Below are 423,411 nucleotides of genomic sequence, written 5' to 3'. Positions count from 1 at the left end.
GGTAGTGTGGCTTAAGCCATGCAAGAGTAGGTCATCGCCAGGGCCTTACCCCAGAACCCCGTAGATCGAAAGATCTGCGGGGTTCTTCTTTGCGCCGAAGAAAAGTGAAAGGCTTAGCGGGAACGTGTTGCGGATCCTCACGAAAGCCAAAAGCGTGGAGTTAATCGACTTAATCGATGCCCGCGTCGCGGACTTCCCGGAAGACAATCGGCAGAGATTTCCCGGACGCCTCTCGCTCCAAGACCTCGCGCTCTGCGAGCTTCGTTTATCAAATGCACCTGCTGTCGCTCGCGACGGAATTCCGATCGAGCTGGCACGGAACGCTCGATCGATTAATGGCCTTGGAAGGCTCAACGCGACTACGCGTTGGTCTTGAATCCTTTGAGAACAGCCTATTCCGTGTTCACGCGCAGCTGATTTCGCGAGCCGCGTGCTGACGTTGCGTATGCATTCTTGGGCAGGCGTTGCGGAGTGTGGATAAGCCTGTATCAGGCGTAAGAAAAGCACAGCGTTGAAGCCATTTCTACAGCGCGAGCCTAGGGCCTCCGTCGGCCTGACGCTGTCGTGCTTTCCTCAGACTGCGGCAACGATGATGCTCACTGGGGCAACAGGAATGCCTGAGTCACGCGAGATCAGGCGGCAACACGCATTGAACGTGCTCGCATCAGCAAGGAATCAGTCAACGCGCGGTCGGCAATGTCACCGGACGCTCTCGCATCGAAGAGGCATCTGGCGCAGGCTCCGAGTTCACCGGCGGTTCGTTCTTTCCGAGCCAGTTGTACCAGTGGTAGCGGGCGATCCCGAGCCATTCGACCGTGGCGAGATCGCCGATCAGCAGGTTGTAGCTGTTGGGCAGCCAGGAGGAGAACGGCGCGGTGTAGTCGCTGCGCGCGGGCGCGGGCTGCAGGCCGAAATGGGCGAAGTAGAGCAGGCTGCGGCGCATGTGCAGGCCGGACGTGACCAGCACCAACGGGCCGTGCGGCTTGGTGGCGAGCAAGCGTGCGGTATAGCGGGCGTTCTCCCAGGTGTTGCGCGAGGCCGTTTCATGGAGCACGGCGCTGGCGGGAACGCCGGCTTCTTCCAGCAGTGAGCCGTAGAGCTCGGCCTCGGTCTTGCCCAGGCCGGCCGGGTCGCCGCCGGAGAGCAGGATCCTGCAGCCCGTCGTGGCCTGGGCGCAGCGGTCGTAGAGCTGCACCGCGCGCAGGATGCGGCTGTAGGCGAGGGATTGCGGCTCGATACCGCCTTCATGCGGCAGCTTCTGCATGCCCATGCCAAGCACGATGATCACCGAACCGGGCTGCCAGGCGATCGGCCGCGGCGCGGGGCTGCGCTGGGTGAAATCGACGATCCAGCCGGTCAGCACGCCGTTGCCCAGCAGCCAGAACGTGACGAGCCAGCACAGCCCCAGCACGCGCGCGGGCCAGCGGCTGCGCAGGCGATAGAGCAACGCGGTCAGCAGCACGCCGAGAGCGAGAAACAGCAAGGACATCGCAGACACCTGGGCAACAGATCCCTGCATGGTTGCAGATCCGCGTGTTGAACCGCCACGCCGGCGCACGCTCATATCGGATTACGACGAGTTCGGGCGCGGCGACACGGGCGAACACTTCCGCGACTAGCTCGAAGGACTGCTTCCATCAGACTGGTCTGAGTACGGCACCACGGTTCGCGCTGTATGACGCTGACGAAGCCGGGGAAGGAGATCCCGACCGGTTCGGCTAAGGGGTGCTGCAGTGCTCGTGCGTGCGCGATGACCCAGCGCGATCGCAGGCCTGCCGAAGGATGCATTGGCGCTGCTTCAGGACATCCTTAACCTGGAAGCGGCCAGCCCCGGCGCATGGCTTGTCCCGCACCGTGGATACGCAACCTACACGCGGGTGAAGCCGATCTGAGCCGGTAACGTTTACACGGCTGCGAGGCGTGGAGGGGTTGCGTACACTCGGGCTCCCCCATTCACCACAGGACTTGCCGAACGTGTCAATCAACCAGGAACAGCGGGACAAGATTGCTTCCGGCCAGGGTTTCATCGCGGCGCTCGACCAGAGCGGCGGCAGCACGCCCAAGGCACTCAAGCTCTACGGCGTGGACGAATCGGCGTACTCGGGCGATGCGGAAATGTTTGCTCAGGTGCACCAGATGCGCGAGCGCATCGTCAGCAGCCCGGCCTTTACCGGCGCGCGCGTGCTGGGCGCGATCCTGTTCGAGCGCACGCTGGATGACAGTTTCGTCGGCCAGGAAGCGGCCCATTACCTGTGGAACACCAAGCAGGTCGTGCCGTTCCTGAAGATCGACAAGGGCCTGGAAGATGAGGCCAATGGCGTGCAGCTGCTCAAGCCGATCCCGGGCCTGGATGCGCTGCTGGCCAAGGCCAAGGCCAAGGGCGTGTTCGGTACCAAGGAGCGCTCGGTCATCAAGGCCAACAACGCCGCCGGCATCGCCGCGGTGCTGAACCAGCAGTTTGAGTTGGGCCAACAGGTGCTGGCCGCCGGCCTGGTGCCGATCATCGAGCCGGAAGTGGACATCAATTCGGCCGACAAGGCCGAGATCGAAGCGACCATGAAGGCCGGCCTGCTTGCGCGCCTGGACAAGGTGGACGCGGCCACGCCGGTGATCCTCAAGCTCACGCTGCCGAGCGTCGATGGGTTCTTCAAGGAACTGGTCGACCACCCGAGCGTGCTCAAGGTGGTGGCGCTGTCCGGCGGCTACAGCCGCGAGGACGCCAATGCCAAGCTGGCCAAGAACCCCGGCATCATCGCCAGCTTCAGCCGCGCGTTGACCGAAGGGCTGAGCGCGCAGCAGAGCGATGCGCAGTTCAACGAGACGCTCGATGCCACGATCGAGTCGATCTACCGTGCGTCGATCGCCTGATCGTTTCAGCAGTCGCATGAAGAAGGCCCCGCTCGCGCGGGGCCTTTTGTTTTGGGCGTTGCGCGCCCCTGTTTTCGTGCAGTGATGAAGACGCAGGCAGCTTACGAAGACGCGCCCGCATCGCTGTACGCGCAAAGCATCGCTTGAGGCAGCGGAATGCAGTCGCTAGGCTCCCTGCTCATTCGTAGAGAGTTGCCCATGACTGTTGCTTCCGCCGATACCGCGCTGATCGTCATCGACCTGCAGCCGGACTTCATGCCCGGCGGTGCGCTGGCCTGTTTCGAAGGCGATGCGATCGTGCCGGGCATCGCCCAGCTACTGGCCGCGCGCCATTACGGCACGGTGGTGGCCACCCAGGACTGGCATCCAGCCACGCATGCGTCCTTCGCCGCGCAGCACACCGGCCACGCGCCGTTCGAAGTGATCGACCTGCACGGCCAGCCGCAGATGCTGTGGCCCGATCACTGCGTGCAGGGCACGCCGGGCGCCGAACTCGACCCGCGCGTGGACTGGGCGCCGGCCGACCTGATCCTGCGCAAGGGCAGCCACGCGCAGGTGGATTCCTACAGCGCCTTCCGCGAGAACCACGGCCCCGACGGCGCGCGGCCCAGCACCGGCCTGGCTGGCTGGCTGCGTGGGCGCGGCATCGCCGAGGTGCACGTTTGCGGGTTGGCGCGCGATGTCTGCGTGCTGTGGACCGCGCAGGACGCGCGCGAAGAGGGCTTTCGCGTGTCGTTCCTTTGGGACCTCACTCGGCCAGTCACGCCCGAGGGCGATGCGCCGACCCGCGCGGCACTGCAGGACGCCGGGATCGTGATCGTCTAAAGGCGTGGAGGCCGGCGGGCGTTGGCCGCGCGGGCGATACGCGATGTCGGTGGATGCCGGATTTGACAATCGGCGGGCAAGAGTGTGTATTTTGCGTTAATTGTGCTGCACGCCAGCATGCGCGAACCCCCATCTCAGTCCCCCCGGAGTCCTCCCATGTCCGCCACCCGGTCGTTGCGCACCACCGCGCTCGCCATCGCCATCAATGCCGTCGTCGTCACCGGCGCCTTTGCCCAGCAGGCCTCGGTGGCCCAGCTGGATTCGGTCCAGGTCACCGCCGATCGCCGTGCCGAGGACGCCAAGGACGTGCCGGTCTCGGCCACGGTGCTGCGCCCCGAATTCCTGGACGCGATCTCCACCAGCGCTTCGGACGTGCGCGTGCTGGCCGGCAAGACCCCCAGCCTGAACGTGGAATCGTCCAACGGCCGCGTGTTCCCGCGCTTCTACATCCGCGGCTACGGCAACACCGACTTCACCACCTACGCCTCGCAGCCGGTGTCCCTGGTGTATGACGACGTGGTCTACGAGAACGCCTTCATCAAGGGCTTCCCGATGTTCGACCTGGCCAGCGTCGAAGTGCTGCGCGGCCCGCAGGGCACCCAGTTCGGCCGGAACACGCCCGGCGGCGTGGTCAAGTTCAACTCGGCCAAGCCTGTCCTGGGCGAAACCAACGGCTACGCCAGCGTCTCCTACGGCACCCACGCCACCAGCTCGGTCGAAGGCGCGCTCAACCTGCCGATGGGCACCGACTGGGCCGCGCGCATCTCGCTGCTGCAGCAGCACCGCGACGACTGGGTGACCAGCCAGGTCACCGGCCAGAAACTGGAAGGCTATGACGACTCGGCGCTGCGCCTGCAGCTGCTGTTCCAGCCGGGCGATGACTTCAGCGCGCTGTTCAACGCGCACGCACGCAAGCTCAACGGCACCGCGCGCCTGTTCCGCGCCAACATCTTCAACACCGGCAGCAACCAGCTGATCGACGGCTTCGATGAAGACAAGGCCTACATCGACGGCCACAACGCGCAGGAGCTGACCACCTACGGCGGCAGCGCCAACCTGACCTTCAGCTCCGGCGACATCACCTTCCACTCGATCACCGGCTACGAAGGCATCTCCAAGTACTACAGCCGCGGCGACATCGACGGCGGCTACGGCGCCGGCGCGTTCGTCGACCCGACCCAGCCCTACGGCCCGGGCTTCATCCCGTTCTCGGTGGAAACCGCCGGCGGCATCAAGGGCCTGGACCAGTTCACCCAGGAGCTGCGTGCCGAGTCCAACTACGCAGGCCCGCTCAACTGGCAGGGTGGCCTGTACTACTTCTACGACAACATCGAAGGCGAGTCGTACGACTACGACACCATCGGTGGTGGTGGCCTGACCGGCTACGACCTGACCAAGCAGAAGACCACCTCGTGGGCGGCCTTCGCCTCGCTCAACTACCAGGCCACCGATGCGCTGAACCTGCGCGCCGGTATCCGCTACACGCATGACCGCAAGACCTTCGACATCATCGACTGGGATCGCACCACGACCCCGCCGATCGGTGGTGAAACCAGCGGCTCCAAGGTGACCGGCGACATCGCGGCAACCTACGCCGTCAGCGATACGGTCAACCTGTACGCGCGTGCGGCCCGCGGCTACCGCGGCGCCAGCTTCGGCCCGCCGTCGACCGGCGTGCCGGTGACCGTGGCCCGTCCGGAGACCGTGGATTCGTTCGAGCTGGGCATCAAGTCCGACCTGTGGGACCGCCGTGGCCGCCTGGCCTTCGACGTCTACAGCATGGACATCAAGGACCAGCAGCTCACCGCGGTGGGCGGCGTGTCCAATTCGGTGCAGCTGATCAACGCCAAGAAGAGCGAGGCCTACGGCGCCGAGCTGGACTTCGACGTGCTGCTGACCGAGAACCTGCGCTTCGGCCTCAACGGCAGCTACAACCACACCGAGATCAAGGACCCGGGCCTGTCCACCTCGACCTGCTCGGCGTGGGTGTGCACGGTGACCGATCCGGTCGACGCCAACGGCTTTGCCAACATCAACGGCAATCCGCTGCCGCAGGCCGCCAAGTGGATCGGCAACGTCAACCTGCGCTACGGGATCCCGATGGGCGACGACGGCGAGCTGTTCGTCTACACCGACTGGTCGTATCGCAGCGAAGTGAACTTCTTCCTGTACGAGTCCAAGGAGTTCGTCGGCCAGCCGCTCTTCGAAGGCGGCCTGAAGTTGGGCTACAGCTGGAACGCCGGCAAGTACGAGGCCTCGGTGTTCTGCCGTAACTGCACCAACCAGATCCGCGCCACCGGTGCGATCGACTTCGACAACCTCACCGGCTTCATCAACGATCCGCGCATCATCGGCGCCTCGTTCCGCGCCGGCTTCTAAGCTCAAAGCAGTACGTGTTGCACGCAGCGGCCGCCTTCGGGCGGCCGTTTGCGTTGCGGGGTTTCGCATCGCTGTACCCAGGTGCGCTGGCCGCGCAGCGGCATGACCTTGGGCACGGGCGTGGTGGTCACGGTCGCGGGCTAGACTCGGCTCACTTCTCCACACAGGTGTTGCCGCCATGAGCCAGTGGTATTTCCTCACCGGCACCGAGCAGACCCGCTCGGGCCCGTTCGACACGACCGCCGCGCAGGACTTTGCGCGCCGTAACGCTGGCGCGTTGGCCTGGCGCGAAGGCCAGGCCGGTTGGCAGCCAGCGGCCTCCATCGCCGAGCTTGGGGGCAGCGCTGCGCCGTCCTACATGCCGCCACCGCCGGGTGCAGGCATGCGCGCGGACGACATCGATTTCCGCATCGTCGGCCACGACATGCAGTTCGTCGAAGTGGAGCTGGATCCGGGCGAAAGCGCGGTGGCCGAGGCGGGCGCGCTGATGTTCAAGGACTCGAGCGTGCAGATGGACACGGTGTTCGGCGACGGCCGCACCAGTGGCGCCGGCGGCGGCTTCATGGACAAGCTGCTCTCGGCCGGCAAGCGCGTGGTCACCGGCGAAAGCCTGTTCACCACCGTCTACACGCACACCGGCAGCGGCAAGGCCAAGGTGGCGTTTGCCGCGCCGTATCCAGGCACAGTGATCGCGCTGAAACTGTCCGAACACGGCGGCCGCCTGATCTGCCAGAAGGACAGCTTCCTGGCGGGCGCGCGCGGCGTGCAGCTCGGCATCGCCTTCCAGCGCAAGATCCTGACCGGCCTGTTCGGCGGCGAGGGCTTCATCATGCAGAAGCTGGAAGGCGACGGCTGGGTGTTCGTGCATGCCGGCGGCACCGTGGTCGAGCGCGAGCTGGCCGCGGGCGAACGCATCGATGTCGATACCGGCTGCGTCGTGGCCTATCACGGTGGCGTGGACATGGACATCCGCCGCGTCGCCGGCATCAAGAGCATGTTCTTCGGTGGCGAAGGCGTGTTCCTGGCGACGCTGACCGGCCCGGGCAAGGTGTGGCTGCAGTCGCTGCCGTTCTCGCGCATGGCCGGGCGCATGCTGCAGGCCGCGCCGCAGAACGGCGGTTCGCGCGGCGAAGGCTCGGTGCTGGGCGGGCTGGGCCGGATCCTGGATGGCGACAACAATTTCTGACCCGGCCTCGCAGCCGATTCCACGACAAAGCCGCAGCGATGCGGCTTTGTCGTTTGCAGGCTTCAGCGCGTCGGCAGCGCCGTGCCGGGCAGTGGCGTGCCGCCGCGCCAGGCGCGCGCGATCAGATGATCGACACTCGCCCGGCCCGGGCCGGCGATCAACAGCCAGACGAACAGCGTCACGTACAGCACTTCGTCCAGCTCGACGAATTCGTCCAGCGTGGAGATGCCTGGCAGCACGACGACGATCAGCGCGACCAGCATGTTGATGAGCATCGGGATCATGGTCAGGCGCGTGGCCAGGCCGATCAGGATCAGCACGCCCCCGATGAACTCGGTGCCGGCGCATAGCGCGGCGCTGAAGGCGGGGAGGGGAATGCCCCACTCGACGAAGCGTGCAGTGAAGAAGTCCAGGTTATGCAGCTTGGCCCAGCCGGTTTCGGCCCAGAAATAGCCGAACACCAGCCGCACCAGCAGCGGGCCCAGCCAGTCGATGCGGGCCAGGAAAGACAGCGCAGAGGCGTGCAGACGCACGGATGTGGGTTGCATGGGAGAGCTCCTGTCGGGTGCAGCGTCAGTGTTCGGAAGTGGTTGGCGGTGCGGCCTGCAGCGCCGTCACCAGGCCGTCGTGGATCCAGCGCTTGAACAGGCCGACCGCGCGCAGCGGCGCGTCGGGGCCGTGTGCGGCTTCAAGCTGCGCGCAGAGCGCTTCGAAGTGGCCGCCGTCTCGCATGTGCTGGAGTGCGTGGGCTTCGTCCTCGGGCAGGCGGCGCCAGTGCACGTCGAAATCCTGCCGCCACAGCAGCCAGTGGGCGGGATCGGGAGCGAGGCGATCGGGCAAGGGCGCATCTGCCGCGTGGGCCATCACCAGGGCTGGCACCGCGGTGTGCAGATGTAGGGCGCGCAGTGCAGGCTGGAAGGACAGCTGCAGCGTCGGCCATGCCTCGACTGGCAGTGCGGCGACCTCGGCCAGGGCGATGGCCTGCGCATCGGCGGCGTCGAAGACCTCGCCCTGGGCCCATTCGAACCGCGCAAGCTCCCACACCTCGACCTCGCTGCCGTGCTGCTGCGATAGCCAATCGGCGAACGCGTGCCCCAGATGGCGCACCGATGGCTGCGTGGACGGATGGTCCTCCAGGTAATCGCCTGCCAGCGCATGGAAACGTTCCGCACCGAGTCGCTGCGCCAGCACCGGGAAATCATCGGCCAGCACCTCGATCAATCGCAGCCGATACCCATCGGCATAGATGCGCAGGCGCGTGGCGGCATCGGCCTGCACCTGGGGCGGCGTGGCCACGTGCGTGCGGACCGCTGCATCGCCGCTGCGCAACCAGGCCTGCAGCGCGGTCTGCCGGCGCGCGAGCACGGCGCTCATGCGGCCTGCTCCAGCCGTGCACCGGCGGCGACGGCGCGGGCGATGTCGAGTTCCTCCAACAGGTCCTGCAGCGGTGGGATGTGGTCGTCGCGTTCGATCATGGTCGGTACGCCGCCGAAGCGACGGACCGCATACGCATACAGCGACCACACGCCGTCGCAGACCGGTGCGTCGTGGGTATCGATCAGCAGGCCGCTGCCCAGCGCATCGGGTTCGTGGCCGGCGAGATGGATCTGGCGCACCGCGTGGGCCGGCAATGCATCCAGGAAGGCGCGCGCATCGAAGCCGTGGTTGTGCGCGTTGACGTAGACGTTGTTGACGTCCAGCAGCAAACCGCAGCCGGAGGCCTCGACAATCGCGGCGAGGAAGTGCGCTTCGTCCAGCGTGTCGTCGGAAAACTGCAGGTAGCTGGAGACGTTCTCCAGCACCAGCTGGGTATTCAAGGTGTCCTGCACCTGGCGCACGCGCGCGGCGACATGGCGCACCACGGCGGCGTCCTGCGGCAACGGCAGCAGGTCGTGCAGCTGGAGGCCTTCATGGCGGGTCCAGCACAGGTGATCGGAAATCAGCCGCGGGCGCACGCGGCGCGCCAGCATGCGCAGCTGCTTGAGGTAATCGCGATCCAGCGGATCGCTGCCGCCGATGTTCATCGACACGCCATGCATGGCCAGCGGCCAGCGTTCGGCGATGCGGTCGAGCATGTGCAGCGGGCGGCCGCCCTCGACGAAATAGTTCTCGCTGAGAAGCTCCAGCCAATCGACGTCCGGCGTGCCGTTCAACAGCGCGTCGTAGTGCTGCGGGCGCAGGCCCAGTCCGAATCCCTGCAAGGCGTGCATGGCGATGTCCTGCGGAAGAAGGGAAGAAGCCCCACCGCCCGCGCGGGCGGCGGGGCCGGCGTGGATCAGCTGTTGGCTTTCTCGGCCTTCTTGGCCGGGGCCGGCATTTCGAACTTGCCGCCGACGGTCTTGCAGGTGCTGGCGGTGGCTTCGGTGAAGCCCTGGCCCTTGCAGGCGTTCTGTCCTTTACAGGCGTTGGCCGCGCTCTTGCAGGCGCCCTGGCCTTTGCAGGCGTTTGCCCCGACGCAGTGGCCCATCTCGGTCTTGCCCTGGTCGGCGGCCTGGGCCATGGGCGCGCCCATGAACAGGGCAGCAGCGGCGATGGCCATCGACAGGCCGGAAGCGGTGACGGACTTGCTGTTCATGTGTGGATCCTTGTGGTGTTGGATGAAGTAGCCGGCGCGGTGTGGGCCGGTGCAGGCATTGGGCGCGCGACGCGGTGGGCGAACCATCCCCGTGCGTTCCACGGATATGCCCGAACGTCCGGGCGCGGCGAAGCGTTCAGCCTGGCCGGACGATCGGGCATGGCGCGGCCGTTATCCGGTCATGTCCACCTGCACGCCGGGCGCCGTACGATGCGCGGCATGGACCTGCCCCGGACCGCCGCCCTCGAAGACGCCCGCGATGCCGTGCTGGAAACGGTGCTGGGCGCCTATCGCATGCGCGTGGAGATCACGGCCGACGTGAAGTACTGCGGCACCTGGTTCGATCGTGAACCGGCCACGCGCTTCGGCCAGTTCCACCTGATGACCGAAGGCGAGTGCTGGGTCAGCGGCGAGGCGCTGGAGTGCGCGCTGCACCTGCGCCGCGGCGACCTGATCGTGTTCCCCGGCGGCGTGCGCCACCTGCTGTCCTCCTCGCCCGATCCGCACCAGCCGCCGGAAGAAGAGCCCGGCGACACCACCATGCTGTGCGGCGAGCTGGAGTTCGTCTCGGGCAACAACAACCCCATCTTCAACGCGCTGCCGGCGTGCTTCGTGGTGCGCTCGGAGCAGAGCAGCGAAGCGTTCCGCCAGCTGGCGCAGATGCTCACCGCCACCAGCCGCGACCGCCGCTGGGGCCGGCAGATGGTGCAGAACAAGCTGGCCGATTCGCTGTTCACCATGGCTGTGTGCGAGTACGTGCGCAGTGCCGAGCGTCCGCGCGGCCTGCTGGCGGCGATGACCGATGCGCGGCTGTCGCTGGCGCTGTCGGCCATGCACGCCCAGCCCGGCGAGGACTGGACCATCCAGTCGCTGGCGCAGGTGGCCGGCATGTCGCGCACTGCCTTCGCCGAACTGTTCACCGCCACCGTGGGCGCGCCGCCGATGCAGTACATGTCGCAGTGGCGCGCGACCGAAGCGCGCCGCCTGCTCGGCAATCGGCGCCTGTCCGTCGCCGCGGTGGCCGAGATGCTGGGGTACCGCAGCGAGGCCGCGTTCCGTCGGTTCTTCAAGCGGCTCGAAGGCATCGGCCCGGGCAAGGCGCGCAGCCGCAACGCCGACGAGTAAGGCGCGCTGTCGCCGGGTTGGACACGGTTTGGCATTGGCTGGCTAAGCTGCGCACTTTCCCACCGTCATCCATCGCCCCATGCCCGCTCCACGCCTGACCTGCCTGCTGCTGACCGCTTGCGTGACCCTGCTGATCGCCTGTGGCGGCGAAGCAGTGAAGACCCCGCCGCCGGCCACCACCGTGGTGCCGCCGCCGGTGCCGGTGGCCAATACGCGGCCGGTGGTGATCGGCATCGCGCTGGGCGGCGGTGCGGCCAAGGGTTTTGCCCACATCGGCGTGATCAAGATGCTGGAGGCCAACGGCATCAAGCCCGACGTGGTCGCCGGCACCAGCGCCGGCAGCGTGGTCGGTGCGCTCTACGCCAGCGGCATGGACGCGTTCCAGATGCAGAAGAACGCCGTCGCCCTGGACGAATCCTCGATCCGCGACGTGCGCCTGTTCTCCGGCGGCCTGGTCCAGGGCCGCGCGCTGCAGGATTACGTGGACGCGCAGGTGGGCAACACGCCGATGCAGAAGTTGAAGAAGCCCTTCGTCGCCGTGGCCACGCGCCTGGAAGACGGCGAGCGCACGCTGTTCAACAAGGGCGACACCGGCCAGGCCGTGCGCGCCTCGTCCAGCGTGCCCGGGGTGTTCGAGCCGGTGAGCATCGGCAAGTACCACTACGTCGATGGCGGCGTGGTCAGCCCCGTGCCGGTGGATGCCGCCAAGCAGCTGGGCGCGGATTTCGTGATCGCCGTGGACATCTCCAGCAAGGCCAGCGGCACCACGCCGGCGGGCATGCTGGGCATCGTCAACCAGTCGATCGCGATCATGGGCCAGCGTGCCGGCCAGCAGGAGCTGGCGCGCGCCGACGTGGTGGTGCGGCCCAAGGTCAACGACATCGGCGCGGCCGATTTCACCCAGCGCAACGCCGCGATCCTGGAAGGCGAGAAGGCCGCGCTGGCGGTGATGCCGCAGATCAAGGCGCGCCTGGCCCAGCTGCAGCACGAACGCGCCGCTGCGGCCGCCGCCGCGGCCAAGCCGAAGACGCCACCGTGCGTCGAGCCCACGCGCCTGCAGCGGCTGACCTTCCGCGGTGAGCCTTGCCCGACCAAATGAGTGTTGCCGCTGACCTCGCCCGGCGCATTGCCGATGCCGGTGCGGTGAGCGTGCTGACCGGCGCGGGCATGTCGGCCGAAAGCGGCATCCCGACCTTTCGCGGCACCCACGACAGCCTGTGGTCGACGTTCGATCCGATGGCGCTGGCGACCGAAACCGCGTGGCGCACCGATCGCGACCTGGTCTGGGGCTGGTATCGCTGGCGCATGGCGCTGGTGGCCCAAGCGCCGCCCAATGCGGGCCATCGCGCGCTGGCCGCGCTGGCGCAGCACGTCGATGTACGCATCGCCACGCAGAATGTCGACGACCTGCACGAACGCGCCGGCAGCGTGGTGGATGCACATGTGCACGGCAGCCTGTTCGCGCTGCGCTGTTTCGAATGTGGTCGCGCGCACGAAGCACCGCTGGACGCGATGGAACCGCAGGCCGCCCCGCTGCGCGCTGCGCCGCCGTTTTGCGCGTACTGCGATGGCGACGTGCGGCCGGGCGTGGTGTGGTTCGGCGAAGCGCTGCCGGAAGACGCCTGGCAACGCGCTGTCGCCACGACGCACTGCGCGGTGATGCTGGTGGTGGGCACGTCCGGGCTGGTGCAGCCGGCGGCGTCGCTGCCGCTGCTGGCCAGGCGACACGGCGCTTATGTGGTCGAACTCAATCCGGCGCGCAGTGCGTTGAGCGATGCAGTGGACCTGCATTGGCCGGTGACGGCGGCCGAGGGCTTGCCGTTGCTGCAGGCTGCGCTGACCACCTGAGTTGGACGTGCTTGGACGCGCATAAAGACGACGCGCCACCGCCGCATCCCTGGGGCGAGCGACGCATCGTAGCGAAAGAACTCAGAACCGCCAGCGCACGCTCGCCGAGACGAAGCGCGGCTCGCCGTAGTTCTGGTAATCCAGGTTGGCCCAGTAGGTCTTGTCCAGCGCGTTGCGCACCGACAGCGTGGCCGTCCACTGGTCGTTGATGCGGTAGTTCGCGTTGAAGTGCACCAGTGCGTACGCGCCCTGGGTCACGGTGACCGGCGTGGTGGTGCCATCGCCGTTCGGCCGCTCGATGTTGAAGCCCTGCACCTTGCTCTGCCAGCTCAGGCCGCCGCCGATGCTCAGGCGGTCCCAGGTGCCCGGCAGGCGCCACTGCGTAGACAGCTGCAGGTAGTCCTCGGGCAGGTTGGCGTAGATCGCATCGGTCGGCGCGCGCGTGACCTTGACGTGGGTGTAGCCGGCGTTGAGTGTCCAGCCCGGCAGCAGCTCGCCGTTGAAGTCCACTTCCCAACCGCGGCTCTTGGTGCCGTTGACGCCCACGTAGGCCGAGCTGCCGTCGGGCAGCGAGTTCGGCGCCTGGGTCGTGTCCAGCATCGCGTAGTTGTCCTGCTTGGCTTCGAACACCGCCGCGGTGGCCATCGCCTTGCCGTCGAACAGCTGCGCCTTCAGGCCGGCTTCCAGGTTGGAGCCTTCCACCGGCGCCAGCAGGTTGTTGTCCTTGTCCTTGTAGTTCTGCGGATTGAAGATCTCGGTGTAGCTGGCGTAGACCGACACGTCCGGGACGAGGTCGTAGACCAGGCCCACGTACGGCGTGACTTCATCGCTGACCTCATACCGGCCGCTGGTGGCGGTGTAGGTGCCAGCGGTGTTGTAAGCGCGGGTGCGCGTTTCCCACGAACTCAAGCGCGCGCCGGCGATCAGCGACAGCGGTTCGGCCAGGTGCAAACGGGCGGAGGCATACACGCCACGCTGGGTCGTGCGCGCCTGGCGCCAGGACCCGGTATGCGTATAGCTCACTGCGCCCGCGTTGCCGTCCCAGTCATACAGGTTGGGCACATTGAAGCCGGTGGCCGGACCGAAATCCGTGGCGATCGTGCCCCAGTCGGACGGATACACCAGCGCCGTACCCGGCGTGGTGGATTGCAGGTCCTGCCAGCTGCCGCCGACCACGACATCGTGGGTCTGGCCGAACAGCGAGAACTTGCCCGACAGGTACACATCGACCGCATCGCGCGCGTCGTTGGTCTCGCCCGCGCTGGCCTGCAGGTAGGTGCCCGCGCCGGTCACCGGATCGGGATAGCCGCTGCCGTACACGCGCAGGCTCTGCACGTCGCCCTTGGTGTGTGCGTAATTGACCTTCAGCAGCCAGTCCTCGCCGAAGCGCTGCTCCAGGTTGGCGAACGCGGTGCTGGTCTTGCGCTGCCAGCGGGTCCAGCTTGGTGAGAAATTGGTCGAGCGCGAGACGTTGGCGCTGCTGCCATCGGCGGCGAAGAACGGCACCGTGCCCCAGGTCGACCCGGTCGGGTTGTTGTCCTGGATCTGGTAGCCGACGGTGACCGTGGTGCTGTCGGTCAGGTCGCCTTCCAGCACGGCCATGCCGGCCTTTTTGTTCTCGTTGTAGCGGTCGTAGTAGTAGTCGCGATCGGTCCACGCGCCCACGAAGCGACTGCGGAATCGGCCATCGGCGGTCAGCGGCAGGTTGATGTCGGCCTGGGTGCGGCGGAAGTCCCAGCTGCCGAGGCTGGCGGTCACCGACGCATCGAAATCGCGGCCCGGACGCTTGCGCAGCAGGTTGACCGTGGCCGAGGGAATACCGGCGCCACTGAGCAGGCCGTTGGCACCGCGGATGACTTCGATGCGGTCGTAGAAGGCGGTGTCGTATTCCTGGTTGGTCGAGCCGCTGTAGGTCGGCAGGCTGTCCACCTGGAAATCGGTGATCTGGAAGCCGCGCGCGAAGTACAGCGGACGCTGGGTGTCGTAGAAGGACACGTTGACGCCGGTGACGTTGCGCATCACATCGTTGATGCTGAACATCGACTCGTCTTCGAGCCGCTGCAGGCCGATCACGCTGACCGACTGCGGCGTGTCCTGGATGCTGATCGGCAGGCGCGTGGTGGTGGCCGGCGGCGCCTGGGTGCCGGTGACCTGCACGTTGTCCAGGGTCTTGGGCGTGTTGCGCTTGGCTTCGGACTCGGCGTCCTCATCGGCCGCGTGTGCAAGCGGCGCGCACAGGCCCAGCACCAGCAGCAGCGCGCAGGACAGCGGGGAACGGGGCAGCGCGACAGACGCGCGCGAAACGGCAACGGTGGACATGGCATTCCTCAAAGGCGCAGGCAGGCACGACGCGCGCTGCGATGGCGAGCGCACGACGAGCAACGGGTTGGGAGGCTTGCCCTGGAGCGGGCTGGCGATGGTCGTCCGGTGACCATGAAGGCAGGCGTCAGCGGGGACGCCTGCGGCGCGCAAATGTAAATGATTCGCAAATGACGCACAAGGCACATGGCGCCACATGGCGCGATGGATGGGCTGGCGCGCGGTGGGGTTCGACCGCGTGCGGCGGGCGAAATCCGCGCGGCTTACTTCACCGCGTTGGCGATGAAGCGATCCACTGCACTGGTGTAGTCCGAAGCCTCGCCCAGCGTGCGATTGATCTGCATGTGCGACAGGTCTTCCGGCAGCACCTGGATCGCGACGCCAAAAGTCTGCGCGCGCTGGGCCAGGCCACGCGCCTGCGCGCAGCTGTCGTCGCGCCGCGAGGAACACACCGCCAGCATCGGCAGCGAGGCCCTGGACAGGTGATGCCACGGCGAGACGGCGACCCACGCGCTCGGATCGGCACCGAAGGCGCGGTCGTACAGCGGGAAGTGGCGCGCCTGCATGATCTGCTCGACGTTCATCGCCGCGCTGTCCAACGCGACCACGGCGCGCGGACGTGATGCACCGGCCTTGGTCAGCGCCTCGACATCGGCGCCGAGCAACGCCACCAGATGCGCGCCGGCCGAATGGCCCATCAGCATGGTGCGTGATGCGTCGCCGCCCCAGTCCTTGGCGTGCTGTTGCAGGTGCGCGATCGCGGCGGCGATATCGCGCGCCTGCTGCGCGGGATCGGCGTCGGGCAGCATCCGGTAGTTGATCGACACCAGCACGTAGCGGCGCGGCAGCCAGTACGCGGCCTTGGGCGTGGCCAGGCCGGGATTGTCCTTGTCGCCATTGCTCCAGCCGCCGCCGTGGACCATCGCGATGATCGGCAGGCCGTGCGCCTCGGCCGGCGCGTAGACGTCGTAGCGCTGCGCGGGATCTTGTCCATAGGCGATGTCGCGCAGCACACGCGTGCCGGCGGGCAGCGCCTGGGTTTCCGCTGCATCGGCCTGGCGCTGGCCGAGCAGGTGGCGCAGGCGTTCGCCGCGGGTCTGGGCCACAACCAGCAGCGGCAGGGACAGCATCAGCGCACAGCAGGCAAGGCGCAGGACACGCATGGCGAAGGTCTCGTTTAACTCACGCACCGCGTAGGCGCAGGACCGCACGCAGGCCGTGCGGGGTGTTGGGCAACAGCTGCAGCGTGCCGCCGTGCTGGCGCGCGACGCGTTCGATGATGGCCAGCCCCAGGCCGCTGCCGCCGGCGTTGGCGTCATGCACGAAGGGGCGCAACGCGCGCTGGGCCTGTTCCGGTGTCATGCCGCTGCCGTGGTCGCACACGGTGATCTGCCACGCGCCACCGGCATCGACCAGGCGCAGCGAGAACGGCGCGGCGCCATGGCGCTGCGCGTTGACCACCAGGTTCTCCACCGCGCGGCGCAAGGCGATCGGTCGGCCACGTACCGGTGCCGTGTCGGGGCATTGCACGTCCCAGTCGCCCGTCGCGGCATCGAGCACGCTGCGACAGACTTCGGCCAGGTCCATCGACTCGACCGCCTCGTCGCGCCCGTCGCGCGCATAGGCAATGAACTGCGACAGGATCGCGTCGATCTCGGCGATGTCGCGGCTGATGCCGGCGCGCAAGGCCGGATCGGTGTCGGGCAGCAGCTCGGTGGCGAACTGCACGCGGGTCAGTGGCGTGCGCAGGTCATGCGAGATGCCGGCCAGCATCAGCGCGCGTTCGTCCGCGGCGGCGCGGACGTCATGGCTGGCGCGTTCGAGCGCGCTGGCCAGTTCGCGCACTTCGCGCGGGCCGCCCACGTGCCGCAGCGGTGGCGCATCGCCCTGGACCAAGCCGGGCGCCGCGCGTGCCAGCGTGCGCAGTGGTGTCACCAATCGCCGCGCGAAGTACGCCGCCGCCAGCCAGGTCAGGCCGACGCAGCCCAGCAGCAGCGCGATCGAAAACCGCCGGCTGCCACGCATCGGATTGGCCCCGAACGAGATCCACAGCTTCGGCGTGGTGCGCAGCTGCATCCACAGCCGGTCGCCGCCGGCGTCACGCGCGAGCACCACGGCGCGCTCCGGCCCCAGTGCCTGCGCCGCGCGCTGGCGCAGCGTGCGCAGGAATGGCGCCAGCCCGGGCGCACGTGCGGCCGGCGCGTCGCTGCGCACGTCCAGGCCGGCGTCGCGCAGGTAGCGCAGCGTGGCGGCGTGTCCGCCGGTGCGATCCAGCCCCTCGGCGATGCCGGCGAACCCGCGCATCGCCCGCGCCAATTGATCGGTGGCCGGGCCGATGGCCAGTTCACGGCCCAGCGCCACGGCCAGCACGCCGGCGCCGGCCAGCACCAGCGTGATCACCAGCACCAGCTGGGCGAACATGCTGCGCGCCTGGGTCATGCCGGCGCGTCCGGCGGCACGAACACATAGCCCACGCCCCACACCGTCTGCACGATGGCCGGATTGCGCGGATCGTCTTCCAGCAACTTGCGCAGGCGCGCGATGGTCACGTCCATGCTGCGTTCGAAGGCGTCGTGCTCGCGCCCGCGCGCCAGGCTCATCAGCCGGTCGCGCGAGAGCGGCTGGCGCGGATGCCGCACCAGCACCGCCAGCACCGCGAACTCACCACTGGTCAGCTTCACCGGCACGCCCTCGCGGCTGAGCTGGCGCGTGCCCAGCTCCAGCCGCCACGGGCCGAAATCGACCGTGCCGCCCTCGGCCTGCGGCGCGCCGGGCATCGCCTGGGTGCGACGCAGGACCGAGCGGATCCGCGCCAGCAGCTCGCGCGGATTGACCGGCTTGGGCAGGTAATCGTCGGCGCCGATCTCCAGGCCGACGATGCGGTCGATCTCATCGCCCTTGGCGGTGAGCATCACCACGGGCGTGTTATCGCCCTGGCCGCGCAGGCGCCGGCACAGCTCCAGGCCGCTTTCACCGGGCAGCATCAGGTCCAGCACGATCAGATCAAAGTGGCCGCGATCCAGCGCCTGGCGCAGCTGCGCGCCGTCGCCCACGCCCTTGACCGCTAAGCCCTGGCCTTCCAGGTAGCGCTGCAGCAGGTCGCGCAGGCGCACGTCGTCGTCGACCAGCAGCAGCTTGGCGGTGATCTCGTTCATGGCCCGCATGATCGCGCCCCGCCGCGGGTGGCGACAACGCGCTTTGTAAGCAGATGTTTCGCGGGACCCGATTCGACACAGTTGCTGGCAAGGCCGAAACACCTCGCGCGCTGGCACGGTCCAGCATGGCCACACCGCGCTTCCCCCGGGGCGCGACTTCCCATACGAGGTGTCCTGCCATGTCTATGTCGCTTCGCAACACCGTGCTGGCCGCGATGGCCGCCGCCCTGGTCTGCGCCACCTGCGTCGATGACGCTGGTGCGCGCGAACGCAGCCGCACGCGTTCGACCAGCAACCTCGATGGCGCCCGCCAGGCGCATACCGCCGCTTCCGGCAGCGGCATCCGCGGCAGTTATGCGCGGGCCCGCGATGTCAGCGCCGATGGCGCGGGCAACGGCACGGCCAGCCGCTCCGGCAGCGCAAGCGGCGCCTACGGCCGCAGCGGTAACTACCAGGCCGACGTTTATCGCAACGCCGACGGCAGTGCCGGCGCCGCGCGCAGCGCCCAGGTGCAGGGCGCGTACGGCAACAGCGCCAGCCGCAGCGCGAGTGCCTCGCGCGATGGCCAGGGCAATGCGCAGGCCAGCCGCCAGGCATCGGTCACCGGCGCCAACGGCGGCACAGCCAACAGCAATGGTGGTTTCAGTAAAGACGCCAACGGCAGCTATTCGGGTGGCCGCGACACCACCGCGACCGGCGCCAACGGCAACAGTTACGTCGGCAGCACCGACTACAGCAATGGTCAGCTCACCCATAGCGGCACCTGCACCAATGCGGCCGGTGAGGTGATCGCCTGTCGCTGATCGCCGCTGCCGTCGCGTGCCCGCGCTTTGGCCAGCACGCGACGACGTCCTTTTGTTGTGCCTGATTGGAGTCACCGATGAAACCCAGATCCTTCCTCGCCCGCACCGCGCTCGCCGCGCTGCTCACCGCCGGCGCCGTGCTGGCCCAAGCCCAGGCGCAGACCGCGCCCAGCGCCGAGCAGGTGGCCCAGCGCCTGGCCCAGGCCGACGCCAACCACGACGGCTATCTGGATCGCAGCGAAGTAGCTGACATGCCGCGGCTCAAGCGTGGCTTTGATCGCATCGACACCGACAAGGACGGCCGTCTGTCCAGGGCCGAACTGCAGGCGGTCGGCCAGCAGCTCAAGCAGCGCCAGGCCGGCCAGTAAACGCTGCATCCGCGCAGGGACGCGCGCCCCTCATCCGTTTCCCGAGTCCGCGTCATGCTGAGCCTGGTTCCCCAGCCCTGGTTGCTGATCATCCCCCTGGTGTTGCCGCTGCTGGCCGCGATTGAAGCCTGGCTGCGCCTGCGTCGTGGACACGCCTATGACTGGAAGGCCTATTGGGCCTCGCTGGCCGATGCGCTGGTGCGTGGCGTGGTCAACCGCGTGCTGCAGGGCGGCCTGGTCGCGGTGCTGCTGTACGGCGTTGCCCAGTGGCGGATCACCACGCTGTCGATGGACGCGTGGTGGCAATGGATCGCGCTCTTCTTCGGCGTGGAGCTGTGCTACTACGTGATGCATCGCGCCGACCATCGCGTGCGCTGGTTCTGGTTGAACCATTCGGTGCATCACTCGCCCAATCAGTACACGCTGGCCTCGGCGTACCGCTTGGGCTGGACCGGGCAGATCACCGCGGCGGCGGTGTGCTTCGCGCCGCTGGTGTGGCTGGGCTTTCCGGTGCCGATGGTGGTCGGCGCGCTGGCGCTCAACCTGACCTACCAGTTCTGGCTGCACACCGAGCTGATCGGCACGCTGCCGCGCTGGTTCGAATGGACCTTCAACACGCCTGCGCACCATCGCGTGCACCACGGCAGCAATCCCGAGTATCTGGACTGCAACTACGGCGGCGTGCTGATCGTGTTTGATCGCCTGTTCGGCACCTTCCGCCATGAACTGCCCGGCGTGCCGATCCGCTACGGCCTGGTCGAACCGATCCGCAGCTACAACCCGGTGCGGATCGCCTTCCACGGCTGGATCGGGATGTGTGCTGACCTGCGCCGCGCGCGTTCGCCGAAGCAGGTGTGGCTGACCGTCTTCGGCCCGCCGGGTTACAGGCCCGGCTGACGCGCGGCCTTCAACCCAAACCGGTATCCATCACCATCATCAGGCAGAAGCCCAGGGTCAGACCGATGGTGGCCGAGGTCTCGTGGCCGTTGCGGTGCGACTCGGGGATGACCTCGTGGCTGACGGCGAACAGCATCGCCCCGGCGGCAAAGGCCAGGCCCCACGGCAGCAGGGTGGAGAACGCGCCGACGGCCAAGGCCGCGACCAGGGCGCCGACCGGTTCGACCAGGCCCGAGAGCACGCCGATCAGCACCGCGCGGCTGCGCTTCACGCCCGCTGTGGCCAGCGACAGGGCGATCACCAGCCCTTCGGGAATGTCCTGCAGTGCGATGGCCAGGCTGAAGGGCGTGGCATTGGCCATGCCCGAACCAGAGGCCACGCCCACGGCCATGCCTTCGGGGATGTTGTGCAGGGTGATGGCCAGGACGAACAGCATCACCTGCGGCGGCAGCCATTCGGCCAGCTGGCCGGGAACGCGCCGGGTGGTGTGGCCCTCCTGGTCCAGGTGCGCGTGCGGCACCGCGCGGTCCATCAGCAACATCATGCCCACGCCCAGGCAGATGCCCACGCTGATGACACAGCCGGCCTGCAGGCCGCCGAAGCCCTGGTCCTTGGCCGCCTGCAGCCCCGGCACGATCAGCGAGAAGGCCGTGGCCGCCAGCATCACGCCCGCGCCGAAGCCCATCAGGCAGTCGGCCAGGCGCTGCGGTAGCCGGCGCACGGCCAGCACCGGCAGCGCGCCCAGCGCAGTGGCGCCGGCGCAGATCAGCCCATCGCGCATCGCCTGGCGCAGCCCGGGCTGGGCGTGCCAGTGCACGGCCACGGCCTGCACCAGCCACGCACCAAGCAGCGCAGCGAGCGCCGCCAGCAGGAACGGCGCGGCGCGGCGCAAGGCGGAATGACCGGGGGAAAAGGTGTTGTCGTGCATGGGCAAGCTCTTCATGGGACGGGACGCGCGTGCGGCGCGATGGGTGCCGTCGCCGCCGGTGAAGCGGAAGGTGCCTGCCCACGATCGGACACCAGCCGGCTACAGCGCGTCAACAGGGCAGGGCGTGGCAACGCCTGCGGCCATGCTCCACGGGCCAAACCCGTGAAACGCCTGTCATCGCTGGGTTCCAAAAATCGCCCTACATTTAGCGTTGACGGGGCCAGGTGACCCCACTATCTTGGGGGTCGTCGGTTCCGCGGGCTTGCTCGTCGCGGATGAAAAGGGAAGTCGGTGCGGCCTGTGCAGGCCAACTCCGACGCTGCCCCGCAGCGGTAATTGGGAACGAATCCGTCACACCAGCACTGGGTCCCCACGGCCCGGGAAGCGGCGGAGGAGGAGAAGGCGCTGCCTTCGTGCCCATGAGCCCGAAGACCTGCCGACAACCGCGCGCAAGCACATCGCGCGGTGCCGGCCGCGGAATCTCCGAAGGGGGGATTGGCTGGTGAAGCATCGAGTCGCCGCCGGCCCGTCCGCGCGTCGCGACTGTTGCGACGCCGCCTTTCCACACTTCGAATCCAACGCCGTTCCACGCCTTCTTAGGGACAGGCGCGGGAGGTGCATCACGCATGGAGACCCAACACCGTGACCCAGACCGATACCGCCGTGGCAGCGCGCCCGGCCGACGCAGAATTCCTGCTGACTCCGCCGCCCACCGCCACCGCGATGCGCGTGAAGAAGCGCAACGGCGGCAGCGAGGCCGTGGACCTGAACAAGATCGTGCGCGCCATCCAGCGCTGCGCCGAGGGCCTGCACGCGGTCGATCCGATGCGCGTGGCCACCCGCACCATCTCTGGTCTGTATGACGGCGCCACCACCCAGGAACTGGACGAACTGTCCATCCGCACCGCCGCCCTGCTGATCGGCGAAGAACCCGAATACGGCCGCCTGGCCGCGCGCCTGCTGGCCAACTTCATCGCCAAGGAAGTCTCCGGCCAGGAGATCCACGCCTTCTCGCAGTCCATCGGCCGCGGCCACGAGGTCGGCCTGATCAACGACCGCCTGCTGAACTTCGTGCAGACCAATGCGCGCAAGCTCAACGATGCGATCGACATCAACCTGGACATGCAGTTCGAATACTTCGGCCTGCGCACCCTGTACGACCGCTACCTGCTGCGCCATCCGCACACCCGCAAGGTGATCGAGACCCCGCAGCAGTTCTTCCTGCGCATCGCCAGCGCGCTCTCCGAAGACGTGCCTGAAGCCCTGGCGCTGTACCAGCGCATGGGCAACCTGGACTACCTGCCGTCCTCGCCGACGCTGTTCAACTCCGGCACCACGCACGAGCAGCTGTCCAGCTGCTTCCTGCTGGACTCGCCGCAGGACTCGCTGGAGTCGATCTACTCCAAGTACGGCGACATCGCCCAGCTGTCCAAGTTCTCCGGCGGCATCGGCGTCAGCTACACCCGCGTGCGTGCGCGCGGCTCGCTGATCAAGTCGACCAACGGCCACTCCAACGGCATCGTGCCGTGGCTGAAGACGCTCGATTCCTCGGTCGCCGCGGTCAACCAGGGCGGCAAGCGCAAGGGCGCGGCCTGCGTGTACCTGGAAACCTGGCACGCCGACCTGGAAGACTTCCTTGAGCTGCGCGACAACGCCGGTGACGACGCGCGCCGCACCCACAACCTCAACCTGGCCAACTGGGTGCCGGACCTGTTCATGAAGCGGGTCGAGGCCGACGCCGAGTGGTCGATGTTCGACCCCAAGGCCACCCCGGAACTGACCGACCTGTACGGCGAGGCTTTCGAGCGCGCCTACACCCAAGCCGAAGCACAGGGCAAGGCGACCAAGACCATTCCGGCGCGCAAGCTCTACGCCCGCATGATGCGCACCCTGGCCGAGACCGGCAACGGCTGGATGACGTTCAAGGACAAGTGCAACGTCGCCAGCAACCAGACCCTGCGCGCCGGCAACGTGATCCACCTGTCCAACCTGTGCACCGAGATCCTGGAGGTCACCTCCAACGATGAAACCGCGGTGTGCAACCTGGGCTCGATCAACCTGGGCCGTCATTTCGACGCGCACGGCGATTTCGATTTCGACAAGCTGGCCGAGACCGTGCGCCTGGCCGTGCGCCAGCTGGACCGCGTGATCGACCTGAACTTCTACCCGATCGAAACCGCGCGTCGCGGCAACCTGCGCTGGCGTCCGGTCGGCCTGGGCTGCATGGGCCTGCAGGATGTGTTCTTCAAGAAGCGCCTGGCCTTCGACAGCGCCGAGGCGCGTGCGATCTCCAACAAGATCGCCGAGACCATCTACTTCCACGCGCTGGAAACCTCGTGCGAACTGGCCCAGGAACGTGGCAAGCATCCGTCCTTCGCCGACACCCGCGCGGCCAACGGCGAGCTGCAGTTCGATGCCTGGAACGTGGTGCCTGAAGACGCCGCGCGCTGGGACGCCCTGCGCGAGCGCATCAAGCAGCACGGCCTGCGCAACTCGCTGCTGATCGCCATCGCCCCGACCGCGACCATCGCTTCGATCGCCGGCTGCTATGAGTGCGTGGAGCCGCAGGTGTCCAACCTGTTCAAGCGCGAGACGCTGTCGGGTGACTTCCTGCAGATCAACCGCTACCTGGTGGACGAGCTGAAGAAGCTCGGCCAGTGGACGCCGGAAATGCGCGACGCCATCAAGATGGCCGAAGGCTCGATCCAGGGCATCGCCCAGATCCCCGAGACGCTGCGCCAGATCTATCGCACCACCTGGGAAATCCCGATGCGTTCGCTGATCGACATGGCCGCCGGCCGTGGCGCCTTCATCGACCAGTCGGCCTCGCTCAACCTGTTCATGGAAAGCCCGAACATCGGCGCGCTGTCATCCATGTACATGTACGCGTGGAAGCAGGGCATCAAGACCACCTACTACCTGCGTTCGCGTCCGGCCACCCGCATCGCCAAGGCCACCATCAGCCACGGCGCCAGCGAAGCCCCCGCCCCGAAGCCGGCGTTCACCCCGACCGAAGCGGTGAGCTGCTCGCTGGAAAACCCGGAAGCCTGCGAAGCCTGCCAGTAATGCGTAAAGCCCCTCTCCCAGTGGGAGAGGGGTTGGGGTGAGGGTGTGGCGGAGTCGTTGATGGCTCCGACAGCATTGCCTTCGCCGAACCTCCGCCGCAGGTATGCGGCTCCGATATCCGCCCTTCGGGCACCTTCTCCCGAAGAGAGAAGGACAGAATCAACAGCGAGAAACCCATGTCCGCCCAACCCCGCCAGATGCTGCTCGATCCCGGTTTTGAACTGACCCTGCGCCCGATGCGCTATCCGCAGTTCTATGACATGTACCGCGACGCCATCAAGAACAGCTGGACGGTGGACGAGATCAACTTCCAGATCGACATCACCGATCTGCACACCAAGATGTCGCCGGCCGACCGCCACCTGATCCACCGGCTGGTCGCCTTCTTCGCCACCGGCGATTCGATCGTGTCCAACAACCTGGTGCTCAACCTGTACCAGCACATCAACGCGCCCGAAGCGCGCATGTATTTGTCGCGCCAGCTCTACGAAGAAGCGCTGCACGTGCAGTTCTACCTGACCCTGCTGGACAACTATCTGCCGGACCCGGGCGAGCGCATCAAGGCGTTTGCCGCGGTGGAGAACATCCCGTCGATCAAGAAGAAGGCCGAGTTCTGCTTCAAGTGGATGGACACCATCCAGGACTTGAGCCGCCTGGAAACGCGCGCGCATCGCCGCCAGTTCCTGCTCAACCAGATCTGTTTCGCCGCGTGCATCGAAGGGCTGTTCTTCTTCGCAGCGTTTGCCTATGTGTACTACTTCCGCTCGCGTGGCCTGCTGCCGGGCCTGGCCTCGGGCACCAACTGGGTGTTCCGCGACGAAAGCTGCCACATGAATTTCGCCTTCGAAGGCGTGCGCGTGGTCCGCGAGGAAGAGCCGGACCTGTTCGACGATGAAATGAAGCAGCAGGTCTACGCGATGCTGGAAGAGGCGATCGAGTGCGAGCTGCAGTTCGCCGAGGACGTGCTGTCCGGCGGCGTGGCCGGCATCTCCACCCGCGACATGCGCCAGTACCTGCAGCACTGCGCCGACAACCACTTCGCCAAGCTGGGCATGGAGCGCAAGTACAACGTGCGCAATCCGCTGCCCTTCATGGAACTGCAGGACGTGCAGGAGCTGACCAACTTCTTCGAGCGCCGCGTGTCGTCTTACCAGGTCGGCGTGCAGGGCGAAGTGGGCTTCGACCACGCGTTCTGAGGTGCGCGCCCGGCATCGCGCCGGGCGCCTGGCCGGGTCGGCGCGCAACAACGGGCGGCACGGGGCCAGTTCAGGAAATTCCTGTTAACGACAACTTAAGTTTTGGGGCCATTTGCCGTTAGTCTTGGAGACGTCCGTCTCCGTTGACCCCGCCATGGCTCACAAGCGCGCGCTCCTTGCGCGTGTTCCCGCTCGAAGCCTGTCCCGCCGCGCGCGCTGCGTGGTGGCTGGACTGTTGCTGCTGATCGGCGCCCCGGCACTGGCCCAGGTGGCTTCGCTGCGGACCTACGGCACGGCCGATGGCCTGCGCAGCCTGGGCGCGGATTGCCTGGTCGAGGACGCCCAGACCAACCTGTGGGCCTGCACCTACGGCGGCCTGTACCGCTACGAGGGCGAGCGCTTCGAGCGCGTCGGCGCCAGCGCCGGCCTGTCCGATGCCTACGTCATGAACGTCTCGCCCACGGCCGATGGCCGCGGCCTGTGGGTCGCCACGGCGGGCAACCTGTATTTCTGGAACGGCGACACCGCCGCCCGCGTTCTCGATGGCCAGGGCGCCGGCATTCCGTTCACCGTGGGTCACAACGTCGCGGCGCTGGACGATGGCGCCATCGCGGTCAGCAAGGGCCACGCGCTGCGGGTCAGCGGTCGCAACGGGCAGTGGCAGGTCCAGCGCCTGTTCGACGCACCGACCGAGGCCACCCACCGCGAGCTGCAGGACCTGGGCGCGGTCTATCGCGACCAGTCGCTGCTGTGGTTCGGCTGCGGGCAGACCATCTGCCGGCGCCAGGCCGATGGCCAGGTGCGCGTCTACACCGAAGAGGACGGCGTTCCGGCCGATGCCTGGACCAGCTTCCTGCGCGACAGCCACGGCGTGCTGTGGGCGCGCAGCCCGCAGCACATCCTGGTGCTGACGCCGGGCGCGGTGCGCTTCGTCGAGCGCCCGGTGCCGCCGCCTTCGGTGCTGGCCACCACCACCCGCCACCTGGACCTGACCCAGGACACCCAGGGACGCGTGCTGACCCGCAGCGACGGCGGCATGCTGCGCTGGGATGGTGCGTGGGAACGCCTGGACACGCGCAATGGCCTGCCGGACGTGCCGCCCAACGCGATGATCGCCGACAGCAAGGGCGAGCTGTGGATGTCCTACGGCGGCGTCGGCGTGATGCGCTGGCGCGGCTATTCCAGCGTGCAGAACTGGGGCCCGGCCAACGGCCTGGCCGGCCTGCCGAACTGGGCACTGGCGCGCGATGCGCAGGGCGGGATGCTGTTCGGCAACGAGCGCGACGTGTTCCGCCTGGCGCCGGGCGGCGACAGGGTCGCGCGCATGACCTTCAACACCGATGCGCCGATCCGCGATGTGTTCGCGCTGACGCTCGGCCCGGACAAGGCGGTGTGGGTCGGCCTGTATCGCGGCGATCTGCTGCGCGTGGCCGACGGCCAGACCACGCTGGTGACTACGCTGCCGCACCGCCTGCGCCGGATCTATTTCGACCGGCGCGGCCGCCTGTGGCTGTGCACGACCGAAGGCGTCTACGTCATCGACGACCCGGCCCATCCGGTCGCGCACCGCTTCACCGCGCTGCCCAGCGTCAGCTTCGGCGACGTGGAAGAGGACGCGCAGGGCCGGCTGTGGTTCGCCGGCAAGGGGGCGATGATGCGGCTGGACGGCAGCACGGTCACCCCGATCAAGATCCAGGGCGACGTACCCAACCAGCTGTTCGACAAGCTCTCCATCGGCACCGACGGCACGGTCTGGGTGAGCGTGGACGACGCCGGCCTGTTCCGCGGCCCGGTCGAGGCGGGCGACACGCTGACGCTCAAGGCCGTGGACGATCCGCTGATCCGCGACTCGCTGCCGTACTTCATCCGCCACGACCGCCAAGGGCGGCTGTGGGTCGGCGGCAGCATGGGCGTGGACGTGCTGCAGGGCACCCAGTGGACGCGTCTCAACGAGACCAACGGCCTGATCAGCGAGGACATCTCCGAAGGCGCGTTCTTCGAAGATCCCGATGGCTCGGTGTGGGTCGGCAGCTCGCGTGGCATCAGCCACGTGCTGCACCCGGACCGGCTGCTGGCCAAGGCGCCGGTGGCGCTGCGGATCGAGCGGGTCGAGCGCGGCGGCAAGCGCATCGCGCCCGGCGCGATCCTGCCGTGGGAACAGCTGCCGGTGCGCGTGACCCTCAACACCCCGGGCAGCATCGCCGGGCCGGACATGCTGCGCTTCCGCTATCGCCTGCGCGGCCGCCAGGATGCGTGGATCGAAACCAGCTCGCGGGTGCTGGACTTCCCCGCGCTGGGCTCGGGCGAGCAGGTGGTGGAAGTGCAGGCCATCGACCTGGCGCGCCGCGCGCAGTCGGACGTGATGAGCTTCAGCTTCGAACTGCAGCCGCCGTGGTGGCGCAGCGTGCCCGCGCTGGTGCTGTGGACGCTGCTGGCGATGGCCGTGGTGACCGGCGTGTGGCGCTGGCGCGTGGGCGCGATCGTCGCGCGCAAGCGCGAGCTGGAGCGCCTGGTCGCCGCCCGCACCGCCGAGCTGGAAGCAGACAAGCGCGCGCTGGAACTGGCCCGCACCGCGCTGCAGGTGCAGGCCACCCACGACGGCCTGACCGGCCTGCGCAACCGCACCAGCATCATGGAACTGCTGGAAAAAGAGGCCCATCGCGCCCGCACCCAAGGCACCACGCTGGCGATCGCGCTGCTGGACCTGGATCACTTCAAGCAGGTCAACGACACCCACGGCCATCTGGTCGGCGATGCGGTGCTGTCCGGCGTGGCCGACCGCCTGGCGCACAACATGCGCGGCTCGGACACCATCGGCCGCTACGGTGGCGAGGAGCTGCTGGCGGTGATGCCCGGCCTGCTGCCGCCGGCGATGCAGCGCCTGCAGGCGCTGCACGATGCGGTCGGCGCGCGCCCGTTGAACGTGGACGGCCTGAGCCTGGTGGTGACCTGCTCGATCGGCGTGGCCTGGCTGCGCGACGACGAAACCCCGACCGACCTGCTGCGCCGCGCCGACGACGGCCTGTACCGGGCCAAGCGCGAAGGCCGCGACCGCGTGGTCGTCGATGGCGTCCACGACGCGGCCAGCGACGGCACGCCGGTCCTGGCGTGACCCCATCCGGATCGCCGGCAGGCGACAATGCCGGCCTGCACGCGCGCTGCGTGTCGTCCTTCCCCCTGGAGTGCCTGTGATGTCTGAAGTCCCCGCCGCCGAGCTGCGCCCGGTCGAAGCCCGCCTGCTGCACATGGTCTTTCCCGACCACACCAACCACCTGGGCACGCTGTTCGGCGGTCAGGCGCTGGCGTGGATGGACATGGCGGCCTTCATCGTCGCCTCGCGCTATGCCCGCACCACGGTGGTCACCGCACGCTCGGAGCAGGTCGATTTCAACCAGCCGATCCGCAAGGGCGACCTGGTCGAAGTCATCGCCACCATCGTCAAGGTCGGCCGCAGCTCGATGAATGTCGATGTCGAAGTGATCACCGAGGACCTGCTGACCGGCGAGCGCAAGCTGTGCACGCGTGGCCGCTTCGTGATGATCGCGCTGGATCCGCTGGGCCGACCGACCGCAGCCCCGGCGCTGCCGAAGGCCTGAGTCCCGGCGAGGTTCGGATGGCCTCCGAGTCCTGAACCCACGCTCGCGCAGCCGGATCTTGCGGCGTTCTGACGACCACCAACACGGCGCGCGTTGCCGGTTTTGACAATCTACCTACTAGTAGGTAGATTGCGCGACATGACAACGACCAGCCCGCTTTCGACCGCCGATGCGATTCTCGGCCAGGCCCGCGCCCTGATCATGGTGGGCGGCTACGGCGGCTTCAGCTATGCCGATATCGCCAGCCAGATCGGCATCCGCAAGCCCAGCATCCACCACCATTTCCCGACCAAGGCCGAGCTGGTCCAAGTGCTGATCGCGCGCTACCGCGCCGAGGCGCGCGAGGGCCTGGCCGCGCTTGCGCGCAACGTGCCCGATCCGCTCGCCCAGCTGCAGAGCTACGTGGGCTACTGGGAGCGCTGCATCGCCGATGCGAGCGCGCCGATCTGCGTGTGCGCGCTGCTGGCCAGTGAGCTGCCGCTGTTGCCCGAGCCAGTGGCCGAGGAAGTCAAAGGCCATTTCCGCGATCTGTCCGCGTGGCTGGCCGCGGTGTTCGAGCGCGGCGCGCAGCAGGGCAGCTTCCAGTTGCTCCATCCACCGCGCGTCGAAGCCGAGGCCTTCATGGCCACCGTCCACGGCGCGATGCTTTCCGCGCGCGCTTACGGCGAACCGGAAATCTTCGGCCTGATCCTGCAACGCGTCCTGGCGCGCTTTACGACCGCCGGGTAATCCCATCGCACTTCGACATCCCTGGCGGCCGCATGGCCCGCCAGCGGCCTTTTGCACCCTGAAAAAAAGTGAGGCTCACATGCACACCGATACCGCCCCTGGTTCCAGCCGCGATCCGCAGCGCTGGCTGACGCGTTACTACGCCCTGCGTGCCGCGTTCTCCTTTGCCTGGGTCGCCGCGGCCTTTCTGCTGGCGCCGCGCGCACCGGCGATCGCCAGCGTCCTGCTGATCGTCTACCCGGCCTGGGATGCCTTCGCCAACGGGCTCGATGCGCAGCGCAGCGGCGGACTGCGGCGCAACCGCGCGCAGGCGATCAATGGCGCGGTCAGTGTCGCCACGACGATCGCGGTGCTGATCGCCCTGTCGCGCAGCATGCACGGCGTGCTCGCGGTCTATGGCGCGTGGGCGATCCTGGCCGGCCTGCTGCAGTTTGGCGCCGCCGTGCAGCGGCGCAGGTTCGGCGCGCAGTGGGCGATGATGCTGAGCGGCGGACAGTCCGCGCTGGCGGGCGGTTTCTTCATCTTCCAGTCGCTGCAGCCGACGATGCCATCGATCGCCAACGTGGCCGGTTACGCCATGGTGGGCGCGGTCTACTTCCTGATTTCTGCGCTGTGGCTGGCGGTCAAGGGCCTGCGCACGCAACGCGCGTTGGGTTGAAGGACTCAATGCTTTGACGCGTTGGCGTGCAGCACACATCGGCGGCGCAGTTCCGCGATGCAGTGCGCCTGCTTGCGCCCTGACATCGCGGCGCCTTCAGACCTCTTCGATGCTGCGCGCGCCTGGTTCGGACAGGCTCAGTTCGCGCAGGTCCAGCTCCTCCTGAAGAATCTGGAAGGCGTCTTCGGGCAGGTCGCCGCGCGTATGCAGGGCGTTGAGCTCGCGGCGTTCGGCCTGGACCAGGGCGCGCTTGGCCTCGATCTCGCCGGGCGCGGGCTTGCTGCGATACCAGTCGCGCACGCGCTGCAGGGTTTCCGGATGCGCATGGTCGGCAAGCAGGCGATCAAGCTCGTCGCGGCCGGCGGCTTCGATCTGTTCGCGCGCACCGTCGATGGCTTTGGCGGTGGTGGTATCGCTGGGCAGGCGCAGCCAGCGGATCAGCACGCCCAGGGTCGCGCCCTGCAGCACGACGGTGCCAAGCACGACGGTGAGCGCGCACAGCACGATCAGGTCGCGCCCCGGGAAGTCAGCCGGTAGCGACAGCGCCGTGGCCAGGGTCAGCACGCCGCGCATGCCCGACCACGCCACCACCAGCCGCATCCGCGTCTTGCCGTGCACCTCGGGCGCATGGCCGGGCATCAGCAGCCGCAACAGCAGCGGATAGAGCATCACCCACACGATCCTGACCAGCACCACCGCGGCCAGCACCGTGACGGCAAAACCCAGCGCCTTCCACAGCTGCGGCCCGGGCAGGTTGGTGACGATGTCGCGCGCCTGCAGGCCGATCATCAGGAAGGCGATCACGTTGAGCACGAACACCGCCGAATCCCAGATCGAATACGCATGGATGCGGTCGCGCACGTGCTGGCGCTGCGGTGCCGAGCGTGCCAGCAGCATCGCGTAGGCCACCACCGCCAGCACCGGCGAAACATGCGCGCGTTCGGCCGCCATCCAGACCAGGAACGTGCCGGTGAACTCGAAGATCACCGCGCTCTGGCTGCCCGACCACAGCGCGCCGGCACGCGCATAGACCCAGCCCACCGCCAGTCCCAGCAGCACGCCGCCGGGCACTTCCAGCAACAGCAGGCTGCCGGACAGCAGGGGATGATCCTCACCGCCGGCCGCGGCCACTGCCGCGCCGAACAGCACCAGCGCGATGGCATCGTTGAACAGGCTCTCGCCCTGCAGGATCACCATGGTCCGCCGCGGCAGGTCCAGCCGGCTCAGGACCGCCTGCGCCGCCGCGGCATCAGGCGGTGCGACCACCGCCCCCAGCGCGATGGCCGCGGCGATCGGCAGCCCGCCCATCGTGACCCCCAGCCAGGCCACCGCGGCGGTGGTCAGCAGCACCGCGAACACCGCCAGCGCCAGCAGCGGCAGCCAGTTGTGCTTGAGTTCGTAGGGCGAGGTGTCGAACGCGGCCGACAGCAGCGCCGGCGCGATGAACAAGGCCATGGCCAGCTTGGGATCGATGCCCACCTGCGGCACCCACGGCAGCACCGCCGCGGCAGTGCCGGCGACGGCGACGACGGTGGGATAGGGCAGGCCGATGCGTCGCGCTAGCTGCGAGAGCAGCGCGGCGGCCAGCAGCAGCACGACCAGGGTCTCGAACAGCGCCAAGCGAGGCTTCCGATGGAGGGCAGGGGCGCCCCACCCTACGCAGCGCGCGCTCAGTGGCGCGTGAGGCTTAAGGCCCGGCGTCGATCGCCTCGCGCACCACGTCCAGCAGCGCCTCGCCATCGTCCTGGCGGTATTCCCAGTACATAACCCCGCCCAGGCCGTGTTCGCGTACGAAGCGCACCTTGGCCTGCAGCGCCTGCGGATCGTCGTAGCTGATCATCTGGCGGGTGGTCGGATTCCACAGCCACGCCGACTGCGCATCGGCATCCCAGTAGCGGGTGAAGCCATGCTGCAGCAGCCCGCCTTGCACGATCTCGCCGTAGGAAATGAAGCCGCCATCGCTGTCGAAGCGCTGGTACAGGCCGTGCTGCGCGTCGGTGACATCGCCGAAGCGGCGCCCGTAGAACGCCATGCCGAGGTTGATCTTCTTGGCTGGCACGCCGGCATCGAGGAAGTACTGGGCCGCGGCGATACCGTTGCGTGCGTGGTCGGGGTCCAGCTTCGATGCCCCCAGCCCGGCGGCGTGGCCCGTGGTCGGGGTCAGGCTGCCGTGGAAGTCGTAGGTCATCAGGTTGATCCAGTCCAGCAGCGGCGCGATCCGCGGCAGGTCCAGGCCGGAGGCGAAGCGGCCTTCGGCGGCGGCGATGCTCAGCAGGTACTGCCGATGGCTCGTGGTGCCTTCGGCGTCCAGCGCGGTGCGCAGTTGGCTGAGCAGTGCAGTGAAGTTGGCCTTGTCGTCCGGGCTGGCGCTGATGCCGGCGTCGTCCAGGGTCGGGTATTCCCAGTCGATGTCCAGGCCGTCCAGGTCATGCGCGCGCAGCAGCGCCATCGCGCTGTCGGTGAACGCGGTGCGTGCTTCAGGCGTGGCCGCGGCTTCGGAGAAATTGCCCGCGCTCCAGCCGCCGATGGACAGCACGATCTTCAGTTCCGGGTTGTCCTTGCGCAGCTTCACCAGGCCGTCGAGCGTGCGCGGGCCATCGGCGTCGGGCAGATAGACGCGGTGCTGCGGATTGACCACGGCAAAGGCGAAGTTGATGACGTCCAGCTTGCGCGCGCTGATCGGCGGCAGGCTGCTGCCGTTGGTGACGTAGCCGATCAGCTTCAAGGCCGGCGGCGGTGGCGGATCGGCCAGCGGTTGGCCCGCGCTCGCGCAGGCGCCCAGCGACAGCACCGCGGCGGACAGGATCAGGCGCAATACGTTCATCGGGCATCCTCGGGTTTGATGGGCAGCAGGGCGGCTTCGCTGGCGCAGTCGCGCGAGGTCACCGGATGCGGCTGGCGCTGGGCCTGCTGCAGTTCGAGCCGTGCGCCGGCCAGGTCATCGCGGAAGCCGGCATCGTCATGCAGGCGCGCGACCACGGCCGACGCCAGCACGCGGCCTTCGCTGACGTCGCTGTTCCAGTGCACGTTGCACACCAGCCGGCTCTCGCCATAGTTGCGCCCGCGCACGGCCAGCGCGTCGGCACGGGCCGGATCGAGTTCGCCCAGGATCAGCGCCCAGGCCCAGCCGATGGCGCTGTGGCCGGACGGATACGAACCGCTGCTGCGCAGGTGCTGGTCGTCTTCCGGCGTGCAGGTCGGCGCCTGGTTGGACAGGAATGGACGCGGCCGCTTGTAGGCGTCCTTGGCTGCGCGCGTGGCGGCGCTGACGTCGATCCGGCTGCGTTCGAGCAGGTGGTAAAGGTGCGGCGTGGCGGCCTGGGTGACGTCCAGCCCCAGCGCGCAGGCGAACTGGTTGGCGCCGACCGGAAAGCTCAGGTCCGCATCGGCATGGGCCTGGGCGAGGCGCGGGCTGTCGTGCAGGGCCAGCGCCTGCTGCATCACGGCCTGGTCCAGGGCGAAGGCAGCCGAGCCTGGCGCGGGCGGCGCCGGCAGCAGCTTCAGGCTGTCAGGCAAGGCGTCCTTGGCCAGATAGCCGACGGCCTTGGCTTGGCTGACCTCGGCGGTGGCCGTGGTGGGCGCGCGGGGGGCGGGAGTGGCGATACAGCCGGCGAGGGCCAGCAGCAGGCAGGACAGGGTCAGGCGACCAGCGACAACAGGCATGCGGCAACGAATGAGCGGGGGACGCGGTCAGTCTAGCCGCTGCGGTTTGTCATCCGGTTCGAGGATGGACGCCGGGCGCGTGGGGAAGGGCAGGACCACGCCGGGCGTCGCCGCGGGCCGGTCCCACAGTACCGGCACCTCGCGCGGCGAGGGCGGTTCGAGCGTGTCGGCCTCGTCGTCGAAGGCCGGCGCGGCCTGTTCTTCCTCCAGCTCCCAGCTGTAGCGCTTGCGCGGCAGTAGCGGATCGCTGCGCCGGAACCACCATGCCGCGATCAGTCCGGCGACTGCGCCGCCCAGGTGCGCCTGCCACGACACGCCGGGCTCGCGCGGCAGCACCGTCAGCAGCATGCCGCCGTAGAACAGGAAGGCGATGAAGCCGGTGGCGATCGCAGCGCGATCCCGCCGCAGCACGCCCAGCCCGATCACCAGGAACATCAAGCCGTGGCCGAGGCCGCTCGCCCCCAGATGGCGTGTGCCCACGTCGCCCAGCCACCACGCGCCCAGGCCCGAGCCGATCCACAGCACCGGCAACGCGCGCACGGTCGCCTTCGGATAGACGCTGCCGGCCAGCGTGCCCAGCATCAGCAAGGCGATGGCATTGGAGGCGATGTGCTCGATCGAGCCATGCAGCAGCGGCGCGGTGAGGATGCCGACCAGGCCTTCGGCCGCATGCGGTGCAATCGCGAAGGGGCGCCAGTCGAAACTGCCCTGCGCCGAGTACGCCAGCACCAGCAGCAGGATGAAGCCCAGCGACAGGTTGAACGCGCGCAGCAGCCGGCGTCGATCCGCCTGGCCTTGCGCGGTGGCATCGAAACGCGGGTCGTCGGGATGATGGGCGTCCATGCACGCTTCGATGGCGCCACCGTGGGGCAAAAACAAGCGCGCCGCGACGTTCCGTGTGTGGAACGCCGCGGCGCGCGGTCACTCAGCTTGAAACACGATCAGGCGTGCGTTTCCGGCTTCGGCGGGCGGGCCAGGCTCAGCCACACGGTGATGGCCAGGATGCCGAACACCACGCCCAGCGAGACCAGCACCGGGATCTTGATGAAGTCGATCACCAGCATCTTGGTACCGATGTAGACCAGGATCACCGCCAGGCCGTAGGGCAGCAGGTGGAAGCGGTCGGCCATGCCGGCCAGCAGGAAGAACATCGCGCGCAGGCCCAGCACCGCGAACACGTTCGAGGTCAGCACGACGAACGGGTCGGTGGTGATGGCGAAGATCGCCGGGATCGAGTCGACCGCGAAGATCACGTCGGTCACCGCGATCAGGATCAGCACCATGAACATCGGCGTGTACCAGCGCTTGCCGTCGCGCTTGACCGACAGCGCATTGCCTTCATAGCCGTCGGTCAGGCGCAGGTGCTTGCGCATGAACTTCAGCGCCGGATTGGATTCAAGGTCGGGCTCGGCGCCGGCCGAGAACCACATCTTGATGCCGGTGAACAGCAGGAACGCGCCGAACACGTACAGCAGCCAATGGAACTGGGTCAGCAGCGCTGCACCGGCGAAGATCATGATGGCGCGCAGGAAGATCGCGCCCAGCACGCCGATCACCAGCACGCGCTGGCGCTGTTCCTCGGGCACGGCGAAATAGGTCATCACCATCAGGAAGACGAAGATGTTGTCCACCGCCAGCGACTTCTCGACCAGGTAACCGGTCAGGAATTCCAGGCCGATGCGGTTGGCGCTGGCGATGTCCATCGTCTCGCGCAGGTACCACCACAGGCCGCCGTTGAAGGCCAGCGCCAGGGCAACCCAGCCGATCGACCACCACACCGCTTCCTTGAAGGTGACCTTGTGCGGGCCGCCGTGGCGCATCAACACCAGGTCGGCCAGCAGGGCGGCGATCACCACCACCACGAATCCACCCCACAACCAGGGGTTTGCAATTGTCTGCATCACGTTTCTCCACGCATAAGCCAAAGGACGGGAGCGACGGAGTCCAGTCTGCGCGGAAGGAATCTTCTTGGGGGAGATCCGGGGCACATACCTTCGCCGTTGCGGCGAAGGTCTCGCTCACAGCCGGCTGATGGATTCAGGCCGGTTGCCGCTGGACCGGGGCACAAGGCCCGTAGTGACGATCACAGCGCGTGGGAGCTACTCCCCTTCTGTGGGGGATTGTCGCGGCCGCAGCCGCGCTGGGTCAATGGAAAAGCCGGGCCAGGGGTTCAGAAACTCCCTGGAGTGACGGCATTGTCACTCCGCGGCGTCCTGCGACCAGCGCATGGACGCGCCGCCGGCGGTGCGCGGTCCCGGCCGGTCGTAGTAACCACCGTAGCCGCCGTACCCGTACGGGCCATAGCCGGGGCCATCGCTCTTGCTGACATGGATGTCCATGCTCATGACACTGGTGCGACCGGAGTCGCTGGTGAAGGCCTTGCTGATGTTGATGTCGGCCGCGTTGTAGGTGCTGCTGCCGTAGCCCTTGGAGTAGCCCATGCCGGTGGTGAAGCTGCCATGGAGGTGGGCCTTGCCGTCGTCCAGCTCCGAGCGCGGCGTGCTGGTGTCCTTCACCACCGGACCGCTGTGGTCACCGTAATAGGTGCCGGGCGGATCGCCGGAGGTGGTGGTGTTGTCCTTGAGCTTCAGGTCCAGCGGGCTGGTCTGGGCGAGTGCGGTGAGCGGGGTGGCCAGCAGCAACAGGGACAGGACGGTGGCGGCGTTCATGCGGGACGACCTTCGAAAGAGCGCAGCGGCTGCGCGTGGCGTGCCGGCGGGCGGCATCGCCCCAAGACACAGCGCCAAGCTACCAGCCGCGCGTTAAACCCACGCTGGCCGGGACGATGCCAGGGCATGACGGTCGCGTCATGCCCCGCCACGGCGGCGGTCTCAACGCGCGCCGGTAACCAGGCCGTCGGTTTCGATCTGGCTGACCAGCACGTCCAGCAGCATCAGTCCCTGGGCCGGATCGCGCGCATCGAAGGGCACCACCGGCAGCGCGTGACCGGCCCGGGCCAGCGTGGCCAGGGTCGCGGCCATGTCCCAGTCCGGATGCAGGTCCACCCGCGAGATCCCCAGCACCGCCGGCAGCGCCGCGGCCGGTCCGGCGAGCAGCGTCATGCAGATGGCAAGCTGGGCTTCGGCTTCGACGGCCGCCGCATCGACCAGGGCGATCAGGCCATCGACGCCTTCCAGCGCCGTGGCATCCGGGACGCTGGCCAGGCAGCGCACGTGCAGGCGATCGCCGCCGGCCAGCACGACTTCGGCCGTGTTGGCATCCAGCGCCGCGCCACCGGCCTGGCCGCACAAGCCGTCCAGCAGCGCCTGCTTGCCGCTGCCGCGTTCACCGACCACCACGATCCGGGTCTCAGTCATCGCCACGCCTCCGGCCACCGCCGCGCATGCCGCGCCACAGGCGGGCCAGGCGCGAACGCGGGCGGGCCTCAGCCGGTGCAGGCAATGGCGTCTCGATGGCTTCGACCGTGGCATAGCCGCTCAGGTAGGCGGCGTTGAAGAAGGCGCAGGCCGCGCCCGCATCGATCTCCAGCAGCGCGGCCGCGGCGGTGGCTGTGCAGGCCTGCTTGAGCAGCAGCGTGCACAGGCGGAAGTCGTCGTGCCGATGCGCCAGCACGCGGAAGTCCGGCCACTGGGTCATGCGCAGCGCGGTGGCCTCGGTCAGCGGCGCGATCGGCGTGGGCACCATGCGCATGCGCAGCGCGGTCTGCCACAGCAGTGGCGTCAGCGGCAGGCGCGGTGCATCGCCGCCGGGCGCGGCAGTGTCACCGACGCGCAGGACCAGACGTTCGAACCCCGGCCCCAGCAGTCCAGGCAGGTTGTCGGCCGCCGCGCGCGCGCTATGCAGCGGCTGCGCGGTGGACTGGGCGAAATCCAGCCGCAGCACGTCCACGCCATCGAGTGAGAGCACGGCCTGGCCCTCGTGCGCGGCCAGCAAAGCACGCAACTGGTCGGCGAACGGCGGCCGCGTGCGCAGCGAAGCCGCCGGCATCGCTTCGGCCGCATGCGGCGCGTACAGCGCCTGCAGCGCCTGCCGGATCGCGTCCTCGCTCAGTGGCGCCGGGCCTTGGGTCGGATCGGACAGGCGCCCGCCGAGCGCCATCAGCCACACCGGGCGCGCAGGCTTGGCTTGCCGCAAGCGTTGGCCGGAGGCACGCAAGGCCGGCGTGTCCTGCACGATCAGCAGGTCGCAGGCCTCCACCTCGTAACCCATGGACAGGCCTTCGGCCGGCAAGGCGGCAATGCGCTGCAGACGACGCATCAGCGCCACTTCGGTCTGGACATCAGACCCCATGATCGAAACCCGGATCACACACACCCCTCTCACGCCCCGCGTCCCTGCGCCGCGCGGGGCAGGGGACGTCTCAACCTGCAGCCTACCGCGCACACCATGACAGGCGACAGGGGCAACACGCAGGAGCGTGAAGTCACACGCGCTTCGCGCCGCGTTGCGTCAGGCGGGACGCGCCTGCGTGCCGACCGGCAGGGTGACGTTGGTGATCGAAGGATCGTCCGGATCGGGCTTCAGGGTGAAGCCCAGCTGTTGGCACATGGCCAGCATGGTGCGGTTCTCGCGCAGCACTTGGCCTTCGACCATGCGCAGGCCCTGCCAGTGCGCGTACTCGATCATGATCCGCATCAGCTGCCAGCCCAACCCCGCGCCCTTGAGGTCGGAGCGGATCAGGATGCCGTACTCGCCGCGGTCGTAATCGGCATCGGCCAGCAGCCGGACCGCGCCGAGCATCTCACCGCTGTTCGGTTCGATCGCCACCAGGGCGATCGAGCGCGCGTAATCCAGCTGGGTCAGGCGCGCGATGAACTCGTGGCTGAAATGCTTGACCGACTGGAAGAAGCGCAGCCGCAGGTCCTCGTCGGTGACGCGCGCGAAGAACGCACGGAACAGCGCATCGTCCTCCGGCCGCACCGGCCGCACGAATGCGCTGCTGCCATCGCCCAGCGCGATCCGGCGCTCCCATTCCTTCGGGTAGGGAAAGATCGACAGGCGCGGATGGCCGCGTCCCTTGTGCAGCTGGCGCGAGCGGGCCACGGCGATGCGCGCGTCCACTGCCACCACGCCATCGCGGTCGGCCAGCAGCGGGTTGATGTCCAGCTCGCGGATCTCCGGGATGTCGGCGGCCAGCTGCGCCAGCTTGACCAGCACCAGCGCCACCGCGCGCTCGTCAGCCGCGGGCACGTCGCGATAGGCCTTGAGGATGCGCGAGACGCGGGTGCGGCCGATCAGCTCATGGGCCAGGCGCAGGTCCAGCGGCGGCAAGGCGAGCGCGACATCGTCGATGACTTCGACCGCGGTGCCGCCGCGGCCAAACACGATCACCGGGCCGAACACCGCATCGTCGGCGATGCCGGCGATCAGCTCACGCGACTTGGGCCGCAGCACCGTCGGCTGCACCACCACGCCATCGATGCGTGCATCCGGACGCAAGCGGCGCGCGCGTTCGATCAGGGCCGAAGTGGCTGCGTGCACGGCCTCGGCCGAGACCAGGTTCAGGCGCACGCCATCGACATCGGATTTGTGGGTGATGTCGGCCGAGAGCACTTTCACCGCCACCGGCAGGCCTTCGTCCAGCAGCGGCTGGGCCAGCTTGACCGCCGCATCGGCATCGGCCGCCGCCCAGATGCGTGCGGTCGGAATGCCATAGGCGCGCAGCACATTCGTCGCCGCAATCGGATCCAGCCACTGGCGGCCGTCGGCCAATGCGGCTTCGACGATCGCACGCGCGGCGGCGGTGTCGACGACGAAATCTTCCGGCAGGCTGGGCGGCGTTTCCATCAGCGCCGCCTGCGCCTCGCGGTAGCGCACCAGATGCATGAAGCCGGCGATCGCATCGGACTCGGTCGCGTAGTTGGGGATGTGCGCGGCGTTGAGCGCCGACAGTGCGGCCTCGCCGCCGCCCAGCCAGACCGCGAACACCGGTTTGGCGCGGCTGTGGCGGGACCGCTCGCCGACGCTGCGGGTCAAGGCGCGCGCTGCATCGGCCGAGGAGGTGAAGGCGGTGGGCACGTTGACCACCAACACCGCGTCGTTCTCGGCATCGGCCAGCAGCGCCTCGATCGCTGCGGCGTAGCGCTCGCCGTCGGCGTCGACCACGATGTCCACCGGGTTGTCGCGCGACCAGTCGGGCAGGGCGCGGTCGAGCCGGTCCACGGTCGCGCCGGAAAGGTTGGCCAACGTGCCACCGAGTGTGCCGAGCTGGTCGCGTGCGAGCTGGCCCACGCCGCCACCGTTGGACAGGATCGCCAGCCGCCGGCCGGGGAAGGTGCCCAGCCGGCCCAGCGTCTGCGCGGCGGCGAACAGCTCGTCCAGCGCGCCGACGCGCAGCAGCCCGGCGCGGCGGAAGGCCGCGTCGTAGACCGCATCGGGGCGCGCCAGGGTCTGGGTGTGGGTGGCGCCGCCGGCGCTGCGACCGCGGCCGGACTTCACCACCACCACGGGCTTGGCGCGCGCGGCGGCGCGCGCGGCCGACATGAACTTGCGCGCGTCCTGGATCGACTCGACATAGAGCAGGATCGCGCGGGTGCGGTAGTCGGTCGCGAAGTGGTCGAGCAGGTCGCTGAAATCCACGTCCAGCGCATCGCCCAGCGAGACCACCGCCGAGAACCCGACCTGGTGCTGCACGCCCCATTCCACCAGCGCCGCGGCGATGGCCGAGGACTCGGAGATCAGTGCGAGATCGCCCGGCAGCGGCGTGTGCGCGGCGATGCTGGCATTGAGCTTGGCGTGCGGGGCGATCACGCCCAGGCAGTGCGGGCCGAGAATACGCAGGCCGTGCACGCGCGCGGCCCGTTCGGTGGCTTCGGCCAGCGAGCCGGGCCCTTCGCCCAGGCCGGCGGTGAGGATGATCGCTGCGGCCACGCCGCGCTGCGCGGCGGTGGCCACCACCTGCGGCACGATCGGCGCCGGCGCGGTGACGATCACCAGGTCCGGCACGTAATCCAGGTCGGCCAGCTCGCGCACCGTGGCCATGCCATCGATCTGCCCGTAGCGCGCATTGACCCAGGCGATCTTGCCCGGGAAGCCCGCCGCCCGCAGGTTGCGCACCACCGCCCGCCCCGCCGAACGCTCGCGCGGACTGCCGCCGATGATGGCGATCGACTGCGGGGCGAACACGGACTTGAGGCGATAGGTGCTCATGCGATGCGTACGACATGCCAACGTGGCGTCGCCCGACACGTTACACGGCCCGACGCGTGCACCGCATGACGCGCTGCATGAAGGCGGCCGCATTCCCGGAAGCAACAGGTCAAGCGCTTTTGCCTTTGCCTCAGCTTTTGCTCGCGCTCTTGCTTACAACCTCCATGAGGCACGGCGAAGGGACGAGGAAAGACCCGCAGGGCACCGTGCATGGATGCACGGTGTTTTTGGAAGGGACAAGGATGTCCCTTCCAAAAATCCCTCACCCCGCAGCGGACCCTCGCGAAGCGAGGGCGCGCCGCCTGGAGGCGTGTTCTTTGCCTATCTTTCTTGCACGAGCAAGAAAGTAGGTCGGGCGGCGAAGCCGCACGAAAGCTTTCGCTTCGAAAGCACCCAAGAACAAGCCAGTGCTACAACAACGTCCCCGACAAAATCGCCAACGCAATACTGAAATAAATCACCAACCCCGTGACATCCACCAGCGTCGCCACGAACGGCGCCGACGCACTGGCCGGATCGAACCGCAACCGCTGCAGCAGGAACGGCAGCAGCGACCCAGACAGCGAACCGAAGGTCACGATCCCGACCAGCGCCGCGCCCACGGTCAGCGCCACCAGCATCCAGTGCGGGCCGTAGTCGTAGATGCCCGCGGTCTGCCACACCGCCACGCGCACGATCGCGATCACGCCCAGGATCGCGCCCAGCAGCATGCCGGTCGGCAGCTCGCGCAGCCCCACCCGCCACCAATCGCGCAAAGTGAGTTCGCGCAGGGCCAGCGAGCGGATCAGCAGCGACGTCGCCTGCGAACCGGAGTTGCCGCCCGAGCTCATGATCAGCGGGATGAACAAGGTCAGCACCAGCGCCTTGTCCAGCTCGCCCTCGAAGTGCTGCATGGCCGAGGCGGTCAGCATCTCGCCGACGAACAGCGCGCACAGCCAGCCGGCGCGCTTGCGGATCATCTGCCAGAAGCCGATCTGCATGTACGGCGCGTCCAGTGCTTCCATGCCGCCGAACTTGTGCGCGTCCTCGGTGCCCTCGGCCATCATCGTGTCGATGATGTCGTCCACGGTGACGATGCCGAGCATCCGCTGCTGCTCGTCGACCACCGCGATCGAAAGCAGGTCGTGGCGGCGGATCAGGCGCGCGACCTCCTGCTGGTCAGTCAGTGGCGACACGGTCACCGGCGGATTGACCTGGGCCACGGTGAGCACGTTGTCGCCGGCCTGGCCGGTGATCAGCCGGCGCAGGGTGACCACCTGCTGCAGCACGTCGCTGCCGGGGCGCAGTACGTGGATGGCGTAGACGGTTTCGCGCTTGCGCTCGACTTCACGCACATGGTCCAGCACCTGGGCCACGCTCCAGTCGGCGGGCACGGCGACGTACTCGGTGGTCATCAGGCTGCCGGCGGTGCGCGGGCGATAGCGCATGAGCTTCTGCACCGCGTGCGCACTGGCCGGCGCCAGCGCCGCCAGGTCGGAGAGCACGATGGCCTGGGCCTGCGGTTCCAAGGCCTGGACCAGGTCGGCGGCGCGATCGTCGGCCATGCCTTCCAGTAGCGCTGCCTGGCGCGCGGGCGCCAGCGCCTGCAGCAGCTGCGGCGCGCGCTGCAGCTCCGGCTGCTCCAGGACGTTGATGGCACGGTCGTCGGCCAGGCCGGTGAATGCCGCGCCCGCCACGGCCGGCTTGAGCCGGTTGAGCCGCTCGACCACGTCTGCGGTGTTGAGGGAACGGAAGGCTTGCAAGTGCAGTGCCGCTTGGTCGGCAGCCTTGAAGGAGAAACGCGTCAGGTTCATCTGGAACGGCCTGTTGGGGCCTGCCGCAACGGCAGCCCCGCCGAACCAGCGAAGGCTCAGCGCACGGCCACCGTTGACGGCAGGCGAGATCGACTGGAAGGGTCGCTGGGCATGGAAGGAAAGTCCTGCGGTGAGAGGCCGACGCGTGAGCTGGCCGCGCGTCAGGTGCGCGCATTTTCTGCCCGCATCTGAAGACCGTCAATCAAGTTTTGGCGTCACGCACGCGTCGCGATGCGCGCAGTTCAGGCCACTCGCAGCGAAGGCAGATACGGCGGGGTGTCGGGGTAACGTCCTTGCGCCAGGTCGGCCTGCAGCGCCCGCCACCAGCCCGCGTCGAACAGCTGCCCGTGCACCGCCTGCACCGTCTTGGCCAGCGCTTGCGGCAGGCCCATGAATTGGGCGAAGCGCTCGGGGAAGACATCGCCCGGTGCGACATGGAACCAGGGCTCGGCCGACATCTGGTCCTCCTCGTTCTGCGCCTTTGGCCAGTCGCGAAAAGCGCAGTCGGTGATCAGCCGCACTTCGTCGTAGTCGTAGAACACCACGCGCCCATGCCGCGACACGCCGAAGTTCTTCAGCAGCATGTCGCCGGGGAAGATGTTGTTGCGCGCCATGTCGACGATGGCCTGGCCGTATTCCAGCGCGGCGGCGCGCGCGGCCTCGGCCGGCTGCTCGCGCAGGTAGAGATTGAGCGGGCGCAATCGACGCTGCACGTAGCACAGCGCGATGATCACATCGTCGCCTTCGAACACCAGGCTGTTGGCGCAGGTGCTGCGCAGTTCCTCCAGTAATCCCGGCGCGAACCGTGCCAGTGGAAACCGCAGCGAGCGATACGGCTGTGCGTCCAGCAGGCGGCCGACGCGGTCGCGGTTGAACACCAGCGCATAGCGCTCCAGCACGTCCTGGCGGGTCACCTGCTTGCTCTCGGCAAAGCGATCGCGGATCAGCTTGAACACCAGCGGATAGCTGGGCAGGGTGAACACCGCCATGACCATGCCGGGCGTGCCGTCGGCCTGGGTCAGCTGCTCGTTGGGCCGCTCGTTGAAGTGGCTGTAGAAGGTGCGGAAGCGCTCGGTCTTGCCCTGCTTGGCGCGGCCCAGCACGGTGTAGAGCTCATCGATCGGCTTGTGCGGCAGCAGCGTGCGCAGGAACACCACCGCATCGCCCACCGTCGGCAGGTCGGCCTGGAAATAGCTGCGCGAGATACCGAACAGCTGGGCCACATCCGCGCGCCGGGTCAGCACCGCGTCCACGCGCAGGCCGGCTTCGTCATGGATCAGCGCGATCACGCACGGCGAGAAGCGCGATTCGCCCAGCACGCGGCCGACCAGGTACGCGCGGCGTTCGCGATAGAACACCGTGTCCAGCAGCTCGATCGCCCGCACCGGGTCCTGGCCCCAGTGGGCAAGATCGTCCTGCAGGCGCACCGCCACGGCCGCCGCGCAGCGGGTGCGATGCGCGTAGGGCACGTCGAAGGCGTAGTTGCCCAGCACGCGCTCGAAGGTCTCGGTCGGCTGTTTCAGCGAGACCGCATAGCTGTGGCGCGCGACGGGATGGGTGATGGCATCGGTGGGCGCGATATCCAGCGCGACGAATTCGACCTGCGCATCCACGCCGTGGGTCTTGAAGAAGCGCCGGCTCAGCGTGTTGTAGAAGGTCTTGTAGAGCTCGCGGTCGATCTGCGCGTCGATCAGCTTGGCGTAGCGGTCACGGATGGCCTGCCACAGCGTGCGGTCGAAGGCGCGCTGTCCGAGGACGGCCTGCAGCCGCAGGCGGCACTCGTCCACGCAGGCGTCGTACAGGGCGATGCGCTCGACCGCATCGGCGCGGGCGGCGGGCCAGTCGCGCTGTTCGAAGCGGCGTCGCGCGCGCTGGGTGATCGCCGCGAACTGGGCGTGGTAGTCGGCGAAGGCCTCGCCGATCAGCGAGGCAAAGGCGGCAGCGTCATCCATGCAGGGATGGCCACCGGGGCCGGGGTTATTCCTGGTCTTCCGGCGGCGGGATCAGGCCGTCCGGGTCGACCGACAGGCGCCCGGCCATCAGCACGGCTTGGGTGCGGTTGGTGACGCCCAGCTTGCGCAGGATCGCGGTGACGTGGGCCTTGATGGTGGCTTCGGACACGCCCAGGTCGTAGGCGATCTGCTTGTTGAGGCGGCCGGCGCCGAGCATCTGCAGCACGCGGAACTGCTGCGGCGTCAAATCGCGCAGGCGCTGGGCGACCTCGTGCTCGTCACGGCCGATGGCCGGGGCGTTGTGGGCTTCTTCCGGCGCCCAGCGCTCGCCATCGAGCACCGAGCCGATGGCCTCGCCGATGGTGTCCGAATCGACCGACTTCGGAATGAAGCCCATCGCGCCGTGGTCCAGGGCACGACGCATCACCGCCGGCTCCTCGCGCGCGGACACCACGATCACCGGCAGCTGCGGATGCAGGGCGCGCAGGTGCACCAGCGCGTTGAAGCCGTGCGCGCCGGGCATGTTGAGGTCCAGCAGCAGCAGGTCCGCATCCGGATTGGCCTCGACCAGCGTGTACAGCGCATCGACGCTGTCGGCCTCATGCAGGTTCACCCCCGGCAGCACCCGCTGCACGGCGCCGCGCAGGGCCTCACGGAACAAGGGGTGATCGTCAGCGATGAGCAGTGTGGTCATGGATGCGGGGGCCGTGGGAGTGGGGTCGTGCGCAGGATCGCCATCGCGGTCATGCGACGACGATTCCAGGCTGGCACGGTTGGCATAGTGCCAGACCACGCGATCGGCTTTCGACGATTCGCTGCTCACAGCCGCATCACTCCCTTATTTGACCTTGCGCTCGGACACCAGCGAGTCCACCACGGACGGATCGGCCAGGGTCGAGGTGTCGCCCAGCTGGTCCGGGGCGTTCTCGGCGATCTTGCGCAGGATGCGGCGCATGATCTTGCCCGAGCGGGTCTTGGGCAGGCCTGGCGCCCACTGCAGATGATCGGGCGAAGCAATCGGGCCGATCTCCTTGCGCACGTGGGCCACCAGCTCCTTGAGCAACTCGTCGCTCTGCGCCTCGCCGGCCACCAGGGTGACGTAGGCATAGATGCCCTGGCCCTTGATGTCGTGCGGGAAGCCGACCACCGCCGCCTCGGCCACCTTGGGGTGCGAGACCAGCGCGCTTTCCACCTCGGCCGTGCCGATGCGATGGCCCGAGACGTTGATGACGTCATCGACGCGCCCGGTGATCCAGTAGTAGCCATCGGCATCGCGGCGGCAGCCGTCGCCGGTGAAGTAGCTGCCCGGATAGGTGCGGAAGTAGGTGTCGATGAAGCGCTGATGGTCGCCGTAGACGGTGCGCATCTGGCCCGGCCAGGAATCGGTGATGACCAGGTTGCCCTCGGCCTCGCCTTCCAGGATCGCGCCATTGGCATCGACCACCGCCGGCTGCACGCCGAAGAACGGCACCGTGGCCGAGCCCGGCTTGAGCGCGGTCGCGCCGGGGATCGGCGTGATCAGGTGGCCGCCGGTTTCGGTCTGCCACCAGGTGTCCACGATCGGGCAGCGGCTGTCGCCGATGACCTCGTAATACCAGCGCCAGGCTTCGGGGTTGATCGGCTCGCCGACCGTGCCCAGCAGGCGCAGCGACTTGCGCGAGGTCTTCTTCACCGGGGCGTCGCCATCGCGCATGAGCGCGCGGATCGCGGTGGGCGCGGTGTAGAACAGGGTGACCTGATGCTTGTCGACCACTTCCCAGAAGCGCGAGTTGGACGGGTAGTTGGGCACGCCTTCGAAAATCAGCGAGGTCGCGCCGTTGGCCAGCGGCCCGTACACGATGTAGCTGTGGCCGGTGACCCAGCCCACGTCGGCCGTGCACCAGTAGATGTCGTCTTCCTTCAGGTCGAACACCACCTCGTGCGTATACGCCGACCACAGCAGGTAGCCGGCGGTGGTGTGCAGCACGCCCTTGGGCTTACCGGTCGAACCGGAGGTGTAGAGGATGAAGAGCGGGTCTTCCGCATTCATGCGCTCGGGTTCGCAAGTCGACGGCTGCGCATCGACCACGTCATGGAACCAGCGGTCTCGCGGGGCCTGCATGTCGACGGCGCCACCGGTGTGGCGCACCACCAGCACGGTCTCCACCGAGTTGGTGCCCGGCAGTTTGAGCGCCGCATCGACGTTGGCCTTGAGCGGGATCTTCTTGGAGCCGCGCAGGCCTTCGTCGGCGGTGATGATCAGCTTGCTGCCGCAGTCGCTGACGCGGTCGGCGATCGAGTTGGGCGCAAAGCCGCCGAACACCACCGAGTGCACCGCGCCGATGCGCGCGCAGGCCAGCATCGCCACGGCGGCGTCGGGGATCATCGGCAGGTAGATGGTGACGCGGTCGCCCTTGACCACGCCCAGGCTGCGCAGCGCGTTGGCCAGCTTGCACACGCGTTCGTGCAGTTCGCGATAGGTGACGCCGTAGCTCTTGCTGTCGGGGCTGTCAGGCTCGAACAGCAGCGCGATCTTGTCGCCGCGCTTGTCCAGCTGACGATCGAGACAGTTGACGCTGACGTTGAGCTCGCCATCGTCGAACCACCTGATGCGGAAATCATCCACATCGAAGCTTACGTCCTTGATCCGGGTCGGCGCCTTCATCCAGTCCAGTCGCTGCGCCGCCTGCTTCCAGAACGCCTCGGGCTGTTCGATGGAGGCCTTGTAATCGCGGGCGTAAGCGTCGGCGTCGACCAGTGCCTGCTTGGCGAAGGCGGGATCGACGGGGTACAGATCGGACATGGAACCTCCTCGTTGGAACGTATTGCGAAGTAGAGGACCGGCCAAAAAAACCGGCTGCGACGCGGGGACTTGAAGTTTGACCGATCCACTGTTTGCGCAACGCAACAACCCCGTTAGACCTTGGTCTTAAAGCATTCGCGTTTCGACCAAAGGTGAATGGTGAGCACTGTCACGCACGCCCAATCTGCGGCGGTCGCGCTTCGTAAGGGGGAGGCGCAACGCGTGCATATCAGGGACTTCTTGGGAGAGGGGAATGACCACACGCATTGCATCGTTGTCGCGTCGCCCACTGGCCGTTGCCATGGTCTTCGCATTGCTGGCGCCGGGTGCGGCACTGGCCGACACGAAGAAGGAAAAGGAACTCGAAGCACGCGTCGCGCAGCTCGAAGCGCAGGTGCAGGCGCTACTCAGCTCGCAGCAGCAACAGGCCACGCAGATCACCCAGACGCAGGGCCAAGTGACCCAGGCGCAGACGCAGCTGGATGAAGTGCGCACCACCGTGGCCAAGGTGCCGGCCGGCAAGCAGCCGATCCAGGCGCAGTCGGTGATGGCCAACTCGATGCCCAACACCACCTTCACCTTCGGTGGCTTCATCAAGATGGACGGCATGTACACCGAGACCTCGGATGGCCGCATCGCCGACGGGTCCTCGGGCCGCCTGTTCTACGTGCCCAGCGCAACGCCGGTGGGCGGCGCGGGCGCCGATGGGGGCGATGGCTACACCGACTTCCACGCGCAGTTCTCGCGCTTCAACTTCTCGGCCGACACCGTCACCGAGAACGGCGACAAGATCAAAGCCTTCATCGAGGCCGACATGTTCGGCGGCGGCAGCAACGCCTTCGCTGGCAACGAGACGGCGACCAACACCTACGCGCTGTCGCTGCGCCACGCGTACGTGAGCTGGAACCACTGGCTGGCAGGCCAGACCTGGTCCAACTTCATGAATGCCGATGTGCTGCCTGACTCGGTGGATTTCCTTGGCCCGGTCGACGGCATCGCCTTCGTGCGCCAGGCGCAGTTGCGCTACACCAACGGCGGCTTCTCGGTGTCGGCGGAAAACCCGCAGACCACGATGAGCGCCTACCAGACCGGCGTGCGTTCCAACTCCGGCGACAACGCGTTGCCGGACATCACCGCCAAATGGCAGACCAAGGGCGACTGGGGCATCTTCAGCGCTTCGATGCTGCTGCGGCAGTTCAAGTACCTGGACGAAGACGAGACCGGCGCGGCCTTCAGCGTGGCCGGCAAGTTCAACTTGGGCAAGACCGACGACATCCGCTACCAGGTCAACGGCGGCAAGGGCATCGGCCGCTACATGGCGCTCGGGCTTGCGCCGGATACGGTGCTCGACGCCACCGGCGGCCTGCATGCAGAGAACGCCTACGGCGGCTGGGTGGCGTGGCGCCACCTGTTCTCGCCCAAGCTGCGCACCAACCTGTACTACGCGCTGGCCGTGCTGGACAACGACACCGAGTACACCGGCTTCGGCGTGACCGAGCGCTCGGAGTCGTGGCACGCCAACCTGATCTATTCCCCGTTCCCCAAGCTCGATCTGGGCGCCGAGCTGACCTGGGGACGTCGTGAACTGGAAGACGACCGGTCCGGCGATCTCAAGCGTATCCAGACATCCGTGAAGTACAGCTTCTAACCCCGGAGACCACCATGGCCACCACCGCTTCCTCGCAGCCCGCCTCGGGCACGCTGACCTCCGGACACAAGCGCGTGATCCTCGCGTCCAGTCTGGGCACCGTGTTCGAGTGGTACGACTTCTTCCTGTACGGCTCACTGGCGGCGATCATCGCCAAGCAGTTCTTCGCGGGCGTCAACGAAACCACGGCCTTCATCTTTGCGCTGCTGGCCTTCGCCGCCGGCTTCTTCGTGCGGCCCTTCGGCGCGGCCTTCTTCGGCAGCCTGGGCGATCGCATCGGCCGCAAGTACACCTTCCTGGTGACGATCCTGATCATGGGCCTGTCCACCTTCCTGGTGGGCGTGCTGCCGGGCTACGCGCAGATCGGCGTGGCCGCCCCGGTGATCCTGATCCTGCTGCGCCTGTTGCAGGGCCTGGCGATGGGCGGCGAATACGGCGGCGCGGCGACCTACGTGGCCGAACACGCACCGGCCCACCGCCGCGGGTTCTACACCAGCTTCATCCAGTGCACGGCCACCATCGGCCTGTTCCTGTCGCTGCTGATCATCTTGGCGTGCCGCAGCACGCTCGGTAACGAGGCGTTCGAAGCCTGGGGCTGGCGCATTCCGTTCCTGGTGTCGATCGTGCTGCTGGGTGTGTCGGTGTGGATCCGCATGCAGCTGAGCGAATCGCCGCTGTTCCAGCAGATGAAGGCGGAAGGTAAAGGCTCCAAGACCCCGTTCCGCGACAGCCTCAAGGGCGGCAACTTCAAGCTGATGCTGATGGTGCTGCTGGGCGCCACCGCCGGCCAGGCCGTGGTGTGGTACGGCGGCCAGTTCTACGCGCTGTTCTTCCTGACCCAGGCGCTCAAGGTCGATGCCACCACCGGCGCGCTGCTGATCGCCGGCGCGCTGGCCCTGGCCACGCCGTTCTTCCTGTTCTTCGGCTGGCTGTCGGACAAGATCGGTCGCAAGGGCATCGTGCTGGGCGGCTGCCTGCTGGCGGCGCTGTGCTACATCCCGCTGTTCAAGGCGCTGACCCACTACGCCAACCCGGCGATCGAAGAAGCCCGCACCAGTTCCCCGGTGGTGATCAACGCCGATCCGGACACCTGCAGCTTCCAGTTCGACCCGGTCGGCAAGAAGACCTTCACCAGCTCGTGCGACATCGTCGCCACCGCGCTGACCAAGGCCGGCGTGCCGTACTCGGTCAAGGCGGCCCCGGCCGGCGGCGTGGCCACGGTCAACGTGGGCGATGCGCAGATCAGCTCGTATGAAGGCGGCGGCCTGTCCAAGGAAGAAGGCAAGGCCAAGGGCGATGCCTTCGTCAAGGAACTCAAGGGCGCCCTGACCACCGCCGGCTATCCGGAAAAGGCCGACCCGGCCCGCATCAACAAGCCGATGGTGATCGCGGTGCTGTTCGTCCTGGCGATCTTCGTGACCATGGTGTACGCGCCGATCGCGGCCTGGCTGGTCGAGCTGTTCCCGACCCGCATCCGCTACACCTCCATGTCGCTGCCGTACCACATCGGCAACGGCTGGTTCGGTGGCTTCCTGCCGACCATCTCCTTTGGTCTAGTCGCCGCCACGGGCAACATGTATTACGGTCTGTGGTATCCGATCGGCATCGCGGTGATGACGCTGATCCTGGGTGCGATCTTCCTGCGCGAGACCAAGGGCGTGGACATCACCCAGTAAGACATCCCTGGGAGGGGCGCCACGGGCCGGGGCGAAGTATGCCGGCCCACACCGACGCCGGCCCTCCGTGGGCCGGCGTCGCTGTTTCCGGGCTTGGGCGCTCGCATGCAGGGCCGGAAACGAAGCGCCGGTTATCATGGCGCCATGCCCACGCCCGCCTTCCCCACCGAATCGACCACCTTCCTGCTGGACGGCCCGGCCGGCGCACTTGAAGTGGCCGTCGACCTGCCCGACGCCGAGGTGCCTGCCGTCCCGGCCATCGCCGTGGTTTGCCACCCGCTGTCCACCGATGGCGGCAGCCTGCACAACAAGGTCGTGACTATGGCCGCACGCGCGGTGCGCGAGCTGGGCGTGGCCACGGTGCGCTTCAACTTCCGCAGCGTCGGCCAGTCGCAGGGCGACTTCGACAACGGCGTGGGCGAAGGGGACGACCTGGCCGCCGTGGTGGCCTGGGTGCGCAGCCAGCAACCGGAGGCGGTGCTGTGGCTGGTGGGTTTCAGCTTCGGCGCGTATGTCTCGCTCAAGGCCAGTGAGGCGTTGCAGCCGCAGGTGCTAGTGTCGATCGCGCCGCCGACCGGGCGCGGCTGGGATTTCGACGGCGTGCAGCCGCCGCCGCGCTGGCTGGTGGTGCAGGGCGAAAGCGACGAGATCGTCGATCCGCAAAGCGTCTTTGACTGGCTTGAATCGATCGACGTGCCGCACACGCTGGTGCGGATGCCCGACACCAGTCACTTCTTCCATCGCAAGCTGATCGACCTGCGCGGCGCCATCCAGCATGCGGTCAAGGGCTGGCTGCCGGCGGCCAGCGCGTGAGCGCGCCCGCGCAGGCCGAGCTGCTGCCCTCGCAGCGCTACGCCCAGGGCGTGGCCGAGGGCAAGTGGAGCGACGATCGCGCCCAGCACGCCGCGCTGGCAGAACTGGACCGCATCCACGCCGCGCTGTGCGATGACGATCAGGATGGGTTCCTGGATCGCCTGTCGGCGTTCTGGAAGAAGCCGCAGCCGGTCAAGGGCCTGTACTTCTGGGGCGGCGTGGGCCGCGGCAAGACCTTCCTGGTGGACCTGTTCTACGACGGCCTGCCGGTCAAGCAGAAGCGCCGCACGCACTTCCACCGCTTCATGCGCGACATCCACGAGCAGCTGCGCGAGCACGCCGGCCAGAGCGATCCGCTGGCGCGCATCGCCCAGGAGTGGAAGGACTCGCTGCGCGTGCTGGTGCTGGATGAGTTCTTCGTCACCGATATCGGCGATGCGATGCTGTTGGGCCGCCTGACCGAGCGCCTGTTCGCCCAGGGCGTGACCCTGGTGACGACCTCCAACACCGCGCCGGAAAACCTCTACAAGGACGGCCTGCAGCGCGACCGCTTCCTGCCGGCGATCGCCGCGCTGATGAAGCACTGCACCGTGCTGTATGCCGAAGGCGAGCAGGATTACCGCCTGCGCGCGCTGACCCGTTCGCCGGTGTATCGCACGCCGCTGGACGACGGTGCCGACGCCTGGCTGGCGCAGCGCTGGGAGGAACTGGCCGGCATCCCGGCGCAGGCCGGCCAGATCGAGATCGAAGGCCGCAGCATCGACCTGCGCGGTCGCGGCAAGGATATTGCCTGGTTCGACTTCGCCCAGCTTTGCGAAGGCCCGCGCTCGGCCAACGACTACATCGAACTGTCGCGCGAGTTCCACACGCTGCTGCTGGGCGGCATCCCGCGCTTCGACCGCACCAACGAAGACGCCGCACGCCGCTTGGTCAACCTGATCGACGAGGTCTATGACCGCCACGTCAAGTTCGTCTGCAGCGCCGATGCATCGCCGGTGGAGTTGTATACCGGCACGCGGTTGGCTGGCGCGTTCGAGCGTACGGCGTCGCGGTTGATCGAGATGCAGAGCGCGGAATACCTGGGGACGCCGCATCGCGGGTGACGCGGCGCAAAGTGCGGCTTGCTGTTGCTTCGGCGCTCTTGCTCTGGCTGTTCGCTTTACCTGACCGAGCCGTCAAAGCGCGCCGAGCACCGGAGCCTGATCAGGCCGCAGAGGCGCGGGTGTCTGAGCGAAGCGAGTTCCCGCGCCGTGCCTGAGCAGGGGAGGAGCGCAGGGGACCGATGCGCAGCATCGGCGTGCGTCCGGCGAGAAGCGGTTTTGCTTCCTTTTGCCGCGACAAAAGGAAGTCGTGCCGCGAAGCGGCGCGAGAGCTCTGCAACTGATCTTGTCTTGGCCTTGCTTCGGGCCTCCTATCACCAAGCAGGTGCACAGGCAGGAGCGAAAGCAGAGCTTTCACGTCGCTTCGCGACGCGAGCCACTTTTGTCTTGGCAAAAGTAGCCAAAACCGCCAGCGCCTGACGCTCACCGGCGCGTTTCGCCGGTTCCCTCCGCTCCTCGCCGGAAACGGCACGGCGCGCAAACTCGCTGCGCTCAGACACGCGCGCCTCTTCGGCCGTTTCCGGCTGCGGTGCTCGGCTCGCTTTGAAGGCGCTGAAGATCAAGAGCCGGGCAGAAGCCACGGCCAGATCAAAGTTACGACAACGGCAACGGCAACCTCTGAGTTAAGCAAAAGCCAAAGGCTTAGCGCGCCACCGCCGCGGCGGCAACCTCCGCCGTCCGACACGGCGCAAACAGATCCCGAGATGTGTCATACACCGAGGTCTTCACGTCCAGCAGTCCCAGCACCGACGGGAACAGGTTGTCGTGGCTGGACGGCTGGGTGGCGCGCTGGCGCAGGCACTGCAGGTCCAGGCCTTCGTCGCGGGCGAAGCGGTCGCCGAACCACATGATCATCGGCACGTGGGTCTGCTCGCGCGGAGCGATCGCGTAGGGCACGCCGTGCAAGTACAGGCCCTTCTCGCCCAGCGATTCGCCGTGGTCGGACATGTACATCAGCGCGGTGTCCACGTCGGTGCGCGCGGCCAGCTTGCCAATCGCCGAGGCCAGCACGTGGTCGGTGTAGGACAGCGCGTTGTCGTAGGCGTTGACGATCTCCTCGCGCGAGCAGCTGCCCAGGTCGGGCACCTGGCAGGCGGGCGTGAAACGGGCGAACTGCGGTGGATAGCGGTCGAAGTAGCTCGGGCCGTGGTTGCCCAGCATGTGCAGGATCAGCACCTTGTCGCCGCCCTTGGTCTTGGCCATCGCCAGCGCGCCGTCCAGGTCCTTGAGCAGGATGCCGTCCCAGCAGCGCTCGCCGTTGCACAGCTCGGGGTCCTTCGAATCGGTGACCGACTGCAGCGGCAGGCCTTCGCACACGCCCTTGCAGCCGGCCTGGTTGTCGCGCCACACCACGCCGACGCCGGCATGGTCCAGCACGTGCAGCAGCGACTGGTGCGCGCGGATCTTCTTCTCGTCGTAATCGTGGCGGCCCCACGGCGAGAACATGCACGGCAGCGAGACTTCGGTGGCCGTGCCGCAGGAGCTGGTGTCGGTGAAGTTGATGACGCCGGCCTGGCGCAGCTCGGGCGTGGTGTCGCGGGCGTAGCCGTCCAGACCCCAGTTCTGCGCGCGCGCGGTTTCGCCCACCACGATCACCAGCAGGCGCGGGCGCGCGCCGGCCGGGCGCGAGGCGATCTGGACCGCGTCGGTGCCGATCGGCAGTTTGGGCTTCTTGGTGCCCGGCGGACTGGCGAAGGCGACATTGCCCAGCGAGATCATCCAGTTGCCCGGCGTGGCCAGGTAACGCAGGTCGTGCTGGTTGCGCATCAGCGCGGCCAGCGGCTGGTAGCCGGCCATCGCGGCGATGGCGCTGGCGGCGATCGCGCTGCCCAGCAGCAGGGCGCGCGCGCCGAGGGCCTTCTTCATCGGCCGGCGGATCAGCTCGACCCGCCACAGCAGCACGACCGGCACTGCGCCCAGCAGCAGCGGCATCAGCAGCGCCCAGGTCAGCAGTTCGGAAGACTCGCGCCGGTCGGTGGCCAGCACGTTGCGGATCATGTCCGCATCCAGGTACAGGCCGAAGGACACCATGAAGTGCGAAGCCGCCGCGGTGACCATGATGATCACGCTCAGCAGCGGCTTGGCCGTCCAGCGGTTGACGATCAGGCCCAGCAGCAGCACGTGCAGGGCGACCAGCAGCACGAACAGGGCGATGGCCATCGGCCACTGGCGGCCCGGATCGACGATCGCCGCGCCCCAGAAGCGCGCATTGCTGAAGATGGCGAAGTACAGGCTGACCAGCAGCACCAGCGCTTCGCTGGTGAGCTGCGGCCGGCGCTGGATCCAGGCCGGCAGGTGGATCCCGCTTTCGGTGGGCTGCTTGCGCGGCATTGGCACGTGGGCACTCATGCCCGATCCTCCCCCTGGCCCGACAACATCAAGCGCTGTACACACCACGCCGCACACCAGCACACCGCCACCGAGGCCACGTCATGGGACAGGAAGTGCGCCCCGCGCAGCTGCTGGCTGATGCCGAACACCAGGCCCACTGAAATCCCGGCGCCCAAGCCGATCCAGCCCCAGCGCGGCTTGATCGTGCCCAGTCCGAAGAACAGGGCGACCCAACCATACCCGGCGCTGGAATGCCCTGCTGGGAAGCACTGCCCAGGTCCGTAACCCGAGGGACGATGCTGGAACAGCTCCACATACGGATGCAGGCCGCCGTAACGGGTCAGGTCCCACGGGCAGTCGACATCGGTCCAGGACTTCATCCACGACACCAGCAGCGGCCCGGCCAGAGTGGCCACCAGCAGATAGTTCAGCGGCTTCCACCACGCGCGTGCGGCCGGATAACGCGACAGGACGATGCGGGCGATGGCCATCGCGACCCAGGCCACGATGTCCAAGTGCTTGCCCCACTGGTGGACCAGGGTCTCGGTGACCCAGTGGTGTTCCAGCGCCCAGCGGCCGCCTTCGGCTGCATACAGGCGATCGGCCAGCCACAGATCCCCGCCGGCGCCCTGCAGCAGCGCGATGGCCGCGGCCATCGCACACAGCGGGCCCCAAAGCAGAGGATCGAAGCGAAGGCGCGGCGCGGCAAGCGTGCGCGAACGGGCAAGGGCGGGAATCTGCATGGCAAGCGCACGGTGTCGCGGAAGGATCGGGGACGATGGTGTGTCCGCGTTTGTCGGAGCTTCGTCGGAAGCCCGTTGGCCGCGTTTAACCATTCAGCCGCCGGTGGCTATGGGAGAATCCCGGTGCGCGCCGGTTCCAACGCAATTCCGACATCGGCGTGCCAACCATGCGCGGCCGTGGTGTCGTACGCCGCGGTCATCGACGACTTGAGGAAGTGAAGGCAATGCGGCTGCTGGTGATCGAGGACAACCGCAATCTGGTGGCCAACCTGTTCGATTACTTCGAACCGCGCGGCCATGCGCTGGATGCCGCGCCCGACGGCGTCACCGGCCTGCACCTGGCCACCACCCAGACCTTCGACGCGGTGCTGCTGGACTGGATGCTGCCGCGCATGGACGGGCGCGAAGTGCTGCGTCGCCTGCGCACCGAGCACGCCAACGCGGTGCCGGTGATCATGCTGACCGCGCGCGACGAGCTGCCCGACAAGGTCGATGGCTTCCGCACCGGCGCCGACGATTACCTGACCAAGCCCTTCGCCATGCAGGAGCTGGAGGTCCGCCTCGAAGCGCTGCTGGCGCGCGCCAATGGCCGCAACCGCCGCCGCGTGCTGCAGGTGGCCGACCTCAGCCTGGACCTGTCCACCCTGGAAGCCAGCCGCGCCGGCCAGCCGCTGCACCTGTATCCGGCCTGCCGCAAACTGCTGGAAGTGCTGATGCAGGCCAGCCCGGCCGCGGTCACCCGCCAGCGGCTGGAATACGCGCTGTGGGGCGAGGAGCCGCCGGATGGCGACATGCTCCGCTCGCACATCTATGAGCTGCGCCGCAGCGTCGACGGGCCGTTCGAAACCAAGCTGATCCAGACCCTGCCGCGCGTGGGTTACCGCCTGCATGCCGGCGGCAGCGAAGAGAAGGCCGCCGATGGCGCGTAGGACCTCGCTGCGCACGCGCCTGCTGCGCTGGGCGCTGGTGTATCTGGTGGTGGTCACCGCCGCGGTGCTGATGGGTGGCGACGTGGTCAACGAGCACGCCGAGCGCCAGGTGTGGCGCTCGCTGATGCGCTCGGACCTGCAGCACTTCGTCGAACGCCGCCAGGCCGATCCGGGCTATAACTGGATCGACGACCCGGCCGAGCGCATGTATTTCCTGCAGACCGACCCGGGCCTGCCGGCCGACCTGGTCACGCTCAAGCCCGGCCTGCACGACAGTTTCCCCATCAACGGGGTCAAGCACGTGGTGCTGGTCGAGGACACGCGCTTTGGCCGGCTGGCGCTGGCGCTGGACCTGACCCAGTTCGAAGGCGTGGAAGGCTGGGTGACCGCCAGCACGATCGGCACCGCGGCGGTGGCCATTACCGTGTTCGGCCTGCTGATGGCTTGGGGCCTGGGCCTGGCGGTGCGGCCGTTGAGCCTGATGGCCGGCGAGATCGCGGGCTTGCGCCCGGACGTGCCCAACGCGCGCATCCACGTGGCTGACGATGCCAGCGAGGAGCTGCGCGTGATCGGCCAGGCGTTCAACGATTACCTGGAGCGCAACGCGCGCTTTGTCGAGCGCGAGCGCGTCTTCATCGACAGCGCCAGCCACGAACTGCGCACGCCGGTGGCGGTGATCGCCGGCGCCAACGAACTCGCCCTGGAGCAGCCCAACCTGCCGCCCGGTGCGCGCCAGCCGCTGCTGCGCGTGCGCCGCACCGCGCGCAACGTCGAGCAGCTGATCTCGCTGCTGCTGGTGCTGGCCAAGGATCCCTCGCGCCTGGCGCGAAGCGCCGACGTGGTCGCGCTGGAAGACCTGCTGCCGGAAGTGGTCAACGACCATCGCCACCTCACCGAAGGCCGCGACCTGGAGCTGGTGCTGGCGCCGATGCAGGAATGCGTGATCCGCGCGCCGCTGGCCATCGTCCAGGCCGCGATCGGCAACCTGCTGCGCAACGCGGTGGAAAACAGCGACCGCGGCCGGATCGAAGTCGGCCTGGAGCCCGATGCCACCGTGGTCATCCGCGACCCCGGCCACGGCATGTCGCCGGAGGAAATCAGCGCCGTCTACGGGCGCATGGCCCGCGGCGGCGGCGGCCGCGATGGCGGCGGCATCGGCCTGGACCTGATCGCTCGCCTGTGCGAACACCTGGGCTGGCGCCTGCAGATCGATTCCGACCCCGGCCGCGGCACCGTCGCCCGCCTGAGCTTCGCCCCGGCGCCGGCCACCGCCTGATCCCTCGGGCGGTACGCGGCCCCTGCGGTGTGACGCCGCTTACACTGTGCGCTTGGGCAAGACGCGGCCGGTTGCCGCGTTGCGCGGATCGTGCCGGGGACGTGGATGATTTCAGGTTGGGTGCTGCTGGGGATTTCGATCGGCTATGCCGCGGTGTTGTTCGGCGTGGCCTGGCTGGGCGATCGCTATCCGCTGTATCCCAATCGCCGCTGGCTGCGGCCGGTGATCTATTCGGCGGCGCTGGCGGTGTACTGCTCGTCGTGGACGTTCTACGGCGCGGTCGGCACTGCGGTGCGCCACGGCGTGAGCTACCTGCCGATCTACCTGGGACCGCTGCTGCTGATGCTGTTCGGCTGGCGGATCATCGAGCGCCTGGCGCTGGTGGCGCGCAGCCACAACATCGTCTCCATCGCCGACTTCATCTCCTCGCGCTATGGGCGCTCGCGCCGGCTGGCGGCGCTGGTGACGCTGATCGCGCTGTTCGGCGTGATCCCCTACCTCGCCCTGCAGTACAAGGCGGTGGCGATGAGCCTGGGCGTGCTGACCGGGCACAATCCGGAGGCCACCGGCTTCTTCCACGATCCGGCGCTGTACGTGGCGCTGCTGATGGCGCTGTTTGCCGCGTTGTTCGGCACGCGCCAGGTCGATGCGACCGAACACCACCACGGCATGATGGCGGCGTTGGCATTCGAGTCGGTGATCAAGCTGGTCGCACTGGTGGCCGTGGGCCTGGTGTCGTGGCAGTGGCTGGGCGCGCGCGAGCATCCGCTGGGCGAGGCCGCGCGCACGCTGTTCGAAAGCCAGCCGCCGGTGGGCTTCTTCACCCAGACGCTGCTGGGCTTCCTGGCGATCATCTGCCTGCCGCGCCAGTTCCAGGTGGCGGTGGTCGAATGCGGCGACGTTGGCGACGTGCGGCGCGCGCGCTGGATGTTCGGCGCCTACCTGCTGATCATTTCGCTGATGGTGGTGCCGATCGCCACCGCGGGCGTGGAGCTGTTCGGCGGGCATGGTGCGCAGGCCGGCGACACCTTCGTGTTGGCGCTGCCGCTGGCGATGGGCCAGGACACGCTGGCGATGGTGGCCTACATCGGCGGCTTCTCGGCCGCGACCGGCATGGTGATCGTGGCCAGCATCGCGCTGGCGACCATGATCAGCAACGACCTGGTGATGCCGATCCTGCTGCGCCGCGGCTGGGGCGAGCGCCACGACGCGGCCGACATGGCCACGCGCGTGCTGTGGATCCGCCGCTTCACCATCCTGCTGCTGGCGCTGTGCGCCTACGCCTACCACCGCGGCAGCAACGGCGACAGCACGCTGGCCAGCTACGGCCTGATCGCCTTCGCCGCGGTGGCGCAGTTCGCGCCGGCACTGATCGGCGGCCTGTACTGGCGCGGTGCCAGCAAGCGCGGCGTGGAGCTGGGCATGGCGGTGGGCTTTGCGGTGTGGGGTTACACGCTGCTGCTGCCGACGTTGTCGGCCTCGGGCTGGCTGGGACCGGCGTGGCTGCAGACCGGGCCGTTCGGCCTGTCGTGGCTGCGCCCGCAGCAGCTGTTCAACCTGAGCGGCTGGGACCCGCTGACCCACGGCACGTTCTGGTCGCTGCTGCTCAACGCCGGCACGATGATGATCGTCTCCGCGCGCTGGCGGCCCAACCTGGACGAGCGCCTGCGGATCGTGCCGTTCCTGGATCCGTATGCGCAGCGGCGCGCGCTGATCGCCAGCGAGTGGCCGGGCAACGTGCACGTGGCTGACCTGATGTCGCTGGCCCAGCGCGTGGTCGGCGAGCGCCACGCCTCGCGTGCCTTCACCGAACAAGCACGCGAACTCGGCCGCGAGCTCAAGCTCGACGCCAACGCCGACCGCGCCTGGGTGCAGTTCACCGAGCGTCTGCTGGCCTCGGCGATCGGCGCGGCCTCGGCGCGGCTGGTGTTGACCAGCGTGCTGCGTGGCTCGGGCATGGAGCTGGGCGAAGTGGTCGCGGTGTTGGATGAGGCCGGCCAGGAGCTGCGCTTCAACCGCGAGATCCTGTCCAGCACGCTGGAAAACATCAGCTCCGGGGTGAGCGTGGTCGATCCGGAGATGCGCCTGGTGGCGTGGAATCGCCGCTACCAGACCATGTTCGGTTATCCCGAAGGCATGCTCTATGTCGGCCGTCCGGTCGCCGACCTGATCCGCTACAACGCCGAAAAAGGCGAGCTGGGCGATGGCCAGGTCGAAGAACAGGTCAACAAGCGCATCAGCTACATGCGCGCCGGCTCGCCGCATGTGTTCGAGCGCGTGCGCAGCGACGGCCAGGTGATCGAGATGCGCGGCCAGCCGCTGCCCGGCGGCGGCTACGTGACGAGCTATAACGACGTCACCGAGTTCAAGCGCGTCGAACTGGCGCTGCTGGAAGTCAACGAACACCTGGAGCAGCGCGTGGCCGAGCGCAGCCAGGAAGCCGAGTCCGCGCAGCAGTCCAAGACGCGCTTCCTCGCGGCGATCAGCCACGACGTGCTGCAGCCGTTGAACGCCGCGCGGCTGTTCACCTCGGCCCTGCGCGAAAGCGGCGGCGATGCGGCCGAACAGGTGCGCCTGGCCGAGCGCGTCGATGCCTCGCTGCGTGCGGCCGAAGAACTGCTGGACGGCCTGCTGGATGTTTCGCGCATGGACGCCAATCGCCTGCGCGCGGAGCTGACTGATTTCGATGCGGCCGAGATCCTGCGCGAACTCGCCGCGCAGTACGCGCCGGTCGCTGGTGGCCGCGGCCTGCAGCTGCGCATCCATGCGCGTGGCACCGCGCCGGTGCGCAGCGATCGCCGCCTGCTGCGCCGGGTGCTGCAGAACTTCATCGCCAATGCGCTGCGCTACACGCGCTCGGGCCGGATCGTGCTGGGCATGCGCGGGCGCGGCGACCTGCTGGAGTTGCAGGTGTGGGACACCGGCCCGGGCATCCCGCCGCAGCACATGCGCCAGATCTTCGATGAGTTCCAGCGCTACCAGCAGCCCTTCGACTGGGGCGAGCAGGGCCTGGGCCTGGGCCTGTCGATCTGCCAGCGCATCTCGCGCGTGTTGAACGCGCCGCTGGATGCGCGCAGCAATGTTGGCAAGGGCAGCATGTTCTCGATCACCGTGCCGCGCGCGGCCGGGATCAGCGAGCCGGTGGTGCGCCCGCGTCGCGCACCGGCCAGCGATTCGCTCGCCGGCCTCAAGGTGCTGTGCGTGGACAACGATCAGGAAATCCTCGACGGCATGCGCGTGCTGCTCAGCCGCTGGGGCGTGGACGTGATCACCGCCAGCACCGTCGATGCCGCGCTCGAACGCGTGGCCGAGGGCCCGGCGGTGATGCTGGTGGATTACCACCTGCACGATCGCCTGGAAGGCCTGGACACGCTCGATGCGCTGCGCGAGGCCAGCCCCGGCCCGATCGCCGGCGCCCTGCTCACCGCTGACGGCCGCGATGAACTGAAGGTCGAGGCACGCGATCGTGGCTATCGCCTGCTGACCAAGCCGGTGAAGCCCGCCTCGCTGCGTTCGTTCCTGGCCGCGCACAGTGATCGCAGCCAAAGCGCGGGATGAATGCGGATGACGCACGCGGCTGTCGCGTGCGTCATCTGACAGCGCCGACATGCGTCACCGGGCTAGGCTCGCGCTTCCCCTGCATTTGCCGCGCTGCATGACGACGCTTGCCGAGACGCCCGCTTCGCTGGGCGACCAGTTGCAACAGGCCATCGACGGCCTGCCGCCCGATCACCTGAGCCTGGATGCGTTGCTGGAGCAATTCGGCCCGCAAGGCCTGTTGCTGCTCACCGCGCTGCTGACGCTGGTGTTCCTGATCCCGGTCTCGATCCCCGGCGTCAGCACGGTGTTCGGCGCAGGCATTTTGCTGGTCGGCATTAGTCGCCTGCTGCGACGTCCGTTGTGGCTGCCGTCGACGCTACGCGCGCGCCAGCTGCCCGCCGACAAACTGCGCGGCGCACTGGGCCGCGGCATGGTGTGGGTCGCGCGCCTGCAGAAGGTCAGCCGGCCGCATCGGCTGCCGGCGCTGGTGGATCGCCGCCTGGCCGAGACGCTCAACGATGCGGGCTTGGTGCTGGGCGCGCTGCTGCTGATGGCGCCGTTCGGCTTCGTGCCTTTCAGCAACACCTTGCCCGGGTTGGCATTGCTGCTGCTGGCGATCGGACTGATGCAGCGCGATGGCGTGGCGGTGTTGCTGGGGCATCTGATGAATGCCGTCAGCATCGTGTATTTCTCGGTGTTGATTGGTGGGGGTGGGTTGGCGGTGAGGGAGATGTGGCAGCGGGTGTTTGCTTGATGGGTGTCGGTTCGTTTTGGCGTGCTTCTCTCTTTGTAAGCAAGTGCAAAGCTTTCACGCCGCTTCGCGGCGCGAGCCACTTTTGTCTTGGCAAAAGTAGCCAAAACCGCCAGCGCCTGACGCTCACCGGCGCGTTGCGCCGGTCCCCTGCGCTCCTCGCCTGAAATGGCATGGCGCGGGAACTCGCTACGCTCAAACACCCGCGCCTCTTCGGCCATTTCAGCCTGCGGTGCTCGGCTCGCTTTGAAGGCGCTGAAGATCAACAGCTGAGCAACAGCAACAGCAGTGCACGACATCGCCCATTTCGTCATTCCCGCGAAAGCGGGAATCCAGGGACGTTTCTTTGCTTTGCTGCTCCAAAACCTCCGCGAGGCACGGCGAACGGACGAGGACAAACCCGCAGGGCGACGTGCATGGATGCATGTCGTTTTTGGAAGGGACAGGGATGCCCCTTCCAAACTCCCTCGCCCAGTAGCGAACCTGCGCAAAGCGCAGGCGTGCCGCCCGCAGTGTGTTGACCAGACATGCGTCTGTGGAAAAACGCTTCTTTGCCTAGCTTTCTTTGCACAAGCAAAGAAAGTAAGTCGAGTGGTGGAGCCGCACGAAAGCTATGCGCTTTAGCGCTACAGGCTCAGGATAAAACCCATTGAGTCAATGGCGAACAGCGCCTTCGCCAGACACCACCGCCATCGCGATCTCCTCCGCCTGCCCCCGCAACTCCGGGATCGCCAAGCTTTCCCACAGCGATCCAATCCGCAGGCTCCCCAACGCAAACACCGCCGCCTGCGCGACCCCGTCGGCATCCAGCACCCGGCCGCGTGAGCAAGTAGCCAGGCCAATGCCATGCGGACCCGGCTGGGCCAGGCCGCGGCCGGCCAGTTCGGTCAGCAGCGGATTGCGCATCGCCTGCACGCGCAGTTCCACGCCGGTGGCATTGACCACGCAGGCCGCTTCCAGCGACAGCGGCCGGCCGTGCAATCCGTGCGCCTGCAGTTGCACGCAGCGCTCGCCGGCCACGGCGGTGTCCAGGCGCGCGCGATGGCGCTTGAGTTGGCCGGCGTCGAGCGCCTGCTGCAGGCGTGCGTGCACGGCTGGAGCGATGCGGTGGCGATGCACGTCCCACAAGCGCACCACGTGGCGCAGGAAGCGGCGCTGGTCCGCGCACGACAACGTCGTCCACAGGTGCTGCACATGCGGGCGCAGCGCATCGACCACCGCCTGCCAGGCGATGCCGCGCGTGGCGGCGCTCGCCGCTTCAGCGCGCAAGGCATGCATGCGGCCACGCAAGGGCAGGGCGGCGAAGGCATCCACGTCCAGCGCGTAGGCCGGCTGCCCATCGGCATGCGGCAGTGGCATCAGGCCGTGGCGCGAGAGCACGTGCAGCGTGCCGCGATGGCCGGCGGTGAGCAGCGCCATTGCGGTGTCGACCATGCTGAGGCCCGAACCGATGATGCAGACCTCGGCATCGGCGGCGATGCTGTCCACCGCCACGGTGTCCCAGGCTTCGATCCGGCGGCCTGCGGGCAAGGCGGAGGCGCCGCGCGCCGGCAAGGGGCGCGGCGCATTGCCGGTGGCCAGCACCAGGTGCGCGGCTGACAGCGCGCTGCCGTCTTCCAACGCGAGCAGCAGCTTGGCGCCTTGGTGTTCGATCCCGATCGCGCGGGTCTGCACGTGGACCAGGCTGGCGCAGCTGGCGTCGCGCGCGTCCTGCAAGCGCTGGGCCAGGTAATCGGCGAACGCCCGGCGCGGCACGAAGCGCGCGGCCAGCTCTGCACGCGCGATGTCCGGTTCGCCAAGCTGCAGCCAATCGACGAAATCGCCCGGCGCGGCGTTGAAGGCACTCATGCCGCCGGCGCGCACGTTGAGCAGGTGTTCGGCATGGCGCGTGGCATGGGCGCCGCCGCGGCCCAGCTGGGCGCGCGGTTCCAGGATGGCGATGCGCAGCGGCGCGGTCGCGCTGCGCAGCAGGTGGATCGCCAGCAGCGTGCCGGCGGCACCGCCGCCGATGATGGCCAGGTCGTAGTGGGGCGTTGAAGCGAACATCACGGGATTCCTACGCGGCCGCCGTCAGGTCGGTGGCCGGCTTGGTGCGGGGACAGCCGTCGGCAAAGGCTTCCACCAGGAAATCGATGAAGCTGCGCACCTTCGGCGCCAGGTGGCTGCGGCTGGCGTACACCGCGAAGATCTTCACCGGCGGGATGCTGTAGGCGGGCAGCAGCTGGACCAGGCGACCATCGGCGATGGCTTCGCCGACGATGAAATCCGGCTGCAGGGTGATGCCCATGTCGGCGATGGCGGCCTCGCGCAGCACGTCGCCGTTGTTGGCGCGCAGGCGTTCGCGCACGCGCACCGATTCCTCGCCGTCCGGGCCTTCCAGGCGCCATTCGTCGCCGCCGGCCCAGTAGCGGTAGCCCAGCACGTCGTGTTCGGCCAGGGCGGCCAGCGACTGCGGCGTGCCGGCGCGCTTGAGGTAGCCGGGCGAAGCGCAAAGGGCCATCGCCGATTCGGCCAGCGGCCGGGCGATCAGCGAGCCGGCCGGCTGGCGGGTGATGCGGATGGCCACGTCGTAGCCTTCCTCTACCAGATCCACCAGGCGGTCGGACAGGTCCAGGTCCACGGTGACCTGCGGATGCAGCTGGCTGAAGCGGGCCATCAGGTCTCCCAGGCGGGCAATGCCGAAACTCACCGGGGCATTGACCCGCAGCGTGCCCGAGGGTTCCAGCGACTGTGCGGTGACGGCGGCCTCGGTGGCCGAAAACTCGGCCAGCAGCTTCAGGCAGCGCTCGTGGTAGGCCGCGCCGGCGCTGGTCAGGCTGACGTGGCGGGTGGTGCGATTGAGCAGGCGCGTGCCCAGGCGCTGCTCCAGCCAGGCCACATGGCGGGTGACGCTGGGCGTGGACATGTCCAGCGCGTCGGCGGCGGCGGAAAACCCGCTGCGCTCGACCACCGCGGCGAACACCCGCATGGCTTCGATCGTGTCCATTGTTTCTTGCCCCGTAACAAATTCTGGCTTGCCACGGAGTTTATCCGTTAAGCGTGACGCAATAGTCTGACCGCTGCGTTCTCTTCTGCCGCAAACAGGTCTTGCCATGAACACTGCCGCCCGCCTGCCTTCGCTCTACATCTCCCACGGCTCGCCGATGACCGCGCTGGATCCCAAGCTGGTCGGCGTGCGCCTGGCCGAGCTGGCGCGCGACCTGCCGCGGCCCAAGGCGATCGTGGTGGCCTCGGCGCATTGGCTGGCGCGTGCGCCGCTGGTGGGCGGCGCGGCGCAGCCGGAGACGATCCATGACTTCGGCGGCTTCCCGCAGGCCTTGTTCGACATCCAGTACCCGGCGCCGGGTGCGCCGGACGTCGCCCTGCGCGCGGCCCAGCTGCTGCACGCCGCCGGCCTGGACCCGCACATCGATCCGCAACGTGGCCTGGACCACGGCGTGTGGGTGCCGCTGCGCCTGCTGTATCCGGATGCGGACATCCCGGTCGTGCCGGTCTCGATCCAGCCCATGGCCGGCCCCGCCCACCAGCTGGCCGTGGGCCGTGCGCTGGCGCCGCTGCGCGACGAAGGCGTGCTGGTGATCGGCTCGGGCAGCATCACCCACAACCTGCACGACTGGCGCAGCTATAGCGAAGGCAAGCAGGCGCCGTACGTGCAGCCTTACATCGACTGGGTCGAGCACCAGCTCGCCGCCGGCGACGTGGCCGCGATGCTCGACTACCGCCGCCAGGCACCCGATGCCGAGCGCGCCCATCCCACCGACGAACACTGGCAGCCGATCTACGTCGCCATGGGCGCAGCCGGAGACAATTTCCGCGCCACCCGGATCGACGCGGGCATCGACATGGGCTTCCTGGCGATGGATATCTATCGCTTCGACGACGCCCTGCCGGCGCAGGCGGCGGCATGAGCACGCTGCATTTCATCGAGCGTCCCGCCACCGGCAACCCGCGCGGCCTGTTGGTGCTGCTGCACGGCGTGGGCGCCAACGAAGGCAGCCTGTGGCCGCTCTCGCTGGAACTGCCCGCCGACCTGCACGTGGTGCTGGCGCGCGCGCCGCTGGCAATGGGGCCGGGCATGCACGCCTGGTTCCCGGTGCGCTTCACCCCGCAAGGCCCGCAGATCGATCCGGCCCAGGCCGAAGCGAGCCGCCGTGCGTTGATCGAGTTCATCGCTGACCAGCAGGCGCGTCTGGGGATTGCCCCGGCGCGTACCCTGGTGGCCGGCTTCAGCCAGGGCGGGATCATGAGCGCCAGCGTGGCGTTGACCGCGCCTGCAACGGTGGCGGGGTTTGGCGTGTTGAGCGGGCGGATCCTGGCGGAGATCGCGCCGCTGATCCCAGTTGATATCGCTGCGCACGGCTTGCACGGATTGGTGCTGCATGGCGTGCGTGATTCGAAGCTGGGTTACTTCTTCGCCGAGCGTGCGCAGCAATTGCTGCAGCAGCTGGGCGTGGCGCATGCGCTGAAGGCGTACGACGCCGATCATGAGTTGACGCCGCAGATGCGGAAGGACTTTGGTGCGTGGGCCGCGCAGCGGCTGCCGGTTGCAAAAGCAGCCTGACCCGCGGCCTGCTGCGACGGACCGCGCGCCTCAGTACACCGCGAACGTCGCCCGGCAGCCGCGATCCACCCAGACCCGGTTGCCCTCCATGCCCCACGAATCGCCGTAGCGGCAGGCACTCTTGCTCTGCTGTCGGTAGACCTCCACGTGGCCGCGCACCCGGCCTGCGTCGCAGTAGGTGAAGCGGTTGTCGCTTGATCCGCAATCGAACGTCTGGCGGGGACGCCCCCCGTCGTAGCGGTCGTCTTCGCGATCACGGTCGCGATCCTTGTCGCGGTCGTGCTTGCTGGCCAGGATCGCCGCGCCGATCAGCCCGATCGCAACTGCGGCGCCAACGGCGGCATCCTTGTTGTCCGAACGGCTCGTGCTGCCGACGTCGAACTCGGCCCGGCAGCCATTGGTCACCCACACACGGTTGCGGTCGTGGCCCCAGGTATCGTTCTCCCAGCAGCCTTGCGAACTCAGTTGCCGGCTGAGCGTCACCCGGCCGCCGTTGCTGATCGGACAACTCACGTAGCTGCCGCTGCGGGACTCGCAGGTGACCGTTTCGGCCTGGGCGGGGAGCGCGATCAGTCCCGCTGCTGCAAGACAGGGCAGCGCCAGGGCGCGGAGGATGGCATTCATGGCATGGCCTCCAGGTGCATCGGGTGTGCGTTGGCGAATGCGGTCAACTCGTCGGTGTCCAGTTGGCCGTCGTGGTTGGTATCGAAGCTGTCGAAAGTGGGCCTGAGCGAATCGGCAAAGTCCTTCAGCGGCAACGCGCCATTCTTCAGGGTCAGCTGGCCGGTGGCGGTCCATTCCGGCGGAATCTCATCGGCCTGCAACGTCCCATCGTGGTTGACGTCGGCCAGCACGAAATGGCGCATCAGCGTATTGCGGCACTCCTCGAATGAGACGCTGCCATCAACGTTGCGATCCATTCGCTCGAGGATGCGCTGGACGGTGGTGGCGGGTGAATCGTCGGTGGCGGCGAAGGCCGGCCCACTACACAGCAGCAGCAACAGCACGGCGGTCCGGCACATGGTGCAATTCCTTGTGGGCGTCTGTGGCCGCAGGATGCGCCTGCACCGGAGGCGGTACAAGCGGCGCCGCGGGACGCTAGATGAAGGAGTCCGCCAGCCGCGCAATCCCCTCCCGACTTCGCTTCCAAGCCGGTCGCCGATTCCACTCCGCCAACGTCAACGCATCACTCTCGGCCAGATACTCGCCTTCGATCTGTCGCATCCGCGCGACCACGCCGGCGTCGTAGCAGATCATGCCGACCTCGGCATTGAGCGCGAACGAGCGGATGTCCAGATTCATCGAACCCACCAGCGCCATCGAATCATCCACGCTCAGATGCTTGGCGTGCAGGAAGTGCGGACGGTAGTGGGCGATCTTGACGCCGGACTGCAGCAGGTCGCTGTAGTACGACTCCTGCGCCCACGCGGTGAGCTGCTGGTTGTTGCTGCGCGAGAGGATCAGCTGCACGTCCACGCCCGAGAGTGCGGCGATGCGCAGCGCGCTCAAGGTGCCGTCGTCGGGGACGAAGTACGGCGTGGTCAGCACCAGCTTCTTCTGCGCCAGGTGGATCAGTGCGCAGACCACGTCGCGCGCGTTGGAGAACGGGTACGCCGGCCCACTGGGCAGTAGCTGCGCGGCGACGTTGGCGTCGTTGACCGGCGTGGTGGCGATCACTTCCAGCCGCTCGCCGGTTTCCAGGTACCAGTCGCTGGCGAACACCGCTTCCAGGTGCGACACCGCTGGGCCTTCGACACGTGCGACCAGCTCGCGGTTGGGATAGCCGCGCACGAAGGCGCCGGCATCGGCCAGGTTCTGCGAACCCACGTAGCCGGCGCGGTTGTCGATTACCGCGATCTTGCGGTGGTTGCGCAGGTCGATGCGGCCGCTGCGGCGCCAGCGCAATCCACCCGGCAGCAGCTCCTGCACCTGCACGCCACCGGCGCGCAGGCGCGCGGCATAGGCGCGCATGCCGGGCTTGGCGCCCACCGCATCCAGCATCAGCCGGCACTCCACGCCGCGCGCCGAGGCCTGCAGCAGCGCCTCGCACACCATGTCGCCCACCTGATCCTGGAACATCAGGTAATACAACAGGTGCACGCGATCGCGCGCGCCGGCGATGTCCTCCAGCAGCGCACGCAGCGAGGCGTCGTAATCGTCCAGCAGCGCCACTGCGTTGCCGTGGGTGGGCATGAAGTCGCCCAGCCGCTCGACCAGCGGCACCATTTCGGTATCCGCGCCATCACCTTCGGGCTGCCAGCGCAGTTCGCCCAAGGGTTTTTGCTCCTCGCGGATCAGCAGCGAGGCTTCGGCCTGGCGGCGCACGCGTTCGCGCGACAGCCACGGGTGGCCGAACAGCAGATACAGCGGCAGGCCGGCCAGCGGCACGAAGAACACCAGCAGCAGCCAGCTACGCGCCGCCGCCGGCGTGGTGCGAGAGGGAATCCACGCCAGCGCGGCCAGGCGGATCACCCAGTCCAGGATGAGCAGCCAGCTGCCGATGGAAGAGGGCTCGGTCATCGATGGCTCGGTGATCGGGTCATGGCCTGATGATGCCGCTCGCGCGGTGAACGCGATAGTGATGGCCCTGTCATCGATGCAGGCCGGTATCGCGGGGGAACGCGCCTTCGCCCGCATCGGGCCGGGCGCGTCTCAGGATGGGGTACGGGGTTCGCGCGCCGTCGGTGCCGGGCCCTGCAAAAGTGCTTCGAAGCGCGCCGTGTCGAGCGCTGCAGACACGTAGTAGCCCTGTGCGTGGTCGCAGCCGATCTGGGTGAGATAGACCAGCGCGGCGGCGTCCTCCACGCCCTCGGCGGTGACGCGATAGCCGAGCTGGTGGCCGAGTTCGACGATCGACCGCACGATGGTGCGGTCTTCCCGCACGTGGGCCAGGCTGGTGATGAAGCTGCGGTCGATCTTCAGCTCGCGCACCGGCAGCCGGCGCAGGTAGGACAACGAGGACTGGCCCACGCCGAAGTCATCAATGGCCAGGTCAATGCCCTGCGCGGCCAGCGCGCCGAGCACGTCCAGCGCGGTGTCCGGGCGATGCATGATCGCGCTCTCGGTGATCTCCAGCTGAAGCCGCTGTGCCGGTAAGCGGTGCAGCGCCAGCAGGTCGGCCACGCGGCGCGGCAGCTGGCGGTCTTCCAGGTCGCGCGCCGAGACGTTGATCGCCACGCGGATGTCGTGGCCGGCGGCCTCCCAGCGGCCGGCCTGGGCCACGCCGGCGGCCAGCGCCCAACGGGTCAGACGGCGGATGTTGCCGGTCTCCTCGGCCAGCGGGATGAAGGTGTCCGGCGTGATCGCCCCGCGCTGCGGATGCGACCAGCGCACCAGGCCTTCGGCGCCGTCGATGCGGCCGCTGGCCAGGGCCAGCTTGGGCTGGAAATGCAGGTGCAGCGCATCGTGGTCGATGGCCTGGCGCATTTCGCTCATCAGCGACAAGCGCTCGGGGCGATGTGGATCGGTGTCGGGCTGGTAGACGGCGACCGCATCCTCGCCCCGCACCGCAGCCATGCGCGCCACGCCGGCATGGCGCAGTAGGGTGCCGGCGTCTTCCCCGTGCGCCGGGGCCAAGGCGATGCCGACCACAGGCGCCAGGTCCAGTGTCAGGTCGTCCTCGTGGTAGGGCTCGACCAGCGTGTCGACCATGCGCATCGCCAGCGCGGCGGCCTCTGCGCGCGTGGCCTGGGCCAGCAGCACGCAGAATTCGTCATCGGCCACCCGCGCCAGCAGCGCCTTGCCGGCCGGCACCAGCAGGCGTCGTCCGGCCTCGCGCATGACGCGGTCGGACACTTCGTGGCCCAGCGTGCGTACGATCTCCGGCAGGTGCTTCAAGCCGATGATCAGCAGCGCGTGCTCCTGCAGCGGCCGGGTGTCCAGTACGCGCGCGATGGCGGTTTCGGCGGCCATGCGATTAGCCAAGCCTGTGATCGGGTCGTGGCCGGCTTGGTGCAGGATGCGTGCCTCGCGTTCGCGCAGCGCATTGGCCATGGTCGAGAACGCGCCGGCCAGCTGGCCGATCTCGTCGCGGCGGACGCTGGGCGGCGGCAGATCGTAATCGCCGCCGGCGATGCGCCGTGCTGCGGCCGCCAGGTCCTCGACCGGGCGAGACACGCTGCGTGCCACCAGCCATGCACCGGCCAGGCCTGCCGCCAGACCCAGCGCGAGCAGCGCGCCCCAGGCCAGCGCCACGCGTCGGTATGGGCTGAGCGCCTCGTCCACCGAATATCCCAGCACCGCCGCCACCGGCTTGCCGCTGCGGGCGCGATCCAGCCACACTGCGCGTGCCACGTATTCGCGCCCGCCGACGGTGAGCAGACGCGATTCCTTCGGCAGCGTGGGCGCCTGTTCCAGCAGGCGTTCGGCCAGCGCGGTCTGGTCCATGCCGCGGGCGACCACGATCCAGCGCCCGGCGTGGTCGGACACGGCCAGCTCGACGCTGCGGGGCAGGGCGGACTGGTGTTGAAGCTTGGCGAGCGTGGCGTCGTCGATGGGAATGGCTGCGGCGATGAAGCCCACCAGGTCAGGCGCCAGCATCGGCACCACCACCATCCAATAGGCGTGGCCGCGCATGGCCACCACCGCCGAGGCAGGCTTTTCGAGCGCGTCGGCCAGCAGGTCCGGATGCGGGAACATCGTGCCGGTAGTGGCGACGCCCAGCGTGTCCGCTTCGATCTTGCCATCGAGGTCCACCACCAGCATCTGCGATGCACCCACGCGCCGGCCGTGGTTGCGCAGCGCCGACAGCAACGTGTCCTCGTCGTGTTGGGCGATGGCCGCGCGCAGCGCGTAATCCAGCGACAGGATCTGCACGCTGCCCGCGACCCGCCCGGAAATGTCCTGCAGCTGCGCGGCAAAAGCCTGCGCGGCCGCGCCGAGCTGGCGCTGGCCTTCACCCACCAGCTCGCGCCGAGTGACCTGGTAGACCAGCAAAGCCGTCGCCAGCTGGGTCACCACCAGCGCGGCGATGAAGAACGAGGCCAGGCGGAATCGGAAGCTCATGTGCGCGTGCCTTGCCGATTTCGGCCGATCCGCGCCGCCGTGCGTGCGCTGCGGTGGAGGTCAGCCACGCCGAGCACGTTCACGATCGATGGCGCGAGGGCTTGGCCGGAGGCCGACATGTGCGCATAAGACGGCAACGGAATGAGGAAACGCATGATGACCGGTCTTTCGTGTCGACGGGAGGGCACCACGCCGCCCAGCGGTCGGCTTCAGGAGATGCCAGGCCGCAGCGGGTGCGGTCGATTCCGATCCACGACCGGCACCCACGAAAAAGCCCGCCTTGCGGCGGGCTTCTTGAGTAACGCGAGCCTGCGGGCAGGCCTTGCGATTACTTGATCTTGCCTTCCTTGTAAGGCACGTGCTTACGCACGACCGGGTCGTACTTGCTCATTTCCATCTTGCCCGGGGTGTTCTTCTTGTTCTTGTCGGTCGTATAGAAATGACCGGTACCGGCTGTCGAAATCAGACGGATCTTGTCGCGCTTGCCTGCCATGACTTATCTCCTCAGATCTTTTCGCCGCGCGCACGCAGCTCAGCCAGAACGGAGTCGATGCCGTTCTTGTCGATGGTGCGCAGGGAGTGCGCGGAAACCTTCAGCTTGACCCAGCGGTTCTCGCTGGCCACCCAGAAACGGCGCTCATGCAGGTTAGGCAGGAAACGACGACGGGTCTTGTTGTTGGCGTGGGAGACGTTGTTACCCGTCATCACGCGCTTGCCGGACACTTGGCATACACGGGACATCTGTGCACCTCGATATGATTTTTGATCGCCCATAGCCTGGGAGATGGCGGCCCCGGCCAACCCCGGAAAACCGGGCCAGGCCATGCGATGCGGGAGTTGAAACCACTACCGGCGGCCCGGGAATCGCGCTTCCCAACCCTGATCCGGCAGGTGCCGGACGCAGTGAGCCGCGCATTATGCGGAGCTTTCCCTGTCTGCGCAAGCACTCAGGTCGCCTTGCGACCATGCTCCGGCCGGTTTGCGGCCAGCAGGGTTGGGCCGGCCGCGTGCCTCAGCTTTTGGCAGCCTGCCCTGCCTCCGGGCTGCAGCGCGGCGCCGGGCCGTAGCAGCTCTCGGTCGACGCGCGCGGGCGTGGCGCGGAAAGGCCATCGGCTGATAGGGGCGCGGGATTCGCCGTCGCTGACGCGGCCTGCACCGGGCCGCCGACGGTCTCACCCATGCTGGTGTCTACGTCAGCGCTTGAAGCATGGCCCGCACCCAGATCGCTGATCACCGTACCGATGGCCAGTCCCAGCGAGAAATACAGCGTGGACGAAAGCAGTCGCATCACACACACCCAGCATCCCCGGGACCCCAGCCTCGCCCCGCCGCCGTGCGCAGTACGTGACGGCACGGATGAACAGGCAAAGATCGCCCGCGGCATCGGCAGGCAACGGCTGGAAAACGAGGGGAATTGGCGCGCCTGGAGGGATTCGAACCCCCGACCAATGGCTTCGGAAGCCACTACTCTATCCGGCTGAGCTACAGGCGCTTGGGACTGCGTGCTGCCGCGGCTGGGCCGGCGACAGCGCGGCATTATCACTGAAAGCGTTGCAAGACGCGAACCACGCGCTGTCTGCAGGGCTTCGATTGCGACCGGCCTGCTGCCAGGAAAGCATGACGCCGCCGCGTTCAGTGCGGCGATTGCATGCCCAATTCGATGTGGCAATGCCAGCCAGAGGGAGGTGCTGCCGTTTCGTCTCGGGGCTGCGGTCGCTTCCGTCGCTTATGAAATAGAAGCCGTTCGGCAGCCGCTGGACTTTCTACTTGATGCGTTTGCGGAGAGTGTGTTCTGCAGCGCTGCAACTGCGCAGTTCGCTGATATCGTGGTGACCAGTTCGATCCGAGTCCTGCATGCAGACCGTAACGTCGCCGCTTCTCCAGCTGCTCTGGCAATGGCTGACGCAGCTGGGCGGCATTCCCTTGGTGCTGCCGCTGATCTTCAGCGCGGCGGGGCTATTGGCTTGGGGCCAACGTGATGCACGTCGGCCAGTGCTGCATTGGTTGGCCGCGTTGGGACTGGGCATTGGCCTGGTGGCGGTCAGCAAGGTGGCGTTCTATGGCTGGGGCACTGGCATCGCTGCCTGGGACCTGACCTGCTTCAGCGGCCACACCATGCTGGCGATGTCGTGCTGGCCGATGCTCGCGGCCTTGATGTTCTTCCCTAGCCGCTGGCGCCCGGTGCGCGCGCTGGCGGCGATGCTGGGCGCGATCCTGGCGGTGCTGGTGGGCTGGGCGCGGGTCCGCACCGGCGCGCACCCGGCGTCGGAAGTGATCGCCGGAGCGCTGCTTGGGGGGATGGTGTCGGCTTACGCACTTTGGGCCTTACGTGACTGCACACTGGCGCCTGCCCGGCGCCTGGTCCTAGTGCCGATCTTCGCCGTGGCGCTGGCGGTGACGGCCTCGCCCTTTGCCCAGATGCCGAGCGAGCAGTGGATGGCGCGCTTTGGCGCCGCGCTGTCCGGTGCCGGGCAAGCCGTCTCACGGTTCGAGTGGCGCACTAAAAGCCGGCCGCCAGTGGATGCCTCACCCGGCAAGGCGAGTTTCCAGGCATTGCGCCCCCGTGGGGATCCCGTCTGATCGGCGCAGGTTTGCCGGCAGGCGCGCTACGGGCCTGGCCCTGGTGGATTTCAGGAGAGGATGAAGTCCGCCGCGGTCATGCGGCGTACGAAGCGCCACTTGCGAGCGATCTTGATCGGAAAGGCGATTCGGTAAAGACGCAGTCGGCGGTCGTTGGAGGCGCGGGCCTCCTGGTTCTGCGCTTCGGTCCAGGCGGGCGGCGCGAACGGTTTCAGCACCGGCCACTGGTCCACCAGCGCTGCGTACTGCGGCATGAAGACGCCGTTCCACGGCGCGCCTGCGTATTGCCAGGGCTTGCCGCCACCGGTGAAGTGGAGGATGGCCGGCTTGAAGCGCCCGGCCATGTCCAGCGGCGCGTAGTCGCTGATCCAGTTGTAGCGCGGTGACAGCACGTCCCGCCGCCCCTTGAAGACGGCGTTCAGCGCGCTCTGGTCGTGGTACCGGCACAGGGTGGAGTGCGCGAGGAAGAACGCCATCGCCTGCGGGAACAGGGTTTCCATCGTCACCCGGGAGATGGAGAACACGCCCGAGTTGAAGTAGTCGTCCTGGCTTTCCAGGCCCAGTCCATGCAGGTACGGGCCCAGGCTGCGGTCATGCAGGTGGTAGCCCAGCCAGGCCTTGTCCCCCGCTGCGGCGATGCGCCCATCGGGCACTTCCAGCACGGCCAGGGGCCTGATGTCGCCCACGATCTGGGTGTCGCCATCGATGTAAGTGATGTGCGTGTACTGCGCCGGCAGGTGCTCGGGAATCAAGAATCTGGCCAGCGCCGACCGGGGCACGTGAGTCTTGTTGAACGACACCGTGTCGGGCAGTTCGACAGCCGGCATCGCGATGCCGATCAGTCCCAGCCGCTGGATCTGGTCCAGTACCGCTTCGGCTTGGCCCGGTGTGAAGCCGTTGATCATGATGATCACGTCGGCAATCCCCTCCGGCATGACCTGCCTGGCGACCTGCTGGGCCGATACCAGCGTGGGGACCAGGAAGCCGGCGTCGGTGCAGTAGACGACGGCATGGTGGCATGGCGTGGGCGGGGCGACGTTCAAGGTGGCGGTCTCCGTGGGGGAATGCTGGAGCGGTGTTGCGCACTGTCGCGGTGGGCTTGCGGCAACCTCGGCCGGTCATGTTGGCAGGGCCGGGCAGCGCAGGCTCAATACGCCTGCGCCTGGTGCCAGCGCCAGGCGCTGTCGATGATGCTTTCCAGTTGGGTATGGACCGGGTTCCAGCCCAGCACCGAGCGTGCCTTGCTGCTGGAGGCCACCAGTACCGCGGGGTCGCCGTCGCGGCGGGCAGCCTGGACGTGGGGGATCTCGCGTCCACTGACCTGACGGCCGGCCTCGAGCACTTGGCGGACGCTGAAGCCTTGGCCGTTGCCGAGGTTGAAGGCATGCGCCCCGTCCACGTCTGACATCAGTCCCAGCGCACGCAGGTGGGCGTCGGCCAGGTCGAGCACATGCACGTAGTCGCGCACGCAGGTGCCATCGACGGTGTCGTAGTCGTCGCCGAAGATCCTCAGCTCTGGCCCCGTTCCCAAGGCCGCGCGCAGCACGTTGGGGATCAGGTGGGTCTCGGGTTGGTGCGATTCGCCGATGCCCTCCTCCGGGGCCGCGCCGGCGGCGTTGAAGTAGCGCAGGCAGGTCGAACGCAGTCCGTAGGCACTCGCCGCGTCGGCCAGGATGCGCTCCACCATCAGCTTGCTGGCGCCGTAGGGATTGATCGGCGCCTTTGGATGGTCTTCGTCGATCAGCGCGCTGACGGGGTTGCCAAAGATCGCAGCGGTCGAGGAGAACACCAGCTTGCCCACGTCATGCTGGCGCATGGCCTGGAGCAGGTTGAGCGTGCCCATGACGTTGTTCTCGTAATAGGCATACGGCTCTTGCACGGACTCGCCAACCAGCGAACGCGCGCAGAAATGCATGACCGCATCTACCGGCCGTTCAAAGGCCGCATCGAGTGTCTCCGGCTTGAGGATGTCCGCCTCCACCAGGCGTCCCCAGCGCACCGCGGGGCGGTGCCCGGTGCTGAAATTGTCCAGCACGGTAATGTCGTGGCCGGCGCGCGTGGCAGCCAGCGCGGCGTGTGCTCCGACATAACCTGCGCCGCCGCAAACGAGAATATGCATGTTGGATCCACGTCCTGTCGTATCGAAGTGATGCGGTACAGGCCCAGCCGTCTGGCCGGGCCACCTGTTTAAACCAGCGCCGGCTGTTCCAGCAGCTCCCGCGACAGCTCGGCGTGGCGGCGTGCGTACGCCACCGAACCGAGCCCTGCATCGCCCATGTGCGCCTGCGCCCGCTGCGCCATCTCCAGGCGGCGCTGCGCCTGCGCGCGGACCTGTGCGATGGTCTCGCGCAATGCGTTGGCGTCGCCGGTGCGGTAGTACCAGATGCAGTCATCGCCGAAATAGGCCTCCAGGCCACCGGCATCGGCTGTGATCACTGGGAGGCCCTTGAGTACGGCCTCCTGGATGACGGTGATACCCGAGGCATGCAGGTTGGCCTTCAGTGGCACCACCACCAGGTCGGCCCAGGCATAGGTTTCTTCCAGCGCTTGTTGGGTGCGGGCCGCGCCGATCTGGACGTTGGCCATGCCGCCGGCCGCCTTGGGCGGGAGCGAGCCGGACAAAATCCGCAGCTCTGCCCCAGGCGTATCAGCCACGGCCTGCAGCAGGGTCGGCCAGTCGCGATGCCTGTCGTTGCCCAGCGATAGCACCCGCAGTGACCCTGACCACGGCGTGGCTGAGGGCGCGACCGGGTTACTCGCGTTGATGCCGAAGCGGACCAGCTCGCAGCGCTGGCCGGGGAACAGCGTGCGTGCCTTGGCCAGGTTCATCTCGGAGTGGAAAGTGAGCAGGTCCGCGCGCCGCAAAAGCCGCTGGTACAGCCAGCGATGCAGTGGCGTCAGCCGCGGCCAACGGTCGATCAGCCAGACCTGCTGGAGCAGCAGCCTGGGCGGGCGCGCCGGCCGCAGCAGGGCCAGCAGCGCGCAGACGGCCAGGCTCTGCGATTCGGTGTGCGTCCAGATCACGTCCGCCGCCAGCAGCAGGGCGCGGTTGCGCCAGGCGTGGACCAGGTCGAAACCCAGGATCGCGCGCAGGCCCAGGCGAGCCAACTTGACAAGGGCGTTCTCGGGCGCATCGACCGAATAGTGGACGTCGATGCCGAACGCCTCGGCATGGAAATAGCCATAAGCCATACGCTCGTTGGTGCCGACCAGGGCACCAGACGCGTACTTCACATCCCAGCCGCCGATGCCGAAGCCGCGTGCCACCAGGACCGCGGCCCGCACCCGCGCGGGTGCCTGAACGGCAACGACCGTGTCTGAGTGGTTCATGCGTGGGCTGTCCATCGCGTGGCGTCCTTGGCTTGCGGAGCGCACGGACGGTCCTTTGCGGCCATCATGAGCAGGTGTTCGCGTTTGCAGAGTGCGGCCATGGGTCTCTCACGATCTGGAGCCTTGCGGATTGATGCCAATTCGTGGCGCATCGCGGTCAAACTATCGCTGCATGGTCCGCACGCCGGGGGGCTGAAAGGGCAGGGCCGGTAACTTCCTGGAGCATCAAGTTGTGGGTGGCGCGCCTCAGAACTTGGTGATGTTCATCGGCGAGATTCTGGAGGTCAGCAGGTCGCGCAGTGCTTGAAGGTTGCCTTGCAACCTGCCCTTGCGGTCAATCCAGGGTTCGGCCCGGAAGCTCTTGAGCGCGTTGGCAGCGATGTTGCGGCAGATCTGCGAGGTAGCGCGCTGCCATTCCATCGTGCCCTTACGGGCCAAGTAGACCGGGTTGGCGACCTGCGAGTAGCCGAGGCGTCGCCCCGAGCTGCGCCCAGAACGCTTCGTGCCCATGTGCACGCCGCGCAGCCGGTTGGTCTTCAGGATGGCGCCATGGGGTGCAAGCTGTCGGCAGAAGTCCACGTCTTCGAGCCAGGCATAGAACGGCAACATCTCGTCGAAGCGCAGGGCGTGCTCGCGCACTGGTGCCATGCGCAGCGCCATGTTGCACCCGTAGGCATTATAGGTGTCGTCCAAAACCTCGGTCGCGTCGAAATCCTTGTCGGCGCGGAGGATCGCGAGCGACTCGTCCAGGCTCAGGCCCGGGCCGAGGATGCCGTCGGCCAGAACATAGCCAGTAGCCACCACTGCGCGAGGATGGGCCTGGAAAAAGCGACGGGTCTCCTCGATAAAATCGGTTTTGGGCACATAGTCGTCGTCGAAGAACACGATGACATCGGCTTGGGTGGCCGCTAACAGCGTGTTGCGTTGTGCGGGAAGACCAGTCGGGCCGGGGACGACGCGGATCGGCTTGGGGTAATGGGCCAGGCCCTCTAAGTCCACGTCGGCTTCTGACGCCGGGCAGATCAGGAATTCGTCAGGCAGCGTGTCTTGCTTGCCAAGCCATTCGATGACTTCGGCCAGGACCTCGCGGCGGCCCGCGGTGGCGATGCCCACGGCGATGGTGAGGTGCGGTTGGGTCACGCGCGTGGTCCTTCGTTGTTCAAGAGGGAGGCCCGGTTCATTGCGGGGAAGTCGCTTGCGGATGAATCGCGCCGCCAACATGGGCGGCGTGGTCAGCTACACACAGGCGGGATTCGGGCAGGATGAGTTCAAGGAGTGCGTAGGCAGCCCGCCGCCAGCTGAAATCGCTGGCATGAGCCCGTCCCTTCGCACGCAGGCCATCAGCCAGAGCTGGGTCGGAGATTATGCTTGCGAGAGCGTCAACCCAGGCATCAGCACGGCCTGCATCGGCATAAACGGCGGCATCGCCACACGTTTCCGGCAGCGCCCCGCAGGGCGCTGCGACTACCGGGCAGCCCAAGGCCATGGCTTCCAACGGGGGCAATCCAAATCCTTCGGTCAGCGACGGGAAAGCGAAGGCGCCGGCGTTGGCGATCAGGCCCGTCATCTGCTCATCGGTCAGGCGACCTGGGAACACCGTGCTGGGCGGGACCGCATGGCCACTGCGCTCGAAATCGGTGCGCGAGATGGAGCCGAAGAGTACCAGTGTGATCTCTGCCAGACGAGGGTCGGCGAAAGCGCGCAGCAGCACCGGGATGTTCTTGTGAGCCTGCAACGTCGACAGGGCCACGACGTAGCGCCCTGGCTGTAGTGCGAGGCGCTGGAGGATGTCTGTATCTTGCTGGATTTCCAGCACGTGGTCGCAGCCGTTGTGGATTACCGAGATTCGGTCAGCGTCGGCGACCCGGTACTGGACCAGCTGCTTCTTCGAAAAGTGCGAGACAGTCAGGATGCGGCGGTTGGCACGGCCGAGCATCGGCTGAATCAGCCTATACCAAGTGGCGAACTTCCACGAATATGAAGCTGGCGAAGAGTGGACCTGCGCATCGTGCATCATCGTGTACGCATTGAATTTAGCGACTGGACCGAGGTTGCAGAGGTTGATGAGCGTCGAACCACGCGCTCGGATGGGCAGCACCAAGTGCTCCCACGGGATGCTCTTGAACCAACGGCTGAAACGGCTGGAGCCGGAGATTCGGATCGCGCCAAGCGTGATGGCGCGTGTTTCGTCGCCGGGAACGATGAGCTGCACATCGAGCTTGCTCGCAAGGTGTTGGTTTTCAACGAGTAGTTGATCCAAGGCTACGATCAGCTGCTGGGCGACACGCTGCACGCCCGTGGACGCATGCGTACTGGTTAGAAACTTACCGTTGAAGCTGATCCGTCGCGCCGATCCCTGTGTGGTGCCCTGCAGGTTCATGCGGTTCTCCCCGCCATGAGCTGGCGTCCAAAGCGGATAAAGTGTTCGATCATGCGTCCAAGCTGTTCGAAGAGGAAGGAAGAAGGTCCGAGAGGCTTACCGGCTCGCCACCAGATGAGATAGATGATGGTCAGGTAGATGCCGAGGTAGGCCAAGCCGAAGGTGGACATCAGGGCGATTGTTGCCACTTCGCTGTGCGTCTTTAGCGTTGCCGCGCCCAGAAACAGCGCCGATGACGCCAGCAGTACGGCGATCAGCGCGGGCAGGCAAGCACCCAGTTGAGCCAGCATGCCAGTGGACGCAAGCTTTCGAGCAAGCACCATGCAGACCAGCATGGCAGTCAGCAGCCCGCATGCATTGCCCAGCACGGCGCCCATGACGCCAAGATAGTGAATACCGATGAGCATCACGGGGAGCTTGACGGCCAACTCGGTGAAGGTCCTCAGTGCGACCAGCTTCGTACGGTCTCGAACCACGGCCAGGGCGGCCAGAGGAATGGTCGGGACAGACAGCAGCTGGATCACTGCCAGCCATCGAAGCAGTTCAGCAGCGTGTTGCCATTGGGGTCCCAGCACGATCCTGACGATCGGCTCCGCCCAGACGCTCATCATCACGAACACCGGTGCCATGACGAGCATCAATGCACTGATCGTGGTGAGGTAGGTCCGGGCGACCTGCTCCCCAGGTGCACTCTTGGAGAACGTCACCATCAATGGGCTCTGCAATGGGACAACCAGCGATTGTTGTGGCAGAGCGTTGAGGTTGACCGCCATGCTGTACTGGCCAAACTGCCGGGTATCCATGAAGCGCGGGAGCAGCAGCCTGTCGAGCTGCCAGCTGATCGCGCTACCAATCTGAGAGATGAAGTTCCACCCGATCAAGTTGGCGAAGTGGGACCAGGCCGCCAGGGACAGTCTTGGTCGCATGGGAACCAGCACGTAGGACAGCAAGGTGGTGACGGTGGGCGCGAGAATGGTGTTGAGGGCGATGGCCCAGTAGCTGTCGGCAGTCAGTGCGACGACGATCGCCACAATTGCAGCGATCAGTTTCCCACTGACTTCGATGACCGCATCGCGGCGGAAGTCGTAGTTGCGCGCGAACTCCACCATCCGCGGACTGGCAATGCCCCGCATCGTCGGTGCCAGTGCCAGCGCGCAGACCAACAGCGCCAACCTGGGTTCGCCGTAGAAGCTGGCCAACGGCCAGGCGACGCAGCACAGCAACGCAGTGATGGCCAAGCCGCGCACCAGCCCCAAGGTGAAGGCGGTGTTGAGCAATGTGCGATCGATCGCCTCTGATCGGATCAGGGCCGTGGAAAGTGGAAGTTCGAGGATCGCCTCGATGATGGAAATCAAGGCCATGGCCATGGCGACCAGGCCGAAATCGGCAGGACCGAGAAAGCGCGCAAGACAAAGCAGCGTCACCATGTCGATCAACTTTGCCGTCAGGCGAGATCCCACCGTCCATGCGCCAGCGCTGACGGTCCTGCCGTGGCTGCCTTGTCGCTCAGCGCCCATGAAGGGGTACCACTAATGCGGAATATTCCCGTCCATCAGGCGCAAGACGATTCAATGAGCTGCTGTTCGCGCGCGCAGCCGCGTACGCAAGACCGTAGATGAAGGCATTGGCCAGGCCGAAGTCAGCCGCGGTCCCGGCCAGGATCGCGCAGGCGAAGGCTGGTACATAAGACCAGCGTAGCCCGCGCAGGATCGCCCTGCCGGTCGGATCGTCGGCACGGCCGCGTCGGGCCAGGGTGGTGGCCACGAAGACCAGGTATAGCGCTGCACCAAGGAAGCCGGTATTGCTGGCCAGTGCGACCAGGAAGTTGGAGGCGCGGGTGCCACCCACGCCCACCCCGAGCCCGTGCGTGGTCAGCAGCGCCTCCCAGGACACGGCGGTCCACATGCTGCGTTCCTCGTAACTGCTGGAGGTGCTCTTCTGGAAGATGCTGGCGTCGATCAGCTGCCAGATCGAGGCCTGCACTGAGGGCATCAGTAGCAGCCCGCCGATGCAGGCCACCACCAGCAGCACGCACATCGCGAACTCGCGGCGAGTGGCGCGCGAGATGCGGTGGTTCCAGGCCTGGCCGAATGCACGCCAGGCCCATTCGGCGCCCGCTGCCACGGCCAGCACACCCAGGCCGACGTAAGCGGAGGACGAGGTCGACAGCCAGGTCATGGCCAGCAGGACCAGCAGCAGGGCCGGCGTCCACCGGCGCATCCTGCCGACCGGCAGCGTGCCGCGCAGGAAGTACAGCAGGCTCAGGAGCAGCACGCACAGCGCGCCGAAGGACGAGGCCTCCGGCATCAGGCCGACGATGCGCTTGCCGCCGCCAACGGTGGCCGCATCGGTCAGCAGCGAATAGCCGGCGGTGCGGAACAGCCCCAGCACCGGCTCCAGCGGCACGTAGGTGCCGGCCAGGTCCAGCAGCCCGGTCACGGCGGTGGCGGCCGCGCCGACCCAGACTCCGCGTACGGCCTGAACGCGGCGCTGTTCGGAGGACAGCAGGCGCGCGAAGCAGAACACCGTGATGATCGAGATCGACAGGTAGGCGAACTGCGAGACGTTCTGCATGTTGGCCATTAGCGGCTCGGTCTGCATGAACCCGGTGATGCGTACCGGCACGATCCGGGTGCCGGCGAACAAGGTCGGCATGAGCAGGGTGGCGAACCCGGCCACGATCCAGAACAGCGTCAGCAGCAGCATTCCGGCCGGGCGCGCGCCCATGACCAGTGCCGAGGCGATCTCCTTCTGGCCGGAAAACACCCGCGCGGTTAGCAGCAGCGCCACCAGCGGCGACGGGGTGAAGTTCATGCCGCCGCTCATCCCCGGCGGGATCGCCGCGAACGCGCCAAGCGGCATCGTCGCGAAGAACATGTACAGCAGGACAGGACGCCGGGAGACCAAGCCCCACGCCGCACACGCCCAGAAGATCAAGATGGGGAGCAGTTCCATCAGGCGGCCGGCCGCGCGGCGCCCTCTGGTTCTGGCGACAGGGTCGCCGCGCCGGGCCGGCCGATGCCGTCGAAAAACGCGGCCAGGCAGCGCAGGAACACCGAGGTGTCGAATTGCCGCGCATGGTCCTGTAGCGCCTGCGGTGAAAACGCGGCTTCGCCCTCGAAGCGCTCGATGGCGGCCATCAGCGAATCGGCGGTCTGGGCCTCGAACAGGATGCCGGTCTTGCCGTCGATGACCGTTTCAGTTGCCCCGCCACGCGCATAGGCGATGACCGGGCGGCCACTGGCCATGACTTCCAGCGGGATGATCCCGAAGTCCTCCACGCCGGGGAACAGCAGCGCCTTGCATTCGGAGAAATGCCGGGCCATCTCCGCATCGCTGACCCGTCCGACGAAGCTCACCGTCGGCCCGGCCATCCGCTTGAGCTGCTCGCTCGCGCCCGAGCCCAGCACCACCAGCTTGCGGCCCAGGCGGGTACAGGCCTCCACGGCGATCTCCACCCGTTTGTAGGGCGTGATCTGGCCGGCGCACAGGTAATAGTCGCCCAGCGTATCGCTGGCCTTGAATCTGGCAAGGTCCACCGGCGGGTGGATGACGCTGGCCTCGCGCCGGTAGTACTTGTTGATGCGCTGGGCAACGTAGCGCGAGTTGGCGATGAAATGGTCGACCCGGTGCGAGGTGGTGACATCCCACTGGCGCAGGATCGGCGCGGTGACCGACATGGCCGCGCGGGTCAGCGCACCGGAGGCGCGGCGGTATTCCGGGTAGAGGTCCCAGATGTAGCGCATCGGGGAATGGCAATAGCACACGTGGGTCGCGCCGGGCCCGGGCACGATGCCCTTGGCCGGACCGGCCTCGCTGGAAATGACCAGGTCGTAGCCGGTCAGGTCGAAGGACTCCAGCGCGAAGGGCATCAGCGGCAGCATCTTCTGGTAGTGCTTCACGCCGCCAAGCTTCTGCAGGAACGAGGTGGTGATGCGATGCCGGAGCAGCTTCTCCGACAAGGCCGAGCGATCAGCGACCAGTGTGAAAATGTCGGCCTGCGGGTAGAGATCGCAGAGGGCCTCGAGGACTTTCTCGCCCCCACGCATGCCGACCAGCCAGTAATGGACCAAGGCGACTTTCATCGGCTTGCCTGTGCGCGCACTGATGGCGCGAGCGAATCAATAGGCATTGCGGTGGACGAAGCCCTTGAACAGGGTCAGGAAGATGATCCGGATATCGAGAGCGAGCGACCAGTTCTCGATGTAATAGAGGTCGCACTCGATGCGACGCTGCAGGTCGGTCGAGCCACGCCAGCCATTGATTTGCGCCCATCCTGTGATGCCGGCTTTCACCATGTGCTTCTGCATGTATGCCGGGATTTCCTCGCGAAATTTCTCGACGAACATCGGCCGTTCCGGCCGGGGGCCGACGATGGACATGTCGCCTTTGAGCACGTTGATGAACTGTGGCAGCTCGTCCAGGCTGGTCTTGCGCAGGAACGCGCCAACAGCCGTTGCCCGGCTCTCGCCCGAGCGTGCCCATACCGCGCCCGTCGAGGACTCCGCATCCACAGGCATGGAACGGAACTTGAGCATCTTGAAGCTGCGCCCATTCCAGCTGACGCGCTCCTGCCGGTAGAACACCGGGCCTGGCGAAGACAGCTTCACCGCTGCTGCGATCATCAGCATCAGCGGAGAGATCATCAGCAGGATCGCGCCGGACAGTACTCGGTCTTCAACGTCCTTCAACAGGCGCGCGGCCCCTTGGTGAGGGGATTGCTGCAGGTTGATCACCGCGAGCCCAGCGACCTTCTCTACGGAGTGATTAAGCATCCGGACATCGAAGAAATCGGGGATGCACTTGATGTCGGCCGTGGAATGGCGCAGCTGATTCAGGACCGAGGTGATTTCGGCCTGCGCGGTCATGGGCAGCGCGATCCAGACCTGATCGATCTGATGGGCGTCGACATACTCCACCAAAGCCTCGACATCGCCTAGCTTCGGAACATCCTCCAAGTAGCGATATCCGCCCGGAGAGTCGAACCAGCCCAGGATGTCGATGCCCGCCCAGCGTTCACGCGAAAGCGCGCGGACCAGCCGCTCCGCGTCGCGACCCCCGCCCACAATCACGGCTGTCGTGCGATCGACGCCTTTGGCGCGCAGCCAAGTCCCGGTATGCCGGACCCAGACACGGGTGGTGCACGCAGTTCCCAGACTCAGGACGAACCAAGTGCACCACCAGCCGAAAGCCAGGTCATCAAGCTGTCCAAGTGCAAACCGATACAGGGCCATGCCGATGAACATCACCACCCACAGGATGACCACACGCGCAACGTCATTACGCAACGCGCGCCCCCGCCATTGGTGATACAGGGTCGAGCCATTGAGCAGGATCATGCCGAACAGCAGCGAGCACAGAATCGCAGGCCAGTAAAAGGGCTGGTCGAGATCGAAACTTCCAAACTGCCATCGGTACGCGATTACACCGCCCACTGACAAACAGACGAGGTCTGCCAGTCGAAGCAGAAACTCGAACATCGCTGTGGACGTGGTCACCGTCCTTCCGCCGAAGCTGGACTCTCGGCCAAATGGAATAAACAAAGCCCTTCCCCCTGTTCAGATATCCAAAAGGATGTCTGTCTTCCTTGTTTCACCGTTGCCCAGCCCCTGCCGAATTGATTCGGGGATGAGAGCTCAGTCGGCCTTACATCTCAATTGGATCGGCGCGCAACCAGAACACGGATGACGTCGATGCGGGATCGAGGGCCATGCCGCAGTGCAGCAAATCCTGATCGCAACACTAACCATAAAGTGTGACCGGTTCAACGGTGAGCCCCTATTAAGAAACTAACTTCCGCTGAATTTTTTATACCAAAGGATGCTAGGACCCGACGGATCGCTCGAGCGTAGTCCAGCTTCTGTAGCGGAATTCGGGCGGCTGCTCGCGATCTACTGCCCCACCTGATCCAGGTTGTCCCACAGGAGGTCCGTGTCCCGCTCGCTGGTGAGCTGATACAGCGAGTATTGACGGTTCAGTTTTGCACCGCCGTCGCGGGTCAATGGCGCCCACACCACCGTCGCTCGTCCACGCGTCGAGCGGGGTAGCAGAAGGTCCATCGGCACGGAAAAATAGATGCCCTTGTCGAAACTGCCTTCGCCGTACTCTGCCGAAGAAACATTGGTCTTGGTCGCGTAGGCACCCATCGTCACGCCGTTGGCGAACACCCGGCCGATGTTGAGCGTGGCGCCAAGATCGCCAGCCAGGTAGCGCCCGGCGCTGAGCGAGACGACCGTGCGCTGGGTATCGCCAAAGGCGTAGTAGCCGGAAAGATGTCCTGTGGCGATGTGATACCCGCGCATGTCAAAGCGCTGATCGAATCCGCGTTGCGTTACCTGGTTGAGCTCGGCACCGACGGCCCAACGTTCGCCGTATGGACGATAGAGCACTTCCCCGCCAACACCTGCGAACATCGATTCCAGCAGGCCGCCGTAGGCCATCCCGTACCAGCTATTGCTCAGCCGATGCGCCGCAGTCAGCTGCAGGTTGGGCAGGGTGATGTCCGAGGTGGTCAGATACTGCCGCATGTAGCTGCGCACTCGCGGCAGATTGCTTGGCGCGTCGTAAGTGAACCTGTCGAAGTTGTTCAGCAGGTTGGCGCTAACGGTGCCAGAGAGCCAGATGCTGCGTGTAAAGAAAAAAGTCGCGTCGTAGTCAGCGCTGATCTGATAGAGGAGGAAGCCATTGGGTCCGCCCAGTACCTGCTTGAATCCTGGTGACAGACTGTTCTGGAAGCGATTAATGGGAGCGCGATACAGCACGTCGCGTTGCTGGCTGCTTACGTCGGTCGCCTCGGTCGACAGCGCCAAGGTCTTCAAGTCAGCGTCGTGCTGCAGGTAGGACTGCAGCGCGTCGCGGCCGATGCTGAGCTCGCCCAAGGGTAAGCCGACGCGAGTGTTGACCACGGTGAACCAGTCGACCTGGCCATTGGACCGGCTGTCCAGTACGCGCGCAGCGCGCCCCAACCCGGTCGCTGGATAGAAGAAGCGGTTTTGTTCGCCAGTGACCACTAGTTCACGCCCACGCACCGCGATCTGCTGGACGTCGATTCCGGCGTTGTCATGCAGGCGTTGGGCGACCCCGCTCCAGTCAATGGCCGACATGGCTTCCAACGTCTGGGCGCGCTGGGCTTGGACTTGTTCGGCGGCGTCGCGATAACGGCCCGCCTGCACCTGCCCTCGCGCATCCGCTGCGCGTGGGGCGGCCATCGGCACGGGCGGCGGATCGAGTAGCTTGGGATAGGCGCGTGCAGTGCCTAGGTTGCTGTGGAAAGTGATGCTGGCCATCACTTCCTGACCGCGCTCCCAGCCTAGTCCGATCTGCACGCCGCGATTGAGTGAGTACACCAGGCCCGCATTGATCGGCGTGCTCTGGCGCTGGTTGTTGTCTTGCGGCTCATGCTGGTAATCGTTGCCGTCGACCTCGAGCTTCAGCTGCAGGGGCGCCCAGGGTGTCTGGTAGGCGATGCCGCCGAACAGGCCTACGCGTCCACGGAACATCGAGGACCCGCTGAAATTGCCCGTCGCCGTTCCTGAATCTGGTCGAGTCTTGAAGCGGTCGTCGAGTACGCCCAGTGGATTGCCGATGTCGCCGCGGTTGCCCATGTAGCCGGTGGCAGCGCCGACGGTCACGTCGAACGGCCCGATGCGCTTGCTGGCCACCAGGTATTCGCCTGCGAACAGTCCGGTGCCGCCGATATCGCGGATCCCGAGCGCGACTTCCGGCAGCCAGTGGCTTTCCTGCCACAGGCGCAGCTTCACATCGATCGATTTGTCCTTGTAGTGGTGGGTGCCACTGGTGTCGGCCGGGCCGTAGCCGCGGTTGGAGATCGAGGTGTAGCGGAAGGTTCCCTCCAGCCATGGAAACGGCTGCAGGGCGACGTTGTAACGGCTGTAGGGCGAGACGTGGCTGGCACTGAAGCTCAGCTCGCCCTGCTCGGCCATGTGTGCACCCGGCATCTGCAGCAGGCCGGTGCCGCCCCAGTCGCTCTGGGTCGGCGAGGGGGCCAACTGGGCGTGCGCCGCACCGCTGCCGGCCAGGCCGAGGGCCAGCAGCAGCTGGCGGTGCAGGCGGGTGGTGGCCAGTCGCCTCATGGCGTGCCGGCCCCGGGGGCGGGCAGCACTTGGGTGGCCAGGAACTGGGCAACCTGCGCGTTGAAGAGCGGATCGATCTTAGACACCCGTTGCTGCACCAGTGGCACGAAAAGGACCGCCCCGGGCGCCAGCGGTTGAGGATTGCTGCGGTTCCAGGCGGCCACGCCCAACGTCTGCACCACGCCGTCGGGTTGGATGGCGAAGACGGTGTCCGGATCCGCCCCGGCGCCGGCAGGGCAATCGCGCAGGTAGCGCGCGGCGTCCTGCTGCGGCACGTGGGGCAGGGCGCAGGGCTGGGCCACCGCGCCCACCACCTGGATGCTGTCCGGGCGGGTCGGATAGACGAACCGGTCACCGTCCTGGAGCTTCTGGTTGGCGCCTTCCACTAGTTCCACGCGGCGCGGCTCCAGTTGCACGCCGACGGCGCGGCCGGACACAGGCAGTCCGACCAGCCAGGCCTGCAGCGCGGTGGCGGCCATGGATAGCGCCGGGTCATCCAGCTGTGCGATGGCCTGCAGGTCGTAGAGGAGGCCGGCCTTGAGCCGGGTCTGTTCCAGTACGTTGCCGGTCTGCAACAGTGCTGCGCCGACCATGTAGGCATCGGGCCTGGGCGCAGCCTCCAAGAGCAACTCGGCGCGTCGGGTGTCTGCGGGCAGCACGCGCGCGCCGGGCGCGGCCACGGCGCCGTCCACCTGGACGTGCAGCACCTGCGCGCATGCCAAGGTCGGGGCGATTGCCAGCGTGGTCAGCAGCAATGCGCGCAAACCCCGGCTCAAGGCTGCACCAGCGGCCGATAGGCCTTGAGCATGGTGATCTGCAGGCTGATTCCGGGCGCCACCAGCTGCCGGCTGCGGACGATCTGCCCGGTACCAGGCTCGGCCCAGTAGGCGTTCACAGCATTGACCCCGTCACCACGCAGCGCTTCTTCGAAATAATCCAGGCTGAGTGCCTGGCCCAGGACCGTGATCTGCCGTGTCCCCATGCGACGCAGGGTGCCGGTCACCGGCACTCCGTAGCGATAGCCGGGCCGCCAGTCATAGCGGCGCTGCACCGTGGCCGGCCCTTTCAGGGTGGACAATTGACGGAACGGATTCGCGCCTTCGATGCGCATGTCCATCGCGTCCTGCGGCTGACCTTCTGTGCCGACCAGCAGTTCGTCGCGCAGAAAGATCGCGCGGCGGTCGTTGCTGTACCAGGAAGTGAGCCCGGCATCGTCGTTGCCCAGCACCATCAGTGCGTTTCCAAGCGGGCCTTCCACCAGGATCTGCGCATACGGCGTGCTGGCCACCTGCTCGGCTGTGGGCTGAAAGCGATGGGCTGGCAACAGCCCGCCCAAGCGCGGGCCGGGCGCCGAACTGCAGCCGGCCAGGGCCAGCAACAGGGCCGTCAGGCCAAGGCCGATGAGGGTCCCGGCGCGTCCCAGATTCGCGCACATGCTGGTCTTCCGCTGCCTGCCAGTTCCCGGATCAGTTGGAGTTGGACAGATCGCTGCGCGCACTGGCGGCGTTGCTGATGATGCCGGTGAAGGGCAGCAGCTGGTTCACGAAGCGGCTCCAGCGCGTGACCCCGGCGGCGCCCACGAAGACCACGTCGCCTGGCAGCAACTGGAACTGGCTGGCCAGCGCGAAGGCGGCGGGCGAATCGGCGTCAAGCTGGTAGACGGCCGAAGGCTTCTCCTGCAGGTCCTTGGCCCCGCGGATTACGTAGACCGCCTTGCCGTTGGAGGTGGTCTGGATCAGCCCGCGGGCGCGGCCCAAGGCTTGGCTCAACGTACTTGAGCCGATCTTGAAGCTCTGCGCGCCCGGCTCGTTGACCTCACCCATAACGAACAGCTCCTTGGTGTCCAGGAACGGCACGTACAGGCGGTCGTCGTTCTTCAGGTAGACCGTGCCCAGGCTGGGCTGGCTCAGATCGATGGTGTAGGTGACGCCATCGCGGGTCAGCTGAAGCCCGGACAGGTCGGCATTGACTGGATCGAATCCGGCCTGGCTGATGGCGTCGCTCAGGGTGAGTGGCACCACCGTCAGCGGCACCGCGGCCGAGGTGCGGACCGCGCCGGTGATCCAGACGCGCTGGCTGGCATAGGTCAGCACCGAGACGTCAACCTGCGGCGATTCGACGAAGCGCGCCAGCTTGCTGGTGATTACGTCACGCAGCTGGCCCAGGTTGAGGCCGGCGGCCTGCAGCTTGCCGATGTAGGGATAGAACAGGGTCCCATCCGACTGCACCAGACGCCCGGCGGCACCGAGCTGCTGCTGCGAGCCGGCCGGCACGGTCAGTTCCGGGTGGTCCCAGACGGTGATATAGAGCAGGTCGCCTGCGCCGACTTGGTAATCGCCGGGCCGGTAGTTGGCCAGCGCGGCGGGCATCACAGGGGCGCTGCGCGCGGCGGCGTCCATGGCCAGCAGCTTGGGCGTGATGGGCGTCAGCTCGATGTGGTCGTTGCCGACCACCGCGGTGCCGTCGGGACCCGCGTCCGGGCGGCTCATGTGCTGCCCGGGTGCCCAGACACAACCGCTCAAGCCGAAAGCGGTCACGCAAGTGACCACCCCAAGACGTGCCAACCCTGTTGCAAACGCCATGTCGCGCAGACCTATTGATTTGTTGATGCCACACACAAAGCCCGCCGGGGAGCCCCAACGGGCAGACTTATGCACTGAGGTGGTTCTGGAGGGTGCGGCTTACTGGGTGGTGCCGGTCGTGCCGCCGGTCCCATTGGTGCCGCCTGTCCCGCCGGTCCCGTTGCTGCCGCCGGCGTTGGCCGCCGCCGCAGCGACCACGGCCATGGAAGTGGCGACAGGCCCTAGCGTCGCCGCCGTGCCGATGCCAGTCCCCAGCGCGCTGGCGGTCCCGGCGGTGCTGCCACCGGCTGCTGCCGAACTGGCAACGCGTGCCGTCTGGGCGCCTGCGCGCGCAGCGGCAGTGCCCGCAGCCTGAGACTGCTGAGCAAGGGATTTCGAGGAAAAGCCCACCAAGGTCGCGATGGCGATTAATGGCAACGCAAGCTTTATTGGGCTTCTCCCAGTCATCGCTATTTCCTTAATAAAGTGTGAATTTATGTGGCGAAGGCACGGGTGTCAAGTGCTTTTGATCACAAAATACCCAAAGGCGAATTGCTTCGAAAGCGCTTTTGTCCTTGCAGGTCTGAAGTATGCTTGACATCGATGCCTGTCTTGCGATGTGCGACGGGTAGCAGGGGGAGTAAATCGGCACGTGTTCCGGAAGGTCTTGTTCGTGTGCGTCGGCAACATCTGCCGGAGCCCGACCGCTGAGGTGTTGCTGCGCCATGCCCGACCCGAGCTCAAGGTCGGGTCTGCGGGCCTGCACGCGCTGGTGGACCACCCACTGGACGCCAAGGCTGCCGAGCTGCTCGGCATGCATGGGCTGGACGGCAGCGCGCACCGTGCCCGCCAGCTGACCCCCGACCTGCTGGCCGCCGCCGACCTGATACTGGTGATGGAGCGCCACCACCACGAGCAGATCCTGCGCGAGGCGCCGCAATTCAGCGGCAAGACCTTTCTGGCCGGTAAGTGGCGCGGATCTTGCGAGATCCCCGACCCTTATCGCAAGTCGCGCGCCGCCTTCGAACATGTCTATAGCGAGCTCGACGCCAGCGTCGCCAGCTGGTTGCCTTACCTGCGCTGATGCGCGCCCCACGTTGACCGAACTGCCGAGAGACGCATCACATGAGCAATGACCCCACCGCCGGCATGTCCCGGGACGAGGACGAAATCGATCTGCGCCAGCTGCTGGGCGTATTGGTGGACCACAAGTGGTGGATCGTTGGCATTATCGCGATGTTCTTCTTGGCAAGCGTGGCCTATGCGGTGATCGCCACGCCGATCTTTCGGGCCCAGGCGATGGTCCAGGTCGAGTCCACCGCGCCCACCATCCCGGGCCTGTCGGACCTGTCCTCCCTGGGCGTGGAGACCAGCAGTTCGCAGGCCACCACCGAGATTGCGCTGATCACCTCGCGCGCGGTCGTGGGCACTGCGGTGGACAAGCTCAAGCTGGAGACCCAGGCCGATGCCAAGCGTTTTCCGGTCTTGGGCGACTTCCTGGCCCGCCGCTTCAAGCCGGCCACCGAGGGTGCGCTGGCCGCGCCGGTGTTCGGCCTGCGCCAGTACGGCTGGGGCGGCGAGCGGATCGAGATCGAGCGGCTCACCGTGCCTGATGCCATGCGCGATGCCAGGATGCGACTGGAGGTGGGTACCGCGCCCGGCAGTTTCATCTTGCAGGATGGCGTAGGGCGGCTGCTGCTGCGCGGCAAGGTCGGCGAACCCGCGTCGGGCCATGGCGTAAACCTGCTGGTGGCCGCGCTGGCCGCCAATCCGGGCACCCAGTTTAACGTGACCCAACGGCGCCGCCTGAATGTGGTCACCTCGATGCAGGGCCAGGTCAAGGTACTGGAGCAGGGCAAGGAGTCCGGAATCCTGCAGCTCACCTACGAGAACAGGGATCCTGCGTTTGCCGGCGCCTTCCTGCAGGACGTGGCCGAGGCCTACGTGCGCCAGAACGTGGACCGCAACTCGGCCGAGGCATCCTCGCAGCTGCAATTCGTGAGGGACCAGCTGCCTGAGGTGCGCAAGCAGGTCGAGGCCGCTCAGGCCAAGATGAATGCTTACCAGACCAAGGCCAATTCGGTCGACATCACCCTGCAGACCAAAGGCCTGCTGGAGCAGCAGGTGGCGGTGGAGACCAGCATCCAGCAGCTGCACATGCAGCAGGCCGAGATGGATCGCAGCTTTACCAAGGAACACCCGGCCTACCGGGCGTTGATGCGCCAGATCGGCGAGCTGGAGGGGCGCAAGGCCGGTTTCAACAAGCAGGTCGGCGAGCTGCCCGATACTCAGCAGGAACTGCTGCGCCTGACCCGCGACCTGCAGGTCAGCAACGAGCTGTACACCGCGCTGCTCAACCAGGCTCAGCAGTTGGACGTGGCCCGTGCGGGCACCGTGGGCAACGTGCGCATCATCGATGCCGCCGCCGTCGATTCGACCAGCCCGGTCAAGCCGCGGCGGTTGCTGATCGTGATGGCCGGGACACTGTTCGGCGGCCTGGTGGCCGTGGGCCTGGTGTTCCTGCGCCGGGTGCTGAATCCGGGCATCGAGGAACCTTCGCAGCTGGAGGATCTGGGCCTGCCGGTCTATGCGGCGATCCCGCTGAGCGATGTCAAGGAGGTGCAGGATTTCGCAAACAGCAAACGCCGGCGACGCACCGGCGGCGGTTCGCGCCACCACCTCTTGGCGGTCAATGCGCCGACAGATCTGGCGGTCGAAGCCATTCGCAGCCTGCGCACCAGCCTGCATTTCGCCATGCTGGAAGCGAAGAACAACATCCTGATGATCTCAGGACCGCGACCAGGTGTCGGCAAGACCTTCGTCTCCGCGAACCTTGCTGCGGTGGTGGCGCAGGCGGGCCAACGTGTGCTGGTAATCGACGCCGACATGCGCAAGGGCGCCCTGCACAAGGTGCTGGACGTCGTGCCGGGTGTCGGCTTGTCTGATGTGCTGGTGGGCAAAGCCCAGGCGATCGCGGTCATCCGGCCCCTGCAGAACGTTCCGAACATGTACTACATGACCCGCGGCGACATTCCTCCGAATCCGTCCGAGCTGCTCATGCATCCGCGTTTCACCGAGCTGATGAACTCGCTGTCCTCGCAGTACGATCTGGTGATCATCGACACCCCGCCGATCCTTGCGGTCACCGACGCGGGCATCGTGGGCCAGCACGCAGGTTCGTCGTTGTTGGTCACGCGCTTTGGCCTCAATCAGCCCAAGGAAGTGCTGCTGACCAAGAAGCGCTTCCAGCAGAGCGGCGTCTACCTGAAGGGGGCGATTTTCAACGCGGTCGAGAAACGGGCGACCGGCTTTTATAGCTATGGCTATTACGAGTACAAGCCTAGTGGCGCAAGCTGAGCCAGCCTGGCATTGCGTTACAAGGACGGCGCCCGAGGCGCCGTTCTTGTTCTCGGAGAAAATGCTGAACCGGCGTCGATGCTATCGACCCGACCCGGACTGCATCGTCGCCTTGGTGGAGGATTGGAAACTGAATCCTTACCGCAGCTGCAGGTGCCCCAACTCCATGCCATCAGGCGACATGCAATGGACCAATCAATCGGTGCATCGCGTCTGAGCACCAAATCTCAGTGGATCTCGAGCGGCGCGAAGCCCTTCACCAGATCGTCGATTGCCTTGATCTGCGTCAGGAACGGCTCCAACGCCGCCAGCGGCAACGCGCTCGGACCATCGCAACGTGCGTGGTCCGGATCCGGATGCGCCTCCAAGAACAAGCCGCCCAGGCCCACGGCCATGCCCGCACGAGCGAGTTCCAGCACCTGGCGACGACGGCCGCCCGATGCTTCGCTACCGGCATCGCGGCGTTGCAGGCTGTGGGTCACGTCGAAGATCACCGGCAAGCCGCCGGTGGATTCGGCCATCTCGCGGAAGCCCAGCATGTCCACCACCAGGTTGTCGTAGCCGAACTGCGCGCCACGCTCGCACAGGATGATGCGTTCGTTACCAGTCTCGCGCAGCTTGCTGACGATGTGCTTGATCTGCGTGGGGCTCATGAACTGCGGCTTCTTGATGTTCACCGCAGCGCCAGTGCGGCCGATCGCTGCCACCAGGTCAGTCTGCCGCGCCAGGAACGCCGGGATCTGCAGCACATCCACGACTTCGGCCACCGGCGCGGCCTGCGCGACCTCGTGCACGTCGGTGATCAGCGGCACGCCCAGCTGGCGCTTCACTTCCTCAAAGATGCGGATGCCTTCTTCCAGCCCGACACCGCGATAGGAATTGATCGACGACCGGTTGGCCTTGTCGAACGAGGCCTTGAACACATACGGAATGCCCAGCTTGTCGGTCACCCGCTTGTACGCCTCGGCGGCGAACAGCGTGGAATCCAGATCCTCCAGCACGTTGAGCCCACCGAACAGCACGAACGGCGCGTTGTTGCCGATGGAGACGGTGTCGTTGATCGCAATGGCGGCGGTCGTGGAAGGCAGGGTCATGGCGAAGACTCACTGGAAAAAGAGGGCGCGTCCCGAGGCCGGGCCTGCATGACATCGCGCATCCGTCATGCAGGCATCGCCCAAGGCACGGACCCATAGTCTAGAAGCATGGCCGAACGCCGCCTATCCAACGTGGCTCGCCGTGCTGTTCAGGCGCCAGCGCTGATGTCGACGCGCGGAAGCCAAGGCCCACACGCTGGAAAACGCTACTCGCACAGATCGGCTGATCTGTGCGAGGCAGACCAGCGCTCCAACAAAGGGCGACTTACGCCGACAGTTCGCCCATCACGTGCTGCAGCCCGGCTTCCCATTGCGGGAGTTTGAAGCCGAAATCATGCTGGAAGCGCGTATTGTCCAGGCAGGAATAGGCCGGACGCTTGGCGGGGGTCGGGTATTCTGCCGTGGTGATTGCGGCCACGTGTGGCGCGCGCTCCAGCAGCCCGCGCTGCACGGCATCGGCAAAGATCGCCTCGGCGAATCCGTGCCAGCTGGTGACACCGCTGGCGGTCAGATGCCAGGTGCCGGACTTGCCTCCCGTGTTGGCGATGGCCGCGGCCGTGGCATCGGCGATCAGCCATGCCGGTGTCGGCGTGCCGACCTGATCGGCTACCACGCCCAGCTGGTCACGCTGTGCGCCCACGCGCAGCATCGTGCGCAGGAAGTTGCCGCCACGCGCCGCATACACCCACGCGGTGCGGAAGATCATGTGGCGCGCGCCGGAAGCGCGGATCGCGTCCTCACCGGCCAGCTTGGTGGCGCCATACACGCCCAGCGGCGCGGTGGCATCGTCCTCGCGATACGGCACGCTGCCATCGCCCGGGAACACGTAGTCCGTCGAGTAGTGCACCAGCAGCGCACCGCGCGCGGCACAGGCCCGGGCCAACACAGCCGGTGCCTCGGCGTTGGCGCGGGCTGCAGCGGCCTGCTCGGTTTCGGCCTTGTCCACCGCAGTCCAGGCTGCGGCGTTGACCACCACGTCCGGTGCGATGCGATCGACCAGCGCGGCCAACGTCTGCGGCTGATCGAAGTCAGCGACCTCGCAGGGCGTGCCGTCTTCCAGCACGCCGGTGCGTGTGGTCGCGACGACCTCGCCCAGCGGCTTCAACGCACGCAGCAACTCAAAGCCGACCTGGCCGTTGCCTCCCAGGACCAGCAGCTTCATGCGGTGTAGACCGGCAGGCGTTCGGCAGCGACTTCCGCCAGCAGTGGCGCCTTTGCATCCTTTTCCGACAGGTTCGGGTTGCCGATCGGCCAATCGATGCCGATGGCCGGGTCATCCCAACGCACGCTGGCGTCGGCGGCCTTGTCGTAGACGTTCGTGCACATGTAGCTGAAAAGCGCGCGCTCGGAGAGCACCGCAAACCCGTGCGCGAACCCTTCAGGAATCCAGAACTGGCGCTTGTTCTCCGCGCTCAGCACCACTGCAGTCCACTGGCCGAAATGCGGTGAGTCACGACGGACGTCGACGGCCACATCGTAGACCTCGCCTTCCAGCACGCTGACCAGCTTGCCCTGCGGATTGGGCCACTGGTAATGCAGGCCACGCAGCACGCCCTTGGACGAGGACGAGACGTTGCTCTGCACGAAGCGATCCGGCAGGCCGAGCTCGCCAAAGCGCGCCGCGTTCCAGGTCTCCATGAAGAACCCGCGCTCGTCGCCGAACACCGCCGGCTCAAGGATGGTGCAGCCGGGCAGGGCGGTTTCAATGACTTTCACAGGATGACCTTTCGCTCGCGCAGGGACAGCAGGTACTCGCCATAGCCACTCTTGACCAGCGGCGCGGCCAGCGCTTCAAGCTGCGCGTCGTCGATCCAGCCGCTGACGTAGGCGATCTCCTCCGGGCAGCACACGCGCAGGCCCTGGCGGGCCTCGACCGTCTCGATAAAGGTGCAAGCCTCCAGCAGCGAACGGTGCGTGCCGGTGTCCAGCCACGCATAGCCGCGGCCCAGCGGCTCCAGATGCAGGTCGCCCTGGTCCAGATACAGCTTGTTGAGATCGGTGATCTCCAACTCACCACGCGGCGAGGGCTGCAGGCTGGCAGCGTAGTCGCAGACCTTCTCGTCGTAGAAGTACAGGCCGGTCACTGCGTAGTTGGAGCGCGGCTTCGCAGGCTTTTCTTCCAGGCCGATCACACGGTTCTGCGCATCGAATTCGGCCACGCCGTAGCGCTCCGGATCGCGCACGTAATAGCCGAACACCGTCGCACCGTGTTCGCGCGCATCGGCGCGCGCCAGCAGCTCGGTCAGGCCGTGGCCGTGGAAGATGTTGTCGCCCAGCACCAGGCAGCTCGGCGCCCCGTCGAGGAACTCACGCCCGATCAGGAACGCCTGCGCCAGCCCGTCCGGGCTCGGCTGCACGGCATATTCGATCTTCATGCCCCACTGCGAACCATCGCCCAGCAGCGCTTTGAACAGCGCCTGCTCGTGCGGCGTGTTGATGATCAACACCTCGCGGATGCCCGCCAGCATCAGCACGCTGAGCGGGTAGTAGATCATCGGCTTGTCGTAGACCGGCAGCAGCTGCTTGCTGATCGCCTGGGTCAATGGATACAGGCGCGTGCCCGAGCCGCCGGCCAGGATGATGCCCTTGCGTTGCTTCATGTGATTGCTCCCGTGCTCAGGCCGAGGTGCCGATACGTTCCATGCGATAGCTGCCGTCCAGCACGCGCTGCACCCAGGCCTGGTTGTCCAAGTACCAGTCGACGGTGGTGGCGATGCCTTCTTCGAAGGTGTGCTGCGGCTCCCAGCCCAGTTGTTCCTTCAGCTTGGTCGCATCGATCGCATAGCGGCGATCGTGACCCGGGCGATCGGTGACATAGGTGATCTGGTTGCTGCGCGGCTGGCCATCCTCGCGCGGACGACGCTGGTCCAGCAGCGCGCAGATGGCCTGCACGACTTCGATGTTCTGACGCTCGGCATTGCCACCGACGTTGTAGGTCTCGCCGACCTGGCCCTTGGCCAGCACCGTGCGGATCGCGCTGCAGTGGTCGCTAACGAACAGCCAGTCGCGCACGTTCTTGCCATCGCCGTACACCGGCAGCGGCTCGCCGGCCAGCGCCTTGGCGATCACCAGCGGGATGAGCTTTTCCGGGAAGTGGTACGGGCCGTAATTGTTCGAGCAGTTGGTGGTCAGCACCGGCAACCCGTAGGTGTGGTGGAACGCGCGCACCAGATGGTCAGAAGCCGCCTTGGACGCCGAATACGGCGAGTTGGGCGCATACGGCGTTTCTTCGGTGAACTTGCCGGTGTCGCCCAGCGAGCCGTAGACCTCATCGGTGGACACGTGCAGGAAGCGGAACGCGGACTTGGCCGGCTCGGGCAGCGCCTTCCAGTAGTCGCGTACCGCTTCCAGCAGGCCCAGCGTGCCGACGACATTGGTCTGGATGAACGCGCCGGGCCCGTCGATCGAGCGATCCACGTGGCTTTCGGCCGCAAAATTCAGGACTGCGTCCGGCCTGTACTTGGCCAGCAGCTCGCTGACCAGCGCGCTGTCGCCGATATCGCCCTGTGCGAACACGTGGTTCGGATTGCCCTCAAGCGAGGCCAGCGTGTCCAGGTTGCCCGCGTAGGTCAGCGCATCCAGCGTGATGACACGGACGCCCTGGCCGACGGCCTCAAGCACGAAATTCCCACCAATGAAACCGGCGCCGCCGGTGACGAGCCATGTTGGCATGTATCAACTTCCAGATATGAGGAGTCCGGCCGTGACCGAACATTGATCCATAAGTCTAACGGGTGAAATGTTGGGAAGCTAAGCCCTGTATCTACCAATTCCCGTGCAGCCGAAATCAGGTTTCCGAAAGACGCCCGTCAATGGCATAGGTCTCATTAACTAAGCATTCATCGCTTCGCTAAGGCTCCGAAAAGCTTCAAATACATGACGTGGTGGCGCGTTGCGCGATAGCGTCCCGCTGATAGAGTCGGCCTTCGGGAATTTGCCTCCTGGAGCGCTCGTTCTGTTGAAAGCGAGCTTCATTGTTATGATTGTCATGTAAGCATCCTGCTCGCGTCGCTTGTCGCCAATCCGGTAGTCGATCCAGCGCGAGCAAGCAGCGTTGGTTGAATGTGGTGGCACCTTTGCAAGGTTCGATCAAGTCTTCTAAAAAGGGCAAAGAGTCCAGCATACTGAAACTAATTTACGAAAGTAATAGCACGGAATTTTCTGGACAGTTTCTTTAGGATGTAGTGGAGGCTTATGGTCGCCGGAAGGTGGACCGCAACTCCGCCGAAGTGTCCTCGCAGCTGAAGTTCGTCAAGGACCAGCTGCTGGAAGTGCGCAAGCAGGTCGAGGCGGCACAGGCGGCGATGAACGCCTACCAGACCAAGGCCAAGTCGGTTGACATCACCATGCAGACCAAAGGCCTGCTGGAGCAGCAGGTCGCGGTGGAAACCAGCATCCAGCAGCTGCACATGCAGCAGGCCGAGATGGACCGCAGCTTCACCAGGGAGCACCCGGCCTACCGCGCGCTGATGAAGCAGATCGGTGAACTGGAATCGCGCAAGGCCGGCTTCAACAAGCAAGTGGGCGAGCTGCCGGACACCCAGCAGGAACTGCTGCGCCTGACCCGTGACCTGCAGGTCAGCAACGAGCTGTACACCGCGCTGCTCAACCAGGCCCAGCAGCTGGACGTGGCCCGTGCCGGCACGGTCGGCAACGTGCGCATCATCGATCCGGCCGCCGTGGACGTGACCAGCCCGGTCAAACCGCGCCGTCCGCTGATCGTGCTGGTGGGCACGCTGCTCGGTGGCTTCCTGGCCGTGGGCCTGGTGTTCCTGCGCCGGATCATGAATCCGGGCATCGAGGAGCCCTCGCAGATCGAAGAACTGGGCTTGCCGGTGTACGCGGCGATCCCGCTCAGCGATTCCAAGGATGTGCAGGACATCGCCAAGCGCAGCCGTCGTACGGGCGGCACCGGACGCCACCACCTGCTTGCAGTGAACGCACCGGCGGATCTTGCGGTCGAGGCCATGCGCAGCCTGCGTACCAGCCTGCATTTCGCGATGCTGGAAGCGAAGAACAATGTGCTGATGATTTCCGGACCGCGTCCGGGCGTCGGTAAGACCTTCGTTTCGGCCAACCTGGCGGCGGTGATCGCCCAGGCCGGGCAGAAGGTGCTGGTCATCGACGCGGACATGCGCAAGGGCACGCTGCACAAGGTACTGGGCGTGGTGCCGGGCAATGGCCTGTCCGACGTGCTGGTCGGCAAGGCCGACGCTGCCTCGGCGATCCACATCATGGATCGCGTGCCGAACATGCACTACATGACCCGCGGCGAGATCCCGCCGAATCCGTCCGAGCTGTTGATGCACCCGCGTTTCACCCAGCTGCTGGAATCGCTGGCCTCGCAGTACGACCTGGTCATCATCGATACGCCGCCGATCCTGGCAGTGACCGATGCGGCCATCGTCGGGCAGCAGGCAGGTTCGTCGCTGCTGGTGACGCGCTTCGGCCTGAACCAGCCCAAGGAGTTGATGCTGACCAAGAAGCGCTTCGAGCAGAACGGCGTGCACATCAAGGGTGCGATCTTCAACGCGGTCGAAAAGCGCGCCACCGGCTATTACAGCTACGGGTACTACGAGTACAAGTCGGGCGGCGCGAACGCCTGATCCTGTTGCTAGCAGGACACGCAGAAAACGGCGCCGGGAGGCGCCGTTTTTCTTTGAAGCTAGAGAAGTCTTGTGGGAGCCGCTTCAGCGGCGATGGGTCTTATCGGTAAAGCCTCATCGCCGCTGAAACGGCTCCCACAGGCATCTCGGACTGCGGTCCGCCTGCTACCCTTTCCTGCATGAGTTACGAACGATTCGACGCGCCGCTGGTGCAGCCGCCCGGGCGCCTGCAGCTGTACTGGAAGCTGGTCCGTGGTGACCGGCCGATCGGCGTGCTGCTGCTGCTGTGGCCGACCTGGTGGGCGCTGTGGCTGGCGGCCGGCGGCATGCCGCCTTGGTGGACGCTGGTGGTGTTCACGCTGGGCGTGTGGCTGACGCGTTCGGCGGGCTGCGTGATCAACGATTACGCCGACCGCTGGCTGGATCCGAAGGTGGAGCGCACCAAGGACCGGCCGTTGGCGTCCGGGCAGGTGACCGGGCGCGAAGCGCTGTGGGTGTTCGTGGTGCTGATGCTGGTCGCGCTGGCGCTGGTGGCGACGATGAATCGGCTGACCCTGGGCCTGAGCGTGATCGCGGCGTTCCTGGCGGCCAGCTATCCGTATCTGAAGCGCTATACCTACCTGCCGCAGGTCTATCTGGGCCTGGCGTTCGGCTTCGGGATTCCGATGGCCTTCGCGGCCGTGCAGGGCGAAGTGCCGCCGCTGGCCTGGCTGCTGTATGCGGCCAACATCCTGTGGGCCACGGCGTACGACACCTGGTATGCGATGGTCGATCGCGAGGACGACATCCGCGCCGGTTCCAAGTCCACCGCGATCCTGTTCGGCGATCTGGATCTGGTGATCCAGGGCGTGCTGTACGCGCTGGTGTTCGTCACGCTGTGGCTGGTCGGACGGCAGGCCGGATTGGGGCTGTATTACGACCTCGCGTTGGCGGTTGGCGTGCTGCTGGTGGTGTACGAATTCTGGCTGTGCCGCGGTCGCGAACGCGGGCCGTGTTTCCGCGCGTTCCTGCACAACAACTGGGTGGGCGCGGCGGTGTTCGTCGGCATCGTGGTTGATCAGCTGCTGAAGCCCTGATCGTCTGGATGTGTGAGTCTGCTTCAGCAGCGATGGCTTTCCTGATAAAGCCTCATCACTGCTGAAGCAGCTCCCACAAGCACAGCCGCGCAAGTTGCAGCTCCCACACCGGAATGGGGCCCCAACGGTTGCAGTTCCGGCCGGCATCGCTCGATTCCAGCCTAGACCAAGGTCCAGCAGACCCGCGTGGCCTGCGTTCCCACAATGCGGCTGAGACCGCACAGGGAGACGGGCCATGGCAGCGACGCAAGCGGGCAAGCAGGGGGTGATGGCGCGCGCGGCGTTGCGCAGCGCGGCCTGGGCAGAGAAGTGGTTCCCTGACGCGTATGTGTTCGCGGTGCTGGGCGTGGTCATCGTGGCGATCGCCGCGATGCTGGCCGGCGCCACGCCAAAGGCGACGGCTGAGGCCTTCGGCGGCGGCTTCTGGAGCCTGATTCCCTTCACCATGCAGATGGCCTTCGTGGTCATCGGCGGCTACGCGGTGGCGACCGCGCCGATCGTGGCGCGCTTCATCGACCAGCTGGCGAAAGTGCCGCGCAGCGGGCGCGGGGCGATCGTCTATGTCGGCTTGGTCAGCATGCTGGCCTCGCTGCTGAGCTGGGGCTTCTCGCTGGTGTTCGGCGGCCTGCTGGTGCGCGCGCTGGCGCGGCGCACCGATCTGAAGATGGACTATCGCGCTGCCGGTGCCGCAGCTTATCTGGGCCTGGGCGCGGTGTGGGCGATGGGCCTGAGTTCCTCGGCCGCGCAGCTGCAGGCCAACCCGGCCTCCATGCCGCCGGGCCTGCTGGAAATCACCGGCGTGCTGCCCTTCACCGAAACCATCTTCCTGTGGCAGTCGATCGTGCTGACCGCGGTGCTGATCGGGGTGTCGCTGCTGATCTGCTGGTTCACCGCGCCGACCGGCACGGCCGCGCGCACCGTGGCCGATTTCGACGAGGCCGTGGCCTCCGAGGCCAAGGCCGAGCTGCCGCCGCGTACCCGTCCGGGCGAGTGGCTGGAATACAGCCCGCTGCTGACCGTGCTGCTCTCGCTGCTGGCCTTCGGCTGGCTGGCGAGCGAGTTCGCGGCCAAGCCGGTGATCACCGCGATCGCCAACCTCAACACCTACAACTTCCTGTTCCTGGCGCTGGGCCTGCTGCTGCACTGGCGGCCGCGCAGCTTCCTCAACGCGGTGGCCAAGGCCGTGCCCAGTACCACCGGCGTGCTGATCCAGTTCCCGCTGTACGGTGGCATCGCGATGATCCTCACCGGCGCCAAGGGCGCCGATGGCGACACGCTGGCGCACCACCTTTCGCAGCTGTTCGTGCACGTGGCTACGCAGGACACGTTCCCGGCGGTGATGGGCGTGTACTCGGCGGTGCTGGGCTTCTTCGTGCCCTCCGGCGGCGGCAAATGGCTGATCGAAGCGCCGTACGTGATGCAGGCGGCGAACGAACTGCAGTCGCACCTGGGCTGGGCGGTGCAGGTCTACAACGCGGCCGAAGCGCTGCCCAACCTGATCAATCCGTTCTGGATGCTGCCGCTGCTGGGCGTGCTGGGGCTGAAGGCGCGCGACATCGTCGGCTTCACCTTCATCCAGCTGCTGGTGCACATCCCGCTGGTGATCGGCCTGCTGTGGCTGTTGGGCCTGACCCTGCCGTACGTGCCTCCGGTGATGCCGGCGCCTGCGGGCTGATCCAGTTCTTGCGAAGGTGGGAGCTGATTGGGCGTCGATGTGGACTCACGGCTGAAGCCGTCCGCTGATGAAGCCGCGCCCGCATCGATCCGCTTTCAAGGCGATCGCGCGCAGACCCAGGCATCCACGCGTTGCACGCCAGCGCGCAACAACACCTGTGCGGCCGCCTGGAGCGTCGCGCCGGTGGTCATGACATCGTCCACCAGTGCGACATGCGCCGGCAGCATGTCACGGGCTTGAACGGCGAATGCGCCGCGCAGGTTGCGGCGTCGCGCTGCGGCATCCAGTTCGGACTGCGGCGCGGTTTCGCGCTGGCGGATCAGGACGCGCTCCAGCAGCGGCAAGTCCAGCGCACGCCCCAGCGGTCGGGCGAGTTCCAGCGCCTGGTCGTAGCCGCGCTGGCGCAGACGGCTGGCGTGAAGCGGGATGGGGATCAGCGCGTCGGGGCGTTCGACCGTCGCCAGGCTGCGTGTCATCAGCTCGGCCAGCAAGCGGCCGCAGGCCAGGTCCTGATGGAACTTGAAGCGCGGCACCAGCCGATCCAGCGGCAGGCCGTAGACGCATGCGGCGTAAGTGGCGGTCATCGGCGTTGGCGCTTGCAGGCAGGCGCCGCAGCGGTCGCCGTGCGGGGTCGGCAGCGCGCAGCGCGGGCAGGCGGCGCGGTTCCAGGGCAGGGCCTCGGTGCAGGCGCGGCACAGGTCCAGTCCGTCCGCCCCGGGTTCGCCGCAGGCCAGGCAGCGCGGCGCCAGCAGCAGCTGGCCGGCCCGACGCAACCAGTGGTCCACCCGCTTCGCTTCCATGCGATCGATCGCCCTCGTCCATTCCCTTGGCCTGATCCAACTCTACCGCCTGCACGCCGCGTGGATGCGCTTGCGGCGCCGTGCCGCACCGCTGAACAGGCCGCCTCGGCAGAACTTCATTCGCGCCGTCGCTTCCGCGCGGACATGCGGCATGAAAAAGACGCCCAGCCGGTCGTCATCTGCCACGCGCGCTGAATTACGCTAGCGCGCTCGCCAATGCACAGGACGTTCCATGGCCCGCCCCGATCTCCACGACCGTATCGCGTCGCTGCGCAAGCTGCGGGTGGCGCAGGACCGCGTGCGCGTGCGCCGCACCGTCACCCGGCGCGACGGCGTGCGCGTGGAAGTGGACGGCCGCTGGCTGGTCGAGTGCTGCAGCAACGACTACCTGGGCCTGTCGCAGCAGTTCCAGGTGACCACCGCGTTGCAGGACGCCGCCGGACGCGATGGCGTCGGCGCCGGGGCCTCGGCGCTGGTCAGCGGCTACCACGCCGCGCACGTGGCGCTGGAGCACGAGTTGGCCGACTGGCTGCAGGCGCCGGCCGCGCTGCTGTTCGGCAATGGCTTCCTGGCCAATCTGGCCGTGCAGCAGGCGCTGCTGGGCGAGGAAGGCGATGCCTGCGTGCAGGACCGCTTCAACCACGCCAGCCTGCTCGATGCCTCGCGCCTGGCCGGCTGCCGCCTGCGCCGCTATCCGCACGGCGATGCCGAAGGCGCCATCCGCCAGTTGCGCAACGTGCCCGAAGGTGCGGCGATGCTGGCTACCGATGCGGTCTTCAGCATGGACGGCGACATCGCTCCGCTGCGCGCGCTGGCCCTGGTCGCGCGCGTGCAGAAGGCGCTGCTGTACGTGGACGACGCGCACGGCATCGGCGTGCGCGGGCCCAACGGGCGCGGCAGCGTGGCCGAGGCGCGGCTGGGCGTGGAGGAAGTGCCGCTGCAGGTCATCTCGCTGGGCAAGGCGCTGGGCGGTTACGGCGCCGCCGTGGTGGGCGATGCCGCGCTGATCCAGCACCTGGCCGAAACCGCGCGTCCCTACCTGCACAGCACCGCGCTGCCGCCGGCCCTGGCCGCGGCCAGCAGCGAGGCGATCCGCCAGGCGCGTCGCGACGACTGGCGCCGCGAAAAACTCGCCGGCCTGATCGAACGCTTCCGCACCCGCGCCAGCGCCGCCGGGCTGGACCTGATGGCCTCGGACACGCCGATCCAGCCGGTGCTGTGCGGCGCCGATGCGCAGGCGCTGGCCTGGTCGGCGGCGCTGGAGGAATCGGGCTACTGGGTGCCGGCGATCCGCCCGCCGACCGTGCCCGAAGGCAAGGCGCGCCTGCGCGTGACCCTGTCGGCGCTGCACTCGCCCGAGGAAATCGACGGCCTGGTCGACGCGCTGGTCCGTGCGCGCGAACCGCAGCTGCAGGCGGCCGACGTGGCTTGAACGGCACGCGCGCGGCCTTGCAGTGTTGTCGCATCCCGAGCGTCCCATGAGCCTGTCCATCGAACGGATCGGCCGCGGTCCGCCGCTGGTACTCGTCCACGGCTGGGCGCTGCATGGGGGTGTGTTCAGGCCATTGGTCGAACGCCTGTCCGACCGCTTCACCCTGCATGTAGTCGACCTGCCCGGGCATGGGCACAGCCGCGACAGCGCGGTGCCGCTCACGTTGCAGGCCTGCGTCGAGGCGATCTGCGAAGTCACGCCGCCGGCCGCGTGGCTGGGCTGGTCGCTGGGCGGGTTATTCGCGCTGAAAGCCGCGGCGGTGTCCGGCCAGGTGCGCGGGCTGGCGATGGTGTCATCGGTGCCGCGCTTCACCACCGCGCCGGACTGGCCGCATGCGGTGGCGCCGGCGGTGTTCGCCCAGTTCGGCCGCGACCTGGCACAGGACTATCGCGGCACGCTGGAGCGCTTCATCGCCCTGGATACGTTGGGCACGCCCGAAAGCCGCGAAGCCCTGCGCGCGCTGCGCAGCATGCTCTACGCCCGCGGCGAGCCGACCACGGCCGCGCTGCAGGCCGGGCTGGCGCTGCTGGAGCGCAGCGACCTGCGCTACACGCTGCCGGGCCTGGACCTGCCGTCGCTGTGGATCGCCGGCGCGCGCGATCGGCTGGTGCATCCGCGCGGGATGGAAGCGGCGGCCGCGCAGGTGCCACAGGCGCGGTTCGTCGAGATTGCTGGCGGCGGCCACGCGCCATTCCTGGCGCATCTGGATCAGGTCGAAGCGGCGCTGGTGCCATTCCTGGACACGGTGTTCCGCGCGGACTGAGCCCTGGCGGTCGCCGCGCCGGGCGCGCTGGCGGACAATAGCGTCATGCCGATGTTCGACTCCCGCCAGATTCGTCGCGCGTTTTCGCGTGCCGCCGACACCTACGCCAGCGCCGCCGTGCTCCAGCACGAGGTCGAGACCCGCCTGCTGGAATCGCTGGACTACCTGGAAGACCGCGTCCCGCAGGTCGTGCTCGACGTGGGCAGCGGCCCGGCCACCGCCGCCGCGGCGATGCGCAAGCGCTGGCCCAAAGCGCAGGTGATCGCGCTGGATGTGTCGTTGCCGATGCTGCGCGAGGCCAAGAAGCAGGCCGGCTGGTGGAAGCCCTTCGCCCGCGTCGGCGCCGATGCGCGCGCGCTGCCGCTGGCCGATAACGGTGCCGACGTGCTGTTCTGCAACCTGTGCCTGCCGTGGGTGGAAGATCTGCCGGCCGTGTTCGCGGGGTTTCGCCGCGTGCTCAAGCCCGGCGGCCTGCTGCTGTGTTCGACCTACGGGCCGCAGACGCTGGTGGAATTGCGCGAAGCGCTCGGTGCGGTGGATGACGCGCCGCACGTGAGCCCGTTCGCGCAGATCGCGCAGTTCGGCGATGCCTTGATGATGTCGGGTTTTCGCGATCCGGTGCTGGATCGCGACCAGTTCGTCCTGACCTACGCGGACCTGCCGGCGCTGATGCGCGACCTGCAGGCCACCGGCGCCACCAACGGCCTCAGCCAGCGCCGCGCGACGCTGACCGGCAAAGGCCGCTTCGCCGCCGCCGCGCAGGCCTACGCGGAGATGCGCAATGCCGAAGGAAAATTGCCCAGCACCTGGGAAGTCATCTATGCGCACGCCTGGGCACCGGAAGCCGGCACCCCGATCCGCCAGGGCGGCCACGACGTGGCCTCGGTGCCGCTGACCCGCATTCCGATCCGGCGCCGCGGCAGTTAGGGCTGCCGCGGCGCGGATACATCACGCGCCGGGATGGCCGATCACGATCTCGCTGATCTGCATCACCGGCTCAAGGTCGGTGTAGTTGGGGATGTCGCCCAGGATTTCCTGCGCATGCGGGCCGAAGCCGGCGCTGAAGCTGTCCACCGACTCGCAGAAGATGTGGCACATGCCCACGTAGGCCGGATCACTGCCGGGCATGCCGCCGGACAGGCCTTTGTCCACCGTGTAGTACAGGCAGGCATCTCCCATGCGCGCCTTGAGCAGCGGCATGTGTGTGTTGGCGTAGTACTCGTGGTTGAACCGCGCGCCGGCCTGGTACGGATACATCACGCTGACCTTGATCATCGAACACACTCCTGAAGGATGGGATGCCGCGCGGGGAGCGCGAGCATCGCATGCCGGTGCGTGAGGCCCGGGTGCAGTGCAGCAGGGCGCGATCAGCCGGCCGAGACCTGCGCGATCCAGTCCTGCAGGTTGTAGTAGTTGCTCACGCGCGCGATCTGGTCGCCGCGGATCTCGAAGAACGCCCCGCCGGGCAGCACGTAGGTCTGGCCGGTGGCTTCGGGCAGGCCCTCGTCGCTCTTCAGGTAGGTGCCATGCACCACGTACTCGGCGCTGGCGCGGGCGCCATCGGGCGAGACCATCACCACGATGTCGCGCAGCTGCTCGCGGTAGCTGCCATCCATGCGCTGCATGAAGGCCACGAACGCCTCGCGGCCGGTTTCGCGCGGGCCCTGGTTCAGATCGTGGGCCACGTCCTCGGTCAGCAACGACAGCATGGCGCTGCGGTCGCCGCGGTTGAACGCCGTGTAATAAGCCAGGACCAGTTCGGTGGCGCGATCCTGGCGCCGGGTACCGTCGATCTTCATGGGCACGTCTGGGAAAGGAGCGGAGGCGAGTCTGGATCATAGCGCCGCCGGCGTGATGCTTCCTGACCAGCGCTCAGGTCAGACCGCTTCCAGGAACAGGTCGCGATGGAAGAAGTACAGCTCCTGCAGGAAGAACCTCCAGCGCGTGCTGAAGGTGCGGAAGCGGCTGGTCGGCGTGGCCGAGGCCAGCGCATCGATGCCTTCCTCGCGCGCCAGACGCATGGCGCGGGCCATGTGCAGCGGGTCGCTGACGATGATCGCCCGGTGCAGGTCGTGGGCCTGCATCAGCAGGGCGGCCTGCTGCAGGTTCTGGCGGGTGGTGCGCGAGACGGTCTCGATCAGGATCGCGCGCTCGGGCACGCCTTCCTTGAGCGCGTAGCGCCGGCCGACCTGCGATTCGGAAAAGCGCGCACCGGCGCCGCCGAAGCCGCCGGTGAACAGCAGCCGCGTGGCCAGGCCTTGTTCGTACAGGTCGATGCCGTGGCGCAGGCGCTCTTCGAACACGGGTGAAGGGCGCGCGTCATAGGCCGCCGCGCCCAGCACGATGATCACGTCGGCCGGTGCGGCCTGGTCACGCGCGCCGATCCCGATGATGTAGGCCGAGACGCCGGCCAGCCACAGCAGCACCAGGGCGGCCAGTCGCCAGCACCAGCCCCATAGTCCCCAGCGACGGCGGCGTCGGCTCAGGCCGCCATCCAGGGCAGGGCGGCCAGGTCCACGTTGCCGCCCGACAGCACGATGCCTACGCGCTTGCCGGCGAAGTCCTGCGGCCGCGCCAGGACCAGCGCCAGGGCGATCGCCGAGGAGGGCTCGATGGTCTGCTTGGTGATCTGCCAGAACAGGCGCATGGCGGCCAGCGTGTCGGCATCGGACACGGTCGTCACCCGGACGTCGTTGTCGCGCAGCAGGTCGAAGTTGGGTTCGCCCAAGGTGCCACGCAGGCCGTCGCAGACCGTGTCCGGGGTGAAGTCCAGCTCCAGGCGGCCCGCAGCCAGCGAGCGCGCGGTATCGGGCGCGCCCTCGGGTTCGGCAAACCAGAGCTGGGCTTGCGGCGCCTTCGCGCGCACCGCCAGCGTGGTGCCCGAGGCCAGGCCACCGCCGCCGACTGGCGTGATCACCACGTCCAGCGGGCCGGTCTCGCCCAGCAGCTCCAGCGCAGCCGTGCCCTGGCCGGCGATGACGAAGGTGTTGGTGTAGGGATGGATCAGGTGTGCGCCGGTCTCGGCCTGGACCTGGGCGCAGACCGCCTCACGCGCGGCGATGGTCGGCGCACACAGGTGCACGACGGCGCCGTTGCGGCGGATGCCGGCGAGCTTGGTCTCGACCGCGTTCTCCGGCACCACCACGTGGCAGGGAATCCCACGGGTCCGCGCGGCTAGCGCCAGCGCGCCGCCGTGGTTGCCGGAGGAATGGGTGACCACGCCGCGCGCGGCGTCGGCTTCATCCAGGGCGAACACCGCGTTGCAGGCGCCGCGGAACTTGAAGGCGCCGCTGCGTTGCAGGTGTTCGGCCTTGAAGAACAGCTGCGCGCCGGTCAGCGCATCGAGCGAGCGGGAGGTCAGGACGGGCGTCACGCGCGCGTGCGGCGCGATCCGGGCGGCGGCGTCGAGGACGTCGTCGAAACAGGGCAGGGCAGGCATGGCCCAAGATTAACCGATGCCCTTCACGACGTGCATGGCATAAAGGCGACACACCAATGCAGCCCAGGGCAAGAATTAATCACGGGTTCAATGCCTTGGGCCCAGGCTGGTGCACTATCAGTCGGTGCAGACCGGGGGGTCCACCATGAAGCGTTTCTTGATTTCCGCCATCGCCCTGACCGGGCTGGGTGGCTGCGCGACGTACGACTACGCCGGCGGCAGTGCGCCGGGCGGCTATTACAGCGGCAGCCCTGCCTATGAATATTCCTATCCCGATGGCTACTACGGTGGCTACGGCGCGGGTTTTGGCGGCGGCTACGGGTATGGCTACTACGGCGGCTATGGCAGCTACGGCTATTCGCCGGGCTACTACGGCTACTACAACCGGCCTTATTACGTGATCCGGCCGCAGCCGCGTCCGCCGCGTGGCGATCACGATCACGGCCACGATGGCGACCATGGCCATCGTCCGCCGCCGGTGGCCGGTGGCGGTGGGAACCGTCCGTCGCCTGGTGGTCCGCGTCCCGGTCGTCCCGGCGATGGACGACCGCGTCCGCCGTTCGTGGGCGGCGAGAACGGTCAGCGTCCACAGCTGCCCGATCGTCTCCGTCCGCCAGGCGAACGTTCGACACCGACGGCGCGACCGATGTCGCCGCGCGTGCAGGGCAGTGGGCAACCGGTGCGTCCGGTCCAGCAGTCGCAGCCGCGCCAGCAGTCGGCACCTGCAGCAGTGCCAAGGGAGTCTCACTTTCGCAATCGGCCCATCCGCAACGAGCGTTGAACGCTTGCGCGCGCGGTGCGTGCCACGCAAGCTAGCGTTCGTTGACCGGTTGCGTCGTTTTATGACGTAACACGGGCATAGGCATTCAAAGCTCTATGCCGACGTCCGGTGGGGAAATCTGGATCCCCCCTGTTCCGGCCCTTGCCGGTCGTCGGCGCCCAAAAACAACAACGCCCGGCATTGCCGGGCGTTGTTGTTTGCGTCATGGATTTCGACAGGGGATCCCACCGGATCGTCCCGAAGAAAAAAGTGGGGCCGACAGTCCCCCGACTGCCGGCCCCGGCGTCCCCAACGTGCGCTAGCGGCTGGCCCCTGTTCCAATACCAGCCTTAGGCGCCCGAAGTCGCTTGCCACGATGGGTGCGAGAAGTACTAAGCAGAAGCCGTGCCAACTTTTACGCAGCCGCGCGCCCTCGCCGCCACGGCCGCGCCACCGCATGAGAAAATCCGCGTCATGAGCGCTTCCTTCCATTCCTACGACGTCATCGTGATCGGCGGCGGCCACGCCGGCACCGAGGCCGCGCTGGCGGCCGCCCGTGCCGGCGCGCGCACGCTGCTGTTGACCCACAACATCGAAACCGTGGGCGCAATGAGCTGCAACCCGGCCATCGGCGGGATCGGCAAGGGCCATCTGGTCAAGGAAATCGACGCACTGGGCGGGGCGATGGCCCATGCCGCCGACCTGGCCGGCATCCAGTGGCGCACGCTCAATGCCTCCAAGGGCCCGGCCGTGCGCGCCACCCGCTGCCAGGCCGACCGCGCGCTGTACCGCAGCGCGATCCGCCGGATCGTCGAATCCCAGCCCAACCTGACCCTGTTCCAGGCCGCCGTGGACGATCTTGTGATCGAAGGTGACGCGGTGCGCGGGGTTGTGACACAGACCGGCCTGCGTTTCGACGCCCCGGCCGTGGTCCTGACCGCCGGGACCTTCCTGGCCGGCAAGATCCACGTGGGCGAAACCCAGTACGCCGCCGGGCGCATGGGCGACCCGCCGGCGACCACGCTGGCTGCGCGCCTGCGCGAGCGGCCCTTCGCCATCGACCGACTGAAGACCGGCACGCCGCCGCGCATCGACGGCCGCACCCTGGACTACGGCGTCATGGACGAGCAGCCGGGCGACGATCCGCTGCCGGTGATGTCGTTCATGGGCCACGTGGCCGAGCACCCGGCCCAGGTCAGCTGCTGGATCACCCACACCACCGAGCGCACCCACGAGATCATCCGCGCCGCGCTGCACCGCTCGCCGCTGTACAGCGGCCAGATCGAGGGCATCGGCCCGCGCTACTGCCCGTCGATCGAGGACAAGGTGGTGCGCTTTGCCGAGAAGGCCAGCCACCAGATCTTCGTCGAACCCGAAGGCCTGGATGTCATCGAGATCTACCCGAACGGGATTTCCACCTCGCTGCCGTTCGACGTGCAGCTGGACCTGGTGCGTTCGATCCGTGGGTTTGAAAACGCGCACATCACCCGTCCTGGGTATGCGATCGAATACGACTTCTTCGATCCGCGCGGGCTGAAGACCTCGCTGGAGACCAAGCAGGTCGCCGGGTTGTTTTTCGCCGGTCAGATCAACGGCACCACCGGCTACGAGGAGGCGGCCGCGCAGGGCCTGCTGGCCGGCGTCAACGCCGCGCGCTTTACCCAGGAAAAGGACGCCTGGTCGCCGCGACGCGACGAGGCCTACCTGGGCGTGCTGGTCGACGACCTGATCACCCACGGCACCACCGAGCCGTACCGCATGTTCACCAGCCGCGCCGAGTACCGCCTGCAGCTGCGCGAAGACAACGCCGACGCGCGCCTGACGCCGGTCGGGCGCGAGCTGGGCCTGGTCGGTGACGCGCGCTGGTCGCGCTTCGAGACCAAGCGCGAGGCGGTCGAACAGGAGGTCACGCGCCTGCGTGCACTGTGGGCCTCGCCCGGCAACCACGTGGGCCGCGAACTGGACGCCACGCTCGGCGTGGCGCTGACCCGCGAGACCAATGCGCTGGACCTGATCAAGCGCCCCGAGCTGGACTACGCCAAGCTGATGCAGGTGCCGGCGCTAGGGCCGGGCGTGGACGATGCGCAGGTCGCCGAGCAGGTGGAGATCAGCGTCAAGTACGCCGGCTACCTGGATCGCCAGCGCACCGAGATCGAACGCCAGCAGCGCAACGAAGGCACGCCGATCCCGGCTGGCTTCGACTACGCCGGCGTGCGCGGCCTGTCGCTGGAAGTGGCGCAGAAGCTCGAACGCGTCCAGCCGCAGACCATCGGCCAGGCCCAGCGCATCCCCGGCATGACCCCGGCGGCGATCTCGCTGCTGCTGGTCCACCTGGAGCGCGCGCGCCGCGCGGCCGTGGCCTGACGTCTCCGTCATCGGATCGACCCTGAGGGCGCCGCAAGGCGCCCTTGTTTTTGCGCACTCGGCGCGCGCCGGGTGCCGTGGTTGCTGCGTCGCGGCATGGAATCTGAAGAGATCTCTTCATCGATTTGACGGCTTTGAGCGGTCCGTTCAGTCCGGCTGCCGTTTGTCCGACGCGGTGTGCGGAGCGCGCACGCGCGGCGCGATAATCGCGCCCATCGTTCGAATAGCGGACGTCCCGTTTGCCGGTGTGTGTTGGTCGCCGGTGGGCCGAGCGGACGTCCCGGATGCGCAGCGGCAGGAGGCCGCCCCCCTTTGCGCGTTCTTCGGACCGATTGGACCTGCGATGCGCCCGCGCCCTTCATCAAGCGCCCGCGCGTGCGGGATGACGGGATGGCCCGTGCGGCCCTCCCATGGCCTTGAATAACGAAGGACGATGTCGTGAAGACTCAAACTGGTGTTTCGGTGCTATGCCGAGGCGCGTTGGTGTTGCTGGGCGTGTTCCTGGTCCTGCTGGGCGGCGTGCTGCTGGCCGGCGGCGTGAAGCTGGCCACCCTGGGTGGCAGCCTGTATTTCGGATTGATGGGTGCGGCCACGCTGGTTGCCGGCGTGCTGGTGATCGCGCGCAAGCCGGCCGGTGCGCTGCTGTACCTGGCTGCGTTCGCACTGACCATCGTGTGGTCGCTGGTGGACGTGGGCCTGGCGTTCTGGCCGCTGATCTCGCGCCTGATGATGCCGGCCGGTTTCGCCGTGCTGGTGGCGCTGGCCTACCCGACCCTGAAGCGCCTGGCCGGCAAGACCGGTGGCCGTGGCGCCTACGCGTTGGCTGGCCTGGTGGCCGTGGCCTTCATCGCTGGCTTTGCCGGGATGTTCGCCCCGCACCCGACGGTGGCCGCGACGGCGGACGGTCCGGGTGTGACGCCGGTGGATCCGGCCCATGCACAGAAGGACTGGTCGGCCTACGGCAACACCGATGGCGGCAGCCGCTTCGCCGCGCTGGACCAGATCAACCGCAGCAACGTGAAGAACCTGCAGGTCGCCTGGACCTACCACACCGGCGAGATCGCCGAGAGCACCGGTAACGGTGCCGAAGACCAGCTGACCCCGCTGCAGGTGGGCGACAAGGTCTTCATCTGCACGCCGCACAACAACCTGATCGCGCTGGAAGCGGCCACCGGCAAGCAGCTGTGGAAGCGCGAGATCAACGCCAAGTCCTCGGTGTGGCAGCGTTGCCGCGGCCTGGCCTATTTCGATGCAACCAAGCCGCTGGTCCAGCCGACTGCCGCTGGCGCCGTGCCGGTCGCCCCGGTCGCGCTGGCCGATGGCGCCAACTGCCAGCGCCGCATCATCACCAATACGATCGATGCCCGCCTGATCGCGGTCGACGCCGACACGGGCGAGTTCTGCCAGGGCTTCGGCGACAACGGCCAGGTCAACCTGCTGCCGGGCCTGGGCGATGCGCCGGACCCGTTCTACCAGCTGACCTCGCCGCCGCTGCTGGCCGGCACCACCGTGGTGGTGGGCGGCCGCGTGGCCGACAACGTGCAGGCCGACATGCCCGGCGGCGTGATCCGCGGCTTCGACGTGGTCACCGGCGCGCAGCGTTGGGCCTTCGACCCGGGCAACCCGGAAGACAAGCAGGCCCCGGCCGACGGCAAGACCTACGTGCGCAGCACGCCCAACTCGTGGGCGCCGATGTCCTACGACGCGTCGATGAACACCGTGTTCCTGCCGATGGGCAGCCCGTCGACCGACCTGTACGGCGCCAAGCGCAACGCGCTGGATCACAAGTACGGCGCGTCGGTCCTGGCGCTGGATGCCAGCACCGGTAACGAGAAGTGGGTCTACCAGACCGTCCACAACGACCTGTGGGACTTCGACCTGCCGATGCAGCCGAGCCTGATCGACTTCCCGAACAAGGATGGCAGCAGCACCCCGGCCGTGGTGATCGGCACCAAGGCCGGCCAGATCTACGTGCTGGATCGCGCCACCGGCAAGCCGCTGACCGAAGTGAAGGACGTGCCGGTCAAGGGCTCGGATATCTCCGGCGAGCAGTATTCGTTCACCCAGCCGCGCTCGGTGGGCATGCCGCAGATCGGCAACCAGAAACTGACCGAGTCGAGCATGTGGGGCGCCACCCCGATCGACCAGATGCTGTGCCGCATCGCCTTCAAGTCCATGCGTTATGAAGGCCTGTACACCGCGCCGGGCACCGACAAGTCGCTGAGCTTCCCCGGTTCGCTGGGTGGCATGAACTGGGGCGGCCTGTCGACCGACCCGGTCAACGGCTACATCTTCGCCAACGACATGCGCCTGGGCCTGTGGGTGCAGATGATCCCGCAGAAGGCCGACACCGGGGCAGCCTCCAACGGCGGTGAAGCGGTCAACACCGGCATGGGCGCGGTCCCGCTGAAGGGCACGCCGTATGCGGTCAACAAGAACCGCTTCCTGTCGGCGCTGGGCATCCCCTGCCAGGAGCCGCCGTACGGCACCCTGACCGCGATCAACCTCAAGACCCAGCAGATCGCCTGGCAGGTGCCGGTCGGCACGGTGGAAGACACCGGCCCGATGGGCATCAAGATGCACATGGCCATGCCGATCGGCATGCCGACCCTGGGCGGCACGCTGGTCACGCAGGGCGGCCTGCTGTTCATCGCCGGCACCCAGGACTACTACCTGCGCGCCTTCGACACCGCCAACGGCAAGGAGATCTGGAAGGGTCGCCTGCCCGTGGGCAGCCAGGGTGGCCCGATGACCTATACGGCCAACGGCAAGCAGTACATCGTCATCACCGCCAGCGGCGCGCGCCAGTCGCCCGACCGCGGCGACGACGTGATCGCTTACGCGCTGCCCGACCAGAAGTAAGCGCCAGCGTCATCGCGCCTGACGACGGGCGGACCGCACTGCGGTCCGCCCGTTTTCTTTTTGGTGATCTTGTGGGAGCCGCTTCAGCGGCGATGCGGCTTTCCGATAAGGCCCCATCGCCGCTGAAGCAGCTCTCACAAGAGCGCCCGCCACATGATCGGCGGCATGCGCTTACCATGGCGGCCCGCCCGCTTCGTCCAGCACGCCCGCCCCGCAATGACCGAATCCCCCAAGGTTCCCCGCGCCCGGCGCCCCGCGGCAGCGGCATCCGCCCCCAGCGAGCGTGGCCTGGCGCGCGAGATCATGCGCCAGATCGACAGTGCCCAGGGCGATCCAGACTTTATGACCTCGCTGGCGCGCGGCATGGCGGTGCTGAGCGTGTTCGCCCAGCACGGGCGCGAGGTAACCATGTCGCAGATCAGCGCCGATACCGGCATCCCGCGCGCGGCCGTGCGGCGCGCGCTGTATACGCTGGCCAAGCTGGGCTACGTGGGCGAACACGGCCGCGGCTATGTGCTGCTGCCGCGCGTGCTGGGCATTGGCGGCGCGTACGTGGCTTCGGCCTCGATGGCGGTGGCGGCCCAGCCGGTGCTGGATGCGCTGCGCGATGCGGTGCACGAGTCGTGCTCGCTGGGCGTGCTCGATGGCGACGACCTGCTCTACATCGCGCGTGCCGAAACCGTACGGATCATGTCGATCGGCCTGCGCTCGGGCAGCCGCCTGCCGGCGTACTGCACCTCGATGGGCCGCGTGCTGCTGGCCGCCTTGCCCGAGGACACGCTGGAAGGCTACCTGGAGCGCAATCCGCTGCGCCCGCGCACCGAGCGCACGGTCACCAGTGCGACCGATCTGCTGGAGCTGCTGGCCAAGGTGCGCCGTGATGACATGTCGCTGACCGACCAGGAGCTGGAGATCGGCCTGCGTTCGATCGCGGTGCCGGTGCGCAACCGCACGGGCGAGACCGTGGCGGCGTTGAACATCGGCACGCAGGCCGGGCGCATCAGTTTGCAGACGATGCATACGCAGCTGTTGCCGCCACTGCGGGAGGCGGCGTTGCGGTTGGGGGCGGTGTTGAGTTGAGCTTTCTTGCTGCTGCTTTTTTACGCACCGTTGCGTTTGGGTTGAAGCAAGCAGTTTGAAGCAGAGCTTCCGCCCCGCTACGCGGCGCGTCTTCCTTTTGTCTTGGCAAAAGGAAGCAAAACCGCCAGCGCCTGTCCCCAAGAGGGGATTGAAAACACTCGCCGATGCTGCGCATCGGTGCCCTGTGCTCCTCGTCTGATCGGGCACGGCGCCCAAACTCGCTTCGCTCAAACAGGGCGCCTCTTCGGCCCGATCAGCCTGCGGTGCTCGGCTCGCTTTGAAGGCGCTGAAGATCAAAAGCTGAGCAACCGCAACCGCAACCGCAACCGCAACCGCAACCGCAACCGCAACCGCAACAGCGCTCAGCGCGGGCGCTGGAGGAAGTCGACGACGGCGCTGACCCAGGCGGCGTGGGTGTCTTCCACGTGGGCGACGTGGTCGGCGTGCGGAAGGGTGATCCAGCTGCGGTCTTCGCTGCCCAAACGCGCGTAGAGGTGGGCGTTTTCGGTCTGCGTGGCCAGCGGGTCGTTGACGCCGCGTAGCAGCAGGACGGGCACGCCGGTGACTTGCTCGGGGCGGAAATCGAATTGCGCGTTTGCGCGCCAGTCGGTGCGGACGGGATCGGCAGCGAGGGCCAGGGCAACGTAGGCGTCGCGCACGGCGTCGGGCATCGCGCCAGCGGTGATGAAGTCCGAAGCCGCGCCTTCGGCAGTGGTGCGTTCGCGTGGTGGCTTGCCGGTCGGCTCGGGAGCCGCGGGTTCGGGCGCATCGACATCGTTGGGGAAGCCGTATAGCACCAGGCCCGACAGCGCCTCGGGTTGTGCCTGCGCGACCAGCAGGGCGACGCGCGCGCCGTTGGAATAGCCGAGCAAGGCCGGCGGCGGCAGTTGCGGATGGCGTGCGGCAATCCAGGCCAGGATCTGCTGCACATCGGCAACCGCGCGCGTGGGCGTGTTCCAACCGTCGCGATCGCGCGGCGTGGCGCCGTAGCCGCGCAGGTCGAGCGCGTAGGCCGCGTAGCCGGCCTTGGCCAGCGCCGCCAGCACCGAGCGCGAATCGGCCGCTTCGCCCGGCACCTGCAGGTCGAAGTTCGGCAGCGAACTCCAAGTGCGCCCATGCACCAGCAGGATCGTGCCGCGCGGCTGCGCCGGCACGCGCGACCATACCGCGAGCTTCAGGCCGTCATCCGCCTTGACCTGCTCCTGCTTGGTGCCAGGCCCGGGCAGCGGACGCGCCTGCAGTGCGAAGGCGGGCAACAACAGCAACAGGGCCAGACAGGCGTTTCGAAGCTTCATCGCGCAGCGTCTCGTCAGTGAGGAAAGGCCCGGCATCGGCCGGGCTTCATCATCGCCTGATTCGCCGGACGGTTTTCATGACCTGCGATGATGCCTTCATGCCGGCGGCGCATGGCGCGGCGATCAGCCTTCGGCGGCCTGTTCTTCCAGGATCGGCTTGGCCAGGGCGAACGCGTGGTTGGCCGCCGGCACGCCGCAGTAGATCGCGGTCTGCAACAGCACTTCCTTGATCTCGTCCGCGGTCACGCCGTTGTTGCGCGCGGCGCGGATGTGCAGCTTGAACTCTTCGTCATGGCCCAGCGCGACCATCATCGAAATCGTCAGCAGCGAGCGCGTGTGGCGCGGCAGACCATCGCGCGTCCACACCTCGCCCCAGGCGGCGCGGGTGATGAAGTGCTGGAACTCAGTGGTGAAGTCGGTGCGGGCATCGAGCGAGCGCTGCACATGCGGCTCGCCCAGCACGGCCTTGCGCACGGTCAGGCCGGCCTCGTAACGGGCTTGTTCGTCCATTGTGGGATCTCTCGTCAGTGAAGGTCAGGCGGTGAGGAAATCGCGCAGCGCCGTGGTGAGCGCGGCCGGCGATTCCACGTTGCAGATATGGCGGCCGGCTACCTGTACGAAGCGGCCATCGGCCACGCTGTCGGCGATGTGCTGCAGGTCTGCGGGCGGGCACACCGGATCATCGTCACCGGCGATGGCCAGCAGCGGCACGGTGATCTTCGCCAGTGCATCGCGGAAATCCGCCTGCGCCACCGCGCTGCAGCAGCCGGCATAGCCTTCCGGCGTGGTCGCCAGGAACACGTCGATGATGTCCTTGACCTGTTCCTCGTGCGTGTCGGTGAAGTGCTCGGTGAACCAGCGCGTCACCGTGCCTTCGGCCAACGGCTTCATGCCGCTTTCCTGCACGCCGGCGATGCGCTGGGCCCAGCTTTCGGCGGTGCCGATCTTGGCGGCGGTGGCGCACACGATGAGCTTGTCCAGGCGTTCAGCAGCGTTGAGCCCGAGCCACTGGCCGGTGAGGCCGCCGATCGACAGGCCGCAGAAATGCGTGCGGTCGATCTGCAGCGCGTCCCACAGCGCGACGACATCGCCACCGAGCTGGTCGACGGTGTACAGGCCATCGGCGGCAGTGGACTGGCCGTGGCCGCGCCGGTCATAACGCAGGATGCGGAAGTCCTTGGCCAGTTCGGCTACCTGCAGATCCCACATGGTCAGGTCGGTGCCCAACGAATTGCAGAAGGTCAGCCAGGGCGCGCCTTCGGCGCCGTCGATGCGGTAGTGCAGGCGATGGGTGGGCAGGTCGAGGAAAGGCATGGTGCGTGGCTCCGTTGCTTTCTTGAAAGATCAGTCGGCCGCGAGTACGCGGTCGATCCAGGTATCGCTCATGCCGCGCCAGCTGTCCGCGGCGAACAAGGCATCGAGTTGCTGGCTGCCGAGCACCGCGCCGACCTGCGGGTCCTCACTCAACACCTCACGCAGGTGGCGGCCTTCGTTGACCGCGCGCGTGGCCGCGGCTTCGACCAGCGCGTGCGCGGCGGCCTTGCCCAGCGTGCCGGCGAGCGTGACCGACACGGCCTCGGCGTAGAGCAGCCCGCCGAAGCTGTCCAGGTGCGCGGCCATGCGCGCACGGTCGAGCTGCAGGCCATCGAGCACGATGGTCATCTGCGCCAGGCTGCCGCCGGTGAGGCGGATGATCTCGGGCAGCGTTTCCCATTCGGCATGCCACTGGCCGGGCGCGCGTTCGTGCGGCTGGTTCATCGCCGCGAACAGCGTGGACACCAACCCAGGCACGCGTGTGGCCGCCGCGATCGTGCCGACGCAGCCGACCGGATTGCGCTTGTGCGGCATCGCCGAGGAGCCGCCCTTGCCGGCGCCGGACGGCTCGAACGCTTCGGCCACTTCCGACTGCATCAGCAGCACGATGTCGCTGGCGATCTTGCCGAGCGAGCCGGCGAGCAGCGCGAATGCGGTGCCGACTTCGACGATGCGGTCGCGTGAGGTGTGCCACGGCACGGCAGGCAGCGGCAGCTTGAGCTCGTCGGCGAGTGCCTGCGCAACATCGAGCCCGCGATCCTGCAGCGACGCCAGCGTGCCGGCGGCACCGCCGAACTGCAGCACGAGTGCATCTTCGCGCAGCGCATGCAGGCGACGCTGCGCGCGCTGCAAGGCATCCAGCCAGCCGGCCGCCTTCAGCCCGAAGGTGACGGGCACGGCCTGCTGCAGCAGCGTGCGGCCCGGTAGCCCGGTGTCGCGCTCTGCATCGGCGAGTGCGCGTAGTGTCGTGCACACATGCGCCAGCTTCGGTTCGATCGCATCCAGTGCGTTGCGCAGTTGCAGCACGGTGCCGGTGTCGATCACGTCCTGGCTGGTCGCGCCCCAGTGCACCCAGCGCGAGGCGTCTTCGTCGTGCGCCTTGACCTTGGCGGTCAGCGCCTTGACCAGCGGGATCGCCGGATTGCCGGACAGTGCAGTGGCTGCACCCAGCGCAGCGATGTCGAACTGCGTGGCGTCGCAGGCGGCAATGATGGTCGCGATCGCTGTATCTGGAATCACCCCGGTGGCAGCTTCGGCACGTGCCAGCGCGGCTTCGAAATCCAGCATCCCTTGCAGGCGCGCGGTGTCGTCGAACAGGACATCCACGTCGGGATCGCCGAACAGCGGGGCAAGCAGGGAGGAGGTCATCGATCCGGATCTCGAAGGCGACGTTGGAGGTGGGGATTATGCTGCGCCGGTTGGTGCAAGGGTGGTGTCAGCATTCCGTTGTTGCTGTTGCTGTTGCTGTCGCTTAGCTCTTCTTTTGCTCTGTTTCTGCTTTTGATCTTGTCGAGCCGTAAAGCGAGCCGAGCACCGCAAGCTGAAATGGCCGAAGAGGCGCGGGTGTTTGAGCGTAGCGAGTTCCCGCGCCGTGCCATTTCGGCTGAGGAGCACAGGGAACCGCCGCAACGCGGCGGCGAGTGTCCGGCGAAGGCGGTTTTGCTTCCTTTTGCCGCGACAAAAGGAAGGCGTGCCGCGAAGCGGCGCGAAAGCTCTGCACTTGATCTTGCCTTCTGTCTTCTTCGAAGCAGGAGCGAAAGCAGAGCTTTCACGTCGCTTCGCGACGCGAGCCACTTTTGTCTTGGCAAAAGTAGCCAAAACCGCCAGCGCCGACGCAAGCCGGCCTTGCCGGTTCCCTGTGCTCCTCGCTGAAAACGGCACGGCGCCCAAACTCGCTTCGCTCAAACAAGGGCGCCTCTTCGGCCGCTTTCAGCTCCGGTGCTCGGCTTGCTTTAAGGCGCTGAAAATCAAGATCAAAATCCGAGCAACCGCAACCGCAACCGCAACCGCAACCGCAAAAACAAGACCGCCTTTCGGCGGCCCCTTGATTCAATATCTGAAGAACACCGTTTCGCCTTCGCCCTGCATCTTCACGTTCCAGGCGTACTGGCCGGGCGCGGTCTGCTGCGCGACCAGCGTGCCGCGGCGCTCGGCCGGGACCAGCGCCAGGATGCCGTCTTCGCCGTTGCTGGCTTCATCGGAGAAGTAGATGCGCGTCGGCGCAGCCTTGAGCAGGCCGCGCATGAACACCAACGCGACCAGATGCGGCGCCTGCGGCAAGTCCTTCAGGCCCGGCACGCGGCCCGGCTTGATTGTGGTGAAGGAGAAGCGGCCCGCATCGTCGGTGGGCACGCGGCCCCAGCCGTGGAAGGTCGGGTCGTGTGCGTCGTGGCGCGGGTCTTCCGCGTGGTCGTAGATGCCATCGGCGTCGGCCTGCCACAGCTCCAGCACGGCATCGCTGACCGGGTTGCCGATGCCGTCATACACGGTGCCGGTGATGGTGATGCGCTCACCCTTGGCGTCGGCCGGGGCGATATCGGTGTGGTACAGCGGCTCAAGGCCGAGGCGGTAGTACGGGCCCACGGTCTGCCACGGGGTTGCCTGGAAACTCATCTGCTTACTCCCACACGGTCTGCTTGCGACCGCGCAATACGATGTCGAAACGGTAGCCCAGTGCGTACTCGTTCTCGGTGGTTTCCCAGTCGAACGAAGACACCATGCGCTCGGCGGCCTTCGGGTCGGGCACGCAGTTGTAGATCGGGTCGAACGCCAGCAGCGGGTCGTTGGGGAAATACATCTGCGTCACCAGGCGTTGGCCGATGCCGCCGCCGTGCAGCGAGAAGTGGATGTGCGCCGGACGCCACGCGTTGTAGTGGTTGCGCCACGGATACGCGCCGGGCTTGACCGTCTTGAAGCGGTAGCGGCCGTGTTCGTCGGTCAGCACCTGGCCGGTGCCTTTGAAGTTGGGGTCCAGCGGCGCATCGTGCTGGTCGCCCTTGTGCAGGTAACGGCCGGCGGCGTTGCACTGCCAGACCTCGACCACGGTGTTGCGCACCGGCTTGCCGTTCTCGTCCAGCACGCGACCGGAGACGATGATGCGCTCGCCCAGCGGCTGGCCGGGAAAGCCGGCGGTCATGTCGGCGGCGTGTTCGCCCAGGGTCAGGCGGTCCAGCGTGGGGCCGGTGACTTCCGACAGCGTCACCGGGATCGCGATCGGCTCGCTGCCGACGCCACGCAGCACGGTGGAGGCGTACGAGGGATGGATGTACGGCGGCTGCGAGCCGGGGTAGGGCTTGCGGTAACCGGAAAGCGGCTTGGATTCGCGCATGGCGGGCTCCGTTGGCGAAGCGGCGCTTTAAGCGCCGCGGGCTTGCTGAAGTTAACTGTGGGACGGCGAGCGTGAGGTGGCGATCAGACGCGCTCGATCGCCAGCGCCACGCCCTGGCCGACGCCGATGCACATGGTCGCAAGACCACGCCGGCCACCGGTCGCTTCCAGTTGCCGCAACAGCGTCAAGGTGATGCGCGCGCCGCTCATGCCCAGCGGATGGCCGATGGCGATGGCGCCGCCGTTGGCATTCACGTGCGCGGCATCGTCGGCGATGCCCAGTTCGCGCATGCAGGCCAGGCCCTGCGCGGCGAAGGCTTCGTTGAGTTCGATCGCGTCGAAGTCGGTGATCGCAAGGCCCAGGCGCGCCATCAGCTTGCGCGTGGCCGGGATCGGACCAATGCCCATGTAGGCCGGCTCCACGCCGGCGCTGGCAAAGCCGAGCACGCGGGCGCGTGGCTTCAGGCCGAGGGCCTGCACCTGTTCGCCCGATGCAAGGAGCAGCGCGGCGGCGCCGTCGTTGATGCCCGAGGCATTGCCGGCGGTGACGGTGCCGGGCTGGCGGAAGATCGGCTTGAGCTTGGCGAGGCCCTCGAGCGTGGTATCGGCGCGTGGATGTTCATCGCGCGTCACCTCGATCGTCTCGCCGCGCTTCTTGCCCGGCGTGGTGACGGCGGTGATCTCGTCGTCGAAGAAACCGGCGGCCTGCGCGGCGGCGGCGCGCTGCTGGCTGCGCAGGGCGAAGGCGTCCTGGTCCTCGCGCGAGATGCCGTAGCGGGCGGCCACGTTTTCGGCAGTTTCGCCCATCAGGTCCACGCCGTAGTCGGCCTTCATCTTCGGGTTGATGAAGCGCCAGCCCATCGTGGTGTCTTCGATCTGCTGGTTGCGGGCGAAGGCGCTCTCGGCCTTGCCCATCACCCACGGCGCGCGCGACATCGATTCGACGCCGCCGGCGATGGCCAGGCCCAGCTCACCCGCACGAATGCCGCGTGCCACCGTGCCGATCGCATCCAGGCCCGAGCCACACAGACGATTGAGCGTGCTGCCCGGCACCGTGTACGGCAAGCCGGCCAGCAGCAGGCTCATGCGCGCGACGTTGCGGTTGTCTTCGCCGGCCTGGTTGGCGCAGCCCAGGTACACGTCCTCGATCAGAGCCGGATCGAGGTCGGGGTTGCGTGCTAGCAGCGCCTTGAGCGGCACTGCGCCCAGGTCGTCTGCGCGCACGCCGCTCAGCGCGCCGCCATAGCGGCCCACCGGCGTGCGGATGCCATCGATGATGAAAACGTCGCTCATTGCTTCACTCCGTTCAGTGCGCCAGCGTCAGGCCGGTCAGGCGCTGCAGTTCGTCGATCGAAAGACCCTCGACCAGCTCGACCACGCGCGCGCCCTCGGTGCCGAGATCGAACACGCCCAAGTCGCTGTACACGCGGCTGACGCAGCGCAAGCCGGTCAGCGGATACGTGCAGTCGGCCACAAGCTTGCTCTCGCCGGTCTTGGTCAGCAGGTCCATCATCACGTAGGTCTGCTTGGCGCCGATCGCCAGGTCCATCGCGCCGCCCACGGCGGGAATCGCGTCGGGCGCGCCGGTGCTCCAGTTGGCCAGGTCGCCATGCTGCGAGACCTGGAACGCGCCCAGCACGCAGATATCCAGATGGCCACCGCGCATCATCGCGAAGGAGTCGGCGTGGTGGAAATAGCAGCCGCCGGTGAGCAGCGTCACCGGCTGCTTGCCGGCGTTGATGAGGTCAGGATCTTCTTCGCCCTTCGCCGGCGCCGGCCCCATGCCGAGCAGGCCGTTCTCGCTCTGCAGGAAGATTTCCTTGTCCGCCGGCAAGTAGTTGGCCACCTGCGTGGGCAGGCCGATGCCCAGGTTCACGTACGCGCCTTCGGGGATGTCGCGCGCCACGCGCTCGGCCATCTGCTCGCGGGTCAGTCGCTGGTAGCCGCTCATGCGAGTGCCTCCTTGTGGCCGACCGCAATCACGCGCTGGACGAAGATGCCGGGCGTGACGACGGTTTCCGGATCGAGCGCGCCGAGCTCGACGATTTCATGCACCTGCGCGATCGTGCACTTGGCGGCCATCGCCATCAGCGGGCCGAAGTTGCGCGCGGTCTTGCGATACACCAGGTTGCCCCAGCGGTCGCCGCGATGCGCCTTGATCAGCGCCACATCGGCGTGGATCGGATATTCGAGGACGTAGTGCTTGCCGTCGATCTCGCGAGTCTCCTTGCCGGCGGCCAGTTCGGTGCCGTAGCCGGTCGGGGTGAAGATCGCGCCCAGGCCATTGCCGGCGGCGTGGATGCGCGCGGCGAGGTTGCCCTGCGGGACAAGCTCCAGCTCGACTTCACCAGCGCGATAGGCCGCATCGAAATGCTGCGAGTCGCTCTGGCGCGGAAACGAGCACACGATCTTGCGCACGCGCTTGTGCTTGATCAGCGCGGCCAGCCCGGTCTCGCCGTTGCCGGCGTTGTTGTTGACGATGGTGAGTTCGCGCGCGCCGTGTTCGATCAGCGCATCGATCAGCTGATCCGGCATGCCCGCGGTGCCGAAGCCACCGATCATCACCGTCGCGCCGTCGCGGATATCAGCCACGGCCGCGGCGCAGGAGGCAAGGGTCTTGTCGATCATGGCGCCACGCCCTGGCCGCGATCACGACGCGGCAAGGTGAGCGGGCGATGCGCGGCAACGCGCGGGGAACGGATCAGGGACATCGAAAGCACATCCTCGGCTTGGCCAACCAGCGCGCACCACGCGCGCGCGAGAGGCAACGGTGAACCTGGAGCAAAACAGCGTCAATCCGAATATCGGAGTTATGTGCGTTATTCGCACAAATTAGACCAAGGTCTAATCCGCTCGCATTGCCTTCAAATGCCGCGCCTCAGCGCTGCGCCAGCAGGCGCATCGACAGCACCGCCACCACCGCCACCAGCAGCGGCAGGGCCAGCACGTAATACAGGTTGGCCGGCTGCCAGCCCGCGTCGACCAGCACGCCGACGGTCATCGGCGAGAGGATCGCGCCGATGCGGCCGATGCCGATCGCCCAACCCAGGCCGGTGGTGCGCACCGAGGCGTCGAACACGATCGGCGCCACCGCATACAGGCCGGCCATCGAGCCGAACAATGCTGCGCCGATCACGAATGCGACCGGGAAGGCCAGGTTCAACTGCGTGCCCAGCGCGGCGAAGACCACCATGCCGACCGCGGCGATGACAAAGCTGCCCGCGGTCAGGCGCGTGATCAGAAAGCGCGACGCCAGCCAGCCGAACAGCGCGCCGCCGACGATGCCGCCCAGGTTGAGCAGCACGCCGCCGGTGATGCCCTGTTCGGCCGACATGCCGGCCTGGACCAGCAGCTTGGGCGTCCAGCTCAGCACGAAGTAGAACGCGAACATGTGCATGAAGAAGCCCAGCGCGATCAGCACCGAGTTGCGGCGCAGGCCCGGCGTGAACAACGCCGCGTAGCCGGCCTTGGGCGGCGTGGCCGGCGGCGCGGGCAGCGCAGCAAGCGCCGGCTGCTGCATGCGCGCCAGCAGGGCGTTGAGGCGCTCCAGCGCGCCTGCGGGACGACGGCTGACCAGGAAGTCGAGCGACTCCGGCAGCAGCACCAGCACCACCGGGATGCACAGCAGCGAGGCCGCCGCGCCGAACACGAACACCGAGTGCCAGCCCCAGTGTTCCAGCATGGCCGCGGCGATCAGGCCACCGATGGTCGCGCCGATCGGATAACCGGTGGCCTGCAGCGCCACCGCGGTGCTGCGCCACTTCGGGCTGGCGTATTCGGCGGTGATCACGCCCACGCCGGCCAGCATGCCGCCGATGCCGATGCCGGTGAGCACGCGCAGCGCGGCCAGCTGCCAGGCGTTCTGGGCGAACGCCGAGGCCAGCATGCCCACGGTCAGGATCACCAGGCACCACAGGATCATCGCGCGCCGGCCATGCTTGTCCGCCAGCGGCGCCAGCACCAGCGAGCCCAGCGCCATGCCCACCAGGCCGGCGCTGAGCATCAGGCCCAGTTCCTTGCCACTCAAGCCCCAGTCGGCCGACACGTGCGGCGCGGCGAAGGCCATGACCATCACGTCGAAGCCGTCGAGCATGTTGAGCAGCACGCAGATGGCGATGGCCAGCCACTGGAAGCGACTCATGCGGTTCAACGTGACAGCGGCGGATGTGGCGTTGGCGTGGGCCATGGCGTCTCCTTGGGTGTTGCGTGACGGGCTCAGGCCCGGTGGTCCGCTGGTGGGACCGATGCGCCTTGCGCAACGCGCATCACGCGCGTTGCAGACGACCGCGCCGCTGAAGATCAGCGGCGCGGATGCGGGCTTGCGCCGCGCGGGTTACTGCGGCTTCTTGGTGGCGTTGTCGAGCGTGGTCAGGATGCCGCGCAGGGTGCCGACCTCGATCTGGCCCGGCGCCGAGGCGGTGCCGATCATGCCGAAGGTCAACGCCTGGCCGAAGGTCTCGCCCGCCAGGCGCGAGACCACGCCGGTCGGGCCCATCGACATGGTCAGCAGCGGCCGGTCGCTGGTTTGGCGCAGCTGCCAGGTCGCATCCAGCAGCTTGAGCACATCGCCCGGGTTCTGCGGCATCACCGCGATCTTCAGCACGTCCGCGCCCAACGCCTGCTGCTTCTGCAGGCGCGACACGATCTCGGCCGTGTCCGGGGTGGCATGGAAGTCGTGGTTGGACATCACGATGTAGGCGCCGGCCTTGTGTGCGTTGGCCACGATCTGCTTGACCACCGCCTCGTCGCGGAACATCTCCACGTCGTACAGGTCCGCCGCCTTGGCCTTGATCAGCGCCGCGTAGAGCTTGCCGTAGTCGGCATCGCTGATCGCGGTGGCGCCGCCTTCGTTCTTGGTGCGGAAGGTCAGGATCACCGGCTTGCCGTTGACCGCGGTGGCGATCTGCGGGGCCAGCTTGATCAGCGCCTTGGCATCGCTGGCGATGTCCAGGTAATCGATGCGCCACTCGACCACGTCGGTATCGGCGTTGGCGCCGATCTTCTGCGCCTGGACCAGCTGCTCGGCCGCGGTCTTGGCGGTGATCGGCACGATGGTCTTGGGCGCGCCTTCGCCGATCACCACGCCTTTCACGGCGATGGTCTTGGTGGCGACGGCGGAAGCAGCGTTGTTGGTCATGTCGGCAGCAAAGGCAGCGGTGGTGATGCCGGCCGTCATCGAGACGGCCAGCAGCACGCGGGCGGCTAGGGTAGTACGGCGAAGCTTCATCTGAATCCCTCCCAGGTGGATGTTGTTGCGCCGAAGGGCGACTTAGAAGGTGACCTTGGCCTGCAGACCCACCGCCAGCGCGTTGTCGGTCTGGGTGTAGGCGAAGGTGCCGGGGTTGGTGATGTACTGCACGTCCGGGCGCAGCATCAGCCACGGGTTGACCTGGAAGCTGTAGGACAGCTCGTACAGCTCCTCGGCACCGGTGAGCGCATACAGCGGCGAATCGGTCGGCACGCCGGCATTGGCCAGGGTGGCGCGACGCGCATCGACCAGGCGGTTGTTGATGTCCGCGCCCACGTAGCCCAGCGCGATGCGGTCCTTCGTGCGATGGCCCACGCCCTGCCACACGCCGCCGATCGCGTACCAGCGCTTGAGCTGGGCGGTATCGGTGTCCGATTCCATGTACTGGGCGAAGGCGACCAGGCCGATGTCGGCATTGGTGCCCGGGGTGTAGGCCTTCTGTTCGACCAGCACGTAGGCGCCGTCGCGGCCGGTCACCGGGCTGGTGTCCAGGCCCTTCTTGGCCACGCGCGAGGTGTCGTAGTACGCGCCGAACTTGTACACGCCCGGATACAACGTGCCGGCGCCCGGCTTCCAGGTCAGCTCGACCGGGAACAGCGAGCCGGTGGTGCCCGACACGCCGGGACGGAACGCGTTGTGCACGTTGTTGCCGGCCAGGTTGGGGTTCACCTGGAACCAGCCGGCGCGCAGGTTCACTTCCTTGGTCAGCTGCTCGGCGAATTCACCGCCCCAGCGCGCCGTCGGATAGTTGTACCAGCCGCTGTTGCCGCTCATCGCCAGCGGATGCGCGCAGAAGGCGGCGTTGACGAAGTTGGTCAGCAGCGTGTGCGAACCGAACTGGTTGCCCATCGCGTAGAAGCCCAGCTTGAAGTACGACTTGCCCTCGTTGAATTTCTGGTCGTAGCTGAACTCGCTCAGGCGCGTGTACTGGCCGCCGTAGGCTTCCTGGATCGGGAAGCGGTTGCCCACCAGATCGGCCGAGGTGCTGCGGCCGCGACGGTCGTTGAGGGTGAAGCGGAAGGTGCCGCCGTCCCAGCCGGCCAGCTTGCCCATGTCCAGGTCGAAGCCTGCGCGGATCTGCTGCGTGTAGCGCGTGCCGGTGTCCAGGCCGCCGTCGACGATGCCCATCGTCTCGCTGACGTAGTCGCCGCGGAAGGTGATGCCCTGGTCCACCAGCGAGGCGCGGCCGCCGTTGAAGCCGCCCAGCAGCGTGCTGGTGTCATAGGTGTCCGCCGCGGCGGCCAGGCCCGGCAGGGCCAGCAGCGCGGCGGCCAGCGGCGCCAGGGCGAACGGAGTGCGGAACGAAGCGTGACGGTACGACATGAGCGTGGGTGCCTTGGAAGGAATGCGAAGAAATGCAGCGCGTCGCGACAGGCGCGCGGCAGGGAAGGTCAGCGTCCGACGGCGTGCGGGGCCGACAGGGGCGAGGTCGCACCATCCAGGGCGGTCACGGTGCTGGTGACGCCGCCGATGCCGGCCGCGTCGTCAGTGGTGAAGCGGAAAACGCCTTGGCCTTGCGCGTCGGTGGCGACCGAGACGCTGCCCAGGTACTGCGCCGCTTCGTCATCGCGGGCCTTGGCATTGCCGAAGACCTCGATGCGATGCACGGTGTTTGCGACACCGCGGAAATGACCGTCGATGGACAGGCTGTTGCCGCTGTGGCGTGCGCTGTCGATGACGGGCGCGACGATACCCCCGTTGGGCGCGGGCTGGCAGTTGTCGTTGACGCGATCGCTGCAGATTCCTGCCTTCTTCGCAGGATCCTGATCGACGCCGATGCCGCGCGAACCGACGAAGATCGCGTGCTCCAGGCCCGGCACGCCGAACACGATCGCACCGCGCTGCTGGCCGGGCACGCAGGCGCCGCCGGCCTGGCAACGCTCGATCTTCAGGCCGTTGCCGGTGATGGCATTGGCGCTGATGCGGTTGGGCAGCGAGGTCGGCTGCGGGCGCACCGCCACGCCGATCCCGTTGCCGGTGATGGTGTTGCCATCGACCACGTTGTCGCGGCCGGTGAGGCTTACGCCGATGGAGTTGCCGGTGAAGGTGTTGGCGCTGATGAAGTTGCGATTGCCCCAGTTGATCTGCAGACCGTCGGAGTAATTCTCGAAGCGGTTGCGCGCCACCGTGTTGTCGTTGCCCCACAGGATCTCGATGCCCTGCGAGGGCTCGGGATTGGCATCGGTGGAGCGGAACACGTTGTCGGCCACCAGGTTCCAGGCCGCGCCGCGGGTCAGCTCCAGGCCGTCGCCGTTGTCCAGGAATTCGTTGCGCACGATGCGGTTGTGGACCGTGGTGGTGGCGGTGGACTGGCCGGTGCCGTCGTCGCCGGTCAGCATCACGCCTGCGCCGCCCTTGTTGGCGACGATGCGGTTGTCATGGATCTCGCTGCCGCTGGTGCGGTTGACCAGCACGCCGATGCAGAAGTTGCGCACTTCCAGCCCGGCCAGTTCCACGCCCTGCGTATCGCGCAGGACCAGGCCGGGCAGGGTGGTGGTGCGCACATTGGTGCCGTACTGGCCTTCGACCGCGCCGGGACAGGCCTTGGTGCCTTCGCCGGTGACATAGGCCGAGCCGTCGATGGCCACGTGCTGGCCGGCCTGCTGCCAGGGCAGGCCAACGATGGCGACCGGGCCCTTGATCTCCGGCAGCGCCCGGGTGGGCTTGATCACGTACGGCGCGGCGCCGACCGCGGCAATCTCGATGCGGTACTTGCCCGGCGCCTGGTTGGCGGTGGTGATCGCCCAGCGCAGCGAACCCGGTGCTTCGTCATCGGCGTAGCGGTCGACCTTGAGCACCTCGCGCGGGGCCGGCACGGGCTCGGCCTGATGGGCACTTGCGGCGCCCGGCAGGCAGGCCAGCAGGACCAACAACAACGGGCTGGCCTTGAATTCGGGACGACGCATGAAGCTCTCCGGGTGCGATCAGGGTCAGGCCGCCAGCGGCGGCGCGAAGGTAGGGCAGACGTGTCGCGGACCTTCCGCGAAGACGGCTTCCAGCCGGCACCACTGCATGGGTGCACACGCTAGGTTCTCCGCAGTGCAGCATTCAAGTTCGAATATCGCTTGTAGGGGCGATATTCGGACAAAACATCTAAGACCTTCGTCCAATGCGCGTGGCGTGAGTCGAATGGCGCCGGCCCCGAGGCACGGACATTCGTGGGCGCATTGCCCGTAGAAGTCGGCGTGTTCGAAGCAAAAGAAAAGGGCCGCTATGCGCGGCCCTTCGGGTCCTCAGTTGCCGCGGGCCTTGGCAAAGGCGGCGGCGAGGGCGTTGTCGGCTGGGGGCGCGGTGGGCTTGGGCGGGCGGGCATTACTGCCGCCGGGACGACCGCCGCGGTCGTTGCGCGGGCCGTTGCCGCGTGGGCCGGCGTTGCGTTCGTCGCGGGCCGAAGGCGCGCCCGGCACGTCGTCCAGGCGACGGGTCAGGGCGATGCGTTTGCGCGCCACGTCCACTTCCAGCACCTTCACCTTGACGATGTCGCCGGCCTTGACCACGTCGCGCGGGTCTTTCACATACGTGTCCGACAGCGCCGAGATGTGGACCAAGCCGTCCTGGTGCACGCCGATGTCGACGAACGCACCGAACGCAGCCACGTTGCTCACCACGCCTTCCAGGATCATGCCTTCGCGCAGGTCCTTGATGTCTTCCACGCCGTCGGCAAAGCGCGCGGCCTTGAACTCGGGGCGCGGGTCGCGGCCCGGCTTTTCCAGTTCCTTGAGGATGTCGCGCACCGTGGGCACGCCGAACTTCTCGTCGGTCAGGCTTTCGGCCTTGAGGCTGCGCAGGAACGCGGTGTCGCCGATGATCTGCTTGACGCCCTTGCCCTGTGCCGTGGCGAGGATGCGCTCGACCACCGGATAGGCTTCCGGGTGTACCGAGGACGCGTCCAGCGGCTGCTCGCCATCGGCGATGCGCAGGAAGCCGGCGCACTGCTCGAAGGTCTTCTCACCAAGGCGCGGCACCTTAAGCAGCGATTTGCGCGAAGCAAACGGACCGTTCTGGTCGCGATACACCACGATGTTTTCCGCTACCGTCGAGGACAGGCCGGAGACGCGCGTCAGCAGTGCGGCCGAGGCGGTATTCACGTCTACGCCCACGGCATTCACGCAGTCCTCGACCTTCGCATCCAGGGCGCGTGCGAGGCGGAACTGGTCGACGTCATGCTGGTACTGGCCGACACCAATGGCCTTCGGCTCGATCTTCACCAGCTCAGCCAGCGGATCCTGCAGGCGGCGTGCAATCGACACCGCGCCGCGGATCGAGACGTCCAGGTTCGGGAATTCCTTGGCCGCCGTTTCCGAGGCCGAATACACCGACGCACCGGCTTCGCTGACCACGATCTTCTGCAGCTTCGGGTTGTTGCAGGCCTTGATGACTTCGCCGGCCAGCTTGTCGGTCTCGCGGCTGGCGGTGCCGTTGCCGATCGCGATCAACGCCACGTTGTGCTGTTCGCACAGGCGCTTGATCGTGTGCAGCGACTGGTCCCACTGACGCTTGGGTTCGTGCGGGTAGATCGTGTCGGTGGCGACCAGCTTGCCGGTGGCATCGACCACGGCGATCTTGCAGCCGGTGCGGATGCCCGGGTCCAGGCCCAGCACCGCGTGCGGGCCGGCCGGCGCCGCCAGCAGCAAGTCCTTGAGGTTGTCGCCGAACACGTCGATGGCCTCGCCTTCAGCCTTCTCGCGCGCCTGGTTGAACAGGTCGAGCATCAGGTGCAGGTGCAGCTTCGCGCGCCAGGTGAGGCGGCAAGCCTGCGACAACCATGCATCGGCCGCGCGGCCTTGCACGCGGATGCCGGCGGCCAGCGCGATGCGGCCTTCGGCATAGGCGTTGCCGGCGTCGAGATCGGCGCCCGGATCAAGTTCGAGCTGGATGAATTCCTCGCGGCGTGCGCGGAACAGCGCCAGCAGACGATGCGAGGGGATTTTCGCCAGCGCTTCGCTGTGGTCGAAGTAGTCGCGGTACTTGGCGCCGGCGTCTTCCTTGCCTTCGATCACCTTGGCGCGGATCACGCCCTCGCTGTCGAGCCAGCTGCGCAGCTCGCCCAGCAGCTTGGCGTCTTCGCCCCAGCGCTCCATCAGGATCGCGCGTGCGCCTTCCAGTGCGGCCTTGGCGTCGGCGACGCCCTTTTCGGCATCGACGAAGCCGGCGGCAAATTCTTCCGGCACGCGCGTGGGATCTTCCAGCAGGCCATCGGCCAGCGGCTCCAGGCCGGCTTCGCGCGCGATCTGCGCACGCGTGCGGCGCTTTGGCTTGTACGGCAGGTAAAGGTCTTCCAGCCGCGACTTGCTGTCGGCGCCCAGGATGTCGCTGCGCAGTTTGTCGGTGAGCTTGCCCTGCTCGTCGATGCTGGACAGGATCGCGGCGCGGCGGTCTTCCAGTTCGCGCAGGTAGACCAGGCGCGTTTCCAGGTTGCGCAGCTGGGTATCGTCCAGGCCACCGGTGACTTCCTTGCGGTAGCGCGCGATGAACGGCACGGTCGCGCCTTCATCCAGCAGCGCGATGGCGGCCAAGGCCTGTGCGGCCTGGGCGCCGATCTCGTCGGCGATGGTCTGGGCGATCTGGCGCGCAAGCGCCGCGGAGAGTTCTGCCATTGCGTTGGGTTCAACCGGACTACAGGGCCGGCGATTGTGGCCCCGTTGCCCGGGTGATCCAAGGCGTTGACATCCCCGCCCGCGCGGGGTTGGCGCCGCGTTTCAGGCGTGCCGGCGATTGGGCAGGAACGCCGCCACGATCCCCAGCAGCGGCAGGAACGAGATCACCTGGTACACCCAGAAGATGCTGGTGTGGTCGGCCAGCACGCCGAGTACCGCTGCGCCCAAGCCGCCCATGCCGAAGGCGAAGCCGAAGAACAACCCCGAAACCGTGCCGATGCGGCTGGGCATCAGTTCCTGCGCATAGACCAGGATGGCCGAGAACGCCGAGGACAGCACGAAGCCGATGATCATCGTCAGTACCGTGGTCCAGCCCAGGCTGGCATAGGGCAGCACCAGCGCGAACGGCGCCACGCCCAGGATCGAGGCCCAGATCACCGGCTTGCGGCCGATGCGATCGCCGACAGGGCCGCCGATCAGCGTGCCGGCGGCCGAGGCCAGCAGGAAGCCAAACAGATGCAGCTGCGCGCTCTGCACCGACAGCTGGAACTTCTGGATCAGGTAGAAGGTGTAGTAGCTGCTCAGGCCGGCGATGTAGAAATACTTGCTGAAGATCAGCACCAGCAGGATCGCGATCACCCAGGCCACGGTGCGGCGTGGCAGCGGCGCGACTTCGAGCACGGCCGCACGCTTGGGCGCGCTCGCGGCCAGCACCAGGTGCTGCTGGTACCAGCGGCCGACATAGCTCAGCAGGCCGATGCCGATCAGCGCCGCGCCGGCGAACCACGCCACGCTGGTGCGGCCGTTGGGCACGATCACCGCCGCGGCGATCAGCGGGCCGATCGCGGTACCGGTGTTGCCGCCGACCTGGAACACCGACTGCGACAAGCCATGCCGGCCGCCCGACGCCAGCCGCGCGATGCGCGAGGACTCGGGGTGGAAGATCGCCGAGCCGATGCCGACCAGCATCGCCGCGCCCAGCACCATCGCGAAGTTGGGTGCGTACGCCAGCAGCACCAGCCCGCACAGCGTCGAGCACATGCCCATCGGCAGCGAGTACGGCGCCGGCTTGCGGTCGGTGCGCAGGCCGATCAGCGGCTGGAACAGCGAGGCGGTCAGCTGGTAGGTCAGCGTGATCAGGCCGACCTGGGCGAAGCTGAGCTGGAACTGCCCCTTGAGGATCGGATACAGCGCCAGGATCAGCGACTGCATCATGTCGTTGACCAGGTGCGAGCTGGTGATCGCCGCGAGGATGCCGACGGCCACCGGGCGTCGGGTCGAGGCGGAAGCGGTCAAAGGCGGTGCGGTCGTGGACATGGCGATCGGGGCGGAAAGGCGCGATGCAGCGCGGAGTGGGCACATGGTAGGGTGCGGGCCGCCGCCCTTCCTGCGCGATCTGGTCATGACCCTTTCTGAAAAGGACATTCCAAAGCATGGCATCGAAGCCGCCGCCGGTCCCGGCCTGACCCTGCCAGCCGACCCGGGCGCCGCGGTGTACTGCAAGGCACGCGATTACGCGCCCGGCACGCTGATTCCATTGCACCACCATCCCGATCGCCACCAGCTGGTCTATGCCGAAGGCGGCGTGCTGGTCGTGCGCGCGGGCAGCGGGCGCTGGGTGGTGCCCAGCACGCGTGCGCTGTGGATGCCGGCCGGCATGGGCCACGAGGTCCACTGTATCGGCCTGGTGCGCATGCGCAGCCTGTACGTGCTGCCCGAGGCCATCGCCCAGCCACCGGCCGGGCCGTCGACCGTCTCGATCACGCCGCTGTTGGCTGCGCTGATCCACGCCGCGGTTGACGTGCCGCAGCCTTACGCCGCGGACTCGCGTGACGGCCGGTTGATGCGCCTGGTGCTGGACGAACTGCAGACCTTGCCGGTCCTTCCACTGCACCTGCCCGAGCCGGCCGACCCGCGCCTGCGGATCATCAGCCAGCAGCTGGAACGCGCGCCGGAAGATCCCTCCACGCTGCAGGACTGGGCCGCGCGCCTGCAGGTGGACGTCAAGACGATCCAGCGCCTGTGCGCGCGCGACCTCGGCATGACCTTCGGCCAGTGGCGGCAGCAGTCGCGCCTGCTGCGCGCGCTGGAACGCCTGGCCGTCGGCGAGAAGGTGATCGACGTGGCCCTGTCGCTGGGCTACGACAGCCCCAGCGCGTTCGCGACCATGTTCAAGCGCCGCTTCGGCCAGTCGCCGAGCCAGTTCTTCCGCTGATCTTTTGCCGGGGTGAGCGCGGCGTGCGGGCGTCGTCACTCCGCGCGCACCGGGCGCTGGCTAGGGTGCGCGCCATCTCAACGTCAAAGGACCCGACCCATGCTCAAGTGGGCATTGATCTTCGCCATCATCGGTGTGATTGCCGGCGTGCTTGGCTTCGGCGGCATCGCCGGCGGCGCGTTCGCCATCGCCAAGTTCCTGTTCTGGGCCTTCATCATCATCGCCTTGATCCTGCTGGTGCTGGGCGTGACGATCTTCAAGAAGGTCACCTGACGCTTTACTGCGTCAAGCGCACGAAAAAGGGCGACGGTGACGTCGCCCTTTTCTTTTACTCCGCCGGCAGGCCTATTTCCTTCAGCAGTTCCGGCGCCGGATACACCTTGGCCAGCAGCCAGCGGATGTAGCGCGTGTCGACGTGGATCGCCCGCTTGTAGCGCGGGTCGTACCACCAGCTGGCGCTGACCGCTTCCCAGTTGCTGTCGAAGTTCAGGCCCATCAGCTCGCCCTTGGCGTTGAGCACGGGCGAGCCGGAGTTGCCGCCGGTGGTGTCCAGGTTGGTCAGGAAATCCACCGTCTGGGTCTTCAGCACGGGATCGGCGGTGCTGCCGAAATCGCCCTTGGCGATCGCCTCCAACAGCGGCCGCGGCGCATCGAACGGCACCACGCCGGTGTTCTTCTCCACGATGCCGGCCACGGTGGTCACCGGCGCGTAGGCCACCGCATCGCGCGGCGCCAGCGGCGCCACCTTGCCGAAGCTCACGCGCAGCGTGCTGTTGGCATCGGGATAGCTGGCACGGTCCTGCTTGGTGCGCCATGCGGCCAGTGCCTGCATGTAGGCCGGGCGCAGGCGCAGCAGGTCGCCTTCGCGGGTCTTGCGCGCGTTCTCCAGCTGCAGCTGTGCCGGCACCAGCCTGGCCGCCAGCGCGATCAGCGCATCATCGGCCAGCGGCTTGCCTTCGCGTGCAGCGGCGAAGCGCGACAGGCGCTCGTCTTCGGTGCCCAGCGCGGTGGCGCCATACAGCGCATCCAGCGCCTTGGCCAGTTCCGCAGGCGTGCGGCCGAACGCGGCATCGAACGCCGGCACGCGCTGCGCATCGGGCAGCTGCTGGTAGCGGCCCAGCAGGATGGTCAGCAAGGCTTTTTCGGTGGCCGGGTCGTAGCGCCGCTGCACCTGCTTAAGCACGCCTTCGATCAGCGCCTGGTCGCGCTGCTGGTAACCGGTCTCGCGCTGCGCGTCGGGCTTGGCCGACTCGATCCGCAGGCGCTCCAGGGTCAGTGCCGAACGCATCAGCTGCGTCTGGGTGGCGATCAGGCCCAGCAGCAGTTCGCGGTCGCCCTGGGACTGGCCTTCGGCCAGCAGCGTTCGCAGCTCGGTGATGCGCTGGGACTGCGTGCCGCGCGTGGCGGCGAGCATGCCCTGCTCATCCTGGTCGCGCAGATGCGCGGCTTCGCTGCGCAGCAGGCCTTTCAGTTCGCCGGCGGCGCGCTTGCGGTTGTTCTTCAGCGACTGCAGCTGCGAGGCGTAGCGCGTGCGCGCCTCGGCATTGGCCTTGCCGGCCTGCTCGATGGTGTCGATCAACGCATCCAGCACCGTCACGCGTGCCGGCAACACATGGCCGACCTGCGCCTTGAACTCGGCCGCGGTGCGGTTGCGATACGTCGTGCCGGGATAGCCGGCGAGCATGGCGAAGTCGCCTTCCTTCGGCCCGTCGAGCGCGACCTTGAGGAACGCCGGCGCCTGATAAGGCACGTTGTCGGTGCTGTAATCGGCCGGCTTGCCGTCCTTGCCGACGTAGGCGCGCAGGAACGTGAAGTCGCCGGCGTGGCGCGGCCACATGAAGTTGTCGATCTCGTCGCCGTAATTGCCGATCGCGCGCGGCGGTGCATAGACCAGGCGGATGTCGCGCAGTTCCAGCTGGGTCATGCGGTAGAAGTCAGCGCCGTAGTTCATCGTCGCCACGCTGCAGCGCACGCCGCCCGGCGCTTCGCACGCCGCGACCAGGCGCTTGGTCGCATTGTCCACCGCGTCGTAATAGGCGCGGCCGGTCTTGCCCTTGGCGCCGGCCAGCACCTGCTCGGTGACGTTGTCGAAGGCGGTGGTCACCAGCACGCGGAAGTCCGGGTTGGCTGGCAATTCCTCGCCGCGCGCATGCGAGACGAAGCCATCGTCGATCAGGTTGGCGCCGGCCTTGGTGTTGTACTGGATCACGCCGTAGGCGACGTGGTGATTGGTAACCAGCAGACCATCGTGCGAGACGAACGAGCCGGTGCCACCGCCGATCTTCACCACCGCGCTCAGCGGCGCCTGCGTGACGTCGGCGAGGTCCTGCGGGTTGCCGCGGAAGCCGGCCTCGCGCAGTTGGTCGGCCAGGCCCGGCAACTGCGACGGCATCCACATGCCTTCGTCGGCACGGGCGGTGGAAGAGAGCAGCAGCGCCAGCGAGGCGGCCAGGGGCAGGGTGCGGGTCATGCGGGCCTACGATGCGATTCGAAACGTGGCGGCGACAGTAGCCCCGCGCCGCGCAGGCGGCAAATACCGGGTGCATGACGGTTCGGTCATGGGCGTGTTCGACAGCTGCGGGACCACCGGCGCCGCGCGTCGCACCAGCGTCCACCACGCCACGTGCAGCCGCAACCAGAGCGCGCGTCCCCGCCGCGCGCGGCGCAAGGTGTGCGAGCACCAGGCACGCGCCGTGCGACACATCGGCCAGCGCTTTGTGCCCGCGCCCAGCCATTGCAGCGACGGTGCGAGGACGGCGTAACGCAGGCCACGCAGCATCGGCAACAGCACATCGGCATAGGTCGACAGCACCTGCGCGCCGAACAGCATCAGCAGCAGGTCCAAGCCGATGGCATCCAGCACCGGCACCATCAGCCGCACCTCCGGATGCGAGGCGAACAGCAGCATGACCAGCAGCACCACGACCCAACGCACGTGGCGTCGCCAGCGAGGAGGGAGAAACGACAGCATGTCAGCGATCCTCGCGGCCAAGTCCAATGGCCTTCAGCGATGACATGTGGCCTGTGGTCTCGGAGACAAGCGCATCAAATGTTACTGCGCGTTGGGTCGCACATGGATCTTCAACGGCATCGGCAGTGTTCGGCCGGGCATTTGTCGCTTGTCGCGAAGAAGAGGCGAAAGATCGTCGCCGATGTCGGACAGCTACCGCTTGGCGGGTTTGACTGGTGCGTTCAACGCGCTTCTGCGAAGCAGACGTTCCGTCCGCATCACATGCAGGATCACGACCCGCGTGCCATCGACGCGATAGAACACGCGGCAAGGCGGCTCGATGATCTGTCGATAGCGCGACTTGCCAAGCTCTTTGGGGCGGCTGCCGCTATTGGGATGGTCTGCCAGCTGCTCGACATGGATAAAAACGCGCTGCACCAGGGCGGCGGCAGCGGCTGGGCTTTCAAGCGCGATGTAGTCCGCGATGGCGTCGAGGTCGGCCAGTGCAGGCTCGGACCAGATTATTTCAGCCATCGACCCATGCGCTGCTTGGCTTGCGCATGCGAGACCGAGCGGCCTTCCGCGAGCGCCTGCTCGCCGCGCGCAATGCCTTCCAGAATCCCCAGACGCTGCTGCAGTGCCTGATAGGTTTCGACATCGACCAGGTACGCGCTCGGCAGACCATGCTGAGTGATCAGGATCGGCTCGCGATCGCGCTCGATGTCCGAGAGCAACTCGGTGGCCTGGCGTTTGAGGGTGGTAACCAGTTCGGTGCGCATGGAGTGATACTAAAATGCCACTCTAGCGAGTGCAACCAACCCGGGAACTGGCCTACTTTTCCTTCCGCCAATTAATCGACCCGCGCGTTTCCACCGTGGACGACTCGACCTCGGCGTTGAAGCCCTTGCGCAGGAGGTACTTGAGCGTGACCACCGAGCCGGAGCCGATCATCGACACGCCGTAGCTGACGTAGAGCTTGGGCGAGAGGTACTTGCCGACGCCGAACACCGAGCCGCCCATCGTGCGCGATTCGAGCACGCCGGCATCGTCCAGGCCGATCTTGGCGCCCAGCTGCGAAGCGAGCAGGCCGGCGCCGGCGGAGAGCGCGGAAGAGGCCGCGCTGACCTGCTGGGTTTCCTCGCTGCTGGCCGTGCTCAAGCTGCGGCCCAGCACCAGGTACGCGAGCGCGTCGGACTCGGAGGTTTCCGGGTTGGACCAGACGCTGGCGCGCGGCGCGCTGGCGCGGCCGGTGACGTCGATGCCCGCGGTCACACCGGCGCTGATCACTTCGCGTTCGGCGCGGATGTTGATGTTGGGATCGGACACATCGTCGTTGCTCCAGCTCAGCTGGCCGCGCGAGATGGTGAGTTTTTGTCCATAGGCGGTGTAGCGGCCGTCCACGTCGAGCTGGCCTGTGGCCGACATCGCGCGGCCGGCGCGCGAGTGCACGCTCATCTCGCCCTGCAGTCCGCCTTCCAGGCCGAAGCCGTTGAGCTTGACCTGGTTGCCGAGGTTGATCGCCAGGTCCAGCTTGAGCAGCGAGCTGCCGCCTTTCTTCGGGTCGGCCGGGTCCAGCACCACCACGTCCTCCGACGTGGACACGCCCTCGCTGAGTTTTTCCAGATTGATATTGGCCGATGGCACCGTGACCTGGCCGCCCACGCCCAGCACGTTGCCCTGCAGGGCGATGGTCATGTCCGGCGCGATCACCGCGCGCAGCTCGGTGGTGTCCGAGGCCAGGAAGTTGTCGCCGCGCACCTTGAACAGCAGCGGCTCGTTCTGGCCCTGCCAGCCCAGCGCGCCATCGATGTTGAGCGTGCCGCCGGTGCCCCTACCGCCGGTGGCCGACTGCGACTTCATGCTGCCGGCGATCTTGGCGCTGCCGTCGGACAATGCGGTCAGCGAGGCCTTGCCCTCGATCAGGGTGATGCCCAGCGCTGGCAGGTCGCCGGTGAAGTCGGCCAGGTCGGCCTCGCCGCTGAGCAGCGGCGTACCGCGCGTGCCGGCGATGCCGATGTGGCCCTTCAGCTTGCCCTGCGGGCGCACCAAGTCCGGCGAGAACAGCTCCAGCCAGAACAGGCGATCGTTGTAGAGATACACATCGCCCTTGAGCGGAGCGAAGTCATCCCAGCCGGTGGTGAACTTGGCATCGATGAAGCCGTTGCCCGCAAAGCCGGTGCCCAGGCGCGCCTGGATCTGCTGCGGGGTCATGTCCACGTCGATGCTGAAGTGGTCGTAGTGGACGATCTCGCCGCGCGTGTTCTTGCCCATGCGCAGGCCGCCATCCATCGAGGCCAGGTGCACCTTGCCCTGCCAGGCGTTGCCCTGCGGCTTGAGGTTGGCGTCCAGGGTGAGGTCACCGCGCAGGGTCAGCGGGCGGCCGTCATCGGGCGGCAGCCACGGCTGGATCAGCGTCAGCGGCAGCTTGTCCGAATGCGCGCTGACGCCATTGCGCGGCCAGTCGGCCGACACGCACAGCGTGCCGCCATCGCCGCCGGCCAGGCAGCTGTCGGACAGGGTGAAGGCATTGCCGGACTGGGTGAAGCGCGCGGCCTGAGTCAACGCCCAGGCATCGCCCTTGGACGGCACGATGCGCAGCGTCTCCAGCGCGCCGGACCAGGCGTCGCCCTTCTGCTGGGCGGTGCCGGCCAGGGTGAGCGAGGCCATCGGGTTGTCGGCCTGCACGTTGAGCTGCAGGTTCTGCACGGCGCCGCGCGCGTCCACGCTGAGCTTGTCCAGCAGCAGCCCGGCCTGCACCGCAGTGCCGCGCACGGCCAGTTCGCCGCCGCTACCAGTCCACGGCAGGCGACCCTTGAGGCTGATCGCGTCGGCGCCGTAGGTGTCGTACTTGAGGCCGTTGCCGGACAGGTCCGCATCGATGGTGGGCGTGGCACGCGGGCCGGTCAGCTTGACCGTGCCGGACAGGCTGCCGGTGGCCTGCGGCAGCAGGTCGGCCAGCTGCAGCGGCGTCAGCTGCGCGTCGATGTCCAGCGTGTCGGCGACCTTGCCCTGCGCCTGTACGTGGCTGGCGCCCAGGGTGAGGTCGAGCTTGCCGTCGCCGTTGTCGCCGTGCAGGTTGAAGTTGCCGCTGCCGGCCAGCTTGCGTTCGCGCAGGCGGCCGCCGAGCTGCGGGATGTCCAGCGTGGCGTCGAAGCCGGTGCCGGCATTGGCTGCCGGATCGCGCTGCGCGCCCTTGCTGGCCAGCTTGCCGGTGACCGCGCCGTCCCAGCCGGCGGCGAAGTAGCCCGGGTCGAACTCCTTGAGGTTGGCTTCCACATCCCAGGCCAGCTGCGGCGCCCAGCCGACCTGGCCGGTGACATCCAGCGCACCGGCCGGCGTGGTCGCACGCAGGGTTTTCAGCAGGACTTTTTCGAGATCGCCGCGGCCGTCGAACTCGACCTTGGCCGTGTCCTTGCCGCGCGCTAGGTCGGCCTTCCCGATCGCGACCCAGCGCGCCTTGCGCCCGGCCACGCCCAGGTCGGCGTTGGCGTCGATGCGCTGGTCGGCCTCGCCCCAGGCCAGGTCGCGCGCGTTGACCGCGAACTTGAAGGTCGGATCTTCGGTGTCCTTGAAATCGGCGTGGCCGCGCAAGGTGATGCGGCCGCCCAGCAGCTGCACCGCCAGCGGCTGCACCGTGAGCGTGGTGCCATCGATGCGCACGTGCGAAGGCTCGATCACCACCAGGTTGTCGCCCTGCTTGGCTTCGCCGCTGATCGCCGCGCCGCCATCGGTGCCGCTGGCCTGCAGGTCGAACGCCAGCGGCGGCGCATCGGCCGCGCCCACGCCGAACAGGGCCAGGTCCAGCTGCTTGCTCACCGCATGCAGCGCCCAGTCCGGCTTGGTCGCGCCGCGCACGTCCAGGTGCACCTTCACCGGCGCCGGCGCGTTGCCGCCGACGGCGACCTCCATATGGCGCACGTCGCCACGCGCGACCAGGCCCAGGCGTGCCGGCGTCTTGCCGCGCGGGGCGGGGAAGCCGGCCGACACGGTCAGGTCGGTCTCGTAGTTGTCGCCCGGGCGGTAATGCCCATCCAGCGAAAAATTGCCCAGGTTGCTGCGCACCTTGACGCCGGTGACTTCGGTATAGCCGTCGCCCACGTCGATGCCGCCGCGCGCGCTGGACACATCCACCACCGTCTCGCCGGCCGAGGTGTAGCGGAAGCCATCGATCACCAGCGTGTCGGCCTGGATGTTGAGCGGCAGTTCGATCTGCGGCATCACGTCGGGCCAGCGCGGCAGCTTGAACGGCTCGTCCGGGCTGGGCGGCATGTCCAGCACCGCGTCCTCGATCTCCAGCGTATCCAGGCGCAGGCGCTTACCCAATAGCGGGCGCAGGTCCGGATCCAGCGTCACGCGCTTGGCGGTGAAGTCGATGGTGTCTAGGTGGAAGTGCACATCGCGCAGCGTCAATGGGCCGGCGACCGGGCCTTCGGCACTGCTGTAGGTGAAGGTGGAACCGGCCGGCAGGCGCGCGGTGATCTGCGCCAGCAGCACATCGCGCCCGGCCACGGTCTGCAGCAGCCAGTAGAGCGCCACCAGCAGGCCGACCACCAGCACGCCGATGCCGATGCCGCTGCGGATCGCCAGCTTGCGCACGCGCGCCTTGCGCCGCGCGCGCAGCTCGGCGATGCGCGCTTCGCGCTCCTCCGGCGTGATGTCTTCCGGCATGCGGCTCACAGGCTGGCCCCGATGCTCAGGTACAGCTGCACGACCGAGTCGGGATCATTCAGGCCATGGGCGATGTCCACGCGCACCGGCCCGATCGGCGACTTGTAGCGCACGCCAAAGCCCACGCCGGTCTTGAAGTCCGGCGAGTCGTTGTAGGCCGTGCCCGAATCGACGAACACCGCGCCGCCGAATGGCCCACCCTTGTAGTAGTGCTCGTACTCGACGCTGCCGGTGATCAGCTTGTTGCCGCCGACCGAATACTCGCCGCCATCGGTGCGCACGCGCGGACCGACTTCGCGGTACTGGTAGCCGCGGATGCTGTTGTCGCCACCGGCGTAGAAACGCAGGCTCGGCGGCAGCGCATCCTGCGAGGCAACCGAGGTCTGGCCGACTTCGCCGCGCACGATCAACCGGTCGTTGAGGCCGAAGCCCTTGTACCAGCGCCCGCCGATCAGCAGCTGGCCGAAGTTGGTGTCCGAGCCGGCGCCTTCCAGGCCGCCACGCAGCGTGGCGGTGGCGGTGATGCCGCTGCGCGGGAACAGGCGGTCGTCGACGTTGACGTACTTGGCTTCCAGCTGCGGATACACGTAGGTGGCGTAGCGATACGGCGCGACGGCCTCGGCACCGTCGCTATCGTCGTCGGCCAGCTGGAACAGCCAGCGCTCGCGCAATGCGTGGATCGAGGCGGTAATCGTCCAGTTCTCGTTGAGCTGGCCGCTGCGGCTGCCGATCAGTTCGATCCGGCGCGTGTCGATGTAGTCGGTCTGCTCGTCGTAGAGCTGTGCGGTGGCCGCGTACCAGCCGTCGAGCCACTTGAACGCGGGGATGCGATAGGTCGTGGTCAGCGCCTTGCGGTTCTGCGCGTAGTCCAGCAGCGTCTTGAGCTTGTGCCCGCGCGAGTTGACGTAGCGCCGCTCCACGCCGGCCAGGAAGCCCGCGCCGTACTCGGTGCCGTAGCTCAGGCCGTACTGGTAGATGGTGCGCGGCGCCAGCTTGAGGTTGACCTCGATCGGCACGCGTCCATCGACAGCGTTGTCCACGTCGGGCTGGATGTCGATGTTGCTGAAGTAATCCAGCGCCACCAGCGACTGGCGCAGGCGATCGAGCTTGCCCTGGTGGTAGTAGCTGCCTTCGTCCCAGTACACCAGCCGGTCCAGCAGGCCAGGGCGGAAATAGCTCTGGTTGAAGTGGGTCGGGCCCATGTCGTAGCGGATGCCGCTGACCCAGGACAGGTCGATGTCGGCCGCGTGCTGCGCGCGGGTCACTTCCACCTTGCGCGTCTCGAAGTCCGCATCCAGGTAACCGCGCTCGGCAAGGCGACGCACGATCTTGAGCTTGCTGGCTTCGTAGGTCTGGTGGTCGAACGCCGCGCCCTTGGCCGGCGCGAAGTCCTTCAGGTCCTGGGCCAGATAGCGGTCGCTGCCGCCTTCGCCATCGATGCGGATATCTGCATCGCGCACGCGCACCGGCTCGCCCGGGGTCACGGTGATGGTGACGCTCATATGGTCGGCCGGCGCGCGCTGGCGCGGCGTGGCGCTGGCGGTGCCGGATGACGTGCCATCTGTGGCCTGCTGGGCGACGGCGCCTTCGCCGCCCGCGGCATTGGCCGGCGCAGTGGAGGTGGTCACCTTGCCGTCTGCATCGCTGCTGTCGCGCTGGACATCGCCGGCCGGAGCACTGGCGTTATCGCCGGTGTCGTCGTCGTCCTGGTCGTCCTTGTCTTTTGCTTTGTCCTTGCCGCCCTTCTTTTCCTTCTCGATCCGGGCCGCATCGGCGGCACTGAGCCGCTCGGAGGTCACTTCGATCGTGGGCGAGTAATAGCCGAACGGTTCCAGCGCGCCGGCCGCTTCGTCCTTGGTCTGCTCCATCAGGTATTCCAGGCGCGCCTCGCCCAGGCGCGTGCCCAACGCATCGTTGAGCGTCAGCGCCACGCGGATGTTCTCGGCCATGGCGCGCTGGGTGTCGTCGTCTTCGTTGAGTCCCTTGATCTGGACTTTGTCGACGATGGCCGCGGCCATTGATACCGCGGGCATCAGGATCAGCACCACGGCGATGGCGAGCGGGGGAAGGACGCGCATGCCCGAAGCATACCCGGCGACCCCGCTGGATCGGGTTAAGGCGTCATGACGAGGGCGCGCGCAGGCGCCCGGCTTTGTCACGCCGACAGCTGCGCGATGTCGGCCACCGCGCCGAAACGGCCATGCAGGCGCTGCAGTAGCGCCAGGCGGTTGGCCCGCACGGCCGCGTCCTCGGCGTTGACCATCACCCCGTCGAAGAACATATCCACGGCCTCGCGCACCAGCGCCAGGCGCGAGAGCACCTGGACGTAATCGTGCTGGTGCAGGGCGGTGTCGGTGTCGCCGATGGCCGCTTCGACCGCTTCGGCCAGCGCGGCCTCGGCCGGATGCTCGATCAGGCCACGGTTGATGTGGTCGGGGATCTTGAAGCCCTCGGCCTCGGCCTTCTTGAGGATGTTGCCGATGCGCTTGTTGGCCGCGGCCAGCGTCGCGGCCTCGGGCAGTGCGGCAAAGTTGCCGATGGCCTCGATGCGACGGTCGAAGTCGTACAGCGACGCGGGCTTGAGTTCGGCCACGGCGTTGAACTGCACGGTGGTCACGCCCTTGTCGGCGTAGTAGCCGCGCAGGCGGTCAAGGATGAAGTCGTAGAGCGCGTCGCCGGATTCAGCAGCTTCGGCGCTGACTTGCTTATCTGCGAAGAGCTCGGTGATATCACGAGAGACAGCGACACCAGAAGCCTCAGCGCGTGCGGTCAAATTCTGGATGTCGCTGAGAAGCGCTTGCGACGCACCTGTCTTCATCGCGCTCTGAGCAAGCACTCCGGCAAGCCAAGCAAGCCACTTGATATCCAGATCAAACCCACTCTCAATGATCGTCCGCGCCAGCCCCAGCGCATTACGCCGCAGCGCAAACGGGTCCTTGTTGCCGGTCGGCTTCAGACCCGCGGCAAAGCCGCCGGCCAGCGTGTCCAGGCGTTCGGCAATGGCCAGCACCTTGCCCAGCGGCGACAGCGCGATGTCGTCACCAGCGAAGCGCGGCTGGTAGCTCTCGTCGATGGCCAGCGCAACCTCGGACGGTTCGCCCGCGGCAACCGCGTAGTGGCGACCGGCGATGCCCTGCAGTTCGGGGAACTCGCCGACCATGCGCGACTGCAGGTCGTTCTTGGCCAGCTGCGCGGCGCGGCGCGCGGCGCCTGCATCGGCGCCGACCTGCGTCGCGATCACCTCGGCCAGCGCCGCCACGCGCGCGACCTTGTCGGCGACGCTGCCCAGCTTGGCCTGGTAGGTGACCGTCTTGAGGCCATCGCCCATCGACACCAGGCCCTGCTTGAGGTCCTCGTCGAAGAAGAACTTGGCATCGGCAAAGCGCGGACGGATCACACGCTCGTAGCCAGCGCGCACCTGGGCCGGATCGCGCGATTCGATATTGGCGATGCCGATGAAATGCTCGGTCAGCTTGCCGTCGCGCAGCACCGGGAAGAACTTCTGGTTGATCTCCATCGTCTCGATCAGCGCTTCCTGCGGCACCGCCAGGAAGTCGGCCTCGAAGCTGCAGGCGATCGCGTTGGGCCACTCGGTCAGGCAGACGACCTGTTCCAGGTTGTCGTCGGTGACGCGGGCATCGCCGTCCACGCTGCGCGCGGCGGCCTGCACCTGTTCGACGATGCGCGCGCGGCGCGCCTGCGGATCGACCAGCACGCGCGCGGCGGCCAGTGCGTCGATGTAGTCGCCCGGCGTGCCGATCCACACCGGCTTGTCGTGTTCGAAGCGATGGCCGCGGCTCATGCGGTCGGAGGTGATGCCCATCAGCGGCATCTCGATCACCGCATCGCCCAGCAGTACCACCAGCCACTGCACCGGACGGGCGAAAGCGTAGTCGTGGTCGCCCCAGCGCATCGGCTTGGGGATCGGCATCGCGGCGATGGCTTCGGCGATCACCTCCGGCAGCAGGTCGGCGGTGCGCGCGCCTGGCTTGGTGGCGCGCAGCACGAAGCGCTCGCCCTTGGCATCGGTGGCGCGTTCAAGCTGCGTCCACTCCACGCCGGCCTTGGCGGCGAAACCGCTCAGCGCCTTGGTCGGCTGGCCATCGGCATCGAGCGCGATGTTGACGTAGGGGCCGAACACTTCGCTGGCCTGCTCGGGCTGCTCGGTCGACACGCCCGGCAGCAGCACCGCCAGGCGGCGCGGGGTGAACAGCGGCCGCGCGTCAGTGGCATCGACGGCCACGCCGCGCTTTTCCAGCCCGGCCTTGATGCCATCGAACAGCGCATCGGCCAGGCCCGGCAGCGCCTTGACCGGCAGCTCTTCGGTGCCCAGTTCGATCAGGAGGGGTTGCGTCTGTGAATCCATGAAGAAATCCGCGTTAGGTCGTGGGCGCGTCGAAGGCCACGTGGAATTGCTGGAACACCGGCAGGGCTTCGTAGCGCGCCACGCGCGCGGCCAGCGCCGGGTAGGGGGAAAGATCGAACGGCACCGCGTCGGCGGTGAAGGTGCAGCAGCAGGCCAGGGTGATATCGGCCTGCGTCATGCGATCGCCAAGCAGCCAGTCCTGGCCCTGGCGCGCGATGCAGTGCAGCTCCAGCGCGGTCAGCGCGCTGTCGATCTGCACGCGGCAGCGGTCCAGCCATGGGCCATGGCGCTTGTCTTCGGGGCGGTACACGCGCTCGTAGACCATCGCCACGGCCTTGTCGGCCGCACCGGTGGCCAGTGCGATCAGTTGCAATGCCTCGCGTCGCGCGGCACCGCTGGCGGGCAGCAGCGCGCGCTGCGCACCGACGGTTTCGTCCAGGTGGTCGAGCACCGCCGACGATTCGAACAGCACCGCGTCATCGTCCAGCACCAGGGTCGGCACGCGGCCCAGCGGGTTGTAGGCGCGGATCTGCTGCGCATCGCGGCCGGTGGACCAGTTGCGATGGTCGAACGGCAGGCCGAGCGCCGCCATGCTCACCGCAACGCGGCGCACGAACGGTGAATCGAACATGCCGATCAGGATCACGCTGCTTCCCCGGTCTTGTTGCGCTTGAGGCCCGGGAAGCCGAGCTTCTCGCGCTGGGCGTAATAGGCCTTGGCCACGGCCTGGGCCAGCGCCCGTACGCGCAGGATGTAGCGCTGGCGCTCGGTCACGCTGATCGCGCGGCGCGCGTCGAGCAGGTTGAAGCTGTGGCTGGCCTTGGTGACCTGCTCGTAGGCGGGCAGCGGCAGGCCGGCTTCGACCAGGGTCTGGGCTTCCTTCTCGCAGGCGTCGAAGCGGTGGAACAGCTCGGCCACGTCGGCGTATTCGAAGTTGTAGGTGCTCTGCTCGACTTCGTTCTGGTGGTAGACGTCGCCGTAGGTCACCGGCGTGCCGTCCGGGCCGTAGGTCCAGACCAGGTCATAGACGTTGTCGCAGTCCTGCAGGTACATGCACAGGCGTTCGAGGCCGTAGGTGATCTCGCCCAGCACCGGCTTGCACTCGATGCCGCCGGCCTGCTGGAAGTAGGTGAACTGGGTGACTTCCATGCCGTTCAACCAGACTTCCCAGCCCAGGCCCCAGGCGCCGAGCGTCGGCGATTCCCAGTTGTCCTCGACAAAGCGCAGATCGTGCACCAGCGGATCGATGCCAAGCGCCTTGAGCGAATCCAGGTACAGCTGCTGGATATTGTCCGGGTTGGGCTTCATCGCCACCTGGTACTGGTAGTAGCGCTGCAGGCGGTTGGGGTTGTCGCCGTAGCGGCCGTCGGTGGGACGGCGCGAGGGCTGCACGTAGGCCGCGTTCCACGGCTCCGGGCCCAGCGCGCGCAGGAAGGTCGCCGGGTGGAAGGTGCCGGCGCCGACTTCCAGGTCCAGCGGCTGGATCAGCACGCAGCCCTGGTCGGCCCAGTACTGGTTGAGCGTCTGGATCAAACCTTGGAAGGTCAGGCGCTGGAATGTGATGGGTGTGGCCGTCGTGGCAGTCATGCGGCGAAGGGCGGAAAAAGGGGTGGGCTAGTATACGGGCGTGCTGCGGCCACCTTGGCCGCACAAGCCGTTGCCAGGGGCCGGGATCTTTTGATGGAGCAGCAGCGCAAGGCCGATTTCTCTCCCGATTCCACCGTGCTGGGCTCGGGCCGGCTGGACTTCGCCCAGGTCACCCGCGCGTTGCTGGCCGATGGACTGGTGGCCGAGGCCGACAAGGGCCGCATCCAGATGTCGGCCGCTGGCGCGCGCAGCGCCAGCGAGGTCCATCCGCTGGTGCTGCTGGCCAACCTCAAACTGGCCGATGCCCGCGGCGGCGAACTCAGCCTGGAGCGCCTGACCGAATGGCTGGCCAAGCGCGTGGGCGTGCGCTACCTGCGCATCGACCCGACCCGGGTCGACGTGGCCGAGGTCACCGCGGTGGTCAGCCAGGCCTATGCGCGCCGGCACCGGATCCTGCCCATCGCCGTCGAGCCTGACCGGGTGCTGATCGCCACCAGCGAGCCGCTGGATACCGCCTGGAAGCCGGACCTGACCCATCTGACCCGGCGCAATATCGAGCTGGTCCTGATCAACCCGCTGGACCTGCATCGCTACACGATGGAGTTCTTCGGCGTGACGCGCTCGGTGCGCGGCGCCAAGGACATGCGCGACCGCGAGCAGAACACCGCCATGCCCAGCTTCGAGCAGCTGGTGGATTTGGGCAGCAGCGGTGAAGTGGGCGCAGACGATCACCACGTGGTGCAGATCGTAGACTGGATGCTGCAGTACGCCTACGAGCAGCGCGCCTCCGATATCCACCTGGAGCCGCGCCGCGAGCTGGGCCGCATCCGCTTCCGCATCGACGGTGTGCTGCACAAGGTGTTCGAACTGCCGCCGCCGGTGATGACCGCGGTGGTCAGCCGCATCAAGGTGCTCGGCCGCATGGACCTGGCCGAGCGCCGGCGCCCGCAGGACGGCCGCATCAAGACCCGTTCGCCGGGCGGGCGCGAGGTGGAAATGCGCCTGTCGACCATGCCGACCGCCTTCGGCGAGAAGTGCGTGATGCGCATCTTCGACCCGGATACGGCGTTCAAGCCGATCTCCGAGCTGGGCTTCAGCCCGACCGAAGCAGCCGGCTGGAACGGCCTGGTCGAGCAGCCGCACGGCATCGTGCTGGTCACCGGGCCGACTGGTTCGGGCAAGACCACCACGCTGTATTCGACCCTGCGCAAGCTGGCCACGGCCGATGTGAACGTGTGCAGCGTCGAGGACCCGATCGAGATGATCTCGCCGGAGTTCAACCAGATGCAGGTCCAGACCAACATCGACCTGGACTTCGCCTCCGGCGTGCGCACGCTGCTGCGCCAGGATCCGGACATCATCATGATCGGCGAGATCCGCGACCTGGAAACCGCGCAGATGGCAGTCCAGGCCTCGCTCACCGGCCACCTGGTGCTGTCCACGCTGCACACCAACGACGCGCCCTCGGCCATTACCCGCCTGCTGGACCTGGGCGTGGCCCATTACCTGGTCGCCTCGACCCTGACTGGCGTGCTGGCCCAGCGCTTGGTGCGCACCCTGTGCCCGCACTGCAAGGCGCCCACCGCGGTGCCGCCGCATGCCTGGGAGATCCTGCTGGAAACCGGCCGTCGCGTGCCCGAAGACGCCAACCCGCATGGCCCGGTCGGCTGCCTGGAATGCCGGCGCACCGGCTACATGGGCCGCGTCGGCCTTTACGAGCTGATGCCGATGACCCCGCAGCTGCGCGCGATGATCCGCGCCGACATGGATCTGGCCGCGTTCACCCGCGCGGCGCGCATTCAGGGCATGCGCACCCTGCGCGACGCGGGCCTTGACATGGTGGCGCGTGGTCTGACGACAATCGAGGAAGTTGTCTCGGTCCTGCCCCCACGGGAATGAACGCCCCATTTTTGATCGTTGAAACCGGCCAGCCACTGCGCTCGCTGAAGCGCCACGGCGGTTTTTCGCACTGGATCCGCGTCGCCGCCGGGCTTGAAGCCCACGAAACCGTCGTCGCCAACGTCGAGCGCGGCGATGCGCTGCCCGAGCGCGCCGGCTTTGCCGGGATCATCGTCTCCGGCTCCTCGGCCATGGTCACCGACCGCGCTGACTGGAGCGAACACGCCGCCGGCTGGCTACGCGAGGCCGCCCACGAAGGCGAGTCGTTGTTGGGCATCTGCTACGGCCACCAGCTGCTGGCCCATGCCCTGGGCGGCGAGGTGGCTTACAACCCGGCCGGGCGCGAATCGGGCACGGTGCGGATCGATTTGCACCCGCCGGCGTTCGAGGACCCGCTGTTTGCCCACCTGCCGGGCGATTTCGTGGCCCACACCAGCCACGTCCAGACCGTGCTGCGCGCGCCGGAAGGGGCGACCGTGCTGGCCCGCTCGCAGCGCGACGACTGCCAGGCCTTCCGCTGGGGCGAGCGTGCCTGGGGGATGCAGTTCCACCCGGAATTTGCCACCCACCACATGCGCGGCTACGTGGCCGCCCGGGCCGAGCATCTGCGCAGCACCGGCCAGTGCCCGGTTCAGATCAATCGCGAGGTGACGGCCGCCCCGCAGGCGCGCACACTGTTGCGCCGATTCGTGCGTCACGCCCGCCAGGCGCGTGCGCGCTGAACTGACCGCCCCGCGGTTGGTCCAAGAGCTTCCCCCGCAGGTTTTTTCCGGATTTCTTCGATGTCGATGATCAACAAGGTGCCGGCCAGCGCCGGCGCGCAATGGCTGCTGGACGGACTGGCCACGCTGCGCCAGGCGCCGCTGCAGCTGGGCATGCTGGGCGCGCTGTGGGCGCTGCTGTCGCTGCTGGCCACCCAGCTGATGCTGCTGGCCACCGTGCCGGGGCTGTTCCTGCAGCTGCTGCTGGGGCTGGCCTCGCCGGTGCTGTTCGCCGGTGTGCTGGGCGCGGTGCGCAAGGCCGCGGCCGCCCAGCCGGTGCGCCTGGGCGACCTGTTCGGCGGGTTCCGCACCGGCCACGTGCCGAGCCTGGTGGCGACCCTGCTGCCGCAGGTGATGCTGGCGCTGTTCGCCGGCCTGCTGCTGATGGCGCTGCTGGGCAGCGAAGGCGTGCAGCAGCTGCAGACCGTCATCGCCCACCTGGAAGAACAGGCCGCCAGCGGCGGCCAGCCCGATCCGGCGCTGGTCGCCCAGCTGCCGGCCGGACGCCTGCTGCTGTGGCTGCTGCTGCTGATCGTCGGTGCGCTGGTGGCCAGCCTGCTGGTGTTCGTGGCGGTGCCGGACGTGACCTTTGCCGGTCGCAAGGGCGGCGAAGCAATGTCCAACAGCCTGCGCGCCTGCCTGCACAACCTGCCGGCGGTGGTGGTGTTCTACCTGCTGCTGTTCATCGTGTTGGTGCCGCTGATGGTGATCGTGCAGCTGCTGGGCCTGGCCGTGTCGATGGTGGCCGGGCAGGGCCTGGGCGTGCTGCTGACCAACGTGCTGTTGATGGGCGTGATGCTGCCGCTGCTGGGCGGCTGCGTGACCAGCGCTTGGCGCCAGCTGCTGGGCCATGCGCAGGGTTCGGCGACCGGTGAATCCGCCGCCCCGCCGCCGCCGCCGAGCAGCCCGGGCACCTTCGCCGCCTGATTGGCAGAGGTTTGATCGCTCAATGCAGCAACGGCCCGCGCAAGCGGGCCGTTTTCGTTGGTGCTGGCATCGGCCGTGGCGCTGATTCCGACGTCCAGATTTGCGATGCCGCTGGACGCATCCATCCCACGCACTCGCGCTTGCTGCTGCGCTGTTGCGGGAGCTGCTTCAGCGGCGACGCTACTCTTCCGGTAAAGCCACATCGCCGCTGAAGCGGCGCCCACACACCAGCAAGGCGAGGCTCACGCCTCGGCGCGTTTGCGCGGGATGACCCAGCGGCAGGCAATGATGCCCAGCTCGTAGAGCAAGCACATCGGCAGGGCCAGCATCAGCTGCGAGACCACGTCCGGCGGGGTGATCACCGCAGCGATCACGAACACGCCGACGATGGCGTAGCCGCGCGATTCCTTGAGCTGCGCCGGCGTCACCAGGCCCAGCGCCACCACGATCACCATCGCCACCGGCAGCTCGAAGCTCACTCCGAACGCCAGGAAGATCACGGCCACAAAATCCAGGTACTTGGCCGGGTCCGGCGCCAGCGTCACCACGTCCGGGGTGAACACGGTCAGCGCATGGAACACCGCCGGCAGCACCGCAAAATACGCGAACGCACAGCCGGCGAAGAACAGCAGGATCGAGGACACCAGCAGCGGCACCGCCAGGCGCTTCTCGTGCTTGTACAGGCCCGGTGCGACGAACGACCACGCCTGGTAGATCAGCCAGGGCGAGGCCACAAACAGCGACAGGTAAAAGGCCAGCTTGATCGGCGCGAAGAAGCCTGAGGTCGGGTCGGCTGCGATCATCTTCTGCGCCTGGTCCGTTGGCAGCGCCGCCAGCAGCGGCATCGCGAGATGATCGAACAGGCGCTTGGCGAACGGCACCGCCACCACCAGCACGATCGCCACGCCCGCGATGCCCCGGATCAGCCGCGTGCGCAGCTCGATCAGGTGCTCCATCAGGCTGCTTTCGGCCTCGTGGTCAGGCGTGTGGTCGGTCATCGCCCGGCTCTTTGCGTGGGGCCGGCGCGGCTTCGGCCGATGCGGCGGCGTCGGCCTGCGGCGTCACGCCCGCGTCCGGCGCGGCGGCCGCGGCGACATCGGTGGCGGTGTCGTCGGCCTTCGTGCTGCGGACTTCGTCGCGCACCTCGTTGAACTCGCGCTGGGCCTCGTTGTGACTGCGGCGCATGGCTTCGTCAGTGCGGCGCAACGCTTCCTGCGCGTCGTGCAGGTTGCGCTTGAGCTCGTCGGCGGCCAGTTCGCGCTCCAGCTCGCTCTTGACCGAATCCCACTGGTTGCGCGCGCGGCGCACCCACAGGCCTGCGAAGCGTGCGGCCTTGGGCAGGCGCTCGGGACCGAGCACGACCAAAGCGACGATCGCAATGACGATCAGTTCGGGGAAGCCGACATCAAACATGGCAGCAGGCGCCCGTCAGGCGGGCGCAAAAGACGACGACACGACCTGCCTCGCGATCAGCGGGCGTCGCCGCTGCGTTCGCGCTCGCGTTCCTTGGCGGCCGCTTCCTCGGCGCCGCGCGCTTCGTCGGACAGCCGGGCAACCGGCTTGTCTTCGTCACGCATGCCCTTCTTGAATTCCTTCACCGCGCTGCCGAGGTCCTTGGCGCCGCTGGTCAGCCGCTTGGTGCCGAACACCAGCAGAACGATGGCCAGAACGATGATCCAGTGCCAGATGCTTAAGCCGCCCATGATGGACTCGATGGAAAAAGTGAGGGTTGAGGATACCGCAGCTGCACAGCAGTGGCGTCGGTCATCATGTGCTGCAGGCGCAGAAACACGACGACAAAGCCGTCAGTTCAGCTGTTCGGTGCGGACTTCACCTTCGCCCACCGGCTGGAAACCCTGCTGCGGCGCCGGCTGCGTGGTGGCCGGCTGGCCGCCGATCGGCGCGGTTTCGGCGCCCGGACGCGGGGCTTCGACCGGCGGCGGCGCGCTGGGCGTGCCGGTGGTGACGGTGCCGCGCGCGTCGGTGCCGCGGTTGGCGCGGGCATTGGCGGTGGCTTCTTCCAGCTCGTCGCGGAAAGAGACCACCTGCGCGGTCGGGCGGCCGGCGCGGCTTTCGAAGATCGCGCGCGGCGTGGCGGTCGCGCCGTAGGCGTTGGCGTTGGCGTCCTTGTCGATCGACAGGACCGCGCCGTCCAGCGCGATGCCCGCGAACAGGCCGCGCGCGCGCGACCACGACCAGATCTCGGCCTTCAGCTGGCCATCGGTGGCGGCCGAAGCGTTGCGGCCGACCGGACCAGCGGCCACGCCGGCATCGGCGCCGAGGGTGAACTTGCCGTTGACGATGTTGTTGAGCGAGCGGTCGTTGCGGAACACCAGGATGATGTCCGAGGACTGCACGCCGGCCTGGAAGCCGATGCTGCCGCCGGTGAGCTTGACGAACACCGGCTGCGACCAGGTGCCGTCGGGGTTCTTGACCGACATCAGGCCGTGGCCGCTGCGGCCGCCGAACACCAGGCCGACCTTGAGCGAGTCGGGGATGACGATGATCGCGCGGCCTTCGTCCAGCAGTTTCTCGGGGATGGACTCCTCGGGGATGCGCTGGATATCGGCCAGCACGCGCGTGGCATTGGCGGCGCGCTCGTCTTCCTCGGTCCCGGCGAAGGCCTGCGTGGCGGCCAGGCTGGCCAGCATCAGGATGCCCAGGCGGGCCAGACCGCGGCGCGGTGCGAAACGGGACAGGGACATGCAGGTCGACTCCGTGGAGGAATGAGGCGTTGTAACCGATGTGCGCGGCGATGACATCGCCCGCCATGCAACGGCGCGAGCCTAGTCATGGCAGGGTGAATCGGCCATGAGTTGGGCCCGCCGCGGCAAGGGCATCTGTCATCATGACGCACATGCCCCCCGTCCTTCCCGCTGCGCGCGATGTGTCCGCGCACGAACCGCCTTCCGCCGCCATCGCAGGCACCCTGGTGCTGGTCAACCTGGGCACGCCCGAGGCGCCGACCGCGCCGGCCGTGCGCCGCTACCTGGATGAATTCCTCAGCGATCCGCGCGTGGTCTCGATCCCCGGCTGGATTTGGAAGCCGCTGCTGCGCGGGGTGATCCTGCCGCTGCGCAGCCCGAAATCGGCGGAGAAATACGCCAAGGTCTGGCTGGACGGCGGCTCGCCGCTGGCGGTCTACACCACGGGTTTGGCCGCACAGCTGCAAACCTTGCTGCCGCAGTGGCGGGTGCTGCCGGCGATGCGCTACGGCCAGCCGGCGCTGCGCGCGCTGCTGCAGCGGCTCAAGGGCGAAGGCATGCCGGTGCGCGTGCTGCCGCTGTATCCGCAGTATTCGACCACTACCACCGCCTCGGTGCAGGACGTGGTGACTGCAGAACTGCCGCAGGCGGTTTCGGTCGAGGATTACGCCGAAGACCCGGACTGGATCGCCGCCGTCGCCGCCTCGATCGCGCAGTGGCGCCAGGCCAACGGCAGCGGCGAACACCTGCTGTTTTCCTTCCACGGCCTGCCGCAGCGCGTGGCCAACAACGGCGACCCGTATCCGCAGCGCTGCGAGCGCAGTGCCGCGCTGATCGCGCAGGCGCTGGGCCTGGGCGAAGGCGACTGGACGCTTACCTACCAGTCGCGCTTCGGCAAGGAGCGCTGGCTGGAGCCGGCCACCGATGTCGAACTCAAGGCGATGGCCGCGCGCGGCCTGCGCATGGTGGACGTGGTCTGTCCGGGGTTCGCGGTGGATTGCCTGGAAACGCTGGAGGAAGTGGGCATGCAATTCGCCGAGGGCTTCGCCCACGACGGCGGCACGCTGCGCTATATCCCCTGCCTCAACGACACCACCGATCACGCACGCGCCCTGGTCGCGATGCTGGAGCGTCAGCTGGGATCGATGCGCTGATGCAGCTGACCGAATGCGTCCTGCCCGCAGCGCTGGGCGAGTTGCACGCGCTGCGCGGTGGCGATCCGCAAGGCCCCAAGGTGATCGCGCTGCACGGCTGGCTGGACAACGCCGCCAGCTGGCTGCCGCTGCTGGGCCTGTTGCCGCAGCCGCTGGAGATCGTGGCGCTGGATCTGCCCGGCCACGGCCGCAGCGCGCACCTGGGTCCGGGTGCGGAGTATTCGCCGTACGTGGCGATCAACGCGGTGCTGGATGCCGCCGACGCGCTGGGCTGGGAGCGTTTTGCGCTGCTCGGGCATTCGATGGGCGCGGCGATTTCGAGTTTGACCGCCGCCGCCTGCCCGCAGCGCGTGCGTCGATTGGTGTGCATCGAAGCGCTGGGCGGCTTGGGCGAAGACCCGGCGCAGGCGCCCGAGCGCATGCGCGATGCGATGGGCGCCGCACGCGCCAAGTCGCGGCGCGGGCTGCGCGTGTTTCCGTCGTTGGCCGCGCCGATCCGCGCCCGCATGCAGGTCAACGGCCTGACCGAAGCCAGCGCCCGCCTGCTGGTCGAACGCGGCGTGCGCGGGCTGGACAACGGCTGGGTGTGGAGTACCGATCAGCGCCTGACGCTGCCCTCGCTGTATCGCGCCACGCATGCGCAGGTCGATGCGATCGTCGACGCCATCGATTGCCCGGCGCAGGTGATCCTGGCCGAACAGGCGCAGCCGTATTTCCCCGAGCCGCTGCGCAGCGAGCGCGCCGCACGCCTGCGCAATGGGCGGACCTTCATCCTGCCCGGCAGCCACCACCTGCACATGGACAACGCGGCCGCGGTGGCCGGCGTGATCGGCGGGTTCCTCGGCGAAGACTGAGCCGTTGCAGCTCGTGGCAGGAGTGAAAGCAATCAGCTTTGCAGAAGCGCCCGCAGCTGTGCCTTCAGCACGCGGCCTTCCTCGTGGAAGTACGCCCGCTCGGCGCGCCAGTCGGGGAAGCGCTGCTCCACCTCATGCCAGAACGCGGCCGAATGGTTCGGCTGGGCCAGATGGCACAGCTCGTGGACCAGCACGTATTTGAACGCGCTCGGCCGGGCCAGTACCAGCGACAGGTCCAGCGCCATCGAGCCATCCGGGCTCAGTGAGCCCCACTGCGAAGACATCAGCTTGAAACGGATCCGCCCCGGCGCGCGCGGCAGGCCGGCCAGGTGGCGCGGCATCCAGCGGCCGATGTCGGCGCGGCCCTGCGCTTCGTAGAACTCGCGCAGCGCACGCGACAGCATCGCTGCGCTCGCCCGCTCGGGCCATTGCAGGTGCAGGCCATCGTCTTCCAGCTGCAGGCGCGTGTAGCGCCCGGGCTGCCAGTGCAACGGCACGGCCTGGCCGCGCAGGGGCAGCGTCGCGGTGATGCCCGGCTGCAGCGGTTGCACCGAGTCGGGCACCGCGCTGCGCGCCAGCTGTTCGTGCAGCCAGTCGCGATGCAGTTCCAGGAAGCGGTCGCCGGCAATCAGGCTTGCGCGCAGTGGCAGGGTCAGGCGCGCGCCGCGCTCGTCCACGCTCAGGCGGATGCGACGCGCCCGCGGATCGCGTACGCGCTGCACCACGATCGGCGCACTGCCATCTTCGGCAGGCACCAGCACGGTGTCGCGTTCGACACTGCGGGTCGGTTTGGCGATGAGCCGGCGCAGCAACATGCCGGCATTGTACGGAAGCGCATGGGACTGTCGTTTGACAGCCCCGCACGCGGCGCGCGCTTACTCGACCTTGCTCAGCTTCAGCGCGCCTTCGAGGATCACGAACAGGCGGCGCACTTCGGCGCTCATCAGGACGAAGCGGGCGTCGAGTTCGGCGCGCAGGTCGTCGCCCTGGCTGTTTTCCAGTTCGTCCACGGCGCCTTCCAGGAACTTGAGCTTGCGCACGATCAGGTCGTCGCCCAGGACGAAGGAGATGTGGTCGTCCAGGATCAGTGCCAGCTTGGTGACCTGCTTGCCGGCTTCCAGGTGCTTGTCGATTTCCTCGCAGCGCAGTTCCTGGTGCTGGCACTTGACCACCGCGCCGCCGTCGATGGGGTCCTTCATCTCGCATTCTTCGCCCAGGCTGATGCCTTCGGGCAGGGGCTCGCCGGCGATCCAGCCGGTGAGGATGGAGCGCGGCGCGACCTCGGCGTTGATCGGCATCGCGGGGAAGCTGCCCATGACGCCGCGCAGCTCGGACACGACGTTCTCTGCGCTCTTGCGCGATGAGGCGTCCACGGCAATGAAGCCGCACTTGAGGTCCAGCAGCGCGTCGATGCGCGAGGGTTTGACGAAGGCGCGCGGCAGCAGCTCGTGCAGCAGGTCGTCCTTGAGCCGCTTGCGGGTCTTGCCGCCGGGGCGGCGCCCTTCCTTGGCTTCGATTTCGTCCAGTTTGCGGGTCAGCAGGTCGTTGACCACCGCACCGGGCAGGATCTTGTCCTCGCCGCCGACGCTCACCCAGATCGCGTCTTCCACCCGGTGGGTGGCCACGTCCTCGCTGCGGCTGAAGGGATTGATGAAGCCGCGCGAGTTCATCTCCAGCGGGCCGACCGGCTTGAGCGGGGCGGTCGCCACCTGAGCGTCGAGTTCGGAAAAATCCAGCGAAGTGGGGAAGCGGAACAGCGTCAGGTTGCGAAAGAACATGCGGGGGACCGTGTGGGAGGCGCGGCGCGGCTGAAAAGCAGCGCCCGACGCGGAAGATGGCCCCCGATTATCGCCGTTGGGGCCGTGCCGGACAGCCTTGACAGGCTGGTCCGGCGGCGGTCCCGGATTGCACGCTTACTGGCCGACCAGCTGGACCGCGTCGATCGACACCCGGTTGCTGATGGCATTGGTTGCCAGGGTCAGGCGCACGCCCTTGGCCTTGTAGGTGGTGGGATCGAAGCTGCGCTGGAACCAGTTGATCTCGCCGCCGTCGTAGGCGTCGTTGTCGGCGCCTTCCCAGACGGTGTGGCGCGCGCCGGCCTCGTCGACCAGCTCGACCTTGATGATGGCGCCAGGTCCGTAGGTCTGGCGCACGCGCACGGCGCTGGCCGAAACCGGCTTGTCGTAGGTCAGGTCCAGCCATTCGATGCCGGCGTTGGCTTTTTCAGGCGACCAGCCCTGTTTGTCGCCGCTGGTGTTCTCCGCATCGGGCGCGCCGGTGGCCTGGGTCGCGGCCCAGCTCTGCTCGCTGGTCGGGATCGCCGTGGCGTAGGTGCTGCTGGCGGTGGCGCCGGTGGCCCACTGGCCCTGGGGGTCGTCGAGGATCTTCTGGTTGTCCAGCGCGCGCTGGATCTTGGCCTGTTTCTGGGCCGCTTCGCGCTGTTCGGCGGTGGGTTCGGCCGGAGGCGTTTCAGCCGGTGCGCTGGCAGGTGGCGTGGTTGCCGCCGGCGCGGCCGCGGGCGTGGTCTCGCTGGGGGGCTCGGGCTTCTTGCAGGCCGACAGGACCAGGGTGGAGGCCAGCAACACGCAGGCGGGGACAACGAGGGGCTTGATCACGCAAAAACTCCTTTTCTTGAAGACGCTGCCGGCCAACGCGGGCACGGATCAGCGCGGGGGATCGAGCGGGGGAAATCCTGTCAGTCGGTGGCGTCCTTCTCGCTACACGCCGGCGCGGCCTGCGCCACCAGCGCAGCGAAATCGAACAGGGCCGGGTCGGCCAGCTGCGCCGGGCGCACATCGGCCAGGGCGCGGGCGATCTGGTCGACGCGGCCGGGATGGTCGCGGTCCCATTGCTGCAGCAGCTGGCCGACCTGGCGACGCTGCAGATTCTCCTGGCTGCCACACAGGGTGCAGGGAATGATCGGGAACCGGCGCGCCTCGGCGTACTGCACGATGTCCGCCTCGCGCACGGTGATCAGCGGCCGGATCACCACGTGGCGGCCGTCGTCGGAGAGTAGCTTGGGCGGCATCGCGGCCAGCTTGGCGTGGTGGAACAGGTTCATGAAGAACGTGGCCACCGCATCGTCGCGATGGTGGCCCAGCGCGATCTTGGTGAAGCCGTGCTTGGCTGCGTGGGCATACAGCGCGCCGCGCCGCAGCCGCGAGCACAGCGAACACATCGTCTTGCCCTCGGGTACGACCCGGGTCACGACCGAATAGGTGTCCTGCTCGATGATCTGGTAAGGCACGCCTAGCGCGCGCAGGTACTCCGGCAGGACGTGCTCGGGGAAGCCCGGCTGCTTCTGGTCCAGGTTGACCGCGACCAGCTCGAACGGCACCGGCGCCTTCTTCTGTAGCTGCAGCAGCAGGTCCAGCAGGGTGTAGCTGTCCTTGCCGCCGGACAGGCAGACCATCACCTTGTCGCCGGCTTCGATCATCCCGTAATCGGCGATGGCCTGGCCGACCTGGCGGCGCAGCGCCTTGGCCAGGCGTGCCTGATCGCCGGACGCACGCGGCGCATCCGCGCGCGGCGGCGCAGGGTCGTGCAACAGCTGCAGGGGCAGGGCGGCGGGCATTGGCGGTGAGTTTAGCGGGCCGCTGCCGGGCACGTCGGGTGAACGGGGGCGCGCAATTGTCAGCAGATGTGTCCGTCCCGCCGGGGCGATGGCCCCGGCATCCGGGTGCCTGCCGCACCGACACAGTGCGGCGGTATGCTGGATCGATGGACAACGCCATTCCCACCCCCGAGGTCGTTTCCCGCCTGTCCGCCTTGCGGCGCGAGCACCGCGACCTGGACGTGGAGATCGCCGAGCGCGTGGCCGAGCTGCAGGCCGACGAGCTGACCGTCAAGCGCCTGAAGAAGCGCAAGCTCTGGCTCAAGGACTGCATCGCCCGGCTGGAGAGCGCGCTGATCCCGGACGAGCCGGCGTAAGGCCGCAGCGGCCGATCGGGGCAATTCGGGCCGCGCTTGGCGGCTTGTGACACAAGGCGTCACCCGCGAGGAGGGGGCGCCGGGCCAGGGCGGATCGGTCGATTGCATTGCATGACGGGCACTTGGCGCCGGCCCGGGTCGCTTGGCCCGATGTTTGCTTGACACCTGGAACTCGACCCGGACCTTCCGGGCTTTAGCGGTGCTCCGGGCTCCATGTACTCCGTTGCTTCCAGTGCGTCTTACATCCCGTCCCTTCCGCGCGAGGGGGCTGTCCTCCAGCCGGTCCGCTTCGGTCCGGGCCACGCTGGGCTGGCCCTGGCCGGCCTGCGCCAACGCCTGCACGACGAGCATGGCGAGTCGCTGGAACAGGACGGCCTGGAACAGAGCGGCACCACCGTGGCGATCTCGCATGGCGAGGAGCTGGTGGCGGCGCTGCGCATCCACGCGGCCGACACCCCGCAGCTGCGTCGCGAGATGGGCGCCTTGCTGCGGCTGGAGCGCTTCGCCGGCAGCTGGCCAGCGGAGAGCATCGTGGTCGGTTCGCGCCTGTCGGTGCTGGCCGATTACCGCACCCGGCCGGTCATCGACCTGCTGATGCGCGAGACCTACCGGCTGGTGCGCGACTCGGGCGTGCGGTTCGGCCTGATCAGCTGCGCGCCGGAGCTGCACGCGTTGTTCGCCTTCTACGGCTTCCGCGAGTATTTGCCGCCGGCGATCCTGCCCGGTGGCACCGCGACCCTGCGCATGGCCCTGGTCTGCGAATACCAGGCCGACCTGCTGGCCAGCCAGTCGCCGCTGCTGGACCTGGTGCGGCAGCCGGAGATCGGCGAGTCGGCCCATGCCTGGCTCGCCCAGGCCTTCCCGATGCTGGGCTGAGGCCACTCCTCCCACGGACGGAAAAAAGGCGCCTTGAAGGCGCCTTTTTCGTGTCGTTCATTCTGAAAGATCAGGAGCCGGCACGGGGCGCGCGGCCTCGGGGCTGACGCGTTCGATGGTGTGGCGCAGTTCGCGGCCCAGGATGATCTTGGCGTCGCGCGCCCAGGCATCCAGGCGCGCGTCGAACAGCAGCTTGCTGTTTTCGTCCGGCCACACCAGCTTAAGCTCGCGCAGCTTCTGGATGAAGCCGCGGAACAGCGTCTTATCGAAGAACTCCGGCGCGGCCGGTGCGTACAGCAGGCTCAGGCGCTGGGCGGCCTGCTGGCACAGGCTTTCCAGTTCGGCGGTGCCGAGCACGCCGGGGCCGTTCTTCACCAGCACGCTGATGGCGATGTAATAGCGCTCGAAGGCCTGCTGCAAGGAGTGGCCGATCGCGCGCAGGCGGAACACCTCGTCGGTCTGGCCGGCGTTGCGGGCCAGGATGCCGCCGTCTTCCTCGCCGACTTGCTCCAGCAGGTGGGCTTCGATGAAGACATCGATGGTGCGCGCGATGCGCTCGGCGAATTCTTCCTGCGTCCACGGCAGGAACAGTTCGGCCTGCAGGAACGGATACAGCTGCACGCCCAGCCCGACCAGGCGCTGGCGCGACATGCGGCGGTTGTTCTGGAAGCAGCAGGCGATCCACGACGCGGCCGTGAACAGGTGCAGCACGTTGTTGCGGTAATAGCTCAGCAGCACCGCGGTGTCTTCGTCGACCACGTCCAGCACGTCGCCCAGCGGATGGCGGATGCGGCGCAGGACGTTGATCTCCAGGCCGTGGGCGATGATCCGCTCGGGGCTGTGCGGAGAGACGGTGACGCGGTCCGAATACGGCAGGCGCGCCAGAAGCGTCTTGGACAGCTCGATCTGCGCAATCAGGTCGGCCTCGGCCATCGCGTGCTTGGGCGTGGACAGCAGGGCCAGCGCCAGCAGGTTGATCGGATTGACGTCGGCCGCGCCGTTGATGCGGGTGTGGATGTCGGTGGCCAGCGTATCGACGACATTGCCCAGCCACGCGGGCTTTTCATCCTCTTTGAGCGGCTCGCCGTTCCACTCCGGCGCGCGCGCGGCCAGCACGTCGTTCAATGCGATGGGCTCGCCGAAGTTCACCACCACCTGGCCGTAGTTGCGGCGCAGGATCTGCGGGATGTTCCACAGCAGGACCCAGATCGATTCCTTCTGCTTGGGCCGGCCGGAGAGCTCGTCCAGGTAACTGTTGCCTTCGATCAGCTTCTCGTAGCCGATGTACACCGGCTGGAACAGCACCGGCTTGCGCGGCTGGCGCAGGTAGGCGCGCACGGTCATCGAGATCATGCCGCCCTTGGGCGGCACCAGCCGGCCGGTGCGCGAGCGCCCGCCTTCGATGAAGTACTCCAGCGAATACCCGCCCGACACCAGCTGCGCCACGTACTCGGTGAACACCGCCGAATACAGCGGGTTGCCGCGGAAACTACGGCGCATGAAGAACGCGCCGCCCTTGCGCAGCAGCGTGCCGATCACCGGCAGGTTGAGGTTGATGCCCGCGGCGATGTGCGGCGGCACGATGCCGCGTTCGTACAGCAGGTAGGACAGCAGCAGGTAGTCCATGTGGCTGCGGTGGCTGGGCACGTAGACGATCTCGTGCCCGGGCGCGGCGTCCTTGAACTTGTCCAGGTGGTGGACCAGCACGCCGGCGTAGATGCGGTTCCAGACGTGGGTCAGCAGGAAGCTGGCCGAGCGCACCACCGGATTGGAATAGTCGGCAGCGATTTCCCAGGCGGCGGCGTGGGCTTTCTTCCACGCGTCTTCGGGCTTGGAATTGTCGCGGCGGGCCTGGTCGGCGATGGCGTCCTTGACCGATTCGGCGGCCAGCACCTGGTCCACCAGCAGGCGGCGGGTGGACAGGTCGGGACCGATCACCGATTCGCGGATGCGGTGGAAGTGCGTGCGCAGCACGCGCGAGAGCTTGCGCACGGTGCGCTCGGGCGGCAGCGCTTCCTCGACCGAGTCGCGGATCGAGACCGGCGGCGAGAACCGCACGATGGTGCTGCGGCCGTTGAGCAGGATCGCCAGCAGCCGGCGGAAGCGGCCGACGATGGCCCAGTTCTCCGAGAACAGCACCGAGAACCAGCCGCTGGCCTTGTCCGGCGCGCGGCCAACGAAGATCGACACCGGCACCAGCTGCACGTCCAGTGCGAGGTTGTTGCGGTGCGCCTGCAGCAGTTTGGCCAGCGAGTCCGAATGGGTCTTGGTGCTGCCGGCTTCAGGGATGAGCGTGCTGGCGTTGCGGCGCGACAGGGCCAGGTAGGCGCGCTTGCGCCGGATCGGGTCGCCCGGCAGCGGCAGTAGCGGCGAGGGCAGGCCGGCGGCCTGGCAGGCGCGGTCCAGGATCAGTGCGTTGGACAGGCCATAGTCCTCCAGCACGTAGCAGACCGGGCGGCTGTCGATCAGCGCCCCGGGGGCTTCGGGCTCGATGTCCAGGTTGACCCAGGGATCGACCAGCTTGTGCATAAGCCGCGCCCACAGCGGGGTCTTGCCGGGCCGGCCGATCGGCGCGGACACCGGGATCGGCAGCTGCGCCGGGGCCGGTTCGGCGCCTTCTGGCGCGACGGGTGGCGCGGGCGTGGCCGGGGTGTCGGCCGCGTCCGGTCGCGGGTCTTCCGGGCCTTTGCCGGCGGGGAAAGGCAGGGGATTCTGTTCAGGCATCGGCGTCATTATGCCCAATGGCCCCTGACGGCCGTCCCCACGCGCTGGGCGACCTTGCCGTCACTTGGCGGTGGCGTGGTCACGGGCGGCTCGGGTTCCGGCGCCGGCGGGGTGGCTTTCTGCAGCGCTTCGCGCAGTTCGGCGGCCTGGTCCATGTAATCGGCCACGTACCAGTGCCCGGCCTGCTGGCGCAGGGTGACGGTCAGCTGGATCGGCTTGCTGGCCAGTGGATAGGTCACCGCGACCATGGCCAGGTTGTCCTTGGTGGTGACCGTGCCGGTCTGCAACTTGGCCAGGCTGTCATCCAGGTCCAGGCCGTAATCGGAGAGCACGCCGGTGAAGGCGGCCAGGAAAGGATCCAGCTGCGCCAGCGCGGCTTCCATGCCGGCCGCCTTGAGGTCGGCGTCGCTGTCGATCCGGGTGGCGCGCGCGGCGGCGACCAGGGTGCGCAGCGCGGTATGGGCGCGCGGCGCATCGGCCAGCGGTGCGCCCTGCGCCCAGGTGGCCAGCACCGGGATGACCTGGCCGAAGTGCGCGCGCTGGCTGGGGCTGAAGTCGCCCTGGGTCTTCACGTACTGGCCGACGAACAGGCCCAGCGTCTGCGCCGCGTTGCGCAGGTCGGCTGCCTGCCCGGCCAGCTGGCGGTCGTAGTCCTGGCCGAGCTGGCGTTCGGCATCGTTGGCCGACAGCGCGCCTAGCATCGGCACGATCTTCTCCGGCAGCGGCAGTTCGCTCAGCGGCCAGCGGCTCAGGTCCTGCTGCCAGGCGTCGGCGAAGGTCCGGTAGTCCTGCGGTGGCACCGCGGCGCGGGCGAAGCCGGACAGGTCGTGCTGGCGCAGCAGGTCGGCCAGCTGGCGCACGGTGGCGGCCGGGCCGTCGGGCGTGTCGGCCACCGCCGGCGGCTGGCCAGGGGTGCAGGCGACCAGCGCCAACAGGGCACAGGCGAGAACGGCGGCGAGGATGCGCTGGGCCAGAAGCATGGGGGGTCCCCCTGTGGAGCAGGCCATCTTGGCCGGTGTCTGCGGACATCGGCAAGGCACTGGCGTGACACGGGCAAAAAAAAGGCCCGGTCGGTGACGACGTCGGGCCTGATAAATCCGGGTCGGGCCCGGAGGACATCGGATGTGGCAACAACTCCGGCCTGAGCCGGACGCGCACAGCCTAACGTCTGAACGTATGCGAAGCAATACTTGAAGTATTGCAATGCAAGTGATTGTTTTATTTGACGAGTTCTGCGATTTCTGCCTGCATGGCTTCGGCCGCGACACGCGGATCGGGCGCCTGCCGAATCGGCCGGCCGACCACGATGGCGTTGGCGCCGGCGGCGAAGGCCTCGGCCACGCCCAAGGTGCGCTTCTGGTCGCCGACAGCACTGCCGGCCGGGCGGATGCCCGGGCAGACGATGTCGAAGCCCGCACCGGTGGCCGCGCGCACCGGCGCGGCTTCCTGGCCCGAGCAGATCACCCCGTCGATGCCGGCGGCCTGGGCGGCCAGCGCGCGCTGGACGACCACCTCGCGCGGCTCGTGATCGATGCCCATCGCGGCCAGGTCGGTGCGGTCCATCGAGGTCAGCACGGTCACCGCCAGCAGGCGCAGGTCGCCGCTGCGCGCCTGCGCGGCGGCTTCCATCATCCCGGCGTGCCAGCCGTGGATGGTGGCGAAGGTCACCGGCCAGCGCGACAGCCCGCCGATCACCCCGGCGATGGTGGCCGGGATGTCGAAGAATTTCAGGTCGACGAAGATCTTCTTGTCCCGCTTGGCCAGCGCGTCGAGCACGGTGAAATAGTCGCCCGAGGCCAGCAGCTCCATGCCGATCTTGTAGAACGACACCGCATCGCCCAGCCGGTCCACCCATTCCAGCGCCTGCGCGCCGGTGGGTTCGTCCAGGGCCACGATCAGCCGCTCGCGCGGGCCCAGGGCCAACGGTGCGCGCGGGCTCATCGGGCCAGGTCCAGCGCGGCGCGCTTGGCGGCGCGACGAGCGTCGACCGGCTGTTCCCAGTCGTTGTTGAACAGCGCCGGCTCCCACGACCCGTAGGTCGGGCCGGCCAGCATCCACCAGCGCTCGCCGAACCAGTCGTCGTACTTGTCCAGCAGCTGCTGGCGGCCGTCCTCAGTGTTGGCGATGACCTGGGTGAAGTCGCCCAGCTGGTCGCCGAACTGCATCAGCACGCGGTACTGCTGCCCGGCCAGCTTGCGGCGGCAGTTCTTCTCGGTGCCGTTCTGCTCGCAGCCCGGCACGTTGGTGCCCAGGCCCAGGAACACGCTGTCATCTGCCACCGGCAGGCCGGCCTGGCGCAGGTTGGCCAGGGTCGCCTCCTTCAGGTGCACGGCGCGGTTGGAGATGTACAGCAGGGTCACGCCCTTGGCGTTGGCGGCCTTGGCGAACTCGACCACGCCCGGCACGGCCTTGGCCTTCTTCTCGGCGACCCACTGGTCCCAGGTGACTTCGTCGTACTGGGCGTGGTCGGCGATCAGGCGTGCCTGATAGGGCGAGTTGTCCAGCACGGTCTCGTCCACGTCCAGGATCACCGCCGGCTTGAGGCCGGTGGTGGCGTTGCCGCGTTCGTCGGGCACCAGCGCGTCCCAGTGCTTCTCTTTGAGCGCGGCATCCAGGTGGTCGGCGGCGGCGCGGTAGGTCTGCTCGGACAGCGCCTTGTATTCGGCCGAACGCTGCACCCACAGGACCGCGTTGAGGTTGTCGTCGGCCGCCGCGGTGGGCGTGGTCGGCACCGGCTGGATTGCCGGCTTGGCTTCGGCCGAGGCGGCCGGGGCGGCGGGTTCGGTGCGCTTGCAGGCGGCCAGGGCCAGCACGGTGCAGCAGCTCAGGAGCAGCGTTCGGGTTGCGGTCACGTGGGAAAAGATCGACGCGGAAGGGACGCGCTAGTTTAGCGGCTGCCGGTGACGGCTGGACTTCAGGGTCTGCTGGTTGCCATCCCGCGGACTAGGGCGCGATGCGCAGGATCTCGTACCCTGCCGGTCGCAAGCGGCGGCTATGCTTGCCGGCTCCGATCGCTGCAACAGGTGCCGCCCCATGTCCGATTCCGCCGACCTGCCCGTGCTCGACGCTGCCCAGGCGCGTCTGCTGGGCTGCCTGATCGAGAAAGAGGCCACCACGCCCGACGTCTATCCGCTGACGGTCAACGCCGCGGTCTCGGCTGCCAACCAGAAGACCGCGCGCGACCCGGTAATGAACCTGCAATCCGGCGCCGTGCAGCACGCCCTGCGCACGCTGGAAACGCTGGGCCTGGCGCGCCAGCAGTTCTCCTCGCGCGCCGACCGCTACGAGCACCTGACCGGCAAGGTCTTCAGCCTGCCCAACCAGCAGATCGCGTTGCTGGGCCTGCTGCTGCTGCGTGGACCGCAGACGGTCAACGAACTGCTGGCCCGCGCCGAGCGGCTGGTGAAGTTCGCCGACGCCGAAGACGCGCGCCACCATCTGGAGCGAATGGCCCATCGCGAGCCCGCGCTGGTGGTGCAGATCCCGCGCGGCCCAGGCCAGCGCGAGGATCGCTGGATGCACCTGCTGTCCGGCGTAGTGGACGTGGAAGCGATCAGCGCGCGCGTGGCGGCGTCGTCTTCCGGTGGCGGCAGCAGCGAACTGGATCATCGCGTCGCCGAACTCGAAGCGCGCATCGCCGAACTCGAAGCGCGCCTGGCGCGACTCGAAGGCGACAGCGCCGCGCCCGAAGCGCCGCAACTGTCCTGAGCGCGCCGCCTTCGGCGTGAAACGAAATGACGCGCGCAAGCGCCTAAGCGGAACCCGTTTCATGCGCATGATCCTGCCGGCAGGCGTTGTGTTGTTCGTTGCGCTCGCCGGCTGTGACCGCAAGCCGCCGGTCGCAGCCGCTGCACCGGCCGCCGCGCCTTCCACGCTGGAGGCCATGCCCGACAGGCCGGCGCCACAGATCGCGATCAAGGCCTCGTTTCCGTGTCCCGGCCCGCTGATCGAAGGCGGGCCCACCTTGCCGCTGGATGCACCGCTGACCGAACTGCAGCAGCTGATCTGCGCCGAGCCCGAGTTGGCGATGCTCGATCGCCAGGCCCACGACGCCTACCTCGCCACGCGCCTGCGCAGCGGTGCGGATCGCGCGCAGCTGTCCAAGGCCGAACAGGCCTGGGAAGCCAGTCGCGAAACCTGCCTCAAGGCCGCCGACCCGCGCGACTGCGTGGCCGAGGCCAGCCGCACCCGCCTGGCCGAACTGGCGCTGCAGGACCCGAGCAACGTCGCGCGCACCCAGGTGGCGTTTTCCTGCACGGGCACCGGCACGCCGCTGACCGCGGCGTTCTACAGCAAGCTCGACCCGCCGTTCGCGGTGCTGGGCTTCGGTCGCCAGCAGGCAATCGTGTTCCTGCAGCCCACCAATGGCGGCCTCAAATACCAGCGCACCGGCGCGAACATCTTCGTCCACCAGGGCCGGGTGAAGGCCGAGCTGTACGGGCGCACGCTATCCTGCGTGCTGCCGTCCTCGCACTGGCTGGAAGCGGCGACGCCGGCGGTGGCGGCGGCTGCCGAGCCAGAAGCGACAGCGCCCGTTGCAACTGAAGTCACTGCGGCGCCCGCGCCTGAAAGGGTTGCTGCTGCTGTGCCGGCCCCGGCTGTTGCTGCGCCAACGCCGCCGGTCGTCGCCCCGCCGCGCGTTGCACAGGCGCCCGTCGTCGCGCCGGCCGTGCCTGCACCAACGCCATCTCGTTCGACGGCGTCTGCGGTCGCCGCCGCGCCGCCGCCGGCAGTGTTGTCATCAGCGCCTAAGCCAACCGCCGTCGCGGCGGCTCCGCAGCCGGTTCGCGCGCCCAGTGTGCAAGCCGCCCCTGCTGCGCCTGTCGCTTCGAAGCCCCCCGCGCCGACCGCTACGTCCGGCGCTGCCAAGGCGCCGTCGATGACAGTGGCTGCCGCCTCGACCAAACCGGTCGCGCCCGCTGCGCAGGCCCCTGCGCCTTCCACGCCTGTGCCCACCAAGTCGCCAGCCGTGATCGCCGCGGTCACGCCGCCCCCGACGACGCAAGCCCGTCTGGTCACGCCATCACCCGTTTCGGCACCACCGGCATCAGCCCAGCCGTCGCGTCCTGCCAATTCGGCCAGAACGCCGACCGTGACGCCCGTTGCGTCATCGACGCCAGCCGTGGCCAGGTCGATCACGCCGCCGCCCGTGGCGGCACCGACGCCGTCCACCGCATCGATTGCGAAAGCGCCGCCGGTCGCTGCAGTCCCGCGTGTCGCGCAGGTTCCCGCCGCCGAGCCGCTAGCGCCCGCACCGGTGATCGCACCTTCAGCCCCCGCCCCCAGCCGCGCCGCGGTGAACGCCGCCGCCGCGGAAGCCACCGCCGCGCTGATCCGTCAGATGATGCCCGGCGTGTCGATGGCCTCGGCGCCACCGCCGGTCGCCGTTCCGCCGTCGGTGCGGGTGCCACCACAGGCGCCCGCCCGCGCGATGCCGCCCACGCGCCGGAAAAAGATGACCGCTGCCGAAGCCACCGATGCGCTGGTCCAGCAGGTGCTGATGGAAGTCCAGTCCGCCTCGGCCCAGCCCAAGCCAGCGGCCGAAGCACCGGTCGCCGTGCTGTCCGGCGCGCCCTTGGCGCCCGCCCCGATGGTCGTTCCGGCCGAGGTGCCGGCGATGACGGTGCCGGCCGACGCCAAGCCGTAGCGCGTTTCGCGAGGGAGTAGGCGAGGCGCTTCGGCGTCGCGCCCTACTACCGCAAATGCGTGGACCGGATCAGTCGTCGAACAGCGCCTGGATCGCCGCCATGCCGGCCTTCGCGCGCTCCTGCTTGCTGGCCGCATCCAGCACGGGATCCGCTCCATCGCGCTGCAATTCGGCCTGCGGCAGTTCGTCGAGGAAGCGGCTCGGCTGCAGCCGCATCAGCTCGCGGAACTTGCGCGTGGTGCGGCTGTGGCTGAGGTACAGGCCCTGCTTGGCGCGGGTGATGCCCACGTACATCAGCCGGCGCTCTTCCTCCAGCGAGCCTTCTTCCAGTGCGGCTTCGTGCGGCAGCACGCCGTCCTCGCAGCCGACGATGAACACGTAGCGGAACTCCAGGCCCTTGGCCGCGTGCAGGGTCATCATCCGCACCTGGTTGCCGCCGTCGTCCTTGTCGTTGCGCGACAGCAGCGCCAGCTGCGCGGCCAGGTCGCCGGCCGTGGCGCCGCGCGGGCCGCCACCGAACCAGTCGGCCAGTTCCTCCAGGTTGGCCTTGCGGCGCTGGAAGGACGGCTCGTCCTTGGATTGCACGCGCAAATCGGCCAGCAGGCCCGAACGCTCGGCCAGCAGGCGCACCAAGTCGGCCGCCGGCAGCTTGGGCGCCTGCGCGCGCAGCTCGTGCAGCACGTCGTTGAAGGCGGCCAGGCCGTTGGCGGCGCGTGGCGGCAGCGCCTGCAGCGCGCCAGTGATCTCGGCCGTGCGCGCCATCGGCAGGTGTCGCGCCTGCGCCATCTCGGCCAGCTTGGCCAGCGAGGTCGCACCGACTTCGCGCTTGGGCGACTGCACCGCGCGCAGGAAGGCCGCGTCGTCATCCGGATTGGCCACCAGCCGCAGCCAGCTCAGCGAATCCTTCACTTCCTGCCGTTCCAGGAACGCCGTGCCGCCAGTCAGGTGATACGGAATGCGCAGCAGCTGCAGCGCCTTTTCGATCACGCGCGACTGGAAATTGCCGCGGAACAAAATGCAGAACTCGTTCCACGGCACCTGCTTGGCGGTCTGCAGGTACGAGATTTCCGCGGCGACCTTTTCCGCCTCGTGGTCGTTGTCGCGGCATTCCCACACGCGGATACGCTCGCCGTCGGCCTGGTCGGACCACAGCTGCTTGAGATGCTCGTGCGGGTTGTGCGCGATCAGCGCATTGGCCGCGCGCAGCACGCGGTTGGAGCAGCGATAGTTCTGCTCCAGCTTGATGATCTCCAGCTGCGGATAGTCGCGGCCCATCTGCAGCAGGTTTTCCGGGTTGGCACCACGCCACGCGTAGATGCTCTGGTCGTCGTCGCCCACGCAGGTGAAGTCGCCGCGCGGCCCGGCGATCGCTTTGAGCAGGCGGTACTGCGCGTCGTTGGTGTCCTGGCACTCGTCCACCAGCAGATAGCCGATGCGCTCGCGCCAGCCGGCGGTGATCTCCGGGTTGGCCTCCAGGATCTGCACCGGCAGGCGGATCAGGTCATCGAAATCCACCGCGTTGAAGCTGGCCAGGCGCGCCTGGTAGCGCGCGTACAGCGCGGCGGCTTCCACCTCGCGCGGGCTGCGCGCCAGCTCGGCGGTCTGCTCGGGCGACAGGCCGGCATTCTTGGCGCGCGAGATCAGGCTTTTCATCAGCTCGACCGCGTCGGGCTTGGCGCCCGGCATCAGGTCCTTGATCTGCGCGTTTGCATCGTCGGCATCGAAGATGGAAAAGTTGCGCTTCAGCCCCGCCGCGGCGTGCTCGATCTGCAGGAACTTCAACCCCAGTGCGTGGAAGGTGCAGATGGTCAGGCCTTCGGCCGCATCGCCCTTGATCCGCTTGGCCAGGCGCTCGCGCATTTCCTTGGCCGACTTGTTGGTGAAGGTGATCGCCGCGATGCGCTTGGCGGGCATGCGTTTGGACGCGATCAGATGCGCGATCTTTTCGATGATCACGCGCGTCTTGCCGCTGCCGGCGCCAGCCAGCACCAGCAGCGGACCGTGCACGTGCAGCACCGCCGCGCGCTGTGGGGGGTTGAGGAAATCCATGAACGGAGGCCTTGCAGTAGGTCTTTAGTTTATAGAAAAGCGCGCGCGGGCCGATCTAGAATCATCGCTACACAAGCCCAAGGAGGAGCTGCAATGCGCATCAAGAAAGGAATCATTGGATTGTCTCTGGTACTTGCCGCGACGGGGTTTACGGCGACGGCCGATGCGGCCTCGAAGAAGGCAACCTTCTACGACGTTCCTGCAGATGTGATGACCGATGGCTTTTTTCAGGGTCATCTGGATCTTTTTTATCGCCGCGCCGGGATGCGTGCGGACAAGGACCGCGACTTCAGCGAGGCACGCAAGCAATATCGACTCGCCGCGCGATATGCCGATAAGCCCTCGCAGGCGCGCTTGGGTGAGATGTATTGGAACGGGGAAGGCGGTACGCAGGACCGGGTGATGGGCTTCCTGTTCATGGCATTAGCGGCTGAGCGAGGCTACGAGAGTTTTACCGCGCACAAGATGGATTATTGGCGTCAGCTCACCGAAGACGAGCGCAAGCGCGCAGTTCGCCAAGACAAGAAAATGCTCGCCGATTACGGGGATGAAGTCGCCAAGCCGCGCTGGGAAGCCGTGTTGAAGCGAGAAGCGCGGCGGAGCACGGGGAGCTTGCTTGGTGGCACTGGCGCTTCCGCGCTTGTCATCAACTCCCCGCGTGGAGGCGGCATCGACGCCCAGCGCTTTTACGCGCCACAGTTCTGGCAGCCGACGCAGTATTGGTCGATGCAAGATCGACTGTGGGCAAAAGAAAATCCGGGCATCGTGACTGTCGGTGATGTCGAGGGTATCCCGCTGGAAGTTCCAGAGGATCACTCAGCGCCAAATTCAGCGCCGGCGAATCCCTGAACCCACGAGCATTCCGCCTAGAGCACGGGATGCGCGGATTTTTAGCGCTTGGTCAGCCGCTAGAATTACCGCCATGGCCAAGCTCTATTTCTATTATTCGGCGATGAACGCCGGCAAGACCACCACACTGTTGCAGTCGGCGCACAACTATCGTGAGCGCGGGATGCGGGTGCTGATCCTGACGCCGCGGCTGGACCATCGCGCCGGCACCGGCGTGGTCGCCTCGCGCATTGGCCTGCGCGCCGAAGGCACGGCTTTTACCAGCGACGACGACCTGCTGCAGACGGTGGATGCGGATATCGCGGCGCACGGACCGCTGCATTGCGTGTTGGTGGACGAAGCGCAGTTCCTCACGCGTTCGCAGGTGTGGCAGCTCAGCGACGTGGTCGATGAGCGCCGCATTCCGGTGCTGTGCTACGGCCTGCGGACGGATTTCCGCGGCGAGCTGTTCGAAGGCAGCCAGGCGCTGCTGGCCTGGGCTGATGAGCTCACCGAGATCAAGACCATCTGCCACACCGGCGCCAAGGCCACGATGACCGTGCGCGTGGACGCCAACGGGCGCGTGGTGCACGACGGGCCGCAGGTCGAGATCGGCGGCAACGAGTCCTATGTGTCGGTCAGCCGCGCCGAGTACAAGAAAATCACCCGCGGCGAATCGGCAATGCAGCCACTGCAGGCCGCCTTGCCCCTTTGACGCCAGCCAGGCGTACGCAGCGCGTGCGGATTTCGGCCACTTCGCGCGGGATCACGCCGCCGTCGGGCTGGGCCTGTTGCAGGGTTTCCAGCAGGCCGTTGAGCGTGCGCACCGCTGCTTCCGGCGCGCCGCTGCTGCAGCGCGCTTCGGCCGCGTAGGCGCTGGCGCTCCAGCGCAGGCGCGCGAACTCGCTGCCGTCGCCGCGCGTGCTGGCCAGGCTGTCCAGCACCGCCAGCGCTTTCTCGTTTTGGCCCAGTAGCGCCTGGTTGCGGGCCAGCGAGAGTTCGGCGAACAGCCGGCGCGGATGATCGGCTGGATAGCCCTTGCGGGCCAGCATCACCGCGCTTTCCAGCCACGGTTTGGCCGCAGCAGCATCGCCGCGTTCGGACAGCACCTGGCCGATCATGCGATCGGTGTCGCCGACCAGCGGATGCTGCTCGCCGAAGTTGGCCACGCGCATCGCACGCGCCTCGCGCAGCGCGGCCAGCGCTTCGTCGTTGCGCCCGGCGCTCTGTAGGACCATGCCGTAATTGAACAGCCCCCCGGCCAGCTGGCGCGTGCCTTCCGGGCGACGCCAGATGTCCACGGCGTATTCGATATCGCGACGCGCCTCGTCCAGGTCGCCGCGCTGCCAGGCGATGATGCCCAGCGTGTTCCAGGCCAGCCCGGTCTCGCGATGGTGCTCGCCCATGATCTTCGCGGTCTGCGCCAGCAGCTTGCGCATCTGCTGCTGCGCCGCCACGTACTGCCCCTGGTCGACCTGCAGGGCAACCAGCTGGCGCTGCAGTCCCAGTGTGATCGGGTGGTTGGGACCGTTGATCTGCTCGGAGAGCCGCATCGCCTCGCCGTAACTCTGCTGGGCCTGCACGGTATCGCCGCGCACGCGCTGTGACGCGCCGAGCGCGCGCAGGATCTCGACTGCCAGCGGATGGTCATGGCCCGCGTGGCGATACAGATGGTCCAGCGCAGCGCGATAGCCGGCCAGCGCCTCGCGCTCGCGCGCCATGTCGGTGTCGAGCAGGGCCAGGTCCAGCATGTTCTCGGCCACGCCGGCTTCGTCGCGCAGCGCCTGCCGGCGCTGCAGCGCATGGTCGAACAGCGCGCGGGTGAGCGTGCGATCGCCACGCGGCCGCAGGCAGCGCGCGTACTGGGAGAGGAATTCGGCCACCTCCGCATCGTGACCGGGCAGGGTGCGTGTCATCGGTTCGAATGGCGCCATCTGGCTGATGCAGGCATCGCTGCGATCGAGCATGCGCAGCGCGCGGCCGTGTTGGGCGGTGATCTGCAGCAGCAGCTGCGGTGACACATCGCCGCGGTCCTTGAGCAATGCCTGCGCACGTTCGAGCAGCACCAGCGCCTGGTCGTAATCACCCAGGCCGATCCGCAGCCGCCCCACCACGCCCAGCAGCTCTGCATGCGCCAGCGGCTGACCGGACAGCTCACGTTCGCCGCGCGCCACGCCGGCATCGAGCATCTTGCGTGTATCGAACGCATCGCCACGCGGCGAGGCGCCGGTGCCGTCGAACAGGCCGATCACGAAATCCTGCATCGCCTGCGCACGCTGCGCTTCGTGTACGGCATCGCGCGCCTGGCGCAGGCTGATCGCCGCGGCGCCGAGCAGGATGAAGGTGGTCATGGACGCGGCCAGCAGCCACCAGCGCTGGCGCAGGATGTACTTGCCCAGGCGATAGCCCACGCTCTGGCGTTGCGCGAGCACCGGCATGCCATCGAGGTATCGGCGCAGGTCGGCCGACAGTGCCTCCACCGAGGGGTAGCGGTGCTCGGGCTTCTTGGCCAGCGCCTTGAGCGTGATGCGGTCCAGGTCACCGCGCAGACGCCGCGACTGGCGCATCAGGTCCAGCCGCAGTTCCTTGCCCTGGGCAGAACTCAGCAGCGCCTGCGAAGGCCGCAACGGTTCGACCGCGACGATGGCCTGCTCCCATTCCATCGGGTTGTCGCCACGCAGCCGATACGGCTTGGTGCCGGCCAGCAGTTCGTACAGAACCACCCCCAGCGAATACACATCGGTGCGCGTGGTCACCGGCTCGCCGCGGACCTGCTCGGGCGCGGCGTAGTGCAGGGTGAACGCGCGCAGCTCGGTGCGTGCGCCGCCGTCGGGTGAATCGAGCAGTTTGGCGATGCCGAAATCCAGCAGCCGCGTGTCGCCGTTGGCGGTGACCAGGATGTTGGACGGCTTGAGGTCACGGTGGACGATCAGGTTGGCATGCGCGTGGCTGACGGCCAGGCAGACCTGGCGGAACAGGGCCAGGCGCGCTTCCACGCCCAGCATGTGCTGCTGGCAGTAGTCGGTGATCGAGATCCCTTCGACGTATTCCAGCGCGAGGTAAGGTTGGCCCTGTTCGCCGACGCCGGCGTCGAGCAGGCGCGCGATGTTGGGATGCTCCAGCCGCGCCAGGATGTCGCGCTCGCGTGAGAAGCGCATGCGCAGGCGATGGTCGGCGATGCCCGGATGCAGCAGCTTGAGCGCCACCCGCCGCTGGAAGCCGTTGTCGGCGCGCTTGGCCGACCAGACCATCCCCATGCCGCCTTCGCCCAGCAGCCGTTCGAGCTTGTAAGGCCCCAGGCGGGCGCCTTCCTGCAGGTGCGGCTGGGATTCGTGCAGCGGCGGCGGCCAGGCGCCCTCGGTGTCTTCTTCCAGCGCGAGCAGCGCGTCGAGTTCATCGGCGAGCGTGGCGTCCTCGCGGCGGATCAGGGCCAGCTGCTGCGCGCGCTGGGGCCCATTCATGTCCAGCAGCAAGTCCAGCAGCGGCGACAGGCGTTGCCATTGGGCGGCGTCCATCGCGTCTACGCCTTCGGACTACTCGTCCTGCATCGCCGCCAGCAGGAACAGCCGCGCCTTCTGCCAGTCGCGTCGCACGCTGCGTTCGGAACGCTGCATCAGGTCGGCGATTTCCAGCTCGGACAGGCCGGCGAAGTAGCGCATCTCAACGACCTTGGCCAGGCGCGGATCGGCTTCGAAGAGCTTGTCCAATGCGGTGTTGAGCGCCAGCGTGGTCTCGTCCAGGCGCAGCAGGTTGCTCTCGACGTCCTCAGGAATCTCGGCCACGCGCTTGAGATCACCGCCGCGTTTGCGCGCCAGGCGGCTGCGCGCGTAATCCACCACCACCGAGCGCATCGAGGATGCGGCGTAGGCGAAGAAATGTGCACGGTCGTCGAACTTCGCCCCGCCCTGCGCGCCCAGCAGCTTCAGGTAGGACTCGTGGACCAGCGCGGTGGCATCGAGGGTATGGCCCTGGTGCCCTGCCAGTTGGCGGCGGGCCATCGAGTGCAGCTCCTGATAGAGCGTGGACAGCACGCGGTCCAGCGCCGCGCGGTCGCCCGAGCGCGCGGAGTCGAGCCAGAAAGTGATATCGGCACTGCCGTCCATGATCCCGTTCCCTGCATGACTGCAGGCGGGACTATAGCCGGTGGAAACGTGACGGGTGTATCAGCTGCCGACGCGCCGCCCTGTTTTTCTGTCAGCGCTGACAGTGTGGGCACCAGACGGTGGTGCGCTGTCCTATCTGTTCTTCTTTCAGCGTTCTTGCGCAGCTTTTGCACGGCAGGCCGCCGCGGCCGTAGACCCACAGCTCCTGTTCGAAGTAGCCCGGGGCGCCGTCCGGGCTGATGAAGTCGCGCAGGGTCGTCCCGCCACGCTGGATGGCGTAGGCCAGGATTTCCTTCACCGCCGCCGCCAGCGCCACATAGCGCTCGCGCGAGACCCTGCCGGCCGCGCGCAGCGGATGGATGCCGGCCTTGAACAGGCTTTCGGCCGCGTAGATGTTGCCCACGCCGACCACGATCCGCTGGTCCATCAGGAAGGTCTTGACCGAGGCACTGCGGCCGCGGCTGCGCTCGAACAGGAATTCACCGTCGAAGTCTTCCGACAGCGGCTCCGGCCCCAGTCCCTGCAGCAGCGCGTGGGTGGTGCCCGGCGCCTGCCACAGCAGGCTGCCGAACCGGCGCGGGTCGTTGAAGCGCAGCACCCGGCCGCCATCCAGCGCCAGGTCGACGTGGTCGTGGGTCTTCACCGGCGTCGCCGCGGGCAGCACGCGCAGGCTGCCGCTCATTCCCAGGTGCAGCAGCGCGCTGCCGGCGTGGGTGTCCAGCAGCAGGTACTTGGCGCGGCGGCGGACCGCATCGATCCGCGCGCCGGGCAGGTGCGCGCGCACCTCCGGCGGGATCGGCCAGCGCAGATCGTCGCGCCGCTGCAGCACGGCGCGCACCACCGCGCCTTCCAGGTGCGGGGCCAGGCCGCGGCGCGTGGTTTCGACTTCGGGAAGTTCGGGCATGGCGACGCCTGGCGAAGGTCAGCAGGACAGCAAGAGATGGGTGCGATGGTGCGCGCGTCCAAGCGCCGCCGGTGTGACGTGCGCCGCGCGCCGTCAGCTGGCCGCGGCGCGGTAGATGCCGCCTTCGCAGCGCACGCTCAAGGTGCCGCCGTAGACCTGCGACAGCAGCGGCGCGGTCAGTGTCTGCGCGCGCGGGCCATCGGCCACGATCTGGCCGTCGCGCATCAGCAGCACGCGGTCGATCTCCGGCACGATTTCCTCCAGGTGATGGGTGACCAGCACCAGTGTGATGCCCTGGCCGGCCAGCTCGCGCATCAGCGTGCAGAACTGTTGCTGCGCGACCAGGTCCAGGCCGGCGGTGGGTTCGTCCAGCAGCAGCGCATCGGGCTGGTGAACCAGGGCGCGGGCGATCAGCACGCGGCGCATCTGGCCGGTGGACAGTTCGGCCACCAGGCGCCCGGACAGCGCCTGCGCACCGACGCGCGCCAGCGCCTCGGCGGCTTTGGCGCGCATCTCCGCGGTGACCTCCTGGTCGATGGGCAGGACGAAACTGGCAAAGAAGCCGGTGACAATCGCGTCATCCACGCTCAGGTGCGGCATCTCCTGCAGGTCGCGCGTTGCGTCGCTGGTGACCAGCCCCAGGCGAGTGCGTAGTTGGGCCACGTTCCAGCGGTTCAGGCCGAACACCTTCACCGGCGCCTCGCCCTCGCGCGCCAGCGGGTACAGCTCGCGGTTGATCAGCTTGATGAAGGTGGATTTGCCGCAGCCGTTGGGCCCCAGCAGCACGGTGTGCTGGCCGAGCACGATGCGCAGGCTCAGCGCATCGAGGATGGCGGTGTTGCCGCGCACCACGGTGGCGCGGTCCAATTCGATCAGGGGCAGGGTTTCGGCAGGTGCGGAAGTGACGGACAGCATGGTTTCCTGAGCCGGTCGCCTCCGGCTGAACACCATACGGACGCGACGGGTGAAAGTTGGGGGGGCAGGCGCCATTATGGCCGGGTGCGTCGGGCCGTTGCCCGTACGCGGCGTTCCCTGGAGGGGGAAACATGCACCCAACCCTGATCGACATCCTCACCGGCGGCCTGCTGCAGTTCACCTGGTGGGAGCTGGTGCTGGTGCTGCTGGTCTTTACCCAGGCGACGATCTTCTCGGTCACCTTGTACCTGCATCGCAGTCAGGCGCATCGCGGCGTGGATTTCCACCCGGTGCTCAACCATTTCTTCCGGTTCTGGACGTGGCTGACCACCTCCATGATCACCAAGGAATGGGTGGCCATCCACCGCAAGCACCACGCCAAGGTGGAGACCGACGAAGACCCGCACAGCCCGCAGGCCAAGGGCATCGGCAAGGTGTTCTGGGAAGGCGTGGAGCTGTACCGCGAAGCCCGCTGGAACCGCGCCGACATCGAGCAGTACGGCCGCGGCGCGCCGGAAGACTGGATCGAGCGTCGGCTGTACACGCCGCACGCCAACCTCGGCCCGATCGCGCTGGGCGTGATCAACGTGGTGCTGTTCGGCCTGCCGGGTATCGCGCTGTGGGCGATTCAGATGGCGTGGATCCCGTTCTGGGCGGCCGGCGTGGTCAACGGCCTGGGCCACTGGTGGGGCTATCGCAATTTCGAATCGGCCGACACCTCGACCAACCTGACGCCGTGGGCGTTCTGGATCGGTGGCGAAGAGCTGCACAACAACCATCACGCCTTCCCGAGTTCTGCGCGCTTTGCGATGCGCCGCTGGGAATTCGACATCGGCTGGGCCGCGATCAAGGGCCTGGAGGCGGTCGGCCTGGCCAAGGTGCTGCGCGTGGCGCCGCGCCTGGACATCCGCCCGAACATTTCCGTGCCCGATGCCGACACCTTGAAGGCGCTGCTGTCGCATCGCTTCCAGGCCATGACCGATTACCAGCGCAACGTGTTCAAGCCGGTGCTGGCCGAAGAAGCCGCGCTGGCCGGGCAGAAGCTGCGCCAGCTGCTGCCGCGCCGGATGCGCCGCGGCCTGGTGGACGACGGTCGCTGGCTCAAGCCCGACGCCCGCGATGCGCTCAACAACTGGGTCGCGCAGCGGCCGCGTATGCAGGCTCTGGTGGAACATCGCAAGCGCCTGGCCGTCCTGCTGGAAGCCCGTTCGCACGATGCGGCCGAGCGCCTGCGCCAGCTGCAGGCCTGGTGTAAGGAAGCCGAGGAAAGCGGCATCGCCTCGCTGCAGGCCTATTCGCAGCGGCTCAAGGGCTACGCGTTGGCGCACTGAATGCCGATGCCCTGATCGAACACACGCCCCGGTCCAACCGGGGCGCGTCATTTCAGGCCCGCGCCACTGCGGCACACTAGGCGCATGCGCATCCTGATCCTGCTGGTTTCGTTGAGCTTTGCACTGCCGGTGATGGCCCAGGTGCCGACCGGCACCTCGGACTACCTCGCGCGCATGGACAGCGACCACGATGGCCGCGTCAGCATCGACGAATACGTGTCGTGGATGACCTACGCCTTCGATGAGCGCGACGCCGACCACAACGGCGTACTGGAAGGCGCCGAGCTGCCCGGCAGCCGCGGCAAGCCGATCGCCCGGACCACGCTGGTGGCGCAGCTGCGCCAGCGCTTCGCCAAGCAGGACCGCAACCACGATGGGTTCCTTGACGCGAAGGAACTGGCTTCACCGCCGCAGTAGCCGTTTCAACGGTCCAGAGGGTTTGACGGCAACGCGCCCAAGCGGGCCTGCCGGCGCGCGGCGATAATGCGCGCCCCTGAAACGCTGCGGTGGCTGTCCGATGTGGTTGCTTGCCCTGGCCGTGCTGTGCAGCGTGGCGGTATCGGTCCTGTTCCGCCTGGCGCCGCGTCTGAAACTGGACGTGCCGCAGGCGGTGACCTGGAATTACCTGACCGGCGCGCTGCTGGCTCTCGCGCTGCTGGACCCGCCGCTGGCGGCCCTGCACGGCGAACACGCGCCGTGGCGCTGGTGGTTGCCGCTGGGCCTGTTGCTGCCGGGCCTGTTCCTGGTGTTGGCCGCGTCGGTGCGACGCGCCGGCATCGTGCGCACCGACATCGCCCAGCGGCTGTCGCTGCTGCTGTCGCTGATCGCGGCCTTCACCCTGTTCGGCCAACACGCGGGCAACGGGCAGGTGGCCGGGTTGGTGCTGGGCCTGGTCGCCATCCCGTGCCTGCTTGCTCGGCCGCGCGCGGAAGGTTCGCCCGAGGCTGTCGACTGGCGCCTGCCACTGATCGTGCTGGTGGGTTGGGCGACCACCGACGTGCTGTTCAAGCGGATCGCCGCCGATGGCGCGCCGCTGTCGGTGTCGCTGCTGGCGACCTTCGCCATCGCCTTCGTGCCGATGCTGGCCTGGCAGCTGTGGCGCCACGTGCGCGGGACGGCGCGGCTGCAGCTGCGCAGTTTCATTGGCGGGCTGGCGCTGGGCGCGCTGAATTTTTCCAACATCGGCCTGTACCTGGCGGCGCACCGCGCGCTGCCACATGCGCCGGCGACCGTGTTTGCCACGATGAACATCGGCGTGGTCGTGGTCGGCGCGCTCGTGGGCGTGGCGGTGTTCCGCGAACGGCTGGGCCGGCTCAACCTGCTGGCGATCCCGCTGGCGGTGCTGGCCATCGTCCTGATCGGGCATGGCATGGGCTGACATCGGCCCGGGTTGACAGGGGGTGTATTGTTACTAAGTAACATTTATCTGGAAGCCCCCATGAAGTTCTCCCCCAACGCACACGAAGTGTGCGACGCCTCGGCCATCGGCCTGTCCGCGCTGTGCCTGGCGCATTGCCTGTTGCTGCCTGTGCTGGCGGCCCTGCTGCCGGTGTTCGGCGCCTGGGCGCAGGCCGAATGGGTCCACCTGCTGTTCGCCTGCATCGCGCTGCCGCTGGCCGGTGCGGCGCTGTGGCGCGCGCACTTGTTGCGGCCGCTGCCGTTGCCGCTGGTCGCCCTGGCTGGGCTCGGCCTGACCGGCTTGGTCGCTGGTGCGTTCGGCTTCCCGACGCACGCCTGGGAAACCCCGGTCACCGTCGTCGGCAGCCTGCTGCTGGCCAGCGCGCATGTCTGGAACTGGCGCCGCCGTCCGCACGCGGACTGCGAAACACCGTAAGCCCCAACAGACCGCTCAGAGCACCATCACGTGATCGCCCCGGTGCTCGTCACCCTGCCCTGAACGTAGCTAGGTCGCGCCCGCCTACTTATTGGGTTTTGCGATTTGGATTGGCTGGCGAACTGTCCATGAAACGCTGTACCTCATCCAGCAGCTGGTCAGTCTGTTTCCTGGTTTCGACGGCGCGTTCTTTGCTGGTCAGCGTGGCCACCACCTCGCAGTCGCCATCACCAGTCTGCTTTTTGCAGGCACTCTTTGCCTTGCGCGATGGATTGGACAGGAGTCCTTCGCTGGCGACCCAGGCCGCAACGAGCTGCCCATCCTTGCTGCGCGCGATGGCGGCCGAGCCGCTTCCTTGAAACGCATACGCCCAGCATGCAGGCGTGCCACATTGCTGGATGGCGGCGGCCTTCGCGTCCCGCTCCCGCGCCAGCTCGACGGCCTTGCCTTGTGCGCCGGTGCTTGCGTCGTAGGCGAGGGCGGAAAATCCGAAATAACTCGCTGGGCCCGTGCTGCTGCCCACGAGGACTACGACACAGCCTTGCCCACCGTTGTTCTGGCACTGCTGGACGGCCTCCTTGTCGCTTCTTTCGCTGAAACCCCATGCTCGATCGTTATCAGCAATGGCGACGTAGAAATAATCTGACCAGAACGATTGAGCGATGCAATGACCGCCGCATTGGCTGACGGCGGCACGCAAGGCATGCCCGGGATCTGGGTCACTCCAGGCCGAGCTGAATCCCCGCGTGGAGACATCGAATGCCACCGCGCCCGCGACCGAACTGCATTGCCGCTGGAAGATGGGAGTAGGCGCTGTACCGTTTCCGCCGCCGGTTTGGCCCACCATGACGTTGTCGCAGAACTCGGTTGCCTCCGCCTGAGAACTTAATCCAGATACAGCGGCCAACAGCAGGCTGGCCAAGGCCAAAATCCGAAAATCCATTTTCGTCATTCTCCTCAATGTGCCCAGAAGGTTATCCGTCTTCGCGCGTGGCTTCCATGGCTTTCAGAGATCGAACCCAAGCACCATCGGGTCGTGGTCGGAGCTGCGCCACGGGCCGGTGACGTCGGCGCCTTCGTAGCCGTCGTCGAAAGGTTCGTCGGCGTTGGCGTGCCATTCGGCGGCACCCTTGAGGTGCTTGGCCAGCGCCGATGACAGTAGCGCGTGGTCCAGGCGGCCGGTCTGGCCGTCGTAGACATAGCTGTAAGGCGCTTCGACCTTGGCCACGGCGAAGGCATCGGCCCAGCCGGCCGCGCGCAGGGTGACCAGCGGGGCTTCGTGCGCGTAGGCGTTGAGGTCGCCGACGATCAGGCTGCGGGTGGCCTTCTGCCCGGTCGGGTCGGCCTTGAGCCAGGCGTCGATGCGGCGTGCGGAGTCGGTGCGGGTGGCGTTCCAGCAGCTGGCGCCGTCGTGCTGGTCGGCATCGGCGCCGCTGGCCTGGCCGCAGCCCTTGGACTTGAAGTGGTTGGCGGCCACCACGAACACCGGCCCCTTGCCGCGCCGGAACGCCTGCGCCAGCGGCACGCGGCTGTGCTCGACGAACGGGCCGCCTTCCAGCACCGCCGGCTTGCCGACCGGCGTGACCCTGGACGCGCGATAGATCAGGCCGACCCGGATCGCGTTGTCGCCCGGGCCGGTGCCAGCATCGACGTATTTCCAGTCGCTGCCCGTGGCGTTGAGCGCATCGACGAACTGGGCCAGCGAGGACTGCGGCCCGTAACCGTCGTTTTCCAGCTCCATCAGCGCGGCGATATCGGCGTTGAGCGGGGTCAGGGTGGCGACCAGCTTGGCCACCTGCGCCTTCCATTCTTCCAGCGTCTTGGCGCCGCGCTCGGTCGGGAAGCCGCCGCCCTGGCCGTCGCCGTTGAACAGGTTTTCCAGGTTGAACACGGCCACCTTCAGGTTGCCCGGTACGGCCGGCGCGGCCGGACGCGCGGCGACCTCGACCCTGAGCGGTTGGGTGACCTGCAGGCGCCAGGCGCCGTGGCGGAAATCGACGATGCCGTTGACGCCGGTGGCGATCGAGCCGGTGCGCACCGGGCCATTGGGCAGGTAGGGAAGGGTCTTGGGATCGCGCCGGTCGCTGGCGTCGTCCAGCAGCACGCGGCGGCGCGCGTTGTCGGCGATCAGCGCGGCCATTTCCGGCGTGCCGGCGACGGCTTTCTCCGAGGGCGTCCACATGCGTCCGTCGAAGCTGGCGATGGTCTGCCCGTAGCGCGTGTCGGTGCCGTCCAGGGTCAGTGGCTCGTCGATCCGCACGCGCATACCTTCCAGCGCTTCCCAGCTGGCAGGCGGCGCGGTCAGCACCTTGGGCAGCGGCGAGATCAGTGCCGGGCCGAGCATCTGCGCCTTGGCCAGCTGCACGGTGGTCAGGGTGTCGTCGTCCTTGCCGGTTTCAGCGACCGCACCGGTGATCTGCCAGCGCTGGCCGGCATGGACGTCGGGCAGCGTGGCGCCCGCGGCGGCGCTGACGAAGACCGCGTCGGAAGTGGCTTCGTCGCCATCGCCGTCGTCCTGCAGGAAAAAGCCGGCCAGGCCTTCGCGGAAATCGCCGGTGACCGTGCCTTCGACCGTCACCGTCCTGCCTTCCAGCGGACTGCGCGCGCCGCTGCCCTGCACCTGGCCGATCTTCAGCACGGCCTCGGCCTGGCTGGGCGCGCTGGCGCAGGCGCATAGGGCGGCGAGGGAAGCGGACAGCAACAGCGGGCGGATCGGCGACATGAAGATTCCAGAAAGCGAAATGCGAAGGACGGGCGGAACGAATCGGCACAAACAGCGACGCCGCCCGAAGGCGGCGTCGGAACACGCGATTGTGCCCTGCGATTACTTCGACTGATCGAGCATCCAGTCCACGGTGGCGTGGATCTGCGCTTCGCTCAGGCCGGCGTTGCCACCCTTGGGCGGCATCACGCCGCCATCGGGGCCGGTGAAGCCTTCGATGGCATGCTTGTAGAGCGTGTCCTTGCCCTTGGCCAGACGCGCGCCGAAGCCGGCGGCGTTGAGCATCGGCGCGTTGCCGACCCCGGCGGTATGGCAGGCGGTGCACAGCTGGTCGAAGATCGTCTTCCCGTCGAGCGTGCCGCCGTAAGCGCCTTGCGCGGCCTGCGCCGCAGCGGCGGCCGCAGCGGCCGCGGCCTGGGCGGCGGCGCCAGTACTGCCGGCATAGACCGCGCCAACTGGCGTGATCCGGGCCGCGGTCTGCTTGGCGGCCACCGGCGAGACTTCCGGCGGAATGGTCTTGGAAAGGAAGAACGCCCCGATCATCAGCCCGACCGTGACCAGCATCAGGAAGCCGATCACCATCGAGAAGCGCTTGAGAAACTCCAGGTCGTAATTGCGCACAGTCCACCTTTGGCAGCGCCGCGTGAGCGGCGTGGCTGAAAACACTCGGGGTCTACGAATGTTCCGGTCGTGGGGGCGCCCGGTCGCCGCATCCGTTCAGGGAGGCAGCTGTCCGCATTATAAGCAGGCCTGACGGTCCGGCCTCAAGGACACCAGTAGGTCTGGACCGGTGCTTTGGTCGCATGCAGGACCGCGGCGATCGGCGGGCCGTCGGCCGCAGCCAACGCCTGCTGCAGCACGTCGGCCTTCTGTTCGCCTTCGATATGCAGGTACAGGCGGCGCGCGGCGGCCAACACCGGCAGGGTCAGAGTGATGCGCGGCTCGCCAGCGGCCGGGGCGTGCATCGGCACGATCCGCGCGCTGCCGGCCGGGTCCAGGGCGCGTTCGAGCCAATCGCCGCCGGGAAAGAACGAGGCCGTATGCCCGTCGGTGCCCATGCCAAGCACGGCCACGTCCAGCGGCAGCGGCAGGTCGGCCAGTTCGGTCTCCAGCTCGGCCAGGGCCTGTTCCGGGCCGTCGCCGTAGTCGCGGTACAGCGGCAGGAAGCTGGCCACCGCGGCGGCGCCATACATCAGGTGCTGGCGCACCAGCGCGGCGTTGGAGCGGGCGTGGGTTTCATCGACCCAGCGCTCGTCGACCAGGGTGACGTGGATCTGCTTCCACGGCAGCGGCTGCACCGACAGCGCCTGGAAGAAGCGCACCGGCGTGGTCCCGCCGGACAGGGCCAGCACGGCGCGGCCGCGTTCGGCCAGGGCCGCGCGCAGGTCGTCGGCGACGGCGGCGGCCAGGGCTTCGGCCAAGGCGTCGTGGTCGGCGCAGGCGTGGACCTGCGCAAGGTCGGCGGGAAGGGTCAGGCTCATGTGCCGGCGTCCTCGTGCCAGGTGCGGCCGTCGCGCTCGATCAGCGCCACGGCGGCGTTGGGGCCCCAGGAACCGGCCGTGTACGACTTGGGTGCCTCGGGCAGCTGCTCCCAGGCTTCCAGGATCGGATCGATCCACGCCCATGCCGCCTCGACCTCGTCGCGGCGCATGAACAGCGACTGGTTGCCGCGCACCACGTCCATCAGCAGGCGCTCATAGGCTTCGGGCTGGTGAACGCCGAAGGCCTCGGCGAAGCTCATGTCCAGCGGCACATACTTCATGCGCAGGCCGCCCGGACCCGGATCCTTGATCATCAGCCACAGCTTCACGCCTTCATCGGGCTGCAGGCGCAGGACCAGACGGTTGGGCTGGGCCGGGCCGGCGCTGGAATCGAACAGCGAATGCGGCACCGGGCGGAACGCCACCACGATCTCCGACACGCGCTCGGGCAAACGCTTGCCGGTACGCAGGTAGAACGGCACCCCGGCCCAGCGCCAGTTGGCCACTTCGGCCTTGATCGCCACGAAGGTCTCGGTGCGGGAGTCATTGCGGCCCAATTCGTCCAGGTAACCCGGCACGGCCTGTCCGCCCGAGGCACCGGCGCGGTATTGGCCGCGCACGGTGACGTGGCTGACGTCTTCCCTGGTGATCGGCTTGAGCGAACGCAGGACTTTCAGCTTTTCATCGCGCAGCGCGTTGGCCTGCAGCGTGGCCGGCGGTTCCATCGCCACCATGCACAGCAGCTGCAGCAGGTGGTTCTGGACCATGTCGCGCAGCGCGCCTGAGGTGTCGTAGTAGCCGGCGCGCTTTTCCAGGCCGACGGTCTCGGCCACGGTGATCTGCACGTGGTCGATGCGGTTGGCGTTCCACAGCGGCTCGAACAGGATGTTGGCAAAGCGCAGCGCCAGCAGGTTCTGCACCGTCTCCTTGCCCAGGTAATGGTCGATGCGGAAGGTCTGGTGCTCGTTGAACACCGCGCCGACCGCGTCGTTGATCGCCGCGGCGCTGGCCGAATCCTTGCCGATCGGCTTTTCCAGCACGACGCGGGCATTGCCGTTGTTCAGCCCGGCATCGCGCAGGCGCGAGCACAGGTCCACGAACAGGCTTGGGCTGGTGGACAGGTAGAACACCCGGATGCGCTCATCGCCGGTGGCCTTGAGCAGCTCGGCGAATTCTTCCCAGCCTTCGTCCTTGGTCGCGTCCAGCGGGCGGTAGTCCAGCAGCTGCAGGAACGCGGGGATGCGCGCAGCCAGCAGCGCCTCGCCCTCGGCGACCTTGGCCAGCGCTTCGCCGACCCTGGCGCGGTATTCGGCGCTGTCCTGCGGGTCGCGGGCCACGCCGACGATGCGGCTGTCCTGCGGGATCTGGCCATCGGCATAGCGGCGCAGCAGGCCGGGCAGCAGCTTGCGCAGGGCCAGGTCGCCGGTGCCGCCGAAAATCACCAGGTCGAAGCTGTCCACGGGTACGGTCTTGGCGGTCACGGCTGAAGCCTTGTCGGAAGCGGAAAGGAGCGGGCAAGACGATACCACCGCGCTACCACGCGGCCCAGCCCCACCCTCGGGCGCGTGAAGAAATCAGTAAAGATTGAAACCTTGGTATCGCATTGGTACTTTTCCGGCATGCTTCCCGCCATCGCCACCGAATATCTGCGCCTGCAATCGGCCGAGACCAGCCGCACGCTGGCCTATCTGCGCCTGCGCCGCGCCATCCAGCACCTGATCGATACCGGCGTACTCGGGCCCGGCCACGGCCTGCCCAGCGAGCGCGACCTGGCCGCGGGCCTGCAGCTGTCGCGGGTGACCGTGCGCAAGGCGCTGTCTGGTCTGATCGACCAGGGCCTGCTGAGCCAACGCCAGGGCGCGGGCACCTTCGTCTCCGAGCGGATCGTGCGCAGCTTCTCGCGCCTGACCAGCTTCACCGACGACCTGCGCGAGCGCGGGCTCAACCCGCAGGTGACCTTCCTGGAACGCGGCATCGGCGAAGTCACGCCGGAAGAAGCCATGGCGCTGAATCTTTCGCCCGGCAGCGGCGTGGTGCGGCTGTATCGCCTGCGCCATGTCGATGGCGCGCCAATCGCGGCCGAGCGCACCCTGGTGCCGCACAGCCTGCTGCCTGAACCGCAGCGCATCGGCGCTTCGCTCTACGAAGCGCTGGACACCTACGGCCATCGCCCGCGCCGCGCGCTGCAGCGCCTGCGCGCGGTCGCCCTGGATGCCGAGCCGGCGCAGCTGCTGCATCTGGAATCAGGCGCGCCCGGCCTGCTGGTCGAGCGGCGTGCATTCCTGGCCGATGGCCGGGTGGTGGAGTTCACCCGCTCGTTCTATCGCGGCGACGCTTACGACTTCGTCGCCGAACTGCAGAGCGACTGAGCCTGAAGTGATGACATGAGCGTCATGCCGATCGGCGTGACGCTGCCCCATCGCGCTCAGCGCACCGCGAGCGGCCCGCGCTGCCCTGCCGACAGCAAGCGCTGCGCATCGACGCCGACCTCATCGAAGATTTCGCCGATGCGCTCGATCGCATGGCGGGCCTGTTCGGCATCGCCGACATGTTCCAGGATCGCCGCGGCATCGGCCGCGCAGTCATCGAAGAACGCCTGCTCCAGCGGTGCGTCCGCACCGGCGGTGACCTTGTCGTGGAGCTGGTCCAGCTGTTGATCCAAGAAGTCCTGATGCATGGCGGCATGCCCTCGGTGTGCACCACGATGGATGGAAGAACGCCTGGAAGATTGCCCGGCTTCACTGCGGCGCCTGTGGAATGCGCCGCACACTTCACGCACGGTCACTCATGACCAGAGGGCATCAGCACCGAACGCCAGCGAACGATGCGATTGGGCGCGTTGGCCGCTTGTGATCGCATGGACAACATTTGCTTCGCACCGGATTCACGCAGGCGTGCTATCACTCCGCCATGGCTGATGGACCCCTGCATTCCCCCGCGCAGGACACGCCTGTATCCGATGTCACGCACGCGGCCAGCGATCTGGCCGCCGCGCTGACGCGGGTCCAGGCTTACCTGCGGGCAACCCAGCACCGCTATGTCAGCGAGGATCGCTGGTGGCAGGGATTCGCTCGCCTGTTCATGGAACTTGAAGCGCAGTTGTGCAATCCCATCGCATTGGAGATTGCCGTCGATCAGTTGCTTGTGAGGCAAGGCAGCACCTGTTGGTCGATCCAGCGTTCCCGCATGGCGTTGTAACGCACGCGCAATCCGCCGTTCCCGTGCTGGGCCCTCCGGCAACCACCTGCAAAGCGCTTTACGCAGTCCCGCGATCCTTCGCGTTCGTCCACCGAACGCTCCGCCTCGGGCCGCCTTGCGCGTGCCCGGACTGAAGTTCCCACCGCAGGCAAGGGGAAAGACATGCTCGCCATCATCGACATCCAGCCGCTGCGCACGGTTGCCGCACCCGCGCCGATCCTGCACGCACCGCCAGCGGTCACGCCGCTGTTCACCGATCTCGCACGCGCGCCGCATGAACGGGCCAGCGTCGACTGCTTCGGCCGTCGCCTGGCCGCGCTGATGGGGCGTGGCTTCCGCGATCAGGCGCTGCCCGGGTTGCCCGGCTACTTCATCCCGATGGAAACCCTGACCCGCGAGGACGCGGCGATGCGCGGCATCACCTGCGCGCAGGACCTGTTCGGCGGCGTGGTGCCGCTGGCCTTCGTCGCCAGCAAGCTGGTGACCCACGGCCTGGTCGAAGGCGGACAGGGCGCGCCCGAGGGCTGGCAGCATGATCTCGGCGCAGCGATGGGCGATGCGGTGCTGCCCGGCTATTCGGTGTTCACCCGCGCGGATCTGCAGGCGGCGGTGACGCAGCTGCTGCCGCTGGGCAAGGTGCGCTGCAAGTTGGCCAATGCGCGCGGTGGCAACGGGCAGAAGGTCGTCGCGTCGATCGAGGCATTGCAGGCGTGGCTGGCCGGCGTGTCCGATGACGAGGTGGCCGATGGCGTGGTCGCCGAGACCAACCTGGAATCGGCCACCACTTTCAGCATCGGTTGCGTGGACGTGGGTCGGCACACGATTGCCTACTTCGGCACCCAGCGCACGATCGAAACGCCCAAGGGCGACACGGTCTACGGCGGCTCGGTGCTGCGCGTGGCGCGCGGCGGGCTGGACCTGCTGCAGCACGTGCCGTTGCCCGCGGAGGCCGCGGCGGCGATCGCCAAGGTGCAGCACTACGAGGCGCAGATTGCCGCGGCGTATCCGGGCTTTTTCGCCTCGCGCCGCAACTACGACGTGGTCCATGGCGTCGATGCGCATGGGATCGAACGCTGCGGCGTACTGGAGCAATCGTGGCGCTTCGGTGGCGCCAGCCCGGCCGAAATCCTCGCGCTGGAAACGCTGCTGGACGAACCTGATCTGCCGTGGCTGGACGCGATGACCTACGAGACCTGGGACGACGAACCGGTGCCTGGCGATGCGGTCGTGTACTTCCAGGGCGAGGTGGCTTCACTCGGCCACCTGACCAAATACGCTAGGGTCATGCGTGATGGACGTGACCCTTGAACACATCGGTTTTCCCGTCGACAGCGACAAGCTCTCCGGCACGCTGCTCGCGCCGGCGCGAGCATTGCCCGGCGTGCTGTTCGTGCACGGCTGGGGCGGTAGCCAGGATCACGATCTGGCACGCGCTCGCGATGCCGCCGGCTTGGGCTGTGTCTGCCTGACCTTCGACCTGCGTGGCCATGAGGGCGACGCCAAGATGCTGGAGCGGGTGACGCGCCAGCAGAACCTGGACGACTTGTTGGCGGCCTACGACTGGTTCGTGCGCCAGCCCAACGTGGACGAGAACGCCATCACCGTGGTCGGCATCAGCTATGGCGCCTACCTGGCGACGATCCTCTCGTCGTTGCGCCCGGTGCGCTGGCTCGCGCTACGCACGCCAGCCCTCTACAAGGACGAAGGCTGGGAGCTGCCCAAGCGCCAGCTGCACCAGGACCCGGACCTGATTCCGTTCCGCCATCGCCAAGTGGCGTGGCAGGACAACCGCGCGCTGCGCGCCTGCGCCGAATTCCAGGGCGATGCGCTGATCGTCGAGGCAGAGCTGGACCAGATCATTCCGCATCAGGTGATCGAGAACTACATGTCGGCGTTTACCCGCGCGCGCTCGCGGACCTCGCGTGTGATTGCCGGTGCCGACCACGGGTTTTCCGAAAAGCCGGTGCAGCGCACCTACACCACGGTGCTGGTGAAATGGCTGACTGAGATGGTGGTGGGTGCTCGCGAGCATGCGGCGCGGGAGAAGGTGGCGGAACGGAAGCGGGTGCGCGATGGGCAGTCGTCTGCCTCGTCATCATCTTCCTCATCGTCGGCTTCGACGCATGCGGTGGCGGATGGGATGACGCGGTAGCGTTTCACTGCGGCTCGCGATTTCCGTTTCCGTCTTCGTGCGTTGTTTGAATTTTCTTAGAGCAAGAGCTTTCGTGCGGCTTCGCCGCCCGACCTACTTTCTTTGCTTGTGCAAAGAAAGCTAGGCAAAGAAACACACTCCGGGCGGCACGCCTGCTCCGCAGGTTCGCTACGGGACGAGGGATTTTTGGAAGGGACATCCTTGTCCCTTCCAAAAACGACGTGCATCCATGCACGTCGCCCTGCGGGTCTTGGCCTCGTCCCTTCGCCGTGCCTCACGGAGGGGTTAAGAGCGTGAGCAAAAACCAAAAGCAAAACAAAAGCCAAAGCCAAAGCCAAGCCAAAGCGAAGAGCGGTGAAGCTTGATCCGCTTCGCTGATTTCTCATAGGAAATCGCAGGGCTAGAGCCGAGCTTTGCTCGGCTGCTTTTACTCTTGCTGTTGCTCTGCTCTTGATCTTCAGCGCCTTCAAATCGAGCCGAGCACCGCAGGCTGATTGGGCCGCAGAGGCGCCCTGTTTGAGCGAAGCGAGTTTGGGCGCCGTGCCCGATCAGACGAGGAGCACAGGGCACCGATGCGAAGCATCGGCGAGTGTCAGGCGCTGGCGGTTTTGGCTACTTTTGCCAAGCACAAAAGTAGCTCGCGCCGCGAAGCGGCGTGAAAGCTCTGCTTGGAAAGAAGATGCGAGAAGGCGCTCAACAAAGAATCTGCGCAAAAAAATCTGGCACAGAGCGGCGGAGCAACCTCCGCCTCAGCGGAAATTACTCCCGCTTGCCCCGCAACCGCTCCAACACCCCATCCAGCGTATCCAGATCGGTGTAATGGATCACCAGCTTGCCCTTGCCGTTGCGGCCGTGGGCGATGTCCACCTTGGTGCCCAGGGACTCGGACAGCTCGGTCTGCAGCGAGGCGATGTCGGCCTGCGGAGTGGCCTTGGCGGGTTTCTTCTTGCCGTTGACCGGGACGCGGCCGGCGGCGAACTGCGAGGCGCGGTGTTCGACTTCGCGCACCGACCAGCCCTCGTCGGCGGCTTCGGCAGCCAGCTTGCTGGCCAGCTCGGGCGAGAGCGTCAGCAGGGCGCGGGCGTGGCCCATTTCCAGGCGGCGCGCTTCCAGCAGCGCACGGATCGCGGGCGGCAGTTCCAGCAGGCGCAGCAGGTTGGACACCGCCGCGCGCGAACGGCCGACCGCTTCGGCCGCCTGGCCGTGGGTCAGCGAGAATTCGTTGATCAGGCGCTGCAGCGACTGCGCTTCTTCCAGCGGGTTGAGGTCTTCGCGCTGGATGTTCTCGATGAGCGCCATCGCGATGACGGTGCGGTCGTCGAGTTCGCGTACCACCACCGGCACTTCGGCCAGGCCAGCGAGCTGCGAGGCGCGCCAGCGGCGTTCGCCGGCGACGATCTCGTAGCTGCCGTCGGCTTGCTGGCGCACGACGATCGGCTGGATGACGCCCTGGGCGCGGATCGAGTCGGCCAGCTCGTCGAGCTTGGACGGGTCCATCGCCATGCGCGGCTGGTAGCGGCCCGGCTGCAGCTGGCCCACCGGCACGTTGCGCAGGGCTTCGCCTGGCTGGGCTTCGGTCGGCGGGGTCTCGGCGCCCTTGGGGCCGAGCAGCGCTTCCAGGCCGCGGCCGAGGCCGCGCTTCTTCGGGGCGGACATCAATAGGTCTCCATGGGCGGGGGCGCGGGCCGGCTGCGTTCCTTCTGCCGGCGCAGGACTTCGCCGGCCAGGCCCAGATAGGCGACGCCGCCACGCGAGGTGCGGTCGTAGCCGACGATGCTCTGGCCGTGGCTGGGCGCTTCGGCCACGCGCACGTTGCGCGGCACGATGGTGCGGAAGACCTTGTCGCCGAAGTGCTCGGTCAGCTCGGCCGAGACCGCGTTGGCCAGGTTGTTGCGCACGTCGAACATGGTGCGCAGCACGCCTTCGATCTCCAGCTTCGGGTTGAGCCGGCTGCGGATGGCGGCGATGGTGTCCATCAGCGCGCTGAGGCCTTCCAGCGCGTAGTACTCGCACTGCATCGGCACCAGCACCGAGTCGGCGGCGGTCAAGGCATTGAGGGTCATCACCGACAGCGCCGGCGGGCAGTCGATGATGATCCAGTCGTAGTCCGGGCGCAGTGGATCCAGCGCGGTCTTGAGGCGCTGCTCGCGTGCATGGGCATCCATCAGCTGGATCTCGGCGGCGGTCAGGTCGATGTTGGCCGGCATCAGGTCGAAGTCTTCGCCGGTGCGCACGATGGCCGCGCGCGGCTCGCTTTCCTGCAGCAGCACTTCGAAGGTCGAGGCCTCGATCTCGCGCTTGTCCACCCCGCTGCCCATGGTGGCATTGCCCTGGGCATCCAGGTCCACCAGCAGCACGCGCTGGGGCGTGCGGGCGAGCGCGGCGGCCAGGTTGACGGCGGTGGTGGTCTTGCCGACGCCGCCCTTCTGGTTGGCGATGGCGATGATGCGGGCCATGCGATCGGCTCTTTGGGGAAAAGGGTGGAACCGGGGATTATGCGGGTTTCAGGCGGCGCGTCCCACCGTGACCAGGTGACGCTCGCCGTCCTGGCCCGGGACGGACAAGGGCACGGCCTCCACCAGCGACCAGCCCGCCGGCAGTGCCGCAATTTCGTCATGCGGCATCACGCCTTTCATCGCCAGCAGGGTCCCGCCGGGTTTGAGCAGGTGTCCACCGACCTCAATGATGCCGGCCAGGGTGTCCAGGGCGCGGGCGGTGAGGTGGTCGTAGGCGGCCGGGCGATCCAGCGCTTCGGCGCGGCTTTCGGCCACGGTGGCATTGGGCAGCTTGAGCTGGCGCACGGCCTCGCGCAGGAAGCGGGCCTTCTTGCCGTTGCTCTCCACCAGCGTGACCTGCAGCTGCGGATGGGCGATGGCAAGCGGGATGCCGGGCAGGCCGGGACCGGTGCCCAGATCGGCCAGCGTGCCTGTGGACACGAAGCGGTGCATCGCCAGCGAATCGAGCAGGTGGCGGGTGACCATCTGCCGCGGGTCGCGCACGGCGGTGAGGTTGTAGGTGCCGTTCCAGCGCACCAGCAGGGCCAGGTAAGCCAGCAGCGGCGGCGCCAGGTCGGGAGACAGGCCGAGATCGGCCAGCCCGTCGCGCAGCGGCGTGTCCAGGCCAGGGGGCAGGGAATCGTGGGTCATCGGCGGGGATTATCGCAGGCCGGCGCCAGGGGCGCTTGCGACCTCAGCCTGCGGGGCGGGCGCGCCAGGCCACCGCGGCCAGGTACTGCGGATGCGGCTGCCACTGGTGCAGCATCCAGTCGTTGGGCGCGCCGAGCTGCGGGTCGCAGGCGATCAGCTGCAGCGCGGTGTCGGCGCCGAGCGGCGCGAATTCCAGTCGCTGCAGGCCAAAGGAAATGCCATGCCCATGCGCCTTCAGCACCGCTTCCTTGGCGCACCACAGGCGCAGGAACGCCAGGTGGCGATCGCCCTCCGGCAGCGCCTGCAGCGCGTCGGTCTCGGCTTGGGTGAAGAAGCGCGTGGCCAGCTCCAGCGCGCGCGGACGTGGGCGCAGGCGCTCGATGTCCGCACCGACTTCGACCTCCGGGCCGGTGGCCAATAGCAGGGCATCGCCGCTATGACTCCAGCTCACGTCATGGTGCTGCAGCGCGCCTTCCAGACGCGGCTTGCCACGCATATCGCGGCGCAGCGGCAGTGCGCCGGGTGGCAGGTGGAACCAGCTTTCCAGCAGCGGACGGGCCGTCGGTTCGCCCGACAGGCGCGCAGGATGCGACGTCCACCACACCTGCAGCGGGCCGATGTGGTGCTCGGCGAAAAAGATTTCGTTCGGTTCAGGCATGTGCAAGCGCCGCACGTGCTGCACGCAATTGCGCTGCCCTGCCTGCCCCTGTGCGTGAAGACTGTCGCGCACCGCCGGTCGGAAATGCATGAATCCCCTTGTTTTCAGGGCTTCTGCCGCACCTGACGTACACGACGGTTTCACGGCCAGGCCCGCCAAATCGTCCTGCACCCCACAGCGCGGGGCATCCCTTCATCGAATCAAGGAGAACGGCTATGGGCATCATCATCTGGTTGATCGTCGGTGGCGTCGTGGGCTGGCTGGCCAGCATCATCATGCGTCGTGACGCCCAGCAGGGCATCATCCTCAACATCGTGGTCGGCATCGTCGGTGCCGCCATCGCCGGTTTCCTGGGCGGCGGCAGCATCAATCAGGCCATTACCGTCGGCACGTTCCTGTGGTCGCTGCTCGGCGCGGTGGTCCTGCTGGCCATCGTCAATCTGTTTACCCGCAAGAGCGTGCGTTAACGCGCCCTCAGCGGTTGCAAACGACGAGGTGAGAAAGCCCGGGCTGGTCCCGGGCTTTTTCTTGTCCGCCTGTTTGGCGCGTCAGTCGATCTGCACCCAGGCCGGCGCATGGTCGCTGGGGCGTTCCAGGGTGCGCGGCTCACGATCAATGCCGGCGGCCGCGGCGCGTGACTTCAATGCATCGGACACCAGGGTCAGGTCGATGCGCAGGCCCAGATTGCGGCGGAAGCCGGCCATCCGATAGTCCCACCAGCTGAAGATGCCGGCATCGTCGTGGTGCAGGCGGAAAGCATCGTGCAGGCCCAGGTCGAGCAGGCCCTGCAGCGCGGCGCGCTCGGCGGTGGAGGTGAGGATGTGGTCCTCGTTCCACACCGCCGGATCGTGCACGTCGCGCGCATCGGGCGCGATGTTGAAATCACCGAGCACCACCAGCTGCGGATGCACCGCCAGCTCGGCCTTGATCCAGTCATGGACCGCGGCCAGCCAGCGCAGCTTGTAGGCGTACTTGTCGGTGCCCACGTCCTGGCCGTTGACCACGTAAAGGTTGATCACGCGGATCCCGTTGATGGTGCCGGCGATGGCGCGCTTCTGCTCGTCCTCAAACTCGGGGATGCCGATCTGCACGTCCTCGATCGGCGTGCGCGCCAGCAGCGCGACTCCGTTGTAGGTCTTCTGCCCGGCGAACACGCTGCGATAGCCGGCGCCGACCAGCGCCGCATCCGGGAACTTGTGGTCTTCCAGCTTGGTTTCCTGGATGCCGACCACGTCCGGGCCGAAATCGCGCAGCCACTGTTCCAGGTGCGGCAGGCGCACGTTAAGCGAGTTGACGTTCCAGCTGGCGATCTTCATGGCGATGCGAAGGCGAGGGAGAAAAGGCGGCACAGCCTAACCCAGCCGGACCGGCCGCGAGGCGCGGGTACACTGGCGGGCATGAAGAGCCTGCGCCCCTATCTGGACAAGCGCCCCGTGCTGGGGCAACGCGTGTATGTCGACCAGGCGTGCACGATCATTGGCGACGTGGTGCTGGGCGATGACGTGTCGGTGTGGCCGGGCACGGTGATCCGTGGCGACGTCAACCACATCCGCATTGGCGCGCGCACCAACGTGCAGGACGGCACGGTGATCCACGTCAGCCACGAAAGCCCGTACAACAAGGGCGGCTATCCGACCCTGATCGGCGAGGACGTGACCGTCGGCCACGGCACCATCATCCATGCCTGCACCATCGGCGATGCCTGCCTGATCGGCATGGGCGCCTGCATCCTGGATGGTGCGGTGATCGAGAAGAACGCCTTCATCGGTGCCGGCGCCGTGGTCGGTCCGGGCAAGCGCGTAGGCAGCGGCGAACTGTGGGTCGGCAACCCCGCGCGGCCGGCGCGCACGCTCTCGGACAAGGACATCGAGGGCCTGCTGTACTCGGCCCAGCACTACGTGCGCATGAAGGACCAGTACCTGGCCCAGGACGAAAGCTAACCCTATTGTCAGCAAGCCCCGACCCGCGCGACACTCCGCCGCGCCGGGCATGGGGATGCCCTTCAAGGATGATGGGGATACACGATGAAATACGCATTCGGCGGCCTGCTGGCCGCGTGCACGCTGGCGCTCGCACTGCCGGCGCTGGCCCAGGACAGTGACGGATCGGCCAAGGCGCTGATCGACGGCCTGCATTTCCGCAGCGGCGAGGTCGAGGTGGCCGAAGCCGGCGCGCACTTCAACCTGGGCTCGCAGTTCCGCTACCTGGACAAGGCCGACACCCGCAAGGTGCTGGAACAGCTGTGGGGCAATCCCGAGGACGACACCGTGCTGGGCATGGTCGTGCCCACGCATCCGTCGCTGGAAGAGGACGGTAGCTGGGCGGTGGTGGTGACCTACGAGGCCGAGGGCTACGTGTCCGATGCCGATGCGGCCAAGATCGATTACGACGCCCTGCTCAAGAACATGAAGGAAGGCACGCAGGAGGCCAACGCCGAGCGCGAGAAGGCCGGCTACGGCCGCGTCGACCTGGTCGGCTGGGCGGTGCCGCCGCGCTACGACGCCAGCAACAAGAAGCTGTACTGGGCCAAGGAACTGGCCTTCAGCGGGCAGCCTTCGCACACGCTGAACTACGACATCCGCGTGCTGGGTCGCCACGGCTATCTGAGCCTCAATGCGGTCTCGGGCATGGACGAACTGCCGCAGGTGCAGACCGGCATGCAGCAGCTGCTGCCGATGACCGACTTCAACGCAGGCGCGCGCTATGCCGACCACAACCCGTCCACCGACAAGGTCGCCGCCTATGGCGTGGCCGCGTTGATCGGCGGCGGCCTGGCGGCCAAGACCGGGCTGCTGGCCAAGCTCGGCCTGATCCTGGCCAAGCTGGGCAAGCTGCTGTTCGTCGGCGCGATCGCGCTGGTGGCGGGGATCAAGAAGTTCTTCAGCGCGCGGCGCGATCGCGCGTCAGGCACGGTGCGCTGAACAACCACTACGTGTCCGGTGCTTATGGACGCGTGGCTGCTTCCAGCCGGTCCAGATAGGCCATCGCCTCGCTGCGCGAGGCGCCGCACATGGACGCGTCCGGGCGCAGGCTGGCGCACACGGCCGGGCGTTCGGGGTGGCCGAAGATCCGGCAGCGCAGCGCCCCGTCCAGCTGCACGCAAGCGACACCGGCTGGCTTGCCTTGCGGCATGCCGGGGATCGGCGAGCTGATCGAAGGCGCGGTGCAGCACGCGGCGCAGCCGCTGCGGCAGGCCAGGGAGGACGACGGGGACATGACGCCAGTTTATCCGCGTGCGGCGCGCACGGCGGCCGACACGGGTGGGCAAGCCCGGCGTGGGCCGCTACAGTCTGGCGCGGAACGCCAGGGATGAAGTCAGGCATGGACAGTCGCCAGCAGCAGGCAGGCAGCAACCGGGGATCGCAATGACGGCAGTGCCGCAGGCGGTGCATGCGCCGGTGCTGGATACCTACCGCGAAGTCATCACGCCCGAGGGCGTGGCGCTGCAGCTGCCGGCGGCCGGCCCGGTGCCGCGCGCGCTGGCCTGGGCGATCGATGCCGTGGTGCGGATCGCGCTGATGTTCACCGCCTCGCTGCTGCTGGGCGTGCTGGGCAAGCTGGGGGGCGGATTGACCCTGATTGCCGCGTTCGTGATCCAGTGGGGCTACATGATCCTGCTCGAAGCGCTGTGGCACGGCCAGACCCTGGGCAAGCGCACGATGGGCCTGCGCGTGGTGCTGGCCAACGGTGCGCCGATCGGCTGGCCGGCGGCGATCACCCGCAACCTGCTGCGGGTGGTGGACATGCTGCCCTTCGCCTACGCCACCGGCCTGGTGGTGAGCCTGGTCGATCCTTCCGCGCGGCGCCTGGGCGACCTGGCTGCCGGCACGCTGGTGGTCCATGCCGAACGCGGCGAGCGCGCCGGCCATGCGCCGGTCAATGCGGTGTTCGTGCCGCCGACGATGCTGCGTCCGCAGGAACAGGCGGCCATCGTCGCCTTCGGCGAGCGCGCGCCGCGGCTCACGCCCGAGCGCCAGGCCGAGCTGGCTGACCTGGCCGAACCGCTCACCGCCGCGCGCGGGCCGGCCGGCGTACTGCGCCTGTTCGGCATGGCCAACTGGCTGCTGGGGCGCCGATGAAGCAGGAGCAGTTCGTCGCCCGGCACCAGCGCGAGTGGGTCGAGTTCGAGATCTGGCTGCGGACCCGCGCCGAGACGCGCCGCGCGCAGGACGAACGCAACACCGGCGCGCTCGGCGATGACGCCATGCCGCAGCGTTATCGGCGCATCGCCCAGCAGCTGTCGCTGGCGCGGCGGCGCGGCTACAGCCCGCAGGTCACCGCGCGCCTGCAGGAGATGCTGGAACACGGCCACCAGGTGCTCTACCGGACCGCGCCGGTGCGCTGGCGCGCGATGCTGACCTTCCTGATGGCCGATTTCCCGCGGCTGGTGCGCAGCGAGGCATGGTGCATGGGCGCGGCGCTGGTGCTGTTCGCGCTGCCGTTAGTGGTGATCACCGTGCTGCTGCAATACCGGCCCGAGTTGATCCACGCCTTCATGGACCCGATGCAGGTCGCGCAGATGGAGTCGATGTACGACCCGGCCAATCCGCGCATCGGCCGCGACAGCGGCAGCGACTGGTACATGTTTGGCGTGTACATCATGAACAACATCAGCATTGGCCTGCGCACCTTCGCCAGCGGCCTGCTGGTGGGCGTGGGCAGCATCGTGGTGCTGGTCAGCAACGGGCTCACCATCGGCGCGGTGTTCGGGCACCTGACCCAGATCGGTTCGGGCGGGCCGCTGTGGAGTTTCGTGTGTGGGCATGGCGCGTTCGAACTCACCGCGATCGTCATCGCCGGCGGCGCCGGCTTGCAGCTGGGCCTGCACTGGCTGGCGCCGGGCCGGCGCACGCGCGGGCAGGCGCTGGTCGAGGCGGGGACGAAGGGCGCGCGGCTGTGCCTGGGCGTGGTGTTCATGCTGCTGGTGGCGGCCTTCATCGAAGCCTTCTGGTCCTCGATCGCCAGCGTGCCGTATCCGGTGAAGTACGCCGTGGCCGCGGTGCTGTGGAGCGGCGTGTGCGCGTGGCTGTGGCGCGGCGGTCGTGGCGAAACGAAGGGGCGCGATGCGCGCTGAACACCTCACTGTCGAACTGCGCGCGCGTTCGCCCTGGGAGGCGGTCGAGCTGGGCACCGCGCTGGTGCGCCGCCATGCGCGCGCGATCTGGCGGCCGTGGCTGTGGCTGGCGCTGCCGGTGTTCGTGCTGGTCAACGCGTCAGCGTGGGCGCTGTCGATGCCGTTGGCGTCGTGCCTGGTGCTGTGGTGGATCAAGCCGGTGTTCGACCGCATCCCGTTGTTCGTGATCTCACGCGGCGTGTTCGGCAACGAACCCACGCCGCGCCAGACGCTGGCCGCGCAGCTGCGCTGGGGCTGGCGGCCGATGCTGGGTTACCTGACCTGGCGGCGTTTCAGCCCGGCGCGCAGCCTGTTCCTGCCGGTCGAGCTGCTGGAAGGTGACACCGGCGCGCGCCTGCGCACGCGGCGCAGGGTGCTGGGCGCAACCATCTACGGCAACGCCGCGGCGCTGAGTGGCGTGTTCCTGGCGTTCCAGCTGGCGGTAACGCTGGCGTGCGTGGCGCTGGTCTTCATCTTCATCCCGCTGGACTACCTGCCCGAAGCCGCGCGCGCCGGCCTGGCAATGATGGGCAGCCCGCCGCTGTGGGCGCAGCTGGGCTTCAACGCATGCTTCTGGATCGGCGTTGGGCTGGTCGAACCGTTCTTCGTCGGCGCCGGCTTTGGCCTGTACCTCAACCGGCGCACCCAGATCGAAGCCTGGGATGTGGAGATCGCCTTCCGTCGCATGCGCCAGCGCCTGCTCGATGCGGCCGCGCCAGTGCTGCTGGTCTGCGTGTTGATTGGCGCCGGTCTATCCGCGACGCCGGCTCAGGCGCAGGACCAGACCCCGCCGCAGATCGAAAGGCCTGCCGACGCGGATGACGACGACACCGAGGGCGTGCCCAAGCCGCCGGGCGTGGAGCAGGTGTTCGGCCAGGCGCGCGTGGATGACCATGCCTTCCGCAAGGCGGCCACGCAGGCGATGCACGATCCGCTGCTGGACCGCCATCGCACCGATCGCAGCTGGCAGCGCAAACCCCAGGATGCGCCGCCGGACAAGCAACCCGAGCTGGACCTGTCCTGGCTGCGCAAGCTGGAAGGGGCGCTCGCCTTCATCGGCGAATGGGGCCTGTGGATCCTGCTGGCCATGCTGCTCGGCCTGCTGGCGTTCACCGCGCGGCACTGGTGGCCGTGGATGCGCGGCGTGCGCGCGCCGCGGCCGGTCGTCGTTGAGGCCACGGTCACCGCGATGGCCTTGCCCGAACGCCTGCCCGAAGACATCGCCGCCAGTGCGCGCCGGCTGTGGGCGCAGGGCGAACATCGCCACGCCCTGGCCTTGCTGTATCGCGCCAGCGTCGAGGCGATGGCCCAGCGCGCTGGCGTGGTGCTGCCGCCGGGCGCGACCGAATCGGAATGCCTGCGTTTCTCGCGTCGCCAGCCGGAAGAGGTCGACCGTGGCCTGTTCGCACGCATGGTGCGTACCTGGCAATACGCCGCCTACGCCCAGCGCCTGCCCGAAGACGCGGAGTTCGATGCGCTGCTGGGCGAACTGCAGGCGCGCTACCGGTGGAGCGCATGAGCGAGAGCACGCGCGGCGCGAAATGGGGCTCGATCCTGCTGGGCGGCGGATTGTTCGTGTTCGTCTTCATCGCCTGGTTCGTGCACAACTTCGAGCGGGTTGAACGCACCGTCGCGCTGCCGCCGATCGGCGAGGCCGCGTGGAATCCGCTGTACCTGCTCAAGCAGACGCTGCACGCCGATGGCATCAAGGCCGAGTCGCGCCCGCGCTTCAACCAGCCGGTGTCTGCGCTGGGCCCGCACGACACGCTGGTGCTGCTGGACGACCCGCGCTATCTCAATGCCGCGCGCGCGGATGAACTGCTGGGCTGGGTTGAACGCGGTGGCCATCTGGTCGTGCGTACGCCGCCGGGCGCGCAGCTGAGCAAGCACGAAAGCCTGCCGTTGCTCGATGCGCTGGGCCTGGAAGCGATGGACCAGGGCGAGTGCGAAAAATTCCAGGTGCCGGGCGAGGACGAACACGTGGAGTTCTGCGGCGATCGCCGGTTCGTGTTCGCCGAGGTGGAACCGGAGCTGTCGTGGGGCAACCTGCGCGATGGCTACGTGTATGCGCGGCTGAAGCACGGCCGCGGCCACGTGGACGTGCTGGCGGATGTCGACTTCCTCGGCAATGGCCGACCTGCGCTGGCCGAGATGCCCGCGCGCGATGGCCTGCGCGATGTGCCCCACCAGGTGCTGGCGCGGCAGATCCTGGCGCCCAACTACGGCAAGGGCACGGTGCATCTGGTCTACGCGGTGCAGATGCCGTCGCTGTGGCGCACCCTGGTCGAACGCGGCTGGCCGGTGTGGGCGCCGCTATTGCTGGCACTGTTTGGCGGGCTGTGGGCCAGCGCGCAGCGTTTCGGTCCATTGCAGCCTGCCCCGGCCGCAGCGCGGCGTTCGCTGCTGGAACACGTGCGCGCCAGCGGCGAGCACCTTTATCGCTACGGCAAGGGCGCGCTGTTGTACGCCGCCGCGCGCCAGGCCTTCCTCGCCCGCTTGCGCCGGCGCGATCCGGTCGCGGCCGCCCTCACCGGCGAAGCGCAGGCTGCCGCCCTGGCCGAGCGCTTCGGCCTGCCCGCCGCGCGCCTGCAACGCGCGCTGCAGGTGCCGTCCTCGCGCGAGCGTCGCGATTTCGCCGACCGCATTTCCCTGTTGATGCACATGAGAAACCGACTATGAGCGAGCTTCCCCATGACCCTTCCGTGCCTGCCGACGGCGTGCTGTCCAGCAGCGTGGCCGAGCGCGTGGCCCTGGTGCGCGAACAGGTGGCCAAGGCCTTCATCGGCCAGCCCGAGGTCCTGGACCAGATCCTGATCGCGCTGCTGGCCGGCGGCCACGTGCTGATCGAAGGCGTGCCCGGCCTGGGCAAGACGCTGCTGGTGCGCGCGCTGTCGCAGGCGCTGTCGCTGGATTTCGCGCGCGTGCAGTTCACGCCGGACCTGATGCCTTCGGACGTCTCCGGCCATGCGGTGTTCGACCCGGGCAGCCAGCGCTTCGAGATCCGCCGCGGTCCGGTATTCACCCACCTGCTGCTGGCCGACGAGATCAACCGCGCGCCGGCCAAGACCCAGTCGGCGCTGCTGGAAGCGATGCAGGAAGGCCAGGTCACCATCGAAGGCCAGTCCTTTCCGCTGGCGCCGCCGTTCCTCGCACTGGCCACGCAGAACCCGGTCGAGCAGGAAGGCACCTATCCGCTGCCCGAGGCGCAGCTGGATCGCTTCCTGCTGAAGATCCTGATCGGCTATCCGGCGCTGGACGAAGAGAAGCGCATGGTCGAGGCGATTACCACCGGGCGCACTGCGGCCGACTTCGACCTCTCGCAGGTGCAGTGCGTGGCCGGCGCGGCCGAGGTGCTGGCGCTGCAGCAGGCCACCTCCGCGGTGCAGGTGGATGCGCAGGTGATCGACTACGCCGTGCGCTTGGTCGCCGCCACGCGCCAATGGCCGGGCATCGCGCTGGGGGCCGGCCCGCGCGGCAGCATTGCGCTGGTGCGCGCCGCGCGGGCGCAGGCGGTGTTGAACGGCCGCGACTTCGTTACCCCCGATGACGTGCGCGATATCGCCGTACCCGCGCTGCGCCATCGCATCGCGCTGGCGCCGGAGCTGCAGATCGAAGGCCAGTCGCCCGACGACGTGCTGCGTGCGCTGCTGGTCAAGGTGGAGGCGCCGCGCAAGTGAGTGCGTGGTGCACCATGCACGGCGGAAACTGCTTCTGTGGCAGCTGCTCCAGCAGCGATGGCTGTGATCGGGAACGCCGCATCGCCGCTGCCGGCCCCATGTCATGCAGCGCGGCCGCCACATCAGCAGATCCGCAATGAGGCCCGCGTCGCCACTGCTCGCGCTGCTGTGCGCTTGGGGCCTGTCCGGGCTGGGTGTGCTGTTCTTCGGTCTGCCGCTGGTGGGCTGGCAGCTGGGCGGCGGCGTGATCGCAGGCCTGGCCCTGGCCGATGCCTGGCTGCTGTGGCGCCGGCCGACGCCGGTCGCGCGGCGGCGCGTGCCCGAGGCGCTGGCGCTGGACCTGGAACGCGAGGTGCTGCTGCGGATCGAATCGCCCGGCCGCGCGCAGCGCGTGGACGTGTTCGACCTGCACCCGGGCCACTGGCCGTCGCAGGGCCTGCCGCGCACGCTGGCCGTGCCGCGCGATGGCGCGATGGAATTCACTTACACGCTGCGTCCGGTCGAACGCGGCGATGCGCACTTCAGCGGCGTGCAGCTGCGCCTGATGTCACCGCTGCGGCTGTGGCGCCATGCGCGGATCGCGCCAGTGCCGCAGAGCGTACGCGTGTATCCGGACTTCGCACCGCTAGCGCGGCTGGCGCTGTTCAGTGCCGACCAGGCCTCGCGCCTGGTCGGCGCGCACATCAAGCGCCGTCGTGGTGAAGGCACTGACTTCCACCAGATGCGCGAGTACCGCGTCGGCGACAGCCTGCGCCAGATCGACTGGAAGGCGACCTCGCGCGCGCGCAAGCTGATCTCGCGCGAATACCAGGACGAGAAGAACCAGCAACTCGTCCTGCTGCTGGATACCGGCCGCCGCATGCTGGCGCGCGAGGACGGCCTGGCCCATTTCGACCACGCACTCAATGCCGCGCTGGTGGTGTCGTACCTGGCCCTGCGTCAGGGCGATGCCGCAGGCCTGCTGTCCACGGGCGAACAGCCGCGCTGGGTGCCGCCGCGGCGCGGCATGGCCGGCATCGATACGCTGCTGCGCGCGTCCTACGACCTGCAGCCGCAGCCGCTGGCCAGCGATTACCTGGCAATGGCGACCGAACTCTCCGCGCGCCAGCGTCGCCGCGCGCTGGTGATGCTGGTCACCAACGTGCGCGACGAGGACATCGAGGACCTGCTGGCCGCCGTGCACCTGCTGCGCCGCAAGCACCTGGTCTGCGTGGCCAGCCTGCGCGAGGCCGACCTCGATCACGCACTGTCAGCGGAAGTCACCGACCTCACTGGCGCCATCCACGCCGGCGCCGTGGCCCGCTATCTCGACCAACGCGCCGCCGCCCACGACGCCCTGAGCGGCCACGGCGTGATGGTGCTCGACGTCACCACCGCCCAACTGCCCGCCGCCCTGGTCGAACGCTACCTCGCCGTCAAACGCGAAGGCCTGCTCTGACACCCAGCTTTTTGTGGGAGCCGCTTCAGCGGCGATGGGGCTTTCGCAGTAACGCCAGATCGCCGCTGAAGCGGCTCCCACAGTGACTCCCCTGACTTAGCGTTGCGCATCCTTGCAATCCGCGCAGGTCAACCACGCGGCATCGTGCGGATAGTCCAGCGTCATCACAAAATGCTGCCAGAGGTTGGCGCCGGCGGCGCCCACGACGGGAGCATCCATGTGGGCGCCCATCCCCTTAGGGCCAAATGTGCCTTCGGGGCGCTCGGTAAACCACACTGGACCGACCGACCAACCCGCAACCATCACGTTTGGAACTCGGATAACCCGCATGTCGCCCTGTACCGGGAGAAGTTCGTCGCCGTCATCGATCACGATCCAGTCCGGATGTTCTTGATGCCAGCGATCCAGAACGGCTTTGTCGATGTAAGAAGTGACGCCGATGCCCTTCTCGGTCTGCAGCGTCATGGCTTTCTGTCCGGCCCGCGTCGGGGCGGCCGTAGCGCCGGTATCGAGCAGAAAATCCAGAGATTCACCAGCGATTTTGAGTTGGATTCTGGGGAGGCCAGATGCCTTTTCACCATCGCTGTTACGGGGAAACGACATTGGGATGCTGCGGGTTCCGACTCCAGGTTTCCAGCCGGCTGACTCAAGCCACAGGGCTTGGTTCGGATAGTCGAATGTCCAGATGAAGTGCGATAAATAGCCTGCGCCAAGATTCCCATCGTCCGCGCCTATCCCAACACCTTTTGCAAGAAGCGCGGATGCGCCACAAAGGCGCCCGGGAGCATCTGGTACACCTTTCCACAGTGGCGATCGAAGTTCGACGACGGGAAGCGCTTCTCCATCTACATCGCACCTTCGAATTTTCAGTCCGGCGCGCGTTGCCGCGTTGGGATCAACGACGTACAGGCCGCTTCCGCCCGGGCCTCCAGTATCGACGACGAGCCGCAGCGAATGGCCATCCTGCGCACTGAGACGTGCGAAGAAATGCCCGGCCTCGTAATCGGTGGGAATCTTTTCGCGTGCGTGCGCAATTGTGGCCAGTGCGGCGAACAGGAGGCAGGGCAGCAATGCAATCCGATGCATGGGGATCATCCGTGAGGAGTTGGCTAACAGGCAGGAGCGTACATGTAGGCCACATAGGCCCGTTGTCTTGTCCCATCCAACCGGAAGTCCTGCATGTGCTGGAAGTTGGCGGGCGCCAGCGTCTTGGCGGGCTCGTTGCTGCCGTTGTGCAGCGAACGCCTGCGGCCAGAAAAGACGATTGCGTCAACCAGGGGCTTGATGCGCAGTTTTTGTGGGAGATGCCTCAGCGGCGAGGTGGCTTCGTTGGTCGAGCCCCGTCGCCGCTGAAGCGGCTCCCACATTGGCCGCGCGTGCCAACGCCGACTCAGGCGTAGAACACGCCCGGCGCGTCATCGATGATCGCGTGCGGGACGAAGCGGGCGCTGTCGCGGGTGATGCGGCTGTCGTCTTCGCGGATGCCGATGCCGCAGGCGGTGTCGCCGACGACCCAGCTGCCGACCAGCGGGTAATGGCCGTCGAACGCGGTCAGCGGCTGGGCCGCCTGCACGATGCAGGGGCCGGCGTAGGGGCCTTCGCTCTCCTGCCACCTGCCGTCGGCCAGGTGCAGGGCGACGTTGGCGCCTTCGCGCGAATGCAGCGGCTTGCGCACCCAGCCGGCCTTGAGCGGCGTGCCGTCGTCGAAATGCGCGGGCAGCAGGTTGGGGTGGCCGCGATAGCGTTCCCACAGCAGCGGCAGGATGCCCTTGTTGCTGAGCACCGCCTTCCACGCCGGTTCCAGCAGTTGCAGGCCGGAGCCGGGCAGGGCGCGACCGAAGTCCTCGCCGAACAGATCCTCCAGCGGATACAGCTTGAACAGCGTGCCGATCACCTCGTCATCGAGGTTGGTGAAGCGGCCATCCTCGGACAGGCCCAGGTCCTCCATCGCGATGAATGCGCCCTGCAGCTGTGCCTGCGCCGCGCAGTCACGCAGGTAAGCGACCGTGCCCTGGTCTTCATTTGAACCCTGCACCGCAGCGAACATCAGCGGACGCGGCAGCGCGTTGGCGATCTCGCCGAAGCGCGCCACCAGCGCTTCATGCAGCGAATTGAACTGGTCGGCATGCGCAGGCAGGCGCTGCGCCGCGCGCTGGTCTTCCAGCCATTGCCACTGGAAGAACGACGCCTCGAACAAAGACGTCGGCGTGTCGTAATTCAGCTCGTACAGCTTGGCCGGCCCACTCCCGTCGTAGGCGAAATCCAGGCGTCCGTACAGATGCGGTTGGCGCTGTTGCCAGCTGTCGGCGATCCACTGCCAGTAGGCCTGCGGAATGGCCAGGCGCTGCAGTTTGGCCTCGTCCCGCACCACCTCGTCGACCAGGTCCAGCGCCATCGCGTGCAGCTCGGCGCTGGGGTCTTCCAGGTCGTCTTCGATCTGCCGCAGGGTGAAGGCGTAGTACGCCGTTTCATCCCAGTACGGCGCGCCATCGATGGTGTGGAAATCGAAGCCACACGCGGCCGCCTGCGCGCGCCAGTCGCCGCGCTCGGTGATGCGGACGCGGCGCATCAGCCGCCGAAGCTTGCGCGGCTGGAGCTGCGGCTGCCGAAGCCGCCGCGGCTGACCGTCACCGCCTTGTTGGGCGTGGCGTTGACCGGGGTCATGCCGGTATTGCCGGTGCGGAAGGCGTTGGAGGTGTCCGGGCGCGCGCCCGGCGTCGGCCGCTGCCAGCCGCTGTTGCGGTCCTGGAAGGCCGGCGCGCTGTTGAAACCGGCCCGGTTGTTGAGCATCTGCGACATGAAGAAACCCGCCATCAGCGGGCCAATGAACGAGTGGCCCTGGCTGTCGCGCTGTTCCACGCAGCGCTCGTCGCCCCAGTCGGTCTTGCACTGTTCCTGCGAGGCATAGCGCGGGGCCTGCTCGCTGGCCTGCTTCTGGGCGCTGGCGAAGGCTTCCTGGCAGCTGGCCTTGTCGCCGGTTTCGCGGGCGCAGGTTTCCACCGAGGTGTAGAGGCCTTCCTGGACTTCCGGTTCGCGCTGGCAGGCGCTGAACAGCAGGGGCGCGGCGCCCATCAGCAGCAGGGACGTGGTTCTGGAGCGTTTCATCAGGCGTTCGGTCGATGTCATGCGATGGCCCATGATGCCTGCCGGCGCCAACGGCCGGTTCCACATGGCTGAATCGTCAGTTGCAGCAGCAACCGAGCAAAGGGGCGAAAATGCACGCCTCGAACGCCACGCCAGCCTTGTGCTCGCCGAAGAATCCACGCCATGCCCGACTATCGCTCCAAGACCTCCACCCACGGCCGCAACATGGCCGGCGCCCGCGCGCTGTGGCGCGCCACCGGCATGAAGGATGACGACTTCCACAAGCCGATCATCGCGATCGCCAATTCGTTCACCCAGTTCGTGCCCGGCCACGTCCATCTGAAGGACCTCGGCCAGCTGGTCGCGCGCGAGATCGAACGCGTCGGCGGCGTGGCCAAGGAGTTCAATACGATCGCCGTGGACGACGGCATCGCGATGGGTCACGACGGCATGCTGTACTCGCTGCCCAGCCGCGAAATCATCGCCGACTCGGTCGAGTACATGGTCAACGCGCACTGCGCCGACGCGCTGGTGTGCATCTCCAACTGCGACAAGATCACGCCCGGCATGCTGATGGCCGCCCTGCGGCTGAACATCCCGGTGGTGTTCGTCTCCGGCGGGCCGATGGAAGCGGGCAAAACCAAGCTCTCCGAGCACGGCCTGGACCTGGTCGATGCGATGGTGGTGGCCGCCGACGACAGCGCCTCGGACGAGAAGGTCGCCGCCTACGAGCGCAGCGCCTGTCCGACCTGCGGCTCGTGCAGCGGCATGTTCACCGCCAACTCGATGAACTGCCTGACCGAAGCGCTCGGCCTGGCCCTGCCGGGCAACGGCTCGACCCTGGCCACGCACGCCGACCGCGAGCAGCTGTTCCTGCGCGCCGGCCGCCTGGCGGTGGAGCTGTGCCATCGCTGGTACGGCGGCGAAGACCCGACCGCGCTGCCGCGTGGCATCGCCACGTTCGAGGCGTTCGAGAACGCGATGACGCTGGACATCGCGATGGGCGGCTCGACCAACACCATCCTGCACCTGCTCGCCGCGGCGCAGGAAGGCGAAGTGCCGTTCGACCTGCGCGATATCGATCGCCTCTCGCGCAAGGTGCCGCAGCTGTGCAAGGTTGCGCCGAACATCCAGAAGTACCACATGGAAGACGTGCACCGCGCCGGTGGTATCTTTTCGATCCTGGGCGAACTGGCGCGCGGCGGCCTGCTGCACACCGACGTGCCGACCGTGCACAGCAAGACGCTGGCAGAGGGCATCGCCAAGTGGGACGTCACCCAGACTGACGACGAAGCGGTGCACACCTTCTTCAAGGCCGGTCCGGGCGGCGTGCCGACGCAGGTGGCCTTCAGCCAGGCCACGCGCTGGCAGAGCCTGGACATCGACCGCGCCGGCGGCTGCATCCGCAGCGTCGAACACGCCTACTCGCAGGAAGGCGGCCTGGCCGTGCTGTACGGCAACCTCGCGTTGGACGGATGCGTGGTCAAGACCGCCGGCGTGGACGAATCCATCCACGTGTTCGAAGGCAATGCCAAGGTGTTCGAAAGCCAGGACGCCGCGGTCAAGGGCATCCTCGCCAACGAAGTCGTGGCCGGCGATGTCGTCGTGATCCGCTACGAAGGCCCCAAGGGCGGCCCGGGCATGCAGGAAATGCTGTACCCGACCTCGTACCTGAAGTCCAAAGGCCTCGGCAAGCAATGCGCATTGCTCACCGACGGACGTTTCTCCGGCGGCACTTCGGGTCTGTCCATCGGCCACGCCTCGCCGGAAGCGGCCGGCGGTGGCGCCATCGGCCTGGTGCGCGATGGCGACAAGATCCTGATCGACATCCCCAACCGCGCGATCAACCTGCTGATCGACGATGCCGAACTGGCCGCACGTCGCGCCGACCAGGACGCCAAGGGCTGGAAACCGGCCGAACCGCGTCCGCGCAAGGTCACCACGGCATTGAAGGCGTACGCCTTGCTGGCGACCAGCGCCGACAAGGGCGCGGTGCGCGACAAGGCGCTGCTGGACGGTTGATGGTGCGCTGTTGTGGGAGCCGCTTCAGCGGCGATCGGGCTTCACCGAGAAAGCCACATCGCTGCTGAAGCAGCTCCCACAAATACCCAGATCTGCATTTCCTGCTCAAAGCCAGACTGCATCCCAGTAGGGATAATCACCAACTCGCTTGACCAAACCCGCACGCAGCGGGTTGGCGATGATGTAGCGTGCGACGTGCAGCTGATTCTCTTCCTTACGCAGCGCGTGGTCATGGAAGCCGTGCGCCCAGAGCCTCGCCGTGCTGCCGCAGCCTCGGCGCCAATCGCGCGAGGCAACGGCTTTTGCGCGGGCAACAGCGCGTGATAAGGGTTCATCGCCGAGTTCGATCAATCCATGCCAGTGATCTGGCATCAGGACCCAACACAGGAGTTGCGCCTGCGGCCAGGTCGCGGGCGAAGCGAGTGCGCGCGCCACGCAGGAAGCGTCAAACCAAGTGTGGAAGACAGGCTTCCGCTGATCAGTGGTGAACGTCACCAGATAGATGCTACCTGGCGTTGACCAGCGTCCCAAGCGCAGTGCATGCGAGTGCGGCTTGCCCATGGCAGCAGGATGTCGTGTGGCTGAGTGACTCACCAGCGGACGCGAGCGCGAACTGCTGTCAGAAAGCGCTGATTCTTCTTGTGGGAGCTGCTTTAGCAGCGATGAGGCTCTACAGAGGAAGCCTCATCGCTACTAAAGCAGCTCTCACAACGGCGGTCTATGATCGGATGACCCGTTCGCAGGAGTTTCGCCCCCATGCGCCGTCCGCTCATCGCGTTGTCGCTTCTTGTGTCCCTCGTGTGCGTTCTGCCTGCCTACGCCGCCGACAACACCCGCCTCTGGGACGTCTACGCGCAGCAGCTCAAGGGCGTGAAGTACGTGTCGCTCTCGCACGTGATCGCGCCGAACATCCCGGTCTGGCATGGCTTTGGTCCATCGAAATTCGAGCCGGCGATCGATCCGGCCGATGGCCACGCCTACACCTACGCCAAGGATGGGTTCGAGGCCACGCGCTACACGCTGGCGACCGACCAGCTGGGCACGCAGCTCGATCCGCCAGCACATTGGGCGCCGGAATATCCGTCCATCGATGAGTTGCCGGCCAGCTACACGCTGCGCCCGCTGGTGGTGATTTCCATCGTCGAGCAAGTGAAGAAGACGCCGGGCTATTCGCTGAGCGTGGCCGATATCGAAGCCTGGGAAAAACAGCACGGCCGCATCCCGGAAGGATCGGTGGTGTTCGTGCGCTCGGACTGGTCCAAGCGTTGGCCCGATCCGGCGTTGGCCGCGCTGGAGCACTTTCCGGGCGTGTCGCTACCGGCGCTGAAATTCCTGCATGAGCAGCGCCACATCCTGCTGCACGGCCACGAGCCGTTGGACACGGACGACAGTCCCAATCTGGAAGGCGAGGCCTGGTTGATGCATCACGGCTATGCGCAGGCTGAGGGCGTGGCCAACCTGGATCAGGTGCCGGAAGTGGGCGCGCTGGTGTCGATCGGATTTCCGCGTTTCCGGGGCGGCACCGGCGGCTATGCCAGCTTCACCGCGATCTGCCCGCCGGACTGGCCGCATGGCGTGGTCGCCGATCCGCGCCGCGATGCGCCGTTGCCGCGCTCGGACAAGCCGCTGAAGTGGGACGCGACCAAAGGCGTGCGCGTCCGCTGACGTCGCGCGCGATGCGTTCCGCCGCCACGGAACGCCGGCGCTTCACCACATCAGGTCGTCCGGCACCTTGAACTGGTCCTGGTCGTAGAAGTCGTCGCCTTCGCTGGGCAAAGACGCAGCGGCATCTTTGTCGCGGCCGTGGTCGAGCAGCACGAAGGACGCATCGCGCTCGTAGATCTTTTCCGCGACGCTGCGCGGGATCAGCTCGACGCCGTCGCCGTGGCGCACGATCAGCAGCGCGCCGCTGGCCAACTGGGCACGCAGCGCAGCGTTGACCAGCACCGTGCGGATCACCGCGCCGTCGTTGAAGCGGTATTCGAGTTCGCCGCCGCGCTTGACCTTGTGGGTGTCCACGATCTGGCGCACCTGCGCCTGCAGCTCCTGGCGCTTGGCCTGGGCGTTGCGCTCGGCGGCCAGGGCGCGGTCGCGCTCGGCGCGTTCGGCCTGCAGCCTGGCGGCGTCGACTTTTTCTTCCACGACCGGCGGCTTGGCGCCGCCCTTGGCCAGGCGTGCCTTGACCTGGTCGCGGGCGATCTGATCGGCCTTGCCCTTCTTGACCAGGCCGGCCTTGAGCAGCTGTTCCTGCAGGGGATTACGCATGACGAAACACGACGACGTGACGGGCGCGCAGTGTAGCGCCGGGCGCGTCCGGGCTGCGCTTGCGCGCCGGTGGAAGCGTGCAGGATGATCCGGATTTCCCGACATGGAGTGGGCGAATGCAGGTCATCAAGGTCATGGACAGCGGGCGTGCCGATCCGCACCGGCGCACGATGCTGTGGTGTTTTGGCCTGATCGCGGCCTTCAGTGTGATCGACTGCCTCTACGGCTGGTCGACGTACAAGGTGTTGAAGGCGATCGGCTTCCTGCTGATCCTCTACAGCGTGTATCGCAACGGTGCGCAGGGGCCGTTCCTGGCGCGTGCGCTGGGGCAGACGTTCTCGCGGGGCGCGTTTGGCCTGGGGCTGGCGGGATTCCTCCTTGCCGCGGGCGCCTTCGTCGTCCACGTGTTGACCTGATCCGCTGAAGCGGCAGGCGCGGCTTGCCGGCCGCGCCGCGGCGGCGCACGCTGCGGCTTCGCCGATGGGAGTCGTCGTCCATGAGCACATCTGAGCCGCGCATCGATGCCTATATCGAACAGGCCGCGCCGTTTGCCCAGCCGATCCTGCGCGAGATCCGCCAGCGGCTGCATGCCAGCTGCGGCGAGCTGGAAGAGGCGATCAAGTGGGGCATGCCCGCGTTCCTGTATCGCGGGAAGATCCTGTGCGTGACCGCGGCGTTCAAGGCGCATGCGACGCTGGCGTTCTGGCGCCGCGATGAAGGTGTGGCCAAGCCAGAGAAGGTCGGCGAGGCGATGGGCGAGTTCGGCAAGCTGACCCAGGTCAAGGACCTGCCGGGCAAGCGCGAATTTGCGGCGAAGGTGAAAGAGGCGATGGCCCGGATCGAAGCCGGCGCGCCGCAACGCGTGGTCAAGCCGCGTGCGCCCGTGACAATGGTGCCGGCGTTCGCCCAGGCGCTGGCCGGGCATGCGCAGGCGAAAAAACACTACGACGGCTTCAGCGCCGGCTACCAGCGCGATTACCTGGAATGGATCGGTGACGCGAAGACCGAGGCCACACGCGACAAGCGCATCGCGCAGGCGCTGGAATGGCTTGCTGAAGGCAAGCATCGCAACTGGAAATACGAAAAGTAGCCCTCGCGCTCAAGAAAAACGGGGCGCCGCGTGCGCAGCGCCCCGCCTGACACGCGCCTTAGCGGCTGGCGGCGATCACGCTGCTGATGATGCCGGTGGTGACGGCGATCAGGACGTAGTCGTTATCGACCTTGCGCCATTCGTGGCCCTTCGGCGGCGCCTTCAGGCCGTGCTTGCGGTAGTCCGGCACGCGGTCGCCGCGTGCGCCGGAGGCCAGGCGGTCGCCCTTCTTGTGCGGATTGCCGTGCGGCTGCGCGTGTGAGTTGGGTGCGTTGTGCGCATCGCCGTGGTCGTCGTGGTGCTGCTGGGCCAGGGCGGCGCCGGAAAAGCACAGGGTGGCGGAGACGATCAGGGTGGAAAGCAGTTTCATGTCGGTGTCCTTGTGTGGAAGCCGGACGGCGGTCATCCGTCCGTGTCTCCACGCTAGGGCGCGGCATGTGAACAGCGCAGCCTGCTGGCGTGGCATCGCGCGGCTGCGATGCAGCTTTGCCAGCGGGCAGTGAGCACGCGGTGTCGCGCGTGCGGTGTTCTTGTCGGCGATGGCGGTGCGTGTCGCCGCGTGTCAGCGTGCCGGGCATGTCCACGCGGCGTGTAACGGACTCAGGGCATCTGCACGCAGTGCATGTTGGCCGAGGCGATTTCCGAGGCATCGGCGGCCGTGAAGTGCGTGGTGGTCCAGCCCTGGTGCGTGCCGGCGACGGCTTCGTTGCGATACAGGCCGCTCAGGTGGCAGACGCCGTCCACTTCCTGCGAGTTGCCGCGCACGCTGATCTCCAGGCCGCCGGGTTCGCCGTTGGTGTTGGCCAGGGTGAAGGTGTTGAGATCGGTGTCGTTGCACTTGGGCTCGTGGTGCGATTCCAGCTCCAGCACCACGACCTGGCCTTCCTGCTGCGGCGGGGCGCTGTTGACGTTGTCGTCGGCATCGATGGTCGGTTTCCACACCGGGATCGGCGTGCGGTTGTCGCCGGCCTTGCAGGCGGGAATGCCGGGCACCAGATCGCCGGCTTCGGCCATGGCCGACTGGCCGGGCGGCGGCGCGGAGGCCTGTGCGCCTTCGCCGGTGGTGGGGCTCGGCGCGGCGGCACCCGGCGCGCCCGGCGGCGGCGGGGTTGCGGCCACGGGCTCGGGGGTGGCCGACGGCGTGGTCGGCTGGCAGGCGGCGCAGGCCAGCCCCAGGGCGGCGACGGCAAACAGATGCTTCATGAAGACTCCGGGGGAAGGGTGCGAGGCCCTGTGCAAGCGGGCATGGATACCCGGCGCTGCATTAAAAAGATGTTGCCGCCCGGCGACAGTCGTGTGTCGCCGTCATCGTGCGCGCGCAAGTGCGCGGGCCGCGCGCGGGATCAGCCCGCCAGATAGCGGCGCAGCACCAGGCGCAGTTCGTCCACTGCGCCGGCCTTGTCCGGCTGGGCGGCCAGGGTTGCGGCGGACTTGATGACGCTGATCACCGCGATGGCGGCATCGCCCGCGCGCGCCTCCGGCACCACGCCCGCATTGACCAGGATTCGGGTCACGCCGGTGCGCATGGTGTCGCGCAGCTGCAGGCGCTGGTGGCCGGTATCGCGCAGGTCCACCAGCACCAGCGCGGCGGCGCGTTCGGTGCGCAGGTCCAGCACCAGGGCGAGCAGGGCGTCGGCCAGCTCGGCCGGTGACAGCGCGTCGGCGCGGGCGACCAGGGCCTCCAGCGCCGCGCCTAGATGCTCGGCATAGCGCTGCAGCAGTACGTCGGCCAGCGCGTCGCGGGTGGGGAAGAACCGGTACAGCGAGCCGATCGCCGTGCCCGAGCGCGCGGCGATCTCGGTCATGGTCACGGCGTGGCCCTGTTCGACGAACAGCTGCGCGGCCGTGTCCAAGATCGCGGCGACGCGTTCGCGTCCACGCTGGCGCTTGGGCGCGACGGCTTCATTTGACTTTTGCGAGGGCATCCTCACAATTCTCTATGCGAATCGATCCTCGCATATTAGCCGCCTCGCCTGCCCAAGGAATCCCCGCCATGCCGACCCTGTCCCCCGCCACCACCGCCCTGGTCCTGATCGACCTGCAGCACGGCATCACTGCCATGCCGCTGCAGCCCATCGCCGGCGTCGAACTCGTTGAGCGGGCCAAGGCCGTCGCGGCCAGGTTCCGCGCGGCCGGCGCGCCGGTGGTGCTGGTCAACGTGGACTTCGGCCCGGACTTCATCGATGCGCCAAAGCAGCCGGTCGACGCCGCCAGCCAGCGCGGCCCGCTGCCGGCCGACTGGGCGCAGCTGGTCGATGGCCTGGAACAGCCCGGCGACCTGCGCGTGACCAAGCGCCAGTGGGGCGCCTTCACCGGCACCGGGCTGGAACAGCAGCTGCGCCGCCGCGGCATCGACACGATCGTGCTGGGCGGCATCGCCACCAACTTCGGCGTGGAATCCACCGCGCGCCACGCCTGGGAGCTCGGCTTTGCGGTGGTGATCGCGCCGGACCTGTGCGCCAGCGTTTCGACCGAACTGCACGAGATGACGCTCAAGCACGTGCTGCTGCGCGTGGCCCGCATCGCCGACAGCGGCACGCTGCTGCTGCAGGCCTGACGTGATGGGCGAGGCGCCAGCGGAAACCGGCTTCCTGCGCGCGTTGGCCCGGCGCCCGGCGTGGCTGCGCTGGGGCGTGCTGGCCATGGCCTCGCTGGCGCTGGTCGGCGTGTTCGAAGCGCTGCACCTATCGGCCGCGCTGCTGCTGGGGCCGATGGTCGCGGCGATCGTGCTGGCCGTCGGTGGCGCGCCGGTGAAGGTGGCGCCGTGGCCGTTCGCGCTGGCCCAGGGCGTGGTCGGCGCGATGATCGCGCGCGGCATGCCGGCCAGCGTCCTGGCCGAAGTCGGCCGCAACGCGCCGCTGTTCGTCGGCTGCGTGCTGGCGGTGATCGTGATCGCGGTGCTGCTGGGCTTGCTGCTGCAGCGCTGGCGGATCCTGCCGGGCACGACCGCGCTATGGGGCACGTTCCCGGGCGCGGCCTCTGCGATGGCGCTGATGTCCAGCGCGTTCGGCGGCGACATGCGGCTGGTGGCCTTCATGCAATACCTGCGCGTGGTGCTGGTGGCGGTGGCCGCTTCGGTGATGGCGCGGCTGTGGCACGTGCAGGGCGGCAGCGCGGCGGTGCAGTGGCTGGCGCTGGGCGCGCCGCGCGACCTGCTGCTGACCGCCGTGCTGATCGTTGCGTGCACGGTGGCCGCGGTTCGGATGAAGATTCCCGCCGGCCCGTTGCTGCTGCCGCTGGTGCTGGGCGTGGTCGCCCAGAACGCCGGCCTGCTGCAGATCAACTTGCCGCCGTTGCTGCTGGCGGCCTGCTACGCGCTGCTGGGCTGGAGCATCGGCCTGCGTTTCACGCCCGCGATCCTGCGCAGCGCGTTCAAGGCCTTGCCGCGCGTGCTCGGCGCGATCGTGGCCTTGATCGCGCTGTGCGGCGGCATCGCCTACGCGCTGGTGCGGTTTGCCGGCGTCGATCCGCTGACCGCGTATCTGGCGACGAGCCCCGGCGGTGCCGATTCGGTGGCGATCATCGCGGCGTCGTCCGCGCAGGTGGACGTGGCCTTCGTCATGGCGATGCAGACCGCGCGCCTGCTGGTGGTGCTGGCGCTGGGCCCGGTGATCGCGCGCTGGCTCGGGCGGCGCGTGCAGCGCGCGGGATGACGTCGCGCACACGTTGATCGGCGCGCGTTCCTCCTGACGGGACATCGCGCGGTGCGGGGTTGTCCCTCGACACATCGCGCGCCCGTTTGAAGCGCACGATGGCGCTTTCCTTCACTGGAGGTGATCGATGTCCACCACGTTTGCACTGGTCGGCCCGGGTGCGATGGGCGCCGGTTTGTCTGCGAGGCTGGTTGCGCGCGGCGCGCAGGTGTTGACCACGCTCGAGGGGCGCAGCGACGCCAGCCGTGCCCGTGCGCAGGCCGCCGGCATGACCGATGTCGCACCGGCTGCGCTGATGCAGGCACCGGTGTTCCTGTCGGTGGTGCCACCGGCCGAAGCGCTGGCGATGGCGCGCCAGTTCGCCAGCTGGTGCGTCGGTGTCGACCAGCCGCCGCGCTATGTGGATCTCAATGCCGTCAATCCCGACACCGTGCACGAGGTGCAGGCGGTGATCGAAGCGGCCGGCGCGACGTTCGTGGATGGCTGCATCGTCGGCTTCCCGCCCAAGGGTGATGAGATCGGCCCGACGCTCTATGTCTCGCGCGATGCGGCCGACCTGGCCGAGGCGCTCAACGCGCACGGCGTGGTGACGCAGCTACTGGACGGCGGCGTCGGCGCGGCCAGTGCGCTGAAGATGGCCTACGCCGGCCTGAGCAAGGGCGTGGCCGCGCTCGGCGTGGCGATGGTGCTGGCGGCCGAACGCCACGGCGCCGGCGAGGCGTTGCGGGCAGCGCTGGCCGAGACGCGTCCGGGCCTGCTTGCCCTGCTGGATCGCGGCCTGCCGGACCTGCTGCCCAAGGCCTGGCGCTGGGCGCCGGAGATGGAGCAGATCGCCGATTTCATCGGCCACCACCGGCCCGAGGCGGCGATCTATACCGCGATGGCCAGCCAGTACCGCGCGGTCGCGCAGGATCTTGCCGGGAGTGGCGAGGAAGCGGCCGTATTGCGTGCGTTCCCCCAGCTGGGCGACGACTGAGTCATCGCCCGCGGGCCGCGCTCAGAGCAGCGCCCATACCAGCTGCAGGATCGCCCACAGCGAGCAGGCCCAGATCGCCGTGCGCAGATAGGGAATGCCCACGATGTACACCGGCAAATACGCCAGGCGCGCCCAGAAGTAGAGCTGCGCGGCGAAGGCCGTATGCGGCGTGGCCCGTTCCAGCACCACCACGGCCAGCGCCGCGGCGGCAAAGAATGGAAAGGTCTCCAGGAAGTTCGCACTCGCCCGCTGCGCGCGGGCCGGTGGTCCGGTCAGGGGCTCGACCGGCGCATCGCGGTTGCCGGCATTCCACGCGAGGCCGCGCTTGGCGGTGACCAGCGCGCCGGCGACCAGCACATACGCCAGGCCGAGCAGGATGGACCAGGCGAGCATCTTCAGTTCGATGGACATGCGGGCGACCCGAGGCAAGGGAATCGCATCATGGTCCGCGCGGAGTCGCACGGGCGTGCAGGTGCGCTCAGGCGGCGACTGGCTCGGTCAGTTCCAGCAGGGCGCAGACGTGGTCGGCGATGGCCAATGACGAGGTCAGGCCGGGCGACTCGATGCCGAACAGGTTCACCAGCCCGGCGATGCCGTGTTCGGCCGGTCCGTCGATGCGGAAATCGGCGTTGGGTTCGCCGGGGCCGCTGATTTTGGGACGGATGCCGGTATAGGCCGGCTGCAGCGCATGGTCGGGTAGGGCGGGCCAGTAGCGACGGATCGCCGCGTAGAAACGCTCACCGCGGGTCGGGTCCAGCGCGTAGTCCAGGCCGTCGACCCATTCCACGTCCGGACCGAAGCGCGCGCGCCCGGCCAGGTCCAGGGTGAGATGCGTACCCAGGCCGCCGGGCTCGGGCAGCGGATAGACCAGGTGCGAGAACGGCGTGCGTCCGGCCAGGCTGAAGTAGCTGCCCTTGGCGTACCAATGGCGCGGCACGGCGCGGGCCGGCAGGCCCTGCATCTGCGCGGCCAACAGCGGCGCGCCGTGCCCGGCGCTGTTGACCAGCGTCTGCGCGTGCAGGCGCATGGGCGCATCGCCGCCGACCTCGATGACGAAGCCCTCCTCCTCGCAGCGCAGCGCGGTGACCGGCGCGCGCAGCGCGAGCAGCGCGCCGTGGTGTTCCGCATCGCCCTGCAGCGCCAGCATCAGGCCGTGGCTGTCGATGATGCCGGTGCTGGGCGAGAGCAGCGCGGCGACCGCGTGCAGGTCGGGCTCCAGCGCGTGCACCTGCGAGGCGTCGAGATAGCGCAGGTCGTTGACGCCGTTGGCCAGCGCATGCGCGCGGATCTGCGCCAGGCCATCGCGCTGGTCATTGTCGGTGGCCACGATCAGCTTGCCGCAGCGGCGATGCTCGACACCGAAACGTTCGCAGAAGGCATACAGCTGCTGCTTGCCCTGCACGCACAGGCGCGCCTTGAGCGAGCCGCGCGGATAGTAGATGCCGGCGTGGATCACCTCGCTGTTGCGCGCGCTGGTGCCGGTGCCGATGGCGCTTTCCGCCTCCAGGATCAGCACCTCGCGGCCGGCCATCGCCAGCGCACGGGCGATCGCCAGGCCCACCACGCCAGCACCGATCACCACACAGTCCACACGCTCCATGCTCGTCCTCGCTGCCGGTTGCGGCACTGACCTGGTCGACACCGTCGCACATCGACGCGGTGTTCGATGTTGAGTACGCAAATTCTGTGTCGCGCGGGACGTGAACGTCGTGCCTCGCGCCACAGGGCGCAAGACCTGTTGAAGGCGTGGTTCGCGTTCAATCCAAGACCCCCGCCACGCAGGACCGCCGCATGCCCCATGCCCTCGACACGCTGCTGACCTGGATGGGCGACAGCCGGCTGGTGCTGCCGGTAATGGCTGCGCTGGGCCTGCTGTGGTGGCGCCGCCATCCGCGCGTGGCCTACGAATGGGCGGCAGTGCTGGGCCTACTGGCGGCGACGGTGGTGGCCTCCAAGATTGCCTACAAGGCCTTCGGCGTGGACTGGCGCACGATTGGATTCTTCACTGTCAGCGGGCATAGCGCATTGGCCGCGGCGCTGTATCCGCTGCTCTGCTATGCCCTGGTGGCTGGCGCCGGTGCATCGCCGCGAGTGCGGCATGCCGCGGTGGTGCTGGGCGGCGCGCTGGCGCTGGCGATCGCCGTTTCGCGCGTGCTGACGTATCGGCACACGCCGGTGGAAATCGTCACCGGCCTGGCGGTCGGACTGGTGGTGGCGTGGCTGATGCTGCGGCGCTGGCACGGCGCGCTGGCGATCCCGGTGCGCGCCACGCCGGTGGTGATCGGCGCGGCGATGGCCGCGGGACTGGCCGTGTGGCTGCTGCCCAACGTGCCGGCCGAGCGCGTGCTGTCGCACATCGCCTGGCGCATCCGCAGCTGACCGGCGCTCACTGCATCGAATGCAGGCCGATCAGGTTGCCTTCGCTGTCCTTGACCAGGGCGATGAAGCCGTATGGCCCGATCGCGAACTTCTCCTTGAACACGCTCCCGCCAGCCGCGGCCACGCGCGCGGCAGGCACCGCGCAATCGGCGCAGACGAAGTACACCACCGTGCTGTTGCCGCCCGAGGGCATGCCCTCAAAACGCACCAGCGCGCCGGGTGCGCCGGCGGTTTCGGGCAGCATCGGGAAGGCCCACATCTCCACGCCGGTGCCCGGCAACTGTTCCAGGCGGATCTCCAGCACGGCCTCGTAGAAGGCGCGCGCCCGGGCCATGTCCTGCACGTAGATCTCGAACCAGCCCACCGGGTTGTGTGGCATCGCACGGCTCCCAAGCACAGGTCGAAATCGGCCCGCGCGCAGCCTAGCACCGGCGTCGGGCGGCCTAGCAGGGCGGGCGCGTGGCACGATGCGGCTTCCACCGCCAGCTTCGCTCCCATGATCCAACGCCTGTGTTGCCTGACGCTGTTGCTGCTCCTGGCCGGCTGCGCCACCCAACCCGCCGTGCAGGCCCAGCGCACGCCAACCGAGGTGCGTGCCGAGATCGTGCGCAAGCTGCCGGCCAAGCTGGACGATCGCCAGGGCTGGGCCGCCGATGTTTACGTGGCACTGACCGCGCAGGATATCGAGCCCAGCACCGCCAACCTGTGCGCGGTGCTGGCCGTGGCCGAGCAGGAAAGCACCTACAACGCCGATCCGCCCGTGCCCGGCCTGCCCAGGATCGCGCGTGCCGAGATCGACCGTCGCGCCGATGCGCTGCACTTGCCCAACCTGCTGGTCGACGCCGCGCTGCGGATCGATTCGCCCGATGGCCGCAGCTACGCGCAGCGGCTGGAAGGCGTGCGCACCGAGCGCGACATGAGCGAGCTGTACGAGGACTTCATCGGCATGGTGCCACTGGGCGGCAAGCTGTTCGGCGGGCTCAACCCGGTGCACACCGGCGGGCCGATGCAGGTCAGCATCGACTTCGCCCAGGCGCACGCACGCGGCTATCCGTATGCGCTGGATGCAGGCGTGCGGCATGAAGTGTTCACCCGTCGCGGCGGGCTGTATTTCGGCACGACGCATTTACTGGGCTATCCGGCGCATTACGACGCGATGCTGTATCGCTTCGCCGATTTCAACGCCGGCTGGTACGCCAGCCGCAATGCGGCTTTCCAGAACGCGGTCAGCAAGGCCTCGGGCATCAAGCTGGCGCTGGATGGCGACCTGCTGCTGCCCGGCGCCAGCCTCGACAATCCCGGCAGCACCGAACGCGCGGTGCGCGCGCTGGGCACGCGCCTGGGCCTGGACGATGCGCAGATCCGTCGTGCCCTGCAGCGCGGCGACCGGCTGGAGTTCGAGGAGACCGCGCTATACACGCAGGTCTTCGCGCTGGCCGATGCGGCCGCCGGCAAACCGCTGCCACGTGCGGTGTTGCCAGGCATCGTGCTCGAAAGTCCCAAGATCACCCGGCAACTGACCACCGCGTGGTTCGCCGATCGGGTCAACACGCGCTGGCAACGCTGCATGCAGCACTGAAGTCGACAGGGCCGTCGCAACGCTGGAACCGGCCTTTCCGTTGCATCGGCTCGGCGTGAGCGTGGCCCAGCGTTTACCATGAGGTTCCGGTGTGCGGCGCCGCGAACCCCCTTGATGACTGTCTTGAAACCGATGGCCAGCCAATACGCGACACCGCAACAGCTCGACGCCATGTTGGGCGCGCTGGAACACGACCTGCCCGAGCTGGTCGCCGCGCATCCTTCGCCCGGCGATTTCTGGGATGCCTTCATGCGACGCGTCGATCCGATCGAAGACAGCGCCGCCGACGACAACGACAGCCTGCTGCCACGCATCAACGCGATGCTGGCGCCCTACGGCATGCGCATCGCCGCGGTCGAATGACCGCTTCGCCCGAGGCTGGCATGGCGCCGCGCGACCTGCTGCTGGCGCTAGTGGTGATCGTGGTGTGGGGCCTGAACTTCGTGGTGATCCGGGTCGGCCTGGATGGCTTGCCGCCGATGCTGCTGGGCGCGCTGCGGTTCGTGCTGGCAGCGTTCCCGGCGGTGCTGTTCGTGCGTCGGCCTGCCGTGCCCTGGCGCTGGCTGCTGGCCTATGGCGCGACGATCTCGCTGGGCCAGTTCGTGTTTCTGTTCCAGGCCATGGCCCACGGCATGCCGCCGGGACTGGCGTCGCTGGTGCTGCAGTCGCAGGCGATCTTCACCCTGGTGTTCGCCGCGGCTTTCCTGCGCGAACGGATGCGCCCTGCCAGCGTGGTCGGGCTGTTGATCGCCGCCTTGGGCCTGCTGTTGATCGGCCTGGAGAACGGCCACGCCACGCCGCTGCTGGCGGTGCTGCTGACCCTGTGCGGCGGCGCAATGTGGGGCGCGGGCAACATCATCACGCGGCGCTTCGGCCAGGTGGACCAGCTGAGCCTGGTGGTGTGGGGCGCGCTGGTGCCGCCGCTGCCGTTCCTGGCGCTGTCGCTGTGGTGGGAAGGCCCGGCGCAGATCGCAAGCGCGCTACGCCACATCAATGCCCACTCGGTGTGGGCGCTGGTGTATCTGGCCTTTGGCGCGACGCTGCTGGGCTATGGCCTGTGGAGCCGACTGCTGTCGCGTTACCCGGCCGGCAAGGTCGCGCCGTTCTCACTGCTGGTGCCGGTGGTGGGGTTGAGTTCGTCGGCGTGGCTACTGGGCGAACGCCTGGGCATGCTGCAGTGGGTCGGCGGTGCGGTGGTGATGCTGGGGCTGCTGGTCAACGTGTTCGGCGCGCGCTTCATCGCGGCGTGGGCGCCGCGCAGCGCCTGAGCGAAGACGACGCGTTACGCGGTGGGCGTGTAGCGTGCGTCGCCTGTCCTGCTGGAGCCGAACCATGAGCGCGTTGTCCGAGTTCCCCATCACCAGCCGCTGGCCCGCGCGCGATCCCGATCGCATCCAGCTGTATTCGCTCAACACGCCCAACGGGGTGAAGGCCTCGATCATGCTGGAGGAAACCGGGCTGCCCTACGAGGCGCACCTGGTGGACATCGGCAACAACGAAAGCCACCTGCCCGAATTCCTCTCGCTCAATCCCAACGGCAAGATCCCGGCGATCATCGACCCGATCGGGCCGGGCGGGCGGCCGATCGGCCTGTTCGAATCCGGCGCGATCCTGGTCTACCTGGCCGACAAGACCAGCCGCTTCATCCCCGACGATCCGCAGCTGCGCTGGCAGACGCTGCAGTGGGTGTTCTTCCAGGCCGCGGGCATCGGGCCGATGTTCGGGCAGGTGGGGTTCTTCAATAAATTTGCCGGCAAGGACTACGAGGACAAGCGCCCGCTCAAGCGCTACGTGGACGAATCGCGGCGCCTGCTCGGCGTGCTGGACACCCAGCTGCAGGGCCGCGACTGGATCGTCGGCACCGACTACACCATCGCCGACATCGCCCACCTGGGCTGGGTGCGCAACCTGATCACCTTCTACCAGGCGCGCGAGCTGGTCGGCTTCGACGACTTCAAGCACGTAAGTGCCTGGCTGGAGCGCGGCCTGCAGCGCCCGGCCGTGCAGCGCGGGCTGGAGATCCCGAAGAAGGCTTGAGCGCGCGTCATGACCTCCTGCACTGTGCGCAACGCCGGGCCTGATCCAGCATCGCGGCCATCCATCACCCAGGGAATACCGTTATGAGCGAAGGACAGGGTTCCAGCGGCAACGTGATCGCCGCCATCTGCAGTTTCTTCATCCCCGGCCTGGGGCAGCTGTTCCAGGGACGGCTGATTTCGGCAGTGCTGTGGTTCGTGGTGGCCTGCATCGCCTTCGTCATCACCTGGCTGCTGACGCTGTCGCTGCTGCCGTTCGGCTGGTTCATCATCAGCGTGCTGTCGTGCATCAACGCGGCGGTGTATCGCCGCAGCTAGTTGGAAGCAAACCGCCAGGTGCCGCGGCCGCCATCCTTGGCCGCGTAGAGCGCGGTGTCGGCGGCCTTGTAGAGCGTGTCGCTGGTCAGGCCATCAGCCGGGAAGCACGCCACGCCGATGCTGGCCGAAGTCAGCATCTCCTGGCCCTGGTGGGTCATCGGCCGGGCCACGGCGGCGACGATGCGCGCGCATAGCGCATCGATCGCCGCGGTCGAGGCCGGCGCCGGGTCCAGCACCAGCGCGAACTCATCGCCGCCCAGTCGCACCAGCGCATCGCCATCGCGCAGGATGCCGGCGATGCGGTCGGCCACGGTCTTGAGCAGGGCGTCGCCGGCGTCGTGGCCCAGGGTGTCGTTGACCGACTTGAAGTGGTCCAGGTCGATCAGCAGCAATGCGAAAGCCGCCGGGGCGCCGCGCGCGGTCAGCGTGGCCATGCGCTCGTTGAATTCGCGTCGGTTGGGCAGGCCGGTCAACGAATCCACGTAGGCCAGGTGCTGCATGTGCTGGCGGCTGGCGCGCAGTTCCACGGTGCGCTGTTCGACCAGGCGCTCCAGGCGCGCGGTCTGCTGGCGCAGGCGCACCGTGCGCCACTGCAGGATCGCCAGCACCAGCAGGCCGGCCAGCAGCCACTGCGCGGCGCGGGCCAGCGTGGTCTGGTACCAGCGCGGCTGCACGTCCACCTGCAGCGCGATCTGGTGCGGGCTGAAGCGGCCGGTGTGGTTGGAGCCGCGCACGCGCAGCACGTAATGGCCGGGCGGCAGGTTGGTGTAGCTGGCGTGGCGGCTGCTGGCGGTGACCTGGGTCCACTTCTTGTCGAAGCCCTCCAGCTGGTAGGCGTAGCGGTTCTGCTGCGGCACCGACAGGTCCAGCGCGGCGAAGCTCACCGACAGGCTGTTGTCCTCGGCCGGTACGCTGACCGGCACGGTGCCGGCATCGGGCGAAACCCACTGCGGCTCGCTGCCCACGCGCAGGTCGGTGATCACCACCTGCGGCTGGTAGCTCCAGGGTTTGACCAGCGACGGCCTGATGATGGTGATGCCGCCCAGGCCGCCGAACAGCAGTTCGTCGCGGTTGGGCGTGAGCCCGGAATGGGTCCAGTAGGTGCTGATCGGCACGCCATCGGTAGTGCCGAAGGCCTGCGCCTGCATCTGCGTCGGATCGACGCGCGCCAGACCGTCGTCGGTGCTGACCCACAACGCGCCATCGTCGGCGCGCAGGATCATGTTGATGTTGTTGTTGGGCAGGCCGCGCTGGCCATCGATGATGGCGCGCGTGACCCATTGCTCACCCTGGCGGTCCAGCACGTGCAGGCCGTGGCCCAGCGTGCCCAGCCACAGGCGGTCCGGGCCGTCCTTCAGCAGCGAGGTGACCATGCCCATCGCGCTGTTGGACTGGGCCACCGACGTCATGTGGCCACTGCGCAGGTCCAGCCAGGCCAGGCCGTTGTTGGTGCCCACCCATAGCGAATCGGCATCGCGCTGGGCCAGCATCGCGATGCGCTGGTCGGCCAGGTCGGGGTTATGCGGATCGGGATGCGGATGCAGGCGATCGGGGTTGGGCAGCGCCTGCAGGCCATCGTTGCCGCCGACCCACACCACGCCATCGGCATCGCGGAACAACCGGTTGATCCGCGCGATCACACTGCGGCCCGGCACGGTCACGCGCTGCACGCCGCGGCCCTGCGCATCTGCGCGGTATAGCCCCTGGGTGGTGCCGATGAACATGCCGCCGTCCGGTGCGCGGGCGAAGGCGGTGACGAACTTGCCGGGGAGGGCGCGCTCGGGCGCGTCCGGGTCGGGCACGATGCGCTGGCTGGCGCCGGAATCGGGGTCGACGATCAGCACGCCGGCATCGCTGGTGCCGATCCAGATGCGGCTGCGGTCGTCCTGGGCCAGGGCCGAGGCATCGGACGCGCCCAGGCCGTGGTCGCTGCCGGCCACGCCGAACAGCGTCTGGAAGGCCGCGCCATTGGTGTCCATGCGGGCGACCGCGCGATCGGTGCCCACCCACAGCATCCCGCTGTGGTCGCGCAGCAGCGAGAACACCGAGCCTTCGCCCAGGCTGGTGGCCAGCATCGGGTTGTGTTCGATGTAGCGCAGGTGCGGGGCCTCGGCGCTGGCCTGCAGGATGCCGTGGGTATCGGTGCCCAGCCAGACCACGCCGGGGCGCACCTCGATCAGGGTCGGCACCACGTCCGGCGCGCGCCCGTCCGGCCCGTTGACCCGGGCGAAGCGGTCCTGCTGGCGCGAGGACACGAACGCGCCAGCGCCATCGGTGCCCACCCACAGCCGGCCGCTGCGGTCCTGCATCAGGGAGATCACCGTGGCCCGGCGTTCCTGGCGCATCGGCAGGCTCACCGGTTCGAAGCGGGCGGCGTCCGCAGGTCGGCGCAGCAGCCCGCCGCGCGTGGACAGCCACAGCCCGCCATCGCGGCCGACGAACACCGCCACCGCCGGCGAAGTCGTCGGAAATTCCAGCCGCGCCTTGCCGGTATCGGGATCGACATGGACCAGGCCTTCGTCGGTGGCAAGCCACAGGCCGGTGCCGCCATCGCCGACGATCCGGTTGATCGACGCCTGGCTGGGCGCCTTGCCGTCCAGCACCAGTGGCACCGGGACGAACTGGTCGCGCTGGCGGTCATAGCGTGCCAGCGCGCCGGCGGTCGCGCCGATCCACAGCTGGCCCTCGTGGTCCACCGCCAGCGCCTGCACATAGCTCTGCGGCAGTGAATTGATCTGGCCCGGCGCCAGCCTGTAGGTCCGCAGCTGGTAGCCATCCCAGCGCGAGAGGCCGTTGTAGGAGGTCATCCACAGGAAGCCCAGCCCGTCCTGGGCCATCGCCATCGCGCCGCTGTTGGCGGGGATGTCACTGCCGCCGGTGCTGTCCAGCGGGTGGAAGACCGGCTCGGTCAGCGCGGACCAGCGCAGGCTGTCCAGCGGCTGCGCCTGGCCCGGTGCGATCCAGCCGCACACCAGCAGCAGCCACGCCACGCACGGCGTCCGCCAGCGGGCGGCGCCGGTCCGGGCAGCGGCAGGCGTGGACGATGTCGGTGTCACAAGCGGCATGGAGGGGCACGATAGAGCGAAGCGGCGACGCGGTGTGCATCCGTGTTCACGGTCCCGCCCACGTCAACGGCCGCTGCGGGCCAAACTTGAACCCGCCGCGCTCTGAGGCCGCTCAGACCAGGTCGCGGTAGTCCTGCAGGATCACCATCACCAGCTGGCTGCGCGAGCGCACGTCCAGCTTGTTGAACAGCTGCTGGAAGGTCGCCTTGATCGCGCTTTCCGAGCTGCCCAGCTCGCGCGCGATCTGCTTGTTGGGCTGGCCGCGCAGCAGGCCCTTGAGCACCTCGCGCTCCTTGTCGGTGAAGCTGGCCCGGTCCTGCCGGGCACTGCTGGCCACCAGCGATTGCAGGTAGCGCTGCTCGATCAGCACCCGACCCATCGCCACCGCATCGATGCTGTCGATGAGCGCATCGGTGGAGACATCCTTGCGGCACAGGCCGGACACGCCCAGCCGGATCAGCTCCAGCGCGTCACGCTCGGAGACCCCGGCAGTGACCACCAGCGTGGCCACGCCTGCCGGCTGGGTCGCGCGCTGGCGCATGTAGTCCAGTGCAGTGGCGTCGCCCAGGTCGTAATCAAGGATCACCACGTCCGGCGCCAGCGTGGCGATCTGGGCCAGCGCCTCGGCCAGCACGCCGGACTGGCCAACGACGTCGAAGCGAGGATCGGCATCGAGCAGGCGGCGCAGGCCTTCGCGGAACAGGGTGTGGTCGTCCAGCAGGTACAGGCGCACCGGCCGGCGCGGGGCGTCATCCATCGAGGGTCTCCGTGACCGGCGCGCGCGCCAGCGGCAGGTGGAGTTCGAAGCAGCAGCCCGGCCCGTCCGGCACGTGGCGCAGCTGGCCGTGCTGGTTGTGCATCAGCGCCCGCGAGACATACAGGCCCAGACCGGTGCCGTCGCTGTCGCGGTGAAAGGGTTGGAACAGTCGCTCGGGCCGGGCCAGGCCGGGCCCGCTGTCGCGCACGCTCAGCACCGCGTGTTCGCTTTCGACGCGTGCGGTCAGCCAGAGCTGGCGTTGCGACGCCGGCTGCGTCGCCACCGCGCGCAGGGCATTGCGCGCAAGGTTCAACAGCACCTGCAGCAGCGCGTGGCGATCGCCGCGCACGCGCGGGAAATCACGTTCAATCTCCACCTGCACCTGACCATCGATGTCGTCCCAGTCCGGCTGGACGATCAGCGCCAGTTCGTTGCATAGCGCGTAGACGCTGGTTTCGCCGCCATCGCGCGCGGACGCCTTATGCAGGTTGAAGGACGCCAGTTCCATCAACGCCTGCACCAGGTCGCGCAGCGCAGCCAGGTCCGGGTCCTCGCGCAGCGCCGGATGGCGCGCCAGGTTGGCGCTGACCATGCCCGCGGCCGAACAGAGGTTGCGGATCTCGTGCGAGACCGCGCCGGCCAGCAGGCGGTTGTTCTGCAGCAAATCTTCGAAATGCGCCGACGCGCGCGCCCGCACGTCCTCGGTGGTATCGACCAGGATCGCGGCCAGGTGGCGGGTCTCGCTGTCCTGGTAGGCGGAGAACCAGGTGGTTGCCGGGAACGCGCTGCCATCGGCGCGCCGGCCCCAGGTCGAGGCCGAGGTACGCAGGCCCTCGACGCTGGCGCTCAGGTGCAGCGCATCGTCCAGCACCGGCAGGAAATCGCGGACTTGGCGTCCTTCCAGCGCCTGGCCGTCGGGCAGTTCCAGGATTTCGTGCGCGGCGCGGTTGCCGGCCACGATGCGGCCGTCGCCGGCCACGGTCAGGATCGCGGCCGGGCTGCTGTCGGCCAGCAGCCGCAGCTGGCGCTCCACGCGCCGGCGCAGGCGTTGTTCGGCGCGCAGCTGCACGTAATGGCGCAGGACCACGCGGCGTGTGCGGCTGACCTCGGCCACCAGCAGGCCGCAGCCGGCGTAGGCCACGCTGGCCATCGCGAAGCGCAGCGCCTGTTCGATCCAGGCCTCGTCCAGCACGAACATCCCGCGCAGTGCCGCGCACGCGATCGCGACCACTACGATCTGCCGCCGCCTGAGCACCGTGGCAGCCAGCGTGACCGGCAGCACATACAGCACGCCCAGCGACACCTCCGACGCCCACGCCGCCTCGATGCAGGCCAGCAGCACCAGCATCGCCAACGCGCTCCACAACGTGGGCGCGCGGTTCAATTTCACCAGCTGGCCGCGCCAGCGCAGCGGCAGCCTCAATCGGTCCATCGTGTGTTCCGCATGCGCAGGAGGATCCGACATCGCAGCAGGAGCGCCACCCATCGAAAGATAGTTGCTGCACTGCAACAGATGGGTGAACGCGCGTCGCCGGTTGGCGCTTCGATGGCAGACCAAGCGTCAGCGCCGGCGCTGTAATGCAGCCATTGCCGCAGACGAGGCCGCCATGATCATCGCCGACCGATTTCCCCTGCGCCGCATCTGGCCGCGCACCTACAAGCGCCTGCTGGTGCTGCTGGCCTTCGATTGCGCGGTGGCGGTGCTATACACCTTTGCCGGCTGGGACTGGCTCTCGCTAGAGGCCGTGCCGCTGGCGCAGTTGGGCTCGGCGCTGGCGATCTTCCTGGCGTTTCGCGCCAACGCCGCCTATGGGCGCTGGTGGGAAGCGCGCCAGCTGTGGGGCTCGCTGGTCAACACCTCGCGGGCGATCGCGCGCCAGGCGATGACCGCGCTGGATGTCGATCCGGCCGATCCGCGCCAGCTCGCGCTGCGCGACGACATCGTGGTGCATCAGGTCGCGTTCGTGCATGCGTTGCGCTGCCACCTGCGCAAGCAGAACCCGTTTCCCGAGCTCACCGGCCTGCTCGGCGAAGCGCGCGCCGATGGGCTGCGTGGCTACGCCAACGTGCCCAACGTGCTGACCCTGCAGATCGGCAGCCTGCTGCAGGATGCGCGTGCGCTGGGCATGATCGATTCGATGCGCTGGACCGCACTGGACACCAGCCTCACCACGCTAGCCAACATCCAGGGCGCGTGCGAGCGCATCAAGAACACGCCGCTGCCGCGCCAGTTCTCTTCGCTGCCGCGCGCGCTGGTCAACCTGTACTGCTGGCTGGTGCCGCTGGGCCTGGTCGGTGGCATGGGCCTGGCGATGCCGATCGCCTCGGTGATGATCAGCTTCACCCTGATCGCGGTCGATTCGGCCGCCAGCGGCATCGAGGATCCGTTCGAGAACACCGTCAACGACACGCCGATGACCGCGCTGTCGCGGGGCATCGAACTCACGCTGCGCGAGATGCTTGGCCAGCGCGTGCCACTGCGCAACGTACAGGCCATCGACGGCTTCATCTACTGAGTCCAACGACAGGAGCGCACCGCATGTACACCGCCCCCTCGCACCTGGTGTTCGCCACCAATTTTTCCGAAACCTGCCACGCGGCGATCCCGACGCTGGCGCAGCTGGTCGATCGCCTGCGCGCCAAGCTCACGCTGCTGCACGTGCATGCCAAGGGCCAGCGCGGCCACGCGCAGCAGGCGTTGGATTCGTTCTTCGCCGAAGCCTCCCACTATCCGGGCTGCGAGCGGGCGCTGTACGGCGGCCCGGCGGCGGCCGGCATTGCCGCGTATTGCCGCAGCCATCCCGAGGCGCTGCTGATCATGCCGCCGTCCGAACGGACCGGCCTGCCGCGGCCGCTGCATGTCTCGCTGCGCGCGCAGGTGCTGCAGCGCGTGTCCACGCCGATGCTGACCCTGCCGTACGCCGATGCGTTGCCGCGCGACGGCCAGATCGGCGGGCAGGTGGCGTGCTGGATCAGCGACCGGGCTTCGGCGCAGGACCTGGTGCGCGATGCGGCCAACTTGGCGCGGCGTCGCGGCGCCGACCTGCACCTGCTGCATGTGATGCCCGAAGCCAGCGAAGGCCTGCTGGTCGACAGCCTGTTCGATGATCGTCCGCTGGCCGAGCCGGCGGTCTCGCGTTGGCTGGCCGATCTGGCCGCCAGCGTGCAGGACCCGCAGCTGCGTATCCGCCTCCACCTGGGCACGGGCAATCCGCGTCGGCAGATCGCCGGGCTGCTCAAGCGCGCGCGGGCCGATGTGCTGGTGGTGCAGCACGATGCAGTGCTGCGTCGGCGCTTCGGCCGTCACACCTTCGACGCAGTGTTGTCCGAGAGCCCGTGCCTGCTGCTGTGCGTGCCGCGGCGGCACCAGGGCGTGGCGATGCCTGCGCGTCTGGCCGATCGACGCATGCGCGGTTTCGACTTCCTGCCGCCGCGCCTCAAACGCCTGACTGCCGGAACCCGCGTTTGAGCGCGCGTTAGCGCGCGGTCGATTCCAGCAGCTTCACCAGGCACCACAGCGTGTGGTTGACCGGCGTGGCGATGCCGCGCGCGGCGCCGAGGCAGACGATGGCGCCGTTGAGGTGATCGATCTCGCTGGGCTTGCCGCGGGCCAGGTCCTGCGCGGTGGAGGAACGCTGCCCGGCCATGGTGTCGGCGATGGCGCGCGCCTGGGTCCAGAGATCACCGGGCAGGGCGATGCCTTCGGCCGCGGCGACAGCGGCGCATTCGTCGAACGCATCGCGCATCGCCCGTTCCACGCCTGTCTGCTGCACCAACACGCCATAAGGCTGCTGGGCGATGGCCGACAGCGCGTTGTAGACGCAGTTGATGACCAGCTTGGACCACAGCGCAGCGAACACCGTGTCCGAGACCTGCGTGGGAATGCCGGCCGCCGCAAGCGCATCGGCCAGCGTCGCGCTGCCCGGCGATGGCCCGATCACCAGATCGCCGCGACCGTGGTGGCGCACGTGGCCAGGGCCGGCCATTTCCGTGGCGACATAGACCACGGTCGGGATCACGTCGCGGCCCAGCACCTGCGCCAGGCGGGCGGCGTTGTCCACGCCGTTCTGCAGGCTCAGCACTTGGGCGTGGGACGACAGGTGCGGCGCGATTTGCGCGCCTGCATCCTCGGTCGCGCCGGACTTGACGCAGAACAGCACCACGTCGGCGTCGCGCACCGCCGCCGGATCGACGCTAGCCGCCAGCGCGACCTGGCCATCGAACGCGGCCGACTCCAGCCACAGCCCGTGGGCCTGGACCGCGTCGACCAGCGGTTGCCGGCCGATCAAGGTGACGGCGTGACCAGCGCGTGCGAGCAGGGCGCCGTAGTAGCAGCCCACGGCACCGGCGCCCATGACGGCGATCTGCATGCGAAAGAATCCTGTCGCGATGGAGGGCCGGTGACTTTAGCCAATCGCCGCGTGCAACGTCAGCGCGCCCTGCGGCGCGCGTTTCAGCGGACCGGATGCGCGCGGCTGATGACGTCGCGTGCGTCGCGCTGGGACTGCCGGCGGATGCGGTCGGCCAAGCGCAGCGACAGCGCCACGATGGTCAGGGTGGGATTGGCATAGCCGCCACTGGGGAACACCGCCGAGCCGGTGACGAACAGGTTGTCCACGCCATGCACGCGGCCGTCGCGATCGACCACGCCGCTGCGCGGATCGTCATGCATGCGCGTGGTGCCCAGGAAGTGCGTGGTCGAGGTGGTCTTGACCTCGAACGGCCGGCGGATCTCGAAGGTGCCCACGCCACTGCGCGCCAGTTCGCGCGCGAAGATGTCCTGGGTCTTGTGGACCAGGGCGATGTCCTGGTCGTGCCAGCGCCACTGGATCTCGATGCGGCGATTGCCCAGGTCGTCGCGCTCTTCGCCCAGGCGCACGCGGTTGTCGTAGCGCGGCGGTTGTTCGGCCTGGTGCAGCACTTCGAAATGATCCAGGCGATGGCTGGGATTGCCGGTCTTCGACCAGCCACCCACGCCCAGGTGCGAGATCGGATTGCGCTTGCGGTCGTTGTACTGCTGGGCCACGCCATCGAGGCCGTAGAGCGTGGCCAGCAGGTCGCGCTTGCGCAGGCGGCCGCGCTTCTGCAGGGCATCGCGCACGCGCTGCGAGGCGCGGAAGCCGATCTCGCGCCGCCGCGACATGCTGCGACGGGGGAACAGGATCGTGCTCAGGTTGACGCAGGGTTCGCCGCGCAGCGTGGCATCGGTGAGCTGCAGGTGGCCCATGCCCGACGTGCCGTCCAGGCGACGCAGGTCGTACAGGGCCATGCAGTCGATCTGCTTGCGCGAGGCCGGCGTCAGCGTGCCGCCGAAGATCAGCGGGTGGTCCATGAAGTATCGCCCGACCAGGTCGTGCGTATTGCCGATGCCGTTGGCATGGCAATCGTTGGACGCCAGCAGCAGCTGCGGCGTGGCCAGTCCGCCCTGCGCCAGCACGATGGTGTCGGCTTCGAACACCGCCGCGTGCCCCGGCTGCGGCGCCACGTGCACAGCGGTGACGCGCACGCCGGCCTCGTCCATCTGCAGGCGCGTGGCGGTGGCGTTGTAGTAACAGTTCACGTCGCCGGACGCGCCGATCAGTTCACGGTTCTTGGTCAGCACCACGTCCTTGTCGGCGAACTGGAACATGCTGGTGCGCAGCCCGCTGCCCTGCAGTGGCAGGCGTGGCGCGTCCTGGCCTTCCCAGTAAGCGGGGCCGTAATCCCACTGCGGCAGCTCGAACCAGGTCTGGGCGCGCGCATAGAACGGGTTGAGCTCGTCCAGGGTCAGCGGCCAGCCGCTGTTGGGCATCCACACGCGCGCCTCGAAATCGGCCGCGCTCAGCGGCACCAGGCGCAGGTGATTGGCGCCCAGGCCGGCGTCGACCAGCCAGCGATTGGCGTTGCCGCCGAAGCGCCGCGTGGTCCACAGCCCGCGATGGCCTTCGAACACCGAGGTGCTGGCCGGCTGGCCACGGTCGGCGAGGTCTTCGTTCAAGCCGCCGCTTTCCAGCAGGATCACGCGCAGCCCGCAGTGGCGCAGTTCGGTCGCCAGGGCGATGCCGGCCGGTCCGGCGCCGACGATGCAGATGTCGGCGCGGATCACGGAATCGGGGGGCAGGGCTTTGGCATCGACGAACATGGCGAACAGATCCTTTGCGGGCACGGCGGGAGATGGCGTCGGGCCCAGAACGGGCATCGGCGTCACACTTGTTTTACAACGCGGGCCTGTTTGCTGACAGGTCAGACAGGTTTCCTGTTCAGGCTGGCGACGTTGACGCGTTTACGTCCTTCGCTTTCCGGCCGCCTGCAACGCGATCAGGCCAGCCGCTCGCTCCCTGCCGTCGGTCACAGTGACCGCCAGCACTGGGGCGCGCCTGTCCGTTGGCGTGATGCTGGCCACTCACCACCTCGGGAACGCGCCATGTCCGTCTCGTCCACGTCCGCCTCGAAATCCGCCCGGTCAGCCGGCTGGCGTAGCGAACTGCCGCGCCTGGCGCTGATGGTGTGCCTGCTGTTCGTGGCGCGCAGCTCGTTCGCCAACCATTACGTGGTGCCGTCCGGCTCGATGCAGCACACGTTGGAGATCGGCGACCGGGTCGTGGTCGACATGCGCGCCTACGGCCTGCGTCTGCCGGTCACCGATACGGTCCTATGGCCGACCGGCACGCCGCAGCGCGGCGATGTGGCGGTGTTCGATTCGCCGTTGGATGGCACGCGCCTGATCAAGCGCGTCGCCGCGGTCGGCGGCGACCGCGTGCAGCTGCACGACGGCCATCTGTGGATCAACGGGCGCGCGCTGGCCGACGACGATGCCGCGCTGGAGCGCTTCGACGCGCGCCAGGTGCGGCTGGATCTGGATGAAGGCGGCGGCCCGGATATCGACGCGCTGGTCGTGCCGGCTGGGCAGGTGCTGATGCTGGGCGATCATCGCGGCAACAGTGCCGATGGCCGTTATTTCGGGCTGGTGCCGGCGCGGGCGCTGTATGGACGTGCGGTAGCGGTGTACTGGCGGCGCGGCGACGGGCTCGGTTGGCGCCAGCTGTAAGGCCTCAGCGGCGGACGCTGAAACCCGGGCGTTCGTTGATGCGACCGTCGCGCTCGAGGGTGACGAAACGCTTGCCGTCGCGGTCGAAGATCACCGGCACCGGCTCGCCGAACATCGGCCGGCGGATGAAGCCCAGTTTCCACTGGAACTGCTCCATCGTGCGCAGGGTCTTGAGCTGGGCCTCGTTGAGCCCGGCACGCAGCGCGGTGGCCAGCGGGCCATCGGAGATCCGGCGTTCTCGGCGTTGGTCGGGCACGTCCTTTTCCTGCAGCAGCGCCGCGTGGCCGGCGTTAACGGACATTGAAGCTGAATGCGGCCGCGTGGGCAACTGCGCTCACCAGCCGTAGAGCTTCCAGTACACCGGGGAGATGTCGCCGCGGTTGGGCGCGCTGCTGTGGTCCAGCTTGCCGTCGCCGTTGTCGTCGTACAGGTAATAGGCCGGGCCGCGGGTCGGGGTGATCTTGACCATGCGCAGCGCACCTGCGACGCGGAACTCCTGGATCACATCGCCGTTGTCCTCGGTGCGTACGGCCACGTCGGGGTTGTCCAGGTCCATCTCGCTGACGGCGCGGGCTGCATCGCCATCGCCGCGGGTCGACGCGCAGCCGGCCATCAGCAGCACGCCAGCCAGCAGCAACGGGGTCAAACAGGACAGGGCTTTCATGGCGGCGCTCGCGGCGAAGGACGAAGCGCGGATTATCCGCCGCCGGCGCCCACAATGCGTGACGGCATCCGGCGAAAAGCCGCGGCGTAGAATTGGCCCATGACAAGACTCGTATTGATCGACGGCTCCAGCTACCTCTACCGCGCCTTCCATGCGCTGCCGCCGCTGACCAACGCCGAGGGCGAGCCGACCGGCGCGCTGTTCGGCGTGGTCAACATGCTGCGCGCCACGCTGAAGGAAAAGCCCGAGTACGTCGCCTTCGTGGTCGACGCGCCGGGCAAGACCTTCCGCGACGACCTCTATCCCGAGTACAAGGCCAATCGCGCCGCGATGCCCGATGACCTGCGCGCGCAGATCGAGCCGATGTGCCGGATCGTGCATGCGCTGGGCATCGACATCCTGCGCGTGGACGGCGTGGAGGCCGACGATGTGATCGGCACGCTGGCGCTGCAGGGCAACACCGACGGCCTGCAGGTGACGATCTCCACCGGTGACAAGGACTTCGCCCAGCTGGTGCGCCCGGGCGTGGAGCTGGTCAACACGATGAGCGGTAGCCGCATGGATTCGGATGCGGCGGTGATGGACAAGTTCGGCGTGCGCGCCGACCAGATCATCGACCTGCTCTCGCTGATGGGCGACACCGTGGACAACGTGCCCGGCGTGGAGAAGTGCGGCCCCAAGACCGCGGCCAAGTGGCTGGGCGAATACGGCACGCTGGACAACGTCATCGCCAACGCCGGCAACATCAAGGGCAAGATCGGCGACAACCTGCGCGCCGCACTGGAGCGCCTGCCGCTCAACCGCACGCTGGTCACGATCAAGACCGACGTGGCGCTGGAGGTGGCCGCGCAGGACCTGGCGCTGCGCGACCAGCACGTGGATGAACTGCGCGAACTGTATGCGCGCTATGGCTTCAACCAGGCGCTGAAGGACCTGGACGGCGGCAGTGTTTCTGCGCCGGTGTCGGAGAAGGAGCCCGGCAAGGCGCGTGGCACCGGCTTCAGCGCTGCGCCTGCGGCAACGGCGTCGTCGGATCTGGATCCGGCGCTGTCGGCCGCCGGCGACTACGAGACCGTGCTGACCACCGAACAGCTCGACGCCTGGATCGCCACGCTGAGAAGCGCCGGCCGCTTCGCCTTCGATACCGAGACCGACAGCCTGGACCCGATGCAGGCCAACCTGGTCGGCCTGAGCTTCGCTGCCGAGGCGGGCAAGGCAGCGTATGTGCCGTTCGGCCACGACTATCCGGGCGCGCCGGCGCAGCTGGATCGTGCGGCGGTGCTGGAGGCGCTGCGCCCGCTGCTGACTGATCCGGCGATTGAAAAGATCGGCCAGCACGGCAAGTACGACCTGCACGTGATGCGCCGCCATGGCGTGGACGTGGCCGGCTACACGCAGGACACGCTGCTGGAGAGCTTCGTGCTGAACTCCGGCAGCGCCCGCCACGATATGGACAGCCTGGCCAAGCGCTACCTGGGCTACGACACGGTCAAGTACGAGGACGTGTGCGGCAAGGGCGCCAAGCAGATCGCGTTCTCGCAAGTCGCGCTGGACGATGCGACCCGCTACGCCGCCGAGGACGCCGACATCACTTTGCGCCTGCATCAGGTGCTGGCGCCGAAGCTGGCCGCCGAGCCCGCGCTGGAAACGGTCTACCGCGACATCGAGATGCCGCTGGTGCCGGTGCTGGCGCGGATCGAGGCCAACGGCGTGCGCGTGGACGCCGACGAACTGCGCCGGCAGAGCGCCGACCTGTCCAAGCGCATGCTCGCCGCCCAGCAGAAGGCCACCGAGCTGGCCGGCCGCACCTTCAACCTGGATTCGCCCAAGCAGCTGCAGGCGCTGCTGTTCGACGAGCTGGGCCTGCCGGCCGTGGTCAAGACGCCCAAGGGTCAGCCTTCGACCAATGAGGAAGCGCTGGAGGCCATCGCCGACCAGCACGAGCTGCCGCGCGTGATCCTGGAATACCGCGGCCTGGCCAAGCTGCGCAGCACCTACACCGACAAGCTGCCGGACATGATCCATCCCGAGACCGGCCGCGTGCACACCAGCTACCACCAAGCGGGCGCGGCGACCGGGCGGCTGTCCTCCTCCGACCCGAACCTGCAGAACATCCCGATCCGCACCGACGACGGCCGCCGCATCCGCCGCGCCTTCGTCGCGCCTGCGGGCCGCAAGCTGGTGGCCTGCGACTACTCGCAGATCGAGCTGCGGATCATGGCGCACCTGTCTGGCGATCCGGGCCTGGTGGGCGCGTTCGAATCCGGCGCCGACGTGCACAAGGCCACCGCCGCTGAAGTCTTCGGCCGCAAGATCGACGAGGTCACCAGCAACGAGCGCCGCGCCGCCAAGGCGATCAATTTCGGCCTGATGTACGGCATGAGCGCCTTCGGCCTGGCCCGCCAGCTCTCGATCGGCCGCGGCGAGGCGCAGGACTACATCGCGTTGTACTTCAGCCGCTATCCGGGCGTGCGTGACTACATGGAGTCCACCCGCCAGCAGGCACGCGAGAAGGGCTACGTGGAGACCGTGTTCGGCCGCCGCCTGTATCTGGATTACATCAACGGCGGCACCCAGGGCCAGCGCGCCGGCGCCGAGCGTGCGGCGATCAACGCGCCGATGCAGGGCACCGCCGCGGACATCATCAAGCGCGCGATGGTCAGCGTGGACGGCTGGCTGGCCGATCATGCCGACCGGGCGCTGATGATCCTGCAGGTGCACGACGAACTGGTGTTCGAAGCCGATATCGACTTCGTCGACACGCTGACCGCCAAGGCGCGCGAACTGATGTCTGGCGCGGCGACGCTGGCCGTGCCGCTGGAAGTGGATTGCGGCGTCGGCGACAACTGGGATGAGGCCCACTGATAAGTGGGTCTCGGCTCATTGACGAATGAGCTTCAGCCCACTGATAAGTGGGTCTCGGCTCATTGACCGATGAGCTTCAGCGCACTTGCACGTGCGCCTTGGCGCACTGACGCGTGAGACCTCCAGCCCACTAACAGGTGGGCCTCGGCTTGCCACCGAATGCGCTTCGGTGTGACAACGCATTCACCCCACGCGACGTGCAGATGACGCGTCCGCAAGTCACGTTGCCTGTATGCCAAGCGCATACCACTTCGTATGTTTTTCGTTTAATCCGGACCATGTAACAAGCAGTTACATAGAGGCGCCGCAACTAACGAAAAAATAATTTCAGTACTGATCAGTTTATGATCTGAATAACCCCTAAATCCAACGGGTTTTTAACTGGATTCTTCACGATCCATCCATGTTGAGAGTGCTTTCATAGCCCTCGACAGATGCAAGGTCTGTCGCGGATCGCCCTCCCCATCCCCTGGGGGGCCGGTCTCCTGGTACGAAGGGCCCCTCCCCAGGTCCCCGTACCCTGGCCCCGCCGAGCTCCCCCTGCTCAGCGGGGCTTTTTTATGTCCCGACGTCGGCCGTGGTGTCTTGATCGAAGCGTGCGCATCGCGCGCTTGCGCGGCTTGATCGGCAAGCGCATCTACAGCGGAGCACGCGGCTCCACTGCGCGGTGTACGGATTCAGAAATCAGATCGAAAGCGCACAACGCCTCTGATACAAGCGGCGCTTCAGCGGCTACGGCACGATCAGTTCCGATAGCCAGTCACGCGGAACCAGATAGTCCGCCAGGCGCGCCTCAGCACTATCGGCCTCGGGCGTATAGCCATACTCCCAGCGCACGTTGGGCGGCAGGCTCATCAGGATCGATTCGGCGCGGCCGCCGCTCTGCAGGCCGAACAGCGTGCCGCGGTCGTAGACCAGGTTGAATTCGACGTAGCGGCCGCGGCGATACAGCTGGAAGTCGCGCTCGGCCGCGCTGTACGGCGTGTCCTTGCGCGCGGCCACGATCGGCAGGTACGCGTCGAGGAAGCCATCGCCTACCGCCTGCATGTAGCCGAAGTCGCGCTCGAAATCGCCGTGCAGGTCGTCGAAGAACAGCCCGCCGACGCCGCGTGTCTCGTTGCGGTGCTTGATGAAGAAATATTCGTCGCACCACTTCTTGTGGGCGTCGTAGCGCGCCTGTCCGCCGAACGGCGCGCACAGGTCGCGCGCGGTGCGGTGCCAGTGCAAAACGTCTTCGTCGACCGGATAGAACGGGGTCAGGTCGAAGCCGCCGCCGAACCACCAAGCCACCGTCTCCCCGTCGCGCTCGGCGCGGAAGTGGCGCACGTTGGCATGGGTGGTGGGCAGGTGCGGGTTGCGCGGATGGAACACCAGCGACACGCCGACCGCGCGCCACGAGGCGCCGGCCAGCTCCGGCCGCGCGGCGGTGGCCGAGGGCGGCAGCTTGTTGCCCGAGACATCGGAAAACCCGATGCCGGCCTGCTCGAACACCGCGCCGTCGCGCAGGATGCGGGTGCGGCCACCACCGCCCAGCAGCGGTGCGGCATCGCGCGCGACGGGATCGGGCGCGCCGGCACGGGTCCAGGCGTCTTCGACGAAGCGGGCGCTGCCGTCGGCGGCTTCGATGGCCGCACAGATGCGGTCCTGCAGTCCGGTGAGGTAATCGCGGACGGGGTCGATGCTGTTGTTCATGCGTGCAGTTTAAGGGCCGCCTGCGGGGCGGCATTGATTGCGATCAATCGTGGGGTGTTCAGACGAGCGGCTTGAACTGGCGGCGCACCGCGGCCGTGCATAGCTTCCAGGCGATGGCGCCGTGCAGGGCGGCGAAGACCACGGCGATGCCGGCGCTGAAGGCCGTGGCCATGGTCTTCAGCCCGGTCAGTTCCGGCGGCAGCGGCTGGTCAGGCGAGGACAGGCCCGGCTGCATCGCGACCATCTGTTCAATCACGGCCGGTACCAGCCAGACGATGCCGAAGGTCAGCACCGTGCCCACCAGCAAATACGCGATGAAGCCCAGGCGCGCCCATTCCAGCCGCTTCAGCAGGCCCCAGCCCAGCCACAGCAGCAGCGCCGAGAGGACGATGCTGACCAGGCTGATCTCCACGGCGTGGGCAAGGGTCCAGCGCAGCATCGGTGGCAGAGGCAGCGTGCCGCCGCGCAGGGCGTCCAGCATCAGCTGCAGGTTGGGATCGCTTGGGGCCGAGGCCGGCAGCAGCTGCAGCAGCCCGGTGGCTACGCCCAGCCCGCCCAGCGCGATGGTGAGCCAGGCCAGCCCGGTGACGAAGCCCTGCGCCGCATCGCGCGGCGGGGCCGTGCGGACGGACGAAGCGGGCAGCGGTGGCGGGGCGGTCATGGCGTCAGTGTGGGCCGCAGGGGCGGGCACGACAATCGCCGTGCCCGTCGCGTGGCCCGCTTACGGCGTCGGCTTGAGCGTGTCGTTGAACAGGTTCAGCACGCGCTTGTATTCGTCCAGCCACGAGTCGGCGCGGGTGAAGCCGTGGCGCTCCAGCGGATACGGCGCGATGGACCAGTTTTCCTTGTGCAGTTCGATCAGTTTCTGGGTCATGTCGACCGAGTCCTTGAAGAACACGTTGTCATCGATCATGCCGTGTGCGATCAGCAGGCGGTCCTGCAGGCCGTCGGCGTATTCGATCGGCGAGGAGGTCTTGTAGGCCTGCGGATCGATGTCTGGTGTGTTGAGGATGTTGGACGTGTACTCGTGGTTGTACTGCGTCCAGTCGGCCACCGGGCGCAGCGCCGCGCCGGCCTTGAAGGTGCCCGGGCTGCGGAACAGCGCCATGTAGGTCATGAAGCCGCCGTAGCTGCCGCCGTAGATGCCGGCGCGCGCGCGGTCGCCCTGATGATTGGCGACCAGCCAGTCCAGGCCGTCCAGGTAATCGTCCAGTTCCGGGTGGCCCATGTTGCGGTAGATCGCCGTGCGCCAGTCGCGGCCGTAACCGGCGCTGCCGCGGTAATCCAGGTCCAGCACGATGTAGCCCTGCTGGACCAGTAGGTTGTGGAACATCTGCTCGCGCGGATACGGCGGATAGCCGGCGATGGCGTTCTGCAGGTAGCCGGCACCGTGCACGAACATCACGATCGGATACTGCTTGCCCGGCACCATCTGCGCCGGCGCGTAGTACTTGCCCCAGACCGTGCCGGCGCCATGCTTGGACGGCACCTGCACCAGCTGCGGCTGGATCCACGCCTGCGCCTTGAACGCGGCGGTGCGCGTATCGGTCAGAACCTTGGCCGCGCCGCCGCCCGCCGGCACCACGGCCAACTGGGTCGGCAGGTAGCTGGCCGAATACTGGATCAGCAGCGCGCGCCCGTCCGGCGACTGGGTGAAGCCTTCCACGCCGCCGTCCAGCGCGGTGACTTCGGCCAGCTTGCCGGTCTTCGCGTCGACCTGGCAGACCTCGTAGCGGCCCGGCGCAGCTCGGTTGCAGAGGAAGTAAAAGCCATTGCCATCGGCCGACAGCACCGGCGCGGAGACTTCCCACTGGCCCGAGGTCAGCGCCTTGGCCTTCTCGCTGCCACGCTGGGTGTAGAGCTGCGAATGGCCGCCGCTTTCCGACAGCAGCCACAGCGTCTGGTTGTCGGGCATCCAACCGAATTCGTTGAACGCCCAGTTGATCCAGCCCGGGTCGGTCAGGCGGTCGCGCACCTGCAGGCGCGCGTTGGCCAGGTCCACGCCGGCGATCCAGCGGTCCTTGTTGTCGGTGGCGCGCAGCAGCACGGCGACGTTGCGTGAGTCGCTGCTCCAGTGGATCGCCGCGCCGCTGCCGTCGCCATCGCTTTCCACGCGCACGGCGCGGTCGCCCTTCAGCGGCGGCTTGCCGGCGGCCTTGCGCAGGTCGGCCAGCGGATCGGTGGCGATGCCCGGCAGGGCGTCGAAGGCCAGCGGCTTGACCGTGCCGGTGCGCATGTCGGCCAGCCACAGCGCCTGCGGCACTGGCGAGTTGCGGCCAACCAGGGTGCGGGCTTCCTGTTCCTCGGCGTAGCCGGATTCGGTCACGTAATGCGGGACCTTGCCCGCGTCGCCGGCGTCGGCGCTCTTTTCCTGGGTGACGATCAACAGCCACTGGCCGTCGGGCGACAGCGCGGTCTGCTCGATCTGGACCTTGGTACCCAGGTAGACCGGCGCGGGCGCGCGGCTGGGGTCGGCCTTGCGCCAGCTGTCCTGCTGGGCGCGCAGGGCCTCGCGCATCTGCTTGTCGTGGGCCAGGGTGGACAGGGTGCGCAGCTGCTGGTCGCGCAGCAGGTCTTCGGCCGGGGCCTTGGCCGGATCGTCCTCGGCCTTGGCCTGCGCGGCCTGGGCCACGCTGGTGCCGTTCCAGCGGAACCACTGGTTGCCCACGCGCCAGACCAGGGCGCCGTCGCTGCCGAACTGCGGCGCGGCTTCCTGCTCAAGCGTGCGGGTCAGCTGGGTCAGCGCGCCGCTGCGCAGGTTGCGCACGAAGATGTCGCCATTGCGCACGAAGGCCTGGTGCTGGCGCTTGGCGTCGTAGACCGCGCCGGTGGCGTTCAAGGTGTCGCGGGCGTCGTCGGCCACGCGCGTGGCCGCGCCGCCGCCATTGGCATCCTGGCGGAAGGTGTCGCGGATCGGCGAGCCGTTGCGCTTGAGGTCGTATTCCACGCCGCGGCTGTCCCAGGTCCAGCGGGCGTCCTCGACCGGCGGGCCGATCCAGTCCAGGTCGGCCATCACCTGTTCGATGGTCAGCGGCGGGCTGGCGGGCGCCTGGGCGAAGGCGGCAGGCGAAACCAGCAGGCAGGACAACACGGCGGCGGACAGGCGCATCGGCAGGATCGATCCGGAAAGTCGGGCAAGACAGGAAAGGGTAGCAGCCGCTCCGCGGCGGTCGCACCGGCCCAAGGTCATGGCCGCCGAGGCCGCCATCACTGGATTTGGGCCCGCGCGGCTTGCCCGCCCGGCGCCCAGCCGCCACAGTACGGCCGGACATCCGGCAATCGTCGCGCCGGATCGCATCAGGGAAGCAGGACCTTCTATGTCAGCCGTCATCCATCCCGCGCCCTCGGCGCCCGGCCTGTGCGCCTTGGGCGTCGGCGCGCTCGACCGCATCGTCGCCTACAGCGGCGGCCAGCCGATCGCGCTGGGCACCTTCCACGCACACGTGCGCGCCCTGGCCGCGCAGCTGCCGGCCGGCCGCCATGCGGTCAACCTGTGCGAGGACCGCTACCGCTTCCTGGTGGCGTTCTGCGCGGTGGCCCTGCGTGGGCAGATCACGCTGCTGCCGCCCTCGCGCGCGCCGGCGGTGGTGCTGGATGTGATGCAGCGCCACAGCGAGAGCTACGCGCTGGGCGATGCGGCCGCCGATCCGGCCACACCGGATTACTGGCGCATGCCTGCGGTGTTGGAAGAAGCCGACGGCCCGGTGCCGGAAGTGGCCGACGATGCGGTGGTGGTGATCGGCTTCACTTCTGGCAGCACCGGCGCGCCAAAGCCTTTTCCCAAGACGCTGGCGGCCTTCCGCACCAGCAACGCGCAGAACCTCAGCGCGGTGGCCGACCTGTGGGGCTGCGCCACGCCCAGCCTGGTGGCGACCGTGCCGCCGCAGCACATGTACGGCATGGAGATGTCGGTGGTGATGCCGCTGCTTAGCGACGCCACCGTGCACGGCGGCAAGCCGTTCTTCCCCGAGGACGTGGCCCGCGCGCTGGCGCAGATGCCCGAGCCGCGCCTGCTGGTGACCACGCCGGTGCACCTGCGCGCGCTGGTGGAATCGGGCGTGTCGCTGCCGCCCATCGCCGGCTACGTCTCGGCCACCGCGCCGCTGGAGCAGGCGCTGGCCCAGGCCACCGAGGCGCGCTTCGGCGGCGAACTGCGTGAGACCTTCGGCTCGACCGAGACCTGCATCTTCGCCCGTCGCCGCACCGCGCTGGAAACCGCCTGGACGCCACTGCCCGGCGTGTGGGTGCAGCCGCAGCCCGACGGCACCCTGGTGCACGCGCGCCACCTGCCGCAACCGGTACCGCTGGCCGATCTGATGGAAGTCGAAGCCGATGGCCGCTTCCACCTGCGCGGCCGCCAGGCCGATCTGCTGGAGATCGCCGGCAAGCGGGCATCGCTGGGCGATCTCACCCGTCGCCTGCTGGCCGTGCCCGGCGTGCGCGACGGCGCGGTGATGCAGCTGGAGCCGGACGACATGGGCGTGCGTCGCATCGCCGCGCTGGTGGTGGCGCCGGACCTGGCCGAAGCCGACCTGCTGGATGCGCTGCGCGGGGCGATGGACCCGGTGTTCCTGCCGCGCAGGATTCGCTTCGTCGCGTCGCTGCCGCGCGGCGAAACCGGCAAACTGCCGCGCGATGCCGCGCTGCGCCTGCTGGAACACTGATTCAAGGACGCATCAGGCCATCCGCGTCACGCTGCACGCGTCACGCATGAGGATTCCACACCACGCCATGTCGGCCGTCATCGACACATCGCCCCGCCCGGCAGGACGCTGCGCGCTGGGCACCGGCGCGCCGGCGCGGGTGATCGCCCACGCCGGCGGCCGCGACATCACTCTGTCCACCTTCCATGCGCAGGTGCGCGCGCTGGCCGCGCAGCTGCCCGCTGGCCAGCACGCGGTGAACCTGTGCGAGGACCGCTATCGCTTCATGGTCGCGCTGTGCGCGGTGGCGCTGCGCGGCCAGGTCACGCTGCTGCCGCCCTCGCGCGCCCCGGCGGTGGTGGACGATGTCATGGCACGCCAACCGGCGACCTATGCGATCGGCGACGAAGCACTACACCCGGCGCCGGCCCACTACTGGCGCATGCCCGACGTGCTCGGCGAAGCCGACGGCGAGGTGCCGGAGATCGACGAGGATGCGGTGATGGCGGTGGCCTTCACCTCCGGCAGCACGGGCGCGCCGAAGGCCTTTCCCAAGACGCTGGCGCAGTTCCGCACGAGCACCGCGCAGCTGGTCGCGTCGATGGCCGAACTGTGGGACGGGCGCGCGCCGAGCATCGTGGCGACCGTGCCGGCCCAGCACATGTTCGGCCTGGAGCAGTCGGTGATGGTGCCGCTGCTGGCCGAGGCGACCGCGCACGGCGGCCGGCCGTTCTTCCCGCAGGACGTGGCGCGCGCGCTGGCGCAGATGCCCGCGCCGCGCATGCTGATCACCACGCCGGTGCACCTGCGCGCACTGATCGAATCGGGCATCGCGCTGCCGGCCATCGCCGGCTGCGTCTCGGCCACCGCGCCGCTGGAACAGGCACTGGCATGCCAGGCCGAGGCGCGCTTCGGCGGCCAGGTGCGCGAGATTTTCGGCTCGACCGAAACCTGCATCTTCGCCACCCGCCGTACCGCGATGGAATCCGCATGGACGCCGCTGCCCGGCGTGAGCGTGCAGCCGCAGCCGGACGGCACCCTGATCGATGCGCCGCACCTGTCCGCGCCCGTCGTGCTGGCCGACCTGATGGAGGTCGACGCCGAGGGCCGCTTCCACCTGCGCGGCCGCCAGGCCGACCTGCTGGAGATTGCCGGCAAGCGGGCATCGCTGGGCGATCTCACCCGCCGCCTGCTGGCCGTGCCCGGCGTGCGGGACGGGGTGATGGTGCAGATCGACAGGCCAGGCAAGGTACGCCGCATCGCCGCGCTGGTGGTCGCGCTGGGACTGTCCGAGAGCGATGTGCTGTCCAGCCTGCGCGAGGCCATGGACCCGGTGTTCCTGCCGCGCAAGATTCGCTTCGTCGACACACTGCCGCGCACCGACACCGGCAAACTGCCGCGCGCGGACTTGATGCGGCTGCTGGGGGAAACGACATGACGGAGCGGGGGCGATGAAGCGCGCGCAGGGCATCGCGCTGGGCGTGCTGGCGTGCGCCGGGATCGCGGCGGGCGTGTGGTGGTGGCAACGCGGCCAGGCGCCGTCGGCTGCGCCCGTCGTGGCGACCGGTGTGGCCGTTGCGCCTGCGGTGTCCGCGCCCAAGGTCGCCAGCCTCGGCGCGGCGCAGACGCCGCTGCCCGATGACGGCACGCCGCTACGGCTGGTGTTCGACGGGTTGAAGCAGCGCGCCAATGGCGGCGACGCGCGCGCGGCCTGTCGCCTGGCCGCCGAGCTGGAGAAGTGCGAGCGCGTGCGCACACAGCTGGCGCAGTTCGACGATCAGCTCGGCTTCCAGCAGGAGCGGATGGAGCGGGAAACCGATCCGCAGCAGCGGGCCCGCATGCAGCAGGGCATGGACCGCTTCACCGGCGGGCGCGGCCAGCAGCTGCTGCAGGATTCAGAACAGTGTGATGGCGCGCCGTATGTCTCGCCGGCCGAGCGCGCCACGTTGTGGCGTGCGGCGGCGCTGGGCGGCAGCCTGCCGGCGCTGACCCAGTACGCGGTCGGCAATGCGTTCCGCACCCGCGACACGCTGGACCTGCTGCCGCAGCTGCAGGTCTATCGCAACGAGGCCGAGAGCCTGGCGTTGCAGGCCGCCCAGCGCGGCAGCCTCAAGGCGACCCTGGCGCTGGCTGCGGCGTATTCGCCGAACCGCGATACCGGCCGCCGCACGTACTTGGCGCAGGTGGTGAACAGCGATGCCGGCAAGTCGCTGGCGTTCTACCTGCAGGCGCAAAGCGCGTTCACCGCGCAGGGCAACGCCTCAGGCACGCCGCCGATGCGGCTGGGCTTCGTCAATCGCAATATCGATGCGCTGCGCAAGACCCTGAGTGCCGACCAGATCGCCCAGGCCGAGGCGCAGGCCGGGCAGCTCAAACAGGGCTGGACCGCACAGGACACGACCGGCGGCAGTTTCTCGCCCGATGGCGGCACGTCGGATATCGAGCCGCAGGCCTGCAGCGACTGAGTGCGCTGCAGGGTTGTTGTGGGAGCGGCTTCAGCAGCGAGGGGGGCTTCACCGGTAAAGCCCTGCCGCTGCTGAAGCAGCTCCCACAAAACGCATCGCTCAGGCGCCGTGCACGCCGTCGATTTCGATGCGCAGGTCGCGTCGGCAGACCGTGGCATGCAGCAGCACGCGCGGCACCTCGGCCGGCAGGCGCGCGTCCAGCAGCGCGGCGACCAGCGGCAATTCATCGGCATCGCGCACGTAGACCTTCAAGCGGCTGTCGGCGTTGAAGTGCGCCGGCAGCGCGGGTGCGTGGCGGTGCGCGCTGGCGATCAGCGCATCGAAGTTGGCGAAGGTTTCGTCCAGCTGCGCCTGGGTCGATTCGGGATGCAGGGTCTGATGCCCAACCACCGCCGCGGTGCCCGACAGCAGCAGCGGCGTGTGCACGCCGGCCGGCGGCAGCATCGCGCGGGCGAAGCTCGGCGACTGCGGGCCGTACTGGCGCGGGTAGCGATACGCGCTGACCTGGCGCGGATTTTCCACCGGCGTGCCGGGGCGATTGCAGGCCAGCCAGTACACCTGCAGCGTGCGCACGCCATCGACACGGCCGATGCCGGTGGCGGCGGGCAGGTGCGTGGCGTCGAACTGGCCCAGCCCGCGCGCGCGGCCGACGCAGAACTGGCGATAGCGCTCGTCGTCGCCTTCGCCCTCGGTGATGCCGTCCAGGTAGTTCCACACGCGTAGCAGGTGCGGCGTGGCGCTATTGGGCAGAAACTGCGAGAGCAGCGCGTAGGCCTGCGCGCCGGCGGTCTCGATGTCGCCGTCGACTTCGTCGATCTCGATCGCGCCGAACTGCAGCGTGCCGTCGCTGGCCCAGGCCACGGCGCCATCGCGGCCACGCACGACCGGCCGGGTGCTGCGCCAGACTTCCAGCGGCGCCGCGCCATAGGGCGACAGTGGCACGCGCAGGTAGCGCGGATCGTCGCTGCCCGGCGCGTCCGGCCCGAAGCCGAACACCGCCAACACGTGGTCATCGGCCAGCAGCGCGTCCAGCGTCTCGGCCGGCACGTAGTCCACGGCCAGCTGGGTGGCGTCGACGAAGGCTTCCTGCGGACGGCTCATGCCTGGTCTCCGTGCAGGGTTTCGCCGCTGAAGCCTTCGGCCCGCTGGCGCCGGCGCCGGCGCCAGGCCTGGAAGGCCTGCGGCACCATCGACAGCACGTGCGCGCCGTAGATCAGGCGGAACACCCGCAGCCGGCGGGTCACGCGCGGCGCATCGAAGACATCGCCCGCCAGCATCGCCACCACGGCCGATTCGACCTGCAGCACGTCACGGGGATTGGCAAACAGCAAACGCATGGTCGGTGAAGTAAAGCGATAGATGAACCATTTGAACTCATCCAGCCCCGCATCGAGATGACGATGCAGTCCACGCCGCAGCCGCGGGGCCTGTTGCGGCGCGCGCAGCGCGGCATCGACCATCGCCGCGCCCTTCTCGGCGCTGTGCATGGCCAGGAACACGCCGGAGGAAAACATCGGATCGACGAAGGCATACGCATCGCCCAGCAGCAGCCAGCACGGGCCGCTCATCTGCGTGCATTCGTAGGCGTAGTTGCCGGTGGCGTGGACCGGCGCGCAGCGCACCGCGCCGGCCATGCGTTCGGTCACTTCATCGTTGAGCTTGAGTGTGTCGAGCAGGAAGGTTTCAAGATCGCCGCTGCGGGTCTTGAGGTAATCGGGGAAGCACACCGCCCCCACGCTCATCACATCGCCCGGCAGCGGGATCAGCCACATCCAGCCGTGCGGATGGCGGTAGATGCTGATGTTGCCGGCGTCCTCGCCCGGCCGCCGCGCCACGCCGGTGTAGTGGCTGAACACCGCCGCCGACTGGTGCTGTGGGTTCTTGCGCTTGAGCTTGAGCTTGCTGCCCAGGAAGGCATCGCGGCCGCTGGCGTCGAGCAGCCACTGCGGGCGCAGGGTGTGGCTGGCGCCGCCCTGGCGCACCTGCACCACCGGCTGCTCGCCTTCGAAGTTCACCGCGGTGACGGCGGCGCCTTCGTGCGCGTCCACGCCCTCGCTGCGCGCCTTGGCGAACAGGATCCGGTCGAAGTCTGCGCGCGGCACCTGCAGGGCGAAGTCGCTTTTGGCGCCCAGCGCCTTGGAGAACCGGAAGGTGTTGTAGCCGCCGCCGTCCTTGGGGAAATCGGCGCCCAGCTTGAGCGTGCCGATGGCGCGCATCTCGTCGAGCACGCCGAGTTTTTCCAGCAGCGGCATGGTCATCGGCAGCAGCGACTCGCCGATATGGAAGCGCGGGTGGTGGTCCTTTTCCAGCAGGGTGACCTGCCAGCCGGCGCGGGCCAGCAGGATCGCCGCGGTGCTGCCGGCCGGGCCGCCGCCGATGATCAGTACGTCCGGCGAAGCCTGTGGCGCGCGGGCTGGCGGCGTGGCCACCGGGGCGGCGGCATCGACAGCGGGCGGGGCGATCACGGCTTCAGCGGGGGTCATGCGTGCGAACCTTCGCGTGTGGCAAGTCCTGACAAGGTGGTCATCATAGCCTGCGCCCCGCGGCCGGCCCACGGTTGCGCGGGCGCGCCCGATGCACCATCGTGTCGCACCTTCAACGCACTGGAAGCACCGTCGTATGTCCGCCCAAACCGCCGAAGAACACGCGCTGGCCGAGCTGCTGGTCGAGAGCCTGAATCTGGAAGACGTGAACGCCGGCGAGATCGATCCCGAAGCCCCGCTGTTCAACACCGGCCTGGGCCTGGATTCGATCGACGCGCTGGAACTGGCGCTGGCCATCGGCAAGAAATACGGCTTCCAGCTGCGCTCGGACAGCGAGGACAACCAGCGCATCTTCGCCTCGCTGCGTGCGCTGTCGGCGCATGTCCAGGCCAACAAGACCACCTGAGATCCCCGCTTCGGCGCCCGCTCCGCAGGCCGACGCCGGCGCCCCGTGGGCGATGGGCGTGGCGCTGCTGCTGGCGATCGCCTATTCGCCGCTGGCCCACTGGGCTAACGCCTCCGGCCGTAGCGACCTGGCCGTGCTGGCCGGCGTGGCCCTGGTCCTGATGCTGCTGATCGAACCGATGGCCTGCCGGCGCTGGTGGGCCTGGGCGTTGGCCGTGGTGCTGCTGGCGCTGCTGCTGCCGCTGTGGCATTCGCCGCATGCGCTGCTGCTGCTGACTGCGCCGCCGGTGGTGTTCACCGGCTGGGTGGCGTGGTTCTTCGGCCGCAGCCTGCGCGCCGGACGCGTGCCGCTGATCACCCGGATCGTCTCCGGCCTGTACGCCCAGGCCGGTCAGGCGCTGAGCGCCGCGCAGCTGACCTATACGCGGCGACTCACGCAGTGCTGGACCGGGCTGCTGACAGCGATGACGGTGGTCAACCTGCTGCTGGGGCTGTGGGCCGTGCCCGGCGGGGTGCTGGCCCAGCTGGGCCGGGTGCCGCCGCTGGCGATCCCCGATGAACAGGCGTCGCTGTTCGCCAACCTGCTGGGCTACGGGGTGATCGGCGGATTCTTCCTGGGCGAATACCTGCTGCGCGCGCGCTGGTTCCCGGTGCGGCCGTACCGGAACTTCGTCGATTTCGTGCGCCAGCTGGCGCGGCTGGGGCCGGGCTTCTGGCGCGACGTGCTGCGCTGAACCCCGCGCGCGGCAGGCGAGCACCGTTCACGCCAGCAGCGGCATTCACCGTTAAAAAATCGCAAAACCAAGCCGCCCAAGCGGGCAGTGGCCGGGTATCCTGTCCCACATGAGCACCTCGACCGACAACATGGATGTGCAGTCGTCGCGGACCTCCGGCAACCTCGCCTGGACCGTCCTCAACGTCCTGCAACTGGTCTACACCCTGGCCTGGACGGCCGGCTGGATCACCCTGGCGCTGCTGCTGCGCGCGCTGGGCGTGAGGAGCGAGCGGGTCCTGCGCATGGCCGCGCGCTGCTGGGCGCCGGGCCTGCTGGCCGGCGGCAAGATCAACCTGGTGATCGAAGGCGGGGAGGGCATCGACTGGACCCGGCCGCACCTGCTGGTGTCCAACCACCAGTCGGTGATCGACATCTGCGTGCTGTACATGGCCGTGCCGGCGCCGCTGCGCTTCCTGCTCAAGGCCGAGATGCTCAAGGTGCCGTTCGTGAACTGGTACGCCCAGGCCACCGGCATGCTGTTCCTGGATCGCGACAGCCGCCGCGCCGGCGCGCTGGTCCGGCGCAAGGCCGCCGCGTTGCTGGCCCAGGGCCAGAATCTGTGCCTGTTCCCCGAAGGCACCCGCAGTCGCACCGGCGCGCTGGCGCCGTTCAAGGCCGGGCTGCTGCAGGCGGCGATCGATGCCGAAGTGCCGGTGGTGCCGGTCGCCATCGACGGCTGCGGCAAGGTGCTGCCGGTGCAGGGCCTGTTCCGCGCGCGTCCGGGCACGATCCGGGTGCGGATCGGCGCGCCGATCCCGACCCGGGGCGAAGACGGCGTACTGCTGGACCGCCAGGCCCTGACCCAGCGCGCCCATGACACGGTGCGCACCCTGCTGGAACCGCGGATCTAAGCACCGCGCGTATGGAATTCGCAGTCCCGCATGACCATCCCGCCTTGCCGGGCCACTTTCCCGGCCGTCCGATCGTGCCGGGCGTGGTCGTGCTGGACCACGTGCTGGAAGCGGTCGAAGCGACCTGCGGCCCGCTGCGTGGCGGCCTGCGCCTGCCGCAGGTCAAGTTCGTCCAGCCGCTGCTGCCCGGTGAACGCGCCCGGATCGAGTTGAACGGCGACGCACCGCGCTGGCGCTTCAAAGTGCTGCGCGGCGATATCCTGTTGGCCAGTGGCGAAGTCGTCGCGGTGGAAGAGGGCGACGCATGAACAGCACCTGGAAACAGCGGCCGGAAGGCGGCAACAAGTTTGCGATGTGGCTGCTGCGCGGCATCGCCTGCCACGGCGGGCGCGGCGTGGCGCGGCTGCTGCTGGTGCCGATCACCGCCTACTTCATGCTGGTGCGCGGGCCCGAACGCCGCGCCTCGCAGGCCTATCTGGGCCGCGTGCTGGGCCGGCCGGTGCGCTGGCGCGATACCGCCCGCCACATCCACACCTTCGCCTCTGTGATCCTGGACCGCGTGTTCCTGCTGAGCGGGCGGATGGAGCAGTTCCGGGTCGATGTGACCGGCCTGGAAGACCTGCACGCGCAGATGGACAAGGGCCGCGGCGTGCTGATCTTCGGCTCGCACCTGGGCAGCTTCGACGCGCTGCGCGTGCTGGCCCAGGAACGGCCCGACGTGCAGGTCAAGGTGGTCCTGGACAAGGCCCAGGCGCCGGCGATGACCGAGCTGCTGGGCGCGCTGAATCCACGCCTGGCCGACTGCATCATCGATGCCAGCATGGACAGCACCTCGATCGTCATGGCGATCAAGCAGGCCACCGACGAAGGCAACCTGGTCGCTTTGCTGGTGGACCGCACCCGGCCGGAAGATCCATATCTGCCTGCCCAGTTCCTCGGCGCGCAGGCGCAGTTCCCGACCTCGCCGTGGCTGATCGCCGCGGTGCTCAAGGTGCCGGTGGTGCTGGCCTTCGGCCTGTACCACGGCAAGGCGCATTATTCGCTGGCATTCGAAACCTACAGCGATGGCCTGGAAGTCTCGCGCCGCAATCGCGCCGCCTGCCTGGGCGCGCTCATCCGCGGTTATGCCGAACGGCTGGAGCATTACGCCCGGCGCGCGCCCTACAACTGGTTCAACTTCTATGATTTCTGGAATGCCAAGCATGTCGAGGGCAACATCCACGCGGACCTGGGCGCTGATGCTGACGCTGCTGTGCAGCGCCGGACCGCTGTGCGCCGCATCGCCTGAGCCGGCTTCCGCCCAGGTCGATCCGGCCTGGATCCTGTCCAAGATCGCCCGGCCCGGCGCCATCACCACCCAGTTCGTCGAACTGCGCGGCTCGGCCCTGCTGAAGACGCCGCTGCGCGTGGAAGGCCGCTACGCACGCGATGCCGACGCGACCCTGGTGCGCGAAGTCACCGCGCCGTACCACGAGAAGATCACGCTCAAGGGCGACACCGCCACGCTGGAGCGCGACGGCAAGAAGCCGCGCACGTTCTCGCTGTCGCGCGCGCCGGAGCTGGCCGACCTGCAGAAGGGTTTCGGCGCGCTGCTGTCCGGCGATGCCAGCCAATTGGAGCAGCACTACACGCTGACCGCCGGCGGCACCCGCCAGGCCTGGCAGCTCAAGCTCGATCCCAAGGACGCCGCCGCGGCCAAGGCGCCGGTGCGCGACCTGCAGCTCTACGGCAAGGGCGCCGAACTGCGCTGCATCGAGACCACCAGCGACAAGGGTGAAGTGCAGCGCACCCTGCTGGCCGGCGCCGCCCAGGCGGCCGCCAAGCTCACCGAGGGCGATGCCCTGACCGCGCTCTGCCGCGGCCACGCAGGGTGAGGCTTCCCGCTTACGCGCGAACCGGCCTGGCGGTGCTCTGGCTGGCGGCGCTGCTCGGCCTGGGCGCGTGGCTGGGCAACACGATCAAGCTATCCGGCGACCTGCGCAAGTTCATGCCCGAGGCGCGCACGCCCGCGCAGAAGCTGCTGCTGGACGAACTGGGCGAAGGCCCCGGCTCGCGCCTGCTGCTGATGGCGATCTCCGGCAGCGATCCGGCCACGCTGGCGAAACAGTCGCAGGCGCTGCGCGCCAAGCTGGACGCGGACAACGACGCCTTCGCCATGATCACCAACGGCGGCGAATCGGCCGCCGATGCGATCCCGGCCAAGTGGCTGCCGTACCGCTTCCTGCTGAGCGACCGCTACGACACCCACCCGCTGGACGCGGCCACGCTCAAGGCCGAACTGGCCGAGCGCGTGCAGGACCTGGGCTCGCCCGCGGCCGGGATGATCGAGCCGCTGCTGCCGCGCGACCCCACGCTGGAACTGCTGCACGTGGCCGAAAGCCTGCAGCCGACCAAGACCCCGCAGCAGATCGAAGGCGTGTGGTTCGACAAGGCCGGCAAGCGCGCGCTGCTGGTCGCCCAGACCATCTCCGGCGGCTTCGATCCCAACGGCCAGCAGCAGGCCGTGGCCGAGATCAATACGGCCTTCGATGAGATTGCCAAGGGCACCCAGAGCAAGCTGTTGCTGACCGGGCCGGGCGCGTTCTCGGTGGAGATCAGCACGCGCACGCAGGCCGAGACGCAGTGGATCGGCGTGTTCGACACCGTCGGGCTGATCGTGTTGCTGCTAGTGGCCTATCGCAGCTGGAAGATCCCGCTGCTGGGCGTGCTGCCGCTGGCCAGCGCCGGCCTGGCCGGCATGGTCGCGGTGATGCTGTGCTTCGACCAGGTGCATGGCATCACCCTGGCGTTCGGCTTCACCCTGATCGGCGTGGTCCAGGATTATCCGATCCATCTTTTCAGCCACCAGCGTCCCGGGCTGGACCCGCGCGCCAACGCGCGCCACCTGTGGCCGACCTTGGCCACCGGCGTGGTCTCCACCTGCATCGCCTACATCACCTTCTTCTTCTCCGGCGTGGAAGGCCTGCGCCAGCTCGCGGTGTTCACCATCAGCGGCCTGGGCACCGCTGCGCTGCTCACGCGCCTGGTGATGCCCGAGCTGCTGGACCCGGCCTCGCGCGACTTCGCCGATTCGAAACTGATGGCGCGCCTGGGCAATGCGATCGAACGCCTGCCGCGGCCGCGCTGGTCGCTGGCCGCGCTGGCGGTGATCGCCGCGGTGGTGATCGTGGCGATGCCGACGCCGTTCTGGCAGAACGACCTGTCCAAGCTCACCCCGGTGCCGATCGAATCGCTGCTGCAGGACCAGGACCTGCGCCAGGAACTGGGCGCGCCCGACGTGCTCTACGTGCTGGCCGTGCAGGCGCCGACCAAGGAAGGCGCCCTGGCCGCCTCCGAAGCCCTGCGCCCGCGCCTGGATGCACAGGTGGCCAAGGGTGAACTCAGCGCCTACGACATGGCCGCGCGTTACCTGCCCAGCCTGGCCGTGCAACGGCATCGCCAGCAGCAGCTGCCGGCGCCGGCGCAAGCCAAGGCGATGCTGGAATCGGCGCTGGTGGGATCGCCGTTCCGCAGCGAGGTGTTTGCCCCGTTCCTGGCCGACCTGGAGCAGGCGCGCACGGCCAAGCCGCTCAGCGAAGACGACCTGGCCGACACGCCCTTGGCGTCGATGGTGCAGGGCCTGTTGCTGGACGGCGGCGACCACACCACCGCATTGGTGTCGATGAGCGGCATCCGCGATCCGCAAGCGCTGGCGGCCGCACTGCAGGGCAGCGGCGCGCAGTGGATGGACCTGCGCGAAGCCTCGCGCACTTTGGTCAACACCTACCACCGCGTGCTGGTGGCGATGGGCGTGGCCGCGGTGCTGTTGGCCATCGCGGTGAGCATCGCCCTGCGCGATCGCCGCCGCATCGTGCGCGTGCTGCTGCCGATGGGCCTGAGCGTACTGCTGATCCTGGCGGTGCTGCGCGGTTGTGGCGTGGAGCTCAACCTGTTCCACCTGATCTCGATGATCCTGGGCGCCGGACTGGGCCTGGATTACGCGCTGTTCTTCGACCACGCCGGCGACGATCCGGCCGATCAGCGCCGCACCCTGCACGCGCTGATCGTGTGCAGCCTGATGACACTGCTGGTGTTCGTGCTGCTGGCCCTGTCCAGCATCCCGGTGCTGCGCGCGATCGGCGCGACCGTGGCGATGGGCGTGGTGTTCAACTTCGTCCTGGCGCTGCTGGTCTCGCGCCAGCCGCATGCCAAGCCGGTGGCCGATGCACACGCGTGAGGCCATCGCCGCGCTGGTGCCGCACCAGGGCCTGATGTGCCTGTGGGAAGACGTGATGCAGTGGGACGACACGCGCATCGTGCTGCGCAGCCACGGCCATCGCGATGCCGCGCATCCGCTGCGTTCGCACGGCTGCCTGCGCGCGGTGCACCTGTGCGAATACGGCGCGCAGGCGATGGCCGTGCATGGCGGCCTGCTCGGCCAGGCCAGCGGCGCGCCGGTGCGCCCGGGCGTGCTGGTCGCACTGCGCAACGTGCAACTGTATGTGGACACGCTCGACGAGTTGGAAGGCGCGCTGGAAGCGCAGGCCGAAGTGCTGATGCAGGGCGAGGACAGCCAGCAGTACGTGTTCCGCATCGAACATGCCGGCACCTTGCTTGCAGAGGGTCGTGCATCGGTCGTGCTGGGGCCAGCCGCTTAGTCATCGCCTTTGCGAAGTGGCATCTGTGGGCGCCGATGCATCGGCGATCTGGCTTCCCCATTGAAGCCACATCGCTGCTGAAGTAGCGCCCACAACCGCCTCGCCGATCGTGTGTGCGATGCGGCTGCTAGCATGGCGCGCATGACTTCAGACAAGACGATGAAAGCGCCACGTCGCGCACTGGTCACCGGCGGCAGCGGCGACCTTGGCGGCGCCATCTGCACCGCGCTGGCCGCGGGTGGGTTCCATGTGATCGTGCATGCCAATCGCGGCATCGCCCGCGCCGAGGACGTGGTCCAGCAGATCCTCAATGCAGGTGGCAGCGCGCAGGCCGTGGCCTTCGACGTGGCCGATGACGCCGCCAGCACGCAGGGCATCGCCACGCTGCTGGAAGGCGGCCCGATCCAAGTCGTGGTCAACAACGCCGGCATCCACGACGACGCGCCGATGGCGGGCATGAGCGCGCAGCAATGGCACCGCGTCATCGATGTCTCGCTGCATGGCTTCTTCAACGTGACCCAGCCGCTGCTGCTGCCGATGGCGCGCACGCGCTGGGGCCGGGTGGTGTGCGTGTCGTCGGTGGCCGCAGTCACCGGCAACCGCGGCCAGACCAACTATGCTGCGGCCAAGTCCGCGCTGCATGGCGCCACCAAATCGCTGGCGCGCGAAATGGCCAGCCGCGGCATCACCGCCAATGTCGTGGCGCCCGGCGTGATCGAAGGCGCGATGGTCGGCGAGCAGTTCCCGCCGGAGATGCTCAAGCAGATCGTCCCGGCCGCACGTGCCGGCAAGCCCGAAGAAGTCGCCGCGCTGGTGGCCTTCCTGTGCTCGGATGCGTCTGGCTACATCAACGGTCAGGTGATCGGCATCAATGGCGGCATGGGCTGAGGGCAATCGCGGTATGGTGGCTGCCACGCAGGGGGCGTGCAGGGAATTGAGGACAAGGGGACCTCATCCATGGAACAGGGGATCGAACAGGCCCGGGCCGGCGCGGTTCGGCTGGCGGACGACCATCACCGGCGCGGCCTGAAATTCGGCAACGGCATCGTGATCGACGCCGAGCAGACGCGGATCTTCGCACGTGAACTGGAAGCCGCCGCGGGCAAGCTACCCGAGGCGCAAATGCATGCCTTCGCCGACCAGTACATGACGCAGGTGGCGGCGCTGTCGGGCATCGATCCGGCGCCGGCGTCCGTCGAAGACGAGGCCGAAGCGCTGGCCCGGATCTACCAGGACGAATACCGGCTGGCCAAGCGCAGGCCGACCGCGCGCCGCAAGTGGTTGTGGCGCGTGGTCGTCCCGGTGTTGCTGGCGTCGCTGGTGATCAGGACCGTCCTGCTGTCCTGAGCGCGCAGGCACATCGGGCGGACCGGGTGGGCTGCGCGATCGACGTCAACCGCGCTTGCCGAGCTCGGCTTCGGCCGCGGTCCAGCCGGCCACGCGTTCGCTCAGGCTCAGGCCAAGGCCCGGACGCGTCGGCACCAGCATCCGGCCGTCGCGGGTTTCCAGGCGCTCGTTGAACAGTGGCTCCAGCCACTCGAAATGCTCCACCCACGGCTGGGTCGGATACGCCGCCGCCAGGTGCACGTGCAGCTCCATCGCAAAATGCGGCGCGATCATCAGCCCGGCGTGCTCGGCCAGCGCGGCGACTTTCAGGTACGGCGTGATACCGCCGACGCGCGGTGCATCGGGCATCAGGAAGTCGGCGCCGCGCAGTTTGATGAACTCATTGTGCTCGGCCACGCTGGTCAGCATCTCGCCGGTGGCGATCGGCGTATCGAAGGCGGCCGCGAGCGCGGCGTGGCCTTCGGCGTCGTAGCAATCCAGCGGCTCCTCGATCCAGATCAGGTTGAATTCCTCGAAGCGCCGGCACATGCGCTGCGCGGTCGGGCGATCCCATTGCTGGTTGGCATCGACCATCAGCGGGAAGTCGTCGCCCAGATGCTTGCGCACCGTGCTGACGCGCTTCAGGTCGATCGCACTATCGGGCTGTCCGACCTTGAGCTTGATGCCGCCGATGCCCTTCTCTCGCGACTTGTCGGTGTTGACCAGCAACTCGTCCAGCGGCGTATGCAGGAAGCCACCGGAGGTGTTGTAGCAACGCACCGAATCATGCTGCGCGCCGAGCAGCCGCGCGAGCGAGAGATTCGCGCGCTTGGCCTTCAGGTCCCACAACGCCACGTCGAACGCACCAATCGCCTGCGTCGCCAGGCCGCTGCGCCCGACCGACGCACCGGCCCAGCACAGCTTGGTCCACAGCTTCTGGATGTCGCTGGGGTTTTCGTCCAGCAGTGTCGCGGCGATCTCTTTCGCATGGGCGAACTGACCGGGACCGCCGGCGCGCTTGGAATAGGTGAAGCCCAGGCCGCGATGTCCGTCCCTGGTTTCGAGCTCGACGAACAGGATCGCGATCTCGGTCATCGGCTTCTGCCGGCCGGTGAGCACCTTGGCGTCGCTGATCGGCGTGGCCAGCGGCAGGAAGGTCGAGGCGATGCGAATCCAGCTGATGCGGTCGTCATCGCCGCAGGATTGCGGAGCGGGGGAAGTCTGCATGGTTCAACTCTCTGTGTTGCGAAAGGAAGGCGGTGCGGCGTCTTAAGGTGGTGACGATGAAGATCATCGCCAGGACGAGATAGCGAATCCGGGTCTGCCCGGTCGTCGGGGTGTTGCGCATCTGTAGCTGGCCTCCTCAGCGTCCGATGTCCGCGGCCGGCAAGCCGCCGCGCGTGGATCGCCGCATCCCCCTCCGGAGCGCGGCGTGGCAGGGACACTAGGCTGATTGCGCAATCATTCAAGCAACCGCGGCGGTCGCTTCAGGTGCTGCCGCGCAGCACCACGTCGAAGCCGACATCCACGCGCAATTTGGCCGTGGACAGGTCGTCCGGATCGTCCAGCCGTGCCAGCAAGGCTTCGGCCGCGCGCTGGCCGATGCGTGCGCCATTGATGTTCACGCTGGACAGCGCCGGATGCAGATGCGCGGCGTGGCTGAGATCGCCGAAGCCCATCACCGCAAGCGCGCGAGGCACGTTGATACCGCGTTCGGCCGCTTCCTCCAGCACGCCGTGGGCCAGCGTGTCCGAGCTGCACACCACCACGTCAGGAGAGGCGCCGCGTTCGAGCAAAGTTGTCAGTCCGGCACGGCCCAGTGCGACGGTGGCCGGCGGTGGCAGCACCACGCAGGGCACCTCGGTGATGCCGTGTTCGCCGATTTCACGCACCAGGCTGTCCTTGCGCTGCCGTGCGCGCGCATCGTCCAGCATCACTGCGGCGAAGCGCCGATAGCCCTTCGCCAGGAGTTGCGCGGCCACGGCCTGGCCGATGGCCTCATGCGAGAACCCGACCAGCATGTCCAGCGGCTTGCGCGCGCTGTCCCAGGTCTCGACGATGGGAATGCCCGAGCGCGACAGCCGTATCTTGCTGGCCGCGGTGTGCAGCGTGCCGGTGAGGATGATGCCGTCGGGGCGACGCCGCAGGATCGCATCGAGCACCTGTTCCTCGCGCTCGGCCGAATAGTTGGTGAGGCCGATCAGCGTTTCGTAACCGGCCTCGGTCAGTACGTCGATCGCGGCCTGCAGCGTTTCGGAGAAGATCGAGTTGGCCACGGTCGGCACCAGCACCGCGACGAGCCGGCTGCGTTCCTCGCTGCCGCGCTGGGTAAGCATCGAGGGAACGTAGCCAAGCTTCTGCACGGCGCGGAAGACCTTCTCGCGCAGTTCGGGGCGCACGATCTCCGGTGTGTTGAGTGCGCGCGACACGGTGATCGGCGAAACGCCGGCGACGCTGGCCACGTCTATCAGCGTCGGCTGCTTGCCCGCGCGGCCTGCCTGACCCCGTCCGCTTCGCTTGCTGGTCATCGTGCCCTCCGCTGATGGCGCAGCACTGTAGCGACCGGATTCAGTCGATGCGAGGGTCGGGCCTCAACAGTGCGGCAGGCGCGCCAGTCATGGTTCTGCAAAGCGCGCGCGATGCGCGCCCGGCACTGACGCGCTCAGGCAGCGTCGGCGTACCAGGCCGCGTCCAGCGATTCGTCGCGCAGCGCCACGCCGGCCAGCAGCAGCTGCAGGCCGTGGTCGTCGATGTCGGCATGGTGCTGGCGCGCACGCGCCAGGATCTCGCCGGCCAGCCATTCCATGCGGGCGATGTTGCCGTGCAGGCGCGCGGTCAATGCATCGGTGTCCAGCACGTCGTTGAGCGCGCGGTTGAGTTCGTGGAACCAGCCGATCACGTACTGGTCCAGCAGGCGACCATCGGTGAGCGGCGCCGGCGCGTCGGCATTGCGCCGGCCCCATTCGGCGAGCAGCGCCTGCATGCCTAAGTTGAGCGCGCGACCGCGCTGGAACAGCGGTCGCAGCCGGCCCAGCAGCGACACATCGGTCAGGCGATTGGCGAAGAACAGCGGGGCCAGCAGCGCCCAGTAATACGTGTAGTCCCAGATCACCTTGACCGGCATCACCTGCGCATCGCCGAACAGCGCGTACTGGTCCTGGTAGAGCGTCAGCGTGTTTTCGTAGAAGCTGAAGTACAGCTGGTTGAAGATGCTGGCGTAGGGCGCGAACGATTCGTGCGCGCGGTCGCGCGCGATCAGGTCGGCGATGTAGGTGTTGGAAATCGCGATGAAGTCGCTGCCCGGCGAATAGAACGGATCCAGGAACACGCCGGCCTCGCCGGTCAGCGCCCAGCGGTCGCCGGAGAACACCTGCTTGCAGCCGTAGGAAAAGTGCTTGAGGAACAGGAAGTCCTGCAGCGTGTGTTCGCTTTTTTCCAGCGACGCCGCCACGCGCGGCTGGTGCACGCGCAGCCAGTCCATCGCCTTGGCGTGGGTGTTCATCGTGTCCATCGGATGCAGGTCCGCATCGCAGACGATGCCCAGCGAATGCGCGCCCGAGGACAGCGGGATCAGCCAGAACCAGTAGCCTGGCCCGCACATGTGGTTGGTCGAGCGCCATCGATCCGGTGGCGTGCAGCGCGACAGCCATGCCGGATCGTCGGACCAGTCGTTGGGATCGACGAAGCCATCCACGCGCCACCACACCGCGTTGGCGTTGTGGTCGTTGGGCTGGGCCAGGTCCAGCTTGCGCTTGAGCAGGCCGGCGCGGCCGCTGGCATCGACCACCCAGCGCGCATCCAGCTGCAGCGCTTCACCGCCGCGCTCGTAGCGCACGCCGTGGTCGTCCTGGCCGCTGGCCAGGTCCACGCCGCGCACGCTGGCGCCATCGATGAAGTCCACGCCCAGCGCACGCGCCTGTTCGCCGAGGAAGTTCTCGAAACGGCCGCGATCGATCTGCCACGATGGCGTCGGCAGCAGCTGGCTCACGCCCAGCTCGGTGCACTGGTCGATGTGCTGCTGGCCCTCGGAAAAGAAGAAGCGGAAGCCGAACTTGCGGATCTGCTCCGCATCCAGGTGCTCGCGCAGGCCCAGCACCTGGGCGAAGTAATGCGCGCCGATTTCCACGGTCGATTCGCCGACCTTGAACGCGGCCTCGCGCACCGGATGGGCGCGGCGCTCGATCACGCGCACGTCAATCGCCGGGTCCTGGCGCTTGAGCTGCAGCGCGAGCGTCAGCCCGGCCAGGCCGCCGCCGAGGATCGCGACATCGGTGCGTGTGTTCATCTAGACATCCGTGGCTGATGAGGAAGCCGGCACGGTAACAAATTCGCCACTGGGATCATGGATCACCGGCGCATGCCGGCGCGCGTTGCGGTACTCGCGCAGCACATGGCCGTAGGCGAGAACCTGGGCGATCACATGGGTGGTGATCTTGACCAGGTCGTGGACCAGGCGGAAATGGCTGGCGCGGAACTCGCCGCCTTCCAGGTGCAGGTAGCGCGTTTCAACCGGCACAGAGACCAGGCGCGCGTTGGCGCGGCGCGCGGCGCTGATCAGCATCTGCGCCTCGAACACGAAACCTTCGCCGGCCACATCCGCAAGCGTGAACACGCTGCGCGGGTAGAAGCGCTGGCCGCTCTGCGTATCCACCAGGCGGAAACCGCAGGCCCACGCGATGCCCCAATCGCCGAAGTCATTGCCGATGCGGCGGATGGTCGGCTGGCTGGCGCGCTTGCGCAGGCGCGCGCCGTTGACCACCCAGCCCGGATAGGCGTTGGCCGCATCGAGCATGCGCGGGAAATCGCTGGCCTTGTGCTGGCCGTCGCCGTCCATCGTCAGCACGCCCTGCAGGCCCATGCGTTCGGCCTGCGCGAAGCCGCTGCGCAAGGCCGCGCCCTTGCCGCGGCGCTGCGGGTGGCGGATCAACGTGACCGGCAGGCCGGCAATGCAATCGCTGGTGCCGTCGTCGGAGCCGTCATCGACCACGATCACGTGCGGGCACACCGCCAGCGCATCGCTGACCACTTCGCGGATGCGCAGCTTCTCGTTGAGCGCCGGGATCAGCACCGCCACGTCCTGCATCGTCAGCGGTGTGCTCACCGCACGATCTCCACGTGCAGCTGCGCGCCGTTGCCGGCATCGAGATGGCACTGCGCCGCGCCGCTGGCCAACGCGTCGAACAGCGGCAGCATGGGCGCCATCGCGTTGCCGGCGGCGTGGTGTTCCAGGCGTCCGGCCGGCGCGCGGTCCTGGCCGCCGGTGCCGACGCTGATGCGCAGCAGCGGGCCGTCGCCTTGCGTGGTCAGCACCAGCGCGCCACCGAGCAGGCCCTGGCTGTGCGAAACGCGGCCCAGCGGCCCGGTCGACTGGCTGTCGTAGCCGACCAGCAGCAGTTCGTCGGTATCGGTGGCCAGCTGGGTCAGCGCTTCCAGCAAGCCTTGCGCGAAACTGCCGTGGAAGGCGCTGAGCGCGGTCGCCGGCGCATGGGTTTCGGCGCCGATGGTCCAGTAGCCGGCCGCGGCGTTGTGGACCGAGTTGTGGAAACGGATCGGCGAGATGCCGGCCGGATCGTCGGCCAGCTGGCGGCACATGTAGTCGGTGATCGCCAGGTCGCCATGGGTGGAAGTGAACACCGAGGGCAGCGTCCTGGGATCGCGCTGCGCCGCGCTGCACGCGGCCAGCGCGACTTCAAGCGCGACGGCGACGGTCTCCGGCGCGCGGCGGCGCTCGTTGGGCGCCAGCAGTTGCGGTGAGGGCTTGTTGGGCGCGTCGGCCGGCAGGTTGCCGCCTTGCGCATGGGCCAGCGCGGCGTCCCAGGACGGCAGGCCACGGCACCAGAACCCAATGCCCGCGATGCGGGCCGACAGGACGATCTGGCTCATGCGCGGCCGAACACCAGTGCGCAGTTGTTGCCGCCGAAGCCAAAGGAATTGTTCATCGCGTACTGCACCGTGCGCCGCTCGGGCGCGAAGCGGATCTGCGGGCCGCAGACCGGGTCGGGAAGACTGGAATTGAGCGTGCCGGGCAGCTGGCCCGATTCGAGCGCGATCAGGGCGAACACCGATTCGACGATGCCGGCCGCGCCGAGCGTATGCCCGGTCCAGGCCTTGGTCGAAGCGGCATGCAGCGAATCGGGGAACATCGCGGCGACCGCGATCGCCTCGACCGAATCGTTGGCCGGGGTCGAGGTGCCATGCAGGTTGAGGTAATCCAGCTGCGCCGCGTCGATGCCGGCGCGGGCCAGCGCATCGCGCATCGCCAACTGCGCGCCCAGGCCTTCCGGATGCGGGGCGGACATGTGGTGGGCATCGCTGGATTCGCCATAGCCGCGCAGCTGCACGGTGCTGCTGGCGGCCTCGGTACGTTCGACCAGGGCAAAGCCGCCGGCCTCGCCCAGCGACAGGCCATCGCGGCGCGCATCGAACGGCATGCATTTGTTCTGCGAGACCAGCTGCAGCGAGTTGAAGCCGTACAGCACGCTGCCGCACAAGGTGTCCACGCCGCCGACCAGGGCCGCATCGACCAGCCCGGCCTGGATCAGGCGCGCGGCCTGGGCGAAGACCTTGGCGCTGGACGAACACGCAGTGGCCACGGTCATGCATGGCCCGGCCAGGCCGGTGGCGTGCTGGACGAAATCGCCGATCGAATGCGGGGTGTGCACGATCGGGCGTTGCAGGTCGTCGGGGAAGCGCTCGCCGCCGGCGTCGGTCTCAAGCCGGTTGTAGGCCTCCTCGCTGGCGCCGATGCTGGAGGTCGAGGTGCCCATCACCACCGCCACGCGCGCCGCGCCATAGCGTTCGCCCGCCGCGCGGGCGGCGTCGAGCAGGCCGTCCTGCTGCAGGGCCAGCCAAGCCAGGCGGTTGTTGCGGCAATCCCACTGGGCCAGTTCGGCCGGCAGCTGCACGGCTTCCACGCCCTCGACCCGGCCGATCCAGCAGTCCAGGCGCGGCGCATCGCCGAAATCGTTGGGCCGCAGGCCGCTGCGGCGCTGGTCCAGCGCCTCGGCCTGGGCCTGGCGGCCGGCGCCCAGCGCGGTGGTGGCGGTGTAGGCCGTGATCGCCAGGGGCGTCATGCGAGGCTTTGGCGACATCTATGTCCGGTGTGTCAGCGGGTGACGGGCGAGTATAGCGAGGCCTCGTGAGGCACCCGCGAGCTTGGCCGATGCCGGCCAGTCTGACGCGATGGGCGCAGTCCCGCTGTCAGGAGAATCTCCGAAAGCGCGGGTTTCGGGTTTCGCCCCTGCGGCATTTCCCGCACAATCGTGACACTTTCCTTCAACTAGCTGCCGTACGCGCCTGTATGCATGCGTTCGTTTACAAGAGCCTGCGCAAGGCCGACACCTATGTGTACCTGACGGCCCGCGATGACTTCGCGCGGCTGCCCGCGCCGCTGCGCACGCAGATGGGTGAGCTGACCTTCGTGCTGGAGGTGACGCTGACGCCGGAGCGCAAGCTGGCTCGCGACAACGTGGCCGTGGTGCGGCAGAACCTGGCCACGCAGGGCTTCCATATCCAGTTCCCGCCCACCCAGCTGGACACCATGCCGGATGCCTGAGCCCGCGCGTCGCCCAATGCCCGCAGCCTGGCTGGCCCTGGTGGTGGGCCTGGCCTTGGCGGGGGTGACCTTTCTTGGCGGCTGGATCGCCGCCGCTGGTGCGGTACTGGCGCAACCGGCGCTGGCGCTGGCGGTGTCCTGGCACGCGCGCACGCGCGCGCCAGCGGGGCGCGACTTCTTCAAGCGGGACCTGGCCGCGCTGCTGCTGCTGTGGGCGCTGGGCTTTGCCATCGTCGCGGTGCTGCTGGCGTGGCCGCTGCAGGCCTTGCGCAGCGGCGGCAGCCTGGCCGCCGCGGTCGGCCTGAGCGCGGTTGCAGGCGCCAGCCTGATCGGCCTGTGGCGGACCTGGCCGCTGTGGCAGGCGGTGGAATGCGGCGGCGGCACGCTGTCGCGGCAGTGGCGGGCGATGGCCGGCCGCGATGCCGGCGATTGGCATGGCCTGGCCGTGGCGGCTGCGGTGGCGGTGGTCATCGGCGTAGGCCTGAGCCTGGCCTGGCCGGCGCTGTGGCCCAGCACGGCGCGCGGCATCGGCACCGGCGTCTACGTGATCGCCCTGCCGCTGCTGCACTGGGGTTTGCAGCGCACCGTGCGCGCCGGCGGCCTGCCGGTGATGGAGATGCCCTCGCGCGCGCCGGCCGCCAAGGTCGCCCCGACGATCGCCCCCGCAGCGCCTGCGCCCAAAGCCGCACCGGCGGCACCGAACAAGGTCGAACCCGCGCGTCCGGCGCCGGTACGCGCGCCTTCGCTGGATGCCGAGCTTTACGAAGCCGCCCGCGGCGGCCGCGTGGAACGCGCACTGCAATTGATCGAAGCCGGCGCCAACCCGCGCGCCCTGCCGGCGCCCGGCGCACGCGACCAGCGCAGCCTGGCCGTGCTGGCGGCGGTGCTGCCGGATCTGCGCCTGCTACGCCTGCTGATCGGCAAGGGCATCGACCTCAACCAGGCCCACGCCGGCATGACCCCGCTGCTGGCCGCCACGCGCGACAGCTGGCACGGCCGTCCCGACGCGGTGACCACGCTGCTGACCAACGGCGCCGATCCGCGCCAGGCCGACGCCGACGGCAACACGCCGCTGCACCATGCCGCGCGCAGTTCCGATCCCGGCGTGGTCGCGCTGCTGCGCGATGCCGCGGCCGAACTCGACGCCCGCAACGCCGAAGGCGTCACCCCGCTGGGCATCGCCTGCATCGCCGGCAACTGGCGGCTGGCCAAGTTCCTGCTGGAGCGCGGCGCCAAGCCCGAGCCGGCCGGTGGCCAGCCGGTGCTGCTGGCCGCCGCGGCGACCGAGGAAGACGACGCCGCCGGCGTGCAGCTGCTGCTCAAGCACAAGGCCAAGGTCGATACCCGTGGCGCGCATGGGCGCAGCGCGCTGCATGCGGCGGCGCTGGCCGGCCACGGCGAGATCATCACTGCGCTGCTGGCAGCCGGCGCCTCGGTCGAGGCGCGCGACGAGGCCGGCACCACGCCCTGGCTGGAAGCGGCCCGCGGCAGCCATCTCACCGCCATCGATCTGCTGGCCAACGCCGGCGCGGACGTGGCCGCGGTCGATGCGCAGGGCCGCAACGCGCTGATGCTGGCCAGCGCCAGCGAGCAGGTGTCTTCGACGCTGGTCCGGCGCCTGCTCGACCTGGGTCTGGACCCGGCCCAGCGCGATGTGGCCGGCCTGCGTGCAGTCGATGTTGCCGCCGCCGCCGGGCGCTGGACGCTGGTCTCGCAGCTGGACCCGGACTATCCGCTGCCCAACGCGGTATCGAGCGCCGACAGCAGCCAGCCGCCGCCGGACCAGGCGCCGCTGGGCCTGCTGCGCGAAGCGCTGGAGCGCGGCACCTACGCCGGCCTGGACGGGCTGGCCCAGCTCTGCTCGCCGACCGAACTGGGCAGCCTGTTGCATGCGCCGGCCTTGTCGACCACCGCGCCGGCGCTGCACTGGCTGCTGCGTCATGGGGCCATTGGCGAATCGCGCGATGTCTACGGCGACGTGCCGCTGATCGCCTGCCTGGCGCGCGGCCCGGCCGTGCTGCCGGCGATTCGCGTCCTGCTCGATGCCGGCCTGTCGCCGGCCGGCGGCGCGGGGCTGGCGCGTTTCTTGGGCGCGTGCGTGCAGGCCGGCGCCCGCGATCACGCCGCCGCGCACGCGCTGGCGCTGGAACTGCTGCAGCGGGGCGCCGATCCGTTCGCCGCCAACGCGGCCGGGGATCGCCCGCTGACGCTGGCGGTGCGCCTGGACTGGAATCCGCTGGTCGAAGCGCTGCTGGCGCTGGGCGTGGACCGCGAAGCCCGTGACGCGCGCGGCATGTCGGCCCTGCACCTGGCCACCGCGCTGGGCAACGTGCCGATGGTGCGCCGCCTGATCGCCGGCGGTGCCGCGCCCGATGCCCGCGCCGCCGATGGCCAGACGCCGCTCGGTGTCGCGCTGTCCAGTGGCCGGCGCGACCTGGCCGACTGGCTGGACTGGCGCGTGTGGCCGCTGCCGCGACGTCCGCTGCGCAGTGGCGACCTGCCGCTGGCGGCGATCGTCGGTGACGTCGATGCCGTGCGTCGTCTGCTGGAACTGGGTTTCGACGTCGACGCGCCCGACGCGCAGGGTTGCACCGCGTTGTTGCGTGCTGCCGGTGGCGGTCACGGGTTGGTGGTGGACCTGCTGCTGGCGCGCCGCGCCAATCCGCAGCATGCCGCGCGCACCGGTGCCACGCCGCTGTCGGCCGCGGTGAGCATGCGCCAGACCGCGATCGTCGATGCGCTGCTCGCCGCCGGCGCCGAGATCGAATACCGCCTGCCGGGCGAGGTCAGCGTGCTGATGCTGGCCGCCGCGCTGGGCCTGCCGGACATCGCCGCGCGCCTGCTCACCGCCGGTGCCAACGTGCACGCCGTCGATGCGCAGGGCCTGACCGCACTGCATTGCGCCGGCCTGTTCGGCTTCATCGCCCGCGATAGCTCACGCCTGCTGGCGCTGTTGGACACCTTGCTGCTGGCCGGCGCCGAACCCGACGGCCAGGCCCCGGGCATGGTCACGCCGCTGCTGCTGTTGCTGGGCGCGCGCGCCGAGCCGGGCACCGCCTGCGACGAAGACGCGATCCTGGCCGGCCTGGAGCGCCTGCTGGACGAAGACGTGGCGCTGGACGCCCGCGATCCGCGCGGCTTCGGCCCGCTGCACCTGGCCGCGTTGCATGGCCTGCTGCGCGTGGCCCAGCGCCTGCTGCGGGCGGGCGCCGATCCGGAGCTGCGCGATGGGCTGAATCGCAGTCCGCGCGAGGTGGCGATCATGCGCGGCTTCGTCGATGTCGCCAGCGAACTCTCGCCCGGCATGCGTCCGGGCAGCGGTGCACCGATCGCGCGCTACCTGCGCGATCCGGGCTGATCGCGCCTCTCTTCCTCCCCACGGATTTCCCCGATGTCTGCAGTTGCTCCCGTCGAGCTGGCCCCGATCAGCTGGTCCGATTTCGAAAAAGTCCTGCTGGTGGCCGGCACCATCCTCAAGGTCGAGCCGTTCCCCGAAGCGCGCCATCCGGCCTACAAGGTGTGGGCCGATTTCGGGCCGTATGGCGAGCGCAAGACCAGCGCGCAGATCACCAACCTCTATGCGCCTGAAGACCTGGTGGGCAAGCAGATCGTGGCGGTGATCAACTTCCCCGAGAAGCAGATCGGTCCGTTCAAGTCGCAGTTCCTGCTGACCGGTGCCTACACCGACGAAGGCGTGGTGGTGACCACGCTGGAGCGCCCCGTGCCCAACGGCGCGCGGCTGGGCTGAGTTCGCGCCCCAGCGCGCAAGCGGTCAGCTGCGCTGGAAGCGCCAGCGCACTTGCAGCGTGGCCTGCGACTCCAACGCGCGCAGTTGCTTGCGCGCAGGCCACGAAGGGCAGGGGACTTCAGTGCGGCGCGGGATTGGCCGCTGGGCCCGGATCGATGCTGCCGGGCGTGGCGTTGTCGGTCAGGTCGGCGGCGACGAGTTTTTCCAGGTCGCGACGTGCATCGCGCGCGGTCTGCAGCAGCGCGGCTTCGTCGTCGTAGACCAGGTGCTGCTCGCGCAGCAGCTTCTCGTCATGGGCGCGGAACCGGCGCGCCTGCTCAGCCGCGGTGCCTTCGGGAACGCCCAGCGCGGTCAGGACGCGTTCGCCCATCTCCAGGCTGGAACCGAAGGTCTCGCGGAACGGCTCGGCGCTGAGATCCATCAGCCGCCACGCGTGCTGGCGGTTGCGCGCGCGCGACAGCACGGTGGCCTTGGGATACATGCGGCGGATCAGGCGTGTGGCCTTGATGTTGGTATCCGGGTCGTCCATCGCCACCACGAACACCTTGCAGTGCTGCGCGCCGGCCGCCCGCAGCAGATCTGGCCGCGTGGGATCGCCGTAGAACAGGCGTGCGGTGCCGAAGCGGCGCAGGTTGTCGACCTGCTCCGGGCTGTGCTCCAGCGCGATGAAGGGCAGCCGCTGCGCCGTCAGCAGCCGCGCCACGATCTGGCCGAAACGACCCATGCCGGCAATGAGCACCTGCGGCTGCTGGTCGTCCACCTCATCGAATGCGCGGGTCTGCACCGGCGCCGGCGCATGGTCCAGCCAGCGGCTGGCGGCGATCAGCAGCAACGGGGTGGCCGCCATCGACAGGCCGACCATCGCCACAAGGCGGTCGTGGTGTTCGACGCTGAGCAGGTTGGCCTGCACGGCTTGGTTGAACACGACGAAGGCGAACTCACCGCCCAGCCACAGCACGCCGCCCAGCTTGAGCGCCGAGCGCCAGCTCATCTGCTGCTGCCAGCGGCCGAGCACGAACAGCACGCCCACCTTCACCAGCAGCAGCGCGACCACGCCGGCGGCGATGATCTGCGGCTCGGCGCGGATGCGATCCAGGTCGATGCTCATCCCCACCGCGATGAAGAACAAGCCCAGCAGCAGGCTCTTGAACGGCTCGATCTGCGATTCCAGCTCGTGGCGGAATTCCGAATCGGATAGCAGCACGCCGGCCAGGAACGCGCCCAGGCCCGCGCTCAAGCCGGCCAGCTCCATGAACCACGCGGTGCCCAGCACCACCAGCAGCGCGCTGGCGGTGAACACCTCCGGCATGCGCGTGCGCGCGACCGTGCGGAACAGATGCCGCAGCAACAGCCGCCCGCACAGCACCACGATCACGATCGCGCCGACTGCGTTCACAGCGGCCGACCAGGTCAGGGTCTGGTTCTTGGCGCCGCCCAGCAGCGGGATCGCGGCCAGCAGCGGGATCGCCGCCAGGTCCTGGAACAGCAGTACCGCAAATCCGGTACGACCGTAATCGCTGGTCAGCGCCTTGCGCTCGGCCAGCAGCTGCAGGCTCACCGCGGTCGAGGACAGCGCCAGGCCCATGCCGACGATCAACGCCGCCTTCCAGCCCAGCCCCAGGCCCATGCACACTGCACCCAGGATCAGCGTGGTCAGCAGCACCTGCAGCCCGCCGGTGCCGAACACCGGCTTGCGCATCACCTTCAGGCGCGAGGGCGAGAGCTCCAGCCCGATCACGAACAGCAGCATCACCACGCCGATCTCCGACGCGTTGAGGATGCGCTCGGCATCGCGCACGACGCCGAATCCGTCCGGCCCCAGCACCGCCCCTGCCACCAGATACGCCAGCACCGCGCCCAGCCCGAAACGCTTGAAGATCGGCACGGCGATCACGCCGGCCAACAGGAACACCAAGGCTATTTGCAGACCACCGCCGTGCATGGGGGATTCTCCGGAAAACGTCGTTCATTATGCGGCGCCCGTGACAGCTTCCCGCGCCTGCCGCTGGGCCACTGCGTTACGTCCCGTGCTGCGCGTGTGGCAACGGCATGGATGCGCGGGCGGCGGGACTTGGGTTGCCGCCCGTGCGGCACTGGCATAGGCTCGGCGCATTCTGGAATGCGAAGGAGTCGCGGTGATGGCACGGATCTGGCACATGGGTGCATGGGTGGTCGCCCTGTCGATGTTGACCGCAGGCGCGCAGGCGCAGACAGCCAGCGCGGTGCGCAAGACGATCGAGGCCAGCATGCTGGTCAGCGGCGATATCGAGATCACGCCGCAAGGCAAAGTCGAGACGTATCGCTTCGATCACCCGGAAGACCTGCCGCCGGAAGCGCGGCAGTTGCTGGACCAGGCGATTCCTTCCTGGGTGTTCCATCCGGTGGAGCGCGATGGCCACGCGGTCGGTGCGCGTTCGAAGATGAGCCTGCGACTGGTCGCACGTAAGCTGGACAACGATCGGTACGAAATGGCGGTGCGCAGCGCACAGTTCGAAGGCGATCCGCAGCCGGGCGAAGTCGTTGGCAGCGCGAAGATGACACCGCCGCGTTACCCGCAGACGGCCGCACAGAATGGCGTGGCCGGCGACGTCTATCTGCTGGTGCGCGTGGGCCGTGATGGCACCGTGGAGGATGTTGCCGCCGAGCAGACCAACCTGCAGGTCGTGGACCGCGAGCGCAACATGGAGAAGTGGCGCGCGATGTTCGAAAAATCCGCGATGGATGCCGCGCGTGGCTGGACCTTCGTGCCGCCCACCAGGGGCGAGTCGGTCGGCGATGCTTACTGGCAGGTGCGCGTGCCGGTCAGTTACAGCATGGGTGAGCCTCGAAAACTGGAAGAAGTGAAGTGGCGCGCCTACGTGCCTGGCCCTCGCAACCTCATTCCCTGGGCCAAGCCGAATGTGGCAGCCGATACCGGTGTAGACGCGGGCATCGATGGCCACGTCAGCCAGGTCGGCGCCGGCCTGCAGCTGAAGACGCCGCTGGGCGCGAGCTGATCCCGCAATCTCGCGATAGACAAAAAGCCCCGCAATGCGGGGCTTTTTGTTGGCCGATGGAAGCGCTGGAAACTCAGCGCTTCATCGAGCTGAAGAACTCGTCGTTCGACTTGGTGTTCTTCATCTTGTCGAGCATGAATTCCATCGCGGCGATTTCGTCCATCGGGTGTAGCAGCTTGCGCAGGATCCAGATCTTCTGCAGCAGCTCCGGTTCGATCAGCAGGTCTTCGCGGCGGGTGCCCGAACGGTTGATGTCGATCGCCGGATAGACGCGCTTCTCGGTGATGCGACGATTCAAATGCACTTCGCTGTTGCCGGTGCCCTTGAATTCTTCGTAGATCACCTCGTCCATCTTCGAGCCGGTCTCGACCAGCGCGGTGGCGATGATGGTCAGCGAGCCGCCTTCTTCCACGTTACGCGCCGCGCCGAAGAAGCGCTTCGGGCGGTGCAGGGCGTTGGCGTCTACGCCGCCGCTGAGCACCTTGCCCGAGCTCGGCACCACGTTGTTGTAGGCGCGGGCCAGGCGGGTGATCGAGTCCAGCATGATCACCACGTCCTTCTTGTGCTCGACCAGGCGCTTGGCCCGCTCGATCACCATCTCGGCGACCTGCACGTGGCGTGCGGCCGGCTCGTCGAAGGTGGAGGAGATGACCTCGCCGCGCACGGTGCGCTGCATTTCGGTCACTTCTTCCGGGCGCTCGTCGATCAGCAGCACGATCAGGTGCACGTCCGGATGATTGGTCGTGATGGCCGTGGCCACCTGCTGCATCATCATCGTCTTACCGGCCTTGGGCGGGGAGACGATCAGCGCGCGCTGGCCTTTGCCCTGCGGTGCCATCAGGTCGAGGATGCGGCCGGAAATGTCTTCCGACGAACCGTTGCCGCGCTCCAGGGTGAAGCGCTTGCGCGGGAACAGGGCGGTCAGGTTCTCGAACAGCACCTTGCCCTTGCTGGCTTCGATCGGCTCACCGTTGATGGTGTCCACGATCGACAGCGCGAAATAGCGCTCGCCGTCCTTCGGGAAGCGGATGCGTCCGGCCAGGTGATCGCCGGTGCGCAGGTTGAAGCGGCGGATCTGGCTGGGCGAGATGTAGGTGTCATCCGGGCCGGCCAAGTAGCTGGCTTCCGCCGCGCGCAGGAAGCCGAAGCCGTCGGGCAGGATTTCCAGCACGCCGTCGGCGGCGACGCCTTCGCCGTGGCGGGTCAGCACCTTGAGCAGGGCGAAGATCACGTCCTGCTTGCGGGCGCGGGCCACGCCTTCGTGGATCTGCAGCTGGTCGGCGATGTCCAGCAGCTTGAACGCCGGCATGCGCTTGAGGTCGCTCAGCGAATACTGCGGGAAGCCTTCCGGCACCTGCGGATGCGGGCGCGGGACGAAATTCTCGTTGGCGCCGTCGGCCGGGAAGCCATCGCCACCGCCGCCGAAGCCGCGGTTGTTGTTGCCGCCGCCACCGCCGCCGCCGCCGCCGCCATTGCGCTCGCGGTCGCGGTCGCGGCGGTTGCGGAAGCGCTCGCGGCGATTGTTGCCGCCGCCGGCGTTCTGGCCCTGGCCCTGACCTTGCGGGCCGTTGTTGTGCTGCGGACGCTGGGCGTTGCCGCCTTCGTTACCGCCGCCGTTGGTGTGCTGTTGGCGCGACTCGGAAGACGGGCCAGCGTCGCCGCCTTCATTGCGCGGGGCCGGGGCTTCGGCCGACGGCGCGGGCTGCGACTGCGGCTGCGGCGCAGCTGCAACGGGTGCAGGCGCGGGCGCGGGAGATTCGGGAGCGGGCTTCGGCGCGGCGGGCGCGGCCGGGGGCGCGGTGTCCAGGGCCAGGTTGGCCTGCGGTGCGCCAGCGTCGCCCTTGGTGGCGGCGGTCTTGGCCACGCGCGGCTTGCGCACGCGCTTCTCGGCCGTTGCTGCGCCGGTTTCGTTGCTGTCGGACAAAGTGCGATTCCTCACTGAGAGGTTGCGAGCGGCCGGCGGCGAAAGGCGCGGGCGGCTGGAGTGACTGGGAAGTGGTACTGCAGAAGGGGTGCGGCGCTTGGATCCCCTGCGCCGGATGGGGTGGACACTATCACCGCGCCGGGACGGCTTCAAGCACGCCCGGCAGCGGGTTGCAACGGATTCAGGCGGCGGCGCGCGCCGTGGGCGGCGCGCCGGAACGGCCGGATCAGGCGGCTGCGGCGCCGATGGCCTTGTCGATCATCTGGGTCAGCTGGCCCTTGCCCACGGCGCCGACCTGGGTCGCCTGGACCTGGCCGTCCTTGAACAGCAGCAGCAGCGGGATGTTGCGCACGTGGTACTTGATGGCCGTCGCGCGGTTGTCGTCCACGTTCAGCTTCACGACCTTCAGGCGGCCGTTGTAGCTGTCGGCCAGTTCGTCCAGGACCGGGGCGATCATCTTGCACGGGCCGCACCATTCGGCCCAGAAATCCACCAGCACGGGCTCGCTGGACTGCAGGACAGCAGCATCGAAATCGGCATCGCCGACGTGGGTCACCTTGTCGCTCATCTAAGGTCTCCGAGGGAGTTTTCGCGGTGCGGGGCCGAAGATGGCCGCCGGATGCGGTAAAATGGGGCGTTTCGCGGCCTGATCAAGCCCTGACATGCAAGGGCAAGGTCGCACCACCCGGCATCGAGTCGCCAGTTTGCGACCGGGGTGCCGGCGATGCAAGCGGACGCCTCCGCCCCTTCAGCCTGCCGTCGCCCCTGCGCCGCGGCGCAAAGAGAATTCATGAGCGACAAGCCCCTTACTGACGTCACCTTCAACACGTTCGAGCTGCATCCGGACCTCCTGGCGGGCCTGGAAGCGGCAGGCTTTTCCCGCTGCACCCCGATCCAGGCGCTGACCCTGCCGGTGGCACTGGCCGGGCGCGATGTCGCCGGCCAGGCCCAGACCGGCACCGGCAAGACCCTGGCGTTCCTGGTCGCGGTGATGAACCGCCTGTTGACCCGCCCGGCGCTGGCCGACCGCAAGCCGGAAGACCCGCGCGCGCTGATCATGGCGCCGACCCGCGAACTGGCCATCCAGATCCACAAGGATGCGATGAAGTTCGGCGAGCAGCTCGGCCTGCGCTTTGCCCTGATCTACGGCGGCGTGGACTACGACAAGCAGCGCGAACTGCTGCAGCAGGGCGTGGACGTGATCATCGCCACCCCGGGCCGCCTGATCGACTACGTCAAGCAGCACAAGGTGGTGTCCCTGCACGCCTGCGAGATGTGCGTGATGGACGAAGCCGATCGCATGTTCGATCTGGGCTTCATCAAAGACATCCGCTTCCTGCTGCGCCGCATGCCCGAGCGCGGTACCCGCCAGACGCTGCTGTTCTCGGCCACGCTGAGCCATCGCGTGCTGGAGCTGGCCTACGAGCACATGAACGAGCCGGAGAAGCTCGTCGTCGAGGCCGAGACCATCACCGCCGCGCGCGTGCGCCAGCGCATGTACCTGCCGGCCGACGACGAGAAGATCCCGCTGCTGATCGGCCTGCTCTCGCGCAGCGAAGGCGCGCGCACGATGGTGTTCGTCAACACCAAGGCCTTCGTCGAACGCGTGGCCCGGGCGCTGGAACGCGCCGGCTACCGCGTCGGCGTGCTGTCGGGCGACGTGCCGCAGAAGAAGCGCGAAACCCTGCTCAAGCAATTCCAGGCCGGCCGGCTTGAACTGCTGGTGGCCACCGACGTGGCCGCGCGTGGCCTGCACATCGACGGCGTCAGCCACGTCTACAACTACGACCTGCCGTTCGATGCCGAGGACTACGTGCACCGCATCGGCCGCACCGCGCGCCTGGGCGCCGAGGGCGACGCGATCAGCTTCGCCTGCGAGCGCTATGCGCAGAGCCTGCCGGACATCGAGGCCTACATCGAGCAGAAGATCCCGGTCGAGCCGATCACCGCCGAACTGCTGACCGCACTTCCGCGCCCCGAGCGCGCGCCGCTGCCGGCGGCCGAGGAAGGCGAGGAAGCCGAAAGCGTCAGCGCGATCTTCCGCGAAGCCCGCGAGCAGAAGGCCGCCGACGAGGCGCGCCGTGGCGGCGGGCGTTCGTCCAGTGGTCCGGGCGGTCGCAGTGGCGGTCCGCGCGAAGGTAGCCGCAGCGGTGGGCGTTCGGGCGAAGGCGCGGGCAGCCGCGGCCCGCGTCCGCCGCGCCGTCCGCGCAGCGAGCCGGTCGATGCGTCCGGCACGACCGCGCCGCCGGCGGGCGATCCGCTGGTCGCTGCGGCGACGGGTCCTGCCCAGGCGGCTGCGCCGGGCACGGGCGCGGTGATCGATCCGCAGGCGCCGCAGGGCGACAAGCCGGCCCGCAAGCGCCGTCGCCGTCGTCATGGCCGTCCGGTGGAAGGTGGCGAAGGCCAGCAGGCGGGCAACGCCGCGACCAACGGCGAGGGTGCGCCGCGTCCGCCGCGCGCCAACGCTGGCCCGGCTGCCAAGCCGCGCGCGGCCGAAGCGCCGGCCGCCGCTCGTGCCAACGACTCGTTCCTGACCCGCCTGGGGCGCAAGATCAAGTCGCTGGTCGGCGGCTGATCGCCTCGCGTTGAAGCTTAAAGAACGGGTCGCCAGCAGGCGGCCCGTTTTCGTTTTGGCGGCCTGATGCGCGATGTCGGTCTGCACGGTGCCCACCGCTCACGTCGCGATAGGCATAATCGCCGCCCATGACCGTCCTGCGCTTTGAAAACGTCAGCAAGCAGTATCCCGGTGGCCACGAGGCCCTGTCCGATGTGAGCTTCGAGGTGGCCGAAGGCGAGATGCTGTTCGTCACCGGCCACTCCGGCGCCGGCAAGAGCACCCTGCTCAAGCTGATCCACCTCAGCGAACGGCCCAGCCGAGGCGCGGTGGTGTTCGGCGGCCGCAACCTGCTCAAGGTGCGCGGCGGCAACGTCGCCCTGCACCGCCGCCACGTGGGCGCGGTCTACCAGGACCATCGCCTGCTGACCGACCGCACCGTGGCCGAGAACGTCGCCCTGCCGCTGATCCTGCGCGGCGAGCGTCGCGGCGACATCGGCAAGCGCGTGCGCGAGGTGCTGACCCGGCTCGGGCTGGGCCATCGCGAGCGCGCGCTGCCGACCCAGCTGTCGGCCGGTGAACAGCAGCGCGTGGGCATCGCCCGGGCGATCGTCTCCGAGCCGCAGCTGCTGGTCGCCGACGAGCCCACCGGCAACCTCGATCCGACCCTGGCGGCCGAGATCATGTCGCTGTTCGCCTCCATGCCCGAGCGCGGCACCTCGGTGCTGGTGGTCAGCCATGACCTGGCGCTGATCAAGCGCATGCGCAAGCGCGCCCTGATCCTGGACCACGGCCGGCTGATGGACGACATCTCGCCGGACGACCTGGCGGACTGACCTGATGATTTACGCACTGCATGCCGGGAGCCGCGCATGAACGACACCGCGCCGACCCCGAAGATCGAGCCCAACCGCCGCGCGCCCGGCCCGCGTTCGGGCGTGGGGATCTGGCTGGACCAGCATCTCTACAGCTTTGTCTCCAGCCTGGGTCGCGCCGTGCGCCGGCCGTGGTCGACCGCGCTGACCATCGGCGTGATGGCGGTGGCCTTCGCGCTACCGCTGGGCCTGTGGCTGGCGCTGGGCAACGTGCAGCACTTCGCCGGCAACGTGCAGGCCTCGCGCCAGGTGGATGTCTTCCTGAAGCTGGACACGCCGGCCGAGCGCGCGCAGGCGCTGGCCGAGCAGGTCCGCGGCCGCAGTGACGTGGCCAGCGTCGAGCTGCGCACGCCGGAGCAAGGGCTGGCCGATTTCCGCAAGCTCAGCGGCCTGGATGCGGCGATCGATGCACTGGACGACAATCCGCTGCCCGCGCAGCTGATCGTGATCCCCAGCGGCGACGATGCCGCCCTGGCCGACGCGCTCAAGCAGCTGCCCGAAGCCGACACGGTCCAGCACGACGCGGTCTGGCGCCAGCGCCTGGATGGCTGGCTGCACTTCGGCACGCGCCTGGCCTGGGTGCTGGCGGCGTTGTTCGGCCTGGGCGCGCTGCTGGTCGTGGGCAATACCGTGCGCCTGGACATTCAGTCGCGGCGCGAGGAAATCGGCGTGCTGCAGCTGCTGGGCGCCACCGATGGCTTCATCCGCCGGCCCTTCATCTATTTGGGCGCGTGGTACGGCCTGGGCGCCGGCGTGCTGGCGCTGGCCCTGGTCATCGGCGCTGGTATCGCCCTGCGCGCGCCGCTGGATGCGCTGGCCAAGAGCTACGGCAGCAGCTTCGCCCTGGACGGGCTGGACCCGGCGCGCGCCGGGCTGGTATTAGTGGCGGCCTTGATCATCGGTTGGCTCGGAGCGTGGTGGGTGACCGGTCACTACCTGCGCCAGACCCGTCCGACCGACACCTGACCCTTTCTGGCCCTTCATGCCCCCACAAGACCTGCGGCACCTGATCAGCGAAACACCCCGCGTCATGGTGGTGGATGGCTCCAAGATGGTGCGCAAGCTCATCGCCGACGTCCTCAAGCGCGATCTGCCGCAGGTCGAGGTGATTGGGTGCGCGACCCTGGCCGAAGCGCGCAAGGCGCTGGCCGAGGGCCCGGTCGACCTGGTCACCACGGCGCTGTCGCTCAAGAGCGGCAGCGGCTTGGAAGTGGCCCGCGCCGTGCGCGAAACGGCCGGCCAGGCCTACGTGCCGGTGATCGTGGTCTCTGGCGAAGCCCAGGCGCATCTTGAGGAGCGCCGCTTCACCGAGTTCGTCACCGATTATTTCGACAAGGCGCTGGGCCACGAGGCGCTGGCGGCCTTCATCCACGGCTATGTGCAGCCCGAGCCGCTGCCCGGCTCAACGGTGCTGTACGTGGAAGACAGCCGCGTGGTCGCCGAGACCACCAAGCGCATGCTGGAGCGCCACGACCTGAATGTGGTGCACGTGCTGCGTGCCGAAGACGCCTTCGCGCTGCTGACGGCCGAATCGCTGGGCATGTCCAAGCACCAGTTCGACGTGGTGCTGACCGACGTGACCCTGAAGGGCGAGCTGAGCGGCATGGACATCATTCAGCGCGTGCGCGTGGACTTCGCCTACGGCAAGCGGCGCCTGCCGATCCTGGTGATGACCGGCGACAGCAACCGCGACAACCAGGCCGAACTGCTGCAGCAGGGCGCCAACGATCTGGTGCTCAAGCCGATCGAAGAACGCCTGCTGGTGACCAAGGTGCTGTTCCAGCTGCGCCTGGCCCGCATGGCCGGCCCGCGCCAGGACGATTGAGACACGCCGATGGACGATGTGATCTTCATCGATGGCCTGCAGGTGCAGGCCTTGATCGGCGTCTACGACTTCGAGCGCGACGCGACCCAGCCGCTGGTGTTCGACGTGGAGATGACCGTCGACACGCGCAGCGCCGGCAGCAGCGATGCGCTGGCCGACACCGTCGATTACGCGGTGATCGCGCAGACCATCGAGGCGATCTGTACGCAGTCAGGCTTCGCCCTGGTCGAAGCACTGGCCGACACCATCGCCACGCAGTTGCTGCGCGATTTCCCAATCCAGCAGCTCAGCTTGCGCGTGACCAAGCCGCAGGCCGTGCCGGCCGCGCGCGGCGTGGGTGTGCGCATCGTCCGTCGCAAGGAGTCCGCATGAAGACGCGCCGCTACGTGCTGCTGCTGGGCAGCAGCCTGGACTCGCCGCAGGTGCTGCGGCTGGCGATCGAAACGCTGTCCGCGCAAGGGCTGGTCGAAGCGACTTCGCGTTGCGTCGAAGGGCCGAGTGTCAGCGGCGACGCGCGCCGCTTCCACAACCAGGCGATCGTCTTCGCCAGCGGCCTGGCCAACGATGCACTGGTGGTCTCGCTGAAGAAGATCGAAACCGAGCTGGGCCGCGTGCCTGGCGATGCGCAGTGCGTGATCGATATCGACCTGGCCTGCGAGTGCGATGCGCACGGCATCGTGCTGTGGCGCGACGACACCAAGCTGGGGCATCCACTGTTCGTCGGCTTGATGCAGGACGTGCTCAACCAGCTGCGTGGGCCGACGCTGGCCTGAGCAAGTCTGGTCTTTGTGGGAGCCGCTTCAGCGGCGATGAAATCCTCCCGCGAAAGCCCATCGCCGCTGAAGTGGCTCCCACACGACAAACCTTGGTCAGATAAAGACCGAACGACCGCCATCGATCGCGATGATCTGGCCGTTGACGTAGGTATTGCCATCGATCAGCCAGCGCACCGTCGAGACGATGTCCTCGGGCGCGCCCTGGCGCTGCAGCGGCACCCGATCACGCAGGACCTGCTCGGTCTCGGCCTTGACCGGATTCTCCGACCACAGGATGTTGCCGGGCGCGATCGCGTTGACGCGCACGTGCGGGCCGAGTTCGCGCGCGAGCGACTGGGTCATCATCACCAGCGCGGCCTTGGCCATGCAGTAGAGGGTGTGCTCTGGCAGCGGACGCTGAGCGTAGATGTCGGCGATGCTGACGATGGCACCACGGCTGGCCTTCAGGTGCGGCGCGGCGGCCTGCGACAGGAAGAACGGCGCGCGCGCGTTGGAGGCGAACAGCGCATCCCACTGCTGCGGCGTCGCCGTGCCGACCGGCGTGGCGTAGTAGGCCGAGGCGTTGTTGATCAGCGCGTCGAGCCGGCCGAAGCGCTCGACCGTGCGGCTCACCAGCAGTGGCAACTGTTCGACCTGCGCCAGCTCGGCCTGCAGCACCAGCGTGCTGCCCGGGCGCGCGGCTTCCAGCTCGGCAGCGAGTGCCTGCATCTCGTCGGCCGAGCCGCGGTAGTGCAGGGCCAGCGCGTAGCCATCGGCATGCAGGGCGCGGGCGATGGCCGCACCGATCCGCTTGGCGGCACCGGTGACCAGGGCGACGCGGGGAAACTCGGACATGGAAGGCTCTGCCGGGAAAGATGACGCGATTGTGGCATCCCCGCATGTCATCGCCCGTGCGGACGCGGACGATGGCACGCCCGCATCGCGCGCATCACATCCCGTGGATTGCTTGACGCCCATCATGGTTTGCGGGCATGTTGCCTGCATCCCCTTTCGCACCGCGTTTCGCTGGCTGCAAGGGCCAACGGAACGGAGCGAATGGACTGGGAGAAGTACCGGAGTTCCACGTTTGATGAGCTGATCCAGGCAGACGGCCAGGCCCGTCCTGCCGCGCGCAGGCTGGTCGAATACCTCGGTGGCCTGTCGGGCCGCGAGATCGCCGAGCGCCAGGTCGCCGCCGATGTCGTCGCCCGCGTCATGGGCATCACCTTCACGGTGTACTCGGACGGTCGCAACGTCGACCGCACGCTGCCGTTCGACCTGATCCCGCGCGTGATCCCGCGCAAGGAATGGGAAGTCACCGAGGCCGGCCTCAAGCAGCGCATGCGCGCGCTGAACCTGTTCATCGGCGACGTCTACGGCAAGCAGCAGATCGTCAAGGACAAGGTGTTCCCGGCGATGCTGCTGAAGGATTCGGTCAACTTCCGCCCGCAGTGCGTGGGCATCACCCCGCCGCTGGGCGTGTGGGCGCACATCTGCGGTTCGGACCTGGTGCGCGACGGCGACGGCACGCTGTACGCGCTGGAAGACAACCTGCGCATTCCTTCCGGCGTGAGCTACATGCTGGAAAACCGCATGGTCGCCAAGCGCGTGTTCCCGGAGCTGTTCGAGACCAGCTCGATCCTGCCGGTGGACGAATACCCGAGCCAGCTCTACGACACCCTGGCGGCGCTGTCGCCGCGTCCGGGCGATGCGCCGGTGATCGCGCTGCTGACGCCAGGCGTGTTCAACAGCGCCTATTTCGAACATGCGTACCTGGCCCAGGCGATGGGCATCGAGCTGGTCGAAGGCTCGGACCTGTTCGTTGCCGACGACGACTGCACCTACATGCGCACCGTCTACGGCCCGCAGCGCGTGGACGTGATCTATCGCCGCGTGGATGACCTGTTCATCGATCCGGAGGTGTTCCATCCCGATTCGATGCTCGGCGTGCCGGGCCTGATCCGCAGCTGGCGCGCGGGCAAGGTGGCGCTGGCCAATGCGCCGGGCGCGGGCGTTGCCGACGACAAGGTCGTGTTCGCCTACGTGCCCAAGATGATCAAGTACTACCTGGGCGAGGACGCGATCCTGCCCAACGTGCCCAGTTTCCTGTGCCACGACGACAAGGACCTCAAGCACGTGCTGGCCAACCTGGACAAGCTGGTGGTCAAGCCGGCCAACGAATCGGGCGGCTACGGCATGCTGATCGGACCGCGCGCGAGCAAGGAGGAGATCGAGAAGTTCCGCGGCCTGATCCAGGCCGATCCGCGCAACTACATGGCCCAGCCGACGTTGAATCTCTCGACCGCGCCGATCGTCACCGACGAAGGTCCGTCGCCGCGCCACCTGGACCTGCGGCCTTTCATCCTCTCGCGCGAGGACACCTACGTCACCACCGGTGGCCTGACCCGCGTGGCGATGACGCCCGGCTCGCTGGTGGTCAATTCCTCGCAGGGCGGCGGCGCCAAGGACACCTGGGTGGTGGATACCGACGAGGAGGGCACCTGATGCTCTCGCGCGTCGCAGACAATCTCTACTGGTTCAGCCGCTATATCCGTCGCGCGGAAAACACCGCGCGCCTGGTCGGCGTGGGCAGCATGCTGCAGCTGGACCTGCCGCGCTCGGTGCGCTTCACCTGGCGGCCGATGATCGACACGGTCGGCTCGGGCGACCTGTTCACCGCGCTGCATCCCGATGCCGGCACCGACGTGGCCGACGCGGAGGTCATCCGGTTCCTGCTGCTGGACGAAGCCAATCCCGCCTCGCTGACCGTCTCGATCACCAGCGCCCGCGAGATCCTGCGCAGCATCCGCGACACGCTGCCGCAGGAAGTGTGGGAAGCGGTCAACGACCTGCACCTGTACGTGGCCGCCAGCGGCGAGCGTGCGTTGCAGCGGCGTTATCGGCTGGAGTTCATCACCCGCATCGTCGATGGCTGCCTGAAGGTTTCCGGCCTGCTCTCGGCGAACGTGAGCCGCGACATCGGCTACCAGTTCCTGCGCCTGGGCACCGGCATCGAACAGGCCGACATGACCACGCGCATCATCGATGCCGGCGCCTCGGGCCTGATCACCCCGCGCAGCGAGGAAGATCGCGAGGCGTTCCGCAACATGCAGTGGATGGCGGTGCTGCGTTCACTGGCGGCGTACCAGATGTACCGGCGCCACATCCGCCAGCGCGTGACCGGCGAGCACGCGCTGCGCTTTTTGCTGCAGAACACCGAGTTCCCGCGCAGCGTGCAGTTCTGCCTGACCCGCGCCCAGCACGTGCTGCCGACGATGCCGCCGCGCCCGGGCGTGGACCGCCACCTCAATCGCGTGGTCGGGATGATTCGCAACGCCGATCCGGTGTGGCTGGCGGCGCAGAATCCGGCCGCGTTCATGGACGAGATCCAGGTCCACCTGAGCAACCTGCACAACGCGGTGGTGGAAGGGTATTTCTACAACTGACCGTGGTCTGGAGCGCACATGAAAAAGCCGGGCAGTGCCCGGCTTTTTCTTTGCCTGATCCACGCGCGTCTTACTGCTGGCCGGCGTCGTCGCCCGGATCCTGGCGCGAAGCGATGCGGCGCGGTGGCGCGACCACCTGGCGGCTTGGGCGCTCTTCGTGTTCCTCACCTTCGCGCGCCGGTTCCCAGGGGAAGCGGGGCAGGGTGCGCACGGCGTTTTCCAGCTTGCGCGACCAGGTGTCGTGGATTTCGGCGTAGAGCGGCGTGTCGCCTTCCAGGCGCATCTGCTGGGTCACCTTGAGGTCACCGGCGCGGATCAGCGCCATGTCCAGCGGCATGCCGACCGACAGGTTGGAGCGGATGGTCGAATCCAGCGACACCAGCGCGCAACGCGCCGCGTCTTCCAGCGTGGTGCCGGGGCGCAGGATGCGGTCCAGGATCGGCTTGCCGTACTTGGATTCGCCGATCTGCAGGTAGGGCGTTTCGGGCGAGGTCGCGATGCAGTTGCCCAGCGGGTAGACCATGTACAGGCCCGGCCGCTCGCCGGCGATCTGGCCGCCCAGCACCAGGGTGGACTGCACGCTGACGCCGCTCTGCTGGGCCTGGTCGTTGACCGCCGACTGGCTGGCCACCAGCACCTCGCCCACGTATTCGGCCACCTCGAACAGGTGCTTGAACGTGCGCAGGCTGCGCGTGCACGAGGGATCTTCCGCATCGCGTTTGAGTCGCGACATGGTGAGCTGGGTGGTGGCCAGGTTACCGGCAGACAGAATCACGAAGACCCGGTCGCCCGGGTACTCGAAGATGTGCATCTTGCGGTAGACGCGCACGTCGTCAAACGACGCGCTGGTCCGGGTATCCGCGGCGAAGACCAGGCCTTCGTCCACTTCGATGCCGACGCAATAAGTCATGTCACAACCGGGGAAGAGGGCACCACGATCATAGGGGCGCCCTCCGGTGCTGGCTAGGGCTGGTGCGACTGGAATTCACCTGATCCGCACCGCAAGGTCGCCAGGCGCCGCGTAACATGGACTTCTTTGCCGTCACGCCTTGACCTGCATGAACGACCTGCCGCTTCCCGATGCCGATGCCCTGGCCCACAGTGACCGCCTGGCCGCGATGATCCGGGGCGAAATCGCCGCGTCCGGCGGATCGCTGCCGTTTTCGCGCTTCATGGAGCGCTGCCTGTACACGCCGGGGCTGGGCTATTACAGCGCCGGGGCGACCAAGTTCGGCGAGGCCGGCGATTTCGTCACCGCGCCGGAAATCGGCCCGCTGTTCGCCAGTGCGGTCTCGCAGGCGGTGGCGCCGGTGCTGCAGGAGCTGGGGCCGGAGGCGTGTTTCCTGGAGATCGGCGGCGGCAGCGGCGCCTTTGCCGAGGTCATGCTCAAGCGCCTGCTGCAGCTGGATGCGATGCCGGCCAAGTACTGGATCCTGGAACCCAGCGCGGACCTGCGCGAACGCCAGCGCGAGCGCCTGGGCCGGCGCCTGATCCCACCGGTGTTCGACTGCGTGGAATGGCTGGACACCCCGCCGCAGGACACCTGGAACGGCGTGGTGTTCGCCAACGAGGTGATCGATGCGCTGCCGACGCCGCGCTTCGTGCTGCGCGAAGGTGAGGTGTTCGAGGAGCATGTCGCGCTGGATGGCGAAGGCCGCTTCGTCGCCACCGATCGCCCCGCCGATCCGCTGCTGGCCGCGGCCGTGCGCCATGTCGAGCGGTCGCGCGACGTGCTGTTCGAGGATGGCTATCGCAGCGAGCTGCTGCCGCAGCTGCCGTACTGGGTGCAAGCGGTGATCGGCAAGCTCGACGCCGGCGCGCTGCTGTTCTGCGACTACGGCTACCCGCGCAAGGAGTACTACCTGGAACAACGCGATGGCGGCACCATGCGCGCCTTCTACCGGCATCGCATGCACAACGATGTCTATCGCTGGCCGGGGCTGCAGGACATCACCGCCTCGGTGGATTTCACCGCGCTGGCCGAGGCCGGTACCGGCGCGGGCTTCGCCCTGGCGGGTTACGCGACGCAGGCGGGCTTCCTGGTCGGCAACGGCTTGATCGATCGCCTGGGCGAAGCGGAGGCGCGCGCGCCGGACGAGGCGACCACGCTGCGCCTGCGCAACGAGTTCAAGAAGCTCACCCTGCCCAACGAGATGGGCGAGCGTTTACAGTTCATGGGCTTTGCGCGCGACTGCAATTTCGACGCGGCCTTCCTGTCCGGTGACCTGACGTGGCGGCTGTGAGCAGCGGCGCGTTGAAGCCGCTGCGCTGGCCGGCGCTGTGGGTCGGCCTGTGGGGGCTGGCGATGGCGGTGGTGGTAACCACCTGCCTGCTGCCGGGCGACGACATCCCGCGCGTGGCCGAAGGCGTGGACAAGATCGAGCACGCCGGTTCGTTCTTCGTGCTGATGGTGTGCGCGGTGCAGCTCTTCGCCACGCGTCGCGCGCTGCTGCGCGCGGCGGCCTGGCTGGTGGTGCTGGGCGTGCTGATCGAGTTCATGCAGGGCTGGTTCACCGCCGACCGCACGCCCGATCCGATGGACGCGCTGGCCGACAGCACTGGCGTGCTGCTGGGGCTGGCCATCGCCAGGACCCGCGCCAGCAATCTGCTGTTGCGCTGGTTCCCACGCAAGCCGGGTGGAACATGATCAAGCGTGGAAGCCGCTTCAGCGGCGATGGGGCGTTCGCGATAAAGCGTCATCGCCGCTGAAGCGGCTCCCACAGGTTTTTGGTTGGGTTGGGACGACGCTGCAAATCACACCGGTCCCAACACGCCCCTTCGCCTTGCGAAAGGGCGTGCGCCATCAGTTGCCTGCCGGTATCAGGGTCATGCGGTCCAGCACCCACATGTTCGGGCGCGTGTCGCCGGTGAAATACACGCACAGGTTGGCCTGGCTGGGCGCGGCTTTGAGCGGGATGTCCAGCGTCTGGAAGCCATCGGCGCCCGGGTCCTTCGGCAGCGGCACGCTGCCCAACACCGCGCCATCGCAGCCGTCGCGCAGCTCCAGTTCGCCGTAGGCGGTCTTGGCCTTCTTGAAGGTGCGCAGGTACTCGTCGTGGGCCAGCTCGAAGAAGTACGGAATGCGCCCGGCGCGGATCTGCACGGACGCAATTCCCGATAGCGGCGCGGCCTTCCATTCCCAGCACGGATTGAAGATGTCCACGTTGTAGACCGCGCGCGGACCGGCGCGCGGGCCGTCGTCTTCCAGACGCAGCATCAGCGCGCCGGTGCACATGGCCAACTGTTCGTCACTGCGCGTGCGCAGGGCGTCGGTGGTCAGGCCCAGCACGGTCGGCGGCGCCAGCGGCTTGTCGTTGAAGAACACCGCCGCCTGCAGCGTGGTCGGCACGGTGAGCGTCAGCGGCGCGCTGTAGCGCGGCGAATCGGCCTTGGGCGCACTGCCATCGGTGGTGTAGCGGATGTCGGCGTAGTCCAGCGGATCACTGAGCGCCACGCTGGCCTGCTTGCCATCGGCCGACGGCGTGGTGGCGAACAGCACCTGGAACGGCGTGCGCGCGTAGCGGATGTGCAGGGCGCGGTAATGCGCCAGCAGGTTGGGCAGGCGCTGCTTGAAGCTGGCCAGGTCGCGGCTGGCCTGCGGCGACCACGCCACTTCGGCCAGCGCGGCGATGCGCGGGAACACGTTGTGCTCGACGCGATCGAAGCTGTGCATGTGCTCGGTGAACACGTTGGCCTGCACGCCGATGATGTGCTGGCGCTGCGCGGCGTCCAGTTCGGCCGGTACCGGCTCGAAGCCGTAGACCTTTTCCAGCGGGATCAGGCTGGGCCGGCCCGGCGGCTCGGCCGGCGAGGCGGTCTGCAGGTAATCGAAGTACAGGTGTGTCACCGGCGTCATCACCACGTCGTGGCCCTTGCGCGCGGCCTCGATACCGCCCTCGGTGCCGCGCCAGGACATCACCGCCGCGCCATCGGGCAGCGGGCCGCCCATCAGGATCTCATCCCAGCCGATGATGCGCTTGCCGTGCTGGGCCAGGTAGGTGCCCAGGCGATTGACCATCCAGCCCTGCAGGGCTTCCTCGTCCTTCAGGCCAAGCTGCTTGATGCGCGCCTGCATGTGCTTGGAGGCCTTCCAGCGGTCCTTGACCGCCTCGTCGCCGCCGATGTCGAAGAACTGGCCCGGGAACAGCGGCAGCACTTCGCCCAGCACGTTCTCCAGGAAGGTCATCGTCGATTCGTCGGCGTTGAACAGGTTCGGGAACACGCCGGCGCCATTGGCCACCTGCAGCTGCGGGCGATCCACGCCCAGCTCTGGATACGCCGCTATAGCGGCGGTGGCGTGGCCGGGGATGTCGATCTCCGGCACCACGGTGATGTGGCGCTCGGCGGCGTAACGCACCACCTCGCGGATCTGGTCCTTGGTGTAGAAGGCGCATTCCTGGATCGGCTGGCCGTCCTCGCCGATGCCGCCATCGCCCAGCGGCACGCGGCAGCCGCCGACTTCGGTCAGCAGCGGGTACTGGTCGATCTGGATGCGCCAGCCCTGGTCGTCGGCCAGGTGCCAGTGGAAGACATTGAGCTTGTGCACGGCCATCGCATCGAGCAGGCGCTCGACTTCTTCCACGCTCTGGAAGTGGCGCACCGAATCGAGCATCAGGCCGCGCCAGGCCATGCGCGGGCCATCGTTGATCGTCACCGCATCAAGCGTGGCGCCGGCCTGCGCGTTGCCCGATGGCAGCAGCTGCCACAAGCTCATCGCGCCATAGAACAATCCGGCCGAGGCGGTCGCGTTGAGCTGGATGCGCTCGGGCGTGACCTGCAGCGTGTAGGTTTCCGGGCCGCCGGTGCCGGGCGCGACGGTGAACTGGATCGGCGCGTCCTTGGCGGCGTCATCTTCGGCCAGCACCAGCGATGGGCCGCCGCTGTCGTGCAGCAGGTCGATGAACTGTTCGGCGGTCTTGCGCGCGCCTTCGCCCTGGGCGCCGACGGTCATGCCCGGCTGGACGGTGAATTGACCTTCGCCCGGCGTGGCCGACTGCGGCATCGGGATCAGCGGCAGCGTGGCGGCCAGCGCGGGCACGCAGGCCAGCGAGAGCACAGCCAGCGCGGCATGCAGGACGGGACGGAAACAGGCAGGCAGACGCATCGGACACCTCTTGCGGTAAAGCACGCCGGCAGCCGGCGCGCGCATCGTCAAAACGCAGACGGGCCCGGAGTGTCCGGGCCCGCCTAGGGTCAAGCATGCAGCATGTTGGCGTGAATCAGAACTTCGCGCGCAGGTTCAGGTAGTACTGGCGACCGTTGGAGTACACGGCATACGGCAGGAAGCCGACGGTCGAATCGGTGTAGTACTTGGACTTTGGGTTGTTGAGGTTCAGGCCGTCCAGGCTCACCGACAGGTGGTCGTTGATCTTGTAGCCCAGCGAGGCCCCGATCGTGCCGAAGTCGTCCTGGTAGAACGGCGTGGCGCGGCTGGCACCGGCGTAGAAGCTGTCGCGATAGCTGTAGGACACACGTGCGCTGAAGACGTCGTTCTCGAAGAAGGCTGCCACGTTGTAAGTGTTCTTCGAGGTGCCGAACATCGGCGTGCCGGTGTCGGTCTCGCCATCGGTGTAGGTGTAGTTGACGCTGGTGCCGAAGTGCTCGCCGATCGGCTGCTGGTAGGTCAGCTCCACGCCCTTGACCTTGGCGTTGGTATTGACCGGCACAGTGACCTGGTAGTCGGCGTAGACATCGACGCCCTGGTCGAAGCTGGCCTGCTGGTCCTTGTACTGGATGACCTGCGAGCCGCCCACGTCGATGTAGTCCTTCATCTTCATGTAGAAGGCGCTGGCCGCCAGCAGGGCGCGCGGGGCGAAATACCATTCCAGCGAGGCATCGAAGTTGGTCGACACCAGCGGCTTGAGGAACGGATTGCCGCCGCTGCCGGTGTGGGTCAGGTCGTCCAGCGACAGCGAGCCGGCGAGGGCGGAGTAGTCAGGACGGGTCAGCGTCTTGGACGCGGACAGGCGACCAACCAGGTCATCGGTGAAGTCGAACTTGAAGTTCGCGCTGGGCAGCAGCTTGTTGTAGTCGTTCTTGACCTGGATCGGCAGGTAAGCGCCGAAGGCCGAGCCGGTGACCGCGCCAGGAATCGTGGCAGCCACGCCCTGGTTGTAGTTGATCGTGGTGGAGGTGTTGACGTAGCGCACGCCGACGTTGCCGCTCCAGCGCTCGCCCTGGAAGTTGGCCTGCAGGTACACCGCGCCGTTGTCTTCCTTCACGCCATAGACGTTCTGCCAGTTGAAGCGGGTGATCGGATCGCGGTTGGCGTAGGCCGCGTCGATCGCCGCGAGCTGGCCCGGCGTGTAGTACCAGATGCCGGTGGGCAGGCTGCCCCCGATCCCGTCACCGAAGTCGCTCGGATAGCTGCCACCGGTGGTGGGCAGCGCCGACAGCGGCGGCATGCCGTTGAGCGGGCCTTGGCCAATATCGAAATCGTTGTGGCGCTCGTGCTCGGTATAGCGCACGCCGAAGTCCAGCGAGCTGAGCACGCCATCGCTGTTGGTCCAGCTGCTGTCGGCGGCGAACCAGTTTTCCTTGTCCTTCACCTCGATGCCCTGGTCGCCGAAGATCCAGCCGGCCGACGGCACCTGGGTGGTCGGCGTGTTGCCGGTGCCCAGCGAGGCGTCGATGACGTGGCCGATGCCGTTCATCTGCCAGCCGACGGTGCCGCCGGTGGGCGAGAGGCCGGTTTCCAGCACGTCCTGGTTCGGGCTCTTGCCCACGCCGTGGCTGCTGCCGGCTTCGAACTTCACCGCAACGCTGTCGTTGACGTGCCAGTCGGCATTCAACGCAACGTAGTTGGTCGAGGATTCGGCGCCCGGGCGCGAGATCATGTCGTACACGCCATACGGGGTGGTGCCGTTGGGCGTGTAGCTGGCGCTGGTCAGCACGCCATTGTTGATGGTGTAGCTGTCCGGCGTCTGCGCACCGACGAACTGGCTGCCCCAGATCATGAAGTTGCGGTTGTAGTTGTCCGCCTTCATCTTCGAGTAGAAGCCTTCGAGGTTGAAGGTCAGGTCATCGGAGGCCTTGAACTGCAGGTCGACCGTGCCGCCGGAGCGCTCGCGCTCCTGGGTGAAGAGCGTGGCGCCGAGCAGGTTGGGATACAGCACGCTCTGGCCGGCGACGGTCGCCGTGCCGTAGCCGCCGACCACTTCCTGGCCATCGCGGCGCAGGCTGCGCTTCTCGTAGAACGGCTGGACCAGGATGCCGAAGGTGTCGGCATCGTTCTTCCAGTTGAGCAGGCCGCTGAACTGCGGCTTGGTGTCGCCGGGCAGGTCGGAATAGACCGCGCCGAACGAGCCTTCCAGGGTCAGCGGCTTGTCGAAGTTGAGCGGCTTGCGGGTGATGATGTCGACCGAACCGGCGGCGCCGCCTTCAAGCAGCTTGGCTTCCGACGCCTTGTGCACGACGACCTGGTCGACGATTTCCGACGGCAGCAGCGAGTAGCTGACGCTGCGGCCCACGGTCTGCACCTGCGAGAGCACGAACCAGTCACCGGTGGCGATGCCGTGGCCGTTGAGGGTGGTTTGGGTCAGGCTGGGGCTGGTGCCGCGCAGGCTGACGCGGTCGGCTTCGTCGAACGCGCCTTCGCTGGCGGAGGACGAGGCGATGTTGACGCCCGGCAGTTCGCGTAGGGTGTCGGCCACGTTCTTGGCCGGCAGCTTGCCGATGTCTTCGGCGCTGACGGCCTCGACGTGCGAGCTGGCATCGCGCTTGGTGTTGAGCGACTTCTCAAGGCTGCCACGGATGCCCACGACGGTAATCGTGTCCAGGTCGGTGGCGTTGCTGGAGGACTGGCTGCTGTCTGCCTGCTGCGCCTGTGCCGCGAAGCTCAGGCTTGTCAGGATGGCCACGCTGAGGAGGGATTTCTTGCAGTTCATGGTGCTTCCCCGAAGAGTTTGTTGGGTTGTGGCAGTGGGCTGCCAGGCCTGTACGTCGTTGCGGTCCTGCAATGTCGAAACAAACTTGTTGCGTGCTGCGGTGCCGAATGTCCCGACCAGCAAAAGCCGCGGGCGGCCTTGCGATGACTTCAGTGCGTTGCGGTCTGGCCCAGATACCAGTTGGCGGCGCCCAGGACGCCCAACTGCCCGTGCTCGACCAGTCGCACAGGGATGCGCTCCAGCGCAGCTCGCATCGGCCCCTTGTTGAGGAAGCGTTCGACGAAGCTGCTCTGCAGCAGAAACTCGCGGATGCGCGGCAGGATGCCGCCAGCCAGGTAGACACTGCCGGTGATGCCGTACAGCAGGGCCATGTCGCCCACGGTGCTGCCCAGCAGCCCGCAGAACACGTCCAGCGCCTCGCGCGCCAGCGGGTCATCGCCGGCCGTGGCAGCGGCGGTGATCGCATCGGGCGCGGCATGCACCGGCGTGACGCCGCGCACTTCGCACAGGGCGGTGTAGAGGTTGAGCAGGCCGGGGCCGGACAGCGCGTGTTCGACCGGCACGTGCGCGCGCTTCTTCAGCATCTGCGCCAGCAGGGCCAGCTCCAGCTCGGTGCCCACGCTCAAGGCGGCCTGGCCGGCTTCGGTGGCCAGCACGGTGGCGCTGCGGCCGGTAGGAATCCACACCGCGCCACCCAGGCCGGTGCCCGGGCCAAGCACGAGGGTCGGGCCGCGTTCGGACACGTGCGCCGGGCCGGTCAGGCGCAGCACTTCTTGGTCGCCGACCAGCGCTGCGGCGTAAGCCACGGCTTCGAAATCGTTGACCAAGCGCAGGTCGTCCAGGCCGAGTTCGCCCTGGATCTCGCGCGGCGACAGGCGCCAGGGTAGGTTGGCGGTGATGACCGTGCCGTCTTCCATCGGAAAGCCTGCGCTGGCAATCACGCCGCGGCTGACACGTGCGCCGTCGAGACCACCAATGAAGTCGCCGATGATGTGCGAAAGCCCCGGATACGCCGCGCAGGCGTACTTGCGATAGCTGAGGATCTCGACCGGCTGCAGGTCCTGGCCGGTCGGACGCACCAGGCCCAGGCGGACATGGGTGCCGCCCACATCGGCCGCGATGAAGGGCGTCTGGCCACTCAAGACCGGTGCTCCTGGATGTCCTGCATTGGCATGCACATCGCTCCCCTGGAAGTCACGGCGGTTTCACGGACCACCGTCGCCGTTGCAGCGAGTCTCCAATGCGGATGACAACGATGTCAACAGGTGTCATCGAAATTTTACGGACAGCTGGTATTGCCGCAACGCAGCAAGTTTTCCGAGGGAAATCACGACACGCCAATCGTCAATCAGGCTGGAATCAAGCGAATTTTCGCGATTCTCTGGTTTGAGCGGCGAACAAGTCAGGTGGCGTGGCTTGCGCACCGGCAAAAAATTGGTTTTAAATTGGACCCAATGAATTTCATCCCACTGCCACCTGGGGTTGTCCGATGACGCGCGCCAAGTCCGCGGTCGACCCCCGCCTGGACGCGATTGCGCTGGATGCCTCCGCGCCGACGCCGCTGTACTTGCAGCTCACCGCGCAGCTGGTCGAGGCGATCAACGGGCACAAGTGGAAGCCGGGCGAAGCCCTGCCGGCCGAGCGCGTGCTGTGCGAGCAGCTGCAGGTCTCTCGGGTGACGCTGCGCCAGGCGATGGATGCGCTGGTGGAGCAGGGCCTGGTGACCCGCCGCCAGGGCGCGGGCACTTTCGTGACTTCGCAGATCACCCATCCGCTGACCGGGCTGACCAGCTTCAGCGAGACGCTGCGGATGAAGGGCTATCAGCCCGGCAGCCAGTGGCTGGATCGCCGCATCCGCCCGGCGCACGGCGAGGAAATCCTGCGCCTGGGCCTGTCGCCCGAGTCGCGCGTGGCCTCGTTGACCCGCCTGCGCCGCGCCGACGATCGGGTGATGGCCTACGAACACGCGGTGATCCCGCAGCGCGTGCTGCCCGATCCCACTGAAGTCGGCGAATCGCTCTACGCCTGGCTGGATGAACACGGCGCCCCGGTCGTGCGCGCGCTGCAGTACTTCCGCGCGATCAACCTGACCGCGCGCATGGCCGATTACCTGGGCATGGACGAGGGCGACGCGATCCTGCACGTGGTGCGCGTGGGCTACGCGCGCGATGGCAGTGCGATCGAGTTGACCGACACCTATTGCCACAACGACTTCTACGATTTCGTCGCGGAGTTGCGACGCTGACCCGATCCTGGCGCGGCCCGTCGCCGGGCGGCGCTGCACCCATGTCCACCGCAGTCCGTTTGGAGTAAGCGCTTCATGTCGTCAGATCAGCCAAAGAGCTTCGTCGGCTCCCTCGCCGTCACCGGTCTGCTGTTTTTCATCATCGGCTTCTTTACGTGGATCAACGGGCCGCTGATCACCTTCGTCAAGCTCGCCTTCGACCTGGATGAGGTGAAGGCGTTCTTCGTGGTGTTCGTGTTCTATATCTCCTACTTCGTGCTGGCGCTGCCGGCCGCGGCCGCGCTCAAGCTGACCGGCATGAAGAAGGGCCTGGCGCTGAGCCTGGTGGTGATGGCGGTGGGCGCGGCGATGTTCGGCCAGTTCTCGACCCAGCGCTGGTATGCCGGCGCGCTGTCGGGCCTGTTCGTGATCGGCGGCGGCCTGGCGCTGCTGCAGACCGCGGTCAATCCCTACATCTCCATCCTCGGCCCGATCGAGACTGCCGCGCGCCGCATCGCGCTGATGGGCATCTGCAACAAGATCGCCGGCATCCTGGCGCCGATCCTGATCGGCTCGCTGGTGCTGCACGGCATCGGTGATCTGTCGGCTCAGGTCGCCGCTGCCGATGCGGCGACCAAGGAGCAACTGCTCAACACCTTCGCCGCCAAGATCCACGGCCCGTACCTGGTGATGGCCGGCGTGCTGGTGCTGGTGGCGATCGGCATCCTGTTCTCGCCGTTGCCCGAGTTGAAGCCCAGCGAAGCCAATGCCGAGCGCAGCGACAGCGCCGCGCGCGGCAGCATCTTCCAGTTCCCGCACCTGTGGCTGGGCGTGATGTGCCTGTTCGTCTACGTGGGCGTGGAAGTGCTGGCCGGCGACGCCATCGGCACCTACGGCAACGGCTTCGGCCTGCCGCTGGACGAGACCAAGTTCTTCACCTCCTTCACCCTGGGCGCGATGCTGCTGGGGTACCTGGCCGGCCTGGTGGCGATCCCGCGCCTGCTGTCGCAGCAGGCTTACCTGGCACTGTCGGCCACGCTGGGCGTGCTGTTCGCGCTGGGCGCGCTGTTCACCCATGGCTATGTGTCGGTGGGCTTCGTGGCCGCGCTGGGCTTTGCCAACGCGATGATGTGGCCGGCGATCTTTCCGCTGGCGATCAAGAGCCTGGGCCGTTTCACCGAAACCGGCTCGGCGCTGCTGGTGATGGGCATCGCCGGTGGTGCGGTGGTGTCGCAGAGCTTTGCGATCCTCAAGCAGCACTTCGACTTCCAGTGGGTGTTCGCCGGCCTGGCCGTGCCCTGCTACCTGTACATCCTCTTCTTCGCCCTGCGTGGTCATCGCGTGGGCCAGGGCGCCGCGCGCTGACGCGCGGTTTCCACTCCGACAGGCAGACTCGTTCCCATGCGTAGACCGACCATCAAGGATGTTGCCGAACGCGCCAAGGTCTCGTTGAAGACCGTCTCGCGCGTGATCAACAACGAGCCCTCGGTGATGCAGGGCACGCGTGCGCGCGTGCTGCGTGCCATCGCCGAGCTGGATTACGAGCCCGATCCGTCCGCGCGCAACCTGCGCAGCGGCACGCCGTTCGTGATCGGGCTGGTGTACGACAACCCCAATCCGTACCACATCATCGGCGTGCAGAACGGCGTGCTGGCCGCGTGCCGGGAGACGGGTTTCGGCCTGCAGATCCAGCCCTGCGATTCGACTTCGCCGATGCTGGCCGAGGAGCTCGCCGAGTTCGTCCAGCGCTCGCGCCTGGCCGGCCTGGTGCTGACTGCGCCGATGTCCGAGCGCCCCGAGCTGATCGCCGCACTCACCGCACGCAGCATCCAGGTGGTGCGCATCATCGCGGCCACCGAAGATCCGGGCGAAGGCCCGCCCTGCGTCTACGTGGACGACAAGGATGCGGCCTACGAGATCACCGAGCATCTGATACAGCTTGGCCACCAGCGCATCGGCTTCCTGATGGGCGGCCTGGCGCATCGCTCCAGCACCGAGCGCTACGCCGGTTACGAGCAGGCGCTGAAGGATTACGGCATCACCCTGGACAAGCACCTGGTGATTCCCGGCGACTACACCTTCGACGACGGCTTCCGTGGTGCGCGGCGCTTGCTGGCGTTGCGCGAACCGCCGACCGCGATCTTCGGCTCCAACGACGAGATCGCCGCCGGGGTGCTGGCTGCGGCCAAGTCGACCGGCATGAACGTGCCCTACGACCTGTCCATCGCCGGTTTCGAGGACAGCCCGTTTTCCAAGCAGTCCTGGCCGCCGCTGACCACCGCCAAGCAGGCCACCGAGGACATCGCCAAGCATGCCGCGCGCCTGCTGATCGCGCGGCTGCGGCAGGACGCCTACGACGACGCTCCCATCGCCATGCACAACCAGGGCTTCACGCCGCAGCTGGTGGTGCGTGGTTCCACCGCGCCGATGCGTCCCGCTCGCGCAGAACCCAAGACCCCGACGCCATGACTTCTGTAGCACCGCTGCCCGTGGCAGCCGACACCCTGATGTTCAACGAGGCCGCTTCGACGGCCGACGTGGTCGCCGCGCAGTTCGCGCGCAACCACGAGGCGATCGTCGCGCTGGCCGCGTCATTACGCGAAACTCCGCCGCCGTTCGTGGCGACCTGCGCGCGTGGCAGTTCCGACCATGCCTGCACCTTCGGCAAGTACCTGTTCGAGACCCAGGTGGGCGTGGTCACCGCGTCGGCCTCGCCGTCGATCGGCTCGGTCTACGCCGCGCCGCTGAAGTTGAAGGACGCGTTGTTCATCGTGATCTCGCAGTCGGGCAAGAGCCCGGACCTGCTGCGCAATGCCGAAGCCGCCAAGGCCGCTGGCGCGCGCGTGGTGGCGCTGGTCAACGTGGAAGATTCGCCGCTGGCGCAGTTGGCCGACGTGGTGATTCCGCTGTGCGCCGGCCCGGAGAAATCCGTCGCCGCCACCAAGAGCTATCTCGCTTCGCTGGCCGCGCTGCTGCAGCTGGCCGCGCACTGGTCGCAGGATGAAAAGTTACTGGCCGCGCTCGATGCGCTGCCGGGAGCGCTGCGCCAGGCGTGGGCTGCCGACTGGTCGCCGGTGACCGACGGCCTGACTGGCGCACATAACCTGTTCGTGCTCGGCCGCGGCCTGGGCCTGGGCGCGGCGCAGGAAGCGGCGCTCAAGTTCAAGGAAACCTGCGGCCTGCATGCCGAGGCCTACAGCTCGGCCGAAGTGAAGCACGGCCCGATGGCGCTGGTCGGCCCGGGCTTCCCGGTGCTGTGCTTCGCCCAGCCCGATGGCACCGAAGCCGGCACGCTGGCCCTGGCCGAAGAATTCCGCGGCCGCGGCGCACAGGTCTGGGTGGCCTCGGCGCACGGGGACCTGCCGCTGGTCGCCGCACCGCATCCGGCCTGCGCACCGCTGCTGACCATCCAGAGTTTCTACAAGGCGATCAATGCACTGGCATTGGCGCGCGGCCACAATCCCGACGTGCCGCCGCATCTCAACAAAGTGACCGAAACCGTATGAGCAACAGCTTTGCCCTGGTCAATGCCCGCGTGCTGAGCGCGCAGGGCGTGATCGACAACGGCGCGGTGCTGGTGGAAGACGGCCGCATCGCCGCCATCACCGACACCGCCGGCGCGCGTGCGCGCACCGACGACCTGCGCGACCTGGGCGGTGCCTGGCTGGCGCCGGGCTTCATCGACGTGCAGGTCAACGGCGGTGGCGGCGTGCTGTTCAACAACACGCCCACGGCCGAAGGCATCGACGCGATCGGCAGGGCGCACCGCAAGTTCGGCACCACCGCGTTCCTGCCCACGTTGATCAGCGATGACGCCGCGACCATGCGCGCGGCCATCGATGCCACGCGCGAGGCCATCGCGCGCGAGACCGATGGCGTGCTCGGTATCCATCTGGAAGGCCCGTATCTGGCCAAGGACCGCAAGGGCACGCACGACGCCGGCCAGTTCCGTATCCCGGAAGCCGACGAGATCGCGATGGCCACCGCGCTAGACAACGGCATCACGCTGTTGACCGTAGCGCCGGAACAGGTCGGCCCCGAACGCATCGCCGCGCTGATCGCGCGCGGGGCGATCGTGGTGGCGGGCCACACTGCCGGCAACTACGAGCAGATCCGCGCGGGCCTGGATGTGGGCCTGCGCGGCTTCACCCATCTGTTCAATGCGATGTCGCCGCTGCAAGGGCGCAGCCCCGGCGCGGTCGGCGCGGCGCTGGAAGACCGCGACAGCTGGTGCGGCATCATCGCCGACGGCGTGCACGTGCATCCGGCGTCCCTGCGCGTGGCGCTGGCCGCCAAGCCGCAGGGCAAGCTGCTGCTGGTGACCGATGCGATGCCGATGGTCGGCGCCGACAGCCCCAGCTTCGACCTGTATGGCGAGACGATCACCGCAGTCGACGGTGTGGTCCGCAATGCGGCCGGTTCGCTGGCTGGCTCGGCGTTGGACATGGCCAGCGCCGTGCGCAACACCGTGCAGCTGCTGGGGCTGCCGCTGGAAGAAGCCGTGCGCATGGCCGCGCTGTATCCGGCGCAGTTCCTCAAGCTGGAACACGAGCGAGGCAGCATCGCGCCGGGCCTGCGTGCCGACCTGGTCGCGCTGGACGATGCGTTGAACGTCGTCGAGACCTGGATCGGCGGAGTCGCCTCGGCCGCCTGACGCCATGGTTCAAGTCGCTGCCCGCCGCTTTGCTTCTGTTGACGCGCTGCGCGGCTTGACCGTGGCGGCGATGCTGCTGGTCAACGATCCGGGCGACTGGGCGCATGTGTTCGCGCCGCTGCTGCATTCGGAATGGGCCGGCTGCACGCCGACGGACCTGGTGTTTCCGTTCTTCCTCTTCATCGTCGGTGTGTCGATTGCGCTGGGTGTGGTGCCGCGGATCGAAGCCGGCGCCGATCCCGCGCCGGTGCGACGCGCGCTATGGGTGCGCGCGCTGCGCATCATCGGCATCGGCCTGGCGATCAACCTGCTGGGCTGGTGGCTGCTGGACAAGCCGCACTTCCGTCCGTGGGGCGTGCTGCAGCGCATCGGCCTGTGTTTCCTCGTCGTCGGCTACATCGCCACGCGGCCGGCGCCACGCGTGCAGGGCACGCTGATCGCGGTGTTGCTGCTGGGCTACTGGGCACTGCTGGGCTTCGGTGGCGGCTTCGAGCCGTGGAGCAATCTCGCCAGTCGCGTCGATACCGCGCTGCTGGGGCCGCTGGTCTACGAGTTCGATCCGGCCAGCGGGCGCGGCCATGATCCCGAAGGCCTGCTCAGCACGCTGCCGGCGATCGCCACCACCTTGCTCGGCCTGCATGCCGGTGGCTGGTTGCGCCGCGGGCGCGTGCATCGCCTGCTGCCCGGTGCGCTCGGTTGCCTGCTGGTCGGCTGGCTGTGGTCGGCCGCGCTGCCGTGGAACAAGAATCTGTGGACGCCGTCCTTCGTGCTGTGGACGGCGGGCTGGGCGATGGCGCTGCTGTGGCTGTTCCATCAGCTGGTCGATCGTTGGCACTGGCCCGCGATCGGACGTTCGCTCGGGATCAATGCGATCACCGTGTACGCGGGCTCGGCGGTGATGTTCCTGCTGCTGTATGCGCTAGGCGCGTGGGAAGCGATCTATCGCATCGGCTACACGAGCTGGATGACGCCGTTGTTCGGGCCCTATGTGCCGTCGCTGGCCTTCGGCCTGGTGTTCACCGCCATCTGGTGGGCGATCGCCAAGTGGATGGAGAAGCGCGGGATCGTGATCAAGGTCTAGCGGCGCACGCGCGGTCTGCGTGCGCCGTCGTGCCTGTCACTGCAGCGTGTTGCGCATCAGCCAGATGGCCGCGCCGATCACACCGAGCTGGCCGTGTTCGACCACCTTGACCGGGATCTGCTCCAGCGCCGGGCGCATGTTGCCCTTGGACAGGAAGCGTTCGGCGAAGCTGCTTTCCAGCAGCAGGTCGCCCAGCTGCGGCAGAAAGCCGCCCGCCAGATAGATGCCCTGCTGCACGCCGTACAGCAGGGCCATGTCGCCCAGCACGCTGCCGAGCAGGCCGGCGAACACCAGCACGGTTTCGCGCGCGACCGGATCGGTGTGGGCGACCGCGGCCGCGCTGACCTCGGCCGGCGTCTTCAATGTGGCCTCGGCGCCGCGCAGGCGCGCCAGGATTCGATACAGCGTCAGCAATCCCGGCCCTGAAATCAGTCGCTCGACCGAAACGTGATCGTGCAGCAGGCGCAGCTCCTGCAGGACCGCGAGTTCGATCTCGGTGGTGGCCGACAGCGCGGCCTGGCCGGCCTCGGTGGCGAGCACCACTTCGCCGCTCTGGGTCGGAATCCACACGGCCGCGCCAAGTCCCGTGCCGGGCCCGAGAATGAGCGCGGGACCCGCGCGATTGGATTGCTTCGGGCCGCACACATGAAGCACTTCGTTGGCTTGCATCTGCGGCGCTGCGTAGGCGACGGCTTCGAAGTCGTTGACCAGATGCAGCGATTGCAGCGACAGCCGACGCTGCATCTGCTGCATCACCAGCGGCCAGGGCAGGTTGCTGGCGATCACGCTGCCGTCTTCCAGCGCATAACCGGCGCTGGCGATGATGCCGTGGCGCACCTGCGGATGGCCCGACTGCTGCAGGAACTCGGCCAGGATCTCGTCCAGCGAGGGATAGTCGGCGCAGCGATATTTGCGGTAGTCGAGCAGCTCGGGCGCGTCATGTGCATCGCGAGCGCTGACCAGGCCGACGCGGACATGGGTGCCGCCGACATCGGCGGAAAGAAACGGTTGCACGCGCGACTGCGCGGACGCAGGCATCGAGAGACTTGCGGACACGGAAGCTCCTGGGGAATGGCGGGAGAGCACACGCCATGCCTCGAGTGTCCGGCGTCTTAGACAACGATGTCAACGTCAATTTCGTGCCGTCCATGGCACATGCGTGCGTTGCATGCTTCCAAACTGCGCAAAACGCGGCATGAGCGAAAAAGACTGGTTTCAATCGATCCAATTGATGACTCACTCCGTCACGAATCCGCACGTTGGATCAAAAAAAAGATGTGTAATTTCGTTGACAACGCTGTCAGCGCTATTACAGACTCGAGTCAAATCGAAGTGGCGCGATGGTGTGCAGCACGGGGTTGCACGCAGGGCGTGATCGAAGGCTTCGTGCTTTTGATTGAGGCGTCAGTCCACCGCTTCGGTGTGTTCTTCGCAGTCGGGCCCGGTCAGTCTGCCAGGCCTTCTTTGCAGGTTTCGAATGGCATGTGGTGCGTTTACGCGCGCCAGGGAGAAGTGCTGCTTCGATTCCCATGTTGATCGGTTTGACCGGCGATGCAACGCCCGGTCCAGCTGATATCCCTTGTCCTAGCCACCATAGGTTGAGCCATGCATAGCCGCACCACGAAGTTGGCACTCGGTATCGTCGCAGCACTGTACTTCTCCGGTTCCGCGCTCGCGGCCGACCAGGAGCAGGAGGACAAGAAGCAGGACAAGGGCGTGGTCAACGTCGACGCCGTCAAGGTGTCCGGCTACCGCGCCAGCCTGGGCAAGGCGCTGAACGTCAAGCGCAATGCCGACGCGATCGTCGATGCGATCAGCGCCGAAGACATCGGCAAGTTCCCCGACACCAACGTGGCCGAATCGCTCTCGCACCTGCCGGGCATCACGGTGGATCGCCAGTTTGGCGAAGGTGAAAAGGTCGGCATCCTCGGCACCGATCCGGCGCTCAACCGCGTGCTGCTCAACGGCCAGACCATCGCCTCGACCAGCTGGGGCGGCGACCCGAACGATGGCGACAGCCGTTCGTTCAACTACAGCATCCTGCCGTCCGAGATCGTCGGCCTGATGGAGGTCTACAAGTCGCCCGAGCCGCGCATCGACGAAGGCTCGATCGGTGGCACGGTGATCGTGCACACCCGTAAGCCGCTGGATCTTGACCGCAATTCGGTCAGTGGCAGCGTCGGCTACGGCTACAACGACCGTTCGGCCGAAGCCAAGCCCAATGCGTCTGTGCTGTACAACTGGAAAAACAAGGAAGACACCCTGGGCTTCCTGGTCTCGGCCTCGCGCTCGACCAAGGTCCTGCGCCGCGATGGCCTGGAGCTGTTCGGCTATACCGATGCGTCGGAGTATCCGGACAGCGCCACCGGCGGCGCCAGCGGCAACGTGCCGACCTCGCTCAACACCGCGCTGTTCCGCCAGACCCGCGAGCGCAATGCGCTGACCAGCGCGCTGCAGTGGAAGCCGGATGAAAGCTTCGAGCTGAACCTGACCGGCTTGTACATCAAGGAAAACTTCGACAACTACAACCAGAGCCGTTACGCCTACTGGCAGGGCACGCCGAGTTCGGCAACTTCGCTGGGCTTCGATAACGGTGTGGCCACCACCGGCAGCTTCGACGATACCGCGCCGACCTACCTTGATGGTTATTCACGCCACAGCACCGTCGAGACCAAGAGCCTCAACCTGCAGACCGATTGGCACGGCTACGACTGGAACCTGTCCAGCGCGATCGGCTACACCAGCTCGTCGGGCGGTGGCGACAACATCTATGGCGCGACCTTCACCTCGTACGGCGGCTACAACTACGCCATTGATGGCAGCAATGCCGTCATCAACTACGACAAGGATCCCACCGATCCGGAAAACATGAGCCTGGCCACGGTCTCCAAGACCCAGAATCCGACCTACGACCGCGAGAAGTACCTGCAGCTGGACTTCGATCATTCGCTGGAGTTCGGCCCGCTCAGCAAGATCCGCACCGGTATCAAGGCGACCAACCACGTCTCCGGCCAGCGTTCCTTCAGCACCAGCTGGACGGTCAACGACGGCACCACGCTGGGCGCGTTCAACGGCGGCACCACGCCGTCGGATTACCTCAACGGCATCTCCGCCAGCAGCGACATGCAGAGCTGGTCGCAGATCAACCGCAGCGCGCTGGAGAACTACATCGATGGACTGACCGGCGCCGATGACCTGGACATCAGCTACAGCGGCACCTTCGAGATCAAGGAATACAACCGCGCCTGGTACCTGCAGTCCGATTACGAAGGTGAGCGCTATCGCGGCAACTTCGGCGTGCGCTACGTGCATACCGAGGACGACACCACCGGCTACAGCTACGACACCAACGGTGGCTACTCGCCAGTGGCGTATGCGAACAGCTACGGGAAGTGGTTGCCGTCGTTCAACTTCGCCTACGACCTGACCGACGACCTGGTCGGCCGCTTCTCGGTGGCCAAGGTGATCGCCCGTCCGCGCTACGGCAACATGACCCCGTACGTGTCGACCTCGGACAACGTGTTGACCGCGTCGACCGGCAATCCCTCGCTCAAGCCCTACGCGTCGACCAACTATGACGCCTCGCTGGAGTGGTACTTCAGCCCGACCAGCGTGCTGAGCGGTGAGCTGTTCTACCGCGACATCTCCAACTACATCCTCACCCTGACCGAGGACCGGGACTTCTACAACCAGACCACCGGCGGCACCAGTACGTATTCCACCTCGATGCCGATCAACGGCGGCAATGCGAAGGTGCAGGGCGTGGCAGTGGCGTACACCACCAGCTTCGGCCACGGGTTTGGCCTGGTGGCGAACTACACCTATTCGGACTCCAAGACCGACCAGGACTTCAGCCTGCCTTACAACTCCCGCAACTCGTACAACATCAGCCCGTACTTCGAGAACGACACCTGGAACGCACGCCTGAACCTGGGCTACCGCTCCGAGTACTTCACCCAGATCGGCCGCCTCAACGGCGACCAGATGACCGATGAGTTCACCGACCTGGGTGCGTCGGTGGGCTACAAGATCAACGAGAATCTGACGCTGAGCTTCAACGCGTCCAACCTGCTGGACGAGAAGTACTACAGCTACATCAGCACCAAGGACCAGCCGTACTACGTCTACAAGAACGGCCGCTCCTACATGCTGACGCTGAACTTCAAGCTGTAACCGCACACGGCCGATCGGCCCGTTGCCCAGGTTCATCGGGGCACGGGCCGGTCGGCTTTTGTCGTGAACGCTGGACCTGGCGATGGCCGCGCCGTGCGGTCCGCCCTTGTAATTGGACATCGCCGCGTGGGGAAGAGCGCGGCGACGGGGGAATGCATGACCAGAGATTTCGATGCTGTCTTCGCTGCGGGTCGCCAGCGCGCCCTGCACTTTGGCCTGTCGGCCAGCTTGATCGCCGGTGGTGTGCTGGCCTCCAGCCTGGCGTTGGCGGCCGATGCCACCTCGCCGACGGCACCCACCGCCGCCACGGTGTCGCCGGAGCAACTGGATGCGCAGTGGCAGCAGGCCACGGCGAAGTACGCGCCAGAACGTGCACGCCTGGTGCAGGAAGCCGGACGCGGCGCACGCAGCGGCCCGTTCCGGCCCGACTGGGCTGCGCTGAAGCAGTACAAATCCCCGGCGTGGTACGACGATGCGAAGTTCGGCATCTTCGTGCACTGGGGTGTGTTCTCGGTGCCGGCCTTCGGTAGCGAGTGGTACTCGCGCAACATGTACCTACCGGGCACCAAGGATTACGAGCACCACATCGCCACCTACGGGCCGCAGGCCAAGTTCGGCTACAAGGACCTGGTGCCGCTGTTCAAGGCCGAGCAGTTCGACCCGGCCGCGTGGGCGGCGTTGTTCAAGCAGGCCGGCGCGCGTTACGTGGTGCCGGTGGCCGAACACCACGATGGCTTCGCGCTGTACGACTCGCAGCTCTCGGACTGGACTGCGGTGAAGATGGGCCCGCATCGCGATCTGCTGGGCGACCTGTCCAAGGCGATCCGCGCGCAAGGCCTGCACTTCGGTCTGTCCTCGCATCGCGCCGAGCATGACTGGTTCTTCGACGGCGGCCGCACGTTCGATTCGGACGTCAATGACCCGCGCTACGCCGCGCTGTATGGCCCGGCGCTGCCGCGTGGGCTGGAGGCGGGCAAGGACGATGGCGAGGTCGCACATGACTGGACCTTCGTGTCGCAGGCCTGGCTCGACGACTGGCTGGCGCGCACCACCGAGCTGGTCGACCGCTACCACCCGGACCTGATCTATTTCGACTGGTGGATCGCGCACCCGACCTTCCGCAATACGCTGCCGACCCTGCTGTCCTACTACTACAACGACGGCGCGCGCCGCGATGGCGTGGTGGTCGATTACAAGCTCGGGGCTTTCCCGGAAGGCGCCGGCACGCTGGATATCGAACGCGGCCAGCTCACCGGCATCCATCCCACGCACTGGCAGACCGATACCTCGATCAGCAACGTCTCGTGGGGCTATATCGAGCACGACACCTTCAAGACGCCGACCTTCATCATCCAGATGCTCGTCGACGTGGTGTCCAAGAGCGGCAACCTCATGCTCAACGTCGGCCCGCGCGCCGACGGCACCATCCCCGAGGCCGAGCGCGACATCCTGCTGGAGATCGGCCGCTGGCTGAAGACCAATGGCGCGGCGATTTACGGCAGCACGCCGTGGCGCGCGTACGGCGAAGGCCCGACCGAAGTGGAAGGCGGCACCTTCAACGACACCAAGACCAAGCCGTACACGGCGCAGGATTTCCGCTTCACCGTGCACGATGGCGCGCTGTATGCGATCGAGCTGGCGTGGCCGTCCAACGGGGAAGCCGTGATCACCTCGCTCAAACCCGAGGACGGCGTGCGCGCGGTCACCGCGCTGGTCGACGGCAAGCCGGTGCGCTGGCACCAGGCGGCCGACGGCATGCACCTGAGCGTGCCGGCCAAGCCCAAGGGCCAGCACGCCTACGTGTACCGCATCGAACTTGCTTCCCTTCCCCAAGGAACCCGCTGATGAAGAAACTCGCCTGGCTGTTGCTCGGCTGCGTGCTGTTGGGCGCGCCCGCGCTGGCCAAGACGCCGACCGCGCTGTTCTACCTGATGGAAACGCAGAAGTCGGTCAATGCCTTCGTCGCCCATGCCGACAAGATCGACATGTTGGTGCCCACCTGGTACGGCGTGGACCAGCGCGGCCTGGTCAACGGCGCGCCCAACGACTACGTGTATGCGATCGCCAAGCAGCACCGCGTACCGGTGATGCCGATCCTCTCGATGACTACCACGCGCGACGGCTTCCACCAGCTGATGCACGACGAGGACGCCAAGCAGCGGATGATCGCCTCGCTGTTGCAGGCCGGACGCGAGCACGGCTACTACGGCTTCCAGTTCGATTTCGAGAACATCGCCTGGACCGACCGCGATGCCTTCACCCTGATGACCAAGCAGACCGCCGATGCCCTGCACAAGGCGGGCCTGAAGCTGTCGATCGCGGTGGTGCCCAACGGGCCGGGGCATTCCGGCCGGGGCCAGTTCTCCAAGTGGATGTGGGAATACTGGCGCGGTGCGTATGACCTGGCCGCGCTGGGCAAGGCCACCGACCTGGTGAGCCTGATGACCTACGACCAGCACACGCGCTGGACGGCGCCCGGCCCGGTTGATGGCATGCCCTGGATGAAGATGCACCTGGACTACGCGCTGACCCAGATCCCGAAGGATAAGCTGTCGCTGGGCATCGCCACCTACGGCTACCGCTGGTACACCGGCAATCCGGTCAAGGACGACGGCACCGAGGCCTCGAATATCGTCGGCACCTACATCGACTTCGACGAATCGATGCCGCTGGCGATCGAGCAGCAGGCCGACATCCAGTGGGACGCGCGCGAGCAGGAGAGCTGGTACTACTTCTACCGCGACGACATGCGCGAGTGGGTGTTCATGCCGGATGCCAAGTCCTTCCAGACCCGCTACGACTTGGTCAAGCAATACGGCCTGGAAGGCTTCAGCAGCTGGGTGCTCGGCGCCGAAGATCCGAAGGTGTGGGACCTGCTGCCGAACGCGCAGCGCTGAGTTGAAGTGGGCGTCCCGGTGATCGGCCGGGGCGCTTTTTTGTTCTTGAAGGAAGCGTGGATGTCCGTTTCTGCTGGTGTGAAGTGCTCCCTGTCGTGGTGTTCGGCCGTGCTGCTCGGGCTGGCGCTGGCCGCCTGCAGTCGCGTGCCGGAGCCCGCGCCGGGACCGGTCCAGGTCGGCCGTGACGCGGCCGAGGCACAGGCGCCGCTGTCCCTGATCCCGGCGCCGGTGCAGGTGACGCGTCGCGCGGGCACGCTGCGGATCGGCGCGGGCACGGTGATCTCGATCCCGGTGAACGATGCCGACACGCTGCAGGCCGCCACGCAGCTGGCAGCGCTGGTGCAGCGCACGCGCGGGCTGGTGCTGCCGGTGCGCGCCGAAGCGGAGGCAACACCGGGCAGCGTGCGCCTGCAGCCCGATCCGCAGGCGCCGGTCGAACAGGCCGAAGGCTATGCGCTGGACGTCAGTGCGCAGGGGCTTGAAGTGCGCGCGCGCGATGCGGCCGGCGTGTACTACGGTGCGATGACCGCGTGGCAGCTGATGACGCCCGATGCCGCGCGTGGCGAGGTGCAGGTCCCGATCGTGCAGATCCGCGACTGGCCGCGCTTCGGCTGGCGTGGCCAGCACCTGGATGTGGCCCGGCATTTCCTCGACGTGGACACGGTCAAGCACGTGCTCGATGCGATGGCGCTGCACAAGCTCAACGTCTTCCATTGGCACCTGAGCGACGACCAGGGCTGGCGCATCGAGATCAAGCAGTACCCCAAGCTCACCGAGATCGGTGCGTGGCGCACGCCGCCTGGCGCAGGTACACACGGCGTGCCGCAGCGCGTCGGCGGCTTCTACACCCAGGACGAGATCCGCGACATCGTCGCCTATGCGGCAGAACGCCACATCACCGTGCTGCCGGAGATCGACATGCCCGGCCACGCGCGCGCGGCGGTGGCGGCGTATCCGGACGAGGTGGGTGTCGATGGCGTCCGCACCGAAGTCGGCACCAACTGGGGCGTGGACCCGTATCTGTTCGACACCAGCCCGCGCAGCCTGCAGTTCATCCGCAACGTGCTGGATGAAGTGCTGGCGCTGTTTCCTTCGACCTACATCCACATCGGCGGTGACGAGGCGATCAAGGACCAGTGGGAAGCCTCGCCGACGATCCGCGCGCAGATGAAGCAGCTCGGGGTCAAGGACGCGCACGCGATGCAGGGCTGGTTCAACGAACAGCTTGCGCAATACCTCACCGCCAAGGGCCGGCGCCTGATCGGCTGGGATGAGATCCTCGAAGGTGGCCTGCCGGCCAATGCCTCGGTGATGTCCTGGCGCGGGATCGAAGGTGCGGTGAGCGCCGCGCAGAAGGGCCACGATGTGGTCCTGGCGCCGGCCGGCTGGATGTATCTCAACTATCCGCAGACCGCGCGTGCCGACGAGCCCGCCGGTCCTTACGACGCGCTGCCGCTGTCGCGCGTGTACGAACTCGATCCGGTGCCGGCCGCGCTCACGGCCGAGCAGGGCAAGCATGTGCTCGGCGTGCAGGGCGCGCTGTGGACCGAATACGTGACCTCGCCGTGGCATGTGGACCATGCGCTGTTCCCGCGCCTGGCCGCCGTGGCCGAAGTGGCGTGGTCGTCGATGCAGGCGCGTGGTTGGGACGGCTTCCTGGCGCGCCTGCCGGCGCAGCTGCAGCGCTATCGGGCGTTGGGCATCGACGCCAGCGATACGGCATTCGCCGCCGACATCACGCTCGATGGCGGTCGCAACGCGGTGCTGGATGGCCAGCCGGGCAAGGTGGTGCTGGGCAACCAGCTCAAGGCCGGCCAGATCCACTACACCACCGATGGCAGCGCGCCGACGTTCGCCTCGCCCCGCTACAGCGCGCCGTTTGCGATCACGCTGCCGGTCACGGTCAGCGCGGCGGTGTTCGCCGACGATGGCCTGCCGCTGGCGGCCACGCGCACGCAGCGTTTCGACGACGCCACGCTGCGCCGTTACGGCACCCACGATCTGCGCAAGTGCCCCGATGGCGGGCTTGGCCTGCGCACGCCGCTGCTGCCGGACATGACCGCCGCCGATACGCCGCTGTTCGACGTGGACCTGTTCCATGCCTGCTGGATCGTGCCGGCCGCGCACCTGGACGGCATCGCGGGCCTGCGCGTGGAAGCGTCGCGCCTGGCGCGCAACTACGGCCTAGCGCATGACCAGTCCAAGGTGGTCGGGTACCCGGCCAAGACCGCGCACGGCGAGCTGGAAGTGCATCTGGATCAGTGCAGCGGCCCGCTGCTGGCGCGCGTGCCGCTGCCGGCCGGCGACACGCTGGGCGAACAGTTCGAGCTGCAGGCATCCATGACGCCACGCAGCGGGACCCACGACCTGTGTCTGCGCTATACCGCTCCGATCACCGGGCCGCTGCCCGCGGTCGGTGCCGTCCACCTGATTCCCGCCGCCACGCCATCGCCTGCCGGCGCGCACTGATTCCAAGGAGCTTTCGACCATGCTGATCCGCCGCCTTCCGTTCCCCCGCGCCCTGCCGCGCCTGGCGCTGACCTTGGGCCTGCTGGCGGCGTTCGGCCAGGCCGGTGCCGCGGCGCCGACCACGCAGTCGCTGGACGCGGGCTGGCAGCTGCGGATTGCCCCGGGTCAGGCGCAGGCCAAGGCCAAGGCGCATCCGAAGGCCGCCGCGTGGCTGCCGGCGCAGGTGCCCGGCGCGGTGCAGACCGACCTGATGGCCGCCGGCCTGCTGGTCGATCCGTTCAAGGCCGACAACGAGGCCCAGGTGCAGTGGGTCGGCCTGTCCGACTGGCAGTACCAGACCACGTTTGAAGTCGATGCCGCCACGCTGGCGCGCGGCCATGTGGAGCTGGTATTCGAAGGTCTGGACACGCTGGCGCAGGTGACGCTCAACGGGCAGAAGATCCTCGATGCCGACAACATGTTCCGGCGCTGGACCGTGGACGTGAAGCCGCTGCTCAAGCGCGGCGCCAACACGCTGGAGATCACCTTCCGCTCGCCGATCGAGGCGATGCGCCCGTGGCTGGCCAAGCAGCCGTACGGGTTGCCGGGCGCCTACGACTCGGCCTTCGGCGATGAGCCGTCCGGGCGTAACAGTTCCATCTACCTGCGCAAGGCGCCGTACCACTTCAGTTGGGACTGGGGCCCGCGCCTGGTCACCGCTGGCCTGTGGAAAGGCGTTGCGCTCAAGGCCTGGGATGCCACCCGCGTGGATGACTTGCACATCGCCCAGCCGCGCGTGGATGCGGACGCCGCGCAGCTGGAAGCCCAGCTCACCGTCGAGGCCGCGCGCAGCGGCCCGGTGCAGGTGCAGCTGCAGGTGCTCGATCCGGACGGCAAGCAGGTCGCGCAGTTCGAAGAACAACGCATCGTCGATCCCGGCAGCAATCGCGTGGACCTGCCGCTGCGCATCGCCCATCCGCGGCGCTGGTTCCCGGCCGGCTATGGCGCGCAGGATCGCTACACGTTCGTCGCCACCGTGCGCGATGCCGATGGCGATACGCAGACCTTCAAGCGCGTGACCGGGCTGCGCAGCGTCGAGCTGCGCCGTGACAAGGACCAGTGGGGCCGCGGCATGGCCTTCGTGGTCAACGGCATCCCGATCTTCGCAAAGGGCGCCAATATGATCCCGCTGGACAGCTTTTCCAGCCGCGTGAGCGAAGCGACGATGCGGCGCTCGCTGCAGGATGCGCGCGACGCCAACATGAACATGGTGCGCATCTGGGGCGGCGGCATCTACCAGGACGATCGCTTCTACGAGGCCGCCGATGAACTCGGCATCATGGTCTGGCAGGACTTCATGTTTGGCGGTGCGATCCCGCCGTATGACGCGGCCTTCCGCGAGAACACGCGCCAGGAAGCCATCGAGCAGGTCAAGCGCCTGCGCGACCATCCCAGCATCGTCCTATGGTGCGGCAACAACGAGGTGCAGGTCGGCTGGGAAGGCATGGACGACAGCCTCAAGTTGCAGAAGTCGATCACCCCGGACGAGCGCAGCCGCATCGAGCGCGGCATGCAGAACCTGTTCGGCACCGTGCTACGCGAGGCAGTGAGCCAGCAGTCGCCGGAGACACCGTACTGGGCAAGCTCGCCCGGCACCGACTACGACACCGAGGCCAATCGCACCGACGATGGCGACATGCACTACTGGCAGGTCTGGGGCGGCCCGGCCTATCCGGTGACCAAATACATGGAGATCACCCCGCGCTTCATGTCCGAGTACGGGCTGCAGTCGTTCCCCGATATCCGTACCGTGCGCGCGTTTGCCGGCGATGGTCCGCTGAGCCTGGAGCTGCCGGCGGTGAAGGCGCACCAGAAGTGGGACAAGGGCCGCGGCAACGCGCGCCAGCTGCTGTATATCCGCCGCGAGTTCGGCGAGCCGAAGGATTTCGAGAGCTTCGTCTACCTGAGCCAGCTGATGCAGGCCGAAGGCATCGAGATCGCCGCCGAGCACCACCGCACCTCGCGCCCGCGCACGATGGGCACACTGTTCTGGCAGCTCAACGACGTGTGGCCGGTGGCCTCGTGGTCGAGCGTGGATTACTACGGCCGCTGGAAGGCGCTGCAGTACCACGCGCGCCGTTTCTTCGCGCCGGAGCTGGTCTCTGCGCTGCGCAAGGACGGCAAGACTTACGTCGCGCTGGTCTCCGATCGCACCACGCCGCTGTCGGCGCAGTGGCGCGTGCGGGTGATGGACTTCGGCGGCAAGGTGTTGAGCGATCGCACGCAGGACGCGCAGCTGCCAGCGCTGAGCAGCATCGAGGTGGCCCAGTTCGACGATGCGACGCTACTGAAGGGTGCTGACCCGAAGCACACGTTCGCGGTGTTCGACCTGATCGAGGGCGGCAAAGTCGTGTCGCAGCAGGCCGTGCTGTTCGATGCGGCCAAGGCGCTGGCGCTGCCGGTTGCGCAGGTCACGCCGGGCTGGAAGGCCGAGGGCGATGGCTATGCGCTGACGCTGGCCAGCGATGCGTTCGTGCGCGAGCTGTGGCTGTCGTTCGGCGACCTCGATGCGACCCTGTCGGACAACGCATTCGATGTGCTTCCGGGCGAGCCGGTAACCGTGCATGTGCGTAGCGCCGCGTCGCTGGCGCAGCTGCAGGCAGCGCTGCAGCTGCGCGATGTCGCCTCGACCCTGCAGGGCGCACCGGCCGAACCGGCGGACGCGAAGTGACGCGCAGAGTGATCGGTGGTTACGTCGCCTTGGTGGCAGCGATGTTGGTGACGATGGCCCCGGCCCGCGCCGACCAGGCGCAGGACAAGGCCACCGCGCTGGTGGCCAAAATGACGCTGCAGGAAAAGGTCGCGCAGAGCATGAGCGCGGCGCCGGCGATTCCGCGCCTGGGCGTACCGGCCTACGACTGGTGGAGCGAAGGCCTGCATGGCATCGCCCGCAACGGCACTGCAACGGTGTTCCCGCAGGCGATCGGCCTGGCCGCGAGCTGGAATCCCGCGCTGCTGGAAGAGGTCGGCACGGTGGTCTCCACCGAGGCGCGCGCCAAGTTCAACCTCGCCGGTGGCGCCGGCCACGACCACACGCGCTACCAGGGCCTGACCATCTGGTCGCCCAACATCAACCTGTTCCGCGATCCGCGCTGGGGCCGCGGCATGGAAACTTACGGCGAGGACCCGGTGCTCAGCGGCACGCTGGCGATGGGCTTCATCCGCGGCCTGCAGGGCGATGACCTGAACCATCCGCGCACCATCGGCACGCCCAAGCACATGATCGCCCACAGCGGGCCGGAGCCGGGCCGGCACGGGTTCGATGCCGATCCTTCGCCGCAGGACATCGAGGCCAGCTACACGCCGGCGTTTCGCGCGGCGGTGGTCGATGGCCACGCCGCTTCGGTGATGTGCGCCTACAACGCGCTGCACGGCACGCCGGTGTGTGCGGCCGACTGGCTGCTCAACGGCCGCCTGCGCGGCGACTGGGGCTTCAAAGGCTTCGTGGTGTCCGATTGCGATGCGATCGACGACATGACCCACTTCCATCACCTCGCGTTGGACAACGCCGGCTCGGCTGCGGCCGCGCTGAAGGCCGGCCACGATCTCAACTGCGGCTATGCCAACGCCGGCTTGGCGCAGGCGATCGCGCGTGGCGATGCGGACGAAGCCACGCTAGATCACGCATTGGTGCGCCTATTCACCGCGCGCTATCGGCTGGGCGAACTGGACCCGCCCAAGCGCGACCCGTACGCCAAGCTGGGTGCCAAGGACATCGACAGCGCCGCCCATGCCGCGCTGGCGCTCAAGGCCGCGCAGCAGTCGCTGGTGCTGCTGAAGAACGACGCGAACACGCTGCCGTTCAAGCCCGGCCTGCGCCTGGCGGTACTCGGCCCCGATGCGGATGCGCTGGCCGCGCTGGAAGCCAACTACCAGGGCACGTCCTCGCTGCCCGTGACGCCACTGCTCGGGCTGCGCGCGCGCTTCGGTGCTGAGCACATCGCCTACGCGCAGGGCGCGGCACTGGCGCTCGGCGTACCAAGCACGATCCCCGAGACCGCGCTGCGCAGCGACGGTCAGCCCGGCCTGAAGGGCGAGTACTTCGACAACCTCGACCTGGCCGGCAAGCCGCGTGCCGTGCGCCAGGATCGCGTGGTCGGCTTCAACTGGGACCACGTAGCGCCGGCGCCGGGCGTGGACCCGCAGCGCTATTCGGTGCGCTGGACCGGACAGCTGCTGCCGCCGGGCCAGGGCGACTACACGCTGGCCGTGCGCGTGGCCCGCTGCTTCGACTGCAGTGGCCACGATCCGGTGCGGCTGTACGTGGACGACCAGTTGGTGGTTGCAGGCAACGCCGAAGACAAGCGCGTGGCTGCGGGCGTGCACAACGCCGATGGACGCAACGTCGAGGCGGTGCTGCACTTCGACGACACGCGCCCGCGCAATATTCGTCTGGAAATCGAACACCGCGGCCAGGACCAGGGCCTGCGCCTGGAATGGCTGGCCCCGGCCGATGCGCAGCTGGCCAAGGCCGATGCGGCCATCGCCCAATCCGATGCGGTCGTCGCCTTCGTTGGGCTCTCGCCCGATGTGGAAGGCGAAGAGCTGCAGATCGACGTGCCCGGCTTCGACGGCGGCGATCGCACCAGCCTGGACCTGCCCGCGCCGCAGCAGGCGCTGCTGGAACGCGCCAAGGCCAGCGGCAAACCTTTGGTGGTGGTCCTGATGAGTGGCGGCGCGGTCGCGCTCAACTGGGCCAAGCAGCATGCCGATGCGGTGATCGCGGCGTGGTATCCGGGCCAGTCCGGGGGCACTGCGCTCGCCCAGGCGCTGGCCGGCGATGTCAGCCCGGGCGGGCGCCTGCCGGTGACGTTCTACCGCACCACGCGCGATCTGCCGCCGTACATCAGCTACGACATGAAGGGCCGCACCTATCGCTACTTCACCGGCACGCCGCTGTATCCGTTCGGCTATGGCCTCAGCTACACGCAGTTCGGCTACAACGCGCCGAGCGTCTCGGCGGCCACGCTCGCCGCCGGACAGCCGCTGCGCGTGACCGTCACGGTGCGCAATACCGGTGCACGCGCAGGCGATGAAGTCGCGCAGGTCTACCTGCTGCCACCGACGGGTGATGGCACGCCGCTTCGCAGCCTGGTCGGCTACCAGCGCGTCACGCTGCAGCCGGGCCAGGCGCGCACGCTGGAGTTCACGCTCGATCCGCGCGCCCTGAGCACGGTCGCGCGCGATGGCACGCGCGCGGTCGAAGCCGGTGCGTACAGCGTGTTCGTCGGCGGTGGTCAGCCCGGCACCGATGCACCGGGTGCAGAAGCGCGCTTCACCATTACTGGCCGCGCGCCCTTGCCCAAATGAGTTGCCTCGGCACGTCGGCGTGATCGCGACGACGTGCGCCTCGCCGCCTTGTGCGGTTCAACCAGACACCAGGAGTTTTCGCCATGCCTACCCGTCGCGACGTCCTCCATCTGCTTGGCGCAGGCGCCAGCGCAGGCCTGCTCGCCAGCGCGCTGCCGGCGATGGCGGCCTCCAGCTCTGCCACGGCGTTCACCAGCCATCGCCCGCCGGTGGCCCAGCGCAACTTCACCAGCCAGGCGGTCGAGCGCCAGCTGCGCAAGACCAAGGCGCAGATCGCCGATCCCGAACTGGCCTGGCTGTTCGAGAACTGCTATCCCAATACGCTGGACACTACGATCGAAGCCGGCACGCGCGACGGCAAGCCGGATACGTTCGTCATCACCGGCGACATCCACGCGCTGTGGCTGCGCGATTCCTCCGCGCAGGTGCAGCCTTACCTGCCGCTGTTGCGCGAAGACGCTGCGCTGCGGCGCATGGTGCACGGCCTGATCCGTCGCCAGGCCGCGTGCATCCGGCTCGATCCGTATGCCAATGCCTTCCTGCCCGATGGCACCAGCCAACGCCTGAAATGGTCGCTCAACGACATCACCGAGATGAAACCCGGCGTTGGCGAGCGCAAGTGGGAAATCGACTCGCTGTGCTATCCGATCCGCCTGGCACACGGCTACTGGAAAGCCAGCGGCGACACCGCGCCGTTCGATGACGACTGGCGCGCTGCGATGCACACGGTGGTCAAGACCTTCCGCGAACAGCAGCGCCTGCACGACCGCGGCCCGTACACCTTCCAGCGGCCTTCGCCACTGGCGACCGAGACCTTGGTGCTGGAGGGCTACGGCCAGCCGACCAGGCCCAACGGCATGATCCATTCGATGTTCCGGCCCTCGGACGATGCGTGCGTGTATCCGCTGTTCGTGCCGGCCAACCTGTTCGCGGTGACGTCGCTACGCCAGCTGGCGGCGATGAGCGCGGCGATCCATCACGACGCGGACTTCGCGGGCGAATGCACCGCGCTGGGCGATCAGGTCGAAGCAGCGACGCGCCAGTTCGGCCAGATGCGCGATGCCGATGGGCAGGCGTTCTGGGCGTTCGAGGTCGATGGCTTCGGCAACCAACTGTTCATTGATGACGCCAACGCGCCGGGCCTGCTGAGCCTGGCCTACCTGGACTGCTGCGATCGCGAGGACCCGGTGTTCCGGCGCACGCGCGATCTGGCGTGGAGCCCGCGCAATCCGTACTTCTGCGCGGGCCGCGCGGCCTCGGGCGTCGGCAGTCCGCACACCGGGATGGGCACGATCTGGCCGATGGCGATCGTGCAGTACGCGATGACCAGCGACGACGACGCGCAGATCCGCCAGTGCCTGCAGTGGCTCAAGACCACGCACGCCGGCACCGGCTTCATGCACGAGGCGTTCAACCAGGACGATCCGTCCAGCTTCACCCGCGATTGGTTTGCCTGGGCCAACACCTTGTTCGGCGAACTGATCCTCGACCTGGCCGCACGCAAGCCGCAGCTGCTGCGCTGATCCAGATCTCGTAGGAGCTGCTTCAACAGCGATGGGGCTTCACCGGTCGAGCCCCATCGCCGCTGAAGTGGCTCCCGCATTCCAAGCTTCTTTCCACACACCGGCGCGCCACCGCACCCGCATCAAGGAGAACCCCATGGCAACACGACGCAGCTTCCTGCAAGGCGCCATCGCCCTGTCCCTGGCCAGCAGTGCCGGCCTGCCACGGCTGGCCCAGGCGCGCGCCGGGCGCTATGCGCTGCCGCTGGACGCACATGCCAAGCCGAAGCTGACCAAGCACGTGGATGTGTTCATCGGCACCGGCGGACACGGCCACACGTTCCCGGGCGCGACATTGCCGTTCGGCATGGTCCAGCTGAGTCCGGATACCTACAACGCGGTGTGGGATTCCTGCGGCGGCTACCACGAGTCCGATGGCTCGATCATGGGCTTCTCGCACACGCACCTGTCCGGCACCGGCATCGGCGACATGCTCGATTTCCTGGTGATGCCCTCCACTGGCAAGGTGCAACTCGTGCCGGGCCCGCTGGACGATCCCGATGCCGGCTATCGCCAGCGCTACGACCATGCCGACGAAGCCGCATCGCCGGGCTATTACCGGGTCAAGCTGAAGGAGACCGGCATCCAGGCCGAACTCACCGCGACCCATCGCGCGGGCCTGCATCGCTACACCTTCCCCAAGGGCGCGCGCGGGCACCTGCTGCTGGACCTGTTCCATGCGATGCAGGACAACCCGCACACCGCCTCGCGCGTGAGCGATGCGCAGGTGCGCGTGGTGGATCCGCAGACCATCACCGGCGGCCGTCGCGTGCACGAGTGGGCGGCTGGCCGCTATGTGTTTTTCGCCATGCGCCTGTCGCGGCCGTTCCAGCGCGCCGAGCTGTTCGCCGAGGGCTTGCCGCTGGGTGCGGAAGCGCAGGATGCGCACGGCGAGCGCCTGCAGGTGGCGCTGCAGTATCCCGACGCCGGCCATGCGCCGCTGCTGGTCAAGGTGGGCATCTCGGCGGTGAGCGCCGAGAACGCGCTGGCCAACCTGGATGCGGAGCTGGACGATTTCGATTTCCCGCGCGTGCATGCCGCCGCAGTGGCCGAATGGGAGAAGGAACTGGGCCGCGTAAGGGTCAAGGGCGGCGACGACGCGCAGCAGCGCATCTTCTACACCGCGCTGTATCACACGATGGTCGCGCCCACGTTGTTCAGTGACGTGGACGGCCGGTATCGCGGCATGGACCTCAAGGTCCACACGCTGCCGGCCGGCCACAACAATTACAGCACCTACTCGCTGTGGGACACCTATCGCGCCGCGCATCCGCTGATGACGCTGGTCCAGCCCGAGCGCGTGCCCGACCTGATGCAATGCCTGGTGCGCGGCAACGCGCAGTGCCCGGACGGAGTGGCGATCTGGCCGCTGCAGGGCGTGGAGACCGGCTGCATGAGCGGCTATCACTCGGCGGTGGTGCTGGCCGAGGCGCACGCCAAGGGCTTCGGCGGGATCGATTTCGACGCGGCCTGGGAACCGTATCGCAAGCGCCTGATGGAAGACGATTTCCACGGCCTGCCGTATTACCGCAAGCTCGGCTACATCCCCAGCGACAAGGTCGATGAAGCGGTCAGCCGCACGCTGGAATACGCCTACGACGACTGGGCCGCGGCCGAGCTGGCGCGCGCCGCCGGCAAGACGGACGAGGCGAAGGCGCTGCAGGCGCGCTCGCGCAACTATCGCAACCTGTTCAATCGCGACAGCGGCTTCATGCGGCCGCGCGATGAAGCCGGCGGCTGGATCACGCCGTTCGATCCGCGCGCGATGGGCCATTCCAAGCAATGGCGCGACTTCACCGAGTCCAACGCCTGGCAGGCGACCTTCCTCAACCAACACGACATCTACGGCTACATGGAGCTGTTCGGTGGGCGCGAGGCCTTCATCGCCAAACTGGACGAACTGTTCTCGACCAGTTCCGAGCTGCCGGCCGATGCGCCGCCGGATATCGATGGCATGGTCGGCCAGTACGCGCACGGCAACGAGCCCAGCCATCACGTGGCCTACCTCTATGCATACGGCGGCCAGCCGTACAAGACCCAGCAGATGGTGCGCCGCCTGTTGCGCCAGCAGTACCACGATGCGCGCAACGGCCTGTCCGGCAACGAGGACTGCGGGCAGATGAGCGCGTGGTTCGTGCTGGGCGCGATCGGCTTCTATCCGGTCGATCCGGTCAGCGGCAACTACGTGATCGGCAGCCCGCTGTTCGACGAGGTCACGCTGGAGGTCGGCCAGGGCCGCACGCTGCGCGTGGTCGCCAAGCGCAACAGCGACCGCAACGTCTACGTGCAGTCGCTGACCTGGAACGGCGTGCCGACCACGCGTAGCTGGTTGAAGCATGCGGACATCGCCGCCGGCGGCACGCTGGAATTCGTGATGGGGCCGTCGCCGAACGTTGCCTTCGGCGCCGGCGCGGACGACCTGCCACCGTCGTTCGCCTGATGGGCCGTGTGCTGCAGGGCCTCGGAGCGCGATTGGTCTTTGGCTTGCTGGGACTGGCGCTGATCGCGTCAGCTTGGTCCGGCAGCGCGTTCGCCGCCGAACAGGCGTGGCCACGCTTGACCCCGCAGGGCGATCATTTCGCCCGCGATGGCCAGCCGTACCAGGTGATCTCTGGCGCGCTGCACTTCCAGCGCATTGCCCGCGCGGACTGGGACGACCGCCTGCGCAAGGCGCGCGCTTTGGGCCTCAACACGGTGGAGACCTACGTGTTCTGGAATGCGGTGGAGCCGCAGCCGGGGCAGTTCGACTTCACCGGCAACAACGACGTGGCCGCGTTCGTGCGCGCGGCCGCGGCGCAAGGGCTCAGCGTGATCCTGCGCGTGGGCCCGTATGCCTGCGCCGAGTGGGAAGCCGGCGGTTATCCGGGGTGGCTGTTCGCCGATCCCGCGGTGAAGGTGCGCTCGCGCGATCCGCGCTATCTGGCCGCGGCGCAGCGCTATCTAGATGCCGTCGGTGCGCAGGTCAAGCCGCTGCTCAACGGCCATGGCGGGCCGATCATCGCGGTGCAGGTCGAGAACGAATACGGCTCCTACGACAACGACCACGCCTACATGCAGGCCGCGCGCGCCGCGCTGGTGCACGCCGGCCTGGACGCCACGCTGCTGTTCACCGCCGATGGCGCCGACATGCTGGCCAACGGCACGCTGCCGGACACGCTGGCGGTGGTGAACTTCGCCCCCGGCGAGGCGCGTAGCGCGTTCGACAAGCTGGCCAAGTTCCGTCCCGGCCAGCCGCGCATGGCCGGCGAATACTGGGCCGGCTGGTTCGATCACTGGGGCGAGCCGCATGCGCACACCGATGCGCAGCAGCAGGCCGACGAGCTGGCGTGGATGCTGGGGCAGGGCATCTCGGTGAATCTTTACATGTTCACCGGCGGCACCAGTTTCGGCTTCATGAATGGCGCGAACTTCCAGGGCAATCCGTCCGACCACTACGCGCCGGACACCACCGGCTACGACTACGACGCAGTGCTCGACGAAGCCGGCCGGCCGACGGCGAAGTTCGCGTTGTTCCGCGACGTGATCGCCAAGGCCACCGGCGTCACGCCGCCTGCGTTGCCCAAGCAGGCGCTGTTGCAAGTGATCGCGCCGGTGACGCTGGCCGAATCCACTTCGCTATGGGACAACCTGCCGACGCCAATCGCCAGCGACGATCCGCTGCCGATGGAGCATTACGGCCAGGCCACCGGCTACATCCTGTATCGCACGCAGGTGCAGGGGCCGTTTCGTGGCGACCTGTATCTGGGCGACGTGCATGATGCGGCGCGCGTTTATCTCGACCAGCGCCTTGCCGGCAGCGCAGAGCGTCGCCTCAAGCAGGTCTCGGTCGTGCTGGACGTGTCAGCTGGCACCCACACGCTCGACGTGCTGGTGGAAAACAGCGGACGCGTGAACTACGGGCCGCATCTGGCCGATGGACGTGCGGGCCTGCTCGGCACGGTGCTGCTCGATCAAACGCCATTGAAGGGCTGGCAGGTGTATCCGCTGCCGATGACCACGCCGGATACGTTGCGCGGCTGGACGCGCGGGCCGGTGGCGGGACCGGCATTCCATCGCGGCACGCTGCGCATCGACACGCCGGCCGATACCTACCTGGACCTGCGTGCGTTCGGGCGTGGCTTTGTCTGGGCCGATCGCATCAATCTCGGTCGGCATTGGGATCTGGGTCCGGCGCGTGCGCTGTACTGGCCGGGCGCGTGGCAGCGTCGCGGTGACAACCGTGTTGTTGTGTTCGATCTGGACGATGTGGCGTCGCCACGCGTGCAAGGCGTGCGCGATCCGATCTGGATCACGCCGGGGGCAGCACCTTGAAGGCGCTCATCAGCGCGGTGCTACTGGCGCTGTCATCGGCGGTCAACGCACAGGCACCACCGAAGCTGATGTTCCAGACCGACCAGGGCTGGTCGCCGCGGGTCAACGTGCCGGCCGATACCGTGCTGGCCTACGGGCTGGACAGCACGCTGCCCGCGCGCATCGCCGACTGGCGCGCGCACGGCTATCGCGTCGGCGTCATGACCGCGCTGGCGTGGGGCCGCTATCCGCGCTATCTCGCCCAGGCCGGTGATGCGCTGGGCGATGAAACCCAGCAGGCCGCCGGCGGCCGCGCGCTGCTGCATGACGGCCCGCAGGTGCCGTACTTCGTGCCGACGCCGCGTTATGTCGCCTTCCTCGCCGATGGCGTGCGTGAGGCGTTGGAAGCGGGCGCCGAATCGGTCTATCTGGAAGAACCCGAGTTCTGGGCCGACGCCGGCTGGTCGCCTGCATTCAAGCAGGCCTGGCTTACGCACTTCGGCACGCCGTGGCAGCCGCCCGACGCGTCGCTGCCGGCGCAGGCGCACGCGTCGCAGTTGAAGGTCGCGCTGTATCGCGATGCCGTGGCCCAGGCCTGCGCGCAGGTGCACGCCTGGGGCCAGGCGCATGGCCGCGCGGTGGCCTGCAATGTCGCCACGCACTCGCTGCTCAATTACGCGCAGTGGCGGATCGTGTCGCCGCAACATGCGTTCGTCGATGCGGGCGTGGATGGCGTGGTCGGCCAGGTGTGGACGGGCACCGCGCGAGCACCCAACACCTATCGCGGCGTGCAGGGCGAGCGGCCGTTCGCCACCGCCTTCCTTGAATTCGGCGCGCTGCATGACCTCGCGCGCACGCTGGACGTGCCGGCGTGGTGGCTGGCCGATCCGGTAGAGGACAATCCCGCCCACATCTGGCGCGACTATCGTGACAACTGGCAGGCCACGCTGGTGGCCTCGCTGATGTGGCCGGGCAATGCCGGCTTCGAAGTGCTGCCGTGGCCCAACCGCATCTTCGATCTCACCGCGACCTATCCGGACGAACACGGCGGACGCCATGCAATCCCGGCCGCCTATCAGCGCGTGCTGCAGACCGTGTTCCATGCGCTCGACGCGATGCCGGGCACGGGCCAGTGGCAGGTCGCCGGCACGCGCGGCCTTGGCGTGCTGACGAGCGACGGCCTGATGGCCCAGCGCGCCGCGCCGGCCACGTCCGATCCCTTGCTGGGCGAAGTGCATGGGCTTGCATTGCCGCTGCTGCTGCACGGCATGCCGGTGCAGCCGGTGTCGGTGGAGCAGCTTGCGCAACATGCCGATACTTTGGCGCAGCAGCGCGTGCTGCTGTGGAGCCAGCAAGGGCAGGGCGCGCTGGAGGCGAAGACCGCAGCGCGGCTTGCCGACTGGGTTCGCACCGGTGGCGCGCTGCTGCGCGTGGATGACGCAGCGACGCTGGGCGATGCAGTGCACGACGCGTTGTTCGAAGCACTCGGGGTAACGCCAGAGGCCGGCACGCTGGCGCCGGTGGGGCGCGGTGTCGTGGGCTGGCTGCGGGCAACGCCTGTGGCGTTGAGCCATGCGTCGGATGGGGCGGATCGCTTGCGTACATTCGTCCAGCAAGCGGCCGCGCGTATCGCGCTTCCGTGGCAGACCGCCTCGGCACTGGTGATGCAGCGCGGACCGTACGTCATCGCAGCCGGCTTGCAGGTCCCGCAGGAAGACGCCATCGCGCCGACGGTGTTGAACGGCCGTTATCTCGACCTGCTGCAATCCGACCTGCCGGAACTGCAGCGCGTGGTGCTGCAGCCGGGCGACCATCGCCTGCTGCTCGATCTCGATGCAACGCACGATGCGAGTCCGCGCCTGCTCGCCGCCGGTGGCCGCACCACCGCATTGGAACGCGCGAACGACCACCTGCGCTTTGCGCTCGATGGCATCGAAGGGCGCGGCGCCGACGATGCGGCGAGCGTGGTGCTGGCGCTGCCGGAGGCGCCGCATGCGGTCACGCTGGAGGGCAAGCCACTCGACAAGACACACGCGGTCTATCGCAACGGCCTGCTGCGCTTGCGTGTGCCTGCCCACGCGCGTTGGCAGCAGCTCGACATCGCCCTGGCCGGCGGACGATGAATCCGCCGGCCGTCGAGTCAACGCGCGACCGGCGTGTCCACGTTGAACAGCTGGAACTCGCGGATGCGCGCGGTGTCCACGCTGGACTGGATGTTCAGGCGCACGCGCGAGGCAGTGACGGCGGGGAAGGTGTCGATCTTCATGTGGCCAATCGCCTGGGCTTGCGCCACGGCTTCCCAGTGGTCTTTGCGCCACACTTCGATCGCGTACTGCTGCACGTGCTGGCCGGCGTTGAGCCATTCCATCGTCAGGCTGCGGTCGAAGGTGATCGGCTGCTTGAAGTTCAGTTCCAGCGTGGCGTGGTGCGGATCGGGCGCCGACCAGAACGTGCTGCGATCGCCGTCGGCCGCCTTGAACGCCTCGCCGCCCGCTTGGTGCAAGGCAAGGTTATGGACGGCGCCATAGCGCGCCTGCAGCGCCTCGCCGAGTTCCTTCAATCGCGTGACGTCGGCCTGCGGCAGCAGGCCATGCGTATCCGGCGCGATGCCCAGCACCAGCTGGCCGCCGCGGCCCACGCTCTCTTCCCAGATCTGCACCAGCTTGTCGACCGACTTCAGTGTGGTGTCGCTGTTGGGATGCCAGAACCACTGCAGCTCGTGCAGTGGCGTATCCACTTCCACTGGCCGCCAGCGCAGGTCGCCGTGGCGATCGATGACGTTCCAGTTTTCGCCCTGCACCGCGCCGGCCTCGTTGCCAACCCAGCGGATGTCGCCGTATTTGAACAGCGCCGTATCGGCGAACACCATCGCGTTGGGCTGGTAGGTGCGCAGCTCTTCCAGATACTTGTCGAAGTCGTAGACATGGCCGGCACTACCAGCGCCATCCAGCCACCATTCGGTCAGCCGACCGTAGTGCAGCGACAGATCCACCAGCTGCGCGGCGTAGAACTTGTCGTAGGCCTTCGGGTCGGCGTACTTGGGCTCATGGCGATCCCACGGCGACAGGTACACGCCGAAGCCCAGGCCCGCATCGCGCGCCGCATCGCTGGTCATGCGCACCAGGTCGCCCTTGCCGTCCAGCCACGGGCTGGCCTTGACCGAGTAATCGCTCTGGTCGGTTGGCCACAGCGCAAAGCCATCGTGGTGCTTGGCCACCAGGATCATGTACTTGGCGCCCGCCGCCTTGACTGCGCGCGCCCACTGCGCCGGGTCCACGCGATCGGGCTTGAACACCGACGGACTCGCCGTGCCGTCGCCCCATTCGCGATCCAGGAACGTGTTGGTGCCGAAGTGAACGATCACGCCGAATTCCAGGTCCTGCCAGGCCAGCTGCTGCGGCGCGGGTTTGACGTCGGAAAAGTTGTCGTTGGCGCAGGCCAGCGGCGCGACCAACGCGCACAGCAGCGACAGCGCCAAGCGCAAGGGAGTGGGGCGCGACATGGAAGCTCCTTCAATCAAGAGCGTTACTTCTAAATGGTTCTGGTTAGGTATTCAAGTGATCACAAATAGATTTTTCTCGCATCGCGCGCTGGGAATGGCGCTGGCGGGGCTGTGCTTTTCAGTGCCGGCATGGGCGGCCACACCGACGCCGATCGTGGCGCGCGAACAGGTCGCGTGCCCGACGCCGCAATGCCACGCCTCCACGCTGGTCGAGACGCGCGATGGCACGTTGCTGCTGGCCTGGTTCGGCGGCGATCACGAAGGCGCCAACGATGTCGGCATCTGGTTGGCGCGACGCGAAGGCAAGACCTGGGCGCCCGCGCAACGCATCGCCAGTGGTGTCGATGCGAATGGCCATGCGGTGCCGGCGTGGAATCCGGTGCTGTTCCAGCCCGCGGACGGCGCGCTGCAGCTCTACTACAAGCTCGGCCCCAACCCGCGGCAATGGTGGGGCCTGATGGCGTCCTCGATGGATGACGGCCGCCACTGGAGCGCGCCGCGACGTCTACCCGAGGGCGCGCTGGGTGCGATCAAGAACAAGCCCGTGCAACTCTCCAGCGGCCGCATCCTCAGCCCATCGAGTACCGAAGACGCCGGCTGGCGCATGCACATGGAATGGTCGGACGACGACGGCGCGCACTGGCAGCGTACCGACGCGCTCAATGATCCCAAGCAGCTCGGCGCAATCCAGCCTTCGCTGCTGGTGCACGCCGATGGCCGCGTGCAGGCCTTGGCGCGCACCCAGCAGAACCGCGTCGCCAGCAGCTGGTCCAGTGATCGTGGCGAGCACTGGTCCACGCCAACGCTGTTGGCACTGGAGAACCCCAATTCCGGAATCGATGCGGTGCAGTTGGCCGACGGACGTTCGCTGCTGGTCTACAACCCGACGCCGAGCGGCAAGGACTGGTGGGACGGCCGCGGCGTGCTCGCCGTGGCGCTCTCGGACGACGGCGAACACTGGCGCCGCGTGCTGACCCTGGAAGACGAGCCTGGCCAGGAGTTCTCCTATCCCGCCGTCATCCAGACCCGCGACGGCCAGGTGCACATCAGCTACACCTGGAAACGCCGGCAGATCACGCACGTCATGCTGGATCCGACACTGCTGCGCTGATTTTTCTCGCGCGAGATTACGGTGCGCGCTGGAACACCACACGCGCTTCCAGTCCGCCGCCGGGGGCTTCGTGCAGGGTCAGCGTGGCGCCGTCCTTCTCTGCAAGCGCGCGGGCGATGGTAAGACCCAGGCCGGCGCCGCCGGTTTCGCGCGAGCGCGAGGTTTCCAGGCGCACGAAGGGATCGAACACGGTCTCGCGTTCGTCCTCGCGCAGGCCGGGGCCGCGGTCGCGCACGGTAACGGTGACTGCGTGCGCATCGGCGTGTGCAGCCACGTGCGCGCTGTGGCCGTACTTGAGCGCGTTGTCGATCAGGTTGGAGAACAGGCGCCGCATCGCCAGCGGGCGCAGGGTCAGCGTGGCATCGCAGCGATGCTCGAACGTCGCGTCATCGCCGGCGTCGACCGCGTCTTCCACGAGACTTTCCAGCAGCGAATCCATATCCAGCGGCGCGGCTTCCTCCGCACTCTCGGCGCTGCGCGCCAGTTCCAGACCCTCGCGGATCAGCGCCTGCATCGCGGCCAGGTCGCCGATGAGCTTGTCGCGCAGGGCGGGCTCGTCGACGTTCTCCAGGCGCAGGCGCAGGCGCGTGAGCGGCGTCTGCAGGTCGTGGGTGATCGCGGCGAGCATGTGGGTGCGCTCGGCCAGGTGGCGCTGCAGGCGTGCTTGCATCGCATTGAAGCGGCTGGCCGCGCGCTGCACTTCGGACGAGCCGGTGAGCGCCATCGGCGGGCGCTGCAGGTCCTGGCCAAGTTCGGCCGCGGCCTGGCCGAGGCGTCGCACCGGTGCGCTGGCCATGCGCGCGGCGAAATAGGACAGGGCCACGATTGCCAGCGCCAACAGGCCCAGGAACACCGGGTCGAAGGCCAGCGCCGAATCGCGGATCAGCGGCGGCGTGTCCACCGCCAGGCGCAGTGGCGTGCCATCACTGAGCTGCAGCGTGACCAGCCGGCACGAGGGCCGCACGAAGCCACCGCGATCGCCGGGACTGCCGGTGTCGCGCGCATCGTCATCGCGGTCGCCATTGCTGTTGCCGCGCCCGCCGCGCGACAGCCCGGGGATGCGCGGGAAATCCGGCATGCACAACCGGCGCGAGACCTGTGCACTGCTGGCGCCGGCCAGCACGCCGCCGCGCGCTTGCAGCAGCGCGGCGAACGCCGGATCGTCGACGCGGCTCTCCGGCGTCGTATCGAGCAGGCGCATGCTGGGGCCGCCCACGCGTAGCAGGTTGCGACGAAGGTCGCCCTCGCTGCCGTCCAGCAGCTCGACATAGCCCTGCACGCGCTCGGCGGTGCGCTCGGTGAGCTGGCGGTCGAAGTCCTGCGTGCGCCGCGCATTGGCGATCAGGGTCGCGCCGATCGCCGCCGCCGACATGCCCAGCACAAGGATCAGGAACAGCCGTCCCGCCAGCGAGCCGAAGAAGCCGCGCAGGCGCTTCATCGCACGATGCCCTGCGTGAAAGACTTCATTCCAGCGCCACCGTGGTGGCCAGCACATAGCCCTCGTTGCGCACGGTCTTGATCAGGCCGTTTCCGCCTTCCTCGCCCAGCTTGCTGCGCAGGCGGCTGATGGCCAGGTCGATCGCGCGGCCTTCCGGCTCGTGCGCGCGGCCGCTGCTCAGCGTGACCAGCTGTTCGCGCGTCAGCACCTTGTTGGCGTGGCCGACGAACACGCGCAGCAGCCGGAACTCGGCGCCGGACAGCATCACCACGCGGCCGTTGGGATCGACCAAATGGCGATGCTCCACATCCAGCATCCAGTTGGAAAAGCGCGCGCGCCGCACCGACAGCGGCTCCAGGTTGGCCGGCAGCGCTTCTGTCCGGCGCAGCACGTTGCGCACGCGCGCCAGCAGCTCGCGCGGCTCGAACGGCTTGGCCAGATAATCGTCGGCGCCCATTTCCAAGCCGAGCACGCGGTCGATCGGCTCGGCGCGCGCGGTCAGCATGATCACCGGCGTGGTCGATCTGGCGCGCAGGTCGCGGCACAGGGTGAGACCGTCCTCGCGTGGCAGGTTGAGGTCCAGCACGATCAGGTCGACGTGTTCGCGCTCCAGGACCTTGCGCATGGCCACGCCGTCCTCGGCCGTGCTGACCTGGTAGCCAGCGCGGCCCAGCTGTTCGGCCAGCAGGGTCCGGATGTCGGCGTCGTCGTCGACCACCAGCAGGCGGTGCATGGAAGCGGGCTCGCTCATGGGAAGGAAGTGTCCATGGTATCGGAGCGCCGCGCGCGGCCGGTTCCTGTCCGCAGGTATCGCCAGGCGCTGCTGATACATCACGATACATGTCCGGCTGAACCTGATACGCAGCGGTACAGGCCGTGCGTTGTCGCGGCGGGGCGGGGTTTCCATGCTGGCGTCGACCCAATGCACAAGGCGCTGCCGACGTGAAGCTGATTCCCCGAACCCGCCGCGGACGCCTGCTCGCGGGCGCCCTGCTGTTGATCGTAATGGCGCTGGTGGGCTGGTGGCTGCTGAAGCCGCCGCCGATGCCCACGCTCGCGACCTCGCCGGTGACCAAGGGCGATATCGAACAGACCGTCGAAGCCACCGGCACCATCAAGCCCTCGCAGCTGGTCAGCGTCGGCGCGCAGGTGTCCGGCCGCATCGAGGTGCTCAAGGTCAAGCTGGGGGATGAGGTCAAAGCCGGCGACCTGATCGCCGAGATCGATTCGCGCACCCAGCTCAACACGCTGGAAAGTGCGCAGGCCTCGCTCAAGAACGCCCGCGCCAACCGCCAGGTGCAGGTCGCCAACCTGCGCCAGTACGAACTGGCCTTCAAGCGCCAGGAGACGATGCTGGCCGCGCAGGCGACTTCGCAGGCCGACTACGACACCGCGCGTGCGCAGCTGGAATCGACCAAGGCGCAGATCGCCGCGCTGGACGCGACCATCACCTCGCAGGAAACCACCGTCGCCACTGCGCAGACCAACCTGGGCTACACCAAGATCACCGCGCCCATCGACGGCACCGTAGTCGCAGTGGTGTCCAAGCAGGGCCAGACGGTGAACGCCAACCAGAGCGCGCCGACCATCGTGATGCTGGGCAACCTGGACACGATGACCGTCTATGCCGACATCTCCGAAGCCGACGTGGTCAAGGCCAAGGAAGGGCAGGCGGCGTACTTCACCATCCTGGGCAACGCCGACAAGCGCTATGCGACCTCGCTGCGCGATATCGCGCCGGCGCCGGATTCGGTGACCAGCGAGGACAGCACCTCGTCCAGCTCGTCGTCCTCGTCCAGCTCCACTTCCAGTACGGCGATCTACTACAACGGCCTGCTGGACGTGGCCAACACTGACCGGTCCTTGCGCACCTACATGACCGCGCAGGTGAGCATCGTGCTGGGCAAGGCCAGCGACGTGCTGCTGATTCCTTCGGCGGCGCTGGGCGACAAGGGTCGCGACGGCGGCTACCTGGTGCAGGTGGTCGGCGCCGACGGCCGCCCGCAGCCGCGCAAGGTGGTGATCGGCCTCAACAACAACGCCAATGCCGAAGTGAAAAGTGGCCTGCGCGAAGGCGAGCGCGTCGTCGTGGGCGAAGTCACTTCCGCCACCCAGGCCGCCAGCGCCGCCGCCAGTGCCAACCGCCAGCAACGGCGCGGCCCGGGCGGCCCGCCGCCGATAATGTAAGGAGGGCCACGCGATGAATGAGGCACTGCTGCAGCTGCGCGACCTGCGCCGCGAATTTCCCTCCGGCGAAGACACCATCGCCGTGCTCAAGGACGTCAACCTGGATATCGCCGCGGGCGAGATGGTCGCCATCGTCGGCCAGTCCGGTTCGGGCAAGTCCACGCTGATGAACATCCTGGGTTGCCTGGACCGGCCCACCACCGGCAGCTACCGCGTGGCCGGCCGCGAGACCGGCGCGATGCTGCCGGACGAACTGGCCCAGCTGCGCCGCGAGCACTTCGGCTTCATCTTCCAGCGCTATCACTTACTGGGCGACCTGGATGCGACCGGCAATGTCGCGGTGCCGGCTATCTACGCCGGCACGCCCAGCGCGCCGCGACTGGCACGTGCGGCGGCGTTGCTGGGCCGGCTTGGCCTGACCGATCGCACGGGACACAAACCCGGCCAGCTCTCCGGCGGCCAGCAGCAGCGCGTGTCGATCGCGCGCGCGTTGATGAACGGTGGCCAGGTGATCCTGGCCGATGAACCCACCGGTGCACTGGACACGGCCTCGGGCGAGGAGGTGATGAAGATCCTTGCCGAGCTGCATGCCGAAGGCCACACCATCATCATCGTCACCCACGACATGTCGGTGGCGCGCCATGCCCAGCGCATCATCGAGCTGCGCGATGGCGCGGTGATCGGCGACCACCCCAACGACGCGGTCGACACCCATCGCGCCATGCGTGTACTGCCGGCGCATGCCGATGGCGGCAGCCGCTTCCAGGCGCTGCGCGACCGCTTCGTCGAGGCTTTCCGCATGGCGCTGCTGGCGATGAACGCCCATCGCCTGCGCACCTTCCTGACCATGCTCGGCATCATTATCGGCATCGCCTCGGTGGTGTCGGTGGTGGCGCTGGGCAACGGCTCGCAGCAGCAGATCCTGTCCAACATCTCCGCGCTGGGCACCAACACCATCGAGGTGTATCCGGGCAGCGGCTTCGGCGACATGCGCTCCGGGCGCGTGCAGACGCTCAAGGCCACCGATGCCACCGCGCTATCGCAGCAGAGCTACGTGGACAGCGCCACGCCCAATGTCTCCACGTCGGTGACCGCGCGCTACGGCAACACCGCGGCGACGGCGTCGGTCAGCGGCGTGGGCGAGCAGTATTTCCGGGTCAAGGGGCTGAAGCTGGCCGAGGGCGCGCTGTTCGATGCCGATGCGGTCAAGGGCATTACCCAGGTCGCGGTGATCGACCAGAACACGCGCAAGCAATTCTTCGGCACCTCGCGCGAGAGTCCGATCGGCAAGATCATCCTGCTCAGCAACGTGCCGGTGCGCGTGGTCGGCGTGGTGCAGAAGCAGACCACCGGCTTCGGGAGCAGCTCGTCCTTGAGCGTGTGGGTGCCGTACACCACGGCGATGTCGCGCATGCTGGGCCAGAGCTACGTCTCGTCGATCACCGTGCGCGTGTCCGACGACACGCCGATGGACGCGGCCGAACAGGCGCTCACCCGCCTGCTCAAGCTGCGCCACGGCACCGAGGATTTCTTCCTCAGCAACAGTGCCGAGATTCGCGAGACCATCGAGAAGACCACCCAGACCATGACCCTGATGATCGGCGCGATCGCCGCCATCGCGCTGGTGGTCGGCGGCATCGGCGTGATGAACATCATGCTGGTCTCGGTGACCGAGCGGACCCGCGAGATCGGCGTGCGCATGGCCGTCGGCGCGCGCCAGGGCGACATCCTCCAGCAGTTCCTGATCGAGGCGGTGCTGGTGTGCCTGTTCGGCGGCGTGCTGGGCGTGGCGCTGGCGCTGGGCCTGGGCCAGGTGTTCGCTGCGGCGGGCGGTTCCTTCAGCATGATCTTTTCCACCGGCTCGATCGTGGCGGCGTTTGCCTGCTCATCGCTGATCGGCGTGGTGTTCGGCTTCCTGCCCGCGCGCAATGCCGCGCAACTCGACCCCGTGGAGGCGCTGGCGCGCGAATGAACATGAAGACATTCTCTTTCCTGCGGACCGCCGGCCTGTCGCTGGCGATCGCCGCCACGCTCTCGGCCTGCGCCAGCATCGGCGACTACCGCGCCGCTCCGCTGGCTGTGGCCGACCACTTCGGCCGCGGCGATGCCGCGATCAACGCGCCCAGCCAGCCGCTGGAAACCGACGTCACCTGGCCGGCGCGCAACATCGGCGACGACGCCTGGTGGCGGGGCTTCGGCGATGCGCGGCTTGATCGGATGGTCAGCCAGGCACTGCAGGTCAACGCCAACCTCGCCTCGGCTGGACTGACTCTGCGCCAGGCGCGGCTGCAGGCTGGGCTGGCCGAGACCGATCTGTGGCCTTCGGTGACCAGCAACCTCAGCAGCGGCGGCTCGCGCCAGCTCGACACGCACGGCAGCCTGCAGAAGTCGTCCAGCGCCAGCGTTGGCCTGAGCTGGGAGGTCGACCTGTGGGGCCGCCTGCGCGCCGAGCGCGATGTGGCCGCGTGGGAAGCCAAGGCCACGGCCGAAGACCGCGAGAACACCGCGCTCGCGCTGGTCGGCGAAGTCTGCCAGCAGTACTGGACGCTAGCCTATCTCAACCAGAGCATCGTGGCCGGCCAGGCCAACCTGGATTACCTGCAGCAGGCGCTGGACCTGGTGCGCGTGCAGTTCGACGCCGGCAACGTCTCGCGCCTGGAAGTGCGCGAGGCCGAACAGAACCTGGAAAGCCAGCGCACCGCACAGAGCCAGCTGGTGCAGCAGCGCGTGGAAGTGCGCAACGCCCTCACCGTGCTGCTGGACGGCACGCCGTGGCCGCAGGCCGACGAACCGCAGAACCTCGACGCCGCGACCAGCCCCGCATTGGCCGAAGGCGTGCCCGCCGACCTACTGGGCCGTCGCCCCGACCTGCGCGCGGCCGAGCTGCGCTTGCGCGAATCGCTGGCGAGCATCAAGGCCACCGCGCGCAGCTACTACCCGGCGTTCTCGCTGACCGGCTCGGTCAGCGGCAGCAGCACCTCGCTGGCCGATGTGGTCAAGAACCCGATCGGCACGCTCGGCGCGGGCCTGAGCCTGCCGTTCCTCAACGTGCGCCAGGCCCAGCTCAACACTGAGATCGCGGGCACCTCGTATGAGATCGCCGCCAGCGATTTCCGCACGACGCTCTATACCGCGCTGAGCGAAGTGGACAACGCACTGTCCTCCCGCGAGCAACTGGCCCAGCAGGTCGCGTCCTCGCGCAAGTCGTTCGAAGCGGCGCAGGACGTGGCGCGCATGTACCAGGTCCGCTACCAGGTCGGCGCCACCGACCTGCGCACCTGGCTGGATGCGCAGCAGACGCTGCGCAGTTCGGAGCTCTCGCTGGCGCAGGTGCGGCTGAATCAGCTGGTGGCGGATGTGACGCTGTATCAGGCGTTGGGTGGGAGTGATGTTGTGGCGGGGGTGCCGGCATCGTGACGAATGACGGTGCCGGCAGAATTTGCGCCGTTGTCGTTGATCTGCTTTGTTTTGGCTCTTTGCTTCCCCTGTCTGAGCCGTAAAGCGAGCCGAGCATCGGAGAAGGAGACGGCCGCGGAGTCGCCCTGTCTGAGCGAAGCGAGTTTGGGCGACGTGCCGTCTTCTTCGAGAAGCGCAGGGCACCGCCGCGCAGCGGCGGCGAGTGTCCGGCGAGAAGCGGTTTTGGTGACTTTTGCCGCGACAAAAGTCACTCGTGCCGCGAAGCGGCGCGAAAGCTTTGCACTTTCCGTTGTTCTGAAGTTTCTCTCCTGCCGAGCGAGCTTGAAGCCGCAAGCAGGATCAAAAGCTTTCACGCCCGATGGGCGCGACTTCCTTTTGTCGCGGCAAAAGGAAGCAAAACCGCTTCTCGCCGGACGCACGCCGATGCTCCGCATCGGTCCCCTGCGCTCCTCGCCTGCTCAGGCACGGCGCGGGAACTCGCTTCGCTCAAACACCCGCGCCTCTTCGGCCTGCTCAGGCTCCGGTGCTCGACGTGCTTTGACGGCTCGGTCAGTTGAAGCGAAGGTCCAAGGCAACAGCGAAGGCGCAAGCAGAGGCAATAGCAACAGCGCCAAGCTTCACCCCAACAGCGCCATCACCACCCGATTCAACCCATACCCCCCACCGATCAACAGCACCCACAGGATTGCCGCCAGCAGCAGCGGCTTGGTGCCGGCCTGCTTGATCGAGCCCCAGTGCGTGCGCAGGCCGAGGGCGGCCATCGCCATCGCCAGCAGCAGCGTGTCCAGCATCAGGATCGCGTCGACCACCGGCTTGGACAGCAGGTGCAGCGAGTTGAAGCCGGCGACCAGCACGAACAGCAGCGCAAACCACGGGATCGTCAGCGGCGTGCTGCCGCCTTCGCTGGTCTTGCTGCCGCGGCGCAGCCAGGCGCCCAGGGCCAGCAGGAACGGCGCCAGCATCATCACCCGCAGCATCTTCTCGATCACCGCAGCTGCGCCGGCTTCCTCGCTGACGCCGCGCCCGGCGACCACGACCTGGGCGACCTCATGGATGGTCGAACCTGCGTACACGCCATAGGCATGCGCGTCCAGACCCAGCAGCGGGTACATCCAGGGATACAGAAACATCGCCAGCGTGCCGAACACCACCACCGTGGCCACGGCGACCGAGACCTTGTGCGCGGGTGCCTTGATCACCGGCTCGGCGGCCAGCACCGCGGCGGCGCCGCAGATGGCACTGCCGGCGCCGATCAGCATGGCCGACTCGCGGTCCAGCTTCAGGATGCGCGTGCCGATCCAGGTGGCCGAACAGAACACGCCGGCTACCACCACCAAGTCGATCACCAGGCCGGCCACGCCCACGCCCAGCACGTCCTGAAAGGTCACGCGGAAGCCGTACAGCACGATGCCGGCGCGCAGCAGCATCGCCTTGGCGTAGTCCACGCCGGTGCCGGTCTGCGCGGCGATACTGGGGAAGACGCTGTTGCCCAGCACGATGCCCATCACGATCGCCAGGGTCAGCGCGCTCAGGCCGGCGGTCTTGGCCCACGCCAGGTTGGACAGGCCGATGCCGGCCAGCGCGATCAGCAGCACCAGCAGCAGCCCGGGCCAGAAGCCGGGGCGGCGGAGCAGGGTGGTGTGCGCAGGGGCGGCAGTGCTGGACATGGCGGCGGCGTCCGGGTAGCGAGGAGATGCGGCCATGCTCCGCCTGCGGCTAGAATGCGTCCAATACATCATTTTCAACTTTCCATGAATTCAACTCATGGCTTGAACCTGCACCTGTTGCGCGTGTTCTCCGCGGTGGTGGAGCACAACGGGTTTTCCCGCGCGGCCGAGGCGCTGTTCGTCAGCCAGTCGGCGGTGTCCAAGGCGCTGCGCGAGCTGGAAAGCCAGCTCGACCTGCCGCTGATCGACCGGTCCGGCGGCCGCGGCGTGCGCCTGACCGACGGCGGCCAGGCGCTGTATCGCCATGCGCGCGGCATCTTCGCGATGGAGCGCGCGGCGCTGGAAGAAGTGCGCGAACGCGTTGGCCTGCGTCGCGGCGGCCTGCGCATCGGCGCCAGCACCACCGTCGCCGCGTACTGGCTGTCGGACGTATTCGCCCGGCACGTGGCGCAGTACCCGCAGCTGGACAGCGCGCTTGTGGTGGGCAACACCGGCGAGATCGCCAATGCGCTGGTCGATTGCCGGATCGACGCCGGCTTCGTCGAAGGCCCGCCGCATGACGAACGCATCGTCGCCACGCGCTGGCGCGACGAACCGTTGCAGGCGGTGGTGGCAGCGTCCTCGTCCTTGGGCGCGTCGCGACGCGCCAGCGCAAAGCAGCTGGCGGCGCAGCGCTGGCTGGTGCGCGAGCCCGGCTCGGGCACGCGCGAAGTTGCGCAGACCCTGCTGGAAGCACGTGGCATCGCGACGGCGCGCACGCTGGAGATCGGCAGCAACGAGGCCATCGCCCGCGCCGTGGCGGCCGGCGATGGCGTGGCGATCCTGCCCGCGGCCGTGGTCGCCGACCTGATCTCGGTCGGCAAGCTGCGCGCGCTGACACTGCCCGATGGCCCACCGATGCAGCGGCCGCTCTATCGCCTGGAACTGATCAATCGCCCGCGTTCGCCGGCCCTGAGCGGCTTCTTCGCCCAGCTGGGCGAGTCAGACTGACCCCGCCTCTCAATCGGCGATCTGCACCCACTGCCAGCCGGCGCGGCCGCTGCAGTAGGCGCGGGCCGAGGACTCGGACACGCCGATGATGGCGACCTCGTTCGGGCAGTCCAGTCGCTCCACTTCGCCATCGGCATACCAGCGACGCAGACCATTGGCACCGGCCCGCGTGCGCTCGTACAAGCCGGGATTGCCGCGGCCCAGCGTGAGCGCGCGGCGTCCGCGACGCTGCTGGTCCAGCATGCGGACGGTCGCCGCGCCTTGTGCGTCGCGGATCGCCACGATCATCGCCCCTTCGCCATCCAGCGCGGTCAGCGCCACGATCAGGTCATCCTTGTCGTCGCCATCGAAATCGCCTGTGGCCACGCCCAGGCAGGACGAGCCGCCGCGATCGCGGGTATTGGCCACGTCGGCGGGTGCGTTGTCGTATTCGCGCGGGAAGGTGAAGTCGGGGAACTGGCTCTCCAGCCGCGTGCGCAGCGCCTTGGGCGCTTGATCCGTACAGCTGTCGGCCAGCGCCTGGCCGGCGCCAAGCATCAACATCAACCCGAAGATCCATCGAGACATCGCATCGCTCCCTGCGCGGTTCGGAGCGGCCAGCATACGGCGCCGCGTGTGACCGGCGGCGGTCAGGCCATCACTGCGGTCGCGCGGAGGACTCAGCGCGATGCGGCGCGTGCCTGCGCAATCGCGTCGATCCGCGCGTTGCGCACGGCTTCGCCGATCTGCGGGCCGCTGAGCCCGTCCCTGGCGACATCGCGCGCGTTGATGGCGCAGGCCGCGGCGTGCAGGCGAACCAGTTCGCGGCCCTGCGGATAGTCGTCCTCGGCGCTGCCGGCACGGCCGCGCTTGTCGCATTCGCAGACCAGGGCCAGCTGGGCGATGCGCGCGGGTTTGCGAAAAGCATCGCAGCGGGCCAGTAGGTCGTGCACGGTGCTGTCGCGCAGCTCGAACAGGCGATGCACGTTGAGGTGTTCGCGACAGGCCATCGTCGCCAGCTCGCGATGTTCGCTGGGCACCTTCAGCCGTTCGCACAGCGCCTGCAGCGGCTTGAGGCCGGCATGCTCGTGGCCGAGATGGCGCGGCAACACGTCCGCCGGTGTCAGCGCCTTGCCGAGATCGTGCGTGAGCGCAGCGAAACCGATCACGTCATCGCCCGGCGCCAGGCGCGCGGCCATGTCGCTGACCAGTTCCTGGTGCACGCCGGTGTCGATTTCCGGATGGAACTCGGCGCGCTGCGGCACGCCATACAGCGCGTCCAGTTCTGGCAGCACATGGCGCAGCGCGCCGGCGTCGTGCAGGGTGCGCAGGAACGCGCTGGGCTGGGCGTATCCCAGTGCACGCCGCAGCTCCTGCCAGACGCGTTCGGGCACCAGCGTGGACAGCTCGCCGCTGTCGGCCATCTGCCGCATCAGCGCCAGCGTGTCCGGCGCGACGGTGAAGCCCAGCGGCGCGAAGCGCGCCATGAAGCGTGCTGCACGCAGCACGCGCAGCGGATCTTCGGAGAACGCCGGTCCGACATGGCGCAGCACGCGCGCCTCGAGATCGCGCGCGCCGCCGTAAGGGTCGACCAGCGTGCCGTCCGCATCGCGGGCGATGGCATTGAGGGTGAAGTCGCGCCGCTGCAGGTCTTCTTCCAGCGTCACCGACGGATCGGCATCGACCACGAAGCCGCGATAGCCGCGCCCGGACTTGCGCTCGGTCCGCGCCAGCGCGTATTCCTCCTGCGTCTCCGGGTGCAGGAACACCGGGAAATCCTTGCCGACCGCGCGAAATCCCTGCGCTTCCATCTCCGCCTGCGTGGCGCCAACCACGACCCAGTCGCGATCGCCTGCGGGCAGGCCAAGCAGGGCATCGCGGACCGCGCCGCCGACGAGATAGGTCTTCATCGCACCATGATGCCTGAGCGGCTTGATCAGTTCGCCACGCCCTGCGCGCCGGTGCAGACAAACGACTTGCGCTTGCCGTCGAGGCGGCCGTTCATGCGATCGCTTAACGACAGCGCGTCCTTGTTGAGGCGCCAGTCGTAGATCACGCTGAAGGCCAGCACGCGCGCCACGTACTCGCGTGTTTCCTTGTAGCTGATGGTCTCGATCCACACGTCCGGATCGAAGCCTGGACGCTGCGATTGCCAGCGTGCCGTCGGCGTCGGCCCGGCGTTGTAGGCGGCGATGGTCACGTACGGCGTGCCGTACTTGTTGAGCAGTTCGCGCAGATAGGCGGTGCCGATGGCGATGTTGGTGTCGGAGTCGTACAGGCTCGGCGCGCCGGCGTAGGCGATGCCGTTGCGCTGGGCCACGCCGGCGCCGGTGCCGGGCAGGACCTGCATCAGGCCCATCGCGTTGGCCGGCGAGCGCGCGTTGGGATTGAAGATGCTTTCGGCGCGGATCTCGGCCGCGACCCAGGCCGGATCGATCGCGTTCTTCGTCGCTTCGCGGCGGATGCTCGCATCGTGGTGCAGCGGGAAACGCAGGCTGTAGAGCTGCAACTCGTCCGGCTTCTTGCCCAGCGAGAACACCGCGCGATCGAACCAGCCGTTGTCGCGCGCGACTTCCACCGCGATCCGGCGCTGGTCGTCGTTGAAGCGGCTCAGGGCGTCGTTCCACTCGGCCGTGGCCCAGGTGGCGCGGTCCAGCTTCCACAGTTCCATCGCGCGGATCAGCGCCGGATCGCGTGCGACCGCGGCTTCGGCCTGCGGCGTGTCCTGCGGCTCGCGCGCACAAAGCGCGTAGGGCTGGCCGAGCTTGTCGGCAGCCATGAAGCCGTGGAAGGTCGCCGTCTTGGCGGCCTCGGCGTATAGCGTGCGGGCCTGGCCCGGCTGGCCGGTCTTGTCGAGCATGCGCGCCTCGAACCATTCCCAGCGCGCATCGCCGCGCTGCGTCGGCGGCATCTCGCGGATCGCCTTGAGGGCCGAGGCCCAGTCGCCACGCGAGAGCGCTTCGCGCGCCTGCCACTCGTGCAAGCGCTCGTCGAAGGCGCCATCGGGCACCGCGGCCAGGCGTCGCGCCGAATCGGGCAGATACGACGCCACCGTCCACAGCGCGATCTGGTAACGCACCTGGCCCTGCTGTTCTGCCGTCAGGCCCAGGCTTTGCGTGTACTGCGGCAGCAGGCGCTCGGCGGTATCCGGGTCCTTGCGCGCGAGCAGTTCCAGGCCATCGCTCGCCATCTGCCGGCTGCGGTCGGACTTGTCCCAGCCCAGGCCCTGCGTGGCCGGCGCATCAAGAAAGCCCGCATAGGCGATCGCCTGGCTGCGATCGCCACTGGACAGGCCATTGGCCGCCGCGCGCATCACCGCGGTCTGGCCTGCAGCCGCGGCCGCGTCGATGCGCTCCCAGCGCAACGCATCGCTGAGCTGGCCTTCCGCGGTGAGCGCGGCGAACACCGGATCGCAGCCATCGGGCAGCGGCTTGGCCGCCGCGCGCCACAAGTCTTGTGCGTCCTTGGTCCAGGCTGCGTCGCCCTTGCCCTGTACCCACAGCGCCTGCAGGCGCGCGCAGCGCAGGCCGGTGTTGTCGGTGGGCTGCCAGTTAGCCAGCAGCGCGTTCCAGTCCTTGCGGCGCGCCAGCGCCGGCAGCCAGGCACTGCGGAACGCGGTGGCGACCGGCTGGTTCGCATAGCGCTTGAGGAAATCCTGCGCCTGCGCGTTGCCCACCGTGTCGATGGCGTACTTGAGCTGGGCGAACTCGATCCAGCCGCGCACCGGGCTGTTATCCAGCGTCGGATTCTGCAGCGGCGAGAGCTGGCCGCGTTCGGCCGCCTGCAGGGCATCGCGCACCAGCGGACGTTGTGCGTCCAGGTCCTGTGCGTGGGCCAGCGGGGCCGCGCAGCACAGCGCGGTCAGGGTCGTGAGCAGGGCAATGCGGATCATGCCCGTGATGATAAGCAGGCCCGCATGAATCGGATTTTGCATGGGCCAGCCGCTGAACCGACTCCCACAGTGGAAAGCCCTACTGCTGCAAGGCTTGCGCGGGCACGTCGATCTCCAGCGCCAGCGCCAGATGATCGGAAAATGCGGCCGGCATCGCCCGTGCGTTGGCATGGACCAGATGGTCGGTGACCAGGATGTGGTCGATCGCGCGCTGCGGGCGCCAAGAAGGGAACGTCGGCACGCAGAAACTCGGCGGACGCAGGTGCGTGCGCGAATACAGCAAATCCATTTCCGGCACGTCGGGCACGCAGTTGAAGTCGCCCATCAGTACCGAATGCTTGTGCGGGGCCAGCAGCTCGGCGATGAAACCCAGCTGCATCCGGCGCGAGCCGTTGCCCAGCGACAGGTGCGCCACAGCCACCACCAGTCCATCGTCGCCTTCGCCAAAATGTGCCAGCAGCACGCCGCGCCCGGCGATGCGGCCGGGCAGCGGATGCATGGCAATCTTGACCGGCTCCAGCTTGCTCAGCAGGCCGTTGGCGCTGCCGGCCACGCGGGCCACGTTGCGGTTGGGCTGGTGGCTCCAGTATTCGAAGCCGGCCCGCTGCGCCACGTAATGGGTCTGGTTGGTGAAACCGGACCGCAGGCTGCCGGGATCGGCCTCCTGCAGCCCGACGATGTCGTGCCCGCCGGCCAGTTCGGCGATCGCATCCAGGCTGGTGCGCTTGGCGCCCACCGGCAGCGCATGCGACCAGCTCCGGGTGAAGTAGTCGCTGTAGCGGCGGGTGCTGGAGCCGGCCTGGATGTTGGCACTCAACATCCGCAACCGGCGTGGCGAAGCGGCAGACTCGGACATCAGCGACGCCTTACTTGGCGCCGGCCGCCTGGCGCTCGCGCGCGATCAGGTGGTCGGTGATGCGCAGGAAGTCCGAATAGCTCTTGCCCTTGACCAGGTACTTGCCGGCCACGATCACCGACGGCGTGCCGCCGATCTGGGCACGCATCAGGAACTGGTTGGCCTTGCTCATCTTGCCGGCCACGGCAAAGCTGCCCATGGTCTGCTTGAACTGATCAGCGGTCACGCCGTACTGGGTGTACCACTGGGCGATCTTGTCCAGGTCGATGCTCTGGCCTTCACCCGGCAGCGTCTTGTCCTGGTGGATCGCCTTGAAGATCGCGTCGTGGCTCTGCTTGTCGATGCCCAGGGCCTGGGCGGCGTAGTACACCTTGGCGTAGTCGCGGAAGTCCGGGCGGAACTGCGCCGGCACGTAGACCACGCGCACGTCCGAGGGCTCCTTGGCCTTCCACTGGTTGAACAGCGGCTCGAACTGCGCGCAGGCCGGGCAGATGTAGTTGAACGCTTCGGCCACTTCGATCTTGCCGTCGGCTGGCTCGAAGGGCTGGCCATCGGCGATCACCGTGTAGTCGGTGCCTTCCACCGGCGCCGGGCCATCGGGCACGACCGGCGGATTGTTGTTAGGCGCTTCGGCGGCGGCCTGGGCAGGCGCAGCAGCGGCGGCATCGCCGGCGGCGGGCGTGCTCGCGGCCGGGGCGCTGGTGGCTGGGGCGGCATCGGCGGCGGGCGCGGCGGTCTCGGGCTTGGAGCAGGCGGCCAGCACGGGCAACAGGGCCACCAGGGCCAGGATGTAACGGGTCTTCATGTGCAACACACTCCTCGAATCTAAGCGTTGTGCGGGACGCAGGCCGGCATCATGCCGGCCCACCTGTTTATTTCAGATGTGGATGCTTACTTGGCCGCGGCCAGTTCGCGCTTGATCAGGAAGTCGGCCACCTTCAGCACGTCGTCCGGGCTGGCGACCTTGATGCGGTACTTGCCGTTGACCACCAGGGTCGGGGTGCCGGTGATGCCGCTGCCCATGCCGAAGGCGCGGGCCTTGTCCAGTTGCGCGGCGACCTGCGGTGATTCCATGGTGGCGGCGAACTTGGCCGGATCGACGCCGTACTTGGCGTAGAAGCGGCCGATCTCGTCGTCGCCGGCATTCTGGATCGGCAGCTCGCCGGTCTCGTGCAGCGCCTTGAAGACCGCCGCGTGGCTCTGCTTGAGCACGCCCATCGACTGGGCCGCGTAATAGGCCTTGGCGTAGGGAATCCAGAAGCCGCCGAAGGCCGCCGGCACCGAAGTCACGCGCACGCTGGCCGGCTGCTTCTTCTGCCAGGCCTCGAACTGCGGCTCGAAGTGCGCGCAGTGGATGCAGACATAGCCGAACACTTCGACCACCTCGACCTTCTGGCCACCGGTGAGCGGGGCGAAGGGCTTGCCGCCGGCGATGACCTCGTAATCGTCGCCCTCGGTGGGGTTGGTGGGCGAGGCGCAGGCGGCCAGGGGCAGCAGGGCAAGCAGGGCGGCAAACAGGTGCAGGCGCAATTTCATGTGGGAGGCGTCCTTCCAAAGGGCGTGGGGAGGGGGATTGTCCGGCAAAAACGACAACGCCGGCCATGGTGCGGCCGGCGTAGCGTGGATGACGAAGGCGACAGCCGGCCCGCTGCCGGAAGGCTATGACCCTAGGACTGCTGGGTTGGTTCCGGCGCCGGAGCGGCTTCTGCCGGAGCGGGCGCAGGCGCGGCGGCCGGTGCCGGCGCGGGGCCGGCCTTGGCTGCGGCGGCATCGGCGGCGCTGTCGTGCAGGCCCTGGATGTAGCTGGCCAGCGACTGGATCTCCTGCTCGGTCAGCGGCTTGGCCACCTGCGCCATGATCTGGAAGTGGCCCGGATCCTTGTAGGTGGTCGTGCCGGCCTGGTACTCCTGCAGGCGACGGGCGACGTAGTCCTGCGGTTGGCCGCCGATGTGCGGATACGGTGGGCCCGGGTTGCCGGCGCCGCTGGGGCCGTGGCAGGACATGCAGGCCGGGATGCCGCGCTTGGCATCGCCGCCGCGGAACAGCTGCTGGCCGGCCTCGTAGAACTTCATGCCCTTGTAGGGGCCTTCGGTGATCGGGCTGTCGTCGGCCACGCCGGCGCCGGCCTTCTGCGTGGCGAAGTAGGCGCCGACATCGCGCATGTCCTGCGCGCTCAGGGTCTGGGCGAAGGGCATCATCACTGCGGCCATGCCGGTGGTGCGCTGGCCGGTGGCGAACAGCGACAGCTGCTGGGCGATGTAGCGCTCGCCCTGGCCGGCCAGGCGCGGATAGATCGGCGCGGCCGGGTTGCCGTCGGCGCCGTGGCAGGCCGCACAGGTCGCCGCCTTGGCCGCGCCGGCCTTGGCGTCGCCCCAATGGGTCTTGGTGAGATCGATCTCCAGCGGCTGGGCTTCCACCGGAGCGTTATCGGGCAGCGGGGTCACGCTGGTCTGCGCGTAGGCGATGGCGCCGACGGCAAGAATGGCAAAGCTGGACAGTCCCAAGACACGAGCGTGGCGCATTAGCTGGAGCTCCGTGGTTCCTTTGGATCGCGCACTCCAGGGTCAGGTGGCGCGAAGCCGGCCGATTATCGTCATGGCCCGCTCAGGTGGTCAATGCGACCCCGGTCGGGTGCGGGCGATCTGCCGCTTTGGCCGGAAATCCCGGGCAGATCTCCGAAAAACATGGCGCGCTGCAGCATGTTCGGCGGCCAGTGGCCCCGCGCCCGTGCGATCCTATGCACATGGCCGTTTCCAACTATCTCAATGCCGCGCATTACCTGCTGTCGGCCCACAACACCCGCCAGCTGCCGCCCGACGAGGGCCTGGAAGTGGCCTTTGCCGGCCGCTCCAACGCCGGCAAGTCCAGTGCGCTCAATGCGCTGGCCGGGCACAACGCCCTGGCGCGCGTGTCCAAGACCCCGGGCCGCACCCAGCAGCTGGTGTTCTTCGAAGTGAAGCCGCAGCGCTGCCTGGTCGACCTGCCCGGCTACGGCTACGCCAAAGTGCCGATGGACCTGCAGGCGCACTGGCAGGCCTTCATCGACCAGTACTTCGCCAGCCGCCAGGCGCTGCGCGGGCTGGTGGTGGTGATGGACATCCGCCATCCGCTCAAGGATTACGACAAACAGATGCTCGGCTACGCCGTGCAGCGCGGCATCCCCGCCCACGCGCTGCTGACCAAGGCCGACAAGCTCGGCCGCGGCCAGCAGATGCAGACCATGGCCGCGGTGAAGAAGGAACTGCACTCGGCCTACGGTGACAGCGTTGGCGTGCAGGTGTTCTCGTCCGAATCCAAGCTCGGCGTGGACCAGGCCCGCACCGTGGTCCAGCAGTGGCTGGGACTGCTGCCGACGCCCGCGCCGCAGCCGGCTTAAGTCCGGCGTGAGACCGCCGCGCTCAACGCTACAGCGTGCGCGGCTGGGTCGAGACGTCACCCGCCGAGAGTTTCTCAGCGGATTGCGCTGGCGGCGTTGAAGCGTGCAGCCACCGCTCCAGCTGGTCGGCGTCAGAGGAACCCTTGGATCGCGCCGCCGCGGCTTCAGACAGAGACGTGGAACAGCAGGCCGACGCCGTGCGCGGCCGCCATCGCCAACGCGCCCCAGAACACCACGCGCGCCGCGCCGCGCAGCACTGGCGCGCCGCCGGCGCGTGCTGCCAATGCGCCCGAGGCCACCAGCGCCAGCAGGGTCGCGCCGATCACCGCCACGCTGGCCTGCGCCTTGAACGCCACTGCCGACAGCAGCGGTAGCAGCGCGCCGATGGAGAACGCCGCCGCCGAGGCCAGCGCCGCTTGCACCGGCCGCGCGCGCAAGGTCTCGGTGATGCCCAGTTCGTCGCGGGCATGGGCTTCCAGTGCGTCGTGTGCGGTGAGCTGTTCGGCCACTTGGCGGGCCAGGGCCGGCTGCAGGCCGCGCTGCTCGTAGATGTGGGCCAGCTCGATCAGCTCGCTGTGCGGATCTTCGGCCAGCTCGCGTTTTTCCAGGGTCAGGTCGGCGTGTTCGGTATCGGCCTGCGAGCTGACCGACACGTACTCACCCGCGGCCATCGACATCGCGCCCGCAACCAGCCCGGCCACGCCGGTGGCGATCAGGGTCTGCGTGCTGGCACCGCCGGCGGCCACGCCGACCATCAACCCGGCCACCGAGACGATGCCGTCGTTGGCACCCAGCACTGCGGCGCGCAGCCAGCCGGTGCGGTTGCTGCGATGGGCTTCGGAATGACGCTTGCGCATGGCGATGATCGAAAGGGGGGCGGTGGACCCCAGCCTAGCCATTGCCGCGCCTGCACGGCGAACTGCGAGCCCTGGTGCGAATGCGAGCCGCCCGCGATGACGCGATCGCCGCCGATGTAGTAGCCCGTTGCTGCCGGCCACGGCGATGGAATGCAGAAGCCAATCTGGGGCAACGATGCTGCACATCCGGCCCGGTATAGTGCGGCCCTTGCGAGTTCGGCCTGTCCGGCCTCGACCCACGATCCGAAGCGAGTTGCCCTTGTCGAGCCCCAGCCACGTTGCCGATACGCCCATCACCGACCTGTCGCAGCTGGTGGACTATTCCGCGTCGGGCGCGCGTCCGCGCCAGGACTGGCGCATCGGCACCGAGCACGAGAAGTTCGGCTTCCGCGCCGACGACCTGCGCCCGCCGACCTTCGACGGCGAGCGCGGCATCGAGGCGCTGCTCAACGGGCTGACCCAGTTCGGTTGGGAAGCGGCGCCGGAAAACGGCCGCACCATCGCCCTGCTGCGCGACGGCGCCTCGGTCACGCTGGAGCCGGCCGGCCAGTTGGAGCTTTCCGGCGCGCCGCTGGAAACCATCCACCAGACCTGCGTGGAAGTGGGCAGCCACCTCAACGAGGTGCGCCAGGTCGCCGACCAGTTGCAGCTTGGCTTCCTGGGCATGGGTTTCCAGCCCAAGTGGCGCCGCGACGAGATGCCGTGGATGCCCAAGGGCCGCTACAAGATCATGCAGTCCTACATGCCGAAGGTCGGCCAGCTCGGCCTGGACATGATGACCCGCACCTGCACGGTGCAGGTCAACCTGGATTACGGCAGCGAAGCGGACATGGTGAAGAAGTTCCGCGTGTCGCTGGCGCTGCAGCCGATTGCGACCGCGCTGTTCGCTGATTCGCCCTTCACCGAAGGCAAGCCCAACGGCTACCTGAGCTATCGCTCGCACATCTGGACCGACACCGATCCGGACCGCACCGGCATGCTGGATTTCGTGTTCGAGGAGGGCTTCGGCTTTGAGCGCTATGTCGATTACCTGCTCGACGTGCCGATGTACTTCTCCTACCGCGATGGCATCTACCACGACGCCAGCGGGCAGAGCTTCCGCGACTTCCTCAAGGGCAAGCTGCCGGCCTTGCCGGGCGCGCTGCCGACGCTGCGCGACTGGTCCGATCACATGACCACCGCCTTCCCCGAAGTGCGCATGAAGAAATTCCTGGAAATGCGCGGCGCCGATGCCGGCCCGTGGGCGCGCCTGTGTGCGTTGCCGGCGTTCTGGGTCGGCCTGCTCTATGACGATGCCGCGCTGGATGCGGCCTGGGACCTGGTCAAGGATTTCACCCTGGAAGAGCGCCACGCCCTGCGCGATGGCGTGCCGCGCCAGGCGCTGAAGCTGCCGTTCCGCAACGGCACCGTGCGCGAACTGGCGATCGAGGCGGTGAACATCGCCCAGGCCGGCCTGCGCCGGCGCGCTTTCCTCAACGATCGCGGCGCGGACGAATCGGCCTTCCTCGACGTGCTGGCCGAGATCGCCGATTCGGGCACCACCGCCGCCGAGCGCAAGCTCGAGCGCTTCCACGGCGCCTGGAACGGCAACGTGGACCCGGTCTTCAGCGAGTTCGCGTACTGAGTTTGTGCAGGGTGCGCGCGCTGTGCGCGCACCGCTTGATGCGAATGCTGCGAGCGCCTGCTTGGCGCGGGCGAAGTAATGAAGCGATCAAGCCACGGCCGACGCCGCGAAGCGTGCTTACCGCTCGATCTTGGCGCGCGGCAGGACGACCCAAGCGCGCAGGCCGCCGGTTTCCAGGTTGGTCAGGCCGATCTCGCCGCCGTGGGCCAGCACGATCGCGCGCGCGGCCGACAGGCCCAGGCCGATGCCGCCGGTTTCCTTGTTGCGCGAGTTCTCGCCACGGAAGAACGGCATGAACAGCTTGTCGCCCAGCTCCGGATCGATGCCGGGGCCGTCGTCGTCGATTTCCATCCGCGCGTGGCCATCGACCTGGCGCACGCGCACCCGCGCGCGCTTGCCGTACTTGACCGCGTTGCCGATCAGGTTGCCGACCACGCGCCGCAGCGCCAGCGGATCGCCGTCGAGCATCACGCTGTCGCCGGCTTCCAGGGTCACGTCCTGGCCGATGTCGGCCGCATCGTCGACCACGCTTTCCACCAGGAGCTGGAAATCCAGGCGCTCGCGCGGCCCGCTGCGCGACTGGTCGCGCAGGAACTCAAGCGCCACGGTGATCATGTGCTTCATCTCGTCGATATCGGCGGCGGCGCGTTCGCGCAGCGGTGAGTCGATGTCGTTGAGGCGGAAGGCCAGGCGCGCCAGTGGCGTGCGCAGGTCGTGCGCGATCGCGCCGACCATGTGCGTGCGTTCGGCCACCATGCGGCTCAGGCGCGACTGCATGGCGTTGAACGAATCGGTGGCCTGGACGATCTCGGCCGGGCCGCGGCGTTCCAGCGGCGGCGCATCCGGATCGCGGCCCAGGCGGTCGGCAGCCGCGGCGAACTCGCGGATCGGCGCGGACAGCTGGCGCGAGAACCACCACGCCAGCGGCAGCATCAGCAGCAGGCCCAGCGCGAACAGCACGGCCAGCTGGGTCTTGAACGCATTGGACAGGGTCAGGCCGTTGTAGCGCACCACGCGCCAGCTGCCATCGGCCTGCTGGGCACCGGCGATGAAGCCATTGGCCACCAGTGCGCGCGGGCCAAAACCAAAGCCACGCTCGTCATTGAACGGATCGCCGCCCTGATTGGGCGGCGGCATCATCTGGCCAGGCGGACGGAACTCGCCTGGCGGCAGACGCGTGTTGCCGTTGCCGGTGTTGGCGCCGGCATTGGCGCCATCGGGCTCGCCGCTGGGCGTCTGTCGCACCCACGGCGGACCGCTGCGCGGACGTGGCGGCAGCATGCCACCCCCGCTCTCGGTCATGCCCGGATCGGACATCTCACTGCGCTTGGCGCGGAAGAAGTGCACCTGCGCGGTCGGCTGGCGCATCCACTCGGCCAGGATGGCGCGCATGCGCGGGTCTTCGACCGTCATCGCGCCGGCGCCGGTGGGCGCCTGCGGCTCGTCGGTGACCGAGACCTCCTTGTTGGAGGCCGGCATGCGCGTTGAAAGGAGTGCGACCACTTCCGGCAGGTCGACCGGGCGGTTCCACACCGGCGTGCGCATGAACAGCAGCGCCAGGCCGATGCATTGCGCCAGGACCAGTGCTGCCGCAAGCAGCACGAAGGTCCGGGTGAAGATGGAGCGGCCGGAGCGGCCTCCGGCCGCGTCGGTCACAGGCGGGTGACGGCCGGCAGGAGCATGTAGCCTTCGTTGCGCACGGTGCGGATCAGCTCGGCATGGCCGCGGCCGTTGATCTTGCGACGCAGGCGGCTGACCTGGCTGTCGATGGCGCGATCAAAGACTTCGGTGCCGCGGCCGCGGGCCAGGTCCAGCAACTGGTCACGGCTCAGCACGCGCTGGGGATGTTCGACGAAGGTGCGCAGTAGCGAGAACTCGCCGTCGGACAGGGTGATGTAGTTGCCCCCCGGATCGCGCAGGTCGCGGCGGACCGCATCCAGGCGCCAGCCACCGAATTCGTATTGGCTGCCACGCACTTCCGGGGCGGCGCCAAAAGCCTTCTGGCGACGGAGCAGGGCACGCACGCGGGCGAGCAGTTCACGGGGATTGCAAGGCTTGGCGAGGTAATCGTCCGCGCCGACTTCAAGGCCGACGATGCGGTCGGTGTCGTTGCCCAGGGCGCTGAGCATCAGGACGGCCGGGCCATTGCCCGAGTTGAGGCGACGGGCGACGCTCAGGCCATCTTCGCCAGGCATCATCACGTCCAGGATGATCAGGTCGGGGCGGCCCTGTTCCAGGGTTTCCCACATGTCCTTGGCGCTTTCGGCCTCGTCCACGACATAGCCGTGGCCGATCAGGAAATCGACGGTGAGACGGCGCAAATCCGGGTCGTCATCGACCACAAGAATGCGGAATTCGGGTTCCATATCGGCGAGGATGGCGTTCATGGCGGCAAGAAATACCCCGCCAGTGTAGGCGTCGTTTGTCAAGCTGACAAAATTGCCGACACAAACCCCGTGATATTCAGCCAGCGGCAGGGCATGCGCCCCGTGTCGCCCGTTGGCACGGGCTGGCAACCGGCTGCCATGTCATGTCGGCATTGTGGCGGTGGGTTCCTCCGCGCCGAGAAAGGGGTGGTGGCGGGGCGCCTTGGTGGGGGTTTTTCCGGGACGCGCTGCGTCGGTGCGGCCGTATGTCCGGCGTGACCGGGGGGCTTGGCCAGTGCAACACAGGGGGCTGTGCGTGGCGCGTTGATGGCGGCACGCGCAGTTGGGAGAAGGGCGGTGTCCTGCACCGCCAATGGCCGGCATCGCCGGGGCATCGGGGCTTGTCAGTCTGTCGTCGTACCGCTGCGTCCGTCATGGTCGCCGTGGGCCGTGCGCCTGGCTACATGCCCGGTGCGCTTCATCGCTTGTCAGTGTGTTCAACCGCGGCGCGCTCGGCTCGATCGCGCCCCAACAGGAACCGGCTGGTCCGGTGCGCTTGCGTCCTGCGGCGCACCGCTCACGCCAAGGAGATTCGATATGCGCTTCATCCGCTCCCATCGCCTCGCTGCTGCAACGCTGGCTGCATTGCTGAGCGCAGGTTCCGCCTTTGCAGTGGATCAGTCCGCGGTCGCCGATACGCAGGCCGAGGCGGACATGCCGCCGCCACCGCCGGGCCCGCCCGGTCCACCACCGCCGCACGACCCGAAATTCAAGGCCGCCCTGGATGCCTGCGCGGCCGAGCTGGGCCTGCCGCCGCCGCCCAAGCCGGGCGAAGACCGCAAGCCGCCGGCCGATGGCAAGCGCCCGGACTTTTCCAGGATGGAAGCGTGCATGACGGCCAAGGGCTTCAAGCGCCCGCCGCATCCGCACGGTCCTCCGGGTCCCCCGGGCCCGCCGCCGGAAGGCGAGGCCGATGGCGGCGGTGGTGGCGCCAACTGACGATGGTTTGATTGCCGCCCTCCCCCCTGGGACGGCTCCGGCCCGCATGTGCCCTGGCACCTGCGGGTCTTTTTTTGCCTGCGATTCGGCAATTGCTGCAGTCCGACTTGCGATTGCCAAATCGCGTGCGGATACTATCCCCCAGTATCTGCCTGCCTGGGTCCCAATGCCGCATTCGCCCCAAGAAAAGAAGCGTGTCCTGGCGCGCGTGCGTCGCATCCAGGGCCAGGCCGAAGCACTGGCCCGCGCGCTGGAAGCCGGTGCCGATTGCGGCCCGGTCCTGCAGCAGATCGCCGCCATCCGCGGCGCGGTCAACGGCCTGATGTCGGAGGTGATGGAAGCCCACATGCGCGAGACCTTCGGCCATGCCGCCGACAGCGATGCCCAGCGTGAGTCGCGCCTGGCCGAGATGACCGGGCTGGTGCGGTCCTACCTCAAATAGCGCGCCTCCATCGCGCGCTTTTCCTATTCCCCCATTCGCAAACAGGAGTCCACCATCATGAAATCCCGTGCCGCCGTTGCATTCGGCCCCGGCAAGCCGCTGGAGATCGTCGAGATCGACGTCGCTCCGCCCAAGGCCGGCGAAGTGCTGGTCAAGATCACCCATACCGGCGTCTGCCACACCGACGCCTTCACCCTGAGCGGCGACGATCCGGAAGGCCTGTTCCCGGCCGTGCTGGGCCATGAAGGCGCCGGCATCGTGGTCGAGGTGGGCGAGGGCGTGACCAGCGTGGCGCCGGGCGACCACGTCATCCCGCTCTATACGGCCGAATGCGGCCAGTGCCTGTTCTGCAAGTCGGGCAAGACCAACCTGTGTACCTCGGTGCGCGCCACCCAGGGCAAGGGCGTGATGCCCGACGGCACCACGCGCTTCTCCTACAACGGCGAGCCGATCTACCACTACATGGGCTGCTCGACCTTCAGCGAGTACACCGTGGTAGCCGAGGTCTCGCTGGCCAAGATCAACCCGGAAGCCAACCCGGAGCAGGTCTGCCTGCTCGGTTGCGGCGTCACCACTGGCATTGGCGCGGTCCACAACACCGCCAAGGTGCAGCCGGGCGATTCGGTTGCCGTCTTCGGCCTGGGCGGCATCGGCCTGGCGGTGATCCAGGGCGCGCGCCAGGCCAAGGCCGGGCGGATCTTCGCGATCGACACCAATCCGTCCAAGTTCGAGCTGGCCAAGCAGTTCGGCGCCACCGACTGCATCAACCCCAAGGACTACGACAAGCCGATCCAGCAGGTCATCGTCGAGATGACCACCTGGGGCGTGGATCACACCTTCGAGTGCATCGGCAACGTCAACGTGATGCGCGCGGCGCTGGAATGCGCGCACCGCGGCTGGGGTCAGAGCGTGATCATCGGCGTGGCCGGCGCGGGCCAGGAAATCTCCACGCGTCCGTTCCAGCTGGTCACCGGCCGTCGCTGGCTGGGTACCGCCTTCGGTGGTGTGAAGGGCCGCAGCCAGCTGCCGGGCATGGTCGAGGATGCGATGAAGGGCGAGATCGAACTCGCGCCGTTCGTCACCCACACCTTGCCGCTGGATGAGATCAACGAAGCCTTCGACCTGATGCACGAAGGCAAATCGATTCGTACGGTGATTTCGTACTGAGGCATCGCCGTGCGCTTGGGCGTGCGGAATCCTTCGCACGCTTTATCTGTCGTGGAAACGGGAGGAAGCAGATGAGCGCTTTATCGATACATCCAAGTGTGGATCAGGGCGTCAAGCAAGGTGCAGGCGGTTTCGCGGGCGGGACCCTGCAATGCAAGTGCAGCAGCGACAAGGTGGAAGTGAAGGTCGATTCCAACGTGGCGCATAACCACGCCTGTGGCTGCACCAAGTGCTGGAAGCCGGATGGCGCGGCGTTCTCGGTCGTGGGCGTGGTCTCGCGCGACAAGCTGGCCGTCACCGCCAACGAGGACAAGCTGTCCATCGTCGACGAGAAAGCCGCCATCCAGCGCCACGCCTGCAAGGCCTGCGGCACGCACATGTATGGCCGCATCGAGAACAAGGACCATCCGTTCTACGGCCTGGACTTCATCCACGTCGAACTCTCGCCGCAGTCCGGCTGGGAGGAGCCGCGTTTCGCGGCCTTCGTCTCCTCGATCATCGAAGGTGGCGGTGCGCGTCCGGAGCAGATGGACGGCGTGCGCGCGCGCCTGACCGAGTTGAACCTGCCGCCGTACGACAGCCTCAATCCGCCGCTGATGGATGCCATCGCCACGCACATCGCCAAGCGCAACGGCGTGCTTCAATAAATTTGCTGCAATCACGCGTCATCCGGCGTGGCGGCGCGGGCCGCCACGTCCTTCAAGGAACTCCAATGGAACGCATCGAACACCGCGCCGTCAGCGGCGGTTGGCAGGACGTCTATCGCCATCACTCCGACGTGCTGGCCTGCGACATGACCTTTGCCATCTACCTGCCACCGCAGGCCGAAACACAGAAGCTGCCGGTGCTGTACTGGCTCTCCGGCCTGACCTGCACCGAGCAGAACTTCATCACCAAGGCCGGCGCGCAGCGCTATGCGGCCGAACACGGCGTGATCATCGTCGCGCCGGACACCAGCCCGCGCGGCGATGACGTCGCCGATGCGGACGGCTACGACCTGGGCAAGGGCGCAGGCTTCTACGTCAACGCGACCCAGCAGCCGTGGGCCGCGCACTACCGCATGTACGACTACATCGTCGACGAGCTGCCCGCGCTGATCGAAGCGAACTTCCCGGTCACCGACGCGCGTGCGATCTCCGGTCATTCGATGGGCGGGCACGGCGCACTGGTGATCGCGCTGAAGAATCCGCAGCGCTATCGCAGCGTGTCGGCGTTCTCGCCGATCGTGGCGCCCTCGCAGGTACCGTGGGGCGAGAAGGCCTTCACCGCGTATCTGGGCGACGACCGCGCCGCCTGGGCGGCGTATGACGCGACCGACCTGGTGAAGACCTCGACGCCCGCGCTGCCGCTGCTGATCGACCAGGGCGAAGGCGATGAATTCCTGGCGAACCAGCTCAAGCCGCAGCTGTTCGAAGCCGCGGCCGCGCAGGCCGGCTATCCGATCACGCTGCGGATGCAGCCCGGTTACGACCACAGCTACTACTTCATGGCCAGCTTCATCGGCGAGCACATCGCCCACGCTGCGGCTGCACTGCGCGCCTGACGCGCGCAGTGCACGGGAGCCTCAGCTTGCGGCCGCCACCACCGTGCGGCGCTGCAGGCTGAGCGCGACGCCCACGCCGCAGGCCGCCGAGGCGGCCGCCATCGCAAAGATCGCCGCATAGCCGAAGTGCGTGGCGACGATCCCGGCCACCGGGCCGGTGATCGCATAGGCGATGTCCTGGAACGCCGCGTAGCCGCCCAGCGCGGTGGCGCGCATCTGCGGTGGCACGCGCTGCACCACCACCACGCCCAGCGCCGGGAACACCAACGAGCAGCCCATGCCAGCGACGAAGGCGCCGACCAGCGCCAGCGTCGGTGTGGTGGCCATGGCCAGCAGGGCCAGGCCAACGCATTCGCCGATCATCGACACCATCGCCACGCGCGCGCCGCCGAAGCGGTCCAGCGTGCGCGCCAGCAGCAGCCGCGACAGCACGAAGCCACCGCCAAACGCACTCAGCGCCAGCGCCGCGCCGCTCCAGTGCTGGTCGTTGAAATACAGCACCGCGAACGCGCTGATCGAAGCGAAGCCCATGCCCTGCAAGGCCAGGCCCAGCGCGGGCAGCGCGATCCGGCCGAGCACGTCGCGCAGGGGCAGGCGTGCGCCGGCAACCGGCGTGGTCGCCGGCACGCTGCCGGTCAGCGCCAGCGCGACCAGCGGCACCAGCAGGCAGGCGACTGCGACTGCAGCGAAGCCGAAGTGGTCAGCCAGGGTCACGCCGATCGGCGCGCCGACCGCCAGCGAGGCGAAGATCGCCAGGCCGACCCAGGTCATGACCCGGCCGGCGCGCGGCTGGCCGACGGTGCCGATGCCCCAGGCGAGCATGCCGGTGACCAGCAGGCTTTCGCCCACGCCGGCCGCCAGGCGCCCGGCGATCAACAGGCCCAGGGCGGCGCCGGGCAGCAGGCCGGCGGCAAGATAGGTCACGCCGGAAACGGCGAGCAGCACGCAGCCGCGACGCATGGCCTTGGCTGGACCGGCCGTGTCGGCGATGCGGCCGGCCAGGCCGCGGGTCAGCACGGTAGCGACGAACTGCACGCCGATCACCGCGCCGACCATTACGTTGGCCTGATGCATCGTGTCGCGCACGAAGACCGGCAGTACCGGCAGCGGGAGCGCGATGGCCAGATACGCGCCGAAGGTGGCCAGGCACAGGCGCGCCAGGCGCCAGGTGGCGGTGGAAGCAGCAATGGCAGGAGAAGACGACATGGACAACGGACCTCGATGGGGTCGGCCGGGGATGCCGGTCTGCCGCAGGGTGTTGCCCATGCGCGACCTGCGTCCGGACCGGGAAAAGCCGGCCGACGTGGAAGCGCGTTGGTTGACGTGAACGCTTACGCGGAACCGATGCACCGGTTCCGAAGGGCGCGCAGCCTAGCGCAAGCGCCGGCTTGCCGACAACCGGGTCAGGCGCGTGCCAACGTCGATAGCACCCAGTCGGTGTAGGCAAAGCGCCCTTCGCGCAGCACCGTCTGCCCGCGCTGCAGGGCGAGCGGCGCACGGAACATCGGCCCATCCCACACGCAGGTATGGAACTCGCCGCGCTCGCCGCAGGGATCGATCGACGTCGGCAACGCCGCCAGCAAAGCATGATCGAAGTCGCGCCCGGCAAACCCGGCATCAAGCTGCGTCGTATCCACGCAGCACAGCCCGGCGCGCAAGCCGCCTGCGAGCATCTGCCGCGCGAGCGCCGCCGTGTCGGCATCGAACAGCGGCGTCATCACGTCCCAGCCGATCGCCGAGAGCCGTTGCACGCGATAGTCGCGGATGTCCTGCAGGAACAGATCGCCGAACGCCGCGGTGCGCAGCGCCGGCCAACGCGTCTGTGCGCGCTGCAGCGCGTGGGCCATCGCCGTGTCGTAGCCCGCGTTGTCGCCGCGCGCGGCGATGTCCTGTTCGATCAGTGGCAGATCGGCCGCCGCGGCCTGCGCACGGATCACCTCGCGGCGCACGCCCTGCATCGAGGAGCGGTCGTAGTCCGCGGTGATCGTGGTCAACAGCGCGACGACCTCCACGTCATCCCGCTGGCGCAGCGCATGCAGCGTCCACGCCGAATCCTTGCCGCCACTCCAGGCCAGGATGAGTTGGGTCTTGTCGGTCATGGCATCACTCGCATCAAGATCAGAGCTGGGCGCTGGCCAGCGCGCCCAGGCGGCGTAGCGCGGCATCCAGGCGCGCATCCCAGGGCAGGCCGCAGCTCAGGCGCACGCAGTCGCCGTAGTCGCCACGACTGGAGAACAGCGTGCCAGGCGAAATCCCGATGTTCTCGGCCAGCGCGGCTTCGAACAGCGCCTGCCCGTCGCCGCCCGGCGGCAGCTGCAGCCACAGCGACAGGCCGCCGCTCGGCGCGCTGCAGCGCGTGCCGTCGGGCCAGTGGCGGGCGATGGCATCGCGCATGCGTTGGCCGTTGTCGGCCACGGTGCGGCGCAGTTTGCGCAGATGCCGCTCCAGCCCGTGGCGGGTGAGGTAATCGGCCACCGCCAGCTGCGGCAGGCTGGCGCTGCTGCAGCTGGAAAAATACTTGGCGCGCGTTAGCGCCTCGGTCCAGCCCGCGCCGGCCAGCCAGCCCACGCGCAGGCCCGGCGCCAGCGTCTTGGAGAACGAGCCGCAGGTGATCACGTTGCCGGTGGTGTCCCAATGGCGAAGCGGCAGCGGCCGCTGGCCCGACCACGCCAGCTCGCCATAGATGTCGTCCTCGATCACCACCGTGCCGTGGCGCGCGCAGCTTTCAACGATTGCCTGCTTGTCGGCATCGGACGTCAGGCCGCCGGTGGGATTGCTGAAGTTGGGCACCAGCACCGCCGCGCGCACCGGCGTCTGCTGCAGCAGGCGATCCAGGCGCGCCACGTCGATGCCATCGCCCAGCCGGCTCGGCACCTCCAGCACCTTCAGGCGCAGCGCGGCCACCGCCTGCAGGATCCCGTAATAGGTCGGCGTTTCCACCAGCACCACGTCGCCCGGCGCGGTGACCGTGCGCAGCGCCAGGCTGATCGCCTCCATCGCCCCGGCAGTGACCACGACTTCGTCTGCCGTCATCGGCGTGCCGATCTGCTCGCAGCGCAACGCGACCTGCCGGCGCAGCGCCGGATCACCCTGCGGCGGCGCGTAGTCGAACGCCGCGGTCGGGCGTCGCCGTAGCGAACGTGCCAGCGCCGCGCTCAATGCGGCGTGCGGCAGCAGCGAGGGATCGGCGACCGCCGCGTGCAACGGCAGCAGGCCAGGACGCTCGGGCAGTTCCAGCAGCTCCTGCAGCGCGGGGTTGCTGACCATGCCCGGCGCGCGCCGACGCGGCGCGGAGGCACGCGGCGCGACCGACGGCGCGGCATGGACGAAGTAGCCCGAACGCGGCCGCGCCTGCACCAGGCCTTCGCGCTCCAGCTGCAGGCAGGCCTGCACCGCCGTGGCGGGGCTGATCTGGTGGGCCTGGGCGAGCTGCCGCACGGAAGGCAAGCGCTCGCCGGCACGCAGCGTGCCCTGGGCGATCTGCCGGCGCAGGCCGGTGGCGATGGTCTCGTAAAGCAGCATGGCGCGGGTTCGCATCTGTACTGGTGCGATTTCAGGATATCTGAATCTGTATTGCGCGCGCAGCCCGGCCTAGCCTGTGGTTCCCACTTCGCAGGAACCCGTGCCATGTCGTCTCCCGCCGTCGATCCCGCCACGTCGCGCGCCGCGCTCTGGCAACTGCTGGTGGGCGAGGTGCTGATCGGTTCGGTCGGCGTATTCGTCCACGAAAGCGGCCAGGATCCGGTGACCGCCGTGTTCTATCGCTGCCTGTTCGGTGCGCTGTTCCTGATCGCCTGGGGCCTGGCGCGCGGCCACCTGCGCGGGCTCTGGCAGGATCGCGTGCTGCTGCGCGGCGCGGTGATCTCCGGCGTGCTGCTGGTGCTCAACTGGGTGGCGTTGTTCGCCGGGATGGTGCGCTCGTCGATCGGCGTGGCGACGATGGTCTATCACTTCTTCCCGTTCGTGATGCTGATCCTGGCCGCGCTGGTCCTGGGCGAACGCACGCGGCCGGCGGATTGGGGCTGGACCGCGTTGGCGTTCGTCGGCGTGATCGGTTCGGCCGATCCGCTGCGGCTGCTGCGCCAGGCCGATATCGGCTATCTGTCGGGCATCGGCCTGACCTTGCTGGCGGCGTTGCTGTGCGGTGCGTCGCTGCTGATGTCGCGCAGCGTCGGCCGGCAGCGGCCGTTCGCGGTGGTCACGGTGCAATGCTGCGTCGGCGTGCTGATGCTGGGCGCGTTCGCCTCGCCGGCGGCCCTGCATCCGGGGCCGCATTGGATCTGGTTGATCGGCCTGGGCGTGATCCATAGCGGGATCGTCTACGTGCTGTTCTATTCGTCGTACCGGCACCTGCCGGTGGCGACGATCGCGGTGGTGGCGTTCGTCTATCCGCTGGTCACGCTGGTGCTGGACTACGCGCTGTACGGCCATCGCCTGGATGCGGTGCAGCTGGCGGGCCTGGCGCTGATCGTGGTCGGCACCCTGGGCGTCAACCTGAAATGGCGGCTGATACCACGCCGCGCTGCGCGCCTGGATGCGACATCCTGAAAAGCGAAAGGCCGCGCAGTGCGCGGCCTTTCTTCCCGCTGATGCGCTGAATCTCAGCGCACGTCGCGCAACTGCCAACCGCTGCCGGCCAGCAGGCGCAGACGATGCTTGAGCACCTCCCCGGAAATGGTGGTCTCGGCCACCAGATCGATGTGCAGATCGTCGACCTGGCCGGTGACGATCGCCGCCGGATCGACCGCGCCCAGCGTTTCGGGCACCTGGTCCGGATCAGACTGTGCATCGCGCCAGCGCGCAAACAGCCCATCGGTGCGCAGCGCATCCTGAAGCTGCATGGCAAAGCCCTCGGCGCCACTGGCATTGAAGCTGAAGGCCGGTTCCGGCCCGCGGGCCTGGGCTGGATCAGGCAGGGCGATGTAGTAACGCGTCATGGCAAACCCTCCACAGTTTCGAAGAGGGCCAGCCTAGTGGCGGGCGTGTCAGCGGGCCGTGTTCAGACCGCGAACGTATGCGGCGGCGCGGCGAAACCCACGCCCAGCGCGCCCTTGCCGACGTTGACCATGCCGGTCAGGCTCATCACCGATTCGTGCACCGTCACGCCGTGCTCGGCGCAGATCTCGCGCAGGCGCGTGTAGCCGGGCAGGGCGCGCAGTTCGGACAGCTCGCCGCCGTAGCCCAGGTTGACCACCGGCGTGAGCAGGCCTTCGCGCACCTTCTTGCCGGTGAACTCGAACAGCTTCTGCGCCGAGGGCTCGAAGCCCTTGAGCTTGGCCACCGGCTCGGTCACGCCGCGGTAGGCGCGCAGCACCGGCTTGATGTCCAGCGCACTGCCCAACGCCGCGCCGATCAGGCCCACGCTGCGGTCGCCCTTGGTGCGGGCGCGGGCGCGCAAGTAATACAGGTCGCGCGGAATCATGTAGCCGTAGGTGTTCTCGGCCAGCGATTCCAGCGTGGTGCGGATCTTGGCCACGTGCTCGCCGGCATCCCGCAGGCGCACCGCTTCCACCGCGGTGATGCCCTGGCCGGCGAACAGGTTGAGCGTGTCGATCACGCGCAGCGCGAATGGCGAGGTGTGCCCGGCCGCGTGGCGGATCGGCTTGTAGTCGTTGAGGATCGCGAAGCTGGCCTGCATCGCGTTGTCGTGGATCTGGCTGCGAAGCTTGGAGATGGTCAGGCAGAACACGTGGTCGTAATCGATCACCAGCCGCTGCAGGAACAGATCGCGGATCTGCGCCACCGAAAACGGCGTGGTCTCGGCCTCATGGCCACGCTCGGCCACGTGGGCGCGCAGGAATTCCAGCGTCGCTTCCTCGTCGCGATGGTCGGCCAGCACCGCCTCGCCGATGCGCACGGTGATGGGCAGCACGACGATGTTGTTCTTTTCGATGAAGTCGGCGGGCAGGTCGCAGGCCGAGTCCACCACGATTCCGATACGCATGCGTCCCCTCCAGGCATGTGCGCGTTACTGATTGGCGCGCGCTGTGTAGCACGTGCCGCGGTCTGGCGTCGAACCGCACTGCAACGCGTGGTTCCCCACGGGCATTGTCACCGATCCGCCACGGCAGAAACGCAGCCGCAGATCGTGTAAACGCCATGCGCAGGCGTATGCGCCGGCTGACGATTCGGTCATGCGCAGGCGCCGCTGCGCGCGGCCGCGTTGCGCTTGCACGTGCTGTTCATGCCGGCCACTTATGCTCGCCGCTCTTTGGCGACAGGAGACTTGCGACATGCCAATGCCTTGGCAAGCCCACCGCAACCGCAGTGCCAACACGCCGAGGGTGCGCGCATGACGGCCAAGCCCAAGCGCAGCCGCCCGCAGGACGTGGTGGACTTCTGGCGCCAGGCCGGGCCTGAGCGCTGGTTCGCCCGGAACGAGTCGTTCGATGCCAATTTCCGCAGCCAGTTCCTGGCCGATCACTACGCCGCCGCACGCGGCGAACACGCGGACTGGCTGGAGACGGCCGAAGGCGCGCTGGCCTTGCTGCTGTTGTTGGACCAGTTTCCGCGCAACTGCTTCCGCGACACCGGCCACGCCTGGGCGACCGACGGGCTGGCCTTGCGCTACGCGCTGCAGTCACTCGACGCCGGCCACGACCAGGCCACTGAGGCCACGCTGCGGCCGTTCCTGTACCTGCCATTCGAACACGCCGAAGACGCGGCCGAACAGGCGCGCTCGGTGGAGCTGTTCGCCGCGCTGGGTGATCCGGAGACGCTGAAGTACGCGCTGGCCCACCAGCAGGTGATCACCCGCTTCGGCCGCTTCCCGCATCGCAACGCCTCGCTGGGCCGCGTCAACACGCCGGACGAGCAGTCCTGGCTGGACGCCGGCGGCGGCTTCTAGGCTGCAGGCCGCCCCACGAAAAAGCCGGCCATCGGGCCGGCTTTTTCATTCCTGCGGGACGTGCTTCGCTCAGTAGCGGGCGACGTTGGGGTCCACGTCGGTGGACCAGGCGTCGATGCCGCCGGCGACGTTGTGCACGTTGGTGAAGCCCAGCACGCGGAACTGCTCGGCCGCCTGATGGCTGCGGCCGCCGGCGTGGCACAGGAACGCGATCTGGGTGTCCTTGGGCAGGGCTTCCAGTTCGGCGCGGCCGTCGCCGTCGAAGGTCTTGAACGGCATGTTGACCGAGGCGATGGCGCGCTCGTCGGCCGGGCGCACGTCCACCAGCAGCAGTTCGCCCATGGCGACCTTAGTCGCGGCCTCGGTGACCGGCATCTGGTTCACCGCGCGCGGCGCGTTGGGGTTGTCGATGGCCAGGCCCTTGCCGCGGATGTCGTCGACCCAGTCGATGGTGACGCCTTCGGCGCGGCGCGCGCTGGCCAGGTCGAACTGGATGCGCACGCCGTTGGATTCGGTCGCGATCGCCTTGGCGTCAAACGCGCCCAGCTGGAAGTTCGGCTGGAACTGCGCGTCGATCGACAGGATCAGCGCCGCGCCGGCGCCGGCGTCCTCGATCGCGTTGGCCAGCATTTCAGCCGCGGCCGGGGTGACGGTGATCGACGGCGGGGTGCGGTCCGGCGCGGCGACGCCCAGCACCGAGGCCAGTTCGCCGGAGTTGGTCATCTGCTCGATGATGTCGCTGCCGCCGACCAGCTCGCCGTCGATGTACAGCTGCGGGATGGTTGGCCAGTCGCCGTAGACCTTGATGCCTTCGCGGATCTCCTGGTCGGCCAGCACGTTGACGTGGGCGTAGTCCACGCCCAGCGAGGACAGCGCGCCGACCGCCTTGGCCGAGAAGCCGCACTGCGGCATGGTCGGCTGTCCCTTCATGAACAGCACCACGCGGTTGGACTGCAGCAGGGAATCGATGCGCGAACGCAGGGCGGGATCGAGGGACATGTCAGGTACCGGCGGGTGAGCGAGGAAGGGAATTTTACGCGCGTGCCATGATGTGCGGCATGGAAGCGCGCGCAACGCAGCATCATGGGCCACGGATGCCTCGACTGAGGTTGGGGCTGTTGGGCCTATCGCAAGTGGCGGTGGTCGCGCTGTGGTGGCTGGCGGGCTGGAAACTCGGCCTGATGGCGCTGGTTTTGACCCATGGCGCGGTGCTGTGGTCCACCTTCAACCCGCGCTCGCAGCTGTTCTGCCCGGCGCTGGTGCGCCTGCCGGGCGAGACGGAGCGGGTCTGGCTGACCATCGATGACGGCCCCTCCGACGACACGCGTCCGATCCTGGACCTGCTGGACGCCCACGCCGCCAAGGCGACGTTTTTCCTGGTCGGCGAGCGCGTCCGCGCCCGGCCGGAGCTGGTGCGCGAGATCGTCCGCCGCGGTCACGGCGTGGGCAACCACAGCGACAGCCACCCGCAAACCGCGTTCTGGCGGCTGGGTCCAGGCACGCTGGAAGCCGAGATCGCCGCCAACCAGCGCACCCTGGCCAAGGTGGCAGGTGCGGCGCCGCGCTGGTTCCGTTCGGTGGTCGGCCACACCAATCCTTTCATCGGCCCGGTCCTGGCCCGTCACGGCCTGACCCGCGTGGCTTGGAGCGCGCGCGGCTTCGACGGTGTGTCGTGCACGCCCGACCAGGTGCTGGCGCGGATCGAACCCGACCTCAAACCCGGCGCCATCGTGCTGCTGCACGAAGGCGCGGCGCATGGACACAACGTGGAGATTCTGCGGCGGGTGCTGGTGGCAGTGGAGCAGCGCGGTCTGAGCGCCCAGCTGCCTCCTCAAGCGTCGGGCAGCGCATGAAGACCAAACGGGATTTCTTTGTCCGGGATCGCTTGATTCAAGAAGCGGTTTGCGAGGACACGTGGTGTGATCGTTGCGTCCAGGCCGATCTTGGCCTGATCGATCCTGTGGAATACGAGGAGGACGGACGTGTCTTCGTCGAAGGGCGTTGCGCACGATGCAGTGCGGTTGTCGTGACCGTGCTCACCGAGCGTCAAGCGGACGAATGACGATTGGGCTGCGTTTGCCAGCCCACGTACTCAGGTCGAAAACTGCCTTCAGCGCCGCTCCGCCACGATCAGCCAGTTGTTGAAGGGCGTATTGCCATACAGCGGCGCAAACGTCGCGCTTAGGCCGGCGTTGGAAAGATGGCCTTCCAGGATTTCGCGCGTCGGATAGCTCTTGGGTACTTCCTGCATCCAGCCGGCGAAGTGGGCCATCAGGTCGGTGACCTTCGAGGTGCGGCCGCGGCTGCTGTCATCGCCGAGCGCGCTGCGGATCACCAGCTTGTTGCCGGGCATCAGCATGCGCGAGACGTGGGCCAGCATGCCGGCCTGCACGTGGTCGGGCAGGTACTGCAGCATGTCCAGGATCGCGACGTTGCCGGTGTGCTCGGGCCAGCGTGCGCCGAGGTCGACGACTTCGAAGCGCGCATCCTTCAGGCCGGTGCGGCGGGCGATCTGGCGCGCGCGTTCGATCTTGTTGGCGTCGATGTCCACGCCGTAATAGCCACGCGGTTGGCCATCGGCGTGCAGCGCATGGGCCAGCAGGCCCAGGCCGCAGCCCAAGTCGAGGATCGGGCCGGGCGTGTCGCGCAGCGTCGCCAGCACGCCCGGATAGAGCGGGTCGGTGCGCAGCTTGGCGCGCGTGTAGTAGTAGTCGTAGCGGTTGCCCCACGGCCGCTTGGGCAGGAAGGCGCGGGCAATGGCCAGCGCTTGCTGCGGGGGCATGGGTCGGATGGCTTCGCTCACGTCGTTCCTTCGGCGATCGGCGGGGAGGGGTCAGGCTAGCGCATTGCGCGCCGCGGGGGAGGCCAATGCGGTCCACAACGCGTACATCGCGCCGGAAGGATGCAGGCCGTCGGCGACCAGCATCGCAGGCTCGGCCCCGTGCTGGCGACTGACAGGCGTGACATCGACAAAGGCCACGCCGCCGCGCCGGCAGGCGATGCGTGCTTCCTGGTTGAACGCATCGATCTCGCGCGCGATGCGGTTGGGATCGCGCCCGGAGGTGGCCGCGAACGGCGTCACGCCCCAGTCCGGGATCGACAGCACGATCACGCGCTGCGGCCGCGCGCCAGCCAGGGCGATGCTGCGCGCCAGCAGTGCCTGGAACTGCTGCAGGTACTCGTCCAGCGATCGCCCGCGATATTGGTTGTTCACGCCGATCAGCAGCGTCACCAGATCGAAGCCCGGCGCGGGCGCGGCCTGGTCGATGGCGGCCTGCAGCTCGTCGGTGGTCCAGCCGGTGGTGGCGATGATCTGCGGATCATCCAGTCCGATGCCGTCGGCGCGCAGGGCGCGCGCGAGTTGCAACGGCCATCGATCTTCGACGGCGACGCCTTCCCCGATGGTGTAGGAATCGCCGAGCGCCAGATAGCGCAGGCCGTGCGGGGCGATGGTGCCGGCCACCAGGTGGGCCGCGGTCACGGGCGTGCTCAGGCCGCGGCGATGCGTGACTTGGGCTTGAGCGGCACGACCTTGGTGTTGGCTTCGGCGCGCCGCGCCAGGGCGCGGTCGATGCGGGCGAACACATCACGCATGGCCACCGCATCGGGCAGCAGGGTCACGCGGAAGTGGTTGCGATACGGCACGTTGAAGCTGGAGCCGGGCACGACCAGCACGCCTTCGTCTTCCATCAGTTCCAGGGCGAAGGCGTAGTCATCGAAGCCCTTGGCCGCATCGCCGACCACGGCCGGGAACGCGTACAGCGCGCCGCCCGGTGCCGACAGCTGCAGGTGTTCGCTGACGGCGCAGGCCTCGACCACGGCGCGGCGGGTTTCGTACAGGCGGCCGCCAGCCTTGCACAGCGCGCTGATCGTGTCCGGGCCGTTGAGCGCGGCTTCCACCGCGTACTGGCCGGGCACGTTGGCGCACAGGCGCAGCGCGCCCAGCAGGTCCATGGCGTGCTGCAACGGGGTGACCAGCTCGGCACTGCCGGACAGCAGCGCCCAGCCCACGCGCCAGCCGCAGGCGCGATGCACCTTGGACAGGCCGGAGAAGGTGATGCACGGGACCTCGCCGGCCAGCGGCGCGAGCGGCTCGAACGTGGCGCCGTCGTACAGGATCTGGTCGTAGATCTCATCGACCAGCAGCAGCAGGCGATGCTTGGCGGCAATGGCCACGATGCGCTTGAGCAACTCGCGCGGATAGGTCGCGCCGGTCGGGTTGTTCGGGTTGATCAGTACGATCGCGCGGGTGCGGCTGGAGACCAGCGTTTCCATCTCCGATGGATCGGGCAGGAAGCCGTTGCTCGCGTTGCACTGGTAGTACACCGGGCGGCCGTCGTTGAGGATCGTCGCGGCCGACCACAGCGGGTAGTCGGGCGAGGGCACCAGGACTTCGTCGCCGGGATTGAGCAGGGCGCGCAGCGACAGGTCGATCAGCTCGGACACGCCATTGCCGATGAATACCCGGTCCGGGTGCGCGTCGGGCGTGTTGCGCGCGGCGTAATACGCGGCGACGGCTTCACGCGCGGCCGGCAGGCCCTGCTGGTGGGTATACGGATCGGTGCGGCCCATGTCGTCGGCGATCGCGCGTTGCAGGTGCTCGGGCGCACGGAAGCCGAACGCGCCCGGGTTGCCGATGTTGAGCTTGATCAGCTTGCGGCCCTGGCCTTCCAGCTCACGCGCTCGCCGGGCCAGGTCGCCGCGGATTTCATAGCGGACTTCGGACAGGCGTTCACGGGTGGGCAGGGGCTTGCTGGGCGTGGAGGACATGGCGCGTGGGAATGAGGGCGAAAAACGGGCCAAGCATACGCCTTCGGCGCGTGCTGCCAACGGTACAGCCGGGCCGCGCTGCCAGCGGTACAGGTCCGCCCCGTCTAGAATCTGCGCATGTCATCTCCCCAAGACCTGTCCGCGCTGCGCCTGATCGGCTGGCCGCTGGACACCGGCGACGCCCCCGCTCCGGCCTGGCAGGCCCTGTTCGATGCCCATCCACAGGCCCGCCCGGCCCGCGTGGTGGAGCAGCACCGCTCCGGCTACGTGGTGGCGCATGGCCCGGAGGCCGAACAGACCCTCAAGCCCGAATCCCTGCCCGAATGGCAGCGGCCGCGCTTCCCGGCCCACGAGCGCCCTGCAGTGGGCGACTGGGTGCTGGTGGAGGACGACAAGCGCATCGTGGCCCTGCTGCCGCGCCACACCGCGATCAAGCGCGCGGCGGCCGGCGAGCACTATCACCAGCAGGTGATCGCGGCCAACGTCGATACCGTGTTCATCGTCTGTGGGCTGGATGCGGACTTCAATCCGCGCCGGATCGAGCGTTACCTGATGCTGGTCGGCGGCGGTGGCGCCCAACCGGTGGTCATCCTGACCAAGGCCGACCGCACCGAATACGCCCAGGATGCGCTGGACGTGCTGGCCGACCTGGCCGCGCAGGACATCCCGCTGCGCACGGTCAACGCCAAGGACGCCGCCAGCGTCGCCCAGCTGCATGGCTGGCTTGGCCCGGGCCGCACCGCGGTGCTGGTGGGTTCGTCCGGCGCGGGCAAGTCCACGCTGACCAACACCCTGCTGGGCGTGCAGAAGATGAAGACCAATGCGGTGCGCGAGAACGACTCGCGCGGCCGCCACACCACGACCTATCGCGCGCTGATTCCACTGCCGTCCGGCGCCTGCCTGATCGACACGCCCGGCATGCGCGAGCTCAAGCCCACCGGTGAGGAAGACCTGGCCGAAGGTGGTTTCGCCGACATCGAGGCGCTGGCGGCGCAGTGCCGGTTCCGCGATTGCGCCCACCAGGGCGAGCCCGGCTGCGCCGTGGAAGCGGCGATCGAGCGCGATGAAATCGACCCGGGCCGCGTGGCCAACTACATGAAGCTGCAGGACGAAGTCGCCGCCGCCGCGGCCAAGCTGGCCAAGCGCGTGGCCGAGAACGCCGGCAAGGGTCCGGGCCGGCGCCCGGCGGGACGTCCCGGCCGGCGCTGAGGCGCTGGGACCGAAATCCGACGTCGGCCCCGGCACGGTGGCCCTGCTTCCACACGCAGGGCGCAGGCCATGTCGCATCACCCGCATTCGCAATCTGGCGCCGCCGGCAAGGTCGCCGCGGTCACGCTGGGCTTCTGGATCATCAAAATCCTGGCCACCACGCTGGGCGAAACCGGCGGCGACTGGCTGACCATGACCCTCGGCCTGGGCTACGGGGCCGGTTCGCTGCTATTGCTGGGGATCTTCGCCGCCACGCTGGTGGCGCAGCTGCGGGTCGAACGCTTCCATCGCTGGCTGTACTGGTCGGTGATCCTGTCCACCAGCACGGCCGGCACGGCGATGTCCGACTTCATGGATCGCACGCTGGGGCTGGGTTATTTGCGCGGCGCGCTGGTGTTGGTCACCTTGCTGGCGTTGGTGCTGGCGGCCTGGCGCCTGGTCGAAGGCAGCCTGTCGGTCGCGCAGATCCGCACGCGCCGTGCCGAGGTCTTCTACTGGGCCGCGATCCTGGTCAGCAACACGCTAGGTACGGCGCTGGGCGATTTCCTGGCCGATGCCTCCGGGCTGGGCTTTGCCGCCAGCGCGTCGCTGACGGGTGCGGTGATCGCCGCCACCGCGCTGGCGTATCGCTTCACCCGGATCGACCGGGTGCTGCTGTTCTGGGTGGCGTTCGTGACCACGCGGCCGTTCGGCGCGACCTTCGGCGACCTGCTGACCAAACCGGTGTCGCACGGCGGGCTGGAACTGGGTACTGGCGGCGCCTCCTTGGTGCTGGCCGTGCTGCTGGTGGCGATGCTGCTGGTGCAGGGCGGCCGCGAACGCCGGCTCAGCGTTCCGAATGCCCGGACTCGTCGTGGTCGCGCGGATGGAACAGATCCGGCCGGATCAAGGCGATGAAGGCACGCGCCTGCGGCGACAGGTACTTGCCCTTGCGCACCACCACGCCATAGCTGCGCGAAGGGAAATACGCGCTAAGCGAGCGTGCCGCGATCCGGCCGCGGTCGGCCTCGCCGATGCAGATCGAGCTGACGATCGACAGGCCCATGCCCATCGCCACGTACTGCTTGATCACCTCCCAGCCGCCGACTTCCAGCACCACGTTGTAGGGCACGCGCGCCTGCTGGAAGGTCAGGTCCACCAGCCGGTAGGTGATCTGCCGGCGCGGCGGCAGGATCAGGCCGTAGGGCGAGATGTCTTCCAGGGTGACCTTGGCCTTCTTGGCCAACGGATGGTCGTGCGGGGTGATCAGCATGGGCTCGAAGCGATACACCGGCTCGTAGCTCAGGTCGGCCGGGACATCGACCATCGAACCCACCGCCAGGTCCACCGCGTCCTCGCGCAGCAGGTCGGTGCCGTCGGCGCTGATCGCGTTGTGCAGGGTCAGGCGCACGTCGGGGTGTGCGCGGCGGAAGGCGTCCACGATCCGCGGCAGCAGGTACAGGATGGTCGAGCTGTTGGCGGCGATGTTCAGCTCGCCCGCGTCCAGCCCGCTGACCTTTTCCTTGAACACGGCCGCCAGACCGTCCACGCCCTCGACCAGCGGCTGAGCCATTTCGAACAGCAGCTGGCCCTCGCGGGTGGGCGACAGGCGCCGGCCGCTGCGCTCGAAGAGATGGGCGCCGTACTCGCGTTCCAGCGCCTGCAGCTGCAGCGAAATGGCCGGCTGGCTGACGTAAAGCGCCTCCGCCGCGCGCGAAACCGACCCCAGTCGCACCACCTGGCAGAAGGCGCGTAGCGGCTTGAGGCGATCGGATTTGTAGGAAAAACGCGGGGTTACGGGAGCGGCCATGGAATGGTTGCCTGTAACTATGAGTTGATCTTATGAAAATGATTGATAAAACTAAGTTGTCAAATAGTAACCCCGGGAGCACGGTGGCGGCCCAGTCAACACGACGACGAGGTCGCCATGTCCGCCACTGCCTTCGCCCTGCCGCCCCGTGATCCGGCCATTGCCGGTGCCACGCCCGGTTTGGCGCTGACTCGCCAGGACGCGGGCCAGGATGCGCTGCTGCCGCCGGGCCTGCTGGCGCTGCTGGTCTCGCTGCATCGTGCGATCGAGCCCAGCCGCCAGGCCCGCCTGGCCCAGCGCCAGGTGCGCCAGGCCCAGTTCGATGCGGGCGCGCTGCCGGACTTCCGTGCCGACACTGCCGCCATCCGCCACGACGACTGGACCGTGGCGCCGATCCCGGCCGCGCTGGCCGACCGCCGCGTCGAGATCACCGGGCCGACCGATCCGAAGATGGTCATCAACGCACTGAACTCCGGCGCCAAGGTGTTCATGGCCGATTTCGAGGACTCGACCTCGCCGACCTGGAGCAACCTGCTGACCGGCCAGCGTGCGCTGATCGGCGCGGTTGTCGGCGACCTGCAGTTCGCCGCGCCCGCCAGTGGCGGCAAGCCGGGCAAGCAGTACGCGCTGAAGCCGTATGCCGAACAGGCGGTGCTGATCGTGCGTCCGCGCGGCTGGCATCTGGATGAGAAGCACGTGCTGATCGATGGCGCGCCGATGGCCGGCGGCCTGTTCGACGTGGCGACCTTCGCCTTCCACAACGCCCGCGCGCTGCAGGCCCGGGACCGCGGCCCGTACTTCTACCTGCCCAAGCTGCAGTCGATGGAAGAAGCGGCGCTGTGGGAGACCGCGCTGTCGCACATCGAGGCGGTGCTGGGCCTGCCGCAGGGCCAGATGAAGGTGACGGTGCTGATCGAGACGCTGCCGGCGGTGTTCGAGATGCACGAGATCCTGCACGCGCTGCGTAGCCGCATCGTCGGCCTGAACTGCGGCCGCTGGGATTACATCTTTTCCTACATCAAGACCTTCCGCACCCACGCCGATCGCGTGCTGCCAGAGCGCGGCCAGGTCACCATGACCCAGCCGTTTTTGAAGGCGTATTCGGAACTGCTGATCCAGACCTGCCACAAGCGCGGCGCGCATGCGATGGGCGGCATGGCCGCGCAGATCCCGATCAACCACGATGCGGCCGCCAACGAGCAGGCGATGGCCCGCGTGCGTGCCGACAAGCTGCGCGAAGTCACCGCCGGCCACGACGGCACCTGGGTGGCGCATCCGGCGCTGATCCCGGTCGCCAAAGCGATCTTCGACGAGCACATGCCGCAGCCCAACCAGCACGATGTGGCCCGCGCCGATGTGCACGTGAGCCGCGATGACTTGATCCGGCCGTCGACCGGCACGATCAGCCGCGCCGGGTTCGAGGGCAACGTCGAGGTCTGCGTGCGCTACCTGGCCGCGTGGCTGGATGGCAACGGCTGCGTGCCGATCCACTGGCTGATGGAAGACGCCGCCACCGCCGAGATCTCGCGCACCCAGCTGTGGCAGTGGCTGCACACCGCCAGCCTGCACCTGGACGACGGCACCGCCATCGACACCGCGCTGCTGCAGGCCACGCTCAAGCGGCTGCCTGCGCTCTTGGGCGACACCGCGGCGATGCCGGGCGCGGCCAAGGTCGAACAGGCCACCGCGTTGCTGGATGAACTCTCGCGCAGCGACACGCTGGCCGAGTTCCTGACGCTGCCGGCCTATGCGCTGATCGACTGATCCATCGCGCGTCGCATCTGGCGCGCCGCTCCACGCATCACTGGAAGACCGCTTTCCACAAGCGGCCACGGACCGCTGCACCCTTCGAACACCCGCTGATCCACACGAGGACGACGTCATGAGCAAGCTGCGCACTGCCGAAGAGATCCAACAGGACTGGGATACCAATCCGCGTTGGGAAGGCATCACCCGCGACTACACCGCAGCCGACGTGGTGCGCCTGCGCGGCACGGTGCCGATCGAATACTCGATCGCCAAGCTGGGCGCGGAAAAGCTGTGGAAGCACCTGCACACCGAGGACTTCGTCAACGCGCTGGGCGCGCTCACCGGCAACCAGGCGATGCAGCAGGTCAAAGCGGGCTTGAAGGCGATCTATCTGTCGGGCTGGCAGGTGGCGGCCGATGCCAACCTGGCTGGGCAGATGTATCCGGACCAGTCGCTGTACCCGGCCGATTCGGTGCCGGCGGTGGTCAAGCGCATCAACAACACACTGCTGCGCGCCGACCAGCTGTATCACGCAGAAGGCGATGACAGCATCGACTTCCTGCAGCCGATCGTGGCCGATGCCGAAGCCGGCTTCGGTGGCGTGCTGAATGCCTTCGAGCTGATGAAGGCGATGATCGAAGCTGGCGCAGCCGGCGTGCATTTCGAAGACCAGCTGGCGTCGGTCAAGAAGTGCGGCCACATGGGCGGAAAGGTGCTGGTGCCCACCCGCGAGGCAATCGAGAAGTTGAACGCCGCGCGCCTGGCCGCCGACGTCATGGGCGTGCCCACGCTGCTGGTCGCGCGTACCGATGCGGAGGCCGCTGACCTGCTGACCAGCGATGTCGATCCGATCGATGCGCCGTTCACCACCGGCGAGCGCACGGTCGAAGGCTTCTACAAGACGAACAAGGGACTGGATCAGGCCATCAGTCGCGGCCTGGCCTATGCGCCGTACGCCGACCTGGTGTGGTGCGAGACCGGCAAGCCGGACCTGGCATTTGCCAAGGCCTTTGCCGATGCGATCCACGCCAAGTTCCCCGGCAAGATGCTGGCCTACAACTGCTCGCCAAGCTTCAACTGGAAGAAGAACCTGGACGACGCGACCATCGCCAGGTTCCAGAAGGAAATCGCCTCCTACGGTTACAAGTTCCAGTTCATCACCCTGGCCGGTTTCCACAGCTTGAACTACTCGATGTTCAACCTGGCCCACGGCTATGCACGCGAGCAGATGAAGGCGTTCGTGGAGCTGCAGGAGGCCGAGTTCGCCGCTGCGCCCAAGGGCTTCACGGCGGTCAAGCACCAGCGCGAAGTCGGCACCGGCTACTTCGACCAGGTGACCCAGGCGATCCAGCAGGGCAAGTCCTCGACCACTGCGCTGACCGGCTCGACCGAGGAAGAACAGTTCACCGCCACCAAGGCGGCCTGAGCAACACCGCGCCTGGCGACGTCGCCAGGCGCGCGCTGTACCGCTGCACGCAGTCCCACCCAGCGTCGTTCACCCACTGAGAATGGTGCAACCATGCTTCGAGCCCGTCATGCCAATAGCTTCCACGGCCAGGATGCGTTGATGTTCCGCGGCGATCGCCCCGGCATCGCGATGTTGGCCTCCATGCTCGACCACCTCGCGTCCAGCCCACGGCTGGATGCGGTCGGTCGTCGCCATCCCATCCCCGGCGTCAACAACGTCAGCCTGGAGGTCACCGATTCGGTGTCGCGGCTGGTGCTGGACAGCGCCTGCGCCACGCCCTTCGTCTGGCAGCTCAAATGGGCCGACCTGGGCGACTGCGGCGCGCGCCTCGGTGCGCTCGCGTGCGAAGCGAGCGCGCAGCTGCGTATCCGCGGCGAACGCGACGACCTGCAGCTGGTGCTGGCGGTCGGCGAAGACGCCTGACGCCACACCGCAGCACGCGGATCTTCCATCGGTGATCGCGCCCTTGCTGGGCGCGACGCCACGCGCGGGACGTTGGTCGCAGGGATGCGGCCGGCGTTTTTTGCGTGGCTGCGCGCGGATGCAGCAGTGAGGGCTTTTGCTCGAACTGAAGTGCTTGTTGCGCGCGTCTACAGCGGAACTTTCGCGCGATCGTGCCGATGAGGCTTTTCAGCTGGCCGAGATCAGCGCGCGCGGTGCCGTTCTGAATGCTGCACTGCACGAATCAGCGCGTGGGAGCGCGTAGCGCGCATGTCGGGGGATGAATCTTTGTTTCTTCCGGCACCACGCCATGCCGCGTCTGTCGCTGCTGTCAGGTCCAGTGCGAGCGGAGATAATGGCGAGATAAAACAACGGGTTGAAAGGGTTAATCCGCTTGATTTTCAACACGCATGTGCGTGAGACGAAAGTCTAATTAATCCAGCTTGAGCATCATTCGATGCCGTATTTGGCTTGGACGGGAATCAAAACCGGCTCCTAGAGTCGGCGCCGACCCCGCTGACCTGATCCCGTCGATGAGCAAATACACCCCGCAGGAAGTGGCCAAGGCGCTGGGCGCCGGCCTGCTGTCGTTCCCGGTCACGCACTTCAAGGCCGACGACCACGCCTTCGACGAAGCGGCCTACCGCAGCAACCTGCAGTGGCTGTCCGGCTACCCGGCCTCGGGCCTGTTTGCTGCCGGCGGCACCGGCGAGCTGTTCTCGCTGACCCTGACCGAAGTGAACCAGGCGGTCAAAGCCGCAGTGGAAGAAGCCGGCGCCACGACCCCGATCATCGCCCCGGCCGGCTACGGCACCGCGATCGCCATCGAGATGGCACAGGCCGCCGAAGCCAACGGCGCCGACGGCATCCTGCTGTTCCCGCCCTACCTGACCGAGTGCGACGCTGCCGGTGTGGCCGACCACGTCGAGCGCGTGTGCAAGGCCACCAAGCTGGGCGTGATCGTCTACAGCCGTGCCAACGGCAAGCTGGACGCCAACGCCGTCGAGCGCATCGCCGATCGCTGCCCCAACCTGATCGGTTTCAAGGACGGCGTGGGCGACGTGGATCGCATGACCCGCATCTACGCCCGCCTGGGCGATCGCCTGCTGTATGTCGGCGGCCTGCCGACCGCCGAGACCTTCGCCCTGCCGTACCTGGAAATGGGCGTGACCACGTATTCCTCGGCGATCTTCAACTTCCTGCCCGAGTGGGCGCTTGAGTTCTACAAGGCCGTGCGTGCCCGCGACGTGGCGCATGTATACCGCGAGCTCAACGACTTCGTCCTGCCGTACACCGAGCTGCGCAACCGCCGCGCCGGCTACGCCGTGTCCATCGTCAAGGCCGGCATGACCGCGGTCGGTCGCAGCGCCGGTCCCGTGCGCACGCCGCTGGCCGACCTGACCGGTGAAGAGCTGGACATCCTCAAGAAGCTGATCGGAGACCGCAAGTAATGAGCGCCTTTATCGCAACGAGGCTGGCGGAGTCGAAGGCCTCGCGCGCATGCCGCGCGCCCGGTGCTGGCCAGGAAAGGGACAGCGCATAAGCAGACCGGTTGCATGCGGCCTGGGAGGGCAGGGCATGCAGCCGACACACCACGTCAACACCGCCGCAGCTCCATCGATCTTGCGGCAACTCATCATCAGGAGAGGGAATGATGCATCCGACTCACCGCGCGCCCAGGCGTCGCGACACCATCAAGCAGGCCGGACGGCAGATGCCGGGCGCCTGGCAGGCATGCAACAGCCTCAACGCCGCGGACTGCGCAGGCATCACGTGCGCGCGAGGCCGTAGCCTCGGCACCTCACGCCTGCCACGACATCGACCTCATCACGACGACTGAAAGACGGCCCGCGCTGGGCCGGTTACGCGGCGACGCAGCCACTGCGCGCGGCGGTTCGCTCCATCACTTTCAGCAATCAACGAGGCTTCCCATGTCGCTCACTCCCGATAGCCAGACCGCACCGATCAGCGCGGCGGCCACCGCGCGCGGCTTACCGACCCGGCGCCGCTGGTTCATGCTGGTCCTGTTGTTGATCGCCACGGTCATCAACTACGTCGACCGGGTCAACATCTCCATCATCGCGCCCTTCATGGCCAAGGATCTGGGCCTGGACAAGATCCATATGGGGATGATCTTTTCTGCATTCGCATGGACGTACGCCATCGCGCTGATTCCCGCGGGCTTCATCGCAGATCGCTTCGGTTCGCGCATGACCTATGGCGTGTCGCTCATCACCTGGTCCATCGCCACGGTCTTCCAGGGCCTGGCCACCGGCTTCGCTTCGTTGTTTGGCTTGCGTCTGGTGGTGGGCGCCGCTGAGACGCCGGCCTTCCCCTCGAACATGCGTGCCGTGACGGCGTGGTTCCCGGCCCGCGAACGCGGGTTTGCCAGCAGCGTCTACGTCTGCGGCCAGTATCTGGGCACTGCGCTGTTCACTGGCCTGCTGCTGTGGATGGCCACCACGTTCGGCTGGCGCCACGTGTTCTATGCGACCGGCGCGGTCGGCATCGTGTTCGGCATCGTCTGGATGATGGCCTACCGCGATCCGATGTCGTGCAAGAAAGTCAGCAAGGAAGAACTGAACTACATCGAAGAAGGCGGCGGCCTGATCAAGGCCGGAAAACAGCTGACCCCGTTCAACTGGCGACAGGTGTTCACGCTGCTGCGCTACCGACAGGTCTGGTCGATCTGCATCGGCAAGTTCGCCAATACCTCGGTGCTGTATTTCTTCCTGACCTGGTTCCCCACCTACCTGATGGAGGAACGGAAGATGAGCACGGTCAAGGTGGGCATCTTCGCGGTCATGCCGTTCATCGGCGCAACTGTGGGCATCCTGCTGGCTGGCTTTATCTCCGATCTGTTGATTCGTCGCGGTACCTCGCTCTCCTTCGCGCGCAAGCTGCCGCTGGTGGTGGGCTCGGCGCTGGGCATGTCGATCGTGCTGGTCAATTTCACCGACTCCAACGTGCTGTGCATCGTGATCCTGACCTGTGCGTTCTTCGCCCAAGGCATTGCCTCGGCATCGTGGGCCGCGGTCTCCGAAGTGGCGCCGCGCCAGCTGCTCGGCCTCACCGGTTCGGTGACCAGCCTGGCGGCGAACATCGGCGGCATCGTGACCCCGCTCGTCATCGGCGCCATCGTCCAGTCCACGCACAACTTCGCCTATGCCTTCTGGTTCATCGGCTGCCTGGCGCTGATGGGGACGCTGTCGTATTCGTTCCTGCTCGGTCGCCTGCACCGGATCGAATTGAAGACGCCGTAAGGCCGTCGATGCCGGCCTGCGCGATCGGCAGCGAAGGCGCGGCGCCCACGCGGAAACACCCCACGCTTGAATCAATCAGGAAGAGATGACGATGTCCGTACCGCACGCACCGCAAGACACCACGCTGCCGATCAAGGGCAGCGACCAGCGCTTTCCCGTCGGGCGCGTGTTCTGCCTGGGGCGCAACTATCACTGGGGCACGCCGGATGCCGTGCGCGAGAAGCCGCTGTATTTCATGAAGCCGGCCAGTGCGGTGATCGACGCGCTGGGTGAGATCGCGTTCCCGCCGATGACCGACGAGTTCTGTCACGAGATCGAACTGGTGATCGCCATCGGCAACGGTGGTGCGAACATCGCGCCCGAGCAGGCCTTAAGCCACGTCTGGGGCTACGCCGCGGGACTGGATTTGACCCGGCGCGACCTGCAAAAGGCGGCCAAGGCGATCGGCCAACCCTGGGAGGCGGCCAAGGCCTTCGACGGTGCGGCGCCGATGACGCCCATCGTCCCGGTCGAGCCCTTCGGGCATGCCGAACAGGGCGCGATCTGGTTGAGCGTCAATGGGGTCGAACGTCAGCGTTCTGACCTTGATCAGCAGATCTGGTCGGCGGCCGAAGTCGTCGCGCTCGTGTCCGAGTACATCACCCTGCGTCCTGGCGATCTGATCATGACCGGTACCCCACCGGGCGTGGATGCCCTGCAGCCGGGCGACCTGATCACCGCGGCCATCGAAGGCATCGGCGAGATCGAAGTGCGGGTCGGCGCACGCGCCTGATCCTCTCCCACAGATAAGGAGCAACACCCATGACAACTCCCGACTCCCTCAGGGTCGCGCTGGTCACTGGCGCAGGTAGCGGCATTGGCCGCGCGGTCGCCAACAGCTTGCTGGCCGACGGTTTCACGGTCGTCCTGGCAGGCCGTCGGCTGGAACCGTTGCAGGCGGTGGCCGACGAAGCCAAGGCCAACGGCCAGCAGGCCCTGGCCGTTTCGACCGACGTCACCGACCCGGCCAGCGTGGACGCGCTGTTTGCCACCATCGAAGCGACCTACGGTCGACTCGACCTGGTCTTCAACAATGCCGGCATCAATGCGCCGGCCGTGCCGGTGGACGAGCTGGATCTGAGCCACTGGATGAACGTCATCAACACCAATGTCACCGGTGTGTTCCTCTGCGCGCGTGCCGCGTTCGGGCTGATGCGCAGGCAGGTGCCGCAAGGCGGACGCATCATCAACAACGGGTCGATCTCGGCGCACACGCCGCGCCCGTTCACTGCGCCGTACACCGCCAGCAAGCACGCGGTGGCGGGCATCACCAAGAGCCTGGCGCTGGATGGCCGCGAATACAGCATTGCCTGCAGCCAGATCGACATCGGCAACGCACTGACGGATCTGTCGGTGCGCATGACCAAGGGCGTGCGCCAGGCCAATGGCACGATCGCCGTCGAGCCGATGGTCGATGTCCAGCATGTCGCCGATGCCGTGCGCTATGTCGCGTCGTTGCCGCTGTCGGCCAACGTGCTGAACATGACCGTGATGGCGACCAACATGCCGTTCGTCGGCCGCGGCTGAGCCCGGCTGCAGATCAACAGTGAGATGACCCCATGAAACCTGTCGTGCTTCAGCTCAACCCGATCCTGATTCCAGACATCCTCGCGCGGCTGGAAGCGCAGTACACCGTGTATCGCTACTTCGAGCAGGCCGACAAGCCGGCCTTCCTGAGCGAGCATGGCGCCAGCATCCGCGGCGTGGTGACCGGCGGGCACACCGGCATCACGCGCGAACTCATGGCCCAGCTGCCCAAGCTGGAGATCGTGGCCATCAATGGCGTAGGCACCGACGCGGTCGATCTCGCGTACGCCCGCGAGCGCGGGATTCAAGTGTCGGCCACCATCGGTGCGCTGACCGAAGACGTGGCCGATCTGGCCATCGGGCTGCTGATGGCGGCCTGCCGTGGCATCTGTGCGGGCGATCGCTTCATTCGCGCTGGACACTGGAGCAAGAGTCCGACGCCGCTGGCGCCGTTTCCGCTGGCGCGCCAGTTCAGCGGGATGCGCATCGGGATCATCGGCCTGGGTCGGGTTGGCCGCGCGGTGGCCACGCGTGCGGCGGCCTTCGGCTGTCCAATCAGCTATACCGATCTGCAGGCCATGGACGATGTGCCCTATACCTTCGTGCCGGAGCTGATCGAACTGGCCCAGCAGAGCGATGCGTTGATCGTCGCCGCCGCGGCCGACAAGGCCGCGGGCATCATCAATCGCGCCGTGCTCGAAGCCTTGGGCGCGCAGGGCTATCTGATCAACGTGGCCCGCGGCAGCCTGGTCAACGAGCCCGACCTGCTGGCCGCGCTGGAAGCCGGCACCATCGCTGGCGCCGGGCTGGATGTCTTCGCCGATGAACCCCGCGTGCCCGAAGCGCTGTTCGATCGTGAGGATGTCGTCCTGCAGCCGCACCGCGCCAGCGCGACCGTGCAGACACGCACCCGCATGGGCGAGATGGTCCTGGCCAGCCTGGCCGACGGACTGGCTGGCAAACGGCCGGTGGGTTGCTTGACTAGCTGATCGATCGACGTGTCGTGCTGAAGCCGCAAGCAGGCGATGCCTGCTTGCGGCTTCAATGCTTACTCCCGGTCTTCAGGCGCTGGCAGCGGTGCGCCGATCTTTTCCAGCAGTTGTGGCAGCGCGGGATTGTCGTTGCCGTCCTTCCACACCAGGTGCAGCTCTACCGGGCGCGCCGGCGCCAGGCCGGTGACGTTGCGGTAGACGATGCCTTCGTAGCGCAGGCTGCTGGCCGCTTCGGGCACCAGGGCCACGCCCAGGCCGGCGCGCACCAGCGACAGCACCGAGTGCACCTGGCTGACGTGCTGCTCGTAATGCGGCGCCACGCCGACGCGGCTGAAGATGCGGCCGACCAGCTCATAGAAGTAGCGCGCCTCGTCGGGCGAATACATCACCAGCGGCTGGCGGTCGAAGTCGCGCAGCTTCAGCGTCGGCTGCTGCGCCAGCGGATGGTCCTGGGGCAGGGCGGCGATCAGCGTCTCGCGCACCACGCAGCGGCTGCGCATGCCGTCGCGGGTGATCGGCGGACGCAGCAGGCCCAGGTCCAGGCGGCCGTTGTCCAGGGCTTCCAGCTGCGAGTGGCTGACCATCTCCTTGAGCTGCAGGTCGATGTCGGGCAATTCGGTGCGCAGGTGCGCGATGGCCTCGGGCAGGAAGTGATAGCCGGCCGCCGCGGTGAAGCCGATGCTGGCGCTGCCGGCTTCGCCCAGGCCCACGCGCCTTGCGGACAGGCTGGCGCTTTCGGCCAGGCGCAGGATCGTGCGCGCCTCGGGCAGCAGGGTGCGCCCGGCGGGCGTCAGCCGCACCACGCGGTTGCTGCGGGTGAACAACGTCGTGCCGATGCTGTGCTCCAGCAGCTGGATCTGCCGGCTCAGCGGCGGCTGGGTCATGTGCAGGCGCGCAGCGGCACGGCTGAAGTGCAGCTCCTCGGCGACGGTGACGAAGCAGCGGAGCTGGTTGAGGTCGAACATTGATACCGCTCCTGGATGGTGCACTGCGCGAATCGTGGGCTTCGCGCATCGTGGCGGCAAGCCTGCCGGGCGATTTCTCCGACGGGGGCTTCGCGTCGGCGGATCGAATGCAGAGTCCGGTGCTTTGACGCGATGGCAAGCGACTATCGTTTTTAAATCAATGATTTGGGTTGGCGAGATTTGCCCTTTTCGGCTGAACGAACCTGTCAGACCAAAGTCTAAACAATACAGAATCGGCATCATTCCATGCTGGATTTGGCTTGGACGGGAATGGAACCGGCTCCTAGGATCGGCGCCGAACTCCACCGAGCCCTCCCCAGATCCCATGAGCAAATACACCCCGCAGGAAGTGGCCAAGGCGCTGGGCGCCGGCCTGCTGTCGTTCCCGGTCACGCACTTCAAGGCCGACGACCACGCCTTCGACGAAGCGGCCTACCGCAGCAACCTGCAGTGGCTGTCCGGCTACCCGGCCTCGGGTCTGTTCGCCGCCGGCGGCACCGGCGAGCTGTTCTCGCTGACCCTGGCCGAAGTGAACCAGGCGGTCAAAGCCGCAGTGGAAGAAGCCGGCGCCAGCACCCCGATCATCGCCCCGGCCGGCTACGGCACCGCGATCGCCATCGAGATGGCGCAGGCGGCCGAAGCCAACGGCGCCGACGGCATCCTGCTGTTCCCGCCCTACCTGACCGAATGCGACGCCGCCGGTGTGGCCGACCACGTCGAGCGCGTGTGCAAGTCCACCAAGCTGGGCGTGATCGTCTACAGCCGGGCCAACGGCAAGCTGGACGCCAACGCCGTCGAGCGCATCGCCGAGCGCTGCCCGAACCTGGTCGGCTTCAAGGACGGCGTGGGTGACGTGGATCGCATGACCCGCATCTTCGCCCGCCTGGGCGATCGCCTGCTGTATGTCGGTGGCCTGCCGACCGCCGAGACCTTCGCCCTGCCGTACCTGGAAATGGGCGTGACCACGTATTCCTCGGCGATCTTCAACTTCCTGCCCGAGTGGGCGCTGGAGTTCTACAAGGCCGTGCGTGCCCGCGACGTGGCGCATGTGTATCGCGAACTCAACGACTTCGTCCTGCCTTACACCGAGCTGCGCAACCGCCGCGCCGGCTACGCCGTGTCCATCGTCAAGGCCGGCATGACCGCGGTCGGCCGCAGCGCCGGTCCCGTGCGCACGCCGCTGGCCGACCTGACCGGCGAAGAGCTGGACATCCTCAAGAAGCTGATCGGAGACCGCAAGTAATGGGCACCCTCACCGGAAAGATGCTGATCGGTTCCACCGCCACCTTCGGTGCTGACGGCACCGTGCAGGGCCTGGATCCGTCCACGGGCGAACACCTCGCCCCCGATTACGGCCTGGCCAGCGCCGCCGACCTGGAGCGCGCTTGCGCGCTGGCCGCGGCGGCGTTTGACACCTATCGCGAGACTTCGCTCGAAGCGCGCGCCACGTTCCTGGAAACCTGCGCCGACGAGATCCTCGCCATCGGCGATGACCTGATCGTGCGTGCGATGGCCGAGTCCGGCCTGCCGCGTGCACGCCTGGAAGGCGAGCGTGGCCGCACCGTCGGCCAGCTCAAGCTGTTCGCCTCGGTCGTGCGCGAAGGCAGCTGGCTGGAAGCGCGCCTGGATCCGGCCCTGCCGGACCGTGCGCCGCTGCCGCGCAGTGACCTGCGCCAGCGCCACATCGCGCTGGGCCCGGTCGCCGTGTTCGGCGCCAGCAACTTCCCGCTGGCCTTCTCGGTGGCCGGTGGCGATACCGCTTCGGCGCTGGCCGCCGGTTGCCCGGTGGTGGTCAAGGCGCACAACGCGCATCCCGGCACGTCCGAGCTGGTCGGCGTGGCGATCCAGAAGGCGGTGGCCAAGTGCGGCCTGCCCGAAGGCGTGTTCTCCATGCTCTACGGCGCTGGTACCAAGATCGGTAGCGCGCTGGTGGCCGACCCGCGCATCAAGGCCGTGGGCTTCACCGGCTCGCGCGGTGGCGGCACGGCACTCATGCAGGTCGCCACCGCGCGCGCCGAACCGATCCCGGTCTACGCCGAGATGAGCAGCATCAACCCGGTCTATCTGATGCCCGAAGCGCTCAATGCGCGTGCCGAGGCGCTGGGCAAGGCCTTCGTCGGTTCGCTGACGATGGGCGCCGGCCAGTTCTGCACCAATCCGGGCCTGCTGCTGGCGATCGATTCGCCGGCGCTGGACACCTTCGTCACCGCTGCGGTCGACGCGCTCAAGGCCTCGGCCGCCAGCGTCATGCTGACCCCGGGCATCGGCAAGGCCTACGCCGACGGCGTTGCTGCACTGGTCGGCCACGACAAGGTCACCACGCTGGCGCGCGGCCTGCCGGCGGAAGGCCCCAACCGCTGCGAAGCGGCGTGGTTCACCACCGACGCCGATGCGTTCCTGGCCGATGAAGCGCTGCAGGCCGAAGTCTTCGGCGCCTCGTCCATGCTGATCCGCTGCAAGGACCAGGCCCAGCTGATCGCGCTGAGCGAACACCTGGAAGGCCAGCTCACCGCGACCCTGCACATGGACCAGGGCGACATCGCCCTCGCCAAGGCGCTGCTGCCGGTGCTGGAGCGCAAGGCCGGCCGCATCCTGGCCAACGGCTGGCCGACCGGCGTGGAGGTCTGCCACGCGATGGTCCACGGCGGCCCGTACCCGGCCACCTCCGACGCGCGCAGCACCTCGGTGGGCACCCTGGCGATCAAGCGCTTCCTGCGCCCGGTCTGCTACCAGGACCTGTTCGCCGAACTGCTGCCCGAATCGCTGGCCAACGGCAACCCGCTGGCCATCTGGCGCCGCACCGACGGCGTGCTGGGCAAGGACTGATCCACACCCCGCGTCAGGGCCTTCTGGTCCTGGCGCGGTCTTGCTTTTGCAACACCGAACACGCCGCGGCCTGAAGGCCCGCGACATCGCCAGCAGCGCAGGCCGGGAGGGCCAGCAGCACGCGCCGGCTGGATCACACGCACAGATCGATCAACCGGGCGCGTCCTTGCACGGCCCTACATCGTCAAGAGAGGGGATGATGAACTCCAAGCACTACCGCACCACCGCATTGCTCACCCTGGCTGTTGCGACGGCGCTGGCCGCACCGCTGGCGCAGGCCGAGACCAAGCTGGACAGCAATGGCTTCAACGCCTCGTCCGATGATGGGCAATACACCTTCGGCATCCACGGCCGCGTGCAGTTCGACGGCGGCTGGTTCGACAACGATGACCTGCGCACCGACAACGCCAACGGCACCGAGCTGCGCCGCGTGCGCCTGGCGGTGTCGGGCAAGTTCGGCGACTGGGGTTACGTGGTCGATTACGACTTCGCCAACGACAAGCCGGTTGGCCAGACCATCGCCATCTCGCATGACCTGGGCCCGGGTTCGATTGCCATCGGCCAGATCAAGCCGTTCTATTCGCTGGAATACACCACCGACGATCTCTGGGCTTCGATGCAGGAGCGCTCGTGGGTGGCCGACACGCAGGCACTGGGCTACCGCTACGGCGCCTCGTGGGTGGGAAATACCAAAGACAAGCAGTGGATCTACGGCATCAACGTCTACAACGAGGCCAACACCGACACCGATCGCAACAGCGGCCTGGGCGAGTCGGCCCGCCTGGTCTGGTTGCCGCTGGCCAAGGAAAACGGCCTGCTGCACCTGGGCGTGAGCGGCGGCCACGACGAGATCGGCCGCAACCAGAACGACGTCTACACCGGTACCAGCGCTTCGGTGCGCGCCGCCGGCCACCTGTCCGACCAGTCGCGCTTCACCCTGATCTCGCTCAACGACGGCAGCAAGGTGGACATCAACAAGTACTTGGGCGAAGTCGCTTATTCTCGCGGCCCGTTCTACGTGCAGTCCGAGGCCGGCAAGGCGCATTACGAAGATGGCGCTCAAGATGGCGACCTGAAGACCGGTTACGCCACGGTCGGCTGGTTCATCACCGGCCAGACCCGCGGCTACGACTTCAAGAAGGCCCGCTTCACCCGTCCCGATGGCATTGGTGAGCATGGTGCGTGGGAAGTGGCGCTGCGCTACGACACCGCGCATGGTGAGCAGGTCAACCGCGATATCGAGGTCAAGGCGACCACGTTGGGCGTGAACTACTACGCCAACAAGAACGTGATGTTCCGCCTGAACTACATCCATAGCGACGCGCAGGACAATCTGGCCCACGCCACGCTGGACAAGACCAACGCCATTACTGGCCGCATGCAGATCGCGTTCTGATCGCACTGACCTCGGAGCACGCTTCAGATGAATGCAACGACTGAAAAAAGAACGCGGATGCGGTTGTGGATCGTGCTGTTCCTGTTCATCGTCACGACGATCAACTACGCCGATCGGGCCACCCTGTCCATCGCCGGTTCCTCGATGCAGAAGGAACTGGGCATCAGTGCCGAGGAACTGGGCTTCATCTTCTCGGCGTTTGGCTGGGCGTATGTGACCTGCCAGATTCCGGGTGGCTGGCTGCTGGACCGTTTCGGCGCCAAGAAGGTCTACGGCTGGGGCATCGCGCTGTGGTCGGTGTTCACCGCGCTGCAGGGCGCGATCCACATCCTGCCGGGCGGGATGATGGTGCCGGCGCTGTTCCTGCTGCGCTTCCTGGTGGGCGTGGCCGAAGCCCCGTCGTTCCCCGGCAACAGCCGCATCACCGCGGCCTGGTTCCCGGCCAACGAGCGTGGTTCGGCCTCGGCGTTCTTCAATTCGGCGCAGTACTTCGCCACGGTGATCTTCGCCCCGATCATGGGCTGGATGGTGGCGACGCTGGGCTGGCACCACGTGTTCCTGGTCATGGGCGTCGTGGGCGTGTTGGCGGCACTGGTGTGGCGCGTGGTGATCTACAACCCGCGTGAACATCCCCGCGCCAACAAGGCCGAGATCGACTACATCACCGCCGGCGGTGCGCTGGTGGACATGGACAAGCCGGGCGAGAAGAAGTCGGGCAACCAGTGGTTCTACGTCAAGCAGCTGCTCAAGAAGCGCATGATGATCGGCGTGTACCTGGGCCAGTACGGCGTCAACGGCGTGACCTACTTCTTCCTGACCTGGTTCCCGGTGTACCTGGTGCAGGAGCGCGGCATGTCGATCCTCAAGGCGGGCTTCATCGCCTCGCTGCCGGCGCTGTGCGGTTTCGCCGGTGGCGTGCTGGGCGGCGTGTTCTCCGACTGGCTGCTACGCCGCGGGCACTCGCTGACCTTCGCCCGCAAGCTGCCGATCGTGCTGGGCATGGGCCTGTCGTCGGTGATCGTGGTGGCTAACTACGTGTCCACCGAGTGGATCGTGGTGGCGGTGATGGCGATGGCCTTCTTCGGCAAGGGCATCGGCGCGCTGGGCTGGGCGGTGGTGTCCGATACCGCGCCCAAGCAGATCATTGGCCTGGCCGGCGGCATGTTCAACATGTTCGGCAACATCGCCTCGATCACCACGCCGATCGTGATCGGTTACCTGGTCGGCAGCAGCGGCTCGTTCGCCTCGGCGCTGGCCTTCGTGGCCGCCAACGGCGCGCTGGTGGTGGTCAGCTACCTGGTGATCGTCGGCAAGATCGAACGCATCGAGCTGCGCGAACCGCCGCACAATGGTGCCGCGCGCCAGGTGCCCGCCACCCAGCATTGAAGACAAGGCCGCAAGCAAGGTGAACCTGATGTCCGCAGTCCCCACCCAGCCGCAATGGCGCAGCATCCAGCTGCGCCCCGAAGACAACGTCGCCGTCGTGGTCAACGACGGGGGCGCGCCGGAAGGTGCGACCTTCCAGGACGGCGTCACCACCATCGAGGCGGTCCCGCAGGGCCACAAGGTGGCTTTGGTGCCGATCGCCAAGGGCGCGGCGGTGATGCGCTACGGCACGCCGATCGGCTATGCCAATGCCGACATCGCGGTGGGGACTTGGGTACAGGAAAGCCTGCTGGACATGCCGGCCGCGCCGGAGCTGGACGCGCTGGACCTGAGCCTGCAAACCCCGCGCGACGTGCAGCCGCTGGAGGGCTACACCTTCCAGGGCTACCGCAACCGCGATGGCAGCGTGGGCACGCGCAACATCCTGGGCATCATGACCAGCGTGCAGTGCGTGGTCGGCGTGCTGGGCCACGCGGTGGAGCGCATCCGCACCGAGCTGCTGCCCAAGTATCCCAACGTCGATGACGTGGTCGCGATCAACCACGTCTACGGCTGTGGCGTGGCGATCACCGCGCCGGAGGCCATAATTCCGATCCGCACCCTGCGCAACATCGGGCGCAATCCCAACTTCGGCGGCCAGGCGCTGATCGTCGGCCTGGGCTGCGAAAAGCTGGTGCCGGAAAAGCTCCTTCAGGACGATGCCGACGCGGACGACAGCGCGGTCTATCGCCTGCAGGAAGCCACGATGGGCTTCCAGGACATGATCAAGAGCATCATGGACCTGGCCGAAACGCGCCTGCAGCACCTCAACGCCCGCCAGCGCGAAACCGTCCCGGCCTCCGAGCTGGTGGTGGGCATGCAGTGCGGCGGCAGCGATGCGTTTTCCGGCATCACCGCCAATCCCGCATTGGGCGTGGCGGCCGACCTGCTGGTGCGCGCCGGGGCGACGGTGATGTTCTCCGAGAACACCGAGGTGCGCGACGGCATCCAGCTGCTGGTGCCGCGCGCGGCCAATGAAGACGTGGCCAAGGCGCTGGTGCGCGAGATGGCCTGGTACGACAACTACCTCGCACGCGGCCAGGCCGACCGCAGCGCCAACACCACGCCCGGCAACAAGAAGGGCGGCCTCTCCAACATCGTCGAGAAGGCGATGGGCTCGATCGCCAAGTCCGGCACCTCGACCATCAGCGGCGTCGTGCCGCCGGGCGAGCGCGTCAAGGGCCGTGGCCTGCAGTACTGCGCCACGCCGGCCAGCGATTTCGTCTGCGGCACGCTGCAGACCGCCGCCGGCATGAACCTGCACATCTTCACCACCGGCCGCGGCACGCCGTATGGCCTGGGGATGGTGCCGGTGATCAAGGTCGCCACCCGCAGCGAACTGGCGCGACGCTGGTCGGACCTGATGGACGTCGATGCTGGCGTGGTCGCCACCGGCGACAAGACCCTGGACGAAATGGGCTGGGAGATCTTCCAGCTGTACCTGGACGTCGCCAGCGGCACGCAGACCTGGGCCGAGAAACACCACCTGCACAACGACCTGGCCTTGTTCAATCCCGCGCCGATCACCTGAGCGGCGCTGTATCCAATCTCGCGTCGATCACGGATCGATGCAGCACGTGAGGAACTTTGCTGATGGACCGTCCCCGCATCCTGCAACTGCTTCCGCTCTCGCCGGCGCTGGACGCCGCGCTGGCCGAGCAGTTGGACGTATCCACCTGGTGGACGCAGGACGATCCGGCCGGCTTCCTCGTCGCCTCGGGCGCCGGCATCGCCGGCGTGGTGACCAGCGCCAACGTCGGCGTCGCGCCTGAACTCATGGCGGCCTTGCCCGACCTCAAAGTGATCTCCAGTCGCGGCGTCGGCATGGACAGGGTCGACCTGGCCGAAGCCAAAGCGCGCGGCATCGCGGTGGCCGGCAGCTTCGGCACGCTGGATGACTGCGTCGCAGACCTGGCGATGGGCCTGGTGATCGATGTGATGCGCCAGGTCTCGGCCTCGGATCGCTTCGTGCGCGCCGGGCGCTGGACGCAGGGCGGCTATCCGCTGACTACACGCGTGAGCGGCAAGCGCCTGGGCCTGGTCGGCTTCGGACAGATCGGCCAGGTGATCGCCAAGCGCGCGAGCGGCTTCGACATGCCGGTGCGCTATCACAGCCGTCGCCCGGTCGCCGGCCATGAGGCGCAGCACGAGGCCGACCTGCACGCGCTGGCGCGCTGGTGCGACGTGCTGGTGCTGATCCTGCCCGGTGGCGCGGCCACCCGGCACATCATTGATGCGGGCGTGCTCGATGCGCTCGGTCCGCACAGCTATCTGGTCAACGTCGCGCGCGGCAGCGTGGTCGATCAGGACGCGCTGATCGCCGCCCTGGTGGAAGGCCGCATCGCCGGCGCCGGGCTGGATGTCTTCGCCGCCGAGCCGCAGGTGCCCGAAGCCTTGCGCGCATTGGACAACGTGGTCCTGGCGCCGCACGTCGGCAGCGGCACGCACGAAACCCGCAAGGCGATGGAAGACCTGGTGCTGGACAACCTGCTGCACTACTTCAAGACCGGCCGCGTGCTCGCCCCGGCCTGACCGCCATCGCGTCAGGCGTCTTCGGAGCGCCTGCGCGGCAGGCCATCGTTCGGGTCGATCGCGCACCAGTCCACGTGCGTTTCCCAGTGCGTGTGCACCTGCGGCGCGCGATCCAGCCGCGTGGTGAGGTTGGCGACGACCACGTGCAGTTCGCCCGGCCAGCGCGGCGAGCGGAAGAACAGCGTCGAGCCGCAGTGCGTGCAGAAGCCGCGCTCGGCCTGCGTTTCGGCCAGGTACCAGCGCAGAAAACCCTGCGGATCGCGCACCTCGCAGTGCGCGGCCTCCAGGCCGACCCAGGTGACGAACGCCGAACCGTGCGCGCGCTGGCAGCGTTGGCAATGGCAGTGCGACAGCCACAGGCTCGGCAGCTTCGCATCGAGCTGCACGGCACCGCACAGGCACTGCGCGTGCACGGTCGTGGCATGTGGATCGAAGGACGGCGATGACATGGCGGGCCTCGTGCGGGATGCGCTGCGTTCGATGCTACGCCGCGCGAGGCGTCAGGCCGCGTGTGCGGCGCTGCGTGGTTCCATGCGCCGGTAGCCCAGGGCTTCAGTGAGATGCGCGGTGGCGATGTCATCGGCGCCGGCCAGGTCGGCGATCGTGCGCGCCACACGCAGGGTGCGCTGCATCGCACGCGCGGACAGCTGCAGCTTGTCGATGGCCCGTTCCAGCAGCGCCTGGTCCTGCGCCGTGAGCCGGCAGCAGGCGAAGGTCTGCGCGTGCCCGAGGCGCGCATTGAGCAGGCCGCTGCGCGCGATCTGGCGCTGCCGCGCCGCCTCGACCCGCGCGCGGACCGCGGCGCTGGATTCGCCGGCGGGCGCATCGGGACGCAGGTCCTGCGGCGGCACGCGCGGCACCTCGATCTGCAGGTCGATGCGATCCAGCAGCGGTCCAGAAATCTTATTGCGATAACGCGTCACCACGTCGGCGCTGCAGCGGCAGCGCCCGCTGACATCGCCGGCCCAGCCGCAGGGGCAAGGATTCATCGCGGCGACCAATTGGAAGCGCGCCGGAAATTCCGCGCTGCGCGCCGCACGCGACACGGTCACTGCGCCGGACTCCAGCGGCTCGCGCAGCACTTCCAGCGCACGGCGATCCCACTCGGTGAGTTCATCGAGGAACAGCACACCGTTGTGCGCCAAGGAAATTTCGCCGGGCCGCGGCTGCGCGCCACCGCCCACCAGCGCCACGGCGCTGGCGGTGTGGTGCGGCGAGCGAAACGGCCGCTGGCGCCAGCGCGCAGGATCCAGGCCGCGCCCGCTGACCGAGGCAACGGCCGCGCTTTCCAGCGCTTCTGCCTCGGTCGAAAGCGGCAGGATGCCGGGCAGGCGCGAGGCGAGCAGCGTCTTGCCACAGCCAGGGCTCCCGACAAAAAGCAGGTGATGCCCGCCCGCTGCCGCCACCTCCAGCGCACGCCGCGCATGCAGCTGGCCGCGCACATCGCACAGGTCGGGCATCGGCGCTTCGGTCGTGTCGCCCGCTTCGGCGGGCGTTGGCGCGCGGGCGCCGGAGAGCATCGCGCAGACCTCCAGCAGGGTCCGTGCGGTGCAGGCGCCGCCGTCGCGGACCAGCGCCGCTTCGCCGCCATTGGCCAGCGGCACCACCAGCCGGCGCCCGTTGGCGGCTGCGGCCAGCACCGCCGGCAGCACGCCATCGACCGGGCGCAGCTCGCCGGTCAGACCGAGTTCGCCGAGGAATTCCCAGTCGGCCAGCGCCTGGCGATCGATCTGTCCACTGGCGGCCAGGATGCCGAGCGCAATCGGCAGGTCGAAACGCCCGCCGTCCTTGGGCAGGTCGGCCGGGGCCAGGTTGACGGTGATGCGACGCGCGGGGAATTCGAACTGCGCGCACAGGATCGCGGCACGCACGCGGTCGCGGCTTTCGCGCACGGCGGCTTCGGGCAGGCCGACGATCTGGGTCGACGGCAGGCCGCCGGACAGATGGACTTCGACCTGCACGCCTGGCGCGTGGACGCCGGCCCGCGCACGGCTGTGCACCAGGGCAAGACTCATGGGGACACTCCTTGTCCGCCGATGGGCGAGGGATTAGCTGCGCGGGGTGGTGCGCGCTTCCAGGGCGGCCAGCTCGCGCTCCAGCGCGTCGAGCTTCTCGCGGGTGCGCAGCAGCACGGCGCGCTGCACGTCGAACTCCTCGCGCGTGACCAGGTCCAGCCGCGACAGACCGGACTGCAGGGCGCTCTTGAAGGTGCGCTGCAGGTCCTCGCGCGATTCGCGCAGGCCCGGCGGCACCAGTTCGCTCAGGCGGCGCGCCAGGTCGTCAATGGGGTTCAAATCGATCATCGGGCGTCTCCCGTGGGTGACCGCAAGGCTCGCACGCAGGTTGCGGCGCGGCCATCGGCGGAATCCGCGTCGGACCCTCGGAAAATTCCGAAGCCGCGCGCGGCGCAAGGGTCACATTGGAACGGATGCACGCCATGCGGCGCAACGCCGGCGTGTGGCCGGCGCGGGGACGATCAGGCCTTGCTCCAGGCGTAGAAGCGCTTCCAGCCGGTGCGGACCGTGGTGACCCAGCCGCGCTGGGCGACCACGTCGGCGCGGCGGCCGGTGATCTTGCGACCGGTCAGGCGTGCCTGGATCTTCAGCGCATTGGCCAGGTCCGAACGACGCAGCTCGCGCAGCAGCGGCAGGCGCATCATCCAGCGCGGCAGGCGCATGGCCGAGGCGTAGTCCAGCAGCACCAGGGTGCCGCCGCTGACCATCAGGTTGGAGCTGTGCAGGTCGTTGTGGGTGATGCCTGCTGCGTGCAGCTGGGCGATCAGGGCGCGCAGCTGGCGGAACACGGCCTTGCCGGTATCCACGGCTTCGCCACCGAGTGCGGTGCCGGAAATGAACTCCATGCCCAACAGCAGGCCGCCGGCCGTGCCCAGCAGCATCGGCGCGTGGCGCCAGCCCTGCAGGTGCTTGAGCATCTTGGCCTCACGCCAGACCAGCAGGCGCGCCAGCAGCGCCATCGGCGTGCCGGCGTAGCGGCGGTAGTCCTTCACCACGACCGGGCGGCCCTCGTACGGGGTGACGTAGACGTCGGGCTCGAGCACACGCTCGCCGCGCTTGAGCAGCTTGGCCGTGGCCGGCAGACGGGCGCCGGGATGAAAGGGGAGCAGGGCGGTATTCATGGGAGAGCAGGCGTGCGGCGGTTGCGGGTCCGGGTGAAGCACGGCAGCAAGGGCGGCACTCAATTACTGAACTTGTTGTATCGGCAAACAATTCTAACGTCTTTCCGACATCAGGATGTAACGAATTTCCGACATGGGGTACCTGCCGACCCCGTACAGAGTGTTCCGCCAGCCGTGCTGATCGTCGCTCGGGCGGTAACTCTTGTTATTCGCCACCTTGGCGCAGCCATTCAGCCGGCCCATGGCGATCGCGGGCGCCGTTGGTCTAGGGTCGAGGTTTGCCTACTGGAGCTGCCCATGCGCCCGATCGCCGAACTGCTCAGTGACGAGCAGGACGAAGCCGCCGTCACCAAGCTGTTGCCCAAGATCCAGCAACTGCTGTCCGCGGACGAAACGGTGGACTACATCGCCGTGCAGAAGAAGCTGGTGGTGAACATCTCGCCCGACGCGATCGTGTTGACCAGCCGTCGGCTGATCATCGTGCGGCCGCGGTTGATGGGGATGGATTTCCAGGACTTCCCCTGGCGGGAAGTGGCCGACGTGCATATGAGCGAGCAGATGGTCGGCGCGACCATCGTCTGCAAGACCGTCGATGGCCAGGCGATCCAGGTCGACAGCCTGCCCAAGCGCCAGGCGCGCCGGGTCTACGCCTATGCACAAGGGGTGGAGGAGCAGGCCTACGAAAAGCGCCGCCAGGTCGAGCTGGAAAAGCTTCGCGCCTCGGCCGGTGGCGTGGTGCTGCATGCGCCCGCGCCCGGTACACCGCCCGCGCCTGCCGCGTCGGCGGCGGACGACCCGATGCAGGTGCTCGGCAAGCTCAAGCAGCTGCTCGATGCGGGCCTGATCAGCCAGGGCGAATACGACGCGAAGAAGGCCGAAGTGCTCGGCCGCATGTAAGCACGCGCCCGAAACGACAACGGGGCGCGGTAGTTCCGCGCCCCGTTGCGTGTTTCGCATGGCGATGACGCTTAGAACTCGGCGCCGAAGGTCAGGAAGATCTGGCGCGGCGCGCTGGCGTGGATCGCATACAGCGTGCCGTTGGGATCGGCTGCGGCGGTGGAACTGATCTGAGCGGCGTAACGCTTGTCGGTGAGGTTGGTCACGTTCAAGGCGACGTTGACGTTGCGCAGGCCCAGGCCTTCACCGAAGTCGTAGCCGGCGCCGAAATCGAACGTGGTCACGCCCGGCACCGACTGGTCATTGGTGTAGGTGTAGTAGCGCTTGCCGGTGTACTTGCCGCGCAGGCTCACGTTGAAGTTGTCGCGGCGCCAGGTGAGTTCACTCGACGCCATCTGCTGCGGCGTATCGACGGTGATCTTGCCGGCCACCGGCACTTCGACGCCGCCGGCGATGTAGTTGTCCTCGTAGGTGGTCCTGTTCCAGGACAGCGCGTTGTACCACTCCAGGCCTTCGACCGGCTTGAGGATCAGGGTCAGCTCGGCACCGTTGCTCTTGACCGAGCCGACGTTGACGAACTGGGTCACGCACTCCGGCCGCGTGCCCACTTCGATGCTCGAACACGGATTGAGCGAGAGCAGGCGGTTGTTGAAGATCACGTGGTACACGGCGAGCGAGGCCTGGTATTTCTCGCCGAAGTTACGCCAGCCCGCTTCCAGTGTGCGTGACTTCTCCGGCTCGAGCCCGGCCGCGGCAGCGAAGGACTCCGGCGAGACCTGCAGCGGGCCACCGCTGCCGCCGCCGACGAAGGCCGCGATGTTCTCGGCATACGAGGCAAAGACTTCGTTGGCCTTGTTGATGCTGAAGCCCACGCCGGCCTGCGGCAGGATCGATTCCTTGGCCACCAGCGTGCCGCTGGCCAGCGAGGTTTCGGTGCCGGCCTTGGACGCTGCTTCCATTTCGGTGCGCGGGCTCTTGAAGCCCACGTCCACGGTCAGGCGGTCATCGAGAAACTTCATCCGATCCTGCACGTAGAACTGGCGCGTGTGAATGGCGAAATCCTGGTCGAACAGGCGGCGGTCCGGGTTGTTGACATAGAAGTCGTCCACGAACGGGCCGGTGACGTAGTAGAAATTGCGCTCGACGTTGTGGTCGTTGTACTCGTACCAGAAGCCCGCCTCCAGCGCGTGGATGCCCCACTGCCAGGTCAGCGCGGCGGTCATGCCGGTGCGGTTGATGGTGTAGTTGGTGGAGCGGATCGAGATCGGCAGTGCTTCATCAGTGCCCGGGTTGGAGGCCTGGCCCGGCGCCCACCAGTGGCCTTGGCCGCGGTTCTCGTGGTGGTAGGCCATCACTTTCAGGCGCGCGTCGCCCAGGGCGATGTCGCCATCGAGTGAGTACAGGTTGTCGTCACGCAGGGCGCGCGACTGGTAGTACGCATCGTCGATGCTGTTGACGCCGCCGGTGAAGGCGCACTGCGCCGCATCGTAGGTCGCCGGCGCGCAATAGGCCGCGGCCACGGCGCGGTCCCAGTCCGGTGCATACAGATTCCAGTCCCAGCCCAGCCCGCGCGCCAGCCCGCTCTTGGACAGCGAGGCGTAGTTGGCCTGGCTCACGCGCGAGGTCGCGACGAATGCGCCGAAGCGGTTGTCGCCCACGTTCCACACCGCCTTGGCGTTGAACTGCTTGGTGGTCTGGTTCTGGCGGGGCGCGGTCCACATGTCCGCGTCCTGGTGCACGCCGGACACATAGGCGGCAAAGCCGTTGTGGTCGCCGGTGTCCACGCGGACGAAGGTGCGGTTCTCGTGGTCGCTGCCGATGGTCTGCTGCACGCGGCCGCCGAATTCGGTGGCCGGGTCCTGCGAGAAATACTGGATCGTGCCGCCCAGGTTGCTGGTCGAGGCCACGCCCAGCGAACCGATGCCTTCGGACAGTTCGGCGCCGGCCAGGTTCTCCGGGATCAGCGCACGGGCAATGCTCAGGCCGTTGTAATTGCCGTAGCTGTTATCGCCCAGCGGGATGCCATCCATCGTGTAGCCCAGGCGGCTCTTGTCGAAGCCTCGCAGGCTGATGGTCTGCGATTCCTCATTGGCTCCGAACGCATCGTTGGACTGCACGGACACGCCCGGCAGGCGATTGAGGATCTTCTGGCCGCTGGTGCCTGGCGGCAGCACCTGCTTGTCCACCTCGCTGATGCGCTGCACCTGGCGGGTTTCACCGGCGCCGATGACCGAGACGCTATCGAGCGTGGTGGCGGTGCTGCTGGCGGCGTCGGCCGGCACAGCGGCCGTGGTGTCGTCGAGGGCGTTGCCGGCGTGGGCGTTCGCTGCGCACAGGGCGAGCGACACCGCGACCGTGAGGGTGCGGATGTGCATGGTGTTCCGTGGTGAATGGGGGAAGGCGCGCACGACCTCGCAGATGCGTTGCGCGCGGCCACACCATGACCACGAAAGATGAAAGGTTCTTTACGAAATGCGCGGCAATGTCACATCGCGTGACGCGATGTCGATTTCGCGCGCACGATGTATCGATTCCTGATGAGAACCCTGCAGATCGCGCGTGCTGCCTGCACCCAGCACGCGCGATGCGACACGCAGTGGATCAGGGCTTGCGCCAGCCATCCACTGCGGCACGGCCCAGCGCCGGGTCATCGGTGAAGAAGCCATCGACGCCGGCATCAAGGAACGCACGCATCTCGGCGATGCTGCCAGCCTCATGGCGCGTGGCCGGCGCGTCGCCCTCGCGCTTGTCCTTGGGCAGAAAATAGTTCTCGGGGCGGAAGGTGTAAGGCTGCACCTGCAGGCCAGCCGCATGTGCATCGCGCACCACCGCAGTGGGCTTGCCGAGCTGCTGCTGGGCATCGAGCGGAATGATGCTGCGGAGGCTCGGCCCCAGGATCTGCGCGTAGGTGGCGACCTCGCGCAGGCCCTTGGCGCTGAGGATCTGGGCGTAGGTCTGGCTGCCGCCGGCCGCGAGCACGTCGCCGGGCTTTTCATCCGGCGCGCTGGTGAGCTGCAGCAGTTTGATGTTGGGATGTGTGGTGCCCAGCAGCGTGTGCAGCTGCTTGAGGTTGGCCACCTCGAAGGACTGGATCACCACCGGCGCGGTGCGCGTGTAGGCGTGCGCCTGCAGCGTGGCCAGTACCTTGGCTTCCATCGCCAGACCGTGCTGCTGGAAGTAGGTCGGATGCTTGATCTCGGGAATGATCCCGATGACGCGGCCGCGCGCGGCGGCCTCGGCGGCGGCAAAGTCGATGATCTCGTCCAGCGTCACGATCTGGAACTGGCCGTCGAACGCCGTGCCGCGCAGCTCGGGCAGGCGCTCGCGGGCGCGCAGCGTCTTCAGCTCGGCCAGGGTGAAGTCTTCGGTGAACCAGCCTTCGATGGCATGGCCGTCGATGGTCTTGGTGGTCTTGCGCGCAGCGAACTCAGGATGCGCGGCCACATCGGTGGTGCCGCCGATCTCGTTCTCGTGGCGCGACACCAGCGCGCCGTCCTTGGTGGAGACCAGGTCGGGCTCGATGAAGTCGGCGCCGTCTTCGATGGCTTTCGCATAGGAGGCCAGCGTGTGCTCGGGGCGCAGCGCGCTGGCGCCGCGATGGCCGATCACCAGCGGCGTGTCGCTCGGCAGCGGGCGCAGGTCCTGCGCCGAAGTCGTGGTAGAAAAAGTCGCGCCCATGCAGGCCACCAGCAACAAGGTCGAACGGATCATGCAGTCTCCTCAAAACGGGTGCCATCCATGCCGGACGGCACCTTCATGACCTTGCAGTCTCGCGCGGGCCGAAGGCAAGGGCATGACATCGCGGCCGCGGCTGACCGTGCCGAATCTGCAGGCATGAAAAAACGGCAGGACAGCCGTTTTTCACGGCCAAGCCGCCCGTAGGGTGGCGCACAGGGACGTGCGCCATGAAAAAAGCCGCGCGGCATGACCCGCGCGGCTTTGGTTTCAGGCTGGCCCGTGAAGGCCGCAGCGTCAGGCTTCGCCCAGCGCCTTGGCCACGAACGGCGGCGACACCAGCACGCCGGTGTGCAGCGGCGCGGTGTAGTACAGCGTGTCGAAGCCCTTGGCGGCCGAGTCTGCCTGGCGGAACGCGAAATCCTTGCCCGCGTCCTTCGAGGCGATGGTCACGCTCCACCAGCCGGTCGGGTAGCACGGCTGCGGGAAGGGCAGGGTCTTGAACGACTGGAAGCCGGCCTTGCCCATTTCCGCGCGCATGTCCTTGATCAGGTCCAACAGGGCCAGCGGCGATTCGGACTGCTGCACCAGCAGGCCGTCGGGCTTGAGCGCCTTGAAGCAGCTCTCGAAGAACGCCTTGTTGAACAGGCCTTCGGCCGGGCCGACCGGATCGGTGGAGTCCACGATCACCACGTCCACGCTGCCGGCCGGGCAATTGGCCATGTAGGCCACGCCGTCGTCGAACAGCAGCTCGGCGCGTGCGTCGCCGTTGGACTCGCACAACTCGGGGAAATACTTCTCGGCCATGCGCGTGACCTGCTCGTCGATGTCGCACTGGGTGGCGCTTTCAACGCCCGGGTGCTTGAGCACTTCGCGCAGCGTGCCGCAGTCGCCGCCGCCGATGATCACCACGCGCTTGGGCGCCGGGTGGGTGAACAGCACCGGGTGGCTGATCATCTCGTGATAGAAGAAGTTGTCCTTGGTGGTCAGCATCATCGCGCCGTCGATCACCATCAACTTGCCCCAGTCGGTGCTGTCGTAGATCTCGATTTTCTGGAACGGAGACTGCACTTCGTCCAGCTTGCCCTTCAGGCGGAAGCCGATCGCCGAGCCGGTGGGCTGGAAGTGTTCGATGAACCAGGAAGCGTTGTCGGTCATGGGGATAAGCCTTAGAGAACAATGAGAGTAGCGAGACCCTTCTCCCCTCGGGAGAAGGTGCCCCGAAGGGGCGGATGAGGGTCCGAGCAAAGCCTCGTGCAGCCAGGCGGCGCATGGGCTTCGCCTCCGGACCCTCACCCCAACCCCTCTCCCGTGGGGAGAGGGGCTTTGAGCGGCGGGGCGCATTGTAACGAAGCGAAACACCCCAGACGTTACAATCCGCGGCCATTTTCCAAGCACACAGGCCTTCACCCCGATGAGCGAGTGGTCCACCGACCAGGCACGCAAGACCTATTCGATCCCGCACTGGGCCGACGGGTATTTCGACGTGGACGCGACCGGCCGCATCACCGTGCGCCCGCAGGGGCAGGATGGCCCGACCGTGGCGCTGCCCGAGGTGGTCGATGCCGCGCGCGCCAATGGCGCCAAGCTGCCGCTGCTGGTGCGTTTCCCGGACATCCTGGGCCAGCGCCTTGGCAAGCTGCAGGCCGCCTTCGCCCAGGCGCAGGCCGACTGGAACTACGGCGGTGGCTACACGGCCGTGTATCCGATCAAGGTCAACCAGCACCGCGGCGTGGCCGGCACCCTGGCCAGCCACCATGGCGAAGGCTTCGGCCTGGAAGCGGGCAGCAAGCCCGAGCTGATGGCCGTGCTGGCGCTGTCGCGCCCGGGCGGGCTGATCGTCTGCAACGGCTACAAGGACCGCGAATACATCCGCCTGGCCCTGATCGGCCGCAAGCTGGGCCTGCAGACCTTCATCGTCATCGAGAAGCCCTCCGAGCTGAAGCTGGTGCTGGAGGAATCCAGGGCGCTGGACGTCAAGCCGGGCCTGGGCGTGCGCATGCGCCTGGCCTCGCTGGGCGCGGGCAAGTGGCAGAACAGCGGCGGCGACAAGGCCAAGTTCGGCCTGTCCCCGCGTCAGGTGCTGGACCTGTGGAAGAGCCTGCGCGACACCGAGTACGCCGAGTGCCTGAGCCTGCTGCACTTCCACATGGGCTCGCAGATCTCCAACGTGCGCGACATCGCCAACGGCATGCGCGAGGCGGTGCGTTACTTCGTCGAGCTCTCGCGCCTGGGCGCCAAGATCAGCCACGTCGATGTCGGCGGTGGCCTCGGCATCGACTATGAAGGCACGCGCTCACGCAGCTACTACTCAATCAACTACGGGCTGAATTCCTACGCCGGCAACATCGTCCAGCCGCTGGCCGAGGCCTGCGAAGAACACGGCCTGACGCCGCCGCGGATCGTCACCGAATGCGGCCGCGCGATGACCGCGCACCACGCGGTGCTGATCGCCAACGTGTCCGAGGTCGAGGAAGCGCCGGAAGGCCGCGTGCCCGACGCGCACGACGACGAACCGGCCGCGGTGCGCCACCTGCGCGAGATTCACGAAGAGCTGGACGTGCGTCCGGCGGTGGAGCTGTTCCAGGAAGCGCAGCATTTCCACGCCGAGGGCCTCAGCGCCTATGCGCTGGGCCAGATCGACCTGACCTCGCGCGCGCGCATCGACGACCTGTTCTACGCCATCGCCCACGGCGTGCGCGCACGCCTGAGCCACGAGGAAAAGAGCCATCGCCCGATCCTGGACGAGCTCAACGACCGCCTGGTGGACAAGTACTTCGTCAACTTCAGCGTGTTCGAGTCGATCCCGGACGTGTGGGCGATCGACCAGGTGTTCCCGATCCTGCCGATCGAGCGCCTCAATGAAGCACCCGAGCGCCGCGGCATCATCTGCGACATGACTTGCGACTCAGACGGCATGGTCAAGACCTACGTCGAGAACGAGAGCCTGGATACCTCGCTGCCGCTGCATCCGTTGAAGCACGGCGAGAGCTATCGCATCGGCTTTTTCCTGGTCGGTGCGTACCAGGAAATCCTGGGCGACATCCACAATCTGTTCGGCGATACCGATGCGGTGGAAGTGGCCTGCGATGGTGACGGTTACCAGCTCACCCAGCAGCGTCGGGGCGACACCACCGACGTGATGCTCGACTACGTGGGCTATGCGCTGGCCGACCTGCGCAGCGCCTACGCCGAGCGCGTGGCCGCCGCCAACCTGTCGCCCGAGCGCGCGCAGGAGCTGTCCGACGCGCTGGAAGCCGGTCTGACCGGTTATACCTATCTGAGCGACGAGCCGCTGCAGTAACGCGGCCGCTTCGCGTCACCCGCCCGCCGGCACCTTGCCGGCGGTGCTGGATCGGGCCGCGGGCATGGTTTCTAATCGCGGTTCACTCTTCGCAGGATGCGATGTGCGCTACCCCGGGCTCGATCTGCTGCGTGCCATTGCCATCGTCTGGGTGATGCTGTTCCACAGCTACATGGTCGGTGGATTGGGGCCGTGGGGCGACGCGTTCGCCCGCCATGGCTGGATGGGCGTGGACCTGTTCTTCGTGCTGAGCGGCTTCCTGATCGGCCAGCAGGTGCTGGCGCCGCTGTCGCGTGGTGAGCCGCTGCGCTTTGGCGATTTCTACCTGCGCCGCGCGCTGCGCATCCTGCCGGCGTTCTGGGTGATGCTGGCGCTGTACCTGCTGTGGCCGGGCATCCGCGAGCAACCGCTGATGGAGCCGTGGTGGAAGTTCGTGTTCTTCCTGTTCAACGTGCTGCACACCAATGGCAATGACGCGTTCGCCCAGGTGTGGTCGCTGTGCGTGGAGGAGCATTTCTATCTGGTGTTCCCGCTGCTGGCCTGGGCGCTGAGCGGCCGGCTGACGGTGCGTGGCTTTGTCACGCTCTGCGCGGTGCTGGTGGCCGGCGGCGTGGTCCTGCGCGCGGGCATCTGGATCCACGATGCGATGGAGCAGGTCAACCGCGGCAGCGACCGCGCGGACTGGTTCGGCCAGGATCTGTATTACCCCACTTGGAATCGCCTGGATGGCCTGCTGGCCGGGGTGTGCCTGGCGGCATTGCGCGTGTATCGCCCGGCGCGCTGGGCGGCGCTGCAGCGCCATGCGAATGGCGCGTTGCTGCTGGGACTGGTGCTGCTGGGCGCGTCGCTGGCGTGCTTCTGGTCGCGATTGAGCCCGGTCGGCAACAGCATCGGCTGGCCGCTGCTGTCGGCGGCGATGGCGCTGCTGGTGTTCGCCGGCGCCTCCCCGCGCAGCTGGATCGGCGCGCGCGCGCTGCCCGGTGCGGCCTGGCTGGCGGCGGTGTCCTACAGCCTGTATCTCACCCACACCGCTGCGTCTGGTGTGCTGCATCGACAGGCTGGTGCATGGCTGGATGGCCATGGACTGGCCACGTTCGCGGCCTACGCTGCGGTGACCCTGCTCGCCGGCGCGACGCTGCATTATGCGGTGGAGCGGCCGGGCCTGAAGCTGCGGGATCGTTGGCTGCGTTCGCGCGCGGCGCCGTCCACTCCCGCTGCCGCCGTGTCCCCCGGGGCAGCATCGCCGCGTGCTGATTGAGCGCGCGCCTCTCCCACACACACCTCCAACGATCTCCATGAAAGACCCGATGCGTTACCCCGGACTCGACCTGCTGCGTGCACTGGCCATCGTCTGGGTGATGTTCTTCCATTCATGGGTGGTCGGCGGGCTCGGGCCGGACTGGAGCTGGCTGTCGCGTTATGGTTGGATGGGCGTGGACCTGTTCTTCGTGCTCAGCGGCTTCCTGATCGGCCAGCAGGTGCTGCTGCCGCTGTCGCGCGGGTTGCCGCTGCGGTTCGGCGATTTCTACCTGCGGCGTGCGTTCCGCATCCTGCCGGCGTACTGGGTGGTGCTGGCGATCTACATGCTGCTGCCGGCCTGGCGCGAACTGCCGGGGATCGAGCCGCTGTGGAAGTTCGTCCTGATGATGATGAACCTGGGCAACGACTACAGCAATCCGGCGTTCTCGCACGCCTGGTCGCTGTGCGTGGAGGAGCACTTCTACCTGGTGTTTCCGCTGCTGGCCTGGGCGCTGATGTGCCGGCCCGCGGCGTGGAAGGTCATCGCGCTGGCGGCGGTCGTCGTGCTGGGCGGGATCGCGCTGCGCGCCGGGATCTGGCTGCACGACACCGCGGCCGAAGCGGCCGGCGCGCCGGAACGCAACTGGTTCATCGAGGACCTGTATTACCCGACCTGGAACCGGCTCGACGGCCTGCTCTTCGGTGTGCTGCTGGCGACGCTGAAGGTGTTCCGCCTGCCGCTCTGGCATCGCCTGCAGCAGCACGCCAACGCGGTGCTGGTTGCAGGCATGGCGGTGGTGGCGCTGTCGCTGTGGCTGTTCCGCGCACGCGCCGGGTTGCTGGGTAACGCGATCGGCTGGCCGGTGCTGTCGCTCGGGCTCGCGCTGCTGGTCTTCGCCGGTGCGGGGAAGCGCAGCGTGATCGGCCGCTGGCCCGTGCCGGGTGCGGGGTGGCTGGCGGGGATTTCCTACAGCCTGTACCTGGTGCACAAGGCCGTGTTCAACGGCGTGCAGGTGCAGCTGGGCGAGACGATTGCGCCGCTGGGCGTCGCCCAGGTGCTGGTCTACGGCGTGGCGTCGCTGCTGATCGCCGCGCTACTGCATTACGCGGTGGAGCGTCCGTTCCTGAAGCTGCGCGGTCGCGTGCTGACCCCGCACCGCGCGCCCGGCGCAGCGGCGGCCGAACGCGCCTGAGCCCAGCACGCCGCCGCGATGCGGCGACGTGCCAGTGCTCGATCAATCAGCCGCGCGCGACCTGGAAGCCGGCGAAGGACTGCGTCACCGGCATGATCTCGATGCGGTTGATGTTGAGGTGCGCCGGCAGCGTGGCCACGTAGAAGATCTGCTCGGCGATGTCTTCGCCGGTCATTGGCGTGGCGCCGCCGTAGAGCTTGTCCGAGGCGGCCTGGTCGCCGCCGGTGCGGACCAGGGTGAACTCGGTTTCGGCCATGCCCGGCTCGATGCTGGTCACGCGCACGCCGGTGCCGTGCAGGTCGCTGCGCAGGCCCAGCGAGAACTGGCGCACGAAGGCCTTGGTGCCGCCGTACACGTTGCCGCCGGTGTAGGGATAGGTCGCCGCGACCGAGCTGATGTTGATCACCGCGCCCTTGCGCGCGATCAGCGTGGGCAGTACGCGGTGGGTCAGGGTGACCAGCGCGGTGATGTTGGTGTCGATCATCTGCTGCCACTGCAGCAGGTCGGCGCTCTGCGCCGGCGCGGTGCCCAGGGCCAGGCCCGCGTTGTTGACCAGCACGTCGATGTCGGCGAAGGCGGCCGGCAATCCGGCGATGGCCGCTTCCAGCGCGGCGGCATCGCGGATGTCGAAGGCGGCGGTATGGACCACGTCGGCGCCGAATTCGGCGACGAACGGCGCCAGGCGCTCGGCACGGCGGCCAGTGGCGATCACTTTCCAGCCAGCGGCGGCGAACTTGCGGACGGCGGCCGCGCCAAAGCCGGAGGTGGCGCCAGTGATGAGGACGGTCTGGGTCATGGGGGACTCCTTACGGGGGAAGCGGGAAAAGCGGTCGGCGTCGTGACAGCGACGCACCGGCGAGCGCGCCAATGGCGGCCGCCAGCAGCTGCAGGCCGAAGCCCAGCGCATTGCTGGCCAGCACCGAGGACAGGATCAAGGATAGGTCGCGCCGCGGCATGGCCCCGTGTGCGATCTGTGTCAGGACCAGCAGCGATACCACTTGCAGCAACAGCACCAGCGCCACGCCGATCGGCAGAAAACGGCGGCCGCCGATCCAGCCGCCCGCGCACAGGCTGATCGCCACCAGCACGCAGGCCACCGGCGAGACGAAGCTGTTGTCGTGCAGGGTGAGGAGCTGCCACGGCGCCGGCAGCAGCCTGGTGCTGATGAACTGCAGGGCGAAGTTCAGGACGAACGCCACGGCCGACGCCAGGATCAGGCGCTGCCGCAGGGTCGCCGGACGGATCACCGGGCCTTGATCGCCATGGCGGGCAGGCCGCCGCCGGTGAGCTTCTGCTTGGCCTCGGCCAGCTCGCTGGCGGTGCCATACGGACCCATGCGCACGCGGTAGACCGTCTTGCCGGCCGAGTCGCCGGATTCGACCCGGGCGCTCAGGCCCAGCATCGCGATCTTGGCCTTGACCGCCTCGGCATCGCCGGAGGCGCTGAAGCTGCCGGCCTGCAGGATGTAGGCGACATCGCCGGCGGCGCTGGCCACCGCGTTGGAGGCCGCGGCCGCGGCCACGCTGGTCTGGGTCGGCGTGGCCGATGGCATCTTGGTCATCTCGTCCAGCGGCGTGGGCTGCTGGGCGTCGGCGATCGGCTGCGGCTGCGCGGTGGCCGGTGCCTTGGCGGCCTCGTCCTTGGCCTGTTGCGCGGCCAGTTTGGCCTTGCGGTCGGCCTCGGCCTTGGCGCTGGCGGCCAGCTCGGCATCGGACATCTGCACTTCGCGGCCCGGCAGCAGCGTGTAGAAGTCGTACTGGGTCGGCTTCTCCGGCGGCTTCTTCGGCGCATCGGCCGGACGCGGCACGTCGCCGCCTTCGCTGGCGACCGGTGCGTTGGCGCCGTCGTCCTCGTTGCTGGCCGCGGCCGGGCGCGCCTCGGGGTTGGGCTTGGGCCGCAGGAAGTTGTCGCCGTCCTTCTTCATCAGGTCCGGCACGATGAAGAACGCCGCCGCGCCAAGCACCAGTCCTGCGATCAGCCACACCCAACCGGGCGTGCCGTTGCTGGTGTTGCGCTTGGCCTGTGATTTCCCGCGTCGTGCCGGCATCTGTCTACTGATCTCTTTGAAGTCGTCGTGTTACATGCGCTCGGGCGCGGAAACGCCCAGCAGGTCCAGGCCGTTGGCCAGGCCCTGGCGCACCGCGCAGGCCAGCGCCAGGCGCGCGTTGCGCGCATCGGCGTCGTCCACCAGGATCGGCGCGCCGTCGTACCAAGCCTGGAAAGCATAGGCCAGTTCTCGCAGGTATTGCGCGATGGCATGCGGCTCCAGCGCGATGCCGGCGGCCTCGACCACTTCCGGGTAGCGCGACAGCTCCACCATCAACGTCAGCGAGGCGTCATCCACCAGCGTCGGCAGCGCGGCGATGCCGGCGGCCTGGTCGTAGGCGGCAAAGCCCTTCTCTTCCACGCGACGCAGCAGGCTGCACACGCGCGCATGGGCGTACTGCACGTAGAAGACCGGGTTGTCCTTGCTCTGCTCGCGGGCCAGGTCGATGTCGAAGGTCAGCTGCGAATCGGGCTTGCGCGCAATCAGGAACCAGCGGGTGGCATCGGCGCCGGCTTCCTCGATCAGGTCGCGCAGGGTCAGGTAGCTGCCGGCGCGCTTGGAGAGCTTCACTTCCTCGCCGCCGCGCATCACCGTGACCATCTGGTGCAGCACGTACTCGGGCCAGCCCTTGGGGATGCCGACATCCAGCGCCTGCAGGCCGGCGCGCACGCGTGCCAGCGAGCCGTGGTGGTCGGCGCCCAGCTCGGTGATCGCGCGCTCGTAGCCGCGCTGCCACTTGGACAGGTGGTAGGCCACGTCCGGCACGAAGTAGGTATAGGTGCCGTCGGACTTGCGCATCACGCGGTCCTTGTCGTCACCGTAGTCGGTCGACTTGAGCCACAGTGCGCCGCCTTCCTCGTAGGTGTGGCCGGAGGCGACCAGCGTGCCGACGGTCTCCTCGACCTTGCCGTCGTTGTACAGCGAGCTTTCAAGGAAATAGACGTCGAAACCTACGCCGAAGGCGGCCAGGTCGGCGTTCTGCTCGCGGCGCAGGTAGGCCACCGAGAAACGGCGGATTGCTTCGAGGTCTTCGATGTCCTTGGCGCCGGTGACGGTGTGGCCTTCGATCTCCACGCTGTCGCCGCGCAGGTAGGCGTCGGCCACGTCCTGGATGTAGTCGCCGTTGTAGGCGGTCTCCGGCCACTGCGCATCGCCGGGCTTGAAGCCGTGCAGGCGCGCGAAGGTGGACTTGGCCAGGTTCTCGATCTGCACGCCGGCGTCGTTGTAATAGAACTCGCGCTTGGTGGCCCAGCCGTTGGCGGCCAGCACGCGGCCCAGGCAGTCACCAATCACCGCCGCGCGGCCGTGGCCGACGTGCAGCGGGCCGGTCGGGTTGGCCGAGACGTATTCCACGCCCACGGTCTTGCCGGCGCCGGAGGTGTTGCGGCCGTAGTCGGCGCCCTGGGTCAGCGCGGCAACGGCTTCGCGCTGGTAGGCGGCGTTGGCCAGGTGGAAGTTGATAAAGCCGGGTCCGGCGATCTCGACCTTGGCGATATCGGCGCTGGCCGGCAGCGCGTCGACCAGCGCCTGGGCCAGGGCGCGCGGATTGCTGCGCGCCGGCTTGGCCAGCAGCATCGCGGCGTTGGTGGCGAAATCGCCGTGTTCGCGCGTCTTGGGACGCTCGACGGTGAAATCCGGGATGGCGGTCTCGGCGGGCAGGGTGCCGGCCTGACGCAGGGCGTCGATGCCCTGGCTGATGAGGGCGCGGAGTTCGGATTTCACGTGGGAGGTCACTGCGGCGATCGGGTGACCGCACATTTTAGCGCAGACCGTGGGCCGCGCCGGGCTTGGGCTGAACGTGCGTTTTCGGATCGATGCCGCTGGATCAGACCCAGCCGCACGCGGCCAGTGACACCGGCGGCCCGTCGCCGATCACAAAATGGTCGAGCAGGCGCACGTCCACCAGCTCCAGCGCCTGCTTGAGGCGCACGGTGACGGCGCGGTCGGCGGCGGACGGCTCCGGGTTGCCTGAAGGATGGTTATGTGCCACCAGGACCGCGGCCGCGTTATGGGCCAAGGCGCGGCGGACCACTTCGCGCGGGTGGACTTCCGAGGCATCCACGCTGCCGGCGAAGAGCTCCTCGTAGGCCAGCGCCCGATGCCGGGTGTCCAGGAACAGCGCGGCGAACACCTCACGCGGCTGGCTGCGCAGCTTCAGCGCGAAATAGCGGCCGGCCGCGTGCGGATCGGTCATCGCCTCGCCGCGTTCCAGGCCGGCGGCGAGGTGGCGCTGGCCCAGTTCCAGTGCTGCAGCGAGCTGGCAGGCCCGCGCCGGGCCCAGCCCGGGCAGCTGCGCCATCGCCTTGGGGCTCCGATCGAGCAGGCCGCGCAGCGGGCCGTGGCCGTGCAGGAGTTCGCGCGCGGTCTGGACCGCATCGCGCCCGGGCAGACCCGAGCCGAGGAAGATCGCCAGCAGTTCGGCATCGGACAGCGCGCCGGCGCCGCGGGCCAGCAGCTTCTCGTGGGGACGTTCGTCGGCGGGCCAGTCACGGATGTGCATCTGCCTTCCTTGGCGGGGCGGGCCGCGTCCTTGCGGCGTCATGCCCACTCTGCGTGAGCGTCATGCCCGCCCGCTATCAGGCGATCCCGGCCCGTCGGGTAAGCTGTCGCCCTGTTTTGGTTCGGAAATGTCTGACGTGGCCCAGGCCCTGGAAGGACAACGCATCCTGTTGTGCGTTGGGGGTGGCATCGCCGCCTACAAATCGTTGGAACTGGTGCGCCGTCTGCGCGACGCCGGGGCGCAGGTGCAGGTCGCGATGACCGCCGGCGCCCAGCAGTTCGTCACCCCGCTCAGCTTCCAGGCGCTGTCGGGTCAGCCGACCCGCACCACGCTTTGGGACAGCGCCGCCGAAGCCTCGATGGGCCATATCGAGCTGGCGCGCTGGGCTGACCGGGTCGTGATTGCCCCGGCCACCGCCGACCTGCTGGCCCACTTGGCGCACGGCCTGGCCGACGACCTGGTGACCACGCTGGCGCTGGCCACCACCGCGCCGATCACCGTGTGCCCGGCGATGAACCACATCATGTGGAAGCACGCCGCGACCCAGGCCAACCTGGCCACGCTGCGCGCCCGCGGCGTGCAGGTGATCGGCCCGGAAGACGGCCCGCTGGCCGAGGGCGAGTCCGGCCCCGGGCGCCTGTCCGAACCGGATGCCATCGTCGCGGCCCTGGCCGCCGAGGCGCAGGCCGCGATCCCATTGGATGGCCCGCTCGCCGGCCTGCACGTGGTGGTCAGCGCTGGCCCGACCTATGAGGACCTGGACCCGGTTCGGTACCTGGGCAACCGCAGCAGCGGCAAGATGGGCTTTGCCGTGGCCCAGGCCGCCGCCCGCCGCGGCGCCACCGTCACCCTGGTCGCCGGACCGGTGAACCTGAAGACCCCGCCGGGCGTCACCCGTGTGGACGTGCGTTCGGCCGCGCAGATGCGCGCGGCCGTGTTCGGCGCGTTCCCGGCCGATATCTACATCGGTGCGGCCGCGGTGGCCGACTACACCCCGCGCGTGCCGGCGCCCAACAAGATCAAGAAATCCAGTGAATCGCTGGCGCTGGACCTAGTGCGCACGCCGGACATCCTGGCCGAGGTGGCCGTGTCCGAGCAGCCGCTCAAGCTGGTGGTCGGCTTCGCTGCCGAGACCGAGAACGTGGCCGAGTACGCGCGCGGCAAGCTCATCGCCAAGCGCCTGGACATGATCATCGCCAACCGCGTCGGCATTCCCGGCGGCGGCTTCGAAAGCGACAGCAACGCGATGACCGCGTTCTGGAAAGACGGGCAGCGCGAGTTTCCCTCCGCGCCCAAGACCGAACTGGCCGACGCGCTGGTCCAACTGATCGGGGAGCGTCTGAGCGCATGAGCCTGCCACTGGAAGTGAAGCTGCTGGACCCGCGCTTTGGCGACAGCTGGCCGCTGCCGGCTTATGCCACCGAGTCCTCCGCCGGGCTGGACCTGCGCGCGGCGCTGGAAACTCCGCTGACTTTGGGCGCGGGCGAGTCGGCGCTGGTGCCCAGCGGCATATCGATCCACGTCGCCGATCCCAACCTGTGCGCGGTGGTGTTGCCGCGCTCGGGCCTGGGCCATCGTCACGGCATCGTGCTCGGCAACGGCACCGGCCTGATCGACGCCGACTACCAGGGGCCGCTGCTGATCAGCCTGTGGAATCGCAGCAGCGAGGCCTTCGTGATCCAGCCCGGTGACCGGGTCGCGCAACTGGTGGTGTTGCCCATCGCACGCGTTCAGTTGAAGATCGTGGATACTTTTATAGAAAGCGCGCGTGGCGAGGGGGGCTTTGGCCACACGGGCGTCCGCTGACAGGGGCAAGACCACGCATGGCCGGATTGAAACTGGGGAAAGGCAAGCAGGATTCGGCACAGAAGATCCTGTTGCTGTCGGCCTTGTTGGTGGTGATCGCCGCATGGTTCGCCTGGGGTGGCTGGGTCCAGCACAGCCAGGACGCGCGGCGTGATGCGCTGATCGAGGCCCGCGACGCTGCCGTCGCCGGCCTGCAACAGAACATCCAGGGCCAGATCGCCAAGCTCAACAAGCGCGTGGCCGAGCCGGCGATGCAGGCCGCTGTCACCGCCGACGACACCGCGGCCGTCGGCGCAGCGGTCAAGGCCGGCTGGCCTGAAGTGGAAAACGTCGACCTGCTCTCGGTCGACCTCTCCGATCCTTACGCCAACGCGGCGACCTTCGGCTACAGCAAGCTGGCCCTGCTCGAAGCGGCCATGCAGGCCAAGGGCGCGGTCGTGCGCGCGGTCCGCGATGGCAAGGTGTCCGGGCTGGGCATGGCGGTGCCGGTGCAGTCGCGGCTGCTGTTCGTGCGCCTGCCGGTAAGCCTGCTGACCGGTCCGATGGACCAGGCGCAGGTGTCCGGCACCTACCTGGGCCTGCGCCAGGGTGGCTACACCCTGCGTGAGGTCGGCGAGACCTCGCTGTCCAGCGTGGCCGATGCGCTGTCGCGCCCGGTCGGCGAGACCGGCTTGCGCGTGGTTGCGGGCGTTCCCGACAACACCGAGGGCCCGCTGGGCCTGGGCTTCCTGCCGTGCCTGATCGTGGCCGTGCTGCTGGTGGTGCTGGCGGTGCTGGTCGGCCTGCTGTCGATCGGTCGTCTGAAGATGCCGACCCTGCCGCGCAAGGGCGGCGGAGACGTGGTCGATGACGGCCTGACGCTGGGCCAGACCCTGCGCGCCACGCCTGCCACTGCGTCTGCCGCCGTCGCTGCGCCGTCGCCTGTGACCGGTGAAGACGCCGACGAACCCGCGCCGGTGCGCAACGCCGAGGCTGCCGTGGTCGCGCGCGCGGCCCGCAGTACGACGGTCGATCCGGGCATCTTCCGCGCCTATGACATCCGCGGCGTGGTCGGCAAAACCCTGAGCGTGCCGGTGGCCGAACTGATCGGCCAGGCGATCGGCTCGGTGATGGCCGAGCAGGGCCTGACCGAAGTGGTCGTGGCCCGCGACGGCCGCCTGTCCGGCCCGGAGATGTCTGCCGGCCTGATCGAAGGCCTGCGCAAGGCCGGCCGCGATGTGATCGATATCGGCATGGTGCCCACGCCGGTGGCGTATTTCGCCGCCTTCCACCTGCGCACCGGCACCTGCGTGGCGGTGACCGGCAGCCACAACCCGCCGGACTACAACGGCTTCAAGATCGTGGTCGGCGGCGAGACGCTCTCCGGCGCCACCATCACCGACCTCTACACGCGCATCAGCGAGTCGCGCCTGCACAGCGCCGAGCGCGGCAACCTGCAGACCCGCGAGATCGCCGAGGACTACATCCAGAAGATCGCCGACGACGTGCAGCTGGCGCGGCCGCTCAAGGTCGTGGTCGATGCCGGCAACGGCGTGGCGGGCGAACTCGGGCCCCAGTTGCTGGAAGCCATCGGCGCCGAAGTGGTGCCGCTGTATTGCGACATCGACGGCACCTTCCCCAACCACCATCCCGATCCCAGCGAACCGGACAACCTCCTGGACCTGGCCTCGACGGTCAAGCGTTTCGATGCGGATCTGGGCGTGGCCTTCGACGGCGATGGCGACCGCCTGGGCGTGGTGACCAAGGAAGGCAAGGTCATCTTCGCCGACCGCCTGCTGATGCTGTTCGCTGCCGACGTGCTGGAGCGCAACCCCGGCGCGATGGTGATCTACGACGTCAAGTGCACCGGCAAGCTGCAGGGCTGGACCCTGCGCAACGGCGGCACGCCGCTGATGTGGCAGACCGGGCATTCGCTGATCAAGGGCAAGATGCGCGAGACCGGCGCCGAGCTGGCCGGCGAGATGAGCGGGCATTTCTTCTTCATGGAGCGCTGGTACGGCTTCGACGACGGCCTCTACGCCGCCGCGCGCCTGCTGGAGATCCTGGCGCTGCGCGATGAAACGCCCAGCGAGATCCTCGATGCGCTGCCCAACGGCGTGTCCACGCCGGAGATCAAGGTCCCGGTGCCCGACGGCCTGGCGCACGCGATCGTGCAGGAGTTCGTCGAGGTGGCTCGGTTCGAGGGCGCGCGCCTGTCGACCATCGATGGCCTGCGCGCGGACTGGGACGACGGTTGGGGCCTGCTGCGCGCGTCCAACACCACGCCGGTGCTGGTGCTGCGCTTCGAGGCGGACAACAGCGCCGCGCTGGATCGCGTGCGCGATGACTTCCGCACCCAGCTCCAGGCTGTGGCGCCGGATCTGAAGCTGACGTTCTAAGCGAGGATATGGCCGGCGCGCAGCACGCGCGCTGGCCGGCGCAGGATCAGCCGTTGGGCGATTGCGCGGCGGTCTTCATGGCGCGATAGCGCTGCAGGGTGTCTTCCACTTCACCGCTCAACTGCGCGCGCTGCTGCTGGAAGCCGGTCAACAGGCCTTGCTGGCGGACCAGCTCGACATGGCGCTGGCGGATCTCGTCGGCGAGTTTGGCATCGATCGGGCGACCGGCCAGTTCGGCATTGCCGGCCTGTTGCAGCTTGGTCACCAGCGCATCGCGCATGCTGCTCAGGTTGTACTGGGCGGTCTCGACGCTGTTGTCCACCAGTGCGGTGCGCTCGGTGAACACGCGCTTGAGATCGTCCTCGCTGTTGTAGGACAGCAGCATGGCCTGCTCGGTGCGCTTGCGGGTGTCGGCAGCGGCCTGATCGGCCTGGGCCTGCGCCGCGGCGGCCGCGGCATCGGCGCGTTCTTCGGCGGTCTGGGCGGCATGGACCGCGCCCACGCGGGCACCGCTGTTGACGCTGAATTCGTCGCGTGCGGCGTTGACCTGGTCCGGGGGCAGGGCGTCACTGCAGGTGCGCCCGCTCTTGGGGTCATTCCAGCAATAGAGCTTTTTGGCTTTCGGCGCGTCCTGCGCCGTCGCGGTCAGGGCCACGGCGGCGAGCGGGACGAGCAGCCATTTGAAGGTCGATGCGGCCATGGACAGCCCCCTGCTGCCGGTTAGGTCGCCGCGCAGCCGTAGCGGGCCCGATAGGCCAGCAATTGCTCGCGGTGGCCGACAAGTTCGGCGTTTTCCCCGGCGAATGCAAGCAGGTCATGCAGGGTCGCCACGGCGGTGACCGGCACGCCGGTCTCCTCGGACACGCGCTGGGCGGCCGACTGGCGCTGCGCGCCTTCGCCCAGGATTTCCTGGCGATCCAGCGCCACCACGATCCCGGCCGGGCGGCCGCCAGCGGTGGCGATCATGCCCAGCGCCTCGCGGATGGCGGTGCCGGCGGTGATCACGTCATCGACGATCAGCACCCGGCGGTCGTCCAGCGGCGCGCCGATCAGGGTCCCGCCTTCGCCGTGGTCCTTGGCCTCCTTGCGGTTGAAGGCCAGCGGCAGGTCGCGGCCGCGGCGGGCGAACTCCACGCCCAGCGCCGTGGCCAGCGGGATGCCCTTGTAGGCCGGGCCGAACAGCAGGTCGAATTCCACGCCCGAGGCTTCGATCGCATCGGCGTAGCAGACCGCCAGCTCGGCCATCGCCTTGCCACTGTCGAAGCGCCCGGCGTTGAAGAAATACGGACTCAGGCGGCCGGACTTGAGGGTGAATTCACCAAAGCGCAGTGCATTGGCGTGCAGGGCCAGCTGCAGGAAACGTGCGCGGTAGTCGGACATGGCAAGGGCTTGTGGGCGGGTGGGGGTACGGAAAGGGTAGCAGGCGGCGCAAGTGGGCCCGGGCGGTATGCTGGGCGCTTGTCCGCTCCAAGACCTGTCGATCTCCATGCGCATCATCAGCTTCAACGCCAACGGCCTGCGTTCGGCCGCCTCCAAGGGTTTCTTTCCGTGGTTCATCGCCCAGGACGCCGACGTGCTGTGCGTGCAGGAGACCAAGGCCCAGGAGCACCAACTTGCCGGGCCCGAATTCCTGCCCGCCGGCTACAAGGCCTACTTCCGCGATGCCAGCACCAAGAAGGGCTACAGCGGCGTGGCGATCTACGCCAGGCGCGAACCCGACGAAGTGCGCACCGCGCTGGGCCGGCCGGAGTTCGATGAGGAGGGCCGTTACATCGAGGCGCGCTTCGGCAACTTGAGCGTGGTGTCGTTCTATATCCCCTCCGGCTCGTCGGGCGAGCTCCGCCAGGGCTACAAGTTCGACACGATGGCCTGGCTCAAGCCGATCCTGGACCAGTGGCTGGCCAGCGGCCGCGAATACGTGCTGTGCGGCGACTGGAACATCGTGCGCTCGTCGCTGGACATCAAGAACTGGAAATCCAACCAGAAGAACTCCGGCTGCCTGCCGCCCGAGCGCGACTGGCTCAACGGCCTATGCGCCGATGTGGCCGAGGACGCCGATCCGGCCAACGGCCGCGGCTGGGTCGATGCCTACCGCGCACTGCATCCCAGCGGTGAGGACTACACCTGGTGGAGCAACCGCGGCGCGGCGCGCGCCAACAACGTGGGTTGGCGGATCGACTACCAGCTGGTGACGCCGGGCCTGCGCGCGCGGCTGCAGGCGTGCTCGATCTATCGCGAACAGCGCTTCTCCGACCACGCGCCGTTCGTCGTGGATTACGCCGGATGAGCGAGGCGCCGGCGGAGCGGAAGAAGGTCTCGTACAAAGGCTGGCGCGGCATCCGCGCCGCGTTCGCCACGCCTTCGGCGCTGACGATGGCGCTGCTGGGCTTCGGCAGCGGCCTGCCGTTCCTGCTGATCGCCTCGCAGACCCTGTCCACGCGCCTGCGCGATGTCGGCCTGCAGCTGGGCGAGATCGGCCTGATCAGCCTGGCGAGCTTCTTCTACCTGCTCAAGTTCGTCTGGGCGCCGTTGATCGACCGTTACGCGCTGCCGGGCCTGGCCTGGCTGGGTCGGCGGCGCTCGTGGTTGCTGGCCGCGCAGGTGCTGGTGGCGGTGAGCCTGTTCGCGCTGGGCAGCATGCGCCCGGAGCTGGGCGTGGCCGGGCTGGTGACCTGGGTGCTGATCGGCTCCTTCGCCGGGGCCACGCAGGATTCGGTAGTGGATGCGTATCGCATCGAGATCGCGCCGGAGAGCGCCCAGGCCGCGCTGGCCGCGACCTACATCCTGGGTTATCGCATCGCCCTGATCGTCGCCGGCGCCGGCGCGCTGTACCTGGCCCAGTTCGAAACCTGGACGATCTCCTACTTCTGCATGGCGGCGCTGATGCTGGTGCCGATCGTGACCACGCTGCTCAGTCGCGAACCGGCCCGGCCTGAGGCCACGGTGGTGCGCCGGATCGACTTCTTCGGCGCGTTCTGGCAGCCGATCGTGAGCTTCTTCACCACCAACGGCTGGAAGCTGGCGCTGGGACTGCTGTTGTTCGTGGGGCTGTTCAAGTTCCCCGACCAGGTGATCGGGGTGATGGCCGGGCCGTTCTACCTCGATTCGGGCTTCACCAAGGCCGACATCGCCACCGTGTCCAAGCTGTTCGGTATCTGGATGAGCATCCTGGGCGCGTTCGGCGGCGGCGTGGCGATTGCCGCGTTCGGCTTCCGCCGCATGCTGCTGGTGGCGGCGCTGGCGGTGGCGCTGTCCAACCTGGCGTTCCTGCTGATGGCGAACAATCCCGGCCAGCTGTGGGCGTTCTACGCGGCGTTGAGCGCGGACAACTTCTCGCAGGGTTTTGCCGGCACCGTGCTGGTGGCGTTCATGTCGTCGCTGACCGATCGCAATTTCACCGCGACCCAGTACGGGCTGCTGGTGTCGCTGGCCAACCTGCCGGGCAAGTTCGTCGGCGGCGTGTCGGGCTATATCGTGGAAGCCACGTCGTATTCGGCATTCTTCACCCTGAGCGCGCTGACCGTGATCCCGACCCTGGGCTTGCTTGCCTGGCTGTGGCGTCGTATCAAGGAACCCGCCTCCCGGACCGGCTCCCCCGACGCCCATGACCGACCTGCTCATCCGTGACCTCGATCCGATCCTGACCGACCGCATCCAGCGCGTGTCGGTCGCCCGCGGCTGGAGCGTGGACGAGACCATCTCGCGCTTGATCGAACACGGCCTGTTCGCGATGGAGGCCGAGGTGCGCGGCGGATTCAGCGACCCGGAAGTCACGGCGCTGTCCGATGCCATCGCTGCGTTGCGCGCAGTGCCGCAGGGCGCGAAGTTCTAACACCGGCAGATCCCCTTCGCGCCGCTGCGCGATGGGGACGCAAGACCGTTCAGGCGCGGGCGCGCACCGGCTCGGGCGTCTTGGCCAGTTCGGCCTGGCCATGCAGGTAGACCGCACAGGCCACCCGTAGCATCGAGGCGAGATTGGGCACGTCGCCCTTGTCGGCGGTGACTTCGTCGTAGAGCTTGCTGATGAAGCGCGCGGTGGTCATGGCCTGGTCCGCGGCGAGCAGATCGAGGATGCCCCAGAACTCGTTTTCCAACCGCACGCTGGTGACATAGCCCTGCAGGCGGACCGAACGGGTGGTGCTTTCATAGCGCGACGGTTCCGTCGACGCATAGACGTGACACATCGAAAACTCCTGGCTTGATCTGACGCTGTGCTCGCGATGCCGCAACGCAGCAGGCTGCGCCGCCGTGGCCGAACCTTAGCACCGGGCCGTGAGGTCGGCGTATGCGACCTAAGTCGCTGTAGTACGTCACTGTTACCCGTTACTGCGGTGCGGGGCATAGCTTGGCCGGCATCGCGGAACGTCGCTGCTTCCGCCCTGTCATGACGCGGCCACAGCGATCGCACGGCCGCGATGGAACATCACCTCGGGAGGGGTTGCCAGATGTCCGTCATTCAACTCACGCGTCGCCGTTTCCTGCGCAATACCGGCGGCATGCTGGCCGGCACGTTGCTGTTCGCCGCAGGGCCCATCGCGCTGCTGTCGCCCACCAAGAGCTGGGCGCTGCCGATGCAGGCCTTCGACGACATCCAGGGCAAGACGCTGCTGGTGTTCAGTCGCCATCTGTATCCGCACAAGGGCCTGGAAGACGCGGTCTATGCGCTGGTGGTCAAGGACCTGGATGCCGCCGCGGCCAAAGACCCGGCAGTGAAAAAATTGCTCGTCGACGGCGTGGCCGAACTGACCAAGGCCGGCTGGCTGACCCAGTCGCCCGAAGCGCAGCTGGAAACGGTCAAGGCGCTGGCCGGCAAGCCGTTCTTCGAGAAGGTGCGCGCCACCGCGGTGGTGTCGCTCTACAGCAATGACATGGCCTATGCGTACTTCGGCTACGGCGGCGGACAGGGCGATGCCGGCTACATCTTCAATGGCTTCAACGATCTGACCTGGTTGCCGGATCCACCGGCCAGTGCCAGCGGACCGGTCCCCACGGTCTGAACTTCACGCGCACCCAGACATAGATCCAGGAGCACTCGCGATGGGCGATTACGACAACAAGAAGACCTTTGCCGCCACCGATGACAGCGTGGTGGTGATCATCGGCTCCGGTGCCGGCGGCGGCACCCTGGCCAACGAGCTGGCCCAGAAGGGCGTGGACGTGGTGCTGCTGGAGGCCGGTGGCCTGCACGAGCCGGGCGATTTCATCGCCGACGAATGGCCCTCGTTCCAGCAGTTGGCGTGGACCGACATGCGCACCGTCACCGGCGACTGGCGCGTGGCGCGCGACTTCCCGAACCTGCCGGCGTGGATCTGCAAGACCGTCGGCGGCACCTCGGTGCATTGGGCCGGCGCGAGCCTGCGTTTCGAGGAACATGAGTTCCGCGCGCGCAGCACCTATGGCGAACTCAAGGACGCGCAGCTGCTCGACTGGCCGGTGACGCTGGACGAGATGGCGCCGTTCTACACCCGCGCCGAGCAGAAGATGGGCATCACCCGCACCGAGGGCCTGCCGGGCCTGCCGGGCAACAACAACTTCAAGGCGATGTACGCCGGCGCGACCAAGGCCGGCTACACCCAGTGCAGCACCGGCCGCATGGCGATCAATCCGGTGGTGCGCGACGGCCGCACGCACTGCATGCAGCGCGGCTTCTGTTTCCAGGGCTGCCGCTACAGCGCCAAGTGGTCGACGCTGTACACCGAGATCCCGCGCGGCATCGCCACCGGGCACCTGGAGCTGCGCAGCGGCGCACATGTCTCGCGCATCGAGCACGATGCCAAGGGCAAGGTCAGCGCCGTGGTGTATTTCGACAAGGACGGCAAGGAGCAGCGGCAGAAGGCGCGCATCGTCGCGGTCGCCGGCAACTCCATCGAGACCCCGCGCCTGCTGTTGAACTCGGCGTCCAGCACCTTTGATACGGGCCTGGGCAACAGCTCCGACCAGGTCGGCCGCAACTACATGCGCCACACCACCGGCAGCGTGTGGGGCGTGTTCGCCGAGCCGGTGCACATGTTCCGCGGCACCACGATGGCCGGCATCGTGCGCGACGAAGCGCGCCACGATCCCTCGCGCGGTTTCGTCGGCGGTTACGAGCTGGAGACCATCTCGCTCGGGCCGGCGTTCATGGCCGCGTTCTTCGATCCGGGCGGCTGGGGCGCTGAGTTCACCGAGGCCATGGACAGCTACGCGCACATGGCTGGCATGTGGATCGTCGGCGAGGACATGCCGCGCGCCACCAACCGCGTGACCATCAATAACGACCTCAAGGACCAGCTGGGCATCCCGGTCGCCAACGTGCATTACGACGACCATCCCAACGATGCGGCGATGCGCGAGCACGCATTCAAGACCGGCGAGAAGATCTATACCGCCGCGGGTGCCACGCGCACCTATCGCACGCCGCCGTATCCGTCCACGCACAACTTGGGCACCTGCCGCATGAGTGCCAAGCCGAAAGACGGCGTGGTCAACGCGCACGGCCAGAGCCACGACATCAAGAACCTGTTCGTCTCCGATGGCAGCCAGTTCACCACCTCGGCGCAGGAAAACCCGACGCTGACCATCGTCACCCTGGCTATCCGCCAGGCCGAATACATCGCCGCGCAGATGCAGGCGCGCACCGTGTAACCGCCACCGGTGGCCTGCGCCCGGTGCGCAGGCCATGGCAGCCCGATGTTGCAAGCCGTGTCCTGCCTGGCGGGAAGCGGACGCTTTTCCCCCGTAGCTGAGCAAGGAATTGTTCCAATGAGTGCAGCAACCTCCAATCGCGTGGCCCTGGTGACCGGTGCCGGTCGTGGCATCGGCAAGGCCATCGCGCTGCGCCTGGCCGCTGATGGCCTGGACGTGGCCATCAACGACATCCCGGCCAACCAGGCCATTGCCGAACAGACCGCCGAAGAAGTCCGCGCCAAGGGCGTGCGCAGCACCGTCGCGCTGGCCGATGTTTCGAAGGAAAGTGAGGTGGCCGCGATGGTCGACGCCGTGGCCAAGGACCTGGGCAAGCTGGACGTGATGATCGCCAACGCCGGCATCGCCAACGTCACCTCGTTGCTGGAAGTCGACGTGGACACCTGGGACCGCATCATGTCGGTCAATCTGCGCGGCGCCTTCCTCTGCTACACGGCCGCCGCACGGCAGATGATCAAGCAGGGCGGTGGCGGCAAGATCATCGGCGCGGCCTCGATCGTGGCCTATCGCCCGTTCGCGCTACTGGGTCCGTACTCGGCGTCCAAGTGGGGCGTGCGTGGCCTGACCCAGGCCGCGGCCATGGAATGGGCCAAGCACAAGATCACCGTCAACGCGTATTGCCCCGGCATCGTCGGCACCGACATGTGGGAGCTGATCGACGAGAAGCTGGCCAAGGAAGAAGGCATCCCGCAGGGCCAGGCGATCAAGAAGTATTCCGAAGCCATCGCCCTGGGCCGTGTGTCGGTGCCGGAAGATGTCGCACAATTCGTGTCCTACCTGGCCTCGCCGGATTCGGATTACATGACCGGCCAGTCGGTGATGATCGACGGCGGCATCCAGTTCTCCTGATCGCCTCGCGCCACGTCCTCCCCACGCGGGCGCTGCGTGATCGCAGCGCCCTTCCATGCACATCCTCGAGGCCTCCATGACCTTTACCTCCGAACAGCAGCCTGGCGTCAAGCCGCCCACCGCCGACACCGACGGCTTCGTCTTCAACCATTCGATGCTGCGGGTGAAGGACCCGGCCGTGTCGCTGGCCTTCTACACGCATGTGTTCGGCATGAGCCTGCTGCGCAAGCTCGATTTCCCGGAGATGCAGTTCTCGCTGTTCTTCCTGGCCAAGCTCGATGCGCGCGATGAAGTGCCCGAAGAGATCGGCGCGCGCACCAGCTGGACTTTCGCCCAGCGCGGCATCCTGGAGTTCACTCACAACTGGGGCACCGAAACCCAGGCCGATTTTGCGTACCACAACGGCAACGCGCAGCCGCAGGGCTTCGGCCACATCTGTTTCGCCGTGCCGGACCTGGTCAAGGCGGTGGCGTGGTTCGACAGCAATGGCGTCGAGTACGTGAAGCGCCCGGAGCAGGGCAAGATGAAAAACGTCGCCTTCGTGAAGGATCCGGACGGCTACTGGATCGAGATCGTGCAGCCGGACCTCAACGCCAACCTGGGGCGATAATCCTGCGCGACACCGCTGCCCGGTTCTGCCGATGAATGTCCTGCGCCACGCGCCTGTCGTGCCGTTCGATTCCGCCATGCTGCTGGAGACGCTGCGCGGCGTGGTCGGCCGGCGCCATCTGCTGACCGGCGATGCGCCGACGCGACGCTTCCGCAGCGGCTTTCGCTTCGGCGGCGGTCCGGTGCTGGCGGTGGTGCGGCCGGGCTCGCTGGTCGAACAGTGGCGCGTGCTGGCCGCCTGCGTGGCGGCCAACGTCATCGTGATCATGCAGGCCGCCAACACCGGCCTGACCGGCGGCTCGACGCCCGATGGCGCCGATTACGACCGGCCGGTGGTACTCATCAACACGCTGCGCATGCGCCACGTGCAGCTGCTCGACGAAGGCCGCCAGGTGCTGTGCCTGCCCGGCGCGACGCTCGACCAGCTGGAGCAATTGCTGGCCCCGCTGGGGCGCGAGCCGCATTCGGTGATCGGCTCGTCCTGCCTGGGCGCCTCGGTGCTGGGCGGCATCTGCAACAACTCCGGCGGCTCGCTGATCCATCGCGGGCCGGCGTATACCGAGATGGCGCTGTTCGCGCGCATCAACGCCGATGGCGCGCTGGAGCTGGTCAACCATCTCGGCATTGCCCTGGGCGACGATCCGGAAGTGGCGCTGGCCAAACTCGATCGCGGCGATTACCGCGCCAGCGATGTCAGTATCGGTGGCTGCGCCTCGGATCACGACTACGCCACCCACGTGCGCGATGTCGATGCCGATACGCCCGCGCGCTTCAACGCCGATACGCGCCGCCTGCACGAGGCCGCCGGTTCGGCCGGGCATCTGGCGGTGTTCGCCGTGCGCCTGGATACCTTCCCCAAGCACGACAAGACCGCGGTGTTCTACATCGGCAGCAACGATCCCGATGAACTGACCCGGATCCGTCGCGACGTTCTTTCCGGGTTCCAGTCGTTGCCCGTGGCCGGCGAATACCTGCATCGCGATGCCTTCGATATCGGCGACCGTTACGGCAAGGACACCTTCCTCACCATCCAGAAACTGGGCACGCGGCGCCTGCCGGCGTTCTTCGCGGCCAAGTCGCGCGTCGATGCGTTCCTGGAACGGCTGGGTATTTTCCCGAAGCATTTCAGCGACCGCGCGCTGCAGTGGCTGTCCGAGCGCTTCCCCGATCACCTGCCTGCGCGCATGCGCGACTATCGCCAGCGCTACGAGCACCACCTGCTGCTGAAGATGTCAGGCGCGGGGATCGACGAGGCGGCGGCGTACCTGAAAACCTTCTTCGCGCAAGCCGATGGCGACTATTTCGGCTGCACGCCGGATGAGGGCGCCAAGGCCTTCCTGCTGCGCTTCGCCGTCGCCGGCGCCGCGGTGCGCTATCGCGCCGTGCATCCGCGCGAAGTCGAAGACATCGTCGCGTTGGATATTGCGCTGCGCCGCAACGACCGCGAGTGGTTCGAACGCCTGCCGGCGGAGCTGAATGCACCAGTGCTGCACAAGCTCTATTACGGGCATTTCTTCTGCCACGTGATGCACCAGGACTACATCGTCAAGCCGGGCACCGATTGCCACGCGCTGGAGGAGGCGATGCTGGAGGTGCTGGATACGCGCGGCGCGCGCTATCCGGCCGAGCACAATGTCGGCCACCTCTATCACGCACCGGACGCGCAGGTGGACTTCTTCCGCCAGCTCGATCCGCACAACGCTTTCAATCCCGGCGTCGGCAAGACCTCGAAGCTGCGCGACTGGGCCTGATCGCCCGGCGCGCACGCCGACCGATCAGGCCGGATACAGCGCGCCCAGTACGCGCAGGCCCTTGGCGCCGCTGACGCTGGGCAGGTTGCCGGGACGGCCGGCGAGGGTTTCACGGGCAAGCCAGGCAAAGCCCATCGCTTCCACATAGTCCGGATGCATGCCGTGGGCCTCGGTCGATTCGACCGTCATCCCGCTCAGGTGCACCGCCAAGCGCTCCATCAGCAGCGGGTTGTGCACGCCACCGCCGCAGACCATGACCCGCTTGGTGTCGGGCTGGGTCGCGCGCAACGCATCGGCCACGGTGACCGCGCTCAGCTCCAGCAATGTGGCCTGCACGTCGGCCGGCTTGGCCTTGGACTTGCCGAGCTTGGCTTCGACCCAGGCCAGGTGGAACTGCTCGCGCCCGGTGCTCTTGGGCGGCGCCAGGGCGAACCACGGCTCGTCCAGCAGCTTGTCCAGCAGCTTGGTGTCGATCTTGCCGCTGGCCGCGAACGCACCACCCGCATCGAAGGCCATGCCGGTATGCCGCTCGCACCAGGCGTCCAGCAGCGCATTGGCGGGGCCGGTATCGAAGCCGCGCACCGCGCCGGACGCAGGCAGCAGGGTCAGGTTGCCGATGCCGCCCAGGTTGAGCACGGCGCGATCCTCGGCCGGGCTGTGGACCATCGCGGCATGGAAGGCCGGCATCAGCGGCGCGCCGTGACCGCCGGCAGCGACATCGCGGCGACGGAAGTCGGCCACGGTCGGGATGCCCGTGCGCTCGGCGATCACGTTGCCGTCGCCCATCTGCCAGGTGAAAGGAAAGGTGCCATCGGGCCGGTGGCGCACGGTCTGGCCGTGCGAGCCGATCGCCCGCACCTGCGCGCGGTCCAGCCCAGACTGGGTGATCAGCCGGCCAGCGGCGTGGGCGAAGGCCTGGGCGACCTGGACGTCCAGTTCGCCCAGCTCGTCCAGCGAGGTCGCTTCGCCGCCCTGGCCCAGCTCGATCAGGCGGGTGCGCAGATCGTCATCCCAGCGATAGGTGCGGCCCATCAGCAGCTGCGGCTCGGGATCGAAGCGCACCAGCGCCACGTCGATGCCATCGGCGCTGGTGCCGGAGATCATCCCCAGGTACAGGTCGCCCAGCGCCGGCTTGCGCGCCAGCGGTCCGCCGGCACGCGGCGCGGCCGGGGGCGTCACTGCTTGCTGCGCCCGGACGAAGCTTCCAGGGCTTCGGCCAGGGTCTTGGTGCTGGCCGGGGCCGGCGCCGCATCGGCGTAGATCGCACTTTCCACCGTGCGGATGCGCGCCAGCGCGCTGGAGGTCTGGGTCTTGAACTGCGCCAGCACCGGTCCGCCCAGCGGCTCGGGCGGCGGCAGGGTGACCTGCAGCGGGTTGCGGTGCACGCCGTTGACACGGAATTCGTAATGCAGGTGCGGGCCGGTGGCCATGCCGGTCGAGCCGACGTAGCCGATCAGCGTGCCCTGGGCGATGCGGTCGCCGCGATGGATCTTGGCGAAGCGCGACATATGCCCGTACAGCGTGGTGCGGCCCTGGCCGTGGTCCAGGATCACCACGTTGCCGTAGCCGTTCTGCTGGCCGACGAACTGCACGCGCGCATCGCCGGCGGCCATGATCGGCGTGCCGGTCGCGGCGGCGTAGTCCACGCCCTTGTGCATGCGCATCTTGCCCAGGATCGGGTGGTTGCGCGCACCGAAACGCGAGCTCAGCCGCGCGTACGGGATCGGCATGCGGATGAAGCTCTTCTTCAGCGGCTTGCCGCTGGCGGTGAAATATTCCGGCTGCCCGCCCGGCCGGGCGAAGCGGAAGCCCGAGTGCAGCTTGCCGTCCACGGTGAAGGTCGCGGCCTGCACCGGGCCGGTGGCCACCAGCTGGCCTTCGCGCCAGGTCTGCTCGACCACCACGCTGAAGCGGTCGTTCGGCTCCAGGTCCGAGTTGAAGTCGATGTCGTATTTGAAGATGTCGTCGGTCAGCGCATTGATGTTGGCCGCGGTCAGGCCGGCCTTGCGCGCGGCGCGGTTGAGCGAATTGCCGACCTTGCCGCTCAGCACCGCGGTGCGCACGCTGACGTCGCGCTTGATGATCTTTTCTTCGACCGAATCGTCGGTGACGTTGAGCTGGATCCGCGTCGCCATGTCGCGGTCATAGCGCAGGGCGCGCAGCGATCCGCCTTCAGGCAGGTCGAAGGCGATCTCATCGCCCGGATGCAGGCGACGCAGCGCCGCCGCGGCATCCTTGTTATCGAGGATGCGGTGCAGGGTGTTGGCCGGCACGCCCATGTCTTCGAAGATCGCGCTCAGGGTCTGGCCCGGGCGCACGCTCACCGACTGCCAGTTGTCGCCGGGACGGGCGACCAGCTTGTGGGCTTCCATGTCCGGCAGCGCCAGCGGCACGGTGGCCAGCGGCTTGATCTCCGGCTTCATCGCGGTGGAGAAGCCCGGCACGATCGTGGCCACCATGATGCCGATGGTGGTGAACAGCGAGGCGTGGATCCATTGCCGGCGCGTCCAGCTGCCCTTGGGCAGGTGCCGGGTGACGTGCTGATGGAGTGCTGACTCTCGAAGGACGTCCAGTCGTTCGCGGAACCGTTGCTTGTTGCGGCGGCTGCCATCCCCGTGTGTCTGCATCGATGTCTTCACCCTGGGGCCCAAGTGGAAGGCCCAATCGGGCTACCATAGTCAGGCAATAAGTACAGGTCAAACCTTTGAGCCGATTGGTTTTTTCATGCGGCGGGCCGTTAACCTGGCTTTAACTGAGTGTTCAACTTTGTCATCACGGCACCGCCGTGTTCATTTTTTCGGGAAGTCACGTGTCACAGGCAGAAGCACTGCAACTGATCGGCCGCGGTGCCGACGAAATCCTCAAGATCGAAGAACTGGAAGAGCGCCTGCAGCTCGGCCGCCCGCTGCGGATCAAGGCCGGCTTCGACCCGACCGCACCGGACCTGCATATCGGCCACACCGTGCTGCTCAACAAGATGCGGCAGTTCCAGGACCTGGGGCACCAGGTGATCTTCCTGATCGGCGACTTCACCGGAATGATCGGCGACCCGACCGGCAAGAACGTCACCCGCAAGCCGCTGACCCGCGAGGACGTGCTGGTCAATGCCAAGACCTATGAAGACCAGGTCTTCAAGGTGCTGGACCGCGACAAGACCGAGGTCCGCTTCAATAGTGAGTGGTTCGGCAAGATGAGCGCGGCCGACATGATCCGTCTGGCCGGCCAGCACACCGTGGCCCGCATGCTCGAGCGCGACGACTTCGCCAAGCGCTACGCCGCCCAGCAGTCCATCGCCATCCACGAGTTCCTGTATCCCTTGGTGCAGGGCTACGACTCGGTCGCCCTGGAAGCCGATGTCGAACTGGGCGGCACCGACCAGAAGTTCAATCTGTTGATGGGCCGCGGCCTGCAGGAGCACTTCGGCCAGAAGCCGCAAGTAGTGCTGACCATGCCGCTGTTGGAAGGCCTGGACGGCGTCAACAAGATGTCCAAGTCGCTGGGCAATTACATCGGCATCAGCGAGCCGGCCATCGACATCGTCACCAAGACCATGAAGGTGGACGACACCTTGATGTGGCGCTGGATCGATCTGCTCAGCTTCGAGATCGGCGTGGAAGAGGCCAAGACGCTGCGCGCCGAGGTCGAGTCCGGCGCTTTGAATCCGCGCGACGTCAAGTTGCGTCTGGCGCGCGAGCTGGCCGCGCGCTTCCATGATGCCGCGCAGGCCGATCAGGCCGTTGCCGGCTGGAATGCCGTCGTGCGTGGCGAAGGCGATACCTCGCTGTTGCCGCTGCAGGATGTCGTCGTCCCGGCCGAAGGCCTGCGGATCGGCGCATTGCTGACCGCTGCCGGCGTGACGCCCAGTAATTCCGAAGCCAGTCGCAAGCTCAAGGAGCGTGCGGTCAAGGTCGATGGCGTGGTGGTGGAAGATCCGCAGCTGCAGTTCCAGCCCGGCTTCGAAGGCGTATTGCAGGTCGGCAAGCGCAATTTCGCCCGCGTCCGGCTGCTAGTGGGCTGAAGTTCCGAAGCGCAAAGCCCGCCACAGCGGGCTTTGCGCTTTCTGGCGACATCGAATCTCAAAAAATTTGTCACGACCCCTTCACAAACGTGTGGGTCATGCCCATAATTCGCGCCCCGCTTCGGTGGTGTCGGCAAGTCCGACGCGACAGTTGAAGTGGTTTGAAAAGACTTCTTCGGAAGTACTTGACGAATCACGGGAAGTCCGCATAATTCGCGGCCCGCTTCGACGGCTCCGGCACTGCTGGTGAGGTTGA

The 423,411-nt window shown here is 67.9% G+C and carries 371 protein-coding genes, 1 tRNA gene and 1 riboswitch; of the genes, 178 read left to right on the top strand and 194 right to left on the bottom strand.

Annotation, left to right across the window (positions count from 1 at the left end; translation table 11 throughout):
- Positions 1-679 precede the first annotated feature (679 nt).
- Positions 680-1,489, bottom strand: a complete 810-nt coding sequence (locus tag BMZ17_RS19810) for a YdcF family protein (RefSeq protein ID WP_175485689.1) — start codon at positions 1,487-1,489, stop codon at positions 680-682.
- A 491-nt stretch (positions 1,490-1,980) separates the two neighbouring features.
- Here BMZ17_RS19810 and BMZ17_RS19805 point away from each other — a divergent pair, with 491 nt between their 5' ends.
- The 4 genes from BMZ17_RS19805 (at position 1,981) to BMZ17_RS19790 (ending at position 7,258) form a co-directional block, all read left to right on the top strand.
- Positions 1,981-2,868, top strand: a complete 888-nt coding sequence (locus BMZ17_RS19805; protein ID WP_343124190.1) for a fructose bisphosphate aldolase — start codon at positions 1,981-1,983, stop codon at positions 2,866-2,868.
- Between the two features lie 198 nt (positions 2,869-3,066).
- Positions 3,067-3,693, top strand: coding sequence for a nicotinamidase (locus BMZ17_RS19800; protein WP_093143873.1), 627 nt, complete (start codon positions 3,067-3,069; stop codon positions 3,691-3,693).
- 156 nt (positions 3,694-3,849) lie between these two features.
- A complete protein-coding gene (locus BMZ17_RS19795) occupies positions 3,850-6,072 on the top strand; it encodes a TonB-dependent receptor (RefSeq protein ID WP_093143870.1) in 2,223 nt (740 codons plus the stop codon).
- A 178-nt stretch (positions 6,073-6,250) separates the two neighbouring features.
- Positions 6,251-7,258, top strand: coding sequence for a TIGR00266 family protein (locus BMZ17_RS19790; protein WP_093143866.1), 1,008 nt, complete (start codon positions 6,251-6,253; stop codon positions 7,256-7,258).
- 62 nt (positions 7,259-7,320) lie between these two features.
- Here BMZ17_RS19790 and BMZ17_RS19785 read toward each other — a convergent pair whose 3' ends face one another.
- From BMZ17_RS19785 to BMZ17_RS19770, 4 genes are all read right to left on the bottom strand, one after another.
- Entirely contained in the window at positions 7,321-7,806 is a 486-nt protein-coding gene (locus BMZ17_RS19785; protein WP_093143862.1) for a DoxX family protein, read from the bottom strand.
- A 25-nt stretch (positions 7,807-7,831) separates the two neighbouring features.
- The gene (locus tag BMZ17_RS19780) at positions 7,832-8,632 is read right to left on the bottom strand and encodes an HvfC/BufC N-terminal domain-containing protein (protein ID WP_093143858.1); all 801 of its coding nucleotides are present in this window, start codon (positions 8,630-8,632) and stop codon (positions 7,832-7,834) included.
- The gene (locus BMZ17_RS19775) at positions 8,629-9,468 is read right to left on the bottom strand and encodes an MNIO family bufferin maturase (protein WP_093143852.1); all 840 of its coding nucleotides are present in this window, start codon (positions 9,466-9,468) and stop codon (positions 8,629-8,631) included. The genes BMZ17_RS19780 and BMZ17_RS19775 overlap by 4 nt, the downstream gene beginning before the upstream one ends.
- Before the next feature lie 65 nt (positions 9,469-9,533).
- Positions 9,534-9,833 carry a BufA2 family periplasmic bufferin-type metallophore gene (locus BMZ17_RS19770; protein WP_093143847.1) on the bottom strand — a complete coding sequence of 100 codons (300 nt, stop codon included), beginning with the start codon at positions 9,831-9,833 and terminating at the stop codon, positions 9,534-9,536.
- A gap of 219 nt (positions 9,834-10,052) precedes the next feature.
- On the opposite strand from BMZ17_RS19770, the gene BMZ17_RS19765 reads away from it, so the two are divergent.
- The 3 genes from BMZ17_RS19765 (at position 10,053) to BMZ17_RS19755 (ending at position 12,806) form a co-directional block, all read left to right on the top strand.
- On the top strand, positions 10,053-10,958 hold the full coding sequence (locus BMZ17_RS19765) for an AraC family transcriptional regulator (protein ID WP_175485688.1): 906 nt from the start codon (positions 10,053-10,055) through the stop codon (positions 10,956-10,958).
- A gap of 79 nt (positions 10,959-11,037) precedes the next feature.
- Positions 11,038-12,057, top strand: coding sequence for a patatin-like phospholipase family protein (locus BMZ17_RS19760; RefSeq protein ID WP_093143839.1), 1,020 nt, complete (start codon positions 11,038-11,040; stop codon positions 12,055-12,057).
- Positions 12,054-12,806: an SIR2 family NAD-dependent protein deacylase gene (locus tag BMZ17_RS19755; protein ID WP_093143832.1), complete on the top strand. Its 753-nt coding sequence runs from the start codon at positions 12,054-12,056 to the stop codon at positions 12,804-12,806. Before BMZ17_RS19760 ends, BMZ17_RS19755 begins: the two co-directional genes overlap by 4 nt.
- A gap of 81 nt (positions 12,807-12,887) precedes the next feature.
- Here the strand turns inward: BMZ17_RS19755 and BMZ17_RS19750 are convergent, their stop codons facing one another.
- From BMZ17_RS19750 to ompR, 4 genes are all read right to left on the bottom strand, one after another.
- Positions 12,888-15,125: a TonB-dependent siderophore receptor gene (locus tag BMZ17_RS19750; protein ID WP_093143829.1), complete on the bottom strand. Its 2,238-nt coding sequence runs from the start codon at positions 15,123-15,125 to the stop codon at positions 12,888-12,890.
- A gap of 263 nt (positions 15,126-15,388) precedes the next feature.
- A complete protein-coding gene (locus BMZ17_RS19745; protein WP_093143826.1) occupies positions 15,389-16,288 on the bottom strand; it encodes an alpha/beta hydrolase in 900 nt (299 codons plus the stop codon).
- Positions 16,289-16,307: 19 nt separating this feature from the next.
- On the bottom strand, positions 16,308-17,564 hold the full coding sequence (locus tag BMZ17_RS19740) for an ATP-binding protein (protein WP_093143822.1): 1,257 nt from the start codon (positions 17,562-17,564) through the stop codon (positions 16,308-16,310).
- The gene (gene ompR, locus BMZ17_RS19735; RefSeq protein WP_093143819.1) at positions 17,561-18,280 is read right to left on the bottom strand and encodes an osmolarity response regulator transcription factor OmpR; all 720 of its coding nucleotides are present in this window, start codon (positions 18,278-18,280) and stop codon (positions 17,561-17,563) included. Before ompR ends, BMZ17_RS19740 begins: the two co-directional genes overlap by 4 nt.
- Positions 18,281-18,459: 179 nt before the next feature.
- Between ompR and BMZ17_RS19730 the strand changes: the two genes are divergently transcribed.
- The 3 genes from BMZ17_RS19730 to BMZ17_RS19720 all read left to right on the top strand — a co-directional run bounded on the left by BMZ17_RS19730 (position 18,460) and on the right by BMZ17_RS19720 (position 20,348).
- The gene (locus BMZ17_RS19730) at positions 18,460-19,083 is read left to right on the top strand and encodes a hypothetical protein (RefSeq protein WP_093143816.1); all 624 of its coding nucleotides are present in this window, start codon (positions 18,460-18,462) and stop codon (positions 19,081-19,083) included.
- Between the two features lie 77 nt (positions 19,084-19,160).
- A complete protein-coding gene (locus BMZ17_RS19725; RefSeq protein ID WP_093143813.1) occupies positions 19,161-19,451 on the top strand; it encodes an EF-hand domain-containing protein in 291 nt (96 codons plus the stop codon).
- Between the two features lie 54 nt (positions 19,452-19,505).
- The gene (locus BMZ17_RS19720; RefSeq protein ID WP_093143810.1) at positions 19,506-20,348 is read left to right on the top strand and encodes a sterol desaturase family protein; all 843 of its coding nucleotides are present in this window, start codon (positions 19,506-19,508) and stop codon (positions 20,346-20,348) included.
- Positions 20,349-20,358: 10 nt separating this feature from the next.
- Here BMZ17_RS19720 and BMZ17_RS19715 read toward each other — a convergent pair whose 3' ends face one another.
- Entirely contained in the window at positions 20,359-21,276 is a 918-nt protein-coding gene (locus tag BMZ17_RS19715) for a ZIP family metal transporter (RefSeq protein ID WP_139203017.1), read from the bottom strand.
- Between the two features lie 232 nt (positions 21,277-21,508).
- Positions 21,509-21,732, top strand: a riboswitch (cobalamin riboswitch).
- 267 nt (positions 21,733-21,999) lie between these two features.
- Here BMZ17_RS19715 and BMZ17_RS19710 point away from each other — a divergent pair.
- The 6 genes from BMZ17_RS19710 (at position 22,000) to BMZ17_RS19685 (ending at position 30,521) form a co-directional block, all read left to right on the top strand.
- Positions 22,000-24,342: a ribonucleoside-diphosphate reductase subunit alpha gene (locus BMZ17_RS19710; protein ID WP_254775476.1), complete on the top strand. Its 2,343-nt coding sequence runs from the start codon at positions 22,000-22,002 to the stop codon at positions 24,340-24,342.
- Positions 24,343-24,518: 176 nt separating this feature from the next.
- Positions 24,519-25,538: a ribonucleotide-diphosphate reductase subunit beta gene (locus tag BMZ17_RS19705; protein WP_093143802.1), complete on the top strand. Its 1,020-nt coding sequence runs from the start codon at positions 24,519-24,521 to the stop codon at positions 25,536-25,538.
- Positions 25,539-25,761: 223 nt separating this feature from the next.
- Positions 25,762-28,650: a ligand-binding sensor domain-containing diguanylate cyclase gene (locus BMZ17_RS19700; protein WP_175485687.1), complete on the top strand. Its 2,889-nt coding sequence runs from the start codon at positions 25,762-25,764 to the stop codon at positions 28,648-28,650.
- Positions 28,651-28,729: 79 nt separating this feature from the next.
- Positions 28,730-29,134 carry an acyl-CoA thioesterase gene (locus BMZ17_RS19695; protein ID WP_093143798.1) on the top strand — a complete coding sequence of 135 codons (405 nt, stop codon included), beginning with the start codon at positions 28,730-28,732 and terminating at the stop codon, positions 29,132-29,134.
- 138 nt (positions 29,135-29,272) lie between these two features.
- Complete coding sequence (locus tag BMZ17_RS19690) at positions 29,273-29,863, top strand: TetR/AcrR family transcriptional regulator (RefSeq protein WP_093143796.1); 591 nt, start codon at positions 29,273-29,275, stop codon at positions 29,861-29,863.
- Positions 29,864-29,942: 79 nt separating this feature from the next.
- A complete protein-coding gene (locus BMZ17_RS19685; protein ID WP_093143794.1) occupies positions 29,943-30,521 on the top strand; it encodes a hypothetical protein in 579 nt (192 codons plus the stop codon).
- 96 nt (positions 30,522-30,617) lie between these two features.
- Here BMZ17_RS19685 and BMZ17_RS19680 read toward each other — a convergent pair whose 3' ends face one another.
- The 13 genes from BMZ17_RS19680 to acs all read right to left on the bottom strand — a co-directional run bounded on the left by BMZ17_RS19680 (position 30,618) and on the right by acs (position 47,821).
- On the bottom strand, positions 30,618-32,141 hold the full coding sequence (locus BMZ17_RS19680) for a cation:proton antiporter (protein WP_093143792.1): 1,524 nt from the start codon (positions 32,139-32,141) through the stop codon (positions 30,618-30,620).
- Between the two features lie 67 nt (positions 32,142-32,208).
- Entirely contained in the window at positions 32,209-33,345 is a 1,137-nt protein-coding gene (locus BMZ17_RS19675) for a glycoside hydrolase family 18 protein (protein WP_093143790.1), read from the bottom strand.
- The gene (locus BMZ17_RS19670) at positions 33,342-34,184 is read right to left on the bottom strand and encodes an acid phosphatase (protein WP_093143788.1); all 843 of its coding nucleotides are present in this window, start codon (positions 34,182-34,184) and stop codon (positions 33,342-33,344) included. The genes BMZ17_RS19675 and BMZ17_RS19670 overlap by 4 nt, the downstream gene beginning before the upstream one ends.
- Positions 34,185-34,211: 27 nt before the next feature.
- A complete protein-coding gene (locus BMZ17_RS19665; RefSeq protein WP_093143785.1) occupies positions 34,212-35,027 on the bottom strand; it encodes a rhomboid family intramembrane serine protease in 816 nt (271 codons plus the stop codon).
- A gap of 98 nt (positions 35,028-35,125) precedes the next feature.
- Positions 35,126-36,085 carry a TerC family protein gene (locus BMZ17_RS19660; RefSeq protein WP_093143783.1) on the bottom strand — a complete coding sequence of 320 codons (960 nt, stop codon included), beginning with the start codon at positions 36,083-36,085 and terminating at the stop codon, positions 35,126-35,128.
- A gap of 297 nt (positions 36,086-36,382) precedes the next feature.
- Positions 36,383-36,853: a hypothetical protein gene (locus BMZ17_RS19655; protein WP_093143781.1), complete on the bottom strand. Its 471-nt coding sequence runs from the start codon at positions 36,851-36,853 to the stop codon at positions 36,383-36,385.
- A 162-nt stretch (positions 36,854-37,015) separates the two neighbouring features.
- Positions 37,016-37,501 (bottom strand): hypothetical protein, encoded by a 486-nt coding sequence (locus BMZ17_RS21405; RefSeq protein WP_093143778.1) that lies wholly within the window; start codon positions 37,499-37,501, stop codon positions 37,016-37,018.
- A complete protein-coding gene (locus tag BMZ17_RS19645) occupies positions 37,494-38,435 on the bottom strand; it encodes a hypothetical protein (protein ID WP_093143775.1) in 942 nt (313 codons plus the stop codon). Before BMZ17_RS19645 ends, BMZ17_RS21405 begins: the two co-directional genes overlap by 8 nt.
- Positions 38,436-38,594: 159 nt before the next feature.
- Positions 38,595-41,294: a bifunctional acetate--CoA ligase family protein/GNAT family N-acetyltransferase gene (locus tag BMZ17_RS19640; RefSeq protein WP_093143772.1), complete on the bottom strand. Its 2,700-nt coding sequence runs from the start codon at positions 41,292-41,294 to the stop codon at positions 38,595-38,597.
- A 410-nt stretch (positions 41,295-41,704) separates the two neighbouring features.
- Complete coding sequence (gene mgtE, locus BMZ17_RS19635; RefSeq protein ID WP_093143768.1) at positions 41,705-43,087, bottom strand: magnesium transporter; 1,383 nt, start codon at positions 43,085-43,087, stop codon at positions 41,705-41,707.
- A gap of 242 nt (positions 43,088-43,329) precedes the next feature.
- Complete coding sequence (gene aceK, locus BMZ17_RS19630; protein ID WP_093143765.1) at positions 43,330-45,039, bottom strand: bifunctional isocitrate dehydrogenase kinase/phosphatase; 1,710 nt, start codon at positions 45,037-45,039, stop codon at positions 43,330-43,332.
- 25 nt (positions 45,040-45,064) lie between these two features.
- The gene (locus BMZ17_RS19625) at positions 45,065-45,733 is read right to left on the bottom strand and encodes a response regulator transcription factor (protein ID WP_093144012.1); all 669 of its coding nucleotides are present in this window, start codon (positions 45,731-45,733) and stop codon (positions 45,065-45,067) included.
- Positions 45,734-45,877: 144 nt separating this feature from the next.
- Positions 45,878-47,821 carry an acetate--CoA ligase gene (acs, locus tag BMZ17_RS19620; protein WP_093143762.1) on the bottom strand — a complete coding sequence of 648 codons (1,944 nt, stop codon included), beginning with the start codon at positions 47,819-47,821 and terminating at the stop codon, positions 45,878-45,880.
- A 253-nt stretch (positions 47,822-48,074) separates the two neighbouring features.
- Here acs and BMZ17_RS19615 point away from each other — a divergent pair, with 253 nt between their 5' ends.
- The 4 genes from BMZ17_RS19615 to zapE all read left to right on the top strand — a co-directional run bounded on the left by BMZ17_RS19615 (position 48,075) and on the right by zapE (position 53,061).
- Positions 48,075-49,469, top strand: a complete 1,395-nt coding sequence (locus BMZ17_RS19615) for a DcaP family trimeric outer membrane transporter (RefSeq protein ID WP_093143759.1) — start codon at positions 48,075-48,077, stop codon at positions 49,467-49,469.
- Between the two features lie 14 nt (positions 49,470-49,483).
- Complete coding sequence (locus BMZ17_RS19610; protein ID WP_093143756.1) at positions 49,484-51,145, top strand: MFS transporter; 1,662 nt, start codon at positions 49,484-49,486, stop codon at positions 51,143-51,145.
- Positions 51,146-51,289: 144 nt separating this feature from the next.
- The gene (locus BMZ17_RS19605) at positions 51,290-51,958 is read left to right on the top strand and encodes an alpha/beta hydrolase (RefSeq protein WP_093143753.1); all 669 of its coding nucleotides are present in this window, start codon (positions 51,290-51,292) and stop codon (positions 51,956-51,958) included.
- Positions 51,955-53,061, top strand: coding sequence for a cell division protein ZapE (gene zapE, locus BMZ17_RS19600; protein WP_343124189.1), 1,107 nt, complete (start codon positions 51,955-51,957; stop codon positions 53,059-53,061). The genes BMZ17_RS19605 and zapE overlap by 4 nt, the downstream gene beginning before the upstream one ends.
- 639 nt (positions 53,062-53,700) lie before the next feature.
- Here the strand turns inward: zapE and BMZ17_RS19590 are convergent.
- On the bottom strand, positions 53,701-55,389 hold the full coding sequence (locus BMZ17_RS19590) for a phosphoethanolamine transferase (protein ID WP_254775472.1): 1,689 nt from the start codon (positions 55,387-55,389) through the stop codon (positions 53,701-53,703).
- 14 nt (positions 55,390-55,403) lie between these two features.
- Entirely contained in the window at positions 55,404-56,132 is a 729-nt protein-coding gene (locus BMZ17_RS19585; RefSeq protein ID WP_093143747.1) for a phosphatase PAP2 family protein, read from the bottom strand.
- Positions 56,133-56,356: 224 nt separating this feature from the next.
- On the opposite strand from BMZ17_RS19585, the gene BMZ17_RS19580 reads away from it, so the two are divergent.
- From BMZ17_RS19580 to BMZ17_RS19565, 4 genes are all read left to right on the top strand, one after another.
- Positions 56,357-57,061 (top strand): response regulator transcription factor, encoded by a 705-nt coding sequence (locus tag BMZ17_RS19580; RefSeq protein WP_093143727.1) that lies wholly within the window; start codon positions 56,357-56,359, stop codon positions 57,059-57,061.
- Entirely contained in the window at positions 57,051-58,337 is a 1,287-nt protein-coding gene (locus tag BMZ17_RS19575; protein ID WP_093143724.1) for a sensor histidine kinase, read from the top strand. The genes BMZ17_RS19580 and BMZ17_RS19575 overlap by 11 nt, the downstream gene beginning before the upstream one ends.
- Positions 58,338-58,442: 105 nt before the next feature.
- Positions 58,443-61,895 (top strand): hybrid sensor histidine kinase/response regulator, encoded by a 3,453-nt coding sequence (locus tag BMZ17_RS19570; protein WP_093143721.1) that lies wholly within the window; start codon positions 58,443-58,445, stop codon positions 61,893-61,895.
- Between the two features lie 97 nt (positions 61,896-61,992).
- Positions 61,993-62,631, top strand: a complete 639-nt coding sequence (locus tag BMZ17_RS19565; protein ID WP_093143719.1) for an exopolysaccharide biosynthesis protein — start codon at positions 61,993-61,995, stop codon at positions 62,629-62,631.
- A 651-nt stretch (positions 62,632-63,282) separates the two neighbouring features.
- Here BMZ17_RS19565 and BMZ17_RS19555 read toward each other — a convergent pair.
- Together BMZ17_RS19555 and BMZ17_RS19550 are read right to left on the bottom strand one after the other, a co-directional pair.
- On the bottom strand, positions 63,283-64,674 hold the full coding sequence (locus tag BMZ17_RS19555; RefSeq protein WP_093143691.1) for an FAD/NAD(P)-binding protein: 1,392 nt from the start codon (positions 64,672-64,674) through the stop codon (positions 63,283-63,285).
- A gap of 10 nt (positions 64,675-64,684) precedes the next feature.
- The gene (locus BMZ17_RS19550) at positions 64,685-65,614 is read right to left on the bottom strand and encodes a LysR family transcriptional regulator (RefSeq protein WP_093143689.1); all 930 of its coding nucleotides are present in this window, start codon (positions 65,612-65,614) and stop codon (positions 64,685-64,687) included.
- Positions 65,615-65,720: 106 nt separating this feature from the next.
- On the opposite strand from BMZ17_RS19550, the gene BMZ17_RS19545 reads away from it, so the two are divergent.
- Both BMZ17_RS19545 and BMZ17_RS19540 read left to right on the top strand, forming a co-directional pair.
- A complete protein-coding gene (locus tag BMZ17_RS19545) occupies positions 65,721-66,536 on the top strand; it encodes a dioxygenase family protein (protein WP_093143681.1) in 816 nt (271 codons plus the stop codon).
- The gene (locus BMZ17_RS19540) at positions 66,533-67,189 is read left to right on the top strand and encodes an alpha/beta hydrolase (RefSeq protein WP_093143680.1); all 657 of its coding nucleotides are present in this window, start codon (positions 66,533-66,535) and stop codon (positions 67,187-67,189) included. Before BMZ17_RS19545 ends, BMZ17_RS19540 begins: the two co-directional genes overlap by 4 nt.
- 30 nt (positions 67,190-67,219) lie before the next feature.
- Here BMZ17_RS19540 and BMZ17_RS19535 read toward each other — a convergent pair whose 3' ends face one another.
- From BMZ17_RS19535 to BMZ17_RS19500, 9 genes are all read right to left on the bottom strand, one after another.
- Positions 67,220-67,813 carry a DUF3011 domain-containing protein gene (locus BMZ17_RS19535; RefSeq protein WP_093143679.1) on the bottom strand — a complete coding sequence of 198 codons (594 nt, stop codon included), beginning with the start codon at positions 67,811-67,813 and terminating at the stop codon, positions 67,220-67,222.
- Positions 67,810-68,211, bottom strand: a complete 402-nt coding sequence (locus BMZ17_RS19530) for an EF-hand domain-containing protein (protein WP_093143678.1) — start codon at positions 68,209-68,211, stop codon at positions 67,810-67,812. Before BMZ17_RS19530 ends, BMZ17_RS19535 begins: the two co-directional genes overlap by 4 nt.
- 76 nt (positions 68,212-68,287) lie before the next feature.
- Positions 68,288-69,709: a cardiolipin synthase gene (gene cls / locus BMZ17_RS19525; RefSeq protein ID WP_093143677.1), complete on the bottom strand. Its 1,422-nt coding sequence runs from the start codon at positions 69,707-69,709 to the stop codon at positions 68,288-68,290.
- A 132-nt stretch (positions 69,710-69,841) separates the two neighbouring features.
- Positions 69,842-72,193: a putative bifunctional diguanylate cyclase/phosphodiesterase gene (locus BMZ17_RS19520; protein WP_093143676.1), complete on the bottom strand. Its 2,352-nt coding sequence runs from the start codon at positions 72,191-72,193 to the stop codon at positions 69,842-69,844.
- Positions 72,190-72,348 carry a hypothetical protein gene (locus BMZ17_RS21205; protein ID WP_175485686.1) on the bottom strand — a complete coding sequence of 53 codons (159 nt, stop codon included), beginning with the start codon at positions 72,346-72,348 and terminating at the stop codon, positions 72,190-72,192. The genes BMZ17_RS19520 and BMZ17_RS21205 overlap by 4 nt, the downstream gene beginning before the upstream one ends.
- A gap of 173 nt (positions 72,349-72,521) precedes the next feature.
- Complete coding sequence (rpmG, locus tag BMZ17_RS19515; protein ID WP_093143674.1) at positions 72,522-72,686, bottom strand: 50S ribosomal protein L33; 165 nt, start codon at positions 72,684-72,686, stop codon at positions 72,522-72,524.
- An 11-nt stretch (positions 72,687-72,697) separates the two neighbouring features.
- Positions 72,698-72,934 carry a 50S ribosomal protein L28 gene (rpmB, locus tag BMZ17_RS19510; RefSeq protein ID WP_014159265.1) on the bottom strand — a complete coding sequence of 79 codons (237 nt, stop codon included), beginning with the start codon at positions 72,932-72,934 and terminating at the stop codon, positions 72,698-72,700.
- Positions 72,935-73,205: 271 nt separating this feature from the next.
- Positions 73,206-73,481, bottom strand: a complete 276-nt coding sequence (locus tag BMZ17_RS19505) for a hypothetical protein (protein ID WP_093143664.1) — start codon at positions 73,479-73,481, stop codon at positions 73,206-73,208.
- 127 nt (positions 73,482-73,608) lie between these two features.
- Positions 73,609-73,685: transfer RNA gene (locus BMZ17_RS19500), tRNA-Arg, on the bottom strand.
- A gap of 362 nt (positions 73,686-74,047) precedes the next feature.
- Between BMZ17_RS19500 and BMZ17_RS19495 the strand changes: the two genes are divergently transcribed.
- Complete coding sequence (locus tag BMZ17_RS19495; RefSeq protein WP_093143662.1) at positions 74,048-74,773, top strand: phosphatase PAP2 family protein; 726 nt, start codon at positions 74,048-74,050, stop codon at positions 74,771-74,773.
- A gap of 50 nt (positions 74,774-74,823) precedes the next feature.
- Here the strand turns inward: BMZ17_RS19495 and BMZ17_RS19490 are convergent, their stop codons facing one another.
- The 13 genes from BMZ17_RS19490 to BMZ17_RS19430 form a co-directional block, all read right to left on the bottom strand.
- Entirely contained in the window at positions 74,824-75,816 is a 993-nt protein-coding gene (locus tag BMZ17_RS19490; protein WP_093143660.1) for a glycosyltransferase family 8 protein, read from the bottom strand.
- Between the two features lie 104 nt (positions 75,817-75,920).
- A complete protein-coding gene (gene galE / locus BMZ17_RS19485) occupies positions 75,921-76,892 on the bottom strand; it encodes a UDP-glucose 4-epimerase GalE (protein ID WP_093143658.1) in 972 nt (323 codons plus the stop codon).
- 68 nt (positions 76,893-76,960) lie between these two features.
- Positions 76,961-78,103 (bottom strand): glycosyltransferase family protein, encoded by a 1,143-nt coding sequence (locus BMZ17_RS19480; protein ID WP_217645860.1) that lies wholly within the window; start codon positions 78,101-78,103, stop codon positions 76,961-76,963.
- Between the two features lie 246 nt (positions 78,104-78,349).
- Complete coding sequence (locus tag BMZ17_RS19475) at positions 78,350-79,243, bottom strand: glycosyltransferase family 2 protein (RefSeq protein ID WP_217645858.1); 894 nt, start codon at positions 79,241-79,243, stop codon at positions 78,350-78,352.
- A 37-nt stretch (positions 79,244-79,280) separates the two neighbouring features.
- Positions 79,281-80,483, bottom strand: a complete 1,203-nt coding sequence (locus tag BMZ17_RS19470; protein WP_093143644.1) for a glycosyltransferase family 4 protein — start codon at positions 80,481-80,483, stop codon at positions 79,281-79,283.
- Positions 80,480-82,000, bottom strand: coding sequence for an oligosaccharide flippase family protein (locus BMZ17_RS19465; RefSeq protein WP_093143643.1), 1,521 nt, complete (start codon positions 81,998-82,000; stop codon positions 80,480-80,482). Before BMZ17_RS19465 ends, BMZ17_RS19470 begins: the two co-directional genes overlap by 4 nt.
- Positions 81,990-83,438 (bottom strand): hypothetical protein, encoded by a 1,449-nt coding sequence (locus tag BMZ17_RS19460; RefSeq protein ID WP_093143642.1) that lies wholly within the window; start codon positions 83,436-83,438, stop codon positions 81,990-81,992. Before BMZ17_RS19460 ends, BMZ17_RS19465 begins: the two co-directional genes overlap by 11 nt.
- Positions 83,438-84,568, bottom strand: coding sequence for a glycosyltransferase (locus tag BMZ17_RS19455; protein WP_093143641.1), 1,131 nt, complete (start codon positions 84,566-84,568; stop codon positions 83,438-83,440). Before BMZ17_RS19455 ends, BMZ17_RS19460 begins: the two co-directional genes overlap by 1 nt.
- A 36-nt stretch (positions 84,569-84,604) precedes the next feature.
- Positions 84,605-85,963 carry an undecaprenyl-phosphate glucose phosphotransferase gene (locus BMZ17_RS19450; protein ID WP_093143640.1) on the bottom strand — a complete coding sequence of 453 codons (1,359 nt, stop codon included), beginning with the start codon at positions 85,961-85,963 and terminating at the stop codon, positions 84,605-84,607.
- A 411-nt stretch (positions 85,964-86,374) separates the two neighbouring features.
- Complete coding sequence (locus tag BMZ17_RS19445) at positions 86,375-88,576, bottom strand: YjbH domain-containing protein (protein WP_093143639.1); 2,202 nt, start codon at positions 88,574-88,576, stop codon at positions 86,375-86,377.
- Positions 88,573-89,352, bottom strand: coding sequence for a capsule biosynthesis GfcC family protein (locus tag BMZ17_RS19440; RefSeq protein ID WP_175485684.1), 780 nt, complete (start codon positions 89,350-89,352; stop codon positions 88,573-88,575). Before BMZ17_RS19440 ends, BMZ17_RS19445 begins: the two co-directional genes overlap by 4 nt.
- Positions 89,349-90,011 carry a YjbF family lipoprotein gene (locus BMZ17_RS19435; RefSeq protein WP_093143636.1) on the bottom strand — a complete coding sequence of 221 codons (663 nt, stop codon included), beginning with the start codon at positions 90,009-90,011 and terminating at the stop codon, positions 89,349-89,351. Before BMZ17_RS19435 ends, BMZ17_RS19440 begins: the two co-directional genes overlap by 4 nt.
- Positions 90,012-90,042: 31 nt before the next feature.
- Positions 90,043-91,065, bottom strand: a complete 1,023-nt coding sequence (locus BMZ17_RS19430; protein WP_254775467.1) for a polysaccharide biosynthesis/export family protein — start codon at positions 91,063-91,065, stop codon at positions 90,043-90,045.
- Between the two features lie 724 nt (positions 91,066-91,789).
- Between BMZ17_RS19430 and BMZ17_RS19425 the strand changes: the two genes are divergently transcribed.
- Entirely contained in the window at positions 91,790-92,221 is a 432-nt protein-coding gene (locus BMZ17_RS19425) for a low molecular weight protein-tyrosine-phosphatase (protein ID WP_093143631.1), read from the top strand.
- Between the two features lie 41 nt (positions 92,222-92,262).
- Positions 92,263-94,494 carry a polysaccharide biosynthesis tyrosine autokinase gene (locus BMZ17_RS19420; protein WP_093143629.1) on the top strand — a complete coding sequence of 744 codons (2,232 nt, stop codon included), beginning with the start codon at positions 92,263-92,265 and terminating at the stop codon, positions 94,492-94,494.
- A 227-nt stretch (positions 94,495-94,721) separates the two neighbouring features.
- Here the strand turns inward: BMZ17_RS19420 and kdsA are convergent, their stop codons facing one another.
- The 5 genes from kdsA to rfbB all read right to left on the bottom strand — a co-directional run bounded on the left by kdsA (position 94,722) and on the right by rfbB (position 99,260).
- Positions 94,722-95,588, bottom strand: coding sequence for a 3-deoxy-8-phosphooctulonate synthase (gene kdsA / locus BMZ17_RS19415; protein ID WP_093143626.1), 867 nt, complete (start codon positions 95,586-95,588; stop codon positions 94,722-94,724).
- A 265-nt stretch (positions 95,589-95,853) separates the two neighbouring features.
- Entirely contained in the window at positions 95,854-96,750 is an 897-nt protein-coding gene (gene rfbD, locus BMZ17_RS19410; protein WP_093143623.1) for a dTDP-4-dehydrorhamnose reductase, read from the bottom strand.
- On the bottom strand, positions 96,747-97,304 hold the full coding sequence (gene rfbC, locus BMZ17_RS19405; RefSeq protein ID WP_093143620.1) for a dTDP-4-dehydrorhamnose 3,5-epimerase: 558 nt from the start codon (positions 97,302-97,304) through the stop codon (positions 96,747-96,749). Before rfbC ends, rfbD begins: the two co-directional genes overlap by 4 nt.
- Positions 97,301-98,188: a glucose-1-phosphate thymidylyltransferase RfbA gene (gene rfbA / locus BMZ17_RS19400; protein WP_093143616.1), complete on the bottom strand. Its 888-nt coding sequence runs from the start codon at positions 98,186-98,188 to the stop codon at positions 97,301-97,303. The genes rfbC and rfbA overlap by 4 nt, the downstream gene beginning before the upstream one ends.
- A gap of 16 nt (positions 98,189-98,204) precedes the next feature.
- Complete coding sequence (gene rfbB, locus BMZ17_RS19395; protein ID WP_093143612.1) at positions 98,205-99,260, bottom strand: dTDP-glucose 4,6-dehydratase; 1,056 nt, start codon at positions 99,258-99,260, stop codon at positions 98,205-98,207.
- Positions 99,261-99,796: 536 nt separating this feature from the next.
- Here rfbB and BMZ17_RS19390 point away from each other — a divergent pair.
- The 3 genes from BMZ17_RS19390 to BMZ17_RS19380 all read left to right on the top strand — a co-directional run bounded on the left by BMZ17_RS19390 (position 99,797) and on the right by BMZ17_RS19380 (position 103,945).
- Positions 99,797-101,194, top strand: a complete 1,398-nt coding sequence (locus BMZ17_RS19390; protein ID WP_254775465.1) for a polysaccharide biosynthesis tyrosine autokinase — start codon at positions 99,797-99,799, stop codon at positions 101,192-101,194.
- Positions 101,195-101,373: 179 nt separating this feature from the next.
- The gene (gene ubiA, locus BMZ17_RS19385; protein ID WP_093143582.1) at positions 101,374-102,270 is read left to right on the top strand and encodes a 4-hydroxybenzoate octaprenyltransferase; all 897 of its coding nucleotides are present in this window, start codon (positions 101,374-101,376) and stop codon (positions 102,268-102,270) included.
- A 235-nt stretch (positions 102,271-102,505) separates the two neighbouring features.
- Positions 102,506-103,945, top strand: coding sequence for a short-chain fatty acid transporter (locus tag BMZ17_RS19380; RefSeq protein WP_175485683.1), 1,440 nt, complete (start codon positions 102,506-102,508; stop codon positions 103,943-103,945).
- Positions 103,946-104,040: 95 nt separating this feature from the next.
- Here BMZ17_RS19380 and BMZ17_RS19375 read toward each other — a convergent pair whose 3' ends face one another.
- Positions 104,041-104,745: a ComF family protein gene (locus tag BMZ17_RS19375; protein WP_093143579.1), complete on the bottom strand. Its 705-nt coding sequence runs from the start codon at positions 104,743-104,745 to the stop codon at positions 104,041-104,043.
- A 232-nt stretch (positions 104,746-104,977) separates the two neighbouring features.
- Here BMZ17_RS19375 and bioF point away from each other — a divergent pair, with 232 nt between their 5' ends.
- Genes bioF through bioC form a run of 3 tightly spaced genes read left to right on the top strand, consistent with a single transcriptional unit; the run spans position 104,978 to position 107,927 of the window.
- Complete coding sequence (gene bioF, locus BMZ17_RS19370; RefSeq protein ID WP_093143575.1) at positions 104,978-106,177, top strand: 8-amino-7-oxononanoate synthase; 1,200 nt, start codon at positions 104,978-104,980, stop codon at positions 106,175-106,177.
- Positions 106,178-106,229: 52 nt separating this feature from the next.
- A complete protein-coding gene (gene bioH, locus BMZ17_RS19365) occupies positions 106,230-107,000 on the top strand; it encodes a pimeloyl-ACP methyl ester esterase BioH (RefSeq protein ID WP_093144002.1) in 771 nt (256 codons plus the stop codon).
- Between the two features lie 45 nt (positions 107,001-107,045).
- Complete coding sequence (gene bioC / locus BMZ17_RS19360; protein ID WP_093143566.1) at positions 107,046-107,927, top strand: malonyl-ACP O-methyltransferase BioC; 882 nt, start codon at positions 107,046-107,048, stop codon at positions 107,925-107,927.
- Positions 107,928-107,948: 21 nt separating this feature from the next.
- Here the strand turns inward: bioC and BMZ17_RS19355 are convergent, their stop codons facing one another.
- From BMZ17_RS19355 to BMZ17_RS19340, 4 genes are all read right to left on the bottom strand, one after another.
- Positions 107,949-108,275: an EthD family reductase gene (locus tag BMZ17_RS19355; protein ID WP_093143563.1), complete on the bottom strand. Its 327-nt coding sequence runs from the start codon at positions 108,273-108,275 to the stop codon at positions 107,949-107,951.
- Positions 108,276-108,367: 92 nt separating this feature from the next.
- On the bottom strand, positions 108,368-108,799 hold the full coding sequence (locus BMZ17_RS19350; protein WP_093143559.1) for a ketosteroid isomerase-related protein: 432 nt from the start codon (positions 108,797-108,799) through the stop codon (positions 108,368-108,370).
- A 78-nt stretch (positions 108,800-108,877) separates the two neighbouring features.
- On the bottom strand, positions 108,878-109,498 hold the full coding sequence (locus BMZ17_RS19345; RefSeq protein WP_093143556.1) for a YdcF family protein: 621 nt from the start codon (positions 109,496-109,498) through the stop codon (positions 108,878-108,880).
- On the bottom strand, positions 109,483-110,439 hold the full coding sequence (locus tag BMZ17_RS19340) for a pyridoxal-phosphate dependent enzyme (protein ID WP_093143553.1): 957 nt from the start codon (positions 110,437-110,439) through the stop codon (positions 109,483-109,485). Before BMZ17_RS19340 ends, BMZ17_RS19345 begins: the two co-directional genes overlap by 16 nt.
- A 145-nt stretch (positions 110,440-110,584) precedes the next feature.
- Between BMZ17_RS19340 and BMZ17_RS19335 the strand changes: the two genes are divergently transcribed.
- From BMZ17_RS19335 to BMZ17_RS19320, 4 genes are all read left to right on the top strand, one after another.
- Positions 110,585-111,220 carry a hypothetical protein gene (locus BMZ17_RS19335; RefSeq protein WP_175485682.1) on the top strand — a complete coding sequence of 212 codons (636 nt, stop codon included), beginning with the start codon at positions 110,585-110,587 and terminating at the stop codon, positions 111,218-111,220.
- Between the two features lie 453 nt (positions 111,221-111,673).
- Positions 111,674-113,563 carry a tRNA uridine-5-carboxymethylaminomethyl(34) synthesis enzyme MnmG gene (mnmG, locus tag BMZ17_RS19330; RefSeq protein WP_093143548.1) on the top strand — a complete coding sequence of 630 codons (1,890 nt, stop codon included), beginning with the start codon at positions 111,674-111,676 and terminating at the stop codon, positions 113,561-113,563.
- A 438-nt stretch (positions 113,564-114,001) separates the two neighbouring features.
- Positions 114,002-116,425 carry a glucose/quinate/shikimate family membrane-bound PQQ-dependent dehydrogenase gene (locus BMZ17_RS19325; protein ID WP_254775463.1) on the top strand — a complete coding sequence of 808 codons (2,424 nt, stop codon included), beginning with the start codon at positions 114,002-114,004 and terminating at the stop codon, positions 116,423-116,425.
- Positions 116,426-116,641: 216 nt separating this feature from the next.
- Positions 116,642-117,505 carry an IclR family transcriptional regulator domain-containing protein gene (locus BMZ17_RS19320; protein WP_093143542.1) on the top strand — a complete coding sequence of 288 codons (864 nt, stop codon included), beginning with the start codon at positions 116,642-116,644 and terminating at the stop codon, positions 117,503-117,505.
- Positions 117,506-117,867: 362 nt separating this feature from the next.
- Here BMZ17_RS19320 and BMZ17_RS19315 read toward each other — a convergent pair whose 3' ends face one another.
- The 4 genes from BMZ17_RS19315 to BMZ17_RS19300 all read right to left on the bottom strand — a co-directional run bounded on the left by BMZ17_RS19315 (position 117,868) and on the right by BMZ17_RS19300 (position 121,482).
- A complete protein-coding gene (locus BMZ17_RS19315) occupies positions 117,868-118,800 on the bottom strand; it encodes an alpha/beta hydrolase (RefSeq protein ID WP_093143526.1) in 933 nt (310 codons plus the stop codon).
- Between the two features lie 123 nt (positions 118,801-118,923).
- Positions 118,924-119,310 carry a 4-carboxymuconolactone decarboxylase gene (pcaC, locus tag BMZ17_RS19310; protein ID WP_093143523.1) on the bottom strand — a complete coding sequence of 129 codons (387 nt, stop codon included), beginning with the start codon at positions 119,308-119,310 and terminating at the stop codon, positions 118,924-118,926.
- Between the two features lie 24 nt (positions 119,311-119,334).
- Positions 119,335-120,114 carry a 3-oxoadipate enol-lactonase gene (pcaD, locus tag BMZ17_RS19305; RefSeq protein WP_093143520.1) on the bottom strand — a complete coding sequence of 260 codons (780 nt, stop codon included), beginning with the start codon at positions 120,112-120,114 and terminating at the stop codon, positions 119,335-119,337.
- Positions 120,115-120,144: 30 nt separating this feature from the next.
- Positions 120,145-121,482, bottom strand: a complete 1,338-nt coding sequence (locus BMZ17_RS19300; RefSeq protein WP_093143517.1) for a 3-carboxy-cis,cis-muconate cycloisomerase — start codon at positions 121,480-121,482, stop codon at positions 120,145-120,147.
- Between the two features lie 81 nt (positions 121,483-121,563).
- Between BMZ17_RS19300 and BMZ17_RS21065 the strand changes: the two genes are divergently transcribed.
- Positions 121,564-121,986, top strand: a complete 423-nt coding sequence (locus tag BMZ17_RS21065; protein ID WP_139203016.1) for a hypothetical protein — start codon at positions 121,564-121,566, stop codon at positions 121,984-121,986.
- 177 nt (positions 121,987-122,163) lie between these two features.
- Here BMZ17_RS21065 and pcaG read toward each other — a convergent pair whose 3' ends face one another.
- From pcaG to BMZ17_RS19245, 11 genes are all read right to left on the bottom strand, one after another.
- On the bottom strand, positions 122,164-122,727 hold the full coding sequence (gene pcaG / locus BMZ17_RS19295; protein ID WP_093143514.1) for a protocatechuate 3,4-dioxygenase subunit alpha: 564 nt from the start codon (positions 122,725-122,727) through the stop codon (positions 122,164-122,166).
- 4 nt (positions 122,728-122,731) lie between these two features.
- Positions 122,732-123,442: a protocatechuate 3,4-dioxygenase subunit beta gene (gene pcaH / locus BMZ17_RS19290; RefSeq protein ID WP_093143510.1), complete on the bottom strand. Its 711-nt coding sequence runs from the start codon at positions 123,440-123,442 to the stop codon at positions 122,732-122,734.
- 83 nt (positions 123,443-123,525) lie between these two features.
- Positions 123,526-124,734 carry a 3-oxoadipyl-CoA thiolase gene (pcaF, locus tag BMZ17_RS19285; RefSeq protein ID WP_093143506.1) on the bottom strand — a complete coding sequence of 403 codons (1,209 nt, stop codon included), beginning with the start codon at positions 124,732-124,734 and terminating at the stop codon, positions 123,526-123,528.
- Between the two features lie 13 nt (positions 124,735-124,747).
- Complete coding sequence (locus BMZ17_RS19280; protein WP_093143502.1) at positions 124,748-125,392, bottom strand: 3-oxoacid CoA-transferase subunit B; 645 nt, start codon at positions 125,390-125,392, stop codon at positions 124,748-124,750.
- Entirely contained in the window at positions 125,389-126,069 is a 681-nt protein-coding gene (locus BMZ17_RS19275) for a 3-oxoacid CoA-transferase subunit A (RefSeq protein ID WP_093143500.1), read from the bottom strand. The genes BMZ17_RS19280 and BMZ17_RS19275 overlap by 4 nt, the downstream gene beginning before the upstream one ends.
- Before the next feature lie 250 nt (positions 126,070-126,319).
- Positions 126,320-127,627, bottom strand: coding sequence for an MFS transporter (locus BMZ17_RS19270; RefSeq protein ID WP_093143492.1), 1,308 nt, complete (start codon positions 127,625-127,627; stop codon positions 126,320-126,322).
- Positions 127,628-127,774: 147 nt separating this feature from the next.
- Entirely contained in the window at positions 127,775-128,668 is an 894-nt protein-coding gene (gene aroD, locus BMZ17_RS19265) for a type I 3-dehydroquinate dehydratase (RefSeq protein ID WP_093143472.1), read from the bottom strand.
- A gap of 42 nt (positions 128,669-128,710) precedes the next feature.
- A complete protein-coding gene (locus BMZ17_RS19260; RefSeq protein ID WP_093143465.1) occupies positions 128,711-130,012 on the bottom strand; it encodes a carbohydrate porin in 1,302 nt (433 codons plus the stop codon).
- A gap of 68 nt (positions 130,013-130,080) precedes the next feature.
- The gene (locus BMZ17_RS19255) at positions 130,081-131,595 is read right to left on the bottom strand and encodes a right-handed parallel beta-helix repeat-containing protein (protein ID WP_093143462.1); all 1,515 of its coding nucleotides are present in this window, start codon (positions 131,593-131,595) and stop codon (positions 130,081-130,083) included.
- Positions 131,596-131,922: 327 nt separating this feature from the next.
- Positions 131,923-134,286: a Tex family protein gene (locus BMZ17_RS19250; protein ID WP_093143461.1), complete on the bottom strand. Its 2,364-nt coding sequence runs from the start codon at positions 134,284-134,286 to the stop codon at positions 131,923-131,925.
- A gap of 102 nt (positions 134,287-134,388) precedes the next feature.
- On the bottom strand, positions 134,389-135,603 hold the full coding sequence (locus BMZ17_RS19245; protein WP_093143460.1) for an MFS transporter: 1,215 nt from the start codon (positions 135,601-135,603) through the stop codon (positions 134,389-134,391).
- 85 nt (positions 135,604-135,688) lie between these two features.
- Here BMZ17_RS19245 and BMZ17_RS19240 point away from each other — a divergent pair, with 85 nt between their 5' ends.
- Positions 135,689-136,501, top strand: coding sequence for an AraC family transcriptional regulator (locus BMZ17_RS19240; RefSeq protein ID WP_254775461.1), 813 nt, complete (start codon positions 135,689-135,691; stop codon positions 136,499-136,501).
- A gap of 99 nt (positions 136,502-136,600) precedes the next feature.
- Positions 136,601-136,774 carry a DUF1328 family protein gene (locus tag BMZ17_RS19235; RefSeq protein ID WP_093143457.1) on the top strand — a complete coding sequence of 58 codons (174 nt, stop codon included), beginning with the start codon at positions 136,601-136,603 and terminating at the stop codon, positions 136,772-136,774.
- A 55-nt stretch (positions 136,775-136,829) separates the two neighbouring features.
- On the opposite strand, the gene BMZ17_RS19230 is transcribed toward BMZ17_RS19235, so the two are convergent.
- The 9 genes from BMZ17_RS19230 to glyQ form a co-directional block, all read right to left on the bottom strand.
- Entirely contained in the window at positions 136,830-138,971 is a 2,142-nt protein-coding gene (locus BMZ17_RS19230; protein ID WP_093143454.1) for a S46 family peptidase, read from the bottom strand.
- A gap of 6 nt (positions 138,972-138,977) precedes the next feature.
- On the bottom strand, positions 138,978-139,409 hold the full coding sequence (locus BMZ17_RS19225; protein WP_139203013.1) for a hypothetical protein: 432 nt from the start codon (positions 139,407-139,409) through the stop codon (positions 138,978-138,980).
- Between the two features lie 255 nt (positions 139,410-139,664).
- Positions 139,665-139,985, bottom strand: coding sequence for a type II toxin-antitoxin system RelE/ParE family toxin (locus BMZ17_RS19220; RefSeq protein ID WP_093143999.1), 321 nt, complete (start codon positions 139,983-139,985; stop codon positions 139,665-139,667).
- On the bottom strand, positions 139,973-140,230 hold the full coding sequence (locus tag BMZ17_RS19215; protein WP_093143449.1) for a type II toxin-antitoxin system Phd/YefM family antitoxin: 258 nt from the start codon (positions 140,228-140,230) through the stop codon (positions 139,973-139,975). The genes BMZ17_RS19220 and BMZ17_RS19215 overlap by 13 nt, the downstream gene beginning before the upstream one ends.
- Before the next feature lie 52 nt (positions 140,231-140,282).
- Positions 140,283-144,119: a translocation/assembly module TamB domain-containing protein gene (locus tag BMZ17_RS19210; RefSeq protein ID WP_093143447.1), complete on the bottom strand. Its 3,837-nt coding sequence runs from the start codon at positions 144,117-144,119 to the stop codon at positions 140,283-140,285.
- Positions 144,120-144,124: 5 nt separating this feature from the next.
- The gene (locus BMZ17_RS19205) at positions 144,125-146,197 is read right to left on the bottom strand and encodes an autotransporter assembly complex protein TamA (RefSeq protein WP_093143446.1); all 2,073 of its coding nucleotides are present in this window, start codon (positions 146,195-146,197) and stop codon (positions 144,125-144,127) included.
- 77 nt (positions 146,198-146,274) lie between these two features.
- The gene (gene glyS, locus BMZ17_RS19200) at positions 146,275-148,485 is read right to left on the bottom strand and encodes a glycine--tRNA ligase subunit beta (RefSeq protein ID WP_093143445.1); all 2,211 of its coding nucleotides are present in this window, start codon (positions 148,483-148,485) and stop codon (positions 146,275-146,277) included.
- 13 nt (positions 148,486-148,498) lie between these two features.
- Positions 148,499-149,131 carry a glutathione S-transferase family protein gene (locus tag BMZ17_RS19195; RefSeq protein WP_093143435.1) on the bottom strand — a complete coding sequence of 211 codons (633 nt, stop codon included), beginning with the start codon at positions 149,129-149,131 and terminating at the stop codon, positions 148,499-148,501.
- Positions 149,128-150,072, bottom strand: coding sequence for a glycine--tRNA ligase subunit alpha (glyQ, locus tag BMZ17_RS19190; RefSeq protein WP_093143431.1), 945 nt, complete (start codon positions 150,070-150,072; stop codon positions 149,128-149,130). Before glyQ ends, BMZ17_RS19195 begins: the two co-directional genes overlap by 4 nt.
- 93 nt (positions 150,073-150,165) lie before the next feature.
- Between glyQ and BMZ17_RS19185 the strand changes: the two genes are divergently transcribed.
- The 3 genes from BMZ17_RS19185 to BMZ17_RS19175 are packed head-to-tail and all read left to right on the top strand — an operon-like array spanning position 150,166 to position 153,659.
- Entirely contained in the window at positions 150,166-151,971 is a 1,806-nt protein-coding gene (locus BMZ17_RS19185; RefSeq protein WP_093143428.1) for a GspE/PulE family protein, read from the top strand.
- Positions 151,968-152,693: a glutamine amidotransferase gene (locus BMZ17_RS19180; protein ID WP_093143423.1), complete on the top strand. Its 726-nt coding sequence runs from the start codon at positions 151,968-151,970 to the stop codon at positions 152,691-152,693. Before BMZ17_RS19185 ends, BMZ17_RS19180 begins: the two co-directional genes overlap by 4 nt.
- A 60-nt stretch (positions 152,694-152,753) precedes the next feature.
- On the top strand, positions 152,754-153,659 hold the full coding sequence (locus BMZ17_RS19175; RefSeq protein WP_093143419.1) for a BPSS1780 family membrane protein: 906 nt from the start codon (positions 152,754-152,756) through the stop codon (positions 153,657-153,659).
- Positions 153,660-153,901: 242 nt separating this feature from the next.
- Here the strand turns inward: BMZ17_RS19175 and tatC are convergent, their stop codons facing one another.
- The 4 genes from tatC to BMZ17_RS19155 form a co-directional block, all read right to left on the bottom strand.
- Entirely contained in the window at positions 153,902-154,657 is a 756-nt protein-coding gene (tatC, locus tag BMZ17_RS19170; protein WP_093143415.1) for a twin-arginine translocase subunit TatC, read from the bottom strand.
- Positions 154,638-155,072: a Sec-independent protein translocase protein TatB gene (tatB, locus tag BMZ17_RS19165; RefSeq protein ID WP_093143412.1), complete on the bottom strand. Its 435-nt coding sequence runs from the start codon at positions 155,070-155,072 to the stop codon at positions 154,638-154,640. The genes tatC and tatB overlap by 20 nt, the downstream gene beginning before the upstream one ends.
- Before the next feature lie 56 nt (positions 155,073-155,128).
- Complete coding sequence (gene tatA / locus BMZ17_RS19160; RefSeq protein ID WP_093143409.1) at positions 155,129-155,362, bottom strand: Sec-independent protein translocase subunit TatA; 234 nt, start codon at positions 155,360-155,362, stop codon at positions 155,129-155,131.
- Positions 155,363-155,464: 102 nt separating this feature from the next.
- Positions 155,465-156,364 carry a lipid-binding SYLF domain-containing protein gene (locus BMZ17_RS19155; RefSeq protein WP_093143403.1) on the bottom strand — a complete coding sequence of 300 codons (900 nt, stop codon included), beginning with the start codon at positions 156,362-156,364 and terminating at the stop codon, positions 155,465-155,467.
- A gap of 152 nt (positions 156,365-156,516) precedes the next feature.
- On the opposite strand from BMZ17_RS19155, the gene hemH reads away from it, so the two are divergent.
- Entirely contained in the window at positions 156,517-157,518 is a 1,002-nt protein-coding gene (gene hemH, locus BMZ17_RS19150) for a ferrochelatase (protein ID WP_175485681.1), read from the top strand.
- Positions 157,518-158,372 carry an alpha/beta fold hydrolase gene (locus BMZ17_RS19145; protein ID WP_093143393.1) on the top strand — a complete coding sequence of 285 codons (855 nt, stop codon included), beginning with the start codon at positions 157,518-157,520 and terminating at the stop codon, positions 158,370-158,372. The genes hemH and BMZ17_RS19145 overlap by 1 nt, the downstream gene beginning before the upstream one ends.
- Positions 158,373-158,404: 32 nt before the next feature.
- Here the strand turns inward: BMZ17_RS19145 and BMZ17_RS19140 are convergent, their stop codons facing one another.
- From BMZ17_RS19140 to ttcA, 4 genes are all read right to left on the bottom strand, one after another.
- The gene (locus BMZ17_RS19140; RefSeq protein ID WP_093143389.1) at positions 158,405-159,187 is read right to left on the bottom strand and encodes a M48 family metallopeptidase; all 783 of its coding nucleotides are present in this window, start codon (positions 159,185-159,187) and stop codon (positions 158,405-158,407) included.
- Between the two features lie 60 nt (positions 159,188-159,247).
- A complete protein-coding gene (locus BMZ17_RS19135; RefSeq protein ID WP_093143384.1) occupies positions 159,248-160,150 on the bottom strand; it encodes a recombination-associated protein RdgC in 903 nt (300 codons plus the stop codon).
- 135 nt (positions 160,151-160,285) lie between these two features.
- Positions 160,286-160,987: a hypothetical protein gene (locus tag BMZ17_RS19130; RefSeq protein ID WP_139203011.1), complete on the bottom strand. Its 702-nt coding sequence runs from the start codon at positions 160,985-160,987 to the stop codon at positions 160,286-160,288.
- Positions 160,988-161,067: 80 nt separating this feature from the next.
- The gene (gene ttcA / locus BMZ17_RS19125) at positions 161,068-161,946 is read right to left on the bottom strand and encodes a tRNA 2-thiocytidine(32) synthetase TtcA (RefSeq protein ID WP_093143374.1); all 879 of its coding nucleotides are present in this window, start codon (positions 161,944-161,946) and stop codon (positions 161,068-161,070) included.
- Between the two features lie 146 nt (positions 161,947-162,092).
- Here ttcA and BMZ17_RS19120 point away from each other — a divergent pair, with 146 nt between their 5' ends.
- Both BMZ17_RS19120 and BMZ17_RS19115 read left to right on the top strand, forming a co-directional pair.
- Positions 162,093-162,302: a YdcH family protein gene (locus BMZ17_RS19120; protein WP_093143369.1), complete on the top strand. Its 210-nt coding sequence runs from the start codon at positions 162,093-162,095 to the stop codon at positions 162,300-162,302.
- A 213-nt stretch (positions 162,303-162,515) separates the two neighbouring features.
- Entirely contained in the window at positions 162,516-163,178 is a 663-nt protein-coding gene (locus BMZ17_RS19115) for a hypothetical protein (RefSeq protein ID WP_093143365.1), read from the top strand.
- Positions 163,179-163,235: 57 nt separating this feature from the next.
- Here the strand turns inward: BMZ17_RS19115 and plsB are convergent, their stop codons facing one another.
- The 4 genes from plsB to BMZ17_RS19095 all read right to left on the bottom strand — a co-directional run bounded on the left by plsB (position 163,236) and on the right by BMZ17_RS19095 (position 168,754).
- Positions 163,236-165,911 carry a glycerol-3-phosphate 1-O-acyltransferase PlsB gene (plsB, locus tag BMZ17_RS19110; protein WP_093143360.1) on the bottom strand — a complete coding sequence of 892 codons (2,676 nt, stop codon included), beginning with the start codon at positions 165,909-165,911 and terminating at the stop codon, positions 163,236-163,238.
- Positions 165,911-166,882 carry a hypothetical protein gene (locus BMZ17_RS19105; RefSeq protein WP_093143355.1) on the bottom strand — a complete coding sequence of 324 codons (972 nt, stop codon included), beginning with the start codon at positions 166,880-166,882 and terminating at the stop codon, positions 165,911-165,913. The genes plsB and BMZ17_RS19105 overlap by 1 nt, the downstream gene beginning before the upstream one ends.
- A gap of 238 nt (positions 166,883-167,120) precedes the next feature.
- A complete protein-coding gene (gene pyrF / locus BMZ17_RS19100) occupies positions 167,121-167,843 on the bottom strand; it encodes an orotidine-5'-phosphate decarboxylase (protein ID WP_093143351.1) in 723 nt (240 codons plus the stop codon).
- Entirely contained in the window at positions 167,840-168,754 is a 915-nt protein-coding gene (locus tag BMZ17_RS19095) for a 5'-nucleotidase, lipoprotein e(P4) family (RefSeq protein ID WP_093143347.1), read from the bottom strand. The genes pyrF and BMZ17_RS19095 overlap by 4 nt, the downstream gene beginning before the upstream one ends.
- A gap of 181 nt (positions 168,755-168,935) precedes the next feature.
- Here BMZ17_RS19095 and BMZ17_RS19090 point away from each other — a divergent pair, with 181 nt between their 5' ends.
- Complete coding sequence (locus BMZ17_RS19090; protein ID WP_093143342.1) at positions 168,936-169,610, top strand: YceH family protein; 675 nt, start codon at positions 168,936-168,938, stop codon at positions 169,608-169,610.
- 61 nt (positions 169,611-169,671) lie between these two features.
- Positions 169,672-171,549 (top strand): hypothetical protein, encoded by a 1,878-nt coding sequence (locus BMZ17_RS19085; RefSeq protein WP_093143338.1) that lies wholly within the window; start codon positions 169,672-169,674, stop codon positions 171,547-171,549.
- A gap of 69 nt (positions 171,550-171,618) precedes the next feature.
- On the opposite strand, the gene BMZ17_RS19080 is transcribed toward BMZ17_RS19085, so the two are convergent.
- Positions 171,619-173,598: a UvrD-helicase domain-containing protein gene (locus tag BMZ17_RS19080; RefSeq protein WP_093143333.1), complete on the bottom strand. Its 1,980-nt coding sequence runs from the start codon at positions 173,596-173,598 to the stop codon at positions 171,619-171,621.
- Between the two features lie 93 nt (positions 173,599-173,691).
- On the opposite strand from BMZ17_RS19080, the gene BMZ17_RS19075 reads away from it, so the two are divergent.
- Both BMZ17_RS19075 and BMZ17_RS19070 read left to right on the top strand, forming a co-directional pair.
- Positions 173,692-174,447 carry an SEL1-like repeat protein gene (locus BMZ17_RS19075; protein WP_254775459.1) on the top strand — a complete coding sequence of 252 codons (756 nt, stop codon included), beginning with the start codon at positions 173,692-173,694 and terminating at the stop codon, positions 174,445-174,447.
- A 73-nt stretch (positions 174,448-174,520) separates the two neighbouring features.
- On the top strand, positions 174,521-175,141 hold the full coding sequence (locus BMZ17_RS19070; RefSeq protein ID WP_093143328.1) for a thymidine kinase: 621 nt from the start codon (positions 174,521-174,523) through the stop codon (positions 175,139-175,141).
- Here the strand turns inward: BMZ17_RS19070 and BMZ17_RS19065 are convergent.
- From BMZ17_RS19065 to BMZ17_RS19050, 4 genes are all read right to left on the bottom strand, one after another.
- On the bottom strand, positions 175,089-177,941 hold the full coding sequence (locus tag BMZ17_RS19065; RefSeq protein ID WP_093143324.1) for a serine/threonine-protein kinase: 2,853 nt from the start codon (positions 177,939-177,941) through the stop codon (positions 175,089-175,091). The genes BMZ17_RS19070 and BMZ17_RS19065 overlap by 53 nt on opposite strands.
- 18 nt (positions 177,942-177,959) lie before the next feature.
- Positions 177,960-178,529 (bottom strand): ECF-type sigma factor, encoded by a 570-nt coding sequence (locus tag BMZ17_RS19060; protein ID WP_093143319.1) that lies wholly within the window; start codon positions 178,527-178,529, stop codon positions 177,960-177,962.
- 91 nt (positions 178,530-178,620) lie between these two features.
- Positions 178,621-179,433: a bifunctional DNA-formamidopyrimidine glycosylase/DNA-(apurinic or apyrimidinic site) lyase gene (mutM, locus tag BMZ17_RS19055; RefSeq protein WP_093143315.1), complete on the bottom strand. Its 813-nt coding sequence runs from the start codon at positions 179,431-179,433 to the stop codon at positions 178,621-178,623.
- 93 nt (positions 179,434-179,526) lie between these two features.
- Positions 179,527-180,348 carry an ABC transporter ATP-binding protein gene (locus BMZ17_RS19050; RefSeq protein WP_093143310.1) on the bottom strand — a complete coding sequence of 274 codons (822 nt, stop codon included), beginning with the start codon at positions 180,346-180,348 and terminating at the stop codon, positions 179,527-179,529.
- Positions 180,349-180,479: 131 nt separating this feature from the next.
- Here BMZ17_RS19050 and BMZ17_RS19045 point away from each other — a divergent pair, with 131 nt between their 5' ends.
- The 4 genes from BMZ17_RS19045 (at position 180,480) to BMZ17_RS19030 (ending at position 183,513) form a co-directional block, all read left to right on the top strand.
- A complete protein-coding gene (locus BMZ17_RS19045; protein ID WP_093143305.1) occupies positions 180,480-181,679 on the top strand; it encodes a DesA family fatty acid desaturase in 1,200 nt (399 codons plus the stop codon).
- 132 nt (positions 181,680-181,811) lie between these two features.
- A complete protein-coding gene (locus tag BMZ17_RS19040) occupies positions 181,812-182,096 on the top strand; it encodes an EF-hand domain-containing protein (RefSeq protein ID WP_254775471.1) in 285 nt (94 codons plus the stop codon).
- 100 nt (positions 182,097-182,196) lie between these two features.
- On the top strand, positions 182,197-183,057 hold the full coding sequence (locus BMZ17_RS19035; RefSeq protein ID WP_093143296.1) for an EamA family transporter: 861 nt from the start codon (positions 182,197-182,199) through the stop codon (positions 183,055-183,057).
- Positions 183,058-183,117: 60 nt separating this feature from the next.
- The gene (locus BMZ17_RS19030) at positions 183,118-183,513 is read left to right on the top strand and encodes a MerC domain-containing protein (RefSeq protein WP_093143291.1); all 396 of its coding nucleotides are present in this window, start codon (positions 183,118-183,120) and stop codon (positions 183,511-183,513) included.
- A gap of 88 nt (positions 183,514-183,601) precedes the next feature.
- Here the strand turns inward: BMZ17_RS19030 and BMZ17_RS19025 are convergent, their stop codons facing one another.
- The 5 genes from BMZ17_RS19025 to zwf all read right to left on the bottom strand — a co-directional run bounded on the left by BMZ17_RS19025 (position 183,602) and on the right by zwf (position 189,197).
- On the bottom strand, positions 183,602-184,435 hold the full coding sequence (locus BMZ17_RS19025) for a DUF4189 domain-containing protein (RefSeq protein ID WP_175485680.1): 834 nt from the start codon (positions 184,433-184,435) through the stop codon (positions 183,602-183,604).
- Positions 184,436-184,519: 84 nt separating this feature from the next.
- On the bottom strand, positions 184,520-186,235 hold the full coding sequence (locus BMZ17_RS19020) for an ExeM/NucH family extracellular endonuclease (protein ID WP_093143282.1): 1,716 nt from the start codon (positions 186,233-186,235) through the stop codon (positions 184,520-184,522).
- Between the two features lie 102 nt (positions 186,236-186,337).
- Positions 186,338-186,856 carry a c-type cytochrome gene (locus BMZ17_RS19015; RefSeq protein WP_093143279.1) on the bottom strand — a complete coding sequence of 173 codons (519 nt, stop codon included), beginning with the start codon at positions 186,854-186,856 and terminating at the stop codon, positions 186,338-186,340.
- Between the two features lie 143 nt (positions 186,857-186,999).
- Positions 187,000-187,716 (bottom strand): 6-phosphogluconolactonase, encoded by a 717-nt coding sequence (pgl, locus tag BMZ17_RS19010; protein WP_093143274.1) that lies wholly within the window; start codon positions 187,714-187,716, stop codon positions 187,000-187,002.
- On the bottom strand, positions 187,713-189,197 hold the full coding sequence (zwf, locus tag BMZ17_RS19005; protein WP_093143270.1) for a glucose-6-phosphate dehydrogenase: 1,485 nt from the start codon (positions 189,195-189,197) through the stop codon (positions 187,713-187,715). Before zwf ends, pgl begins: the two co-directional genes overlap by 4 nt.
- Before the next feature lie 138 nt (positions 189,198-189,335).
- Between zwf and BMZ17_RS19000 the strand changes: the two genes are divergently transcribed.
- On the top strand, positions 189,336-190,085 hold the full coding sequence (locus BMZ17_RS19000; RefSeq protein WP_093143266.1) for a GntR family transcriptional regulator: 750 nt from the start codon (positions 189,336-189,338) through the stop codon (positions 190,083-190,085).
- Between the two features lie 56 nt (positions 190,086-190,141).
- Here BMZ17_RS19000 and BMZ17_RS18995 read toward each other — a convergent pair whose 3' ends face one another.
- Positions 190,142-190,393 carry a hypothetical protein gene (locus BMZ17_RS18995; RefSeq protein ID WP_093143261.1) on the bottom strand — a complete coding sequence of 84 codons (252 nt, stop codon included), beginning with the start codon at positions 190,391-190,393 and terminating at the stop codon, positions 190,142-190,144.
- A 233-nt stretch (positions 190,394-190,626) separates the two neighbouring features.
- Between BMZ17_RS18995 and BMZ17_RS18990 the strand changes: the two genes are divergently transcribed.
- From BMZ17_RS18990 to BMZ17_RS18980, 3 genes are all read left to right on the top strand, one after another.
- Positions 190,627-190,914, top strand: a complete 288-nt coding sequence (locus BMZ17_RS18990; protein WP_093143256.1) for a hypothetical protein — start codon at positions 190,627-190,629, stop codon at positions 190,912-190,914.
- 162 nt (positions 190,915-191,076) lie between these two features.
- Complete coding sequence (locus BMZ17_RS18985) at positions 191,077-192,222, top strand: DUF3182 family protein (RefSeq protein WP_093143251.1); 1,146 nt, start codon at positions 191,077-191,079, stop codon at positions 192,220-192,222.
- Positions 192,206-193,066: an alpha/beta hydrolase family protein gene (locus BMZ17_RS18980; RefSeq protein WP_093143246.1), complete on the top strand. Its 861-nt coding sequence runs from the start codon at positions 192,206-192,208 to the stop codon at positions 193,064-193,066. The genes BMZ17_RS18985 and BMZ17_RS18980 overlap by 17 nt, the downstream gene beginning before the upstream one ends.
- 759 nt (positions 193,067-193,825) lie before the next feature.
- Here the strand turns inward: BMZ17_RS18980 and BMZ17_RS18975 are convergent.
- The 4 genes from BMZ17_RS18975 to BMZ17_RS18960 are packed head-to-tail and all read right to left on the bottom strand — an operon-like array spanning position 193,826 to position 196,870.
- A complete protein-coding gene (locus tag BMZ17_RS18975) occupies positions 193,826-194,722 on the bottom strand; it encodes a ParB/RepB/Spo0J family partition protein (protein WP_093143241.1) in 897 nt (298 codons plus the stop codon).
- A complete protein-coding gene (locus tag BMZ17_RS18970; RefSeq protein WP_093143235.1) occupies positions 194,722-195,522 on the bottom strand; it encodes a ParA family protein in 801 nt (266 codons plus the stop codon). The genes BMZ17_RS18975 and BMZ17_RS18970 overlap by 1 nt, the downstream gene beginning before the upstream one ends.
- Positions 195,523-195,570: 48 nt before the next feature.
- Positions 195,571-196,212, bottom strand: a complete 642-nt coding sequence (gene rsmG / locus BMZ17_RS18965; RefSeq protein WP_093143230.1) for a 16S rRNA (guanine(527)-N(7))-methyltransferase RsmG — start codon at positions 196,210-196,212, stop codon at positions 195,571-195,573.
- A gap of 43 nt (positions 196,213-196,255) precedes the next feature.
- Positions 196,256-196,870, bottom strand: a complete 615-nt coding sequence (locus tag BMZ17_RS18960; protein WP_093143225.1) for a 4'-phosphopantetheinyl transferase family protein — start codon at positions 196,868-196,870, stop codon at positions 196,256-196,258.
- Positions 196,871-197,085: 215 nt separating this feature from the next.
- On the opposite strand from BMZ17_RS18960, the gene BMZ17_RS18955 reads away from it, so the two are divergent.
- Positions 197,086-197,337 (top strand): GlsB/YeaQ/YmgE family stress response membrane protein, encoded by a 252-nt coding sequence (locus BMZ17_RS18955; protein ID WP_093143220.1) that lies wholly within the window; start codon positions 197,086-197,088, stop codon positions 197,335-197,337.
- Positions 197,338-197,418: 81 nt separating this feature from the next.
- On the opposite strand, the gene xth is transcribed toward BMZ17_RS18955, so the two are convergent.
- Entirely contained in the window at positions 197,419-198,186 is a 768-nt protein-coding gene (xth, locus tag BMZ17_RS18950; RefSeq protein ID WP_093143214.1) for an exodeoxyribonuclease III, read from the bottom strand.
- Between the two features lie 81 nt (positions 198,187-198,267).
- Between xth and BMZ17_RS18945 the strand changes: the two genes are divergently transcribed.
- Both BMZ17_RS18945 and BMZ17_RS18940 read left to right on the top strand, forming a co-directional pair.
- Positions 198,268-198,810 (top strand): gamma carbonic anhydrase family protein, encoded by a 543-nt coding sequence (locus BMZ17_RS18945; protein WP_093143209.1) that lies wholly within the window; start codon positions 198,268-198,270, stop codon positions 198,808-198,810.
- Positions 198,811-198,894: 84 nt separating this feature from the next.
- Positions 198,895-199,791 carry a DUF2167 domain-containing protein gene (locus tag BMZ17_RS18940; RefSeq protein ID WP_093143204.1) on the top strand — a complete coding sequence of 299 codons (897 nt, stop codon included), beginning with the start codon at positions 198,895-198,897 and terminating at the stop codon, positions 199,789-199,791.
- A gap of 22 nt (positions 199,792-199,813) precedes the next feature.
- On the opposite strand, the gene BMZ17_RS18935 is transcribed toward BMZ17_RS18940, so the two are convergent.
- Positions 199,814-200,086, bottom strand: coding sequence for a YkgJ family cysteine cluster protein (locus tag BMZ17_RS18935; protein ID WP_093143200.1), 273 nt, complete (start codon positions 200,084-200,086; stop codon positions 199,814-199,816).
- A gap of 170 nt (positions 200,087-200,256) precedes the next feature.
- Here BMZ17_RS18935 and BMZ17_RS18930 point away from each other — a divergent pair, with 170 nt between their 5' ends.
- From BMZ17_RS18930 to BMZ17_RS18905, 6 genes are all read left to right on the top strand, one after another.
- On the top strand, positions 200,257-200,949 hold the full coding sequence (locus BMZ17_RS18930; RefSeq protein ID WP_093143993.1) for an RDD family protein: 693 nt from the start codon (positions 200,257-200,259) through the stop codon (positions 200,947-200,949).
- Positions 200,946-201,944 carry a stage II sporulation protein M gene (locus BMZ17_RS18925; RefSeq protein ID WP_093143195.1) on the top strand — a complete coding sequence of 333 codons (999 nt, stop codon included), beginning with the start codon at positions 200,946-200,948 and terminating at the stop codon, positions 201,942-201,944. Before BMZ17_RS18930 ends, BMZ17_RS18925 begins: the two co-directional genes overlap by 4 nt.
- Positions 201,934-203,502, top strand: a complete 1,569-nt coding sequence (locus tag BMZ17_RS18920) for a DUF4129 domain-containing protein (protein WP_093143191.1) — start codon at positions 201,934-201,936, stop codon at positions 203,500-203,502. The genes BMZ17_RS18925 and BMZ17_RS18920 overlap by 11 nt, the downstream gene beginning before the upstream one ends.
- On the top strand, positions 203,499-204,662 hold the full coding sequence (locus BMZ17_RS18915) for a DUF4350 domain-containing protein (RefSeq protein ID WP_093143990.1): 1,164 nt from the start codon (positions 203,499-203,501) through the stop codon (positions 204,660-204,662). The genes BMZ17_RS18920 and BMZ17_RS18915 overlap by 4 nt, the downstream gene beginning before the upstream one ends.
- The gene (locus BMZ17_RS18910) at positions 204,659-205,660 is read left to right on the top strand and encodes an AAA family ATPase (RefSeq protein WP_093143186.1); all 1,002 of its coding nucleotides are present in this window, start codon (positions 204,659-204,661) and stop codon (positions 205,658-205,660) included. Before BMZ17_RS18915 ends, BMZ17_RS18910 begins: the two co-directional genes overlap by 4 nt.
- A 136-nt stretch (positions 205,661-205,796) precedes the next feature.
- Positions 205,797-207,098, top strand: coding sequence for a DUF58 domain-containing protein (locus BMZ17_RS18905; protein ID WP_093143181.1), 1,302 nt, complete (start codon positions 205,797-205,799; stop codon positions 207,096-207,098).
- Between the two features lie 96 nt (positions 207,099-207,194).
- Here the strand turns inward: BMZ17_RS18905 and BMZ17_RS21060 are convergent, their stop codons facing one another.
- From BMZ17_RS21060 to BMZ17_RS18885, 4 genes are read right to left on the bottom strand one after another with little or no spacing between them, the layout of a single operon-like run.
- Positions 207,195-208,184 carry a hypothetical protein gene (locus BMZ17_RS21060; RefSeq protein WP_139203009.1) on the bottom strand — a complete coding sequence of 330 codons (990 nt, stop codon included), beginning with the start codon at positions 208,182-208,184 and terminating at the stop codon, positions 207,195-207,197.
- A 23-nt stretch (positions 208,185-208,207) separates the two neighbouring features.
- Positions 208,208-208,465, bottom strand: coding sequence for a hypothetical protein (locus BMZ17_RS18895; protein WP_093143171.1), 258 nt, complete (start codon positions 208,463-208,465; stop codon positions 208,208-208,210).
- A gap of 23 nt (positions 208,466-208,488) precedes the next feature.
- The gene (locus tag BMZ17_RS18890; protein WP_093143166.1) at positions 208,489-209,667 is read right to left on the bottom strand and encodes a glutathionylspermidine synthase family protein; all 1,179 of its coding nucleotides are present in this window, start codon (positions 209,665-209,667) and stop codon (positions 208,489-208,491) included.
- Positions 209,667-210,203: a DUF1190 domain-containing protein gene (locus BMZ17_RS18885; protein ID WP_093143988.1), complete on the bottom strand. Its 537-nt coding sequence runs from the start codon at positions 210,201-210,203 to the stop codon at positions 209,667-209,669. Before BMZ17_RS18885 ends, BMZ17_RS18890 begins: the two co-directional genes overlap by 1 nt.
- A 162-nt stretch (positions 210,204-210,365) precedes the next feature.
- Here BMZ17_RS18885 and ilvD point away from each other — a divergent pair, with 162 nt between their 5' ends.
- Complete coding sequence (gene ilvD, locus BMZ17_RS18880; RefSeq protein ID WP_093143161.1) at positions 210,366-212,204, top strand: dihydroxy-acid dehydratase; 1,839 nt, start codon at positions 210,366-210,368, stop codon at positions 212,202-212,204.
- 105 nt (positions 212,205-212,309) lie between these two features.
- Here ilvD and BMZ17_RS18875 read toward each other — a convergent pair whose 3' ends face one another.
- Positions 212,310-212,765: an REP-associated tyrosine transposase gene (locus tag BMZ17_RS18875; RefSeq protein ID WP_093143157.1), complete on the bottom strand. Its 456-nt coding sequence runs from the start codon at positions 212,763-212,765 to the stop codon at positions 212,310-212,312.
- Between the two features lie 195 nt (positions 212,766-212,960).
- Here BMZ17_RS18875 and BMZ17_RS18870 point away from each other — a divergent pair, with 195 nt between their 5' ends.
- A complete protein-coding gene (locus tag BMZ17_RS18870; RefSeq protein WP_093143153.1) occupies positions 212,961-213,869 on the top strand; it encodes a cyclase family protein in 909 nt (302 codons plus the stop codon).
- Between the two features lie 42 nt (positions 213,870-213,911).
- Here the strand turns inward: BMZ17_RS18870 and BMZ17_RS18865 are convergent, their stop codons facing one another.
- A complete protein-coding gene (locus BMZ17_RS18865) occupies positions 213,912-214,469 on the bottom strand; it encodes a DUF2058 domain-containing protein (RefSeq protein WP_093143149.1) in 558 nt (185 codons plus the stop codon).
- A gap of 116 nt (positions 214,470-214,585) precedes the next feature.
- On the opposite strand from BMZ17_RS18865, the gene BMZ17_RS18860 reads away from it, so the two are divergent.
- Positions 214,586-214,885, top strand: a complete 300-nt coding sequence (locus BMZ17_RS18860; RefSeq protein WP_093143144.1) for a hypothetical protein — start codon at positions 214,586-214,588, stop codon at positions 214,883-214,885.
- A gap of 80 nt (positions 214,886-214,965) precedes the next feature.
- Positions 214,966-215,559, top strand: coding sequence for a YdeI/OmpD-associated family protein (locus tag BMZ17_RS18855; protein WP_093143141.1), 594 nt, complete (start codon positions 214,966-214,968; stop codon positions 215,557-215,559).
- Between the two features lie 58 nt (positions 215,560-215,617).
- Here the strand turns inward: BMZ17_RS18855 and BMZ17_RS18850 are convergent, their stop codons facing one another.
- From BMZ17_RS18850 to BMZ17_RS18840, 3 genes are all read right to left on the bottom strand, one after another.
- Positions 215,618-215,929, bottom strand: coding sequence for an RcnB family protein (locus BMZ17_RS18850; protein ID WP_093143986.1), 312 nt, complete (start codon positions 215,927-215,929; stop codon positions 215,618-215,620).
- Positions 215,930-216,159: 230 nt separating this feature from the next.
- A complete protein-coding gene (locus tag BMZ17_RS18845; RefSeq protein ID WP_093143137.1) occupies positions 216,160-216,762 on the bottom strand; it encodes a hypothetical protein in 603 nt (200 codons plus the stop codon).
- A 140-nt stretch (positions 216,763-216,902) separates the two neighbouring features.
- Positions 216,903-217,484, bottom strand: a complete 582-nt coding sequence (locus BMZ17_RS18840; protein WP_093143134.1) for a TetR/AcrR family transcriptional regulator — start codon at positions 217,482-217,484, stop codon at positions 216,903-216,905.
- A 68-nt stretch (positions 217,485-217,552) separates the two neighbouring features.
- Here BMZ17_RS18840 and BMZ17_RS18835 point away from each other — a divergent pair, with 68 nt between their 5' ends.
- From BMZ17_RS18835 to BMZ17_RS18825, 3 genes are all read left to right on the top strand, one after another.
- A complete protein-coding gene (locus tag BMZ17_RS18835; protein ID WP_093143130.1) occupies positions 217,553-218,116 on the top strand; it encodes a hydrolase in 564 nt (187 codons plus the stop codon).
- 4 nt (positions 218,117-218,120) lie between these two features.
- Positions 218,121-219,212 carry an AbrB family transcriptional regulator gene (locus BMZ17_RS18830; protein ID WP_093143983.1) on the top strand — a complete coding sequence of 364 codons (1,092 nt, stop codon included), beginning with the start codon at positions 218,121-218,123 and terminating at the stop codon, positions 219,210-219,212.
- Between the two features lie 127 nt (positions 219,213-219,339).
- Positions 219,340-220,188 carry an NAD(P)-dependent oxidoreductase gene (locus BMZ17_RS18825; protein ID WP_093143127.1) on the top strand — a complete coding sequence of 283 codons (849 nt, stop codon included), beginning with the start codon at positions 219,340-219,342 and terminating at the stop codon, positions 220,186-220,188.
- A gap of 21 nt (positions 220,189-220,209) precedes the next feature.
- Here the strand turns inward: BMZ17_RS18825 and BMZ17_RS18820 are convergent, their stop codons facing one another.
- Both BMZ17_RS18820 and BMZ17_RS18815 read right to left on the bottom strand, forming a co-directional pair.
- Positions 220,210-220,599: an MAPEG family protein gene (locus tag BMZ17_RS18820; RefSeq protein ID WP_093143123.1), complete on the bottom strand. Its 390-nt coding sequence runs from the start codon at positions 220,597-220,599 to the stop codon at positions 220,210-220,212.
- Positions 220,600-220,666: 67 nt separating this feature from the next.
- A complete protein-coding gene (locus BMZ17_RS18815; protein ID WP_093143117.1) occupies positions 220,667-221,788 on the bottom strand; it encodes an NAD(P)/FAD-dependent oxidoreductase in 1,122 nt (373 codons plus the stop codon).
- Between the two features lie 191 nt (positions 221,789-221,979).
- On the opposite strand from BMZ17_RS18815, the gene BMZ17_RS18810 reads away from it, so the two are divergent.
- On the top strand, positions 221,980-222,567 hold the full coding sequence (locus tag BMZ17_RS18810; protein ID WP_093143112.1) for a phosphatase PAP2 family protein: 588 nt from the start codon (positions 221,980-221,982) through the stop codon (positions 222,565-222,567).
- 7 nt (positions 222,568-222,574) lie between these two features.
- On the opposite strand, the gene BMZ17_RS18805 is transcribed toward BMZ17_RS18810, so the two are convergent.
- Positions 222,575-222,946 carry a VOC family protein gene (locus tag BMZ17_RS18805; RefSeq protein WP_093143108.1) on the bottom strand — a complete coding sequence of 124 codons (372 nt, stop codon included), beginning with the start codon at positions 222,944-222,946 and terminating at the stop codon, positions 222,575-222,577.
- Positions 222,947-223,063: 117 nt separating this feature from the next.
- Between BMZ17_RS18805 and BMZ17_RS18800 the strand changes: the two genes are divergently transcribed.
- The 5 genes from BMZ17_RS18800 (at position 223,064) to BMZ17_RS18780 (ending at position 226,500) form a co-directional block, all read left to right on the top strand.
- A complete protein-coding gene (locus BMZ17_RS18800; RefSeq protein ID WP_093143103.1) occupies positions 223,064-224,146 on the top strand; it encodes a DUF1615 domain-containing protein in 1,083 nt (360 codons plus the stop codon).
- Positions 224,147-224,260: 114 nt separating this feature from the next.
- Positions 224,261-224,509 carry a hypothetical protein gene (locus BMZ17_RS18795; RefSeq protein WP_139203008.1) on the top strand — a complete coding sequence of 83 codons (249 nt, stop codon included), beginning with the start codon at positions 224,261-224,263 and terminating at the stop codon, positions 224,507-224,509.
- Complete coding sequence (locus tag BMZ17_RS18790) at positions 224,506-225,414, top strand: EamA family transporter (protein WP_217645857.1); 909 nt, start codon at positions 224,506-224,508, stop codon at positions 225,412-225,414. The genes BMZ17_RS18795 and BMZ17_RS18790 overlap by 4 nt, the downstream gene beginning before the upstream one ends.
- A 64-nt stretch (positions 225,415-225,478) precedes the next feature.
- Positions 225,479-226,183 (top strand): glutathione S-transferase family protein, encoded by a 705-nt coding sequence (locus BMZ17_RS18785; RefSeq protein ID WP_093143093.1) that lies wholly within the window; start codon positions 225,479-225,481, stop codon positions 226,181-226,183.
- A gap of 83 nt (positions 226,184-226,266) precedes the next feature.
- Positions 226,267-226,500 (top strand): hypothetical protein, encoded by a 234-nt coding sequence (locus BMZ17_RS18780; RefSeq protein ID WP_093143088.1) that lies wholly within the window; start codon positions 226,267-226,269, stop codon positions 226,498-226,500.
- Here BMZ17_RS18780 and BMZ17_RS18775 read toward each other — a convergent pair.
- From BMZ17_RS18775 to BMZ17_RS18765, 3 genes are all read right to left on the bottom strand, one after another.
- Entirely contained in the window at positions 226,497-229,490 is a 2,994-nt protein-coding gene (locus BMZ17_RS18775; RefSeq protein WP_175485679.1) for a ligand-binding sensor domain-containing diguanylate cyclase, read from the bottom strand. The two genes, BMZ17_RS18780 and BMZ17_RS18775, sit on opposite strands and share 4 nt — an antisense overlap.
- Positions 229,491-229,677: 187 nt before the next feature.
- On the bottom strand, positions 229,678-230,322 hold the full coding sequence (locus BMZ17_RS18770; protein WP_093143078.1) for a LuxR C-terminal-related transcriptional regulator: 645 nt from the start codon (positions 230,320-230,322) through the stop codon (positions 229,678-229,680).
- Positions 230,315-231,754 carry an ATP-binding protein gene (locus BMZ17_RS18765; protein WP_093143977.1) on the bottom strand — a complete coding sequence of 480 codons (1,440 nt, stop codon included), beginning with the start codon at positions 231,752-231,754 and terminating at the stop codon, positions 230,315-230,317. The genes BMZ17_RS18770 and BMZ17_RS18765 overlap by 8 nt, the downstream gene beginning before the upstream one ends.
- A 175-nt stretch (positions 231,755-231,929) precedes the next feature.
- Between BMZ17_RS18765 and BMZ17_RS18760 the strand changes: the two genes are divergently transcribed.
- Together BMZ17_RS18760 and BMZ17_RS18755 are read left to right on the top strand one after the other, a co-directional pair.
- Complete coding sequence (locus tag BMZ17_RS18760) at positions 231,930-232,838, top strand: bestrophin family protein (protein WP_093143073.1); 909 nt, start codon at positions 231,930-231,932, stop codon at positions 232,836-232,838.
- 23 nt (positions 232,839-232,861) lie between these two features.
- Positions 232,862-233,791 carry a universal stress protein gene (locus BMZ17_RS18755; protein ID WP_093143069.1) on the top strand — a complete coding sequence of 310 codons (930 nt, stop codon included), beginning with the start codon at positions 232,862-232,864 and terminating at the stop codon, positions 233,789-233,791.
- 7 nt (positions 233,792-233,798) lie between these two features.
- Here the strand turns inward: BMZ17_RS18755 and BMZ17_RS18750 are convergent, their stop codons facing one another.
- Both BMZ17_RS18750 and BMZ17_RS18745 read right to left on the bottom strand, forming a co-directional pair.
- Positions 233,799-234,692, bottom strand: coding sequence for a ketopantoate reductase family protein (locus BMZ17_RS18750; RefSeq protein ID WP_093143064.1), 894 nt, complete (start codon positions 234,690-234,692; stop codon positions 233,799-233,801).
- Between the two features lie 83 nt (positions 234,693-234,775).
- Entirely contained in the window at positions 234,776-236,443 is a 1,668-nt protein-coding gene (locus BMZ17_RS18745) for a GMC oxidoreductase (protein WP_175485678.1), read from the bottom strand.
- Positions 236,444-236,725: 282 nt separating this feature from the next.
- Here BMZ17_RS18745 and lepB point away from each other — a divergent pair, with 282 nt between their 5' ends.
- Positions 236,726-237,349 carry a signal peptidase I gene (lepB, locus tag BMZ17_RS18740; RefSeq protein ID WP_093143056.1) on the top strand — a complete coding sequence of 208 codons (624 nt, stop codon included), beginning with the start codon at positions 236,726-236,728 and terminating at the stop codon, positions 237,347-237,349.
- A gap of 4 nt (positions 237,350-237,353) precedes the next feature.
- Here lepB and BMZ17_RS18735 read toward each other — a convergent pair whose 3' ends face one another.
- Both BMZ17_RS18735 and BMZ17_RS18730 read right to left on the bottom strand, forming a co-directional pair.
- Complete coding sequence (locus BMZ17_RS18735) at positions 237,354-237,650, bottom strand: hypothetical protein (RefSeq protein WP_093143052.1); 297 nt, start codon at positions 237,648-237,650, stop codon at positions 237,354-237,356.
- 33 nt (positions 237,651-237,683) lie between these two features.
- Entirely contained in the window at positions 237,684-237,995 is a 312-nt protein-coding gene (locus BMZ17_RS18730; protein WP_093143974.1) for a DUF2782 domain-containing protein, read from the bottom strand.
- 117 nt (positions 237,996-238,112) lie between these two features.
- Here BMZ17_RS18730 and polA point away from each other — a divergent pair, with 117 nt between their 5' ends.
- Entirely contained in the window at positions 238,113-240,878 is a 2,766-nt protein-coding gene (gene polA, locus BMZ17_RS18725) for a DNA polymerase I (RefSeq protein WP_093143049.1), read from the top strand.
- 732 nt (positions 240,879-241,610) lie between these two features.
- Here the strand turns inward: polA and hemF are convergent.
- The 3 genes from hemF to BMZ17_RS18710 are packed head-to-tail and all read right to left on the bottom strand — an operon-like array spanning position 241,611 to position 245,679.
- The gene (gene hemF / locus BMZ17_RS18720; protein WP_093143046.1) at positions 241,611-242,570 is read right to left on the bottom strand and encodes an oxygen-dependent coproporphyrinogen oxidase; all 960 of its coding nucleotides are present in this window, start codon (positions 242,568-242,570) and stop codon (positions 241,611-241,613) included.
- A gap of 58 nt (positions 242,571-242,628) precedes the next feature.
- Positions 242,629-243,231: a hypothetical protein gene (locus BMZ17_RS18715; protein ID WP_093143043.1), complete on the bottom strand. Its 603-nt coding sequence runs from the start codon at positions 243,229-243,231 to the stop codon at positions 242,629-242,631.
- A 60-nt stretch (positions 243,232-243,291) separates the two neighbouring features.
- Entirely contained in the window at positions 243,292-245,679 is a 2,388-nt protein-coding gene (locus tag BMZ17_RS18710) for a S9 family peptidase (protein ID WP_093143040.1), read from the bottom strand.
- Positions 245,680-245,887: 208 nt separating this feature from the next.
- Here BMZ17_RS18710 and BMZ17_RS18705 point away from each other — a divergent pair, with 208 nt between their 5' ends.
- The 3 genes from BMZ17_RS18705 to BMZ17_RS18695 all read left to right on the top strand — a co-directional run bounded on the left by BMZ17_RS18705 (position 245,888) and on the right by BMZ17_RS18695 (position 249,678).
- Positions 245,888-247,234 carry an AMP-binding protein gene (locus BMZ17_RS18705; protein ID WP_093143037.1) on the top strand — a complete coding sequence of 449 codons (1,347 nt, stop codon included), beginning with the start codon at positions 245,888-245,890 and terminating at the stop codon, positions 247,232-247,234.
- Between the two features lie 67 nt (positions 247,235-247,301).
- On the top strand, positions 247,302-248,651 hold the full coding sequence (locus BMZ17_RS18700; RefSeq protein ID WP_093143034.1) for an AMP-binding protein: 1,350 nt from the start codon (positions 247,302-247,304) through the stop codon (positions 248,649-248,651).
- A 13-nt stretch (positions 248,652-248,664) separates the two neighbouring features.
- The gene (locus tag BMZ17_RS18695; protein ID WP_093143031.1) at positions 248,665-249,678 is read left to right on the top strand and encodes a flagellar basal body-associated FliL family protein; all 1,014 of its coding nucleotides are present in this window, start codon (positions 248,665-248,667) and stop codon (positions 249,676-249,678) included.
- A gap of 99 nt (positions 249,679-249,777) precedes the next feature.
- Here the strand turns inward: BMZ17_RS18695 and BMZ17_RS18690 are convergent, their stop codons facing one another.
- Both BMZ17_RS18690 and BMZ17_RS18685 read right to left on the bottom strand, forming a co-directional pair.
- On the bottom strand, positions 249,778-250,779 hold the full coding sequence (locus BMZ17_RS18690) for a chorismate transformation FkbO/Hyg5 family protein (protein ID WP_254775456.1): 1,002 nt from the start codon (positions 250,777-250,779) through the stop codon (positions 249,778-249,780).
- Entirely contained in the window at positions 250,776-252,161 is a 1,386-nt protein-coding gene (locus BMZ17_RS18685) for an NAD(P)/FAD-dependent oxidoreductase (RefSeq protein WP_093143028.1), read from the bottom strand. Before BMZ17_RS18685 ends, BMZ17_RS18690 begins: the two co-directional genes overlap by 4 nt.
- Before the next feature lie 136 nt (positions 252,162-252,297).
- Between BMZ17_RS18685 and BMZ17_RS18680 the strand changes: the two genes are divergently transcribed.
- The 10 genes from BMZ17_RS18680 (at position 252,298) to BMZ17_RS18635 (ending at position 260,176) form a co-directional block, all read left to right on the top strand.
- Complete coding sequence (locus BMZ17_RS18680; protein ID WP_093143025.1) at positions 252,298-252,567, top strand: phosphopantetheine-binding protein; 270 nt, start codon at positions 252,298-252,300, stop codon at positions 252,565-252,567.
- A gap of 52 nt (positions 252,568-252,619) precedes the next feature.
- The gene (locus BMZ17_RS18675; RefSeq protein WP_175485693.1) at positions 252,620-253,300 is read left to right on the top strand and encodes a COG4648 family protein; all 681 of its coding nucleotides are present in this window, start codon (positions 252,620-252,622) and stop codon (positions 253,298-253,300) included.
- Between the two features lie 130 nt (positions 253,301-253,430).
- A complete protein-coding gene (locus BMZ17_RS18670) occupies positions 253,431-254,192 on the top strand; it encodes a lysophospholipid acyltransferase family protein (RefSeq protein ID WP_093143967.1) in 762 nt (253 codons plus the stop codon).
- A gap of 11 nt (positions 254,193-254,203) precedes the next feature.
- Positions 254,204-254,500: an ApeI family dehydratase gene (locus BMZ17_RS18665; protein ID WP_093143016.1), complete on the top strand. Its 297-nt coding sequence runs from the start codon at positions 254,204-254,206 to the stop codon at positions 254,498-254,500.
- A complete protein-coding gene (locus BMZ17_RS18660; protein WP_093143012.1) occupies positions 254,497-255,480 on the top strand; it encodes an LpxL/LpxP family acyltransferase in 984 nt (327 codons plus the stop codon). The genes BMZ17_RS18665 and BMZ17_RS18660 overlap by 4 nt, the downstream gene beginning before the upstream one ends.
- Positions 255,431-256,066 (top strand): LolA-related protein, encoded by a 636-nt coding sequence (locus BMZ17_RS18655; RefSeq protein ID WP_093143006.1) that lies wholly within the window; start codon positions 255,431-255,433, stop codon positions 256,064-256,066. Before BMZ17_RS18660 ends, BMZ17_RS18655 begins: the two co-directional genes overlap by 50 nt.
- Positions 256,063-258,408: an MMPL family transporter gene (locus BMZ17_RS18650; protein ID WP_175485677.1), complete on the top strand. Its 2,346-nt coding sequence runs from the start codon at positions 256,063-256,065 to the stop codon at positions 258,406-258,408. The genes BMZ17_RS18655 and BMZ17_RS18650 overlap by 4 nt, the downstream gene beginning before the upstream one ends.
- Positions 258,395-258,829, top strand: coding sequence for a hotdog family protein (locus BMZ17_RS18645; protein ID WP_093143002.1), 435 nt, complete (start codon positions 258,395-258,397; stop codon positions 258,827-258,829). The genes BMZ17_RS18650 and BMZ17_RS18645 overlap by 14 nt, the downstream gene beginning before the upstream one ends.
- Before the next feature lie 159 nt (positions 258,830-258,988).
- The gene (gene fabG / locus BMZ17_RS18640; protein WP_093142999.1) at positions 258,989-259,717 is read left to right on the top strand and encodes a 3-oxoacyl-ACP reductase FabG; all 729 of its coding nucleotides are present in this window, start codon (positions 258,989-258,991) and stop codon (positions 259,715-259,717) included.
- A 69-nt stretch (positions 259,718-259,786) separates the two neighbouring features.
- Positions 259,787-260,176, top strand: coding sequence for a hypothetical protein (locus BMZ17_RS18635; RefSeq protein WP_093142994.1), 390 nt, complete (start codon positions 259,787-259,789; stop codon positions 260,174-260,176).
- Positions 260,177-260,221: 45 nt separating this feature from the next.
- Here the strand turns inward: BMZ17_RS18635 and BMZ17_RS18630 are convergent, their stop codons facing one another.
- The 6 genes from BMZ17_RS18630 to BMZ17_RS18605 form a co-directional block, all read right to left on the bottom strand.
- A complete protein-coding gene (locus BMZ17_RS18630) occupies positions 260,222-261,382 on the bottom strand; it encodes an L-talarate/galactarate dehydratase (protein ID WP_093142989.1) in 1,161 nt (386 codons plus the stop codon).
- 260 nt (positions 261,383-261,642) lie between these two features.
- Positions 261,643-262,683 carry a LacI family DNA-binding transcriptional regulator gene (locus tag BMZ17_RS18625; protein ID WP_093142985.1) on the bottom strand — a complete coding sequence of 347 codons (1,041 nt, stop codon included), beginning with the start codon at positions 262,681-262,683 and terminating at the stop codon, positions 261,643-261,645.
- 134 nt (positions 262,684-262,817) lie between these two features.
- On the bottom strand, positions 262,818-264,440 hold the full coding sequence (locus BMZ17_RS18620) for an NAD(P)/FAD-dependent oxidoreductase (RefSeq protein ID WP_093142980.1): 1,623 nt from the start codon (positions 264,438-264,440) through the stop codon (positions 262,818-262,820).
- Positions 264,441-265,238, bottom strand: coding sequence for a glycosyltransferase family 2 protein (locus BMZ17_RS18615; RefSeq protein WP_093143958.1), 798 nt, complete (start codon positions 265,236-265,238; stop codon positions 264,441-264,443).
- A 14-nt stretch (positions 265,239-265,252) separates the two neighbouring features.
- The gene (locus tag BMZ17_RS18610) at positions 265,253-266,038 is read right to left on the bottom strand and encodes a beta-ketoacyl synthase chain length factor (RefSeq protein ID WP_093142974.1); all 786 of its coding nucleotides are present in this window, start codon (positions 266,036-266,038) and stop codon (positions 265,253-265,255) included.
- Positions 266,035-267,228: a beta-ketoacyl-[acyl-carrier-protein] synthase family protein gene (locus BMZ17_RS18605; RefSeq protein WP_093142969.1), complete on the bottom strand. Its 1,194-nt coding sequence runs from the start codon at positions 267,226-267,228 to the stop codon at positions 266,035-266,037. Before BMZ17_RS18605 ends, BMZ17_RS18610 begins: the two co-directional genes overlap by 4 nt.
- Positions 267,229-267,455: 227 nt before the next feature.
- Between BMZ17_RS18605 and BMZ17_RS18600 the strand changes: the two genes are divergently transcribed.
- Genes BMZ17_RS18600 through BMZ17_RS18590 form a run of 3 tightly spaced genes read left to right on the top strand, consistent with a single transcriptional unit; the run spans position 267,456 to position 271,458 of the window.
- Complete coding sequence (locus BMZ17_RS18600) at positions 267,456-267,710, top strand: YcgL domain-containing protein (RefSeq protein WP_093142965.1); 255 nt, start codon at positions 267,456-267,458, stop codon at positions 267,708-267,710.
- Complete coding sequence (locus BMZ17_RS18595) at positions 267,703-271,068, top strand: ankyrin repeat domain-containing protein (RefSeq protein WP_093142960.1); 3,366 nt, start codon at positions 267,703-267,705, stop codon at positions 271,066-271,068. The genes BMZ17_RS18600 and BMZ17_RS18595 overlap by 8 nt, the downstream gene beginning before the upstream one ends.
- Before the next feature lie 33 nt (positions 271,069-271,101).
- A complete protein-coding gene (locus BMZ17_RS18590) occupies positions 271,102-271,458 on the top strand; it encodes a tRNA-binding protein (RefSeq protein WP_093142956.1) in 357 nt (118 codons plus the stop codon).
- A gap of 118 nt (positions 271,459-271,576) precedes the next feature.
- Here BMZ17_RS18590 and BMZ17_RS18585 read toward each other — a convergent pair whose 3' ends face one another.
- A complete protein-coding gene (locus tag BMZ17_RS18585; RefSeq protein WP_093142951.1) occupies positions 271,577-273,400 on the bottom strand; it encodes a monovalent cation:proton antiporter-2 (CPA2) family protein in 1,824 nt (607 codons plus the stop codon).
- Positions 273,401-273,596: 196 nt separating this feature from the next.
- Between BMZ17_RS18585 and BMZ17_RS18580 the strand changes: the two genes are divergently transcribed.
- On the top strand, positions 273,597-274,454 hold the full coding sequence (locus BMZ17_RS18580) for a TonB family protein (RefSeq protein WP_093142947.1): 858 nt from the start codon (positions 273,597-273,599) through the stop codon (positions 274,452-274,454).
- Between the two features lie 73 nt (positions 274,455-274,527).
- Here BMZ17_RS18580 and rho read toward each other — a convergent pair whose 3' ends face one another.
- Positions 274,528-276,378 carry a transcription termination factor Rho gene (gene rho, locus BMZ17_RS18575; protein ID WP_093142942.1) on the bottom strand — a complete coding sequence of 617 codons (1,851 nt, stop codon included), beginning with the start codon at positions 276,376-276,378 and terminating at the stop codon, positions 274,528-274,530.
- Positions 276,379-276,604: 226 nt separating this feature from the next.
- A complete protein-coding gene (gene trxA, locus BMZ17_RS18570; protein WP_093142937.1) occupies positions 276,605-276,946 on the bottom strand; it encodes a thioredoxin TrxA in 342 nt (113 codons plus the stop codon).
- Positions 276,947-277,168: 222 nt separating this feature from the next.
- Here trxA and rhlB point away from each other — a divergent pair, with 222 nt between their 5' ends.
- The 6 genes from rhlB (at position 277,169) to BMZ17_RS18540 (ending at position 282,405) form a co-directional block, all read left to right on the top strand.
- Positions 277,169-278,953 (top strand): ATP-dependent RNA helicase RhlB, encoded by a 1,785-nt coding sequence (gene rhlB / locus BMZ17_RS18565; RefSeq protein ID WP_093142933.1) that lies wholly within the window; start codon positions 277,169-277,171, stop codon positions 278,951-278,953.
- Positions 278,954-279,081: 128 nt separating this feature from the next.
- Positions 279,082-279,768, top strand: a complete 687-nt coding sequence (ftsE, locus tag BMZ17_RS18560; protein WP_093142929.1) for a cell division ATP-binding protein FtsE — start codon at positions 279,082-279,084, stop codon at positions 279,766-279,768.
- Between the two features lie 36 nt (positions 279,769-279,804).
- Positions 279,805-280,773, top strand: a complete 969-nt coding sequence (gene ftsX, locus BMZ17_RS18555) for a permease-like cell division protein FtsX (protein WP_093142924.1) — start codon at positions 279,805-279,807, stop codon at positions 280,771-280,773.
- A 16-nt stretch (positions 280,774-280,789) separates the two neighbouring features.
- Entirely contained in the window at positions 280,790-281,632 is an 843-nt protein-coding gene (locus BMZ17_RS18550; protein ID WP_093142920.1) for a response regulator, read from the top strand.
- A gap of 9 nt (positions 281,633-281,641) precedes the next feature.
- Positions 281,642-282,004 carry a dihydroneopterin aldolase gene (gene folB / locus BMZ17_RS18545; protein WP_093142916.1) on the top strand — a complete coding sequence of 121 codons (363 nt, stop codon included), beginning with the start codon at positions 281,642-281,644 and terminating at the stop codon, positions 282,002-282,004.
- Positions 282,001-282,405 carry a 2-amino-4-hydroxy-6-hydroxymethyldihydropteridine diphosphokinase gene (locus BMZ17_RS18540; protein WP_093142911.1) on the top strand — a complete coding sequence of 135 codons (405 nt, stop codon included), beginning with the start codon at positions 282,001-282,003 and terminating at the stop codon, positions 282,403-282,405. The genes folB and BMZ17_RS18540 overlap by 4 nt, the downstream gene beginning before the upstream one ends.
- 96 nt (positions 282,406-282,501) lie before the next feature.
- Here BMZ17_RS18540 and BMZ17_RS18535 read toward each other — a convergent pair whose 3' ends face one another.
- On the bottom strand, positions 282,502-283,242 hold the full coding sequence (locus BMZ17_RS18535) for a pteridine reductase (RefSeq protein WP_093142906.1): 741 nt from the start codon (positions 283,240-283,242) through the stop codon (positions 282,502-282,504).
- 201 nt (positions 283,243-283,443) lie between these two features.
- Between BMZ17_RS18535 and BMZ17_RS18530 the strand changes: the two genes are divergently transcribed.
- Together BMZ17_RS18530 and BMZ17_RS18525 are read left to right on the top strand one after the other, a co-directional pair.
- Positions 283,444-284,892 (top strand): circularly permuted type 2 ATP-grasp protein, encoded by a 1,449-nt coding sequence (locus BMZ17_RS18530; protein WP_093142902.1) that lies wholly within the window; start codon positions 283,444-283,446, stop codon positions 284,890-284,892.
- Entirely contained in the window at positions 284,892-285,833 is a 942-nt protein-coding gene (locus tag BMZ17_RS18525) for an alpha-E domain-containing protein (RefSeq protein WP_093142898.1), read from the top strand. Before BMZ17_RS18530 ends, BMZ17_RS18525 begins: the two co-directional genes overlap by 1 nt.
- Positions 285,834-285,903: 70 nt before the next feature.
- On the opposite strand, the gene BMZ17_RS18520 is transcribed toward BMZ17_RS18525, so the two are convergent.
- Positions 285,904-286,743, bottom strand: coding sequence for a proteasome-type protease (locus BMZ17_RS18520; protein ID WP_093142894.1), 840 nt, complete (start codon positions 286,741-286,743; stop codon positions 285,904-285,906).
- Positions 286,744-286,891: 148 nt separating this feature from the next.
- Between BMZ17_RS18520 and BMZ17_RS18515 the strand changes: the two genes are divergently transcribed.
- Both BMZ17_RS18515 and BMZ17_RS18510 read left to right on the top strand, forming a co-directional pair.
- Positions 286,892-288,076: a class I SAM-dependent methyltransferase gene (locus tag BMZ17_RS18515; protein ID WP_093142889.1), complete on the top strand. Its 1,185-nt coding sequence runs from the start codon at positions 286,892-286,894 to the stop codon at positions 288,074-288,076.
- On the top strand, positions 288,064-288,480 hold the full coding sequence (locus tag BMZ17_RS18510; RefSeq protein WP_093142884.1) for a VanZ family protein: 417 nt from the start codon (positions 288,064-288,066) through the stop codon (positions 288,478-288,480). Before BMZ17_RS18515 ends, BMZ17_RS18510 begins: the two co-directional genes overlap by 13 nt.
- A 156-nt stretch (positions 288,481-288,636) precedes the next feature.
- On the opposite strand, the gene BMZ17_RS18505 is transcribed toward BMZ17_RS18510, so the two are convergent.
- The 3 genes from BMZ17_RS18505 to BMZ17_RS18495 form a co-directional block, all read right to left on the bottom strand.
- Positions 288,637-290,937: a family 20 glycosylhydrolase gene (locus BMZ17_RS18505; protein WP_175485676.1), complete on the bottom strand. Its 2,301-nt coding sequence runs from the start codon at positions 290,935-290,937 to the stop codon at positions 288,637-288,639.
- A 115-nt stretch (positions 290,938-291,052) separates the two neighbouring features.
- On the bottom strand, positions 291,053-293,719 hold the full coding sequence (locus BMZ17_RS18500; protein ID WP_093142875.1) for a TonB-dependent receptor: 2,667 nt from the start codon (positions 293,717-293,719) through the stop codon (positions 291,053-291,055).
- A 149-nt stretch (positions 293,720-293,868) separates the two neighbouring features.
- Positions 293,869-294,861: a glucokinase gene (locus BMZ17_RS18495; protein ID WP_093142870.1), complete on the bottom strand. Its 993-nt coding sequence runs from the start codon at positions 294,859-294,861 to the stop codon at positions 293,869-293,871.
- A 380-nt stretch (positions 294,862-295,241) separates the two neighbouring features.
- On the opposite strand from BMZ17_RS18495, the gene BMZ17_RS18490 reads away from it, so the two are divergent.
- The 6 genes from BMZ17_RS18490 to BMZ17_RS18465 all read left to right on the top strand — a co-directional run bounded on the left by BMZ17_RS18490 (position 295,242) and on the right by BMZ17_RS18465 (position 301,678).
- Positions 295,242-295,964 (top strand): GntR family transcriptional regulator, encoded by a 723-nt coding sequence (locus BMZ17_RS18490; protein ID WP_175485692.1) that lies wholly within the window; start codon positions 295,242-295,244, stop codon positions 295,962-295,964.
- 75 nt (positions 295,965-296,039) lie between these two features.
- Positions 296,040-297,308: a sugar MFS transporter gene (locus tag BMZ17_RS18485; protein ID WP_093142861.1), complete on the top strand. Its 1,269-nt coding sequence runs from the start codon at positions 296,040-296,042 to the stop codon at positions 297,306-297,308.
- A 36-nt stretch (positions 297,309-297,344) separates the two neighbouring features.
- A complete protein-coding gene (locus tag BMZ17_RS18480) occupies positions 297,345-298,412 on the top strand; it encodes a LacI family DNA-binding transcriptional regulator (RefSeq protein WP_093142857.1) in 1,068 nt (355 codons plus the stop codon).
- Complete coding sequence (locus BMZ17_RS18475; protein ID WP_093142854.1) at positions 298,409-299,449, top strand: SIS domain-containing protein; 1,041 nt, start codon at positions 298,409-298,411, stop codon at positions 299,447-299,449. Before BMZ17_RS18480 ends, BMZ17_RS18475 begins: the two co-directional genes overlap by 4 nt.
- Positions 299,446-300,597 (top strand): N-acetylglucosamine-6-phosphate deacetylase, encoded by a 1,152-nt coding sequence (gene nagA / locus BMZ17_RS18470; protein ID WP_093142849.1) that lies wholly within the window; start codon positions 299,446-299,448, stop codon positions 300,595-300,597. The genes BMZ17_RS18475 and nagA overlap by 4 nt, the downstream gene beginning before the upstream one ends.
- A 4-nt stretch (positions 300,598-300,601) precedes the next feature.
- Entirely contained in the window at positions 300,602-301,678 is a 1,077-nt protein-coding gene (locus tag BMZ17_RS18465) for an acyltransferase family protein (protein WP_093142844.1), read from the top strand.
- 36 nt (positions 301,679-301,714) lie between these two features.
- Here the strand turns inward: BMZ17_RS18465 and BMZ17_RS18460 are convergent, their stop codons facing one another.
- Positions 301,715-302,734: a glucokinase gene (locus BMZ17_RS18460; RefSeq protein ID WP_093142839.1), complete on the bottom strand. Its 1,020-nt coding sequence runs from the start codon at positions 302,732-302,734 to the stop codon at positions 301,715-301,717.
- Between the two features lie 549 nt (positions 302,735-303,283).
- Between BMZ17_RS18460 and BMZ17_RS18455 the strand changes: the two genes are divergently transcribed.
- The 10 genes from BMZ17_RS18455 (at position 303,284) to BMZ17_RS18410 (ending at position 324,541) form a co-directional block, all read left to right on the top strand.
- Complete coding sequence (locus BMZ17_RS18455; protein ID WP_093142834.1) at positions 303,284-305,851, top strand: TonB-dependent receptor; 2,568 nt, start codon at positions 303,284-303,286, stop codon at positions 305,849-305,851.
- A gap of 156 nt (positions 305,852-306,007) precedes the next feature.
- Positions 306,008-307,696: an alpha-L-fucosidase gene (locus tag BMZ17_RS18450; protein WP_093142829.1), complete on the top strand. Its 1,689-nt coding sequence runs from the start codon at positions 306,008-306,010 to the stop codon at positions 307,694-307,696.
- Positions 307,696-308,748: a glycosyl hydrolase family 18 protein gene (locus BMZ17_RS18445; RefSeq protein ID WP_175485674.1), complete on the top strand. Its 1,053-nt coding sequence runs from the start codon at positions 307,696-307,698 to the stop codon at positions 308,746-308,748. The genes BMZ17_RS18450 and BMZ17_RS18445 overlap by 1 nt, the downstream gene beginning before the upstream one ends.
- Positions 308,749-308,808: 60 nt before the next feature.
- Positions 308,809-311,217: a family 20 glycosylhydrolase gene (locus BMZ17_RS18440; RefSeq protein WP_093143947.1), complete on the top strand. Its 2,409-nt coding sequence runs from the start codon at positions 308,809-308,811 to the stop codon at positions 311,215-311,217.
- A 19-nt stretch (positions 311,218-311,236) separates the two neighbouring features.
- Entirely contained in the window at positions 311,237-313,927 is a 2,691-nt protein-coding gene (locus tag BMZ17_RS18435) for a beta-mannosidase (RefSeq protein ID WP_093142824.1), read from the top strand.
- Positions 313,928-313,968: 41 nt separating this feature from the next.
- The gene (locus BMZ17_RS18430; protein ID WP_093142819.1) at positions 313,969-316,566 is read left to right on the top strand and encodes a glycoside hydrolase family 3 protein; all 2,598 of its coding nucleotides are present in this window, start codon (positions 313,969-313,971) and stop codon (positions 316,564-316,566) included.
- 83 nt (positions 316,567-316,649) lie between these two features.
- The gene (locus BMZ17_RS18425) at positions 316,650-318,089 is read left to right on the top strand and encodes a glycoside hydrolase family 125 protein (protein WP_093142814.1); all 1,440 of its coding nucleotides are present in this window, start codon (positions 316,650-316,652) and stop codon (positions 318,087-318,089) included.
- Positions 318,090-318,225: 136 nt separating this feature from the next.
- Complete coding sequence (locus tag BMZ17_RS18420) at positions 318,226-320,568, top strand: GH92 family glycosyl hydrolase (RefSeq protein ID WP_093142809.1); 2,343 nt, start codon at positions 318,226-318,228, stop codon at positions 320,566-320,568.
- Positions 320,568-322,439 carry a glycoside hydrolase family 35 protein gene (locus tag BMZ17_RS18415; protein ID WP_093142804.1) on the top strand — a complete coding sequence of 624 codons (1,872 nt, stop codon included), beginning with the start codon at positions 320,568-320,570 and terminating at the stop codon, positions 322,437-322,439. The genes BMZ17_RS18420 and BMZ17_RS18415 overlap by 1 nt, the downstream gene beginning before the upstream one ends.
- Entirely contained in the window at positions 322,436-324,541 is a 2,106-nt protein-coding gene (locus BMZ17_RS18410) for a hypothetical protein (RefSeq protein WP_093142799.1), read from the top strand. Before BMZ17_RS18415 ends, BMZ17_RS18410 begins: the two co-directional genes overlap by 4 nt.
- A 17-nt stretch (positions 324,542-324,558) precedes the next feature.
- Here BMZ17_RS18410 and BMZ17_RS18405 read toward each other — a convergent pair whose 3' ends face one another.
- Positions 324,559-325,920 (bottom strand): alpha-L-fucosidase, encoded by a 1,362-nt coding sequence (locus BMZ17_RS18405; protein WP_093142795.1) that lies wholly within the window; start codon positions 325,918-325,920, stop codon positions 324,559-324,561.
- Between the two features lie 94 nt (positions 325,921-326,014).
- Here BMZ17_RS18405 and BMZ17_RS18400 point away from each other — a divergent pair, with 94 nt between their 5' ends.
- The gene (locus tag BMZ17_RS18400) at positions 326,015-327,031 is read left to right on the top strand and encodes a sialidase family protein (RefSeq protein ID WP_093142790.1); all 1,017 of its coding nucleotides are present in this window, start codon (positions 326,015-326,017) and stop codon (positions 327,029-327,031) included.
- 16 nt (positions 327,032-327,047) lie between these two features.
- Here the strand turns inward: BMZ17_RS18400 and BMZ17_RS18395 are convergent, their stop codons facing one another.
- Positions 327,048-328,469 carry an ATP-binding protein gene (locus BMZ17_RS18395; protein ID WP_093142785.1) on the bottom strand — a complete coding sequence of 474 codons (1,422 nt, stop codon included), beginning with the start codon at positions 328,467-328,469 and terminating at the stop codon, positions 327,048-327,050.
- Positions 328,470-328,494: 25 nt separating this feature from the next.
- A complete protein-coding gene (locus BMZ17_RS18390; RefSeq protein ID WP_093143943.1) occupies positions 328,495-329,202 on the bottom strand; it encodes a response regulator in 708 nt (235 codons plus the stop codon).
- A 209-nt stretch (positions 329,203-329,411) separates the two neighbouring features.
- Here BMZ17_RS18390 and BMZ17_RS18385 point away from each other — a divergent pair, with 209 nt between their 5' ends.
- From BMZ17_RS18385 to BMZ17_RS18375, 3 genes are read left to right on the top strand one after another with little or no spacing between them, the layout of a single operon-like run.
- On the top strand, positions 329,412-330,656 hold the full coding sequence (locus tag BMZ17_RS18385) for an efflux RND transporter periplasmic adaptor subunit (RefSeq protein WP_093142780.1): 1,245 nt from the start codon (positions 329,412-329,414) through the stop codon (positions 330,654-330,656).
- Between the two features lie 13 nt (positions 330,657-330,669).
- Positions 330,670-332,628 (top strand): MacB family efflux pump subunit, encoded by a 1,959-nt coding sequence (locus tag BMZ17_RS18380; RefSeq protein ID WP_093142775.1) that lies wholly within the window; start codon positions 330,670-330,672, stop codon positions 332,626-332,628.
- 2 nt (positions 332,629-332,630) lie between these two features.
- A complete protein-coding gene (locus tag BMZ17_RS18375; RefSeq protein ID WP_254775454.1) occupies positions 332,631-334,073 on the top strand; it encodes an efflux transporter outer membrane subunit in 1,443 nt (480 codons plus the stop codon).
- On the opposite strand, the gene BMZ17_RS21200 is transcribed toward BMZ17_RS18375, so the two are convergent.
- Entirely contained in the window at positions 334,025-334,507 is a 483-nt protein-coding gene (locus BMZ17_RS21200) for a hypothetical protein (RefSeq protein ID WP_175485673.1), read from the bottom strand. The two genes, BMZ17_RS18375 and BMZ17_RS21200, sit on opposite strands and share 49 nt — an antisense overlap.
- A gap of 183 nt (positions 334,508-334,690) precedes the next feature.
- Positions 334,691-335,740: a YeiH family protein gene (locus BMZ17_RS18365; RefSeq protein ID WP_254775453.1), complete on the bottom strand. Its 1,050-nt coding sequence runs from the start codon at positions 335,738-335,740 to the stop codon at positions 334,691-334,693.
- A gap of 84 nt (positions 335,741-335,824) precedes the next feature.
- On the opposite strand from BMZ17_RS18365, the gene BMZ17_RS18360 reads away from it, so the two are divergent.
- The gene (locus tag BMZ17_RS18360) at positions 335,825-336,730 is read left to right on the top strand and encodes a LysR family transcriptional regulator (protein ID WP_254775452.1); all 906 of its coding nucleotides are present in this window, start codon (positions 335,825-335,827) and stop codon (positions 336,728-336,730) included.
- Positions 336,731-336,739: 9 nt separating this feature from the next.
- Here the strand turns inward: BMZ17_RS18360 and BMZ17_RS18355 are convergent, their stop codons facing one another.
- The 7 genes from BMZ17_RS18355 to BMZ17_RS18325 form a co-directional block, all read right to left on the bottom strand.
- Positions 336,740-337,297, bottom strand: a complete 558-nt coding sequence (locus tag BMZ17_RS18355; RefSeq protein WP_139203006.1) for a hypothetical protein — start codon at positions 337,295-337,297, stop codon at positions 336,740-336,742.
- A gap of 92 nt (positions 337,298-337,389) precedes the next feature.
- The gene (locus BMZ17_RS18350) at positions 337,390-338,619 is read right to left on the bottom strand and encodes a multifunctional CCA addition/repair protein (protein WP_093142757.1); all 1,230 of its coding nucleotides are present in this window, start codon (positions 338,617-338,619) and stop codon (positions 337,390-337,392) included.
- 26 nt (positions 338,620-338,645) lie between these two features.
- Positions 338,646-340,601, bottom strand: coding sequence for a transglycosylase SLT domain-containing protein (locus tag BMZ17_RS18345; protein WP_093143935.1), 1,956 nt, complete (start codon positions 340,599-340,601; stop codon positions 338,646-338,648).
- A gap of 79 nt (positions 340,602-340,680) precedes the next feature.
- Positions 340,681-341,421: an endonuclease/exonuclease/phosphatase family protein gene (locus tag BMZ17_RS18340; RefSeq protein ID WP_093142753.1), complete on the bottom strand. Its 741-nt coding sequence runs from the start codon at positions 341,419-341,421 to the stop codon at positions 340,681-340,683.
- Positions 341,422-341,467: 46 nt separating this feature from the next.
- Complete coding sequence (locus BMZ17_RS18335; protein WP_093142748.1) at positions 341,468-342,262, bottom strand: thiol:disulfide interchange protein DsbA/DsbL; 795 nt, start codon at positions 342,260-342,262, stop codon at positions 341,468-341,470.
- Between the two features lie 86 nt (positions 342,263-342,348).
- Positions 342,349-342,993, bottom strand: coding sequence for a thiol:disulfide interchange protein DsbA/DsbL (locus BMZ17_RS18330; protein WP_093142744.1), 645 nt, complete (start codon positions 342,991-342,993; stop codon positions 342,349-342,351).
- Positions 342,994-343,124: 131 nt separating this feature from the next.
- The gene (locus tag BMZ17_RS18325; RefSeq protein WP_093142739.1) at positions 343,125-343,979 is read right to left on the bottom strand and encodes a c-type cytochrome; all 855 of its coding nucleotides are present in this window, start codon (positions 343,977-343,979) and stop codon (positions 343,125-343,127) included.
- A gap of 221 nt (positions 343,980-344,200) precedes the next feature.
- Here BMZ17_RS18325 and yihA point away from each other — a divergent pair, with 221 nt between their 5' ends.
- Complete coding sequence (gene yihA / locus BMZ17_RS18320) at positions 344,201-344,833, top strand: ribosome biogenesis GTP-binding protein YihA/YsxC (RefSeq protein ID WP_093143931.1); 633 nt, start codon at positions 344,201-344,203, stop codon at positions 344,831-344,833.
- Positions 344,834-344,997: 164 nt separating this feature from the next.
- On the opposite strand, the gene BMZ17_RS18315 is transcribed toward yihA, so the two are convergent.
- On the bottom strand, positions 344,998-345,690 hold the full coding sequence (locus tag BMZ17_RS18315) for a VIT1/CCC1 transporter family protein (protein WP_175485670.1): 693 nt from the start codon (positions 345,688-345,690) through the stop codon (positions 344,998-345,000).
- A 259-nt stretch (positions 345,691-345,949) separates the two neighbouring features.
- Between BMZ17_RS18315 and BMZ17_RS18310 the strand changes: the two genes are divergently transcribed.
- A complete protein-coding gene (locus BMZ17_RS18310; RefSeq protein ID WP_093142735.1) occupies positions 345,950-347,314 on the top strand; it encodes a glutamate--cysteine ligase in 1,365 nt (454 codons plus the stop codon).
- A 117-nt stretch (positions 347,315-347,431) separates the two neighbouring features.
- Here BMZ17_RS18310 and BMZ17_RS18305 read toward each other — a convergent pair whose 3' ends face one another.
- Both BMZ17_RS18305 and BMZ17_RS18300 read right to left on the bottom strand, forming a co-directional pair.
- Entirely contained in the window at positions 347,432-348,916 is a 1,485-nt protein-coding gene (locus BMZ17_RS18305) for an ATP-binding protein (protein ID WP_254775451.1), read from the bottom strand.
- Between the two features lie 50 nt (positions 348,917-348,966).
- Positions 348,967-349,680: a response regulator gene (locus tag BMZ17_RS18300; RefSeq protein ID WP_093143918.1), complete on the bottom strand. Its 714-nt coding sequence runs from the start codon at positions 349,678-349,680 to the stop codon at positions 348,967-348,969.
- Between the two features lie 597 nt (positions 349,681-350,277).
- Here BMZ17_RS18300 and BMZ17_RS18295 point away from each other — a divergent pair.
- The 5 genes from BMZ17_RS18295 to fghA all read left to right on the top strand — a co-directional run bounded on the left by BMZ17_RS18295 (position 350,278) and on the right by fghA (position 353,831).
- Positions 350,278-350,679: a hypothetical protein gene (locus tag BMZ17_RS18295; RefSeq protein ID WP_093142730.1), complete on the top strand. Its 402-nt coding sequence runs from the start codon at positions 350,278-350,280 to the stop codon at positions 350,677-350,679.
- 166 nt (positions 350,680-350,845) lie between these two features.
- The gene (locus BMZ17_RS18290; RefSeq protein WP_093142725.1) at positions 350,846-351,121 is read left to right on the top strand and encodes a metal/formaldehyde-sensitive transcriptional repressor; all 276 of its coding nucleotides are present in this window, start codon (positions 350,846-350,848) and stop codon (positions 351,119-351,121) included.
- 57 nt (positions 351,122-351,178) lie between these two features.
- Entirely contained in the window at positions 351,179-352,288 is a 1,110-nt protein-coding gene (locus BMZ17_RS18285) for an S-(hydroxymethyl)glutathione dehydrogenase/class III alcohol dehydrogenase (RefSeq protein ID WP_093142721.1), read from the top strand.
- A gap of 71 nt (positions 352,289-352,359) precedes the next feature.
- Complete coding sequence (gfa, locus tag BMZ17_RS18280; RefSeq protein WP_093142716.1) at positions 352,360-352,935, top strand: S-(hydroxymethyl)glutathione synthase; 576 nt, start codon at positions 352,360-352,362, stop codon at positions 352,933-352,935.
- 65 nt (positions 352,936-353,000) lie between these two features.
- Positions 353,001-353,831, top strand: a complete 831-nt coding sequence (fghA, locus tag BMZ17_RS18275) for an S-formylglutathione hydrolase (RefSeq protein WP_093142710.1) — start codon at positions 353,001-353,003, stop codon at positions 353,829-353,831.
- A gap of 21 nt (positions 353,832-353,852) precedes the next feature.
- Here fghA and BMZ17_RS18270 read toward each other — a convergent pair whose 3' ends face one another.
- From BMZ17_RS18270 to BMZ17_RS18260, 3 genes are all read right to left on the bottom strand, one after another.
- Entirely contained in the window at positions 353,853-355,037 is a 1,185-nt protein-coding gene (locus BMZ17_RS18270; RefSeq protein ID WP_175485669.1) for an arabinose transporter, read from the bottom strand.
- A gap of 197 nt (positions 355,038-355,234) precedes the next feature.
- Positions 355,235-355,930, bottom strand: a complete 696-nt coding sequence (locus BMZ17_RS18265; protein WP_093143913.1) for a Dph6-related ATP pyrophosphatase — start codon at positions 355,928-355,930, stop codon at positions 355,235-355,237.
- A 19-nt stretch (positions 355,931-355,949) separates the two neighbouring features.
- Positions 355,950-357,353, bottom strand: a complete 1,404-nt coding sequence (locus BMZ17_RS18260; protein WP_093143909.1) for an aminotransferase-like domain-containing protein — start codon at positions 357,351-357,353, stop codon at positions 355,950-355,952.
- A 105-nt stretch (positions 357,354-357,458) separates the two neighbouring features.
- Between BMZ17_RS18260 and BMZ17_RS18255 the strand changes: the two genes are divergently transcribed.
- Positions 357,459-358,379, top strand: a complete 921-nt coding sequence (locus tag BMZ17_RS18255; protein ID WP_093142701.1) for a DMT family transporter — start codon at positions 357,459-357,461, stop codon at positions 358,377-358,379.
- A 53-nt stretch (positions 358,380-358,432) separates the two neighbouring features.
- On the opposite strand, the gene BMZ17_RS18250 is transcribed toward BMZ17_RS18255, so the two are convergent.
- The gene (locus BMZ17_RS18250) at positions 358,433-358,768 is read right to left on the bottom strand and encodes a hypothetical protein (RefSeq protein WP_093142696.1); all 336 of its coding nucleotides are present in this window, start codon (positions 358,766-358,768) and stop codon (positions 358,433-358,435) included.
- A 62-nt stretch (positions 358,769-358,830) separates the two neighbouring features.
- Positions 358,831-359,775, bottom strand: coding sequence for a DegV family protein (locus BMZ17_RS18245; protein ID WP_093142692.1), 945 nt, complete (start codon positions 359,773-359,775; stop codon positions 358,831-358,833).
- 348 nt (positions 359,776-360,123) lie between these two features.
- On the opposite strand from BMZ17_RS18245, the gene BMZ17_RS18240 reads away from it, so the two are divergent.
- Entirely contained in the window at positions 360,124-360,678 is a 555-nt protein-coding gene (locus BMZ17_RS18240; RefSeq protein WP_093142688.1) for a DUF924 family protein, read from the top strand.
- A 69-nt stretch (positions 360,679-360,747) separates the two neighbouring features.
- Here the strand turns inward: BMZ17_RS18240 and grxD are convergent, their stop codons facing one another.
- Entirely contained in the window at positions 360,748-361,677 is a 930-nt protein-coding gene (gene grxD, locus BMZ17_RS18235; protein WP_093142683.1) for a Grx4 family monothiol glutaredoxin, read from the bottom strand.
- Positions 361,678-361,736: 59 nt separating this feature from the next.
- Between grxD and BMZ17_RS18230 the strand changes: the two genes are divergently transcribed.
- On the top strand, positions 361,737-362,531 hold the full coding sequence (locus tag BMZ17_RS18230; protein ID WP_093143904.1) for a polysaccharide deacetylase family protein: 795 nt from the start codon (positions 361,737-361,739) through the stop codon (positions 362,529-362,531).
- Entirely contained in the window at positions 362,528-362,740 is a 213-nt protein-coding gene (locus tag BMZ17_RS18225) for a hypothetical protein (RefSeq protein ID WP_093142678.1), read from the top strand. The genes BMZ17_RS18230 and BMZ17_RS18225 overlap by 4 nt, the downstream gene beginning before the upstream one ends.
- Positions 362,741-362,788: 48 nt before the next feature.
- Here BMZ17_RS18225 and BMZ17_RS18220 read toward each other — a convergent pair whose 3' ends face one another.
- Genes BMZ17_RS18220 through BMZ17_RS18210 form a run of 3 tightly spaced genes read right to left on the bottom strand, consistent with a single transcriptional unit; the run spans position 362,789 to position 365,448 of the window.
- The gene (locus tag BMZ17_RS18220; protein ID WP_093142674.1) at positions 362,789-363,460 is read right to left on the bottom strand and encodes a class I SAM-dependent methyltransferase; all 672 of its coding nucleotides are present in this window, start codon (positions 363,458-363,460) and stop codon (positions 362,789-362,791) included.
- A gap of 51 nt (positions 363,461-363,511) precedes the next feature.
- A complete protein-coding gene (locus BMZ17_RS18215; protein WP_093143899.1) occupies positions 363,512-364,129 on the bottom strand; it encodes an SGNH/GDSL hydrolase family protein in 618 nt (205 codons plus the stop codon).
- A 38-nt stretch (positions 364,130-364,167) separates the two neighbouring features.
- A complete protein-coding gene (locus BMZ17_RS18210; RefSeq protein WP_093142670.1) occupies positions 364,168-365,448 on the bottom strand; it encodes an aminotransferase class I/II-fold pyridoxal phosphate-dependent enzyme in 1,281 nt (426 codons plus the stop codon).
- Positions 365,449-365,559: 111 nt separating this feature from the next.
- Between BMZ17_RS18210 and rsgA the strand changes: the two genes are divergently transcribed.
- Positions 365,560-366,657: a ribosome small subunit-dependent GTPase A gene (rsgA, locus tag BMZ17_RS18205; protein WP_093142665.1), complete on the top strand. Its 1,098-nt coding sequence runs from the start codon at positions 365,560-365,562 to the stop codon at positions 366,655-366,657.
- A 69-nt stretch (positions 366,658-366,726) separates the two neighbouring features.
- The gene (locus tag BMZ17_RS18200; RefSeq protein WP_093142661.1) at positions 366,727-367,554 is read left to right on the top strand and encodes a COG4705 family protein; all 828 of its coding nucleotides are present in this window, start codon (positions 366,727-366,729) and stop codon (positions 367,552-367,554) included.
- Here the strand turns inward: BMZ17_RS18200 and BMZ17_RS18195 are convergent.
- Positions 367,484-368,446: a LysR family transcriptional regulator gene (locus BMZ17_RS18195; RefSeq protein WP_093142656.1), complete on the bottom strand. Its 963-nt coding sequence runs from the start codon at positions 368,444-368,446 to the stop codon at positions 367,484-367,486. The genes BMZ17_RS18200 and BMZ17_RS18195 overlap by 71 nt on opposite strands.
- Positions 368,447-368,563: 117 nt before the next feature.
- Between BMZ17_RS18195 and aceB the strand changes: the two genes are divergently transcribed.
- The 8 genes from aceB to BMZ17_RS18155 all read left to right on the top strand — a co-directional run bounded on the left by aceB (position 368,564) and on the right by BMZ17_RS18155 (position 377,922).
- Positions 368,564-370,210, top strand: a complete 1,647-nt coding sequence (gene aceB, locus BMZ17_RS18190) for a malate synthase A (RefSeq protein WP_093142651.1) — start codon at positions 368,564-368,566, stop codon at positions 370,208-370,210.
- 118 nt (positions 370,211-370,328) lie between these two features.
- Positions 370,329-371,621 carry an isocitrate lyase gene (aceA, locus tag BMZ17_RS18185; protein WP_093142646.1) on the top strand — a complete coding sequence of 431 codons (1,293 nt, stop codon included), beginning with the start codon at positions 370,329-370,331 and terminating at the stop codon, positions 371,619-371,621.
- Positions 371,622-371,714: 93 nt separating this feature from the next.
- Entirely contained in the window at positions 371,715-372,086 is a 372-nt protein-coding gene (locus tag BMZ17_RS18180) for a hypothetical protein (RefSeq protein ID WP_139203004.1), read from the top strand.
- 551 nt (positions 372,087-372,637) lie between these two features.
- Positions 372,638-373,555: a 5-dehydro-4-deoxyglucarate dehydratase gene (gene kdgD / locus BMZ17_RS18175; protein ID WP_093142636.1), complete on the top strand. Its 918-nt coding sequence runs from the start codon at positions 372,638-372,640 to the stop codon at positions 373,553-373,555.
- A 480-nt stretch (positions 373,556-374,035) separates the two neighbouring features.
- A complete protein-coding gene (locus BMZ17_RS18170) occupies positions 374,036-375,367 on the top strand; it encodes an MFS transporter (RefSeq protein ID WP_093142631.1) in 1,332 nt (443 codons plus the stop codon).
- Between the two features lie 91 nt (positions 375,368-375,458).
- The gene (locus BMZ17_RS18165) at positions 375,459-376,139 is read left to right on the top strand and encodes a fumarylacetoacetate hydrolase family protein (protein WP_217645855.1); all 681 of its coding nucleotides are present in this window, start codon (positions 375,459-375,461) and stop codon (positions 376,137-376,139) included.
- A gap of 29 nt (positions 376,140-376,168) precedes the next feature.
- Positions 376,169-376,933: an SDR family oxidoreductase gene (locus BMZ17_RS18160; RefSeq protein ID WP_093142620.1), complete on the top strand. Its 765-nt coding sequence runs from the start codon at positions 376,169-376,171 to the stop codon at positions 376,931-376,933.
- Between the two features lie 32 nt (positions 376,934-376,965).
- Positions 376,966-377,922, top strand: a complete 957-nt coding sequence (locus BMZ17_RS18155) for a 2-hydroxyacid dehydrogenase (RefSeq protein ID WP_093142615.1) — start codon at positions 376,966-376,968, stop codon at positions 377,920-377,922.
- 59 nt (positions 377,923-377,981) lie between these two features.
- Here BMZ17_RS18155 and BMZ17_RS18150 read toward each other — a convergent pair whose 3' ends face one another.
- A complete protein-coding gene (locus tag BMZ17_RS18150; protein ID WP_093142611.1) occupies positions 377,982-378,890 on the bottom strand; it encodes a LysR family transcriptional regulator in 909 nt (302 codons plus the stop codon).
- A 325-nt stretch (positions 378,891-379,215) separates the two neighbouring features.
- Here BMZ17_RS18150 and kdgD (BMZ17_RS18145) point away from each other — a divergent pair, with 325 nt between their 5' ends.
- The 6 genes from kdgD (BMZ17_RS18145) to BMZ17_RS18120 all read left to right on the top strand — a co-directional run bounded on the left by kdgD (BMZ17_RS18145) (position 379,216) and on the right by BMZ17_RS18120 (position 387,069).
- Positions 379,216-380,133, top strand: a complete 918-nt coding sequence (gene kdgD / locus BMZ17_RS18145) for a 5-dehydro-4-deoxyglucarate dehydratase (RefSeq protein ID WP_093142607.1) — start codon at positions 379,216-379,218, stop codon at positions 380,131-380,133.
- On the top strand, positions 380,133-381,716 hold the full coding sequence (locus tag BMZ17_RS18140) for an aldehyde dehydrogenase (NADP(+)) (protein WP_093142602.1): 1,584 nt from the start codon (positions 380,133-380,135) through the stop codon (positions 381,714-381,716). The genes kdgD (BMZ17_RS18145) and BMZ17_RS18140 overlap by 1 nt, the downstream gene beginning before the upstream one ends.
- A 199-nt stretch (positions 381,717-381,915) precedes the next feature.
- The gene (locus tag BMZ17_RS18135; protein WP_175485668.1) at positions 381,916-383,112 is read left to right on the top strand and encodes an OprO/OprP family phosphate-selective porin; all 1,197 of its coding nucleotides are present in this window, start codon (positions 381,916-381,918) and stop codon (positions 383,110-383,112) included.
- A 27-nt stretch (positions 383,113-383,139) separates the two neighbouring features.
- The gene (locus BMZ17_RS18130) at positions 383,140-384,498 is read left to right on the top strand and encodes an MFS transporter (protein ID WP_093142593.1); all 1,359 of its coding nucleotides are present in this window, start codon (positions 383,140-383,142) and stop codon (positions 384,496-384,498) included.
- A 28-nt stretch (positions 384,499-384,526) separates the two neighbouring features.
- Positions 384,527-386,068 carry a galactarate dehydratase gene (gene garD, locus BMZ17_RS18125; protein WP_093143895.1) on the top strand — a complete coding sequence of 514 codons (1,542 nt, stop codon included), beginning with the start codon at positions 384,527-384,529 and terminating at the stop codon, positions 386,066-386,068.
- 62 nt (positions 386,069-386,130) lie between these two features.
- On the top strand, positions 386,131-387,069 hold the full coding sequence (locus tag BMZ17_RS18120) for a 2-hydroxyacid dehydrogenase (RefSeq protein ID WP_093142588.1): 939 nt from the start codon (positions 386,131-386,133) through the stop codon (positions 387,067-387,069).
- An 11-nt stretch (positions 387,070-387,080) separates the two neighbouring features.
- Here BMZ17_RS18120 and BMZ17_RS18115 read toward each other — a convergent pair whose 3' ends face one another.
- The 4 genes from BMZ17_RS18115 to BMZ17_RS18100 form a co-directional block, all read right to left on the bottom strand.
- Positions 387,081-387,518, bottom strand: coding sequence for a GFA family protein (locus BMZ17_RS18115; protein ID WP_093142583.1), 438 nt, complete (start codon positions 387,516-387,518; stop codon positions 387,081-387,083).
- A gap of 51 nt (positions 387,519-387,569) precedes the next feature.
- A complete protein-coding gene (locus tag BMZ17_RS18110) occupies positions 387,570-389,084 on the bottom strand; it encodes a YifB family Mg chelatase-like AAA ATPase (protein WP_093142578.1) in 1,515 nt (504 codons plus the stop codon).
- A gap of 33 nt (positions 389,085-389,117) precedes the next feature.
- Positions 389,118-389,372 (bottom strand): ubiquinone biosynthesis accessory factor UbiK, encoded by a 255-nt coding sequence (locus BMZ17_RS18105; RefSeq protein ID WP_093142574.1) that lies wholly within the window; start codon positions 389,370-389,372, stop codon positions 389,118-389,120.
- A 173-nt stretch (positions 389,373-389,545) separates the two neighbouring features.
- Positions 389,546-390,205: a BUD32 family EKC/KEOPS complex subunit gene (locus BMZ17_RS18100; RefSeq protein WP_093142569.1), complete on the bottom strand. Its 660-nt coding sequence runs from the start codon at positions 390,203-390,205 to the stop codon at positions 389,546-389,548.
- 297 nt (positions 390,206-390,502) lie between these two features.
- Between BMZ17_RS18100 and BMZ17_RS18095 the strand changes: the two genes are divergently transcribed.
- Positions 390,503-391,102: a PH domain-containing protein gene (locus BMZ17_RS18095; RefSeq protein ID WP_093142565.1), complete on the top strand. Its 600-nt coding sequence runs from the start codon at positions 390,503-390,505 to the stop codon at positions 391,100-391,102.
- Positions 391,103-391,173: 71 nt separating this feature from the next.
- On the opposite strand, the gene BMZ17_RS18090 is transcribed toward BMZ17_RS18095, so the two are convergent.
- The 3 genes from BMZ17_RS18090 to speE all read right to left on the bottom strand — a co-directional run bounded on the left by BMZ17_RS18090 (position 391,174) and on the right by speE (position 395,935).
- Positions 391,174-393,477, bottom strand: a complete 2,304-nt coding sequence (locus BMZ17_RS18090; protein WP_093142560.1) for a TonB-dependent receptor — start codon at positions 393,475-393,477, stop codon at positions 391,174-391,176.
- Between the two features lie 226 nt (positions 393,478-393,703).
- A complete protein-coding gene (locus BMZ17_RS18085; RefSeq protein WP_093142555.1) occupies positions 393,704-394,813 on the bottom strand; it encodes a glycerophosphodiester phosphodiesterase in 1,110 nt (369 codons plus the stop codon).
- Positions 394,814-395,074: 261 nt separating this feature from the next.
- Complete coding sequence (gene speE, locus BMZ17_RS18080; RefSeq protein ID WP_093142548.1) at positions 395,075-395,935, bottom strand: polyamine aminopropyltransferase; 861 nt, start codon at positions 395,933-395,935, stop codon at positions 395,075-395,077.
- Between the two features lie 256 nt (positions 395,936-396,191).
- Between speE and speA the strand changes: the two genes are divergently transcribed.
- The 3 genes from speA to BMZ17_RS18065 all read left to right on the top strand — a co-directional run bounded on the left by speA (position 396,192) and on the right by BMZ17_RS18065 (position 400,513).
- Complete coding sequence (gene speA / locus BMZ17_RS18075) at positions 396,192-398,081, top strand: arginine decarboxylase (protein WP_093142543.1); 1,890 nt, start codon at positions 396,192-396,194, stop codon at positions 398,079-398,081.
- A gap of 103 nt (positions 398,082-398,184) precedes the next feature.
- Positions 398,185-399,339 carry an acyltransferase family protein gene (locus BMZ17_RS18070; protein ID WP_093142539.1) on the top strand — a complete coding sequence of 385 codons (1,155 nt, stop codon included), beginning with the start codon at positions 398,185-398,187 and terminating at the stop codon, positions 399,337-399,339.
- Between the two features lie 49 nt (positions 399,340-399,388).
- Complete coding sequence (locus tag BMZ17_RS18065) at positions 399,389-400,513, top strand: acyltransferase family protein (protein ID WP_093143890.1); 1,125 nt, start codon at positions 399,389-399,391, stop codon at positions 400,511-400,513.
- 46 nt (positions 400,514-400,559) lie between these two features.
- Here the strand turns inward: BMZ17_RS18065 and BMZ17_RS18060 are convergent, their stop codons facing one another.
- The 5 genes from BMZ17_RS18060 to radC all read right to left on the bottom strand — a co-directional run bounded on the left by BMZ17_RS18060 (position 400,560) and on the right by radC (position 405,060).
- Entirely contained in the window at positions 400,560-401,309 is a 750-nt protein-coding gene (locus BMZ17_RS18060) for an SDR family NAD(P)-dependent oxidoreductase (protein WP_093142535.1), read from the bottom strand.
- Between the two features lie 10 nt (positions 401,310-401,319).
- Positions 401,320-401,760, bottom strand: a complete 441-nt coding sequence (locus BMZ17_RS18055) for a hypothetical protein (protein WP_093142530.1) — start codon at positions 401,758-401,760, stop codon at positions 401,320-401,322.
- Positions 401,757-402,560: an SPOR domain-containing protein gene (locus tag BMZ17_RS18050; RefSeq protein ID WP_093142526.1), complete on the bottom strand. Its 804-nt coding sequence runs from the start codon at positions 402,558-402,560 to the stop codon at positions 401,757-401,759. The genes BMZ17_RS18055 and BMZ17_RS18050 overlap by 4 nt, the downstream gene beginning before the upstream one ends.
- A gap of 30 nt (positions 402,561-402,590) precedes the next feature.
- Positions 402,591-404,282, bottom strand: a complete 1,692-nt coding sequence (gene argS / locus BMZ17_RS18045; RefSeq protein ID WP_093142521.1) for an arginine--tRNA ligase — start codon at positions 404,280-404,282, stop codon at positions 402,591-402,593.
- A gap of 103 nt (positions 404,283-404,385) precedes the next feature.
- Positions 404,386-405,060, bottom strand: a complete 675-nt coding sequence (radC, locus tag BMZ17_RS18040; RefSeq protein WP_093142517.1) for a RadC family protein — start codon at positions 405,058-405,060, stop codon at positions 404,386-404,388.
- A gap of 127 nt (positions 405,061-405,187) precedes the next feature.
- On the opposite strand from radC, the gene coaBC reads away from it, so the two are divergent.
- From coaBC to BMZ17_RS21350, 3 genes are read left to right on the top strand one after another with little or no spacing between them, the layout of a single operon-like run.
- The gene (gene coaBC, locus BMZ17_RS18035; protein ID WP_093142512.1) at positions 405,188-406,411 is read left to right on the top strand and encodes a bifunctional phosphopantothenoylcysteine decarboxylase/phosphopantothenate--cysteine ligase CoaBC; all 1,224 of its coding nucleotides are present in this window, start codon (positions 405,188-405,190) and stop codon (positions 406,409-406,411) included.
- Entirely contained in the window at positions 406,408-406,866 is a 459-nt protein-coding gene (dut, locus tag BMZ17_RS18030) for a dUTP diphosphatase (protein WP_093142508.1), read from the top strand. Before coaBC ends, dut begins: the two co-directional genes overlap by 4 nt.
- Before the next feature lie 17 nt (positions 406,867-406,883).
- Positions 406,884-409,244: a phosphomannomutase/phosphoglucomutase gene (locus BMZ17_RS21350; protein ID WP_093142503.1), complete on the top strand. Its 2,361-nt coding sequence runs from the start codon at positions 406,884-406,886 to the stop codon at positions 409,242-409,244.
- Positions 409,245-409,290: 46 nt separating this feature from the next.
- Here BMZ17_RS21350 and BMZ17_RS18020 read toward each other — a convergent pair whose 3' ends face one another.
- Both BMZ17_RS18020 and pyrE read right to left on the bottom strand, forming a co-directional pair.
- Entirely contained in the window at positions 409,291-409,944 is a 654-nt protein-coding gene (locus tag BMZ17_RS18020; RefSeq protein ID WP_093142499.1) for a hypothetical protein, read from the bottom strand.
- A gap of 20 nt (positions 409,945-409,964) precedes the next feature.
- Positions 409,965-410,624 (bottom strand): orotate phosphoribosyltransferase, encoded by a 660-nt coding sequence (gene pyrE, locus BMZ17_RS18015; RefSeq protein WP_093142494.1) that lies wholly within the window; start codon positions 410,622-410,624, stop codon positions 409,965-409,967.
- A gap of 106 nt (positions 410,625-410,730) precedes the next feature.
- Between pyrE and BMZ17_RS18010 the strand changes: the two genes are divergently transcribed.
- From BMZ17_RS18010 to BMZ17_RS18000, 3 genes are read left to right on the top strand one after another with little or no spacing between them, the layout of a single operon-like run.
- Positions 410,731-411,531 carry an exodeoxyribonuclease III gene (locus BMZ17_RS18010; protein ID WP_093142489.1) on the top strand — a complete coding sequence of 267 codons (801 nt, stop codon included), beginning with the start codon at positions 410,731-410,733 and terminating at the stop codon, positions 411,529-411,531.
- Positions 411,528-412,871 carry an AmpG family muropeptide MFS transporter gene (locus BMZ17_RS18005; protein ID WP_093142484.1) on the top strand — a complete coding sequence of 448 codons (1,344 nt, stop codon included), beginning with the start codon at positions 411,528-411,530 and terminating at the stop codon, positions 412,869-412,871. The genes BMZ17_RS18010 and BMZ17_RS18005 overlap by 4 nt, the downstream gene beginning before the upstream one ends.
- Positions 412,849-413,076: a hypothetical protein gene (locus BMZ17_RS18000; protein ID WP_093142479.1), complete on the top strand. Its 228-nt coding sequence runs from the start codon at positions 412,849-412,851 to the stop codon at positions 413,074-413,076. The genes BMZ17_RS18005 and BMZ17_RS18000 overlap by 23 nt, the downstream gene beginning before the upstream one ends.
- Before the next feature lie 49 nt (positions 413,077-413,125).
- Here the strand turns inward: BMZ17_RS18000 and BMZ17_RS17995 are convergent, their stop codons facing one another.
- Entirely contained in the window at positions 413,126-413,428 is a 303-nt protein-coding gene (locus BMZ17_RS17995) for a ribbon-helix-helix domain-containing protein (protein ID WP_093142474.1), read from the bottom strand.
- A 261-nt stretch (positions 413,429-413,689) separates the two neighbouring features.
- On the opposite strand from BMZ17_RS17995, the gene BMZ17_RS17990 reads away from it, so the two are divergent.
- The 5 genes from BMZ17_RS17990 to dld all read left to right on the top strand — a co-directional run bounded on the left by BMZ17_RS17990 (position 413,690) and on the right by dld (position 419,137).
- Positions 413,690-414,241 carry a hypothetical protein gene (locus BMZ17_RS17990; protein WP_093142470.1) on the top strand — a complete coding sequence of 184 codons (552 nt, stop codon included), beginning with the start codon at positions 413,690-413,692 and terminating at the stop codon, positions 414,239-414,241.
- 40 nt (positions 414,242-414,281) lie between these two features.
- Positions 414,282-415,868 (top strand): GMC family oxidoreductase, encoded by a 1,587-nt coding sequence (locus BMZ17_RS17985; protein WP_093142466.1) that lies wholly within the window; start codon positions 414,282-414,284, stop codon positions 415,866-415,868.
- A gap of 117 nt (positions 415,869-415,985) precedes the next feature.
- Positions 415,986-416,777, top strand: coding sequence for an acetoin reductase (locus BMZ17_RS17980; RefSeq protein WP_093142461.1), 792 nt, complete (start codon positions 415,986-415,988; stop codon positions 416,775-416,777).
- A gap of 76 nt (positions 416,778-416,853) precedes the next feature.
- Complete coding sequence (gene gloA / locus BMZ17_RS17975; RefSeq protein ID WP_093143886.1) at positions 416,854-417,387, top strand: lactoylglutathione lyase; 534 nt, start codon at positions 416,854-416,856, stop codon at positions 417,385-417,387.
- A 31-nt stretch (positions 417,388-417,418) separates the two neighbouring features.
- Positions 417,419-419,137 carry a D-lactate dehydrogenase gene (gene dld, locus BMZ17_RS17970; RefSeq protein WP_093142456.1) on the top strand — a complete coding sequence of 573 codons (1,719 nt, stop codon included), beginning with the start codon at positions 417,419-417,421 and terminating at the stop codon, positions 419,135-419,137.
- A gap of 24 nt (positions 419,138-419,161) precedes the next feature.
- Here dld and BMZ17_RS17965 read toward each other — a convergent pair whose 3' ends face one another.
- A complete protein-coding gene (locus BMZ17_RS17965; RefSeq protein ID WP_256371066.1) occupies positions 419,162-420,280 on the bottom strand; it encodes an anhydro-N-acetylmuramic acid kinase in 1,119 nt (372 codons plus the stop codon).
- A 32-nt stretch (positions 420,281-420,312) separates the two neighbouring features.
- Positions 420,313-421,764 (bottom strand): peptidoglycan DD-metalloendopeptidase family protein, encoded by a 1,452-nt coding sequence (locus tag BMZ17_RS17960; protein WP_093142451.1) that lies wholly within the window; start codon positions 421,762-421,764, stop codon positions 420,313-420,315.
- Between the two features lie 182 nt (positions 421,765-421,946).
- Here BMZ17_RS17960 and tyrS point away from each other — a divergent pair, with 182 nt between their 5' ends.
- Positions 421,947-423,155, top strand: coding sequence for a tyrosine--tRNA ligase (tyrS, locus tag BMZ17_RS17955; protein ID WP_093142446.1), 1,209 nt, complete (start codon positions 421,947-421,949; stop codon positions 423,153-423,155).
- Positions 423,156-423,411 lie beyond the last annotated feature (256 nt).

Origin of the sequence: Pseudoxanthomonas sp. GM95 (genome assembly GCF_900109775.1) — a bacterium.
GTDB lineage: Bacteria > Pseudomonadota > Gammaproteobacteria > Xanthomonadales > Xanthomonadaceae > Pseudoxanthomonas_A.
This window is presented reverse-complemented; position numbering and strand designations above follow the sequence as displayed.

Excerpts from the sequence above, each read along its gene's own strand:
- BMZ17_RS19810 (WP_175485689.1), bottom strand. The coding sequence starts at position 1,489 with ATGTCCTTGCTGTTTCTCGCTCTCGGCGTGCTGCTGACCGCGTTGCTC.
- BMZ17_RS19800 (WP_093143873.1), top strand. The coding sequence starts at position 3,067 with ATGACTGTTGCTTCCGCCGATACCGCGCTGATCGTCATCGACCTGCAG.
- BMZ17_RS19795 (WP_093143870.1), top strand. The coding sequence starts at position 3,850 with ATGTCCGCCACCCGGTCGTTGCGCACCACCGCGCTCGCCATCGCCATC.
- BMZ17_RS19790 (WP_093143866.1), top strand. The coding sequence starts at position 6,251 with ATGAGCCAGTGGTATTTCCTCACCGGCACCGAGCAGACCCGCTCGGGC.
- BMZ17_RS19785 (WP_093143862.1), bottom strand. The coding sequence starts at position 7,806 with ATGCAACCCACATCCGTGCGTCTGCACGCCTCTGCGCTGTCTTTCCTG.
- BMZ17_RS19780 (WP_093143858.1), bottom strand. The coding sequence starts at position 8,632 with ATGAGCGCCGTGCTCGCGCGCCGGCAGACCGCGCTGCAGGCCTGGTTG.
- BMZ17_RS19775 (WP_093143852.1), bottom strand. The coding sequence starts at position 9,468 with ATGCACGCCTTGCAGGGATTCGGACTGGGCCTGCGCCCGCAGCACTAC.
- BMZ17_RS19770 (WP_093143847.1), bottom strand. The coding sequence starts at position 9,833 with ATGAACAGCAAGTCCGTCACCGCTTCCGGCCTGTCGATGGCCATCGCC.
- BMZ17_RS19765 (WP_175485688.1), top strand. The coding sequence starts at position 10,053 with ATGGACCTGCCCCGGACCGCCGCCCTCGAAGACGCCCGCGATGCCGTG.
- BMZ17_RS19760 (WP_093143839.1), top strand. The coding sequence starts at position 11,038 with ATGCCCGCTCCACGCCTGACCTGCCTGCTGCTGACCGCTTGCGTGACC.
- BMZ17_RS19755 (WP_093143832.1), top strand. The coding sequence starts at position 12,054 with ATGAGTGTTGCCGCTGACCTCGCCCGGCGCATTGCCGATGCCGGTGCG.
- BMZ17_RS19750 (WP_093143829.1), bottom strand. The coding sequence starts at position 15,125 with ATGTCCACCGTTGCCGTTTCGCGCGCGTCTGTCGCGCTGCCCCGTTCC.
- BMZ17_RS19745 (WP_093143826.1), bottom strand. The coding sequence starts at position 16,288 with ATGCGTGTCCTGCGCCTTGCCTGCTGTGCGCTGATGCTGTCCCTGCCG.
- BMZ17_RS19740 (WP_093143822.1), bottom strand. The coding sequence starts at position 17,564 with ATGACCCAGGCGCGCAGCATGTTCGCCCAGCTGGTGCTGGTGATCACG.
- ompR (WP_093143819.1), bottom strand. The coding sequence starts at position 18,280 with ATGAACGAGATCACCGCCAAGCTGCTGCTGGTCGACGACGACGTGCGC.
- BMZ17_RS19730 (WP_093143816.1), top strand. The coding sequence starts at position 18,460 with ATGTCTATGTCGCTTCGCAACACCGTGCTGGCCGCGATGGCCGCCGCC.
- BMZ17_RS19725 (WP_093143813.1), top strand. The coding sequence starts at position 19,161 with ATGAAACCCAGATCCTTCCTCGCCCGCACCGCGCTCGCCGCGCTGCTC.
- BMZ17_RS19720 (WP_093143810.1), top strand. The coding sequence starts at position 19,506 with ATGCTGAGCCTGGTTCCCCAGCCCTGGTTGCTGATCATCCCCCTGGTG.
- BMZ17_RS19715 (WP_139203017.1), bottom strand. The coding sequence starts at position 21,276 with ATGCACGACAACACCTTTTCCCCCGGTCATTCCGCCTTGCGCCGCGCC.
- BMZ17_RS19710 (WP_254775476.1), top strand. The coding sequence starts at position 22,000 with ATGCGCGTGAAGAAGCGCAACGGCGGCAGCGAGGCCGTGGACCTGAAC.
- BMZ17_RS19705 (WP_093143802.1), top strand. The coding sequence starts at position 24,519 with ATGTCCGCCCAACCCCGCCAGATGCTGCTCGATCCCGGTTTTGAACTG.
- BMZ17_RS19695 (WP_093143798.1), top strand. The coding sequence starts at position 28,730 with ATGTCTGAAGTCCCCGCCGCCGAGCTGCGCCCGGTCGAAGCCCGCCTG.
- BMZ17_RS19690 (WP_093143796.1), top strand. The coding sequence starts at position 29,273 with ATGACAACGACCAGCCCGCTTTCGACCGCCGATGCGATTCTCGGCCAG.
- BMZ17_RS19685 (WP_093143794.1), top strand. The coding sequence starts at position 29,943 with ATGCACACCGATACCGCCCCTGGTTCCAGCCGCGATCCGCAGCGCTGG.
- BMZ17_RS19675 (WP_093143790.1), bottom strand. The coding sequence starts at position 33,345 with ATGAACGTATTGCGCCTGATCCTGTCCGCCGCGGTGCTGTCGCTGGGC.
- BMZ17_RS19670 (WP_093143788.1), bottom strand. The coding sequence starts at position 34,184 with ATGCCTGTTGTCGCTGGTCGCCTGACCCTGTCCTGCCTGCTGCTGGCC.
- BMZ17_RS19665 (WP_093143785.1), bottom strand. The coding sequence starts at position 35,027 with ATGGACGCCCATCATCCCGACGACCCGCGTTTCGATGCCACCGCGCAA.
- BMZ17_RS19660 (WP_093143783.1), bottom strand. The coding sequence starts at position 36,085 with ATGCAGACAATTGCAAACCCCTGGTTGTGGGGTGGATTCGTGGTGGTG.
- BMZ17_RS19655 (WP_093143781.1), bottom strand. The coding sequence starts at position 36,853 with ATGAACGCCGCCACCGTCCTGTCCCTGTTGCTGCTGGCCACCCCGCTC.
- BMZ17_RS21405 (WP_093143778.1), bottom strand. The coding sequence starts at position 37,501 with ATGACTGAGACCCGGATCGTGGTGGTCGGTGAACGCGGCAGCGGCAAG.
- BMZ17_RS19645 (WP_093143775.1), bottom strand. The coding sequence starts at position 38,435 with ATGGGGTCTGATGTCCAGACCGAAGTGGCGCTGATGCGTCGTCTGCAG.
- BMZ17_RS19640 (WP_093143772.1), bottom strand. The coding sequence starts at position 41,294 with ATGAGCACCTATCGCCTCAAGTCCGTGTTCGCCCCGCAGTCGATCGCC.
- mgtE (WP_093143768.1), bottom strand. The coding sequence starts at position 43,087 with ATGAACCTGACGCGTTTCTCCTTCAAGGCTGCCGACCAAGCGGCACTG.
- aceK (WP_093143765.1), bottom strand. The coding sequence starts at position 45,039 with ATGGATGACGCTGCCGCCTTTGCCTCGCTGATCGGCGAGGCCTTCGCC.
- BMZ17_RS19625 (WP_093144012.1), bottom strand. The coding sequence starts at position 45,733 with ATGACCACACTGCTCATCGCTGACGATCACCCCTTGTTCCGTGAGGCC.
- acs (WP_093143762.1), bottom strand. The coding sequence starts at position 47,821 with ATGTCCGATCTGTACCCCGTCGATCCCGCCTTCGCCAAGCAGGCACTG.
- BMZ17_RS19615 (WP_093143759.1), top strand. The coding sequence starts at position 48,075 with ATGACCACACGCATTGCATCGTTGTCGCGTCGCCCACTGGCCGTTGCC.
- BMZ17_RS19610 (WP_093143756.1), top strand. The coding sequence starts at position 49,484 with ATGGCCACCACCGCTTCCTCGCAGCCCGCCTCGGGCACGCTGACCTCC.
- BMZ17_RS19605 (WP_093143753.1), top strand. The coding sequence starts at position 51,290 with ATGCCCACGCCCGCCTTCCCCACCGAATCGACCACCTTCCTGCTGGAC.
- BMZ17_RS19590 (WP_254775472.1), bottom strand. The coding sequence starts at position 55,389 with ATGCCGCGCAAGCAGCCCACCGAAAGCGGGATCCACCTGCCGGCCTGG.
- BMZ17_RS19585 (WP_093143747.1), bottom strand. The coding sequence starts at position 56,132 with ATGCAGATTCCCGCCCTTGCCCGTTCGCGCACGCTTGCCGCGCCGCGC.
- BMZ17_RS19580 (WP_093143727.1), top strand. The coding sequence starts at position 56,357 with ATGCGGCTGCTGGTGATCGAGGACAACCGCAATCTGGTGGCCAACCTG.
- BMZ17_RS19575 (WP_093143724.1), top strand. The coding sequence starts at position 57,051 with ATGGCGCGTAGGACCTCGCTGCGCACGCGCCTGCTGCGCTGGGCGCTG.
- BMZ17_RS19570 (WP_093143721.1), top strand. The coding sequence starts at position 58,443 with ATGATTTCAGGTTGGGTGCTGCTGGGGATTTCGATCGGCTATGCCGCG.
- BMZ17_RS19565 (WP_093143719.1), top strand. The coding sequence starts at position 61,993 with ATGACGACGCTTGCCGAGACGCCCGCTTCGCTGGGCGACCAGTTGCAA.
- BMZ17_RS19555 (WP_093143691.1), bottom strand. The coding sequence starts at position 64,674 with ATGTTCGCTTCAACGCCCCACTACGACCTGGCCATCATCGGCGGCGGT.
- BMZ17_RS19550 (WP_093143689.1), bottom strand. The coding sequence starts at position 65,614 with ATGGACACGATCGAAGCCATGCGGGTGTTCGCCGCGGTGGTCGAGCGC.
- BMZ17_RS19545 (WP_093143681.1), top strand. The coding sequence starts at position 65,721 with ATGAACACTGCCGCCCGCCTGCCTTCGCTCTACATCTCCCACGGCTCG.
- BMZ17_RS19540 (WP_093143680.1), top strand. The coding sequence starts at position 66,533 with ATGAGCACGCTGCATTTCATCGAGCGTCCCGCCACCGGCAACCCGCGC.
- BMZ17_RS19535 (WP_093143679.1), bottom strand. The coding sequence starts at position 67,813 with ATGAATGCCATCCTCCGCGCCCTGGCGCTGCCCTGTCTTGCAGCAGCG.
- BMZ17_RS19530 (WP_093143678.1), bottom strand. The coding sequence starts at position 68,211 with ATGTGCCGGACCGCCGTGCTGTTGCTGCTGCTGTGTAGTGGGCCGGCC.
- cls (WP_093143677.1), bottom strand. The coding sequence starts at position 69,709 with ATGACCGAGCCCTCTTCCATCGGCAGCTGGCTGCTCATCCTGGACTGG.
- BMZ17_RS19520 (WP_093143676.1), bottom strand. The coding sequence starts at position 72,193 with ATGAGCTTCCGATTCCGCCTGGCCTCGTTCTTCATCGCCGCGCTGGTG.
- BMZ17_RS21205 (WP_175485686.1), bottom strand. The coding sequence starts at position 72,348 with ATGCGTTTCCTCATTCCGTTGCCGTCTTATGCGCACATGTCGGCCTCC.
- rpmG (WP_093143674.1), bottom strand. The coding sequence starts at position 72,686 with ATGGCAGGCAAGCGCGACAAGATCCGTCTGATTTCGACAGCCGGTACC.
- rpmB (WP_014159265.1), bottom strand. The coding sequence starts at position 72,934 with ATGTCCCGTGTATGCCAAGTGTCCGGCAAGCGCGTGATGACGGGTAAC.
- BMZ17_RS19505 (WP_093143664.1), bottom strand. The coding sequence starts at position 73,481 with ATGCGACTGCTTTCGTCCACGCTGTATTTCTCGCTGGGACTGGCCATC.
- BMZ17_RS19495 (WP_093143662.1), top strand. The coding sequence starts at position 74,048 with ATGCAGACCGTAACGTCGCCGCTTCTCCAGCTGCTCTGGCAATGGCTG.
- galE (WP_093143658.1), bottom strand. The coding sequence starts at position 76,892 with ATGCATATTCTCGTTTGCGGCGGCGCAGGTTATGTCGGAGCACACGCC.
- BMZ17_RS19480 (WP_217645860.1), bottom strand. The coding sequence starts at position 78,103 with ATGAACCACTCAGACACGGTCGTTGCCGTTCAGGCACCCGCGCGGGTG.
- BMZ17_RS19470 (WP_093143644.1), bottom strand. The coding sequence starts at position 80,483 with ATGAACCTGCAGGGCACCACACAGGGATCGGCGCGACGGATCAGCTTC.
- BMZ17_RS19465 (WP_093143643.1), bottom strand. The coding sequence starts at position 82,000 with ATGGGCGCTGAGCGACAAGGCAGCCACGGCAGGACCGTCAGCGCTGGC.
- BMZ17_RS19460 (WP_093143642.1), bottom strand. The coding sequence starts at position 83,438 with ATGGAACTGCTCCCCATCTTGATCTTCTGGGCGTGTGCGGCGTGGGGC.
- BMZ17_RS19455 (WP_093143641.1), bottom strand. The coding sequence starts at position 84,568 with ATGAAAGTCGCCTTGGTCCATTACTGGCTGGTCGGCATGCGTGGGGGC.
- BMZ17_RS19450 (WP_093143640.1), bottom strand. The coding sequence starts at position 85,963 with ATGTTCGAGTTTCTGCTTCGACTGGCAGACCTCGTCTGTTTGTCAGTG.
- BMZ17_RS19445 (WP_093143639.1), bottom strand. The coding sequence starts at position 88,576 with ATGAGGCGACTGGCCACCACCCGCCTGCACCGCCAGCTGCTGCTGGCC.
- BMZ17_RS19435 (WP_093143636.1), bottom strand. The coding sequence starts at position 90,011 with ATGTGCGCGAATCTGGGACGCGCCGGGACCCTCATCGGCCTTGGCCTG.
- BMZ17_RS19430 (WP_254775467.1), bottom strand. The coding sequence starts at position 91,065 with ATGAGCCGCCCGGACGCGGGTCCCGACGGCACCGCGGTGGTCGGCAAC.
- BMZ17_RS19420 (WP_093143629.1), top strand. The coding sequence starts at position 92,263 with ATGAGCAATGACCCCACCGCCGGCATGTCCCGGGACGAGGACGAAATC.
- kdsA (WP_093143626.1), bottom strand. The coding sequence starts at position 95,588 with ATGACCCTGCCTTCCACGACCGCCGCCATTGCGATCAACGACACCGTC.
- rfbD (WP_093143623.1), bottom strand. The coding sequence starts at position 96,750 with ATGAAGCTGCTGGTCCTGGGAGGCAACGGCCAGGTCGGCTTTGAGTTG.
- rfbA (WP_093143616.1), bottom strand. The coding sequence starts at position 98,188 with ATGAAGCAACGCAAGGGCATCATCCTGGCCGGCGGCTCGGGCACGCGC.
- rfbB (WP_093143612.1), bottom strand. The coding sequence starts at position 99,260 with ATGCCAACATGGCTCGTCACCGGCGGCGCCGGTTTCATTGGTGGGAAT.
- ubiA (WP_093143582.1), top strand. The coding sequence starts at position 101,374 with ATGAGTTACGAACGATTCGACGCGCCGCTGGTGCAGCCGCCCGGGCGC.
- BMZ17_RS19380 (WP_175485683.1), top strand. The coding sequence starts at position 102,506 with ATGGCAGCGACGCAAGCGGGCAAGCAGGGGGTGATGGCGCGCGCGGCG.
- BMZ17_RS19375 (WP_093143579.1), bottom strand. The coding sequence starts at position 104,745 with ATGGAAGCGAAGCGGGTGGACCACTGGTTGCGTCGGGCCGGCCAGCTG.
- bioF (WP_093143575.1), top strand. The coding sequence starts at position 104,978 with ATGGCCCGCCCCGATCTCCACGACCGTATCGCGTCGCTGCGCAAGCTG.
- bioC (WP_093143566.1), top strand. The coding sequence starts at position 107,046 with ATGCCGATGTTCGACTCCCGCCAGATTCGTCGCGCGTTTTCGCGTGCC.
- BMZ17_RS19355 (WP_093143563.1), bottom strand. The coding sequence starts at position 108,275 with ATGATCAAGGTCAGCGTGATGTATCCGTACCAGGCCGGCGCGCGGTTC.
- BMZ17_RS19350 (WP_093143559.1), bottom strand. The coding sequence starts at position 108,799 with ATGAAGATCGACGGTACCCGGCGCCAGGATCGCGCCACCGAACTGGTC.
- BMZ17_RS19340 (WP_093143553.1), bottom strand. The coding sequence starts at position 110,439 with ATGCCTGCCCTGCCCTGTTTCGACGACGTCCTCGACGCCGCCGCCCGG.
- BMZ17_RS19335 (WP_175485682.1), top strand. The coding sequence starts at position 110,585 with ATGAAGCGTTTCTTGATTTCCGCCATCGCCCTGACCGGGCTGGGTGGC.
- mnmG (WP_093143548.1), top strand. The coding sequence starts at position 111,674 with ATGAGCGCTTCCTTCCATTCCTACGACGTCATCGTGATCGGCGGCGGC.
- BMZ17_RS19320 (WP_093143542.1), top strand. The coding sequence starts at position 116,642 with ATGACCGAATCCCCCAAGGTTCCCCGCGCCCGGCGCCCCGCGGCAGCG.
- BMZ17_RS19315 (WP_093143526.1), bottom strand. The coding sequence starts at position 118,800 with ATGAAGCTTCGAAACGCCTGTCTGGCCCTGTTGCTGTTGTTGCCCGCC.
- pcaC (WP_093143523.1), bottom strand. The coding sequence starts at position 119,310 with ATGGACGAACAAGCCCGTTACGAGGCCGGCCTGACCGTGCGCAAGGCC.
- pcaD (WP_093143520.1), bottom strand. The coding sequence starts at position 120,114 with ATGCCTTTCCTCGACCTGCCCACCCATCGCCTGCACTACCGCATCGAC.
- BMZ17_RS19300 (WP_093143517.1), bottom strand. The coding sequence starts at position 121,482 with ATGACCTCCTCCCTGCTTGCCCCGCTGTTCGGCGATCCCGACGTGGAT.
- pcaG (WP_093143514.1), bottom strand. The coding sequence starts at position 122,727 with ATGAGTTTCCAGGCAACCCCGTGGCAGACCGTGGGCCCGTACTACCGC.
- pcaH (WP_093143510.1), bottom strand. The coding sequence starts at position 123,442 with ATGCGCGAATCCAAGCCGCTTTCCGGTTACCGCAAGCCCTACCCCGGC.
- pcaF (WP_093143506.1), bottom strand. The coding sequence starts at position 124,734 with ATGAGCGACGTTTTCATCATCGATGGCATCCGCACGCCGGTGGGCCGC.
- BMZ17_RS19280 (WP_093143502.1), bottom strand. The coding sequence starts at position 125,392 with ATGAGCGGCTACCAGCGACTGACCCGCGAGCAGATGGCCGAGCGCGTG.
- BMZ17_RS19275 (WP_093143500.1), bottom strand. The coding sequence starts at position 126,069 with ATGATCGACAAGACCCTTGCCTCCTGCGCCGCGGCCGTGGCTGATATC.
- BMZ17_RS19270 (WP_093143492.1), bottom strand. The coding sequence starts at position 127,627 with ATGGCCCACGCCAACGCCACATCCGCCGCTGTCACGTTGAACCGCATG.
- aroD (WP_093143472.1), bottom strand. The coding sequence starts at position 128,668 with ATGAAGCTTCGCCGTACTACCCTAGCCGCCCGCGTGCTGCTGGCCGTC.
- BMZ17_RS19260 (WP_093143465.1), bottom strand. The coding sequence starts at position 130,012 with ATGTCGTACCGTCACGCTTCGTTCCGCACTCCGTTCGCCCTGGCGCCG.
- BMZ17_RS19255 (WP_093143462.1), bottom strand. The coding sequence starts at position 131,595 with ATGCGTCGTCCCGAATTCAAGGCCAGCCCGTTGTTGTTGGTCCTGCTG.
- BMZ17_RS19250 (WP_093143461.1), bottom strand. The coding sequence starts at position 134,286 with ATGGCAGAACTCTCCGCGGCGCTTGCGCGCCAGATCGCCCAGACCATC.
- BMZ17_RS19245 (WP_093143460.1), bottom strand. The coding sequence starts at position 135,603 with ATGTCCACGACCGCACCGCCTTTGACCGCTTCCGCCTCGACCCGACGC.
- BMZ17_RS19240 (WP_254775461.1), top strand. The coding sequence starts at position 135,689 with ATGACCCTTTCTGAAAAGGACATTCCAAAGCATGGCATCGAAGCCGCC.
- BMZ17_RS19235 (WP_093143457.1), top strand. The coding sequence starts at position 136,601 with ATGCTCAAGTGGGCATTGATCTTCGCCATCATCGGTGTGATTGCCGGC.
- BMZ17_RS19230 (WP_093143454.1), bottom strand. The coding sequence starts at position 138,971 with ATGACCCGCACCCTGCCCCTGGCCGCCTCGCTGGCGCTGCTGCTCTCT.
- BMZ17_RS19225 (WP_139203013.1), bottom strand. The coding sequence starts at position 139,409 with ATGCTGCTGTTCGCCTCGCATCCGGAGGTGCGGCTGATGGTGCCGGTG.
- BMZ17_RS19220 (WP_093143999.1), bottom strand. The coding sequence starts at position 139,985 with ATGGCTGAAATAATCTGGTCCGAGCCTGCACTGGCCGACCTCGACGCC.
- BMZ17_RS19215 (WP_093143449.1), bottom strand. The coding sequence starts at position 140,230 with ATGCGCACCGAACTGGTTACCACCCTCAAACGCCAGGCCACCGAGTTG.
- BMZ17_RS19210 (WP_093143447.1), bottom strand. The coding sequence starts at position 144,119 with ATGCCGGAAGACATCACGCCGGAGGAGCGCGAAGCGCGCATCGCCGAG.
- BMZ17_RS19205 (WP_093143446.1), bottom strand. The coding sequence starts at position 146,197 with ATGCGCGTCCTTCCCCCGCTCGCCATCGCCGTGGTGCTGATCCTGATG.
- glyS (WP_093143445.1), bottom strand. The coding sequence starts at position 148,485 with ATGGATTCACAGACGCAACCCCTCCTGATCGAACTGGGCACCGAAGAG.
- glyQ (WP_093143431.1), bottom strand. The coding sequence starts at position 150,072 with ATGACTGCCACGACGGCCACACCCATCACATTCCAGCGCCTGACCTTC.
- BMZ17_RS19185 (WP_093143428.1), top strand. The coding sequence starts at position 150,166 with ATGGAGCAGCAGCGCAAGGCCGATTTCTCTCCCGATTCCACCGTGCTG.
- BMZ17_RS19180 (WP_093143423.1), top strand. The coding sequence starts at position 151,968 with ATGAACGCCCCATTTTTGATCGTTGAAACCGGCCAGCCACTGCGCTCG.
- BMZ17_RS19175 (WP_093143419.1), top strand. The coding sequence starts at position 152,754 with ATGTCGATGATCAACAAGGTGCCGGCCAGCGCCGGCGCGCAATGGCTG.
- tatC (WP_093143415.1), bottom strand. The coding sequence starts at position 154,657 with ATGACCGACCACACGCCTGACCACGAGGCCGAAAGCAGCCTGATGGAG.
- tatB (WP_093143412.1), bottom strand. The coding sequence starts at position 155,072 with ATGTTTGATGTCGGCTTCCCCGAACTGATCGTCATTGCGATCGTCGCT.
- tatA (WP_093143409.1), bottom strand. The coding sequence starts at position 155,362 with ATGGGCGGCTTAAGCATCTGGCACTGGATCATCGTTCTGGCCATCGTT.
- BMZ17_RS19155 (WP_093143403.1), bottom strand. The coding sequence starts at position 156,364 with ATGTCCCTGTCCCGTTTCGCACCGCGCCGCGGTCTGGCCCGCCTGGGC.
- hemH (WP_175485681.1), top strand. The coding sequence starts at position 156,517 with ATGCCCCCCGTCCTTCCCGCTGCGCGCGATGTGTCCGCGCACGAACCG.
- BMZ17_RS19145 (WP_093143393.1), top strand. The coding sequence starts at position 157,518 with ATGCAGCTGACCGAATGCGTCCTGCCCGCAGCGCTGGGCGAGTTGCAC.
- BMZ17_RS19140 (WP_093143389.1), bottom strand. The coding sequence starts at position 159,187 with ATGTTGCTGCGCCGGCTCATCGCCAAACCGACCCGCAGTGTCGAACGC.
- BMZ17_RS19135 (WP_093143384.1), bottom strand. The coding sequence starts at position 160,150 with ATGTTCTTTCGCAACCTGACGCTGTTCCGCTTCCCCACTTCGCTGGAT.
- ttcA (WP_093143374.1), bottom strand. The coding sequence starts at position 161,946 with ATGCCCGCCGCCCTGCCCCTGCAGCTGTTGCACGACCCTGCGCCGCCG.
- BMZ17_RS19120 (WP_093143369.1), top strand. The coding sequence starts at position 162,093 with ATGGACAACGCCATTCCCACCCCCGAGGTCGTTTCCCGCCTGTCCGCC.
- BMZ17_RS19115 (WP_093143365.1), top strand. The coding sequence starts at position 162,516 with ATGTACTCCGTTGCTTCCAGTGCGTCTTACATCCCGTCCCTTCCGCGC.
- plsB (WP_093143360.1), bottom strand. The coding sequence starts at position 165,911 with ATGACGCCGATGCCTGAACAGAATCCCCTGCCTTTCCCCGCCGGCAAA.
- BMZ17_RS19105 (WP_093143355.1), bottom strand. The coding sequence starts at position 166,882 with ATGCTTCTGGCCCAGCGCATCCTCGCCGCCGTTCTCGCCTGTGCCCTG.
- pyrF (WP_093143351.1), bottom strand. The coding sequence starts at position 167,843 with ATGAGCCCGCGCGCACCGTTGGCCCTGGGCCCGCGCGAGCGGCTGATC.
- BMZ17_RS19090 (WP_093143342.1), top strand. The coding sequence starts at position 168,936 with ATGTCCGATTCCGCCGACCTGCCCGTGCTCGACGCTGCCCAGGCGCGT.
- BMZ17_RS19085 (WP_093143338.1), top strand. The coding sequence starts at position 169,672 with ATGCGCATGATCCTGCCGGCAGGCGTTGTGTTGTTCGTTGCGCTCGCC.
- BMZ17_RS19080 (WP_093143333.1), bottom strand. The coding sequence starts at position 173,598 with ATGGATTTCCTCAACCCCCCACAGCGCGCGGCGGTGCTGCACGTGCAC.
- BMZ17_RS19075 (WP_254775459.1), top strand. The coding sequence starts at position 173,692 with ATGCGCATCAAGAAAGGAATCATTGGATTGTCTCTGGTACTTGCCGCG.
- BMZ17_RS19070 (WP_093143328.1), top strand. The coding sequence starts at position 174,521 with ATGGCCAAGCTCTATTTCTATTATTCGGCGATGAACGCCGGCAAGACC.
- BMZ17_RS19065 (WP_093143324.1), bottom strand. The coding sequence starts at position 177,941 with ATGGACGCCGCCCAATGGCAACGCCTGTCGCCGCTGCTGGACTTGCTG.
- BMZ17_RS19060 (WP_093143319.1), bottom strand. The coding sequence starts at position 178,529 with ATGGACGGCAGTGCCGATATCACTTTCTGGCTCGACTCCGCGCGCTCG.
- mutM (WP_093143315.1), bottom strand. The coding sequence starts at position 179,433 with ATGCCCGAACTTCCCGAAGTCGAAACCACGCGCCGCGGCCTGGCCCCG.
- BMZ17_RS19050 (WP_093143310.1), bottom strand. The coding sequence starts at position 180,348 with ATGCTGTCCGTCACTTCCGCACCTGCCGAAACCCTGCCCCTGATCGAA.
- BMZ17_RS19045 (WP_093143305.1), top strand. The coding sequence starts at position 180,480 with ATGCACCCAACCCTGATCGACATCCTCACCGGCGGCCTGCTGCAGTTC.
- BMZ17_RS19040 (WP_254775471.1), top strand. The coding sequence starts at position 181,812 with ATGGCCCAGGTGCCGACCGGCACCTCGGACTACCTCGCGCGCATGGAC.
- BMZ17_RS19035 (WP_093143296.1), top strand. The coding sequence starts at position 182,197 with ATGTGGTTGCTTGCCCTGGCCGTGCTGTGCAGCGTGGCGGTATCGGTC.
- BMZ17_RS19030 (WP_093143291.1), top strand. The coding sequence starts at position 183,118 with ATGAAGTTCTCCCCCAACGCACACGAAGTGTGCGACGCCTCGGCCATC.
- BMZ17_RS19020 (WP_093143282.1), bottom strand. The coding sequence starts at position 186,235 with ATGTCGCCGATCCGCCCGCTGTTGCTGTCCGCTTCCCTCGCCGCCCTA.
- pgl (WP_093143274.1), bottom strand. The coding sequence starts at position 187,716 with ATGAGCCTGACCCTTCCCGCCGACCTTGCGCAGGTCCACGCCTGCGCC.
- BMZ17_RS19000 (WP_093143266.1), top strand. The coding sequence starts at position 189,336 with ATGCTTCCCGCCATCGCCACCGAATATCTGCGCCTGCAATCGGCCGAG.
- BMZ17_RS18995 (WP_093143261.1), bottom strand. The coding sequence starts at position 190,393 with ATGCATCAGGACTTCTTGGATCAACAGCTGGACCAGCTCCACGACAAG.
- BMZ17_RS18990 (WP_093143256.1), top strand. The coding sequence starts at position 190,627 with ATGGCTGATGGACCCCTGCATTCCCCCGCGCAGGACACGCCTGTATCC.
- BMZ17_RS18985 (WP_093143251.1), top strand. The coding sequence starts at position 191,077 with ATGCTCGCCATCATCGACATCCAGCCGCTGCGCACGGTTGCCGCACCC.
- BMZ17_RS18980 (WP_093143246.1), top strand. The coding sequence starts at position 192,206 with ATGGACGTGACCCTTGAACACATCGGTTTTCCCGTCGACAGCGACAAG.
- BMZ17_RS18975 (WP_093143241.1), bottom strand. The coding sequence starts at position 194,722 with ATGTCCGCCCCGAAGAAGCGCGGCCTCGGCCGCGGCCTGGAAGCGCTG.
- BMZ17_RS18970 (WP_093143235.1), bottom strand. The coding sequence starts at position 195,522 with ATGGCCCGCATCATCGCCATCGCCAACCAGAAGGGCGGCGTCGGCAAG.
- rsmG (WP_093143230.1), bottom strand. The coding sequence starts at position 196,212 with ATGACCCACGATTCCCTGCCCCCTGGCCTGGACACGCCGCTGCGCGAC.
- BMZ17_RS18960 (WP_093143225.1), bottom strand. The coding sequence starts at position 196,870 with ATGCCTGAACCGAACGAAATCTTTTTCGCCGAGCACCACATCGGCCCG.
- BMZ17_RS18955 (WP_093143220.1), top strand. The coding sequence starts at position 197,086 with ATGGGCATCATCATCTGGTTGATCGTCGGTGGCGTCGTGGGCTGGCTG.
- xth (WP_093143214.1), bottom strand. The coding sequence starts at position 198,186 with ATGAAGATCGCCAGCTGGAACGTCAACTCGCTTAACGTGCGCCTGCCG.
- BMZ17_RS18945 (WP_093143209.1), top strand. The coding sequence starts at position 198,268 with ATGAAGAGCCTGCGCCCCTATCTGGACAAGCGCCCCGTGCTGGGGCAA.
- BMZ17_RS18940 (WP_093143204.1), top strand. The coding sequence starts at position 198,895 with ATGAAATACGCATTCGGCGGCCTGCTGGCCGCGTGCACGCTGGCGCTC.
- BMZ17_RS18935 (WP_093143200.1), bottom strand. The coding sequence starts at position 200,086 with ATGTCCCCGTCGTCCTCCCTGGCCTGCCGCAGCGGCTGCGCCGCGTGC.
- BMZ17_RS18925 (WP_093143195.1), top strand. The coding sequence starts at position 200,946 with ATGAAGCAGGAGCAGTTCGTCGCCCGGCACCAGCGCGAGTGGGTCGAG.
- BMZ17_RS18920 (WP_093143191.1), top strand. The coding sequence starts at position 201,934 with ATGCGCGCTGAACACCTCACTGTCGAACTGCGCGCGCGTTCGCCCTGG.
- BMZ17_RS18915 (WP_093143990.1), top strand. The coding sequence starts at position 203,499 with ATGAGCGAGAGCACGCGCGGCGCGAAATGGGGCTCGATCCTGCTGGGC.
- BMZ17_RS18910 (WP_093143186.1), top strand. The coding sequence starts at position 204,659 with ATGAGCGAGCTTCCCCATGACCCTTCCGTGCCTGCCGACGGCGTGCTG.
- BMZ17_RS18905 (WP_093143181.1), top strand. The coding sequence starts at position 205,797 with ATGAGGCCCGCGTCGCCACTGCTCGCGCTGCTGTGCGCTTGGGGCCTG.
- BMZ17_RS21060 (WP_139203009.1), bottom strand. The coding sequence starts at position 208,184 with ATGCATCGGATTGCATTGCTGCCCTGCCTCCTGTTCGCCGCACTGGCC.
- BMZ17_RS18895 (WP_093143171.1), bottom strand. The coding sequence starts at position 208,465 with ATGTGGGAGCCGCTTCAGCGGCGACGGGGCTCGACCAACGAAGCCACC.
- BMZ17_RS18890 (WP_093143166.1), bottom strand. The coding sequence starts at position 209,667 with ATGCGCCGCGTCCGCATCACCGAGCGCGGCGACTGGCGCGCGCAGGCG.
- BMZ17_RS18885 (WP_093143988.1), bottom strand. The coding sequence starts at position 210,203 with ATGAAACGCTCCAGAACCACGTCCCTGCTGCTGATGGGCGCCGCGCCC.
- ilvD (WP_093143161.1), top strand. The coding sequence starts at position 210,366 with ATGCCCGACTATCGCTCCAAGACCTCCACCCACGGCCGCAACATGGCC.
- BMZ17_RS18875 (WP_093143157.1), bottom strand. The coding sequence starts at position 212,765 with ATGGGCAAGCCGCACTCGCATGCACTGCGCTTGGGACGCTGGTCAACG.
- BMZ17_RS18870 (WP_093143153.1), top strand. The coding sequence starts at position 212,961 with ATGCGCCGTCCGCTCATCGCGTTGTCGCTTCTTGTGTCCCTCGTGTGC.
- BMZ17_RS18865 (WP_093143149.1), bottom strand. The coding sequence starts at position 214,469 with ATGCGTAATCCCCTGCAGGAACAGCTGCTCAAGGCCGGCCTGGTCAAG.
- BMZ17_RS18860 (WP_093143144.1), top strand. The coding sequence starts at position 214,586 with ATGCAGGTCATCAAGGTCATGGACAGCGGGCGTGCCGATCCGCACCGG.
- BMZ17_RS18855 (WP_093143141.1), top strand. The coding sequence starts at position 214,966 with ATGAGCACATCTGAGCCGCGCATCGATGCCTATATCGAACAGGCCGCG.
- BMZ17_RS18850 (WP_093143986.1), bottom strand. The coding sequence starts at position 215,929 with ATGAAACTGCTTTCCACCCTGATCGTCTCCGCCACCCTGTGCTTTTCC.
- BMZ17_RS18845 (WP_093143137.1), bottom strand. The coding sequence starts at position 216,762 with ATGAAGCATCTGTTTGCCGTCGCCGCCCTGGGGCTGGCCTGCGCCGCC.
- BMZ17_RS18840 (WP_093143134.1), bottom strand. The coding sequence starts at position 217,484 with ATGCCCTCGCAAAAGTCAAATGAAGCCGTCGCGCCCAAGCGCCAGCGT.
- BMZ17_RS18835 (WP_093143130.1), top strand. The coding sequence starts at position 217,553 with ATGCCGACCCTGTCCCCCGCCACCACCGCCCTGGTCCTGATCGACCTG.
- BMZ17_RS18830 (WP_093143983.1), top strand. The coding sequence starts at position 218,121 with ATGGGCGAGGCGCCAGCGGAAACCGGCTTCCTGCGCGCGTTGGCCCGG.
- BMZ17_RS18825 (WP_093143127.1), top strand. The coding sequence starts at position 219,340 with ATGTCCACCACGTTTGCACTGGTCGGCCCGGGTGCGATGGGCGCCGGT.
- BMZ17_RS18820 (WP_093143123.1), bottom strand. The coding sequence starts at position 220,599 with ATGTCCATCGAACTGAAGATGCTCGCCTGGTCCATCCTGCTCGGCCTG.
- BMZ17_RS18815 (WP_093143117.1), bottom strand. The coding sequence starts at position 221,788 with ATGGAGCGTGTGGACTGTGTGGTGATCGGTGCTGGCGTGGTGGGCCTG.
- BMZ17_RS18810 (WP_093143112.1), top strand. The coding sequence starts at position 221,980 with ATGCCCCATGCCCTCGACACGCTGCTGACCTGGATGGGCGACAGCCGG.
- BMZ17_RS18805 (WP_093143108.1), bottom strand. The coding sequence starts at position 222,946 with ATGCCACACAACCCGGTGGGCTGGTTCGAGATCTACGTGCAGGACATG.
- BMZ17_RS18800 (WP_093143103.1), top strand. The coding sequence starts at position 223,064 with ATGATCCAACGCCTGTGTTGCCTGACGCTGTTGCTGCTCCTGGCCGGC.
- BMZ17_RS18795 (WP_139203008.1), top strand. The coding sequence starts at position 224,261 with ATGACTGTCTTGAAACCGATGGCCAGCCAATACGCGACACCGCAACAG.
- BMZ17_RS18790 (WP_217645857.1), top strand. The coding sequence starts at position 224,506 with ATGACCGCTTCGCCCGAGGCTGGCATGGCGCCGCGCGACCTGCTGCTG.
- BMZ17_RS18785 (WP_093143093.1), top strand. The coding sequence starts at position 225,479 with ATGAGCGCGTTGTCCGAGTTCCCCATCACCAGCCGCTGGCCCGCGCGC.
- BMZ17_RS18780 (WP_093143088.1), top strand. The coding sequence starts at position 226,267 with ATGAGCGAAGGACAGGGTTCCAGCGGCAACGTGATCGCCGCCATCTGC.
- BMZ17_RS18770 (WP_093143078.1), bottom strand. The coding sequence starts at position 230,322 with ATGGATGACGCCCCGCGCCGGCCGGTGCGCCTGTACCTGCTGGACGAC.
- BMZ17_RS18765 (WP_093143977.1), bottom strand. The coding sequence starts at position 231,754 with ATGGACCGATTGAGGCTGCCGCTGCGCTGGCGCGGCCAGCTGGTGAAA.
- BMZ17_RS18760 (WP_093143073.1), top strand. The coding sequence starts at position 231,930 with ATGATCATCGCCGACCGATTTCCCCTGCGCCGCATCTGGCCGCGCACC.
- BMZ17_RS18755 (WP_093143069.1), top strand. The coding sequence starts at position 232,862 with ATGTACACCGCCCCCTCGCACCTGGTGTTCGCCACCAATTTTTCCGAA.
- BMZ17_RS18750 (WP_093143064.1), bottom strand. The coding sequence starts at position 234,692 with ATGCAGATCGCCGTCATGGGCGCCGGTGCCGTGGGCTGCTACTACGGC.
- BMZ17_RS18745 (WP_175485678.1), bottom strand. The coding sequence starts at position 236,443 with ATGTTCGTCGATGCCAAAGCCCTGCCCCCCGATTCCGTGATCCGCGCC.
- lepB (WP_093143056.1), top strand. The coding sequence starts at position 236,726 with ATGTCCGTCTCGTCCACGTCCGCCTCGAAATCCGCCCGGTCAGCCGGC.
- BMZ17_RS18735 (WP_093143052.1), bottom strand. The coding sequence starts at position 237,650 with ATGTCCGTTAACGCCGGCCACGCGGCGCTGCTGCAGGAAAAGGACGTG.
- polA (WP_093143049.1), top strand. The coding sequence starts at position 238,113 with ATGACAAGACTCGTATTGATCGACGGCTCCAGCTACCTCTACCGCGCC.
- hemF (WP_093143046.1), bottom strand. The coding sequence starts at position 242,570 with ATGAACAACAGCATCGACCCCGTCCGCGATTACCTCACCGGACTGCAG.
- BMZ17_RS18715 (WP_093143043.1), bottom strand. The coding sequence starts at position 243,231 with ATGACCGCCCCGCCACCGCTGCCCGCTTCGTCCGTCCGCACGGCCCCG.
- BMZ17_RS18710 (WP_093143040.1), bottom strand. The coding sequence starts at position 245,679 with ATGCGCCTGTCCGCCGCCGTGTTGTCCTGCCTGCTGGTTTCGCCTGCC.
- BMZ17_RS18705 (WP_093143037.1), top strand. The coding sequence starts at position 245,888 with ATGTCAGCCGTCATCCATCCCGCGCCCTCGGCGCCCGGCCTGTGCGCC.
- BMZ17_RS18700 (WP_093143034.1), top strand. The coding sequence starts at position 247,302 with ATGTCGGCCGTCATCGACACATCGCCCCGCCCGGCAGGACGCTGCGCG.
- BMZ17_RS18695 (WP_093143031.1), top strand. The coding sequence starts at position 248,665 with ATGAAGCGCGCGCAGGGCATCGCGCTGGGCGTGCTGGCGTGCGCCGGG.
- BMZ17_RS18690 (WP_254775456.1), bottom strand. The coding sequence starts at position 250,779 with ATGAGCCGTCCGCAGGAAGCCTTCGTCGACGCCACCCAGCTGGCCGTG.
- BMZ17_RS18685 (WP_093143028.1), bottom strand. The coding sequence starts at position 252,161 with ATGACCCCCGCTGAAGCCGTGATCGCCCCGCCCGCTGTCGATGCCGCC.
- BMZ17_RS18680 (WP_093143025.1), top strand. The coding sequence starts at position 252,298 with ATGTCCGCCCAAACCGCCGAAGAACACGCGCTGGCCGAGCTGCTGGTC.
- BMZ17_RS18675 (WP_175485693.1), top strand. The coding sequence starts at position 252,620 with ATGGGCGTGGCGCTGCTGCTGGCGATCGCCTATTCGCCGCTGGCCCAC.
- BMZ17_RS18670 (WP_093143967.1), top strand. The coding sequence starts at position 253,431 with ATGGATGTGCAGTCGTCGCGGACCTCCGGCAACCTCGCCTGGACCGTC.
- BMZ17_RS18665 (WP_093143016.1), top strand. The coding sequence starts at position 254,204 with ATGGAATTCGCAGTCCCGCATGACCATCCCGCCTTGCCGGGCCACTTT.
- BMZ17_RS18660 (WP_093143012.1), top strand. The coding sequence starts at position 254,497 with ATGAACAGCACCTGGAAACAGCGGCCGGAAGGCGGCAACAAGTTTGCG.
- BMZ17_RS18655 (WP_093143006.1), top strand. The coding sequence starts at position 255,431 with ATGCTGACGCTGCTGTGCAGCGCCGGACCGCTGTGCGCCGCATCGCCT.
- BMZ17_RS18645 (WP_093143002.1), top strand. The coding sequence starts at position 258,395 with ATGCACACGCGTGAGGCCATCGCCGCGCTGGTGCCGCACCAGGGCCTG.
- fabG (WP_093142999.1), top strand. The coding sequence starts at position 258,989 with ATGAAAGCGCCACGTCGCGCACTGGTCACCGGCGGCAGCGGCGACCTT.
- BMZ17_RS18635 (WP_093142994.1), top strand. The coding sequence starts at position 259,787 with ATGGAACAGGGGATCGAACAGGCCCGGGCCGGCGCGGTTCGGCTGGCG.
- BMZ17_RS18630 (WP_093142989.1), bottom strand. The coding sequence starts at position 261,382 with ATGCAGACTTCCCCCGCTCCGCAATCCTGCGGCGATGACGACCGCATC.
- BMZ17_RS18625 (WP_093142985.1), bottom strand. The coding sequence starts at position 262,683 with ATGACCAGCAAGCGAAGCGGACGGGGTCAGGCAGGCCGCGCGGGCAAG.
- BMZ17_RS18620 (WP_093142980.1), bottom strand. The coding sequence starts at position 264,440 with ATGAACACACGCACCGATGTCGCGATCCTCGGCGGCGGCCTGGCCGGG.
- BMZ17_RS18615 (WP_093143958.1), bottom strand. The coding sequence starts at position 265,238 with ATGCAGGACGTGGCGGTGCTGATCCCGGCGCTCAACGAGAAGCTGCGC.
- BMZ17_RS18610 (WP_093142974.1), bottom strand. The coding sequence starts at position 266,038 with ATGAGCCAGATCGTCCTGTCGGCCCGCATCGCGGGCATTGGGTTCTGG.
- BMZ17_RS18605 (WP_093142969.1), bottom strand. The coding sequence starts at position 267,228 with ATGACGCCCCTGGCGATCACGGCCTACACCGCCACCACCGCGCTGGGC.
- BMZ17_RS18600 (WP_093142965.1), top strand. The coding sequence starts at position 267,456 with ATGCATGCGTTCGTTTACAAGAGCCTGCGCAAGGCCGACACCTATGTG.
- BMZ17_RS18595 (WP_093142960.1), top strand. The coding sequence starts at position 267,703 with ATGCCTGAGCCCGCGCGTCGCCCAATGCCCGCAGCCTGGCTGGCCCTG.
- BMZ17_RS18590 (WP_093142956.1), top strand. The coding sequence starts at position 271,102 with ATGTCTGCAGTTGCTCCCGTCGAGCTGGCCCCGATCAGCTGGTCCGAT.
- BMZ17_RS18585 (WP_093142951.1), bottom strand. The coding sequence starts at position 273,400 with ATGCACGGCGGTGGTCTGCAAATAGCCTTGGTGTTCCTGTTGGCCGGC.
- BMZ17_RS18580 (WP_093142947.1), top strand. The coding sequence starts at position 273,597 with ATGGCACGGATCTGGCACATGGGTGCATGGGTGGTCGCCCTGTCGATG.
- trxA (WP_093142937.1), bottom strand. The coding sequence starts at position 276,946 with ATGAGCGACAAGGTGACCCACGTCGGCGATGCCGATTTCGATGCTGCT.
- rhlB (WP_093142933.1), top strand. The coding sequence starts at position 277,169 with ATGAGCGACAAGCCCCTTACTGACGTCACCTTCAACACGTTCGAGCTG.
- ftsE (WP_093142929.1), top strand. The coding sequence starts at position 279,082 with ATGACCGTCCTGCGCTTTGAAAACGTCAGCAAGCAGTATCCCGGTGGC.
- ftsX (WP_093142924.1), top strand. The coding sequence starts at position 279,805 with ATGAACGACACCGCGCCGACCCCGAAGATCGAGCCCAACCGCCGCGCG.
- BMZ17_RS18550 (WP_093142920.1), top strand. The coding sequence starts at position 280,790 with ATGCCCCCACAAGACCTGCGGCACCTGATCAGCGAAACACCCCGCGTC.
- folB (WP_093142916.1), top strand. The coding sequence starts at position 281,642 with ATGGACGATGTGATCTTCATCGATGGCCTGCAGGTGCAGGCCTTGATC.
- BMZ17_RS18540 (WP_093142911.1), top strand. The coding sequence starts at position 282,001 with ATGAAGACGCGCCGCTACGTGCTGCTGCTGGGCAGCAGCCTGGACTCG.
- BMZ17_RS18535 (WP_093142906.1), bottom strand. The coding sequence starts at position 283,242 with ATGTCCGAGTTTCCCCGCGTCGCCCTGGTCACCGGTGCCGCCAAGCGG.
- BMZ17_RS18530 (WP_093142902.1), top strand. The coding sequence starts at position 283,444 with ATGGACTGGGAGAAGTACCGGAGTTCCACGTTTGATGAGCTGATCCAG.
- BMZ17_RS18525 (WP_093142898.1), top strand. The coding sequence starts at position 284,892 with ATGCTCTCGCGCGTCGCAGACAATCTCTACTGGTTCAGCCGCTATATC.
- BMZ17_RS18520 (WP_093142894.1), bottom strand. The coding sequence starts at position 286,743 with ATGACTTATTGCGTCGGCATCGAAGTGGACGAAGGCCTGGTCTTCGCC.
- BMZ17_RS18515 (WP_093142889.1), top strand. The coding sequence starts at position 286,892 with ATGAACGACCTGCCGCTTCCCGATGCCGATGCCCTGGCCCACAGTGAC.
- BMZ17_RS18505 (WP_175485676.1), bottom strand. The coding sequence starts at position 290,937 with ATGCGTCTGCCTGCCTGTTTCCGTCCCGTCCTGCATGCCGCGCTGGCT.
- BMZ17_RS18500 (WP_093142875.1), bottom strand. The coding sequence starts at position 293,719 with ATGAACTGCAAGAAATCCCTCCTCAGCGTGGCCATCCTGACAAGCCTG.
- BMZ17_RS18485 (WP_093142861.1), top strand. The coding sequence starts at position 296,040 with ATGTCGTCAGATCAGCCAAAGAGCTTCGTCGGCTCCCTCGCCGTCACC.
- BMZ17_RS18480 (WP_093142857.1), top strand. The coding sequence starts at position 297,345 with ATGCGTAGACCGACCATCAAGGATGTTGCCGAACGCGCCAAGGTCTCG.
- BMZ17_RS18475 (WP_093142854.1), top strand. The coding sequence starts at position 298,409 with ATGACTTCTGTAGCACCGCTGCCCGTGGCAGCCGACACCCTGATGTTC.
- nagA (WP_093142849.1), top strand. The coding sequence starts at position 299,446 with ATGAGCAACAGCTTTGCCCTGGTCAATGCCCGCGTGCTGAGCGCGCAG.
- BMZ17_RS18465 (WP_093142844.1), top strand. The coding sequence starts at position 300,602 with ATGGTTCAAGTCGCTGCCCGCCGCTTTGCTTCTGTTGACGCGCTGCGC.
- BMZ17_RS18455 (WP_093142834.1), top strand. The coding sequence starts at position 303,284 with ATGCATAGCCGCACCACGAAGTTGGCACTCGGTATCGTCGCAGCACTG.
- BMZ17_RS18450 (WP_093142829.1), top strand. The coding sequence starts at position 306,008 with ATGACCAGAGATTTCGATGCTGTCTTCGCTGCGGGTCGCCAGCGCGCC.
- BMZ17_RS18445 (WP_175485674.1), top strand. The coding sequence starts at position 307,696 with ATGAAGAAACTCGCCTGGCTGTTGCTCGGCTGCGTGCTGTTGGGCGCG.
- BMZ17_RS18440 (WP_093143947.1), top strand. The coding sequence starts at position 308,809 with ATGTCCGTTTCTGCTGGTGTGAAGTGCTCCCTGTCGTGGTGTTCGGCC.
- BMZ17_RS18435 (WP_093142824.1), top strand. The coding sequence starts at position 311,237 with ATGCTGATCCGCCGCCTTCCGTTCCCCCGCGCCCTGCCGCGCCTGGCG.
- BMZ17_RS18430 (WP_093142819.1), top strand. The coding sequence starts at position 313,969 with ATGTTGGTGACGATGGCCCCGGCCCGCGCCGACCAGGCGCAGGACAAG.
- BMZ17_RS18425 (WP_093142814.1), top strand. The coding sequence starts at position 316,650 with ATGCCTACCCGTCGCGACGTCCTCCATCTGCTTGGCGCAGGCGCCAGC.
- BMZ17_RS18420 (WP_093142809.1), top strand. The coding sequence starts at position 318,226 with ATGGCAACACGACGCAGCTTCCTGCAAGGCGCCATCGCCCTGTCCCTG.
- BMZ17_RS18415 (WP_093142804.1), top strand. The coding sequence starts at position 320,568 with ATGGGCCGTGTGCTGCAGGGCCTCGGAGCGCGATTGGTCTTTGGCTTG.
- BMZ17_RS18405 (WP_093142795.1), bottom strand. The coding sequence starts at position 325,920 with ATGTCGCGCCCCACTCCCTTGCGCTTGGCGCTGTCGCTGCTGTGCGCG.
- BMZ17_RS18400 (WP_093142790.1), top strand. The coding sequence starts at position 326,015 with ATGGCGCTGGCGGGGCTGTGCTTTTCAGTGCCGGCATGGGCGGCCACA.
- BMZ17_RS18395 (WP_093142785.1), bottom strand. The coding sequence starts at position 328,469 with ATGAAGCGCCTGCGCGGCTTCTTCGGCTCGCTGGCGGGACGGCTGTTC.
- BMZ17_RS18390 (WP_093143943.1), bottom strand. The coding sequence starts at position 329,202 with ATGCACCGCCTGCTGGTGGTCGACGACGACGCCGACATCCGGACCCTG.
- BMZ17_RS18380 (WP_093142775.1), top strand. The coding sequence starts at position 330,670 with ATGAATGAGGCACTGCTGCAGCTGCGCGACCTGCGCCGCGAATTTCCC.
- BMZ17_RS18375 (WP_254775454.1), top strand. The coding sequence starts at position 332,631 with ATGAAGACATTCTCTTTCCTGCGGACCGCCGGCCTGTCGCTGGCGATC.
- BMZ17_RS21200 (WP_175485673.1), bottom strand. The coding sequence starts at position 334,507 with ATGCGGAGCATCGGCGTGCGTCCGGCGAGAAGCGGTTTTGCTTCCTTT.
- BMZ17_RS18365 (WP_254775453.1), bottom strand. The coding sequence starts at position 335,740 with ATGTCCAGCACTGCCGCCCCTGCGCACACCACCCTGCTCCGCCGCCCC.
- BMZ17_RS18360 (WP_254775452.1), top strand. The coding sequence starts at position 335,825 with ATGAATTCAACTCATGGCTTGAACCTGCACCTGTTGCGCGTGTTCTCC.
- BMZ17_RS18355 (WP_139203006.1), bottom strand. The coding sequence starts at position 337,297 with ATGTCTCGATGGATCTTCGGGTTGATGTTGATGCTTGGCGCCGGCCAG.
- BMZ17_RS18350 (WP_093142757.1), bottom strand. The coding sequence starts at position 338,619 with ATGAAGACCTATCTCGTCGGCGGCGCGGTCCGCGATGCCCTGCTTGGC.
- BMZ17_RS18345 (WP_093143935.1), bottom strand. The coding sequence starts at position 340,601 with ATGATCCGCATTGCCCTGCTCACGACCCTGACCGCGCTGTGCTGCGCG.
- BMZ17_RS18340 (WP_093142753.1), bottom strand. The coding sequence starts at position 341,421 with ATGTTGAGTGCCAACATCCAGGCCGGCTCCAGCACCCGCCGCTACAGC.
- BMZ17_RS18335 (WP_093142748.1), bottom strand. The coding sequence starts at position 342,262 with ATGAAGACCCGTTACATCCTGGCCCTGGTGGCCCTGTTGCCCGTGCTG.
- BMZ17_RS18330 (WP_093142744.1), bottom strand. The coding sequence starts at position 342,993 with ATGAAATTGCGCCTGCACCTGTTTGCCGCCCTGCTTGCCCTGCTGCCC.
- BMZ17_RS18325 (WP_093142739.1), bottom strand. The coding sequence starts at position 343,979 with ATGCGCCACGCTCGTGTCTTGGGACTGTCCAGCTTTGCCATTCTTGCC.
- yihA (WP_093143931.1), top strand. The coding sequence starts at position 344,201 with ATGGCCGTTTCCAACTATCTCAATGCCGCGCATTACCTGCTGTCGGCC.
- BMZ17_RS18315 (WP_175485670.1), bottom strand. The coding sequence starts at position 345,690 with ATGCGCAAGCGTCATTCCGAAGCCCATCGCAGCAACCGCACCGGCTGG.
- BMZ17_RS18300 (WP_093143918.1), bottom strand. The coding sequence starts at position 349,680 with ATGGAACCCGAATTCCGCATTCTTGTGGTCGATGACGACCCGGATTTG.
- BMZ17_RS18295 (WP_093142730.1), top strand. The coding sequence starts at position 350,278 with ATGCGCTTCATCCGCTCCCATCGCCTCGCTGCTGCAACGCTGGCTGCA.
- BMZ17_RS18290 (WP_093142725.1), top strand. The coding sequence starts at position 350,846 with ATGCCGCATTCGCCCCAAGAAAAGAAGCGTGTCCTGGCGCGCGTGCGT.
- BMZ17_RS18285 (WP_093142721.1), top strand. The coding sequence starts at position 351,179 with ATGAAATCCCGTGCCGCCGTTGCATTCGGCCCCGGCAAGCCGCTGGAG.
- gfa (WP_093142716.1), top strand. The coding sequence starts at position 352,360 with ATGAGCGCTTTATCGATACATCCAAGTGTGGATCAGGGCGTCAAGCAA.
- fghA (WP_093142710.1), top strand. The coding sequence starts at position 353,001 with ATGGAACGCATCGAACACCGCGCCGTCAGCGGCGGTTGGCAGGACGTC.
- BMZ17_RS18270 (WP_175485669.1), bottom strand. The coding sequence starts at position 355,037 with ATGTCGTCTTCTCCTGCCATTGCTGCTTCCACCGCCACCTGGCGCCTG.
- BMZ17_RS18265 (WP_093143913.1), bottom strand. The coding sequence starts at position 355,930 with ATGACCGACAAGACCCAACTCATCCTGGCCTGGAGTGGCGGCAAGGAT.
- BMZ17_RS18260 (WP_093143909.1), bottom strand. The coding sequence starts at position 357,353 with ATGCTGCTTTACGAGACCATCGCCACCGGCCTGCGCCGGCAGATCGCC.
- BMZ17_RS18255 (WP_093142701.1), top strand. The coding sequence starts at position 357,459 with ATGTCGTCTCCCGCCGTCGATCCCGCCACGTCGCGCGCCGCGCTCTGG.
- BMZ17_RS18250 (WP_093142696.1), bottom strand. The coding sequence starts at position 358,768 with ATGACGCGTTACTACATCGCCCTGCCTGATCCAGCCCAGGCCCGCGGG.
- BMZ17_RS18245 (WP_093142692.1), bottom strand. The coding sequence starts at position 359,775 with ATGCGTATCGGAATCGTGGTGGACTCGGCCTGCGACCTGCCCGCCGAC.
- BMZ17_RS18240 (WP_093142688.1), top strand. The coding sequence starts at position 360,124 with ATGACGGCCAAGCCCAAGCGCAGCCGCCCGCAGGACGTGGTGGACTTC.
- grxD (WP_093142683.1), bottom strand. The coding sequence starts at position 361,677 with ATGTCCCTCGATCCCGCCCTGCGTTCGCGCATCGATTCCCTGCTGCAG.
- BMZ17_RS18230 (WP_093143904.1), top strand. The coding sequence starts at position 361,737 with ATGGAAGCGCGCGCAACGCAGCATCATGGGCCACGGATGCCTCGACTG.
- BMZ17_RS18225 (WP_093142678.1), top strand. The coding sequence starts at position 362,528 with ATGAAGACCAAACGGGATTTCTTTGTCCGGGATCGCTTGATTCAAGAA.
- BMZ17_RS18220 (WP_093142674.1), bottom strand. The coding sequence starts at position 363,460 with ATGCCCCCGCAGCAAGCGCTGGCCATTGCCCGCGCCTTCCTGCCCAAG.
- BMZ17_RS18210 (WP_093142670.1), bottom strand. The coding sequence starts at position 365,448 with ATGTCCTCCACGCCCAGCAAGCCCCTGCCCACCCGTGAACGCCTGTCC.
- BMZ17_RS18200 (WP_093142661.1), top strand. The coding sequence starts at position 366,727 with ATGTCGCATCACCCGCATTCGCAATCTGGCGCCGCCGGCAAGGTCGCC.
- BMZ17_RS18195 (WP_093142656.1), bottom strand. The coding sequence starts at position 368,446 with ATGGCCGCTCCCGTAACCCCGCGTTTTTCCTACAAATCCGATCGCCTC.
- aceB (WP_093142651.1), top strand. The coding sequence starts at position 368,564 with ATGTCCGCCACTGCCTTCGCCCTGCCGCCCCGTGATCCGGCCATTGCC.
- aceA (WP_093142646.1), top strand. The coding sequence starts at position 370,329 with ATGAGCAAGCTGCGCACTGCCGAAGAGATCCAACAGGACTGGGATACC.
- BMZ17_RS18180 (WP_139203004.1), top strand. The coding sequence starts at position 371,715 with ATGCTTCGAGCCCGTCATGCCAATAGCTTCCACGGCCAGGATGCGTTG.
- kdgD (WP_093142636.1), top strand. The coding sequence starts at position 372,638 with ATGAGCAAATACACCCCGCAGGAAGTGGCCAAGGCGCTGGGCGCCGGC.
- BMZ17_RS18170 (WP_093142631.1), top strand. The coding sequence starts at position 374,036 with ATGTCGCTCACTCCCGATAGCCAGACCGCACCGATCAGCGCGGCGGCC.
- BMZ17_RS18165 (WP_217645855.1), top strand. The coding sequence starts at position 375,459 with ATGTCCGTACCGCACGCACCGCAAGACACCACGCTGCCGATCAAGGGC.
- BMZ17_RS18160 (WP_093142620.1), top strand. The coding sequence starts at position 376,169 with ATGACAACTCCCGACTCCCTCAGGGTCGCGCTGGTCACTGGCGCAGGT.
- BMZ17_RS18155 (WP_093142615.1), top strand. The coding sequence starts at position 376,966 with ATGAAACCTGTCGTGCTTCAGCTCAACCCGATCCTGATTCCAGACATC.
- BMZ17_RS18150 (WP_093142611.1), bottom strand. The coding sequence starts at position 378,890 with ATGTTCGACCTCAACCAGCTCCGCTGCTTCGTCACCGTCGCCGAGGAG.
- kdgD (WP_093142607.1), top strand. The coding sequence starts at position 379,216 with ATGAGCAAATACACCCCGCAGGAAGTGGCCAAGGCGCTGGGCGCCGGC.
- BMZ17_RS18140 (WP_093142602.1), top strand. The coding sequence starts at position 380,133 with ATGGGCACCCTCACCGGAAAGATGCTGATCGGTTCCACCGCCACCTTC.
- BMZ17_RS18135 (WP_175485668.1), top strand. The coding sequence starts at position 381,916 with ATGAACTCCAAGCACTACCGCACCACCGCATTGCTCACCCTGGCTGTT.
- BMZ17_RS18130 (WP_093142593.1), top strand. The coding sequence starts at position 383,140 with ATGAATGCAACGACTGAAAAAAGAACGCGGATGCGGTTGTGGATCGTG.
- garD (WP_093143895.1), top strand. The coding sequence starts at position 384,527 with ATGTCCGCAGTCCCCACCCAGCCGCAATGGCGCAGCATCCAGCTGCGC.
- BMZ17_RS18120 (WP_093142588.1), top strand. The coding sequence starts at position 386,131 with ATGGACCGTCCCCGCATCCTGCAACTGCTTCCGCTCTCGCCGGCGCTG.
- BMZ17_RS18115 (WP_093142583.1), bottom strand. The coding sequence starts at position 387,518 with ATGTCATCGCCGTCCTTCGATCCACATGCCACGACCGTGCACGCGCAG.
- BMZ17_RS18110 (WP_093142578.1), bottom strand. The coding sequence starts at position 389,084 with ATGAGTCTTGCCCTGGTGCACAGCCGTGCGCGGGCCGGCGTCCACGCG.
- BMZ17_RS18105 (WP_093142574.1), bottom strand. The coding sequence starts at position 389,372 with ATGATCGATTTGAACCCCATTGACGACCTGGCGCGCCGCCTGAGCGAA.
- BMZ17_RS18100 (WP_093142569.1), bottom strand. The coding sequence starts at position 390,205 with ATGAATACCGCCCTGCTCCCCTTTCATCCCGGCGCCCGTCTGCCGGCC.
- BMZ17_RS18095 (WP_093142565.1), top strand. The coding sequence starts at position 390,503 with ATGCGCCCGATCGCCGAACTGCTCAGTGACGAGCAGGACGAAGCCGCC.
- BMZ17_RS18090 (WP_093142560.1), bottom strand. The coding sequence starts at position 393,477 with ATGCACATCCGCACCCTCACGGTCGCGGTGTCGCTCGCCCTGTGCGCA.
- BMZ17_RS18085 (WP_093142555.1), bottom strand. The coding sequence starts at position 394,813 with ATGATCCGTTCGACCTTGTTGCTGGTGGCCTGCATGGGCGCGACTTTT.
- speE (WP_093142548.1), bottom strand. The coding sequence starts at position 395,935 with ATGACCGACAACGCTTCCTGGTTCATCGAACACTTCCAGCCCACCGGC.
- speA (WP_093142543.1), top strand. The coding sequence starts at position 396,192 with ATGAGCGAGTGGTCCACCGACCAGGCACGCAAGACCTATTCGATCCCG.
- BMZ17_RS18065 (WP_093143890.1), top strand. The coding sequence starts at position 399,389 with ATGCGTTACCCCGGACTCGACCTGCTGCGTGCACTGGCCATCGTCTGG.
- BMZ17_RS18060 (WP_093142535.1), bottom strand. The coding sequence starts at position 401,309 with ATGACCCAGACCGTCCTCATCACTGGCGCCACCTCCGGCTTTGGCGCG.
- BMZ17_RS18050 (WP_093142526.1), bottom strand. The coding sequence starts at position 402,560 with ATGCCGGCACGACGCGGGAAATCACAGGCCAAGCGCAACACCAGCAAC.
- radC (WP_093142517.1), bottom strand. The coding sequence starts at position 405,060 with ATGCACATCCGTGACTGGCCCGCCGACGAACGTCCCCACGAGAAGCTG.
- coaBC (WP_093142512.1), top strand. The coding sequence starts at position 405,188 with ATGTCTGACGTGGCCCAGGCCCTGGAAGGACAACGCATCCTGTTGTGC.
- dut (WP_093142508.1), top strand. The coding sequence starts at position 406,408 with ATGAGCCTGCCACTGGAAGTGAAGCTGCTGGACCCGCGCTTTGGCGAC.
- BMZ17_RS21350 (WP_093142503.1), top strand. The coding sequence starts at position 406,884 with ATGGCCGGATTGAAACTGGGGAAAGGCAAGCAGGATTCGGCACAGAAG.
- BMZ17_RS18020 (WP_093142499.1), bottom strand. The coding sequence starts at position 409,944 with ATGGCCGCATCGACCTTCAAATGGCTGCTCGTCCCGCTCGCCGCCGTG.
- pyrE (WP_093142494.1), bottom strand. The coding sequence starts at position 410,624 with ATGTCCGACTACCGCGCACGTTTCCTGCAGCTGGCCCTGCACGCCAAT.
- BMZ17_RS18010 (WP_093142489.1), top strand. The coding sequence starts at position 410,731 with ATGCGCATCATCAGCTTCAACGCCAACGGCCTGCGTTCGGCCGCCTCC.
- BMZ17_RS18005 (WP_093142484.1), top strand. The coding sequence starts at position 411,528 with ATGAGCGAGGCGCCGGCGGAGCGGAAGAAGGTCTCGTACAAAGGCTGG.
- BMZ17_RS18000 (WP_093142479.1), top strand. The coding sequence starts at position 412,849 with ATGACCGACCTGCTCATCCGTGACCTCGATCCGATCCTGACCGACCGC.
- BMZ17_RS17995 (WP_093142474.1), bottom strand. The coding sequence starts at position 413,428 with ATGTGTCACGTCTATGCGTCGACGGAACCGTCGCGCTATGAAAGCACC.
- BMZ17_RS17990 (WP_093142470.1), top strand. The coding sequence starts at position 413,690 with ATGTCCGTCATTCAACTCACGCGTCGCCGTTTCCTGCGCAATACCGGC.
- BMZ17_RS17985 (WP_093142466.1), top strand. The coding sequence starts at position 414,282 with ATGGGCGATTACGACAACAAGAAGACCTTTGCCGCCACCGATGACAGC.
- BMZ17_RS17980 (WP_093142461.1), top strand. The coding sequence starts at position 415,986 with ATGAGTGCAGCAACCTCCAATCGCGTGGCCCTGGTGACCGGTGCCGGT.
- gloA (WP_093143886.1), top strand. The coding sequence starts at position 416,854 with ATGACCTTTACCTCCGAACAGCAGCCTGGCGTCAAGCCGCCCACCGCC.
- dld (WP_093142456.1), top strand. The coding sequence starts at position 417,419 with ATGAATGTCCTGCGCCACGCGCCTGTCGTGCCGTTCGATTCCGCCATG.
- BMZ17_RS17960 (WP_093142451.1), bottom strand. The coding sequence starts at position 421,764 with ATGCAGACACACGGGGATGGCAGCCGCCGCAACAAGCAACGGTTCCGC.